At 35.3% G+C, this 461,373-nt stretch carries 366 protein-coding genes, 14 tRNA genes, 3 rRNA genes and 69 pseudogenes (2 of these 452 running past the window's edge); 199 read left to right on the top strand and 253 right to left on the bottom strand.

Annotated elements, in window-relative coordinates; translation table 11 throughout:
* Window positions 1–363, bottom strand: partial view of a DNA recombination protein RmuC gene (locus HF197_RS03075; protein ID WP_168464231.1) — the beginning only. The gene continues 960 nt to the left of window position 1, outside the view; the window shows 363 of its 1,323 coding nt (coding positions 1–363); the start codon lies at window positions 361–363; its stop codon lies beyond the left edge, outside the window.
* A gap of 98 nt (window positions 364–461) precedes the next feature.
* Here HF197_RS03075 and HF197_RS03080 point away from each other — a divergent pair, with 98 nt between their 5' ends.
* Both HF197_RS03080 and typA read left to right on the top strand, forming a co-directional pair.
* Complete coding sequence (locus HF197_RS03080; protein ID WP_369800018.1) at window positions 462–1,988, top strand: proton-conducting transporter transmembrane domain-containing protein; 1,527 nt, start codon at window positions 462–464, stop codon at window positions 1,986–1,988.
* A gap of 281 nt (window positions 1,989–2,269) precedes the next feature.
* The gene (typA, locus tag HF197_RS03085) at window positions 2,270–4,120 is read left to right on the top strand and encodes a translational GTPase TypA (protein WP_168464232.1); all 1,851 of its coding nucleotides are present in this window, start codon (window positions 2,270–2,272) and stop codon (window positions 4,118–4,120) included.
* Here the strand turns inward: typA and HF197_RS07545 are convergent.
* From HF197_RS07545 to HF197_RS03120, 8 genes are all read right to left on the bottom strand, one after another.
* The gene (locus HF197_RS07545; protein ID WP_369800019.1) at window positions 4,107–4,337 is read right to left on the bottom strand and encodes an IS66 family transposase; all 231 of its coding nucleotides are present in this window, start codon (window positions 4,335–4,337) and stop codon (window positions 4,107–4,109) included. The two genes, typA and HF197_RS07545, sit on opposite strands and share 14 nt — an antisense overlap.
* Window positions 4,264–5,448 (bottom strand): IS66 family transposase, encoded by a 1,185-nt coding sequence (gene tnpC / locus HF197_RS03090; RefSeq protein WP_256359341.1) that lies wholly within the window; start codon window positions 5,446–5,448, stop codon window positions 4,264–4,266. Before tnpC (HF197_RS03090) ends, HF197_RS07545 begins: the two co-directional genes overlap by 74 nt.
* 332 nt (window positions 5,449–5,780) lie before the next feature.
* Window positions 5,781–6,533, bottom strand: coding sequence for a hypothetical protein (locus HF197_RS03095; protein ID WP_168464233.1), 753 nt, complete (start codon window positions 6,531–6,533; stop codon window positions 5,781–5,783).
* Window positions 6,534–6,547: 14 nt separating this feature from the next.
* Window positions 6,548–7,492 carry a malate dehydrogenase gene (gene mdh, locus HF197_RS03100; protein WP_168464234.1) on the bottom strand — a complete coding sequence of 315 codons (945 nt, stop codon included), beginning with the start codon at window positions 7,490–7,492 and terminating at the stop codon, window positions 6,548–6,550.
* A 60-nt stretch (window positions 7,493–7,552) separates the two neighbouring features.
* Window positions 7,553–8,236 (bottom strand): 16S rRNA (uracil(1498)-N(3))-methyltransferase, encoded by a 684-nt coding sequence (locus HF197_RS03105; RefSeq protein WP_168464235.1) that lies wholly within the window; start codon window positions 8,234–8,236, stop codon window positions 7,553–7,555.
* Window positions 8,237–8,254: 18 nt separating this feature from the next.
* Window positions 8,255–8,326, bottom strand: a tRNA-Glu gene (locus HF197_RS03110).
* A gap of 89 nt (window positions 8,327–8,415) precedes the next feature.
* Window positions 8,416–10,248: an ATP-dependent zinc metalloprotease FtsH gene (ftsH, locus tag HF197_RS03115; RefSeq protein WP_168464236.1), complete on the bottom strand. Its 1,833-nt coding sequence runs from the start codon at window positions 10,246–10,248 to the stop codon at window positions 8,416–8,418.
* Between the two features lie 99 nt (window positions 10,249–10,347).
* Window positions 10,348–10,998, bottom strand: a complete 651-nt coding sequence (locus HF197_RS03120) for an HAD family hydrolase (RefSeq protein WP_168464237.1) — start codon at window positions 10,996–10,998, stop codon at window positions 10,348–10,350.
* Window positions 10,999–11,150: 152 nt separating this feature from the next.
* On the opposite strand from HF197_RS03120, the pseudogene HF197_RS03125 reads away from it, so the two are divergent.
* A pseudogene (locus tag HF197_RS03125) lies at window positions 11,151–11,783 on the top strand (LD-carboxypeptidase); the annotation flags it as partial.
* Window positions 11,784–11,794: 11 nt separating this feature from the next.
* On the opposite strand, the gene HF197_RS03130 reads toward HF197_RS03125, so the two are convergent.
* The gene (locus tag HF197_RS03130; protein ID WP_168463866.1) at window positions 11,795–12,751 is read right to left on the bottom strand and encodes an IS5 family transposase; all 957 of its coding nucleotides are present in this window, start codon (window positions 12,749–12,751) and stop codon (window positions 11,795–11,797) included.
* Between the two features lie 89 nt (window positions 12,752–12,840).
* On the opposite strand from HF197_RS03130, the pseudogene HF197_RS03135 reads away from it, so the two are divergent.
* Both HF197_RS03135 and tnpC (HF197_RS03140) read left to right on the top strand, forming a co-directional pair.
* A pseudogene (locus tag HF197_RS03135) lies at window positions 12,841–13,254 on the top strand (S66 peptidase family protein); the annotation flags it as partial.
* Between the two features lie 56 nt (window positions 13,255–13,310).
* Window positions 13,311–14,672, top strand: a pseudogene (gene tnpC / locus HF197_RS03140) (IS66 family transposase).
* A gap of 55 nt (window positions 14,673–14,727) precedes the next feature.
* Here the strand turns inward: tnpC (HF197_RS03140) and rpoD are convergent.
* The 7 genes from rpoD to HF197_RS03175 form a co-directional block, all read right to left on the bottom strand.
* Entirely contained in the window at window positions 14,728–16,680 is a 1,953-nt protein-coding gene (gene rpoD / locus HF197_RS03145; RefSeq protein WP_168464240.1) for an RNA polymerase sigma factor RpoD, read from the bottom strand.
* A gap of 120 nt (window positions 16,681–16,800) precedes the next feature.
* Window positions 16,801–17,103, bottom strand: a complete 303-nt coding sequence (locus HF197_RS03150) for a cation:proton antiporter subunit C (RefSeq protein WP_168464241.1) — start codon at window positions 17,101–17,103, stop codon at window positions 16,801–16,803.
* Entirely contained in the window at window positions 17,090–18,079 is a 990-nt protein-coding gene (locus tag HF197_RS03155; protein WP_168464242.1) for a Na(+)/H(+) antiporter subunit B, read from the bottom strand. The genes HF197_RS03150 and HF197_RS03155 overlap by 14 nt, the downstream gene beginning before the upstream one ends.
* 1 nt (window position 18,080) lies before the next feature.
* Window positions 18,081–18,368 (bottom strand): monovalent cation/H(+) antiporter subunit G, encoded by a 288-nt coding sequence (gene mnhG / locus HF197_RS03160; RefSeq protein ID WP_168464243.1) that lies wholly within the window; start codon window positions 18,366–18,368, stop codon window positions 18,081–18,083.
* The gene (locus HF197_RS03165) at window positions 18,365–18,625 is read right to left on the bottom strand and encodes a monovalent cation/H+ antiporter complex subunit F (protein WP_369800020.1); all 261 of its coding nucleotides are present in this window, start codon (window positions 18,623–18,625) and stop codon (window positions 18,365–18,367) included. The genes mnhG and HF197_RS03165 overlap by 4 nt, the downstream gene beginning before the upstream one ends.
* The gene (gene rpoZ, locus HF197_RS03170) at window positions 18,603–19,016 is read right to left on the bottom strand and encodes a DNA-directed RNA polymerase subunit omega (protein WP_168464245.1); all 414 of its coding nucleotides are present in this window, start codon (window positions 19,014–19,016) and stop codon (window positions 18,603–18,605) included. Before rpoZ ends, HF197_RS03165 begins: the two co-directional genes overlap by 23 nt.
* 141 nt (window positions 19,017–19,157) lie before the next feature.
* Window positions 19,158–19,451, bottom strand: coding sequence for a helix-turn-helix domain-containing protein (locus HF197_RS03175; RefSeq protein ID WP_168464246.1), 294 nt, complete (start codon window positions 19,449–19,451; stop codon window positions 19,158–19,160).
* 414 nt (window positions 19,452–19,865) lie between these two features.
* Between HF197_RS03175 and purE the strand changes: the two genes are divergently transcribed.
* Window positions 19,866–20,324, top strand: a complete 459-nt coding sequence (gene purE / locus HF197_RS03180; RefSeq protein ID WP_168464880.1) for a 5-(carboxyamino)imidazole ribonucleotide mutase — start codon at window positions 19,866–19,868, stop codon at window positions 20,322–20,324.
* A gap of 96 nt (window positions 20,325–20,420) precedes the next feature.
* On the opposite strand, the gene HF197_RS03185 is transcribed toward purE, so the two are convergent.
* On the bottom strand, window positions 20,421–20,771 hold the full coding sequence (locus HF197_RS03185) for a hypothetical protein (RefSeq protein WP_168464247.1): 351 nt from the start codon (window positions 20,769–20,771) through the stop codon (window positions 20,421–20,423).
* Between the two features lie 100 nt (window positions 20,772–20,871).
* Window positions 20,872–21,162 (bottom strand): NADH dehydrogenase ubiquinone Fe-S protein 4, encoded by a 291-nt coding sequence (locus HF197_RS03190; RefSeq protein WP_168464248.1) that lies wholly within the window; start codon window positions 21,160–21,162, stop codon window positions 20,872–20,874.
* A 169-nt stretch (window positions 21,163–21,331) separates the two neighbouring features.
* On the opposite strand from HF197_RS03190, the gene HF197_RS03195 reads away from it, so the two are divergent.
* Window positions 21,332–21,979 carry an alpha/beta hydrolase gene (locus HF197_RS03195; protein WP_168464249.1) on the top strand — a complete coding sequence of 216 codons (648 nt, stop codon included), beginning with the start codon at window positions 21,332–21,334 and terminating at the stop codon, window positions 21,977–21,979.
* Between the two features lie 78 nt (window positions 21,980–22,057).
* Here the strand turns inward: HF197_RS03195 and tnpC (HF197_RS03200) are convergent.
* The 5 genes and pseudogenes from tnpC (HF197_RS03200) to gltX form a co-directional block, all read right to left on the bottom strand.
* A pseudogene (gene tnpC, locus HF197_RS03200) lies at window positions 22,058–23,418 on the bottom strand (IS66 family transposase).
* Window positions 23,419–23,621: 203 nt separating this feature from the next.
* Window positions 23,622–24,227 carry a heme ABC exporter ATP-binding protein CcmA gene (gene ccmA / locus HF197_RS03205; RefSeq protein ID WP_168464250.1) on the bottom strand — a complete coding sequence of 202 codons (606 nt, stop codon included), beginning with the start codon at window positions 24,225–24,227 and terminating at the stop codon, window positions 23,622–23,624.
* Between the two features lie 3 nt (window positions 24,228–24,230).
* The gene (locus HF197_RS03210) at window positions 24,231–24,668 is read right to left on the bottom strand and encodes a rho GDP-dissociation inhibitor (RefSeq protein ID WP_168464251.1); all 438 of its coding nucleotides are present in this window, start codon (window positions 24,666–24,668) and stop codon (window positions 24,231–24,233) included.
* 112 nt (window positions 24,669–24,780) lie between these two features.
* Window positions 24,781–25,725, bottom strand: a complete 945-nt coding sequence (locus HF197_RS03215) for an Rpn family recombination-promoting nuclease/putative transposase (RefSeq protein ID WP_168464252.1) — start codon at window positions 25,723–25,725, stop codon at window positions 24,781–24,783.
* Between the two features lie 54 nt (window positions 25,726–25,779).
* A complete protein-coding gene (gltX, locus tag HF197_RS03220; protein WP_168464253.1) occupies window positions 25,780–27,117 on the bottom strand; it encodes a glutamate--tRNA ligase in 1,338 nt (445 codons plus the stop codon).
* 120 nt (window positions 27,118–27,237) lie between these two features.
* Between gltX and HF197_RS03225 the strand changes: the two genes are divergently transcribed.
* Entirely contained in the window at window positions 27,238–30,261 is a 3,024-nt protein-coding gene (locus HF197_RS03225) for a phosphoribosylformylglycinamidine synthase subunit PurL (RefSeq protein ID WP_168464254.1), read from the top strand.
* Window positions 30,262–30,367: 106 nt separating this feature from the next.
* Here the strand turns inward: HF197_RS03225 and tnpC (HF197_RS03230) are convergent.
* The 7 genes and pseudogenes from tnpC (HF197_RS03230) to HF197_RS03260 all read right to left on the bottom strand — a co-directional run bounded on the left by tnpC (HF197_RS03230) (window position 30,368) and on the right by HF197_RS03260 (window position 36,937).
* Window positions 30,368–31,728, bottom strand: a pseudogene (gene tnpC, locus HF197_RS03230) (IS66 family transposase).
* A 123-nt stretch (window positions 31,729–31,851) separates the two neighbouring features.
* Window positions 31,852–33,273 carry an isocitrate dehydrogenase gene (gene icd / locus HF197_RS03235; RefSeq protein ID WP_168464255.1) on the bottom strand — a complete coding sequence of 474 codons (1,422 nt, stop codon included), beginning with the start codon at window positions 33,271–33,273 and terminating at the stop codon, window positions 31,852–31,854.
* Window positions 33,274–33,410: 137 nt separating this feature from the next.
* Complete coding sequence (locus HF197_RS03240) at window positions 33,411–34,193, bottom strand: hypothetical protein (RefSeq protein WP_246168592.1); 783 nt, start codon at window positions 34,191–34,193, stop codon at window positions 33,411–33,413.
* A 154-nt stretch (window positions 34,194–34,347) separates the two neighbouring features.
* Window positions 34,348–34,419 (bottom strand) — tRNA-Cys (locus HF197_RS03245).
* Between the two features lie 4 nt (window positions 34,420–34,423).
* Window positions 34,424–35,320, bottom strand: coding sequence for a class I fructose-bisphosphate aldolase (locus HF197_RS03250; RefSeq protein WP_168464881.1), 897 nt, complete (start codon window positions 35,318–35,320; stop codon window positions 34,424–34,426).
* Window positions 35,321–35,482: 162 nt separating this feature from the next.
* Complete coding sequence (locus tag HF197_RS03255; RefSeq protein WP_168464257.1) at window positions 35,483–36,226, bottom strand: ankyrin repeat domain-containing protein; 744 nt, start codon at window positions 36,224–36,226, stop codon at window positions 35,483–35,485.
* Window positions 36,227–36,475: 249 nt separating this feature from the next.
* The gene (locus HF197_RS03260) at window positions 36,476–36,937 is read right to left on the bottom strand and encodes a HesB/IscA family protein (protein WP_168464258.1); all 462 of its coding nucleotides are present in this window, start codon (window positions 36,935–36,937) and stop codon (window positions 36,476–36,478) included.
* A gap of 50 nt (window positions 36,938–36,987) precedes the next feature.
* Between HF197_RS03260 and HF197_RS03265 the strand changes: the two genes are divergently transcribed.
* Window positions 36,988–38,190, top strand: a complete 1,203-nt coding sequence (locus HF197_RS03265) for a deoxyguanosinetriphosphate triphosphohydrolase (RefSeq protein WP_168464259.1) — start codon at window positions 36,988–36,990, stop codon at window positions 38,188–38,190.
* Window positions 38,190–39,374, top strand: coding sequence for a bifunctional diaminohydroxyphosphoribosylaminopyrimidine deaminase/5-amino-6-(5-phosphoribosylamino)uracil reductase RibD (gene ribD, locus HF197_RS03270; RefSeq protein ID WP_168464260.1), 1,185 nt, complete (start codon window positions 38,190–38,192; stop codon window positions 39,372–39,374). The genes HF197_RS03265 and ribD overlap by 1 nt, the downstream gene beginning before the upstream one ends.
* On the opposite strand, the pseudogene tnpC (HF197_RS03275) reads toward ribD, so the two are convergent.
* The 4 genes and pseudogenes from tnpC (HF197_RS03275) to HF197_RS03290 all read right to left on the bottom strand — a co-directional run bounded on the left by tnpC (HF197_RS03275) (window position 39,354) and on the right by HF197_RS03290 (window position 43,411).
* A pseudogene (gene tnpC / locus HF197_RS03275) lies at window positions 39,354–40,714 on the bottom strand (IS66 family transposase). The gene ribD and the pseudogene tnpC (HF197_RS03275) overlap by 21 nt on opposite strands.
* A gap of 219 nt (window positions 40,715–40,933) precedes the next feature.
* Window positions 40,934–41,800 carry a 4-hydroxy-tetrahydrodipicolinate synthase gene (gene dapA, locus HF197_RS03280; RefSeq protein ID WP_168464882.1) on the bottom strand — a complete coding sequence of 289 codons (867 nt, stop codon included), beginning with the start codon at window positions 41,798–41,800 and terminating at the stop codon, window positions 40,934–40,936.
* Window positions 41,801–41,809: 9 nt separating this feature from the next.
* Complete coding sequence (ssb, locus tag HF197_RS03285) at window positions 41,810–42,271, bottom strand: single-stranded DNA-binding protein (protein WP_168464261.1); 462 nt, start codon at window positions 42,269–42,271, stop codon at window positions 41,810–41,812.
* Between the two features lie 81 nt (window positions 42,272–42,352).
* A complete protein-coding gene (locus HF197_RS03290; RefSeq protein WP_168464262.1) occupies window positions 42,353–43,411 on the bottom strand; it encodes a hypothetical protein in 1,059 nt (352 codons plus the stop codon).
* A 177-nt stretch (window positions 43,412–43,588) separates the two neighbouring features.
* On the opposite strand from HF197_RS03290, the gene HF197_RS03295 reads away from it, so the two are divergent.
* Window positions 43,589–44,737, top strand: a complete 1,149-nt coding sequence (locus HF197_RS03295) for a porin (protein WP_168464263.1) — start codon at window positions 43,589–43,591, stop codon at window positions 44,735–44,737.
* Here the strand turns inward: HF197_RS03295 and HF197_RS03300 are convergent.
* From HF197_RS03300 to tnpC (HF197_RS03310), 3 genes and pseudogenes are all read right to left on the bottom strand, one after another.
* Window positions 44,734–46,230 (bottom strand): type II secretion system protein GspD, encoded by a 1,497-nt coding sequence (locus HF197_RS03300; protein WP_168464264.1) that lies wholly within the window; start codon window positions 46,228–46,230, stop codon window positions 44,734–44,736. The genes HF197_RS03295 and HF197_RS03300 overlap by 4 nt on opposite strands.
* Before the next feature lie 64 nt (window positions 46,231–46,294).
* Entirely contained in the window at window positions 46,295–46,801 is a 507-nt protein-coding gene (locus HF197_RS03305; protein ID WP_168464265.1) for a hypothetical protein, read from the bottom strand.
* A pseudogene (gene tnpC / locus HF197_RS03310) lies at window positions 46,747–48,107 on the bottom strand (IS66 family transposase). The gene HF197_RS03305 and the pseudogene tnpC (HF197_RS03310) overlap by 55 nt, the downstream one beginning before the upstream one ends.
* Before the next feature lie 155 nt (window positions 48,108–48,262).
* Between tnpC (HF197_RS03310) and HF197_RS03315 the strand changes: the two are divergent.
* Both HF197_RS03315 and HF197_RS03320 read left to right on the top strand, forming a co-directional pair.
* The gene (locus HF197_RS03315) at window positions 48,263–48,604 is read left to right on the top strand and encodes a TrbC/VirB2 family protein (RefSeq protein WP_168464266.1); all 342 of its coding nucleotides are present in this window, start codon (window positions 48,263–48,265) and stop codon (window positions 48,602–48,604) included.
* A gap of 143 nt (window positions 48,605–48,747) precedes the next feature.
* The gene (locus tag HF197_RS03320; RefSeq protein ID WP_168464267.1) at window positions 48,748–49,146 is read left to right on the top strand and encodes a TrbC/VirB2 family protein; all 399 of its coding nucleotides are present in this window, start codon (window positions 48,748–48,750) and stop codon (window positions 49,144–49,146) included.
* Here the strand turns inward: HF197_RS03320 and HF197_RS03325 are convergent.
* The 4 genes from HF197_RS03325 to radA form a co-directional block, all read right to left on the bottom strand.
* Window positions 49,136–50,155 (bottom strand): substrate-binding domain-containing protein, encoded by a 1,020-nt coding sequence (locus HF197_RS03325; protein WP_168464268.1) that lies wholly within the window; start codon window positions 50,153–50,155, stop codon window positions 49,136–49,138. The two genes, HF197_RS03320 and HF197_RS03325, sit on opposite strands and share 11 nt — an antisense overlap.
* A 111-nt stretch (window positions 50,156–50,266) precedes the next feature.
* On the bottom strand, window positions 50,267–50,746 hold the full coding sequence (locus HF197_RS03330; RefSeq protein WP_168464269.1) for a hypothetical protein: 480 nt from the start codon (window positions 50,744–50,746) through the stop codon (window positions 50,267–50,269).
* 15 nt (window positions 50,747–50,761) lie between these two features.
* Entirely contained in the window at window positions 50,762–51,430 is a 669-nt protein-coding gene (locus HF197_RS03335) for an ankyrin repeat domain-containing protein (protein ID WP_168464270.1), read from the bottom strand.
* 178 nt (window positions 51,431–51,608) lie between these two features.
* Window positions 51,609–52,988, bottom strand: a complete 1,380-nt coding sequence (gene radA, locus HF197_RS03340; RefSeq protein WP_168464271.1) for a DNA repair protein RadA — start codon at window positions 52,986–52,988, stop codon at window positions 51,609–51,611.
* A 139-nt stretch (window positions 52,989–53,127) separates the two neighbouring features.
* On the opposite strand from radA, the gene HF197_RS03345 reads away from it, so the two are divergent.
* On the top strand, window positions 53,128–53,295 hold the full coding sequence (locus HF197_RS03345) for an LssY C-terminal domain-containing protein (RefSeq protein ID WP_218938899.1): 168 nt from the start codon (window positions 53,128–53,130) through the stop codon (window positions 53,293–53,295).
* Between the two features lie 5 nt (window positions 53,296–53,300).
* Here HF197_RS03345 and HF197_RS03350 read toward each other — a convergent pair whose 3' ends face one another.
* The 5 genes and pseudogenes from HF197_RS03350 to HF197_RS03370 all read right to left on the bottom strand — a co-directional run bounded on the left by HF197_RS03350 (window position 53,301) and on the right by HF197_RS03370 (window position 59,041).
* Entirely contained in the window at window positions 53,301–54,257 is a 957-nt protein-coding gene (locus tag HF197_RS03350; RefSeq protein ID WP_168463866.1) for an IS5 family transposase, read from the bottom strand.
* A 72-nt stretch (window positions 54,258–54,329) separates the two neighbouring features.
* Entirely contained in the window at window positions 54,330–55,769 is a 1,440-nt protein-coding gene (locus HF197_RS03355) for an ankyrin repeat domain-containing protein (RefSeq protein ID WP_168464272.1), read from the bottom strand.
* 131 nt (window positions 55,770–55,900) lie between these two features.
* Entirely contained in the window at window positions 55,901–56,827 is a 927-nt protein-coding gene (gene glpX / locus HF197_RS03360) for a class II fructose-bisphosphatase (protein WP_168464884.1), read from the bottom strand.
* 297 nt (window positions 56,828–57,124) lie between these two features.
* A pseudogene (gene tnpC, locus HF197_RS03365) lies at window positions 57,125–58,485 on the bottom strand (IS66 family transposase).
* A gap of 181 nt (window positions 58,486–58,666) precedes the next feature.
* Window positions 58,667–59,041 carry a ferredoxin family protein gene (locus HF197_RS03370; protein ID WP_168464273.1) on the bottom strand — a complete coding sequence of 125 codons (375 nt, stop codon included), beginning with the start codon at window positions 59,039–59,041 and terminating at the stop codon, window positions 58,667–58,669.
* A 146-nt stretch (window positions 59,042–59,187) separates the two neighbouring features.
* Between HF197_RS03370 and dprA the strand changes: the two are divergent.
* Window positions 59,188–60,291: pseudogene (gene dprA, locus HF197_RS03375) on the top strand (DNA-processing protein DprA).
* 17 nt (window positions 60,292–60,308) lie between these two features.
* Here the strand turns inward: dprA and sdhA are convergent.
* From sdhA to HF197_RS03405, 6 genes are all read right to left on the bottom strand, one after another.
* Window positions 60,309–62,111 (bottom strand): succinate dehydrogenase flavoprotein subunit, encoded by a 1,803-nt coding sequence (gene sdhA / locus HF197_RS03380; RefSeq protein ID WP_168464274.1) that lies wholly within the window; start codon window positions 62,109–62,111, stop codon window positions 60,309–60,311.
* Window positions 62,112–62,287: 176 nt separating this feature from the next.
* Window positions 62,288–63,415, bottom strand: coding sequence for a molecular chaperone DnaJ (gene dnaJ / locus HF197_RS03385; protein ID WP_168464275.1), 1,128 nt, complete (start codon window positions 63,413–63,415; stop codon window positions 62,288–62,290).
* A 143-nt stretch (window positions 63,416–63,558) separates the two neighbouring features.
* Window positions 63,559–65,019, bottom strand: coding sequence for an ankyrin repeat domain-containing protein (locus HF197_RS03390; protein ID WP_168464276.1), 1,461 nt, complete (start codon window positions 65,017–65,019; stop codon window positions 63,559–63,561).
* Window positions 65,020–65,090: 71 nt separating this feature from the next.
* Window positions 65,091–66,440 carry an IS110 family RNA-guided transposase gene (locus tag HF197_RS03395; RefSeq protein ID WP_168464853.1) on the bottom strand — a complete coding sequence of 450 codons (1,350 nt, stop codon included), beginning with the start codon at window positions 66,438–66,440 and terminating at the stop codon, window positions 65,091–65,093.
* A gap of 360 nt (window positions 66,441–66,800) precedes the next feature.
* On the bottom strand, window positions 66,801–67,757 hold the full coding sequence (locus tag HF197_RS03400; protein WP_168463866.1) for an IS5 family transposase: 957 nt from the start codon (window positions 67,755–67,757) through the stop codon (window positions 66,801–66,803).
* Between the two features lie 43 nt (window positions 67,758–67,800).
* Complete coding sequence (locus HF197_RS03405) at window positions 67,801–68,625, bottom strand: hypothetical protein (protein ID WP_168464277.1); 825 nt, start codon at window positions 68,623–68,625, stop codon at window positions 67,801–67,803.
* Window positions 68,626–68,665: 40 nt separating this feature from the next.
* Here HF197_RS03405 and tnpC (HF197_RS03410) point away from each other — a divergent pair.
* The 7 genes and pseudogenes from tnpC (HF197_RS03410) (at window position 68,666) to HF197_RS03440 (ending at window position 75,715) form a co-directional block, all read left to right on the top strand.
* A pseudogene (tnpC, locus tag HF197_RS03410) lies at window positions 68,666–70,026 on the top strand (IS66 family transposase).
* A 141-nt stretch (window positions 70,027–70,167) separates the two neighbouring features.
* Window positions 70,168–70,371: a hypothetical protein gene (locus tag HF197_RS03415; protein ID WP_168464278.1), complete on the top strand. Its 204-nt coding sequence runs from the start codon at window positions 70,168–70,170 to the stop codon at window positions 70,369–70,371.
* Window positions 70,372–70,538: 167 nt separating this feature from the next.
* Complete coding sequence (locus HF197_RS03420) at window positions 70,539–71,123, top strand: hypothetical protein (RefSeq protein ID WP_168464279.1); 585 nt, start codon at window positions 70,539–70,541, stop codon at window positions 71,121–71,123.
* 83 nt (window positions 71,124–71,206) lie between these two features.
* A complete protein-coding gene (locus tag HF197_RS03425) occupies window positions 71,207–71,602 on the top strand; it encodes a hypothetical protein (protein ID WP_168464280.1) in 396 nt (131 codons plus the stop codon).
* 193 nt (window positions 71,603–71,795) lie between these two features.
* Window positions 71,796–73,355: a collagen-like domain-containing protein gene (locus tag HF197_RS03430; RefSeq protein WP_168464281.1), complete on the top strand. Its 1,560-nt coding sequence runs from the start codon at window positions 71,796–71,798 to the stop codon at window positions 73,353–73,355.
* Complete coding sequence (locus tag HF197_RS03435) at window positions 73,345–74,715, top strand: collagen-like domain-containing protein (RefSeq protein WP_168464282.1); 1,371 nt, start codon at window positions 73,345–73,347, stop codon at window positions 74,713–74,715. The genes HF197_RS03430 and HF197_RS03435 overlap by 11 nt, the downstream gene beginning before the upstream one ends.
* Window positions 74,716–74,758: 43 nt before the next feature.
* On the top strand, window positions 74,759–75,715 hold the full coding sequence (locus tag HF197_RS03440; protein WP_168463866.1) for an IS5 family transposase: 957 nt from the start codon (window positions 74,759–74,761) through the stop codon (window positions 75,713–75,715).
* A gap of 5 nt (window positions 75,716–75,720) precedes the next feature.
* On the opposite strand, the gene HF197_RS03445 is transcribed toward HF197_RS03440, so the two are convergent.
* Together HF197_RS03445 and HF197_RS03450 are read right to left on the bottom strand one after the other, a co-directional pair.
* Window positions 75,721–75,915, bottom strand: coding sequence for a hypothetical protein (locus tag HF197_RS03445; RefSeq protein ID WP_168464283.1), 195 nt, complete (start codon window positions 75,913–75,915; stop codon window positions 75,721–75,723).
* A gap of 407 nt (window positions 75,916–76,322) precedes the next feature.
* A tRNA-Pro gene (locus tag HF197_RS03450) sits at window positions 76,323–76,399 on the bottom strand.
* Window positions 76,400–76,468: 69 nt separating this feature from the next.
* Between HF197_RS03450 and HF197_RS03455 the strand changes: the two genes are divergently transcribed.
* Both HF197_RS03455 and HF197_RS03460 read left to right on the top strand, forming a co-directional pair.
* Complete coding sequence (locus tag HF197_RS03455; RefSeq protein ID WP_168464284.1) at window positions 76,469–77,797, top strand: TrkH family potassium uptake protein; 1,329 nt, start codon at window positions 76,469–76,471, stop codon at window positions 77,795–77,797.
* A gap of 68 nt (window positions 77,798–77,865) precedes the next feature.
* Complete coding sequence (locus HF197_RS03460) at window positions 77,866–78,822, top strand: IS5 family transposase (RefSeq protein WP_168464285.1); 957 nt, start codon at window positions 77,866–77,868, stop codon at window positions 78,820–78,822.
* 341 nt (window positions 78,823–79,163) lie between these two features.
* On the opposite strand, the gene HF197_RS03465 is transcribed toward HF197_RS03460, so the two are convergent.
* Window positions 79,164–79,424: a hypothetical protein gene (locus HF197_RS03465; RefSeq protein WP_168464286.1), complete on the bottom strand. Its 261-nt coding sequence runs from the start codon at window positions 79,422–79,424 to the stop codon at window positions 79,164–79,166.
* A 284-nt stretch (window positions 79,425–79,708) separates the two neighbouring features.
* On the opposite strand from HF197_RS03465, the gene HF197_RS03470 reads away from it, so the two are divergent.
* The 3 genes from HF197_RS03470 to HF197_RS03480 all read left to right on the top strand — a co-directional run bounded on the left by HF197_RS03470 (window position 79,709) and on the right by HF197_RS03480 (window position 81,533).
* A complete protein-coding gene (locus HF197_RS03470; protein WP_168464287.1) occupies window positions 79,709–80,230 on the top strand; it encodes a cytochrome b in 522 nt (173 codons plus the stop codon).
* A 5-nt stretch (window positions 80,231–80,235) separates the two neighbouring features.
* The gene (locus HF197_RS03475) at window positions 80,236–81,270 is read left to right on the top strand and encodes an NAD(P)H-dependent flavin oxidoreductase (protein WP_168464288.1); all 1,035 of its coding nucleotides are present in this window, start codon (window positions 80,236–80,238) and stop codon (window positions 81,268–81,270) included.
* Between the two features lie 187 nt (window positions 81,271–81,457).
* A tRNA-Gly gene (locus tag HF197_RS03480) sits at window positions 81,458–81,533 on the top strand.
* Between the two features lie 71 nt (window positions 81,534–81,604).
* Here the strand turns inward: HF197_RS03480 and tnpC (HF197_RS03485) are convergent.
* A pseudogene (gene tnpC, locus HF197_RS03485) lies at window positions 81,605–82,965 on the bottom strand (IS66 family transposase).
* Window positions 82,966–83,005: 40 nt separating this feature from the next.
* Here tnpC (HF197_RS03485) and HF197_RS03490 point away from each other — a divergent pair.
* The 4 genes from HF197_RS03490 (at window position 83,006) to HF197_RS07440 (ending at window position 84,586) form a co-directional block, all read left to right on the top strand.
* Complete coding sequence (locus HF197_RS03490) at window positions 83,006–83,356, top strand: DUF3168 domain-containing protein (RefSeq protein ID WP_168464289.1); 351 nt, start codon at window positions 83,006–83,008, stop codon at window positions 83,354–83,356.
* On the top strand, window positions 83,349–83,738 hold the full coding sequence (locus tag HF197_RS03495) for a phage tail tube protein (protein WP_168464290.1): 390 nt from the start codon (window positions 83,349–83,351) through the stop codon (window positions 83,736–83,738). The genes HF197_RS03490 and HF197_RS03495 overlap by 8 nt, the downstream gene beginning before the upstream one ends.
* Window positions 83,739–83,790: 52 nt before the next feature.
* Window positions 83,791–84,123 (top strand): hypothetical protein, encoded by a 333-nt coding sequence (locus tag HF197_RS07435; protein WP_246168595.1) that lies wholly within the window; start codon window positions 83,791–83,793, stop codon window positions 84,121–84,123.
* 70 nt (window positions 84,124–84,193) lie between these two features.
* Complete coding sequence (locus HF197_RS07440; protein ID WP_246168597.1) at window positions 84,194–84,586, top strand: hypothetical protein; 393 nt, start codon at window positions 84,194–84,196, stop codon at window positions 84,584–84,586.
* Here HF197_RS07440 and rpoC read toward each other — a convergent pair.
* The 13 genes and pseudogenes from rpoC to rpsL all read right to left on the bottom strand — a co-directional run bounded on the left by rpoC (window position 84,563) and on the right by rpsL (window position 100,421).
* Window positions 84,563–90,711, bottom strand: a pseudogene (gene rpoC, locus HF197_RS07445) (DNA-directed RNA polymerase subunit beta'). The gene HF197_RS07440 and the pseudogene rpoC sit on opposite strands and share 24 nt — an antisense overlap.
* Window positions 90,704–93,049 (bottom strand): DNA-directed RNA polymerase subunit beta, encoded by a 2,346-nt coding sequence (rpoB, locus tag HF197_RS07455; RefSeq protein ID WP_246168600.1) that lies wholly within the window; start codon window positions 93,047–93,049, stop codon window positions 90,704–90,706. The pseudogene rpoC and the gene rpoB overlap by 8 nt, the downstream one beginning before the upstream one ends.
* Before the next feature lie 43 nt (window positions 93,050–93,092).
* Window positions 93,093–93,497, bottom strand: coding sequence for a 50S ribosomal protein L7/L12 (gene rplL / locus HF197_RS03510; RefSeq protein WP_168464291.1), 405 nt, complete (start codon window positions 93,495–93,497; stop codon window positions 93,093–93,095).
* Window positions 93,498–93,523: 26 nt separating this feature from the next.
* Window positions 93,524–94,042, bottom strand: coding sequence for a 50S ribosomal protein L10 (rplJ, locus tag HF197_RS03515; RefSeq protein ID WP_168464292.1), 519 nt, complete (start codon window positions 94,040–94,042; stop codon window positions 93,524–93,526).
* An 11-nt stretch (window positions 94,043–94,053) separates the two neighbouring features.
* Entirely contained in the window at window positions 94,054–94,701 is a 648-nt protein-coding gene (gene rplA / locus HF197_RS03520; RefSeq protein WP_168464293.1) for a 50S ribosomal protein L1, read from the bottom strand.
* Between the two features lie 4 nt (window positions 94,702–94,705).
* A complete protein-coding gene (locus HF197_RS03525) occupies window positions 94,706–95,152 on the bottom strand; it encodes a 50S ribosomal protein L11 (RefSeq protein ID WP_168464294.1) in 447 nt (148 codons plus the stop codon).
* A gap of 3 nt (window positions 95,153–95,155) precedes the next feature.
* Window positions 95,156–95,974, bottom strand: coding sequence for a transcription termination/antitermination protein NusG (gene nusG, locus HF197_RS03530; protein WP_168464295.1), 819 nt, complete (start codon window positions 95,972–95,974; stop codon window positions 95,156–95,158).
* Window positions 95,964–96,164: a preprotein translocase subunit SecE gene (gene secE / locus HF197_RS03535; protein ID WP_246168603.1), complete on the bottom strand. Its 201-nt coding sequence runs from the start codon at window positions 96,162–96,164 to the stop codon at window positions 95,964–95,966. Before secE ends, nusG begins: the two co-directional genes overlap by 11 nt.
* Before the next feature lie 19 nt (window positions 96,165–96,183).
* A tRNA-Trp gene (locus HF197_RS03540) sits at window positions 96,184–96,256 on the bottom strand.
* 12 nt (window positions 96,257–96,268) lie between these two features.
* Window positions 96,269–97,456: an elongation factor Tu gene (gene tuf, locus HF197_RS03545; RefSeq protein WP_168464297.1), complete on the bottom strand. Its 1,188-nt coding sequence runs from the start codon at window positions 97,454–97,456 to the stop codon at window positions 96,269–96,271.
* 5 nt (window positions 97,457–97,461) lie between these two features.
* Window positions 97,462–99,540, bottom strand: coding sequence for an elongation factor G (gene fusA / locus HF197_RS03550; protein WP_168464298.1), 2,079 nt, complete (start codon window positions 99,538–99,540; stop codon window positions 97,462–97,464).
* Window positions 99,541–99,560: 20 nt separating this feature from the next.
* Window positions 99,561–100,040 carry a 30S ribosomal protein S7 gene (rpsG, locus tag HF197_RS03555; RefSeq protein ID WP_168464299.1) on the bottom strand — a complete coding sequence of 160 codons (480 nt, stop codon included), beginning with the start codon at window positions 100,038–100,040 and terminating at the stop codon, window positions 99,561–99,563.
* A gap of 6 nt (window positions 100,041–100,046) precedes the next feature.
* Window positions 100,047–100,421 carry a 30S ribosomal protein S12 gene (gene rpsL / locus HF197_RS03560; protein ID WP_168464300.1) on the bottom strand — a complete coding sequence of 125 codons (375 nt, stop codon included), beginning with the start codon at window positions 100,419–100,421 and terminating at the stop codon, window positions 100,047–100,049.
* A 220-nt stretch (window positions 100,422–100,641) separates the two neighbouring features.
* Here rpsL and HF197_RS03565 point away from each other — a divergent pair, with 220 nt between their 5' ends.
* The 3 genes from HF197_RS03565 to HF197_RS03575 all read left to right on the top strand — a co-directional run bounded on the left by HF197_RS03565 (window position 100,642) and on the right by HF197_RS03575 (window position 106,864).
* Window positions 100,642–103,476, top strand: a complete 2,835-nt coding sequence (locus HF197_RS03565) for an ankyrin repeat domain-containing protein (RefSeq protein WP_168464301.1) — start codon at window positions 100,642–100,644, stop codon at window positions 103,474–103,476.
* Between the two features lie 123 nt (window positions 103,477–103,599).
* A complete protein-coding gene (gene gyrA, locus HF197_RS03570; protein ID WP_168464302.1) occupies window positions 103,600–106,290 on the top strand; it encodes a DNA gyrase subunit A in 2,691 nt (896 codons plus the stop codon).
* A gap of 88 nt (window positions 106,291–106,378) precedes the next feature.
* On the top strand, window positions 106,379–106,864 hold the full coding sequence (locus HF197_RS03575) for a hypothetical protein (RefSeq protein WP_168464303.1): 486 nt from the start codon (window positions 106,379–106,381) through the stop codon (window positions 106,862–106,864).
* A 261-nt stretch (window positions 106,865–107,125) separates the two neighbouring features.
* Here HF197_RS03575 and der read toward each other — a convergent pair whose 3' ends face one another.
* On the bottom strand, window positions 107,126–108,451 hold the full coding sequence (der, locus tag HF197_RS03580) for a ribosome biogenesis GTPase Der (RefSeq protein WP_168464885.1): 1,326 nt from the start codon (window positions 108,449–108,451) through the stop codon (window positions 107,126–107,128).
* A gap of 158 nt (window positions 108,452–108,609) precedes the next feature.
* Here der and HF197_RS07460 point away from each other — a divergent pair, with 158 nt between their 5' ends.
* Together HF197_RS07460 and tnpC (HF197_RS03590) are read left to right on the top strand one after the other, a co-directional pair.
* Complete coding sequence (locus HF197_RS07460; protein WP_246168606.1) at window positions 108,610–109,722, top strand: hypothetical protein; 1,113 nt, start codon at window positions 108,610–108,612, stop codon at window positions 109,720–109,722.
* 133 nt (window positions 109,723–109,855) lie between these two features.
* Window positions 109,856–111,204 (top strand): annotated as a pseudogene (gene tnpC, locus HF197_RS03590) (IS66 family transposase).
* A 47-nt stretch (window positions 111,205–111,251) separates the two neighbouring features.
* Here the strand turns inward: tnpC (HF197_RS03590) and bcp are convergent.
* Complete coding sequence (gene bcp, locus HF197_RS03595) at window positions 111,252–111,722, bottom strand: thioredoxin-dependent thiol peroxidase (RefSeq protein WP_168464304.1); 471 nt, start codon at window positions 111,720–111,722, stop codon at window positions 111,252–111,254.
* A gap of 218 nt (window positions 111,723–111,940) precedes the next feature.
* Between bcp and HF197_RS03600 the strand changes: the two genes are divergently transcribed.
* The 4 genes and pseudogenes from HF197_RS03600 (at window position 111,941) to HF197_RS07550 (ending at window position 116,259) form a co-directional block, all read left to right on the top strand.
* Entirely contained in the window at window positions 111,941–113,203 is a 1,263-nt protein-coding gene (locus HF197_RS03600; protein ID WP_168464305.1) for an MFS transporter, read from the top strand.
* Window positions 113,204–113,307: 104 nt separating this feature from the next.
* Window positions 113,308–114,717: an ankyrin repeat domain-containing protein gene (locus HF197_RS03605; RefSeq protein WP_168464306.1), complete on the top strand. Its 1,410-nt coding sequence runs from the start codon at window positions 113,308–113,310 to the stop codon at window positions 114,715–114,717.
* 101 nt (window positions 114,718–114,818) lie between these two features.
* Window positions 114,819–116,179 (top strand): annotated as a pseudogene (tnpC, locus tag HF197_RS03610) (IS66 family transposase).
* The gene (locus HF197_RS07550) at window positions 116,125–116,259 is read left to right on the top strand and encodes a hypothetical protein (protein WP_256359329.1); all 135 of its coding nucleotides are present in this window, start codon (window positions 116,125–116,127) and stop codon (window positions 116,257–116,259) included. Before tnpC (HF197_RS03610) ends, HF197_RS07550 begins: the two are co-directional and overlap by 55 nt.
* Here the strand turns inward: HF197_RS07550 and HF197_RS07465 are convergent.
* The gene (locus tag HF197_RS07465; protein WP_246168417.1) at window positions 116,239–116,442 is read right to left on the bottom strand and encodes a double zinc ribbon domain-containing protein; all 204 of its coding nucleotides are present in this window, start codon (window positions 116,440–116,442) and stop codon (window positions 116,239–116,241) included. The genes HF197_RS07550 and HF197_RS07465 overlap by 21 nt on opposite strands.
* 2 nt (window positions 116,443–116,444) lie before the next feature.
* A complete protein-coding gene (acnA, locus tag HF197_RS03620) occupies window positions 116,445–119,048 on the bottom strand; it encodes an aconitate hydratase AcnA (RefSeq protein WP_168464307.1) in 2,604 nt (867 codons plus the stop codon).
* A 130-nt stretch (window positions 119,049–119,178) separates the two neighbouring features.
* Between acnA and HF197_RS03625 the strand changes: the two genes are divergently transcribed.
* From HF197_RS03625 to HF197_RS03640, 4 genes and pseudogenes are all read left to right on the top strand, one after another.
* Window positions 119,179–119,269 (top strand) — tRNA-Ser (locus tag HF197_RS03625).
* A 169-nt stretch (window positions 119,270–119,438) separates the two neighbouring features.
* Window positions 119,439–122,144: a leucine-rich repeat domain-containing protein gene (locus HF197_RS03630; RefSeq protein WP_168464308.1), complete on the top strand. Its 2,706-nt coding sequence runs from the start codon at window positions 119,439–119,441 to the stop codon at window positions 122,142–122,144.
* Window positions 122,145–122,200: 56 nt separating this feature from the next.
* A pseudogene (gene tnpC, locus HF197_RS03635) lies at window positions 122,201–123,561 on the top strand (IS66 family transposase).
* Window positions 123,507–123,656 (top strand): hypothetical protein, encoded by a 150-nt coding sequence (locus HF197_RS03640; RefSeq protein ID WP_168464309.1) that lies wholly within the window; start codon window positions 123,507–123,509, stop codon window positions 123,654–123,656. The pseudogene tnpC (HF197_RS03635) and the gene HF197_RS03640 overlap by 55 nt, the downstream one beginning before the upstream one ends.
* A gap of 53 nt (window positions 123,657–123,709) precedes the next feature.
* On the opposite strand, the gene xth is transcribed toward HF197_RS03640, so the two are convergent.
* From xth to atpG, 4 genes are all read right to left on the bottom strand, one after another.
* Window positions 123,710–124,492: an exodeoxyribonuclease III gene (xth, locus tag HF197_RS03645; RefSeq protein WP_168464310.1), complete on the bottom strand. Its 783-nt coding sequence runs from the start codon at window positions 124,490–124,492 to the stop codon at window positions 123,710–123,712.
* Entirely contained in the window at window positions 124,492–125,199 is a 708-nt protein-coding gene (locus HF197_RS03650) for a uroporphyrinogen-III synthase (RefSeq protein ID WP_168464311.1), read from the bottom strand. Before HF197_RS03650 ends, xth begins: the two co-directional genes overlap by 1 nt.
* A 128-nt stretch (window positions 125,200–125,327) precedes the next feature.
* Complete coding sequence (locus HF197_RS03655) at window positions 125,328–126,653, bottom strand: TldD/PmbA family protein (RefSeq protein WP_168464312.1); 1,326 nt, start codon at window positions 126,651–126,653, stop codon at window positions 125,328–125,330.
* Window positions 126,654–126,671: 18 nt separating this feature from the next.
* Window positions 126,672–127,544, bottom strand: coding sequence for an ATP synthase F1 subunit gamma (gene atpG / locus HF197_RS03660; protein WP_168464313.1), 873 nt, complete (start codon window positions 127,542–127,544; stop codon window positions 126,672–126,674).
* 108 nt (window positions 127,545–127,652) lie between these two features.
* On the opposite strand from atpG, the gene HF197_RS03665 reads away from it, so the two are divergent.
* From HF197_RS03665 to HF197_RS03690, 6 genes and pseudogenes are all read left to right on the top strand, one after another.
* Window positions 127,653–128,117: a hypothetical protein gene (locus HF197_RS03665; protein WP_168464314.1), complete on the top strand. Its 465-nt coding sequence runs from the start codon at window positions 127,653–127,655 to the stop codon at window positions 128,115–128,117.
* A 154-nt stretch (window positions 128,118–128,271) separates the two neighbouring features.
* Window positions 128,272–129,632: pseudogene (gene tnpC / locus HF197_RS03670) on the top strand (IS66 family transposase).
* A gap of 39 nt (window positions 129,633–129,671) precedes the next feature.
* Window positions 129,672–130,688, top strand: coding sequence for a hypothetical protein (locus HF197_RS03675; protein WP_168464315.1), 1,017 nt, complete (start codon window positions 129,672–129,674; stop codon window positions 130,686–130,688).
* Window positions 130,689–130,954: 266 nt separating this feature from the next.
* Window positions 130,955–131,404: an SsrA-binding protein SmpB gene (smpB, locus tag HF197_RS03680; RefSeq protein WP_168464316.1), complete on the top strand. Its 450-nt coding sequence runs from the start codon at window positions 130,955–130,957 to the stop codon at window positions 131,402–131,404.
* Between the two features lie 6 nt (window positions 131,405–131,410).
* Window positions 131,411–132,187 carry a prolipoprotein diacylglyceryl transferase gene (gene lgt / locus HF197_RS03685; protein WP_168464317.1) on the top strand — a complete coding sequence of 259 codons (777 nt, stop codon included), beginning with the start codon at window positions 131,411–131,413 and terminating at the stop codon, window positions 132,185–132,187.
* A gap of 58 nt (window positions 132,188–132,245) precedes the next feature.
* On the top strand, window positions 132,246–133,244 hold the full coding sequence (locus tag HF197_RS03690; protein ID WP_168464318.1) for a pyruvate dehydrogenase complex E1 component subunit beta: 999 nt from the start codon (window positions 132,246–132,248) through the stop codon (window positions 133,242–133,244).
* A gap of 70 nt (window positions 133,245–133,314) precedes the next feature.
* Here the strand turns inward: HF197_RS03690 and HF197_RS03695 are convergent, their stop codons facing one another.
* Window positions 133,315–133,698: a TrbC/VirB2 family protein gene (locus HF197_RS03695; protein WP_168464319.1), complete on the bottom strand. Its 384-nt coding sequence runs from the start codon at window positions 133,696–133,698 to the stop codon at window positions 133,315–133,317.
* A gap of 119 nt (window positions 133,699–133,817) precedes the next feature.
* Here HF197_RS03695 and tnpC (HF197_RS03700) point away from each other — a divergent pair.
* Window positions 133,818–135,178: pseudogene (gene tnpC / locus HF197_RS03700) on the top strand (IS66 family transposase).
* Between the two features lie 13 nt (window positions 135,179–135,191).
* A complete protein-coding gene (locus HF197_RS03705; protein ID WP_246168419.1) occupies window positions 135,192–135,737 on the top strand; it encodes a GNAT family N-acetyltransferase in 546 nt (181 codons plus the stop codon).
* Between the two features lie 443 nt (window positions 135,738–136,180).
* On the opposite strand, the gene recJ is transcribed toward HF197_RS03705, so the two are convergent.
* A complete protein-coding gene (recJ, locus tag HF197_RS03710; protein ID WP_168464320.1) occupies window positions 136,181–137,911 on the bottom strand; it encodes a single-stranded-DNA-specific exonuclease RecJ in 1,731 nt (576 codons plus the stop codon).
* 116 nt (window positions 137,912–138,027) lie between these two features.
* On the opposite strand from recJ, the gene lpdA (HF197_RS03715) reads away from it, so the two are divergent.
* Window positions 138,028–139,413, top strand: coding sequence for a dihydrolipoyl dehydrogenase (lpdA, locus tag HF197_RS03715; RefSeq protein ID WP_168464321.1), 1,386 nt, complete (start codon window positions 138,028–138,030; stop codon window positions 139,411–139,413).
* Window positions 139,414–139,509: 96 nt separating this feature from the next.
* Window positions 139,510–139,746, top strand: a pseudogene (locus tag HF197_RS03720) (DUF6444 domain-containing protein); the annotation flags it as partial.
* 47 nt (window positions 139,747–139,793) lie between these two features.
* On the opposite strand, the gene HF197_RS03725 reads toward HF197_RS03720, so the two are convergent.
* Window positions 139,794–140,750, bottom strand: coding sequence for an IS5 family transposase (locus tag HF197_RS03725; protein ID WP_168463922.1), 957 nt, complete (start codon window positions 140,748–140,750; stop codon window positions 139,794–139,796).
* An 80-nt stretch (window positions 140,751–140,830) separates the two neighbouring features.
* Here HF197_RS03725 and tnpC (HF197_RS03730) point away from each other — a divergent pair.
* Together tnpC (HF197_RS03730) and HF197_RS03735 are read left to right on the top strand one after the other, a co-directional pair.
* A pseudogene (gene tnpC / locus HF197_RS03730) lies at window positions 140,831–141,970 on the top strand (IS66 family transposase); the annotation flags it as partial.
* On the top strand, window positions 141,916–142,083 hold the full coding sequence (locus HF197_RS03735) for a hypothetical protein (protein ID WP_168464322.1): 168 nt from the start codon (window positions 141,916–141,918) through the stop codon (window positions 142,081–142,083). The pseudogene tnpC (HF197_RS03730) and the gene HF197_RS03735, both read left to right, overlap by 55 nt.
* Here HF197_RS03735 and HF197_RS03740 read toward each other — a convergent pair.
* The 7 genes from HF197_RS03740 to HF197_RS03770 all read right to left on the bottom strand — a co-directional run bounded on the left by HF197_RS03740 (window position 142,080) and on the right by HF197_RS03770 (window position 146,774).
* Window positions 142,080–142,304, bottom strand: a complete 225-nt coding sequence (locus HF197_RS03740; protein ID WP_168464323.1) for a hypothetical protein — start codon at window positions 142,302–142,304, stop codon at window positions 142,080–142,082. The genes HF197_RS03735 and HF197_RS03740 overlap by 4 nt on opposite strands.
* 195 nt (window positions 142,305–142,499) lie before the next feature.
* The gene (gene rsmA, locus HF197_RS03745) at window positions 142,500–143,276 is read right to left on the bottom strand and encodes a 16S rRNA (adenine(1518)-N(6)/adenine(1519)-N(6))-dimethyltransferase RsmA (RefSeq protein WP_168464324.1); all 777 of its coding nucleotides are present in this window, start codon (window positions 143,274–143,276) and stop codon (window positions 142,500–142,502) included.
* A 10-nt stretch (window positions 143,277–143,286) separates the two neighbouring features.
* Window positions 143,287–143,835, bottom strand: coding sequence for a tRNA (adenosine(37)-N6)-threonylcarbamoyltransferase complex dimerization subunit type 1 TsaB (gene tsaB / locus HF197_RS03750; RefSeq protein WP_168464325.1), 549 nt, complete (start codon window positions 143,833–143,835; stop codon window positions 143,287–143,289).
* Entirely contained in the window at window positions 143,835–145,169 is a 1,335-nt protein-coding gene (locus HF197_RS03755; protein ID WP_168464326.1) for an alanine:cation symporter family protein, read from the bottom strand. The genes tsaB and HF197_RS03755 overlap by 1 nt, the downstream gene beginning before the upstream one ends.
* Before the next feature lie 63 nt (window positions 145,170–145,232).
* Window positions 145,233–146,234 carry a DNA polymerase III subunit delta gene (gene holA, locus HF197_RS03760; protein WP_168464327.1) on the bottom strand — a complete coding sequence of 334 codons (1,002 nt, stop codon included), beginning with the start codon at window positions 146,232–146,234 and terminating at the stop codon, window positions 145,233–145,235.
* Between the two features lie 5 nt (window positions 146,235–146,239).
* Complete coding sequence (locus HF197_RS03765; protein WP_168464328.1) at window positions 146,240–146,425, bottom strand: hypothetical protein; 186 nt, start codon at window positions 146,423–146,425, stop codon at window positions 146,240–146,242.
* 157 nt (window positions 146,426–146,582) lie between these two features.
* Window positions 146,583–146,774, bottom strand: a complete 192-nt coding sequence (locus HF197_RS03770) for a hypothetical protein (protein ID WP_168464329.1) — start codon at window positions 146,772–146,774, stop codon at window positions 146,583–146,585.
* Between the two features lie 391 nt (window positions 146,775–147,165).
* Here HF197_RS03770 and HF197_RS03775 point away from each other — a divergent pair, with 391 nt between their 5' ends.
* A complete protein-coding gene (locus HF197_RS03775; protein WP_168464330.1) occupies window positions 147,166–148,095 on the top strand; it encodes an AEC family transporter in 930 nt (309 codons plus the stop codon).
* Window positions 148,096–148,124: 29 nt separating this feature from the next.
* Here HF197_RS03775 and HF197_RS03780 read toward each other — a convergent pair whose 3' ends face one another.
* Window positions 148,125–149,063, bottom strand: a complete 939-nt coding sequence (locus HF197_RS03780) for a hypothetical protein (RefSeq protein ID WP_168464331.1) — start codon at window positions 149,061–149,063, stop codon at window positions 148,125–148,127.
* Window positions 149,064–149,240: 177 nt separating this feature from the next.
* Between HF197_RS03780 and HF197_RS03785 the strand changes: the two genes are divergently transcribed.
* Genes HF197_RS03785 through ccmE form a run of 8 tightly spaced genes read left to right on the top strand, consistent with a single transcriptional unit; the run spans window position 149,241 to window position 156,058 of the window.
* The gene (locus HF197_RS03785) at window positions 149,241–149,828 is read left to right on the top strand and encodes an NADH-quinone oxidoreductase subunit J (RefSeq protein WP_168464332.1); all 588 of its coding nucleotides are present in this window, start codon (window positions 149,241–149,243) and stop codon (window positions 149,826–149,828) included.
* Entirely contained in the window at window positions 149,819–150,127 is a 309-nt protein-coding gene (gene nuoK / locus HF197_RS03790) for an NADH-quinone oxidoreductase subunit NuoK (protein WP_168464333.1), read from the top strand. Before HF197_RS03785 ends, nuoK begins: the two co-directional genes overlap by 10 nt.
* A gap of 4 nt (window positions 150,128–150,131) precedes the next feature.
* On the top strand, window positions 150,132–151,985 hold the full coding sequence (gene nuoL, locus HF197_RS03795; protein ID WP_168464334.1) for an NADH-quinone oxidoreductase subunit L: 1,854 nt from the start codon (window positions 150,132–150,134) through the stop codon (window positions 151,983–151,985).
* Between the two features lie 3 nt (window positions 151,986–151,988).
* Complete coding sequence (locus HF197_RS03800) at window positions 151,989–153,431, top strand: complex I subunit 4 family protein (RefSeq protein ID WP_168464335.1); 1,443 nt, start codon at window positions 151,989–151,991, stop codon at window positions 153,429–153,431.
* Window positions 153,428–154,819, top strand: coding sequence for an NADH-quinone oxidoreductase subunit N (locus tag HF197_RS03805; RefSeq protein WP_168464336.1), 1,392 nt, complete (start codon window positions 153,428–153,430; stop codon window positions 154,817–154,819). The genes HF197_RS03800 and HF197_RS03805 overlap by 4 nt, the downstream gene beginning before the upstream one ends.
* A 3-nt stretch (window positions 154,820–154,822) precedes the next feature.
* On the top strand, window positions 154,823–155,536 hold the full coding sequence (locus tag HF197_RS03810) for a biotin--[acetyl-CoA-carboxylase] ligase (protein WP_168464337.1): 714 nt from the start codon (window positions 154,823–154,825) through the stop codon (window positions 155,534–155,536).
* Window positions 155,533–155,664 (top strand): CcmD-like small membrane protein, encoded by a 132-nt coding sequence (locus HF197_RS07710; RefSeq protein WP_168464338.1) that lies wholly within the window; start codon window positions 155,533–155,535, stop codon window positions 155,662–155,664. Before HF197_RS03810 ends, HF197_RS07710 begins: the two co-directional genes overlap by 4 nt.
* Window positions 155,648–156,058: a cytochrome c maturation protein CcmE gene (gene ccmE, locus HF197_RS03820; protein WP_168464339.1), complete on the top strand. Its 411-nt coding sequence runs from the start codon at window positions 155,648–155,650 to the stop codon at window positions 156,056–156,058. The genes HF197_RS07710 and ccmE overlap by 17 nt, the downstream gene beginning before the upstream one ends.
* An 81-nt stretch (window positions 156,059–156,139) precedes the next feature.
* On the opposite strand, the pseudogene tnpC (HF197_RS03825) reads toward ccmE, so the two are convergent.
* Together tnpC (HF197_RS03825) and HF197_RS03830 are read right to left on the bottom strand one after the other, a co-directional pair.
* Window positions 156,140–157,500, bottom strand: a pseudogene (gene tnpC, locus HF197_RS03825) (IS66 family transposase).
* Between the two features lie 205 nt (window positions 157,501–157,705).
* Entirely contained in the window at window positions 157,706–158,329 is a 624-nt protein-coding gene (locus HF197_RS03830) for a hypothetical protein (protein WP_168464340.1), read from the bottom strand.
* Between the two features lie 141 nt (window positions 158,330–158,470).
* On the opposite strand from HF197_RS03830, the gene HF197_RS03835 reads away from it, so the two are divergent.
* The 8 genes and pseudogenes from HF197_RS03835 to HF197_RS03870 all read left to right on the top strand — a co-directional run bounded on the left by HF197_RS03835 (window position 158,471) and on the right by HF197_RS03870 (window position 166,483).
* Window positions 158,471–160,387 (top strand): ATP-dependent helicase, encoded by a 1,917-nt coding sequence (locus tag HF197_RS03835; RefSeq protein ID WP_168464341.1) that lies wholly within the window; start codon window positions 158,471–158,473, stop codon window positions 160,385–160,387.
* A 134-nt stretch (window positions 160,388–160,521) separates the two neighbouring features.
* On the top strand, window positions 160,522–160,740 hold the full coding sequence (locus tag HF197_RS03840) for a hypothetical protein (RefSeq protein WP_168464342.1): 219 nt from the start codon (window positions 160,522–160,524) through the stop codon (window positions 160,738–160,740).
* The gene (locus tag HF197_RS03845) at window positions 160,718–160,918 is read left to right on the top strand and encodes a hypothetical protein (protein WP_174855535.1); all 201 of its coding nucleotides are present in this window, start codon (window positions 160,718–160,720) and stop codon (window positions 160,916–160,918) included. Before HF197_RS03840 ends, HF197_RS03845 begins: the two co-directional genes overlap by 23 nt.
* Before the next feature lie 56 nt (window positions 160,919–160,974).
* Window positions 160,975–162,335: pseudogene (gene tnpC / locus HF197_RS03850) on the top strand (IS66 family transposase).
* Between the two features lie 78 nt (window positions 162,336–162,413).
* Entirely contained in the window at window positions 162,414–162,563 is a 150-nt protein-coding gene (locus HF197_RS03855) for a hypothetical protein (protein WP_168464343.1), read from the top strand.
* Between the two features lie 247 nt (window positions 162,564–162,810).
* Entirely contained in the window at window positions 162,811–164,034 is a 1,224-nt protein-coding gene (locus HF197_RS03860) for a cytochrome b (RefSeq protein WP_168464344.1), read from the top strand.
* Window positions 164,034–164,792: a cytochrome c1 gene (locus HF197_RS03865; protein ID WP_168464345.1), complete on the top strand. Its 759-nt coding sequence runs from the start codon at window positions 164,034–164,036 to the stop codon at window positions 164,790–164,792. The genes HF197_RS03860 and HF197_RS03865 overlap by 1 nt, the downstream gene beginning before the upstream one ends.
* A 95-nt stretch (window positions 164,793–164,887) precedes the next feature.
* Window positions 164,888–166,483, top strand: coding sequence for an ABC transporter permease (locus HF197_RS03870; RefSeq protein WP_168464346.1), 1,596 nt, complete (start codon window positions 164,888–164,890; stop codon window positions 166,481–166,483).
* A gap of 326 nt (window positions 166,484–166,809) precedes the next feature.
* Here the strand turns inward: HF197_RS03870 and tnpC (HF197_RS03875) are convergent.
* A pseudogene (gene tnpC / locus HF197_RS03875) lies at window positions 166,810–168,170 on the bottom strand (IS66 family transposase).
* 56 nt (window positions 168,171–168,226) lie between these two features.
* A complete protein-coding gene (locus HF197_RS03880; RefSeq protein WP_168464347.1) occupies window positions 168,227–170,458 on the bottom strand; it encodes a hypothetical protein in 2,232 nt (743 codons plus the stop codon).
* A gap of 196 nt (window positions 170,459–170,654) precedes the next feature.
* Here HF197_RS03880 and HF197_RS03885 point away from each other — a divergent pair, with 196 nt between their 5' ends.
* The 4 genes and pseudogenes from HF197_RS03885 to HF197_RS03900 form a co-directional block, all read left to right on the top strand.
* A complete protein-coding gene (locus HF197_RS03885) occupies window positions 170,655–171,023 on the top strand; it encodes an ankyrin repeat domain-containing protein (RefSeq protein ID WP_168464348.1) in 369 nt (122 codons plus the stop codon).
* On the top strand, window positions 171,020–171,328 hold the full coding sequence (locus tag HF197_RS03890; RefSeq protein WP_168464888.1) for an ankyrin repeat domain-containing protein: 309 nt from the start codon (window positions 171,020–171,022) through the stop codon (window positions 171,326–171,328). The genes HF197_RS03885 and HF197_RS03890 overlap by 4 nt, the downstream gene beginning before the upstream one ends.
* Entirely contained in the window at window positions 171,319–174,252 is a 2,934-nt protein-coding gene (locus HF197_RS03895; protein ID WP_246168616.1) for an ankyrin repeat domain-containing protein, read from the top strand. The genes HF197_RS03890 and HF197_RS03895 overlap by 10 nt, the downstream gene beginning before the upstream one ends.
* 56 nt (window positions 174,253–174,308) lie before the next feature.
* A pseudogene (locus HF197_RS03900) lies at window positions 174,309–174,901 on the top strand (DUF6444 domain-containing protein); the annotation flags it as partial.
* Between the two features lie 48 nt (window positions 174,902–174,949).
* On the opposite strand, the gene HF197_RS03905 reads toward HF197_RS03900, so the two are convergent.
* On the bottom strand, window positions 174,950–175,906 hold the full coding sequence (locus HF197_RS03905) for an IS5 family transposase (protein ID WP_168463866.1): 957 nt from the start codon (window positions 175,904–175,906) through the stop codon (window positions 174,950–174,952).
* A gap of 88 nt (window positions 175,907–175,994) precedes the next feature.
* Between HF197_RS03905 and tnpC (HF197_RS03910) the strand changes: the two are divergent.
* Window positions 175,995–176,768, top strand: a pseudogene (tnpC, locus tag HF197_RS03910) (IS66 family transposase); the annotation flags it as partial.
* On the opposite strand, the gene pth reads toward tnpC (HF197_RS03910), so the two are convergent.
* Together pth and HF197_RS03920 are read right to left on the bottom strand one after the other, a co-directional pair.
* Window positions 176,765–177,334 carry an aminoacyl-tRNA hydrolase gene (pth, locus tag HF197_RS03915; RefSeq protein ID WP_168464350.1) on the bottom strand — a complete coding sequence of 190 codons (570 nt, stop codon included), beginning with the start codon at window positions 177,332–177,334 and terminating at the stop codon, window positions 176,765–176,767. The pseudogene tnpC (HF197_RS03910) and the gene pth overlap by 4 nt on opposite strands.
* Window positions 177,334–177,957 (bottom strand): 50S ribosomal protein L25/general stress protein Ctc, encoded by a 624-nt coding sequence (locus tag HF197_RS03920; protein ID WP_168464351.1) that lies wholly within the window; start codon window positions 177,955–177,957, stop codon window positions 177,334–177,336. Before HF197_RS03920 ends, pth begins: the two co-directional genes overlap by 1 nt.
* A gap of 149 nt (window positions 177,958–178,106) precedes the next feature.
* Between HF197_RS03920 and secF the strand changes: the two genes are divergently transcribed.
* Both secF and tnpC (HF197_RS07555) read left to right on the top strand, forming a co-directional pair.
* Window positions 178,107–178,973, top strand: coding sequence for a protein translocase subunit SecF (gene secF / locus HF197_RS03925; protein WP_168464352.1), 867 nt, complete (start codon window positions 178,107–178,109; stop codon window positions 178,971–178,973).
* Between the two features lie 590 nt (window positions 178,974–179,563).
* Window positions 179,564–180,925, top strand: a pseudogene (gene tnpC, locus HF197_RS07555) (IS66 family transposase).
* Here tnpC (HF197_RS07555) and HF197_RS03935 read toward each other — a convergent pair.
* Window positions 180,912–181,154: a GH25 family lysozyme gene (locus tag HF197_RS03935; protein WP_168464353.1), complete on the bottom strand. Its 243-nt coding sequence runs from the start codon at window positions 181,152–181,154 to the stop codon at window positions 180,912–180,914. The pseudogene tnpC (HF197_RS07555) and the gene HF197_RS03935 overlap by 14 nt on opposite strands.
* A gap of 311 nt (window positions 181,155–181,465) precedes the next feature.
* Window positions 181,466–182,164: an alpha/beta hydrolase gene (locus HF197_RS03945; protein WP_168464355.1), complete on the bottom strand. Its 699-nt coding sequence runs from the start codon at window positions 182,162–182,164 to the stop codon at window positions 181,466–181,468.
* Between the two features lie 283 nt (window positions 182,165–182,447).
* On the opposite strand from HF197_RS03945, the gene fsa reads away from it, so the two are divergent.
* The 4 genes from fsa (at window position 182,448) to ubiH (ending at window position 186,454) form a co-directional block, all read left to right on the top strand.
* Complete coding sequence (gene fsa / locus HF197_RS03950; protein ID WP_168464356.1) at window positions 182,448–183,089, top strand: fructose-6-phosphate aldolase; 642 nt, start codon at window positions 182,448–182,450, stop codon at window positions 183,087–183,089.
* A gap of 139 nt (window positions 183,090–183,228) precedes the next feature.
* Entirely contained in the window at window positions 183,229–184,080 is an 852-nt protein-coding gene (locus HF197_RS03955; RefSeq protein WP_218938884.1) for an ankyrin repeat domain-containing protein, read from the top strand.
* A 222-nt stretch (window positions 184,081–184,302) separates the two neighbouring features.
* The gene (locus HF197_RS03965; protein ID WP_168464358.1) at window positions 184,303–185,298 is read left to right on the top strand and encodes an Mrp/NBP35 family ATP-binding protein; all 996 of its coding nucleotides are present in this window, start codon (window positions 184,303–184,305) and stop codon (window positions 185,296–185,298) included.
* A 1-nt stretch (window position 185,299) separates the two neighbouring features.
* Window positions 185,300–186,454, top strand: a complete 1,155-nt coding sequence (gene ubiH / locus HF197_RS03970; RefSeq protein WP_168464359.1) for a 2-octaprenyl-6-methoxyphenyl hydroxylase — start codon at window positions 185,300–185,302, stop codon at window positions 186,452–186,454.
* Window positions 186,455–186,590: 136 nt separating this feature from the next.
* Here ubiH and tnpC (HF197_RS03975) read toward each other — a convergent pair.
* The 3 genes and pseudogenes from tnpC (HF197_RS03975) to HF197_RS03985 all read right to left on the bottom strand — a co-directional run bounded on the left by tnpC (HF197_RS03975) (window position 186,591) and on the right by HF197_RS03985 (window position 188,930).
* Window positions 186,591–187,951 (bottom strand): annotated as a pseudogene (gene tnpC, locus HF197_RS03975) (IS66 family transposase).
* 51 nt (window positions 187,952–188,002) lie between these two features.
* Window positions 188,003–188,515, bottom strand: a complete 513-nt coding sequence (locus HF197_RS03980; RefSeq protein WP_168464360.1) for an AAA family ATPase — start codon at window positions 188,513–188,515, stop codon at window positions 188,003–188,005.
* Window positions 188,502–188,930, bottom strand: coding sequence for a GNAT family N-acetyltransferase (locus HF197_RS03985; RefSeq protein WP_168464361.1), 429 nt, complete (start codon window positions 188,928–188,930; stop codon window positions 188,502–188,504). Before HF197_RS03985 ends, HF197_RS03980 begins: the two co-directional genes overlap by 14 nt.
* A 226-nt stretch (window positions 188,931–189,156) precedes the next feature.
* On the opposite strand from HF197_RS03985, the gene atpD reads away from it, so the two are divergent.
* From atpD to HF197_RS04000, 3 genes are read left to right on the top strand one after another with little or no spacing between them, the layout of a single operon-like run.
* Complete coding sequence (gene atpD, locus HF197_RS03990; protein ID WP_168464890.1) at window positions 189,157–190,605, top strand: F0F1 ATP synthase subunit beta; 1,449 nt, start codon at window positions 189,157–189,159, stop codon at window positions 190,603–190,605.
* 5 nt (window positions 190,606–190,610) lie between these two features.
* A complete protein-coding gene (locus HF197_RS03995; protein ID WP_168464362.1) occupies window positions 190,611–190,952 on the top strand; it encodes a F0F1 ATP synthase subunit delta/epsilon in 342 nt (113 codons plus the stop codon).
* Window position 190,953: 1 nt separating this feature from the next.
* On the top strand, window positions 190,954–191,790 hold the full coding sequence (locus HF197_RS04000; RefSeq protein WP_168464363.1) for a hypothetical protein: 837 nt from the start codon (window positions 190,954–190,956) through the stop codon (window positions 191,788–191,790).
* A gap of 81 nt (window positions 191,791–191,871) precedes the next feature.
* Here the strand turns inward: HF197_RS04000 and tnpC (HF197_RS04005) are convergent.
* The 3 genes and pseudogenes from tnpC (HF197_RS04005) to HF197_RS04015 form a co-directional block, all read right to left on the bottom strand.
* Window positions 191,872–193,232: pseudogene (gene tnpC, locus HF197_RS04005) on the bottom strand (IS66 family transposase).
* Window positions 193,233–193,370: 138 nt separating this feature from the next.
* On the bottom strand, window positions 193,371–193,538 hold the full coding sequence (gene tatA, locus HF197_RS04010; RefSeq protein ID WP_168464364.1) for a twin-arginine translocase TatA: 168 nt from the start codon (window positions 193,536–193,538) through the stop codon (window positions 193,371–193,373).
* 108 nt (window positions 193,539–193,646) lie between these two features.
* On the bottom strand, window positions 193,647–194,399 hold the full coding sequence (locus tag HF197_RS04015; RefSeq protein WP_168464365.1) for an ABC transporter ATP-binding protein: 753 nt from the start codon (window positions 194,397–194,399) through the stop codon (window positions 193,647–193,649).
* Between the two features lie 88 nt (window positions 194,400–194,487).
* Between HF197_RS04015 and HF197_RS04020 the strand changes: the two genes are divergently transcribed.
* Window positions 194,488–194,564, top strand: a tRNA-Arg gene (locus HF197_RS04020).
* A 49-nt stretch (window positions 194,565–194,613) separates the two neighbouring features.
* Here HF197_RS04020 and tnpC (HF197_RS04025) read toward each other — a convergent pair.
* Window positions 194,614–195,986: pseudogene (tnpC, locus tag HF197_RS04025) on the bottom strand (IS66 family transposase).
* Between the two features lie 51 nt (window positions 195,987–196,037).
* Window positions 196,038–196,613, bottom strand: coding sequence for a hypothetical protein (locus tag HF197_RS04030; RefSeq protein WP_168464366.1), 576 nt, complete (start codon window positions 196,611–196,613; stop codon window positions 196,038–196,040).
* A 145-nt stretch (window positions 196,614–196,758) separates the two neighbouring features.
* Between HF197_RS04030 and truB the strand changes: the two genes are divergently transcribed.
* The 4 genes and pseudogenes from truB to tnpC (HF197_RS04050) all read left to right on the top strand — a co-directional run bounded on the left by truB (window position 196,759) and on the right by tnpC (HF197_RS04050) (window position 200,321).
* Window positions 196,759–197,541 carry a tRNA pseudouridine(55) synthase TruB gene (gene truB, locus HF197_RS04035; RefSeq protein WP_168464367.1) on the top strand — a complete coding sequence of 261 codons (783 nt, stop codon included), beginning with the start codon at window positions 196,759–196,761 and terminating at the stop codon, window positions 197,539–197,541.
* Window positions 197,542–197,584: 43 nt separating this feature from the next.
* Entirely contained in the window at window positions 197,585–198,541 is a 957-nt protein-coding gene (locus HF197_RS04040; protein WP_168463866.1) for an IS5 family transposase, read from the top strand.
* Between the two features lie 33 nt (window positions 198,542–198,574).
* A complete protein-coding gene (locus HF197_RS04045; protein ID WP_168464051.1) occupies window positions 198,575–198,904 on the top strand; it encodes a hypothetical protein in 330 nt (109 codons plus the stop codon).
* A gap of 56 nt (window positions 198,905–198,960) precedes the next feature.
* Window positions 198,961–200,321, top strand: a pseudogene (gene tnpC / locus HF197_RS04050) (IS66 family transposase).
* 53 nt (window positions 200,322–200,374) lie between these two features.
* Here tnpC (HF197_RS04050) and ruvB read toward each other — a convergent pair.
* The 3 genes from ruvB to HF197_RS04065 all read right to left on the bottom strand — a co-directional run bounded on the left by ruvB (window position 200,375) and on the right by HF197_RS04065 (window position 202,534).
* Window positions 200,375–201,370, bottom strand: a complete 996-nt coding sequence (ruvB, locus tag HF197_RS04055; RefSeq protein WP_168464368.1) for a Holliday junction branch migration DNA helicase RuvB — start codon at window positions 201,368–201,370, stop codon at window positions 200,375–200,377.
* Window positions 201,367–201,945 carry a Holliday junction branch migration protein RuvA gene (gene ruvA, locus HF197_RS04060; protein WP_168464369.1) on the bottom strand — a complete coding sequence of 193 codons (579 nt, stop codon included), beginning with the start codon at window positions 201,943–201,945 and terminating at the stop codon, window positions 201,367–201,369. The genes ruvB and ruvA overlap by 4 nt, the downstream gene beginning before the upstream one ends.
* Before the next feature lie 106 nt (window positions 201,946–202,051).
* A complete protein-coding gene (locus HF197_RS04065; protein WP_168464370.1) occupies window positions 202,052–202,534 on the bottom strand; it encodes a hypothetical protein in 483 nt (160 codons plus the stop codon).
* A gap of 71 nt (window positions 202,535–202,605) precedes the next feature.
* On the opposite strand from HF197_RS04065, the pseudogene tnpC (HF197_RS04070) reads away from it, so the two are divergent.
* Window positions 202,606–203,966: pseudogene (tnpC, locus tag HF197_RS04070) on the top strand (IS66 family transposase).
* Here tnpC (HF197_RS04070) and HF197_RS04075 read toward each other — a convergent pair.
* Window positions 203,963–204,139 (bottom strand): hypothetical protein, encoded by a 177-nt coding sequence (locus tag HF197_RS04075; RefSeq protein WP_168464371.1) that lies wholly within the window; start codon window positions 204,137–204,139, stop codon window positions 203,963–203,965. The pseudogene tnpC (HF197_RS04070) and the gene HF197_RS04075 overlap by 4 nt on opposite strands.
* 129 nt (window positions 204,140–204,268) lie before the next feature.
* Window positions 204,269–204,353, bottom strand: a tRNA-Leu gene (locus HF197_RS04080).
* A gap of 63 nt (window positions 204,354–204,416) precedes the next feature.
* On the opposite strand from HF197_RS04080, the gene tldD reads away from it, so the two are divergent.
* The 4 genes and pseudogenes from tldD to tnpC (HF197_RS04100) all read left to right on the top strand — a co-directional run.
* Window positions 204,417–205,844 (top strand): metalloprotease TldD, encoded by a 1,428-nt coding sequence (gene tldD, locus HF197_RS04085; RefSeq protein ID WP_168464372.1) that lies wholly within the window; start codon window positions 204,417–204,419, stop codon window positions 205,842–205,844.
* Between the two features lie 211 nt (window positions 205,845–206,055).
* A pseudogene (locus HF197_RS04090) lies at window positions 206,056–206,630 on the top strand (DUF6444 domain-containing protein); the annotation flags it as partial.
* An 88-nt stretch (window positions 206,631–206,718) separates the two neighbouring features.
* Window positions 206,719–207,675 carry an IS5 family transposase gene (locus HF197_RS04095; protein WP_168463922.1) on the top strand — a complete coding sequence of 319 codons (957 nt, stop codon included), beginning with the start codon at window positions 206,719–206,721 and terminating at the stop codon, window positions 207,673–207,675.
* Between the two features lie 45 nt (window positions 207,676–207,720).
* Window positions 207,721–208,516 (top strand): annotated as a pseudogene (gene tnpC, locus HF197_RS04100) (IS66 family transposase); the annotation flags it as partial.
* A 9-nt stretch (window positions 208,517–208,525) separates the two neighbouring features.
* Here tnpC (HF197_RS04100) and HF197_RS04105 read toward each other — a convergent pair.
* A pseudogene (locus HF197_RS04105) lies at window positions 208,526–209,457 on the bottom strand (IS66 family transposase); the annotation flags it as partial.
* Between the two features lie 78 nt (window positions 209,458–209,535).
* Here HF197_RS04105 and HF197_RS04110 point away from each other — a divergent pair.
* Window positions 209,536–209,844: pseudogene (locus tag HF197_RS04110) on the top strand (IS66 family transposase); the annotation flags it as partial.
* On the opposite strand, the gene HF197_RS04115 reads toward HF197_RS04110, so the two are convergent.
* Window positions 209,841–211,163, bottom strand: coding sequence for a malic enzyme-like NAD(P)-binding protein (locus tag HF197_RS04115; protein ID WP_168464891.1), 1,323 nt, complete (start codon window positions 211,161–211,163; stop codon window positions 209,841–209,843). The pseudogene HF197_RS04110 and the gene HF197_RS04115 sit on opposite strands and share 4 nt — an antisense overlap.
* Window positions 211,164–211,317: 154 nt before the next feature.
* On the opposite strand from HF197_RS04115, the gene pgsA reads away from it, so the two are divergent.
* Window positions 211,318–211,860: a CDP-diacylglycerol--glycerol-3-phosphate 3-phosphatidyltransferase gene (gene pgsA / locus HF197_RS04120; protein WP_168464373.1), complete on the top strand. Its 543-nt coding sequence runs from the start codon at window positions 211,318–211,320 to the stop codon at window positions 211,858–211,860.
* A gap of 104 nt (window positions 211,861–211,964) precedes the next feature.
* Here the strand turns inward: pgsA and tnpC (HF197_RS04125) are convergent.
* The 6 genes and pseudogenes from tnpC (HF197_RS04125) to HF197_RS04150 form a co-directional block, all read right to left on the bottom strand.
* Window positions 211,965–213,325 (bottom strand): annotated as a pseudogene (gene tnpC, locus HF197_RS04125) (IS66 family transposase).
* Between the two features lie 178 nt (window positions 213,326–213,503).
* On the bottom strand, window positions 213,504–214,247 hold the full coding sequence (locus HF197_RS04130) for a hypothetical protein (protein ID WP_168464374.1): 744 nt from the start codon (window positions 214,245–214,247) through the stop codon (window positions 213,504–213,506).
* A 106-nt stretch (window positions 214,248–214,353) separates the two neighbouring features.
* On the bottom strand, window positions 214,354–215,232 hold the full coding sequence (gene folD / locus HF197_RS04135; protein ID WP_168464375.1) for a bifunctional methylenetetrahydrofolate dehydrogenase/methenyltetrahydrofolate cyclohydrolase FolD: 879 nt from the start codon (window positions 215,230–215,232) through the stop codon (window positions 214,354–214,356).
* A 3-nt stretch (window positions 215,233–215,235) separates the two neighbouring features.
* On the bottom strand, window positions 215,236–215,799 hold the full coding sequence (locus HF197_RS04140) for a UbiX family flavin prenyltransferase (RefSeq protein ID WP_168464376.1): 564 nt from the start codon (window positions 215,797–215,799) through the stop codon (window positions 215,236–215,238).
* Window positions 215,792–216,061: a DUF2312 domain-containing protein gene (locus HF197_RS04145; RefSeq protein ID WP_168464377.1), complete on the bottom strand. Its 270-nt coding sequence runs from the start codon at window positions 216,059–216,061 to the stop codon at window positions 215,792–215,794. The genes HF197_RS04140 and HF197_RS04145 overlap by 8 nt, the downstream gene beginning before the upstream one ends.
* Window positions 216,062–216,074: 13 nt before the next feature.
* On the bottom strand, window positions 216,075–217,358 hold the full coding sequence (locus HF197_RS04150; RefSeq protein WP_168464378.1) for an HlyC/CorC family transporter: 1,284 nt from the start codon (window positions 217,356–217,358) through the stop codon (window positions 216,075–216,077).
* A gap of 208 nt (window positions 217,359–217,566) precedes the next feature.
* Here HF197_RS04150 and HF197_RS04155 point away from each other — a divergent pair.
* Window positions 217,567–217,660 (top strand) — tRNA-Ser (locus tag HF197_RS04155).
* Window positions 217,661–217,978: 318 nt separating this feature from the next.
* Here HF197_RS04155 and tnpC (HF197_RS04160) read toward each other — a convergent pair.
* Window positions 217,979–219,339: pseudogene (gene tnpC, locus HF197_RS04160) on the bottom strand (IS66 family transposase).
* A 102-nt stretch (window positions 219,340–219,441) separates the two neighbouring features.
* Between tnpC (HF197_RS04160) and HF197_RS04165 the strand changes: the two are divergent.
* Window positions 219,442–219,957: a GH25 family lysozyme gene (locus HF197_RS04165; protein WP_246168619.1), complete on the top strand. Its 516-nt coding sequence runs from the start codon at window positions 219,442–219,444 to the stop codon at window positions 219,955–219,957.
* A gap of 105 nt (window positions 219,958–220,062) precedes the next feature.
* Here HF197_RS04165 and fabZ read toward each other — a convergent pair whose 3' ends face one another.
* From fabZ to rseP, 4 genes are read right to left on the bottom strand one after another with little or no spacing between them, the layout of a single operon-like run.
* On the bottom strand, window positions 220,063–220,500 hold the full coding sequence (gene fabZ, locus HF197_RS04170) for a 3-hydroxyacyl-ACP dehydratase FabZ (RefSeq protein ID WP_168464379.1): 438 nt from the start codon (window positions 220,498–220,500) through the stop codon (window positions 220,063–220,065).
* Window positions 220,501–220,502: 2 nt separating this feature from the next.
* Complete coding sequence (locus HF197_RS04175) at window positions 220,503–221,060, bottom strand: OmpH family outer membrane protein (protein ID WP_246168431.1); 558 nt, start codon at window positions 221,058–221,060, stop codon at window positions 220,503–220,505.
* Window positions 221,061–223,412 (bottom strand): outer membrane protein assembly factor BamA, encoded by a 2,352-nt coding sequence (gene bamA / locus HF197_RS04180; protein ID WP_168464380.1) that lies wholly within the window; start codon window positions 223,410–223,412, stop codon window positions 221,061–221,063.
* A complete protein-coding gene (gene rseP, locus HF197_RS04185) occupies window positions 223,413–224,531 on the bottom strand; it encodes an RIP metalloprotease RseP (protein WP_168464381.1) in 1,119 nt (372 codons plus the stop codon).
* Between the two features lie 81 nt (window positions 224,532–224,612).
* Between rseP and HF197_RS04190 the strand changes: the two genes are divergently transcribed.
* Window positions 224,613–224,864, top strand: coding sequence for an FAD assembly factor SdhE (locus HF197_RS04190; protein WP_168464382.1), 252 nt, complete (start codon window positions 224,613–224,615; stop codon window positions 224,862–224,864).
* 57 nt (window positions 224,865–224,921) lie between these two features.
* Here the strand turns inward: HF197_RS04190 and HF197_RS04195 are convergent, their stop codons facing one another.
* Both HF197_RS04195 and HF197_RS04200 read right to left on the bottom strand, forming a co-directional pair.
* Window positions 224,922–225,413, bottom strand: a complete 492-nt coding sequence (locus tag HF197_RS04195) for a hypothetical protein (protein WP_168464383.1) — start codon at window positions 225,411–225,413, stop codon at window positions 224,922–224,924.
* Window positions 225,410–226,366, bottom strand: a complete 957-nt coding sequence (locus HF197_RS04200) for an IS5 family transposase (RefSeq protein ID WP_168463922.1) — start codon at window positions 226,364–226,366, stop codon at window positions 225,410–225,412. The genes HF197_RS04195 and HF197_RS04200 overlap by 4 nt, the downstream gene beginning before the upstream one ends.
* A gap of 32 nt (window positions 226,367–226,398) precedes the next feature.
* On the opposite strand from HF197_RS04200, the pseudogene tnpC (HF197_RS04205) reads away from it, so the two are divergent.
* Window positions 226,399–227,595, top strand: a pseudogene (gene tnpC, locus HF197_RS04205) (IS66 family transposase); the annotation flags it as partial.
* 89 nt (window positions 227,596–227,684) lie between these two features.
* Here the strand turns inward: tnpC (HF197_RS04205) and tnpC (HF197_RS04210) are convergent.
* The 4 genes and pseudogenes from tnpC (HF197_RS04210) to purF all read right to left on the bottom strand — a co-directional run bounded on the left by tnpC (HF197_RS04210) (window position 227,685) and on the right by purF (window position 231,777).
* Window positions 227,685–229,045, bottom strand: a pseudogene (tnpC, locus tag HF197_RS04210) (IS66 family transposase).
* A 56-nt stretch (window positions 229,046–229,101) separates the two neighbouring features.
* On the bottom strand, window positions 229,102–229,449 hold the full coding sequence (locus HF197_RS04215) for a hypothetical protein (RefSeq protein WP_168464384.1): 348 nt from the start codon (window positions 229,447–229,449) through the stop codon (window positions 229,102–229,104).
* Entirely contained in the window at window positions 229,416–230,240 is an 825-nt protein-coding gene (locus HF197_RS04220; RefSeq protein WP_168464385.1) for a hypothetical protein, read from the bottom strand. The genes HF197_RS04215 and HF197_RS04220 overlap by 34 nt, the downstream gene beginning before the upstream one ends.
* Before the next feature lie 151 nt (window positions 230,241–230,391).
* Window positions 230,392–231,777 carry an amidophosphoribosyltransferase gene (purF, locus tag HF197_RS04225; protein ID WP_168464386.1) on the bottom strand — a complete coding sequence of 462 codons (1,386 nt, stop codon included), beginning with the start codon at window positions 231,775–231,777 and terminating at the stop codon, window positions 230,392–230,394.
* 821 nt (window positions 231,778–232,598) lie between these two features.
* On the opposite strand from purF, the gene HF197_RS04230 reads away from it, so the two are divergent.
* The 3 genes from HF197_RS04230 to HF197_RS04240 all read left to right on the top strand — a co-directional run bounded on the left by HF197_RS04230 (window position 232,599) and on the right by HF197_RS04240 (window position 237,021).
* Window positions 232,599–233,555, top strand: coding sequence for an IS5 family transposase (locus tag HF197_RS04230; RefSeq protein WP_168463866.1), 957 nt, complete (start codon window positions 232,599–232,601; stop codon window positions 233,553–233,555).
* A 215-nt stretch (window positions 233,556–233,770) separates the two neighbouring features.
* Complete coding sequence (uvrA, locus tag HF197_RS04235) at window positions 233,771–236,572, top strand: excinuclease ABC subunit UvrA (RefSeq protein WP_168464387.1); 2,802 nt, start codon at window positions 233,771–233,773, stop codon at window positions 236,570–236,572.
* A 65-nt stretch (window positions 236,573–236,637) separates the two neighbouring features.
* Entirely contained in the window at window positions 236,638–237,021 is a 384-nt protein-coding gene (locus tag HF197_RS04240; RefSeq protein ID WP_168464388.1) for a hypothetical protein, read from the top strand.
* A gap of 48 nt (window positions 237,022–237,069) precedes the next feature.
* Here the strand turns inward: HF197_RS04240 and HF197_RS04245 are convergent, their stop codons facing one another.
* A complete protein-coding gene (locus HF197_RS04245) occupies window positions 237,070–237,282 on the bottom strand; it encodes a hypothetical protein (protein ID WP_168464389.1) in 213 nt (70 codons plus the stop codon).
* Window positions 237,283–237,322: 40 nt separating this feature from the next.
* On the opposite strand from HF197_RS04245, the pseudogene tnpC (HF197_RS04250) reads away from it, so the two are divergent.
* Window positions 237,323–238,683: pseudogene (gene tnpC / locus HF197_RS04250) on the top strand (IS66 family transposase).
* A gap of 52 nt (window positions 238,684–238,735) precedes the next feature.
* On the opposite strand, the gene HF197_RS04255 reads toward tnpC (HF197_RS04250), so the two are convergent.
* Entirely contained in the window at window positions 238,736–239,251 is a 516-nt protein-coding gene (locus HF197_RS04255; RefSeq protein ID WP_168464390.1) for a gamma carbonic anhydrase family protein, read from the bottom strand.
* A gap of 106 nt (window positions 239,252–239,357) precedes the next feature.
* On the opposite strand from HF197_RS04255, the gene tilS reads away from it, so the two are divergent.
* Complete coding sequence (gene tilS, locus HF197_RS04260) at window positions 239,358–240,596, top strand: tRNA lysidine(34) synthetase TilS (protein ID WP_168464391.1); 1,239 nt, start codon at window positions 239,358–239,360, stop codon at window positions 240,594–240,596.
* A gap of 14 nt (window positions 240,597–240,610) precedes the next feature.
* The gene (locus HF197_RS04265; RefSeq protein ID WP_168464392.1) at window positions 240,611–242,809 is read left to right on the top strand and encodes an AAA family ATPase; all 2,199 of its coding nucleotides are present in this window, start codon (window positions 240,611–240,613) and stop codon (window positions 242,807–242,809) included.
* Here the strand turns inward: HF197_RS04265 and HF197_RS07560 are convergent.
* The 4 genes and pseudogenes from HF197_RS07560 to guaB all read right to left on the bottom strand — a co-directional run bounded on the left by HF197_RS07560 (window position 242,806) and on the right by guaB (window position 247,243).
* A complete protein-coding gene (locus HF197_RS07560; protein WP_256359329.1) occupies window positions 242,806–242,940 on the bottom strand; it encodes a hypothetical protein in 135 nt (44 codons plus the stop codon). The two genes, HF197_RS04265 and HF197_RS07560, sit on opposite strands and share 4 nt — an antisense overlap.
* Window positions 242,886–244,246: pseudogene (tnpC, locus tag HF197_RS04270) on the bottom strand (IS66 family transposase). The gene HF197_RS07560 and the pseudogene tnpC (HF197_RS04270) overlap by 55 nt, the downstream one beginning before the upstream one ends.
* Window positions 244,247–244,302: 56 nt before the next feature.
* Window positions 244,303–245,636: pseudogene (gene tnpC / locus HF197_RS04275) on the bottom strand (IS66 family transposase).
* Between the two features lie 113 nt (window positions 245,637–245,749).
* Complete coding sequence (gene guaB / locus HF197_RS04280; protein WP_168464393.1) at window positions 245,750–247,243, bottom strand: IMP dehydrogenase; 1,494 nt, start codon at window positions 247,241–247,243, stop codon at window positions 245,750–245,752.
* A gap of 152 nt (window positions 247,244–247,395) precedes the next feature.
* On the opposite strand from guaB, the gene secD reads away from it, so the two are divergent.
* From secD to HF197_RS04305, 5 genes are all read left to right on the top strand, one after another.
* Complete coding sequence (secD, locus tag HF197_RS04285) at window positions 247,396–248,916, top strand: protein translocase subunit SecD (protein WP_168464894.1); 1,521 nt, start codon at window positions 247,396–247,398, stop codon at window positions 248,914–248,916.
* Window positions 248,917–248,982: 66 nt separating this feature from the next.
* The gene (locus tag HF197_RS04290; RefSeq protein ID WP_168464394.1) at window positions 248,983–250,056 is read left to right on the top strand and encodes an AI-2E family transporter; all 1,074 of its coding nucleotides are present in this window, start codon (window positions 248,983–248,985) and stop codon (window positions 250,054–250,056) included.
* 4 nt (window positions 250,057–250,060) lie between these two features.
* A complete protein-coding gene (locus HF197_RS04295) occupies window positions 250,061–250,702 on the top strand; it encodes a P-loop NTPase family protein (RefSeq protein ID WP_168464895.1) in 642 nt (213 codons plus the stop codon).
* Between the two features lie 325 nt (window positions 250,703–251,027).
* Entirely contained in the window at window positions 251,028–252,026 is a 999-nt protein-coding gene (locus HF197_RS04300) for a tyrosine-type recombinase/integrase (protein WP_168464395.1), read from the top strand.
* 63 nt (window positions 252,027–252,089) lie between these two features.
* A complete protein-coding gene (locus HF197_RS04305; protein WP_168464396.1) occupies window positions 252,090–252,779 on the top strand; it encodes a lysophospholipid acyltransferase family protein in 690 nt (229 codons plus the stop codon).
* Window positions 252,780–252,870: 91 nt separating this feature from the next.
* Here the strand turns inward: HF197_RS04305 and HF197_RS04310 are convergent, their stop codons facing one another.
* Window positions 252,871–253,827, bottom strand: a complete 957-nt coding sequence (locus tag HF197_RS04310; RefSeq protein ID WP_168463922.1) for an IS5 family transposase — start codon at window positions 253,825–253,827, stop codon at window positions 252,871–252,873.
* A 446-nt stretch (window positions 253,828–254,273) separates the two neighbouring features.
* On the opposite strand from HF197_RS04310, the pseudogene tnpC (HF197_RS04315) reads away from it, so the two are divergent.
* Window positions 254,274–255,634, top strand: a pseudogene (tnpC, locus tag HF197_RS04315) (IS66 family transposase).
* Between the two features lie 45 nt (window positions 255,635–255,679).
* Here tnpC (HF197_RS04315) and recO read toward each other — a convergent pair.
* Window positions 255,680–256,429: a DNA repair protein RecO gene (gene recO, locus HF197_RS04320; RefSeq protein WP_168464397.1), complete on the bottom strand. Its 750-nt coding sequence runs from the start codon at window positions 256,427–256,429 to the stop codon at window positions 255,680–255,682.
* Between the two features lie 111 nt (window positions 256,430–256,540).
* On the opposite strand from recO, the gene HF197_RS04325 reads away from it, so the two are divergent.
* Together HF197_RS04325 and HF197_RS04330 are read left to right on the top strand one after the other, a co-directional pair.
* Window positions 256,541–257,734 (top strand): ankyrin repeat domain-containing protein, encoded by a 1,194-nt coding sequence (locus HF197_RS04325; protein WP_168464398.1) that lies wholly within the window; start codon window positions 256,541–256,543, stop codon window positions 257,732–257,734.
* A gap of 57 nt (window positions 257,735–257,791) precedes the next feature.
* Window positions 257,792–259,765, top strand: a complete 1,974-nt coding sequence (locus tag HF197_RS04330) for an acetyl-CoA carboxylase biotin carboxylase subunit (protein WP_168464399.1) — start codon at window positions 257,792–257,794, stop codon at window positions 259,763–259,765.
* Between the two features lie 12 nt (window positions 259,766–259,777).
* On the opposite strand, the gene glmS is transcribed toward HF197_RS04330, so the two are convergent.
* From glmS to HF197_RS04355, 5 genes are all read right to left on the bottom strand, one after another.
* Entirely contained in the window at window positions 259,778–261,580 is a 1,803-nt protein-coding gene (gene glmS / locus HF197_RS04335; RefSeq protein WP_168464400.1) for a glutamine--fructose-6-phosphate transaminase (isomerizing), read from the bottom strand.
* Between the two features lie 24 nt (window positions 261,581–261,604).
* Entirely contained in the window at window positions 261,605–262,027 is a 423-nt protein-coding gene (gene yajC / locus HF197_RS04340; RefSeq protein WP_168464401.1) for a preprotein translocase subunit YajC, read from the bottom strand.
* Window positions 262,028–262,090: 63 nt separating this feature from the next.
* A complete protein-coding gene (gene apaG / locus HF197_RS04345; protein ID WP_168464896.1) occupies window positions 262,091–262,495 on the bottom strand; it encodes a Co2+/Mg2+ efflux protein ApaG in 405 nt (134 codons plus the stop codon).
* A gap of 121 nt (window positions 262,496–262,616) precedes the next feature.
* A complete protein-coding gene (locus HF197_RS04350) occupies window positions 262,617–263,279 on the bottom strand; it encodes a TenA family protein (RefSeq protein WP_218938885.1) in 663 nt (220 codons plus the stop codon).
* Between the two features lie 116 nt (window positions 263,280–263,395).
* Window positions 263,396–264,382 (bottom strand): ribonucleotide-diphosphate reductase subunit beta, encoded by a 987-nt coding sequence (locus tag HF197_RS04355; RefSeq protein ID WP_168464403.1) that lies wholly within the window; start codon window positions 264,380–264,382, stop codon window positions 263,396–263,398.
* Window positions 264,383–264,507: 125 nt separating this feature from the next.
* Here HF197_RS04355 and HF197_RS04360 point away from each other — a divergent pair, with 125 nt between their 5' ends.
* Both HF197_RS04360 and HF197_RS04365 read left to right on the top strand, forming a co-directional pair.
* Window positions 264,508–264,852, top strand: a complete 345-nt coding sequence (locus HF197_RS04360; RefSeq protein WP_168464404.1) for an outer membrane protein assembly factor BamE — start codon at window positions 264,508–264,510, stop codon at window positions 264,850–264,852.
* 145 nt (window positions 264,853–264,997) lie between these two features.
* Window positions 264,998–265,845 (top strand): annotated as a pseudogene (locus tag HF197_RS04365) (IS66 family transposase); the annotation flags it as partial.
* 10 nt (window positions 265,846–265,855) lie between these two features.
* On the opposite strand, the pseudogene tnpC (HF197_RS04370) reads toward HF197_RS04365, so the two are convergent.
* The 3 genes and pseudogenes from tnpC (HF197_RS04370) to yihA all read right to left on the bottom strand — a co-directional run bounded on the left by tnpC (HF197_RS04370) (window position 265,856) and on the right by yihA (window position 268,784).
* A pseudogene (tnpC, locus tag HF197_RS04370) lies at window positions 265,856–267,216 on the bottom strand (IS66 family transposase).
* Between the two features lie 79 nt (window positions 267,217–267,295).
* A complete protein-coding gene (argB, locus tag HF197_RS04375; RefSeq protein WP_168464405.1) occupies window positions 267,296–268,222 on the bottom strand; it encodes an acetylglutamate kinase in 927 nt (308 codons plus the stop codon).
* Complete coding sequence (yihA, locus tag HF197_RS04380; protein ID WP_174855550.1) at window positions 268,197–268,784, bottom strand: ribosome biogenesis GTP-binding protein YihA/YsxC; 588 nt, start codon at window positions 268,782–268,784, stop codon at window positions 268,197–268,199. The genes argB and yihA overlap by 26 nt, the downstream gene beginning before the upstream one ends.
* Window positions 268,785–268,864: 80 nt before the next feature.
* On the opposite strand from yihA, the gene prfA reads away from it, so the two are divergent.
* From prfA to HF197_RS04395, 3 genes are all read left to right on the top strand, one after another.
* Window positions 268,865–269,944, top strand: coding sequence for a peptide chain release factor 1 (prfA, locus tag HF197_RS04385; RefSeq protein WP_168464407.1), 1,080 nt, complete (start codon window positions 268,865–268,867; stop codon window positions 269,942–269,944).
* A 128-nt stretch (window positions 269,945–270,072) separates the two neighbouring features.
* Window positions 270,073–270,393 (top strand): DMT family transporter, encoded by a 321-nt coding sequence (locus HF197_RS04390; protein ID WP_168464408.1) that lies wholly within the window; start codon window positions 270,073–270,075, stop codon window positions 270,391–270,393.
* Window positions 270,394–270,395: 2 nt separating this feature from the next.
* On the top strand, window positions 270,396–270,725 hold the full coding sequence (locus HF197_RS04395; protein ID WP_168464409.1) for a DMT family transporter: 330 nt from the start codon (window positions 270,396–270,398) through the stop codon (window positions 270,723–270,725).
* Window positions 270,726–271,336: 611 nt separating this feature from the next.
* Here HF197_RS04395 and HF197_RS04400 read toward each other — a convergent pair.
* Window positions 271,337–272,293, bottom strand: coding sequence for an IS5 family transposase (locus tag HF197_RS04400; protein WP_168464050.1), 957 nt, complete (start codon window positions 272,291–272,293; stop codon window positions 271,337–271,339).
* Window positions 272,294–272,446: 153 nt separating this feature from the next.
* On the opposite strand from HF197_RS04400, the gene HF197_RS04405 reads away from it, so the two are divergent.
* Both HF197_RS04405 and tnpC (HF197_RS04410) read left to right on the top strand, forming a co-directional pair.
* Entirely contained in the window at window positions 272,447–273,355 is a 909-nt protein-coding gene (locus HF197_RS04405) for an Rpn family recombination-promoting nuclease/putative transposase (RefSeq protein WP_168464410.1), read from the top strand.
* Window positions 273,356–273,411: 56 nt separating this feature from the next.
* A pseudogene (tnpC, locus tag HF197_RS04410) lies at window positions 273,412–274,772 on the top strand (IS66 family transposase).
* Between the two features lie 57 nt (window positions 274,773–274,829).
* Here tnpC (HF197_RS04410) and purN read toward each other — a convergent pair.
* The 8 genes and pseudogenes from purN to HF197_RS04450 all read right to left on the bottom strand — a co-directional run bounded on the left by purN (window position 274,830) and on the right by HF197_RS04450 (window position 283,478).
* Window positions 274,830–275,393 (bottom strand): phosphoribosylglycinamide formyltransferase, encoded by a 564-nt coding sequence (gene purN, locus HF197_RS04415; RefSeq protein ID WP_168464411.1) that lies wholly within the window; start codon window positions 275,391–275,393, stop codon window positions 274,830–274,832.
* A 40-nt stretch (window positions 275,394–275,433) separates the two neighbouring features.
* The gene (gene tyrS, locus HF197_RS04420; RefSeq protein ID WP_168464412.1) at window positions 275,434–276,693 is read right to left on the bottom strand and encodes a tyrosine--tRNA ligase; all 1,260 of its coding nucleotides are present in this window, start codon (window positions 276,691–276,693) and stop codon (window positions 275,434–275,436) included.
* Window positions 276,671–277,663, bottom strand: coding sequence for an Rpn family recombination-promoting nuclease/putative transposase (locus tag HF197_RS04425; protein WP_168464413.1), 993 nt, complete (start codon window positions 277,661–277,663; stop codon window positions 276,671–276,673). Before HF197_RS04425 ends, tyrS begins: the two co-directional genes overlap by 23 nt.
* Window positions 277,605–279,242, bottom strand: a complete 1,638-nt coding sequence (gene ltrA, locus HF197_RS04430; protein ID WP_168464414.1) for a group II intron reverse transcriptase/maturase — start codon at window positions 279,240–279,242, stop codon at window positions 277,605–277,607. Before ltrA ends, HF197_RS04425 begins: the two co-directional genes overlap by 59 nt.
* A 753-nt stretch (window positions 279,243–279,995) precedes the next feature.
* Window positions 279,996–280,796 carry a leucine-rich repeat domain-containing protein gene (locus HF197_RS04435; protein WP_246168437.1) on the bottom strand — a complete coding sequence of 267 codons (801 nt, stop codon included), beginning with the start codon at window positions 280,794–280,796 and terminating at the stop codon, window positions 279,996–279,998.
* Window positions 280,742–282,102 (bottom strand): annotated as a pseudogene (tnpC, locus tag HF197_RS04440) (IS66 family transposase). Before tnpC (HF197_RS04440) ends, HF197_RS04435 begins: the two are co-directional and overlap by 55 nt.
* A gap of 56 nt (window positions 282,103–282,158) precedes the next feature.
* Window positions 282,159–282,488 (bottom strand): hypothetical protein, encoded by a 330-nt coding sequence (locus HF197_RS04445; protein WP_168464051.1) that lies wholly within the window; start codon window positions 282,486–282,488, stop codon window positions 282,159–282,161.
* A 33-nt stretch (window positions 282,489–282,521) separates the two neighbouring features.
* Window positions 282,522–283,478, bottom strand: coding sequence for an IS5 family transposase (locus HF197_RS04450; RefSeq protein WP_168463922.1), 957 nt, complete (start codon window positions 283,476–283,478; stop codon window positions 282,522–282,524).
* Between the two features lie 227 nt (window positions 283,479–283,705).
* Between HF197_RS04450 and HF197_RS04455 the strand changes: the two genes are divergently transcribed.
* The 5 genes from HF197_RS04455 (at window position 283,706) to HF197_RS04475 (ending at window position 289,541) form a co-directional block, all read left to right on the top strand.
* The gene (locus tag HF197_RS04455; RefSeq protein WP_174855537.1) at window positions 283,706–284,923 is read left to right on the top strand and encodes an MFS transporter; all 1,218 of its coding nucleotides are present in this window, start codon (window positions 283,706–283,708) and stop codon (window positions 284,921–284,923) included.
* A 177-nt stretch (window positions 284,924–285,100) separates the two neighbouring features.
* Window positions 285,101–286,039, top strand: coding sequence for an alpha/beta hydrolase (locus HF197_RS04460; protein WP_168464415.1), 939 nt, complete (start codon window positions 285,101–285,103; stop codon window positions 286,037–286,039).
* A gap of 643 nt (window positions 286,040–286,682) precedes the next feature.
* Window positions 286,683–286,841 carry a hypothetical protein gene (locus HF197_RS04465; protein ID WP_168464416.1) on the top strand — a complete coding sequence of 53 codons (159 nt, stop codon included), beginning with the start codon at window positions 286,683–286,685 and terminating at the stop codon, window positions 286,839–286,841.
* 39 nt (window positions 286,842–286,880) lie between these two features.
* Complete coding sequence (gene glyA / locus HF197_RS04470) at window positions 286,881–288,128, top strand: serine hydroxymethyltransferase (RefSeq protein ID WP_168464417.1); 1,248 nt, start codon at window positions 286,881–286,883, stop codon at window positions 288,126–288,128.
* Between the two features lie 27 nt (window positions 288,129–288,155).
* The gene (locus tag HF197_RS04475; protein ID WP_168464418.1) at window positions 288,156–289,541 is read left to right on the top strand and encodes a UDP-N-acetylmuramoyl-tripeptide--D-alanyl-D-alanine ligase; all 1,386 of its coding nucleotides are present in this window, start codon (window positions 288,156–288,158) and stop codon (window positions 289,539–289,541) included.
* On the opposite strand, the gene HF197_RS04480 is transcribed toward HF197_RS04475, so the two are convergent.
* Both HF197_RS04480 and HF197_RS04485 read right to left on the bottom strand, forming a co-directional pair.
* Window positions 289,533–290,639 (bottom strand): D-alanyl-D-alanine carboxypeptidase family protein, encoded by a 1,107-nt coding sequence (locus tag HF197_RS04480; RefSeq protein ID WP_168464419.1) that lies wholly within the window; start codon window positions 290,637–290,639, stop codon window positions 289,533–289,535. The two genes, HF197_RS04475 and HF197_RS04480, sit on opposite strands and share 9 nt — an antisense overlap.
* A 66-nt stretch (window positions 290,640–290,705) precedes the next feature.
* Entirely contained in the window at window positions 290,706–291,197 is a 492-nt protein-coding gene (locus HF197_RS04485; RefSeq protein ID WP_168464420.1) for a Smr/MutS family protein, read from the bottom strand.
* A gap of 78 nt (window positions 291,198–291,275) precedes the next feature.
* Between HF197_RS04485 and HF197_RS04490 the strand changes: the two genes are divergently transcribed.
* From HF197_RS04490 to metK, 5 genes and pseudogenes are all read left to right on the top strand, one after another.
* Entirely contained in the window at window positions 291,276–291,809 is a 534-nt protein-coding gene (locus tag HF197_RS04490) for a GNAT family N-acetyltransferase (RefSeq protein ID WP_168464421.1), read from the top strand.
* Complete coding sequence (gene rlmB, locus HF197_RS04495) at window positions 291,806–292,558, top strand: 23S rRNA (guanosine(2251)-2'-O)-methyltransferase RlmB (RefSeq protein ID WP_168464422.1); 753 nt, start codon at window positions 291,806–291,808, stop codon at window positions 292,556–292,558. The genes HF197_RS04490 and rlmB overlap by 4 nt, the downstream gene beginning before the upstream one ends.
* A gap of 76 nt (window positions 292,559–292,634) precedes the next feature.
* Window positions 292,635–293,357: a Bax inhibitor-1/YccA family protein gene (locus HF197_RS04500; protein ID WP_168464423.1), complete on the top strand. Its 723-nt coding sequence runs from the start codon at window positions 292,635–292,637 to the stop codon at window positions 293,355–293,357.
* Complete coding sequence (locus tag HF197_RS04505; RefSeq protein WP_168464424.1) at window positions 293,358–293,894, top strand: cytochrome c oxidase assembly protein; 537 nt, start codon at window positions 293,358–293,360, stop codon at window positions 293,892–293,894.
* A 327-nt stretch (window positions 293,895–294,221) separates the two neighbouring features.
* A pseudogene (metK, locus tag HF197_RS04510) lies at window positions 294,222–295,374 on the top strand (methionine adenosyltransferase).
* Window positions 295,375–295,577: 203 nt separating this feature from the next.
* On the opposite strand, the pseudogene tnpC (HF197_RS04515) reads toward metK, so the two are convergent.
* Window positions 295,578–296,938: pseudogene (tnpC, locus tag HF197_RS04515) on the bottom strand (IS66 family transposase).
* A gap of 107 nt (window positions 296,939–297,045) precedes the next feature.
* Between tnpC (HF197_RS04515) and HF197_RS04520 the strand changes: the two are divergent.
* The 3 genes and pseudogenes from HF197_RS04520 (at window position 297,046) to tnpC (HF197_RS04530) (ending at window position 299,840) form a co-directional block, all read left to right on the top strand.
* Entirely contained in the window at window positions 297,046–297,756 is a 711-nt protein-coding gene (locus tag HF197_RS04520) for a TenA family protein (protein WP_168464425.1), read from the top strand.
* Between the two features lie 43 nt (window positions 297,757–297,799).
* A complete protein-coding gene (locus HF197_RS04525; RefSeq protein WP_369800029.1) occupies window positions 297,800–298,393 on the top strand; it encodes a TenA family protein in 594 nt (197 codons plus the stop codon).
* 86 nt (window positions 298,394–298,479) lie between these two features.
* Window positions 298,480–299,840 (top strand): annotated as a pseudogene (gene tnpC / locus HF197_RS04530) (IS66 family transposase).
* Here tnpC (HF197_RS04530) and HF197_RS04535 read toward each other — a convergent pair.
* Window positions 299,827–300,243, bottom strand: coding sequence for a hypothetical protein (locus HF197_RS04535; protein ID WP_168464427.1), 417 nt, complete (start codon window positions 300,241–300,243; stop codon window positions 299,827–299,829). The pseudogene tnpC (HF197_RS04530) and the gene HF197_RS04535 overlap by 14 nt on opposite strands.
* Before the next feature lie 200 nt (window positions 300,244–300,443).
* Between HF197_RS04535 and HF197_RS04540 the strand changes: the two genes are divergently transcribed.
* Window positions 300,444–300,519: transfer RNA gene (locus HF197_RS04540), tRNA-Ala, on the top strand.
* Between the two features lie 323 nt (window positions 300,520–300,842).
* Here HF197_RS04540 and HF197_RS04545 read toward each other — a convergent pair.
* From HF197_RS04545 to iscU, 5 genes are all read right to left on the bottom strand, one after another.
* Window positions 300,843–302,519, bottom strand: a complete 1,677-nt coding sequence (locus tag HF197_RS04545) for an aminopeptidase family protein P (RefSeq protein ID WP_168464428.1) — start codon at window positions 302,517–302,519, stop codon at window positions 300,843–300,845.
* Window positions 302,520–302,627: 108 nt separating this feature from the next.
* Window positions 302,628–304,409, bottom strand: coding sequence for a Fe-S protein assembly chaperone HscA (gene hscA, locus HF197_RS04550; protein WP_168464429.1), 1,782 nt, complete (start codon window positions 304,407–304,409; stop codon window positions 302,628–302,630).
* Entirely contained in the window at window positions 304,387–304,854 is a 468-nt protein-coding gene (gene hscB, locus HF197_RS04555; RefSeq protein WP_168464430.1) for a Fe-S protein assembly co-chaperone HscB, read from the bottom strand. The genes hscA and hscB overlap by 23 nt, the downstream gene beginning before the upstream one ends.
* Complete coding sequence (locus HF197_RS04560) at window positions 304,847–305,236, bottom strand: HesB/IscA family protein (protein ID WP_168464431.1); 390 nt, start codon at window positions 305,234–305,236, stop codon at window positions 304,847–304,849. The genes hscB and HF197_RS04560 overlap by 8 nt, the downstream gene beginning before the upstream one ends.
* A complete protein-coding gene (gene iscU / locus HF197_RS04565) occupies window positions 305,229–305,648 on the bottom strand; it encodes a Fe-S cluster assembly scaffold IscU (protein WP_168464899.1) in 420 nt (139 codons plus the stop codon). The genes HF197_RS04560 and iscU overlap by 8 nt, the downstream gene beginning before the upstream one ends.
* A gap of 128 nt (window positions 305,649–305,776) precedes the next feature.
* Here iscU and HF197_RS04570 point away from each other — a divergent pair, with 128 nt between their 5' ends.
* Window positions 305,777–306,967 carry a Bcr/CflA family efflux MFS transporter gene (locus tag HF197_RS04570; RefSeq protein WP_369799998.1) on the top strand — a complete coding sequence of 397 codons (1,191 nt, stop codon included), beginning with the start codon at window positions 305,777–305,779 and terminating at the stop codon, window positions 306,965–306,967.
* Here HF197_RS04570 and HF197_RS04575 read toward each other — a convergent pair whose 3' ends face one another.
* The 3 genes and pseudogenes from HF197_RS04575 to HF197_RS04585 all read right to left on the bottom strand — a co-directional run bounded on the left by HF197_RS04575 (window position 306,968) and on the right by HF197_RS04585 (window position 308,771).
* Entirely contained in the window at window positions 306,968–307,411 is a 444-nt protein-coding gene (locus HF197_RS04575) for a hypothetical protein (RefSeq protein WP_168464432.1), read from the bottom strand.
* Between the two features lie 218 nt (window positions 307,412–307,629).
* Window positions 307,630–308,399 (bottom strand): annotated as a pseudogene (locus HF197_RS04580) (IS5 family transposase).
* An 18-nt stretch (window positions 308,400–308,417) separates the two neighbouring features.
* Window positions 308,418–308,771, bottom strand: a complete 354-nt coding sequence (locus HF197_RS04585; RefSeq protein ID WP_168464433.1) for a hypothetical protein — start codon at window positions 308,769–308,771, stop codon at window positions 308,418–308,420.
* A gap of 131 nt (window positions 308,772–308,902) precedes the next feature.
* On the opposite strand from HF197_RS04585, the gene dcd reads away from it, so the two are divergent.
* Both dcd and HF197_RS04595 read left to right on the top strand, forming a co-directional pair.
* Window positions 308,903–309,460 (top strand): dCTP deaminase, encoded by a 558-nt coding sequence (gene dcd, locus HF197_RS04590; RefSeq protein ID WP_168464434.1) that lies wholly within the window; start codon window positions 308,903–308,905, stop codon window positions 309,458–309,460.
* An 83-nt stretch (window positions 309,461–309,543) separates the two neighbouring features.
* Entirely contained in the window at window positions 309,544–310,245 is a 702-nt protein-coding gene (locus HF197_RS04595) for an outer membrane protein assembly factor BamD (protein ID WP_168464435.1), read from the top strand.
* Window positions 310,246–310,255: 10 nt separating this feature from the next.
* On the opposite strand, the gene HF197_RS04600 is transcribed toward HF197_RS04595, so the two are convergent.
* From HF197_RS04600 to HF197_RS04625, 6 genes and pseudogenes are all read right to left on the bottom strand, one after another.
* The gene (locus HF197_RS04600) at window positions 310,256–310,708 is read right to left on the bottom strand and encodes a hypothetical protein (protein ID WP_168464436.1); all 453 of its coding nucleotides are present in this window, start codon (window positions 310,706–310,708) and stop codon (window positions 310,256–310,258) included.
* 13 nt (window positions 310,709–310,721) lie between these two features.
* Window positions 310,722–312,083: pseudogene (gene tnpC / locus HF197_RS04605) on the bottom strand (IS66 family transposase).
* Window positions 312,084–312,134: 51 nt separating this feature from the next.
* Window positions 312,135–312,329 carry a hypothetical protein gene (locus HF197_RS04610; protein WP_168464437.1) on the bottom strand — a complete coding sequence of 65 codons (195 nt, stop codon included), beginning with the start codon at window positions 312,327–312,329 and terminating at the stop codon, window positions 312,135–312,137.
* Between the two features lie 5 nt (window positions 312,330–312,334).
* Window positions 312,335–312,853, bottom strand: a complete 519-nt coding sequence (locus HF197_RS04615; RefSeq protein WP_168464438.1) for a hypothetical protein — start codon at window positions 312,851–312,853, stop codon at window positions 312,335–312,337.
* A 155-nt stretch (window positions 312,854–313,008) separates the two neighbouring features.
* On the bottom strand, window positions 313,009–314,241 hold the full coding sequence (gene hisS, locus HF197_RS04620; RefSeq protein WP_168464439.1) for a histidine--tRNA ligase: 1,233 nt from the start codon (window positions 314,239–314,241) through the stop codon (window positions 313,009–313,011).
* The gene (locus HF197_RS04625) at window positions 314,238–314,801 is read right to left on the bottom strand and encodes a NifU family protein (protein ID WP_168464440.1); all 564 of its coding nucleotides are present in this window, start codon (window positions 314,799–314,801) and stop codon (window positions 314,238–314,240) included. Before HF197_RS04625 ends, hisS begins: the two co-directional genes overlap by 4 nt.
* A 244-nt stretch (window positions 314,802–315,045) precedes the next feature.
* On the opposite strand from HF197_RS04625, the gene HF197_RS07480 reads away from it, so the two are divergent.
* Complete coding sequence (locus HF197_RS07480; protein ID WP_246168440.1) at window positions 315,046–315,216, top strand: DnaJ domain-containing protein; 171 nt, start codon at window positions 315,046–315,048, stop codon at window positions 315,214–315,216.
* Window positions 315,217–315,398: 182 nt separating this feature from the next.
* Here the strand turns inward: HF197_RS07480 and HF197_RS04635 are convergent, their stop codons facing one another.
* A complete protein-coding gene (locus HF197_RS04635; RefSeq protein WP_168464285.1) occupies window positions 315,399–316,355 on the bottom strand; it encodes an IS5 family transposase in 957 nt (318 codons plus the stop codon).
* 68 nt (window positions 316,356–316,423) lie between these two features.
* Window positions 316,424–316,960: a hypothetical protein gene (locus HF197_RS04640; RefSeq protein ID WP_168464442.1), complete on the bottom strand. Its 537-nt coding sequence runs from the start codon at window positions 316,958–316,960 to the stop codon at window positions 316,424–316,426.
* Window positions 316,961–317,093: 133 nt separating this feature from the next.
* Here HF197_RS04640 and HF197_RS04645 point away from each other — a divergent pair, with 133 nt between their 5' ends.
* Window positions 317,094–319,103 carry a heme lyase CcmF/NrfE family subunit gene (locus HF197_RS04645; RefSeq protein ID WP_168464443.1) on the top strand — a complete coding sequence of 670 codons (2,010 nt, stop codon included), beginning with the start codon at window positions 317,094–317,096 and terminating at the stop codon, window positions 319,101–319,103.
* Here HF197_RS04645 and HF197_RS04650 read toward each other — a convergent pair.
* The 3 genes and pseudogenes from HF197_RS04650 to mnmE all read right to left on the bottom strand — a co-directional run bounded on the left by HF197_RS04650 (window position 319,096) and on the right by mnmE (window position 323,289).
* Window positions 319,096–320,226, bottom strand: a complete 1,131-nt coding sequence (locus HF197_RS04650) for a cation:dicarboxylate symporter family transporter (protein WP_168464444.1) — start codon at window positions 320,224–320,226, stop codon at window positions 319,096–319,098. The genes HF197_RS04645 and HF197_RS04650 overlap by 8 nt on opposite strands.
* Window positions 320,227–320,375: 149 nt before the next feature.
* Window positions 320,376–321,736 (bottom strand): annotated as a pseudogene (tnpC, locus tag HF197_RS04655) (IS66 family transposase).
* A gap of 221 nt (window positions 321,737–321,957) precedes the next feature.
* The gene (gene mnmE, locus HF197_RS04660) at window positions 321,958–323,289 is read right to left on the bottom strand and encodes a tRNA uridine-5-carboxymethylaminomethyl(34) synthesis GTPase MnmE (protein ID WP_168464901.1); all 1,332 of its coding nucleotides are present in this window, start codon (window positions 323,287–323,289) and stop codon (window positions 321,958–321,960) included.
* A 196-nt stretch (window positions 323,290–323,485) separates the two neighbouring features.
* Here mnmE and HF197_RS04665 point away from each other — a divergent pair, with 196 nt between their 5' ends.
* Both HF197_RS04665 and HF197_RS04670 read left to right on the top strand, forming a co-directional pair.
* A complete protein-coding gene (locus tag HF197_RS04665; RefSeq protein WP_168464445.1) occupies window positions 323,486–323,998 on the top strand; it encodes a hypothetical protein in 513 nt (170 codons plus the stop codon).
* A gap of 122 nt (window positions 323,999–324,120) precedes the next feature.
* The gene (locus HF197_RS04670; RefSeq protein ID WP_168464446.1) at window positions 324,121–325,053 is read left to right on the top strand and encodes a P44/Msp2 family outer membrane protein; all 933 of its coding nucleotides are present in this window, start codon (window positions 324,121–324,123) and stop codon (window positions 325,051–325,053) included.
* Between the two features lie 40 nt (window positions 325,054–325,093).
* Here HF197_RS04670 and HF197_RS04675 read toward each other — a convergent pair whose 3' ends face one another.
* The gene (locus HF197_RS04675; protein ID WP_168464447.1) at window positions 325,094–325,678 is read right to left on the bottom strand and encodes a ComF family protein; all 585 of its coding nucleotides are present in this window, start codon (window positions 325,676–325,678) and stop codon (window positions 325,094–325,096) included.
* 40 nt (window positions 325,679–325,718) lie between these two features.
* Between HF197_RS04675 and tnpC (HF197_RS04680) the strand changes: the two are divergent.
* Window positions 325,719–327,079: pseudogene (gene tnpC / locus HF197_RS04680) on the top strand (IS66 family transposase).
* On the opposite strand, the gene HF197_RS04685 reads toward tnpC (HF197_RS04680), so the two are convergent.
* The 3 genes from HF197_RS04685 to dnaA all read right to left on the bottom strand — a co-directional run bounded on the left by HF197_RS04685 (window position 327,059) and on the right by dnaA (window position 330,985).
* Entirely contained in the window at window positions 327,059–327,697 is a 639-nt protein-coding gene (locus tag HF197_RS04685; RefSeq protein WP_168464448.1) for a hypothetical protein, read from the bottom strand. The pseudogene tnpC (HF197_RS04680) and the gene HF197_RS04685 sit on opposite strands and share 21 nt — an antisense overlap.
* 84 nt (window positions 327,698–327,781) lie before the next feature.
* Entirely contained in the window at window positions 327,782–329,479 is a 1,698-nt protein-coding gene (locus tag HF197_RS04690; protein ID WP_168464449.1) for an ABC transporter ATP-binding protein, read from the bottom strand.
* Between the two features lie 123 nt (window positions 329,480–329,602).
* The gene (gene dnaA / locus HF197_RS04695; protein WP_168464450.1) at window positions 329,603–330,985 is read right to left on the bottom strand and encodes a chromosomal replication initiator protein DnaA; all 1,383 of its coding nucleotides are present in this window, start codon (window positions 330,983–330,985) and stop codon (window positions 329,603–329,605) included.
* Window positions 330,986–331,284: 299 nt separating this feature from the next.
* On the opposite strand from dnaA, the gene HF197_RS04700 reads away from it, so the two are divergent.
* The gene (locus HF197_RS04700; protein WP_168464451.1) at window positions 331,285–332,025 is read left to right on the top strand and encodes a type I glutamate--ammonia ligase; all 741 of its coding nucleotides are present in this window, start codon (window positions 331,285–331,287) and stop codon (window positions 332,023–332,025) included.
* Window positions 332,026–332,081: 56 nt separating this feature from the next.
* Here the strand turns inward: HF197_RS04700 and tnpC (HF197_RS04705) are convergent.
* Both tnpC (HF197_RS04705) and HF197_RS04710 read right to left on the bottom strand, forming a co-directional pair.
* Window positions 332,082–333,442, bottom strand: a pseudogene (tnpC, locus tag HF197_RS04705) (IS66 family transposase).
* A gap of 140 nt (window positions 333,443–333,582) precedes the next feature.
* On the bottom strand, window positions 333,583–333,873 hold the full coding sequence (locus tag HF197_RS04710) for a GIY-YIG nuclease family protein (RefSeq protein WP_168464452.1): 291 nt from the start codon (window positions 333,871–333,873) through the stop codon (window positions 333,583–333,585).
* 118 nt (window positions 333,874–333,991) lie between these two features.
* On the opposite strand from HF197_RS04710, the gene HF197_RS04715 reads away from it, so the two are divergent.
* Entirely contained in the window at window positions 333,992–334,948 is a 957-nt protein-coding gene (locus HF197_RS04715; RefSeq protein ID WP_168464453.1) for an IS5 family transposase, read from the top strand.
* Window positions 334,949–335,115: 167 nt separating this feature from the next.
* Here HF197_RS04715 and HF197_RS04720 read toward each other — a convergent pair whose 3' ends face one another.
* Both HF197_RS04720 and HF197_RS04725 read right to left on the bottom strand, forming a co-directional pair.
* A complete protein-coding gene (locus HF197_RS04720) occupies window positions 335,116–335,406 on the bottom strand; it encodes a hypothetical protein (protein ID WP_168464454.1) in 291 nt (96 codons plus the stop codon).
* 249 nt (window positions 335,407–335,655) lie between these two features.
* On the bottom strand, window positions 335,656–336,006 hold the full coding sequence (locus tag HF197_RS04725) for a hypothetical protein (protein WP_168464455.1): 351 nt from the start codon (window positions 336,004–336,006) through the stop codon (window positions 335,656–335,658).
* 140 nt (window positions 336,007–336,146) lie between these two features.
* Here HF197_RS04725 and HF197_RS04730 point away from each other — a divergent pair, with 140 nt between their 5' ends.
* Together HF197_RS04730 and tnpC (HF197_RS04735) are read left to right on the top strand one after the other, a co-directional pair.
* Entirely contained in the window at window positions 336,147–337,127 is a 981-nt protein-coding gene (locus HF197_RS04730) for an RluA family pseudouridine synthase (protein ID WP_168464456.1), read from the top strand.
* A gap of 22 nt (window positions 337,128–337,149) precedes the next feature.
* Window positions 337,150–338,510: pseudogene (gene tnpC / locus HF197_RS04735) on the top strand (IS66 family transposase).
* A 39-nt stretch (window positions 338,511–338,549) separates the two neighbouring features.
* On the opposite strand, the gene pheT reads toward tnpC (HF197_RS04735), so the two are convergent.
* From pheT to HF197_RS04750, 3 genes are all read right to left on the bottom strand, one after another.
* Window positions 338,550–340,946, bottom strand: a complete 2,397-nt coding sequence (gene pheT / locus HF197_RS04740; protein ID WP_168464457.1) for a phenylalanine--tRNA ligase subunit beta — start codon at window positions 340,944–340,946, stop codon at window positions 338,550–338,552.
* A 90-nt stretch (window positions 340,947–341,036) separates the two neighbouring features.
* Window positions 341,037–341,771 (bottom strand): 3-oxoacyl-[acyl-carrier-protein] reductase, encoded by a 735-nt coding sequence (fabG, locus tag HF197_RS04745; RefSeq protein WP_168464458.1) that lies wholly within the window; start codon window positions 341,769–341,771, stop codon window positions 341,037–341,039.
* A 68-nt stretch (window positions 341,772–341,839) separates the two neighbouring features.
* Complete coding sequence (locus tag HF197_RS04750) at window positions 341,840–344,311, bottom strand: ATP-binding protein (protein WP_168464459.1); 2,472 nt, start codon at window positions 344,309–344,311, stop codon at window positions 341,840–341,842.
* Window positions 344,312–344,430: 119 nt separating this feature from the next.
* Between HF197_RS04750 and hemF the strand changes: the two genes are divergently transcribed.
* The 6 genes and pseudogenes from hemF to tnpC (HF197_RS04780) all read left to right on the top strand — a co-directional run bounded on the left by hemF (window position 344,431) and on the right by tnpC (HF197_RS04780) (window position 348,841).
* Window positions 344,431–345,255 carry an oxygen-dependent coproporphyrinogen oxidase gene (gene hemF / locus HF197_RS04755; protein WP_168464460.1) on the top strand — a complete coding sequence of 275 codons (825 nt, stop codon included), beginning with the start codon at window positions 344,431–344,433 and terminating at the stop codon, window positions 345,253–345,255.
* A gap of 43 nt (window positions 345,256–345,298) precedes the next feature.
* Window positions 345,299–346,183 (top strand): aspartate carbamoyltransferase catalytic subunit, encoded by an 885-nt coding sequence (locus HF197_RS04760; protein ID WP_168464461.1) that lies wholly within the window; start codon window positions 345,299–345,301, stop codon window positions 346,181–346,183.
* A 58-nt stretch (window positions 346,184–346,241) separates the two neighbouring features.
* Window positions 346,242–346,862 (top strand): ribonuclease D, encoded by a 621-nt coding sequence (locus tag HF197_RS04765; RefSeq protein WP_168464902.1) that lies wholly within the window; start codon window positions 346,242–346,244, stop codon window positions 346,860–346,862.
* Window positions 346,863–346,949: 87 nt separating this feature from the next.
* On the top strand, window positions 346,950–347,276 hold the full coding sequence (gene trxA / locus HF197_RS04770) for a thioredoxin (RefSeq protein WP_168464462.1): 327 nt from the start codon (window positions 346,950–346,952) through the stop codon (window positions 347,274–347,276).
* Between the two features lie 39 nt (window positions 347,277–347,315).
* A tRNA-Ile gene (locus HF197_RS04775) sits at window positions 347,316–347,392 on the top strand.
* A gap of 88 nt (window positions 347,393–347,480) precedes the next feature.
* A pseudogene (gene tnpC / locus HF197_RS04780) lies at window positions 347,481–348,841 on the top strand (IS66 family transposase).
* A 63-nt stretch (window positions 348,842–348,904) separates the two neighbouring features.
* On the opposite strand, the gene HF197_RS04785 reads toward tnpC (HF197_RS04780), so the two are convergent.
* Entirely contained in the window at window positions 348,905–349,297 is a 393-nt protein-coding gene (locus HF197_RS04785) for a hypothetical protein (RefSeq protein WP_168464463.1), read from the bottom strand.
* A gap of 57 nt (window positions 349,298–349,354) precedes the next feature.
* Entirely contained in the window at window positions 349,355–350,056 is a 702-nt protein-coding gene (locus tag HF197_RS04790) for a hypothetical protein (RefSeq protein ID WP_168463777.1), read from the bottom strand.
* Between HF197_RS04790 and HF197_RS04795 the strand changes: the two are divergent.
* A pseudogene (locus HF197_RS04795) lies at window positions 350,055–350,824 on the top strand (IS5 family transposase). The gene HF197_RS04790 and the pseudogene HF197_RS04795 sit on opposite strands and share 2 nt — an antisense overlap.
* 103 nt (window positions 350,825–350,927) lie before the next feature.
* On the opposite strand, the gene HF197_RS04800 reads toward HF197_RS04795, so the two are convergent.
* On the bottom strand, window positions 350,928–352,208 hold the full coding sequence (locus HF197_RS04800) for a pyruvate dehydrogenase complex dihydrolipoamide acetyltransferase (protein ID WP_168464464.1): 1,281 nt from the start codon (window positions 352,206–352,208) through the stop codon (window positions 350,928–350,930).
* Window positions 352,209–352,278: 70 nt separating this feature from the next.
* Between HF197_RS04800 and HF197_RS04805 the strand changes: the two genes are divergently transcribed.
* Window positions 352,279–352,713 carry an SH3 domain-containing protein gene (locus HF197_RS04805; protein WP_168464465.1) on the top strand — a complete coding sequence of 145 codons (435 nt, stop codon included), beginning with the start codon at window positions 352,279–352,281 and terminating at the stop codon, window positions 352,711–352,713.
* Window positions 352,714–352,715: 2 nt separating this feature from the next.
* On the opposite strand, the gene HF197_RS04810 is transcribed toward HF197_RS04805, so the two are convergent.
* On the bottom strand, window positions 352,716–353,360 hold the full coding sequence (locus HF197_RS04810; protein WP_246168450.1) for a WBM0748 family T4SS-associated protein: 645 nt from the start codon (window positions 353,358–353,360) through the stop codon (window positions 352,716–352,718).
* Between the two features lie 124 nt (window positions 353,361–353,484).
* On the opposite strand from HF197_RS04810, the gene HF197_RS04815 reads away from it, so the two are divergent.
* Window positions 353,485–354,147: an ABC transporter ATP-binding protein gene (locus HF197_RS04815; protein WP_168464466.1), complete on the top strand. Its 663-nt coding sequence runs from the start codon at window positions 353,485–353,487 to the stop codon at window positions 354,145–354,147.
* A 200-nt stretch (window positions 354,148–354,347) separates the two neighbouring features.
* Here the strand turns inward: HF197_RS04815 and tnpC (HF197_RS04820) are convergent.
* Together tnpC (HF197_RS04820) and HF197_RS04825 are read right to left on the bottom strand one after the other, a co-directional pair.
* Window positions 354,348–355,708: pseudogene (tnpC, locus tag HF197_RS04820) on the bottom strand (IS66 family transposase).
* A 128-nt stretch (window positions 355,709–355,836) separates the two neighbouring features.
* Window positions 355,837–355,913 (bottom strand) — tRNA-Met (locus HF197_RS04825).
* A 323-nt stretch (window positions 355,914–356,236) separates the two neighbouring features.
* On the opposite strand from HF197_RS04825, the pseudogene HF197_RS07655 reads away from it, so the two are divergent.
* A pseudogene (locus HF197_RS07655) lies at window positions 356,237–358,123 on the top strand (ComEC/Rec2 family competence protein).
* Window positions 358,124–358,184: 61 nt separating this feature from the next.
* Window positions 358,185–358,766 carry a hypothetical protein gene (locus HF197_RS04835; protein WP_168464467.1) on the top strand — a complete coding sequence of 194 codons (582 nt, stop codon included), beginning with the start codon at window positions 358,185–358,187 and terminating at the stop codon, window positions 358,764–358,766.
* Between the two features lie 5 nt (window positions 358,767–358,771).
* Here the strand turns inward: HF197_RS04835 and HF197_RS04840 are convergent, their stop codons facing one another.
* Window positions 358,772–359,728, bottom strand: a complete 957-nt coding sequence (locus tag HF197_RS04840; RefSeq protein WP_168463866.1) for an IS5 family transposase — start codon at window positions 359,726–359,728, stop codon at window positions 358,772–358,774.
* A gap of 74 nt (window positions 359,729–359,802) precedes the next feature.
* Here HF197_RS04840 and HF197_RS04845 point away from each other — a divergent pair, with 74 nt between their 5' ends.
* From HF197_RS04845 to HF197_RS04860, 4 genes are all read left to right on the top strand, one after another.
* A complete protein-coding gene (locus HF197_RS04845) occupies window positions 359,803–360,426 on the top strand; it encodes a hypothetical protein (protein WP_168464468.1) in 624 nt (207 codons plus the stop codon).
* Window positions 360,419–360,733, top strand: coding sequence for a hypothetical protein (locus tag HF197_RS04850; protein ID WP_168464469.1), 315 nt, complete (start codon window positions 360,419–360,421; stop codon window positions 360,731–360,733). Before HF197_RS04845 ends, HF197_RS04850 begins: the two co-directional genes overlap by 8 nt.
* Before the next feature lie 2 nt (window positions 360,734–360,735).
* Window positions 360,736–361,623, top strand: coding sequence for an RluA family pseudouridine synthase (locus HF197_RS04855; protein WP_168464470.1), 888 nt, complete (start codon window positions 360,736–360,738; stop codon window positions 361,621–361,623).
* A 155-nt stretch (window positions 361,624–361,778) separates the two neighbouring features.
* Window positions 361,779–363,251 (top strand): hypothetical protein, encoded by a 1,473-nt coding sequence (locus HF197_RS04860; RefSeq protein ID WP_168464471.1) that lies wholly within the window; start codon window positions 361,779–361,781, stop codon window positions 363,249–363,251.
* On the opposite strand, the gene HF197_RS04865 is transcribed toward HF197_RS04860, so the two are convergent.
* Window positions 363,227–364,000: a tetratricopeptide repeat protein gene (locus tag HF197_RS04865; RefSeq protein WP_168464903.1), complete on the bottom strand. Its 774-nt coding sequence runs from the start codon at window positions 363,998–364,000 to the stop codon at window positions 363,227–363,229. The genes HF197_RS04860 and HF197_RS04865 overlap by 25 nt on opposite strands.
* Before the next feature lie 220 nt (window positions 364,001–364,220).
* Between HF197_RS04865 and hemB the strand changes: the two genes are divergently transcribed.
* The 3 genes and pseudogenes from hemB (at window position 364,221) to tnpC (HF197_RS04880) (ending at window position 368,091) form a co-directional block, all read left to right on the top strand.
* A complete protein-coding gene (hemB, locus tag HF197_RS04870) occupies window positions 364,221–365,213 on the top strand; it encodes a porphobilinogen synthase (protein WP_168464472.1) in 993 nt (330 codons plus the stop codon).
* Window positions 365,214–365,291: 78 nt separating this feature from the next.
* Window positions 365,292–366,652, top strand: a pseudogene (gene tnpC, locus HF197_RS04875) (IS66 family transposase).
* Window positions 366,653–366,730: 78 nt separating this feature from the next.
* Window positions 366,731–368,091 (top strand): annotated as a pseudogene (tnpC, locus tag HF197_RS04880) (IS66 family transposase).
* A gap of 59 nt (window positions 368,092–368,150) precedes the next feature.
* On the opposite strand, the gene infC reads toward tnpC (HF197_RS04880), so the two are convergent.
* The 8 genes from infC to HF197_RS04920 form a co-directional block, all read right to left on the bottom strand.
* Entirely contained in the window at window positions 368,151–368,669 is a 519-nt protein-coding gene (gene infC / locus HF197_RS04885) for a translation initiation factor IF-3 (RefSeq protein ID WP_168464473.1), read from the bottom strand.
* Window positions 368,670–368,681: 12 nt separating this feature from the next.
* On the bottom strand, window positions 368,682–370,583 hold the full coding sequence (gene thrS / locus HF197_RS04890) for a threonine--tRNA ligase (RefSeq protein ID WP_168464904.1): 1,902 nt from the start codon (window positions 370,581–370,583) through the stop codon (window positions 368,682–368,684).
* 9 nt (window positions 370,584–370,592) lie between these two features.
* Window positions 370,593–371,075: an NADH-quinone oxidoreductase subunit NuoI gene (nuoI, locus tag HF197_RS04895; protein WP_168464474.1), complete on the bottom strand. Its 483-nt coding sequence runs from the start codon at window positions 371,073–371,075 to the stop codon at window positions 370,593–370,595.
* A gap of 75 nt (window positions 371,076–371,150) precedes the next feature.
* Window positions 371,151–371,663 (bottom strand): DNA-3-methyladenine glycosylase, encoded by a 513-nt coding sequence (locus HF197_RS04900; RefSeq protein WP_168464905.1) that lies wholly within the window; start codon window positions 371,661–371,663, stop codon window positions 371,151–371,153.
* 707 nt (window positions 371,664–372,370) lie between these two features.
* Window positions 372,371–373,327, bottom strand: a complete 957-nt coding sequence (locus HF197_RS04905; RefSeq protein WP_168464285.1) for an IS5 family transposase — start codon at window positions 373,325–373,327, stop codon at window positions 372,371–372,373.
* 68 nt (window positions 373,328–373,395) lie between these two features.
* On the bottom strand, window positions 373,396–374,400 hold the full coding sequence (locus HF197_RS04910; protein ID WP_168464475.1) for a hypothetical protein: 1,005 nt from the start codon (window positions 374,398–374,400) through the stop codon (window positions 373,396–373,398).
* 158 nt (window positions 374,401–374,558) lie between these two features.
* Complete coding sequence (locus HF197_RS04915) at window positions 374,559–375,293, bottom strand: alpha/beta hydrolase (RefSeq protein WP_168464476.1); 735 nt, start codon at window positions 375,291–375,293, stop codon at window positions 374,559–374,561.
* Window positions 375,293–375,820 carry a c-type cytochrome gene (locus HF197_RS04920; protein ID WP_168464477.1) on the bottom strand — a complete coding sequence of 176 codons (528 nt, stop codon included), beginning with the start codon at window positions 375,818–375,820 and terminating at the stop codon, window positions 375,293–375,295. Before HF197_RS04920 ends, HF197_RS04915 begins: the two co-directional genes overlap by 1 nt.
* 158 nt (window positions 375,821–375,978) lie before the next feature.
* Here HF197_RS04920 and HF197_RS04925 point away from each other — a divergent pair, with 158 nt between their 5' ends.
* The 10 genes from HF197_RS04925 (at window position 375,979) to HF197_RS04970 (ending at window position 383,805) form a co-directional block, all read left to right on the top strand.
* A complete protein-coding gene (locus HF197_RS04925) occupies window positions 375,979–376,785 on the top strand; it encodes a cytochrome c oxidase subunit 3 (RefSeq protein WP_168464478.1) in 807 nt (268 codons plus the stop codon).
* Window positions 376,778–377,278: a crossover junction endodeoxyribonuclease RuvC gene (gene ruvC / locus HF197_RS04930; protein WP_168464479.1), complete on the top strand. Its 501-nt coding sequence runs from the start codon at window positions 376,778–376,780 to the stop codon at window positions 377,276–377,278. Before HF197_RS04925 ends, ruvC begins: the two co-directional genes overlap by 8 nt.
* A gap of 41 nt (window positions 377,279–377,319) precedes the next feature.
* Window positions 377,320–377,655: a divalent-cation tolerance protein CutA gene (cutA, locus tag HF197_RS04935; RefSeq protein WP_168464906.1), complete on the top strand. Its 336-nt coding sequence runs from the start codon at window positions 377,320–377,322 to the stop codon at window positions 377,653–377,655.
* Window positions 377,646–377,720, top strand: a tRNA-Gln gene (locus tag HF197_RS04940). Before cutA ends, HF197_RS04940 begins: the two co-directional genes overlap by 10 nt.
* Window positions 377,721–377,978: 258 nt before the next feature.
* Entirely contained in the window at window positions 377,979–378,497 is a 519-nt protein-coding gene (locus HF197_RS04945) for a hypothetical protein (protein ID WP_246168628.1), read from the top strand.
* A 138-nt stretch (window positions 378,498–378,635) separates the two neighbouring features.
* The gene (proS, locus tag HF197_RS04950) at window positions 378,636–379,913 is read left to right on the top strand and encodes a proline--tRNA ligase (protein ID WP_168464481.1); all 1,278 of its coding nucleotides are present in this window, start codon (window positions 378,636–378,638) and stop codon (window positions 379,911–379,913) included.
* Window positions 379,910–380,287, top strand: coding sequence for a holo-[acyl-carrier-protein] synthase (locus HF197_RS04955; protein WP_168464482.1), 378 nt, complete (start codon window positions 379,910–379,912; stop codon window positions 380,285–380,287). The genes proS and HF197_RS04955 overlap by 4 nt, the downstream gene beginning before the upstream one ends.
* 162 nt (window positions 380,288–380,449) lie before the next feature.
* Window positions 380,450–382,156, top strand: coding sequence for an arginine--tRNA ligase (gene argS / locus HF197_RS04960; protein WP_168464907.1), 1,707 nt, complete (start codon window positions 380,450–380,452; stop codon window positions 382,154–382,156).
* A gap of 126 nt (window positions 382,157–382,282) precedes the next feature.
* The gene (locus tag HF197_RS04965) at window positions 382,283–383,155 is read left to right on the top strand and encodes an ankyrin repeat domain-containing protein (protein ID WP_168464908.1); all 873 of its coding nucleotides are present in this window, start codon (window positions 382,283–382,285) and stop codon (window positions 383,153–383,155) included.
* Window positions 383,156–383,316: 161 nt separating this feature from the next.
* Window positions 383,317–383,805, top strand: a complete 489-nt coding sequence (locus HF197_RS04970) for a hypothetical protein (RefSeq protein ID WP_168464483.1) — start codon at window positions 383,317–383,319, stop codon at window positions 383,803–383,805.
* A gap of 102 nt (window positions 383,806–383,907) precedes the next feature.
* Here HF197_RS04970 and tnpC (HF197_RS04975) read toward each other — a convergent pair.
* Window positions 383,908–385,268 (bottom strand): annotated as a pseudogene (gene tnpC, locus HF197_RS04975) (IS66 family transposase).
* A gap of 40 nt (window positions 385,269–385,308) precedes the next feature.
* On the opposite strand from tnpC (HF197_RS04975), the gene HF197_RS04980 reads away from it, so the two are divergent.
* Complete coding sequence (locus HF197_RS04980; protein WP_168464484.1) at window positions 385,309–385,602, top strand: magnesium transporter; 294 nt, start codon at window positions 385,309–385,311, stop codon at window positions 385,600–385,602.
* A gap of 46 nt (window positions 385,603–385,648) precedes the next feature.
* Here HF197_RS04980 and metG read toward each other — a convergent pair whose 3' ends face one another.
* The 4 genes from metG to HF197_RS05000 form a co-directional block, all read right to left on the bottom strand.
* Complete coding sequence (gene metG, locus HF197_RS04985; RefSeq protein ID WP_168464485.1) at window positions 385,649–387,199, bottom strand: methionine--tRNA ligase; 1,551 nt, start codon at window positions 387,197–387,199, stop codon at window positions 385,649–385,651.
* A gap of 154 nt (window positions 387,200–387,353) precedes the next feature.
* Window positions 387,354–387,728 (bottom strand): TrbC/VirB2 family protein, encoded by a 375-nt coding sequence (locus tag HF197_RS04990; protein ID WP_168464486.1) that lies wholly within the window; start codon window positions 387,726–387,728, stop codon window positions 387,354–387,356.
* A gap of 103 nt (window positions 387,729–387,831) precedes the next feature.
* Window positions 387,832–388,287: an outer membrane lipid asymmetry maintenance protein MlaD gene (gene mlaD, locus HF197_RS04995; RefSeq protein ID WP_168464487.1), complete on the bottom strand. Its 456-nt coding sequence runs from the start codon at window positions 388,285–388,287 to the stop codon at window positions 387,832–387,834.
* Entirely contained in the window at window positions 388,284–388,583 is a 300-nt protein-coding gene (locus HF197_RS05000; protein ID WP_168464488.1) for an NADH-ubiquinone oxidoreductase subunit NDUFA12 family protein, read from the bottom strand. The genes mlaD and HF197_RS05000 overlap by 4 nt, the downstream gene beginning before the upstream one ends.
* Window positions 388,584–388,640: 57 nt before the next feature.
* Here HF197_RS05000 and HF197_RS05005 point away from each other — a divergent pair, with 57 nt between their 5' ends.
* On the top strand, window positions 388,641–390,071 hold the full coding sequence (locus tag HF197_RS05005; RefSeq protein WP_168464489.1) for a proton-conducting transporter transmembrane domain-containing protein: 1,431 nt from the start codon (window positions 388,641–388,643) through the stop codon (window positions 390,069–390,071).
* Between the two features lie 185 nt (window positions 390,072–390,256).
* On the opposite strand, the gene HF197_RS05010 is transcribed toward HF197_RS05005, so the two are convergent.
* From HF197_RS05010 to HF197_RS05020, 3 genes are all read right to left on the bottom strand, one after another.
* Window positions 390,257–391,012, bottom strand: coding sequence for an outer membrane beta-barrel protein (locus HF197_RS05010; protein ID WP_168464490.1), 756 nt, complete (start codon window positions 391,010–391,012; stop codon window positions 390,257–390,259).
* A 107-nt stretch (window positions 391,013–391,119) separates the two neighbouring features.
* Window positions 391,120–393,750 carry a leucine--tRNA ligase gene (gene leuS / locus HF197_RS05015; protein WP_168464491.1) on the bottom strand — a complete coding sequence of 877 codons (2,631 nt, stop codon included), beginning with the start codon at window positions 393,748–393,750 and terminating at the stop codon, window positions 391,120–391,122.
* Between the two features lie 13 nt (window positions 393,751–393,763).
* A complete protein-coding gene (locus tag HF197_RS05020; protein WP_168464492.1) occupies window positions 393,764–394,390 on the bottom strand; it encodes a murein hydrolase activator EnvC family protein in 627 nt (208 codons plus the stop codon).
* A 41-nt stretch (window positions 394,391–394,431) separates the two neighbouring features.
* On the opposite strand from HF197_RS05020, the gene HF197_RS05025 reads away from it, so the two are divergent.
* Window positions 394,432–395,577: an aspartate kinase gene (locus HF197_RS05025; protein ID WP_168464493.1), complete on the top strand. Its 1,146-nt coding sequence runs from the start codon at window positions 394,432–394,434 to the stop codon at window positions 395,575–395,577.
* A gap of 15 nt (window positions 395,578–395,592) precedes the next feature.
* On the opposite strand, the gene HF197_RS05030 is transcribed toward HF197_RS05025, so the two are convergent.
* The 4 genes from HF197_RS05030 to HF197_RS05045 all read right to left on the bottom strand — a co-directional run bounded on the left by HF197_RS05030 (window position 395,593) and on the right by HF197_RS05045 (window position 399,261).
* Window positions 395,593–396,816 (bottom strand): hypothetical protein, encoded by a 1,224-nt coding sequence (locus tag HF197_RS05030; protein ID WP_168464494.1) that lies wholly within the window; start codon window positions 396,814–396,816, stop codon window positions 395,593–395,595.
* Between the two features lie 86 nt (window positions 396,817–396,902).
* A complete protein-coding gene (gene sdhD / locus HF197_RS05035) occupies window positions 396,903–397,268 on the bottom strand; it encodes a succinate dehydrogenase, hydrophobic membrane anchor protein (protein ID WP_168464495.1) in 366 nt (121 codons plus the stop codon).
* Window positions 397,265–397,639: a succinate dehydrogenase, cytochrome b556 subunit gene (gene sdhC, locus HF197_RS05040; protein ID WP_168464496.1), complete on the bottom strand. Its 375-nt coding sequence runs from the start codon at window positions 397,637–397,639 to the stop codon at window positions 397,265–397,267. The genes sdhD and sdhC overlap by 4 nt, the downstream gene beginning before the upstream one ends.
* Before the next feature lie 119 nt (window positions 397,640–397,758).
* Window positions 397,759–399,261, bottom strand: a 16S ribosomal RNA gene (locus HF197_RS05045).
* Between the two features lie 346 nt (window positions 399,262–399,607).
* Between HF197_RS05045 and HF197_RS05050 the strand changes: the two genes are divergently transcribed.
* On the top strand, window positions 399,608–400,015 hold the full coding sequence (locus HF197_RS05050) for a hypothetical protein (protein WP_246168459.1): 408 nt from the start codon (window positions 399,608–399,610) through the stop codon (window positions 400,013–400,015).
* Window positions 400,016–400,034: 19 nt separating this feature from the next.
* Here the strand turns inward: HF197_RS05050 and prfB are convergent.
* A protein-coding gene (prfB, locus tag HF197_RS05055) for a peptide chain release factor 2 (protein WP_246168461.1) occupies window positions 400,035–401,139 on the bottom strand; the annotation gives its coding sequence in 2 pieces (ribosomal slippage) (window positions 400,035–401,069 and window positions 401,071–401,139; 1,104 coding nt in all).
* Between the two features lie 151 nt (window positions 401,140–401,290).
* Between prfB and mgtE the strand changes: the two genes are divergently transcribed.
* Entirely contained in the window at window positions 401,291–402,661 is a 1,371-nt protein-coding gene (mgtE, locus tag HF197_RS05060; RefSeq protein ID WP_168464499.1) for a magnesium transporter, read from the top strand.
* A gap of 25 nt (window positions 402,662–402,686) precedes the next feature.
* Here mgtE and HF197_RS05065 read toward each other — a convergent pair whose 3' ends face one another.
* The 8 genes from HF197_RS05065 to HF197_RS05100 form a co-directional block, all read right to left on the bottom strand.
* Window positions 402,687–405,620 carry a hypothetical protein gene (locus HF197_RS05065; RefSeq protein ID WP_168464500.1) on the bottom strand — a complete coding sequence of 978 codons (2,934 nt, stop codon included), beginning with the start codon at window positions 405,618–405,620 and terminating at the stop codon, window positions 402,687–402,689.
* Window positions 405,601–407,919 carry a VirB4 family type IV secretion/conjugal transfer ATPase gene (locus HF197_RS05070; RefSeq protein ID WP_168464909.1) on the bottom strand — a complete coding sequence of 773 codons (2,319 nt, stop codon included), beginning with the start codon at window positions 407,917–407,919 and terminating at the stop codon, window positions 405,601–405,603. Before HF197_RS05070 ends, HF197_RS05065 begins: the two co-directional genes overlap by 20 nt.
* A 69-nt stretch (window positions 407,920–407,988) precedes the next feature.
* Window positions 407,989–408,300: a hypothetical protein gene (locus tag HF197_RS05075; protein ID WP_369800002.1), complete on the bottom strand. Its 312-nt coding sequence runs from the start codon at window positions 408,298–408,300 to the stop codon at window positions 407,989–407,991.
* A gap of 201 nt (window positions 408,301–408,501) precedes the next feature.
* Entirely contained in the window at window positions 408,502–409,449 is a 948-nt protein-coding gene (locus HF197_RS05080) for a tyrosine-type recombinase/integrase (RefSeq protein WP_168464502.1), read from the bottom strand.
* A 2-nt stretch (window positions 409,450–409,451) separates the two neighbouring features.
* Window positions 409,452–410,837 (bottom strand): dihydrolipoyl dehydrogenase, encoded by a 1,386-nt coding sequence (lpdA, locus tag HF197_RS05085; RefSeq protein ID WP_168464503.1) that lies wholly within the window; start codon window positions 410,835–410,837, stop codon window positions 409,452–409,454.
* The gene (locus tag HF197_RS05090; protein ID WP_168464504.1) at window positions 410,830–411,933 is read right to left on the bottom strand and encodes an outer membrane protein assembly factor BamB family protein; all 1,104 of its coding nucleotides are present in this window, start codon (window positions 411,931–411,933) and stop codon (window positions 410,830–410,832) included. Before HF197_RS05090 ends, lpdA (HF197_RS05085) begins: the two co-directional genes overlap by 8 nt.
* Window positions 411,934–412,075: 142 nt before the next feature.
* A 5S ribosomal RNA gene (gene rrf / locus HF197_RS05095) occupies window positions 412,076–412,182 on the bottom strand.
* Window positions 412,183–412,240: 58 nt separating this feature from the next.
* Window positions 412,241–415,008, bottom strand: a 23S ribosomal RNA gene (locus HF197_RS05100).
* A 387-nt stretch (window positions 415,009–415,395) separates the two neighbouring features.
* Here HF197_RS05100 and HF197_RS05105 point away from each other — a divergent pair.
* Both HF197_RS05105 and HF197_RS05110 read left to right on the top strand, forming a co-directional pair.
* Window positions 415,396–416,409, top strand: a complete 1,014-nt coding sequence (locus tag HF197_RS05105) for a class I SAM-dependent DNA methyltransferase (RefSeq protein ID WP_168464505.1) — start codon at window positions 415,396–415,398, stop codon at window positions 416,407–416,409.
* Window positions 416,410–416,442: 33 nt separating this feature from the next.
* The gene (locus HF197_RS05110; RefSeq protein ID WP_369800030.1) at window positions 416,443–418,242 is read left to right on the top strand and encodes a ribonucleoside-diphosphate reductase subunit alpha; all 1,800 of its coding nucleotides are present in this window, start codon (window positions 416,443–416,445) and stop codon (window positions 418,240–418,242) included.
* Between the two features lie 16 nt (window positions 418,243–418,258).
* Here HF197_RS05110 and HF197_RS05115 read toward each other — a convergent pair whose 3' ends face one another.
* Window positions 418,259–419,275 carry a class I SAM-dependent methyltransferase gene (locus tag HF197_RS05115; protein WP_168464507.1) on the bottom strand — a complete coding sequence of 339 codons (1,017 nt, stop codon included), beginning with the start codon at window positions 419,273–419,275 and terminating at the stop codon, window positions 418,259–418,261.
* Window positions 419,276–419,367: 92 nt separating this feature from the next.
* Here HF197_RS05115 and HF197_RS05120 point away from each other — a divergent pair, with 92 nt between their 5' ends.
* The gene (locus HF197_RS05120) at window positions 419,368–419,727 is read left to right on the top strand and encodes a hypothetical protein (protein ID WP_174855538.1); all 360 of its coding nucleotides are present in this window, start codon (window positions 419,368–419,370) and stop codon (window positions 419,725–419,727) included.
* Window positions 419,728–420,024: a DUF2610 domain-containing protein gene (locus HF197_RS05125; protein WP_168464509.1), complete on the top strand. Its 297-nt coding sequence runs from the start codon at window positions 419,728–419,730 to the stop codon at window positions 420,022–420,024.
* Window positions 420,025–420,095: 71 nt separating this feature from the next.
* Here the strand turns inward: HF197_RS05125 and HF197_RS05130 are convergent, their stop codons facing one another.
* The 9 genes and pseudogenes from HF197_RS05130 to HF197_RS05170 all read right to left on the bottom strand — a co-directional run.
* Window positions 420,096–420,500 (bottom strand): hypothetical protein, encoded by a 405-nt coding sequence (locus HF197_RS05130; RefSeq protein ID WP_168464510.1) that lies wholly within the window; start codon window positions 420,498–420,500, stop codon window positions 420,096–420,098.
* 120 nt (window positions 420,501–420,620) lie between these two features.
* Window positions 420,621–421,421 (bottom strand): phosphoribosylformylglycinamidine synthase subunit PurQ, encoded by an 801-nt coding sequence (locus tag HF197_RS05135; protein WP_168464511.1) that lies wholly within the window; start codon window positions 421,419–421,421, stop codon window positions 420,621–420,623.
* 6 nt (window positions 421,422–421,427) lie between these two features.
* Window positions 421,428–422,669 carry a PstA family ABC transporter permease gene (locus tag HF197_RS05140; RefSeq protein WP_168464512.1) on the bottom strand — a complete coding sequence of 414 codons (1,242 nt, stop codon included), beginning with the start codon at window positions 422,667–422,669 and terminating at the stop codon, window positions 421,428–421,430.
* A 46-nt stretch (window positions 422,670–422,715) separates the two neighbouring features.
* Window positions 422,716–423,081 carry a 50S ribosomal protein L19 gene (gene rplS / locus HF197_RS05145; protein ID WP_168464513.1) on the bottom strand — a complete coding sequence of 122 codons (366 nt, stop codon included), beginning with the start codon at window positions 423,079–423,081 and terminating at the stop codon, window positions 422,716–422,718.
* Window positions 423,078–423,776: a tRNA (guanosine(37)-N1)-methyltransferase TrmD gene (gene trmD / locus HF197_RS05150; RefSeq protein WP_168464514.1), complete on the bottom strand. Its 699-nt coding sequence runs from the start codon at window positions 423,774–423,776 to the stop codon at window positions 423,078–423,080. The genes rplS and trmD overlap by 4 nt, the downstream gene beginning before the upstream one ends.
* A gap of 81 nt (window positions 423,777–423,857) precedes the next feature.
* Window positions 423,858–424,199, bottom strand: coding sequence for a TrbC/VirB2 family protein (locus HF197_RS05155; protein ID WP_168464910.1), 342 nt, complete (start codon window positions 424,197–424,199; stop codon window positions 423,858–423,860).
* A gap of 83 nt (window positions 424,200–424,282) precedes the next feature.
* Window positions 424,283–424,756, bottom strand: a pseudogene (locus HF197_RS05160) (phosphomannose isomerase type II C-terminal cupin domain); the annotation flags it as partial.
* A 46-nt stretch (window positions 424,757–424,802) separates the two neighbouring features.
* Complete coding sequence (locus HF197_RS05165; RefSeq protein WP_168464516.1) at window positions 424,803–425,759, bottom strand: IS5 family transposase; 957 nt, start codon at window positions 425,757–425,759, stop codon at window positions 424,803–424,805.
* Window positions 425,760–425,846: 87 nt separating this feature from the next.
* Window positions 425,847–426,620: pseudogene (locus HF197_RS05170) on the bottom strand (mannose-1-phosphate guanylyltransferase); the annotation flags it as partial.
* Between the two features lie 130 nt (window positions 426,621–426,750).
* Here HF197_RS05170 and HF197_RS05175 point away from each other — a divergent pair.
* The gene (locus tag HF197_RS05175) at window positions 426,751–427,701 is read left to right on the top strand and encodes a complex I NDUFA9 subunit family protein (protein WP_168464518.1); all 951 of its coding nucleotides are present in this window, start codon (window positions 426,751–426,753) and stop codon (window positions 427,699–427,701) included.
* A gap of 5 nt (window positions 427,702–427,706) precedes the next feature.
* Here the strand turns inward: HF197_RS05175 and HF197_RS05180 are convergent.
* Window positions 427,707–427,780 (bottom strand) — tRNA-Arg (locus tag HF197_RS05180).
* A gap of 722 nt (window positions 427,781–428,502) precedes the next feature.
* On the opposite strand from HF197_RS05180, the pseudogene tnpC (HF197_RS05185) reads away from it, so the two are divergent.
* Window positions 428,503–429,863 (top strand): annotated as a pseudogene (gene tnpC, locus HF197_RS05185) (IS66 family transposase).
* Here tnpC (HF197_RS05185) and HF197_RS05190 read toward each other — a convergent pair.
* Both HF197_RS05190 and murG read right to left on the bottom strand, forming a co-directional pair.
* Window positions 429,850–431,040 (bottom strand): ankyrin repeat domain-containing protein, encoded by a 1,191-nt coding sequence (locus tag HF197_RS05190; protein ID WP_168464519.1) that lies wholly within the window; start codon window positions 431,038–431,040, stop codon window positions 429,850–429,852. The pseudogene tnpC (HF197_RS05185) and the gene HF197_RS05190 overlap by 14 nt on opposite strands.
* Before the next feature lie 44 nt (window positions 431,041–431,084).
* Window positions 431,085–432,299 carry an undecaprenyldiphospho-muramoylpentapeptide beta-N-acetylglucosaminyltransferase gene (murG, locus tag HF197_RS05195; protein WP_168464520.1) on the bottom strand — a complete coding sequence of 405 codons (1,215 nt, stop codon included), beginning with the start codon at window positions 432,297–432,299 and terminating at the stop codon, window positions 431,085–431,087.
* Between the two features lie 84 nt (window positions 432,300–432,383).
* Between murG and HF197_RS05200 the strand changes: the two genes are divergently transcribed.
* Complete coding sequence (locus HF197_RS05200) at window positions 432,384–432,578, top strand: hypothetical protein (RefSeq protein WP_168464521.1); 195 nt, start codon at window positions 432,384–432,386, stop codon at window positions 432,576–432,578.
* 120 nt (window positions 432,579–432,698) lie between these two features.
* Here HF197_RS05200 and tnpC (HF197_RS05205) read toward each other — a convergent pair.
* Window positions 432,699–434,059: pseudogene (tnpC, locus tag HF197_RS05205) on the bottom strand (IS66 family transposase).
* Window positions 434,060–434,130: 71 nt separating this feature from the next.
* Here tnpC (HF197_RS05205) and HF197_RS05210 point away from each other — a divergent pair.
* On the top strand, window positions 434,131–434,502 hold the full coding sequence (locus tag HF197_RS05210; protein ID WP_168464522.1) for a WD_0964 family protein: 372 nt from the start codon (window positions 434,131–434,133) through the stop codon (window positions 434,500–434,502).
* Window positions 434,503–434,619: 117 nt separating this feature from the next.
* Window positions 434,620–436,416, top strand: coding sequence for a translation elongation factor 4 (gene lepA, locus HF197_RS05215; RefSeq protein WP_168464523.1), 1,797 nt, complete (start codon window positions 434,620–434,622; stop codon window positions 436,414–436,416).
* An 8-nt stretch (window positions 436,417–436,424) separates the two neighbouring features.
* On the opposite strand, the gene ffh is transcribed toward lepA, so the two are convergent.
* The 9 genes and pseudogenes from ffh to HF197_RS05265 form a co-directional block, all read right to left on the bottom strand.
* Complete coding sequence (gene ffh / locus HF197_RS05220; protein ID WP_168464524.1) at window positions 436,425–437,768, bottom strand: signal recognition particle protein; 1,344 nt, start codon at window positions 437,766–437,768, stop codon at window positions 436,425–436,427.
* Window positions 437,753–439,294 carry a proton-conducting transporter transmembrane domain-containing protein gene (locus tag HF197_RS05225; protein ID WP_168464525.1) on the bottom strand — a complete coding sequence of 514 codons (1,542 nt, stop codon included), beginning with the start codon at window positions 439,292–439,294 and terminating at the stop codon, window positions 437,753–437,755. Before HF197_RS05225 ends, ffh begins: the two co-directional genes overlap by 16 nt.
* Before the next feature lie 298 nt (window positions 439,295–439,592).
* Complete coding sequence (locus HF197_RS05230) at window positions 439,593–439,943, bottom strand: hypothetical protein (protein ID WP_168464526.1); 351 nt, start codon at window positions 439,941–439,943, stop codon at window positions 439,593–439,595.
* Between the two features lie 315 nt (window positions 439,944–440,258).
* Window positions 440,259–440,573 (bottom strand): hypothetical protein, encoded by a 315-nt coding sequence (locus HF197_RS05235; protein WP_168464527.1) that lies wholly within the window; start codon window positions 440,571–440,573, stop codon window positions 440,259–440,261.
* A 213-nt stretch (window positions 440,574–440,786) separates the two neighbouring features.
* Complete coding sequence (locus HF197_RS05240; RefSeq protein WP_168464528.1) at window positions 440,787–441,926, bottom strand: hypothetical protein; 1,140 nt, start codon at window positions 441,924–441,926, stop codon at window positions 440,787–440,789.
* Window positions 441,923–442,692: pseudogene (locus HF197_RS05245) on the bottom strand (IS5 family transposase). The gene HF197_RS05240 and the pseudogene HF197_RS05245 overlap by 4 nt, the downstream one beginning before the upstream one ends.
* Before the next feature lie 278 nt (window positions 442,693–442,970).
* On the bottom strand, window positions 442,971–443,741 hold the full coding sequence (locus tag HF197_RS05250) for a hypothetical protein (protein WP_168464529.1): 771 nt from the start codon (window positions 443,739–443,741) through the stop codon (window positions 442,971–442,973).
* Window positions 443,742–444,319: 578 nt separating this feature from the next.
* Window positions 444,320–445,692, bottom strand: a pseudogene (gene cysS, locus HF197_RS05260) (cysteine--tRNA ligase).
* Window positions 445,685–446,335: an exopolysaccharide biosynthesis protein gene (locus HF197_RS05265; protein WP_168464531.1), complete on the bottom strand. Its 651-nt coding sequence runs from the start codon at window positions 446,333–446,335 to the stop codon at window positions 445,685–445,687. Before HF197_RS05265 ends, cysS begins: the two are co-directional and overlap by 8 nt.
* 322 nt (window positions 446,336–446,657) lie before the next feature.
* Here HF197_RS05265 and HF197_RS05270 point away from each other — a divergent pair, with 322 nt between their 5' ends.
* Window positions 446,658–447,395: a leucine-rich repeat domain-containing protein gene (locus tag HF197_RS05270; RefSeq protein ID WP_168464532.1), complete on the top strand. Its 738-nt coding sequence runs from the start codon at window positions 446,658–446,660 to the stop codon at window positions 447,393–447,395.
* Between the two features lie 64 nt (window positions 447,396–447,459).
* Here the strand turns inward: HF197_RS05270 and HF197_RS05275 are convergent, their stop codons facing one another.
* Both HF197_RS05275 and HF197_RS05280 read right to left on the bottom strand, forming a co-directional pair.
* Window positions 447,460–448,518, bottom strand: a complete 1,059-nt coding sequence (locus tag HF197_RS05275; protein ID WP_168464533.1) for a 5-(carboxyamino)imidazole ribonucleotide synthase — start codon at window positions 448,516–448,518, stop codon at window positions 447,460–447,462.
* A 232-nt stretch (window positions 448,519–448,750) separates the two neighbouring features.
* Entirely contained in the window at window positions 448,751–449,707 is a 957-nt protein-coding gene (locus HF197_RS05280; protein ID WP_168463922.1) for an IS5 family transposase, read from the bottom strand.
* A gap of 314 nt (window positions 449,708–450,021) precedes the next feature.
* Here HF197_RS05280 and HF197_RS05285 point away from each other — a divergent pair, with 314 nt between their 5' ends.
* The 3 genes and pseudogenes from HF197_RS05285 (at window position 450,022) to HF197_RS05295 (ending at window position 454,637) form a co-directional block, all read left to right on the top strand.
* Window positions 450,022–452,871 (top strand): coiled-coil domain-containing protein, encoded by a 2,850-nt coding sequence (locus HF197_RS05285; RefSeq protein WP_168463941.1) that lies wholly within the window; start codon window positions 450,022–450,024, stop codon window positions 452,869–452,871.
* A gap of 22 nt (window positions 452,872–452,893) precedes the next feature.
* Window positions 452,894–454,254 (top strand): annotated as a pseudogene (gene tnpC, locus HF197_RS05290) (IS66 family transposase).
* Between the two features lie 65 nt (window positions 454,255–454,319).
* Window positions 454,320–454,637, top strand: coding sequence for a hypothetical protein (locus HF197_RS05295; protein WP_168463942.1), 318 nt, complete (start codon window positions 454,320–454,322; stop codon window positions 454,635–454,637).
* On the opposite strand, the gene HF197_RS05300 is transcribed toward HF197_RS05295, so the two are convergent.
* Both HF197_RS05300 and HF197_RS05305 read right to left on the bottom strand, forming a co-directional pair.
* The gene (locus tag HF197_RS05300; protein WP_168463866.1) at window positions 454,632–455,588 is read right to left on the bottom strand and encodes an IS5 family transposase; all 957 of its coding nucleotides are present in this window, start codon (window positions 455,586–455,588) and stop codon (window positions 454,632–454,634) included. The two genes, HF197_RS05295 and HF197_RS05300, sit on opposite strands and share 6 nt — an antisense overlap.
* A gap of 481 nt (window positions 455,589–456,069) precedes the next feature.
* Entirely contained in the window at window positions 456,070–457,614 is a 1,545-nt protein-coding gene (locus tag HF197_RS05305; RefSeq protein ID WP_168464534.1) for a lysine--tRNA ligase, read from the bottom strand.
* Window positions 457,615–457,726: 112 nt separating this feature from the next.
* On the opposite strand from HF197_RS05305, the gene HF197_RS05310 reads away from it, so the two are divergent.
* The 3 genes in view from HF197_RS05310 to HF197_RS05320 are tightly spaced (at most 15 nt apart) and all read left to right on the top strand, a layout consistent with a single transcriptional unit that may run on beyond the window.
* The gene (locus HF197_RS05310) at window positions 457,727–458,023 is read left to right on the top strand and encodes a type IV secretion system protein VirB3 (protein ID WP_168464535.1); all 297 of its coding nucleotides are present in this window, start codon (window positions 457,727–457,729) and stop codon (window positions 458,021–458,023) included.
* Window positions 458,024–458,038: 15 nt separating this feature from the next.
* Window positions 458,039–460,444 (top strand): VirB4 family type IV secretion/conjugal transfer ATPase, encoded by a 2,406-nt coding sequence (locus HF197_RS05315; protein ID WP_168464536.1) that lies wholly within the window; start codon window positions 458,039–458,041, stop codon window positions 460,442–460,444.
* On the top strand, window positions 460,437–461,373 hold the start of the coding sequence (locus HF197_RS05320; protein ID WP_168464537.1) for a TrbL/VirB6 family protein. The gene runs 1,601 nt beyond the window's last position; 937 of the gene's 2,538 nt are visible here — the first part of the coding sequence; its start codon is at window positions 460,437–460,439; its stop codon lies off the right edge, out of view. The genes HF197_RS05315 and HF197_RS05320 overlap by 8 nt, the downstream gene beginning before the upstream one ends.

The following is a 461,373-nucleotide window of genomic DNA, read 5'->3' on the forward strand; positions in this document are numbered from 1 at the left end:
TTTTAATTTACCATCAATTACTTCTTTTGCTAAATTTAGAAAGTTATTATTGTTTGTCTGTAAAGCATCAAGAGAAAGTGCTTTGAAAGCGTTTGTCAATCTTGTCTCTGCTTTTTCTAGTAATTCTATCTCTTTTTTCTTCTCCTCACGTTCTTTTTGTAAAGTTATTTCAAGCTCCGCATTTTTGATTCTTAAGTCTACTATTTCTTCACTTTTACTGAGCAAAGCTTGCTTTGCTTCCTGTAGCTCATCTGTTAACTTACATAAATTACCTTCAAGGTTCTCGCGTAATTTTCCATTCTTCTTTGTAACTATATAGAGAAATAATAAAGAAAGGATAAGAAGTATAGAACTGGAAAACATCAGAATACAAAAAAACGCTACCTACAATACTACACGATTTTTATAAAGGTTACAAAAATCGTGTTTACACAAGTAGAAAGATAATTTAACTTAAATGGATGATAGATTACATATTAGCACCTCTTTCCTTACCGCTTTTTCTAACTGAAAATTATCTTGTGATAACTGCAATGATTCCACTTTTAAGTGCAATTATAATTTTCTTTACTGATAAATGGCCTGGCGTAAGTAATGGTGTGACTATTGCCTCTTCTGTGTTACTGTTCATATACGTATGCTTGTGCACCTTGTATTGGGCATCTGGTGATAATTCCAGATTTATTTTAATGGATTTTGGTAACAACCTGCATATTAGCTTAAAGTTGGAATCGATAGGAGTAATTTTTAGTTTGTTAATATCATTTCTATGGATATTAACTAGCATATATGCAATATGCTATATGAAAAATAATTATCCTAATAGCAATTACTCAAAATTTTTATGTTTTCTTTCAATATCTATTAGCTGTGCTGTATTTATTGCATTTTCTGGAGATTTACTGACTACATTTATTTTTTACGAGCTGCTGACCATCAGCACTTATCCACTAGTTACTTATAATGCAATAAATAGACTTCCTTCGCAACCAATTTCTGATGAGTCAGTGATTGCAGGACGTTACTACTTTGGTGTGCTATTTTTTTCCTCTTTGGTAATATTTTTTCCTGCAATAGGACTATTATATCATAAGTTTCATACTTTGGATTTTGTAAGTGGTGGAATATTTAAATTTGATACTTCACTTACTACTTTTGTTACAGTGTGTTTTGCTATGTTAATTTATGGAGTAGGAAAAGCTGTGCTAATGCCAATGCATTTTTGGCTGCCAAAAGCAATGGTGGCGCCAACTCCTGTGAGTGCGTTATTACACGCTGTTGCTGTTGTGAAGTCTGGGGTTTTTATAATAATAAAAGTTGTGCTGTATACTTTTGGCGTCGATAATATGCAACATTTTGTGCAGCAAAACTGGCTTGCTGGAGGATGGTTACCTTACGCTGCAGGGTTTACTATCATTATTGCATCGCTTATTGCACTAAAGCAGAAAGAATTAAAAAAATTACTTGCTTATTCTACCGTTTCTCAATTGTCATATGTCATATTATTTGTTTCAATTTTTAGTGAATTGAGTGCAAAGGTTGCAGTTTTTCAGTTAGTTTGCCACGCCTTTGCAAAAATCACTTTATTTTTTATTGCAGGTAGCATAATAACAAAAACAGGTGAAAAATACATAGATAGAATCCACGGTATAGGGCGAAGCATGCCAATTACCATGATAGCATTTACCATATGTGCATTTTCTATGATAGGAGTGCCACCTGCTCCAACTTTTTGGAGTAAATTTCTCATTCTTCAAGCTGTTTTCAACTCTAGTGATATAGTACTTTTTGTGTTTGTTACTTTGGTTTTAATTGTGAGTACTATACTTAATGCTATGTACTTTTTGCCGATAATTTACAATGTTTTCTTTTCAAAATCCTCTAAAAACTGCTTTATCAAAAAAACACCTGTTTTTCTTATCTTGCCACCGATTGTTACCGCTGTATGTACTTTGGTAATTTTCTTCAGTTATAAAGTAGTACTTTAGAGAATTAATTGTCTTTTCTTTAGATCATATTTTTTCAGTAAATAATGAGGAAAAAGTAAAAGAGCAACATCGTCATTCATCTCCTACTATTCTGTCTCCAGAAGCGCTAGAGAGGGTTTGCAATTCTATAAATTATTTACATAATAATAAGTAATGTGCAGTCAACGAAATTATACAGATAATCTGAAAGAAGTCTTATACAGAAAATAGTTTAGAAATATAATGTTTGTATAAAACCTTGGTTTAAGTATATTATATTATTAACCTTAAGATGATAGGAAATGACAGAATTTAAATCAATTCGTAATATTGCAATCATTGCACATGTTGACCATGGTAAAACTACTTTACTCGATAATATGTTGAAGCAAAGTGGAACATTTCGTGAAAATCAAGAAGTTCAAGAACGTGTAATGGATAGCGGAGATCAAGAGCGCGAACGTGGAATAACAATACTTGCAAAATGCACATCAATCATGTGGGAAGATGAAAAAATTAATATTATTGACACGCCAGGACATGCAGATTTTGGAGGAGAAGTAGAGAGGGTATTATGCATGGCAGATGGAGTGTTATTGCTTGTTGATGCTGCAGAAGGTCCAATGCCACAAACTAAATTTGTATTGTCAAAAGCGCTAAAAGCAAATTTGAAGCCAATCGTAATAATTAATAAAGTCGATCGACCAGATAGCAGGATTGATGAAGTATTAAATGAAATATATGAATTATTTTTTAACTTAGATGCGACTAATGAGCAGTTGGAGTTTCCAGTGCTCTATGCATCAGGCAGAAACGGCTGGTGTGCAAAGGAACTAACAGATGAAAGGAAAGATCTCAGTCCATTATTTTCAACAGTTATTGATTATATAAAGCCTGCAGTTTATGATCAAAATTCACCTTTTGCTATGCTGGTTACTTTACTTGAATCTGATAAGTTTCTCGGCAGGATATTAACAGGAAAAGTTTATCAAGGCGTTGCAAGAGTTAATTCGGATCTTAAGGTACTTGATCTGGAAGGTAAGGTGATCGAACGAGGAAGATTAACAAAATTACTCTCATTTTCCAGGTTAAAACGCATTCCAGTTGAGCAGGCAGTAGCCGGTGATATTATTGCAATTGCAGGGCTTGAGGAAGCTTCTGTTTCAGATACCATAGCTGCACCAGAGGTGACAATTGCCATAAGCTCTACTCCTGTTGATCCGCCAACAATGGCGATCACTATCAGTGTTAATGATTCACCTTTTGCTGGACAAGAAGGAACGAAATTAACCTCAACCGTTATTAAGGATCGTTTATATGCTGAAGCGGAGACTAATGTTGCAATTACTGTAACTCCAACGCCAAGCGGTGAAGCATTTGAAGTTGGTGGACGCGGTGAGTTGCAGCTAGGAGTGTTAATTGAAAACATGAGAAGAGAAGGCTTCGAACTTTCCGTTTCGCGTCCTCGCGTGCTATTTAAAGAAGAAGATGGAAAAAAACTTGAGCCTATAGAAGAAGTGGTGATCGATGTAGATGATGAATATAGTGGAATTATCATGGAGAAACTCAGCTTTCGTAAAGGTGAAGTAATTGACATGAGGCCATCTGGTAGTGGGAGGACAAGGCTAACATTTTTAGTACCATCAAGAGGATTGATCGGTTATCAGGGAGAGTTTTTAACCTATTCCCGTGGTACAGGAATAATCAACCATTTATTCCATAGCTATGCTCCACATAAGGGTCCAATTTCAGGCAGAAGAAATGGTGTGTTAATTTCTACAGATAAGGGTGAAGCAGTTGCCTACGCAATTTTCAATCTGCAAGACAGGGGAATAATGTTTATTAAACCACAGGACAAAGTATATTGCGGTATGGTTGTTGGTCAGCATAGCCGTGATAATGACTTGGAAATAAATGTGCTAAAAGGTAAACAATTAACAAATGTAAGGGCGTCAGGTAGCGACGAAGCTATCAAACTCACTCCGCCGAAAATAATGACATTGGAAGAAATGATAGCTTATATAGATGATGACGAATTAGTAGAGGTAACCCCAAAATCTATACGCCTACGTAAGAGGTTTCTCGATCCCAATGAGCGCAAACGAGCTGGAAGAGCAAGTATCCATTCAGGTGTATGGCTTAAGAAGCAATAGCCAGTAGGTTTTGAAAAGGATTTAACTTCTTTTGCCTCCAAGTCAAGTACAATGAAATTATCCTCTCAAGAAACATATTTCCCCGTTTCGATTGTGTAAAATATGAAACTTTTCGGTAAACAACGTAATGCCGAATCTGTTGCTCAGCATAGTTGTTTGTCAGTGGAATATTTTCTGGATCGTCCAAAAATTTCCACATCATCAGATCCGATTTCATGATATTTTTTGCTACTCGAGACGCTCCAATTGCCTCGGGTAAATTTGATATATTCTTTAAGTAATATCTCGTTCGCTTGCGTAATTTTCTTGCTCTTCTTATGAACCTTAATGTTGTCTATTTCATCCTTTAACAGAGCTTTTTTCAATGCAAATAATTCAGTAGCAACATTCCTTAAATAATACCCCAAAACTTTCACTTCGCTATTCCAACTATGAGACAACCTTTCAAAATCTCTTGCTAAATGTGCCCAACAGACCTGCCTTTTCTTGCTGGAAAAGTAGTTGTAAGCTGCATATCTGTCGGTCACTACTAGGTTGTTATTCTTTCCAAATTTACTATTTTCCAGGACTTTCATCCCTCTTGACTCTGTCAATTTGATCACACTTCCTATTTTGCTCGCAAACATCCAGCACCAGCCCTGTTTACCTTTGTTGTAATGGCTAGTTTCATCGATATGTAAAATTTTGCTCTTGCTTACCTCTTCCTCAATTTGCTCATATGCTTCTTGGCATTTTTCTGCCACTCTAGCCTCGCTATTTGATACACTACCGACGCTGATATCCAGGTTGAAAATGTCCTTTATAATATTTGCCACTTCTTTTTTCGAATTCTTGTAAAATCCACTTAATGCTGTAATTACTGACTTAACTCTTGGACCAAATGTGTCCGCAGTTACTCCTTCTTGTAGCTTGCTACTTTTTCTTTTTCCACATCTTTTGCAACGTCCATGCTCTAGTTGATATTCAACTACATACGGCTTGATTTCCGGCAAATCGACCTTTTGATGAGTATACGGATCTTTTGATACCGCAATTTCTCCTCCGCACTCACACGTATTGGGCAGTTCTATTTTTACCATCTCATCTGCCTCCATTTTAGGGCGGTAACTGCCTTTATGTCCAACCTGTGCTCCTACTTTCCTGTCACTTTTTGGCTTATTTTCCCTCATCTTATATAATTCTTTGGAGCTTGGTATAGATGAATTTTTTGAATTTAAGCCAAGCCTTTCTTTTAACTCAGCGTTTTCGATCCTTAGCGCTTTATTTTCTGCTTTAAGCTCTTCTATTTTTGTTTCTAACTTTTCTATAGTCTGCTTAAACTTTTGCAAAATTCTAAAAGATCAACCATATTACCTCACAGCCACTCTAGTTTACCTTTTTAGCATTCCTTGTCTACTCTTTATTTTACCGCCCGGCTGAAGGATACATTTCAGGCAACTCTACCTTTTAATGTGTAGAACGACGTTTAACCGGTTTGGATTTTTCATTATAAACTGAATTGATATTAAAGATCTTATTAGCTTTTACAGCGATAATCCATAAACTTATGCCTAGGATTGTGAAAAAGACAGAATTGTGAATACTGCTCCAAAAATATTCAAAATACCTAGTGTATAAGTTAATTATAAAAAAAGTGACACCAAAATTACATATCAAAGAGTCATTTTGCTTTATGCCATAATAAATTGCCTTTAAAGTTGCGGCAGTGAAAATAGGTGAAAAGGTGCAGTAATCCTATTACTAAGATCATTCTATGTAAATCTGTACGCGATTTTAGCAGCCTTGATAAAGCAATCAATGCACTTCCATAAAGTAAAAGTCTGAATTGGATGCTTAACCCCAAATAATAATCGTTTTCACCAAGAAGACTAAGCCATTGCCCAAATGCAATCAATGAAAAACACCAAATTAACTTTGATTTCAGCAATGTGCCTAATACTGAATATATTACAAACGAAATTAATATTACATTAATTAAACGACTACCTGTAATATCGAATTTAATCTCGTTTTCTTGCGACACAATAAAAAACATAAGAATAGCACAGGGAGTGAATAAAACTCCTAGAAAGAGTAAGCCTTCATTGCTGTAAAATTTCTCTGGCCATTTTGATTTGCCACACGTTCCAAGGACATAAAATAAAATGTCTAAAGCTGCTACTGCAAAACATACTACTATCTTATCATTTTCAAAGTATCTTGCGAGCTCATCTATAAATGCAGCCGATGCAATAACAAAGAAAAGTATTGAAGATAAGATAATAAATATACTAAGTTTTCTCCAGTCAAAACCTATAACTTCTAAACTATTGCTTAATTTATCAGCCTGCTTTGCAGTGACTAAATTTTCTGCTTTCCAAAAACTTAACGCATTCCTTATGACAGATGCATCTCTCTTATATACTCTCATCACTATTGTCCTGAAAATTATATACTTTTTACAAGATCTTTTACTGCATTAACAGAATTATTAAACATTTCTTGTTCGCTGTCACTCATTTTGACCTCTATCACTTTTTCAATGCCATTTTTACCAATAATGGCAGGAACGCCTATGAATAAATCTTTTACTCCATATTCACCCTTTAGGTAAGCGGCACATGGCAATACACGCCTTTTATCTTTCAAATATGACTCTAACATACACACAGCAGAGGATGCGGGAGAGTAGTATGCAGATCCAGATTTTAGCAGATCAACTATTTCCTTTCCACCATTACGCGTACGTTCAACTATTTCATTAACTTTTTTCTGTGTGATAAGACCCATATCGATAATCTGAGTAAGTGAAATTCCAGCAATAGAAGTGCTATTGATTAGTGGTACCATAGTGTCACCGTGCCCACCAAGCACAAAGGCAGCTATATCTTCAACTGAAATATTTAATTCACTTGCAAGGAAATAACGAAAACGAGCAGAATCAAGTACTCCTGCCATACCAACAATCATATTAGTTGGAAGATTTGAAGATTCATGTACCACTGAAACCATGGCATCCAAAGGATTTGTTACTACTATTACAAACGCACTTGGAGAATATTTTTTGATATTTTCTCCAACATCTTTCATTACTTTAGCATTAGTTTGCAGAAGATCGTCTCTGCTCATCCCGGGCTTCCTAGCAATTCCTGCAGTTATAATTATTGCATCAGAATCTTTGATACCTTCATACTTATTTGTGCCAACTAAATTAACGTCAAATCCATCAATAGGAGATGATTCTGCAATATCTAGTGCTTTTCCTTGAGGAATTACCTCATTGATATCAAGTAAAACGACATCACCAAGCTCCCTAAGTGCAATTATATGTGCAATGGTTCCTCCAATGTTTCCTGCACCAATTAGAGATATCTTTTTTCTTTGTGCTGTCATTTTATATTCCTTATATTTAGCTAGTGTCCTCTATATCATAAATAAAGTAATTACCAGGCGTCAAGCCTGATTAGCATAAGCAAGTGCAGCAACAACGGCAGTATCAACTCTTAAAATTCTTTTTCCTAAGCTTAACTTCTGACTAAATTTATCAGCAAGATTAAGCTCATTAGGTGAAAATCCACCTTCAGGGCCAATGATAATAGCAAGGTTTTTCTTGCCTTTTATCACTTTATCAGGAGATTGCCCTTCACCTGTTTCATCACACAAAACAAAGTTTCTGTTCTGTGAATCAGGCAGATTGCAGAAATTTATAGGAGGCAAAATTTCTGGTATACTTATTCTACCTGATTGCTCTGCAGCTTCAATTGCCTGTGATTTTGCTCTCTCAAAATTAATATTTTTTACTACTGTATATTCTGTCAAAAGAAATTGAATGCAAGTTACCCCCATCTCAGTTGCTTGCCTTATTACATTGCTCAAAGCAGAGCTTTTTACTATTGCACAATACAAATACAGGTTTTCTTCGTCTTGTTGAGCTTTAATGCACTCTTTTAACATCACTTGCACTGACTTGCGTGATATATCAGCTATTTCTCCTAGCCATTCTCCATCTTTTCCATTAAAAAAATAGATATTATCATGCTTCTTTAGTCGCATTACATTACAAATATAGTGACTTTGTTGTTGATTAAGTACTAAACAAATACCCTGTGATAAAGATTCTTCAATATAAAGTCTCACTTGAAACCCTGATTAGAGTGACTCTTACGGGATTTGAACCCGTGTTACCACCGTGAAAGGGTGGTGTCCTAACCACTAGACGAAAGAGTCAATATGAATTAATTAAGTTATAGTAATTACGCGCATAAAGTCAATCCTATTATTTCACAACGCAATGCCTTTTTCTGTGACCTTATCCACTAATAAAGAGAAGATTTTTTCACTTTCTTAGGTTTTTTATCTTCCTCTTTTACGACTTTCTTACCGCCTAATATATCTTTTATTTCATCACCTGTTAAAGTTTCAAACTCTAACAAGTTTTCAGCGACCAGATCCAAATTTTTCCTATTATCTGTAAGTATTTTTTTTGCATTTTCATAGCAAGTAGATATAACTCTCTTCACTTCTTCATCGATAAGCTTCAGTGTATCTTCAGAGATTATCTCAGAGCCTTGAATAGTCTGTTCACGAGTGTGATGCACTGGACCGACTTTGTCACTCATTCCCCATTTTGTTACCATAGCACGCGATAAATCTGACGCCTGTTTTATATCAGATGATGCGCCGCTTGTGACTTTGTCATAGCCAAAAACAAGCTCTTCTGCCACACGTCCGCCCATGGCAACAGTTATATCTGCTATCATCTTTTCTCTTGTATGGGATACTCTGTCGGTTTCTGGTAACCTCATCACTAAACCAAGTGCCCTACCACGAGGAATAATGGTTGCTTTATGTATAGGGTCAGAAGCAGGCATATTTACAGCTATTATCGCATGGCCAGCTTCGTGATATGCAGTAAGCCTCTTTTCCTCTTCAGTCATAATAAGGGAGCGTCTTTCCACACCCATCATCACCTTGTCACGCGCATATTCAAAATCATCCATAGTGACAATTTTTTTATTTCTTCTTGCAGCAATAAGCGCAGATTCATTAACCAAATTTGCCAAATCAGCCCCTGAAAAACCAGGTGTTCCTCTAGCAACTGTTTTTATATCAACATCTGGTGCTATTGATATTTTCTTTATGTGAGTATCTAATATCTTTTCACGTCCGTTTATATCGGGCAAAGTTATAGTAACTTGTCGATCAAAACGGCCAGGTCTTAAAAGTGCTGGATCTAAAACATCAGGGCGGTTAGTTGCAGCAACTATTATTACTCCTTCATTGGATTCAAAGCCATCCATTTCAACTAGTAACTGATTTAAAGTTTGCTCTCTTTCGTCATTTCCGCCACCAAGGCCAATTCCACGATGTCTACCAACTGCATCTATTTCATCGATAAAGATTATGCAAGGAGCGTTTTTCTTGCCCTGATCAAACATATCACGTACACGACTTGCACCAACACCAACAAACATTTCGACAAAATCAGATCCAGAAATACTAAAAAATGGCACATTAGCTTCGCCTGCAATTGCCCGAGCAAGAAGAGTCTTACCAGTACCAGGGGAGCCGATTAAAAGGCATCCTTTAGGTATTTTTCCACCCAGTGCTTGAAACTTCTGCCTTTGCTTTAGAAAATCAACAATCTCTACTAACTCTTCTTTTGCTTCATCAATTCCGGCAACATCACTAAATGTTACCTTCTTTCCACCAGTCATAAGTCGAGCTCTTGATTTACCAAAGCTTATGGTTCTGTTACCCCCCGCTTGTGTTTGTTTTAAGAGGAACAATAACAAGCCAATGAAGATAAACGTCGGAACCCATGAGATAAGCAATCCACCAATTATGCTCATTGCAGAATCTCCTGTTGAAAAGGAGAATGTTACCTTTTTGTCTTGTAGGCTTTTTATTAGGTCACTGTATATAACACCACTTGAATTGAAGTTTGAACCGCTTCTGAGCTTCCCTTCAACGCTCTGGTTTCTTATGACGACACTTTCTACATCATTTTCTTCCAATTTGGTCAAAAATTCTGAAAAGGGTATAGTTGTTTTGCTTTTGCCTATATCTCCACTAAATTGAATAATAATAACTGTAACTAGGACAATAATTACTAACCAAATTAATAATCCTTCTAAAAATTTTTTCATTTCACTTCTAACTAAACGCCCATTAAGCTTAGCAAATTTTGTATTATTGTGCTATTAATAATACATCCGACTATATCATCATTGAAAAACTTCTTCGTGTTAATTTTTAATACACCTATCCTCTAAATACTTCACTACGAAATCCGTCAGCTTATCAAAATGCTGAAAACATAATAAATCCTCAAAACCACTTATTGATTGTCCATATGTAATGGGCAAACAGTTGGCATTTTGTGCACAGAAAATATCTGTTATACTATCACCAACAAAAAATACGTTTTCTTTATTAACAGGAAGTATAAATTCTTCTAATGCAAATAACAATGGGGTTGCAGATGGTTTATCTTCTGCAGTGTCACCTGATCCAACTATTCTATCAAAGTAAGAATCTAACTTGAAATGAGCGACTTCTTCGCACAAGTTAGTATTTTTTTTGTTACTTACTATTGCCAGGTAAACATTGTGGTTCTTTAGTGTCTTTAGCATTTCTTCTACTCCTTCGTTTAGAGTAATATTTTGTAACAGTGCATTGTCCAAATATTTCTGATATATCTGGTTCGCTTTTTTCCATTGATCACCGAATAAAGCGAACATATAGCTCTTCCTAGATTCATGGGAGTTTCTATCTGCAATTTTATTACTATATCCCATTAAGTCTATGGTATGCTGGATAGCATTCAAAATATTGTCTTGAGTGTCAACCAGGGTATTATCCCAGTCAAACACCACTGCTAGAGAGCTATCTTCCATTTGTAAATTGTTATATACTTTAAGTAAATAACATTTTAATAAAGAAAATGTAAACAGGAATGCTTTTAATAAATTTGTTTCATTTCCACCAATGAAACATAAGTTGTGTTATTCTTATAACGCACTATATTTATAATTACCCTGAGATAATAATGCACTTTTTTACTGTCTATCTTGTATGTTTTACTACTATTTTATTTGTTAATATAAATACTTATGCAATTGACAAAATTGATATTATTGCCCCTTCTTCCAGAGGAAAAAAATCTGATCTGATTAGTATAAAAAATTACGTAGAGTCTTTAGGCTTTGATGCTCGCATTTCAAATAAAATATATGGTAGTGGTAATCCCTTTTATTCTAACTCAGATGAATTTAGAGCAAATGACTTGATTAATGCACTAACTAATGATAGCAAGATAATTTGGTGTATCAGAGGAGGAGAAGGTGCTGCACGATTAATTCCTTATCTGGAGAAGTTATCAAGCGATGAGAAAGAAAAAATTGCTCAAGGCGAGAAAATTTTAATAGGCTACAGCGATATAACTGCTTTACATATTTACCTACAAACCAAATATAACTGGCAAACTCTTCATGGTACTATGTTGGAAATGATAGTAAATAATTCTGTGGCTGAAAGTTCTATTGAAAAATTGAAAAGATTAGTTTTAAGCCAACAAAGCTCTGTAAGATTTGATAATCTGAAAATGATCAATAATAACATAAAATTAAAAGACGATAGGTTAGAATTGCTTTGTTGCATCGCTCTTTGGATAGGAGGCAATGCATAATAAATTCATGAAGCTATCTCAAATTTAGCCATGCCTATTTCAGTAAATTTGTTCAGCAAATAACACTTGAGTAGCATTTCTTTCTCACGGTTAATCTCAGATTTGTTCCTAAAACTAAACCCAAATGTTTGCTTCAGTCGCGAGAAAAAACTTTCTATATAAGATCTCTTCCCATAATTTATCTCTTTTTTCCACTTCTTCATACCATCTTCACCATATGACTTTATGAGCTTGATTGTAGAATTTCTCTCAGCCATATAATCCAGCTTTGGATGCTCCACTGCATTGTTTTGCAGAGGAATTTTTGTCTTTATGCCAAGCTCATTGCACAATTTGTATAACTTCTTTCGATTATATGCTCTGTCTGCATATAGTGTGCTTATATTGTATTTAGCATTAGCCCTTGCAATAAGATCACAGGCTCCATAGTGGTCAGAATAAACTCCACTACTGTATTTTGCAGCTATGACTTTTTTGCTACCTATCTCCAGCATTACATGCAATTTTCTTGTTTGCTTATAGCCACGGTACTTTCTATCTGTACCGTTTGCCTTACTATGGCCTGGAATATTATTGTAGATGCTTATTCCAGTGCTATCTATGGCGATCTCAATATTTTCCATACTGTTTTTATCATGTCTTCGATCATTAATTTTTAAGTTAAGCTTTTTGAATCTTCTGGAAGCCTGGGAATAGCTGATAACTTGCAAATTTTTTCCTATTTGCTCAAGGTATCCCGCTATAAACCCCACCGTTTGTCTTAGGCCTATTCTAAACAAATAAGTTATTATGTGAATTAGAATTACGACTTTATCACTATAAATATTGTTGCTACCGGCCATTTTGGGACTTTTTTCGTACCAATTTTCTATGGCATCGTTGACGTAATAAAAAATATTTCCTCTTTCTTGGAGAAATTTGTTATATTCGTAGCAGTTACTGACTTTCATTTTGACTGGCATATTTTTCCTTTGTCGGTTAAATGCCTGTTTATAATGAATTTCGTCAGCAACTGCCAGTTCTTTTTACTTTAGCTATGCAACAAAGCCCACTAGGATCCAGTATTGTTGGTGGCAATATGACTTTAGTTGAAAACAGTATAGGGACAGTTTGGCAAATAAATACAAAAGGAAAAATTTTATTTTTAGAAGATACTAGAGTCTATCCATATGCAATAGAGCGCAGCTTAGATCACTTAAAACAAGCTCATATTCTTGATAAAGTGCAAGCAGTAATTTTTGGTGATTTTATTAACTCTGGCAATGATGACCTTGTTGAGATTGTAAAGACAAGGTTTGCAAAAAGCGTTAATGTTCCAGTCTTCACCATTCAAGGAATAGGTCATGGTCCTATAAATGACCCATTACCTCTAAACACCCGCACCATTATCGGCGTTCAAGATAAAGAAGAGGGCTCGTTTTTCATGGATGTGCAGATGCATTGTATCCATTCAGCCGGGCGGTAAAATAAAGAGTAGACAAGGAATGCTAAAAAGGTAAACTAGAGTGGCTGTGAGGTAATATGGTTGATCTTTTAGAATTTTGCGAAAGTTTAAGCAGACTATAGAAAAGTTAGAAACAAAAATAGAAGAGCTTAAAGCAGAAAATAAAGCGCTAAGGATCGAAAACGCTGAGTTAAAAGAAAGGCTTGGCTTAAGTTCAAAAAATTCATCTATACCAAGCTCCAAAGAATTATATAAGATGAGGGAAAATAAGCCAAAAAGTGACAGGAAAGTAGGAGCACAGGTTGGACATAAAGGCAGTTACCGCCCTAAAATGGAGGCAGATGAGATGGTAAAAATAGAACTGCCCAATACGTGTGAGTGCGGAGGAGAAATTGCGGTATCAAAAGATCCGTATACTCATCAAAAGGTCGATTTGCCGGAAATCAAGCCGTATGTAGTTGAATATCAACTAGAGCATGGACGTTGCAAAAGATGTGGAAAAAGAAAAAGTAGCAAGCTACAAGAAGGAGTAACTGCGGACACATTTGGTCCAAGAGTTAAGTCAGTAATTACAGCATTAAGTGGATTTTACAAGAATTCGAAAAAAGAAGTGGCAAATATTATAAAGGACATTTTCAACCTGGATATCAGCGTCGGTAGTGTATCAAATAGCGAGGCTAGAGTGGCAGAAAAATGCCAAGAAGCATATGAGCAAATTGAGGAAGAGGTAAGCAAGAGCAAAATTTTACATATCGATGAAACTAGCCATTACAACAAAGGTAAACAGGGCTGGTGCTGGATGTTTGCGAGCAAAATAGGAAGTGTGATCAAATTGACAGAGTCAAGAGGGGATGAAAGTCCTGGAAAATAGTAAATTTGGAAAGAATAACAACCTAGTAGTGACCGACAGATATGCAGCTTACAACTACTTTTCCAGCAAGAAAAGGCAGGTCTGTTGGGCACATTTAGCAAGAGATTTTGAAAGGTTGTCTCATAGTTGGAATAGCGAAGTGAAAGTTTTGGGGTATTATTTAAGGAATGTTGCTACTGAATTATTTGCATTGAAAAAAGCTCTGTTAAAGGATGAAATAGACACATTAAGGTTCATAAGAAGAGCAAGAAAATTACGCAAGCGAACGAGATATTACTTAAAGAATATATCAAATTTACCCGAGGCAATTGGAGCGTCTCGAGTAGCAAAAAATATCATGAAATCGGATCTGATGATGTGGAAATTTTTGGACGATCCAGAAAATATTCCACTGACAAACAACTATGCTGAGCAACAGATTCGGCATTACGTTGTTTACCGAAAAGTTTCATATTTTACACAATCGAAACGGGGAAATATGTTTCTTGAGAGGATAATTTCATTGTACTTGACTTGGAGGCAAAAGAAGTTAAATCCTTTTCAAAACCTACTGGCTATTGCTTCTTAAGCCATACACCTGAATGGATACGATGCATTAGATCATCTTATGTATAGTCTATTGATTAAAAGAATCCTCTAAGCTTTTTAGCGCGGCTTGGATGTCTAAGTTTGCGTAGAGCTTTTGCCTCTATTTGTCTGATTCTTTCACGTGTTACATTAAAAATCCTTCCTACTTCTTCTAGAGTGTGCTCCTTGCCATCTTTGCCAAGACCAAAGCGCATTCTCAAAATTCTTTCTTCTTTCGGCGTGAGAGTTGCAAGAACATTAGTTGTAATACCGCGCAAATCAGCAAGTATTGCGGCATCCTCCGGTTTGGAAACTCTCTTATCTTCTATGCAGTCACCAAAGGTGCTACTATCATCCTTTCCTGTTGGGGCTTCAAGACTTACTGGATCTCTCGCTATTTTCATAACTTTGCGTATTCTTTCAACTGGCATTGCTAACTCATTGCTCAACTCATCTAATGTCGGTTCCCTTCCCATTTCATGAGTCATTTTTCTTAATGCCCTATTGATTTTGCTGATAATTTCTACCATATGAACTGGTATCCTTACTACCTTAGATTGCTCGGGTATTGCACGGGTTATGGATTGCCTAACCCACCAAGTGCCATAAGTTGAAAATTTATATCCACGCTTATAATCAAACTTATCTACGGCCTTCATAAGACCGATATTACCTTCCTGAATTAAATCAAGTAGTGCTAAACCTCTATTTGAATATTTTTTAGCAATAGATACTACCAGACGCAAGTTAGCTTTAATCATCTCTTTCTTTGCTTCGGAAACTTCTCTCTCATGCTTTTGTATTCTTTTTATTAACTCCTTAAATTTTTGCACACTATCTTCTTGTGTATATTGATTGATATTGCTTAAAGCACTAGAGATATATTCAAAATTATCATCTATAAATTTTGTAAACTTGTTTTTTAATTCTTTTGTAAAAGAAGGGCTAAGTTTTAAAAGCTTAACCTTTTTTAACTCTTGCTTTAAGAGCACATCATCATAGATTTTATAAAAGCTATCTCTATCGATACTATACTTTCTTGCTTCAGAAATAAGACTTGCTTCTTCAAGCATGATAGATTTGTTTATACCATAAAGCTCTTGCATGATTTTCTCAACAGCAGCATCGCTTAACTTGATTTGTAATGCTATTGACCATACTTGATCATATAAATTCTTGCACTCTGACTCATTAGAGGAACTGTCTTTTTGTTTTAATGCCAGTGCTTCATTTGTTAAAGTGGTTATCTCATCAAATGCAGCTATAACTTTCGGTAGTAAGTCACTTTCCATCTCAAGAATAGAAACATTTAGATTTGATGAACCCATATCTTCATTGCTGCTATCTTCATCATCGTCGCTATCTTCTTCATTAGTACCTTCATTCTTTTCATCATCGTTTTCATCATTTTCGTCATATCCTTCATCTTTTGCATCTTCAGGAGCACTTTCAACGCTTTCTTCACCTTCTTCCTTAGGCGTTGCATTAAAATCGGAATTATAAATTGCATCAAGGTCTATAATTTCTCTAAGCAGCAGAATCCCACTGCTCAAATCATCGCGCCACGCTTTTATTACCTTTAATGTTGCTGATGTTTCAACTATCGCACGCAGCATATTATGTTTTTCAGATTCAATTTTTTTTGCTATTTCAATCTCGTCCGCTCTTGACAAAAGCTTCACAGAGCTCATATCTCGTAAGTAAATCCTTACTGGGTCATCATTTTGTACTAAAGTTGTAATGGCGTTTGATGATTCATTATCGTCGTCAAGTTTGCTACTATCATCATTAGAAGAAACTTCCTCCTCGTCTTCGCTGCTTTCAAGTATGTTTATTCCAGAATCTTGCAATAAAGATATTGTGTTATCTATAAAGTCAGACGAAAAATTTTCCTCAGACAACATATCATTTATGTCATCAAAAGTGATAAATCCGCCCTTCTTGATGCTTTTTGTTACAAGATCTTTAATGATTTTTTTTTCGTCGTGTGCATTGTTAATAATTGACATCATTACCTTTATAGTTTAAATTTTATTCCTTATTAGCAAATAAACCTACAGTGAGCAAGTCTATTGTTTCTATATAGCCTGTGTACTTCATACAATTTAAGATACTGTTAATTCGTGTATTTACTCTGCATTTTCTTCTATTTTTACTATTATAGACAACCCAACTGAAAATGTTGCGATTCCAACTACTATGGCAGTAAGCGTCAAAACATGTGGTATAGGGTTGCTATATAAAGAAAAATTTGAAACCAATATAGGAGGCAACGAGCCTTTTATATACCCTAAAGATATATAAAATAATAAAACAGAGGATTGAAAAATACTTACCCCAATCATTTTCTTAATTAAATTCTTATCATTTATAATAATATACAAGCCTAATATCATTAATATAATAATAGTTACATAATTATATAAAGTCATCATTTTTTCTACGAGCAAAATTTATATATATAATGAGCATTGAGGAACAAACAGTAAGTGCCACACCCAATTCTACTAAAAAGATACCTAATTTTTGACCGGTAACATCATTGGCAGATAACGCATTGTAAGACAAAAAATTTTGGCCAAGTAAAATTGTTGCAATACCTGTTCCGCCATAAATTAAAATACCAAGCACATTGGTAAATTTAATAGCAGAATACGGTATTGCTTTTAGGGTGGTTGTTATACCAAATAGCATTGAATACAATATTATGCCAGAAGCGATAATGATTCCTGCCTGAAACCCTCCACCTGGAGTGTAATCACCATGAAATTGTATATACAAACCAAATAAGACGATAAAAGGTACCATTAAAAATGTTATTGCATTTAATACCGGATCCTTGATAATCCCATTTTCATGGGGGGAAGCAGTTGTTTCCATTTTGGAAATAACTGCTTTTTCTTTTAATGTTAATGTTATGCAAAGTGCTGCAATAAAAACCACTATGGTTTCTCCAAATGTATCATAACCACGAAAGCTTGCTAAAACAGCGGTTACTATATTAGGAATATCGGCAACTTTTTTAGTATTTTCTATATAATAGGGAGCAACATGCTGATGTATTGGCGCGCTTTGACTGCCAAAATCTGGCAACTGAATAATAAAATGTGACAAGCATATAGCTAAAAATAACATTAGGAAAAGCGCTATAGGGTTATGAGATACATTCACTTTATGATTTTTTATCAGAAAAAGTGCAGCAAATGTAAGCACAGTACTTAGGCCTGCACCAACTGAAGCCTCAGTGATTGCAACATCAGGTGCATTCATGGTTAAGTATATCAGCGCAATAAGAGAACTAAACACGCACATTAAGATAGCGCTTACAACTAAATGCTGTGAAAAAACTATAAAAACTGTAACCACAAGTAACAGTGAAAGTAACGTAAAATGTAATATCTCTAACATTTTAATCTTTTTTGATAATCTTTGCCTGACTTTTATAGTAAGTGCGTGCCAAAATATAGCTGTTAGTTGAGTTGGCAATCCATATTATGGAGATTAATAATATTATTTTAATAATATCTGTTGAAAGCTTATTCTGTAGAATCAAGCCGATCAGCAACAATGTTGCACCACTGGAATCTGTAATACCTGCTGCATGTAATCGAGTGTAGAAATCAGGAAATCTCATTACCCCTATATTTGAAATGACTATCAAACAAAGGCTTAAAAATATGAAAATAACACTTATCATGAATTACTGAGCAGTTTCATTAATGCTATAGTTGATATAAAACTAATGCTAGCGTATAACAATGCTATATCAATCAAAAATAGACTATTGAGAGTAATCGATACTGCTACTATTAGTAAAACCATCTGTGTTGAGAAATTATTAAATGCTATAAACTTGTTGTATATATCACTTGACCTGGAAACTATGCGATACAGCATCATACTCATACAAAATAGTAAAATATAGACAATATTATTCATTGTCCATTTTATCATCTATTTCTTCATCTATTTCGCTATTATCGTATATCTCATCGTCTACCTCATCATCTTGATCTGCATCAAGGTTTGCATTTAACTGATTATCAGAGAAGTTTAATAATTTATCTAATTTATTTATATGACTGCTATGAATACTGTTTGTATTTCCCTTCATATATTCTTTGCATCTGTTTACTAAAAGATTAAATAGTTCATGAATACTTATCTGATTTTCAGCTATCTCGTATAATGAAACTATAGTATTTTTGTGATTTTTAAATCTAGCTGCTTGAGTTGGAGTACTGGCTCCAGTGTTTAAATCATGAGTTCTTTGACTTGCCAATAGAGCTAGCCTAAAACGGTTGCTAACTTGCTCTGCACATTTTTCTACGATAGATTCAGCCATAAATGTCACCTCTAAATTAAGTTTTATATTATATTACAATTAAAGTGAAACGTCAACCTTCATAAATTTATTCGAAGCATTCCTTAATATACATTTTTATTGTCCTCTTATACTAACATCATAAAAAAGACTTTTTATCTATTAAGATTTGGCCTCATGTTTTACTCTTTCTTCTTCTGGTTGTACTACTTTACTTTCCGTTATTGTGATTTTTATTTCATGATCAAGCCTTTTAAGGAAGGTTAGCAATCTCTCTAGTGAGAAGCCATCTATTTTGCCATTTTTAATCTGCGATACCTTTGGCTGATCAATGCCCAATTGTTCAGCTGCATAAGATTGGGTCCAATTTTTTCCTTCAATAAATTTATTTATCTCATCAAGCAACTTTATCTTTATTTCTACATTGTCTGAACTATTTAGTAATATTGTTGTCATAATCCTTCCTCTAACATACCTGCATATAAATTAGCCTTATTAATATTTTAAACCTTAAGTTGATTATATATTGACATTTTCATCAACTTTCTAGTAATTTTAAATTATATTTTATTCGAAAAAATCATTTATGACAAGAAGAAATTGCAGTTATAAGGCTAAAAATATAAAAGCAATTGCTTTTTTAAGTTCATCTTACATAAGAAGTTTATAATTCTATATCTTAATATAGGTGTTTATTTAAATCATTAGAATTTCTACTTAAACAAGAAAAGATTTATTCAATATATCGCATTTGTAATATTATTCAAATATTTATTGCCTTTTAATCTAAACATTATTCAATTAATAAATAAAATAATAAATAAAGCTAATTTGAATGTGACAGAAATAAAAAAAGATGTTGCTGTGATTATGGGAAGTGAGTCGGATTATAGTACCATGGTTCATGCTGTTGATATGTTGAAAGTATTAGAGATCTCGCATGACATTTTCATAGTATCAGCACATAGAACACCAGAAAGGCTTTTTAATTTTGCCAGATCTGCGCAAGAAAAGGGTTTTAAGGTTATCATTGCTGGTGCAGGAGGTGCGGCCCACTTGCCTGGCATGGTAGCATCACTTACTTATTTGCCAATCATCGGTGTGCCTGTGCATAGTAAACAATTAAATGGCTTGGATAGCTTATTATCTATAGTGCAAATGCCAAAAGGTGTTTCAGTTGCAACTATGTCGATAGGAGAAAGTGGAGCATATAATGCTGCCATTACTGCTGCATCTATATTGTCGATTTCTGATGACGGGGTTGCTAATAGGCTAAAAAAATGGAGAGAAAAGCAAACTGAAACAGTGAAAGAAAAACCAACGTTGTAATGGCAATCGTCCTATTGGGCACAAAAACCATGAATAGTATGGCAACAGAAGGGTAAGCGTGACGTAATCTATGCCTACACCTTTAGGCCATAAGTATTACGACTTTCCTATTATAATATCAAACTTGCCATATTGATTTTCTTCAGCAATGTGTAAAAGCCCACTTTTTGTTAACATACAATTTTCACTGTTAACATATAGATTAACCTTGTTGCCTTGGTTATCAACACTGAAACAAACTGTTGGCTTAAAATCTACTACACGGGCTTCAATTTTTTGTCTTGCTCCATCTCCTGAAGTTAAATAGAAGCATCCAGTAATTATATCATGTGGCTTAACCATTCCGCAGTAATGTTCACAATTACCATTATTATCACAGTGAGAGCTTTCAATTATATAGCCTACACTTGGCATTTCCATAAAAAAACTCCATAAATCATCTGACATGCAAAATACCTTATTATTTAAAGAATTACATATATTTTTTAAGTATATATGGCTACAGTACATCTAAAGATAGTAAAATTCAACAGAAACATAACACATGTTATTTTACTATAAAGTTGCGTGCATAAGACTTTGCTAGCCTCTTAGTATTTTTTGGAGTTTCAACGACATATGGAGCGTTGCGCTTTTTTGCATAAGACACTGCTTTTGCTAAAGAATCAAACTTTAGCACTATCTGTTTGTTTGGATCTTTTGATCCAATCCAGCCCATTAGGGGCTCTATATAATAAGAATTAGATTCAATTTTTAAGTGCCAGAAGCTTGTATTGCCCAAACCAGATTGTGTTGCAGTTTTTGCTGGTTTATAAATTTTGAAAACTGTTCTACACATAACAATGTAAATAAATTAAGTCTATAAATATGCATGTTCCTTAGCAAATAGTTTATAGTGTAGAGAAAGATTTAGCTAGAACGAAATAGCTCTATGGACAACCAAAAGTTGTCTGTTCTTGAAATCTGTGCTAGATTAGAAGCACATATATAAATTGAGACAATAATAAATGATTGAGCTAAAAGGTCCGGAGATTTGCGTTGGTGAAGATAAAAAAAGGTTGATTATCTTGCTACACGGTTGGGGCTCAAGTGGTGAGAACTTCATTCATTTTGCTAAAGTAATAGGTAAATTTTTACCAGATTCTCATTTTGCAGCACCAAATGCTCCTTTTGAAAGAGAAGTTGGTGGCGGTTATCAGTGGTTTAGCTTGGAAGATCGCAGTGAGGAGGCATTATACAATGGAGTAGAAAATGCTGCATTGATTTTAAACAATTTCATTGATGCGAAATTAAAAGAATTGAACTTAAAAGATGCACAACTTTCTTTGGTTGGGTTCTCTCAAGGAGCAATGCTTGATATACATACGGCTCTTACCCGCTCTCAGGCTTGTGCGTCAGTTGTTGCATATTCTGGAAGGTTTCTTTCACCTGTAAGAGTTGCACCAAAAATCAAATCAAAGCCTAATATATGTGTTGTTCATGGTGATGCTGATGATGTGGTGCCATTTTCATCTCTTGATTTAGCAGTGAAAGCTTTAAAAGAAAATGGAGTAAATGCTGAAGGATACCCTATTCGCGCATTGGGACATATAATTAACGAGGAAGGAATAAAATTAGGAGCAGAATTTATCAAGAAAAATTTCAAAGCCATATAACCCCAGCAAAACCTAAATATCTTTAGGAAAGTTTGCTAACTGATACTATCAAATTATGTATCCATTCAGGTGTATGGCTTAAGAAGCAATAGCCAGTAGGTTTTGAAAAGGATTTAACTTCTTTTGCCTCCAAGTCAAGTACAATGAAATTATCCTCTCAAGAAACATATTTCCCCGTTTCGATTGTGTAAAATATGAAACTTTTCGGTAAATAACGTAATGCCGAATCTGTCGCTCAGCATAGTTGTTTGTCAGTGGAATATTTTCTGGATCGTCCAAAAATTTCCACATCATCAGATCCGATTTCATGATATTTTTTGCTACTCGAGACGCTCCAATTGCCTCGGGTAAATTTGATATATTCTTTAAGTAATATCTCGTTCGCTTGCGTAATTTTCTTGCTCTTCTTATGAACCTTAATGTGTCTATTTCATCCTTTAACAGAGCTTTTTTCAATGCAAATAATTCAGTAGCAACATTCCTTAAATAATACCCCAAAACTTTCACTTCGCTATTCCAACTATGAGACAACCTTTCAAAATCTCTTGCTAAATGTGCCCAACAGACCTGCCTTTTCTTGCTGGAAAAGTAGTTGTAAGCTGCATATCTGTTGGTCACTACTAGGTTGTTATTCTTTCCAAATTTACTATTTTCCAGGACTTTCATCCCTCTTGACTCTGTCAATTTGATCACACTTCCTATTTTGCTCGCAAACATCCAGCACCAGCCCTGTTTACCTTTGTTGTAATGGCTAGTTTCATCGATATGTAAAATTTTGCTCTTGCTTACCTCTTCCTCAATTTGCTCATATGCTTCTTGGCATTTTTCTGCCACTCTAGCCTCGCTATTTGATACACTACCGACGCTGATATCCAGGTTGAAAATGTCCTTTATAATATTTGCCACTTCTTTTTTCGAATTCTTGTAAAATCCACTTAATGCTGCAATTACTGACTTAACTCTTGGACCAAATGTGTCCGCAGTTACTCCTTCTTGTAGCTTGCTACTTTTTCTTTTTCCACATCTTTTGCAACGTCCATGCTCTAGTTGATATTCAACTACATACGGCTTGATTTCCGGCAAATCGACCTTTTGATGAGTATACGGATCTTTTGATACCGCAATTTCTCCTCCGCACTCACACGTATTGGGCAGTTCTATTTTTACCATCTCATCTGCCTCCATTTTAGGGCGGTAACTGCCTTTATGTCCAACCTGTGCTCCTACTTTCCTGTCACTTTTTGGCTTATTTTCCCTCATCTTATATAATTCTTTGGAGCTTGGTATAGATGAATTTTTTGAACTTAAGCCAAGCCTTTCTTTTAACTCAGCGTTTTCGATCCTTAGCGCTTTATTTTCTGCTTTAAGCTCTTCTATTTTTGTTTCTAACTTTTCTATAGTCTGCTTAAACTTTCGCAAAATTCTAAAAGATCAACCATATTACCTCACAGCCACTCTAGTTTACCTTTTTAGCATTCCTTGTCTACTCTTTATTTTACCGCCCGGCTGAATGGATACAATTTATTTGTATAATAATTCTATTATTACTCTGAAATAAAACGATAATTTATCAATTTAAAATAAAAAAATTTACTAATATAGTAGCTTCTTCAATAAGATTTGGGAAATTTTCATAATAACTTCAAGCACGTATATCAATTGTCGTAAAATCGGATAGTTGCTCTGAGGGGCTGTGCCCTGTGATAATTACTATGCCGTTTTGTTCAGAACGTATTGAGATAAGGTTGAGTACTAATTCACATGCTGCACTGTCAAGATTGCAAAATGGCTCATCTATCAGCCAGATATCTGCGTTTGAAATTAAAAGACGAGCAAGCGCTGCTCTTCTTTTCCAACCTGCAGAAAGTTTACTGTATTCAATATTTACCACAGGCTGCAACTCTAGGCAACAAATTGCTGCTAAAACCAACTCTTTCGTATTTCTTATCTCTGCCCAAAATTCTATGTTTTGAGCAACAGTTAAATCATCTTTACAAGCGTTTTTATGACCTACATAAACCATAGAAGATCTATAGGCTTTTGGATTATCATATATATCTTTTCCGTAGTGTTTTACTCTGCCTGAAATTGGTGGCAAAAGTCCAGCTAAACTTCTAATTAGGCTGGTTTTACCACTACCATTTGGGCCAGTAATTAAGATCTTTACTTTTGGTTCAGCTTTAAAATTAAGATTTTTAAATATTATTTTATTATTACGACTACAGGATAAATTTTCACATTCAAGCATGAATTACCTTCCCTTTCCTCTACGTTTACCTTTAGTTGAAGATTGCGCTTTGATAAATAACTCCCAAAATCCCTTCTTGTTGCCTTCACTGCGTATCAGTTGTGCTAAACGCTTCATTAACCCACCACTCAACATAACCATTCTTGTCCATTTACCTACAGGCTTTGCAACATCTACTATTTCCAGATCTTCTTTATAAGCTCGCCCTTCATCATCTTTATACTTTTCACGCTGCTCTTCTTGGCGTTTTAACAGCTCTTTTTGCTTTTTTTCTTGATATAATTCGTTATTCCTTTTATTTTCCTCTTGCTCTTCTTCAGAGACTTTTTTAGGAAATATAACCTTTCTGATGCGATTCTTATATATTCCTCTCAAGAAGAGAAGTATTCTGACAATAACAAATAATGCAATGCCATATACTATTATTTCTTCAAACGACATTTTTCTTGTATTTAGGTTTTACAACCTCACTTCTTTATTTAATATCATAATTATAGAACTTTGCAATTTGTCTGAGTTTGTCATTTTTCAAATCGTAAAGACAAGTTCTTATTTAGGAATCACAGCTCAACAATTCTTCTTGCAATTGCTTCACTTTATCAATAGGTAGGCCTGTTATTTTGGCAACAGTGTCTACAGAAATGCCAGACTTAAGTGAGTTTATTGCCACTTCAATTTCTCTTGCTTTTCTACCTTCCTCTCTGCCTTCCTCTCTGCCTTCTTTTCTCCCCTTCTCTCTACCCTCCTCTCTTCCTTTTGCAGTAGCAAGGTCAATTCTGTATTCAATAATGGCTTCTTCCTTGCGTAAGTCCATTATTCTCTCTTCATAAGCTAACAAATCTTTTTCATCCCAGTGGAATTTATTTAACTCTTCATATGCTTGTTTTATTACTGGTGCTCTTCTTGCAATCTTTTTTAGGTCTTCGTCTGTGGTGTCCTCTGCATATTTAAAGAAAAAACACCACTTTTCCACAATATTTTCCAACTGTTTCACTTCATTTTTAGGAAATTTTAGCAGCTCAATAAAGACAAATTGTAAATCTTTTAAATAATTTCCATTAGTATTAATATCCCGTATGTTATGTGTGGATATGTAATCTACTTCTTCAGGAAATAGATTACAATTAGCAATGGCGATGAAGTAAACTTTTTGTAAATCAACATAATTGCCAGATCTGTCCAATTGCCTTGAATATGCCCTTGCAGCGTACAATTGAGCGCGTTTTTCAAAGCCTTTGTCACGAGCCACTTGCATTTCAATGATGAATCTATTGTTGGCAGAATCTTTGCATAAAATATCGACAATACTTTGCTTATCAGAAGCAATTTCTGGGTCCATGATAGTGCTTAAAAATTCAACTTCTTGTATCTTGCTTTCTGCAGTAAAGCCTAAAATATCGTTCAAAAAGTGAATGAGAATACTTTTGTTCTTCTCTGAGCCGAAAATCCTCTTGAAAGTTAAATCACATTTTGGATCAAGGAATTTTGTCAGGTCCATAATTTTTAGCGTGTTGAACAGGTGAATTGTATAGCATTTTTAAGAGATTTACAATTATGCAATTGCTGCTGAATTATGATTACGCATTTTTAGCCTTTCAATAATTTTTTCTCTGCCAATAAAAGTTAACAATTTAGCAAGTTCAGGGCCTGCTTCTCTACCAGTTAATGCTAAGCGTAATTGCATAAATAGGGCTTTTGACTTTATGTCTATTTTTTCTTTAATAATCTTTACCCACTCAGATAATGTATTTTCGTCACATTTTCCTTTAGGTAGTGTATTTAGTGCAATTTTTATGAACTCTTCATCAAAAATTACGGGTTCTATATCAGATTTGCATATTTGCCACCATTTAGCTACTTCAGAAAATTTTTCTATATTGTTCCTTATAAAATACCAAAATTCTGAGTCAATTTGAGTTAAACGTTCTTTCACTGCTTCAAATGGCATATTCTGTAAAATTTTGCTATTTAGCTTATGCACTTCATCCAAGTGAAACTGCGTTGACGATGAACTAAATTTTTTAATATCAAATGAATCAATTAAGGATTGCATATCAATATGAGCTTCGATTGAATCTGATGTTCCAAGCTTTGCTAAATAACTGCATAATGCCATTGGCTCAATTTCATCTTCTCTTATAGATTTAATGCTCAGTCCACCAGTTCGTTTAGATATCTTATTATCATCAAAATGCAAGAGAGAAAGATGAGCAAATATTGGAACTTTTGCCTTTAATGCTTGCGCCATTTGAATCTGCACTGCAGTGTTAGTTAAGTGATCTTCCCCGCGTACAACGTGAGTTATATCAAAATCAATATCATCAATAACAGAAGGAAGCATATACGTATAATTTCCATCTTCCCTTTTTACTATGGGATCGCTAATGTGGCTTGTTGCAATAGTTATTTCACCTTTAACCTCATCATTCCATTTTACAATCTCATCTCTGTTCAGTTTAAATCTAAAATGTGGCTTACGTCCCTCTTGCTCATAATTAATTTTGCATTGCTCAGTTAAAAGCAATGCACTTCTATCGTAAACTGGAGGTAACCCTTGCTTTAACTGCAGCTTACGTTTGATATCTAACTCTTCTTTGGTTTCATAACATGCATAAATGTGTCCTTCTTCCATTAATTGTAATAACACTTCGTTATAACGCAAGAAGCGTTCTGATTGTTTAAAGCTTAAATTCCAGTCCATGCCAATCCATTTTAGATCGTGCATGATGCTATCAATATACTTGATATCTGAACGTTGCAGATCGGTGTCATCAAAACGCAATAAAAATTTTCCGTTTTGGTTGCGTGTATGCATCCAACACACCAAAGCGGTGCGTACATTTCCTACATGTAAATCGCCAGTTGGACTGGGAGCAAATCTTGTTAACATTTAAGTAAAAATCTTGCAAAATAGTAACTATATTTAATACAATTTATTTTAATTTTTTACAAACCTAAAGTTGAAAATTAGGGACGTTACTGCGGTTATTATAGTTTTTTATAGTATAACATGATAAACATCAGAATAGAAGTACTGAATAAACATTTACAATCACAAGTAGTAGACGTTTACTCAATTTATATACGCAAAGAGTTACCACAAGAGTTATATGAAGAAATTTGCGGACTGCTTCATAATAAAGTCATACAAGATTGTCGCTGTTATTCTTACAATGAAAGCCTTGAAGAAGTGCAATATGAATTATCAGCTGATTGGGGTTTGGAAATAAGCTTTTTACCTGGCATGACCGACAACATAGGTAATACAGTGAAACAAATAGTTAAGGAGTATTTAGTAGGTAAAGGCCACATTGATGAAGATGTTTATGTAAAGGCAAGAAGTTCAAAGTTAATCCTGGGTTATGGGAATGTACCGGCTGTAAGTGATATAAAGGAACAATTTAACCCTATAACTGAATATTGCACCCTTGTCTATAAGGAAAATGATAATTGTCGCTGGAAACATTACGGTAAATCAAATACCAAACTCAGTGATGCTCCAATGCTTAGGTTCCGTGATCCAGAAAGCTCTAGTCAATTGCATAAAGAAAATTTGATCCCAGCGTCAGGTGCTGGAATGACAACAGAAAAAGTTAGGGTGGCAGATAGTAAAGTCAAGTCAGTTAGTCTTAACATAAGTGACCAAGAGCTTGAAGTAATAAGCAGAGATGGCATTGATGGTAATGGCACTTTAGGGCTCTCCTTGGAAGCAATGAAGGCTATAAGGGATTACTTCAATAAACTCGGTAGAGATCCATATGACATTGAATTAGAATCTCTGGCGCAGACTTGGTCTGAACATTGTAAACACAATATTTTTTGCTCTCCAATTGATGAGATAAAAGATGGCTTGTATGCGCATTACATAAAACGTGCAACGCGTGAGATAAATTCTGGTATATGCGTGTCAGTTTTCTCCGATAATGCTGGTGGCATAGTTTTTGACGATGATTACTTAATTGTAGATAAAGTTGAAACCCATAATAGCCCCTCAGCACTTGATCCATTTGGTGGTGCAATGACTGGAGTACTCGGGGTTAATCGCGATATAGTTGGTTTTGGCAAGGGTGCAGAGCCGATAATGAATACCTACTATTTTTGTTTTGCTAAGGGGATAAAAGGTAAGCTTTATCGAGATGAAGAATGCACTGATGAGATTTTATCGCCAAAATATATAATGAAAGAAGTCATTCATGGTGTTAATACTGCTGGAAATTGCTCTGGCATCCCAACGCAGCTTGGATCGGTATATTTTGACGATAGGTTTTGTGGAAAACCTTTAGTTTTTGTTGGCAGTGTGGGGATTATTCCGCGTGATATAAACAATGTGCCTTCACATATAAAAGAGCCAAAAATTGGTGATAAGATAGTAGTAATTGGTGGAAGGGTTGGAAGGGATGGGATTCACGGTGCAACATTTTCTTCAGAGGCGTTATCTGGAAATAGTCCTTCAACGGTTGTGCAAATAGGTGATCCTATCACACAGAAAAAACTATCCAATGCTGTGGTAGAAGCGAGAGATCTTAGTCTTTACAGTGCAATAACAGACAATGGGGCAGGGGGATTATCTTCATCAGTTGGAGAAATGGGGAAGAACGGGTTTGAGGTTGATATTGGAAAAATTCCACTTAAAAACGATGATATGAATCCATGGGAAATATGGATATCAGAATCGCAAGAGAGAATGACTTTAGCTGTGCCAGAGGAGAATCTTCCAGCGTTTAAACAAATAATGAAGAAGCATAATGTGGAAGTTAGTGTGATTGGAGAGTTTAGTGACAGCGGCAGGGCTGTAATAAAGTGTTCTCAAGGAACAGTAATAATGGATATTGAAACCGAGTTTTTGCATGACGGTAATCCTAAAATGCATTTACATACAAAGCCGTGGTTTCAGGAGGCTACTGTTGCTCCAGTATCTTCTTCTGTCATCCCAGTGCTTGACACTGGGATCCAGCAGGCTTCGCCTAATGATACTCTTTACGCTGGTAGTTCAGCTTCTTTAGAAGTTGAACTGAAGGAAATGCTAAGCAGGCCAAACATATGCAGTAAAGAATTTATAGTGGTGCAATATGACCACGAAGTTCAAGGATCATCGGTATTAAAACCGTTGCAAGGCAGGGGTAGAGTGTGCAGCGAGGCTGTGGTTTCAAGGCCAATTCTTTCTTCAAACAGAGGTGTGGTAAAATCGCAAGGATTTGGCTCAAGTTATGGAGAAATTGATATTTACCATATGGCAGCATGTGCAATTGATACTGCAATACGTAACTATGTAGCAGCAGGAGGAAATATAAATCACCTAGCATTGCTTGATAATTTTTGTTGGTGTGATGCTTATAATCCAGAGAGGCTATGGCAACTAAAAAAAGCTGCAGAAGCGTGTTACGATTATGCAACTGCATTTAAAGCGCCATTTATATCTGGAAAAGACAGCATGTTTAACGATTTTAAGGGATATAACGAAAATGGTGAAAAAGTTATGATATCAGCACCACCTTCGTTGCTTATCTCAGCGATTGGAGTTATAGAGAACGTTGAGAATGCAGTGTCACTTGATGTGAAAATGCCTGGTGATTTAATATATGTGCTGGGTGCAACTGATAATGAGCTTGGTAGATCTGAATATCAGCTGTACAGTGGATTTGGTGATAATAACGTGCCGAAAGTTGATGCAAAAAGTGCTAGGAAATTGTATGAGTGTTATAATGAAGCAGTAGGGGAGGGCATTATCGTTTCTGCAATCGCACCAAACCTTGGAGGGCTCATTATTGCTTTAGCAAAGTCGCTAATTGCAGGTGACTTTGGTGCTGAAGTTGATCTTTCGCAAATGCAAAATTTGGATGTAAGAGTAGCAATGTTTTCTGAGTCACAGAGCAGAATATTGGTAACCATTGCACCACAAGATCAAAAGAGATTTGAAGATTTATTCAAAGATGTAACTTATTCGTGCATCGGTAGAGTAACAGAAAAAAAGATGCTTAACATACAAGATATTGCTAAAGTAGAAGTGGAGAGCTTGGCGATTTGCTACATGTAGAAAATCTCATTAAAAAAAGCTTTTACTTTTTGAAATACTTTTTATATACTAAAATTGATATTCATTACAGTCCCAGCCAAAAAGCGTATCCATTCAGGTGTATGGCTTAAGAAGCAATAGCCAGTAGGTTTTGAAAAGGATTTAACTTCTTTTGCCTCCAAGTCAAGTACAATGAAATTATCCTCTCAAGAAACATATTTCCCCGTTTCGATTGTGTAAAATATGAAACTTTTCGGTAAACAACGTAATGCCGAATCTGTCGCTCAGCATAGTTGTTTGTCAGTGGAATATTTTCTGGATCGTCCAAAAATTTCCACATCATCAGATCCGATTTCATGATATTTTTTGCTACTCGAGACGCTCCAATTGCCTCGGGTAAATTTGATATATTCTTTAAGTAATATCTCGTTCGCTTGCATAATTTTCTTGCTCTTCTTATGAACCTTAATGTGTCTATTTCATCCTTTAACAGAGCTTTTTTCAATGCAAATAATTCAGTAGCAACATTCCTTAAATAATACCCCAAAACTTTCACTTCGCTATTCCAACTATGAGACAACCTTTCAAAATCTCTTGCTAAATGTGCCCAACAGACCTGCCTTTTCTTGCTGGAAAAGTAGTTGTAAGCTGCATATCTGTCGGTCACTACTAGGTTGTTATTCTTTCCAAATTTACTATTTTCCAGGACTTTCATCCCTCTTGACTCTGTCAATTTGATCACACTTCCTATTTTGCTCGCAAACATCCAGCACCAGCCCTGTTTACCTTTGTTGTAATGGCTAGTTTCATCGATATGTAAAATTTTGCTCTTGCTTACCTCTTCCTCAATTTGCTCATATGCTTCTTGGCATTTTTCTGCCACTCTAGCCTCACTATTTGATACACTACCGACGCTGATATCCAGGTTGAAAATGTCCTTTATAATATTTGCCACTTCTTTTTTCGAATTCTTGTAAAATCCACTTAATGCTGCAATTACTGACTTAACTCTTGGACCAAATGTGTCCGCAGTTACTCCTTCTTGTAGCTTGCTACTTTTTCTTTTTCCACATCTTTTGCAACGTCCATGCTCTAGTTGATATTCAACTACATACGGCTTGATTTCCGGCAAATCGACCTTTTGATGAGTATACGGATCTTTTGATACCGCAATTTCTCCTCCGCACTCACACGTATTGGGCAGTTCTATTTTTACCATCTCATCTGCCTCCATTTTAGGGCGGTAACTGCCTTTATGTCCAACCTGTGCTCCTACTTTCCTGTCACTTTTTGGCTTATTTTCCCTCATCTTATATAATTCTTTGGAGCTTGGTATAGATGAATTTTTTGAACTTAAGCCAAGCCTTTCTTTTAACTCAGCGTTTTCGATCCTTAGCGCTTTATTTTCTGCTTTAAGCTCTTCTATTTTTGTTTCTAACTTTTCTATAGTCTGCTTAAACTTTCGCAAAATTCTAAAAGATCAACCATATTACCTCACAGCCACTCTAGTTTACCTTTTTAGCATTCCTTGTCTACTCTTTATTTTACCGCCCGGCTGAATGGATACTCCGTTTATAGCTTTCAAGTCCTGTGAAAGCTATATCATGTTTTTCAAGAAAAAAACCCTTCCTTACCATCATATAAATACAAATTATCCATTTTTACCACATTAAAGTTATTCTCTTCAAATTTGGTTAGTATATTAATAATATCGCTATTTGTAACAACTTGCTTTTCATCATTCTTAATAAATCTGCAAGTTATTTGATCACTCAAAAAATTTGAACTTCCCGGCCAAATTGCTAGACCTTTTGCGTATATTACAATAATTTTTAAATTATGTGATGCAAACAGCTGTGTTATTTGATCTAAAGCAGCCGACTTATCCCAAGCTAGAGTGATATCGCTACCGACTAACTTTTTAACCTTATAATCTTGCTTGTAGTCACTTCGGGCTTGACTAATTTTGCTATCTTTACTAGTTAAAAGCTCAGATAACACTTTCGGTTTTTTTCCTAGGTTATTTATAACAGCTTCTGCAAATTTCTGAGTGCCAACTTTTTGTTTACTTTTTCCTTCTTTATACAAATCAGCAGTGTGTACCCCATCTTCCAATGTCTTTAGCCAAGCATCGTAAATCAATTTTGCGGTTTTCGCATGACCTATATAGATCAACATGTGCACTGCAGCATTCAAAAGGCCAGAAGGATTGGCTATATTTCTTCCTGCAATATCAGGAGCAGAACCATGAACTGCTTCAAACATTGCATATTCATTACCAATATTGCTACTTCCAGCCAATCCAACAGAACCTGAAGTTTGTGCGACAATGTCTGACAGTATATCCCCATATAAATTTTCAGTAACTATAACATCAAAATTCTCTGGCTCTGTAGCAACTTTTGCCATACCAATATCAACTATGTAATGCTCTGCTTTTATACCCGAATAATTTTTTGCCACATGATCAAACGCTGCATGGAAAGTGCCATCAGTCATTTTCATGATATTATCTTTAGTCAGGCAAGTTACTTTCTTTCTGTTGTGTTTCTTTGCATACTCAAAAGCATACCTGCATATTTTCTCCGAGCCAGATCTGGTAATAATTTTTGTGCACTGATAGGAATCTCCGGTTAATCTATGCTCTATTCCAGTATAAACATCCTCTTCATTTTCACGTATTACTACAACATCAAATTTATCGAATTTATTTTCTATAATTGGGTTGTATGAAATGCATGGCCTGATGTTTGCATATAACCCCAAATTTTTCCTCAGTGCTACATTTAAGCTTTTATGTCCTTTACCTTGCGGAGTGGTGGTTGGAGATTTCAGCAATATTTTTGTTCTTTGAATAGATTCCCAACCATTTGGAGAAATTCCATGAGACCATTCCTTATTATAAATACGCTCCCCAATCTCAATGATATCCACTGAAATATTTGCTTCCGCTTCGCGCAATACTGATAGCACCGCCTCCATAATTTCTGGCCCGATACCATCACCATATGCAACCGTAATTGGTGTTGACATAACTTCCCTAACTATAACTAACTTGATGTTAGTTGAAATAAAGCAGTGGCGCAAGTTTTAGATGTACGGTCCCAATTTAGAATTAAGTTTTTACCGCTTACCTCTTTGCATCTCTGAAAATCTTTATTTAATTGCCTTTAGCTGGTTTCGAAAAAAGCTATAACCTTACCGGTGTTGCCATCTATTAATTCAAGACAGCCAGACTTGTTAATTTGAAACTTGACCAGCACAGGAATCTTGTCTTGATCTAAATAAAATCCCTGCTTAGATTGCTTGTTCATACGCAATTTTATATCCCCATCTTCCCAAGAAAGCACTTTATTTATTTTAGATCTCTCTCTGCAATTATTGACAAACCCTAAGTATTCATTTTTTGTGGCATATATTTCAGCTTCACATGTTCTAGAAATTCTCCAGCTACCTAAATATGGATCTTTGCTGTCATTTTGATTAAGTGTGAAATCCTCTTTTACATATTCCCATGGAGCTTTTGCATTCCCTATTCTTCTAAGGAAAAGCACTTCTTGATCAAAATGCGTTACTGAGTAAGGAATATATACATCCTTATCTTTTTGCACAGTTATTGTTTTGCTTTCAATTTCTTTTTTGATATTGTCTTGCTTATGTATAGTTATACTCTCCTCACCTGGCACTTTTCTTTTGATATACTCCTTAACCCTTTGCTTATTCTGAAAAGATGCAATTACTATGTCTGCTCCAATCCCCTTTCCGTAATCAATATAGTCACTAGCACTTCCCTGCTCAGCTGTAAGTGATGATTTACCTACTATAAGAAAACCACCGCTAAATAACTCCTTATACATAGCATGTGCATCATAAGCCGTCTCAATGTAAACAGGCTTTTTATCAGATTTACCATACTTTTCTAGCGCAAGGTGAGTATATGAGTCATTTAGCAAATAGTAAAAGCCACAGCTGGTAAGTAAGAATGGTAAACTAATTAATAATAAGAATCTTTTCAACATGATATATACTGATGATATTATAAGTATTATACTTTATTTTTCTAAAAATTCATTAAAAATTTTATCCTTTTTAATCGAAACAACAAAGAGGCCGGGACCGGAATTGAACCGGTATAAAAGGATTTGCAGTCCTCCGCATAAGCCATTCTGCCACCCAGCCATTCTTACGCATATATATCCATGATAGCTTCTAGCATAGATAAAGCATCTGCTTTCTTCCGTTGAAAAGTATTACGCCCAATGATTGAGCCATTTCCACCACCTTGCTTTATTTCTTTCGCTTCATTATATATGTCATCCACTGCTTTCGACTCTCCACCAGAAAAAACTACTATTCTTTTTCCCGCAAAGCAAGATTTTTTAATATATTCGATTCTCTTAGATAATGAATTAATATTTCCTGCCTCTATTTTTTCTTTCTCCAAATGCTGAGCTGGAAGCTTTACTTTTATTATATTAGCACCAAGTAAAGCTGCAATGTGAGCGGCGTAAGCAATAACATCAACAGCTGTTTCTCCTTTTTTGGAAATTCCTTCACCACGAGGATAGGACCATAGCACTACTGCCAATCCATAGGATTTAGCTTCGGCTATAATTTCACGAGCTTCTTCCATCATGTCAAAACACTTAGCAGAACCAGGATATATAGTAAATCCAACAGCCGCGCAACCCAAACTCAGCGCATCTTTCACAGAAGCAGTTATTGCCTGATCAGAAGTAAGATCTTTTGCATGCAAAGAGTTGGAGCTATTGAGTTTTAAAATAAGTGGAAGAACTCCAGCATAAGTGGAAGCACCAGCCTCAATCATACCAAGGGGAGCAGCATATGCACTTACTCCCGAATCAGCTGCTAACTGAAAATGATAATGTGGATCATAGGCATCAGGGTTGATTTCAAAACTTTTAATTGGTCCGTGTTCAAATCCTTGATCAACAGGAAGAACTACCAGTTTGCCGGTACCTCCAAGCTTTCCATGCATTAAAATACGAGTAAGATTAGCCCTTACCCCAGGGTTTTCACTTTCATAACAACTGAGGATTTGCTTTACTTTATCGCTTATTATCACTACAACTCAAATTAAATCTAAGTTATGAATTGTAGCAAAGATAAAGCTAAGTACAAGACTTTTTCACTTCAAAATTAGGGCAAAACCATAGACTACTAAAGATTTGATAAAAATTATGCACATGATTGTGCCCATCATTAAAATCACTAGATAACATTATAATTTTTCTATATTAGCGATAGACTTCGTAGAATTTTTAGACATCTTAGAATCTGGAGTGTCTTCACCAGATTCAATGCCAGAATCATATGATTCATCGCAAATGCTGTGCTTTGTGTTACCATTACCTATACTATCATCTATTTCCTCATAGATGTTCTCTGAAGTGCAATTTTCTGGAACGTCATATACATTGTTATTGTTGCCAACATTTTTCTGAGTCTTATCAAAGCTGATTGGAGTTTTAGCATATAAGACTTTCTTTATTTCTTCACAGTAATATACATACTTACCCCTATCTTCATAGGATTTCATGATTCCTAATAATACATTGAATTCCGCCTTATTATATTCTGTTCCTGCTATTAATAGTAAATAGATAGTAAATATAGCATCTCCATCCCTAAATTGATTATTAGGGTCATCAATTAAAGATGGACTCCGCTTATAATAATTAAATACATTCTTTCCTGTAAGGAAATTACCTATAGCAAAAGTCAAAGCTGTTTGTCCGTGCCGATTTTTCGTATTAACGTCAACTCCGTATTTTATCAATAATTTTACCATTTCGTGATTGGAGTTTCTTGCAGCATAATGCAAAGTTGTATTACCGTCTTTATCACGTATTTGTCCTATATCAAATGAGTCAGATAACTTTTTCTGAAGTTTAATAGACCGTTTTACAACCTTTGTTTTGTTATTTTCTGCAGCTTTAATTATAAACTTACTTGTGATACTCATAACCCCTCTATAAAAACTCACTATAATTATGATATCATCTTGAGGTGTATTTTTTATTAATACGCCTCTTTTAGCATAGGTACTGGCTCTGGTAATGTAGTTTGGGAAAAATACGGAAAATGCATATCTGTTGGCAACAGAGCGAAAGCAGCTTCTTATTTTGGAGTGGATATCTTGTAATTAACCAAAGACCTAATTAAAAAATTAGTTTTTTTAAAAGCTGTAGAAAATTGTGTGTTTATATCTCAGTTAAACTGAAAAGCTATTACCGCACCCACACTGAGATTTAGCAAGAGAATTTTTTATTTGAAACCCAGAACCGCTCAAATTTTCAGTATAATCTATTACTGAGTTATTTAAAAACTTTGCTGAACAATTATCAACCATAAGAACAGGATTCCCATTCTCATCGTTAATTACTATATCCTTCTTTTTTTCACTGAAGCTAGACTGAACTCTATAGTCTTCATCTTCTTCGATATCTTCATCGTCTTCTGAACTATCATAATCTTCATCATCTTCGTCATCATCATCGATCATAGAGATACCCTTATTTATTTGATCCATAAGGAAGTTGTATTTAAAACCAGAACACCCACCACCTGAAACTGCTATGCGTAAAACTGAGTTTTTATCCCCTTCTTGTTCAACAAGAGAGTGTATCTTTTTCAATGCATTATCAGTTAAGTTAATGTTGTAATTTGTTGACATAGTAACCACCGTTTATTATTGATAATTTATTATAATAGTAGAAATTCTACATGCCAAACAATAATTTTCTATTAAATTATGCGTGTTTTTCCAATAAAACAAAAGGAAGATACTTCAAAGAACAGGAAGATGAAGATCGCAGTTGTTTTCAACGTGATAGAGACCGAATCATTCACTCTAATGCATTTAGAAAGTTAGAATATAAAACACAAGTTTTTATAAATTATGAGCACGATTATTATCGCACTCGACTGACTCATAGTCTTGAAGTTGCACAAATTGCAAGATCTATTGCACGCAGACTTAGCTTAGATGAAGATATTACTGAATGCATAGCACTTGCACATGATATCGGTCACCCTCCATTTGGCCATGCAGGTGAAGATGCTTTAAAAAAGTCAGTTCAAGATTTAAATGTCGATAGTGAAAAGTACGAATTCGATCATAACGTTCAGGCTATAAGAATTGTAACCTATCTTGAGCAAAAGCATGCCGATTTTGATGGTATGAACTTGAGTTGGGAAGTAGTTGAAGGAATTGCAAAACATAATGGACCGTTACTTGGAAAATACGCTAAATCTCCCGCGAATAATGAATTATTGCTGGGGTATAATGAAAAATACGATTTAAAACTTGAAGAATTCTCAAGCATAGAAGCGCAAGTAGCTTCAATCGCTGATGATATTGCTTACAGTGTGCACGATCTTGATGATGCATTAAGGGCAAATCTGGTAACAATTGAAGATTTGCTGAAAGTTCCTTTAATCGGAGATATATTCAAGGAAGTAGACAATAAGTATAAAAATTTACCTCAAAGTAAACTCATACATGAATCACTGAGTAGAACAACAGGTGTTATGGTGAGAGACGTTATCTCTCAAGTTGAACAAGATATTAAAAATCTTAACATAAATAATGTAGAGGATGTAAGAAAGCTAGACAGAATGTTGGTCACATTTTCACCTCAAGTTGCAGATGCCACACAAGAAATGAAGAAATTCAACATACAAAAAATATATAGAAGCTATCAACTTAATCGCACGATGAGTAAAGCTAAACGTATTGTGAAAGAACTTTTTCAATGTTTTTATGATAATCCAGGGCTACTACCAACAGAATGGGGCGATCTTGCTCACGACAAATCTCAGCGCTCTATGGTAATATGTGACTACATATCTGGTATGACAGATAGATTTGCAATACAAGAACACAGAAGAATTTTTGATACCTCATATGAAATGACTTCCTTCTGATGACAGATGATTATTTCATGTCAATTGCACTAAAGCTTGCAGAGAAAAATCTTGGAAATGTTGCACCAAATCCTGCTGTTGGATGTGTTATCGAAAAAGATGGCACAGTAGTTGGTGAAGGATACACCGGCATCGGCGGACGACCACATGCAGAAGTCGTTGCATTACAAAACGCAAAAGAGAAAGCTCAAGGTGCAACTATGTATGTAACTCTTGAGCCATGTTGTCATCATGGAGTTACAGGGCCATGCACTGAAGTAATCATTGAAGCTGGAATAAAAAGAGTAGTAGTTGCAACTACTGATCCAGATTCTAGGGTTTCAGGTGGTGGTATAAAAGCTTTGAAAGAGGCTGGAATTGAAATCAAGCAAGGAATAATGCAAAAAGAAGCAGAAGCATTGAATATCGGTTTTTTCTATACAAAAAAGCTAAACAGGCCATTTATTACTTGCAAAATTGCAACAACGCTTGACGGGAAAATTGCAACATATACTGGTGATAGCAAATGGATAACAGGTGAAGATACAAGGAATTGGATACATAAGCTGAGATCGCAATACGATGCGATTATGATAGGTAGTAACACTCTTATTAATGATAATCCACTTTTAACCTGTAGGTTACCAGGGCTTGGAGATAGATCACCAATAAGGCTCATAATAGATAGCCAAGGAAGATTGAAAGAAGAACATAATATTGTAAAGACTGCTGATAAAGTGACAACTTGGGTAATTACAAATAAAGAAATAGAAAAAAAGATAAAGAATATTAACTACTTGATGGTTAATTCAAATAACAAACATCCTGCCATCTCAGAGTCAGCCACTCGAATGACATCAGACCGAAAAGAACCAAATAATGACAAAATCTGCCTCAAAGATATGGCATCAAAACTTGCCTCAGAAGTTTGCATAACAAGGTTATTAGTTGAGGGCGGAGGGGTGTTAATTACAGAGCTGCTAAAATTTAACTTAATTGATAGATTGATAATCTGCCGCAGTGGTAAGATTTTAGGTAACGATGCCACACCATTTATAGGGGATTTGGGGATTCAATCTATTGATAAATGCTATCAATTTAAAAAGGCAAAAATAATGGATTTCAGCGAAGATATGGTTGAAGTGTGGGATAGAGTTAACAAGGTATCCATTCAGGTGTATGACTTAAGAAGCAATAGCCAGTAGGTTTTGAAAAGGATTTAACTTCTTTTGCCTCCAAGTCAAGTACAATGAAATTATCCTCTCAAGAAACATATTTCCCCGTTTCGATTGTGTAAAATATGAAACTTTTCGGTAAACAACGTAATGCCGAATCTGTCGCTCAGCATAGTTGTTTGTCAGTGGAATATTTTCTGGATCGTCCAAAAATTTCCACATCATCAGATCCGATTTCATGATATTTTTTGCTACTCGAGACGCTCCAATTGCCTCGGGTAAATTTGATATATTCTTTAAGTAATATCTCGTTCGCTTGCGTAATTTTCTTGCTCTTCTTATGAACCTTAATGTGTCTATTTCATCCTTTAACAGAGCTTTTTTCAATGCAAATAATTCAGTAGCAACATTCCTTAAATAATACCCCAAAACTTTCACTTCGCTATTCCAACTATGAGACAACCTTTCAAAATCTCTTGCTAAATGTGCCCAACAGACCTGCCTTTTCTTGCTGGAAAAGTAGTTGTAAGCTGCATATCTGTCGGTCACTACTAGGTTGTTATTCTTTCCAAATTTACTATTTTCCAGGACTTTCATCCCTCTTGACTCTGTCAATTTGATCACACTTCCTATTTTGCTCGCAAACATCCAGCACCAGCCCTGTTTACCTTTGTTGTAATGGCTAGTTTCATCGATATGTAAAATTTTGCTCTTGCTTACCTCTTCCTCAATTTGCTCATATGCTTCTTGGCATTTTTCTGCCACTCTAGCCTCGCTATTTGATACACTACCGACGCTGATATCCAGGTTGAAAATGTCCTTTATAATATTTGCCACTTCTTTTTTCGAATTCTTGTAAAATCCACTTAATGCTGTAATTACTGACTTAACTCTTGGACCAAATGTGTCCGCAGTTACTCCTTCTTGTAGCTTGCTACTTTTTCTTTTTCCACATCTTTTGCAACGTCCATGCTCTAGTTGATATTCAACTACATACGGCTTGATTTCCGGCAAATCGACCTTTTGATGAGTATACGGATCTTTTGATACCGCAATTTCTCCTCCGCACTCACACGTATTGGGCAGTTCTATTTTTACCATCTCATCTGCCTCCATTTTAGGGCGGTAACTGCCTTTATGTCCAACCTGTGCTCCTACTTTCCTGTCACTTTTTGGCTTATTTTCCCTCATCTTATATAATTCTTTGGAGCTTGGTATAGATGAATTTTTTGAACTTAAGCCAAGCCTTTCTTTTAACTCAGCGTTTTCGATCCTTAGCGCTTTATTTTCTGCTTTAAGCTCTTCTATTTTTGTTTCTAACTTTTCTATAGTCTGCTTAAACTTTCGCAAAATTCTAAAAGATCAACCATATTACCTCACAGCCACTCTAGTTTACCTTTTTAGCATTCCTTGTCTACTCTTTATTTTACCGCCCGGCTGAATGGATACTTGTGTAGCAGCTATTCTAGCAGTACCAGGGATAGCATTACTTGCCACAAATAATCTTGCGGGATGGGCACCTATACTTGTTGCTTTCCTTATTGTTTCTTTACTTGTGTGTGAAAAATTTTCATATAAAGGAAATCCGACTATGTGTGATAATCCAGATCCAACACAGGCATTTCCAAATGATGGGATAAATCTTTGACGCTGAGGGGTAGACGGACAGTTTTGTATTCTATGAGCTTCATGTTGTGTAACAGCGCTTTGGTTGGTATTGGATTGCTAGCAGTAAAAAGCGCTTTGCAAGCTTTCAACCAGTTATGTGTTGGTGGATTTTCACCATTTAGGCATTTTTTTACATACGTATGAACTTCACATGGCCAAATGTTAGCAGCGACAGAGACAAGTCCTGCTGCACCGTTGATGGCCATATAGGGTATCATATCATCGTCGCCACAGAATACCTCAACGTTTGAAGCAGCTTTTTTATACTCAATGAGCATCTGAGTAGTGCCACTTGAGTCTTTAATGGCCCAAAATTTTTCGTGGCCAGATAAATTGTGTACTGTTTTGGAGTGTAGATTTACTCCAGCTCTTGATGGAATATTATAGAGCATGGCTGGCACATGTGTTTTCTCAAGTAGCTTTTCAAACCACAAAGTTTGCCCAATGACTCCAGGTTTTGTGTAAATTGGTGTTGTCATGAGATAGCTGTCGATTGGCATATCTTGGCAAAAATCCAGCCATTCTAATGCCTGAGCAAGATTTACTCCTGGCACACCGACCATAATTTTTGTGTTTAATTTTAGATTACATACAAATTCTACTATTTTACGTTTTTCAGAATCAGTAAGCGAGAGACTCTCGCCAGTGCTACCAAGGAGCAACACACCGTTTTTAGCTTTTTCTTGCATAGTAAGCAAATGCTGCAAGCTTTTATAGTCTACCCTGCTCCCGTCTTCACTAAAGGGTGTAACGCACGCAGTCCACAAGAATGTTGTAGATGACTTCAACTTCAAAGATTAAAATGGTATTTCATCATCAATCAACGACTCTTCCTTAATATCATTACTAAAGTTTTCATAATTACTTTTTTGCTCTGTTTCATTTGGTTTTTCAGTAGAGTTGTTGCGTGAGTCAAGCAAAGTAAGATTATGATTAAAATTTTGTAGTACTACTTCTGTTGTATATCTTTCATTGCCATTTTGATCAGTCCATTTTCTTGTTCTTAAAGAGCCCTCAACATAAACTTTGCTGCCTTTGCGGGCAAAATCTTTAACTACTCTTACTAATCCTTCACTAAAAACCACAATATTATGCCACTCTGTCTTTTCGGAGCGCATACCAGAGAGCTTGTCAGTCCAACTTTCGGATGTTGCAATTGAAAAACTTGCCATTTCCTTCCCATTTTGTGTGGTTCTAATTTCAGGATCTTTCCCTAAATTTCCAATTAATATAACCTTATTTACACTTCCACTGGACATAACTGACGCTCTGAATAATTTCTTATTGTCCTATATGAAATCCTTCATGTCAAATTTTCTTTAGCAGTTACAGTTTCATTTTCAATGACCAAAATAAAGCCCTCTACTGGCTCCTGAATCGTTTGTAAAATAATTTTTAATTTGTGATGCTGTAGAATATACCATATCAAACACAGGAGATGCCATTGTAACACAACTCACAAGATTTGCCGGTGTAAATACTCCCCCAGCAGGTCCATCAGGGTATAATTTAAACTGCTTAGCTAAATGAACTTGTTGTGCGGTGGTGAGTGCCTTTTTATTTTCATCTATGTCTTTACATACTCTTGCAAAATTGATCAGTTTTATTCTGCTATCGTCGTCACTCAACTCAGTAAAAGTAAAAAACTGGTCGAAACATTCTAGAAGTTCTTTATTCTTTATTGTAGAAGCAATCTCGTCAATTTCTTCTATGCATAACACAATCTTGTGAGCTTCAGAGTCATCAAAGCAAAGTTTAAAAGAATCTTTACAAAATTTATCTCTTGTAGCGCTTCTTGCCTTCTCTAAGGATTTGCATAGTATTGCAAAATTGATCAGCTTTGCTACACTCCCGTCGCTGCTCAACGCAGTAAAAGTAAAAAACTGGTCAAAATAATCTAAAAGTTTTTGATTCTTTATTTCTATTATAATTTGATTATTTATTGAAGAAGCAATCTCGTCAATTTCTTTTATGTGCAATGCACGCTTGTAAGCATCATCACGATTTGTATAGCAAAGTTCAACAAGCTTATCAAGGAATTTATCTTTTATAGTGCTTCTTACCTCATCCTCGTTCTCTAGTAAGGATCTGATGAGTTCTTGATAGTGTTTTACTTGTTTGTATTCATTTATATTAGTAAGACGAGAGACTTCATCTGTAGAAGATATTTCCTTATTCCTAATCGTAAGAATGCAATAACCCAAAGCTACAAGAGCAGATGGTATGAGTACAGCCAACAATGGAATAAGCAGGTCTCTCGATAAAGGAAAAATGAAATATGTAGTGACTAATGCTACTGTGGTAACAAGCAACGTAGGCAAAATAACAAATTGTATTGTTTTTCTGTATTTAGTATCCATAGCAGCATTTGCAGCTATATCTGAAAACATGTCAGGCATTGTCCACCTCCTTAAATAATTATCCTAACTCAATAATAACATAAGTTATATAAGAAATCAATTAATATTTTAGTATAATTAATATTGAAATTAATAATTTTTATATACAACGACTAAACCATTTCTTGGAAAGTTATTCTTTTGAGCTTAAGCTTAAGTTTTTCATTTAAATATTTTATGAAGTTAAAACACGGCTTAGTAGCATTATTGTTCTTGCAAAACTATGCTGATGCTAGAGTAATTTTAGATAAGGAAAGAGTTTATGCAGAGTTAGATGGGAAAGTAGACTTAAAATTTGGCTATTCATTTGAAGGGGAGTCTTTCGATGATAAACCTCACGATAAGACCTCAAGTTCTTCAGACTTGCGCCTCCTTTATCTGCAGCGTGTGTATACAAGCACTCAGATGGGATTTAATGTTAAAGTTGAACTTTCCGACATAAAAGAATTTAACGCAGAAAAAATAAAGCTAAAGGAGGGATATTTCATCATTAAAAATCAAGGACTTGGCTCTATTGAGTTTGGCAGGAGAGATTTAGTCAGTCAGAGTATGTTAATTAACACTTCGAAAATTTATGCAGCAGCAGGTGGAGTGAATGGGAATTGGGCAAATTACGCAAATTTGCGTGGTGAATATAAAAGAGTTGATGGAGGAGGGTATGATAGAGATAGGGTTTTTTGGGTAAAGCCCAACATTTACAGTAATTATAATGGGCTGAAGGCAAATGCGACAATGAGTTATATTTCTCCTGAGTTTTACAATTTTAAATTAGGATTGAGCTACCTACCAGGTGAAAATAATTTGCAGTATAGTAATCTCATCGCTGCAGGGCTCTCATACAATGGTAGCCTGTCTGATGACATAAATTTTACCACTGCTGTAACTGGTGAGTTTGCAAGAGAAAATTTTAGTGATTGCGAAAATGAAGATCCTGCCAATATCCAATGTCATAATCAGTTAATGCACTGGAATTTTGGTGTAAACGTAAAATTCTTTAGCCTAAGTGGTATTTTCTCATGTGGCAATGGTGGTAAATCAGGCCAGAGATTTGATCCTGAAACAAATAACACATACTACGTAAATGCAGGTGTTGGTTATCATTTTGATTCTCGTAAATTTAGTTTAACATATTTTAATAGCGGTAGAGAAATTGCCGGTGCGGGTAAAAATGAATTGACTTCATATGCCATAAGTCTTGAATATCCGCTTGCTATCGGCACTTCATACTATTTTGATATTGTAAAATTTAACACTAAAGAACCTAAAGTGATAAACAACAACTCTGGCTATGTGCTGCTGGCTGGATTAAAGTTAAGTTTTGATTAGAATAGTTGGTTGCTTAGCGCATACAAACCTTTATCTTTACTGTCCAGCAAGCCAAATGTTGGCACGATTGTAGCCTTCAGGAAAATAACAGTTTCTACTGTTCGAGTATTATCTGCTAATTCTTGTGACTTATGGTGCGATAAACTTTGTTTATCTTCCCTGTGCTCTATAAGCCCACCAATTACCATGATTTCGCCATTCTTAATTTTTAACATGGAGTTCATCTCTCTGATTTCAACAATTGGAATATCGCTATTTAATGTTGCTCCACTCTGCTGTGAAATATATTCTATCCCCGGATCTTGAGTGTAACTGCTGATCCTTGACAAAGTTGGGTGTACGTTCATGAAGATTTCATTAGTATCAAGGTTAATGCTAGGATGAATTATTAACACAATGCCTATTGGTACACTATTCATCTTTGTAATTAAAATGTGATTGGAATTTTCAGCATCTTTTTGTACCTCAGAAGTGAAATAAACATGATTTTTAACAAATGAAATCATTGCTTGCTGATTATTTACAGCGTGCACTCTAGGGCTTGATACTACTGTAGAAGTGCCAAATTTATCTAAATTTTTTATTAAATCTGTTAAATTTCCTACACCAAAATTCATTTCTTCATTGATATCTCCGCTATTATGTAAATCACTTAAATTCATACCAGAAATGTATTTGTCATCCAATATAACTTCAACTATCTTTGCTTCTATCATCACTTGAGATGATGCTAATCTTTTAGCTTGGTTAATATACTCTTCAACAGCTTTATGGACACCTTTCCTAGCATTTAAAATGATAACACCAGTTTCTCTGCTTGATGACATAAATTCACCATCATCTACTCCATTAACATCCATTATTGTATTCAAGCCCTTTTCTAATGAAGTCCATAAATCACTGACATATTGAGATTTCATGACATTATTAGAGTCATCACTCTCACCGTCACTAGTAATATTATTATTAATAACAAAACTACTTTGAGCAGAGTGCTGAACATTAATAAAGTCTACGTAATAGTTTTTCGAATATGGTAAATCCTGCTCCACTCTAATGACGCCATTACTGACTGAACAACGCAATTTAGCGCTGTCAGCTATATTTTGGATAGCCTCATTTATATTTTTATCTCTAAGCTTTAAAATAATACTCCCTGATATTTCTGGATCTATGTCGAGATTAATGTCAGATAGTTTTCCAATTTCCATCAATAGCTCCTTTACTGGCACTTCTTCACTGACATTGATAGAAATGACCTGATTACTAGCTGTAATATCTGGAAGTATTATTGGCAGAGGAATAACTTCTGGCACTGGTGGCTCATCCTCTTTCGCAATAGGTTTATACTGCATTAAATAACCGTGGTGCTTGCTTACATCGTGGTAATGATTCTCGTTATCGAAACTAGAGAAGCTTTTCTTATGCTGCTTGATGGGAAGATGGGTACAAGAAACAATGAAAAGGATTATTAAATATTTAAAGATAGCCATCAAAGCAGCATATAAATATATCTTTATAGACTTGTATAAAAAAATTAAAAATGTATTGAATTTACTAGTCAGAGCCTACTAGCACTGGTTGTCGTTGATGTATACTCTCTATTGCTACGCTTTCTAGCTTGCAGTTAGGTAGATTCTGATTACCGTCTGCTTTCTCTTCACATTCTTCAAACTCCACCTCTTTTACTACAGCTTTTTCATCTACAATTTCCTTCAAATTGCATTCCATTTGCCAATAACGTGATGCCACATTTATCCATTTGTTGATGCAAGATGCAAGTATAATAGCCCAAAAAAGTAACATCATGATCGATGAAATGCCGGGAAAAAGGAACGCACAAGTTATTATACCTGCTAAACATATTGAGCCAGTTAATTGTAGGTAATATAGATAGTCTTTATTGTACTGCTCTTTTGTATGCTTTATAAAGCATTTTACTATTTCAGGGGTACTTCGCGTTGCTAATTGTAAGGGAGTGTTACCTTGTATCCATTCAGGTGTATGGCTTAAGAAGCAATAGCCAGTAGGTTTTGAAAAGGATTTAACTTCTTTTGCCTCCAAGTCAAGTACAATGAAATTATCCTCTCAAGAAACATATTTCCCCGTTTCGATTGTGTAAAATATGAAACTTTTCGGTAAACAACGTAATGCCGAATCTGTCGCTCAGCATAGTTGTTTGTCAGTGGAATATTTTCTGGATCGTCCAAAAATTTCCACATCATCAGATCCGATTTCATGATATTTTTTGCTACTCGAGACGCTCCAATTGCCTCGGGTAAATTTGATATATTCTTTAAGTAATATCTCGTTCGCTTGCGTAATTTTCTTGCTCTTCTTATGAACCTTAATGTGTCTATTTCATCCTTTAACAGAGCTTTTTTCAATGCAAATAATTCAGTAGCAACATTCCTTAAATAATACCCCAAAACTTTCACTTCGCTATTCCAACTATGAGACAACCTTTCAAAATCTCTTGCTAAATGTGCCCAACAGACCTGCCTTTTCTTGCTGGAAAAGTAGTTGTAAGCTGCATATCTGTCGGTCACTACTAGGTTGTTATTCTTTCCAAATTTACTATTTTCCAGGACTTTCATCCCTCTTGACTCTGTCAATTTGATCACACTTCCTATTTTGCTCGCAAACATCCAGCACCAGCCCTGTTTACCTTTGTTGTAATGGCTAGTTTCATCGATATGTAAAATTTTGCTCTTGCTTACCTCTTCCTCAATTTGCTCATATGCTTCTTGGCATTTTTCTGCCACTCTAGCCTCGCTATTTGATACACTACCGACGCTGATATCCAGGTTGAAAATGTCCTTTATAATATTTGCCACTTCTTTTTTCGAATTCTTGTAAAATCCACTTAATGCTGCAATTACTGACTTAACTCTTGGACCAAATGTGTCCGCAGTTACTCCTTCTTGTAGCTTGCTACTTTTTCTTTTTCCACATCTTTTGCAACGTCCATGCTCTAGTTGATATTCAACTACATACGGCTTGATTTCCGGCAAATCGACCTTTTGATGAGTATACGGATCTTTTGATACCGCAATTTCTCCTCCGCACTCACACGTATTGGGCAGTTCTATTTTTACCATCTCATCTGCCTCCATTTTAGGGCGGTAACTGCCTTTATGTCCAACCTGTGCTCCTACTTTCCTGTCACTTTTTGGCTTATTTTCCCTCATCTTATATAATTCTTTGGAGCTTGGTATAGATGAATTTTTTGAACTTAAGCCAAGCCTTTCTTTTAACTCAGCGTTTTCGATCCTTAGCGCTTTATTTTCTGCTTTAAGCTCTTCTATTTTTGTTTCTAACTTTTCTATAGTCTGCTTAAACTTTCGCAAAATTCTAAAAGATCAACCATATTACCTCACAGCCACTCTAGTTTACCTTTTTAGCATTCCTTGTCTACTCTTTATTTTACCGCCCGGCTGAATGGATACATATTTTTAATATTTACTTAACCTTAACCACAATAGTGAATAATTTAACCAAAATAAAAATTATGGGAGCATAACAATGAAAAAAATTCTTTTACTGATAGCTTTAATTTTCTCAGTTGCATTTGATGCTACTGCTAGTACTGCTGATAAAAAAAGTATTTATGAGAATGATGCAACATTTGGCACAATATGTAAGATAATAACATACATTCAAGACCTGGGTGGACCAATAATAACGATAGTACTAATTGGTGCAGCTTTGCTTGCAATATTTGGCAGAATGCCTTGGCCGGCACTGTTCGCGTTGGGCGCATTCGTTGCTGTGTTTTTTGGTGCCTCCGCAGTCATTTCAAGAGTAATGCCAAAAGGAGGTGTAACGTGTTCATACTTAAAGCCTGCTACTACTGATAAGACATAATAAAATAACCTAAAAGAGATCACCTTCTGTTGATCTCTTTTAACTAATAAATTAGTAAAGTTAGTATAATTATTATATTTTTAGTATTTACATAAAATTCATCACAATGAGCGATAATCCTGCATGAAATTATTGGAGGTGTGATGAAAAATTTTCTTTTGCTTTTGGTCTTAATTTTCTCCTTTGCGTTTGATGTTGCTGCTAATAATAACAGTGTTAATGAACCCACAACAGAAAACACAATATGCCAAATTGTAAAATATGTACAATCATTAGGTGGACCAATGATTACAGTGGTAATAATTGGCGCAGCTTTGCTTGCAATATTTAGCAGAATGCCTTGGCCAGCACTATTTGCATTGGGAGTATTTACTGCTGTATTTTTTGGTGCCCCCACAATTGTAAAGGCAATATCACCGAACAGTGCATCTTGTGATAATGGCGTGTTTAACGGTAAGGCTAATATCGGTGGTGGTGGTAGTAGCAGTGGTGGTAGCAATAACGCTGGTGGTCAAATCCTCAATCCTTCTTCTAATTCATAATCGAACGAACCTTTGCTGAAACGTTCTTTATATCTTCACTTGAAAGTGGGATTAGACCTAACCTAAACAGGTACCCACTTTCAGTGTTAATGGACTCTACAACTTCCTTAATAAACTCCATTAATCCTTCAATAGTATCTAAGTGCTCTTTCTTTATGTAAAGGTATAGAGGTCTTGCTAATATGTATTTTCCTGATGATATATTTTCATAAGTTGGCTCAATTCCTGCAATTGTGCTCCCTTGTATCTTATCCTGATTTCTCATTAAAAAACTAAAACTAAATATTCCTAGAGCATTTTTATTACTTTTTAATTTTTGTATTATTATGTTTTCGTTAATTCCCACTTCTATATATCTTCCATCATCCCTGATGTTGCTACATGCTTTTTTTCTTTCTTCTTGATCTGGATAAGTTTCTTTGAAAATTCTTGAGCTCATGCAGGAATATTGGTCAAGCATCACAGATTTGATCAAAGTTTCATATGTGCCGGTGTTTTGATATGGACCATAAATTTCAATTTCTGCCTTTGGTAAGGCTTGATTCACCTCTGACCAAAAATTTTTGCTATTCTTTATCAATTTATCATTCTCTATGGAATATGCAGACAAAGTTTCAAATATATCTTTTTTTGTAAAATCAAACCTATGGCTTTGATTTGAATTCGCAATCACCACCCCATCATAACCAATAATAATTTCTATTATGTCATTAATACCATTTCTTTTACATAATTCTCTCTCCACCTCCTTTATCGGACGAGATGAAGTGGTAATATCTGGCGTACCCTCACCCACTCCAGAGCAAAACATTTTAAATCCTGATCCACTTCCTATTGATTCCACAACTGGAGTTTTAAAAGAAAACACACGACTAAATTCCTCAGCTATAAACGAAACAAAAGGAAAAACAGTTGAAGAACCAACAATTCTGATGTGCTTTCTGGCATCAGCATTTGATAGCGGCACAAACACTGCAAATATGAAAATCAGTAGGAATTTTCTAAGCATTACTAGATTTAAGAATAAACTTAATTATTATAACAAAAAATTAAACTGAAAAGCCTTAAATTTTTTCTCAGGAAAAGATAATCACAGCTAAATAAACTCTATCCAAATGTGCTAACAGTCGTACCTTGACTCCGAACACTGAGCCTGTTCAATACTTGAATTGTCAATAATAGTGTTAATATTTTTTACAACTTCTAAAAATGTCAGCACTTTCAGTGCAGGAATATGCTTCTTTTTAATATCTTCCAAATCTACAAAATTTTTCAGAGTTATCTCTCTATCTCCAAGTTCTTTCCTAAAATCATCTCTATGAGCTTCAAAAAAGTTTTTTATTACGCTAAATGTCATAACTTCAAAATCATTTCTATAATGTGACAACAAAAAGTTAATTAATGGCTCATGATTATGTAAAAATATACTTTTTTTAATTTCGCAAGCTTTATTGATTAAAACATCAGCATACAATGGATATTGCTCTTTTAAGTATTCTGTATTTTCCAGCCTGCTATATATATTTGCATTTTCTTCCCAAACCTGAATCACATCAATTGCATCTAAAAACTCATATAATTCCCCATCTTTTGTTTGCATTTTTTCCACTTCTTTCTACACTTTGTCTTGATAATCATCCCAATACTGAGATAACGTAAGATTACTGTTGACGTAACCTGGTTTCGCTCTTTCAGGGTTATGTAATATAGTGTACTGGATTAGAGATTTGCTACATTCTATATGGCCATTTTTAATAGCTAGATATGAAGCTCGTCTATTTTTCACAGGGCCTTCTTTTATAAGAAAGTTTACCACTTCTGTATGGCCACTTAATGCAGACAAGCATAAAGGAGTATTTTTGTAACAATCTTCTGCATTAATGTCAGCTCCTTCTCTTATGAGAATGCTTACCATCTCTATGTAACCCTTTCCAGCAGCTAAATGTAAAGGAGTGAATAAATAAAAATTATTTCTTGCATTAACATCAGCTCCTTCTTTTATGAGAATGTTTACTACCTCCAGACAACTTTTTCCAACAGCCAGGTGTAAAGGAGAATCTCCGTCACAATCTTCTATATTAACGTTTGCTTTGTGATCTATAAGAGCATTCACTATTTCTGTGTAACCTTTCTCAGCAGCCAAGTGTAAAGGCGTACTTTCCCATAAATCTTTTGTATCAACATCAGCACCCTTTCTTATGAGCTCATTAACTCGATCTACATTTCCTCTTGCAGTAGCATGAATAAGCCGTTGATTTAGTTCTGCTTTGTTTATCTTGTACATTGCTCATAACCCTCTCCGACAAATATGATATAGATTTAATTATCTTAAATATTATGGAAAAGTCAATTTATTTATCTATAATTTTATTATTATTCTAGCATAAAATGATAATTTACCAGACCCGATTAGAAGAATTTTAAGAAAGTCAGGAAAATAGGGAAATTTAACAATTAGTATTTTAAGCAAAATCTTCTACAAAGCTTGTTTTATGAGTGCAATCAGCCCCGAAAATATCTCTCAATTCTCTCACATGGCCAAGCTTTATGATTTCAATATCGCAAGAAGAATAATTACCATTCTTAGGCATAATTGCTCTCTTAAATCCCAATTTTTGTGCTTCTTTCAGCCTTAAGTCAGCATGTGAAATATTCCTAATTTCCCCTGAAAGTGCAATTTCACCACAGATTATTGAAGAAGTAGGTAGCGGAAGACTTATCACACTTGAAATAATAGATGCTGCTACTGCAAGATCAGCCGATGGCTCTTGTATTTTCAGTCCTCCGGCAATATTTAAATACACTTCTTTATCGTGCAAAAACATCTTACAGCGGGCATTAAGAACCGCTATGATCATAGCCAAGCGATTAGCATCCCATCCAACCACCGCCCTTCTTGGAGTTGCCATGTTCGTTTTTGCTATTAATGCTTGCACCTCCATTAAAATTGGCCTTGAGCCTTCAATTCCTGCAAACACAGCACTACCCACTACTTCTCTATCACGATCCATTAAAAACAGCGATGATGGATTCTCAACAGGTACTAGCCCAACTTCTGTCATCTCAAAAATACCTATCTCATTTGCAGGACCAAACCTATTTTTAATTGCACGCAAAATACGATGTTGATTGCTATTTTCACCTTCAAAATGTAACACTGTATCCACCATATGCTCCAGAGTTTTAGGTCCAGCTATTTGCCCGTCCTTATTTATATGGCTAACTATGAGAAGCGAAATACCATGTTGTTTAGCAAAAACAGTTAATTCATGAGCACAGATACGAACCTGTGCAATCGTACCAGGAGCAGAAGTTATTCTTCTATCATAAATAGTTTGTATGGAATCAATTACCACCAGTTTTATGTTCTTATTCTCTTTGATAATAGTTAATATATCATTTGAAGAAGTTGTAGATAAAAGTTTAATTTTCTTATCATTTATTTTGAGTCGCTTTGCCCTTAAGCTCACCTGCTCTAAAGATTCTTCACCAGATACATAAAGACATTCAAAGGGAGAAAATTGCACAACATTAGCTGCAATTCTAAGCAAAAGGGTAGATTTGCCAATGCCAGGCTCACCACCAATTAAAATGCTAGCACCATGAACAATTCCTCCACCAAACACTCTGTCTAACTCATCTATACCTGTTAAAAAACGATCTGGAGTAATGATCTCGCTATCCGACAATGCTTTCACTAAGATCAGTGCAGATGAGTTCTTTTTATCAGTTTTAACTGCTATTTCCTCAACAACTGTGTCCCAGCTGTCGCATGCTATGCACTTACCTACCCATCTGCCGGTGCTGTGGCCACAAGATTGACATACATATATGGTTTTCATTTATACGTTAATAAATTCTTATCAAAAATCTAGTAAAATAAATAACTTAATGATGTCCAGACTACTTGTTCTTTTGATGATTATATTACTGTGTTTGCCGTGTCAAGGCTTAGAGCTCATATCTATGCAGAAAAAAACCATGAAAAATAGCAGAATAGCTGGTGATCCTATAAATATAGTTATAGTTGGAAGTAAAGAAGCAATTCATGAAGCTTTCACGAGTGCAGGGTGGAGTGTTGCAGATAAACTTACCCTGTCTAAAAAGAGGCTTTGTTGCATCGCTCTTTGGATAGGAGGCAATGCATAATAAATTCATGAAGCTATCTCAAATTTAGCCATGCCTATTTCAGTAAATTTGTTCAGCAAATAACACTTGAGTAGCATTTCTTTCTCACGGTTAATCTCAGATTTGTTCCTAAAACTAAACCCAAATGTTTGCTTCAGTCGCGAGAAAAAACTTTCTATATAAGATCTCTTCCCATAATTTATCTCTTTTTTCCACTTCTTCATACCATCTTCACCATATGACTTTATGAGCTTGATTGTAGAATTTCTCTCAGCCATATAATCCAGCTTTGGATGCTCCACTGCATTGTTTTGCAGAGGAATTTTTGTCTTTATGCCAAGCTCATTGCACAATTTGTATAACTTCTTTCGATTATATGCTCTGTCTGCATATAGTGTGCTTATATTGTATTTAGCATTAGCCCTTGCAATAAGATCACAGGCTCCATAGTGGTCAGAATAAACTCCACTACTGTATTTTGCAGCTATGACTTTTTTGCTACCTATCTCCAGCATTACATGCAATTTTCTTGTTTGCTTATAGCCACGGTACTTTCTATCTGTACCGTTTGCCTTACTATGGCCTGGAATATTATTGTAGATGCTTATTCCAGTGCTATCTATGGCGATCTCAATATTTTCCATACTGTTTTTATCATGTCTTCGATCATTAATTTTTAAGTTAAGCTTTTTGAATCTTCTGGAAGCCTGGGAATAGCTGATAACTTGCAAATTTTTTCCTATTTGCTCAAGGTATCCCGCTATAAACCCCACCGTTTGTCTTAGGCCTATTCTAAACAAATAAGTTATTATGTGAATTAGAATTACGACTTTATCACTATAAATATTGTTGCTACCGGCCATTTTGGGACTTTTTTCGTACCAATTTTCTATGGCATCGTTGACGTAATAAAAAATATTTCCTCTTTCTTGGAGAAATTTGTTATATTCGTAGCAGTTACTGACTTTCATTTTGACTGGCATATTTTTCCTTTGTCGGTTAAATGCCTGTTTATAATGAATTTTGTCAGTAACTCCCAGTTCTTTTTACTTTAGCTATGCAACAAAGCCAGCCCAGTGCAATATTTTCCAGCCATAATTGTCTTCAGCATTAACATCAGCATTATTTTTAATCAATAATTCTGCTATTTCCTGACATCCTTGCTGAACTGCTACCTTTAATGGTGTATAACCACTATTCTTTTCTTTAGCATTAACATCAGCACCATTTTCTATTGCTAATCCAGCTCCTACTGCATTGGATTCTTTTACTGCTTCAATTAATAATTTAGTATAATAATCCTTAACACCAAGCTCCATTAATGCTGCTATTTCTGCATGTCCTGTTTCACGAGCCAAATCTGGCGCTGTCCTGCCATCATTATTCTTGATATCAATGTTTGCATTATTCTCTAACAGTAATTTTACTATTGGAAAGGCATCCTTCATTGCTGCCCAGTGTAGTAGCGTATTTCCATCCTTATTTTGAGCATCAACGTTAGCACCACTTTTTATCAATGATTCAATTTTTTCTGAATTTCTTTCTTGCATTGCAAGAAACAATTTGCAAGTTTTATCACCAAATTCTAGAAGTTCCGCCATTTCTGTATGCCCTTTTTCACGAACCAAGTCCGACACTGTCTTGTCATTACTATTCTTGATATCAATGTTTGCACCGTTCTCCATCAGTAATTTTATTATCGTGAAGATATCTTTACCTCTTATGACTGCTAAATGTAGTGATGTATTACCATCTTTATTTTGAGCATTAATGTCAGCACCACTTTTTATCAATAATGCAATTTTTTCAAAATTGCCTTCTTCTATTGCAATAAACAACTTGCAAGTTTTTTCACCAAGTTCCAGAAACCCTGCTATTTCTGTATGTCCTTTTTCACGAGCTAAGTCCGACGCTGCCTTGCCACCATTAACCCTGATATCAATGTTTGCACCGTGTTTTATTAGCGATTTTACTATTTCCACTTCCCCTCTCAAAGCTGCCCAATGTAATGGTGTAACGCCATATATATCTCGAATATTCACGTCAGCACCATACTTAAGCAACGTTTCAGATAATTTCTGATGTTCATGTTTAACTGCAAAAAGTAGTGGTGTATAGCCGTATTTGTCTTGAATGTTCACATCAGCACCATACTTAAGCAATGTCTCACACACTTCCTGATTTCCAGATTCTGCAGCCAAACTTAGTGCTGTACGACCCTCAATATCTCCAACGTTAATATCAGCACCCCTTTCAATAAGTATCTCAACTAATTCTTTATATTGAGCCCAGTGTATTGGTGCACGTCCTTCATCATCTGGAACATTTACATCAGCACCCCTATCAATTACTTTCTCTATAATCCATAGTCTTCCTTCCTTAATAAGACGGGCAACAATTGGCGACTTCAAGTTAATGCCATCAACCTGAATCTCAGCAAGAATCGTCGCTTCATCATATGATATTTCTTTAGGTTGTTCTGTTTTTATTGTCATACAAACTCCATATCAAAAATATAGTTAACACATTATCACAAACTTTCTAATTTATTATTAAACTAGCATATATAATATTTAAAAGCTTAAATGTGTTGGCCACGGTAAAACTTTTCTAATCTCAGATACTTCTACAAAACCTTGAGTTCTGTTTGAATTTTTATCACCTTACTAGGTAATATTACCAACGAGCTAATTGAGCAGGAGCCCTGACTGAATTTTATTCCATCCACAAGCTCTCCATTTGTCACTCCAGTTGCGATGAATACTGACTCACCTCTTGCCATGTCTTGTATAGCGTAGATCTTTTCTGTATCGTGAATACTGAGACTTTTTGCCCTTTCTTTTAGTCTATCTGTGTCAAAGATTAGCTTACCTTCCATTTGTCCTCCTATTGAGCTAAGCGCTGCAGCAGCAAGCACTCCTTCTGGTGCACCTCCTATGCCAATATACATGTCATGATTGCCGTTTATCAGTGACACAACAGCTGCAACATCACCATCATCTATTAACTTAATTCTTGCTCCTAAATTTTTAATTTTCGTTATTAACTCATTATGCCTATCACGTTTTAGTATAGTTACTATTAGGTCACTTATTTTACATCCCTTTGCTTTAGCTAAGCTATTTAAATTTTCTTCAACACTATTTTTGAGTGACACCACACCTTCTGGAAGATTTTTTCCTACTGCTATTTTCTCCATATAGACATCAGGTGCATGCAGAAAGTTACCCTTTTTTGCTGCTGCCAAGACAGACATTGCCCCTTGTTTATAATGAGCACAAATTGTAGTACCTTCAAGCGGATCAACAGCAATGTCAATCCCATGACCACTCCCAGTGCCAACTCTTTCACCAATATATAGCATTGGTGCTGAATCCCTTTCACCTTCACCAATTACAATTGTACCATCTATTTCCATAGAATTTAGTTCAGTACGCATTGCATCAACTGCAACCTGATCAGCTCTTTTTTCATCGCCAAGGCCCGCCAATTTATATGCAGCAAGTGCCGCAGCTTCAGTTACTTTCACTAATTTATAAGCTAGATCTTCCATCATCTATTTGAAAATATTAATAAGTAACTAGAATATATCTCATGCTGCTTGAGAGTGCAATATTTTGACTTATTGCAGGAAATTATTATAACTAAACCATTGTACTGGAGGATTTAATTACGTTGTACAGTAATAATACTGTTGAAGATCTATATCGAAGAATAGCCATAATAACAGCATTGCATGTAATAAACTCTACATTACCAAGCTATAATAAAATGAGAGGATATAGTGTTAAGTGGTATAATAGCCCTTGTACAGAAGTCAAGAGGAATCGTATCCATTCAGGTGTATGGCTTAAGAAGCAATAGCCAGTAGGTTTTGAAAAGGATTTAACTTCTTTTGCCTCCAAGTCAAGTACAATGAAATTATCCTCTCAAGAAACATATTTCCCCGTTTCGATTGTGTAAAATATGAAACTTTTCGGTAAACAACGTAATGCCGAATCTGTCGCTCAGCATAGTTGTTTGTCAGTGGAATATTTTCTGGATCGTCCAAAAATTTCCACATCATCAGATCCGATTTCATGATATTTTTTGCTACTCGAGACGCTCCAATTGCCTCAGGTAAATTTGATATATTCTTTAAGTAATATCTCGTTCGCTTGCGTAATTTTCTTGCTCTTCTTATGAACCTTAATGTGTCTATTTCATCCTTTAACAGAGCTTTTTTCAATGCAAATAATTCAGTAGCAACATTCCTTAAATAATACCCCAAAACTTTCACTTCGCTATTCCAACTATGAGACAACCTTTCAAAATCTCTTGCTAAATGTGCCCAACAGACCTGCCTTTTCTTGCTGGAAAAGTAGTTGTAAGCTGCATATCTGTCGGTCACTACTAGGTTGTTATTCTTTCCAAATTTACTATTTTCCAGGACTTTCATCCCTCTTGACTCTGTCAATTTGATCACACTTCCTATTTTGCTCGCAAACATCCAGCACCAGCCCTGTTTACCTTTGTTGTAATGGCTAGTTTCATCGATATGTAAAATTTTGCTCTTGCTTACCTCTTCCTCAATTTGCTCATATGCTTCTTGGCATTTTTCTGCCACTCTAGCCTCGCTATTTGATACACTACCGACGCTGATATCCAGGTTGAAAATGTCCTTTATAATATTTGCCACTTCTTTTTTCGAATTCTTGTAAAATCCACTTAATGCTGTAATTACTGACTTAACTCTTGGACCAAATGTGTCCGCAGTTACTCCTTCTTGTAGCTTGCTACTTTTTCTTTTTCCACATCTTTTGCAACGTCCATGCTCTAGTTGATATTCAACTACATACGGCTTGATTTCCGGCAAATCGACCTTTTGATGAGTATACGGATCTTTTGATACCGCAATTTCTCCTCCGCACTCACACGTATTGGGCAGTTCTATTTTTACCATCTCATCTGCCTCCATTTTAGGGCGGTAACTGCCTTTATGTCCAACCTGTGCTCCTACTTTCCTGTCACTTTTTGGCTTATTTTCCCTCATCTTATATAATTCTTTGGAGCTTGGTATAGATGAATTTTTTGAATTTAAGCCAAGCCTTTCTTTTAACTCAGCGTTTTCGATCCTTAGCGCTTTATTTTCTGCTTTAAGCTCTTCTATTTTTGTTTCTAACTTTTCTATAGTCTGCTTAAACTTTCGCAAAATTCTAAAAGATCAACCATATTACCTCACAGCCACTCTAGTTTACCTTTTTAGCATTCCTTGTCTACTCTTTATTTTACCGCCCGGCTGAATGGATACGAAGTGAAGTTATTGGCTGAATCAAACAGCTTATTGCCTTAAACTTGGGTTTATATTAAATTTCTAATCAGGCATTAAGGCTTTTCTTTATGAAGCTAAGCCTTAAGTAAGATTTTCCTGAAAATGAGCTGCTTTCTCTTTTTTGCCTTTATATTCCTCTGCCGTGTCCATAGGCTGCTTTTTAGCTGTTATATTTGGCCACTTTTGTGAATATTCTATATTTATATTATAAAATGATTTGAAAGTTTTTTGTTCGCTATTGAGAAGCTGATCATCTAACTCTAAAATATCTTTTATAGCATCGTCAGTTACAATTGCATCAACTGGACATTCAGGTATACACACTCCACAGTCAATGCACTCATCTGGGTTAATTACCAGCATGTTTTTGCCTTCATAAAAGCAGTCAACAGGACATACCTCTACGCAATCCGTATATTTACATTTTATGCATTTATCTGTAACAAAATGCGTCATGAAAAATTTTATGTTTATATTACTTTGAGTACACTAAACTAATTAAAAACTCAAGTCTTTTGATGTAATATTGATTGAGATATTCATATATTGTTGAATACTTTTGAAGTATACTTTTAGTTGTATTAATGAATGAAAATTCTTCTATGAAGATACATAAACTAAACGATGAAGAATTAGCAGTGTGGTTAAGCTTTGCTAGAACTTTAGGGTCAACAAAATTTTTCAGTGTGCTAAGAGCATGTGGATCATTAAACAAAGCATCAGAATATCTCAATAAATTAATCAATAATTAGAAAATATATAGTATTCAAAGTGCATAAAAAGAAATAAATAACGCAAAAAGCATAGGAGCTAAAATCATATCCGCCTGTGACCCTGATTATCCAAAGCTTTTGAGAAACATTTCAGATCGCCCACCTGTAATAACTGCACTTGGTGACATATCACTATTAAATCGTGAGATAATTGCAATAATCGGCGGGCGCAATGCATCAATGAATGGAAGAAATTTTGCCAATAAACTTTCACTTGATTTAAGTGAAGCTGGCTTTGTAATTGCTTCTGGGCTTGCAAGAGGAATTGACACAGCAGCAAATAGCATAATATATAAAAATCACCCTACAATTGCTGTCGTAGCAAGCGGGATTGACATAGTATATCCAAAAGAAAATTTAGATTTATACAAAAAAATTATTGAGAACGGAGGATTAGTAATTACTGAACTTCCCTTTTCTACCCAACCAAAGCCTCAGTATTTTCCTCAAAGAAATCGGATTATATCTGGTGTATCACTTGGTGTCGTAGTGATTGAAGCATCAAAGCGCTCTGGTTCGCTAATTACAGCAAATCTTGCTTTAAACCAAGGAAGAGAAGTATTTGCAGTTTCAGGTTTCCCTTTGGATTCACGTTGTAGCGGTAGCAATTATTTAATAAAAAATGGTGAAAAACTTATCGAATCTGCAGATGACATAATAGAAAGCATTAGATTCAACTTACCTACACAGCAAAAAAATCTGTTTGACATTGAGTATTCAGAGTTTGACAAAGAAGACTTTAAACAAGAAGGATTACAACAAGCAAAAAGTGTGATAGTTAATCATATAAGCTCCATGCCAGTTGATATAGATGAACTTATATCAACAAGTGGACTTTCCACAAATTTAGCCTTAATGGCACTGCTGGAATTAGAGTTAGAAAATAAAGTAGAGCGTTCGCCGGGAAATAAAATATCGCTACTTTTTTCTTAAATTGATTACAAAATTAACTAATAGACCCTCTTTTCTGGTGCTATAAAATCAATTTCATTAGTCAGAGTTTTCTCTGCTACCTTTTTGTAGTCAATCTTTACATTGGTTTCTCCTTTCTTCTCTTTAAGCCATGCCATGCTATGCTTCATCCAATTTTTATCATCACGCTCTGGAAAATCCTCACGTGCATGTGCACCTCTACTTTCTTCTCGATTAGCTGCACATTCCATGGTAATAATTGCTTGTGGCATCATATTAGCAAGTTCCAATGCTTCAACCAGATCACTATTCCATATCATGCTACGATCCTCAAGTGCAATATCAGGCATCATTTTCGCTACCTCTTTTATAGCTTTTTTACCTTCTTCTAAAACTTCGGCAGTACGGAACACTGATGCATATTTTTGCATAGTATTCTGCATTTCACTGCGTATTTGTGCTACTCTATAACCACCAGAAGCAAAACGCATTTTATTGAACCTATCCATTATCCGATCCGTACAATTAGAATGCAGTTTTTTATGCGTTTCATTAGGTTTGACCTTTTCTTTTGCTCTCAGTGCTGCAGCTCTCCCAAAAACCACAAGATCAAGTAGTGAGTTAGAACCAAGCCGATTTGCACCATGCACAGAAACACATGCAGCTTCTCCAATTGCAAATAACCCTTCTACTACTACTTCTTTGCCTTTATTTAAAGTAATTACTTCTCCATTATAATTGGTTGGAATTCCACCCATATTGTAATGAACTGTTGGAATAACTGGTATCGGATCTTTAGTTACATCAACTCCAGCAAAAGTTTTTGCAGTTTCACTAATTCCTGGCAATCTGAGTTTTATCACCTCAGGATCAAGGTGAGCTATTGTTAAATGCATATAATCCTTCTTCGGCCCAACTCCCCTTCCCTCTCTAATTTCAATCGTTATGGCGCGACTTACCACATCACGTGAAGCTAGATCTTTTGCCTTTGGTGCATAACGCTCCATAAACTTTTCACCTTCAGAGTTCACCAAATAACCACCTTCGCCACGGCACCCTTCTGTCATTAAGCACCCAGAACCATATATTCCTGTTGGGTGGAATTGTACAAATTCCATGTCTTCAAGCGGCAAGCCAGCTCTCACTACCATCCCATTACCATCACCTGTACAGGTATGCGCACTTGTAGCAGAAAAATAAACACGACCATAGCCACCCGTTGCCATAACTACTGAATGCGCACGGAATCTGTGTAATGTGCCATCACAAAGCGACCAAGCAAGAACCCCGCAACACGCTCCTGTTTCGTTATCCATAATTAAATCAATTACAAAATACTCAACAAAAAACTCAGCATTCAATTTGAGACATTGTTGATACAGAGTATGTAGGATTGCATGCCCTGTTTTATCTGCTGCTGCACAAGTGCGTTGTGCCGACTTTCCTTTACCAAATTGAGTTGTCATACCTCCAAAGGCACGCTGATATATTTTTCCGTTTTCCGTACGAGAAAAAGGCACCCCGAAATTTTCTAGCTCGATAACAGCCTTTGCAGCATTTTTGCACATATATTCTATGGCGTCTTGATCACCAAGCCAGTCTGAACCTTTTATAGTATCGTATGCATGCCAACGCCAGTCATCCTCACCCATATTACTAAGAGCAGCACTTATTCCACCTTGTGCTGCAACTGTATGGCTTCGTGTTGGAAAAATTTTAGAAATACACGCAACTGAAAAATTAGCAGCCATGCCAAGTGTTGCTCTAAGACCTGCCCCACCTGCACCTACGACCACTACGTCGTATTCATGCTCTATTATCTCGTATGCCGATTTATCCATATCTACTTATTTTATAACACATGCCTATAATACCACAGAAGCAAGGAAAATCCATACAAGTTTTCTGGGTACGGGTTAACAAAAACAGACTTTCAAAAAAGAAGCCTATTGAATTTAAGTCAGCGTTTGATACACAGCCAGATCCTCAATATACTACATTTTTTTCAGTAAATTTCTTACTTTTTTTTTACCTTACCAAAAAACCCTTCGGCTTGTTCTTTCATATTCGCACTTTCTTCTTCTTCAAATGCTTTTATTAGCTCAATTTGTTTTTTGGTTAAGTTCTTTATATTTAAAGTCTCAACTATAACCTGCACATATAAATCACCGCGTGCATGTGAATTCATATATGGCATACCCTTATCCCTACAGCGTAGTTTAGTACCAGTTTGAACACCCTCTGGAACTTTAACTCCTATTTTAGCACCATCAATTGACTGAACTTCAATCTCACCACCAAGCACAGCCAGCGTCATTCTTATTGGCACTTTACAGTGCAAATCTGCTTTATTGCGAACAAAGATTTTGTGTGGAGCTATTTTCACACATACATATAAATCCCCGTTTTTTCCATTCCTTGTTCCAGCTTCCCCTTTACCACTAACTTTTACTTTAGTACCTTCTTCTACACCTTTTGGAATTGAAACCGATATATTTACCTCATCTCTTTTACGTCCACTACCACCACATTTATTACATTTATTTTTTATTATTTCTCCTTCTCCATAACATGTAGTACATGTCCTTTCGATGGTAAAAAAGCCTTGTTGCGCTCTAATTCTCCCACTACCTTGGCATGTATGGCATTGAACTGGTTTAACGGCCCCTTCACTACCTGTACCACTACAGGTACCACATTTTACATTTGTTACATAGTGTATAGGAGCTTGTATTCCTTGAAATGCATCTTCTAAGCTAATCTCAAGATCATAACGCAAATCTGCACCTGTTGCTCCTTGGCTTGCTGAACCTCTTTTTGTCCTTGAACCACCACCAAAACCACCTCCAAAAAAGTCGTTAAATATATCACTAAAATCCTCTGCAGAACTAAAACCTTGACTAAAATCAAAACCACCGTTAGAGGTACCATCATGGCCATAGCGATCATAACCTGCCCTTTTTTGAGAGTCAGACAACACTTCATATGCAGCAGTTACTTCTTTAAATTTTTCCTCTGCTTCCTTATTACCAGGATTTCTGTCAGGATGATACTTTAGTGCCAGTTTTTTATATGCCTTTTTTATCTCATCAACACTAGCATTCCTATCCACTTCCAGCAGATCATAGTAGTCTTTTTTGCTCATATATAACTTAACGCCTAACCATTAAAGATAGGCATTCCATGTACTAATTTCAAGGCATGAATAGTACAGGATATGAGATTGTACACCTAGGAACCTGTCTGCAAACTATACAGGAAAAAATTGAGATTTAGGAGCATTATATACTATGCAGCTTGAGCTTGCAAACCAAAGCACTTATCTGCCGCTACATTAGTGAGATATCCAGATGCTCCACCAATAACTGCACCTACTATTCCCGATATTATAGCTGTTGCAACAAGTCCAATAGCGGCAATTTCAATAACTCCCGTTGCAGCGAGTGTAAATCCCATAACGCATAGTACGACTGAACCTATTATCATCCAACCTTTTGAAGAGATTCCTAAGAAATGCTTCGGATTGGTTGATTGCCTTTGTGCTCGCTCAGCAGCGTTACTTTTAGGTATGTGTGATGGTGTACCCGCACTACTTAGAGTTGGCTGTGGATCAAGATCCGGATTTTGTGCAGATTCAATGTCTGCACTACTTAGCAAGGTAACTATTTCTATATGGCCTTCTTTTCTGGCAAGGTCCAACGGGGTTTTACCATCATTATCTCCAATGCTAATATTAGCTTTTTTATCTACAAGGAGCTTTACAACTTCTAAACGACCTCTATTAACAGCAATATGAAGAGGCGTACAACCATGCTTGTTTGCAAGATTCATCTCAATTCCTCTTTCTTCTAAGAGAAGTCGAACAACGTCTAAATGACCTCTCTCAGCAGCAATAAAAAGAGATGTACAACCATCATCCTGATCCACAACATTAACTTCAGCGCCATGATTTAGAAGCTCTTCAACAACTTCAAAATTACCGTCTCGAGAAGCAACAAAAAGAGGTGTCCAGCCACACTGATCTATAGCATTAACATCAGCACCATCCTTAAGTGCCTGCTTCACACCATCTGAATTCCCTGCAGCAAATAACTTTTTGTTTCTTTCTTGTTGTGCTTGTATTTCCCTAAGAACATCCACAATACCTGTATGGCCCTTTTTTTTGGCAAATTCCAACGGGGTTTGACCATTATGATCTTCAACATTAATATCAGCTCCTCTCTCTACAAGAAGCTTTGCAACTTCTAACTTACCTCTAAGAATAGCAATATGAAGAAGCGTCCAGCCATGCTTGTTTGCAGCATTAATATCAGATCCGTGCCTTAGCAGTGCTTTAACAACTTCCAAATTACCTTCTTGAGAAGCAACAAAAAGAGATGTCCAGCCATTTTCGTTTGCAGCATTAATATCAGGTTTGTGCCTTAGTAGCGCTTTAACAACTTCCAAATGACCTTCTCGAGAAGCAATATGAAGAGACGTATCACCAAAACCGTTTGCACGGTTCACTTTAATTCCTCTCTTTGTTAAGAGAAGTTGCATAATTTCTGAATTACCTCTTTTAGCAGCAACATGAAGAGGTGTCCAGCCATGCACGTTTACAGCATTAATATTCGCACCACCTTCAAGTGCCTGATTTATATCATCTTCATTCCCATTATCTATTACAGTAAATAATTTTTCGTCTCTTTCTTGTTGTGCAAAAAAAACATCTACAATACCTGTATTGCCCTTTTCTTTGGCAAGGTCCAACGGGGTTTTACCATTATTATTTTTAATACTAATATCAGCTTTTTTATCTACAAGGAGCTTTACAACTTCTCCTAAGAAACTCCCTCAATTAGTTCTTCTTGTTGAATCAAGATATAACCAAGTTCCCGTGCCTTCTTGACCAAGTTTTTTACAACTCTCTCTTTATAACATGTTTCATAATATTCCATCCCTTTTTCCACATACTCCTGCCCGTATTTCAACATTTGATAAAAGATACATGCTAATTTTCTTGCCGTCGCAGTAATTGCTTTTATTGGTCCTAGTCGTTTTTTTAATTTCCTACAATACGCACCTAATGCACTCTTACTACCTCCCACAGAATAAGCAGCCATTCTAAAAGCATTTGTAGCGCGGTTAATAACTTTACGAGTTTTTGTTCCTAATACTTTTTCCCCTGTAATCTTATTACCAGGGCTGAGTCCCAACCATGAGGTAAAATGCTTTTCTGATCGCCATTTACTATGATCAATACCAACCTCTGAAATAATAGTTTGCACAGTTAACACATCAAATCCAGGAATTTTGGTAAAATCTGTACCAGTTACCCGATACAATTCTTCACGCAAAGTGAAGTTTGGTCTGCCTCTTCTAGACTTATTTTTTTCCCTACCTAACTCTTTACTTTCATCAGACTTCGTTTCCAATGTTTTATAATAATTTTCTATACTTTTATCACATTCAATTATTTTCTCTTGAAAAAAATTATATGTTTCATATTCTTGCTTTAATACAAACAAATGTTCTTCTCTATAATCGCCTGTTAATGCTTTTGCTATAGTAGCCTTATCATTCTTCATATTCACACTTCTAAATTCAGCTAATTTTTCAGGATTCCTTTCACCTTCTACTATTGCTTTAATAATTTGCATTCCTGTAACACCAGTAATATCGCTTATAACTTTATGTAATTGGATATTCATTTGTATTAATGCCTTTTGCATACGATTGATATGTGTAGATGCATTTTCAATTAGGTTTTTACGTTGCCGAACATAACCACGTAATACACACATTTGATCATCTGGCCTAAATGATCCTTGAATCAATCCATAACTATGTAGCTGTTGAAGCCATTGGCAATCCTGGACATCTGACTTTCTTCCTGGCACATTTTTTACATGTCTTGCATTTGCCAGCTTTACCTCAAGTCCATATGTTTCAAGTACTTGGAACAAAGGAATCCAGTACACTCCTGTTGATTCCATAGCTATTGTAGTAACTTTGCACTTCTTTAACCACTTTGCTATATTATGAAGGTCTTCTGTAAAGCAGCTAAATTTTTGTATACGTTGCTCATCTCTTCCCTCTGGCACACATACATAATGTACAGCTGAACCAATGTCTATTCCTGCTGCGTTAGGGTTCATTACTTCTAATTTACTTTTTTTTGCTTTTTTCATGGCTTTTTTCATGATAGCTCCTATAATTTATAATAAGTAAAGCGCTTCAGCTTGGGGCGGTTGATAATACAATCTCCTAACCGAGGTAGTCTAAAAGACTCCATCAATGATCTGACCGTTCCTCCAAAACCACGCTAAACGACGGGCACTTATGGCACCAGTGAAGATTACGGTTATAACTGCAGAAGCGCTTCCTATAATTATACTTAAAAACTACTAAAAACTTAAATTGGGAGTTTTTTCCTGATTTGACAGATTTTTCTGTTCGGTGCTAAACGATCTTCAGCAGCAGCAGCATAAAGTGGTGTCCAGCCGGCTTTGTTGCATCGCTCTTTGGATAGGAGGCAATGCATAATAAATTCATGAAGCTATCTCAAATTTAGCCATGCCTATTTCAGTAAATTTGTTCAGCAAATAACACTTGAGTAGCATTTCTTTCTCACGGTTAATCTCAGATTTGTTCCTAAAACTAAACCCAAATGTTTGCTTCAGTCGCGAGAAAAAACTTTCTATATAAGATCTCTTCCCATAATTTATCTCTTTTTTCCACTTCTTCATACCATCTTCACCATATGACTTTATGAGCTTGATTGTAGAATTTCTCTCAGCCATATAATCCAGCTTTGGATGCTCCACTGCATTGTTTTGCAGAGGAATTTTTGTCTTTATGCCAAGCTCATTGCACAATTTGTATAACTTCTTTCGATTATATGCTCTGTCTGCATATAGTGTGCTTATATTGTATTTAGCATTAGCCCTTGCAATAAGATCACAGGCTCCATAGTGGTCAGAATAAACTCCACTACTGTATTTTGCAGCTATGACTTTTTTGCTACCTATCTCCAGCATTACATGCAATTTTCTTGTTTGCTTATAGCCACGGTACTTTCTATCTGTACCGTTTGCCTTACTATGGCCTGGAATATTATTGTAGATGCTTATTCCAGTGCTATCTATGGCGATCTCAATATTTTCCATACTGTTTTTATCATGTCTTCGATCATTAATTTTTAAGTTAAGCTTTTTGAATCTTCTGGAAGCCTGGGAATAGCTGATAACTTGCAAATTTTTTCCTATTTGCTCAAGGTATCCCGCTATAAACCCCACCGTTTGTCTTAGGCCTATTCTAAACAAATAAGTTATTATGTGAATTAGAATTACGACTTTATCACTATAAATATTGTTGCTACCGGCCATTTTGGGACTTTTTTCGTACCAATTTTCTATGGCATCGTTGACGTAATAAAAAATATTTCCTCTTTCTTGGAGAAATTTGTTATATTCGTAGCAGTTACTGACTTTCATTTTGACTGGCATATTTTTCCTTTGTCAGTTAAATGCCTGTTTATAATGAATTTTGTCAGTAACTCCCAGTTCTTTTTACTTTAGCTATGCAACAAAGCCAGCCCAGTGTCTGGGCACTGGGATGACACTGTTTCGCAGGTGCAGCTGATGACATAGTTGTTGAAGGGGTAGTGTGTTGTTCCGAACGTAATATATCTCTCAGTTGTACTAAATTGAAGTTACCGAATTGCTGACTGGTTGGTACAGCTGATGACATAGTTGTTGAAGGGGTGGTTTGTTGTGCCAAACGTAATATACCTACCAGCTGATATAAAGTGAAGCTACCGAATGGGTTTTCACGTGAAGTCATTTCAGTACTCTGTCCTTCTATACTTTGGTTACCGGATGGGTTTTCGCATGAAGTCATCGTAATCCTCCGTTTTTTTAAAGGAAGCGTACTTTCTCTTTCCTCGTTTTCTCTTTTTTTAGATGAACATCCTTGATCAACTGCCTTGCTAACATACTGTTCAGGATTATCTGCTATTGTGGTTATAAATTTTAACACCCTGTTGCGAAGTCTTGTTTTCAGGAGTAATTTTACATCACTGATACGATTTGGGCCTACTCTTAGACATATTTTGGCCACCTCACTTTTTGGATTAAGTATCTCTTTTTGTTTTTTGTAAATATAATTAAATAAACCTGTTATACCATCTATCGACTCGATATAACTTACATATAGGTTAAATATTTCTGGTATGTTTAATAACTTACCAAGCTTGCGGTCACCTATAGCACGATAACAACTGCTAATCACTTTAGGTATGCAATATGCCTTCTGCTTTTCATCTAAACCATCTAAGTATCCATTCAGCCGGGCGGTAAAATAAAGAGTAGACAAGGAATGCTAAAAAGGTAAACTAGAGTGGCTGTGAGGTAATATGGTTGATCTTTTAGAATTTTGCAAAAGTTTAAGCAGACTATAGAAAAGTTAGAAACAAAAATAGAAGAGCTTAAAGCAGAAAATAAAGCGCTAAGGATCGAAAACGCTGAGTTAAAAGAAAGGCTTGGCTTAAATTCAAAAAATTCATCTATACCAAGCTCCAAAGAATTATATAAGATGAGGGAAAATAAGCCAAAAAGTGACAGGAAAGTAGGAGCACAGGTTGGACATAAAGGCAGTTACCGCCCTAAAATGGAGGCAGATGAGATGGTAAAAATAGAACTGCCCAATACGTGTGAGTGCAGAGGAGAAATTGCGGTATCAAAAGATCCGTATACTCATCAAAAGGTCGATTTGCCGGAAATCAAGCCGTATGTAGTTGAATATCAACTACAGCATGGACATTGCAAAAGATGTGGAAAAAGAAAAAGTAGCAAGCTACAAGAAGGAGTAACTGCGGACACATTTGGTCCAAGAGTTAAGTCAGTAATTACAGCATTAAGTGGATTTTACAAGAATTCGAAAAAAGAAGTGGCAAATATTATAAAGGACATTTTCAACCTGGATATCAGCGTCGGTAGTGTATCAAATAGCGAGGCTAGAGTGGCAGAAAAATGCCAAGAAGCATATGAGCAAATTGAGGAAGAGGTAAGCAAGAGCAAAATTTTACATATCGATGAAACTAGCCATTACAACAAAGGTAAACAGGGCTGGTGCTGGATGTTTGCGAGCAAAATAGGAAGTGTGATCAAATTGACAGAGTCAAGAGGGATGAAAGTCCTGGAAAATAGTAAATTTGGAAAGAATAACAACCTAGTAGTGACCGACAGATATGCAGCTTACAACTACTTTTCCAGCAAGAAAAGGCAGGTCTGTTGGGCACATTTAGCAAGAGATTTTGAAAGGTTGTCTCATAGTTGGAATAGCGAAGTGAAAGTTTTGGGGTATTATTTAAGGAATGTTGCTACTGAATTATTTGCATTGAAAAAAGCTCTGTTAAAGGATGAAATAGACACATTAAGGTTCATAAGAAGAGCAAGAAAATTACGCAAGCGAACGAGATATTACTTAAAGAATATATCAAATTTACCCGAGGCAATTGGAGCGTCTCGAGTAGCAAAAAATATCATGAAATCGGATCTGATGATGTGGAAATTTTTGGACGATCCAGAAAATATTCCACTGACAAACAACTATGCTGAGCGACAGATTCGGCATTACGTTGTTTACCGAAAAGTTTCATATTTTACACAATCGAAACGGGGAAATATGTTTCTTGAGAGGATAATTTCATTGTACTTGACTTGGAGGCAAAAGAAGTTAAATCCTTTTCAAAACCTACTGGCTATTGCTTCTTAAGCCATACACCTGAATGGATACAAAAATATAATATTTTACTATTTAGATTAATTAATCAAATTATGATGTTTTTATTTGATAGAGATTGACTACACAAATTAAGCATGCTATGGTTAACATGTAATACTATTTCAAAATCATATGAAAGAAGTTAAGTTGCTAACATTAACTTTAGATATGGTGATGTTAGTAAGTTCTGCGGCCATTATTGGAGCACTTGTGGGTTTAGCTCTAAGTTTCGCTAATTTATCCCATTTAGTCCCTTTAGCCTCTTCTATTACCGGTGGAGTTATTAGTGCTACATATCCGTTTCTAGTGAAGCTAGTACAGATGAGGAAGAAGTAAGTAGTAAGCTTGAAAAAGGTAACGTTGAACAAGTAAGAAGCGATAAAGATCATGGTGAATATCGTTAATATACCCCAGTACTCAATACACAGCTGTTAACACAAGAAATATATTGACCAATGAATTAAATATGCTAACCATAGCATGTAGTGGTGCTTCAAAATCGTATGAAAAAAGTTAAGTTACTAGTTCTATCTTTAGGTGTGGTGACATTAGTAAGTTCTGCGGCCATTATGGGGACGCTTGCAGGTTTAGCACTTAGTTTTACTAATTTATCACCTTTTGTTGTTGGTGGAATTATTGGTGCTGCATACCCATTTCTGTTGTTATTTATTGCGAATCCGCGCTCTGCGTTTAGGTGTATAGATTGGAGTATAAATTTTCTTGAAGAGTGTTGTGATGATGGCACTTTGGGAGAATTTGGTGAGGAGCTTGTTCAAGAGCTAGAAGAAGGTTTTGAATTTATTAAGGAAGATTTTGATAGTGCTAGGCATTATGTAAGGAATATTATAGAAATTGGTTTTTGTTTTGGAGTAGGGGTTGGATTAGTTGCTCTTGGTTTTGCATCACCTGCAGCGATAGGTGCTCTGGCTACTATAGTAAGTATAGTTGCTTATCCTCTCTTGAACTGTTTAACTGATAAAACAATTAAATGTTTTTCTACAAGAAAATTAGGTGAGCCAAATAGTTTGCTGAGTGAGCAAACTATTGAAGGTGTTATTGATAGGATCTTTTCTAAATCATTTCCATAATCTACTGAAAATCAGTCCTAGTTAATATATACTCAATAATTATATTATATCTAGCTAGACAAAATCAGCATAGATAAAGTGAGATGCCAGCAAGTTCAGCAGATGTAATTTTTCAAAAAACCTTTGAGGTTTTACCTGGAGCTAAATTAGACAAGATATATCAAAATAGCTTAACTGTTCAAGGTGCATATAAAGCCTTAATAGGGGATGCTGATACTAAGAAGATAATAGGTGGATTACCGATCTTGGGATGTGCTTTTTTTGGCAATGCACTTGAGCTGTTATATCCTACTTCAGGTGGTAGTGCACACAGGGTAAAACTAGGATGTGGGAATAATTGTAAAGTAGTGCTGAAGCGAGATGCTGAATCATACGATTATGTTTTATCACTTGAAAGTCGATCGAGTACTCTGAGCAGCATGCTTGTAAGGAGCTCAAGGACTCACGAAAAACGAGCTCATAGGTGGTGGAGATTTTGATGCTTCACTGTATTACAAAGCTGGGATGTCAGGTAATATTGAAAAATCATCAAATTGTAAAAATAGTTATTATAGGGCAGAAGCTCCTGATCATTAGGGTATTTTTCTTGCAAACAAGTACGGGGTTCTTGTTGATGATAAGTTACAGCTTTATGAATATAGTACTTTGACTCATACGCTCTCTTATCCTCAGGTGAAGATAACTAAGAAAGAAGGCGAGGATTATGAATGCGAGCTTATTGGCAATATAGGGAATGTGAGATATGTTATACCTTTTAGCTTGGATGAGGCAAATATAGATCGCTTTTTGCTTAAGCAGTTTGAGCTGGAAGGTCAGATACAAAAAATATCACAAGCAGCCGAAGTAATAAGCGTTGATGCTGTTGCTAGCAAAATATCTTCTGACAGAACACATTCATATCCTTTAGCGGCAGCTATTTTAGAAAAGGACAACGTGCAAGGTCATATTTTGCGAGATGGGGTAGCACATTATTTTACACAGCTTGTGCGTAGGGAAAGTGATTTACAAGCGCTAGTTAAAGGTGAAAGAGGGGAGCGTGGCCTTACGGGGCTAACTGGACCACAAGGTTCACCAAGTAGAGATAGCAAGATTCCAACTAGCGATGAAATTGCCGGTAGTCTTATAAAGAATACTACATTTACGGAAGCAGTGCTTTTAAAGAAAATGATAGATCCAGGAGATACTACACATACTCAAAAAACACTAGCTGATAAAGTAAAAGAAAAATTAAAAGCTGATAGCAATTTTCAAGAAGCCGTTAAAGGTGCAGACGGTACTACAGGACCTGCAGGTCCAAGAGGAGCTGAAGGTATAAGAGGTGCAAATGCTCAAGAGGTTGTAACGGAACTTATGACTAGTTCAAACCTTGCTGTTTTAAAAAAGGAAATTGCAGGAGAATTACGGAGGGATCCTGGAAAAGCGATAGATCCAGAAGGACCGGCTGGTAGAGATGGTGCTCAGGGACTTAGAGGCCCAACAGGTCCAAGAGGACTTCAAGGTATTCAAGGAAAAGAGGGAAAAAAAGGTGCAGATTCAAGCGCTCAAGATGTTGCAAATGTATTAGTCACTACCAAATCAACTGAGCTGGGAGAGGCGATACTTAATATCAAAGACCCATATGATCAGAGCCGAAGTAAATTATCATCAGAAATAGGGAATTATCAACCTTTTAGAATGAACGTGCATCATCATTTAAAAAATGACTGGACTGGCCCATTTGCAGTTAAGATTGCCGATGAACTTAGAAATGATCCTGGAAATGCAAGAGGTCCAATGGGTAATCAAGGTCCGCCTGGAAGGTCGGGAAAAGATGGAGAGGATGGCAAAAGCCCAAGTGTTACAGATGTTGCTCAAGAATTGATTACGAATAATAAAACTGAGCTTGGTACTACAGTGCTTAATGCAACCGGTACGGGTGGTAATCTTGCAACTCAGATTGCTAACAAGGTTAATCTTGATCCACAAAGTCTTCTAAGTAAAGTTGATCCAGCCCAACTTACTGAATGTGTGGTAAGTAAGCTTGCTCCAGAAGAGGCGAAAAAAATTACAGAAGATACTATTAATGAAATAACTGGAGAAGCTACGAAGAAAAATAATCCTGACCCTGATGCCTTTAGGAAATATGAGGAATTTGCGAGAAAGCTTGCAGAGTTACTTGTTCGAAAAGGCGCAATGAGTGAAGAGGATGCACGTGAGCTTGTGAAAAGCAAAGTACCTTCTTTTGCATTCTAGTTTAGATAAACCTGAAACAGCTTTACCAGTAGTTGAGGAAAGAATAGATGGGGAAAAGTTAGCTAAGTATTTACTTGAGTATGGTGGTTTAAAGAATAATCCAAGTGAGGCCAGTGCAACTGTTGAGCATATTCTTAACTATTTCTTTAACGCAAGGGTTGGTGCTATTACAGCAGCACTAAGGAATAATCCTGGAAGAGCAAGAGGTCCAAGAGGAGAAGATGGTGAACCTGGTAAGGATGGAGATATAGGACCAACAGGGCTACAGGGTGCAACAGGACCTGAAGGTCAGCAAGGACTGCAAGGTGAAAGAGGTCCAAGAGGTTATCCAGGTCCACCTGGAAGGCCAGGTGAAGATGGAGTGGATGGTAAAGAAGGGCCAACAGGCCTACAAGGTCCGCAAGGTAAAAGAGGGTTGGAAGGGCAGCGTGGAAGGCCTGGAGAAATAGGTAAACAAGGAGAAAAAGGGGAAGATGGAGAAGATATAAGTTTTGCAGAAATTGCAAGCAAACTAGCGCAGAAAAGTCGACCTAAAAGATCATTTGATGATGATAAATTGAATGAAATGGTAAAAGAGGAAGTTATTGATAGAGTTACTACTTGGGGAGCTTCTGGGCAGTTAATGAATAATTTAGAACATGGTGAGTTAATAGGTCTGGCAACGACTAAAATTGACAAAGTTTCTGATTATAAATTTGTTGAACATTTAGCTGAATATTTAGATAAGGAAGGTAAAAAAATGGGTAAGTCTGAACTGGTAAGAGGTATGGTTGACGACAGTGTTGACCGATTTTTTCAAGGAAGGGCATCAGAGGTTATGAATAGGCTAAAGCACAACACTAGACTGAAACGAGAAATAAGGGGTCAAAAAGGGGAAGATGGTGAACCAGGTAAAGATGGGGTGGATGGTCAAGAAAGTCCAGTGGGGCCAACAGGTCAGCAAGGTGAAAGAGGTCCAAGAGGTTATCCAGGTCTACCTGGCAGGCCAGGTGAAGATGGAGTGGATGGTCAGCCAGGGCAAGATGGTCCGATAGGGCCTGAAGGTAAACAAGGTCCGCAAGGTGATAAAGGTCCGGCAGGTGATCCTGGTGTAAAAGGTCCACCAGGCGATAAAGGATCACAAGGTGAACAAGGCAAGCAAGGTGAAAGAGGTCCAAGAGGTTTTGAAGGGCCGCGTGGGCCACAAGGTGAACCAGGAAAAGATGGAGTGGATGGTCAAGAAGGCCAGCCTGGTCAAAGAGGTGAAAGAGGTCCTCAAGGACCGCGTGGGCAGCCAGGAGAGAAGGGTGAAAAAGGAGAAATTCCGGATTTTAAGTGGCTTTGTTGCATAGCTAAAGTAAAAAGAACTGGGAGTTACTGACGAAATTCATTATAAACAGGCATTTAACCGACAAAGGAAAAATATGCCAGTCAAAATGAAAGTCAGTAACTGCTACGAATATAACAAATTTCTCCAAGAAAGAGGAAATATTTTTTATTACGTCAACGATGCCATAGAAAATTGGTACGAAAAAAGTCCCAAAATGGCCGGTAGCAACAATATTTATAGTGATAAAGTCGTAATTCTAATTCACATAATAACTTATTTGTTTAGAATAGGCCTAAGACAAACGGTGGGGTTTATAGCGGGATACCTTGAGCAAATAGGGAAAAATTTGCAAGTTATCAGCTATTCCCAGGCTTCCAGAAGATTCAAAAAGCTTAACTTAAAAATTAATGATCGAAGACATGATAAAAACAGTATGGAAAATATTGAGATCGCCATAGATAGTACTGGAATAAGCATCTACAATAATATTCCAGGCCATAGTAAGGCAAACGGTACAGATAGAAAGTACCGTGGCTATAAGCAAACAAGAAAATTGCATGTAATGCTGGAGATAGGTAGCAAAAAAGTCATAGCTGCAAAATACAGTAGTGGAGTTTATTCTGACCACTATGGAGCCTGTGATCTTATTGCAAGGGCTAATGCTAAATACAATATAAGCACACTATATGCAGACAGAGCATATAATCGAAAGAAGTTATACAAATTGTGCAATGAGCTTGGCATAAAGACAAAAATTCCTCTGCAAAACAATGCAGTGGAGCATCCAAAGCTGGATTATATGGCTGAGAGAAATTCTACAATCAAGCTCATAAAGTCATATGGTGAAGATGGTATGAAGAAGTGGAAAAAAGAGATAAATTATGGGAAGAGATCTTATATAGAAAGTTTTTTCTCGCGACTGAAGCAAACATTTGGGTTTAGTTTTAGGAACAAATCTGAGATTAACCGTGAGAAAGAAATGCTACTCAAGTGTTATTTGCTGAACAAATTTACTGAAATAGGCATGGCTAAATTTGAGATAGCTTCATGAATTTATTATGCATTGCCTCCTATCCAAAGAGCGATGCAACAAAGCCGAATGGGCCCAGCAACTGGAATAAAACACATGGTAGCTGTTATTGCTGTTCGCCACGGCACATAACCTAATATTCTTTTTCCTAAACCAGGCTTTTTATCTCCCTTTTTTTCTTCAGGCGGCTTTATATTTTCTTCTTGTTTTACTGCAGACACTTTTAATTCTCAGTTATTGTTAATATATTAATTATAATAAATATAATATATTAACTATTAGTGAATATGAGTATCTATCTTAATATATTTTATGAAGTCACTTCTTGTCGTCCTACGGCTTGACCATAACGAACATTGTAATTTGATGATGGTCTTCACACATTAGGAAATGGTGTTATTCTAGCGCGTGACGCTAGAATCCAGGAATTTTGATTGGGCATAAATGATGAATATAAAAGTTATTTTGAATGGAATTAAAAGGCTGGACCCAGTATCAAGTACTGGGATAACACCCTCCTGTCGGGAAAAATACAGTGTTCATACAGCTGTGGGTCAAGTCATAGGATAACAAAAAGACTCCGTAGGTGTCAGCTACTAGTATGGCATCCCATCTGGAGAAAAATAACTGGTCGGGGCGGAGAGATTTGAACTCCCGACCCTTTGGTCCCAAACCAAATGCGCTACCAGGCTGCGCTACGCCCCGATTTTTACCAGGGTACCAATAACTTAGATAAAATGCAAGTTTGTAAATTGACAAGAAATAATTTTTAAAATGGAAAATTCTCAAATTTTACAACTTTTGCGTTCAATTGCATTTATTATTGGAGCATTTCTAATATTATTTGGCTTGATAATGCTCATTCCTGCAATTACCAACAAGTACTGTGGCTATGAATGGGAAAATTTTCTAGCTGGATTCGCAATTACTTGTTCATTCGGGGTAGTCTTTACTCTGCTTGGTAAGTTGAACAAACTGCATAGCACGTCAGCAATTTTTGCGATCACTGGCTGTACATGGATTGCTTCATCTATATTTGCAGCGATTCCATTCTATCTTAATAATCAGAGCTATTCTGATGCGTTATTTGAAGCAGTGTCTGGAATAACAACAACAGGAGCAACCATATTCAATAATATTGAGGAACAATCCCCAGGAATATTACTATGGAGAGCAATATTACACTGCATAGGTGGACTTGGAATTATAACTATCGGAATTGCAGTTTTTCCTCTCTTTAAAGTAATCAGCCTCAATAATTTACTTTACTCTGAATATTCAGATGCTATCAAAAAAAGGCTGCCAAATACTAGAACTGTAGTGATTTACATCACGGGAATATACTACAGCCTAACTTTGTTGTGCGTTTTCTTTTACTATCTAGCCGGCATGTCATTATTTGATGCCATATGCCATGGAATGTCTACTGTTGCAACCGGTGGTTTTTCTAACTATAATGATTCTATAGGGCACTACAATAGTCCCACATTAGAAGTAATAACAATCATATTTATGATTCTGGGGTCCCTACCTTTTCTTAGCTACTTGAAAATCATCAGAAAACTAGACATCTGCTATGATGAACAGGTTTACTATTTTATTATGGTAGTTACTATCTCATCTTTACTTACGTGCTTTTGGTTATATCAAAATGTTGATTTAGAAGTGCCTTTATTGTTCAGATACAGCACGTTCACTATTACATCTTTAATTACTTCAACTGGCTACTCAATTTGCAATTACATAAATTGGAGCTTCGTATCAGTCTTTGCTTTTTTTCTCACATTTATTGGAGGATGTAGCGGTTCTACAAGTAGTGGTATAAAAATATTTCGTATGATTATTTTCCTAAGATCAATAAGGAACTACTTTCGTACCATTATCAACCCTGAAGCAGAGAATAAAGTAAAATTTAATGATAAAACTCTGGAAGATAACGAAATCAGCTCTGTTTTTATATTTTTTGCAATTTACATATTAACATTCACTGTTTCATCGATAGTGATGTCTTACCTTATCAACACTGACCCTATCACTAGCATAAGCTCAGTTTCTGCAACACTTACAAACTCTGGTCCTGGATTGGCTTTGTTGCATAGCTAAAGTAAAAAGAACTGGGAGTTACTGACGAAATTCATTATAAACAGGTATTTAACCGACAAAGGAAAAATATGCCAGTCAAAATGAAAGTCAGTAACTGCTACGAATATAACAAATTTCTCCAAGAAAGAGGAAATATTTTTTATTACGTCAACGATGCCATAGAAAATTGGTACGAAAAAAGTCCCAAAATGGCCGGTGGCAACAATATTTATAGTGATAAAGTCGTAATTCTAATTCACATAATAACTTATTTGTTTAGAATAGGCCTAAGACAAACGGTGGGGTTTATAGCGGGATACCTTGAGCAAATAGGAAAAAATTTGCAAGTTATCAGCTATTCCCAGGCTTCCAGAAGATTCAAAAAGCTTAACTTAAAAATTAATGATCGAAGACATGATAAAAACAGTATGGAAAATATTGAGATCGCCATAGATAGCACTGGAATAAGCATCTACAATAATATTCCAGGCCATAGTAAGGCAAACGGTACAGATAGAAAGTACCGTGGCTATAAGCAAACAAGAAAATTGCATGTAATGCTGGAGATAGGTAGCAAAAAAGTCATAGCTGCAAAATACAGTAGTGGAGTTTATTCTGACCACTATGGAGCCTGTGATCTTATTGCAAGGGCTAATGCTAAATACAATATAAGCACACTATATGCAGACAGAGCATATAATCGAAAGAAGTTATACAAATTATGCAATGAGCTTGGCATAAAGACAAAAATTCCACTACAAAACAATGCAGTGGAGCATCCAAAGCTGGATTATATGGCTGAGAGAAATTCTACAATCAAGTTCATAAAGTCATATGGTGAAGATGGTATGAAGAAGTGGAAAAAAGAGATAAATTATGGGAAGAGATCTTATATAGAAAGTTTTTTCTCGCGACTGAAGCAAACATTTGGGTTTAGTTTTAGGAACAAATCTGAGATTAACCGTGAGAAAGAAATGCTACTCAAGTGTTATTTGCTGAACAAATTTACTGAAATAGGCATGGCTAAATTTGAGATAGCTTCATGAATTTATTATGCATTGCCTCCTATCCAAAGAGCGATGCAACAAAGCCTCCTGGATTCAGCAACTTAATTGGTCCATCAGGTAATTATGCTTCCTTTAGTGACGAAGCGAAGCTATTTCTATCTTTGTTAATGCTACTTGGTAGACTTGAAATATTACCAATTTATTTTTGTTTATACAGTTTGACCCTACTCAAGAAAAAGTTAAGTTAAAGCGTTTCTGTTATAACAATGAGCAAGTTGCAGGAAAAAGCAGTTATTTTTAACTTACAATTTTGGAAATAACTGCTTCAGTTAAGCACCTGGCTGCTTTATCGTAAGAGCAGCTAGCACAATGCTAGTTGTCTATAACTTATTTGGTTTATACAAAAAGTTTCTTATTGCTTCTACTTGTCTAGCAGTTAAATCGTGAGCTATTATTGTTGTAGTTACAACATTTGTCTTACTATTTGGCTTGCAACTATGGAACACATCAAGGTCAAGGCTCTTGTCCTTTGGTTGGATCCTTATATCGTGATCGCGGCCATCTTTGTGTGTACGGAGAATTAGCTGATCAAAATTATATCCGATCATCTCATAATCTTTTCCTCCTTGAGTAGTGCTCATTGTAAAGCCCATCGCATCTCCAAGAAGTTTCATTTCCTCGTTATACTGAGAACCTGAATGGAAATTGCAGAATTTCAGTGGTATTGTAAATGCTTGGTCAACAGTATACTCGTCAAAGTTTGCATATAATTCTTGTAGCATAGATTTATCCTAAGTTAAAATTATCATTTTAGCATTAATTTATTAAATATATGTATATCTTGGCATAATAACTTAACCATAGAGAAATTTTGATTGAAAAATTGCTTTTCTGTTATATAAATAACAGTTTAGGATAATCAAAAATGGAAAGTGATAAATATAGTCTAGCTTTAAGAATTATGCATTGGCTAATGGCTGTTTTCATTATTAGTATGCTTTGTTCTGGGTTGTATATGAAAAGCTTGCCAGTTAGCAATGAAATAAAGTTCAGCATATATGCCATTCACAAAGCTTCCGGCGTCACTGTGTTTGGGTTAGTCATCATACGCATATTCCTTCGAATATTTACCTATGTTCCAGCATATCCAGCAAATTTTTCTCGATTAATAATCAATGCAAGCAAAACAGTACATTTTGGCTTATACTCTTTAATGATACTAATGCCATTATCTGGTTATGTTATGTCTTCTGCTTCTGGTATAAATATTAAGTATTTTTTTCATATTCCATTGTTGATCAGTAAAAACAAAGACTTGGCTAGCATAGCTAATGGATTACATTCAGTGCTTGCCTATTTTATGATATTCTTTATAACTTTACATATACTTGCTGCTTTAAAGCATACATTTATGGATAAACAAAATATTTTTAAACGTATTACATAGGTTATATGGAAAAGTTAAGCAGTCTCTGGAAAAAGGGGACAGATTTCCTCGGTAACAAATTTGCAATAATGGGTGGTGCTATGAGCTGGGTTTCTGAGAGAAATCTAGTTTCAGCAATCTCCAATGCTGGTGGTTTTGGTGTAATTGCATGTGGTGCTATGTTTCCAGACTTATTGAAGAAGGAAATAACTGAAACACAAAAACTAACCAATAAGCCATTTGGTGTTAATTTGATTACTATGCATCCTCACTTAAGTGAGTTGATAGATGTGTGCATTGAAACACGAGTTAGCCATATTGTACTCGCTGGTGGTGTGCCAACAAAACCTAGTATTGAGAAAATCAAGAATGCAGGAATTAAGGTCATGTGTTTTGCACCAGCACTAAGTCTGGCAAAAAAATTAGTAAAAATGGGAGCGGATGCGTTAATAATAGAAGGAATGGAAGCAGGTGGTCACATAGGTCCTGTTAGCACATCTGTTCTTGCACAAGAAATATTACCATATTTCAAAGATGAACCGATACCTGTGTTTGTTGCAGGTGGAATAGGGAGAGGTGAAATGATAGTGAATTATCTTGAAATGGGAGCAAGTGGTTGTCAAATAGGGACTTTATTTGTCTGCACTAATGAGTCAATTGCCCATAAAAATTTTAAAGAAATATTTATAAAATCAGCTGCACGCAATGCAGTGCCTTCTGTGCAGCTCAGTGCTGATTTTCCTGTAATTCCAGTGAGAGCTATAGCCAATAAAGCTAGTGATGACTTTATAAAATTTCAAAGGGAAGTAATTGAAAAATATCATAAAGGAGAGGTATCAAAAGAAGATGGTCAACTTGAGATAGAAAAATTTTGGGCTGGAGCATTAAGAAGAGCAGTGATTGAAGGAGATGTTGAAAATGGGTCTTTGATGGCTGGTCAAAGTGTTGGTATGGTCGATAAGGAAAAGTCTGTAAAGGAAGTGATAGATATCTTAATTCAACAGGCTAATGACTGCTTTCGAAGCTCAATTTCTGATGGCAATTTTTTTGTCAAAGCTTAAGCTACGCTCCTCAAATACATTCAAGTATTCTGTGGTGCTCGTTTGCGCTTCCCCTAAAAATTTCTCACCATAAATCGGTTTCAAAAGCAGTCTAATATCTCAAAGATATTTGCTTACAAGCAAGAAAGTCGTTTCAAAGAGCAACATTGACAGATTGTGATATGCGCTTATAATACAAGTTAGCAGTGCGGGAATAGCTCAGTTGGTAGAGCGCAACCTTGCCAAGGTTGAGGTCGAGGGTTCGAGCCCCTTTTCCCGCTCCATGTAGTGTGTTTGAACCTATCTTATGCTGGATCTAGCTTAATTCAAAACCGTATCCATTCAGGTATATGGCTTAAGAAGCAATAGCCAGTAGGTTTTGAAAAGGATTTAACTTCTTTTGCCTCCAAGTCAAGTACAATGAAATTATCCTCTCAAGAAACATATTTCCCCGTTTCGATTGTGTAAAATATGAAACTTTTCGGTAAACAACGTAATGCCGAATCTGTCGCTCAGCATAGTTGTTTGTCAGTGGAATATTTTCTGGATCGTCCAAAAATTTCCACATCATCAGATCCGATTTCATGATATTTTTTGCTACTCGAGACGCTCCAATTGCCTCGGGTAAATTTGATATATTCTTTAAGTAATATCTCGTTCGCTTGCGTAATTTTCTTGCTCTTCTTATGAACCTTAATGTGTCTATTTCATCCTTTAACAGAGCTTTTTTCAATGCAAATAATTCAGTAGCAACATTCCTTAAATAATACCCCAAAACTTTCACTTCGCTATTCCAACTATGAGACAACCTTTCAAAATCTCTTGCTAAATGTGCCCAACAGACCTGCCTTTTCTTGCTGGAAAAGTAGTTGTAAGCTGCATATCTGTCGGTCACTACTAGGTTGTTATTCTTTCCAAATTTACTATTTTCCAGGACTTTCATCCCTCTTGACTCTGTCAATTTGATCACACTTCCTATTTTGCTCGCAAACATCCAGCACCAGCCCTGTTTACCTTTGTTGTAATGGCTAGTTTCATCGATATGTAAAATTTTGCTCTTGCTTACCTCTTCCTCAATTTGCTCATATGCTTCTTGGCATTTTTCTGCCACTCTAGCCTCGCTATTTGATACACTACCGACGCTGATATCCAGGTTGAAAATGTCCTTTATAATATTTGCCACTTCTTTTTTCGAATTCTTGTAAAATCCACTTAATGCTGCAATTACTGACTTAACTCTTGGACCAAATGTGTCCGCAGTTACTCCTTCTTGTAGCTTGCTACTTTTTCTTTTTCCACATCTTTTGCAACGTCCATGCTCTAGTTGATATTCAACTACATACGGCTTGATTTCCGGCAAATCGACCTTTTGATGAGTATACGGATCTTTTGATACCGCAATTTCTCCTCCGCACTCACACGTATTGGGCAGTTCTATTTTTACCATCTCATCTGCCTCCATTTTAGGGCGGTAACTGCCTTTATGTCCAACCTGTGCTCCTACTTTCCTGTCACTTTTTGGCTTATTTTCCCTCATCTTATATAATTCTTTGGAGCTTGGTATAGATGAATTTTTTGAATTTAAGCCAAGCCTTTCTTTTAACTCAGCGTTTTCGATCCTTAGCGCTTTATTTTCTGCTTTAAGCTCTTCTATTTTTGTTTCTAACTTTTCTATAGTCTGCTTAAACTTTCGCAAAATTCTAAAAGATCAACCATATTACCTCACAGCCACTCTAGTTTACCTTTTTAGCATTCCTTGTCTACTCTTTATTTTACCGCCCGGCTGAATGGATACGTCACTAATGTTTACGATGATATGTCAAAGCAGCTTGCTATTCCTTACATAAGGCTACACATAGCAAACTATAGTAACTTACACATGCTTACTAATTTTGCTGTGAAAGCAAGGTTTTCATGTGATATATACGCTTATAATATAAAAAGCATGTTTACCATTATAAAGCATATCAATTTGGTGCTAAAAAAAATTCAATACAGCAGTAATGAAACTGTTTTAGAAAATAATTGCATTATGAATCAACTTGATGGAGTTTTACACTCAAAAATTAATTTCGATATTTTTATTAAAGGAGGAGATAATGAATAAGTTACGGCTAAAAATTAAAGATAATAATAATAATTTTGTTGTATTAAATAATATAAAAAATCTTAGATTCACTTTAAGTAATAATAAAGAAGAAATAAAAGATATTCCTTCCCTTGGCTGGAGAAAAGTATTGGATTGTGCTGGCAATAGACACATTACAATAAAAATAAACGGAATTTTAGATTCTATATTAGCTGATGAATTGTTACGTAATTCTGCTATGATTAATTCTGTTAATGACTATGAAATCGATTTTAATATTAGAGAGAAAGTTAAGTTGCGATGTTCTATTGAACTATATGAGAGGTATTATGATACCTCCGCTTTTGATAGTTTCACTGTCGTTTTAGCTAGCTCTGAAATTGTAGGCCCTTTCCATTAATATTAATTTAATTTTTTCATATATAATGATTAGTAAAGATTTTAAATAAGTTATGAGTGATGAAGAGTTTTTCTCTGAAGAAAATGATGATGATGACAAAAGAGAGAGGAATTTAGAAGACGAAAATCAGTTGAATCAAGAGGAAGAGCAAAAAGAAGTAGAGTGTGTCGTTCAAGAATATTTGAAAACCTTTGAAGAAATTTTAAACCAAATTGACGAAGGCGTCGATAAACTAGATAGCTATGAAAGAACTATGCAAATAAAACGTAGCATAGATAGGCTCATAGAAACTTTGTACAGTCAAGCTGCATTTGAAGACATTCAAGCAGAACTTGAAACGACAAAACACACTAAAGATAAGTCGGCTTCTGTAAAAAGGGTTTAGAGAAAAAAGAAGGAAGCAAATTATAGAAGAAACCTTGAGCCACATATATGCTGAGCAGCAAAAGAAATTAATGAATGCTAAACATCTAGGTCATGGGCATGAAACGGCGAAAGACGGGGATATGCACGAAGCAAAAGAGCGGATAAAGTCTTCAGTTAAGGGAGTGTTAGTTGCAATTATTGGCGTTCGAATGGACCCAAAAAGAAGAGCAGGAGAAACTGCTGCTAGCAATGAAAAGCAAGCTCATATATACGGTAGAGAACCAGCCGGTGGAATTCTCGGTGCATTATTAAAAACGTTCCTCACCGCAGTTGTTGCTGTTGTACATGAAGTTGTTAAACCACTTCAGCACCACAGTAAACAAGAAACATCTTTTGCCAAACAAATAGAGGAAAAGCAGAAATACAGACCAACAGAAAGGCGGACGTTCTATATAAAACTAACTCGACTGAATATAGTGTGAGGCATCTACACTTTCTTCTTCACTGGAATTTTTTAACCATTTTTCATCATGAGTTTCAATATCAAAATATTTTTCATATTGATCTTTATCTATATCATCACGAAGTGAAAGCGCTCTAATTTTATTCATAATCAAGCCAGTACCTGCAGGAATTAATCTTCCTACTATAACATTTTCCTTCAATCCACTTAAAGGATCCTCTTTTCCACAGAATGCTGCTTCTGTAAGCACTTTTGTTGTCTCTTGGAAAGAAGCTGCAGAAATAAATGAATTAGTTTCAAGACTTGCACGAGTAATACCCTGCAAAATAGGAAGGTAATTAGCAGGTCGTTTGCCAGAGTTATTCATAGCATCATTTTCTCTCTCAACCTCTAATTTGTCGATACTTTCACCAATTAAGTACATAGTGTCCCCAGGTTCGGTAACTTCTACTTTCTGCAGCATTTGTTTTAATATTACTTCTAAGTGCTTGTTGTCGATACGCACACCCTGCAACCTATAAACTTGCTGTATTTCAGAAATCATATAATGCGCTAAAGCTTCCAATCCAAGTACACGTAAGATATCATGAACATCAGGATCACCATCCATTAATAAATCACCTTTACGTACAAAATCGCCTTCATTTACTATTACATGCTTGCTTCTTGATACTAAATATTCAACTGATGAGATATTTTGACCCACAGGCTTAATCAATATGCTACGTTTTCCTCTACGATCTTTTTCAGAGAATACTACATGACCATCTATCTCACTGACAATAGCATGCTCTTTAGGGCGACGTGCCTCGAATAATTCTATAACTCTTGGCAGACCACCTGTAATATCACGAGTTTTACTGATTCTCTTGGAGTTCTGGTAATAACATCACCTGCATGAACTTTTTGACCATCTTGAACATTTAGCACTGCACCAAGCGGTATAAAATAACATGCCTCAACACCGCTTGATAATGTTATAACTTCACCATTATCATCAAGCAAGACTATACTAGGGCGTAAATTAGCTCCACCAGAGTGTGATTTCCAATCTTTCACCACTTTACTCGATATTCCGGTAGATTCATCCATAACTTCAGTGATTGAAACACCATCTTTTAAATCTTGATAAGATACTGTACCAGTCTTCTCTGTGATAATAGGTAATGTGTAAGGATCCCATTCTGCCACCTTATCACCAATTTTCACTTGCTCACCCTCGCCTACAAAGAGCTTAGCACCATAAGGTACACTATGCCTTAATTTCTCATTACCAAGGCTATCGATTAATACAACTTCACAAGAACGACTTATTATAATTTTATTACCGTTTTTATCTGTAATTATATTACTGTTGTTCAATTTTATCTTAGCATTAATAGAAGCAACAATATTTGAGGATTCAATACCTCTTGTCATTACTCCACCTATATGGAAAGTACGCATCGTTAACTGAGTACCAGGCTCTCCAACAGATTGAGCAGCTATAACACCAACTGCTTCACCAATTGAAACGATCTTACCAGTTGCAAGGTCCCTTCCATAACATAAAGAACAAACACCAGGATTCACTTCACAAGTTAAAGGTGACCTAATTTTTATCGCATCAAGACCAGCAATATTAATTTGCTTCACTTTATCTTCATCAATTAATTCGCCTGCTTTTACTAATAGTTCCTTAGTTACTGGATTATATATATCATTCGCAGCAGTTCTACCGAGCACAACACTCTCTAGCGATGCAACAATGGTACCTCCTTCAACTGTTGCTCTTACAATAAGACCATTTTTCGTTTTACAATCCTGTTTTGTGACTATACAGTTTTGCGATACATCAACCAAACGACGAGTTAAATACCCGGAGTTTGCAGTCTTTAATGCAGTATCAGCCAGACCCTTACGTGCACCATGAGTAGAGTTGAAATACTCAAATACGTTTAACCCTTCACGGAAGTTAGAAATTATTGGTGTTTCTATAATTTCACCAGAAGGTTTAGTCATGAGTCCACGCATTCCTGCTAACTGCTTCATTTGTGAGGTAGAACCCCTTGCACCAGAATTTACCATCATATACACCGAGTTATACTTGCTGTTTTCATTATACACAGACATTGCCTTTAACATGTCGCTAGCTATTACATCTGTACATTTAGACCACTCATCGATAACTTTGTTATATCGCTCACTTCTCGTGATTAACCCATCTTGATATTGTGCAGAAAATTTCTTAATTTCGTTCCCCGCATTAGCAACGTGCATAGCTTTAGTTTCTGGTATAACCATATCAAAACGACCAAAAGAAGCACCAGAAAATGTTGCATATTCAAAGCCAAGTACCATCAATTTGTCAGAAAACACCACTGTAGCGCTTTGACCACAATTACGATACACCGCATCAACTATATTGGTTACTTCTTTAACTGTTAATATTTGATTTACTAGATCAAAACTCAAATTCTCATGCTTAGGGAAGATTTGCCATAATATCAAGCGACCAGGCGTTGTACAAACAGTCTTATAATGAATTTCGCCATCACCATTTACACATTCCATCCTATATTTTATGCTAGAGTGAATATGCAAAGTACCGTCACTTAATGAGTGCTCAACTTCACAGAAAGCACCAAAAGATGGTAAATTACCTTCCTGGCCAGCCGGCTCTTGCAAAGTCAAATAGTATATACCAAACACTATATCCTTACTTGGAACAATAATTGGTCTACCATTAGAAGGACTGAGAACGTTATTCGTTGACATCATCAACACCCGGGCTTCAAGCTGAGCTTCCAGTGAAATCGGCACATGTACTGCCATCTGGTCACCATCAAAGTCAGCATTAAATGCTGTACATACAAGCGGGTGAAGCTGTATTGCCTTTCCTTCAATAAGAATAGGTTCAAAAGCCTGAATACCAAGCCTATGTAACGTTGGTGCCCTATTTAATAAAACAGGATGCTCTTTTATTACTTCTTCTAGCATATCCCAAACTTCTGGTTTTTCTGCTCTTATTAATTTACTAGCAAACTTAATTGTTGGAGCCATTCCGTACATTTTAAGTTTTGAGTATACAAAAGGTTTGAATAGCTCAAGAGCCATTCTTTTTGGCAATCCACACTGATTCAACTTTAATGTTGGACCAACAACTATCACAGAACGTCCTGAATAATCCACCCTCTTTCCTAAGAGGTTTTGACGGAAACGACCCTGTTTCCCTTTCAACATATCACTAATGGATTTCTTATACCCAATAGCTCCCACTTTACTCGTTATAACATTGCGACGACTATTATCAAAAAGAGAATCAACAGCTTCTTGCAACATCCTCTTTTCATTACGAATCATAATCTCAGGAGGATTTAAACTGAGCAACTTCCTCAATCGATTATTTCTGTTAATAATAGTCCTATAGTGATGATTCAAATCAGAAACCGCAGGACGACCACTTTCAAGAGATACCAAAGGACGCAAATCAGGTGGTAAAATAGGTATAGTTGTCAATATCATCCATTCAGGCCTATTTCCAGACTTGATGAAATTTTCAACAATACGTAATCTCTTTATAATTTTCTTTCTTTTTATCTCAGAAACAACGGACTCTAACTCTAGTCTTAAATCTTTTCTAATCTCATGCAAATCAAGACGCGTTAGCAATTCTCTTACAGCTTCAACACCTTGCATTGCAACAAAACTGTCAGCCCCATATTCATCTCTAGCTTCATTATAAGTCCTTTCACTAATAATTTCACCTTTTTCAAAAGAAGAAACAAGAGGATCGATTATTACATAATTGTCACTGTATAAAATATTTTCAATATCACGGAGAGAGATATCAAGCAACGCTCCAATTCTTGAAGGAAGCGATTTCAAAAACCATATATGAGCAACAGGAGATGCAAGCTCTATATGTCCCATTCTCTCCCTTCTTACTTTAGAAGATGTAACTTCTACTCCGCATTTTTCACATATACGTCCCCTATGTCTTCTTTTCTTGTATTTTCCACACAAGCATTCATCATCATTGACAGGACCGAAAATCTTAGGACAGAATAACCCACCCTTTTCAACTTTGAATGTACGATAATTTGCAGTTGAAACATCTTTTATCTCACCATAAGACATAGATGCAATGCTTTCAGGACTAGCAACTGATATGCTAATTTTATCAAAAGGTTGTGCAATATTAGTGTGAGAAATATCCTCTATGATTTTATCATTTTGTTTTAAAACTACATTCAAACATAAAGCACGTAATTCTTTTATCATTACATTGAATGATTCAGGGATTCCGCACTCAAAATTGCTATCACCCTTTATTATTGATTCGTAAATTTTAACCCTACCGTTAATATCATCAGATTTCACAGTTAACATTTCTTGTAGAGTATAAGCGGCACCATATGCTTGCAATGCCCAGCATTCCATTTCACCAAAACGCTGACCTCCAAAATGAGACTTCCCTCCAAGAGGTTGCTGAGTAACTAAACTATAAGGCCCTACTGAACGCGCATGTATTTTATCATCAACTAAGTGATGCAATTTTAACATGTACATGTAACCTACTGTAACTTTACGGTCAAATTTTTCACCAGTACAGCCATCATACAACACAGCTTGTCCAGAATGATCCAGTCCAGCAAGCTTAAACAATTTTGTTATTTGTTCATCTTTTGGACCTTCAAATACAGGTGCAGCAACAGGAACACCATCGCGCAATTTATCTGCAAATTCAACGAGATTATAATTACTAATATCACGAATATTGTTGCAGATAGATACATTACTGCCACAGCTATAAACTTCTATAAGAAACTTACGTAAATCATTGCACTTGTCATTACAAGAATTTAAACAATTTTCTACTAATGTACCCAGCTCACCACTTAGTGCTTTTTTGTTCTGTACATCAAAAATAGAAGATATTATTTCATAATCATTAACATCTTCAACTTCCTTATTATCAAGATACACTGCTGCAAATTTGGCAAAGTCAAGAGACTTAACTTCCTTGCAAAAAGAACTTTTAATTTGATTGATCCCGTCTAAAATATTACCTACTTCCTCCCCTAACTTCTTACAAGCCCAGCCAACATGCGTTTCTAGTATTTGCCCTACGTTCATCCTTGATGGAACACCAAGAGGGTTAAGAATGATATCAATAGGAGTACCATCTTCTAAATAAGGCATATCTTCAACTGGCACAACACGAGAAATTACACCCTTATTTCCATGTCTACCAGCCATTTTATCTCCTGGCTGTAAGCTATGTTTAACAGCAATGAAAACCTTCACTGACATAGACACACCTTGAGGCAAATCATAGCCTTCATTTAATTTCTCTACTTTTCGCTTAAATTGCGCTATTGCATTTGACACTTTGTCATCAAAATCCTTCTTCAAGATCTTAACTTGTTCAGAAATAGATTCCTTCTTTAACCCTATACCCCACCATTCTTCACGCTTAACAGAGTCAAGTTCAGAATCAACGAGAAGCTTTTTTAGTTCATCGTAGAAATATTCACTAGTAACATTAATTACATAATCTCTCTCTTTCTCGAAATCATTTATCTCTTTTTGTTTGATAAGCAATGCTCTTTCATTCTCTTCAACTCCTCTGCGCGTAAAGACTTGTACATCAATTACTGTTCCTTCAACATCAGGAGACGTATATAAAGAAGAATCTGCACAATCGAATGACTTCTCACCAAAAATTGTCATCAATAGCTTCGTTTCAGGAGGTAGTGAAAGAGAAGGTTTAGGTGTAACTTTCCCTACTAAAATGTAGCCTGGACCAACTCTAGTACCGATTTTTACTATACCACTATCATCTAAATGATATAGATTTTCTTCGTTTACATCAGGTATAGCACGAGTTATTTTTTCCGACCCTAAAGGAGTATCGTGCACAACACATTCGAACTCTTCTATATGAACAGAAGTAAATAGATCTTTTTTAACAACTTCACTGGAAATAATAATAGAGTCTTCAAAGTTGTAACCTTGCCAAGACATGAAAGCAACCAGCAAATTCTTACCAAGAGCTAACTCACCACTGTTAATCGCAGGACCATCAGCAATAACATCACCCTCTTTTACATAATCACCTGTACGTACCAGCGGTCTTTGATTAATACAAGTATTATGGATTAGAACGTTGAAACTTTCTTAAATGATAAATATCCACATCAAGATAGTTAACTCTTTCTTTATCAAAAGCACGTATAACTATAGAGTTACTATCTGCACTATCAACTATGCCACCACGTTTTGCTAAAATTACAGCACCAGAACCAGAAGCTGCAAAAGATTCCATACCAGTGGCAACCAGAGGAGCTGTGGGCTTTAATAAAGGTACAGCTTGGCGTTGCATGTTAGAACCCATCAAGGCCCTATTAGCATCATCATTTTCTAAAAATGGAATAAGCGAAGCCGCAACTGATATTACCTGTTTAGGAGATACGTCAATATAAGCAACTTGATCACTATTTACCATGACAAAGCTGCCAGCATATCTGCAATATAGCATATCGTCGACAAAACAATTGTTCTCATCAAGCTTTACGCTGGTATCAGCTATATAATATGAGCCTTCATCAATAGCAGAAAGGTACTCTATTTGATCAGTAACAACTCTATCAACTACTTTCCTATATGGACTTTCAATAAAACCATATTTATTAATGCGCGCATATATGGCTAAACTATTGATCAATCCTATATTTTGCCCTTCAGGTGTTTCAATAGGACAAATTCTTCCGTAATGAGTTGGGTGAACATCACGTACTTCAAATCCTGCTCGTTCTCTCGTTAAACCACCAGGCCCTAATGCCGATAACCTTCTCTTATGTGTTATTTCAGATAATGGATTAGTTTGATCCATAAATTGAGATAATTGAGAAGAATTAAAGAAATCTCTTAAAACATTAGTTAGAACTTTTGGATTAATAAAGTCAGATGGAGAAACTTTGTCTAAGCTAGAAGTTGACATAGAATCAACTATTACACGTTCTAACTTCAGCAACCCAGCCCTAAACTGATTCTCTATAAACTCTCCAACCGATCTTACTCTTCTATTTCCTAAATGGTCAATATCATCTACAGACCCCTGACCATCGCGCAGTAATACTATTTTCCTTACAACTTCAATAATATCATCATGTGTTAAAACAGTTAAATCTTCATCATAGCTCAATCCAAGGTAAGAATTAAGCTTTAATCTACCGATATTAGATAAATCATAATATTCTGGATTAAAGAAAAGATTGCGGAAAAATTCTTCTACTATTTCCAAAACAGGCACTTCACCAGGACGCAAAACCCTATAAATTTCATACAATGCATCCTGATAAGACATGTTTTTATCCAAGAAAAGCGTATTCAATATGTACGGCCCAACAGATAAATTATCTATGTTTAGTACAGATATTTCGCTTATAGATAGCAACTCAAGCTTTTTTACGTCTTCTAATTTTATAGGCTCACCAGCAGATAAAATCTTTGCAGAACTGGAGCTATCTACCAAATCTTCTGCAAGAAATAAACCACATATGGAATCAAAAGGTGCTAAATATTCCTTCAAACCATCTTCATGCAACTTTCTAGCTAACCTTAAAGTAATACGAGTATTAGCTTTAATTAGCACATCACCTTTAACATCCATTAAATCGAAAGGCAGCCTCACTCCCTTAAATTTGTCAGGGACAAAAGGTATTTTCCAACTATTTTTATGCTTTACGTACTTTATTTTTTCATAAAATTTATCTAATATATCATTGTTTGATAAGCCAAGTGCTTTCAATAAAACCGAAATTGGTAGCTTTCTTTTCCGATCGATACGAAAATGCAAATGGTCTTTAACATCAAACTCAACATCAAGCCAAGAACCTCTATAAGGAATGATTCTAGCAGAATAAATTAACTTACCAGAGTTATAGGTTTTTCCTTTATCGCTATCAAAAAACACACCTGGAGATCTGTGCATTTGTGAAACAATAACTTTCTCTACACCATTAATAATAAAAGTGCCCTTATCAGTCATCATTGGCAATGCACAAAAGTGCACTTCCTGCTCTTCCATAGATTTTACAACAGCTGCAATCTTAGAATTGTCACCACTCTCCTTGATTGACCTATATTCATCAAGAGAAACGCCATCTTGCATAATAACAAGGCGTATAGAAGCAACCACCTGAGCAGAAAAAGTTATATCACGCTTCACACACTCAGACTCACTATATTTAGGACCATCTATCCTGCAACTTATAAACTCAATAGTAGCCCTGTGCAAAGGATCACTTACCGGAAATATCGCATGAAATATTGCCTCAAGCCTTTCATTACTCTTATTCTCAGGAGTAAACGAGTTATAAGACTCTTTTTGAACCTTAACTAAATCCAATAACGAATCTTTTAAATCAACTGACCTGGAATAGGAAATTCTAGGAACAAAAGCATCAGAAGCACACATATAAGAAGAATCAACCATTAAAATACCCCAAATTCACTAAAAAGAGCTATAAATAAACACCCTATTCGAGCTCTACTTTAGTTGCCCCAGCCTCAATAAGCTTTTTCTTTATCTCCTCAGCTTCATCTTTAGGAATATTGCCAGTTAAATCTTTAGGTAAAGATTCAACCAACTCTTTCGCTTCTTTTAAACCAAGTGTAGAATTAACTTCTCTAACCGCTTTAATAACTGCTATTTTTTTGCTTGCATCAATTTCTTTAATTACAACTTTATACTCAGTTTTTTGTTCTGCAGCAGGTACAGCAGAACCACCAACAGCAGGCGCAGCGCCACCCATAGCTCCACCACCAATAAAAGCACCAGCAGGCAACCCTATTTTTTCTTCCAAAACTTTTACAAGTTCGGAAGCCTCTAATAGATTTAAAGATAATATTTTATCAACTAAATCACTTGTTACATTACTCATAATTACTACCTTATTTAACAACAAATTTACTTTTTAGAACCATAATAATCCAATGCTCTCATTAACCTCATAGAAGGCGCATTAATGGACATCGCCAAGCGAGCAGGAATACTGTAAGATATCAAACGCATAATTTTAATACGCAACTCATCCAGAGAAGGCAACTTAGCTAGTGTTTTCACATCTTCCACTGTAAGTAATTTATCTGAATGAGCTGCGCAAATTACAGACATTTTCTCTTTATTAGCATTAGCAAAATCAACTATTAATTTTGCAGCTTCCACAATACCGCTGGAGTATATAACCGCAACAGGACCAGAAAATTTATCTGATAAGTATGAAAATCTACCCGTCCTTTCTAAGGCTAAACGAGCCAAAGTATTTTTAACTACCAACACTCCACCTGCTACAGACTTCAAGCTATTTCTCAAAGTTAATGAATCATTAGCATTTATAGACTTAAAATTTACCAATATTAGAAAATCATTATCTACAAACACGTTTGTTATATTTTCTACAAATTCATTCTTACTTTCACGCTTCACGTCATTACTCCTTAAACTATATCTTCCACTTTGCTTACTTTATAAGACTTGCCCATAGTTGAATTAAGAAAAATACTCTTAAAATAAACTCCTTTTACAGAAGCAGGCTTATTATCTTTAATTGCTTTAAGAAAAGCTTTTAAATTCTCTAATAAATCAGAGATACTAGATTTCATACTTCCCAATTTACCATGAATGATGCCATTTTTATCCGTCCTAAATTTTATCTGACCAGATTTAATAGTCTTGATAGCTTCTACAACATTCCGAGTCACAGTGCCAAACTTAGGATTAGGCATAAGTCCTTTAGAACCTAATATCTTTGCAATAGGAGTAATTTTTGCCATAAAATCAGGAGTGGTGATACACCAATCAACATCTAATTTTCTACCCTTTTTTATCTCTTCAATCAAATCCTCCCCTCCAACGATATCAGCACCAGCTTTTTCAGCTTCAGACAGATCCTTATCTTGAGCAAAAACCGTAATCTTAATATCCTTTCCAATACCTTTAGGCAGCACCACTATGCCACGCACTTGCTCCTCAGATTTACGCGAATCTACTCCCAAATTAATTGCAACATCAATTGATTCATCAAATTTTGCTGTTGCAGACTTAATAATCTCTTCTAAGCACCGCTTAACTTCATATGTATGCATATTCCTAACCTTCTTTAACTTCTATACCCATTGACTTAGCAGTACCTATCACCATTTTCACTGCTGCATCCTCATTATCTACTTTCATATCAATCATTTTGTATCTTGCAATCTTAATTATAGCAGACATAGGAAGCTTTGCCACCAATTCTTTGCCCGGATTGCTAGAACTTTTACTTAATTTAGCGTCTTGCTTCAATAAATAAGCCACCGGAGGACCGCTAACAGTAAAATCATGAGAACGATCATCCTTTATAGTAATCCTTACTGTTACTAAATCACCTACTTTATAATTAGCATTAGCAGCGTTTGTAGTAGCTTTATTGAAAGCTTCGCAAAATTTAGGAACAGCTATCCCACGTGGACCAAGCACTGAAGCAATTTTTGGCCCAGGAACTGCTTTCCCAGCTTCCATAAGTAAGTTAATTTTAGCAACTATATTACTACTCATATATTACTCCTTTATTTTTTCTACATGAGCTAAATCAAGCTCTATAATTGTTGGCTTACCTAAAATTGATACTTCCACGCTAATAATTTTTTTCTCATCATTTATCATATCAACTTTACCAGTAAAACTTTGGAAAAGGCCATCATTAATTCTCACCTTTTCACCTTTTTCATAACCACAACTCAACTTTTTTGTCTCTTGAGCATTACAAAGCGCATTGCACATAGAGCGAACTTCATCATCTGAAATTACTTTTGGAACATTACTATCCTTTAAAAACCCATAAACTTTAAGAGATTTCGGTATACTATTAATAAAGTTTAACACTTCATCACATAAATGTACATACAAAAATATATAACCAGGAAAACACCTCTTGCGCGTAGCAACTTTCTTAGTTACTTCATTTGATTCTTCATATGGAATAAAAACTTCTTTAAAGTAGTCATTTACACCCAGTCTCATAGAACTTTCCAGTATATGCTGACGCACCTTCTCCTCATAGTTAGAAGCAACTCTTAAAATATACCATTTATACTTACCAAATTCTTTACATTTTAATTTTACTTCATCATCGGGCACCACTTCAAAATCACCATCACAAAAACCAGGTGTTTGACTCAAAATATCTTTACTTTCATCACACAAATGCATACATACATACACTTCACATAATTCTTTTACATCAGACTTTGAACTATACACCGTTTGATAAGGAATAAAGACTTCTTTAAAATAAACAGCATTATTCACCAATTCACGTATATACTGCTCATGCCCTTGATCAATTTTAATTATATACCATTTATACTCAGATGTCATAAATAATTCCAAATAAAGCCTTAATCACGTAAAGAGACATGAAATCCACAAAACAAAAGAAGATTGAAAAGCATAATATTACAATCATAACAACAAACAAAGACGATAACACTTCCTGTTTTTTTGCCCATGTAATCCTTCGTACTTCTTGCTTTATATCACAAAAAAAACCACTCAAACTTTTCAACATTTCTACCACAATATTAATGCAGGAGCGATAGGAATTGAACCTACAACCTCTGGTTTTGGAGACCAGCGCTCTACCAATTGAGCTACACTCCTATAACTCAAATTCTACCCCAAAATCTCTGAAACCACGCCAGAACCAACAGTCCTACCACCCTCTCTGATCGCAAAACGTAATCCCTTATCCATTGCAATTGGAACTTGCAACTCCACTTCTATACTAACATTATCACCAGGCATTACCATCTCTTTTCCATCCAATAACTTTATACTTCCTGTTACATCCGTCGTCCTTAAGTAAAATTGCGGCTGATAATTCGCAAAAAATGGCGTATGTCTGCCTCCCTCTTCTTTCTTTAATATATATACCTCCGCCTTGAACTTCTTATGCGGCGTAATACTTCCTGGCTTCCCTAATACCTGACCTCGCTCCACTTCCTCTCTTTTTGTACCTCTCAGCAATATCCCCACATTGAGCCCAGCACTTCCTTTATCAAGCAACTTCTTAAACATCTCAACACCAGTACATGTCGTCTTCTGCGTCGCCTTTAACCCTATTATCTCTATCTCATCACCAGTCTTTACTTCTCCCCTCTCAATCCTTCCAGTCACTACCGTACCACGACCAGATATCGAAAATACATCCTCAATTGGCATTAAAAACGGTAAATCAATAGGTCTTGGTGGAACTTGTACATATTCATCCAATTTCTCCATCAATTTATCTATAGATTTTTTACCATGCTCACTATCTTCATCTTCCAGCGCTTTTAATGCAGATCCAACCACCACCGGTACATCATCGCCTGGAAATCCATACTTACTCAGCAATTCTCTCACTTCCATCTCCACTAGATCTAGCATATCAGGATCAGCAACATCAGCTTTATTTATATATACTACGATATATCCAACCCCAACTTGCTTTGCTAGCAGTATATGCTCTCTCGTTTGCGGCATCGGTCCATCAACCCCAGATACTACCAATATTGCAGCATCCATCTGCGCCGCACCCACAATCATATTTTTTACATAATCAGCATGACCTGGACAGTCAACATGCGCATAATGCCTGCTCTCTGTTTGATACTCAACATGTGCAGTTGCTATCGTTATCCCCCTCTTTCTTTCTTCTGGCGCTTTATCTATCTGATCATATGCTACAAAATTTCCATAATGCTTCGTTATCGCCGCCGTCAACGTCGTCTTCCCATGATCCACATGCCCTATCGTACCCACATTTAAATGCGGCTTCCCAAATGCTTCTACTACTACTACTGCTGTCGCTGTTGTCATAATTATTACCCTTTAACTATATTTAACTTTAAATCATCAACCAAATACTGTGGTACTTGTTCATAACAAGAAAAATGCATACTATATTGAGCCCTACCCTGCGATATAGAACGCAAAACATTTATATAACCAAACATATTTGCAAGAGGTACCAAAGCAATAATTATAGTACTATTATTATGCGTTTCCATACTAGAAACTTGTCCTCTTCTGCTATTTACATCACCCATAATATCACCCATATACTCTTCAGGAGTAATAATTTCAACTTTCATTATAGGCTCCAACATTTGTGGGCCAGCTTTATGAGCCATCTCTTTAAAAGCACCCTTAGCAGCAAGCTCAAAGGCTAAAGGACTTGAATCAACTTCATGAAAAGCACCATCAATAAGAGTTGCCTTAAAATCAATTACTGGAAAACCAGAAATCATACCACCTTCTTTTATCAACTCTAAACCATTCTGTACACCAGGAATATATTCCTTTGGAATTGCACCACCAACAATTTTACTTTCAAATTGAAATCCAGAACCAGGATCAAGAGGTTCAAACATAATTTTTACTTTTGCAAATTGACCAGCACCACCTGATTGCTTTTTATGAGTATAATCGATTTCAACGGATTTGGTGATGGTTTCACGATATGCAACTTGAGGTGCACCGACATTAACGTCAACATTAAACTCACGTTTTACCCTATCAATGATAATCTCAAGATGCAATTCACCCATACCTTTTAGTATAATCTGACCACTTTCTAGATTTACCGACATTCTCAAAGAAGGATCCTCAGCAACCAACCTATATAAAGCAACACCCAATTTTTCCTGATCTGAAGTAGTTTTAGGCTCAACTGCAATTTCAATCACAGGCTCAGGTATTTCCATGCGCTCTAATAATATAGAAAAATCAGGCGAGCATAGAGTATCACCAGTGATAGTCTTTTTCAGCCCCACTAAAGCAACTATATCACCAACTTTAGCTTCGGTTATATCTTCCCTATTATTTGCGTGCATGAGTAGCATCCTACCAATACCTTCAGTTTCATTTTTTCCTGCATTTAACACAGTAGATTTAGATTTTAACTTACCAGAATAAATACGAATAAATGTCAAACTACCCACAAATTTATCCGTCATCACTTTAAATGCAAGAGCAACAAATTTTTCTTTTTCTGAAGGCTTAATCTCAACTTTTTTTTCTGAATTTTTAGGATCAATTCCAACAATTACATCAACATCAATTGGAGAAGGTAAGAAATCAACCACACCGTCTAAAAGTGGCTGTACACCTTTATTTTTAAACGCTGACCCACAAAGCACAGGAACAAATTTTCCTTTAATAGCACCAGCCCTTACACATTTTTTCAGTAAATCTACCGGTAGATCATTGGATTCAAAGTAGATACTCATCGCTTCATCATCCATCTCGGCTGCAGTGTCCAACAAAAGCTCCCTGTATTCTTGAGCTTTATCAACTAAATCAGAAGGTATATCTTCATAAGAAAACTTAGCACCCAACGTCTCTTCTTGCCATATAATGGCCCTCATAGAAATCAGATCAATTATACCGATAAAATCCTTTTCACTTCCTATTGGCAATTGAGTAACCAAAGGAACCGCACCAAGCTTTGTTTTTATCATATCAACACAGCGATAGAAATTTGCCCCTATTCTATCCATTTTATTGACAAAACAGATGCGAGGAACGCTATATTTATCAGCTTGACGCCAAACCGTTTCAGATTGAGGCTCAACTCCTGCAACTCCATCAAATACAGCAACTGCACCATCTAAAACGCGTAAAGACCTCTCAACCTCAATAGTAAAATCAACGTGACCTGGAGTATCTATTATATTAATTCTATGATCATTCCAAAAGCATGTTGTTGCAGCCGATGTAATTGTAATACCGCGTTCTTTTTCTTGCTCCATCCAATCCATAGAAGCGGCACCATCATGCACTTCGCCAATTCTATTTTGCTTACCGGTATAAAATAAAATACGCTCAGTTGTGGTAGTCTTACCAGCATCTATATGAGCCATTATACCTATATTTCTATATCTCGATATATCGATTTCCATATCACCACTAATTAGCTAACTTAAAAACGAAGGTGAGCAAAGGCTTTGTTAGCCTCAGCCATCTTATATTTTTCTTCACACATCTTGAACGCACCGCCACGTTTATTATACGCATCCAATATCTCAGAATGCAAGCAATCAGCAGAAGTTTTTCCACTTTTTTTACGAGCAGCAGCAGCCGCTCTAGAAATCCATCTTAATGCTAAAGAAATTGCCCTGCCTTTTCGTACTTCCACAGGAACTTGATAAGTTGCACCGCCAATACGACGAGAACGCACCTCTATAGAAGGTGTAACATTCTCCACAGCCGTTTCAAAAACCGACAACGCGCCCTCACCTGCCTTCTTTTCAGCTAAAGACAAAGCTTCATAAATAATTTTTTCTGCGATAGCTTTCTTGCCACATTTCATAACTGTATTAATGAAACGCATGAGCAAAACACTACCATAACGCGAATCAGGATTGATCGTTCTTTTTCTTGCTTTATTCCGACGAGCCATAAATTTTTAACCAGATTTTTTTACACCATATTTTGAACGAGATTTTTTTCTATTTTGTACACCACGCAGATCAAGTGCACCTCTTATTATATGATAACGCACACCTGGTAAATCTTTTACCCTTCCACCACGTATTAAAACAACCGAGTGCTCCTGCAGATTATGACCTTCACCAGGTATATATGCAGTTACTTCACCATACCCACTAATCCTGACCCTAGCAACCTTACGAAGCGCCGAGTTAGGCTTTTTAGGAGTTGTAGTATATACTTTAGTACAAACACCCCTTCTTTGAGGATTAGTTTTTCCCAAAGCTGGTACCTTTTTCTTATGGGTCAATTTTACTCTACCCTTACGTACCAATTGATTTATTGTAGGCATATTTATAAATATAAATTCATTAAAACCACTAAGTCTTTAGTTATAAAATAATAAACCCCAATAGTCAATATAAAAATACATTTCAAAAACATAATTTAATAATTCAACTTTGGCTGCTATAAGCTATCTACTGTTAGCGTGATACACAAATCATAACATGTCACTTTACACATAGTCAAAACTAGTATAGAATAATAATAGCATATTGTTGAGGGTTATTATGACATATACGGATTTTGAGGTTGTTGATATCAATCACAATGACAATATAGTTTCCACCACATATCAAGAAATAAAGGAAGATCATACCATCTCTCCTTCTTCTGCAGCAACAACACAGCAAAAGGAAGAATCTGAAGATGCGCATGTAATTGAAAATAGAGAAAATCATGCTATCTCTCCTCCTTCTGTAGCAACAACACAGCAATCGGATCAAGAGAAAGGACACGATCTTGAAGGGTCTGAAGAAGAACTTGAAGATAAAAAACCTGATTTTGAGCCCTTTGAGGATGCACTTGCAATTGAAAATAGAATTGAAAGAGAAAATAAGATTAAACAACTTATCCAAGGTAGTCTGGATGTAAATGCTACAAAAGATGGTAAAACTATCTTAGATGTCGCTATCGAGAAAAAATGCTCATCAAAGCTTATAGAATTGCTTATACAAAAGGGAAGTAAAATCAATACAATTGACCCTAACGGTTGCACTATTTTATATAGAGCAGTTCGTAGTAAAAATATTAAAGTACTTAAAGTACTACTTGATGCTAATGATCAAATATATAACAATTCTAGACTAAACGCTGTTGCAAATTTGCGACCATTTCGATCTGCATTTACTCGTCAGATTGAAATAAATGCTAAAGATAGTAATGGTTTTACTGTTTTGGATTATGCAAAACAAAAGAGTGAGATGTACAAGCTGCTGCAAGAACGTGGTGCAAAGCACAGTGAAAGATTTCTGCACTCAAGGAACATTAATGAGGAAGAGGAAATAGATTTAAACAGGCTCACTTCTGACAATGATTACTGTTTTGATATGCTGACTAAAGCATTAGAGATTCAGAACAAAAATAACAGAGCAAGAGCAGTAGATTGGTTGATCAAAAGTGGTGCCAATATAAATGTTGTTAAAAATGATAAAACTCTATTAGTTGCCGCAGCCGAAGAAGGTAATGTTGAAAATGCTGTATTACTTATTAAAAAAGGTGTAAACGAAGGAATAAATGTTCAAGACAATAGCAGAAGAACACTTTTACTAAATGCAATCTTGCAAGCAAAGCTATGCTATGTAAAAGACCTTATAGACGGTGGCATTGATGTTAAAATTGCTGATGATGAAAAAAATACTGCAATGCATTATGCTTTTTCTTCCAATAAAGTAGGCCTTTTGGCACTTCTGCAGGAAAGCGGCTTAGATCTCTACGCTCAAAACAATAATGGATTAACACCTTTTGAATGTGCTCTTCAAGGAAGTATTGCTGCTAACGATGTTGATTATTTATTTAAGATGTACATAATAAGGGGTGATAATAGTAAAAATGCACAATTAGTAAAAAATTTAAAACTACCTTCTGGAGAAACATTATTAGAATACTTTATCAACGAAAAATTGTTTGATAGTGCTAAATCTTGCATAGATTTAGGTGCAAATGTTAATCAACCTCTGAGTGATGGGTCATCTTTACTGACTAAAGCTCTCCAAAATAACAATATAGAAGGCGTTTCTTTCTTAAGAAAAAATGGAGCAAGAGTTGAATATAATGGTAGAAAGAAAAATACTAGTTTATATCTTAAAGTAGCACTTGGCTGTGTGGTGGCATTTTCACTTGGTATGGGAATAGCTGCTACTATAATATTATCACAGATGTCATGTATAGCACTGGCAATTACAGCGATAGCTGCTGTAGTAACCGTAATTGCACTTATATCTTTAGTAATAGTATACAGAAAGATTAAATCAGAAAGATGCGTATCTGCAAATAATCTTAGACCAAGTACTAATATGGTAGAAGCGGCTTATAATCTATTCAGTGAACTCAGCTCTATACCGGAAAGAATGGCAGAAGCAGGTGCTCTATACCTTGAGGCAAAAGAAAACGTTAACGAAATAGTTAAAAGAACTAAGCATAAAAGTGTATTCATTGAAGCAAGATGTCAAATTGCACAGCAAAGTCTTGTTAGAAGATTCGATAACTTAGAATTCTATAATAATAATGGAAATCTTAGTGTTTTGGAGTACATGTCTTCTGCAATCAAAGATTGTTTAAAGATCTACTCAAATCTTCCTTTATCTAATTCACGTTTGATATCGCTTTTTTTGCATGGCGTACCATTAGAACTTTTTAATGCTTTTCGCCTTGCAATAACCGATCCAACCCTTGTAAGTACAGTTTTTACTGCAATTAGAGAAAGAAGATGGCCTGAAGATACACAATGGAGTGAGATATTGAGAACTACAGTACCTAATTTGATAAGAAATCAAGATCTTATGCAAAATGTTATTGTGCCAGCTCTAGCTGATGCCTTAAAGAATCTATCAGAGTCAGAAGAAGAGAGGAAATTTATAGTTTATGTTTTAGTCCTCGTGAAAGAGGCAATTGATGAGGTTTATACACCTTCAGCGCGAGAATCAATATCTAGAATCTTGGGTGCAGAACTTACAAATAACATTAACAATGTAGCAGCAGCTATAAATGATTTATTAAACTGCTATAGTGAAGAAGAAATTGAGCGTGCTAAGATTTCAAACGAGCTAGACTACTTAATAGGTAAGCTTAATAGTGAGCAGACAGTAAGGCTTACTACATACTTAAGAGAAAGAGCAGGTTTAATCACAGGGTTTCAAGAGCAAATTGTATATGGAGATGAACAATCCATACGTAAATTAATAGATTACTGCATTGATCCAAAGTCCGATGACGAGTTAGCTGCAAAAGCGTTACTAAGCAATACATTGACATATATTAAAAATGGTTGCCCTGATATTACAGGTAGCAGGCTATTTAATACTGATATTGCCCAGCATAATGGCCCAGTTATTGTCGGTGTCTAAAATATGCTTGATCTTTAACTATTTTATGAATGGCTTAAGAAGTTAAGAACTTGTAATTTCTCATTGACCATCTGCTTAACTGAATGTTAATATTATAATTGCTTTTATCCAAAATTATAGAAAATGCAAGATAACGTAATACCAATCTCAATAGTAAAAGAGCTGGAAGATTCCTATCTTTCTTATGCAATGAGCGTAATCATCAGTCGTGCTATACCTGATGTGCGAGATGGGTTCAAGCCTGTCCATAGGCGCATATTATATGCGATGTCAAGGGCTGGATATGATGCAGGTAAACCGTATAAAAAAGCAGCTCGTATAGTTGGGGACGTAATGGGGAAATATCATCCACATGGTGATGCAGCGATTTACGACTCATTGGTCAGGATGGCACAAGATTTTTCCCTTCTTTTACCTCTTATTGATGGACAAGGTAACTTTGGTTCGATCGATGGTGATCCTCCAGCTTCAATGAGGTACACAGAAGCAAGATTGCAGAGAGTATCACACTTTTTATTAAACGATATTGATGAGGATACGGTTGATTTCAGACCAAATTACGATGGACATGAGTCTGAGCCTGCTGTACTTCCTGCAGAATTTCCAAATTTGCTTGTTAATGGTGCAAGCGGTGTTGCAGTTGGTATGGCAACTAATATTCCTTCTCACAACCTTGGGGAGATAATTGATGCTTGTATGTTATATATAGATAATCCTGAAGTTACCTTAGATGAATTACTTGAAGTAATTCCAGGGCCAGATTTTCCAACTGGTGGAGTAATTCTTGGTAAGTCTGGAATAAGATCAGCATTTACCACAGGCCGAGGATCTATCGTTATACAAGGTAAAACACACATAGAGGATTTGCCGCAAGATAGACAAGCAATAGTGATTGATGAAATACCTTATCAGGTAAACAAGGTAAAATTGATCGAGAAAATCGGTAAGCTTGTAAAAGATAAGAGAATTGACGGTATTACAGAAATTAGAGATGAATCTGATAAGTCTGGTATCAGAGTAGTGATTGATATTCGGAAAAATGCTCCAGCAGATTTTATATTGAACCAAATATTGGGGCTCACCCCTTTAAAGAGCAGTTTCAGTGTTAACACTTTAGTACTCAACAACAACAGACCTGCTTTGATGTCATTGCAAGAAATCATAGCTGCATTTATTGATTTCAGAAAAGAAGTATTGATTAGAAGAACAGAATTCCGCCTAAGAAAAACAAGAGAAAAAGCTCACGTATATATAGGGCTTTACATTGCAGTGCTTAGCATAGATGAAGTAATCAAAATCGTTCGTGGTGCAAAAGATCCAGCAGAAGCAAGCAGAGGGCTTTTAAATAAAGAGTGGAAAACTTCAGATGAGATAAATACTATCATTGAACTCATTTCAGACACTACAAGCTTCTTAAAAGATGGGGTGTACAGGCTAACAGAGCTACAAACAAAAGCAATCCTTGATATGAAATTACAACGCTTGACCGGTCTTGAAAAAGATAAATTAGAAGCTGAGTTAAAATCGATGATCGATTTGATCAAGGAGTATATAGCTTTCCTTGGCTCAAAAGAAAAATTAATGAAAGAGATAAAAAACAATTTACAAGAAATAAAGAACAGATTTGCCGTGCCGCGAAAAACAGCAATAGAAGAGTCAGATACGGATATTGAAGCTGAAGACCTAATTCCTCAAGAGGACATGGTAATAACTGTAACTATGAATGGTTATATCAAGCGTGTGAAACTTTCGCACTACAGAACTCAGCGTCGTGGTGGAAAAGGTAAGCTAGGTCAAGGGCTAAAGGAAGAGGATGTTATTACAAAATTATTTGTTGGCAATACTCATACCAGTCTTTTATTCTTTTCCAACATTGGCCGAGTTTATAGATTAAAAGTTTATAAATTACCGCTTGCAGAGCCAACTGCGCGTGGAAGAGCATTGGTTAATATCTTCCCTCTTATTGAAGGTGAAACTATAACTAACATTATGCCATTGCCAAGCGAAAACGATGACAGTCAAAACATAGTTTTTTCTACTGCCCATGGAAACGTAAGGCGTAATTCTTTAGCTGACTTTCATTATATTCCAAGCAATGGAAAAATAGCCATTAAGCTTGACGAAGGAGATAAGTTAATATCGGTCAAAGTGTGTAGTGAAATAGATCATATTTTACTTGCAACAAGATTTGGTAAAAGTATCAGATTTATTGTAAGTGATGTACGTCAATTCAAGAGTCGCAATTCAGATGGTGTAAGAGGCATTAAACTGGCGAATGATGATAGTGTAATATCTATGACCATACTAAATGGTATCGGTGTAGAGACAGAAGTGAAGAATCGTTATCTTGAAGTAAAACTTCCAACGAGATTAGAAACAGCAAGCAGTAAAATTGTAGACGTAAAACTAGAAAAAGTTTTAGATTCTCTGCAAATGGATAATAATTTATTCCTGAAATTAGCAGTGAATGAGGAATTTATATTAACTATTACGGAAAATGGTTTTGGTAAAAGAACTTCCGCATATGAGTATAGAATAACCAACAGAGGTGGTGTTGGTATTACTAATATTTTAACTACTAATAGAAATGGCAATGTGATTGCTAGCTTTCCGGTTGAAAAAGGCGACAACATCATGCTCATTACAGATAAAGGAAAATTAATTCGAATTTCGGTTAATGACATACGCATTGCAGGGCGTAGTACTCAAGGGGTAACTTTATTTAAAACAGAAAAAAATGAAAAAGTAGTGTCGGTTGCAAAAATCGAAGATCCTGACTCTACTGAAGAAGGCACTCCTGATGAATTAAGCTAAAGAGAGTGTGTTTCCAACAAGCTTTACGTTTGAATTATTTTTAACAACATGTTATAATAAATAAATAATTTATTAGTGAGATGATTATATGACAAAAGAATTTGATGAACTAAGGAAAGCTATTTTTTTTAGAAATGCAAAAGCTGCTCATGATATTTTGGACTCTCACAGGAAACAAGATGCTCTTAGAAAGCTTTTTAATGATTCAAAGATGTTTAATTTGGCTTCAGGAAAGGGCAATAATGCTGTAATAAAAGAGATGCAAAAGGAGCAGGCAATAGTAATAGCATGTGGGGTTGGAGCTACCTCCATAGTATTAGATGCTCTAATACTGTCTATTTCTGTTATCCTGAATGGGGTGGCAAATAGTACAAAAGAAGAAACTCTTAAACTAAGTGAAATGTTTGACTTTCCTGCTCCAGTTTTATATACGGTAGGAGCTATATTAGTCCTGGGAGCAGTAATAGCTGGTGTATACAATAGCAGGGAAATGAAAACTCCTAATACTGTAGTGGGTGAAAATAAAATTTCCGTGCCCTTGCAAGCAGGAGTGAATGAACTGTCAAGCAAATAAATGGTATCCATTCAGGTGTATGGCTTAAGAAGCCATACACCTGAATGGATACAGTAGCAGATATATTTTCAATCTCTTCGTTAAATTCTTCCAACTGCCTTCCAGTATTTTTTAAACTCCTTTTCATAATTTATTTAAATTTAGCTACCATTATGATTACAATGGCATAAAAGAAATGTCAAAGAAAATTTTTGTGTGGCTAAAAAAATAAACTTACGCACTGGAATCACACCTACTGGACCTTTAAAATCATACATTTGTCTATTTCACATACGGATTTTTATTTTTTTTCAAAAGTAGTCTGACAGGCACACCTTCGGCAAAGAAATTTTTTCTAAGGTCATTAATTAAGTAACGTTTATAGCTTTCATCAACATTTTCTGGTACATTGCATACCAAAGAAAAAGCCGGTGGTTTAGCACCAATTTGAGCGATGTATTTCATTTTCACAGCTCTGCCTTTTACAAGTGGGTGAGGGTGATGGTCTGTAGCATTACTGAGCCAATTATTCAACTTTGCAGTGTTGATTTTCCTGTTCAGTGATTCATTTATTTCAAGACACTTACCTATCACATCATCGCAGCGCATGCCTTGCAATGCAGAAATTGTTATAGTTGGCACTTCCAAAAATAATCTCGTTATTTCCTGCTGTTTTACGAATTTGATTAGCTTGCTTCTGTCATCTTTATTTATTAAATCCCATTTGTTTAAAACAACAATAATTCCCTTTCCTCCTTTGATTGCAGCTTCAGCGATTGATAAATCCTGCTGCTCAATGCCAAGCAGAGAATCCAACATCAACACTACGACGTGGGAACGCTTTATTGATTCCATACTCTTTTCAACAAATTGTGATTCTAAATCATTGGTAATGTTTGCTTTTTTTCTAATTCCTGCGGTATCAATTAGAGTAATTAATTTTCCGTTGTGAGTATATGAGATATCTACAGAATCGCGTGTGGTGCCGGGCTCTGAGCTTGCTATGAGTCTATTTTCTGCAAGCAAGCTATTTAAAAAAGTTGATTTTCCAACATTTGGACGACCGATTATAGCAACACGTAATTTGCCAGATTCATTACTTATTTGTTCAGCATATTCGTTAAAATTTTTATCAATACTAGCTAGTGCATCATAAAGATCAATCATGCCAAGATTGTGCTCAGCGGAGATATACACTGGACCTATGAAATTGAAAAATTTTAAATAATCAACATCCTCAGATCTATGACTTTCGCATTTATTTGCTATTAATATTACAGGTTTATTTGTTTTTTTCTTTAGCCATTTTGCAAATTCTTTATTCTGTTCATTTTGCACTTTTGCATCAACAAGGAAGAAAATCACATCAGCATTAAGTAGGGAAAATTCTATCTGCTCAATAACTTGTAGTGAAAAATTGGTCTGATCATTCCATCCTCCTGTATCTATAACTTTAAATTCCAAATCGCTTATTCTTCCCATTCCTTCTCGCCTATCCCTTGTTACTCCTGGAATGTTACTTACCACTGCCGCTTTTCTTCCCACAAGTCTGTTGAATAGTGTTGATTTACCAGCGTTTGGTAAGCCAACAATGGCGATTTTGAGCATAATTTGAGGGTATATTGTACAAATCAAATTATAGTCGAAATTTTTGAATTTAACTATTGACTTTGTAAACCACATCAATATTCTAAACCTAAGATAAAATATTCTAAATTTAGAATATTCTACCTTAAATTTTATTATGTACAATGAGAGGGGTAGTTATGCTGGCACAAGAGCAAGTAACAAATATAAGTCCAAAAAAATTAGAAGAACAAAAACCGCAAAAGCGTTCATACGAGAACATAGAACGTCCGGAGGAGACGAGTCACTTTACATTGAGCATGGTTCAATATAAGCAGATTGAGAGAGAAAAGCGGAAAAAGATATTAGATAAAATAACGGAAATAGAAAAAAAGTATAAGGTGCTTTCTGACGCTCAGACTGTAGGAAAAATGCTGGATGAGTTGTTAGAAGCTGTGAGCCTTGCGCATAAGGACAAAATCATGTTTAGCATGCCGTATGGATTGGTGCATGGCATGCTATCTGATGAGGGGAAAAAACGAGCAGTAAAAGAAATATCATTGATAGAAAAACTAATAAAGAATGTAGATTTAATAAAAAAACAAAATTTAAATCTTGAAAAAGATAAAAGCGATAAGTTGGAGCTTCTTTGCTCTGAAGTAACTAACCTAATTTCAACAGGCACGTATGTTAGTAAAGAGGTCTTAGATTCATGTGGTAACAACATACCAATAGATCAGTCTGTAAAGGGAAAACGTGACAGCTATTTATTGGGTCTAGAAAAAGCTGTGCAGAACAGTATTGAAAATGACAAAAAAGAAGGAATTGTAGTAGAAAGAGATAATGCATTTTATTGTGTGAAATGCCCAGAGGACAGTATTGTAACTCCTGCAAAATTTATGAATTCTCCAGAATTTAAGGATTTAGAGTATGGTGCACTACGTATAGGCGAAGGAGATAATGTAATTCGGTTGCGTAATGGGCAGTACCATGACATGAAAGGTAGGGTACTGATGACTTTTAAAGTGGGTGATGAAAAGCTTGAGATGGCTTTATTCTCTAAAAAAGCTCATGAGCCTGAAAATAATGCGTTAAATTTTGGTACAATAATGGTTAGCATGGACGATAAGAATTGTGAAATTTTCCTAAAGCATTATGAAGCTTTAAAGGACCAACCGCGTATAGAAAGAATTATTGGTCGAGCTAAAAGTTTTGTTGATGAAAAAAGTGGAAAACAAAGTGAACCATTTAGCGTTCTAGAAGAAGTTAGGGCATACAAATGCACTCATTGTGGTCACACTCAAGGTCTTTAAGCTTTGTTGTAAACATACACTACTACATATGGCAGTAGTGTATGTATATCTATCGTATCCATTCAGCCGGGCGGTAAAATAAAGAGTAGACAAGGAATGCTAAAAAGGTAAACTAGAGTGGCTGTGAGGTAATATGGTTGATCTTTTAGAATTTTGCGAAAGTTTAAGCAGACTATAGAAAAGTTAGAAACAAAAATAGAAGAGCTTAAAGCAGAAAGGATCGAAAACGCTGAGTTAAAAGAAAGGCTTGGCTTAAGTTCAAAAAATTCATCTATACCAAGCTCCAAAGAATTATATAAGATGAGGGAAAATAAGCCAAAAAGTGACAGGAAAGTAGGAGCACAGGTTGGACATAAAGGCAGTTACCGCCCTAAAATGGAGGCAGATGAGATGGTAAAAATAGAACTGCCCAATACGTGTGAGTGCGGAGGAGAAATTGCGGTATCAAAAGATCCGTATACTCATCAAAAGGTCGATTTGCCGGAAATCAAGCCGTATGTAGTTGAATATTAACTAGAGCATGGACGTTGCAAAAGATGTGGAAAAAGAAAAAGTAGCAAGCTACAAGAAGGAGTAACTGCGGACACATTTGGTCCAAGAGTTAAGTCAGTAATTACAGCATTAAGTGGATTTTACAAGAATTCGAAAAAAGAAGTGGCAAATATTATAAAGGACATTTTCAACCTGGATATCAGCGTCGGTAGTGTATCAAATAGCGAGGCTAGAGTGGCAGAAAAATGCCAAGAAGCATATGAGCAAATTGAGGAAGAGGTAAGCAAGAGCAAAATTTTACATATCGATGAAACTAGCCATTACAACAAAGGTAAACAGGGCTGGTGCTGGATGTTTGCGAGCAAAATAGGAAGTGTGATCAAATTGACAGAGTCAAGAGGGATGAAAGTCCTGGAAAATAGTAAATTTGGAAAGAATAACAACCTAGTAGTGACCGACAGATATGCAGCTTACAACTACTTTTCCAGCAAGAAAAGGCAGGTCTGTTGGGCACATTTAGCAAGAGATTTTGAAAGGTTGTCTCATAGTTGGAATAGCGAAGTGAAAGTTTTGGGGTATTATTTAAGGAATGTTGCTACTGAATTATTTGCATTGAAAAAAGCTCTGTTAAAGGATGAAATAGACACATTAAGGTTCATAAGAAGAGCAAGAAAATTACGCAAGCGAACGAGATATTACTTAAAGAATATATCAAATTTACCCGAGGCAATTGGAGCGTCTCGAGTAGCAAAAAATATCATGAAATCGGATCTGATGATGTGGAAATTTTTGGACGATCCAGAAAATATTCCACTGACAAACAACTATGCTGAGCGACAGATTCGGCATTACGTTGTTTACCGAAAAGTTTCATATTTTACACAATCGAAACGGGGAAATATGTTTCTTGAGAGGATAATTTCATTGTACTTGACTTGGAGGCAAAAGAAGTTAAATCCTTTTCAAAACCTACTGGCTATTGCTTCTTAAGCCATACACCTGAATGGATACTTGTGTATAAGCCATTGTGAAGATAATTACTGTATATTTCTTACCTGTTCTATAACTTGATTAACATGCCCACTCACTTTCACGTTCTTCCAGATTTCTGATATTTTGCCTTTTTTATCTATGAGAAATGTGGTGCGCTCTATGCCCATATACTTCTTACCAAACATGCTTTTTTCTGCCCAAACGCCATATTTTTCTAACATTTCGGCATTTTCGTCTGAAACTAAATAAAATGGCAGATCATATTTTGCTTTGAAATTTGCATGACACTTAACACTATCCTTTGACACACCAATTATTACAGTATCAAGGGAAGAAAAATTATCTATATTATCTTTAAAATCCTTTGCTTCCATAGTACAACCTGGAGTGTCATCTTTAGGGTAAAAATAAATAACTACATTTTTTTTATCTAAAAACTCACGTAATGATAAATTGCTACCAGAATCTGTTGGCAGATTAAAATCAGGTGCGTTGTCTCCAATTACTAATTCCATATCTTGCTCCGTTAATTATTCTTTACATTAGAATAACAAATTTGCTGATTTCTGATAGCATTTTTCACAATAATAAAACAGCTAAGTTTTTTAAAAGAACATACTGTTTACAGCAGTTGTTAAAGTGTGAGGTTTTTAATGTTCGTACAGCTATAAGTGTATATAATAGACAAATACATCAAATGATAGTACGATCAATTATGGCAAATTAAAAAATCATGAATGACATTCAAAAAGCAATACTATCAAGTTTAATCTGCAACATGATCGTGTGGTATGAAATAACTCTTTTTGGAGTTTTAACTCACATAATAAGTGACACTTTTTTTCCGTCAGATGATGGTTACTTAAGTACATTGAAATTTCTTGGTAGTTTTGCAATTGGATTTGTATTTAGGCCATTTGGTGCATTGATTTTTGGCTATATAGGGGATAAATATGGTAGAAGGAAAACTTTACTTACTTCTGTCTTAATAGTTTCGATATCATCTACTGCTATTGCCCTGATACCAGGCTACAAAGAGATCGGAATGCTTTCTCCTATATTGCTTTTGTTGTGTAGAATAGTTCAAGGAATGGCAATAGGAGGAGAAAGCAGTATTAATACAGCATTTTTAATAGAACACTCAAAAGATAAGAAAAATTTAGGATTTTTAGGTAGTATGAAACCTTTTAGTGGTGCTCTTGGGTCGATATCATGTTTTATTATGATAGCTATTTGCAAGAGTTTGATGGGTGAGAGTTATGAAATCTGGGGCTGGAGATTACTTTTTTATTTTTGTTTCGTTATGGGTATTATTGGTTTTTTAACTAGATATATAATGGAAGAAAGCTTGGCATATGATAAGAATAAACGCATAAAAAACTTATCTCACTCGCCATTTTTAGAGTTAATAAAGAATTACAAAAGAGCATTTATGATCGCAATTGGGCTTGGCATTGCTCAAAATGCAATAGTTTATTCAATGATCATGTTTTACAATATATCTGTAAAAGAGTTTACATTATCGGGTATTGATATCAAAAATCTAGTGAGGGTTATCAGTGAAATTACATTTGGATTATCTGCAGTGTTATTTGCGGTTTTATCAGACAAAATTGGTAGAAAAAATGTTACGGTTCCTATATTGATAATATTAGCTTGTGGTAGCTTACCAGTGCTGTCGTTGTTATCCTATGATAACCACTATATTGTTATATCTACCTATTTGTTGATGAGCATACCGGTAGCTGCATCTTTTGGTGTATACAGTTCTATTGCCTGTGAATTGTTTCCGACAAAGGTTAGGTGCACTGGTCTCAGCCTAGCGCACAACATATCTGCAGGAGTGTTTGGTGGCCTTTCTCCTTCTATATGCATGTTTCTTATCGAAAAAACTGAAACGAAGCTTGCAGCAGGTGTTTACCTTGCCGCCTGTGCATTGGTTAGCCTAATATCAATATTGCAAATTAAAACACAAGATAAAAAGATTGACTGGTAAATTTTTTTCTTCTAATAGTTACTTACCATAATAGTTATATTATGGTAAGTATAATTAATGGAAAATTTATAAGCATGAGAACATAATTTATTATGTAGTATAGGTTGGAGGGTAAAATGGCTGAGGCTACTAGAGTAAATGAAAAATTAACAACTGAACGAACTAACCAGAAAAGCATAGAATCAAACATACAATTGACAGTTGAGCAAGAAGAAATACGTAAGAAATTAAATAGCATTTTGGGCTATCTTAATTCTTGGTTTCAGACCACTTCACAGATTGAGCCGGACTTGCATCCATTTGAGATTGTCAAAGGTAAGAAATTATCTACGGTTGCCAGAGGTAGGAAGTTATGTGAATTTTTAAGTAAATATACGGTCGATGATATCAAAAAGTTTGAAAAATATGCTGATCGGCCGGGTGCATTCTCAGAAGTTGGTTTTAAGGAGCTTTTAAGTAAGCAAGGAGTGTCAAAAATTCCATATTTGCAGGAATGTCCACCTAAAGATCTCAATTATAAATATATTGACAACATATTTAAAAGAACTTCTGATACTGTGTATCTCCAGAAATTTTTAAGTGATAAAAATAGCGAGGATTTAAAATGTGTTCTTAACCAAAAAAGAGAAGATGGAAGCACAATATTGCATGATGTTGCAAATCATTATCCTGAAGTAGCAAGGATTTTATTAAGTGCAGGGGCGGATCCAAATATCCAAGATGATGAAGGAAAAACTCCATTACACTATGCTGCTGAATATAATTGTCCAGAAAGCATAACTGCTCTCTTAGATGCTGGTGCTAGTGTAGATGATATACGAGATAAGTCAGGAGATACTCCATTACACTGTGCAAGAGGTCGTGAAAGTATTAAGGTGCTTTTAGATGCAAATACTGATCCAAATAGCAAAAATAACGATGGGCAGACTCCATTACATGGTGTTGCTAGCACTGAGAGTGAAACAAGTGCACAGGTATTTCTTGAGAGTGGAAGAACTGATCCTAATGCTCAAGATAATCGAGGTAATACACTTTTACATTACATCGCTTGTGAGTCTAGGCATAGCAGCATAATAGAATTGCTATTACAACATGGAGCCAGTTATAAGCTCATAAATCAATATGGTGATACGCCATTACACCGTGCTAGTCAAAAAAATGATCAGCGCAATATAGAAGCCTTTATTAATGTTTTGGGCGAGAAATTAGATATTAATATTAAGAATAAGGATGGAGCTACACCCTTGTTGATAGCTTCTAAATTTGGATCATCTGCAATTGTAAAGCTTCTTCTCAGTAATAGAGCAAATATTCTCAATGAAGATGAAGGTGGTAATACTGCATTGCACTATGCTGCTCAGCATGAACATACTGATAACGAAGAAACAACTAGATACAGCAAACATGACCCAGAGTACGACAACGAAGTTGAAAATAATGAAAAGATTATAGATATCCTTGTGGGTAAAAGTATTGATTCATGCGGGAATAGAATGGCTTTGTTGCATAGCTAAAGTAAAAAGAACTGGGAGTTACGTATCCATTCAGCCGGGCGGTAAAATAAAGAGTAGACAAGGAATGCTAAAAAGGTAAACTAGAGTGGCTGTGAGGTAATATGGTTGATCTTTTAGAATTTTGCGAAAGTTTAAGCAGACTATAGAAAAGTTAGAAACAAAAATAGAAGAGCTTAAAGCAGAAAATAAAGCGCTAAGGATCGAAAACGCTGAGTTAAAAGAAAGGCTTGGCTTAAGTTCAAAAAATTCATCTATACCAAGCTCCAAAGAATTATATAAGATGAGGGAAAATAAGCCAAAAAGTGACAGGAAAGTAGGAGCACAGGTTGGACATAAAGGCAGTTACCGCCCTAAAATGGAGGCAGATGAGATGGTAAAAATAGAACTGCCCAATACGTGTGAGTGCGGAGGAGAAATTGCGGTATCAAAAGATCCGTATACTCATCAAAAGGTCGATTTGCCGGAAATCAAGCCGTATGTAGTTGAATATCAACTAGAGCATGGACGTTGCAAAAGATGTGGAAAAAGAAAAAGTAGCAAGCTACAAGAAGGAGTAACTGCGGACACATTTGGTCCAAGAGTTAAGTCAGTAATTACAGCATTAAGTGGATTTTACAAGAATTCGAAAAAAGAAGTGGCAAATATTATAAAGGACATTTTCAACCTGGATATCAGCGTCGGTAGTGTATCAAATAGCGAGGCTAGAGTGGCAGAAAAATGCCAAGAAGCATATGAGCAAATTGAGGAAGAGGTAAGCAAGAGCAAAATTTTACATATCGATGAAACTAGCCATTACAACAAAGGTAAACAGGGCTGGTGCTGGATGTTTGCGAGCAAAATAGGAAGTGTGATCAAATTGACAGAGTCAAGAGGGATGAAAGTCCTGGAAAATAGTAAATTTGGAAAGAATAACAACCTAGTAGTGACCGACAGATATGCAGCTTACAACTACTTTTCCAGCAAGAAAAGGCAGGTCTGTTGGGCACATTTAGCAAGAGATTTTGAAAGGTTGTCTCATAGTTGGAATAGCGAAGTGAAAGTTTTGGGGTATTATTTAAGGAATGTTGCTACTGAATTATTTGCATTGAAAAAAGCTCTGTTAAAGGATGAAATAGACACATTAAGGTTCATAAGAAGAGCAAGAAAATTACGCAAGCGAACGAGATATTACTTAAAGAATATATCAAATTTACCCGAGGCAATTGGAGCGTCTCGAGTAGCAAAAAATATCATGAAATCGGATCTGATGATGTGGAAATTTTTGGACGATCCAGAAAATATTCCACTGACAAACAACTATGCTGAGCGACAGATTCGGCATTACGTTGTTTACCGAAAAGTTTCATATTTTACACAATCGAAACGGGGAAATATGTTTCTTGAGAGGATAATTTCATTGTACTTGACTTGGAGGCAAAAGAAGTTAAATCCTTTTCAAAACCTACTGGCTATTGCTTCTTAAGCCATACACCTGAATGGATACTGACTTGGAGGCAAAAGAAGTTAAATCCTTTTCAAAACCTACTGGCTATTGCTTCTTAAGCCATACACCTGAATGGATACATCTGTAATTACTGCACCGCAAACATTACAGTAATGCTTAGTTAAAAAATTGATTTTTTCATGGCATTTACTACATAAATCATAACTTCGCTCGATAATGCATTCACAACTTATGCATACATTTGGAAAGATAACATCTATAGCCTTTTTGAGTAAACTCATAGCTAGCAAGATTTCTTAAGTATATAACTCAGAACTCCGCCATCCATGAAATATTTAACCTCAGTTGCAGTCTGTATACAACATTTAAGCTGAATTACGTTCTTTGAACCATCATCCCTCTTGATAATGCATTCTAAGCTTCCATTTGGCACTATCTCACCTTTTATATTTATTGTCCCACTTCCATTAAACAAGCTTCTAGTAGCCCCATCCTGAAACATAAGCGGAAGAACGCCCATACCAACTAGATTGGATCTGTGTATACGCTCAAAACTTTCAGCAATAATAGCTTTAACCCCAAGCAATAAAGTACCCTTTGCTGCCCAGTCTCTGCTTGATCCTGTACCATATTCTTTGCCTGCAACAACAACAAGAGGAGTATTGTTTTCCTTATAGCGCATTGCTGCATCGAAAATTGACATGATTTCCTGGGAAGGAATGTGCTTTGTATAGCCACCTTCTATACCCACCATTTCATTCCTTATTCTGATATTAGCAAAGGTTCCACGCATCATCACATTATGATTACCACGGCGAGATCCATATGAATTAAAATCCCGTGGTTCAATTTTTAGCTTTTTTAAATACAAACCTGCAGGACTGTTTGAAGCAATATTTCCAGCAGGAGAAATGTGATCAGTGGTTACACTATCACCAAATATTGCTAGTATATGCGCACCATCTATATCAACAGCACTATTTCTACTACTTGACAAGTTATCAAAGTAAGGAGGGTTTTGTATGTAAGTACTCTTTGCATTCCAACTATAGATTTTACTCTTTTTGCACTTTATCTTTTGCCAATGCTCATCACCAGAAAAGACGTCCTTGTATTTTTGTATGAACATTTCGCGTGTTACTACACTTTTGACGCAATCTTCGATTTCATTATTGGTCGGCCATATGTCTTTTAGATAAACATCATTTCCTTTTTTGTCCTTACATATTGGGTCCTTTGTTAGATCAATTCGCGCAGTACCAGCAAGTGCATACACAACAACCAACGGTGGAGATGCTAAATAATTAGCTTTAGCTAAAGGATGAATCCTGCCTTCAAAATTACGATTGCCGGATAAAACTGCAGCAACAGTTAAATTCTTATCCTTAATTTCATCTTCTATTTCCTCATTCAGAGGACCAGAGTTACCAATGCACGTAGTGCAGCCATACCCAACTAAATTAAACCCTAAAGCATTTAGATCTTTCTGTAATCCTGACTTTTCTAAGTATTCTGTTACAACTTTTGATCCTGGCGCAAGAGAAGTTTTAACCCAAGGTTTTGACTTTAAACCAAGTTTCATTGCATTACGCGCAACAAGTCCTGCAGCTATCATTACACTTGGATTTGAAGTGTTGGTGCAGCTTGTAATTGCCGTAATCACTGCGCTACCATCTTGGAGCTTATTACCTTCATCATTATTTGATTCGCTGACTGGAAATGAGGTTGAAAAAGATTCTGCAACTTGTGAAAGCAAAACCTTATCTTGCGGTCTTTTTGGACCAGCCATTACTGGCTCAACACTCGATAGATCAAGTTCTAATTTATCAAAAAATTCCAATTCATCGTTACCACGCCACAATCCCTGTTCTTTAGAATAAACTTCAACCAATTTGATTAGCTCTGCCGGCCTTCCAGTTAAATCCAAATAATCTAGTGTTTTCTGATCAATTGGAAAGAATCCACAAGTTGCACCATACTCAGGGGCCATGTTAGCAACAGTTGCCCTATCTGCTAAAGATAAATAATCCAATCCATCACCATAAAATTCTACAAATTTTCCCACTACACCTTTCGTTCTTAATATATTTGTGACTGTGAGCACTGAATCAGTTGCAGTTACTCCTTCCTGCAGTCTACCAGTTAACTTAAACCCTACCACTTCCGGAATTACCATGCTAATTGGCTGTCCAAGCATCACGGATTCTGCTTCTATGCCACCCACTCCCCAACCAAGAACTGATAAACCATTAATCATCGTAGTATGGCTGTCTGTACCAACTACAGTGTCAGGATATACCACCCCGTCCTTGTTACATACAACTTGTGCTAAATACTCAAGATTCACTTGATGGCAAATACCTGTGCCAGGTGGCACTACCCTAAAGCTTGTAAAGGACGATTCTCCCCATTTTAAAAACTGATATCTCTCCAAATTTCTTTTTACTTCCAGATCTACATTTTCCTCAAATGCAGAAGCGTTTCCATAACTATCAACTTGCACAGAATGGTCAATCACAAGATCAACCGGCACAGATGGATTGATGCTACTTGGATCACCGCCATTCTTTTTGACATAATCACGCATAGAAGCAAGATCAACAACAGCGGGAACTCCTGTAAAATCCTGCATTAATACTCTCGCTGGTTTATAACTAATTTCATGATTGGTGTGTTTCCTTACACAATTTGCTAATATTTTTATATCATCTAGCTTGACGTTTATTTCATCTTCATTGCGCAGCAAATTTTCAAGCAAAACCTTTAGCGAGCAGGGTAATTTAGTTACATCTATTCCTAAGAAATCACCAGCAGCACTAAGGCTAAAATAGTCATATGATTTTCCATTTATATTTAAAGTCGTCTTTGCGTTTAAAGAATTGCTCATCCTAAATTTGACTTAACTGAAAGTTTTGTATAAGCGGTAAAATACAACGAAATGATAAGCAAAGCAAATTCTAGTGTCAAGCTAGCAATTGCAATAAAGACCACTCAGTTATATAATTTTTAAGTAATTTGGAAAAGTGGCTGAGTGGTCTAAAGCACACGCTTGGAAGGCGTGCACACATTGAAAATGTGTCGGGGGTTCGAATCCCCCCTTTTCCGCCACATTTTTTCTAGATCTTTTCTATACTTTCATGGCGATTTTAGCATAACTCAAAACCATCTATACTAGCCCACTTTTTACCTAATACACATACGACATAAAGATTGACAAAAGTTAAAATATTAGATAAAATATTTATACTGGTAACAATATTTTTAATGGAGAAGTGAAATGAATACTGAGATAAATCCTAATGATGATATGGATAGATATTTCAATAGCTGTATTCTAGGTGATGTTTTCATAATACCTCACAGTTGTAACAAGTTGGATATAAAGGCATTAGCAAAATTTTTAAGTAAACACGGTACTAAACATAATATTAAAGAGCTCAACTTGCAGTCTTGCAAACTTGATGACGATGATATTAAAGAATTATTTTCAGTTCCAGCTGATAAACTTCCAAAGATTACTAAACTAATTTTACCTGGCAATAAGATTAGAGGTGAAGGTCTAAAAGTAATAGCTAATAAACTTCCAAATCTTACTAAATTAGATTTAGGAGGAAACGAAATCGGCGATGAAGATTTGGAAGAGGCACTAGATAATGGTAGCCTTTCAAAACTTACTGAACTGGATTTGAGTTTTAACAAAATTACAGCTAAAGGTGTAAAGCCAATAGCTAAACTTTCAAATCTTACTAAATTATATTTAAGTAGAAACGACATCAAAGATGAAGGTGTAGAGGCACTCAGTAGTCTTTCAAAACTTACTGAACTAGCTTTATTTAATACTGGAATTACAGCTAAAGGTGTAAAGCCAATAGCTAAACTTTTAAATCTTACTGTACTGAATTTGAGTTGGAACAGAATTGAAGATGAAGGTGCAGAGGCACTCAGTAGTCTTTCAAAACTTACTGAACTAGATTTATTTCAGACTGGAATTACAGCCAAAGGTGTAAAGCCAATAGCTAAACTTTCAAATCTTGTTAAACTGAATTTGGGAGATAATAAACTCGGAGATGAAGGTGCAGAGGCACTCAGTAGTCTTTCAAAACTTACTGAACTGGCTTTATTTAATACTGGAATTACAGCTAAAGGTGCAGAGGCGCTAGGTAATGGTAATCTTTCAAAACTTGTTAAACTAAGGTTAGGTGGAAACGAAATTGAAGCTAAGGGTATAGAAGCGTTAGCAGTGAAGCTCATAAATCTTATTTTACTGGACTTAGATCCGCTGTGTTCACGCCCGGACAATATTGTATTTAAGTACTTAGAAGCTCTAGCCCAGTTACAGTGCCTCAATCACATAGAAATTAGAGTTGATAGACATTATTCTAATTTTTTAAATGCCTTAGTAAAATCTTACAACGATGGTAAATTTGGTAAGTTAGATGAAAAGACTGTAAAAGGTTTAGTTTTTAAAATGGCTCAGGATAATAATAGTGAGCAGGATATCAAATGTATTCTACAAAACCCTGGTAAGTACCCTTTTTTAATTAATTCAAGAGACACAGGTGGACACTCACTATACCATTTCTATAATGATTCAGATGAAATGCAGAAGTTTCTATTCGAGCATGGTTTGGTGCCGATAAGAGAACTAGAGGTGGAAGAAGGTGCCCGATTGGAAAATTTTGTACGAGACACGCAGTCCATTCATAAAAAAGAAGTAGTTGAAGCAACAAACTTTTTTGTTGAAGAGCTAGCAAAATCCATGGAAGAAAGCGAAGACAGATCAAAGCAATTAACGGAAGACGAAAGGAGAAGCAGATTAGAGCATCTGACAAATGATTATATGGCGTCTGTACAGGCTCTACTCACACAAGATTCAAAGATATTAAAATTGCTCAGCATTTCCAAGATAGATAAAGAAGAGGTTATAGAAATGGTGCTGAAAGCCATTATGCGTAGTACTTATACTGAAGCAGAAGAAGAAAAACAAGAGATTTTTCGAAATGTACTCAGCATTATTGCAGATCACGATATTACTGAAGAAGAAAAGGAAAGCACAATAAAGAATGTGCTAAGCGCAATGATAAATAGGGGTGTCTCTGAAGAAGATAAAGAACGCGCGATAAAACATGCAATAGATATCTTTAGAAACGATGAGAGCTTTATTACTACCATTGTTAATAGAGCTAAAGAAGAGTTAGAAACGAGATATTTAAATGGCGTATATAAGCTTAAATGCACAGATGGTAAAAAAGTTAATATACCTGAGTCTATAAGTTATATTAATTCACATATCAATAAGTTATTTTCATCTATCTCAGCTAACGACAAGAGAGATTTACTTGTTACTCTTGTTGATCAGAATCTAGAACTTGCAAAAGAGAAATTACATGAGATGGTAAAACAGCAAGGTATAGATAAAGAAAGAATAAAGGAAATACCAAATGGGACAGAATTTTGTAAATTTTTAACTGATGATAGTCAACTAGATACACTATTTAAGAAAATTAGTGGCTGGGAATTAAAGGAAGTATGGAAGGAAAATAAAAAATTTATTCTCACAAAGCGAATATATATGGCAGCAACAGCGTATGATGGATTAAGAAGTAGTTGCGATCCAGTTTCTAATATTATCAACAGTGTAGAGGAGATTGATTCAAAGTTAGTGGATAAGTACTACGAAAAAGAAGAAAAAAGTATCATTACTGGAAATAATATTAGAGAATTTGTAAGGGACTTAGCTAAAAAATTAATTCAGTATGCTGAAAATAATCCAGAGTTAAAGTTAGCTTTATGGGATTTCGCGATAGCCATGGTAGACGTGGAAAAGCCAGAAGAGATTACGCTTGAATATCAAAAAATTTTAGCAGAGATTAATAAATTATGTAGTAAAGACAACATCAAGAAACACTTGTCTGAGTACAGTAGAGATATACCAAAGTTAAATGAATATGAGATTATCAGTATCCATTCAGCCGGGCGGTAAAATAAAGAGTAGACAAGGAATGCTAAAAAGGTAAACTAGAGTGGCTGTGAGGTAATATGGTTGATCTTTTAGAATTTTGCGAAAGTTTAAGCAGACTATAGAAAAGTTAGAAACAAAAATAGAAGAGCTTAAAGCAGAAAATAAAGCGCTAAGGATCGAAAACGCTGAGTTAAAAGAAAGGCTTGGCTTAAGTTCAAAAAATTCATCTATACCAAGCTCCAAAGAATTATATAAGATGAGGGAAAATAAGCCAAAAAGTGACAGGAAAGTAGGAGCACAGGTTGGACATAAAGGCAGTTACCGCCCTAAAATGGAGGCAGATGAGATGGTAAAAATAGAACTGCCCAATACGTGTGAGTGCGGAGGAGAAATTGCGGTATCAAAAGATCCGTATACTCATCAAAAGGTCGATTTGCCGGAAATCAAGCCGTATGTAGTTGAATATCAACTAGAGCATGGACGTTGCAAAAGATGTGGAAAAAGAAAAAGTAGCAAGCTACAAGAAGGAGTAACTGCGGACACATTTGGTCCAAGAGTTAAGTCAGTAATTGCAGCATTAAGTGGATTTTACAAGAATTCGAAAAAAGAAGTGGCAAATATTATAAAGGACATTTTCAACCTGGATATCAGCGTCGGTAGTGTATCAAATAGCGAGGCTAGAGTGGCAGAAAAATGCCAAGAAGCATATGAGCAAATTGAGGAAGAGGTAAGCAAGAGCAAAATTTTACATATCGATGAAACTAGCCATTACAACAAAGGTAAACAGGGCTGGTGCTGGATGTTTGCGAGCAAAATAGGAAGTGTGATCAAATTGACAGAGTCAAGAGGGATGAAAGTCCTGGAAAATAGTAAATTTGGAAAGAATAACAACCTAGTAGTGACCAACAGATATGCAGCTTACAACTACTTTTCCAGCAAGAAAAGGCAGGTCTGTTGGGCACATTTAGCAAGAGATTTTGAAAGGTTGTCTCATAGTTGGAATAGCGAAGTGAAAGTTTTGGGGTATTATTTAAGGAATGTTGCTACTGAATTATTTGCATTGAAAAAAGCTCTGTTAAAGGATGAAATAGACACATTAAGGTTCATAAGAAGAGCAAGAAAATTACGCAAGCGAACAAGATATTACTTAAAGAATATATCAAATTTACCCGAGGCAATTGGAGCGTCTCGAGTAGCAAAAAATATCATGAAATCGGATCTGATGATGTGGAAATTTTTGGACGATCCAGAAAATATTCCACTGACAAACAACTATGCTGAGCGACAGATTCGGCATTACGTTGTTTACCGAAAAGTTTCATATTTTACACAATCGAAACGGGGAAATATGTTTCTTGAGAGGATAATTTCATTGTACTTGACTTGGAGGCAAAAGAAGTTAAATCCTTTTCAAAACCTACTGGCTATTGCTTCTTAAGCCATACACCTGAATGGATACTAATTTCATTGTACTTGACTTGGAGGCAAAAGAAGTTAAATCCTTTTCAAAACCTACTGGCTATTGCTTCTTAAGCCATACCCCTGAATGGATACGATATAACTGATGTAAATCACTTGGTATCGCATCAAATATCTATTACACACACAACAGGTGTATGATCAGATGGGTTTTCTAGCTTACGCAATCTATCATCAATGTAGCACGTTTCTAGCTTGTCGATAGCTTGCGGCGATAGTAGCATGTAATCTATTCGCATTCCTTGATTGCTTCTTAATGAATTACCTTGGTAATTCCACCAAGTGAATTGTCGTAAATTTGGATGAGACATTCTGAATGCATCTTTAAACCCAAGATTCAAAATTGCTTTTGATTTCTCACGCTCTTTGATATGAAAACATACTTGGCCATTCAGCAAATTTGCATCAAAAACGTCAATTTCATTAGGTGCGACATTATAATCACCGGCTATGATAATTAATTCTTCATTTTTTAACAAATTACTTATTCTTTCATGAAGATTATCGAAAAATTTTAACTTATACTCAAACATATGAGAGTCAGGACTTTGGCCATTGGGAACATATACACTTATTACTCTAACATTTTCGTTATTATATTTTATTACGCATTCTATGTAGCGTGCTTCTTGATGACCCTCTACAATCTCAATATTGAACTTTTCCAGTATCGGATATTTTGATAGAACACAAACACCATTCCTCGCAACTTGTCCATAAACAGCACATTCGTATCTAAGCTTTTCTATTTCTTCAAATGGGAATTGCTCTTCCGTGCATTTTGTTTCCTGTAATAGCATTATATCTATTTGATCATTAACCATAAAATTACAAAGTTGGTTAACTCTTTTACGTATAGAATTTACGTTCCAAGTTGCAATTTTCAGCATCAATAATCCTTATTGATCATATCAATCAAATTATCTTGGGTAGGCAGTCTTGCTGTTACAATCTTTTTCCACTTAAGCGATTTTAAATTGTCAGCGATATTCTTACTCATGGTGTATGCAGTCATATTACCTATTACACCGGACAATCCGCTTTTTAGAATCAGGGAGCAGAATACCCTTGCTGTCCTTGAAGAAAAAAAAGCAACGCTATCAATTTTTCCATTAAGCAGGAGGTTTTTGCACCTATTTGTAAAACTTTTTTTGATAATTGTCTTGTATAGTATAACTTCTTTTATATCAAAATTTTCTTCGGATAACCTCCTTTTTAGATCACACGATACTTCTTGTCCCCTGATATATAAGAACTTTATTGTGTATGCGTAGTGGGCCTTTATAAATGATATCAACCCATCAACATTGCTGTCTGCTGATATTATATCAGAAAATCCTACCTCTTTTGCTGTTTGCATAGTTGAACTACCGACCGTAATTATTGATAGGTCACCCACCCTGCATATCTGGCTCAAGGCTTTCACACTGTTTTTACTTGTGGATATCACCACATCAAAATCATATCCAGATATGTCTGGCTGCAAATACTTTACGGTAAATAGTGGTTCTATACAAACTTTATACCCATATTTTTTAAGTATATTCCTAGTGTTAAGTGAATCTGATAGAGGCCTTGTTAATAGAATGGACTTCATACAGATCACTTTAATACTGGTAAGATAATACCCTCTATAAATAAATTACTGAATAAAAATTTTTTATGTAGTGTTGCAGTGTGTTGATATATTTAAGAAGCTGTCTGCAAACTTTAGAACGAGTTAATTTATGAACCCGCAACAGTCATTTCATTAATTCTAATTGTTGGTGAATTGAACTGCCCAGAGAAAGTTAAATCATTTGCAACAACGAAATTGTTAAACATATTATTTAAATCGCTAGCAATTGTAATCTCATGTACTGGATACTTTATCTTTCCATTTTCTATAAAAAACCCAGATGCGCCTTGGCTATAGTCACCATTTATTAAATTAATACCAAAACCAAACAAATCGGTTACATATATTCCTTCTTTTATTTCTCGAATTAACTCTTCAAATGATACATTACCGTTTTCAATATAGAAGTTACTAGCCGCAGGAGTAATTGCAGCGTTACTTGCACGAGCTGCATTCCCTGTCGTTTCTAAATTCAATTTCTTTGCTGAGTAAAGATCTAAAATCCAATTTTGCAACACTCCATTTTTCACAAGTATATTTTTCTTGCTTGCTATACCTTCACCGTCAAACGGCCTTGATGCTATGCCTCTTGGCAATAATGGATCATCAACAATATTAATCCTATCGTTAAAAATCTGAGTGTTTAAGCTACCTCTCAAGAAAGAGCTATTGCTTGCAACACTAATACCGTTTATAGCAGAAGCAAAGCTCTTCACTAACTCTTTTGCTGCTCTTTTTTCAAAAACAACCGGAAATTTACCAGTCTTAATTGTACGCGCATTTAATTGCTCTACTGCTCTTTTTGCTGCTTCTTTTCCTATTAACTCTGGTGATTTTAAATCGCTGAAATTGCATGCTACATCATAATCATAGCCTACTTTCATTTCATTTTCTTTTCCGGCAACAACAGAAACTTGGTTTGAAAAAGTCGATTTGCTAAATGAACCCATGAACCCAGAAACAGTTGATAATACAGTGTTAACTAAAGAATGTGAGAAAGAAGCCCCTTCAGAATTAGTGATACTTTTGTGTGCAAGAGCTGCATTTTCTGTAATCTCAGTGATTTCTTTTAGATTATCAATAGTTACAACATTATTATCCAATATATTCAAGTCTGTATAATAAGTATAATTACCACCATATGTAGCAAAGCTAATATAAGAATCTTCTGGTGCATTTTTTGCCATTTCAACCACTAGACTCACCGTATCGTCAAGGTTATTCAAATCATTTGTAGAAATGTATGCAGCCTTACTTTTATTTGCTATGGCTCTGATTCCTATAGTACAATTCTTAGACTGTGATATTTGTTCTATTTTTGATAGGCGACGAGAGACTGAAGTCCTATTAGTTTCATATATAGTGACTTCTGCATCTTGATTATGCTTTTTTATTAACTTAGTAATATCTGCTGCAATATTTAATATATTCATTCCTTATTCCTTGAGTTTTTATAAAGACTCCGCACCACCTATAACTTCAATTAAGTCAGTTGTAATTGCTGCTTGACGAGAACGGTTATAAAGTAGCGCTAATTTATTCAGCATTTCCTTAGTATTCCTATTTGCTGACTCCATTGTAACCATTCTAGCGCTATTTTCGCTTGTTGCACTTTCAAGTAAGGCAGAATAAAGCGCAACTTTAACATAGTTTTCAAGTAAAGATTTTAAAATAAATTCAATATTATCTGGTTCATACTCATATTGACAATCTGTTGCCGAATCAACCAAAGAATTATCAATTAGGGATGAATCTTCACTCCATGGCTTTATTGTTTCCAGAATTGGCTTTTGTGTAAAAGTGTTGTAAAATTTATTATAAAAAACTTTTATCTTGTTATATTCACTTAAGTCTACACTGTCAATAAAATTACTTACGTGCTGCAATGTTATTCCTTTGCTATTTTCAACCTTTAAAATACTTTGCGGGCTAAATCTGCTCTTACCTGTGTCAAAAGCTTTTTTACCAAGAAATACGATATCTACCTTTTTACCACTTGTGATAAATTTATTTATATGTTCTTGACTAAATTTAACAACAGAAGAGTTAAAATTGCCACACAAGCCACGATCAGATGCTATAATAAATATCAGATAAGAATCGTCACTTCCAACACTTAAAATCTTCGTCAGTGATTCTTGCTCAATTGATGACGCTAATAAAGAGATAATTTTATGTAACTTTGATATATATAATTTTGAATTTGATAACTTCTTCTGGCTCTGCAGTAATTTTGCTGCGGAGACCATTTGCATTATTTTCGTAGTTTTTTGTACAGATTTAATGTTCTTAATTCTTAAGGATAATTCCTTTAAGCTCTTCATTATATATAAACCCTGATTTATTAAAATGTATAGCTATTCTTGCTTCAAGGCAAGTTTTTTTTGACTTTTTTCGCTGCATTGATATAATGGGCTTAAGTTATCTTAATATTGAGGGTCATGGACACTACTGAAAAAAATTTAATCCACAAGTTACAGTTTCTAGCAGAGCAATTTAAAAACAACAAAGGTAGAGAAGGGAATTATACCCTTCAAATTAATCAACAAGAAAGTGGTTGCATGGATTTTACAATTCGTGCTGGAAATGATCAATTATATACATCAGGAAATTATAAATTGGATTATAGCCGTGTTAAAAACAAAACCTCATGTCATTATGATCAATGTGAGAAAATTATAGAATATGGCTTAATAAGTGAAGATTCAGCATTTAGTAATAAGGTTAGGGTTCAAGAAAAATATACTAATAACTCCGATCATTTCGATATTAAATTAACATTTTGCGATAAAGATGATCATACCTTAGGTAAGTACCAAGCAGAATTAAGCTTTCAATATAGCAAAGACCAAGAGCATTATGAATATTTCATAATACATGATGTAATTGCCCTTTAAAGCTAAAAAGGGCTTAAATTATGATCATGGTTGTGGTAAACATGATTGTTTGTGCAATCAAACATTTCCACAATGGTATCCATTCAGCCGGGTGGTAAAATAAAGAGTAGACAAGGAATGCTAAAAAGGTAAACTAGAGTGGCTGTGAGGTAATATAGTTGATCTTTTAGAATTTTGCGAAAGTTTAAGCAGACTATAGAAAAGTTAGAAACAAAAATAGAAGAGCTTAAAGCAGAAAATAAAGCGCTAAGGATCGAAAACGCTGAGTTAAAAGAAAGGCTTGGCTTAAGTTCAAAAAATTCATCTATACCAAGCTCCAAAGAATTATATAAGATGAGGGAAAATAAGCCAAAAAGTGACAGGAAAGTAGGAGCACAGGTTGGACATAAAGGCAGTTACCGCCCTAAAATGGAGGCAGATGAGATGGTAAAAATAGAACTGCCCAATACGTGTGAGTGCGGAGGAGAAATTGCGGTATCAAAAGATCCGTATACTCATCAAAAGGTCGATTTGCCGGAAATCAAGCCGTATGTAGTTGAATATTAACTAGAGCATGGACGTTGCAAAAGATGTGGAAAAAGAAAAAGTAGCAAGCTACAAGAAGGAGTAACTGCGGACACATTTGGTCCAAGAGTTAAGTCAGTAATTGCAGCATTAAGTGGATTTTACAAGAATTCGAAAAAAGAAGTGGCAAATATTATAAAGGACATTTTCAACCTGGATATCAGCGTCGGTAGTGTATCAAATAGTGAGGCTAGAGTGGCAGAAAAATGCCAAGAAGCATATGAGCAAATTGAGGAAGAGGTAAGCAAGAGCAAAATTTTACATATCGATGAAACTAGCCATTACAACAAAGGTAAACAGGGCTGGTGCTGGATGTTTGCGAGCAAAATAGGAAGTGTGATCAAATTGACAGAGTCAAGAGGGATGAAAGTCCTGGAAAATAGTAAATTTGGAAAGAATAACAACCTAGTAGTGACCGACAGATATGCAGCTTACAACTACTTTTCCAGCAAGAAAAGGCAGGTCTGTTGGGCACATTTAGCAAGAGATTTTGAAAGGTTGTCTCATAGTTGGAATAGCGAAGTGAAAGTTTTGGGGTATTATTTAAGGAATGTTGCTACTGAATTATTTGCATTGAAAAAAGCTCTGTTAAAGGATGAAATAGACACATTAAGGTTCATAAGAAGAGCAAGAAAATTATGCAAGCGAACGAGATATTACTTAAAGAATATATCAAATTTACCCGAGGCAATTGGAGCGTCTCGAGTAGCAAAAAATATCATGAAATCGGATCTGATGATGTGGAAATTTTTGGACGATCCAGAAAATATTCCACTGACAAACAACTATGCTGAGCGACAGATTCGGCATTACGTTGTTTACCGAAAAGTTTCATATTTTACACAATCGAAACGGGGAAATATGTTTCTTGAGAGGATAATTTCATTGTACTTGACTTGGAGGCAAAAGAAGTTAAATCCTTTTCAAAACCTACTGGCTATTGCTTCTTAAGCCATACACCTGAATGGATACTCTAATCCTTTACTTGTTATGGCTAAAAGGATTTTAAATGAAGATTATGGAAGACAGGAAAAAGAAGATGTTTATGAAATGTTTGAACAATTAGCTCGCTCTTCTAATGATAATCTTCTTTTTTTGTGTAAGAAATTTATAGAGCAATGTGACGGTGATCAACAAGAGAAAGAAAGACTAATTAGTATACATGATGAAGTTATGAAGGAAAAAGGAGGTCCCACTGCTCCAATAGGTGAAGAAGCGAGTGCTCCTGTGTTTGATGATAGCTTTTACAGTGAAATAGGCTCTGGTGTAAGGAAAATTCCAGATCTTTGTCTTGGTGTTTCTAATAAAACAAAAGCACTTGTAGTAATACAACAAATCCAAAAAGGGTATGAAAGTATGTTGGGAGTGGCTGAAGGTGCAGTTATTAAAGGAAGTTTGCAAGCCTGCAATGCATCAGGTGCCAGTTTTAATATTTATTATTCATCAGACAGCATAGTTGATGTTACAAAAATTGCTGTAGAAGCAAAGAATTTAAAGATATCTGGGGGTTTAGTACAAATAGGTGATAGTGAAGTAAAGGTTGAAGTAAAAGATGGTATGAGGAATTACACTCATATTTCAGAAGGTGGTGATATTACATTAACGTTTGAAACAAGCCTAGGAAAACTGGAAGTGAGGTTGTATTCTGGTAGGGGAGGTATAATAAATGTAGAGGTTTATGATCAGGAAAAATTCAACCAATTGTTGGATAGTGGAGAGGAAATAGGACGCAACTGTCGTCTAGGGGGATTACCTGTAATACAAGCAATTCAGGAAGGATGCTTAGAAGTAGAAGCGCATGATCAGGAGGATTCTAGTCAATTGCTAAACAGTAAGGAGGAGGTGGAAAGAAGCTTTCAGTTAGACGAATCATCTAAGGAGATAAAGCGAACTTCTGAGCATGCCAGAAGTTTTGATACATGGAGTGACGTGTATCAACAAGCACTAACAGGTATAGAAGGAGAAGATTTTGATTGGGGGCAAGTAAGTGCAGTAGGGGAACCCTGATGGATGGGGAGAGTTATATGACGTTAAAAAGGGAGATGACGGTACTAATGTGTGGCAAAAAGACGTAGGAGAATCTAGTAATCTTGGTGGAAGTGTAAGTAAAGTGCAGCGGTGTGGCAAGGAAGTCCCTTCAAAAAAGCTTAATGAATTAAGTGTTGAAAGTGCTAATAATGCCAATAGGTCTCCTGCGTTAGGTGGATGAAATATATTCGGAGTTTTATTATAAAAATCCTGTAATATATTGAAACTTTAAGATATTCTTGGATATGGAAATTATTGCAGAAAATAGAAAAGCAAGATTTGAGTATTTCATTTTAGAGGAATTTGAAGCTGGTATGGTTTTATTAGGCAGTGAGGTAAAGTCACTGAGAGAAAGAAAAGCAAATATTTCTGATGCTTACGTGATTGAGAAGAATAGTGAAATATGGCTGCATAACATGCATATTGCAGAGTATAAGTCTGCGAATAAAAAAAATCATAAGCCAAAAAGAGAACGTAAATTACTTTTGCATAAAAAAGAAATAAACAAGTTAATTGGTCAAATTAAAACTGCTGGTATAACTGTTGTGCCGCTTTCTATCTATTTTAATGATAAAGGATTGGCAAAAGCTAAAATTGCTATTGTAAAAGGAAAGAAACTTTATGATAAGAGAGCAACTATAAAACAGCGAGAGTGGGATCGTGAAAAAAGTAGGCTTTCCAAGAATGATGTGTAGAGAAATATGTCTTTAAGTCCGGTAATTTTCAGCATTGGTCCTGTTTCTGTGTATTGGTATTCTCTAGCATATGTCTTGGGTATTGTGTTTGCGTATTGGTATCTACATAAACTAGATGATCAAAAAATATTCACTAAGAATTTTTATGATTCACTACTCACTGCAACCATTATAGGAATTATACTTGGAGGTAGGCTTGGTTATGTACTGATATATGACCTGGCTTCATATGTACAAAATCCTATTGATATACTAAAGACCTGGGAGGGTGGGATGTCGTTTCATGGTGGTGCTATAGGGGTTTTGCTTGCAGTGATAATTTCATGCAAAAGGCATAATATTCCTATATTTTATACACTTGATCTAATTTCCTGCGGAATTCCTGTAGGTTTATTTTTAGGTCGTATAGGTAATTTCATAAATGGAGAATTGTTTGGTAGGGTAACAACTATGCCGTGGGGTATGGTTTTTCTGGAAAGTGGCGATAATTTGCTGCGTCATCCAAGTCAATTGTACGAGGCATTTTGTGAAGGTTTATTGCTTTTTGTTATTACAAATCTACTATTTTTTATGACAAGAATCAGGCTATATCATGGTGCATTAGCTGGTGTTGCTGTAACGTGGTATGGAGTAGTGCGTTTTGCAATGGAGTTTTTTCGTGAACCGGATTATCAGATTGGCTATTTGTGGCTTGATTTAACAATGGGGCAGTTGCTTTCAATACCTATGATTCTGTTTGGAGTATATTTTAGTGCATTGAATTTAAGAAAATCGGTAGCATAAGCTTTACTCACCCCCGATAATTTTGATATAGTTAACTTTAAATTATAAAAATTTATAAATGGCGACCTTAAGTGTAAGAGAAGCTCTATGCATGGCAATTAGAGAAGAAATGCTAGCTGATCCTGATGTATTCATTATGGGTGAAGAAGTCGCAGAATATGATGGTGCTTATAAAGTCACAAAAGGATTGCTCAAAGAATTTGGAGAAAATAGGGTGATTGACACTCCTATAACTGAACATGGTTTTGCAGGTCTTGCAATTGGGGCAGCATTTGCTGGATTAAAGCCAATAGTTGAATTTATGACTTTTAATTTTTCCATGCAGGCTATTGATCAAATTATAAATTCTGCGGCAAAGACAAACTATATGTCAGGTGGGCAACTTGGATGTCCAATAGTGTTTCGTGGACCAAATGGTGCTGCAGCAAGGGTTGCTGCGCAACACTCGCAATGCTTTGCGTCTTGGTATTCGCATGTGCCTGGATTGAAAGTCATAGCTCCTTATTTTGCTTCTGATTGCAGAGGTTTGCTAAAATCTGCAATTCGTGATCCGAATCCAGTGATATTTTTAGAAAATGAAATAGCTTATGGACATGAACACGAAATTTCTGACTCAGAATTATCAAATAAAGACTATTTGATAGAAATAGGCAAAGCTGAAGTTATAAGAGAAGGAAAAGACGTTACTATAACTGCTTTTTCACTGAAGATAATGGATGCTTTAAGTGCAGCAGAGTTACTGGCTAGTGAAGGCATAGAAGCTGAAGTTATTGATTTAAAAACTTTAAGGCCACTTGACACTGAAACAGTGATTAATTCTGTCAAAAAAACTAATAGGTTAGTAAGTGTTGAAGAAGGATGGCCATTTGCAGGAATAGGAGCAGAACTTTCAGCAGTTGTGATGGAGCAAGGGTTTGATTACCTTGATGCGCCAGTTGTGCGTGTGACTGGCAAGGATGTTCCACTTCCTTATGCTGCAAATCTGGAAAAAAAGGCATTGCCACAAACAGAAGACATAGCTGAAGCTGTGCGTGAGGTTTGCTTTAGGAGAAAATGAATTTAACCTTTCTTATTATCTTTTGTTTTTTAACTGGTAAATTGAAGTCAGAAAAGTAATCTCCTTCAGTTTATTTGCACACGCCATCGGCCAGATTATATGTTTGGCCGGCAGGACAACAGGAAATAGTTGACATGCCTGGTGCTAATTTGGAAATAAGTGTAGCAGCACTAAAAAATACACCAGTGCAAAGCATGAATGCAACAAGAGCTGGCCATGCCATTTTACCAAACATCATGAGAAGAACCATAACTATCATAGTAACAGTTATTAAAGGTACTCCTATGCCATGAATATAGGAAATAACATTGCATATTATCTGAGCAATTGTATTACCTTGATTACCTGTATTGCCTGTATTACCACTGCCGTTAGCACTGCTGCCTATATGAGGAAAGGTGATTAATAATATTATAAAAAAAATACTAAGAATTTTCTTGATTGAGGAATTCATCTCTATACATAGTTTTAGATGTTGCAATTATATCTAAAATGTATCCATTCAGCCGGGCGGTAAAATAAAGAGTAGACAAGGAATGCTAAAAAGGTAAACTAGAGTGGCTGTGAGGTAATATGGTTGATCTTTTAGAATTTTGCGAAAGTTTAAGCAGACTATAGAAAAGTTAGAAACAAAAATAGAAGAGCTTAAAGCAGAAAATAAAGCGCTAAGGATCGAAAACGCTGAGTTAAAAGAAAGGCTTGGCTTAAATTCAAAAAATTCATCTATACCAAGCTCCAAAGAATTATATAAGATGAGGGAAAATAAGCCAAAAAGTGACAGGAAAGTAGGAGCACAGGTTGGACATAAAGGCAGTTACCGCCCTAAAATGGAGGCAGATGAGATGGTAAAAATAGAACTGCCCAATACGTGTGAGTGCGGAGGAGAAATTGCGGTATCAAAAGATCCGTATACTCATCAAAAGGTCGATTTGCCGGAAATCAAGCCGTATGTAGTTGAATATCAACTAGAGCATGGACGTTGCAAAAGATGTGGAAAAAGAAAAAGTAGCAAGCTACAAGAAGGAGTAACTGCGGACACATTTGGTCCAAGAGTTAAGTCAGTAATTACAGCATTAAGTGGATTTTACAAGAATTCGAAAAAAGAAGTGGCAAATATTATAAAGGACATTTTCAACCTGGATATCAGCGTCGGTAGTGTATCAAATAGCGAGGCTAGAGTGGCAGAAAAATGCCAAGAAGCATATGAGCAAATTGAGGAAGAGGTAAGCAAGAGCAAAATTTTACATATCGATGAAACTAGCCATTACAACAAAGGTAAACAGGGCTGGTGCTGGATGTTTGCGAGCAAAATAGGAAGTGTGATCAAATTGACAGAGTCAAGAGGGATGAAAGTCCTGGAAAATAGTAAATTTGGAAAGAATAACAACCTAGTAGTGACCGACAGATATGCAGCTTACAACTACTTTTCCAGCAAGAAAAGGCAGGTCTGTTGGGCACATTTAGCAAGAGATTTTGAAAGGTTGTCTCATAGTTGGAATAGCGAAGTGAAAGTTTTGGGGTATTATTTAAGGAATGTTGCTACTGAATTATTTGCATTGAAAAAAGCTCTGTTAAAGGATGAAATAGACACATTAAGGTTCATAAGAAGAGCAAGAAAATTACGCAAGCGAACGAGATATTACTTAAAGAATATATCAAATTTACCTGAGGCAATTGGAGCGTCTCGAGTAGCAAAAAATATCATGAAATCGGATCTGATGATGTGGAAATTTTTGGACGATCCAGAAAATATTCCACTGACAAACAACTATGCTGAGCGACAGATTCGGCATTACGTTGTTTACCGAAAAGTTTCATATTTTACACAATCGAAACGGGGAAATATGTTTCTTGAGAGGATAATTTCATTGTACTTGACTTGGAGGCAAAAGAAGTTAAATCCTTTTCAAAACCTACTGGCTATTGCTTCTTAAGCCATACACCTGAATGGATACAAAGAAACTGCTGAAAAGATTTTGCAGATTATACATGATTAAAATAAGACTGCTTGAAGAGCAAGATATTTGTAAAATAGTTGCAAAATTCAGAGAAAATGACTGGATAAAACCAGCCTTAACATTTGAAACATACTTAGAAGAGCAGCAGCTAGGTGAACGTATTGCCTGGGTGGCGGAGTGCAATAGTGAATTTGCCGGATATGTAACACTGAAGTGGTGTTCAGAGTATAAATCTTTTCAGGACAAGAATATACCAGAAGTCATGGATTTAAATGTATTACCTAAATTTAGAAACAGAGGGGTTGGGTCAGTGTTACTAGAAACTGCAGAAAAAGAAGCTGAAAAACGTAATGATGCAGTTGGATTGGGTGTTGGTCTCTATGCTGATTATGGAAATGCTCAAAAACTTTACGTGAAAAGAGGATACGTTCCAGACGGTTGTGGCATCACATACAAATACCAATGTGTTAATCCTGACGCTACAGTTCAACTTGATGATGATTTAGTACTTTGGCTTATAAAGAAATTAAGGTGAAGTAAAAGATCTTAAATCTAACTTACTGACAAAAAGAAAATATCTCTGAGATATCCAGTACTCAATTGTTATCGATGTAAATTTTAGCTATCATATATAGAAAAATTCAGTTATTTCCGTTTTGGAAATAACTGATTTTGAGGTATATTATGAGCCATAAAATTCATAAAAACTTTTGACGAATTCATTTTGGTAAATCCAAGAAAGGTGTCATTCGGCTTTGTTGCATCGCTACCGCAGATTATTTTTGTTGCAACTTTGCATATGTTATTCCGCAATTCTATTCAGCCAAAAATTGAGATATTTACAACCGGGTATTGTAAATGTTACTTTACAGATATTTAATTACTGATAACTGAATCAACTACAAGTGTACGATTAAGAGCGATGCAACAAAGCCGTGTCACCCGAATTTGTGGAATATTTCTCGATTTTAAAGAAGGTTATTCAAGAGTTAACGCATCTTCTATTAAAAACTGCACGAACTCGTTACCATTCCAGTAATTTACAGAGATTTTACCTAAAATAGCTTTAACATTACCTTGCATGATAGCATAGCCAAGTGGAGTGTTCACAGAACGGAAAGCAATAGCTCTGACCATAACATTATCATCGACAATAAAGCACTTAATATGATCAGCTCCTACAATTTCAGGCTTTCTTATTTTTGCTCCCTGAATAATGAACCTTGGCTCAGGATTACCAGGTCCGAAAGGTTCTAAGCGCTGCAATTGATTCAATAACGACATGTTTATTGCCTTAGCAGTTATTACACCATCAGCTTTTAAAGTTTTTTCACTGGTAAAATTTGAAAATCTTTCAGTGAAAAAATTATGCAAATCATTTATTTTACTTTCTTCGATTGAAAACCCCGCTGCCATAGCATGGCCGCCACCTTCAATGATTAAATTCGTAAATTTTGCAGAAAGCACTGCAGCACCGATATCAATTCCAACAGCTGATCTACAACTTGCCTTTCCTACTCCATTGCTTAAAGATATCACTATTGTCGGTAAGTGAAATTGCTCTTTTAATCTTGACGCAACAATGCCAATTATCCCCTGATGCCAATTACCACTCACCATTATAAAGTTCGCACTTGACCTTTCTGCTTGAGCTGCAGCTTCTAAAATAGCCTCATTTTCAAGCACTTTTCTTGCATTGTTCAAATCTATTAATTTTAATGCAATTGAATGTGCTGCCTCTTCATCATCAGTAGAAAGTAATTTTGCGCCAAGTGATGCTTCTCCGATTCTCCCTCCGGCATTTATGCATGGTCCAACGCCAAACCCCAGCCGAGAGACGCTTGGCTTTTCTAAAACGCCCAGCGTATCAAATAAAGTACGTAAGCCAACATTTTTCCTTGCTGACATTACCTTTAACCCTTGAGAGACTAATGCCCTATTTAGACCAGTAATTTGCATCACATCACAAATAGTACCAAGAGCCACTAAATCTAATAAATCAAACAATTCTGGCTCTTTTTTATTAGTAAAAAATCCCTGCTCACGTAGGCTCTTATTAAGAGCAACAACCAATAAAAATGATACTCCCACTGCTGCAAGATTTTTATGCGGAGAATCCTCATCAAGTCGATTTGGATTCACGATTGCTACAGCGCTTGGTAGCTTTTCTGTGCCAATGTGGTGGTCAATCACTATGATATCAAGACCAAAGCCTTGCGCATCCTCTATTGGTTTATATGCAAGAGTGCCACAGTCAACGGAAATGCACAGATCTGTTCCATTTTTTTTCAATTGCAACAAAGCATTAACATTTAATCCATAGCCCTCATCAACCCGATCTGGAATGTAAATTATGGAATTTACACCAATCTCTTTAAGATATCTGTTAATCAACGCTGATGATGTTGCACCATCAACATCATAGTCGCCGAAGATTGCTATATTCTCATTGCTATTTACCGCCTTTACTATGCGAGAAACAGCTTTATCCATATCAAGAAGATGAAAGGGATCTGGCAATAGCGACCTGATTAGTGGATATAGAAAATCACTGGCATTTTCTACATTAACACCACGTGCAACTAATATCCTTGCTAACATCTCTGGTAGCTCAAACCTCTGAATGAGAGTTAAAACTTCCCTTTGGTCCACTTCTTGCAGCTTCCACAAAGCATTCGTTACGCTGCGTTTCTCAATATCAAGGAGCATAATACTGCTACTCTATCAGAATTTTTAAATACTCTCTATAAAAAGATTTTCTGCCTTTATTGGAAAGATTGATCACATAGCTGCCTTCTGTTATATATAATGCTTTAAGCACGAAAATGAGCGATTACGATATTACAGTTATAGGAAGTGGTCCTGGCGGTTACATAGCCGCAATCAGAGCAGCACAACTTGGGTTTAAAACTGCAATTATTGAAAAAGAAAAGAGTTTAGGTGGCGTATGCCTAAATTGGGGATGCATACCAACAAAATCGCTGCTTAGGGCATCTGAAGTTTACGGGCTGATAAAAAGATCAGAAGAGTTTGGCATAAAAGTAAAAGACGCAAGTTTTGACATAGAATCAATAGTGAAATATTCAAGAAATGTAGTTGATAAATTATCAGGTAGTGTTGCCTATTTAATGAAGAAGAATAACATTAAAGTTTATCAAGGCTGTGGCAAACTTGCAGGTAATAATACTGTAAAGATCACCAATGACTCAGGAGAACAAGAAATCTCTTCTAAGCATATTATTTTAGCAACAGGTGTTAGAGCAAGGAATTTGCCTGGTATAGAAGTGGATGGAAAGCTAATATGGAATGCGCAGCATGCTATGATGTCGGACAAACTACCAAAGTCATTGCTTATTGTGGGATCTGGTGCAATTGGAGTGGAATTTGCAAGTTTTTATAACACTTTAGGTGTTGACGTCACAATTGTAGAAATAAAGGAAAATATCTTACCACTGGAAGATAAGGACGTCTCAGACTTAGCACAAGAAGTGTTTACCAAACAGGGAATAAAAATATATACACACAGCAGCATCAAGACCCTCACTAAAAATCAAGATTCCGTTAAAGTTGAGCTGAGCAATGGTGAAAATAGAGAATTTGATAGAGTGATTGTTGCAGTTGGCATTCAGCCAAATACTGAGAATATAGGCTTAGAAAACACAAAAGTAAAATTACACTCTTCTGGTTTCATTGAGGCCAATGGGTGGTATGAAACCAATGAGCAAAATGTATATGCAATCGGTGATGTAGCAGGTCCTCCATGTTTAGCGCATAAAGCAAGCCATGAAGCAGTAATATGTGTTGAAAAGATTGCGGGTAAAAATCCTCATGCACTGGAAAAGGAATGCATACCAAATTGCACCTATTCTCATCCACAAATAGCAAGCGTTGGCCTTACTGATGAACAAGCAATTAAAAATGGACATGATATCAAAGTAGGAAAATTTCACTCTAATTTTAATGGTAAATCTATTGCACTTAGCGAAACTGAAGGGCTGGTAAAAACGATTATAGATAAAAAAACCGGAGAGCTTCTTGGCGCTCATATGATAGGGGTGGAAGTTACAGAGTTAATTAGTAACTTCGTTATCGCAAAACAACTGGAAGGAACAGATTTTGATATAAAATCTACTATTTTCCCTCATCCAACCATTGCAGAGATGATTCATGAATCAATTCTCGCTGCAGATGACGAATCTTTAAACAGTTGAGCTAACGTTTTTTTCCTTCATCATTTTTTCCTTCACCATTTCTATCTGGAAGTGATCTTGTTTTAACAGACTTATCACTAGTGGCTGTGAGGTAATATGGTTGATCTTTTAGAATTTTGCGAAAGTTTAAAGCAGACTATAGAAAAGTTAGAAACAAAAATAGAAGAGCTTAAAGCAGAAAATAAAGCGCTAAGGATCGAAAACGCTGAGTTAAAAGAAAGGCTTGGCTTAAGTTCAAAAAATTCATCTATACCAAGCTCCAAAGAATTATATAAGATGAGGGAAAATAAGCCAAAAAGTGACAGGAAAGTAGGAGCACAGGTTGGACATAAAGTGCTTTGTTGCATCGCTCTTTGGATAGGAGGCAATGCATAATAAATTCATGAAGCTATCTCAAATTTAGCCATGCCTATTTCAGTAAATTTGTTCAGCAAATAACACTTGAGTAGCATTTCTTTCTCACGGTTAATCTCAGATTTGTTCCTAAAACTAAACCCAAATGTTTGCTTCAGTCGCGAGAAAAAACTTTCTATATAAGATCTCTTCCCATAATTTATCTCTTTTTTCCACTTCTTCATACCATCTTCACCATATGACTTTATGAGCTTGATTGTAGAATTTCTCTCAGCCATATAATCCAGCTTTGGATGCTCCACTGCATTGTTTTGCAGAGGAATTTTTGTCTTTATGCCAAGCTCATTGCACAATTTGTATAACTTCTTTCGATTATATGCTCTGTCTGCATATAGTGTGCTTATATTGTATTTAGCATTAGCCCTTGCAATAAGATCACAGGCTCCATAGTGGTCAGAATAAACTCCACTACTGTATTTTGCAGCTATGACTTTTTTGCTACCTATCTCCAGCATTACATGCAATTTTCTTGTTTGCTTATAGCCACGGTACTTTCTATCTGTACCGTTTGCCTTACTATGGCCTGGAATATTATTGTAGATGCTTATTCCAGTGCTATCTATGGCGATCTCAATATTTTCCATACTGTTTTTATCATGTCTTCGATCATTAATTTTTAAGTTAAGCTTTTTGAATCTTCTGGAAGCCTGGGAATAGCTGATAACTTGCAAATTTTTTCCTATTTGCTCAAGGTATCCCGCTATAAACCCCACCGTTTGTCTTAGGCCTATTCTAAACAAATAAGTTATTATGTGAATTAGAATTACGACTTTATCACTATAAATATTGTTGCCACCGGCCATTTTGGGACTTTTTTCGTACCAATTTTCTATGGCATCGTTGACGTAATAAAAAATATTTCCTCTTTCTTGGAGAAATTTGTTATATTCGTAGCAGTTACTGACTTTCATTTTGACTGGCATATTTTTCCTTTGTCGGTTAAATGCCTGTTTATAATGAATTTCGTCAGTAACTCCCAGTTCTTTTTACTTTAGCTATGCAACAAAGCCGACATAAAGGCAGTTACCGCCCTAAAATGGAGGCAGATGAGATGGTAAAAATAGAACTGCCCAATACGTGTGAGTGCGGAGGAGAAATTGCGGTATCAAAAGATCCGTATACTCATCAAAAGGTCGATTTGCCGGAAATCAAGCCGTATGTAGTTGAATATCAACTAGAGCATGGACGTTGCAAAAGATGTGGAAAAAGAAAAAGTAGCAAGCTACAAGAAGGAGTAACTGCGGACACATTTGGTCCAAGAGTTAAGTCAGTAATTACAGCATTAAGTGGATTTTACAAGAATTCGAAAAAAGAAGTGGCAAATATTATAAAGGACATTTTCAACCTGGATATCAGCGTCGGTAGTGTATCAAATAGCGAGGCTAGAGTGGCAGAAAAATGCCAAGAAGCATATGAGCAAATTGAGGAAGAGGTAAGCAAGAGCAAAATTTTACATATCGATGAAACTAGCCATTACAACAAAGGTAAACAGGGCTGGTGCTGGATGTTTGCGAGCAAAATAGGAAGTGTGATCAAATTGACAGAGTCAAGAGGGATGAAAGTCCTGGAAAATAGTAAATTTGGAAAGAATAACAACCTAGTAGTGACCGACAGATATGCAGCTTACAACTACTTTTCCAGCAAGAAAAGGCAGGTCTGTTGGGCACATTTAGCAAGAGATTTTGAAAGGTTGTCTCATAGTTGGAATAGCGAAGTGAAAGTTTTGGGGTATTATTTAAGGAATGTTGCTACTGAATTATTTGCATTGAAAAAAGCTCTGTTAAAGGATGAAATAGACACATTAAGGTTCATAAGAAGAGCAAGAAAATTACGCAAGCGAACGAGATATTACTTAAAGAATATATCAAATTTACCTGAGGCAATTGGAGCGTCTCGAGTAGCAAAAAATATCATGAAATCGGATCTGATGATGTGGAAATTTTTGGACGATCCAGAAAATATTCCACTGACAAACAACTATGCTGAGCGACAGATTCGGCATTACGTTGTTTACCGAAAAGTTTCATATTTTACACAATCGAAACGGGGAAATATGTTTCTTGAGAGGATAATTTCATTGTACTTGACTTGGAGGCAAAAGAAGTTAAATCCTTTTCAAAACCTACTGGCTATTGCTTCTTAAGCCATACACCTGAATGGATACATATGTTTCTTGAGAGGATAATTTCATTGTACTTGACTTGGAGGCAAAAGAAGTTAAATCCTTTTCAAAACCTACTGGCTATTGCTTCTTAAGCCATACACCTGAATGGATACGTATTACTTTGGGCTTGATTTTGAGTATTAATGTTAATATTTGGACGTCGAACGAGAAAATCCAGCATATTTTTGTATATTTCTTCATTATTACCATCCAGCGACCAAGCTGAAATTATACTCATTAAAGGTGTATTTTCTTCACCGTACAGCACATTGGGATTAGCACCATTTTCTAAAACTTCCTTAAATTTTCGCAAATTCGATTCATCAATAGCTTCGAATAAGCTTATAGATCTACTTGATAACATTTTTATATACCTCACGTAAAAATAACATGCTTAACTTAGCATATGAAAAGCTTTTTGTCTATATGGTTTTCTGGTCAATATAAAACAATTGGTCGAAAGCAGCCGTTCTAGCAAACCGCAGCAATTATTTCAAAAATGTAAACATTAGAAAAAATTTGCCAGAAAACAAAACTGCTCAATAGTTAAGTTTTCTGGTCGTTCGCTTCCGGTTAATTTAGCATTTTTGAGAATATCTTGCGTGATATGAGGTAAGCTGTTTCTTAGCATTTTCCTTCTTTGAGAAAAAGCGGTCCGAGTCAGCTTGGTTAGAACATCTAAATCGACTGCAAATCTTTTGGCAGGCAATGGATGTACTGTAATAACTGCAGAATATACTTTTGGTTGTGGAAAAAATTCCTCAGGCCCAAGTTCAAATTCTTTCTTTATATCACATAGTAGCTGGCTTAATATTGATAGGGAACCGTAATCTTTGGAATTGGGCTTTGCTGTAATGCGATCTGCTACTTCTTTTTGGAACATTAACGTTAAGCTTGTAAAAAATTTTATTTTGTTTAACCACTTCAAGAACAATGCTACTGAGATATTGTAAGGTAAATTCGCAATAACCTTGACTGGACACTCTACTAGTTCTTCTTCCTTCACACAAAGAACATCTTCCTCTATAATTTTATACTTTCCTTGATATTTATTTACCAATTGAGCATGATGTTTCACTAGATTAGTGTCTTTTTCTATAGCTAACAAAGATTTCGGATTGCATGCCAGTATTTCCTTTGTTAATGCACCATATCCAGGACCAATTTCAATTACGTTAAAATTCTCCAAATCACCAGATAAATCAACTATTCTTTTCGTTATTTTATCTGATAGGATGAAATTTTGACCTAGGCTTTTTTTAGGTCTTGATGAAAATTTTTCCATATCTTTACATTTATGGAGATCTTATGTATTCAGGCTCATTTAAATACAGCGCCTTAGCTTTACTTAACTCTTGTTTATGCATTAACCTGTGACGTACCAGCAATCCTGCGTGGCCGGCGTTTAACGTTTGTGTAATACCTTTATCGATTACTTCCGGTTCTGATAGTGGTAACAAATTGCAATCAAACAACTGTGTTGCATTTTCAACAGTAGCCCTAATATTTCCTCTATTATCTTCACAAAGCAACGACATCGCATATGCTTGCACTTCTAGTGCACTAACCCCATATAAAGGCTTATTTGTTGCAAGACTTATGCCTTTTGCAGCTGCTATAACGACTCTAATTCCAGTAAAGCTTCCCGGCCCTACCACAACTGCTAAATGATCTATTTTGTCATAATTATAATTATGCTTACTAAATAAAGTATCTAGAATTTGAAAAAATGATTCTGCATGATTATTGCTAGCAGAATTGTGCTCTACAAAACAATTACCGTCATAGTCAACTATTGCTATTGAACTGCCATGACCTATAGTGCTGATTGCAAGAATAGACATTACCTTGCCGTTTTTGTACTTAGCTTCAAATACCTGCTACTCATAACAAATACTTCCGGATCTTTGTATGTGAGTCTTAGTATAGCTATTATATTGATAAACAATAAAGCAGCGATTGAAATATCAGCAATATTCCATAACAACCGAACCTCACCTATTGCACCAAAAGGAATGATTGTAGCGAAAATTACAAGCCAAACTTTGGTATACTTATTATTCATTGATATATAGCGTATTGTTTGTTTTGAGCAGAAAAACCAAGTAAAAATGGTTGTAAAAGCAAAACAAAACATTATAGCCATAATTAAATAGCCAATGTAGGAAAAATTAGTTGCCTTTTTAAAAGCAAATATACACATGTTAGTGCTCTCTAAATCGGTCAGCCAGGAATCTGTAACAAGTAGCACCATTGTGGTAACAAATGCTATGAGTGCAACTATAAACGGCGATATTATTGTGATTAGGCTTTGTTCAATAATAAATTTATTATTATTTTTTTTTGGAGTAATTGAAGAATGGACAATTCCTTCAAGGCCAAGTCCTATATCTGTTGCAAAAATACCACGCAAAGTTCCCACTTGGACAATAGCTAGTATTTCTAAAATTAAACTGAGAGATAAACCTGAGCTAAAGCTGCTGATTGTGAGAAAATTTTTAACTATTAGCTGCATTGAAGGATAAATATTCTCACTGTATTTAAACAATATAATTCCGCAAACAGAAAGATAACTCACCGTCATTATTGGTATCATTGCTGATATAACAATCTTAATTTTTTTTAAGCTCAAACCAGCAACCATAAAAAATATTACGGCCATTACAATTCCGCCAACAATCACAGGTACATCTATCATGCTAAGTGGTATTGATAGAGAATTTACCTGAACAAGATTGCCGACAGTTATTGAGGCTGTCATCATTATAACTAGGAATATAAATGTAGCTTTTTTGGAATTAAATGCATCGGCCATATAGGTTATGGGACCACCTATAAACCTTCCATTCTTTTCTTCTCTGTTTTTTATGCTCAAGTAGCAAGTAACATATTTTATTACAGAAGTTATGACGATAATTATCATCATCCACAATATAAAGCCAGGTCCTCCGGTTTTGAGAGCAATTGCTGTCCCTGAAATATTTCCTACCCCTAAATTTCCACCTAAAATTGTGAATAAGGCAGCTATAGAAGAAAATTTATTTTCGCCTCTTTTAGCTCCAAGCAGTGAGAGAGCGTACGGCAACCTAAATACCTGTAACCATTTCAATTTGATCGACAGGTAAATGCCAGCAATTAATATCAATAATACTGTTGGCAGTAGTAAAGCAAACTTCATCTATCCACTATAAAGTCAGCTAAGTATAAATGAAAAATTGAAAATACCTAAGTAAAAATTAGCCTAAGACGATAATATTCTACATACTTCTTGTTGAAAAAGCATTGTATGATCTAAATCGGTGTTTTTACACATGATTTCTAGATTTACTAGCTTTTCTAAAATCCTTTTAAGCTCTGAAAGTTGAAAAATTTTTAGATGGGATTTAAAGCTTTGCAATTGTTTAAAAAATATTGGAGGATTTAACTGGTCAATTGCAGCCTGCTCACTTATTCCTCCTTTTATTAATAGTAAAGCATTTTCAATACGCAAGAGATAGTTTGATATGATACGAATGAGTGCTATCGGCACAAAATTTTCTTGCGATATCAAGATATCAGAAATCTGAAAAAAGCGTGCAACATCTTTACTTGCTATAGCAGCACATAAACTGTCAAGTGTAGCATAGTCGTTACCAGAGGTTGAAAAGCATAACTCTATATCGGTGAGCTTGAGGTCTTTTCTTTTTCCTAAGTACAAAACTAACTTTTCAAGTTCTGAATATATAGGCAGTTTGCTACGGTTAAAATAAGATTGTAAATGGTAGACTACTTCACTTGTATGTTTTACATCATTTTGCTTTAAATAGCCCGAGATGATATCACAGAGATTGCTATTGCTATCCTTATAGCATGCAATTACACCAAAACTTTGCGAGCCCTCTATGTAACCTTTAGTTGCAGAATTATAAGGAAGATCATTTGCTATTAGCATTACATAATGATCACCCATGTTGTATTCCAGTACACTCTTTAACTCTTTAGATATGCTAGATCCTACATTTATCAGCTTGATTAATTTCCTACTGGTAAACATGGAAACATTCGCCAGCTCAGCAAACAATAAACCTGGGGATTTATTTGCCACCGCAAAGTCCATTGTATGAACTGAATAATCAATTAAATGAGTAATTACCTCTTGTACATAAAAGTCAACCCTGCTGCTATCACTTCCATAAATTAACACACCATTTAAGTTATTCGGCTTCTCTAGAAATTTTTTGACCTTTGATGGCGTGATCTTCATACTATCTAAAGGATTTCATGCTCATTTGAACGCGTAACATCAGATTCACCTAAAGTGTAATTTATATTTTCCTGTACACTTATACATAATTCTTCAGTTTTCTCTATAACATCATCAAAAAAACTTTTAATAGGTTGATATATATACTCATTAAAAGGCTTAACATAATTAGAAAACAACTCTTCGATCATATTACTCACTCCAAGAACTGATAATACATTTTAGCATATCAATAACTATTTGTACATAAAAGTCAGCTGCTATCACTTCCATAAATTAACACACCATTTAAGCCACTTGGCTTCTCTAGAAATTTTTTGACCTTTGATGGCGTGATCTTCGTGTTATCTACAAGATATCATTATCACCACCTGAAGGCGTAACATCAGGTTCACTAGAAGAGTGCTGTGTACCTTCTTGTACACTTGTACTTGATTCCTCAGTTTTCTCTGTAGCACCGTAAATAATGCCTTTAATAGGTTGATAAATATACTTATTAATAGGATTATATATATAATTATAATACCACTCTTTAATCATATTGCTCACTCCAAAAAATTGACAATGTACTTTAACATACCAATAATTATATAGCAAAAACTATTTTTATGCTAAAACAGCTATACATTATAATCATTACGTTAATAAATTATTAGTATCTATTCAGATCTGTAGCAAAATTAAAGAGTAAACTAGGTATTATATTATATATTTTTAATCTACCATCTTTAAGCTACTTAACTGAACTGATATTAGCAACAACATGCTTTATAAAAACTTAACATAATTTGATTATAAAAGTTAAACTTTGGTGTTGAGCAATCATCTTTTTATGAGTTGGATAAACTGGAAAATAAATTGTATTTACTTTCACAATATCTTAAGATTTAATGTCATTTTATCAATCAAAAGTATTACAATTTAGACTAGTATGTTTATTACTCTTTTTCTTAAAATACTGCCTATTTATATCACTATATTTATTGGCTATTTAGCAGGAAAATGCCTTAAGATTGATAGAAATACTATATCTCAGATACTATTTTACATAGCTAACCCAATAGTGATTTTACATGGAATATCTCATACAGAAGTTAACTTGCAAGTAATTTCTCTGCCTATTTTAATATGGTTCATAGGAAGTGCTATGTCTTTATCAGTGTATTATCTTTCTTCATTCTTATTTAAGGATAATACACGAAACATACTAGCATTTAGCTCAGGAAGCACAAGTATGGGTTATTTTGGCTTACCAATAGCTATGGCTCTATTTGATGAAGATACAGTATCTGTGTATGTTGTTTGTTACATAGGAATGGCACTATTTGAAAATAGTTTGGGATTTTATATAGCTGCAAACGGTATTTATACAGCAAAAGAGTGCATGTTAAAGTTATTCAAACTTCCCTCATCCTATGCAATGGTTTTAGGATTTCTGATCAGTATATTTGATATTCACGTACCAACATTTTTGACAGATGTTATGATAAATATCAGAAGTACATTTGTGACGCTAGGAATGTTACTACTTGGCGTGAGTATTGCGCAGATTACAAACTTTAAAGTAGATTGGAAACTTGCGCTTAGCACTATAACGGCAAAATATGTATTTTGGCCATTATTTGTTTTCGGAATCGTTCTTTTAGACACACACATCATACACGCATATGATAAAAGTATATACAAAGCACTAATGCTGTTAGCTATTATTCCAATTTCTGGATCTAGCATAATATTAGCTAATATTCTAAATTACCAACCTGATAAAGCTACTTTGCTGTTACTAATCAGTGTTGGAATAGGATTATTCTACGTTCCATTCATAATATCACTATTCTTTGCTAAACTTGTGTCTTTTTAGTAAATATTTAGCAAGCACAAGGTAAATGATTACCTAGCTACTTGCTTTGTTGATTCACAAAAAGGTATAGACGAAGTATCTGTCACTTTACTTGAAGGTAATGTGGCTAAGTGCAATACCATTGACGTAACTGCAAGCATTAAGCCTATCACACACAAAATTTCTAATTCTGTCACTACTGCTGCAATAAAACAGCCTACTACCATAATGGCACATCCTACCTTTAGAGCAGTTCTGCAGTTCTTTGGTTCTTTTTCTTCTTTTAAAGCTGCTATGTACGAATCAATATCCTGAAGTAATTTATCAAAATCTTTGTGTATTTCACGGACCATCTTCTCTTTTGCTTGCTGGGAGTCATTTTCTCCATCTATTTTTGTTTGCTCTTTTAGCCATTTTACTTTTTCTCTTGATCTTGGCTTTTTTTCAGGAGAATCTATTTCACTATCTGGACCATTTTTCTCAGCAGCACTTAATATTGAGTTTACACTTTTTTCAGATGAAGCATTTGTTGTTGGTATAGAGAACCATTCAGCTGCCGAGTATAAATAAACATACTGAAGTAATTTATCAAAATCTTCTTGCATTTCGTCAATCACGTCCTTTTTTACTTGCTGAGAGTCATTTTCTCCATCTATATTGTCTTCCCCAGCAACATCTGTAGTACTCACATCATTTTCTGAAACCTTAGCTTCTTGTTTACCTTCTGTCACTTGTTGATTACTACTTTCTCCATCTGTCTTGCCTGGATCATTTAATGTTTCATTGTGTACTGAACTTTTTGTATTTTTCTTTGGTGATGAAAACTTATTCAAAGTATTTGTTACAACGGATTTAATTTTTTTAATAGGACTCTTTTTCCTTCCTCCTTTCCCTAATACTGCAATATCCTGATGCGAACTTGCACCTAATGTTCCAGGAGTTCCTATTTCACAATCAGCCGTACTGCCAATTTTTTCATCTATCTTCATAATACCCTCTCACACGTAACTTAAGCATATAAATAGCCTCACAGAACTAATTTTCTATTAAAATTTAAGTTGCAAGAGACCACAGCTCAGATTCTTTGTTATCAAAGCTTTAAACAAGATTGACTTTACAGCAATAGTTGCTTTAAATTAGTAAAGATTGTTGCAGTTAAAGTATTAATGCCTTTTTTCTTTTATTTTTTTGCAATTCTTAGCATTTTATCTGCCGTATGCGTGATTAGTGTAAGAAATCCTGTACATGCAGTGTTATTTTTAATTCTTACTTTCGTTAATTCTGCAGTTCTTTTTATTCTGCTTGGGGCTGAGTTTATCGCCATGATGGTGTTGATAGTATACATTGGTGCAGTTGCAGTATTATTTCTCTTCGTAGTTATGATGCTTGATGTTGATTATATAAGGTTGCGTCATGGTTTTGCTAAACATTTCACTCTCGGTGCTGTGCTGTGTGCTGTGTTCTTTCTCATCATTAGTTTTGTGATCTATCGTTCAGCACTTAATATAGGCAATGTTATCAATTATAGTACCAATAACGTAAGAGCTATTGGCAATTTGCTTTACACTGACTATATGTATGCTTTTCACCTATCTGGTATTTTGCTGCTGGTTGCAATTGTTGGTGCTATTGCTCTTACTTTGCAGGACAAGAAAAAAGGAATAAAAAGACAGAATGTATTAAAGCAATTGACGCAATCTTCATCTGTAAAGTTAGTTAAGGCACAGTTTGGAAAAGGAGTAGAATGGAAATAGGATTGAATCACTTTTTAATAGTTTCTGCTATTTTATTTACCATTGGAGTATTTGGTATTTTCATCAATCGTAAGAGCATAATCAATATACTTTTATCAATAGAAATATTATTACTATCAGTTAATATCAACTTAGTTGCCTTTTCTGCCTTTATGAACAACATAGTCGGGCAAATTTTTGTCATGTTCGTCTTGACTGTTGCAGCAGCAGAATCTGGTGTAGGGCTTGCAATACTCGTTGTATACTACAGAAGCCGTGGCAATATAGATGTTGAACAAGCAAACTTAATGAAAGAGTGAGGGTATGGAATTTATACTGAAATTGATGGTGTTTTTACCACTTTTTGGTTCATTGTTTGCAGGATTTATCAGAAGAGATACTTTTAGTCAATTAATTACAACTATAAGTATTGGTGTATCTACAATCTTATCTTGGTACACATTCATTACCCTTTCTGAAAGCTATCATGTGGTTTTATTTCCTCTATTTTCATTAAGTGTTCTGAAGGTAAATTGGGCGATTAACATTGATGCTCTTTCATCATTAATGCTGATCGTTATTACCACTGTTTCGCTAGTAGTTCATCTCTATTCTATTGGGTATATGAAGGATGATGAGGGGAAAGCAAGATTCTTCTCTTATCTGTCATCATTTACATTTTGCATGATTATGCTAGTTGTGAGTGACAATTTCGTGCAACTTTTTTTTGGTTGGGAGGGAGTTGGTTTATGCTCTTATTTGCTTATAGGATTTTGGTTCCAAAAGTATTCTGCTAACAATGCAGCAATCAAAGCATTCGTTGTCAATAGAGTAGGAGATTTTGCATTATTAATTGGAATGTTTCTTATCTATCATACGTTTCACTCTTTAGAGTTCACTGAAATATTTGGCACGGCTGATATTCTTGGTGCTGGAAGCATTAAAGTATTCTGCTGCAAGTTTAAGACAATTCATATAATATGCATATTACTCTTTATTGGCTGTATGGGGAAGTCCGCTCAACTTGGTTTGCATGTTTGGCTGCCAGATGCAATGGAAGGACCAACCCCTGTGTCTGCGTTAATTCATGCAGCAACAATGGTAACTGCAGGCATATTTTTAATAGCTAAGTGCTCTCCATTATTTGAGCTATCAAATGTAGCGCGAGAGTTGATAATTATCATAGGTGCACTTACTGCTTTTTTTGCTGCTACTGTTGCAATGAACCAGGATGATATAAAGAAAATAATTGCTTATTCAACCTGTAGCCAACTCGGTTACATGTTTATGGCATGTGGAATTTCTGCTTACAATGTTGCTATTTTTCATTTGATGACACACGCTTTCTTTAAAGCTTTACTATTTCTTGGCGCAGGTAACATAATTCATGCTATGCATCATGAACAAAATATTCAAAAAATGGGAAATTGCTGGGAAAAAATCCCTTACACTTATGTTATTATGTGGATTGGATCGCTTGCACTGTCAGGAATTTTCCCATTTGCAGGTTTTTATTCAAAAGATCTGATAATTGAGCATGCTTATAGTGCAAATAGTTTTGCATTTGTGATCAGTTTGATTGTTGCATTTTTTACAGCACTTTATTCATGGAGATTGCTTCTTTTAGTGTTTCATGGCGAAAAGCAAAACAACCTAGAAATACATAGAGCACCAAGAATTATGCTTATGCCAATACTGATCCTCGCTCTTGGATCAGTGTTTTCTGGAATATGGGGAGCCAATATTTTGAACATTACTGATAACATGTTCTGGAAGTCAAGTGTAGTGGTGGTAGATGGGCATGTATCTCACAACTTGCTTTTAACGATATTGCCAACTTTGGTGAGCTTCAGTGGAATAGCACTTGCGTACCTTATTTATCATTACCGAATAGTTAAACAAATTAAAAGTAAATTTTTACTTAAATTTTTGGAAAATAAATGGTATTTTGATGAGATATATGAGTTTGCAATAATTACGCCAGTGAAGTTCATATCAAGGCTCTTGCGGAAATTCGATGTCAGAGTCCTTGATTCATTTGGACCAAATGGAATGGTAAGGCTGGTTGATGAGTGCTCGAAGAGTTCTATAAGGCTGCAGACTGGCTATATATTTGATTATGCGCTTGTTATGTTTGTTACTTTAATAATTGGCGCTTTGTATATTGTTATGAAATAAAAAGTGTTGTTATTTAGCATATTCTTGCTTCCATTAATGGGAGCACTGATTTTATCTTTAGTAAAGATTGATCACAAGTCTATGGGCTTAAGACTACTCTCTCTGTTTTTTACAGTAATACCATTTGTGCTTAGTATTATAATACTTGCAGAGTTTGATTATAATAACACAAATTTTCAGTTCGTTAGCTACCCAATAGCAAATGTTGGAGTAGGAGTGGATGGCATATCATTGCCTTTTCTTCTACTTACGACCTTTTCATTTGTCATTTGCATACTTTACAATTGCAAAATGAAAGAACCAAATCTCAAGCCGTATATGGCATTGTTTCTACTGCTTGAAAGCTTTATAGTCGGTTTCTTCATTTCAATGAATGCTATAAGCTTTTATATATTTTTCGAAGCCGTTTTAATACCAATGTTCTTTATTATTGGTATTTGGGGGGGAAAGCAAAGAGTATATGCAACATTTAAGTTATTTCTTTACACACTTGCTGGTTCACTATTATTTTTACTTGGGGTAGTATATGTCTACAGTATTTTTGGTACTCTAAATATACAAAGATTAGCTACATTAATGCCAAATCTTGAGTTTAGTGTGCAGTTATTGCTGTGGTTTGCATTTTTTATCTCTTTTGCAATAAAGGTGCCAATGTTTCCATTTCACACTTGGCTTCCTGATGCACACGTGCAATCGCCAACTTCTGGGTCTGTTATTTTAGCTGGTTTACTCATTAAAATGGGGGGATATGGATTTTTAAGGTTTTCCATTCCAATGCTTCCTTTAGCTAGCTTATATTTTTCAAATTTTGTAGTTGTATTGAGTGCTATTGCAGTTATATATGCTTCTTTAGTTGCATTTGCTCAGGATGATATAAAGAAGTTAATTGCATACTCTTCAATAGCACATATGGGAATTGTAACTGCTGGTCTCTTTTCGCTTAATGAAGAAGGAGTGCTGGGTGCTGCATTTCAAATGATCAGCCACGGGCTTATTTCTGCTGCATTATTCTTATGTGTCGGAATGATGTATACCCGTGCTGGAACATTAGAAATTGCCAAGTATTTTGGCATAGTAAACACAATGCCAAAATTTGGTTTCATGTTTATTCTATTTTCAATGGCTTCAATAGGGCTGCCAGGAACTTCTGGATTTATAGGCGAGTTTTTGGCTATGATTGGAGTGTTTAAAAGTATGACATTTCTTGTAAGTTTTATTGCACTCGGTACCATCCTAAGTGCTGTTTACATGCTTGGTTTGTGTAAAAAAACAATATGGGGGGTCAGTTATTCTAAATTATTAAATAATCGTTTGGACAAAATAGAATTTTCAGTTCTAGTTTTGCTTGCAGTGTTTGTTGTTTTTCTCGGATTTTATCCAGCATTAGTACTGAAGTTTTTTAAGCCGTGTATGGTAAATCTGTTAATCAAATATAATACACTATGAGCTATATACAGATATTGCCAGAAACGTTTTCTATAATCTCCTCACTAGTGTTGCTGTTATTTGGAATTGTACTCAATCGTCGTGTTGCCAATCTATTAGCACTTTGCTGCACAGTTGCAACTTTGGTTATTTTGATTTTTTCCACAGGCAGTAGTGAAATTTTTCTTTTTAATTCATTGGTAAAACTTAATTTATATATCAGGTCAGCTCAAGGATTAATTCTTGCCACGGGAGCTTTGGTGCTCTTATTGCTAAATGTATCAAAATATGATTACAAATATGAATTTTCCATACTGATTCTTTTTGCGCTATTTGGTATGATCACTTTAGTTTCAGCCAACAGTTTGATTTCTTTTTATTTAGCTTTTGAGCTGATGAGCATATCCCTGTATGTCCTTGCAAGCTTCAATAGAAATTCAGTCTATTCATCAGAAGCTGGAGTGAAATATTTCACACTTAGTGCGTTATCCTCCTGCATTATGCTATACGGAATGTCATTAATTTATGGATATACAGGACAAATAAATTTCCCTGAAATAAGTGCATTTTTGCAAAGCCATAAGGTGACCCACGGCATAGTTTTTGGATTGGTATTTGTTCTTATAGGTTTATGCTTTAAGCTTGCCATTGCTCCTTTTCATATGTGGGCTCTGGATGTTTATCAAGGCGCACCAACTATAGTAACTGCATTTTTTTCCACTGCACCAAAAGCTGCACTTGTAGCATTTTTAATTCGCCTAATGAATGAAGAATTTGTAAATGTAGAAAAATATGTCCAACCTGTTCTTTTGTATGTTTCGGCATTATCTGTATTAATTTCAGCTTTTGGAGCATTGCGTCAGCATAATCTTAAGAGGTTATTTGCCTACAGCTCAGTAGGTCATGTAGGTTTTATACTTGCCGCACTTTCTATTTTTACACAATCAGGGGTAGATAGTGCTTTGCTGTATTTAGTAATATATATTATTACTAGTATAGGATTATTTGCATATTTCATACAAATTGACGATGATGATTGCAAAATTGCAAATCTATCTGGCATAGGGAAAAAGCAACCAATTCTTTCCTTTCATCTTTCTTTATTATTGCTTTCAATGTCAGGTATACCCCCGCTTGCAGGTTTTTTTGCTAAATTTTTTATATTTAAAAGCTTAGTCAATGCTGGCTTTATCGGCATATCCCTGGTTCTAGTTATTGCAAGTGTAATATCCTGTTATTACTACCTAAATATCATGAAGGTCATGTATTTTGACAAGGCTAGCAATAATAAAGTTGATTGCTCTAAAGCTCTGCTTGCAATTACTATAGTAGCTTCATTGATTAATCTCGCGCTCTTTACATGCGCAGAGGACCTTTATTCACTAATTAATTTAGTAACTAAAGGTTGATAAATGGTTCATGAAGCATTTGAGGGCTTTGATATTCATCATTACATGGAAGTTTCAAGCACCAATGAAGAAGCACTGGACTTACTTGAAAAAGGAATATCAAGTGAGACTGTTATTGTTGCTAATAAACAAACAGAGGGCAGAGGGCGTACTGGAAAAAGTTGGATTTCTCCTGAAGGGAATTTATATACAAGTTTGATAATAGATCAAGCAAAAGATATTAATAGACTGACAGAGTTGACCTTTGTCACAGCAATCGCTGTTGGCAATGCCATACAGTCATCTATAAATAGTTGTAATATCCAATACAAATGGCCAAATGATGTTCTTGTTGATGGTAAGAAAATAAGTGGGATATTGCTAGAAAAAAAGTCTAATACGAACTGGCTAGTTATAGGTATTGGAATTAACATTAATCATGCTCCGCTTTCGACAGCAACGTGTATGGGCGATTATGGTGTATCTGTGTCTAATATAGATCTATTGAAGGAATTAATAATAAATTTTAATAAAGTAAGAAAACAATGGCTATCAAGTGGATTTTATGCTATAAGAGAGATGTGGTTAAAAAGAGCATTTAAGCTGAATGAACAAATCAGTATAAAATTAGCTGACAAGTTGTATGAGGGGATTTTTGCCAATATAAACGAAAATGGCAGGTTAGTATTACAGCAAAAAAATGGGAGCTTAATTTATTTTGATACAGGTATTTTATGAACATGTACGTAATTTCTGCTTATCTTATCAGTTTGATATTGATTGCTGGCAAGCTAGTTTTCACTATTGTTCGCTACAATAAGAGCAAAAAAATTTTAGAGAACCTAAAAAATGAAAAAAAAACATAAGCGGTTAATTATTACTTCTGGAATCTTGCTCTTTTTAAGTTGCGCAATCTTTTTTATCCTAACAACACTTAAGGAAAATATCTCATTCTTCTATACAGTAAGCGAAGCAGTAGCTTTACCAAACAGTCAGAAATCAATTCGTGTTGGTGGTATGGTTGTTGAAAATAGTGTGACACGCAATGATAGCGAAGTAGTTTTCCGCGTGACAGATTTTAATCAAAGTGTTATGGTAAAATATCAAGGAATACTTCCACCAATGTTTTCAGAAAAAAGTGGTATTGTTGTGCAAGGTAAAATGATAAATAGTGAAACTTTTCTTGCAGATACGGTATTTGCAAAACACGATGAAAATTATATGCCAAAAGTTTCAAAACGGAAAAGCCCTGTTACCTGAAAACCTGTCTGCAAATTCAAGTTCAGGAGGTGAGCTAATTTACGTAACATAAAGGTGAAGGTATCCATTCAGGTGTATGGCTTAAGAAGCAATAGCCAGTAGGTTTTGAAAAGGATTTAACTTCTTTTGCCTCCAAGTCAAGTACAATGAAATTATCCTCTCAAGAAACATATTTCCCCGTTTCGATTGTGTAAAATATGAAACTTTTCGGTAAACAACGTAATGCCGAATCTGTTGCTCAGCATAGTTGTTTGTCAGTGGAATATTTTCTGGATCGTCCAAAAATTTCCACATCATCAGATCCGATTTCATGATATTTTTTGCTACTCGAGACGCTCCAATTGCCTCGGGTAAATTTGATATATTCTTTAAGTAATATCTCGTTCGCTTGCATAATTTTCTTGCTCTTCTTATGAACCTTAATGTGTCTATTTCATCCTTTAACAGAGCTTTTTTCAATGCAAATAATTCAGTAGCAACATTCCTTAAATAATACCCCAAAACTTTCACTTCGCTATTCCAACTATGAGACAACCTTTCAAAATCTCTTGCTAAATGTGCCCAACAGACCTGCCTTTTCTTGCTGGAAAAGTAGTTGTAAGCTGCATATCTGTCGGTCACTACTAGGTTGTTATTCTTTCCAAATTTACTATTTTCCAGGACTTTCATCCCTCTTGACTCTGTCAATTTGATCACACTTCCTATTTTGCTCGCAAACATCCAGCACCAGCCCTGTTTACCTTTGTTGTAATGGCTAGTTTCATCGATATGTAAAATTTTGCTCTTGCTTACCTCTTCCTCAATTTGCTCATATGCTTCTTGGCATTTTTCTGCCACTCTAGCCTCGCTATTTGATACACTACCGACGCTGATATCCAGGTTGAAAATGTCCTTTATAATATTTGCCACTTCTTTTTTCGAATTCTTGTAAAATCCACTTAATGCTGTAATTACTGACTTAACTCTTGGACCAAATGTGTCCGCAGTTACTCCTTCTTGTAGCTTGCTACTTTTTCTTTTTCCACATCTTTTGCAACGTCCATGCTCTAGTTGATATTCAACTACATACGGCTTGATTTCCGGCAAATCGACCTTTTGATGAGTATACGGATCTTTTGATACCGCAATTTCTCCTCCGCACTCACACGTATTGGGCAGTTCTATTTTTACCATCTCATCTGCCTCCATTTTAGGGCGGTAACTGCCTTTATGTCCAACCTGTGCTCCTACTTTCCTGTCACTTTTTGGCTTATTTTCCCTCATCTTATATAATTCTTTGGAGCTTGGTATAGATGAATTTTTTGAACTTAAGCCAAGCCTTTCTTTTAACTCAGCGTTTTCGATCCTTAGCGCTTTATTTTCTGCTTTAAGCTCTTCTATTTTTGTTTCTAACTTTTCTATAGTCTGCTTAAACTTTCGCAAAATTCTAAAAGATCAACCATATTACCTCACAGCCACTCTAGTTTACCTTTTTAGCATTCCTTGTCTACTCTTTATTTTACCGCCCGGCTGAATGGATACCAATATTACTTAAAATCTTAATACCTGTCAAGCTTAAACAGCAAAAACGTTACACGGTGCGAGTAATCAGATTAGCTTACTGTTAAATGAATAGAAAATTTTATCACTTAAAAAAACGCCGACTTATCACGCATTACCTTGAGATGCAATTGCTTTTATTTCGGAAATATCTGTCTCAGGTTGCTTCCCCTCACTGGTTTTTCTACAAATCATTGCAATACCGAATATTAAACAAGCTGCACTACATACTATAAGAGCAATCCCGACAATTTCTGGTTGTACTGTATATAATGCAACTCCTAATAGTCCCAAAAGCACAATAGCAGGGGCGAAAGCGTAATACAAGCACCTGGAATTCTTAGTTGTATGTTTAGAAAATTCTGCGAAGTTATTGTTGTCCATTATCGTCAATTTAACATTTTTAAAGCTCAATTCATCTTGATATATTAATAACTTTCTATTCTTTGTAATTTTAATATTCTCTCCATGAGCATGCAATACGCCTGAATTGCAATCGTATCCTGTTATCTTACCTGTAAACTCATATTCGTTGCCGGAATTATCTTCTATCACTACTATAGCAGATGATAGACCTTTGTATTCTTTTAAATTTTTATCTATTATATGACAACTAGTACCTGTGATTATGATACTTCCATTAGCATCTACCGTTAACTTTTTAATTGGAAGCTCGCATAATGTGTACCTGAACTTACCATTATGCAAGGTGCAAATGAATATATCGAGCATATCTGTTACCTATTTAGTATTATTAGTACATACTTTAATTTTGCATAAAGTTTAATATTTATCAAGTTTTTTAAGCAACAAAAACTTTACAGAGTGCGAGTAGTCAGTTAACTTATTACAGCTATAATTCGTAGGGCTCTAATGAATGATTACCTCTCACTACTTAATCCTGAGCAGCAATCTGCTGTAACAAACATAAATGGACCAGTTTTGATATTGGCAGGAGCTGGTACAGGGAAAACCAGGACCATTACTTCAAGAATAGCACATATAATTCGTAATGGTTATGCCTACTCTGATGAAATATTAGCAGTAACATTCACAAATAAAGCAGCAAATGAGATGATGTCGAGAGTGTTGGAGCTAACAGGTACAAATATTCCTTGGCTTGGCACTTTTCATGCAATCGCAGCAAAGATTTTGCGCCAACATGCAGAAGCTGTAGGTTTAAACTCTAATTTTACAATTATTGGTGTAGATGATCAGTTACAAGTAATAAAGAATATTGCTAATGAAATAAGCCCTAATAATTTATCAGAAAAACATAGTTCCATAATGAATATAATTCAAAAGTGGAAAGAAAAATGCTGGTTACCATCTGAAGTTGAAGATGTTCAGTCGTTTAGACCTGTATATGCAACTGCATTAAGAATATACCACCAATATCAAGAGCGGCTGAAATTTCTTAACTCTGTCGATTTTGGTGATTTACTGCTTTATAATATACAATTATTTAATCAAAATACTGAAATTTTATCCTACTACCAAAATAAATTTAAGTATGTCATGGTAGACGAATATCAAGATACAAATGCAATACAATATCTATGGCTAAAATACCTTGCGAAAGTGCACTCAAATATTTGTTGCGTTGGAGATGATGATCAGTCGATATATAGTTGGCGCGGTGCGGAGGTTGAAAATATTTTGAAATTTTCTGATGATTTTAAAAACGCAAAAACTGTTAAGCTAGAATGTAACTATAGATCAACATCACACATACTTGCCACTGCGTCGTATGTTATCGATCACAATAAAACTCGCCTAGAGAAGAAATTATGGACAACAAATATTGAAGGAGAAAAAGTAAACTTAGTAAAATTATGGGATGGAAAAGCTGAAGCAAGATTCATAAGCGAACAGATATTAAAGCTTAATCAATACAAATTTAGTGACATTGCAGTGCTAGTTAGGGCTACTTTTCAAACTAGAGTTTTAGAGGAGTATTTTATAAAATATTCAATTCCCTACAAGATTATCAGCGGCGTGAAGTTCTATGAACGTCAGGAAGTAAAAGATGTGATAGCGTACTTAAGATTAATTACAAACAACAATGATGACCTTGCCTTTGAGAGGATTGTCAATCGACCAAAAAGAAGCATAGGCGCTACAACGCTGAAGAAAATATATATAACTGCTCAGGATAATCACATTTCCTTTTTTGAAGCAGCAAAAATATTAGTAAGTAGTGATCAAATCACAGAAAGGATAAAATATTCGCTAAATGATTTCTTGAATAAAATTGATTCCTGGAAAGAAATGATAAGTACTAAACCACTTCACGAATTTGTTGAAACTATAGCAACTCAATCAGGATATTTTGAAATGTTAAAAGATGAGGGAGTTACAGGCTTGGCACGTATAGAAAATGTGAAAGAACTTGTTTCATCTTTAAAGAATTTCGATAATGCTACAACCTTTCTAGAGCATATCAGCCTAGTGATGGAAGTAGATAATATGAATAACGACGATACTGTATATGTGATGACCCTACATGCAGCCAAAGGACTGGAATTTCCGTGCATATTTCTGCCAGGTTGGGAGGAAGGGCTATTTCCGCATCAAAGATCTTTTGAAGATAAGAGCGGCAAAGCCTTGGAAGAAGAAAGAAGGCTTGCATATGTTGGTATAACTCGTGCAAAGGAAAAACTAACTATTTCATGTGCAGATAGAAGGGAAATTAACAACCAGTGGCAGCCGATGCGCATTTCTCGCTTTATTAAAGAGCTACCAAGAGAAAATGTTGAGGTGGTGAAAAGTAATGTTGCTTATTGCTAATAGGTTTAATTGAATCTTGTTATCAAGCTATTGGGCTATCTTATAGATAGTCTAAATGAGATTTTCAACAAATAATGAAATTGACAAAGTTAAGTAAAAATGTTATAATTTATAGTAGTATCTTTTAGTTAATTATGGCTCAAAATAGAATTAATGTCAATGTAAGCTTTGAAAATGAATTGGCTGAATATCTTACGAAGATGGCAGAAATTCAAGGTAAAACTATACCAGAAGTTTTAGTGGATTTTGTCAAAGAAGAACTTGAGGAAGACATAGAATTATCCAAAATTGCTGATGATCGCCTCTCTGAGGGTGAGGAAGAAGTAGAAGATGGCGAAAGCATCTGGAAATGAAACTTACGCTATCAAATTCTTAAAAAACGTCATTGAAAAGGAAATACCGGTTCTACCAGCAAAGGTTAAGGTCATGGTTCAACAGGCTATAAAAGAGCGTCTTACAGCTGATCCTGTTAGTTTGGGAAAGCCTTTGTGCCATAGCTTTAAAGGACGTATCCATTCAGCCGGGCGGTAAAATAAAGAGTAGACAAGGAATGCTAAAAAGGTAAACTAGAGTGGCTGTGAGGTAATATGGTTGATCTTTTAGAATTTTGCGAAAGTTTAAGCAGACTATAGAAAAGTTAGAAACAAAAATAGAAGAGCTTAAAGCAGAAAATAAAGCGCTAAGGATCGAAAACGCTGAGTTAAAAGAAAGGCTTGGCTTAAGTTCAAAAAATTCATCTATACCAAGCTCCAAAGAATTATATAAGATGAGGGAAAATAAGCCAAAAAGTGACAGGAAAGTAGGAGCACAGGTTGGACATAAAGGCAGTTACCGCCCTAAAATGGAGGCAGATGAGATGGTAAAAATAGAACTGCCCAATACGTGTGAGTGCGGAGGAGAAATTGCGGTATCAAAAGATCCGTATACTCATCAAAAGGTCGATTTGCCGGAAATCAAGCCGTATGTAGTTGAATATCAACTAGAGCATGGACGTTGCAAAAGATGTGGAAAAAGAAAAAGTAGCAAGCTACAAGAAGGAGTAACTGCGGACACATTTGGTCCAAGAGTTAAGTCAGTAATTGCAGCATTAAGTGGATTTTACAAGAATTCGAAAAAAGAAGTGGCAAATATTATAAAGGACATTTTCAACCTGGATATCAGCGTCGGTAGTGTATCAAATAGCGAGGCTAGAGTGGCAGAAAAATGCCAAGAAGCATATGAGCAAATTGAGGAAGAGGTAAGCAAGAGCAAAATTTTACATATCGATGAAACTAGCCATTACAACAAAGGTAAACAGGGCTGGTGATGGATGTTTGCGAGCAAAATAGGAAGTGTGATCAAATTGACAGAGTCAAGAGGGATGAAAGTCCTGGAAAATAGTAAATTTGGAAAGAATAACAACCTAGTAGTGACCGACAGATATGCAGCTTACAACTACTTTTCCAGCAAGAAAAGGCAGGTCTGTTGGGCACATTTAGCAAGAGATTTTGAAAGGTTGTCTCATAGTTGGAATAGCGAAGTGAAAGTTTTGGGGTATTATTTAAGGAATGTTGCTACTGAATTATTTGCATTGAAAAAAGCTCTGTTAAAGGATGAAATAGACACATTAAGGTTCATAAGAAGAGCAAGAAAATTACGCAAGCGAACGAGATATTACTTAAAGAATATATCAAATTTACCTGAGGCAATTGGAGCGTCTCGAGTAGCAAAAAATATCATGAAATCGGATCTGATGATGTGGAAATTTTTGGACGATCCAGAAAATATTCCACTGACAAACAACTATGCTGAGCGACAGATTCGGCATTACGTTGTTTACCGAAAAGTTTCATATTTTACACAATCGAAACGGGGAAATATGTTTCTTGAGAGGATAATTTCATTGTACTTGACTTGGAGGCAAAAGAAGTTAAATCCTTTTCAAAACCTACTGGCTATTGCTTCTTAAGCCATACACCTGAATGGATACCACGCATTAAAATTAACGAGAGTAAGCAATGAAGATGATATTAAAGCAGCGTTGGAAATGACTGGCGGTAAACCATTCGCAGTTTTAGTAAGTGACAAAGAGCTTAAAGATCTGAAAGCTGAAATTGAAGGTAACGTTCTCACTAAATTTGTTGATACTGTAGTAACTCAAACTATAGCTGGAAAAACATCTTCAGTGAAGAAATAAACTTCGGTTTATAACAAAAAAGGCAGAGTCATCTCTGCCTTTTTTAGAAATTTTTCATTCCTTAAATCGTTGATCTAAAATAGATTTCACACCTAAAACCCTCTATATGTAGTAGCTACATGTTACTAGTCCATGCGTTAATAATCTGGTAATATTATACCATAAAATGCTTAAAAAGTCAAGAAAGTTTTTATTGTGCGTAGAGTATAAGTTGTTACAATCAAATGAATAGAGAAAGCTTTAGGTTATGCAAAAAAAGGAAACAGATATAAAAGAAGGAAAGGGCATATTGGGGTGGATAGAGTATAGGTTGCCTATATTTTCTTTTCTAAAGCATACTGCTTCTTATCAAGTGCCAAAAAATTTAAATTATGCTTGGAACTTCGGTTCTTTAGCTGGTATAGCGCTTATTTTGCAAATTATTACTGGCATATTCCTTGCTATGCACTATACCCCCCATGTTGATCACGCGTTTAATAGCGTAGAGCGCATAATGCGTGATGTAAATTATGGATGGTTGATACGCTACACTCACGCTGTTGGGGCATCACTCTTTTTTATGGTGGTTTATGTCCATATAATGCGTGGACTGTATTATGGGTCTTATAAAAGACCAAGAGAAATGGTGTGGTTTGTTGGCATATTTATATTTTTTGCAATGATGGCAACAGCCTTTATGGGCTATGTCCTTCCCTGGGGGCAGATGAGCTTTTGGGGAGCAACAGTTATAACAAACATGTTCTCAGCCATACCTTTTGTTGGCAAGAAAATAGTTATGTGGTTATGGGGTGGTTTTTCTGTTGACAATCCAACGCTTAATCGGTTTTTTGCTCTGCATTATCTGCTGCCTTTTGTTATTGTTGCTTTGGCTATGCTGCATATAATTGCTCTACATAGGTTTGGCTCTGGTAATCCAAGCGGGGTGGAAGTAAATTCAAATAAAGACACTATTCCTCTATATCCTTACTACATAGTTAAGGATTGTATAACTTTTGGTTTATTTTTTATAATTTTGTTTGCATTTGTTTTTTATGCACCTAACTATCTTGGACATCCAGATAATTACATAGAAGCTGATTCTATGGTAACTCCAGTGCACATAGTACCAGAATGGTACTTTTTGCCTTTTTATGCAATGTTACGCTCAATTCCAGGTAAGATCACAGGTGTGCTTACTATGTTTGGTTCCATTTTAGTCTGGTTTCTTTTACCCTGGCTTGACAAATTAAAAGTCAAAAGTGGCGCTTACCGTCCACTGTTTAAAAAATTCTTTTGGGTATTTGCAGTAAATTTTGCACTTCTTGCTTGGCTTGGTGGTCAAGAAGTGAAAGAGCCTTACATTACCTTAAGTAGGCTATCTACCCTTTATTACTTTTCATACTTTATAATAATTTTGCCGCTACTTAGTAAGTATGAGAAGCCAAATGCACCGCCAAAAACTTTGAGTGATTCTGTGCCGGAGATGAAGTAATGTTGGTTAGAGGTCTATTGGCTGTATTTTACATGTTACTTGCTCATTTTGCATATGCAGAGGAATTTAAACCACTGCCAAACAAAAAAATGGATTGGAAGTTTGATGGAATTATTGGGTCATTTGATAGAGAATCAATTCAACGTGGGTATAAGGTATACAAAGAAGTGTGCTCTGCATGCCACTCGATGAATAGAATAGCATTTCGTAACTTGAAGGAAATAGGCTTCTCTGAAGAAGATGTAAAGCAAATTGCAGCATCTTATCAAGTGAAAGATGGCCCAAACGATATGGGTGAAATGTTTGATAGGCCTGGAGCACCTTCTGATTACTTTGTTGCACCTTTTGGTTCAAAGGAAGCGGCTGCAGCAAGCAATAACGGTGCTGTACCACCAGATTTATCACTCATTATTAAGGCAAGGCCTGATGGTGCAAATTATGTCTATTCGCTACTTACCGGTTACAAAGGTGGTGAGCAAGATGAAAATAACCTATATTTAAATCCTTACTTTTCAACCGGTAAATTATCTATGGCACCGCCGCTGTCTGATGGGCAAGTGCAATATGATGGTGAAGTGGAAGCTACAGTTGCAAATATGGTATATGATGTCACAAACTTTTTACAATGGTCAGCAGAGCCAGAAATGGAACGAAGGCATAAGCTTGGACTGAAAGTAATAGCATATTTTATGATTCTAACTGTGTTTTTTGTACTGACTAACAAAAAAGTGTGGAGTAAGCTCTATAAGAAGAAGTAATACTTGTATCTTAATCTTCTATAAACAGGCAAACATCACTGGATATCTTCTGCTTTTACATATAACATTTTAACATTAAATATAGATTCAAATTAATGTTTTTAAGAATATTTAAAAATATATTCTTATTTTTAGTAAGTATATTATTCATCTGTCCAATACTATCATTAATATCAATCTTATTTACAGATACGGCAAATTCTGAGTGGGTAGTTAGTGCACTTTTTCCTGAGTATATATTCAACACATTAGTTCTCATGATAGGAGTTGGAGGGATATCTTTCATATTTGGAGTAATTCCAGCTTGGCTCACTACATTCTTTTCATTTCCTGGCAGAAGGATTTTAGAAGTTGCTTTGTTTTTTCCAATATCAATTCCAGGATATATAGTAGCATTTGTTTACGTCAACACTCTCGAGTTTTCAGGTCCAGTACAGAGTTTGCTAAGGGAGATTTTTCACTGGAATAAAGGTGATTACTGGTTTCCTGAGATAAAATCCTTAAGTGGTGGAATATTAGTAATGGGATTTAGTTTATATCCATATGTATACATATTAGCTCGCTCAAGCCTTAAAAATGTCAGCAACGCAGTTACTGTTGCATCAACGCTTGGACTTTCTTCATTAAGAAATTTGTTTTCTATTATCATACCATCCATACGCCCATCAATCATAGCTGGATTATCGCTGGTTCTAATGGAAGTTATTACAGATTTTGGTACACCACAGTTCCTTGCGATTGATACTTTCACGACAGGAGTATACCGAACTTGGTTTTTACTTCATGATAAATATTCGGCAACTATTCTTGCAGTTGCTGAACTAACTTTTATTATAGCGCTAATAGAAATTGAAAAAAAACTACAAAAAAAGGGGATATCTTATTCTTCAATTAATACCAACTCAGACTATCATAATAAACGGAATATAAGTGGTGCTGTGCCTTTGATCTTCACTTACACCACGTGCATGCTGCCAGTGCTGATAGGCTTTATTTTGCCAATTATTCCACTCATATATTGGAGCATAGAAAAAGGATTTTTTATATACGATACAAGATTCTATAAAATAATAGTAAATAGTATCAGTTTATCATTTATTACAGCTCTCATCTCTATTGGCATTGCTGTAGTGATTGGATATACAGCACGTAAAAATAAGGTAATCAGTAATATAGCACGCATTATTTCCCTGGGCTACGCGATTCCAAATGCAATTATTGCAATCAGTATAATAATATTCTTAAGTAAAGTTTCCTCTTTTATTACTAAATATATTGTTGAAGTTAGCTTAATTGGAACCATCGGTGCTTTAATTTATTCATATTTATTTCGTTTTTTTGCTATATCTTTCAAAGCAGTAGAGTCTGGACTAAAAAAAATGCCAAACGAAATCGAGTGGACAGCCTACACTATGGGTCACGGGCCTATTTCAACATGCTTGAATGTTCATCTTCCTCTAATTAGAAAAAGCATATTATCAGGATTTTTGCTTGTATTTATGGATACTATCAAAGAACTCACAGCAACGCTCATTATAAGACCATTTAACTTTGAAACTATCTCAACCAGAATATATGAGCTTGTAAGCGATGAACGTTACAGAGAGGCTGCACCTTTTTCGTTGATGGTAGTAACAATAGGCCTAATTTCTACAATAGTGCTGTTTAAACTCGATGATAATAAGAAGTAATAAAGTATGGCATTTTCTAAACTAAATAACAATCACCTATCAGCTGACATTATATCTAAAACTAAAGGCCCTACTGATGAAAAAGTGAAGCAACTGCAGGGAAAAAAGGTTATTTAATTATTATTAAAATCTTGACCTTTATATTTAAACATGCAATACTTAATATACAATAACTAACTCTAAATATGGTAGTAAAGGAGAAATAGATATGTTTGTTATAAAAAAAGTTATAAAGTTTCAGATTAGTAGTTTTGACAAACATCTCAAAGATATCAAAACAAGGCAAGTTGCATTAAAAGCAATTCGTATCCATTCAGGTGTATGGCTTAAGAAGCAATAGCCAGTAGGTTTTGAAAAGGATTTAACTTCTTTTGCCTCCAAGTCAAGTACAATGAAATTATCCTCTCAAGAAACATATTTCCCCGTTTCGATTGTGTAAAATATGAAACTTTTCGGTAAACAACGTAATGCCGAATCTGTCGCTCAGCATAGTTGTTTGTCAGTGGAATATTTTCTGGATCGTCCAAAAATTTCCACATCATCAGATCCGATTTCATGATATTTTTTGCTACTCGAGACGCTCCAATTGCCTCGGGTAAATTTGATATATTCTTTAAGTAATATCTCGTTCGCTTGCGTAATTTTCTTGCTCTTCTTATGAACCTTAATGTGTCTATTTCATCCTTTAACAGAGCTTTTTTCAATGCAAATAATTCAGTAGCAACATTCCTTAAATAATACCCCAAAACTTTCACTTCGCTATTCCAACTATGAGACAACCTTTCAAAATCTCTTGCTAAATGTGCCCAACAGACCTGCCTTTTCTTGCTGGAAAAGTAGTTGTAAGCTGCATATCTGTCGGTCACTACTAGGTTGTTATTCTTTCCAAATTTACTATTTTCCAGGACTTTCATCCCTCTTGACTCTGTCAATTTGATCACACTTCCTATTTTGCTCGCAAACATCCAGCACCAGCCCTGTTTACCTTTGTTGTAATGGCTAGTTTCATCGATATGTAAAATTTTGCTCTTGCTTACCTCTTCCTCAATTTGCTCATATGCTTCTTGGCATTTTTCTGCCACTCTAGCCTCGCTATTTGATACACTACCGACGCTGATATCCAGGTTGAAAATGTCCTTTATAATATTTGCCACTTCTTTTTTCGAATTCTTGTAAAATCCACTTAATGCTGTAATTACTGACTTAACTCTTGGACCAAATGTGTCCGCAGTTACTCCTTCTTGTAGCTTGCTACTTTTTCTTTTTCCACATCTTTTGCAACGTCCATGCTCTAGTTGATATTCAACTACATACGGCTTGATTTCCGGCAAATCGACCTTTTGATGAGTATACGGATCTTTTGATACCGCAATTTCTCCTCCGCACTCACACGTATTGGGCAGTTCTATTTTTACCATCTCATCTGCCTCCATTTTAGGGCGGTAACTGCCTTTATGTCCAACCTGTGCTCCTACTTTCCTGTCACTTTTTGGCTTATTTTCCCTCATCTTATATAATTCTTTGGAGCTTGGTATAGATGAATTTTTTGAATTTAAGCCAAGCCTTTCTTTTAACTCAGCGTTTTCGATCCTTAGCGCTTTATTTTCTGCTTTAAGCTCTTCTATTTTTGTTTCTAACTTTTCTATAGTCTGCTTAAACTTTCGCAAAATTCTAAAAGATCAACCATATTACCTCACAGCCACTCTAGTTTACCTTTTTAGCATTCCTTGTCTACTCTTTATTTTACCGCCCGGCTGAATGGATACCCCGATCAGCATGACCTCCTACATGTTTAGGTTTATGATTACCCGTCCCTAGATTGCTTAATCTATCCTTATCCTCTTTTAGTTGCTTAAATAACTCACCACTTTCATCTATGGTCTCAAAATCATCTTTTTGCCTGCTTTCAAGTAACTTGCGCAATGATCCAGGCTTTATACCCCATCCAATTTTACTACTAGTAGATGTCGTTTCAAACATATTTCTAGCGTCTTGTTGCTGGTTAGGTTGTTCATTTATAGGTGTTTTATTAAGTGAACTAACCATAAGTGGTGGTGGAGGTGGAATGTTTTTTGCTGCGTTTTCTGTTGGTGCAATTTCTGGCTGCACTATAGACTGCTGCTGTTGATTATCAGTTATAGTAGATTGCCCATTTTGACTAAGTTGTGTGTGAGCAAGATTAGGAAGTGAACTAGCTCTTGCAATTTCTGGCTGCGCTACGTGCTGTTGTTGCTGATCAGTTTCCAATAGCTCAGATAATTCATTACCTCCTACGGTCGAAGAATCATCTTTTTCTCCTCTTGCTTTTAAAAAATTATACAATGGCTTTGATTTAGACTCTATATCCCCTAATATTGCTTTCCTATTCTCAAGTTCTGCTGATGAATGAGAAGGTTTTCTAGCATCCTTATTAATTCCATCTAGACTTACTGATTTTCTTAATGAGAATCCTGAATGTTCATCTAATCTTCTAGATGTATTTCCAGCGTCTTGTTGCTGATTAGGCTGTTCATTTACAGGTGTTTTAATAAGTGAGCTAATTCTCTTTGGTGGCGGAGGAGGAATTTTTTTTGCTGCAGAAGTACTTGCAGTTGTAGTTTGTGTACCAGTGCCTTGGGCTTCTTGAGGATTTTGTGACGGTTTGCTACCATCCCATGTATCAATAGGAAAAGTATCAGGCGGCAATATGTTCTGCTGTTGCTGACCTTTAGTTTTACCAGTGTTTTGTTGTACAGGTTGCTGCTGACCGCTAGGTTGTTGGGTAGGCCAGCCATCCACAGCATCAGCAGGATTTGTAGCTACGCCAGCTCCAACAGGTTTTACAGGGCTTCTTTGCACATGATCTTCTTGTGAGCGTCCATCATTATAAGGAATGGGTGAAATACCAGGACTAGAAGGAGCCACACCATTAGAAACTGGAGTGCTAGTCCTTACAGCTTGAAGGTCAATCTTTTGTGGTTGTGGCGTTTGAGTGCTAGACCTTGCAGCTTGTTGATAGTCAACTTGAGAGTTAATCTTTTGTGATGGTGGCGTTGTGGCGATCCGCTCCATGCTTGTAGTTCTTGGTATGTTTACTACCTTCTCTGATGCCTGAGAAATTCCTTTCCATCTTCCGTTTGCTAATGCTTCAGCTAAGGAGAAATTCCCAAGTCTTACTTCCTTGTTTGCACCAACGTCTATTTTTCCCTCTTCATATGCACGTAAATAGTCTTTATCAACTTCTACAGTGCCATCAGCGTTAGTGTATATCTTGATTTTGTCCATTCTTCCATCGCTTAATGGCCAATCTAGTATCATCTCATATGAACAATTATTAGTTACAGAATAGTGCCTTATTCCTCTATAAATGAGGCAATGCAACCCACTGTTTCCATCTTCATCCTGTACTGAAATTTTTGCAATTCCATTCCCCGTGAAAAAATCACTTTTCGACAATTCACTAATTTGAAATTTTTGCTTGCCTGCGAGCTTAACCTGTAAATGATTACCACATCTTGATACTTCTTTAATATCATTTTGAAAATGCTCTTTCAGCGTTTTTTTGGCTTTTTCTTGGAATGCTTCCTTTACCTTATCTTGCTCTTTCTCAGGAACGATTTCATTAAGTTTTTTTCGCAGCTTTTCGTCACAAGTAGCGCCTTGTGCTACTAAAAATTTTACTATATCTTTAATTGGCTCTTTATATTTTTTTCCCAATTCCTCTTTTTTCTCTAGTAAATGCGTCAGGAAAGTATTGCCTTTCTCGTCACAGTAATTAATATCTGCAAATTGTAATGCATCAATTATGTTTCCTTTTATATTTTTAATATTTTTATCAAAATCTTTAATCTTTCCATCAAAGTAAGCTAATACACCATGTAACTTTTCATTAGCTTCTTTATGTATTTCTTTAAACCACAGGAATTCTTTGGTGAAAATGTAGTGATAGTTTTCTTCAGTACTTTTACTTTTTTGGAGCTGTTTATTGCCGATCATGTGACCTCCTACTTTTACTTTTAACTATTCTAATTGTCCTAAGGTTTAGTTAAATTTTTATTAAATTGTTGCTCATGTATATGCCTATTATGGAATGAAGGAGGTGTTAACAAAAATTTAATACTTGTATTGGCATAATACATTATCTTATATATTATATATAGTATGTCACGCATAATAGGCGAGGAGGGTGGTTATGAATGTTTCTTTAAAGCAAAACTTTGCACAGCTTACGGAAAGGCAGAAAGAGTTGCAGAAAGAATTAGTCGATCTTCTTTCAGGGCGTAAGCGGTATGGTCCATTTGACCCAGAGCTACATAATAGTGAAGAGATTAACGAATTCAAGGATTTCTTAGATCAGCATGAAAATGATGAAGACCTGGGAGTAGTTATGAACACTCAAGAATTTGTATCGGCATTTTTTAACAGAGCTAATGATTACTCTATTGGAGTGATAGATTTGCTATTAGAGGCAGGAGCTGATCCAAATGTACAAGAACGAGAATATGATAGTTTAGGAAGGACTCCTCTACATTATGCTGCTTCATATGGTCATGAAGTATAGCCAAGTCTTTTTTAAATAGCAGCAGAATTAATATCAATATTCAAGATAAAAAGGGAAAAACTCCTTTGCATTATGCTGCTGAGTATGGTCATATTGAGGTATTTAAGTCTCTTTTCAGTAGAGATGAAATTGATGTTAATATTCAAGATAGAGAAGGAAAAACTCCTTTGCATTATGCTGCTGAGTATGGCCGTGTTGAGGTAGTTGAGTCTCTTCTCAGCAGAGGCGGAATTGACATTAATGTGCGGATGAAGAGGGAAAAACTCCCTTACATTATGCTGCTAGTTGTGATTGTATTGAGGTAGTTGAGTCTCTTCTCAGCAGAGATGAAATTAACATTAATGTGCAGGATGAAGAAGGAAAAATTCCCTTACATTATGCTGTTGAATATGAGAATATCAATGCAATCAATCTTCTTGTAAGTAGAGATGAAATTGATGTTAATATTCAAGATGGAGAAGGAAAAACTCCTTGGCGTTGCGCTTTTGAGCAAGGCTATAGAGAGCCTATAATGGCTTTATTAAATTCTGGAAAAATTAGCAATGCACTATTACCTTATGCTACTGTACTTGGTTATGAAGATATAATGCTATCACAGGGAAAAACACAAAATCAGGGTTCATTTAAGGAGATAGATGATGCAGAGCTCGTTCCTTTTACAGAAGAACAAAAAAAAATAAGTGTAGAATTGATTGAGTTTCTTACGCAAGCTAGCATGCTTACGTATGATGAACATGATAAGCATACTGATGAATATGAACTCAGGAAAGAAAAGGAAAAAGAGGTTAATAAGCTTAAGAACTTTTTGGTTGAGTGTCAGAAGGATGAAAAGCTAAAAGAAGATCTAAAAGTTGTCTTAAATGCTAAAAAAGGAGAATTTGCGTCAAAGTTTACATTTAACCTTCCAGGTTACCCCTTTCAGGCTGTAGATTTACTCTTAGAAGCAGGAATGGATCCAAATATCTCAGGTGAAGAAGTTCAGACTCCTTTGCATTATGCTGTTGATTATGGTTGTATCGATATAGTTAAATCTCTTTTAAAGAGCGATAGAATTGATGTTAATGCAAGAGACGATGATGGAAGAACTCCTTTGTGCGCAGCTGCTGGATGTTACCATAATGATATAGTTACATTGCTTTTAGAAAGCAATGTAATAGAGATTAACGCAAGAGATAATGGTGAAAGAACTCCCTTGCATATAGCTGTTGAACGTGGCTGCAGTGATATAGTTGCATCACTTATAAAAAGCAAGAAAATAGAGATTAACGCAAGAGATAATGGTGAAAGAACTCCCTTGCATATAGCTGTTGAACGTGGCTGCAGTGATATAGTTGCATCACTTATAAAAAGCAAGAAAATAGAGATTAACGCAAGAGATAATTATGCAAGAACTCCTTTGCATATAGCTGCTATGTCTAATTCTATTGACATAGCTGAGTCCATTTTAAGCAAAGAAGGGGTAGATATAGATATCCAAGATGCAGCAGGAAAGACTCCTTTACATTACGCTTCTGAAGAAAGTTATGAAGGATTAGTAGATATTTTGCTATTAAAGAAAGCAAAAGTTGACATAAAAGATAACGATGATTACACGCCATTGCACTACGCTGCTCATTACGGCCATTTGCAAACTGTATGTTCACTTGTAGGGTGCACACAAGACATTAATTGTCAAGATTTTCTTGGAGGAGATACAGCACTACATTTTGCTCTTTGGCAGAGTAAAGATTCCAGACTTGCAGATGCTATTTTAGAGAAATATCAAAAAAATGATGCAATTGATATTACAGACGCATCTGGAAGAACGCCGTTATTGCTTGCTGCAGAGTACAGTGAGCAATCCATTCTAGAACAAATATTAGGGAAAGGGGCAAATATTAACCATAAAGATAATGATGGTAATACTGCATTGCACTATGCTATACATAATGCATACACTGGAGAAAGTTGCTGCACTACGAGCAATCATGCTCGTGTTTCTGAGAATGAAGAGTATGGTGTAGATAATAGGGAAGATAATTATAAAAGCGGCCATACAAATGCCAATCTTCTTATAAGTACATTTTATAAAGAGATAGATAAAAGGACAAGAGAAGAAGCGGATGAGAAAGAGGCAGATAAGAAGGAAGCAGATAGTACAGATCTTATTGGCAACGCAATGAAGAAGGCAGATGAGAAGAAGCTTGACGGTGATGTTAGGAATAAGTTTATTAAAAAATATGCCATGGATAAATTCATCAATGCTAAGAATAAAGATGGCTTCACACCGATATTTTTTGCAGTAGAAAATGGTGACATTCAAGTTGTAAAACTTTTGTTAGAAAAAGGTGCAGATATTAACATTCAGAACAAACATGGCCGCACACTATTGTCTTATGTAAAGGATAATAAAGTAGAAAGCCTTTTAAAAAATGTGATTAATGGCTGTGGTCATTGGAGTGATGGTCAACTGATGTCTGCAGTTAACCTTAAAAGAGAAGCAATACAAACTGAACCTGAGCAGTCTGATGACTGGAATAAAGAGGTAACTACTGAATGTATAGTAAAAAGTGCACCGAACATTGCAGTTGTGCGAGATAACCCTGATAATTCTACTGTAATTGACATAGCTGACAATGGTACGTCTAATTGGCGGCCTAATACTAAACTAGATGCTATTAAAGAAATACCTGATTCTGAACTTAGGGAACGTCTAGATAAATTAAAAAAGGTTGCTGAAAGTGCAGTTTATGAAGGTAAATTAGAGGAAGAACCTGAAATAAAAGACGCTTCTTTTTTTCGCCTAAAATATGCAGAAAATAGCATAATTGATGTTGTAAAAATTGCAGGAGGGGCAAAAGATCTAAATCTGCACTATGGGACAATAGAGATTAGTGACAGCAAAATAGAGTTTGAGTTAGAAAATGGATTAAGAAATTACACTAAAATTTCAGATGGTGGTGATATAACGTTAACTTTCCACACTAATTTAGGAAAAGTAGAAGTTAGACTATATCCTGGTACTCAAGACAGAATAATAGTTGAAGTTAGTGATGATGATAGAAAGAAAATTGATCAACTAGAGAATAAAGATAGGCTAGGGAGAAGTTGCCGATTTGGAGCAATGCCCGTTTATGAAGCTATTATGCAAGGGTGGTATGATCCAAAATCTTTTCTATCCTTTAAAGCAGAAAGCCAAGATGGTTGGGGTGATAGAATAATAAGGGGTATCCATTCAGCCGGGCGGTAAAATAAAGAGTAGACAAGGAATGCTAAAAAGGTAAACTAGAGTGGCTGTGAGGTAATATGGTTGATCTTTTAGAATTTTGCGAAAGTTTAAGCAGACTATAGAAAAGTTAGAAACAAAAATAGAAGAGCTTAAAGCAGAAAATAAAGCGCTAAGGATCGAAAACGCTGAGTTAAAAGAAAGGCTTGGCTTAAGTTCAAAAAATTCATCTATACCAAGCTCCAAAGAATTATATAAGATGAGGGAAAATAAGCCAAAAAGTGACAGGAAAGTAGGAGCACAGGTTGGACATAAAGGCAGTTACCGCCCTAAAATGGAGGCAGATGAGATGGTAAAAATAGAACTGCCCAATACGTGTGAGTGCGGAGGAGAAATTGCGGTATCAAAAGATCCGTATACTCATCAAAAGGTCGATTTGCCGGAAATCAAGCCGTATGTAGTTGAATATCAACTAGAGCATGGACGTTGCAAAAGATGTGGAAAAAGAAAAAGTAGCAAGCTACAAGAAGGAGTAACTGCGGACACATTTGGTCCAAGAGTTAAGTCAGTAATTGCAGCATTAAGTGGATTTTACAAGAATTCGAAAAAAGAAGTGGCAAATATTATAAAGGACATTTTCAACCTGGATATCAGCGTCGGTAGTGTATCAAATAGGGCTTTGTTGCATCGCTCTTTGGATAGGAGGCAATACATAATAAATTCATGAAGCTATCTCAAATTTAGCCATGCCTATTTCAGTAAATTTGTTCAGCAAATAACACTTGAGTAGCATTTCTTTCTCACGGTTAATCTCAGATTTGTTCCTAAAACTAAACCCAAATGTTTGCTTCAGTCGCGAGAAAAAACTTTCTATATAAGATCTCTTCCCATAATTTATCTCTTTTTTCCACTTCTTCATACCATCTTCACCATATGACTTTATGAGCTTGATTGTAGAATTTCTCTCAGCCATATAATCCAGCTTTGGATGCTCCACTGCATTGTTTTGCAGAGGAATTTTTGTCTTTATGCCAAGCTCATTGCACAATTTGTATAACTTCTTTCGATTATATGCTCTGTCTGCATATAGTGTGCTTATATTGTATTTAGCATTAGCCCTTGCAATAAGATCACAGGCTCCATAGTGGTCAGAATAAACTCCACTACTGTATTTTGCAGCTATGACTTTTTTGCTACCTATCTCCAGCATTACATGCAATTTTCTTGTTTGCTTATAGCCACGGTACTTTCTATCTGTACCGTTTGCCTTACTATGGCCTGGAATATTATTGTAGATGCTTATTCCAGTGCTATCTATGGCGATCTCAATATTTTCCATACTGTTTTTATCATGTCTTCGATCATTAATTTTTAAGTTAAGCTTTTTGAATCTTCTGGAAGCCTGGGAATAGCTGATAACTTGCAAATTTTTTCCTATTTGCTCAAGGTATCCCGCTATAAACCCCACCGTTTGTCTTAGGCCTATTCTAAACAAATAAGTTATTATGTGAATTAGAATTACGACTTTATCACTATAAATATTGTTGCTACCGGCCATTTTGGGACTTTTTTCGTACCAATTTTCTATGGCATCGTTGACGTAATAAAAAATATTTCCTCTTTCTTGGAGAAATTTGTTATATTCGTAGCAGTTACTGACTTTCATTTTGACTGGCATATTTTTCCTTTGTCGGTTAAATGCCTGTTTATAATGAATTTTGTCAGTAACTCCCAGTTCTTTTTACTTTAGCTATGCAACAAAGCCATCAAATAGCGAGGCTAGAGTGGCAGAAAAATGCCAAGAAGCATATGAGCAAATTGAGGAAGAGGTAAGCAAGAGCAAAATTTTACATATCGATGAAACTAGCCATTACAACAAAGGTAAACAGGGCTGGTGCTGGATGTTTGCGAGCAAAATAGGAAGTGTGATCAAATTGACAGAGTCAAGAGGGATGAAAGTCCTGGAAAATAGTAAATTTGGAAAGAATAACAACCTAGTAGTGACCGACAGATATGCAGCTTACAACTACTTTTCCAGCAAGAAAAGGCAGGTCTGTTGGGCACATTTAGCAAGAGATTTTGAAAGGTTGTCTCATAGTTGGAATAGCGAAGTGAAAGTTTTGGGGTATTATTTAAGGAATGTTGCTACTGAATTATTTGCATTGAAAAAAGCTCTGTTAAAGGATGAAATAGACACATTAAGGTTCATAAGAAGAGCAAGAAAATTATGCAAGCGAACGAGATATTACTTAAAGAATATATCAAATTTACCCGAGGCAATTGGAGCGTCTCGAGTAGCAAAAAATATCATGAAATCGGATCTGATGATGTGGAAATTTTTGGACGATCCAGAAAATATTCCACTGACAAACAACTATGCTGAGCGACAGATTCGGCATTACGTTGTTTACCGAAAAGTTTCATATTTTACACAATCGAAACGGGGAAATATGTTTCTTGAGAGGATAATTTCATTGTACTTGACTTGGAGGCAAAAGAAGTTAAATCCTTTTCAAAACCTACTGGCTATTGCTTCTTAAGCCATACACCTGAATGGATACTGAATATTTTTAATAAAAGTGGAATGATTTTTTTGTAATATTAAATGTATATTTTCTGCTATTTTTTCAACCAAAGGAATTAAATTATCAAAATTCGAAAATTTTGATAGAACATAATCTGCGAGACTTCTTTGATCATCAGGTCTCCCCACTCCGAATCTCAAACGCCAGTAGTCATTATTAGTAAAACTGTCTATAGACTTAAGTCCATTATGCCCAGCAGAGCTACCGCCCTTTTTAATTTTTATTCTTCCAAGTTCTAAATCAGCATCGTCATGTATAACAATGATATTATCCAGCAAAATCTTGTAAAAGTTTCGTACCTTTGCAACGGGAATACCTGAATTGTTCATAAATGAGTATGGCTTAAGTAAAATAACCTTATCATCGTTGATTGTGCCAGAACTTACCAGATAATCGGCTTTTTTGGAAAATGGCTGAAAACTCCAATATTTACAAATTGCATCAACAACAATGAAACCAATATTATGACAAGTTAATTCATATTGGCTACCAGGGTTACCAAGCCCAACTATTAGATGCACTATTCTTCAGCTATCCCTTCTTCTGGTTCTGATTCTGGTTCCATTTCTTCAATTTTGCTATCTGCCGCAGAAATTGTTACAAGAGTGAAATTTTCCTCTTCATTAGCCACAAGTTTCACACCTTCTGGTAAACTTATATCATCAATGTGTATGGAATGACTGATCATTTTACCGGACAAATCAATTTCTATAGCTTGGGGTATCTTATCCGGAGAGCATTTAATAGTAAGAAAGCGATGCACAATGTTCAGCACTCCACCCTGCTTTAATCCTGGAGATTTCTCTTCATTTATAAACGATAAAGGTATATCTATTTTTATTTCACTGCCTTTATCAACAAATTGAAAATCAATGTGCTCTACAGTATCTTTCACCACATGCCATTGAATATCGCGCACAAGGGCATATTCTTTCTTACCTGCAATGTTTAGCTCTACTAAATGTGCAGAAAGAGCACCTGTTTTATATTGTCTTGTGAATTCCTTTGCAGATAGTGTCACGTTGATATTATCATGACCTTTCCCATATATAATCCCTGGGATAAACCCCTTTTTTCTTAGAGAATGCATTGCTTTTTTTCCTGTTACATCACGCAATTCTGCGTTGATAATCTGTTGCTCCATCAATTGCTCCTAATTAGCTCTATCCAACATATAATATAACATAAAAATATTTATTTCAAACTTCATTTTTTGGCATTATTTAAAATTTAATACCTAGTCATTTTTTTCAAAAATGTATAAGATAAAAACAATGATACTAAGTAAAAAGCATGGCATTTAGGTTTATTCCTGATAATCTTAAAATTAGATTTAGCAAGTATAAGAAATTTGCTGCATTAGTTAGTATTATTCTTGCATTTCTTTCCATGTTTACTATTGCATTACATGGAGTGAATTTTGGCATAGACTTTACAGGTGGGGTTTTGATAGAGGTGAAATCTTCAGACAAGGACCAGCTTATAATTGATGCATTAAAAAATTTTACAATTCAAAGCTCAAAAGCAGGAGATAATTTAGTAATACGTTTTAAAGATGATGGAGATAAGAACATAATAAAAAAAATAAAGAGCGTAATAGAAGAAAAGCTAGGAGACACAATAGTTTATCGTAAAGTAGACTATGTTGGTCCACAGGTAAGCTCAACACAGATATTTGAAGGAATGTTATCAATATTCATTGCAATTGTTGGGATATTTTTTTACGTTTGGCTTAGATTTAATTGGCAATGCGGGCTTGGTGGAGTAACTGCACTGATTCACAACGTAATTTTAACTTTGGGCTTTATTAGCCTGTCTGGTATTGAATTTAACATTTCATCAACTGCTGCTTTGCTTACCGTAATTGGTTATTCCATCAATGATTCGGTAGTTATATATGATCGCATTAGAGAGCATAAGAGAGGTAACGAAAATGAACAAATGGAGGAAATAGTGGATACCAGTATTAATGCCACATTATCTCGCACTATATTGACATCTGGCACAACTCTTCTTGCAGCTATTCCATTAATATTAATCTGCACTGATGTGGTTAGAGACTTTAGTTTAATTATTTTTTTTGGCATTTTAATCGGAACCTACTCTTCAATTTTTATTTCTGCCCCTATTTTGACTTGTAAGGCTTTAATGGCTAAATGAGCTATTACATAATTGTACAAACATCACGTTTTAGGCCAGTTACCCACAAAAGTGTGTTACCCCAGTGCTCCACCTTTGTCACCCCAGTGCTAGACACTGGGGTCCAGTAAAAAGGATATCATTCCAGCGTCACACGCTGGAATTCAGCGTTTTTTGACTCTGGATCCTAGTGTCGAGCACTAGGATGACACTCTTTTGTAGACAACTGGCCTAAAACACAATGTTCGTACAGATGTATGCCCAGACACTTGTATCCAGTAAAAAGAATATAATTTCTTAATCACTACTAATAATTGAATTTTCATGTACATTTCTCCTTATGGTTATATAAATTGTGCTATTTAGTTGGAACACCTTTCTCGTGTCTCTAAATGGTGTCATTCTAGCGCATGACGCTAGAATCTAGGTCTTTTTAACTAGATATTATGATCAAGTCATAATATGACAAAGATGCTTTATTATTAAAATATTTCTATTAATTTTGTAAGTATATCTACCCATTCTATTTCCTGTATCCATTCAGCCGGGCGGTAAAATAAAGAGTAGACAAGGAATGCTAAAAAGGTAAACTAGAGTGGCTGTGAGGTAATATGGTTGATCTTTTAGAATTTTGCGAAAGTTTAAGCAGACTATAGAAAAGTTAGAAACAAAAATAGAAGAGCTTAAAGCAGAAAATAAAGCGCTAAGGATCGAAAACGCTGAGTTAAAAGAAAGGCTTGGCTTAAATTCAAAAAATTCATCTATACCAAGCTCCAAAGAATTATATAAGATGAGGGAAAATAAGCCAAAAAGTGACAGGAAAGTAGGAGCACAGGTTGGACATAAAGGCAGTTACCGCCCTAAAATGGAGGCAGATGAGATGGTAAAAATAGAACTGCCCAATACGTGTGAGTGCGGAGGAGAAATTGCGGTATCAAAAGATCCGTATACTCATCAAAAGGTCGATTTGCCGGAAATCAAGCCGTATGTAGTTGAATATTAACTAGAGCATGGACGTTGCAAAAGATGTGGAAAAAGAAAAAGTAGCAAGCTACAAGAAGGAGTAACTGCGGACACATTTGGTCCAAGAGTTAAGTCAGTAATTACAGCATTAAGTGGATTTTACAAGAATTCGAAAAAAGAAGTGGCAAATATTATAAAGGACATTTTCAACCTGGATATCAGCGTCGGTAGTGTATCAAATAGCGAGGCTAGAGTGGCAGAAAAATGCCAAGAAGCATATGAGCAAATTGAGGAAGAGGTAAGCAAGAGCAAAATTTTACATATCGATGAAACTAGCCATTACAACAAAGGTAAACAGGGCTGGTGCTGGATGTTTGCGAGCAAAATAGGAAGTGTGATCAAATTGACAGAGTCAAGAGGGGATGAAAGTCCTGGAAAATAGTAAATTTGGAAAGAATAACAACCTAGTAGTGACCGACAGATATGCAGCTTACAACTACTTTTCCAGCAAGAAAAGGCAGGTCTGTTGGGCACATTTAGCAAGAGATTTTGAAAGGTTGTCTCATAGTTGGAATAGCGAAGTGAAAGTTTTGGGGTATTATTTAAGGAATGTTGCTACTGAATTATTTGCATTGAAAAAAGCTCTGTTAAAGGATGAAATAGACACATTAAGGTTCATAAGAAGAGCAAGAAAATTACGCAAGCGAACGAGATATTACTTAAAGAATATATCAAATTTACCCGAGGCAATTGGAGCGTCTCGAGTAGCAAAAAATATCATGAAATCGGATCTGATGATGTGGAAATTTTTGGACGATCCAGAAAATATTCCACTGACAAACAACTATGCTGAGCGACAGATTCGGCATTACGTTGTTTACCGAAAAGTTTCATATTTTACACAATCGAAACGGGGAAATATGTTTCTTGAGAGGATAATTTCATTGTACTTGACTTGGAGGCAAAAGAAGTTAAATCCTTTTCAAAACCTACTGGCTATTGCTTCTTAAGCCATACACCTGAATGGATACGCTCTTCAGGAGATGAAGTCATTCTGAAGATATGATATGCACCAGCTTCCAAGTTGTTTTCTTTCATGCCTGTTAGATTTTTTTCAAATGATTCATCTTGAAAAGTTGCTCCTTCTGTTGCTTTGGTAAAAGCAAACTCTTTATTTGCAGCAATTTTTTTCCAGTCAATAGGACCATCCCAGTGAGATACGTCAATTCCGTTTTTCATAAGCTCTCCAATGATAAAAAAGTCATGTTACCAACAAGAGATTAAAATATTACTAATATGGCATGAAAGTATCGGAAAAATTACTTTATGGTAATGGTCTTTGTGAGCGTTCAAAAAACCATAAAATCGCTAATCTATTTATTTAGCCAATGGTCATTAACAGAGTGCAACTCACATGAAATACCTATGTTGCTTCTAATACACGGACTTTTTAGTTTGCGTTGTTTATTTAAAAAGCACCCAGATAGTAAAAACACAGCTAAAACAAAAAACAGCAAATTTTTAAACATAATAAAACCCTTTTGTTAATACTAAGCGTATTCTTTTATTCTTATCTCCTTTTTTATCTTTCTGGAAGAAGTAATTGTGTTGCTCAAGCGCATTTTTATATAATCATAAATAATCTGCACTACTTTTTCTTCTTTATCTCTTAAAAAGTGATTAGTGTCATCTATTATATGATATTCCATAAGATCACTTTTTGTTGAGTTTATCAACCTTTTTACTAACTCTGTTACATCACTTTCTTCTGAAATCACATCATTACTACTTTGAACTATAAGTCCAGGTACAGGGCATGGAGAAAGGAAAGAAAAATCGTACTTGCTTGCTGGAATAGAAAGTGCAATAAATCCTACTATTTCTGGCCTACGCATTGTTAGCTGCATTGCTACCCACGCTCCGAAAGAAAAGCCAGCAATCCAAATCGGGACATTGCTAGGGTTGTGCTCTTGAAGCCAATCAATTGCAACAGCAGCGTCAGTTAACTCCCCTATGCCTTTATCAAAAATTCCAGTAGATTTCCCTACACCACGAAAATTAATTTTTAATACAGAGAAATTATTATCAACAAACGATGTATATATACTCTGTATCATTTTGCTGTCCATGTTGCCACCATACTGAGGATGATGATGTAAAATTAATGCGACTGGTGCACCAGCGTCTTTACTCTGATGATATTCTCCTTCTATCTTCTCTGTTGCGTTATTTAAAAAAACTTCTACCATGTATACTCCTACTAAAATCCTGTGTAATAGGAACTTGATTTATATGTTCAGCTACATATTAATTATGTATTAATTTCACTGTTTTTGCAATAAATTTTTTATCACGCCGGTTTTAGGCAGTGCCTAAAACTGTAAAAGTCAAGTAATTCATTGACAAAAGAACACAGCAATCTTTTATTTTTGTTATTTTTTTCTCATTCTAAATTTTGTTCATAGAGCCTAGCATCCTAAATATAAATAAGTTATAAGACTTTATAAGGTTATTTTGCTATAGGAGCTTAGTATGGAAATTTTTCTTGATAGTGTTGATTTAAAAGAAATTAGAGAGTTAAAGGAATTTATTGATGGTATAACAACAAATCCTTCATTAATAGCTAAATCCGGTCATAAAGATAAATATGAGGATTTAATACGTGAAATATGTTCCATTATAGAAGGGCCAGTTAGTGTTGAAGTTGTTGCAAACAAGCATGAAGAGATGATCAAAGAAGGTCTAAAGTTAGCGAAAATAGCCGATAATATAGTAGTGAAGTTACCTCTTACACATGATGGATTAATTTCTTGTAAAAAGTTGTTGACAGAGCATAACGTGCCTGCTAATATTACGTTATGTTTTTCTCCTGGACAAGCACTGCTTGCCGCTAAGGCCGGTGCTTGTTTTATTTCCCCTTTCGTTGGTCGCCTCGATGATGTGGGTTATGATGGTCTATCTTTAATAAAGGATATATGCACCATATATTCCAACTATGATTTTGATACTCAAATCCTTGTTGCATCAGTGAGGAGTCCAGCACATGTTATAGAAGCTGCAAGACTCGGCGCTGATTCGGTAACTGTTCCAGCAAAAATACTCAGGCAATTAATGAATCATCCACTTACCGATCAAGGTTTGGCAATATTTGAAAAAGATTGGAGCGGAAAATGATATAAGAATTATGAAAATGCCTGAAAAGATTATTCCTAATGCTCAGTTCTGTAATCAAAGTGGAATCGCAACAATGATTTAATTGTATGACAAAAAATTTGCTCTATACTATTAATAGTATATTTTATGGACAAATGATATGGCGCTAGGTGTGACAAACAATATTCAATTCTCATTTTTTGAGAAAGCATTCAAAAATATAGAACAAGTAATAACGACCCAGCCTATGTTTTACCTTCCTATAGATGAAGTGGGCGCAGACTTAATAAGGCGCGTAAGGATCAAAGAAAATTATGGCGAATCAGTGTATGATGTTGAATGGTTTCACGTGATTGGCGGTATAGCAAAGGACTTATCGCGAAAGTACCCATCTGAGTATGAAAAGTGGAAGAAAAGCGGCTTTGATATAAATTATGTATTCAAGAGTTCTTGTAGTCTAGTTAATTCGGATGTACATGGTGTTTCTACTTGTGAATATTCTACATATAGTACACTACTACACTTGGCAGCTAGATGTAACGCTAAAGGAGAAGTAATTAGGAGTTTAGTAAATATAGGAGCAAATCCTTTACTAAAAGAGGATAGTGCGCTTACCTCAATTGAAATAAGGGGTAGCTCAGGTATAGTGAGAGATATTACAAAGCAAATCCCCCTCGATATTGCAACCAGTAGCGAAACAAGATTAGCACTCTTACAAGTTACAAAAAGGAAACTTGATGAGGATTACTCAAATGGAAAAATCGCGAGGAAATGTATTGCAGTGGTAGCTGCTGTTTCTATCGGTGTTGCATTGTGTGCTACTGATTTTCTTGTACTTTTTCTTGCATACTATGTAGGTTTTGTATTTCTTGTAGGTTTTGCTATAAATGAGTATAAACTTAGAGAGACAAGAAAGGCTGAGACAAAAATAAACGAAGTCGAGACAAGAGTAAACGACGTAAGATTAGAGCCTGTCGTTGAGGTTGATGCTGAGTTGCTTGGTCATCAGTAGCACTTCCAAATATCTATTGCTTCCCAAGCGCAAAAAAGCACAATCTATAGTAGACTTCTTGCGAAACCGATTTATGGTGAGAAATTTTTAGGAGAAGCGCAAGCGAGTACCGCAGAATACTTGAATGTATTTAAGGAGCGCAGCTCAGCTTCGACAACAAAATTACCATTAGAAATTGAGTTTCGAAAGAAGTCTAATGATTGTATTGAAAAAGATACTTAAATGATCAGTGAAGAAGTTGTAAGGAAAAGCTTAAAAAAAGTTATAGAGTGCAAAAGTGATAAAGATATTGATATAGTATCTTCAATTATTATTAAAGGCGGAAATGTTAACTTTGCACTTGAAATTACTGAAGCAAATGAGGAGTTGAGAAAAAGTTGCGAACAAGCTGTTAAAGCAATACCAGGGGTAGAAAAAGTCACTGTAGTTGCTGTTAGTCAGAGGAAAGCCACACAACGAAAGGCTAAATTAAACATCAAAGGCGTAAAAAATATTATTGTTATTGCCTCAGGTAAAGGGGGTGTAGGAAAATCTACAGTTGCATTAAATCTCGCTCTTTCGTTAGTGAAATTAAAGCATAGAGTTGCATTAGTTGATGCGGATATATACGGTCCTTCAATTCCTAAAATGCTTGATGCTGAGAACCTAAAACCGGAGATACAGGATGGCAAAGCAATGCCGATAGAAAAGCACGGACTGCATACTATCTCAATTGGTTACTTTATTGACAAAGATCGTGCGGTAATATGGCGTGGACCTATGATCACAAAAGCACTTTATAATTTGCTGATAGGAACGAAGTGGTCTGATATAGAATATTTAATAATTGATACTCCTCCTGGCACTGGTGACGTCCATTTAAGCCTGATGGAGAATTTTGACTTAACTGGAGCGATAATAGTTTCAACTCCACAGGAACTTGCTCTGATTGATGCTCGTAAGATTTACGATATGCTTGTAAAGCTTAGTGTGCCAGTTATTGGTATGATAGAAAACATGAGTTATTTAGTTCAAAATAACTCAAAAATATACATATTTGGTGAAAGTGGTGCAAAAAAAATGTCAGAGGAATTAAATGTCAAACTTTTAGGTAACATCCCTTTAGATACGCAAATCTGTCAAGCTTCCGATTCTGGAGATCCTTTAATGCTGGGTAAAGACTTGGTAGAAATCTATAAGAATATTGCTAAAGATATAATAAATAAAATATATGGATAGAATGAACTATGATGTAATTATTTCAGGTGGTGGACTGCTCGGCCTTATTACTGCTATTGGGCTCAGTCAGGGCTCTGTGTCTGTTGCTGTAATTGAAAAAAACAGCTTGCCACGCATAACTAATGATAATCGAGCATTTGCTATCTCTCAAGGATCGAAAAAAATATTGGAAAGTTTAGGAATTTGGCAACTTATAGAGAACGAAGCAGAACCGATACTTGATATATGTATATTAGATGGAAACAGTCCAGTCACTGTGCACTATGATCATAAAATGGTTAGTGAAGAGCCAATGGGCTATGTAATTAATAATGCTACCATATGGAGTGCGATTAATAGTAATTTTCTCAATAAGTTAAATATATACTCTCCACATTCATATAAAACGATCGCTTGTGATGCTGGATATACAGAAGTAATTCTTGATAATGATCAAGAGTTAATATCTTCATTATTGATCTGTGCTGAAGGTAAGAACTCTCAGCTACCGGGGTTGTTCTCTATACCAATAGTAAAGTTTAATTACGGGCAAAACAGCATAGTGTGCAATGTAAAACATGAACTTCATCATCAAAATCTTGCAATTGAACGTTTTTTCCCTGGGGGACCATTTGCAATTCTACCAATGAAGGGTGGCTATACCTCTTCGATAGTTTGGACGGAAAAATCTGAAATTTCAAAGATGCTAATGAGCCTATCTGAAGAGGAGTTTGCTGTGGAACTTAAAAAACGATTTGGCTCTTATCTAGGGGAAGTTAAATTAGAAAATGAAAGAAAATCTTATCCTTTGAGTTTTGCTTTTGCAAGAAAGTTGTATAGGAGCAGAGTTTTACTAATTGGTGATGCAGCGCACTCAATTCATCCGGTGGCGGGCCAGGGGCTTAACCTTGGTATAAGAGATGTTGAAAGTGTTATAAATCACATAGTTGACGCGAAAGCGGCTGGAATGGATATTGGCAGTAGCTATTTATTAAAGAAGATCTCACGTGATAGGTATTTTGATAATTTAACAATGGCACTTACAACTGACAGAGTGAATAGAATATTTTCCAACAAAATATTGTGTGCTAAAATGCTAAGAAACTTAGGTTTGATTGCAGTTGAAAACTCAAATTTTCTAAAAAGACGCTTTATTCAACATGCTATGGGGCATTGAGGCTTATATACTACTGTGATATACAAATATACTAGTAATTCCTTGACCATTTTAGTTTATTAATATATATATATTAATAACTTAAGGTAGCTCAAAATGTATAATATATTTGGTTGTATCCATTCAGGTGTATGGCTTAAGAAGCAATAGCCAGTAGGTTTTGAAAAGGATTTAACTTCTTTTGCCTCCAAGTCAAGTACAATGAAATTATCCTCTCAAGAAACATATTTCCCCGTTTCGATTGTGTAAAATATGAAACTTTTCGGTAAACAACGTAATGCCGAATCTGTCGCTCAGCATAGTTGTTTGTCAGTGGAATATTTTCTGGATCGTCCAAAAATTTCCACATCATCAGATCCGATTTCATGATATTTTTTGCTACTCGAGACGCTCCAATTGCCTCAGGTAAATTTGATATATTCTTTAAGTAATATCTCGTTCGCTTGCGTAATTTTCTTGCTCTTCTTATGAACCTTAATGTGTCTATTTCATCCTTTAACAGAGCTTTTTTCAATGCAAATAATTCAGTAGCAACATTCCTTAAATAATACCCCAAAACTTTCACTTCGCTATTCCAACTATGAGACAACCTTTCAAAATCTCTTGCTAAATGTGCCCAACAGACCTGCCTTTTCTTGCTGGAAAAGTAGTTGTAAGCTGCATATCTGTCGGTCACTACTAGGTTGTTATTCTTTCCAAATTTACTATTTTCCAGGACTTTCATCCCTCTTGACTCTGTCAATTTGATCACACTTCCTATTTTGCTCGCAAACATCCAGCACCAGCCCTGTTTACCTTTGTTGTAATGGCTAGTTTCATCGATATGTAAAATTTTGCTCTTGCTTACCTCTTCCTCAATTTGCTCATATGCTTCTTGGCATTTTTCTGCCACTCTAGCCTCGCTATTTGATACACTACCGACGCTGATATCCAGGTTGAAAATGTCCTTTATAATATTTGCCACTTCTTTTTTCGAATTCTTGTAAAATCCACTTAATGCTGTAATTACTGACTTAACTCTTGGACCAAATGTGTCCGCAGTTACTCCTTCTTGTAGCTTGCTACTTTTTCTTTTTCCACATCTTTTGCAACGTCCATGCTCTAGTTGATATTCAACTACATACGGCTTGATTTCCGGCAAATCGACCTTTTGATGAGTATACGGATCTTTTGATACCGCAATTTCTCCTCCGCACTCACACGTATTGGGCAGTTCTATTTTTACCATCTCATCTGCCTCCATTTTAGGGCGGTAACTGCCTTTATGTCCAACCTGTGCTCCTACTTTCCTGTCACTTTTTGGCTTATTTTCCCTCATCTTATATAATTCTTTGGAGCTTGGTATAGATGAATTTTTTGAACTTAAGCCAAGCCTTTCTTTTAACTCAGCGTTTTCGATCCTTAGCGCTTTATTTTCTGCTTTAAGCTCTTCTATTTTTGTTTCTAACTTTTCTATAGTCTGCTTAAACTTTCGCAAAATTCTAAAAGATCAACCATATTACCTCACAGCCACTCTAGTTTACCTTTTTAGCATTCCTTGTCTACTCTTTATTTTACCGCCCGGCTGAATGGATACGTTTCTTTGGCATCCAGCGGTTGTAACACTATACCACCAACTTCGGTTGTCTTTCTTTTTAAAAATTCGGCCCAATTGTTCATGTCAGTATTTGCAAGTTCAGGTTGGTTACGCAAGTTGGTCAATCTATGTTCTCGTAAATCTTTATCGACATGAAGGCAGATGATGAGATAATTCTCTATGTTCAACTTTTTAAGAGGCTCAATTGCAAAATCAGGATTAAATTGTCCTGCAAGAAAAATCAGCTTTCTATCCTCTACCTTAGATAGTTTTTCAACCCAAGCATTTGTCATTGCTTCTTGCCACTTTTCTCCACTTCCATATTCCCTCACCATCTCTTCAGTGCTTGGAACTCCTATGCTGTCAAAGTAGTTGATGGAAACATCGTCAGGTTCAAGTTTCTCTTCTATGGCTTTCAAAACAGTTGTTTTACCAACTCCTGAAGCACCGGTGATGAATACAAATAATGTGTCACCTGCAGTCATAATAACACCTATAGCGCAAATTTCCATATTTTCCATTAAACGAATAACATACAAAGCCAAACTTCCGATAGAAATCCACAGCCTCATCATCAGTTTCTGTGACTATTTGTTGCATGGTAAATTTTCTTATAACAAAGTTAATTATTGCCTTACCTATACCGCGCTTTCTGTAACTAGGCAAAACACTAATATGACGAATAGTGATTTGTTGTGCAATTTTCTCTATTCCAACAATGCCAATCAATTTTTCACAATCAAATGCCCCAATGAGGTGTTGATTTGCATTTTGGTAACTCTCTATAACTTGTCTAATTTTATCATAAGTTGGGCAGCCAACAGACCATTGAATCACATTAGGAAGTGTAGGATTATCTGGAGAAATTTTCTTTATAGTAGTCTTATTTCCTGCAGTCATAACATTTTCTTTAAAAATATTAAGGATGACATCATTTTATTGGTAAATGGCCTAAAACGCAATATTCGTACAGTAATGCGTCACGCGCTGTAATGACACCTTTTCGAACAATGTTCATACAGTTGTGAGTGTAATTAGCAAATATTGTTGCAAAATTTCTATTAATAATATAATATTTGTTTTTTAGGAGTTCTTTGGAAACTTTTTTATAGTGTTAGGTGAAAAGATGAGCATAGGTCGAGCAGTTAAAATAACTCAATCAGTTGTTGATTTAAAATTTGAAGGTGATAAGTTACCTAAGATATTTGATGCTCTGAAAAGTAAGCAGAAATATAGAGATAAGGAACTGGTTTTAGAAGTTTCACAGCATATAGGTGATAATATAGTCCGTTGTATTGCTATGGACAGCACAGATGGCTTATCACGTGGCGATGAATTTATTGATACTGGTGCGCCAATATCAGTGCCAATTGGTCGTCCAACCTTAGGAAGAATATTTAATGTTGTTGGGGAGCTTATAGATGAACGTGGTCCATTAAGTGGAGAATGTGATTTAGAGCCGATACACAGAGCACCGCCAAGTTTTACTGAACAGAGGATACAGGAAGAAGTTTTGGTGACAGGGATAAAAGTTATTGATCTTCTTGCGCCTTACCTTAAAGGAGGAAAGATCGGCTTATTTGGTGGAGCTGGTGTTGGTAAAACAGTTCTAATAATGGAATTAATTAATAATATAGCAAAGGCACATAAAGGATTTTCTGTATTTGCTGGGGTAGGTGAAAGAACACGTGAAGGTAACGATCTTTACCATGAGATGATTACTTCAAATGTAATAGATATAGATGAACAAGAAAAATCTCAGGCTGTTTTAGTTTATGGTCAAATGAACGAACCTCCTGGAGCAAGAGCTAGAGTTGCTTTAACAGCACTAACAATGGCTGAGTATTTTCGCGATCGTGAAAATCAAGATATTTTGTTTTTTGTGGATAATATTTTCCGCTTTACTCAAGCTGGTTCTGAGATTTCTGCGTTGCTTGGGAGAATACCATCTGCGGTTGGTTATCAACCAACTCTTGCAACTGATATGGGAGGAATGCAAGAAAGAATTGCTTCAACCACTGCTGGTTCTATTACCTCTGTGCAGGCAATATATGTTCCTGCAGATGATTTAACGGATCCAGCTCCTGCAACTACGTTCTCTCACCTTGATGCAACTACAGTATTATCAAGGCAGATAGCTGAAATGGGAATATACCCTGCAGTTGATCCGCTTGATTCAACTTCTCAATCCTTATCTGTTGATATAATTGGTGAAGAACATTATAAAGTTGCTTCTGAAGTTAAGCGTATATTACAGACCTATAAGTCTTTACAGGATATTATTGCAATACTTGGAATGGATGAATTATCTGATGAAGATAAAATTATTGTTGATAGGGCGCGAAAAATTCAAAAGTTTCTTTCTCAACCTTTTCATGTTGCAGAAATATTTACTGGCATGCCTGGTAAATTTGTTTCGCTTTCTGATACTATTTCCAGCTTTAAGGGAATTGTTGAGGGTAAATATGATCACTTGCCTGAAGCTGCTTTTTATATGGTAGGAAGCATAGATGAAGTTATAAAAAAAAAGGCTGAGTCGATCAAAGCTGAAACTGCAGCAGGAACTAAAAATTAAAGTTTATGAGCACTTTTAAAGTACAACTACTTTCTCCTGATGATAAGATTTCATTTGATAAAGTAATTTCCATTTCAGTAAATGGATTGGAAGGAGAGCTTGTAATTTTAGCTAATTATTCTCCTTATATGATTTATTTATTACCTAGTGTGATTACTATTAAAATGAGTGATCAAACAGAAAGTAGGGTTATAATTGATAATGGAATATTGGAAGTTGCAGATAATAATTGCAATATTTTAGCAAACCAAATTCAGAGTTTTGATAGTTCAATTTATGATGAGGAATTACTTAAAAGCAAGAGAATTAATGCGTATATAGGATATCTTGATGATAGACAGAGATAACTTGCCGGCAAAAGATGTAGGAGTGAATATGGACAATGTTGACAAGATAATACACAAAATAATCAAAGAATTTCGTTCAGAATTATCAAATGAGGAAGTAGAAGAAGGTTTTGACGGGTTAAAAGGACTCTATTCTGATTATTTCCATAAGAATACTATAGAGCCACTTATTATCATGTACTATCAAGTGAATGGTAGTGGAGAAAGTTATTCTCTTAGTTACCGTCAGTACAATTTTGTCAAAAATCTAGAGGTTATTTTAAAGAATCAGCCGAAACTTTCTTTGAAAGAGGTTGTAGACTTTATGGAAAAAGTAATTAGCTTTGATATTAATAATTGTCATGGAATATTTGAAGCTATATTTGAGTCTCGCCCTGATGTTGAAGTAAATGACGCAATTAATTTTATAAAAGGGATTGTTGAAGATGGCTTGTACACTAAATTTCATAGCTTTCTTGGTCATACAATTTTTAAGGTAATATTAGAATTAAATTCTGAAAATTCCCTTGAGGAGGTAGGGAAACAGTTTAGTGAAATAGTTAACCCTTACTTTCTTAATGTTTCCAGTCAAGAAAATGAAAGTGCCTTGGCTAAGATATGTGTACTGTGTAGAGAAGGGAATATAAAAGACATGCTGAAATTTGAATTCAGTGATTTTGACCTAGATCAAGACAGTGCTGGAGTACTAAAAGCCTTATTGCAATATTGTATTGATCATTCCAATCAAGAAATTATAGATTATCGGTATGGTAAAGGGGTGAGTGACTTTACTTTAGATAGTGATATTGATAGTGGTGTTGATACTAGTTATGTGGAACAGGAAATGTGGGGCAACTGAGTACTGCAACTAAGTTTCTAAGCTCCAGCTTTTTCCATAATTTTTTATATAAGTAAATAGGTATCCATTCAGGTGTATGGCTTAAGAAGCAATAGCCAGTAGGTTTTGAAAAGGATTTAACTTCTTTTGCCTCCAAGTCAAGTACAATGAAATTATCCTCTCAAGAAACATATTTCCCCGTTTCGATTGTGTAAAATATGAAACTTTTCGGTAAACAACGTAATGCCGAATCTGTCGCTCAGCATAGTTGTTTGTCAGTGGAATATTTTCTGGATCGTCCAAAAATTTCCACATCATCAGATCCGATTTCATGATATTTTTTGCTACTCGAGACGCTCCAATTGCCTCGGGTAAATTTGATATATTCTTTAAGTAATATCTCGTTCGCTTGCGTAATTTTCTTGCTCTTCTTATGAACCTTAATGTGTCTATTTCATCCTTTAACAGAGCTTTTTTCAATGCAAATAATTCAGTAGCAACATTCCTTAAATAATACCCCAAAACTTTCACTTCGCTATTCCAACTATGAGACAACCTTTCAAAATCTCTTGCTAAATGTGCCCAACAGACCTGCCTTTTCTTGCTGGAAAAGTAGTTGTAAGCTGCATATCTGTCGGTCACTACTAGGTTGTTATTCTTTCCAAATTTACTATTTTCCAGGACTTTCATCCCTCTTGACTCTGTCAATTTGATCACACTTCCTATTTTGCTCGCAAACATCCAGCACCAGCCCTGTTTACCTTTGTTGTAATGGCTAGTTTCATCGATATGTAAAATTTTGCTCTTGCTTACCTCTTCCTCAATTTGCTCATATGCTTCTTGGCATTTTTCTGCCACTCTAGCCTCGCTATTTGATACACTACCGACGCTGATATCCAGGTTGAAAATGTCCTTTATAATATTTGCCACTTCTTTTTTCGAATTCTTGTAAAATCCACTTAATGCTGCAATTACTGACTTAACTCTTGGACCAAATGTGTCCGCAGTTACTCCTTCTTGTAGCTTGCTACTTTTTCTTTTTCCACATCTTTTGCAACGTCCATGCTCTAGTTGATATTCAACTACATACGGCTTGATTTCCGGCAAATCGACCTTTTGATGAGTATACGGATCTTTTGATACCGCAATTTCTCCTCCGCACTCACACGTATTGGGCAGTTCTATTTTTACCATCTCATCTGCCTCCATTTTAGGGCGGTAACTGCCTTTATGTCCAACCTGTGCTCCTACTTTCCTGTCACTTTTTGGCTTATTTTCCCTCATCTTATATAATTCTTTGGAGCTTGGTATAGATGAATTTTTTGAACTTAAGCCAAGCCTTTCTTTTAACTCAGCGTTTTCGATCCTTAGCGCTTTATTTTCTGCTTTAAGCTCTTCTATTTTTGTTTCTAACTTTTCTATAGTCTGCTTAAACTTTCGCAAAATTCTAAAAGATCAACCATATTACCTCACAGCCACTCTAGTTTACCTTTTTAGCATTCCTTGTCTACTCTTTATTTTACCGCCCGGCTGAATGGATACAATATTCAAATTAAGTGAATGGCACACACCTAAAGTGCGTGCCACGAGATATAAAAAAGCTAACGATCTGGTTCGTTAGAGGAGAGTTTATCTGAATCTTTAAGCTCTTGCTTGAGATTTTTAATACCCTTTCCCAAATCACGCATAACTTGCGGCATTTTACCTGCACCAAACAGAACTAATATTATTATTAAGACTAGAAACAATTGCCATGGTCCTAAACTCATTTACACCTCCATAAAATAAATAAAATACTCATACTTGACTTGAATCAAGTAACATATATTATATCACTTTTATTTCATAAAAGATCAAGATTTTTGCTTACTGCTTTCTCAAAGTAAATTAAATTTGCTTAACTGTACAGTTGATGAAAGATCACTAAAAAATCTTGCTAGAGTATCATCTTTGGGTTGATTATATATATCACTGGAAATTCCCGATTGAATAATTCGACCATCTCTCATCACATAAATAAAATCAGCAACTTCCAACGCCTCTTGTGGGTCATGAGTAACCATCAGCACAGGAATATTCTTTCTCCTAAAAAGAGATAATATATGCTGTCTTATCCGACGCTTTAGCAGTATATCTAAATTCGAGAATGGTTCATCTAGTAATACAACTTCAGGATTTTGTGCCATCACTCTTGCTATTGCAACTAATTGCTGCTGCCCACCTGATAGAACATTAGGGTACATATTCTCATATTTTTCTATATTTAGTAGCTGCAAAATGCTCAGCGCAATTTTATATTTTTCTGCTTTAGAAACATTTTTTACCGCAAATGTTATATTTTCTACTACTGTTTTATGAGGAAACAGTGCAGAATGCTGAAAAATCAACCCTACATTCCTATCTTCTATAGCAATCGATGTCTTATTACCTGCAACTAATCTATCATTTATAAAAATGGTTCCTGACTTTGGATTTTCTATGCCTGTAATTAACTTTAAAATCGTCGACTTACCACAACCAGAATGTCCTAATAAACAAACAACATTTCCTTTTTTAACTTCAATGTTTATGTTACTCAAGGCAAAATCGTCTTGATTATTATAAAAATAACTAATGTTGTTAACTAGCATTAATCTCTTAACTTAAACCATGTTATTTAGTATTATAATTAAGAAATGCAAAGTGTGCCATCATAAGTTTGGCAATACAGAAAAATATGGGACTATAGCTCAGTAGGATAGAGCGTTGGATTCCTAATCCGAAGGCCGTGCGTTCGAATCGCACTAGTCCCACCATTCAAGAATTTGCATAGAAACAAATTTACCAATGAAGCTACGTATCCATTCAGGTGTATGGCTTAAGAAGCAATAGCCAGTAGTTTTGAAAAGGATTTAACTTCTTTTGCCTCCAAGTCAAGTACAATGAAATTATCCTCTCAAGAAACATATTTCCCCGTTTCGATTGTGTAAAATATGAAACTTTTCGGTAAACAACGTAATGCCGAATCTGTCGCTCAGCATAGTTGTTTGTCAGTGGAATATTTTCTGGATCGTCCAAAAATTTCCACATCATCAGATCCGATTTCATGATATTTTTTGCTACTCGAGACGCTCCAATTGCCTCGGGTAAATTTGATATATTCTTTAAGTAATATCTCGTTCGCTTGCGTAATTTTCTTGCTCTTCTTATGAACCTTAATGTGTCTATTTCATCCTTTAACAGAGCTTTTTTCAATGCAAATAATTCAGTAGCAACATTCCTTAAATAATACCCCAAAACTTTCACTTCGCTATTCCAACTATGAGACAACCTTTCAAAATCTCTTGCTAAATGTGCCCAACAGACCTGCCTTTTCTTGCTGGAAAAGTAGTTGTAAGCTGCATATCTGTTGGTCACTACTAGGTTGTTATTCTTTCCAAATTTACTATTTTCCAGGACTTTCATCCCTCTTGACTCTGTCAATTTGATCACACTTCCTATTTTGCTCGCAAACATCCAGCACCAGCCCTGTTTACCTTTGTTGTAATGGCTAGTTTCATCGATATGTAAAATTTTGCTCTTGCTTACCTCTTCCTCAATTTGCTCATATGCTTCTTGGCATTTTTCTGCCACTCTAGCCTCGCTATTTGATACACTACCGACGCTGATATCCAGGTTGAAAATGTCCTTTATAATATTTGCCACTTCTTTTTTCGAATTCTTGTAAAATCCACTTAATGCTGCAATTACTGACTTAACTCTTGGACCAAATGTGTCCGCAGTTACTCCTTCTTGTAGCTTGCTACTTTTTCTTTTTCCACATCTTTTGCAACGTCCATGCTCTAGTTGATATTCAACTACATACGGCTTGATTTCCGGCAAATCGACCTTTTGATGAGTATACGGATCTTTTGATACCGCAATTTCTCCTCCGCACTCACACGTATTGGGCAGTTCTATTTTTACCATCTCATCTGCCTCCATTTTAGGGCGGTAACTGCCTTTATGTCCAACCTGTGCTCCTACTTTCCTGTCACTTTTTGGCTTATTTTCCCTCATCTTATATAATTCTTTGGAGCTTGGTATAGATGAATTTTTTGAACTTAAGCCAAGCCTTTCTTTTAACTCAGCGTTTTCGATCCTTAGCGCTTTATTTTCTGCTTTAAGCTCTTCTATTTTTGTTTCTAACTTTTCTATAGTCTGCTTAAACTTTCGCAAAATTCTAAAAGATCAACCATATTACCTCACAGCCACTCTAGTCTACCTTTTTAGCATTCCTTGTCTACTCTTTATTTTACCGCCCGGCTGAATGGATACAATGCGTGAATACCAACGTTTTGAGCATCACTCTCATGCTTGAACTCAATTTTAGCACTCTTATCTCCAAAGAATACATTCAGAACAACGTCATTACCAACAGTTTTATTAGCTGTGAATGTATTATGATCATGACCACGAAGGTCTATGTGTAATCCATCATCTTGTTGAACAATTTCACCGCTTTTTAGTTCATTACCAATAATGTCAGAAATGAATTTGTTAACTGCGTTTACGTCTTTAATGTGTGCTTCAATTCTCTCATTCGTCTTCATTTGCTTCCATGAAGAAATAAATCTTGAAACAAGGTAACCAGTAATAGTAAGTAAAACTATAATCCCAACAGGATTAGTAAATAGAGGGCTAGCAAATATGATAAAAGGTGCTAAAGATGTAGGTATAGTTGCACCTGCAGTAGCTGCTATTGCGATACCTGCTGCTAAGCAACCACCAAGTATAAGAAAACCTTCCCCAGCAGTTTTTCCTATAGGTGCAGTATTTTTCCATTTCCATATGCTTGGTGCATTTATATTATTTTGACGTGGCATAATAAACTCTCCTTAATAAAAGGTTAATAAAAATTAAATATACCTTAATAATACATGTAAGTCAATACTTTCTTAAAATTATTCCTTAATAAATATATATTTAAGTTTTCTTTCTAAATTATTGTCAGCTGTGTATAGTTAATGCATGATGCACGGCTGGCTAAATCTTGATAAACCAATAGGAATTAGCTCTGCACAGGCAGTTACTAAAATTAAAAAAATCTTTGGCATAAAAAAAGCTGGCCACTTGGGAACGCTTGACCCTTTAGCCACAGGAGTGCTACCAATTGCTCTTGGCGAAACAACAAAAACCATACCATATTTATCTTGTGACTTGAAAGCATATGATTTTACGATAAAATGGGGAGAGCAACGAACTACCGATGATTTGGATGGCGAAGTTATTAAAACTAGCACCATTAAACCAAAGTATGATCAAATAAACCAAGCTATTAAAAATTTTATTGGCACGATTGCACAAACTCCTCCACAATTTTCGGCAGTAAAAATTCACGGAGCAAGATCATACAAATTAGCAAGAAGAGGGCAAAAAGTAAATATTGAGCCTCGTTTGGTGCGCATATATGAAATAAAATTAATTTCCACAGATAATGAGAGTAATACTGCTGATTTTTCTATGGTATGCGGCAGTGGCGTGTATGTGCGATCAATTGCTCGAGATCTTGGCATTCTATTAAATTGCTTTGGGCACATTACAAGATTAAGAAGGACTATGGTAGGTGATTTTAGAGAGAGTGAGTCAGTGAAGATTGAGCAATACGATACGATGTCATCTCAGTGTTTGACACAGAACTGTACGAATGTTGCATTTTTAGGCCAATTGTCCACGAAGGAGTGTAATCCTAGTGCCCAGACACTGGAATGGCTTTGTTGCATAGCTAAAGTAAAAAGAACTGGGAGTTACTGACAAAATTCATTATAAACAGGCATTTAACCGACAAAGGAAAAATATGCCAGTCAAAATGAAAGTCAGTAACTGCTACGAATATAACAAATTTCTCCAAGAAAGAGGAAATATTTTTTATTACGTCAACGATGCCATAGAAAATTGGTACGAAAAAAGTCCCAAAATGGCCGGTAGCAACAATATTTATAGTGATAAAGTCGTAATTCTAATTCACATAATAACTTATTTGTTTAGAATAGGCCTAAGACAAACGGTGGGGTTTATAGCGGGATACCTTGAGCAAATAGGAAAAAATTTGCAAGTTATCAGCTATTCCCAGGCTTCCAGAAGATTCAAAAAGCTTAACTTAAAAATTAATGATCGAAGACATGATAAAAACAGTATGGAAAATATTGAGATCGCCATAGATAGCACTGGAATAAGCATCTACAATAATATTCCAGGCCATAGTAAGGCAAACGGTACAGATAGAAAGTACCGTGGCTATAAGCAAACAAGAAAATTGCATGTAATGCTGGAGATAGGTAGCAAAAAAGTCATAGCTGCAAAATACAGTAGTGGAGTTTATTCTGACCACTATGGAGCCTGTGATCTTATTGCAAGGGCTAATGCTAAATACAATATAAGCACACTATATGCAGACAGAGCATATAATCGAAAGAAGTTATACAAATTGTGCAATGAGCTTGGCATAAAGACAAAAATTCCTCTGCAAAACAATGCAGTGGAGCATCCAAAGCTGGATTATATGGCTGAGAGAAATTCTACAATCAAGCTCATAAAGTCATATGGTGAAGATGGTATGAAGAAGTGGAAAAAAGAGATAAATTATGGGAAGAGATCTTATATAGAAAGTTTTTTCTCGCGACTGAAGCAAACATTTGGGTTTAGTTTTAGGAACAAATCTGAGATTAACCGTGAGAAAGAAATGCTACTCAAGTGTTATTTGCTGAACAAATTTACTGAAATAGGCATGGCTAAATTTGAGATAGCTTCATGAATTTATTATGCATTGCCTCCTATCCAAAGAGCGATGCAACAAAGCCATTTTAAGTCAAGAAGAGACACTGAAGCATTGCAGAGAAAGTCTTTATTGAAAATTGTGCCAGGTGCTGAAAATACGAAAGAGGCAAAAATTGTCCTAGAAGTAGAGGGAGAAGAAGTGACTGTCGCAAAGTTTTTAGAAATTGGATATTTTTTCAAAGGTGATAATCTTTACATAAGAAACCACGTAACTGGTAGCAATACATTAATTCCAAAAGATTTTCACTTTCTCAAAGTAATTCAAACTGGCCTAAGTGAGTATAAACTAGCTTTTTGTAATCATTTGGGAAATTTATGTATCCATTCAGCCGGGCGGTAAAATAAAGAGTAGACAAGGAATGCTAAAAAGGTAAACTAGAGTGGCTGTGAGGTAATATGGTTGATCTTTTAGAATTTTGCGAAAGTTTAAGCAGACTATAGAAAAGTTAGAAACAAAAATAGAAGAGCTTAAAGCAGAAAATAAAGCGCTAAGGATCGAAAACGCTGAGTTAAAAGAAAGGCTTGGCTTAAATTCAAAAAATTCATCTATACCAAGCTCCAAAGAATTATATAAGATGAGGGAAAATAAGCCAAAAAGTGACAGGAAAGTAGGAGCACAGGTTGGACATAAAGGCAGTTACCGCCCTAAAATGGAGGCAGATGAGATGGTAAAAATAGAACTGCCCAATACGTGTGAGTGCAGAGGAGAAATTGCGGTATCAAAAGATCCGTATACTCATCAAAAGGTCGATTTGCCGGAAATCAAGCCGTATGTAGTTGAATATCAACTACAGCATGGACATTGCAAAAGATGTGGAAAAAGAAAAAGTAGCAAGCTACAAGAAGGAGTAACTGCGGACACATTTGGTCCAAGAGTTAAGTCAGTAATTGCAGCATTAAGTGGATTTTACAAGAATTCGAAAAAAGAAGTGGCAAATATTATAAAGGACATTTTCAACCTGGATATCAGCGTCGGTAGTGTATCAAATAGCGAGGCTAGAGTGGCAGAAAAATGCCAAGAAGCATATGAGCAAATTGAGGAAGAGGTAAGCAAGAGCAAAATTTTACATATCGATGAAACTAGCCATTACAACAAAGGTAAACAGGGCTGGTGCTGGATGTTTGCGAGCAAAATAGGAAGTGTGATCAAATTGACAGAGTCAAGAGGGATGAAAGTCCTGGAAAATAGTAAATTTGGAAAGAATAACAACCTAGTAGTGACCGACAGATATGCAGCTTACAACTACTTTTCCAGCAAGAAAAGGCAGGTCTGTTGGGCACATTTAGCAAGAGATTTTGAAAGGTTGTCTCATAGTTGGAATAGCGAAGTGAAAGTTTTGGGGTATTATTTAAGGAATGTTGCTACTGAATTATTTGCATTGAAAAAAGCTCTGTTAAAGGATGAAATAGACACATTAAGGTTCATAAGAAGAGCAAGAAAATTACGCAAGCGAACGAGATATTACTTAAAGAATATATCAAATTTACCCGAGGCAATTGGAGCGTCTCGAGTAGCAAAAAATATCATGAAATCGGATCTGATGATGTGGAAATTTTTGGACGATCCAGAAAATATTCCACTGACAAACAACTATGCTGAGCGACAGATTCGGCATTACGTTGTTTACCGAAAAGTTTCATATTTTACACAATCGAAACGGGGAAATATGTTTCTTGAGAGGATAATTTCATTGTACTTGACTTGGAGGCAAAAGAAGTTAAATCCTTTTCAAAACCTACTGGCTATTGCTTCTTAAGCCATACACCTGAATGGATACGCCCTGAAGGTCCTGACAATTTAAACAGAAGTTCAGTCGATCCTGTTTAGGTTGGCGTATAACAAATATTTCTTTGCTTGATCAGTTAAAACTCGCCCTCTTGATGTGCGCTTTACAAAATTAACTTTAATTAGATAAGGCTCCACTGTCTCTTCAATGTTGCCAACATCCTCTGACAGCGCAATAGATATAGTGTCAATTCCTACGGGACCTGAAGTGTTGAGTAAAAATTTTAGATAGTCCATGTCAAGTTTATTTAGCCCCATTTTATCCACACCCAATTTGAGTAGTGCGGAGTCAGCAATTTCATAGGTAATCTCTTTTTTATTTTCCACTTCAACGAAATCTCTTATTCTTCTAAGTAACCTCAAAGCAATCCTCGGAGTACCGCGTGCGCGACAAGCAATTTCCTGTGCGGCGCTGTTTTCAATTCCAGTTGAAAGAACGCTTGCTCCCCTTTTTATAATATTTACCAATTCCTCAAAAGAATAGAATTCAAGGTGTAAAGGAATGCCAAAGCGATCCCTGAGCGGTGCAGAAAGCAATCCAAGTCTGGTTGTTGCGCCAATTAGCGTAAATGGTGGTAAATCTATCTTTAAAGTACGGGTAGAAGGCCCTTCGCCAACTAAGATATCTAAACAAAAGTCTTCCATTGCAGTGTATAAAACTTCTTCAATACTACGGTTCAATCTGTGAATCTCATCGATAAACAGCACGTCTTTTGCATTTAAAGTAGTTAGCACTGCAGCCAAATCGCCGGCTTTATTTAGTAATGGACCAGAAGTTGAACGAAAACTTACCCTCAATTCCTTAGCAACAATTTGTGCTAAAGTTGTTTTGCCAAGCCCTGGAGGGCCATAAAGCAAAACATGATCTAGAGCCTCAGTTCTGGTTTGCGCAGCATTTATAAAGACTTTTAAGTTTTGTATTAAGTTTTTTTGTCCAACAAAATCATTAAGTTGCTCAGGTCTTATATTAATATTGCGTATATCTTCTGTAGATTCCCTACCGCATAATATTGACTTCATAGTGTTGAAAGCTCCTTAAGCGCTTCACGAATAATATCTTTAGTTTCCAGGTTCGGCGATTCATCTTGTATCTTTTTTATCGTGTCATAAGCTTTCATTTTTTCATATCCAAGATTAATCAGCGCTGAAACAGCATCTTCTTTTATTGGATGAAAATTATTATTCAACTCTAATTTACTCACTTTGCCGCGCAATTCAGTGATAATCCGATTTATGAGCTTTGGACCTAACCCGCTCATCTTGAGTGTGACTTTATCTTCGTTGATGATTGCTGAAAATAGCTGCTCTGGAGTTAATTTACTCAAAATTGACATTGCGGTTTTATAACTAACACCACTTATTTTAACGAGCAAACGTAAGCATGATTGCTCCTCCTTATTTATGAAACCATACAATTGAGTAACATTTTCCCTGCTATTTGCATAAGTTTCAATAAGTAGTTTGATCCTATTTTTGCTGGAACATACATTTAAAGTTTTAGTTGAAAGATAAACTATATAGCCAATATCATTCACATTTAGAATTATGTGATCACTGTGAATTTCGTCAACTATACCACTAAGAGTTCCTATCATTTTCAATGTTATGACTTGTTACAGTTTAAAAATTTCTTAATGCTAGTGTCAAAGTTATTTTTTCATTTATTAAGATTACCATAATTATTAATATGCAAGATTATTACTACTTATCTAATCCACCAGATACTTGATTATGATTGCTTTCCTCAAGATTAGAAGATGGGCCTTCATTATTAATAGAATAATCTCCAGCAACATCTCTACTATTTGACGCGAATTGTAATATAATTATGAATATCAAAAGAGTTGTTCTCACAGGGGATTGATAACTTATACCAAAAAATATAGGTATAAATATAATTGGATTAGTATCTGCGACTTTTAACCCATAGTTAGACATTTGTAGACCAAAAATTACTAGGTGAATAACATTATCTCCTTTACATTTCTCAAACTCTTTTTTATATTCAGGAGCTTTATCAGTACCTTTGTGATCTTGATACTTTTTATATGCGTCATAACATTTTTTTAATCTAAAACCATGGCTTATAGGCCTTGCAATAAATATAGATAAAGATGTAAACATAAGGTCAACACCCTTTACTATATCAGAATCTAGCAAATCAGTAATTTTTGTCGTATCCATTCAGCCGGGCGGTAAAATAAAGAGTAGACAAGGAATGCTAAAAAGGTAAACTAGAGTGGCTGTGAGGTAATATGGTTGATCTTTTAGAATTTTGCGAAAGTTTAAGCAGACTATAGAAAAGTTAGAAACAAAAATAGAAGAGCTTAAAGCAGAAAATAAAGCGCTAAGGATCGAAAACGCTGAGTTAAAAGAAAGGCTTGGCTTAAGTTCAAAAAATTCATCTATACCAAGCTCCAAAGAATTATATAAGATGAGGGAAAATAAGCCAAAAAGTGACAGGAAAGTAGGAGCACAGGTTGGACATAAAGGCAGTTACCGCCCTAAAATGGAGGCAGATGAGATGGTAAAAATAGAACTGCCCAATACGTGTGAGTGCGGAGGAGAAATTGCGGTATCAAAAGATCCGTATACTCATCAAAAGGTCGATTTGCCGGAAATCAAGCCGTATGTAGTTGAATATCAACTAGAGCATGGACGTTGCAAAAGATGTGGAAAAAGAAAAAGTAGCAAGCTACAAGAAGGAGTAACTGCGGACACATTTGGTCCAAGAGTTAAGTCAGTAATTGCAGCATTAAGTGGATTTTACAAGAATTCGAAAAAAGAAGTGGCAAATATTATAAAGGACATTTTCAACCTGGATATCAGCGTCGGTAGTGTATCAAATAGCGAGGCTAGAGTGGCAGAAAAATGCCAAGAAGCATATGAGCAAATTGAGGAAGAGGTAAGCAAGAGCAAAATTTTACATATCGATGAAACTAACCATTACAACAAAGGTAAACAGGGCTGGTGCTGGATGTTTGCGAGCAAAATAGGAAGTGTGATCAAATTGACAGAGTCAAGAGGGATGAAAGTCCTGGAAAATAGTAAATTTGGAAAGAATAACAACCTAGTAGTGACCGACAGATATGCAGCTTACAACTACTTTTCCAGCAAGAAAAGGCAGGTCTGTTGGGCACATTTAGCAAGAGATTTTGAAAGGTTGTCTCATAGTTGGAATAGCGAAGTGAAAGTTTTGGGGTATTATTTAAGGAATGTTGCTACTGAATTATTTGCATTGAAAAAAGCTCTGTTAAAGGATGAAATAGACACATTAAGGTTCATAAGAAGAGCAAGAAAATTACGCAAGCGAACGAGATATTACTTAAAGAATATATCAAATTTACCCGAGGCAATTGGAGCGTCTCGAGTAGCAAAAAATATCATGAAATCGGATCTGATGATGTGGAAATTTTTGGACGATCCAGAAAATATTCCACTGACAAACAACTATGCTGAGCGACAGATTCGGCATTACGTTGTTTACCGAAAAGTTTCATATTTTACACAATCGAAACGGGGAAATATGTTTCTTGAGAGGATAATTTCATTGTACTTGACTTGGAGGCAAAAGAAGTTAAATCTTTTTCAAAACCTACTGGCTATTGCTTCTTAAGCCATACACCTGAATGGATACGTCACATCACCAGATAGTTTTGCCATATCACCAGTCAGACCCGCATAGTCACCAGACAGTTTTGTTGCATCATCAGTTAGACCTGCTAATCCTTTCTTTAAGGCTATTATATCTTCTGTATCATGACCAGTGAAAGTTTTCCAAAAACCCATTTTTACCTCCTAGCTAATTGAATAATATATTACTTTTATTGTATACACTTGATGCTTAATTTAGTGTTAAATCAGTTGCTTGAGCTGTGAATACATTAAGATTTATGGAAATATATTAAAAATCAAGAGTGCCCGAGAGAAGACTTGAACTTCCACAACTTGAAAAGTTACTAGCACCTGAAGCTAGCGTGTCTACCAGTTCCGCCACCCGGGCTTTTTATCGTTTGCTATAACTCAGATTAAATAATATACTTAAACAATTTTTAGTTCAAAAAGAATGTCAGAAAATGTCAATCTAGACCAAATATTTTTCGCTCAAAATAATGTCAATATTAACAATGTATATAAAATAGTTGATGGTGCTTTGAGCAACAGCGATGGTGGTGAATTATTTCTAGAATTTTGCCAATCAGAATCTCTACTTTTTGATGATAACATATTAAAACATGTAGATTTAAATACTAGAAGAGGGTTTGGTTTAAGATCTTTTTGTAATGATAGCACATCTTTTGTCTGTTCTTCTGAAATCAGTGAAAAAGAAATTAGCAATGCTGCTTCCATAGTAAAAAGCCCGAATTCCTTAGGTCAAACGAATTCGATCACTTTAAGTGAAGAGGTAAAAAGTCTATATCCACGAATTAATCCAATAAATGAAATAAATTTAAGCACGAAGATTAAGCTACTGAGCGAAGTAAATAAGTATGTAAGATCTAAAAATAATTATGTAAAGCAAGTAAAGATTACTTTAAGCGGTGAATGGCAAATTGTACAGATAATAAAAGAGGATCACAGATTAAGTGACATAAGGCCACTGGTGCGCTTTAATGTCTTAGTTATTATAGAAAAAGATGGTCGAATTGAAAGAGGCTCTGCAGGGCATGGTGGAAGAGATTCTTACAATGAGTTTATTTCTGAGAAAAAGTGGAAAGATATCGCAGATCAAGCTCTAAAGCAAGCACTAGTGAACCTTGAAGCAGTTTCAACTCCAGCTGGAGAAATGACAGTAGTCCTGGGCCCTGGGTGGCCAGGAGTGTTGCTACATGAGGCTATAGGGCATGGACTTGAAGGTGATTTCAACCGCAAAAAAGTTTCAGCATTTTCAAACTCTTTGGGCAAGCAAGTAGCAGCTAGCGGTATCACAGTAGTTGATGACGGAACTTTACCTAACTTGCGTGGCTCAATCAGCATAGATGATGAAGGCACTCAATCTGGTTATAATGTTTTGATAGAAGATGGGATTCTCAAAGGATATATGCAAGACCATATGAATGCTAAGCTCATGGGTGTAAAACCAACTGGTAATGGCAGGAGAGAGAGTTATAAGGAAGTTACTATGCCACGTATGACAAATACCTATATGCTGCCCGGAAAATACACGCCAGAAGAGATGATATCAAGTGTAAAAAAGGGACTATATGCAGTAAATTTTGGTGGTGGACAAGTTGATATTACATCAGGAAAGTTCGTTTTTTCATCTTCAGAAGCTTATTTGATAGAAAATGGTAAAGTTACACAGCCAGTTAAAGGAGCAACACTGATTGGTGATGGTCCGACAGTGCTGAAGAAAGTATCTATGGTCGGCAACGACTTAAAACTGGACCCTGGTATCGGCACATGTTCCAAAGATGGGCAACATGTACCTGTCGGTGTTGGTCAACCAACACTTAAGATTGATTCAATTACTGTTGGCGGAACTGAGGTATGAGAGTATTATTTAACACTGCTTAGAATTTATATAGGCTGTATCCATTCAGGTGTATGGCTTAAGAAGCAATAGCCAGTAGGTTTTGAAAAGGATTTAACTTCTTTTGCCTCCAAGTCAAGTACAATGAAATTAGTATCCATTCAGCCGGGCGGTAAAATAAAGAGTAGACAAGGAATGCTAAAAAGGTAAACTAGAGTGGCTGTGAGGTAATATGGTTGATCTTTTAGAATTTTGCGAAAGTTTAAGCAGACTATAGAAAAGTTAGAAACAAAAATAGAAGAGCTTAAAGCAGAAAATAAAGCGCTAAGGATCGAAAACGCTGAGTTAAAAGAAAGGCTTGGCTTAAGTTCAAAAAATTCATCTATACCAAGCTCCAAAGAATTATATAAGATGAGGGAAAATAAGCCAAAAAGTGACAGGAAAGTAGGAGCACAGGTTGGACATAAAGGCAGTTACCGCCCTAAAATGGAGGCAGATGAGATGGTAAAAATAGAACTGCCCAATACGTGTGAGTGCGGAGGAGAAATTGCGGTATCAAAAGATCCGTATACTCATCAAAAGGTCGATTTGCCGGAAATCAAGCCGTATGTAGTTGAATATCAACTAGAGCATGGACGTTGCAAAAGATGTGGAAAAAGAAAAAGTAGCAAGCTACAAGAAGGAGTAACTGCGGACACATTTGGTCCAAGAGTTAAGTCAGTAATTACAGCATTAAGTGGATTTTACAAGAATTCGAAAAAAGAAGTGGCAAATATTATAAAGGACATTTTCAACCTGGATATCAGCGGGCTTTGTTGCATAGCTAAAGTAAAAAGAACTGGCAGTTACTGACAAAATTCATTATAAATAGGCATTTAACCGACAAAGGAAAAATATGCCAGTCAAAATGAAAGTCAGTAACTGCTACGAATATAACAAATTTCTCCAAGAAAGAGGAAATATTTTTTATTACGTCAACGATGCCATAGAAAATTGGTACGAAAAAAGTCCCAAAATGGCCGGTGGCAACAATATTTATAGTGATAAAGTCGTAATTCTAATTCACATAATAACTTATTTGTTTAGAATAGGCCTAAGACAAACGGTGGGGTTTATAGCGGGATACCTTGAGCAAATAGGAAAAAATTTGCAAGTTATCAGCTATTCCCAGGCTTCCAGAAGATTCAAAAAGCTTAACTTAAAAATTAATGATCGAAGACATGATAAAAACAGTATGGAAAATATTGAGATCGCCATAGATAGCACTGGAATAAGCATCTACAATAATATTCCAGGCCATAGTAAGGCAAACGGTACAGATAGAAAGTACCGTGGCTATAAGCAAACAAGAAAATTGCATGTAATGCTGGAGATAGGTAGCAAAAAAGTCATAGCTGCAAAATACAGTAGTGGAGTTTATTCTGACCACTATGGAGCCTGTGATCTTATTGCAAGGGCTAATGCTAAATACAATATAAGCACACTATATGCAGACAGAGCATATAATCGAAAGAAGTTATACAAATTGTGCAATGAGCTTGGCATAAAGACAAAAATTCCTCTGCAAAACAATGCAGTGGAGCATCCAAAGCTGGATTATATGGCTGAGAGAAATTCTACAATCAAGCTCATAAAGTCATATGGTGAAGATGGTATGAAGAAGTGGAAAAAAGAGATAAATTATGGGAAGAGATCTTATATAGAAAGTTTTTTCTCGCGACTGAAGCAAACATTTGGGTTTAGTTTTAGGAACAAATCTGAGATTAACCGTGAGAAAGAAATGCTACTCAAGTGTTATTTGCTGAACAAATTTACTGAAATAGGCATGGCTAAATTTGAGATAGCTTCATGAATTTATTATGCATTGCCTCCTATCCAAAGAGCGATGCAACAAAGCCATATCAGCGTCGGTAGTGTATCAAATAGCGAGGCTAGAGTGGCAGAAAAATGCCAAGAAGCATATGAGCAAATTGAGGAAGAGGTAAGCAAGAGCAAAATTTTACATATCGATGAAACTAGCCATTACAACAAAGGTAAACAGGGCTGGTGCTGGATGTTTGCGAGCAAAATAGGAAGTGTGATCAAATTGACAGAGTCAAGAGGGGATGAAAGTCCTGGAAAATAGTAAATTTGGAAAGAATAACAACCTAGTAGTGACCGACAGATATGCAGCTTACAACTACTTTTCCAGCAAGAAAAGGCAGGTCTGTTGGGCACATTTAGCAAGAGATTTTGAAAGGTTGTCTCATAGTTGGAATAGCGAAGTGAAAGTTTTGGGGTATTATTTAAGGAATGTTGCTACTGAATTATTTGCATTGAAAAAAGCTCTGTTAAAGGATGAAATAGACACATTAAGGTTCATAAGAAGAGCAAGAAAATTACGCAAGCGAACGAGATATTACTTAAAGAATATATCAAATTTACCCGAGGCAATTGGAGCGTCTCGAGTAGCAAAAAATATCATGAAATCGGATCTGATGATGTGGAAATTTTTGGACGATCCAGAAAATATTCCACTGACAAACAACTATGCTGAGCGACAGATTCGGCATTACGTTGTTTACCGAAAAGTTTCATATTTTACACAATCGAAACGGGGAAATATGTTTCTTGAGAGGATAATTTCATTGTACTTGACTTGGAGGCAAAAGAAGTTAAATCCTTTTCAAAACCTACTGGCTATTGCTTCTTAAGCCATACCCCTGAATGGATACACTATGAGACAACCTTTCAAAATCTCTTGCTAAATGTGCCCAACAGACCTGCCTTTTCTTGCTGGAAAAGTAGTTGTAAGCTGCATATCTGTCGGTCACTACTAGGTTGTTATTCTTTCCAAATTTACTATTTTCCAGGACTTTCATCCCTCTTGACTCTGTCAATTTGATCACACTTCCTATTTTGCTCGCAAACATCCAGCACCAGCCCTGTTTACCTTTGTTGTAATGGCTAGTTTCATCGATATGTAAAATTTTGCTCTTGCTTACCTCTTCCTCAATTTGCTCATATGCTTCTTGGCATTTTTCTGCCACTCTAGCCTCGCTATTTGATACACTACCGACGCTGATATCCAGGTTGAAAATGTCCTTTATAATATTTGCCACTTCTTTTTTCGAATTCTTGTAAAATCCACTTAATGCTGCAATTACTGACTTAACTCTTGGACCAAATGTGTCCGCAGTTACTCCTTCTTGTAGCTTGCTACTTTTTCTTTTTCCACATCTTTTGCAACGTCCATGCTCTAGTTGATATTCAACTACATACGGCTTGATTTCCGGCAAATCGACCTTTTGATGAGTATACGGATCTTTTGATACCGCAATTTCTCCTCCGCACTCACACGTATTGGGCAGTTCTATTTTTACCATCTCATCTGCCTCCATTTTAGGGCGGTAACTGCCTTTATGTCCAACCTGTGCTCCTACTTTCCTGTCACTTTTTGGCTTATTTTCCCTCATCTTATATAATTCTTTGGAGCTTGGTATAGATGAATTTTTTGAATTTAAGCCAAGCCTTTCTTTTAACTCAGCGTTTTCGATCCTTAGCGCTTTATTTTCTGCTTTAAGCTCTTCTATTTTTGTTTCTAACTTTTCTATAGTCTGCTTAAACTTTCGCAAAATTCTAAAAGATCAACCATATTACCTCACAGCCACTCTAGTTTACCTTTTTAGCATTCCTTGTCTACTCTTTATTTTACCGCCCGGCTGAATGGATACAGCGAACGAGATATTACTTAAAGAATATATCAAATTTACCCGAGGCAATTGGAGCGTCTCGAGTAGCAAAAAATATCATGAAATCGGATCTGATGATGTGGAAATTTTTGGACGATCCAGAAAATATTCCACTGACAAACAACTATGCTGAGCGACAGATTCGGCATTACGTTGTTTACCGAAAAGTTTCATATTTTACACAATCGAAACGGGGAAATATGTTTCTTGAGAGGATAATTTCATTGTACTTGACTTGGAGGCAAAAGAAGTTAAATCCTTTTCAAAACCTACTGGCTATTGCTTCTTAAGCCATACCCCTGAATGGATACAGCATGTCAAGAACGTTAGCAAGACGTGACTTCAGCTGATTTTCATATTCATTCCAATCTTGTATTTTTTTTCTTGCCACACCTGAATCAATTGCAGCTTTTGCAACAGCAGGAGATACCATAGAAATTAACCTAGGATCAAACGGAGTTGGCATTATATACTCACGTCCATAACTCATTTTGCGTCCACTGTAAGCTGCGGATATTTCATCTGGCACAGGCTCACGTGCAAGCTTTGCTATTGCATCTGCAGCGGCAATTTTCATTTCATTATTTATTGTTATTGCGTGAACATCAAGTGCTCCCCTGAATATATAAGGAAATCCCATTACATTATTAACTTGATTATTATAATCTGATCTACCAGCTGCAATTATTGCATCTGGCCTTACAGATTTTGCAAATTCAGGCCTTACTTCTGGATCAGGATTAGCAAGAGCAAATATAATAGGGTCCTTGCTCATACTCTTTAACATTTCTTCATTTAATACATCCTTCGCAGATAGCCCAATGAACACATCGGCACCTTTTATTGTATCAAGCAAAGAACGTTCGTGGGTATCAATGGCATATTTTCCTTTCCATTCATTCATGTCGTCTTCTCTGCCTGTATATATTACTCCTTGCTTGTCGCAGAGTACTATATTTTTAGCACCCATGGACTTTAATATTTCAAGGCAAGCAATACCGGCTGCTCCGGCACCATTCATAATGATTTTCACATCCTCTAGTTTCTTTCCAGTAATATCAAGGGCGTTCTCTATTCCGGCTGCAACAACAACTGCAGTGCCATGTTGATCATCATGAAATACTGGAATGTCCATTAACTCATTTAAACGTTTTTCTATTATGAAGCAATCCGGTGATCTTATATCCTCTAAATTTATTCCACCCCAACTTGGCCCTAGATATCTTACTGCATTAATAAAATCTTCTATATTCTCTGTGTCTACCTCAACATCAATGGCATCAATGTCAGCAAAACGTTTAAATAAAACAGCTTTGCCTTCCATAACAGGTTTTGAGGCAAGAGGGCCAATATTGCCAAGACCTAGCACTGCAGTGCCATTTGAAATAACTGCAACACAGTTACCCTTTGCTGTGTAATCAAATACTTCCCCAGGATTTTTAGCTATTTCAAGACATGGCGCTGCAACACCAGGAGAGTAAGCAAGCGAAAGATCATGTTGTGTAGATAGAGGCTTTGTTGGCAACACAGAAACTTTTCCAGGATTATTATCTTTACTGTGGTACTTAAGCGCTTCTTGTCTTGCAGCATTATCTAAATCATCACTCATTGTTGTGTCCTTAGTTATATCCTTATATTCTGAAACCATTTCATATTCTGAACTCGTAATCCTAAGTATATGGAGTTTTAATAAATGTTCAATTAACTTGTGAATTGAATCATACTTATGTATAAGCTTATCATACTGTACCAAAATACGTTACATGCTTAAGAAAAATTTGCCTAATTTGCTGACAATCTCTCGGGTGCTTGCAATGCCAGCAATAATATTAAGCTTTTATATACAAGGCAAGTATGCAAGTTTGATAACAATATTAATCTTTGCATTTGCATGCATTACAGACTTCTTTGATGGCTATTTAGCGCGTGCATGGAAGGTTCAATCAAAATTTGGTAGATTATTTGACCCAATTGCTGATAAATTAATAGTAGTTTCAACAATAATCATGTTGATTTATAAACAAAAGATCAACGGTTACACAATCATACCAGCCATTGTCATTATTTGCAGAGAAATATTAGTTTCAGGCTTACGAGAATTTTTGATATCAATAAATGTGAGTTTACCTGTAAGCAATGCTGGAAAGATCAAGACATTCCTACAAATGATTGCTGTGGTAGTACTGATAGTAGATAACTATGAAACAACACAGTATATAGGAATGGCTTGTTTGTGGATTGCAGCAGTTCTCACTATATGGTCATGTTATGATTATGTTTATGCCAGTATGAAACAGATTAACTAGACTGTTTAATCCGTTTCTTGTTAGTGAGTAATACTAGATTGCTCATGATGGTCAATACATGGATCAGCAATATTAGTTTCAGTGTATCCATTCAGGTGTATGGCTTAAGAAGCAATAGCCAGTAGGTTTTGAAAAGGATTTAACTTCTTTTGCCTCCAAGTCAAGTACAATGAAATTATCCTCTCAAGAAACATATTTCCCCGTTTCGATTGTGTAAAATATGAAACTTTTCGGTAAACAACGTAATGCCGAATCTGTCGCTCAGCATAGTTGTTTGTCAGTGGAATATTTTCTGGATCGTCCAAAAATTTCCACATCATCAGATCCGATTTCATGATATTTTTTGCTACTCGAGACGCTCCAATTGCCTCAGGTAAATTTGATATATTCTTTAAGTAATATCTCGTTCGCTTGCGTAATTTTCTTGCTCTTCTTATGAACCTTAATGTGTCTATTTCATCCTTTAACAGAGCTTTTTTCAATGCAAATAATTCAGTAGCAACATTCCTTAAATAATACCCCAAAACTTTCACTTCGCTATTCCAACTATGAGACAACCTTTCAAAATCTCTTGCTAAATGTGCCCAACAGACCTGCCTTTTCTTGCTGGAAAAGTAGTTGTAAGCTGCATATCTGTCGGTCACTACTAGGTTGTTATTCTTTCCAAATTTACTATTTTCCAGGACTTTCATCCCTCTTGACTCTGTCAATTTGATCACACTTCCTATTTTGCTCGCAAACATCCAGCACCAGCCCTGTTTACCTTTGTTGTAATGGCTAGTTTCATCGATATGTAAAATTTTGCTCTTGCTTACCTCTTCCTCAATTTGCTCATATGCTTCTTGGCATTTTTCTGCCACTCTAGCCTCGCTATTTGATACACTACCGACGCTGATATCCAGGTTGAAAATGTCCTTTATAATATTTGCCACTTCTTTTTTCGAATTCTTGTAAAATCCACTTAATGCTGTAATTACTGACTTAACTCTTGGACCAAATGTGTCCGCAGTTACTCCTTCTTGTAGCTTGCTACTTTTTCTTTTTCCACATCTTTTGCAACGTCCATGCTCTAGTTGATATTCAACTACATACGGCTTGATTTCCGGCAAATCGACCTTTTGATGAGTATACGGATCTTTTGATACCGCAATTTCTCCTCCGCACTCACACGTATTGGGCAGTTCTATTTTTACCATCTCATCTGCCTCCATTTTAGGGCGGTAACTGCCTTTATGTCCAACCTGTGCTCCTACTTTCCTGTCACTTTTTGGCTTATTTTCCCTCATCTTATATAATTCTTTGGAGCTTGGTATAGATGAATTTTTTGAATTTAAGCCAAGCCTTTCTTTTAACTCAGCGTTTTCGATCCTTAGCGCTTTATTTTCTGCTTTAAGCTCTTCTATTTTTGTTTCTAACTTTTCTATAGTCTGCTTAAACTTTCGCAAAATTCTAAAAGATCAACCATATTACCTCACAGCCACTCTAGTCTACCTTTTTAGCATTCCTTGTCTACTCTTTATTTTACCGCCCGGCTGAATGGATACGTTTCAGTGGCAGTATTTGTGTAAGCAGAAATCTCTTCTGCAACTCTGCTTAAAAGCTTTGCATTATCTATGAAACTTACTTGATTAAATTTATACTCTTTACTCTTTACTGTAATATTCCAATTTTTTGTCAATGATATTGCATAATTCTTCACCCGTACGAAAAAATGCCACTCCATAATTTGGATCAAAAAATGCTCCTCCTGCTCCATCTTTAGATTTTATAAAGAGCATGGAGTGACCATGCAATGCCATTCGATTAAGCACAGAAAATTTGATATGATTGCCTGGCTCTAATTGATTAAAACTATTGAGAAATATTGCTCTATTCAGTTTAAGTTCATTATTGGAACGATCTAAGATATTTAGTTGTTGAGAGTAAGATAAAATGTTACATGGATAAATTTTAAATAAAAAAGCAAGTATCTTTTCTATTATACTAGCAATTGTTAATGTATGAGTATCACAGAACTTATCCTCCAGTGTATGTAAAGTATCCCTTATGTCCTTACAAAGTTCTTTGATACCTTCTTCTGCTTTTATCGCAGTTTCAAGTAGATTACGTGCGGTTACATAATTACATAGAATATCACATAAGCCACAGTATTTAATATAAAGGTGAAGGCATTTTTTATGATCTGCACTCCATATATTATCAGTCAATATTTTTTGATTAAAGCTAACGCTATATTCTGTGTAGTCTTTATTTCTTAATGGTTCCTTTTCGTAGTAATCTCTTATCATAGATCGTGGTTTGTGTTGATCCGCAGTACTATTGGCAAAAAGATTTCCTTTCATATTAATACTTTTTATATTTATATTAAAGTATACACTATTTTCCATAAAATGTCAAATCTGGGGAGTGAAAAATTGGCTTAAGAATTAATTAAGGTGCCTTAAAGCATAAACATTTAGACTATGGGAAGCAAACCATCGCTATACTCTTGGACTATACACTTAAATCCACTTCATTCTGCAGGCAAGCAGCAGTAACAGTGTTCATCATTAGGAATGCTATAGTCATGGGACCAACACCACCTGGAACTGGTGTAATAGCTTTTACCTTCTTTTTTGCTCCTTCAAATTCAACATCACCTATAAGCTTATTTTGTCCTCCTATATTGACGCTGTTTATGCCAACATCAATTACTATTGCACCTTCCTTTATCCACTCTGCTTGAACAAAATTCGGTTTTCCAACTGCTGCAACTACTATATCTGCTTTAGAGCAATATTCAGCTAAATTTGTGCTTTTTGAATGCAAAATAGTGACAGTGCAATTTTCTTGGAGTAGTAGATGAAACATTGGTTTACCAACAATATTTGATCTACCAATCACTACTGCATTTTTACCAGAGAGATTTTCTTCAATTGATTTAATTAAATACAAAGAACATTTAGGAGTGCAAGGTACGAGGCAATTTTTTTCACCTTTTACTAGTTTACCAACATTTTCATCATGAAAACCGTCTACGTCCTTTTCCACATTTACTGAATTAATTATTCTACTTGCATTGATGTGGTTTGGTAAAGGTAATTGCACTAAAATGCCATGCACAGATGGATCTTTATTTAATTCATCAATTTTTTTAATTAGTTCATTTTCTGGAATATCATCAGGTAAAACAATGGTTTCAGAACTTATACCTATAGATTCTGCTTTTTTTTGTTTATTGCGAACATACACTTGACTTGCTGGGTTGCTACCCACAAGAATGACTTTAAGACACGGGAAAATATTGTGTTCTTTTTTTAAAATATCAATTTTATGTGATAATTCCTGACAGAGATCATTTGCTATTTTTTTGCCATCAATGATAATTGCCACTTTCTATACTCCTTGCCACTCTTTGAAGTTAGGTAACTTTATGTCAAACAAATCCAATACTTTTCCAATAGAATGATTGATAATATCGTCAAGTGATTCTGGCTTAGTATAAAACGCAGGAACTGGTGGAGCAATTATGGCTCCCATTTCTGTTAATTTTAGCATATTGTTTAAGTGTCCAAGATGTAGTGGTGACTCTCGCACCATTAGAATTAGCTTTCTTCTTTCCTTAAGGGTTACATCTGCAGCTCTTGTAAGAAGATTGGAAGTAACACCAGATGCAATTTCAGACATTGTTTTCATAGAGCATGGAGCAATAATCATTCCTGCAGTTTTAAATGAGCCACTTGCTATCTTCTCTCCTATCTTTTCTTCAGGGTAATAAAAGTCTGCAAGTAATGTGACATCTTCAAATTTTTTTGATAATTCATGGGCTATAGTAATCTTTCCAGCACTGCTAATTACTAAATGCGCCTCGTATTGAGTATCTTTTAATGCCTCTAAAATACGTACACCGTAAATGGAACCTGATGCTCCACTTATTCCAATTACAATTCTATCACTCACTTAACAATTCTTCTTCACCACTCATTCCTAATGCACGTTTGTAGGTATCAAGCAATATCTCCTGTTCTTCCCTGTCATCGTCATCCATTTTCCTTAGCCTGACAACTTGTTTCATAACTTTTGTATCCCAACCTTCATCTGCAGCTTTGGCATATACATCACGAATGTGATCTTGCACATCCTTTTTTTCTTGCTCAAGCTTTTCAATTCTTTCTATATAACCCCTTAGTTCATCAGCTGTTATTTTGACTGTTTCTTCCATAATACTCCACTAATTAATCGCTAGTAACAGTATTATCACTTTTGACTTGCACTTCAACAATAGTTATGGCATTTTTATCTTTTTTTAAAATTTTAAAATTAAAACCATAAAGGAAAAATTCTTCACCTTCATCAGGAATACGTTCTATCTCATTTACAATCATACCTGCTAAGGTTGTAGCTTCTTCATTCGGAAGATTCCAGTGTAACTGCCTATTTACGTCTCTAATTGTAGATTCTCCTTCAATGTGATATACATTATCAGATACTTCTTTCACAAAGTTTTCTGTGATTGCATCATGTTCATCGGAAATTTCTCCAACTATTTCTTCTAAGATATCCTCAAGAGTTACGATTCCCTGTAGTGCTCCATATTCATCAATAACAAATGCAAGGTGCTTTCTATTTTTACGGAAATTGTGAAGTTGCACGCTAAGAGGAGTACTTTCTGGCAAAAAGCAAGGCTCTGACATAACTTTTGTGATATCAACTTCCTCAATTTTATTATTTTTTTCACGCAAGGCATTTATTAGATCTTTTACATGCACTACACCTATAATTTTTTCTGGTTCTTCTTGCCACAAGGGAATTCTGCTATGGCGACTAGTTAAAATATTTTTTATTAAATCCTCACTGTTTTGACTGATATCAAGAGAAAACAAATTTTTCCTGTGAATCATGATTTCTGATATTTCTGTTTCAGCTAGGTCAAGTATGCTGCTTAGCATATCCAGATCCTGTGGTAACATAGTCCCTTCAGTGCGATGTAAAGAGATCATATTACGCATTGCGTCTGCTGCAGATATCACCTCTCTATTTTTATGCAGCCTGAATAATTTTAGAATAAGATTGACAATAAATTGAACTGCTAAAGTCAGTGGAGAAAAGACCTTTACGAAAAATAATATAAAATAAGCAGAAAATGACGAAAACTTCTCAGGGTTTTGTATAGCATAAGTTTTTGGCAATACTTCACAAAACAACAAGATACAAAACGTCATTATAATTGTTGATATAAAGATGCCATCATTTCCAAAGAAATTTATAAATATTGCTGTAAATAAGGCAGAACAAGCTATATTAATAACTGTATTACCGAGCAATATTGTCCCTATTGTTAGTTCTTTTTTGTTTAATAAATTATCTATTATTTTTGCTTTTTTATTACCATCTAGCTTTAATTTATTAACTCTTGAGCGACTAATTGAGGTTAGACCTATTTCTGCTCCTGAAAATAAAAATGACAAAATCAGTAAGATAAGAATTACTGATAAAACAGAGATCAATAGCCAATCCATTCAAAGTCATTGTAATAAGAAATAAAGTTGATTTTATATATTATGAGAAACATTTGCAAGTTCTAAACACTCACTATAGATTGGCCGGTAGAAAAAGTATAGAAAATAGCAGGCTTTTTTGTAAATTAAAACAAATACGGAAAGGGATTTTTGACTTAACTGAAAGCATTGGACAATTTGTCAGGACCTTGATATCATAGCCAGTATTGGAAGGATGGCCGAGCGGCTGAAGGCGACGGTTTGCTAAACCGTTATACGATTGAAAAGTCGTATCGAGGGTTCGAATCCCTCTCCTTCCGCCATGTATCGTACTTGAGCTCATCTATACCGAATTTACTATAGCTACAAATCTCCTATTTTAGCTTACTTTTTACCCTTATACCTGTTGTCTTTTGTCTTTGCAAATGCAAAAATTCGCTTCCAATGGTGTTCTCTTATATATGTCTCATGGTAGCTTCTCTAATTTTGTCTACAGAGCCTATGTGGATAAGGAGAAAGCAAAAGGGGAAAATAGTAGTTGTCGACAAGTTGTGAGGTGAAAAATTCGTAAGTATGCTAATTTTAGCATAATACTTATTAAATTTTTAAGTTTTTTATTTGTATCCATTCAGGTGTATGGCTTAAGAAGCAATAGCCAGTAGGTTTTGAAAAGGATTTAACTTCTTTTGCCTCCAAGTCAAGTACAATGAAATTATCCTCTCAAGAAACATATTTCCCCGTTTCGATTGTGTAAAATATGAAACTTTTCGGTAAACAACGTAATGCCGAATCTGTCGCTCAGCATAGTTGTTTGTCAGTGGAATATTTTCTGGATCGTCCAAAAATTTCCACATCATCAGATCCGATTTCATGATATTTTTTGCTACTCGAGACGCTCCAATTGCCTCAGGTAAATTTGATATATTCTTTAAGTAATATCTCGTTCGCTTGCGTAATTTTCTTGCTCTTCTTATGAACCTTAATGTGTCTATTTCATCCTTTAACAGAGCTTTTTTCAATGCAAATAATTCAGTAGCAACATTCCTTAAATAATACCCCAAAACTTTCACTTCGCTATTCCAACTATGAGACAACCTTTCAAAATCTCTTGCTAAATGTGCCCAACAGACCTGCCTTTTCTTGCTGGAAAAGTAGTTGTAAGCTGCATATCTGTCGGTCACTACTAGGTTGTTATTCTTTCCAAATTTACTATTTTCCAGGACTTTCATCCCTCTTGACTCTGTCAATTTGATCACACTTCCTATTTTGCTCGCAAACATCCAGCACCAGCCCTGTTTACCTTTGTTGTAATGGCTAGTTTCATCGATATGTAAAATTTTGCTCTTGCTTACCTCTTCCTCAATTTGCTCATATGCTTCTTGGCATTTTTCTGCCACTCTAGCCTCACTATTTGATACACTACCGACGCTGATATCCAGGTTGAAAATGTCCTTTATAATATTTGCCACTTCTTTTTTCGAATTCTTGTAAAATCCACTTAATGCTGCAATTACTGACTTAACTCTTGGACCAAATGTGTCCGCAGTTACTCCTTCTTGTAGCTTGCTACTTTTTCTTTTTCCACATCTTTTGCAACGTCCATGCTCTAGTTGATATTCAACTACATACGGCTTGATTTCCGGCAAATCGACCTTTTGATGAGTATACGGATCTTTTGATACCGCAATTTCTCCTCCGCACTCACACATATTGGGCAGTTCTATTTTTACCATCTCATCTGCCTCCATTTTAGGGCGGTAACTGCCTTTATGTCCAACCTGTGCTCCTACTTTCCTGTCACTTTTTGGCTTATTTTCCCTCATCTTATATAATTCTTTGGAGCTTGGTATAGATGAATTTTTTGAATTTAAGCCAAGCCTTTCTTTTAACTCAGCGTTTTCGATCCTTAGCGCTTTATTTTCTGCTTTAAGCTCTTCTATTTTTGTTTCTAACTTTTCTATAGTCTGCTTAAACTTTCGCAAAATTCTAAAAGATCAACCATATTACCTCACAGCCACTCTAGTTTACCTTTTTAGCATTCCTTGTCTACTCTTTATTTTACCGCCCGGCTGAATGGATACCTGAAGAGCAGCGTGACAATATTATTAATACTCTTAAAAAAGCAAATTTTAACCCAAACTCCGACAGACTTGCAGTTAGCTCCACTACAGGTATTTGTAGCAAGCCTGACCAAGAAAAATGCGATAAACCCACGGAACACTCCAACCAAGAAAGAGCAGAAAAGCTCGCTTTTTTATTATCAGAGCTAAAAGAAACAGGATATGACCCAATCGTGTATGCTTCGCCAAAAACTTGGAATGATTACTATGTAACAGGAGAACATAACTTTTCTAGTTATCCACTGTGGGTTGCTCACTGGACAAATTCTGACAAACCGATGATACCGAAAGACTGGAAAGATGCAGGCAAAAGCTATGACTATTGGAATAATACTTGCGATGGTACAGTAGATGGAATATCTGGTAAAGTATGCCTAGATAGGACTCAGGATGACCGTAAAGATATACTCCAAAAAATAGCTCAAGAATTTAGCAAAGTTAAAGACAGTACATTAGATATATCTCTCGATTTTGAAAATATAGAAAACTACTTAAATTAACTTATCAGCCTCAGCCCAGACCTGATATAACAAAAAATAATGGGAGTTGTTTTACTCCCATTATTCAAGCAAGTAGAAATTGAGAAAACAAAAAATACTAAAAACTTATTTTTGTAACATAGCTAAGATTGTTGCTTCTGCTACTTTTTCCTCGTTAACGTATGCAATACATTCAAACTTGCATGCACTCAAACGTGCATTCTTAATGTTAGATTGAAGAACTAATGTATCCCCTGGAATAACTGGTTTTCTAAATTTTGCATTTTCAATGGACATAAAGTAAACAACCCTGTCCTTCATTGCATCCTGACTTTCCTGACCCAGAACACATATTGCAGATGCTTGAGCTAGGGATTCAATTATTAAAACTCCAGGCATTATCGGATGGCCAGGAAAATGACCACTAAAAAATGGCTCATTGAAGGTAACATTTTTGATTGCTTTTATGCTCTTACCAGGGTCATACTCTATCACTCTATCTACCAAAAGAAATGGATAAGAGTGTGGTAGTATTTTTATGATATCGTTAATACCAAACTGCATGCTTATTTCAAAGTAAATTCTGGTATTTCTGTATTGATATCTTTTAATACAATCTCTGATAAGTCAATGTTATCCATAGAGTATAAAACTTGATTCTTTTTTGAAATGAATAGCACTAAATCTATGTTGTTTTTTTTTGCTGCCTTTTTAGCAACTTCTTTTATCTTATTAAAGATATTTTCCACTGCATCTCGGTAACTTTCTTCCAGATGTGATGCCTTTCTAGTATAATTATCTCTAGCATTTACAGCAAGTTTATTAAACTGTTCTGTCTTTTCTTTTTTTGCTTCCTCTGACAAAAGCTCAAATTCCTCTTTCGATGGCTTATACCTTTCTAATTCACTTTCAAATTCTTGCCGTAGCTTAGAATTTTGCTCATTTACTTGTTTCTGTATTGTCTGTAGTGCAAGAGATTCATTGATTATTTTGTCACTATCAACGACTGCAGCAACGTTTGCACCACGCACACCAGCAGAGCTACACCCACTTGACGCTATATATACTGCAGACAAACTAGCAAACAAGCAAATTGCCATAAGAAATAATTGTAAGTATTTCATTTAAATCCCCGCTTCAATAGAAAATCTAACATGTGATAAAAATCCTTCACCTGGTTGCACTTTATCAAAAGACTCCTTAACTAAAGGAAATCCAAAATCTAACCTCAATCTACCACCAAAAGGAGAAGGCATCGAAAAACCAAAACCTGATGATACCCTAATAAGCTTACTATCGTAATATTGGCCTTTATATTTACCTTCTTTATCATCCAAGCCAAAAAGAGTTGCATAATCAACAAACAATGAACCCTTAATACCAGCGTAATCATATAGCTTTGGTAATGGAAAATCCAATTGTTGTGTTAGAGTAAAGTAAGTTTTTCCTCCTAGTGAGCTTCCATTGTTTTTGCTTTCTCTTGGCCCAATACCAGAAAGATCAAACCCTCTAATTTCATTGCCACCTTTAAAAAAGTGCTGTCCGATGTTAAGGTTATCATCTGTATATGAAAAAATATGTCCTGCTGCTAACTTAAATTTTAGTATGATATCATCGTCAATTTTGCTGAATATAGGATGCATATAGAAAGACAAAAGTTCAGATTTTAGAAAATGTACGTTTCCTCCAAGCCCTGAAACATCCTGACTGAGGCGTAGTAGATATCCTTCTCTTGGAGAGTATAGATTATCCAGCATGTTATATACTAATGTATATCCCACCGATGAAATCTGGTATTCACCTTCCCTACCACTTATTATCTCTGACATACTATCTTTTTTATCCTCATCCACGTGTATATGATTGAACTTGTAAGAGTAACGAATAAAGTTAGTTAAATTTTCTATGATCTTATATGATAATTTTACTGAGCCTCCCCAATCGCAAGTATCAAAAGTAGTATTTGGTTTATCTTGTGTTTCATAAAATAGGCCAACACCTAATGATGTATCAGAATCATTAAAATTATTCTCAACAAAATCTAAATCAGTAGAAAATACATGCTTGCTTTTCTCAAGAGCGAAAGAAAGTTCTTTTCCGCTACCAAATAAGTTATGTTCTTTTACACCAGTTTTAATAAATGCTCCATCAAAAAAAGACGGACCTCCAGTCAATGACATCCCTGTAGAGAATGACATTGAGCCAGTTCTTTTTTCCTTCACATTTAAATCGACATTAACTAAATTGCCGTTAACTGTGTAACTATTGACTTTAACTGTTTCAAAAAAATCACTACCGATTAGTTTTTTACGTGACTTTTGAATCTCAGATATATTATACGCATCACCCTCTGCTATGCTTAATTTGCTTCTAATTACATAGTCAAGAGTACGATCATTACCATCGATTGTAATTTGATTTATGTAAATCTTTTTACCAGGAAGCACTTTGTAAGTTATATCTACAATATTGTCATGCTGTTTATATTCTGGATTAACCTGCGCAAATATATACCCTTTGTCATTCAAATATTTGGTGATTTTTTCTATTGTATTGCCAATTCTCACTCTATCAAAAACTTTATTATTTTCTTCAGTAAGAAATTCCGATATTTCTTCTTTCAGGCTCGCGTCTTGAATTTCAGCTTCAATATTAATTTCATTATTGCCAAATAAATATTGCTTCCCTTCATCAATCAAAAAAGTAAGTACTATTTGATTATTCTGATCAATCTCAACAATTGGTTGAATATTATTTTGAATGTATCCACGAGATGAGTAAAACCGATCAAGTAGCTCTGTATTGATTAACAATTGCTGAGGTGAATAATGACTGCCTTTTGTAAAAATGGCCCTAAACAACTTACTAAATATATCATTGCTCTGTCTTTTAACAACTTTCTCCAATTCATCTTCGGAGAAGTTCTTATTGCCTATAAATCTTATATTTCTCACTCTAGAAGTTTTACCCTCTTTAATTTGAAAAATTAGATTAACTCTATTACTATCAAGTTTACTAAGCTCATACGAAATTTTTACGCTAACCTTGCCGTTATTTCTGTAAGTAGTGACTAAATCTATTAGATCACTCTGCAATTTTGTTTCAGTAAAAATAGTGAGAGGTTTTGACTGAATTACATTATTCAATAATTCTTTGCTACTAAACAGCTGATTACCTTTTAATATTACTTGATTAATTAGTGGATTTTCTTGAATTTTTATCACTAAACTTTTTTCATTATCTACATAAGCTTTGACGCTAGTAAATAACTTCGTTTTGTCGAGATTTTTTACAATTGAATCTAAATCATCATCATCTACATAATTACCAGGCTCCAATTTTATATAAAAGCCTATAGTCTGATTACTAACCCGCTCATTACCAACGAACTTTATATCTTTTATTTGTACTTTACCTTCTGATGCAAAAAGCAACACAGGGAAAATCATTATTAATATGTAAAATAGCTTTCTCATTTAAAAAAGATTCCTAATATCATTTGAAACTGCAACTGCCATTAGTAAAAACAAAACAGCAGCACCGAAAGTAGCTGCATACTTTTGTTCTTTCAAACTTAAATCTCTACGTATAATTGTTTCTATAAGATAACAAAATAAATGCCCTCCGTCCAGTAATGGAATTGGTAATAAATTAACTGCAGCTAAATTAGCTGAAATAACTGCCATAAAATACAGCACCATTATAAGCCCCTTTTTAGTTGATTGGCCTGAATATTTAGCAATTTTTATTGGTCCGCCTATTTCATTTGAACTTCTTGTACCAGCAATAATTTGAAATATAGCTTTTACTGTTAAACATATAGTGTGATAAGTTTCACTTACCGCTAAGTTCACTGAACCAAGTAAGGACGATTGTCTTGCTCCCATCTTTGCAGTAATCCCTATGGTTTCTCTCTCTATTACATTGCCAAAAACATCTCTATCCTCAATTGTTATTGGGGTTAGGCTGATTATGTGTTTTTTATTATCTCTTTCGTATTCAATTTTCATTTTCGTCTTAGGATTTGACATAACCACACGCGAAATATCCTCGAAATGCTTTATTTTGTGTTCATTAATACGAGTAATAATATCACCTGGTAGTAAACCAGCTTGCTCGGCTGCACTACCTTTTACTACACTCTCTATTACCGATGGAGTGCGATAGTAACCTACTGCACTAAAGAATATAGTTAGAGCTATAATAGAAAATATTATATTTGCAAAAGGACCTGCAAAAACTACTGCTGCCTTTTTATATCGTAGCTTCGTATGGAATGAATATAGTTTTTCCTCCTCAGTCAGCTCCTGCTGATCACCTGGAACGCTTGCTGCATTGCCATCTCCCAGCATCTTGACATAACCACCCATTGGAATAATACTAAACTTCCATCTAGTACCGTGTTTATCACTAAAACCAAAGATTTCTCTACCAAAACCTATGGAAAAAGACTCGACTTTGACTTTACAAGCTCTTGCAATGATGTAATGCCCATACTCATGCACAAACACTATGACAGAAATTATCAAGGAAAAAGATAAAAGGTTATACATCCCGTCACTAAAGTGACCAATAAGATTAGAAATCAATTCCACCTGTACTTTAACTAAACGTTAAGTATATTAGCGCGTGTCTTGCTTGACAAGCATTTAATTTAACCGATAAACTAAAAGCCTATGACGGACACTGCGCTACTTAGAAGAAAATTGATGTATAGAAGCTGGCACAGGGGTTGCAAAGAAACTGACATTCTTTTAGGGCGTTTTGCACTGAAATACCTTGATAAATTTTCCATTGCTGAGCTGATTGAATATGAAAAAATAGTTGATCTTGATGATTATGAACTATATTGCTATATCACTTGCAAAAAAAAACTTCCTTCTCACATAAACAACAATATTATGAAATTAATCACTTGCCTTGGCTGAAGTGCAGCGTCAAACTTACACAGGCCAGCATTTTACTTGGTTCTACTGCATTATGCATTAAAAAAATTCACAACCATCTGCAAAGACATAAATTTTTCCATCAAAATTATACATTGCATCTTTACAAGTCTGGCAATCTGCTCCTTTATCTCTACAATCGGTTATTATTCTCTTCTCATCACCGTTTTTATCTAAATAATTTTTACATTCAGAAAACTTGACATCGGATACCTTACCATCCCTTCTAACAACCATATCATTATTGTCTACAATCATGAGCGAATCTTTTTGAGATATTGTAACCACCGGTTTGCACCTATCAAACGCAAGATTAGCTGCCACTTTTGCAATTTGTATGTGAGTGTCTTTATTGAAAATTTTATTACGACATTCAGCTTGATCAGGGGTGCTATCTTTCCATATTCTGTAAAACTCAGTACCATAAGCATAACTTCTTGAAGCATTTACGCAATTTTTATCAAGATTCCCTACCCCAGTCGGCTTTATTGCATCGCTCTTTGGATAGGAGGCAATGCATAATAAATTCATGAAGCTATCTCAAATTTAGCCATGCCTATTTCAGTAAATTTGTTCAGCAAATAACACTTGAGTAGCATTTCTTTCTCACGGTTAATCTCAGATTTGTTCCTAAAACTAAACCCAAATGTTTGCTTCAGTCGCGAGAAAAAACTTTCTATATAAGATCTCTTCCCATAATTTATCTCTTTTTTCCACTTCTTCATACCATCTTCACCATATGACTTTATGAGCTTGATTGTAGAATTTCTCTCAGCCATATAATCCAGCTTTGGATGCTCCACTGCATTGTTTTGCAGAGGAATTTTTGTCTTTATGCCAAGCTCATTGCACAATTTGTATAACTTCTTTCGATTATATGCTCTGTCTGCATATAGTGTGCTTATATTGTATTTAGCATTAGCCCTTGCAATAAGATCACAGGCTCCATAGTGGTCAGAATAAACTCCACTACTGTATTTTGCAGCTATGACTTTTTTGCTACCTATCTCCAGCATTACATGCAATTTTCTTGTTTGCTTATAGCCACGGTACTTTCTATCTGTACCGTTTGCCTTACTATGGCCTGGAATATTATTGTAGATGCTTATTCCAGTGCTATCTATGGCGATCTCAATATTTTCCATACTGTTTTTATCATGTCTTCGATCATTAATTTTTAAGTTAAGCTTTTTGAATCTTCTGGAAGCCTGGGAATAGCTGATAACTTGCAAATTTTTTCCTATTTGCTCAAGGTATCCCGCTATAAACCCCACCGTTTGTCTTAGGCCTATTCTAAACAAATAAGTTATTATGTGAATTAGAATTACGACTTTATCACTATAAATATTGTTGCCACCGGCCATTTTGGGACTTTTTTCGTACCAATTTTCTATGGCATCGTTGACGTAATAAAAAATATTTCCTCTTTCTTGGAGAAATTTGTTATATTCGTAGCAGTTACTGACTTTCATTTTGACTGGCATATTTTTCCTTTGTCGGTTAAATGCCTGTTTATATCGAAAACGCTGAGTTAAAAGAAAGGCTTGGCTTAAGTTCAAAAAATTCATCTATACCAAGCTCCAAAGAATTATATAAGATGAGGGAAAATAAGCCAAAAAGTGACAGGAAAGTAGGAGCACAGGTTGGACATAAAGGCAGTTACCGCCCTAAAATGGAGGCAGATGAGATGGTAAAAATAGAACTGCCCAATACGTGTGAGTGCGGAGGAGAAATTGCGGTATCAAAAGATCCGTATACTCATCAAAAGGTCGATTTGCCGGAAATCAAGCCGTATGTAGTTGAATATCAACTAGAGCATGGACGTTGCAAAAGATGTGGAAAAAGAAAAAGTAGCAAGCTACAAGAAGGAGTAACTGCGGACACATTTGGTCCAAGAGTTAAGTCAGTAATTACAGCATTAAGTGGATTTTACAAGAATTCGAAAAAAGAAGTGGCAAATATTATAAAGGACATTTTCAACCTGGATATCAGCGTCGGTAGTGTATCAAATAGCGAGGCTAGAGTGGCAGAAAAATGCCAAGAAGCATATGAGCAAATTGAGGAAGAGGTAAGCAAGAGCAAAATTTTACATATCGATGAAACTAGCCATTACAACAAAGGTAAACAGGGCTGGTGCTGGATGTTTGCGAGCAAAATAGGAAGTGTGATCAAATTGACAGAGTCAAGAGGGATGAAAGTCCTGGAAAATAGTAAATTTGGAAAGAATAACAACCTAGTAGTGACCGACAGATATGCAGCTTACAACTACTTTTCCAGCAAGAAAAGGCAGGTCTGTTGGGCACATTTAGCAAGAGATTTTGAAAGGTTGTCTCATAGTTGGAATAGCGAAGTGAAAGTTTTGGGGTATTATTTAAGGAATGTTGCTACTGAATTATTTGCATTGAAAAAAGCTCTGTTAAAGGATGAAATAGACACATTAAGGTTCATAAGAAGAGCAAGAAAATTACGCAAGCGAACGAGATATTACTTAAAGAATATATCAAATTTACCTGAGGCAATTGGAGCGTCTCGAGTAGCAAAAAATATCATGAAATCGGATCTGATGATGTGGAAATTTTTGGACGATCCAGAAAATATTCCACTGACAAACAACTATGCTGAGCGACAGATTCGGCATTACGTTGTTTACCGAAAAGTTTCATATTTTACACAATCGAAACGGGGAAATATGTTTCTTGAGAGGATAATTTCATGTATCCATTCAGGTGTATGGCTTAAGAAGCAATAGCCAGTAGGTTTTGAAAAGGATTTAACTTCTTTGTATCCATTCAGGTGTATGGCTTAAGAAGCAATAGCCAGTAGGTTTTGAAAAGGATTTAACTTCTTTTGCCTCCAAGTCAAGTACAATGAAATTATCCTCTCAAGAAACATATTTCCCCGTTTCGATTGTGTAAAATATGAAACTTTTCGGTAAACAACGTAATGCCGAATCTGTCGCTCAGCATAGTTGTTTGTCAGTGGAATATTTTCTGGATCGTCCAAAAATTTCCACATCATCAGATCCGATTTCATGATATTTTTTGCTACTCGAGACGCTCCAATTGCCTCAGGTAAATTTGATATATTCTTTAAGTAATATCTCGTTCGCTTGCGTAATTTTCTTGCTCTTCTTATGAACCTTAATGTGTCTATTTCATCCTTTAACAGAGCTTTTTTCAATGCAAATAATTCAGTAGCAACATTCCTTAAATAATACCCCAAAACTTTCACTTCGCTATTCCAACTATGAGACAACCTTTCAAAATCTCTTGCTAAATGTGCCCAACAGACCTGCCTTTTCTTGCTGGAAAAGTAGTTGTAAGCTGCATATCTGTCGGTCACTACTAGGTTGTTATTCTTTCCAAATTTACTATTTTCCAGGACTTTCATCCCTCTTGACTCTGTCAATTTGATCACACTTCCTATTTTGCTCGCAAACATCCAGCACCAGCCCTGTTTACCTTTGTTGTAATGGCTAGTTTCATCGATATGTAAAATTTTGCTCTTGCTTACCTCTTCCTCAATTTGCTCATATGCTTCTTGGCATTTTTCTGCCACTCTAGCCTCGCTATTTGATACACTACCGACGCTGATATCCAGGTTGAAAATGTCCTTTATAATATTTGCCACTTCTTTTTTCGAATTCTTGTAAAATCCACTTAATGCTGCAATTACTGACTTAACTCTTGGACCAAATGTGTCCGCAGTTACTCCTTCTTGTAGCTTGCTACTTTTTCTTTTTCCACATCTTTTGCAACGTCCATGCTCTAGTTGATATTCAACTACATACGGCTTGATTTCCGGCAAATCGACCTTTTGATGAGTATACGGATCTTTTGATACCGCAATTTCTCCTCCGCACTCACACGTATTGGGCAGTTCTATTTTTACCATCTCATCTGCCTCCATTTTAGGGCGGTAACTGCCTTTATGTCCAACCTGTGCTCCTACTTTCCTGTCACTTTTTGGCTTATTTTCCCTCATCTTATATAATTCTTTGGAGCTTGGTATAGATGAATTTTTTGAACTTAAGCCAAGCCTTTCTTTTAACTCAGCGTTTTCGATCCTTAGCGCTTTATTTTCTGCTTTAAGCTCTTCTATTTTTGTTTCTAACTTTTCTATAGTCTGCTTAAACTTTCGCAAAATTCTAAAAGATCAACCATATTACCTCACAGCCACTCTAGTTTACCTTTTTAGCATTCCTTGTCTACTCTTTATTTTACCGCCCGGCTGAATGGATACCATTGGGTTTGCCATTTTTGATGGCAGTACGTAGTTCTTTATTTAGCCTGCTGATGGTAGTATGCTCTTCACATATCATGTGTGCTGTTACTTTCCTTATTGTTTCAGCTGAATTCAATATTTCGAACAATGGAAAAAGGTAAGGCTCTTTCCTTCTATGCAAGTGATAATTAGCACTGCACTCTAGAATATCACAGATTTTTTCTTTTGATAATGGTCCTACTACTCCTTTGTTAGGGTCAAAAAACATATGTCCTTCTTCTACTCTTATTACTGCTACTGCGTGTCCAGTTATGCCAAAAGACAAAACTTCTCCTTTTTCCATCTTTTCCAAATGTTTTTGAATAAATTACCTATTAATAGAAATTTGAGATCCTTTTGCCTCAAATTAATAGGATTTTTATATTTTTCTAAATACTTAACAGGAAGCGGTTTACCACAATCAACACAGCCTCCAAACATATCATTGATATTTCTTGCTTCTAAAGCAGTAGCTGCTTTTATTAACATTTTAGCAAGTAAAAACAATTCTTCTAACTCTTTATCTTCTAGCTTATTGCTTCGGAATTTTTTAAAATTTTCCTCATTTAATTTTTTAATATCACAATTTGCTAAGCTAAATAAATCATCAAAGTCTTTTTTGCCTTCTGGCCCTAAGTCTGTGAGAAAATTGGAAAGTGATAGACACACTCCTTCCCACGTATTTCTTCCAGTTTTTTTTTCAAATATTCCCTTCAGCGATGGAATTCCCATGCACTTTGTTACTACATTATTTAAATCACAGATCTTGCCAGAAAATAATTTGTCATATTCTTTGGGGAAATTATTATGGTAATGCCTAGTAACTGTAAATAATTTGCCACTATTTGCCTGATGGCCTAATTTTGATTGAAGTTGATTGATTTTACAACGTATAGGCTCATATAATACACCTTTATATTTATCAATGTTATACGAGATATATTCTATATAATTTTCTAAATACTCTAAAAAGATGTCACGTGATAATGCATCTTCACTCTCCGTTAAAAACGTAAATAGACGATCATCGTCTACATTGTCGCTTGTTTTTAATTTCTCAAGTTCATATTCATATTCGTTATTATATCCTAGCATGTTTTTTCCAATTTATTAATATATTAAAATTTGACATTATTATGTTAATAATATCAATATTTTAACATAATATATTAAATCTTAACTACGGATTAACATGAAATATAACAAGAGAGTCGTTTCCTTCTGAAACTTTATCTATAGACTAGACTTATTTACCAATAGGATAATTGCCAGTAAAACAAGCATCGCAGTATTGTGGCACTGTGTCATTACGTGTCTCCCCTTTTACAGCTTGATATAACCCATCAACACTCAAAAAGGCTAAGCTATCTACGCATATGCTTTTTGTCATTTCTTCTATTGATTGATTTGCAGCAATTAAATCTTTGCAATCTGGTGTATCAATTCCATAAAAACAAGAATATTTAATCGTTGGACTTGAAATTTTAAGGTGAATTTCCCCTACACCTGCATTCTTTAGCATCACCACTACATTTCTTAATGTACTGCCACGTACTATGCTGTCATCTATTAAAATTATATTTTTACCCTTTAAAATATGCTTATTTGCATCAAATTTTAACTTTATTCTAACTTTACGTACCTCAGCAGTTGGTTGTATAAAAGTTCTACCTATGTAATGATTGCGGATTATCCCAAGCTCCATAGGGAGTCCTGAATGCTCTGCATAGCCAATTGCTGCTGGTATTCCAGAGTCAGGTATTGGTACAATCATATCTATGTTATTTTGTGGCGGGCTTTCCTGTGCAAGTGTTTTTCCTATTTCCTTTCTTGTATCATATATGGATCTATTTTCCATTATGCTGTCTGGCCTTGAAAAATAGACATATTCAAAGATACAAAAACTTGATTTCTGTTGCACAAAAGGAAACACCGAGGTTAGCTCACCGTCTGGATTAATAACTACCAATTCGCCAGGTTGTATTTCTCTAACAAATTCTGCATTTATGATATCAAGAGCACAGGTTTCCGATGCAAGCACATACGAATCACCTAATTTTCCTAAAACGAGAGGCCTGATTCCCGCTGGATCGCGTACACCAATGATTGTTTCTTGATTTATTGCCACAAGGGAATAAGCCCCATTTATTTGCTTTAATGCATCTATAAAGCCCTCTAAGAAATTACCTTTTGTACTGCCTGCTATCAAATGCACAATCACTTCTGTATCAATATCTGATTGAAAAACATAACCTTGTTCAATTAATTGCTCACGCGTTGAAGAGACGTTAATTAAATTACCATTGTGCGCTACAGCAAAATCCCCAAATTTTTCACTATTGCCAGATATTGGCTGTGCTCCAAGTTTACTGCCGCTTGTTGCATAACGCACATGACCTATTGCATGATTTCCTGGCAAGGATTTCCTTATCTCTTCTACATCATCAAATACGCTGCTAACTTGACCTTGAAAGTGATAAGAATGTAACTTGCTGTTGTCGCTAGCTACTATGCCAAAAGACTCCTGACCTCTATGCTGCAAAGCGTGGAGACCAAGTATAGAATTAAAAATCGCATTTTCATTGCAATTTATACTGAATACCCCGCACTCTTCATGCACTTCATCAAGCATAAAATTATCTATAAAGCCTAATTTTACCTTGGTAGGCACAAAGTACAAGTACTTTTTAATATTTGTAAAAGATAGCCCACAACCATACAAACATCAAAGCTTCCATAAACTTCAAAATTACAACTTTAACGCTATTATCATGCGGCAACATACTTTTAAAGACCAGTTATTTCCGTTTTGGAAATAACTGATTTTCATATAATTTCCCATAATCTTATTAAAAAGTCGACGAAAATTAAGAGTATTGGATAAAATTTATATATTAGTAATGATATTTTTAAAGGAAGTAGAATGGGTAGGTATACTTACAAAGTTAATAGAAATATTTTAATAATAAAGCTTTTTTGTCATACTATGATTTGATTATAGGATCAAGTTAAAAAGACCTAGATTCTAGCGTCACACGCTAGAATGACACCTTTCTTTATGGCCCATAATATACCTTAAATTCAGTTATTTCCGTTTTGGAAATAACTGAATTTTTCCACAGTTTGCTACAGGTACCCAATTTCCTTTAATCTATAAAGATTTCCATGAATTTTACGGCCCATATGCCTCAAAAGCAGTTATTTCCAAAATGGAAATAACTGAATTTTTCTACGTAATATGGTCTTCATACACTAGAAAATGATGTCATTCTAGCGCATAACGCTAGAATCCGGGAATTTCAATTGAGCATAAATGATGAATATAAAAGTTATTTTGAATGGAATGTAAAAGGCTGGATCCCAGTGGGCTTTGTTGCATAGCTAAAGTAAAAAGAACTGGGAGTTACTGACGAAATTCATTATAAACAGGCATTTAACCGACAAAGGAAAAATATGCCAGTCAAAATGAAAGTCAGTAACTGCTACGAATATAACAAATTTCTCCAAGAAAGAGGAAATATTTTTTATTACGTCAACGATGCCATAGAAAATTGGTACGAAAAAAGTCCCAAAATGGCCGGTAGCAACAATATTTATAGTGATAAAGTCGTAATTCTAATTCACATAATAACTTATTTGTTTAGAATAGGCCTAAGACAAACGGTGGGGTTTATAGCGGGATACCTTGAGCAAATAGGAAAAAATTTGCAAGTTATCAGCTATTCCCAGGCTTCCAGAAGATTCAAAAAGCTTAACTTAAAAATTAATGATCGAAGACATGATAAAAACAGTATGGAAAATATTGAGATCGCCATAGATAGCACTGGAATAAGCATCTACAATAATATTCCAGGCCATAGTAAGGCAAACGGTACAGATAGAAAGTACCGTGGCTATAAGCAAACAAGAAAATTGCATGTAATGCTGGAGATAGGTAGCAAAAAAGTCATAGCTGCAAAATACAGTAGTGGAGTTTATTCTGACCACTATGGAGCCTGTGATCTTATTGCAAGGGCTAATGCTAAATACAATATAAGCACACTATATGCAGACAGAGCATATAATCGAAAGAAGTTATACAAATTGTGCAATGAGCTTGGCATAAAGACAAAAATTCCTCTGCAAAACAATGCAGTGGAGCATCCAAAGCTGGATTATATGGCTGAGAGAAATTCTACAATCAAGCTCATAAAGTCATATGGTGAAGATGGTATGAAGAAGTGGAAAAAAGAGATAAATTATGGGAAGAGATCTTATATAGAAAGTTTTTTCTCGCGACTGAAGCAAACATTTGGGTTTAGTTTTAGGAACAAATCTGAGATTAACCGTGAGAAAGAAATGCTACTCAAGTGTTATTTGCTGAACAAATTTACTGAAATAGGCATGGCTAAATTTGAGATAGCTTCATGAATTTATTATGCATTGCCTCCTATCCAAAGAGCGATGCAACAAAGCCAGCTGGAATTCATAAATAGTGAACTTATCTAAACACCGGTAGCTACTTAAGTAGCTACCTAATTTCCTACAATAATTAGACAAAATAAGAGGAGGGATGAACATATTACTGTAAATTCACGTATTTTTAGGTTATAATAGTAAAATATACGAAATATGGTATAATTATTATGAATGACTTTATAGTGGTAAAAGGGGCAAGAGAGCATAATCTGCAGGGTATAGATGTTAACATACCAAAAAATAAATTAGTTGTTATCACGGGGCTTAGTGGTTCTGGTAAGTCAAGTCTTGCATTTGATACAATTTATGCAGAAGGTCAACGCAGATATGTGGAGAGCTTATCAGCCTATGCGCGTCAATTTCTCAATATTCAAGATAAACCAGACGTTGAGTCAATTAGTGGACTCTCTCCTGCGATATCTATTAATCAGAAGTCAATTTCAAAAAATCCAAGATCAACAGTTGGAACCGTTACTGAAATATATGACTACCTGCGCTTAATATACGCACGCATAGGAATTCCTTACTCACCTGCAACAGGATTGCCAATCACTAAGCAAACTGTACCGCAAATTGTCGATGTAATAATGGCATTACCTTTGGAAACTAAAATATATGTACTTGCCCCGATTGTGCGTGGCCGCAAGGGTGAGCATCATAAAGAAATATTGGACGTTAAAAGACAGGGCTACGCAAGATTAAAGATAAATGGTGAAGTTCATAATATAAGTAATTTACCTAAGCTCGATAAAAATAAAAAGCACGATATTTTTGTAGTTGTAGATAGGGTGTCAATATCGGATGATTTGGGAAATCGCTTACCAAGTAGTATAGAATCCACACTAAAACTTGGTCATGGTCTTATGTATGTAGAAATAGTGGATCTACCAGAAAATCATAATTCTGAGTACAAAAATGGCCAGATTTTGACCTTCTCAGAAAATTTTGCATGTCCTGAGACTGGGTTCACATTAGAGGAGATAGAACCAAGGCTCTTTTCCTTCAATAGCCCTTATGGAGCATGCAGTGCATGTAATGGGCTTGGTAAAAAACTGAGTGTGGATACAAAGCTAATTGTGCCTGATGAAACTCTATCAGTATCAGATGGTGCTTTAAAGCCAGTTGGACAAGTATCACATCGCATGCAGACAAGTAGCGGATTTTTGAAAAATGCAATTCTATCACTAATTGAAAGTCGCATCAATATTCCATGGAAAAATTTAGCTCAAGAGATGAAAGACACGATACTCTTTGGCTCTGGTAAGTTTCAAGGTTTGGTGAATATATTAGAAAATCAGATGGACTATGATGAGACGTTGGTTGAGCAATATTGTTCTGTCACTAATTGCAAAGAGTGCGCTGGTTTCAGGCTGAGAAAAGAAGCACTTACAGTAAAAATTAATGAAAAGCACATAGGTGAAGTATCAGAATTCAGCATCGATGAATCCCTAAATTGGTTTGGAAATTTACCAGAAAAGCTCACGGAATCACAAAGGCAAATTTCAAGTAAAATATTAAATGAAATAAGCAAAAGGCTAACTTTTTTAAAGAATGTAGGACTTAATTACCTCACGATTAATCGTGAATCCAGTACACTTTCCGGCGGTGAAAGTCAAAGAATCAGGCTTGCTTCGCAAATCGGTTCAGGATTAACAGGAGTTTTATATGTTCTTGATGAACCTTCAATTGGTCTTCATCAGTGTGATAATGATCGACTGATCGCTACACTTAAGAATTTAAGGGATATGGGAAATACTGTAATTGTTGTTGAGCATGATGAAGACACAATAATGACAGCAGATTATGTAATTGATATTGGACCTGGAGCTGGTGTAAATGGTGGAAAAATTGTTGCGGAAGGAACACCAGATAAGGTACAAAAAAGTTCAGAGAGTATAACGGGGCAATATTTAAGTGGAAAGAAGGGAATTTCAATTCCGGAAAAGAGAAAGCAAGCATTGCAATGTATTAGAGTAATCAACGCACATGAAAATAATTTAAAGAATATAAATGTAAAATTTCCTATAGGAAATCTGATCTGTGTAACTGGAATATCAGGTGGAGGAAAGTCAAGTTTAGTAATAGAAACACTATATAAGTATTCAGCGCATAAGATACACAACGCATCTGCAAGGTATGGCAGATGTGATAAGATAGATGGGCTTGAATTTATAGATAAAGTGATAGAAGTTGATCAATCGCCAATTGGTAGAACTCCAGCGTCAAACCCAGCAACTTATGTTGGTATTTTTACCCATATAAGAAATTGGTTTGCAGGTCTTCCAGAGTCAAAAGCACGGGGATATAACATAAGCCGATTTTCATTTAACACCAAGGGAGGAAGATGTGAGGCATGTAAAGGTGATGGGTATTTAAAGATAGAAATGCATTTTTTACCTGATGTTTATGTAAAGTGTGAGCAATGCAAAGGGCAGCGATACAATCGTGAAACACTAGAAGTTACCTATCAAGGAAAGTCAATATCTGATATTCTTGATATGACAATAGACCAAGCTTGTGATTTTTTTGAAAACCTTCCGATAATACATGAAAAGTTAATTTCTCTGCAGGAAGTAGGACTTGGCTATATAAAACTAGGGCAATCGTCAACGACGCTTTCTGGTGGTGAAGCACAGCGAATAAAGTTATCGAAAGAGCTATCAAAGCGCTCCACCGGAAAAACATTATATATTCTTGATGAACCAACAACTGGGTTGCATTTTGAAGATATAAATAATTTGCTAAAAATACTTCATAAATTAGTTGAATTAGGTAATACTGTAATAGTAATCGAGCACAACCTGCACGTTATAAAAACTGCAGATTATATAATAGATATCGGCCCTGAAGGTGGAATTAAAGGTGGCAAAGTGGTTGCAACTGGCACTCCAGAAGAAATTGCAGATATACCAGAGAGCGTTACTGGCAAGTACCTTATGCCATATCTATCAAAATTAATTAAAGTGTAAAATTTATTGTAATTTATCTTAAATTAGGTTATACTAGTTAAATGGTTATTCATAAGGGGAATTATATGTTAAATACATGGAAAAACTTCATAGGCTACACTGAGAGCGGGATTGTTCCTGCCAAATGTACTTTTAATGGAGTCCATGAAAAGAGCCGTTACAGTAACAAAGATGCACAAAATAGTTTTTATCAGTCCGTGCGCTATATCGATAGTGTTGTAGGGCCGATAAAGGATATGTTTTTTGGCGTTCAAAAATATCAATACGTAGATAGAGCTAGATCAAGGATGGTTTTTGGTACTCAATATATAGGTACCTTAGGCGATAGACCAAAAAAGCTGTCTTCTATTTTAGAGCATGTAGCCCTTTGGATCATTTTATATACCATTACAGCTTTTATATGCACCATTTGCATATACATCATACTGGCCAGCAAAGGGGCTAGCTAAAGTAACAGATAATAATGATCTTAAAGAAAACACAAAATCGCTAGTTGATTATTCAAATATGTTATCAAGTAAGGCAGGGGAGCATAGTGGCAAAATAGCTAAGTTTATTAACATGGTTTTGAGCTGCATTTGCACTTTTGTTATTTGGGCTTTTGCATTAATCATAACTCCACTTGTTTGGGCTGTTGATAAGGTTTCAGGATGAAATGAGAAGCCCTGAAGGTATCCATTCAGCCGGGCGGTAAAATAAAGAGTAGACAAGGAATGCTAAAAAGGTAAACTAGAGTGGCTATGAGGTAATATGGTTGATCTTTTAGAATTTTGCGAAAGTTTAAGCAGACTATAGAAAAGTTAGAAACAAAAATAGAAGAGCTTAAAGCAGAAAATAAAGCGCTAAGGATCGAAAACGCTGAGTTAAAAGAAAGGCTTGGCTTAAGTTCAAAAAATTCATCTATACCAAGCTCCAAAGAATTATATAAGATGAGGGAAAATAAGCCAAAAAGTGACAGGAAAGTAGGAGCACAGGTTGGACATAAAGGCAGTTACCGCCCTAAAATGGAGGCAGATGAGATGGTAAAAATAGAACTGCCCAATACGTGTGAGTGCGGAGGAGAAATTGCGGTATCAAAAGATCCGTATACTCATCAAAAGGTCGATTTGCCGGAAATCAAGCCGTATGTAGTTGAATATCAACTAGAGCATGGACGTTGCAAAAGATGTGGAAAAAGAAAAAGTAGCAAGCTACAAGAAGGAGTAACTGCGGACACATTTGGTCCAAGAGTTAAGTCAGTAATTGCAGCATTAAGTGGATTTTACAAGAATTCGAAAAAAGAAGTGGCAAATATTATAAAGGACATTTTCAACCTGGATATCAGCGTCGGTAGTGTATCAAATAGCGAGGCTAGAGTGGCAGAAAAATGCCAAGAAGCATATGAGCAAATTGAGGAAGAGGTAAGCAAGAGCAAAATTTTACATATCGATGAAACTAGCCATTACAACAAAGGTAAACAGGGCTGGTGCTGGATGTTTGCGAGCAAAATAGGAAGTGTGATCAAATTGACAGAGTCAAGAGGGATGAAAGTCCTGGAAAATAGTAAATTTGGAAAGAATAACAACCTAGTAGTGACCGACAGATATGCAGCTTACAACTACTTTTCCAGCAAGAAAAGGCAGGTCTGTTGGGCACATTTAGCAAGAGATTTTGAAAGGTTGTCTCATAGTTGGAATAGCGAAGTGAAAGTTTTGGGGTATTATTTAAGGAATGTTGCTACTGAATTATTTGCATTGAAAAAAGCTCTGTTAAAGGATGAAATAGACACATTAAGGTTCATAAGAAGAGCAAGAAAATTACGCAAGCGAACGAGATATTACTTAAAGAATATATCAAATTTACCTGAGGCAATTGGAGCGTCTCGAGTAGCAAAAAATATCATGAAATCGGATCTGATGATGTGGAAATTTTTGGACGATCCAGAAAATATTCCACTGACAAACAACTATGCTGAGCGACAGATTCGGCATTACGTTGTTTACCGAAAAGTTTCATATTTTACACAATCGAAACGGGGAAATATGTTTCTTGAGAGGATAATTTCATTGTACTTGACTTGGAGGCAAAAGAAGTTAAATCCTTTTCAAAACCTACTGGCTATTGCTTCTTAAGCCATACACCTGAATGGATACAATCAACTATACAAGTAATGAAATAGAAGGTTTATTTATATTCTTTCATCAGTGTAATGTAATTATATGCAGATTGTGTAATATGTTTAACTTCCTCATCTGACATTTTTTTGAAAAATTTTGCTGGTCGGCCTGCCCATACTTCTCCACTCTTTATCACCTTTCCATGCGTAACTAGCGAACCAGCAGCTACCATAGCCTCGGACTCAATAATCGCATGATCCATAACAATAGAGCCCATACCAACAAATGCTTTGTCGTGGATTGTGCAGGCATGCAGCAAACAAGCATGTCCTACTGTTACCATACTGCCAATTATTGTATCGCCACCTTGATTTCTATCCACATGAATTACTGTACCATCTTGAATATTCGTTCCATCACCTATTTTTATCGATCCAACATCCCCTCTTACTGTACAATTAAACCAAATGCTAGCATCTTTCCCTACTTCAACCTTACCTACAATCTGTGAACCTCCAGCTACGAAAGCACTTTCATCTATTTTTGGTTCATAATCTTTATATTTTAAAATGTAATAGCTCATATTTTTTATATAACTATTTAAAGAAAAATATACCAGGCAATTAGTCTTAACTTTAAAGAAGTAATATTTTTTATGTATAATATAACTATAAACTTGTTAAGATTAGATGAAATTAGAATCATTACTTAAAAATAATTTTATAGCCGATAAAGACCGAGTTGCAATTGCAGTTTCAGGTGGTATAGACAGCATAGTTTTATTGCATTTAGTAATTAATTTGTCGATAGAACATGTAGTACTAACAGTGGATCATAGCTTGCGCCCAGAATCTAAGAAGGAAACAGAGTTTGTTATAAATTATGCAAAAGAACTGGGAGCAAAGGAATCTTATATACTCAGCTGGAAAAGGGATAGCATAAAAGGTAATATTCAAGCACAGGCACGGAAAGCGCGATATCAACTACTGACAGAATGGTGTAAAAAAAATGGTGTTGAGTATTTACTTGTTGCTCACCATAAAGATGATCAAGCAGAAACATTTTTGTTAAGACTTGAGCGCGGTAGTGGCATAGATGGACTATCGTCGATGGATTGCAAATCTTTCCTGAATGGTGTTTGCATATTAAGGCCGTTATTGAATTTTAACCGCAATGATATAGAAAAATACGCAAATTTCCATCAACTAAACTGGATTGAAGATAGAAGCAATCAGGATTTGAAATATAAGCGTACTTTATACCGCAATTTACTTAAAGCAAGTGACAATCAAGAAGTTTTAACAGAGAGAGTCTGCCTTACGGCTCTGCACATGAAAAGAGCTGCAAAAGCATTGGCGCACTATACGCATATGGCATTTAATGATTGTGTTAACATGCATGATTTTGGTTATATCGAGATTAAACTGAGTAAATTCTATGAATTGCCAGAGGAAATAGCGCTGAGGCTTCTGCTGTATTCTATAATGGCGGTTGGCAATAAGCACTATAAACCTAGGTATTGCAAGCTTATTGCTATATTTAATGAGATAGTACAAAAAGATAGCAATGTTAACCGTACACTTTCTGGATGCAAAATAAGAAAGTATGAAGAAAGCATCTTGATAATTAGAGAAGCAGCAAAAATAAGAGAGGTAACTGTAAACTTACCTTTAAATGAACCCATTAAGTGGGACAATAGATTCATTTGCACAATACTTGAAAAACAGGAATGTTCTGTTGTCATTGCTCCATTACAAAAAATTCCTGAATTCTTAAGAGATAACTCTTGTTGTCCTGAAATTTATTACTCATTACCCGTTATATACAAAGATGGAAAAGTACTTGCTTACCCATATACTAATAATGAAATAAAGTACATTATTTCTTGCACTATAGAAAAGAATTTGTTAAAATTAACTCTTAGTTAATTAAGAGATATTTTATGGCAATGGCAGTAGGTATTACAAGGAAAATAGAACCTGCAATTCCACAATTATCATCAGTAGAAGATATTAAAAAGGAAATACAATCTATAATTACACAGCCGTCATCAGGAGAGTCTAAAAAGGATGTACAACCTGTAATTTCACAACCGTCATCGGGAAACAAGTCTAGCAAATTAGGATTTTTATTAAAGTTTGCTTTATGTAGTTTAGTAGTTGTAGCTAGCATTTGCTTGCTGTACTTTGTGATTTGGGTCATGATTCCTTATATTCTTACATTAAGCATTATCAAGGCCATTCTAGGAGGCATTTTTGCAGCAGTTACAATGCCCTCTATACCTATTGGTGCTATAATATCGTGTATTGTTATTATTATGTCAGTAGATAAGCTACTTAAAACTAAAAAACAAACTACGCAAGAAGCAGTAGAAACAGTACTAGAAAAAGATTTAACAGAAAAAATAACACTTGATGATGTTGTCGTTCCTGGAAAAGTAAAAAAAGAAGTAGACAATATTCGTCACTCTTTTTCGCGAGGTTTAAAGGATACTGAAACAGGCTATATTTTTTACGGCCCTCCTGGAACAGGAAAAACTATGCTTGCGAATGCAATTGCAAATACAGTGGAAGGTGTGTTTATTAGCATTACAGCTTCTGAACTTATCTCACGATTCATTAATAACACTTCAGCCGATATACATGACTTTTTTGTAGACGCAAAGAGAAGAGTTCAAGAAGAGAGACAAAAAACAGAGAAAAACGTTCCTGGCATAATTTTCATAGATGAGATAGATGCTATTGGAGGAGAGAGGACGAGCAGTGATTCTATCTCCAGTCAAGAGCATAATCAATCTCTGATCGGGTTATTAAAGGAATTGAACGGTATCGATCCTAAAGATAATATCGTTGTAATTACAGCAACTAACCGTCTTGAAAGTTTGGACACAGCTCTGATTAGATCTGGGCGTTTAGGTAATCGTATCTTCATTGGACACCCAGATCAAGATGATCGAAAAAAGATATTAGAATTAAACATGAGGGATGTGTGTCCTGAACCAAATTTAGATTTGGAAGGAATTGCAAGTAAAACTGGAGAAGATTCAGGAAAAGTATATTCAGGAGCGGATATGAAAGCACTGGCGGATGGTGCGAAAACAAACGCTGAAAATAGAATGGAAGACAAGAAAAAAGAACTAGAAAAAAACTTAGAAGAAGATAAAGAGAAAGCTAGGAAGGATAAGGAGAGTTTAAATTTAACTTATGAAGAAGCTGTAAAAAAGAGTGAAGAAGCTTTCAAACAAGCTGAAGAGCAAGCTAAAAACTCTACTGAGGTTTTAAGATTGACTAAAAATGTAGAACAGGCTAAGGAAAACTTGAAATTAGCTAAAGGAAAGTATGTACAAAATAAGAAAAATTTTGAGTCAGCTAAAAGCACTTTAATATCAAAGCGTACAGAATTAGAAGATTTATTGATTAAAAAGTCAAATATTCAACGTATTGGAGAAGCTTTTGAGATGGCTAAGAAAGATTTGAAGCTGGCTGAAGAAAATGCTGAGCAAAAAGCTTGCAAATCCCTTAAAGAAGAAGTTATAGAAATAATGAAGGAAATAAATTCATCTAAAGAAAAAGCTGTAAAACATGCTAAGAAAGATTTGAAGCTGGCTGAAAAAGAGGCTAAGCAGGCTAAAGGAACTTTGAAGGAAGGTAAAGAAAAAGCTGAAGAACAGGCTAAGAAAGCTTTAAAGTTAGCTGAAGAAGAAGCTAATCAGTGTAAAGAAATTTTTGAGCGAATTAAGGAAGCAAAAGATGTGAAACAGGTTAAAGGCACTTTTAAATTAGTAAGAATAAAAATCAGACAAGCAGAGGAAAATTTTAAACGAGCTGAGGAAAAATGTCTAAAGGATATAGAGGAAGCTAAAGCATTTAAAAAGGAAATAAGCAATGCTGAAAAAGAGATTGAAGAAGCTAAAAAAAACAAAAGGCAGGCTAAAATAGAACTGAAAAAATGGATTAAAGAAGAATATATTAAGCAACTTGAACAAGATTATAAAGATGAAGACAAACTAAAACTAGTTAAAGAACTTTTTGAATTAGATGAAAGAGAAGATGTTATACAGAATGCTGAGAAACGGTTAAAATTACTTGAGGAAGCCATTAAATCACCTGAGAAATTGTATCCATTCAGGTGTATGGCTTAAGAAGCAATAGCCAGTAGGTTTTGAAAAGGATTTAACTTCTTTTGCCTCCAAGTCAGTATCCATTCAGGTGTATGGCTTAAGAAGCAATAGCCAGTAGGTTTTGAAAAGGATTTAACTTCTTTTGCCTCCAAGTCAAGTACAATGAAATTATCCTCTCAAGAAACATATTTCCCCGTTTCGATTGTGTAAAATATGAAACTTTTCGGTAAACAACGTAATGCCGAATCTGTCGCTCAGCATAGTTGTTTGTCAGTGGAATATTTTCTGGATCGTCCAAAAATTTCCACATCATCAGATCCGATTTCATGATATTTTTTGCTACTCGAGACGCTCCAATTGCCTCGGGTAAATTTGATATATTCTTTAAGTAATATCTCGTTCGCTTGCGTAATTTTCTTGCTCTTCTTATGAACCTTAATGTGTCTATTTCATCCTTTAACAGAGCTTTTTTCAATGCAAATAATTCAGTAGCAACATTCCTTAAATAATACCCCAAAACTTTCACTTCGCTATTCCAACTATGAGACAACCTTTCAAAATCTCTTGCTAAATGTGCCCAACAGACCTGCCTTTTCTTGCTGGAAAAGTAGTTGTAAGCTGCATATCTGTCGGTCACTACTAGGTTGTTATTCTTTCCAAATTTACTATTTTCCAGGACTTTCATCCCTCTTGACTCTGTCAATTTGATCACACTTCCTATTTTGCTCGCAAACATCCAGCACCAGCCCTGTTTACCTTTGTTGTAATGGCTAGTTTCATCGATATGTAAAATTTTGCTCTTGCTTACCTCTTCCTCAATTTGCTCATATGCTTCTTGGCATTTTTCTGCCACTCTAGCCTCGCTATTTGATACACTACCGACGCTGATATCCAGGTTGAAAATGTCCTTTATAATATTTGCCACTTCTTTTTTCGAATTCTTGTAAAATCCACTTAATGCTGCAATTACTGACTTAACTCTTGGACCAAATGTGTCCGCAGTTACTCCTTCTTGTAGCTTGCTACTTTTTCTTTTTCCACATCTTTTGCAACGTCCATGCTCTAGTTGATATTCAACTACATACGGCTTGATTTCCGGCAAATCGACCTTTTGATGAGTATACGGATCTTTTGATACCGCAATTTCTCCTCCGCACTCACACGTATTGGGCAGTTCTATTTTTACCATCTCATCTGCCTCCATTTTAGGGCGGTAACTGCCTTTATGTCCAACCTGTGCTCCTACTTTCCTGTCACTTTTTGGCTTATTTTCCCTCATCTTATATAATTCTTTGGAGCTTGGTATAGATGAATTTTTTGAACTTAAGCCAAGCCTTTCTTTTAACTCAGCGTTTTCGATCCTTAGCGCTTTATTTTCTGCTTTAAGCTCTTCTATTTTTGTTTCTAACTTTTCTATAGTCTGCTTAAACTTTCGCAAAATTCTAAAAGATCAACCATATTACCTCACAGCCACTCTAGTTTACCTTTTTAGCATTCCTTGTCTACTCTTTATTTTACCGCCCGGCTGAATGGATACTCCAAGTCAAGTACAATGAAATTATCCTCTCAAGAAACATATTTCCCCGTTTCGATTGTGTAAAATATGAAACTTTTCGGTAAACAACGTAATGCCGAATCTGTCGCTCAGCATAGTTGTTTGTCAGTGGAATATTTTCTGGATCGTCCAAAAATTTCCACATCATCAGATCCGATTTCATGATATTTTTTGCTACTCGAGACGCTCCAATTGCCTCGGGTAAATTTGATATATTCTTTAAGTAATATCTCGTTCGCTTGCGTAATTTTCTTGCTCTTCTTATGAACCTTAATGTGTCTATTTCATCCTTTAACAGAGCTTTTTTCAATGCAAATAATTCAGTAGCAACATTCCTTAAATAATACCCCAAAACTTTCACTTCGCTATTCCAACTATGAGACAACCTTTCAAAATCTCTTGCTAAATGTGCCCAACAGACCTGCCTTTTCTTGCTGGAAAAGTAGTTGTAAGCTGCATATCTGTCGGTCACTACTAGGTTGTTATTCTTTCCAAATTTACTATTTTCCAGGACTTTCATCCCTCTTGACTCTGTCAATTTGATCACACTTCCTATTTTGCTCGCAAACATCCAGCACCAGCCCTGTTTACCTTTGTTGTAATGGCTAGTTTCATCGATATGTAAAATTTTGCTCTTGCTTACCTCTTCCTCAATTTGCTCATATGCTTCTTGGCATTTTTCTGCCACTCTAGCCTCGCTATTTGATACACTACCGACGCTGATATCCAGGTTGAAAATGTCCTTTATAATATTTGCCACTTCTTTTTTCGAATTCTTGTAAAATCCACTTAATGCTGTAATTACTGACTTAACTCTTGGACCAAATGTGTCCGCAGTTACTCCTTCTTGTAGCTTGCTACTTTTTCTTTTTCCACATCTTTTGCAACGTCCATGCTCTAGTTGATATTCAACTACATACGGCTTGATTTCCGGCAAATCGACCTTTTGATGAGTATACGGATCTTTTGATACCGCAATTTCTCCTCCGCACTCACACGTATTGGGCAGTTCTATTTTTACCATCTCATCTGCCTCCATTTTAGGGCGGTAACTGCCTTTATGTCCAACCTGTGCTCCTACTTTCCTGTCACTTTTTGGCTTATTTTCCCTCATCTTATATAATTCTTTGGAGCTTGGTATAGATGAATTTTTTGAATTTAAGCCAAGCCTTTCTTTTAACTCAGCGTTTTCGATCCTTAGCGCTTTATTTTCTGCTTTAAGCTCTTCTATTTTTGTTTCTAACTTTTCTATAGTCTGCTTAAACTTTCGCAAAATTCTAAAAGATCAACCATATTACCTCACAGCCACTCTAGTTTACCTTTTTAGCATTCCTTGTCTACTCTTTATTTTACCGCCCGGCTGAATGGATACTTGTTGAGTTACAACACTCTTTGAGACTGTACACTTATTCTGAATCAGCTGATACGCCGGAAGTTTGATAAGCATAATTTGGTGCTTCTTGTGTAATTATTATATCATGAGCATGACTCTCTCTCAGCCCTGATGCAGTAATAGCAATAAATTTACAATTTTCCTTCATTTCTTCTATATTTTTATTACCAGTATAACCCATTGAAGCTTGCAATCCACCAATTAGTTGATGAATCACTCCTGAAGCTGAGCCTTTAAACGGAACTCTTCCTTCTACTCCTTCTGGCACTAATTTTAATTTTGATTCTTTATCTTGAAAATAGCGGCTAGCAGAACCACGTTTCATTGCACTAATAGATCCCATTCCTCTATAACCTTTATATGCTCTTCCCTTATACATAATAATCTCACCTGGGCTTTCATCAGTGCCGGCAAAGATTGAGCCAATCATCACAGAATCAGCCCCTGCAGCAATAGCTTTTGCAATATCTCCGGAATATTTTATTCCACCATCAGCAATGAGCCTAACATTCCTTGCTTTACATATTTCTGCAACGCTTTGAATTGCAGAGAATTGTGGCACACCAACACCAGTTACTATCCTGGTTGTACAGATTGAACCAGGTCCTATACCAACCTTAACCGCATCAACACCAGCATCAATTAATGCTTCTGCTGCTTCCTTCGTTGCAATGTTACCTCCAATTAGCTGTACCTCAGGATGCATTTTTTTTATTTCTTTAATGGTGTTAATAACGCCAGAAGAGTGACCATGAGCAGTGTCTACAACAATCACATCAACTTCTTCTTTAATTAAAGCTTCGCATCTTTCTATACCATCTTTTTTACCTATTCCAACTGCAGCAGCAACTCTAAGCCTCCCCTTACTGTCTTTGCATGAATTTGGATAACGACTATATTTTTCAATATCTTTAACAGTAATCAGGCCTATACAATAAGAATTTTCATCAACTACTAAGAGCTTCTCTATTCTATTTTCATGTAATAACCTCATTGCAGATGCGCTATCCACCTCTTGCTCTCGTACAGTTACTAACTTTTCCTTTGTCATAACTTCAGAGACTTTTACATCCATATCTTCATCTTCAATGAATCTAACGTCTCGGTTGGTTAAAATTCCAACTAATTTGCGTTGGTCAACTACTGGAATTCCGGAATAATTGTGCTCTCTCATCAATGAAATTGCTTCCGCAACTGTTTTGTCCGGAGAGATTGTAATTGGATTATATACAATCCAACTTTCATATTTTTTTACTTTTCTTACTTCTGAAACTTGTTCCTCTATTGATAAGTTTTTATGTATACAGCCTATTCCCCCATGCTGAGCAATAGCTATTGCAAAATTAGACTCAGTGACAGTGTCCATTGCAGAGGATATAAGAGGAATATTAAGTTCTATACTGTTTGTTAAATAAGTCTTTGTATCCGCATCACGAGGCAGTATATCAGAATATGCTGGCAAAAGGAGTACATCATCAAATGAATAACAGACTTCTACTTTCTTCATAGGCTTTATTTAAAGTTTACATACAAATTAATGAAATTGCAACAGATCATTACAAGATGACAAGAAAGCCTGTAAAAGCTATAGAAATTTAATAAAGAGAATTTTGCAAAAGCCCATTTTTAAATTACACTATGATTTTGAATTTACAACTTATGCCAAGTAGACTTATGGTTAAATCTTTTTCAGTATTACTTATATGTCTACTTGCTTTATATATAGTACTGCCAAATTTCATTGATAATCAGTTTTTCATCTCGAAAAAAAAAATAAATCTAGGGCTTGACCTCAAAGGAGGAGCATCTTTACTTCTCGACGTAGATTTTGATTTCTACCTGAAAGAAAGGCTGGGTATGTTAGCAGATGAAATGAAAGAAAACTTACTAGCACAAAATATTGAATCCAGTGTACAGAATAAGGAGCAAATAATTGTGACTCTAAGCAATACTGATGACCATAAGAAAGCCTCAGCGTTGATTGGTAAAATAAATCCAAATTTAGAGCTGAGCAAACAAGGCACTACCATTTTGGTTTCATACAAAACTCACTATAAAAATTCTTTAATTAATAGAGTAGTTGCAGAATCAATAAGCAACGTCCAGCGACGCTTAGATAAACTTGGTACAAAAGAAGTCAGTGTGCAAAAACAGGGGCAGAATAAAATATTAGTGCAAGTGCCTGGAGTAGAGGATACTGAACAAATAAAATCTTTACTCGGTAAAACTGCTAAACTAGCTTTTCACTTAGCAAACAGTAATGTAGCTTCAATGCAGGATATAGATCATGAAACTACAGTGATGCTAAAGGATGCTTTAGGGAATTCTTATCCAATATTTCGCAAAACAGAAATAGGTGGTGATTCATTAGTTAATGCATCAGTGAGATTTAGCTCCTTAGGTAAGCCAACAGTACATTTTAAATTTGACAGCATCGCAAGCAAGAGATTTGCAAAAATCACTAAAGAAAATGTTGGAAAACCTTTTGCCATTGTTCTGGATAACACAGTTTTAACTGTACCGACAATACGTGAGCCAATTTTAAATGGAGAAGGAGAAATAAGCGGTAACTTCACCGAAAAGCAGACAAGTGAACTTGCTATACTCTTAAAATCTGGAGCATTACCAGCACCATTAAAAATAATTGAAGAAAAAAATATTGGCCCAAGCCTTGGAGAAGAATCAATAAAAGCAGGTGAGTTAGCAGCAATAATTTCTATTTTTGCTGTAGCTTTATTTATAATTATCACTTACGGTAGATTAGGATTACTCGCTTCAGTTGCACTGCTTGTTAATGTTATCTTTATATTACTTATTTTGACTTTCCTTGAAGCAACCTTAACATTACCTGGAATTGCTGGTATTGCATTAACTGTTGGCATGTCAGTTGATGCAAACGTCTTAATATTTGAGCGCATTCGTGAAGAAATTAGATCGGGAAAAAGAACGGTACGCGCAATTGAAGAAGGATTTAAGAACGCTATAAAAACAATTCTAGATTCAAATATTACCACATTAATTGCTGCAGGAATAATGTTTGCCATTGGTAGTGGAGCAATCAGAGGATTTTCTATTACTTTATCAGCTGGAATTTTATGCTCGATGTTTTCTGCAATTACAGTCACAAAACTTTTAATAGAATTGTTTGCCGATCCGGAAAATCTTGCGCTTTCAACCTAACTACAGAGTCAACCAGTTGTAAAAATTCTATGTTTATTTTTTCAGTAAATTGATTATGCTAGGAGCATGCAAAAACGTCATATAACTATTTTATCCATATTACTGCTCATAATAGGCGTATTGTTTTTAATGCGTCCTATGCTTTTTCCATGCTTGATGTCTATCCTTGTTGCATACCTATTCAATCCGCTGGTAGTAAAATTTGAAAAATATAAAATACCACGTTTATATTCTGCAGTTTTTATAGCGCTTGCTCTATTGATAGTTTTTATAATAACCACCGCATTCGTTTTGCCTATCATACACTTTCAAATTGCCTCAATATCAAATTTCTTAATAAGTAAAGCACCTTCATTAAAGTTTATAATCATACCATCCATGCGGGAATTTTTAAATACAAAAGTTGAGAATGAGATGTTTGGCAATTTATCTAAAAATTTAGCAGAAAACTACAACAACTATGTGACTTATTTTATCAAGGCTCTTAATGTTGGGTGTAATTCCGTAATTCAAATACTAAGCTCAAGCTTTAGTTTAATTCATGTGATATCATTAATCGTAATAACGCCAGTAGTGTTTTTCTACGTACTGCGGGATTGGCCTTTGATTGTAGCAAAAGCCAGTAAATTAATTCCAGCTCCTTATAGAAAAAAAGTTGCAGATTATTTTTCAAAGGTAGATTTTATCATATCTCATTACCTGAAAGGTCAAGTTAATGTCTGTATTATTATGACAGTATTTTACTCTGTCGGTCTTAGTGTGATTGGGCTAGAACACTCCATTTCAATTGGAATCCTGTCAGGAGCATTAACATTTATACCTTATATAGGACCACTACTATACACAACTATCGGGTTTTTAAGTGCTATCACAGAGTTTAGCGAGTGGTTTGGAAGTTTAGCTGTTCTATCGTTATTTTGTATAGGGCAGCTAATAGATGCAAATATACTTGCTCCTTTATTGATAGGAAAAAAGGTTCACATACATCCTACCGTAATTATCCTTGGAGTTGCTATATGCGCTTCTTACTTTGGACTTATAGGTGTACTATTTTTCATTCCAATAATAGCAGTATTTAATGTGTCAGTAAAGTACGCAGTAGATCAATATCTAAGTAGTGAATTTTACAAAAAAGGCTAATGATGTGCAGTTGAATCTATTTAACAATAGCCAAGTTGATTATAGTCAGCAGAATTACGTTATATTGGACGAAAATAAGCATATATATAATTTGATAGTTGAAGATTCTTCTTGGAGTTCTCTAATTCTTTTCGGATCTAAAAGTTCCGGTAAAACACATCTTGCTCATATTTGGCAATCGATAAATGATGCCATCTTTATCAACGTAAATAATTTTGTAAGTGATATTAGGTATAGCAGCGCTTTTATATTGGAAGATATACACAATATTAAAGATGAAACGATGCTATTACATTGTTATAATTACATGAAAGAAAATAATAAGAGACTGCTAATGACTTCTGCAGTCACATTAAAAAAGCTAAATTTCAAACTAAAAGACTTGAGCTCTAGAATGCTTGCAACAACTAGTGTAAAAATTCCCTCAGCAAGTGAAGAGCTATTAAGAATTGTATTGATGAAACATTTTTCAGATAAACAATTAAAAATAGATTTAAAGGTAATTAATTATATTTTAGCGAGAGTAGAACGCTCTTTTTGCAGTATTAATAAGATTATAGAAAAAATAAATAATGAGTCTTTAGGATCAAATATAACTATTCCTTTTATTAGTACATTATTGAAAAAAAGACATCACGCTCTCTAAAGCATTATGCTAAAAATCTGTTAACATTCATGACATTCAAATTATTTATATTAGAACTATAATAAATATTATGTTATAATAAATATAGATTTAAAAAATACTCTATATTTTAATAGAATATGTTTTATAGGGTGTTTTTATAGATTTTATGTTATAATTTTAACCATGATGAAAATGAGATCAAATTTAAAAAAAAGGTTAAGGCGAAGGTTTGTGGTGTTTATTCTATTGTTAAATGCTTTCTTTGCCTCGTATTTTTTCATAAGAAATACAGATGATACCTCAAACAGAATTATAGTTAAAGAAATAAATATAGGAGCTAATAATGACAAGTAAGCAGCTGAAAGATAAGAAAGAAAATTTTTACATAACATATTATATAGATGCTTTAATCTCAGAGAGGTCTGCTACACAAAATACTTTAGAGAGTTATCGTTCAGATTTGTATCAACTCGAAGAATTTTTACAAGCAGGTGGCACAACTTTAGTAGGTGCAAACAAAACTAATATCAAAGATTATGTAAAATATTTGTGTGCACAACAAAAGTATAAGAGTAGCTCTATATCAAGAAAAATATCTGCTATGAAAAACTTTTATAAATGCTTATTTAATGATGGAATAATAGACATTAATCCTGCACCAGCTAATGATGATGAACTAAAAAATCCAAAAGTTTCTCGTCCATTGCCTAAATATTTGACAGTTGAAGAAATACTTTTGCTAATGAATACAGTAAGAAAAGCAGCACAAAAGTCAAACAAAGAGATAGGCAGCAAAAGATTATGCGCTATTTTAGATATTCTTTATTCTTCTGGTATGCGTATTTCTGAGCTCATTAATATGAAATTGCGTGAGGTGCTGCACTTAATAAACAACGATGAAAAAGAGTATTATATCATAATCAAGGGAAAAAGTGACAGAGAGAGGCAAATTCTTTTCAACGAACAGGCGTTGCAAAGTCTGAAAAATTATTTATCAATACGTGACAATCTTGTTTCTAACGGCAAAGAATCAGATTGGCTGTTTCCAGGTGATAGACCCAATAAACCAATTACAAGACAACGAATTGGTCAATTATTAAAGGAATTAGCAAGAAAGTGCAATATCGATGAAAATAAGATTTCTCCACATGTGATCAGGCATTCTTTTGCCACTCATTTATTAAACAGTGGAGCAAATATTGTATTAATACAAAAAGTCCTTGGGCATACCAATCTTTCTACAACACAAATATACACTCATGTTGCTAATGGAGAGTTGAAGGACAAATTGGCTAAAACGCACCCTATTACACAAATGATTGATAATTACGCAAATGATTAATAATTAACTGATTGTTTTTAGGTTATAAGGAAGTTAAACTTACATTCAGTTTATGTAAGCGTTGTGATTCGGAGTTTATTGTTTAATATCTTTCTCGTATTGTGGGAAGTATGTTATACTTTTATTACTTTACCTGTAATTCTTTTTCCTGCTTGTATAATCAGTATTTTTCTAGTCTTTTCAATAAGAGTTGTATTGTTTATGCTTCGCTTATTATGCGGTGTTGGATACAAAATTGAGGGGATGCAAAACATCCCTAATCAGCCTTTTATAATTGCATCTAAGCATCAATCTCCCTTTGAGACGTTCATCTTTATATTATTGTTTCAAAAAGCAGTTTTTATTTTAAAGCGTGAATTGAAGTGGATTCCGTTTGTTGGTTTACACCTTATGGCACTAAAAATGATTTTCATTGACCGCTCAAACAGTATTGGCTCCATACGCTATATAATAAAATCGGCAAAGGTACATATAAAAAACAACAGAAACATAATAATATTTCCTGAAGGCATGAGAACAACCGGAAAACAGAAAGTAAAATATCAACCAGGCATTGCAGCTTTATATAGTGCATTGTCTATTCCTGTGTTACCAGTTACTTTAAACACTGGTTTATTTTGGCCCAAAAGTATACTTTCTTTGAGAAGAAAGCCAGGTAAGGCAACAATAAAAATATTACCTCCTATATACCCTGGACTCAACAAAGATGAACTTTTACAAAAATTAGAGAAGGTAATTGAGAGGAAAATATAATAGGTAGGTACCCTAACTTAAAGTTTTCAGGAGTCGACCCTATTGGGCTTTGTTGCATCGCTCTTTGGATAGGAGGCAATGCATAATAAATTCATGAAGCTATCTCAAATTTAGCCATGCCTATTTCAGTAAATTTGTTCAGCAAATAACACTTGAGTAGCATTTCTTTCTCACGGTTAATCTCAGATTTGTTCCTAAAACTAAACCCAAATGTTTGCTTCAGTCGCGAGAAAAAACTTTCTATATAAGATCTCTTCCCATAATTTATCTCTTTTTTCCACTTCTTCATACCATCTTCACCATATGACTTTATGAGCTTGATTGTAGAATTTCTCTCAGCCATATAATCCAGCTTTGGATGCTCCACTGCATTGTTTTGCAGAGGAATTTTTGTCTTTATGCCAAGCTCATTGCACAATTTGTATAACTTCTTTCGATTATATGCTCTGTCTGCATATAGTGTGCTTATATTGTATTTAGCATTAGCCCTTGCAATAAGATCACAGGCTCCATAGTGGTCAGAATAAACTCCACTACTGTATTTTGCAGCTATGACTTTTTTGCTACCTATCTCCAGCATTACATGCAATTTTCTTGTTTGCTTATAGCCACGGTACTTTCTATCTGTACCGTTTGCCTTACTATGGCCTGGAATATTATTGTAGATGCTTATTCCAGTGCTATCTATGGCGATCTCAATATTTTCCATACTGTTTTTATCATGTCTTCGATCATTAATTTTTAAGTTAAGCTTTTTGAATCTTCTGGAAGCCTGGGAATAGCTGATAACTTGCAAATTTTTTCCTATTTGCTCAAGGTATCCCGCTATAAACCCCACCGTTTGTCTTAGGCCTATTCTAAACAAATAAGTTATTATGTGAATTAGAATTACGACTTTATCACTATAAATATTGTTGCCACCGGCCATTTTGGGACTTTTTTCGTACCAATTTTCTATGGCATCGTTGACGTAATAAAAAATATTTCCTCTTTCTTGGAGAAATTTGTTATATTCGTAGCAGTTACTGACTTTCATTTTGACTGGCATATTTTTCCTTTGTCGGTTAAATGCCTGTTTATAATGAATTTTGTCAGTAACTCCCAGTTCTTTTTACTTTAGCTATGCAACAAAGCCCGCTAGAATCCAGGTCTTTTTAACTTGATCCTATAAATAGTATGACAAAAAAGCTTTATTATTAAAACATTTCTATTAATTTCATAATCATAGCTATCCACTCTATTTTCTTTAAAAATATCATAATTAATATATAAATTTTATCTAATACTCTTAATTTTCGTCGACTTTTTAATATGATTATGGGAAGTTATATGAAAATCAGTTATTTCCAAAACGGAAATAACTGGTCTTTAAAAGTATGTTGCCGCATAGTAATAGCGTTAAAGTTGTAATTTTGGTATCCATTCAGCCGGGCGGTAAAATAAAGAGTAGACAAGGAATGCTAAAAAGGTAAACTAGAGTGGCTGTGAGGTAATATGGTTGATCTTTTAGAATTTTGCGAAAGTTTAAGCAGACTATAGAAAAGTTAGAAACAAAAATAGAAGAGCTTAAAGCAGAAAATAAAGCGCTAAGGATCGAAAACGCTGAGTTAAAAGAAAGGCTTGGCTTAAATTCAAAAAATTCATCTATACCAAGCTCCAAAGAATTATATAAGATGAGGGAAAATAAGCCAAAAAGTGACAGGAAAGTAGGAGCACAGGTTGGACATAAAGGCAGTTACCGCCCTAAAATGGAGGCAGATGAGATGGTAAAAATAGAACTGCCCAATACGTGTGAGTGCGGAGGAGAAATTGCGGTATCAAAAGATCCGTATACTCATCAAAAGGTCGATTTGCCGGAAATCAAGCCGTATGTAGTTGAATATCAACTAGAGCATGGACGTTGCAAAAGATGTGGAAAAAGAAAAAGTAGCAAGCTACAAGAAGGAGTAACTGCGGACACATTTGGTCCAAGAGTTAAGTCAGTAATTGCAGCATTAAGTGGATTTTACAAGAATTCGAAAAAAGAAGTGGCAAATATTATAAAGGACATTTTCAACCTGGATATCAGCGTCGGTAGTGTATCAAATAGTGAGGCTAGAGTGGCAGAAAAATGCCAAGAAGCATATGAGCAAATTGAGGAAGAGGTAAGCAAGAGCAAAATTTTACATATCGATGAAACTAGCCATTACAACAAAGGTAAACAGGGCTGGTGCTGGATGTTTGCGAGCAAAATAGGAAGTGTGATCAAATTGACAGAGTCAAGAGGGATGAAAGTCCTGGAAAATAGTAAATTTGGAAAGAATAACAACCTAGTAGTGACCGACAGATATGCAGCTTACAACTACTTTTCCAGCAAGAAAAGGCAGGTCTGTTGGGCACATTTAGCAAGAGATTTTGAAAGGTTGTCTCATAGTTGGAATAGCGAAGTGAAAGTTTTGGGGTATTATTTAAGGAATGTTGCTACTGAATTATTTGCATTGAAAAAAGCTCTGTTAAAGGATGAAATAGACACATTAAGGTTCATAAGAAGAGCAAGAAAATTATGCAAGCGAACGAGATATTACTTAAAGAATATATCAAATTTACCCGAGGCAATTGGAGCGTCTCGAGTAGCAAAAAATATCATGAAATCGGATCTGATGATGTGGAAATTTTTGGACGATCCAGAAAATATTCCACTGACAAACAACTATGCTGAGCAACAGATTCGGCATTACGTTGTTTACCGAAAAGTTTCATATTTTACACAATCGAAACGGGGAAATATGTTTCTTGAGAGGATAATTTCATTGTACTTGACTTGGAGGCAAAAGAAGTTAAATCCTTTTCAAAACCTACTGGCTATTGCTTCTTAAGCCATACACCTGAATGGATACGTAATTTTGAGGTTTATGGAAATTTTAGTGTTTGTATGGTTGTGAATTAGACTCACAAGTTAGCATAAGCTCTCTGGATTCTGGAAATTTCACATCTAATTGTGAAAATACGTATTTATTTAAGAAATATCCTGTAATTTTTAATCCTAACTTAAATTCCTGAAGTGAGTAGCTATTTTGTAGCTTATTATTATATATATCATGCAACATTTGAGGAAAGGGTAACAGTTTATCTGCATAATGATTTCCAACCTCTTTTGACACTGCTCTGCCAGTTTTTGGCGAAATAAATTGTAAATTTTCCTTAGCACCTGTGGCAGCACATTGAGATAAGTCTAACTTAAATCCCAACTGCGTAAGAAGTAAAAGCTCTAAATTAAGATAATAACTTTGCCAAGCTTCACCGCTCAATTTTATAACTTCAATGAAATGGCGAAAATTGTTGTAAAGTGCAGTACAAGATTCATTTTCTGGCAGCACTTTCTCTAAAATAGAAGCAAAAGAAACAATAGCTATGTTTTTTAATCTATCAGAGAAAAAATGATGAAATGATGATTCAATTAATTCACATTTAAAAAATCCTAGATTTTCAGGTAGTTTTGCACTCCATTCTACGTGTAATAGATTACTTATTTGAAATTTATGGCTACTGCTTTTTGTTACTCTAGCTAATCCTCTATATTTTCCATAATTTTTTGTAAATAGAGAAAGAATTAAATTTTTATCTCCATATTTTTTAGTAGCAATAATAATGCCTTCACCTTTCCATCTCATTTAAAGTAACTTTTCTTGTAAGTAAAATTTTACTCATTTTTAAGCTGAATTATATTTATTTTTAATAAATCACGTTGTATAATTTAGTATTAGTTATGGTTAGGTGGTATTATGGCTAACTCTACAAAGCTTGAAAGTTTGATTAATGCAATTGTAGCAGGCAATTATGAGGGTGTAAAAGAAGCTCTATATGCAGGTAGAATAAATGGATGTATAGAATCTGCAATAGTTAATCTGGGAGATAAGGAAACTCCTTTGCATGTTGCTCTGAGGCAGCTACGCCCTAACAAAAACATTATAAAGCTATTGTTGGAAAATGGCGCCAATCCATCTTTGGAAAACGGTAATGGGGAAACTCCTTTGCATGTTGCTCTGGGAAAGTCAGACCCTAATATGGACATTATAAAGCTACTGTTGGGAAAAGGTGCTAATCTATCTTTGGAAAACAGTAATGGGGAAAATTCGTGGTGTTTAGTTATTAAAAAAAGGAACCTGGAAAATATATTCTTACAACAAGTTGAGCAGCTGTCAAGGGGATCAGCAAATGGATTTGATGTTAAATATCATTACAGCAGACCATTAAATGACAAGGGGAGAGAAGTAAACAGACATGGAGATAATTACTTACATATAGCTGCAAGAGCAGGAAATATTGATGCTTTCTTATTGACTTTTAAGAAAGCATTGGAAGGCAATGTTGGTTTATTAGAGTATAACGAAGATCATGAAAATCCATTTCATTTAGCGGCAAGAATGGGAATGCTGTTGCCAGCAGTTAAAGGAATGCTCAGTCATTTAGAGTCAACAGCAGAAGGTAAAATAAAAAAGTTAGAAGACTCTATTAAAAAAGCAAAAGAAGCTGGGGAAAACGCAAGAGAAGATCAAAAAAAATTAAGGGAAGTAAAAGAAAAATTAGAAAGCGATAAGGGCTACATTAAAAATGCACTGCACAACAAGTGCTCATTGAATAAATCTATGAGAACTCCTCTTGATTGTATAAGTAAAGAAGTAAAAAATGAAGTAAAAAAAGCTGCAGGCATAAAAAACAGCTTTGTATGCGATAGAAAGGCTATCTTACTCTTATGTACAGCATTAACTATAATGTTTGCTGTTCTTACAGTTGCACTTTTATGCTTCTTATCTGTGTACTCTCAACCTTTTGCATTAAGTTCAGCAGCTACAATGGCTTTTGGCGGATTTACATATTTTGCGGCTAAAACATGTAGCGGATTGTATGATATGTATAATGAAGGCACTTCAATGCACGACGTTAATGTTACACCAATTGCAGAATTGGCTCGGTAATAAAATCACTTGCAGGCAATTGTATACTTTTTTAAATTAAAAAGTATACTTAATAAAATGATAGAAAAGAAATACAGTAAAATTTTAATAGCAAACAGAGGAGAAATTGCCTGCAGGATCATAAAAACTGCTCGTAAGATGGGTATATCTTGCGTTTGTGTTTACTCAGATGCAGACATCAATTCTGTACATGTAAGGCAGGCAGATGAAGCGGTGTACATTGGCCCTTCTCCTTCATGTCTTAGTTATTTAAATATTGATAAAATATGTGAAGTGGCAGTTGAAACAGGTGCTCAGGCAGTTCATCCTGGCTATGGTTTCTTAGCAGAAAATCCAGATTTTCCACGTGCTTTGCAAAAACACAATATAGACTTCATTGGGCCAAGCACAGAAACAATAGAAGTTACAGCTAATAAGATCACAGCAAAAGAAGCTGCACAGAAAGCCGGAGTAAATGTTGTGCCAGGATATATGGGTAAGATTAACGATGTTGTCCATGCAGCTAGCGTTGCTGAAGAGATTGGTTTCTCTGTCATGTTGAAGGCAGCCTCTGGCGGTGGTGGCAAGGGAATGCGAATTGTAAACTCTAGAAAAGAGATTGAATTAGCATTTACATCAGCAACCAATGAAGCAGAAAAAAGCTTTAAAGATGGTAGTATATTCATAGAAAAGTATATAGAGCTACCAAGACATATCGAAATACAGATTATTGCAGATAATTATGGAAATATAGTATGCCTTGGAGAAAGAGAATGCTCAATACAAAGAAACAATCAGAAAATAATAGAGGAAACGCCAAGTCCATTCATAAGTGAAGAAGTAAGACAAGAAATGTATGCTCAATGCGTTTCGCTAGCAAAGCAGGTTGGTTACTTTTCAGCAGGAACTGTTGAGTTTGTTATGGATAAGAATCAAAAATTCTATTTCCTTGAAGTGAATACGAGGTTGCAGGTTGAGCATCTAGTGACAGAGTTTGTAACTGGAATAGATATAGTAGAAGAAATGATAAGAACGGCCTGCGGAGAGAAGTTAAGGTTCAGTCAAAGTGATATTAAGCTTACTGGCTCTGCAATGGAAAGTAGAATCTGCGCTGAAGATCCATCGAAAAAGTTTTTTCCATCAAGTGGAAGAATTAAATATTATGACAAGCCAAATGAGAATGATCACATAAGAATAGATGATGGAGTTGCTTCAGGTTCAGAAATAAGCACATTCTATGATTCTATGATCGCAAAAGTGGTAACATATGGAAAAGATAGGATAGAAGCAATCAACAGGATGCAGAAAGCATTATCTGAGTGTTACATAGAAGGTGTAACAAATAATATAGAATTTCTTGAGTCTATTTTTCACAATCCAAACTTCATTGCAGCAAAGCTTCACACGAAATTTATTCCAGACCATTACCCTAATGGGTTTCATGGTGATTTTGTCGCAGAAGAATATATTAGAATATTTATTTTTGCTGCATTATATACTCACTTAGAAAGGGAAAATAGGTACTGTAGTAAACCAGAAGTATTTGTAGTAGGGGTAAATGAGAATGAGTATTCAATATATGCAGAATATGAAAGTGGCATATTAACAACTACGTATAATCATAATACTTACTCTGTAAAAGGTCAGTGGAAATCAAGTCACAAGTTATTAAATATCATAATTAATGGTGATACCAACATAACACTTAAGGTAAATAAGCAAGATGGTAAGTATTTTATCAGGCATGCCGGGATGAAGGCTGTATGTTGTGTATTTAAACCTCATGTAGCTAAGTTAAATAAGTTAATGCTGGAAGATAAAGTAGATGAGGTTTCAGCAAATATTGTAAAATCGCCAATATCTGGTTTATTAGTAAAGCTACATGTAAACGTGGGAGATCAAGTAGAGGTAGGACAACCTTTATTTATTGTTGAGGCTATGAAAATGGAAAATATAATATGCGCTGAAGCGGCAATGATAATAAAGAATATCAATATTCAGGAAGGAAAAAATGTGCAAGCTGGTGATGTGGTACTTGCTAATTGCGGATAAAACAGATATAAATTACTCAACTGTTACAGACTTAGCTAAGTTTCTTGGACAGTCAGCATCTAGCCCTTTTTTCACCGCAGTAAAATAGGCAAGAAGCTGCATAGCGACGCTGTAGATTATTGGAGAGATAAAATTATCAACTTCTGGAAGTTGTATCACATCTGTGCAAATTCCTCTTAAGAATGGTATTCCTTGCCTATCACTGAAGGCTATCACTTTACCCTTTCTTGCAATAATTTCTTGTATGTTAGACAGCGTTTTAAAAAATAAATTATCATATGGAATAATTGCTATTACAAGCACCGTTGAGTCTATTAATGCAATAGAACCATGCTTCATCTCTCCTGCAGCAATGCCAATAGTGTTGATATATGAGAGCTCCTTAATTTTTAAAGCGCCTTCCATTGCTACCCCATAAGAACTACCTCTGCCGATTAAGATGACATTATTGTGTTCCAATATACTATCTGCCACGTGCTGTATTTTTACTATATTCAAGACATGCTCAACACACTCGGGAACAGAGTTAATGGCGCTGCTTAGCTGTTTTATTCTATTCTCACTTAGCGTACATTTTGATTTTGCAATTTCCACAGCAAAGCAAGCTAAGATCGCAAGCTGCGCAGAAAAAGTTTTTGTTGATGCAACACCAATTTCAGGACCAGCAAGAGTGTGCAGCACGATGTCCGACATCTTTTCTATGCTGCTACTAAATGTATTAGTTATGCTGATAATTGTTTGCTTTTGCGATTTTGCATAGCGTAATGCTTCCATAGTGTCTGCAGTTTCACCAGATTGAGAGATGAATAATGCAACACAACCCTCTTCTGCTTTAATGTTGCTGTATCTAAACTCTGATGAAATTTCTAAATAAACTCGGACTTGGGCAATGCTTTCTAGCCAATATTTAGCTATTAGACCAGCAAAATAGGATGAACCACACCCAACTATGGTAAGCTCAGAAAGCGACTTTTTATTAAACTCGCTATACTTTTGATAAAATTGATTTATTGTTTTATTCAGTGCACACGGCTGCTCAAAAATTTCTTTTAGCATGAAGCTTGAGTAACCATTTTTGCTAATCAAAAAATCACTTGGTGTATTATTCTCTATGTTGCGCTCAACTTGTACACCATTGTTATATATAATAACTTCGCTGGATTTTATTACTGCAACATCATCATCTTCGAGATGCAATATTCTTTCTACAAATGCACTTAAGGTATTAGAATCAGATGCGGCAAACATTGCATTGCAATTATAACCTATAGCTAGAGGCAAATTTCTTTTTGCCACAAATAAAGCATCTGGATGTTCTGCAAATAATATGACCAAAGCAAACGAGCCATGCAAGCTACTTAAACACTTAAATAGAGAATCAATAGGTGATGAACCTTCATTGAGATATAAGGTTAGCATATTTGGTATAACCTCTGTATCAGTGTCAGTATGAAATAGCATTCCTCTTTTTTCTAAGCTCTTTTTAAGTAAATCATAATTCTCAATTATACCATTATGTGCAACAACAACTTTACTTGTATGGATGGGGTGAGCATTTTTAAGCCCTGGCATGCCATGTGTGGCCCAACGAGTATGTGCTATACCAACTGTGCTGCTAGACATTTGATTGCTACTCACAACTTCACACAGTCTTGCAACCTTTCCTTCTGATTTTGTAACCTCTATTTCACCTGTATTGTTTATTATTGCTATGCCTGAAGAATCGTATCCTCTATATTCCAGTTTTTGCAGCCCGGCCAGTAAGGTTGGTATTACTGAATCACCACTGCTTACTGCACCAAATAATCCACACACAACTGATAAAGCATTACCTCAAAATTATGCAGCATTTTTGCTTTTATTTCCCTTTCCCTTTTTATTTTCTGCTATGATTTTATCTTTCTCTATTTTATTTTTTTCGACAGGTTGCATTGCTACTTGTTGAGCGTCTTTGCTTAAAACCTCAGATATAGCAGATTTTAAAATCTTGACTTCAACTTTTGGTGCTATTTCTACTATAAACTGTGCATTTGTCTCATCAACTCTATTTACTGAACCTATTATCCCAGCAGAAGTGATCACCATATCACCGCGTTTTATTTGATCTATAAGCTTTCTGTGTTCCTTTAGTTTTTTTTGTTGAGGTCTAATAATCAGAAAGTAAAATACCACAAATATTAAAATTAATGGAATAAAGCTAGCAAAAGATGCGCCAGCACTTGATGTTTCTGCACCTGCTGCAAAGGCTTCAGAAATAAACATATTCAAACCTAATCGTTAATCTATTATAAATCTTATCTACAATGCTACAATATGTCAAGTAAGTTAATGCGGTCTGGCATTTGTATATGGACTATCTAAAGAAAAGGGAGGAATTATCACTTTAAAAATTTTTGTACTCTCTTCATTAAGAAATTGATAGCTTCCTTGCATTATTCCTGATGGAGCATTTAAATATGTTCCACTTGTATATTTGAATACTTCTCCGGGTCTTATGATAGGCTGTTCTCCAATAACGCCAATACCGTCAATTTCATTTTTTTGTCCTTTATAGTCTATTACCTGCCAGTGACGGCTTAGTAATTGAATAGTTGATTTACTCTTATTTTTTATTTTGACATTATAAATCCACACATAACAATCTTCATGAGGAATGGATTGCTCTTCAATGTAAATTGGTAAAACTGTAACTTCAATAGAGTTGGTAGTAAGCATGTATTTTAGAGTCATTATAGAATGTTTATTATAAAGAGATGACATGTTAATTATATACTTTTTTTATGGATTTTTCAAGATATTTTCATTAAGAAATATTTGGAATTTTTGGACTACGTTTATGATTATACAAGAGCTAAATTTTACAAGCAAGTTCTGGCTTAAAGGTGCATGCATAAACATCGTCTAAAAACTCTTTCTCCAAACAAACACTCTTGTGAAACACATTTAGCATTTTTAATTTTGCAGCTCCACCCAATTGTTCAGAAAAACGATCAAAAATTTCTATAACATACTTCACACAATGCGCGAACTCTTGACCGGAATAGGTTTCAATCCAAAGATGAAAGGAATTTAGAGAATTAGCATTTTTAGCTATATATAATCCAGCTTCATGATAAACCCAAACAGCAGGTAAGATTGCTGCTATAATAACTTCAATAGGCTCATTTATTGATAAGTCAATCAAATATTTCACATAATTCGATGTTGCATTTGCAACATTACCAGTGACCTTTAACTCGAGTTCATCACCAATGAATTTGTTTACAATTTCTTCACCGATAATTATGGAATCCAATGCAAATTTTGAAAATTGCTTGATGTTTTCTGCATTGTGAGATAGTGCTGCAATCTTAGCAAATACGCGTGCCAGACCTTTTAAATATATGGAGTCCTGTTCTATATAATAGCCAAACTTTTCTTTTGGCAGTGTTCCCTTCATTAACTCCTGATTAAATGGATGTTCAATAAGTGCTTTGTAAATGCTTTCCGATTTTTTCCATGCCTCTTCTGACAACTTCACTGGAATACCTCGCTACTAAACCTATTTCAGATATTACGTGATTTACATAAAAAAAGACAGAACTTTTTTACTTTTAAGCATATATTTTTAATATACTTAAAATAGTATACTTATTCACCTGTACCGGTATCGTCAAAAGCCTCCTCCCATGTGCCTTGTGTTGCTGCACGGCTATATTCAGTAACTCTATTTTCAAAGAAGTTTGTATGCTCAACGCCATTTAGTATCTCATCAAGCCATGGGAGAGGATTGTCATTTATATCATACATATTATCAAGACCAAGCTGCGTTAACCGTCTGTTTGCTATATAGCGTATGTAATTACGCACCTCTTCTGCAGAAAGTCCTTCAACATCCCCTAAATCAAAAGCGAGCCTTATGAACTTATCTTCAAGCTCAACAATAGTGCGACATGCGGAGTATAGTTCCTCCTTAAATTCATCATTCCAAATTTCGCTATTTTCTTTTATAAATGTATTAAACAAAGTAATAATTGAGTTAGTATGCAAGGTCTCGTCACGTGCTGACCAAGCGATTATCTGCCCCATACCCTTCATTTTTCCAAAACGCTGAAAGTTAAGTAAAATTGCAAATGATGCAAACAATTGCAGCCCTTCGGTAAATGCACCAAACACCGCCAAGGTTTTAGCTACATGTTTTTTATCGTGTTTTTTGCTTTCTTCAAACTCTAGCATATATTCGTACTTCTTTCTCATAGCATCATATTTTAAGAACGCCTTATACTCATCTTCTGGCATACCAATTGTATCCAAAAGATAGGAATAAGCAGCAATATGTATGGTTTCCATGTTAGAAAAACTTGCAAGCATCATGCATATTTCTGTTGGCTTGAATATGTTTGAATAATGCCTCATATAGCAGTTATTTACTTCAATATCTGCCTGAGTAAAGAACCTAAAGATTTGAGTAAGTAAATTCTTCTCTACATCTGAAAGTTTGGTTTTCCAATCCTTTACGTCATCCGCAAGTGGAACTTCCTCAGGTATCCAATGTATCCTTTGCTGCTGCAACCATGCATCATATGCCCAAGGATAATTAAAAGGTTTATATATTGGATCTGCTTTTAATAATGACATAGGATACCTGAATAATAAATGTTATACTAAGTTATATTGAGTTGTACTAAGAATGCAACTTTTAAAGATTTGACGATCAATAGCCCTATCAGTATATTATAGACTTAAGTAATTTATTAACAGAAATGCGAATATTAATATCCTTTGTTTTATTATTCTTAGCTGGCTGCATGCACACGACTTATAATCACGGTGCTCCTGGCATGAGTGTTGAATTGTGGAGCAAAATAAAAGTGGGAGATGATAAAGAAACGATAGTTCATACTTTAGGATCACCAACATTAGTATCAAGATTTGATGATAATACTTGGTATTACATCTCATACAAAATTAAACAAGCCAATTTCCTTGGAAAAAGAAAATATAGCAGTAAGTCCCTGCAAATTTCATTTGATAATGCAGGCAAGGTTGCAGATATAAAAGAAATTAACGTTTCTGAGAGATCTTTAGTTTCTACTTTCACACATTAACCACCAATGCCAGTGCCTGACTGGCATTGGGGTAAGTTTTTCATGCAAGCGGTGCTGCTATTTGTTGTATCCATTCAGCCGGGCGGTAAAATAAAAAGTAGACAAGGAATGCTAAAAAGGTAAACTAGAGTGGCTGTGAGGTAATATAGTTGATCTTTTAGAATTTTGCGAAAGTTTAAGCAGACTATAGAAAAGTTAGAAACAAAAATAGAAGAGCTTAAAGCAGAAAATAAAGCGCTAAGGATCGAAAACGCTGAGTTAAAAGAAAGGCTTGGCTTAAGTTCAAAAAATTCATCTATACCAAGCTCCAAAGAATTATATAAGATGAGGGAAAATAAGCCAAAAAGTGACAGGAAAGTAGGAGCACAGGTTGGACATAAAGGCAGTTACCGCCCTAAAATGGAGGCAGATGAGATGGTAAAAATAGAACTGCCCAATACGTGTGAGTGCGGAGGAGAAATTGCGGTATCAAAAGATCCGTATACTCATCAAAAGGTCGATTTGCCGGAAATCAAGCCGTATGTAGTTGAATATTAACTAGAGCATGGACGTTGCAAAAGATGTGGAAAAAGAAAAAGTAGCAAGCTACAAGAAGGAGTAACTGCGGACACATTTGGTCCAAGAGTTAAGTCAGTAATTGCAGCATTAAGTGGATTTTACAAGAATTCGAAAAAAGAAGTGGCAAATATTATAAAGGACATTTTCAACCTGGATATCAGCGTCGGTAGTGTATCAAATAGTGAGGCTAGAGTGGCAGAAAAATGCCAAGAAGCATATGAGCAAATTGAGGAAGAGGTAAGCAAGAGCAAAATTTTACATATCGATGAAACTAGCCATTACAACAAAGGTAAACAGGGCTGGTGCTGGATGTTTGCGAGCAAAATAGGGAGTGTGATCAAATTGACAGAGTCAAGAGGGATGAAAGTCCTGGAAAATAGTAAATTTGGAAAGAATAACAACCTAGTAGTGACCGACAGATATGGTATCCATTCAGGTGTATGGCTTAAGAAGCAATAGCCAGTAGGTTTTGAAAAGGATTTAACTTCTTTTGCCTCCAAGTCAAGTACAATGAAATTATCCTCTCAAGAAACATATTTCCCCGTTTCGATTGTGTAAAATATGAAACTTTTCGGTAAACAACGTAATGCCGAATCTGTCGCTCAGCATAGTTGTTTGTCAGTGGAATATTTTCTGGATCGTCCAAAAATTTCCACATCATCAGATCCGATTTCATGATATTTTTTGCTACTCGAGACGCTCCAATTGCCTCGGGTAAATTTGATATATTCTTTAAGTAATATCTCGTTCGCTTGCGTAATTTTCTTGCTCTTCTTATGAACCTTAATGTGTCTATTTCATCCTTTAACAGAGCTTTTTTCAATGCAAATAATTCAGTAGCAACATTCCTTAAATAATACCCCAAAACTTTCACTTCGCTATTCCAACTATGAGACAACCTTTCAAAATCTCTTGCTAAATGTGCCCAACAGACCTGCCTTTTCTTGCTGGAAAAGTAGTTGTAAGCTGCACATCTGTCGGTCACTACTAGGTTGTTATTCTTTCCAAATTTACTATTTTCCAGGACTTTCATCCCTCTTGACTCTGTCAATTTGATCACACTCCCTATTTTGCTCGCAAACATCCAGCACCAGCCCTGTTTACCTTTGTTGTAATGGCTAGTTTCATCGATATGTAAAATTTTGCTCTTGCTTACCTCTTCCTCAATTTGCTCATATGCTTCTTGGCATTTTTCTGCCACTCTAGCCTCACTATTTGATACACTACCGACGCTGATATCCAGGTTGAAAATGTCCTTTATAATATTTGCCACTTCTTTTTTCGAATTCTTGTAAAATCCACTTAATGCTGCAATTACTGACTTAACTCTTGGACCAAATGTGTCCGCAGTTACTCCTTCTTGTAGCTTGCTACTTTTTCTTTTTCCACATCTTTTGCAACGTCCATGCTCTAGTTGATATTCAACTACATACGGCTTGATTTCCGGCAAATCGACCTTTTGATGAGTATACGGATCTTTTGATACCGCAATTTCTCCTCCGCACTCACACGTATTGGGCAGTTCTATTTTTACCATCTCATCTGCCTCCATTTTAGGGCGGTAACTGCCTTTATGTCCAACCTGTGCTCCTACTTTCCTGTCACTTTTTGGCTTATTTTCCCTCATCTTATATAATTCTTTGGAGCTTGGTATAGATGAATTTTTTGAACTTAAGCCAAGCCTTTCTTTTAACTCAGCGTTTTCGATCCTTAGCGCTTTATTTTCTGCTTTAAGCTCTTCTATTTTTGTTTCTAACTTTTCTATAGTCTGCTTAAACTTTCGCAAAATTCTAAAAGATCAACCATATTACCTCACAGCCACTCTAGTTTACCTTTTTAGCATTCCTTGTCTACTCTTTATTTTACCGCCCGGCTGAATGGATACTCAGCGAAGATCTCCTACAATCGATATACTAGAGTTATCTTCAGTAAATAAATCAAGCATAATATTAGGTATTCTACTATCAACTATGTGAACAACTCCAGCACATTCTTCTATCATTTTGGAATATGCTGTAAGCCTTTCAATGAATTTTTCCCCTCTAATTTTTCCATATTCAATGGATATATTTAAACTACTAACTGAAACTTTGTTACCAATAATTTGATTCATTTCTTCGTTTGTATCGCTAAAGATTATCATTTTAGACGCAGAAACTGCAATTGCTATTATGCTTGCAACACTATCAGCATCAATATTATACGTCTCTCCGTTTTTTCCATACCCTATGGGTGCAATAACAGGTATGAAATCTGATTCCTCAACAAAAAATAATATATCAGGATTGATCTCAATTGGTTTGCCAAAGAATCCCATATCTAATATCTTTTCGATATTGTTTGCACTATTTTCTCTAAGAGTGGAAGTTATCCTCTCAGCCTTTATCAAATTGCCATCTTTTCCGCATAACCCAATAGCTGAACCACCTGCAGAGTTTATATGCTGGACAATTTTTTTATTTACTGAGCCACATAGCGCCATTTCAATGATTTTCATGGTATCTTCATCTGCAAGTCTGATATCATTTACAAATTTACTACTCATGCCCAGTGTTTTTAATACTGAATCAATTTCATATTCTCCGTCATGAACTATGATTGGATTTATACCAAGCTGTTTTAATAGAACAACATTGTATACAAAAGTGTTGAATAGGATCTCATCTGAAAGCATTATGCTATTACACTTAATAACAAAGGTTTCACCTACAAAATTGGGTATATTAGATAGCACTTCAAGCAATACCTCTGCCTTCTGCTCGAACGGTATGGTGCTACTCATTTTTTTACTTTGCAAATCTGAAAAACTCATCTCTTACCTTATATTTCACACGGGTGCTGATTTTATGAATTAATACATCTTCGTTATTAATCCATCTTTGAGTGTCTTCTAAAACAGTATCCAAGCTTTTTTGACTGATTTTGTCTGTCTTTGTTAACACAATGTTAAAGTTAATATTATTACATTTTAACCAATAAATGAAGTCTTTGTCTATTTCTTTTAATCCTATCTTGCTGTCTATTAGCACGAACACTCTCCTTAAGTTGTTCCTTTTAACTAGATAATACTCTATTAAGCTTAAATATTTAATAATTTCCTCCTTACTTGCGCGAGAGTAGCCATATCCTGGTAAATCAACAAGTCTGAATTTATCATTATACATAGAGTAGAAGTTTATTTGCTTGGTGCATCCTGGCTTGGAGGAAACTCTGGCAGCTTTCTTGCTGTTAATTAACAAATTGATAAGACTTGATTTCCCAACATTTGACCTGCCAGCAAATGCTATCTCTGGAATTGATTCATCAGGCAATGATTTTTTATCTGTTGCTCCGAATACGAAATTACAAGTTGAAGTTATTCGTCTTACCATTATATATAGAAATATTCAGGGTAGTAGGTATAATATAGCGTTATTGCTTGATATAAGGAATTTTTTATTTCAGAATTGCTAATATGGACATAGAGAATAATTTACAAGATCTAAAGAAAAAATTCAATGATATAGAAAAAAAATTAGGGGACCCAACTCACCTTAGTCAAAAGGAATTTATCAGTTTTTCAAAGGAATACTCTGAGCTCAGGCCAATAATCAAGATAATTAATGAATATGACACACTACTGGAGGAGATTACGGATTTAGAAGAAATAATGAAGGATGAAGGTAGTGATCACGACATAAAAGAGCTAGCAAAAGAAGAATTTTTTGAAAAACAGAAAGTGACATTACCGCAAATAAAGACGAAATTAAAGCTAGCGCTATTGCCCAGGGATGAGGATGATTCAAGAAACGCAATATTAGAAATTAGAGCAGGGACGGGAGGGGAAGAAGCAGCATTGTTTGCAGCGATGTTGTTTCGCATGTACCAAAAATACGCAGAAATAAGGAATTGGAAGTTTGAGCCGATTAGCATTTCTAATACAGGTATAGGTGGATATAAGGAGGCATCTGCGCTTATCAATGGAACAGAAGTGTTTGCAAGGCTAAAATTTGAATCAGGAGTGCACAGAGTGCAGAGAGTGCCAGAAACGGAGTCCTCAGGTAGATTACATACTTCTGCAGCTACTGTTGCAATATTACCTGAGGTGGAAGAAGTTGATTTTAAAATAGAAGAAAAAGATTTGCGGATAGATGTTTATAGGTCCAGTGGCCCTGGTGGGCAGTCGGTTAATACAACCGATAGTGCGGTAAGAGTCACGCATTTGCCAACTGGAATAGTTGTAATACAGCAAGATGAAAAATCGCAGCATAAGAACAAAGCTAAGGCATTAAAAGTCTTAAGGGCAAGATTATATGAAATTGAGAGACAAAAAAAGGAAGCGGAAAGATCCACAATGCGGAAAAGCCAAATTGGCTCAGGAGATCGCTCCGAGCGCATTAGGACGTATAACTTTCCACAGTCAAGAATAACAGATCACAGAATTAATCTAACTTCGCATCGGTTAGAACAAATTATCAAAGAAGGTGAACTAGATGAATTTATTGAAGCACTAATTTCCCGAAATGAGGCAGAGAGATTAGCTGGAGAGGGTTAATTAAATTTTGATTCATTTGGCTGAACTATAGCTCTCTCTAGTAAAAGATATATATTAAAAGTATTACAATCTTAGTATAATTTTAATAATTAATTTCTATTATAATATGAATTTAAAATATTACGGAAATGCCTTGGCTATACTTACTATTATCCAGCCTTATAGAGATATTGTGGGCTATAGCACTAAGGTTTAGCGATGGTTTTACTAAAACTATGCCGCTAATTGTAACGTTAGTTAGTATGGTCTTGAGCATTTATTTTTTATCTCTTGCAGTAAAAGATCTTCCTATTGGAGTATGTTATGCAATTTCTTCTGGAATATGCACAGTTGGAGTGATTCTAATTGATGTTATTGCTCTTAAAAAGAAGATGAACTTGTATCAGACCATATGCATCGTACTGATAGTAGTAGGATCTGTAGGATTGGAATTCTTAACTAGAGCTTGAGCATGGATTGGTTATATTTATTATTATCAGCAGTAGTTGAAATATTTTGGGTTTTAACACTAAAAAGTAGTGCTGGGTTTACTGAGCTTATACCATCAATACTAAATATATTAACTATGACCTTTAGCACATATTTACTCTCGCTAGCTACGCGCTCTATTCCCATTGGAGTATGCTACTCAATTTGGACTGGGGTAGGTGCTGTAGGAGCTTCGATATTAGGAATTTATCTGTTTGATGAGCCATCTGGTACGTTTGAAATGATATGCTTTACTGTAATCATATTAGGAGTTATTGGGCTCAAAGTATTTGAGACTGCACCTGATAAATAGATATTAGAACTTGCATAACCATTATAAAGACAGCAGCCATTCAGGTGTTATTTCTGTGTGAAATTCACAACTGTACGAACATTGCGTTTTAGGCCAGTTACCAACAAAAGGGTGTCATACCAGTACTTGACATACATCTGTACGAACATCGTATTTTAGGCCAGTTACCAACAGAAGGGTGTCATCCTAGTGCTCGACACTAGGATCCAGCCTTTAAATTCCATTCAAAATAACTTTTATATTCATCATTTATGCCCAATTGAAATTCCTGGATTCTAGCGTCATGCGCCAGAATGACATCATTTTCTAGTGCATGAAGACCATATTACGTAAAAAAATTCAGTTATTTCCGTTTTGGAAATAACTGAATTTAAGGTATATTATGGATCATAAAGAAAGGTGTCATTCTAGCGCGTGAAGCACAGAAGTATACAAACGTTGTGTTTTAGGTCAGTTACCAACAAAAGGATGTCATACCAGTACTTGACATACATCTGTACGAACGTTGTGTTTTAGGCCAGTAGCTTCCACAAAACGGTGTCATCCTAGTGCTCGACACTGGGATGGCTTTGTTGCATCGCTCTTTGGATAGGAGGCAATGCATAATAAATTCATGAAGCTATCTCAAATTTAGCCATGCCTATTTCAGTAAATTTGTTCAGCAAATAACACTTGAGTAGCATTTCTTTCTCACGGTTAATCTCAGATTTGTTCCTAAAACTAAACCCAAATGTTTGCTTCAGTCGCGAGAAAAAACTTTCTATATAAGATCTCTTCCCATAATTTATCTCTTTTTTCCACTTCTTCATACCATCTTCACCATATGACTTTATGAGCTTGATTGTAGAATTTCTCTCAGCCATATAATCCAGCTTTGGATGCTCCACTGCATTGTTTTGCAGAGGAATTTTTGTCTTTATGCCAAGCTCATTGCACAATTTGTATAACTTCTTTCGATTATATGCTCTGTCTGCATATAGTGTGCTTATATTGTATTTAGCATTAGCCCTTGCAATAAGATCACAGGCTCCATAGTGGTCAGAATAAACTCCACTACTGTATTTTGCAGCTATGACTTTTTTGCTACCTATCTCCAGCATTACATGCAATTTTCTTGTTTGCTTATAGCCACGGTACTTTCTATCTGTACCGTTTGCCTTACTATGGCCTGGAATATTATTGTAGATGCTTATTCCAGTGCTATCTATGGCGATCTCAATATTTTCCATACTGTTTTTATCATGTCTTCGATCATTAATTTTTAAGTTAAGCTTTTTGAATCTTCTGGAAGCCTGGGAATAGCTGATAACTTGCAAATTTTTTCCTATTTGCTCAAGGTATCCCGCTATAAACCCCACCGTTTGTCTTAGGCCTATTCTAAACAAATAAGTTATTATGTGAATTAGAATTACGACTTTATCACTATAAATATTGTTGCCACCGGTCATTTTGGGACTTTTTTCGTACCAATTTTCTATGGCATCGTTGACGTAATAAAAAATATTTCCTCTTTCTTGGAGAAATTTGTTATATTCGTAGCAGTTACTGACTTTCATTTTGACTGGCATATTTTTCCTTTGTCGGTTAAATGCCTGTTTATAATGAATTTCGTCAGTAACTCCCAGTTCTTTTTACTTTAGCTATGCAACAAAGCCACCCTATTGCCATTGCAACTCTACTCAAAATGCTATACAATTCATCTGTTCAACACGCTAAAAATTATGGTCCTGACAAAATTCCTTGATCCAAAATGTGATTTAACTTTCAAGAGGATTTTCGGCTCAGAGAAGAACAAAAATATTCTCATTCACTTTTTGAACGATATTTTAGGCTTTACTGCAGAAAGCAAGATACAAGAAGTTGAATTCTTGAGCACTATCATGGACCCAGAGATTGCTTCTGATAAGCAAAGTATTGTCGATATTTTATGCAAAGATTCTGCCAACAATAGATTCATCATTGAAATGCAAGTGGCTCGTGACAAAGGCTTTGAAAAACGCGCTCAATTGTACGCTGCAAGGGCATATTCAAGGCAATTGGACAGATCTGGCAATTATGTTGATTTACAAAAAGTTTACTTCATCGCCATTGCTAATTGTAATTTATTTCCTGAAGAAGTAGATTATATATCCACACATAACATACGGGATATCAATATTAATGGAAATTATTTAAAAGATTTACAATTTGTCTTTATTGAGCTGCCAAAATTTCCTAAAAATGAAGTTAAGCAACTAGAAAATATCGTAGAAAAGTGGTGTTTTTTCTTTAAATATGCAGAGAACACCACAGACGAAGACCTAAAAAAGATTGCAAGAAGAGCACCAGTAATAAAGCAAGCTTATGAAGAGTTAAATAAATTCCACTGGGATGAAAAAGATTTGTTAGCCTATGAAGAGAGAATAATGGACTTACACAAGGAAGAAGCCATTATTGAATACAGAATTGACCTTGCTACTGCAAAGGGAAGAGAGGAGGGTAGAGAGAAAGGAAGAGAAGAAGGCAGAGAGGAAGGAATTAAAATTGGTGAAGAGAAGGGGATAGAGAAAGGAAGAGAAGCTGGAAAAATTGAGGTGGCAAAAAATCTACTTAAAATGGGTGTATCATGTATCCATTCAGCCGGGCGGTAAAATAAAGAGTAGACAAGGAATGCTAAAAAGGTAAACTAGAGTGGCTGTGAGGTAATATGGTTGATCTTTTAGAATTTTGCGAAAGTTTAAGCAGACTATAGAAAAGTTAGAAACAAAAATAGAAGAGCTTAAAGCAGAAAATAAAGCGCTAAGGATCGAAAACGCTGAGTTAAAAGAAAGGCTTGGCTTAAGTTCAAAAAATTCATCTATACCAAGCTCCAAAGAATTATATAAGATGAGGGAAAATAAGCCAAAAAGTGACAGGAAAGTAGGAGCACAGGTTGGACATAAAGGCAGTTACCGCCCTAAAATGGAGGCAGATGAGATGGTAAAAATAGAACTGCCCAATACGTGTGAGTGCGGAGGAGAAATTGCGGTATCAAAAGATCCGTATACTCATCAAAAGGTCGATTTGCCGGAAATCAAGCCGTATGTAGTTGAATATCAACTAGAGCATGGACGTTGCAAAAGATGTGGAAAAAGAAAAAGTAGCAAGCTACAAGAAGGAGTAACTGCGGACACATTTGGTCCAAGAGTTAAGTCAGTAATTACAGCATTAAGTGGATTTTACAAGAATTCGAAAAAAGAAGTGGCAAATATTATAAAGGACATTTTCAACCTGGATATCAGCGTCGGTAGTGTATCAAATAGCGAGGCTAGAGTGGCAGAAAAATGCCAAGAAGCATATGAGCAAATTGAGGAAGAGGTAAGCAAGAGCAAAATTTTACATATCGATGAAACTAGCCATTACAACAAAGGTAAACAGGGCTGGTGCTGGATGTTTGCGAGCAAAATAGGAAGTGTGATCAAATTGACAGAGTCAAGAGGGATGAAAGTCCTGGAAAATAGTAAATTTGGAAAGAATAACAACCTAGTAGTGACCGACAGATATGCAGCTTACAACTACTTTTCCAGCAAGAAAAGGCAGGTCTGTTGGGCACATTTAGCAAGAGATTTTGAAAGGTTGTCTCATAGTTGGAATAGCGAAGTGAAAGTTTTGGGGTATTATTTAAGGAATGTTGCTACTGAATTATTTGCATTGAAAAAAGCTCTGTTAAAGGATGAAATAGACACATTAAGGTTCATAAGAAGAGCAAGAAAATTACGCAAGCGAACGAGATATTACTTAAAGAATATATCAAATTTACCCGAGGCAATTGGAGCGTCTCGAGTAGCAAAAAATATCATGAAATCGGATCTGATGATGTGGAAATTTTTGGACGATCCAGAAAATATTCCACTGACAAACAACTATGCTGAGCGACAGATTCGGCATTACGTTGTTTACCGAAAAGTTTCATATTTTACACAATCGAAACGGGGAAATATGTTTCTTGAGAGGATAATTTCATTGTACTTGACTTGGAGGCAAAAGAAGTTAAATCCTTTTCAAAACCTACTGGCTATTGCTTCTTAAGCCATACACCTGAATGGATACCCTTTTTCAGGAATTTAGTTTAGAAGAAGTCTAATCCTAGTTTTGTTCTTCTGCTATCATCTTCACTGCCTCTCTATAGCACTTATGTTCCTCAACTAAAATACGTTCTGATAGGCTATTAACATCGTCATTTGGCAGAATTGGCACAGCAGTTTGAGTGATTATTGCTCCAGCGTCAACTTCAGGAGTAACATAATGTACAGTGCAGCCTGTAATTTTTACTCCTGCTTTTAAGGCTTGCTCTTGTGCATTTAGGCCTTTAAAAGATGGAAGCAAAGATGGATGAACATTTATTACTTTATTATCCCACTTACTTAAGAAGTCAGCTTTGAGAATTCTCATAAACCCTGCAAGGCAAACCAAATCAACTTTGTGTTGAATTAGTATTTCATGAATCCTATCAGCATCAAGCGGCTTATCATTCACGACAAATGATGGAATCTTCACTTGTTCTGCTGCTTTAAGGCCTGCAGCGTTGCTATTATTTGTGATAACACAGGCAACTTCTGCAGGAAAACCTTGTTCATTACATGATTTTATTAAAGCCTGCATGTTTGATCCTCTGCCTGAAATCAATATTCCGAGTTTTATTTTCTTCATTAGGTTTCTTGCATCACTTCCAACACGTACTGTAATCTAGCTACATTGAAACTACAACTTTAATATGGCGTTTCTTGCCTGCAGATAATTTTACAAATGGTTGGTCTTTAAAGCTTTCAGAGTTTATCATGTAGTTAATATCATTTATAGTATTATCATTAATCTTGCATCCATTACCCTGTATTAAACGTTTTGCAGCACCTTTAGAAAGCTCGAAGCCGGTTTCGTGCAGCAAGTCTACCAGTGATATACCATCGGCAACTTTTTCTTTTGTTATTATGTAATCAGGAAGAAGTGAGCTATCTTCATTTTCAAAAGCTGAAATTGAGGCAGAACACGCTTTTTCTGCTTCTTCATCACCGTGGCATATTTTTGTTACCTCAGTTGCCAGAACTTTTTTTGCTTCATTTATTTCCTGATCTTTTAAAGATTCTAGCTTTTTAACCTCATCAATTGACAAATCAGTAAATAATCTAAGGAAACGTCCAACATCCTGATCATCAACATTACGGAAATATTGCCAATAATCATAAGGCTTTAGCATATCGCCATCGAGCCATACTGCCCCACTTTCTGTTTTACCCATTTTATTTCCTTGAGCATTCAACAAGAGAGGCGTAGTCAGACCAAATAGCTCAGATAAATTCAATTTTTTGCCAAGTTCAATTCCGTTGACTATATTTCCCCATTGGTCTGATCCTCCAATCTGTAAGCGGCAGCCATATTTTTTATTTAGCTCAGCAAAATCATAAGCCTGCAGCAACATATAATTAAATTCTAAAAAGCTTAAGTTCTGCTCCCTATCAAGTCTGGTTTTTACACTATCAAAACTTAACATGCGATTCACAGAAAAATATGCCCCTATATCGCGTAAAAAGTCTATGTATTTTATACTATCCAACCAATCTGCATTATTTACTATAACTGCATCAGTTTTTCCACTACCAAAGGAGATCATTTTCTCCAGTGTTTTTCTTATACCAAGTATATTTTGGCCGATATTTTCAATTGATAAAACACTTCTTGCTTTATCTTTACCTGATGGATCACCTATTTTCGTTGTGCCGCCTCCAAGTAAAACTATTGGCTTATAGCCAAATTTTTGCAGGTGACGGAGCATCATAATTTGAATCAGACTGCCAATATGAAGACTTGGTGCTGTGCAATCAAAGCCAATATACGCGACGATATAGCTGTCCTGTGATAACAATTGGTCTAGTCCTTCAACGTTTGTACATTGATATAGGTAACCCCTTTCTTGAATAAAGTTTAAAAATTCAGATTTGTGTTTCGTATTCATCTTGAAGTTGCTTTAGCTCATCAATTGTAAGGCCAGTAGTTTCAGCGATAATATCAATGGAAATACCTACTTTAAGTAGATTCTTTGCCACTTCAATTTTCTCTGCTTTTCTACCTTCCTCTCTACCTTCTTCTTTACCTTCTTCTCTACCACGTTCTTCGCCGATTTGGATGCCTTTCTCTATACCTTCTTTTTTACCTTTTTCAGTAGCATCGTCAAGTCTTTGTGCCCAGATATTAGCCTCTTTATATACATCCATGTCCTTTTCTTCGTATGCTACTAAATCTTTTTCATTCCAGCCAGATTTGTCCAATTCATCATACGCTAGTTTTATCACTGGTTCCTGTTCTGCTATTTTTTTTAGATCTTCATTTGTAGTTTCCTCTGCATACCTAAAAAAGAAGCACCAACGCTCCACTGTCGTTTCTAATTCATCCACTCTACTTTTAGTAAACTTTGGTAACTCAATAAATACAAATTGAAAATCTTTTAAGTAATGCCCATTAGTTTTTATATCACGTATATTGTGAGTGGATAGATAAGACACCTCTTCATTAAATAAGTTACAGTTAGAAATGGCAATAAAGTACACTTTTTGTAAATCAGCGTAATTGCCAGATTGCCTTGAATATGCTTTTGCTGCGTACAATTGAGCACGCTTTTCAAAGCCTTTATCCCTTGCAACTTGCATTTCAACCACAAATTTCCTACCAGTTGAATCTTTGCAAAGAATATCAACTATACTTTGTTTATCAGAAGCAATTTCAGGATTCATGATAGTATTTAAGAATTCAACTGCTTGTACTGCATTTTCCCCGGTAAACTCCAGGATATCATTCAGAAAATGTATAAGTATATTACTGTTCTTTTCAGTACCAAAGATTAGCTTGAACGAGTAAGGATTCAATGGACTAAGATACCTGCCCATTGAACCCTCCTCTAGGAACCGTACGTGAAAGTTTTCCCTCATACGGCTCGAGCCACCTTAAGTCCTTTTGATGAGAACCGGCTACAATTTTCTTCGAACTTTTGGACATATCAAATCCCTTCTTAGAGCTAACGTTAATCATATTACACCATTTCTGCAAAGAGAAAAGTTTTTTTGATTGACGTTCTTTAAAGTAAGCATACCACTCTTTATCATAGGGGTTAGCTACTGCTCTAACTTTCTTATGGCGTCGAATTGATACACTTGTCGCCTGGAAAAGTTCTTTCCATTTGTTTGTATCTTTATCCTTAGTCAAAGCCGCAAAACACCATTTTCTGGTTTCTATGACTTTGAAGTACTTCCTTTTGATCCAGCGTTTACCTTTGTTAGGATGTCTGCGCTTTGACCATTGCCATAAGGCTTTAAAAATCTCATGGTCAACTTTCTCGTAAGCTTTTCTTGCACATATCCCACGATGATAATAGGCCCAACCTCGAATATGAGGTGAGAGGACTTCAATTACCTTTTCTTGGGTTTGTGCACCACTCTTACGAACCAAGCACCGAACGCTTTTCAGTAGCCTGCTTATGCTTTTTACTGAAGGTTTGATGATTAATTTCGTTCTGTACTTACGCGCTGTCTGACCTAGAAAATCAAACCCATGTTTTATATGTGTGATCTTAGTTTTTCCTGCTGATAAGGTTAACCCCCTATAACCTAAGAAAACCTCTACTAGCCGTTTGACTTTAGTTTCAAGAATTTCTTTCGATTTTCCAGTTACTATAAAATCATCGGCATAGCGGATCAGGTGCACACCACTTGCCTTGCGTTTCTTTGTCCCTTTCTTACCAAAGTGTTTAATGAAAACATCTTCAAGACCGTCTAGGGTTAGATTAGCAAGTACAGGAGATATAATTCCACCTTGTGGAGTTCCTGCTATTGTGGAATGGAACATTTGTTTCTCTATAAACCCAGATTTTAACCACTTCTTGAGAATACCTTTTTCTATTGGAATTGTACTTTCTAGCCAGTGATGGTCTATTTCATCGAAACATTTCTTAATATCTGCCTCTAAAATCCATTGTGGAGCGTCATGTCTAGCCAAAGTTAGAAAAACCTGGCTTACCGCATCGGCCGCTGAGCGATGTTTTCTAAACCCATATGAGTGTATATCTCCTATTGTTTCTGCAACAGGGTCAAGTCCCATTAGGTATAAGGCTTGCATAGCTCTGTCTTTTATCGTTGGGATACTAAGGGGTCGTTTGCCGCCTGTGGGCTTAGGGATATTAATCCGTTTCAAAGGTTGAGGACTATATCCATGTTGCCTTAGGTTTTTAATTCCCTGAGATTTAGCTGAAGGTGTTTGCCACAACTGACGATCGACACCAGATGTGTATTTTCCTTTATTCGAAGTCACGCGTTTAACTGCTAATGCTTTAGCACTAAAACTACGTGTGAGGAGACGTTGTAAAGCTTTCACTTTATTCCATCTACCATCTTTTGTTGCCTGAACAATACGAGATTGTAGCCTTTTTGTATTTTTCTTGCACCGAGACCAGTTAATCTGGTTCCAGTGCTCGGCAGTACCGAAAGGTGCACTTACAATTTTACCTGTAACCATCTGCTTTCCTCTCTTTAAAGGTTTTACAAACAATCTTGTCCAAGATGACCATTGTGGACGTCAGTTCCCTTTCGAGCCAGGTAACGTTTAAACCTGTATCACATCCATTACAGATGAGCATTCACTTTTTCCACACTCCCAATCCCACATACCCATCAGTCTTTCTCGCGATCAACCTTACTAAGTATCAAGATACCCAGAGATATATGGGGTTTCCGTGTTCCACTTATTAAACAACGTACGGGTTAGGATCGATCTACTACACCGGTAGCTTTCGTGTTTGCGTATCAGATACGTTCAGTCTGACAACCAGCTACATACCTTTTGGTTCAAGCCTGTCAGTGTCTTTGGCTTGTTCGACTTAACGATGCTTATAATCGTTCACTTACATTATCCATACCATACAACCCTAGCACCCGTGCCATATTGACACTCACAGCATTGTCCTCTCTTCGCAGATCAAACTTCTCCTTTTCAGGCGGGCACGTTGTCCTAGACGCTTTGCACAAGACATTACTGTACTTGTACAGCCTAGTAGGGTACGAGTAGCAAAACACTCGGTTTAGTCAGGGTGACCTGCTAAACAATTTAATAAGCGACTTTTCACGTCGCACGAATGTAAGGTCGTTTTTTGGATCTAAGAATTTAGAAAATGGCATATTAAGAAACTTCAAGACTATTAGCAACTATACACCATTGATGTGGGATGTTCAAAATGTTTTCTTTAAGTTTGTTATTCCTGTAAAGGTCAAGTTATTTGTTTAGTTGAAGTTCTGAGTCAAAGTGCGGAATACTTTTTACATAATCAATTAAAGTTGGAGTATAATAACCCGCTATAGCTCCACTTGCTACGAAAGCAATGGCACATAAAATAGTAATGATAATACCCACAGGAGTGAAACCATAAACTTCTATAGAATATAATATTAAAGGATATGCTAAGAATGCTCCCCCATACATGCCAATTTTTACACGTTTTTCAGCGCGGCTTTCTTCAGCTGATTTCCTTATTGAATCCATGGCTTTCTTATGAACTTTTGCGTCAAATTGAGCTTGAAATTGGTTCCTCAAATCACGCCATACACTGTCCTTTTCTTTTTCCCGATACTCTGCCATAGCTTTTGCAATGTCAGCTTCAAGTTGTATTGCCAAATTATACCGTGTAATGTTCTTATTTTTCTTCAGAGTTTCCTCTATATCTTTTACATCTTCACCTTTAATTTGGTTCCATCTTAAATCAAGTGATATAGTATTACTTCTCTCCACAGCCTTTTCTACTAGAGCTTTTGCACCTTTACCTCTAATTAGGAAGTTATGGCTTAAATCAAGTAATATAATATTACTTTCCTTCAGATATTCTGCTAGAGCTTCTAAACCTTCATCTCCAATGTTGTTGCGGCTTAAATTAAGTGATGTAATGTTCTTAGTAAGATTCTTATTTTTCTTCAGAAAATTTATTAGAATTTTTACGCCTTCATGTATCCATTCAGGTGTATGGCTTAAGAAGCAATAGCCAGTAGGTTTTGAAAAGGATTTAACTTCTTTTGCCTCCAAGTCAAGTACAATGAAATTATCCTCTCAAGAAACATATTTCCCCGTTTCGATTGTGTAAAATATGAAACTTTTCGGTAAACAACGTAATGCCGAATCTGTCGCTCAGCATAGTTGTTTGTCAGTGGAATATTTTCTGGATCGTCCAAAAATTTCCACATCATCAGATCCGATTTCATGATATTTTTTGCTACTCGAGACGCTCCAATTGCCTCGGGTAAATTTGATATATTCTTTAAGTAATATCTCGTTCGCTTGCGTAATTTTCTTGCTCTTCTTATGAACCTTAATGTGTCTATTTCATCCTTTAACAGAGCTTTTTTCAATGCAAATAATTCAGTAGCAACATTCCTTAAATAATACCCCAAAACTTTCACTTCGCTATTCCAACTATGAGACAACCTTTCAAAATCTCTTGCTAAATGTGCCCAACAGACCTGCCTTTTCTTGCTGGAAAAGTAGTTGTAAGCTGCATATCTGTCGGTCACTACTAGGTTGTTATTCTTTCCAAATTTACTATTTTCCAGGACTTTCATCCCTCTTGACTCTGTCAATTTGATCACACTTCCTATTTTGCTCGCAAACATCCAGCACCAGCCCTGTTTACCTTTGTTGTAATGGCTAGTTTCATCGATATGTAAAATTTTGCTCTTGCTTACCTCTTCCTCAATTTGCTCATATGCTTCTTGGCATTTTTCTGCCACTCTAGCCTCGCTATTTGATACACTACCGACGCTGATATCCAGGTTGAAAATGTCCTTTATAATATTTGCCACTTCTTTTTTCGAATTCTTGTAAAATCCACTTAATGCTGCAATTACTGACTTAACTCTTGGACCAAATGTGTCCGCAGTTACTCCTTCTTGTAGCTTGCTACTTTTTCTTTTTCCACATCTTTTGCAACGTCCATGCTCTAGTTGATATTCAACTACATACGGCTTGATTTCCGGCAAATCGACCTTTTGATGAGTATACGGATCTTTTGATACCGCAATTTCTCCTCCGCACTCACACGTATTGGGCAGTTCTATTTTTACCATCTCATCTGCCTCCATTTTAGGGCGGTAACTGCCTTTATGTCCAACCTGTGCTCCTACTTTCCTGTCACTTTTTGGCTTATTTTCCCTCATCTTATATAATTCTTTGGAGCTTGGTATAGATGAATTTTTTGAATTTAAGCCAAGCCTTTCTTTTAACTCAGCGTTTTCGATCCTTAGCGCTTTATTTTCTGCTTTAAGCTCTTCTATTTTTGTTTCTAACTTTTCTATAGTCTGCTTAAACTTTCGCAAAATTCTAAAAGATCAACCATATTACCTCACAGCCACTCTAGTTTACCTTTTTAGCATTCCTTGTCTACTCTTTATTTTACCGCCCGGCTGAATGGATACATAAATTTCCCAAATGATTACAAAAAGCTAGTTTATACTCACTTAGGCCAGTTTGAATTACTTTGAGAAAGTGAAAATCTTTTGGAATTAATGTATTGCTACCAGTTACGTGGTTTCTTATGTAAAGATTATCACCTTTGAAAAAATATCCAATTTCTAAAAACTTTGCGACAGTCACTTCTTCTCCCTCTACTTCTAGGACAATTTTTGCCTCTTTCGTATTTTCAGCACCTGGCACAATTTTCAATAAAGACTTTCTCTGCAATGCTTCAGTGTCTCTTCTTGACTTAAAATGGCTTTGTTGCATCGCTCTTTGGATAGGAGGCAATGCATAATAAATTCATGAAGCTATCTCAAATTTAGCCATGCCTATTTCAGTAAATTTGTTCAGCAAATAACACTTGAGTAGCATTTCTTTCTCACGGTTAATCTCAGATTTGTTCCTAAAACTAAACCCAAATGTTTGCTTCAGTCGCGAGAAAAAACTTTCTATATAAGATCTCTTCCCATAATTTATCTCTTTTTTCCACTTCTTCATACCATCTTCACCATATGACTTTATGAGCTTGATTGTAGAATTTCTCTCAGCCATATAATCCAGCTTTGGATGCTCCACTGCATTGTTTTGCAGAGGAATTTTTGTCTTTATGCCAAGCTCATTGCACAATTTGTATAACTTCTTTCGATTATATGCTCTGTCTGCATATAGTGTGCTTATATTGTATTTAGCATTAGCCCTTGCAATAAGATCACAGGCTCCATAGTGGTCAGAATAAACTCCACTACTGTATTTTGCAGCTATGACTTTTTTGCTACCTATCTCCAGCATTACATGCAATTTTCTTGTTTGCTTATAGCCACGGTACTTTCTATCTGTACCGTTTGCCTTACTATGGCCTGGAATATTATTGTAGATGCTTATTCCAGTGCTATCTATGGCGATCTCAATATTTTCCATACTGTTTTTATCATGTCTTCGATCATTAATTTTTAAGTTAAGCTTTTTGAATCTTCTGGAAGCCTGGGAATAGCTGATAACTTGCAAATTTTTTCCTATTTGCTCAAGGTATCCCGCTATAAACCCCACCGTTTGTCTTAGGCCTATTCTAAACAAATAAGTTATTATGTGAATTAGAATTACGACTTTATCACTATAAATATTGTTGCCACCGGCCATTTTGGGACTTTTTTCGTACCAATTTTCTATGGCATCGTTGACGTAATAAAAAATATTTCCTCTTTCTTGGAGAAATTTGTTATATTCGTAGCAGTTACTGACTTTCATTTTGACTGGCATATTTTTCCTTTGTCGGTTAAATGCCTGTTTATAATGAATTTCATCAGTAACTCCCAGTTCTTTTTACTTTAGCTATGCAACAAAGCCCGCTAGAATCCAGGTCTTTTTAACTTGATCCTATAATCAAGTCATAGTATGACAAAAAAGTAATACTTTCTGTGAAAGCTATAAAACTTTGTTTTTTATAATTAAAATGTCTATAATTCTAATTTCGAGGTAAAAAATTAATGTTGCAAAGGAATTTCTTAATATGGTTATTAGCATCGCTATTTTATGCGTATCAGTATATATTACGTGTAATTCCAAACATAATCGCGCCTGAGTTAATAGCAAAATTTGGCATAAGCATTGCAGATGTTGGTCAATTTGGCGGTGTATACTATATAGGCTATACACTAGCTCATATACCTGTTGGTCTTTTTCTGGACAGATTTGGACCAAAGTTTGTTTTGCCTGCTTGTATTGTTTTAACATTTACTGGAACGCTGCCTCTCATATGCTTTAATGAGTGGAGTTACTCAATATTGGGTAGAATAATTGTTGGAGCTGGGTCATCTGCTTCAGCAATCGGATTATTTAAAGTTGCCAGCATGTATTTTGCACAAGAGAAATCAGCGAGAATGGCGAGCTTATCTATAATAATAGGGCTGACAGGGGCAATTTACGGTGGACTGCCGCTAGATTTTTTACTTGATAAATTTGGTTGGAACGCTGTAATTTACATCTTCTCAGCATTTGGTTGCTTACTTGCCCTACTGTTGTTCTTCATAACGCCGAGCAACAACACTCAAGGAAAAAAAGTCAGTATAAAAGATATAAAAGCAGTACTATTTAACAAACATATTTTTCTAATTAGCTTTTTTGGTGGCTTAATGGTTGGTCCATTGGAAGGTTTTGCTGATGGTTGGGTAAAAACATTTTTATGTGAAGTATATCAAATGACTGAGAGTTTAGCATCTTCACTTTCTTCTGTAATATTTATAGGTATGGGAATTGGATCATTTGCCATAGCTTATATACTAGAGAAATATCCAAACAAGCATTATGAAGCAATAATTCTATGTTCTCTTACAATGGTTGTTAGTTTTCTATTGCTTTTCGCGCAGGTCGATGGTCTTTATGTTGTATTACCGCTACTTTTCGTCATCGGTTTTGCCTCTGGTTATCAAGTAGTTACCATCTATAAAGCAATAAGTTATGTAAATCATAATTTAGTGGGCTTGGCCACCGCTGTGTCTAATATGATAGTCATGGCTTTTGGTTATTTTTTTCACACTGGAATTGCAAAAATAATAGATCTATTTTGGGATAGAACGGTGGTAGCAGGAAATCCTGTGTATGGTGCTGAATTACTAATAAAGGCAACATCTACTATTCCTTTATGTTTGTTTGTAGCTATCTTTGGGTTTATGTGGCTGAAAAAGCAGGATAAGCAGCTAACGTAATTCAATAGTATCCAAGACCCAAGTCATAGGATAACAGAAACTGTGCGCACCTTAATTATGTTAGCGATATTATTAAATAGATTAGATTGTTAAGTTAATTTTCTATTAAGAAAAGTTGAAATATTAAAGAAAATAGTATATAGTCTTTCTAAATGTATATAATTTAGAAGATTGATAATGCGTGATAAGAAAGGTGAGATACATATAATATTTTTTCATGGGCTAGGTGATGATTACAAGTATGCAAATAATTATGCTAAATACATAGAAAATAGCTACAAGGGAAAAGGACATAATATTTATACTCATGCACATGAGTACCCAACCGCATTTCAGAATTACCAAACTTATGTCAAAGTAAGCTTTTTATTTTTTGGAATATCTATATTAGCACCTATTATAATGATAGCATGTAGCCAATCGATTATGATGATAGGGTTAGCAAGCTTGGCAGCTTTAATTTGTTTCTTTTTATCAATGGCACTAATTGCTGTATCATTAATTTATAGAGATCAAAAGCTATTTAAATCATCAATAGATAAAATAGAAAAATTAATAGAAGAGGGTGTAGAATCAGAAAAGATTATACTTTTAGGCCATTCTTTTGGCGGAGTGACTGTATCAGAAGTTTTAAAACATTTTGCAAATAAAAATATTACGCTTGGGGGTGTTATTTTTGCTAACGCTTTTAGTTCGTTCGAGAAAGTAATAAAATATCTTCCAATGTTTCAATTGAGAATTTTAAATCTATTACCCTCGTTTCTTTCACAAAAACTGTTAAAGGCTTTAGACATAGATTTTAATGTAGTAAGAGATCTACGTGAATTACAGAGTAAAGAAAGTTTCAACATACCAATAGTCATTATCAACAATGAAAGTGATAATGTGGTACCACTATTAGCACAATTAAAATATGCAGTAGAGTCTAAGAACACAAATGAAGAAAACACGTTATCACCTGAAAATGAAAATATTATTAAAACCCTTAGTACAGGATATCCTACAACATCTCATACAGCAGTTTTGTATGGTCATGAGCTTGATCGAGAATTGACTGATTTAATGGTTAATAAAGTTGATAAAACAACCAGTAGGGAATCTTATAAATTTGGTTAAAATATTCAATATTTTTAGCATATAAAAATACCATTTATATTCTCATTCAATCAGATTAATGTAAATAGTCAATTTCTAGAAAATTTTTTTTAACTTATTATATTATTTACAGCTTTCACAAGCCTTCTCGTCATCCCTGTAAAAGTCCACAATTATACGAACGTTGCATTTTAGACCAGTTACCCGCAAAACGGTGTCTCCAGTGCTCCATTTTGTCAACGAATTACTTGACCTTTGCATAGCTTACGCACAACTTTACGAACATTGTAATATGGTCTTTACACATTAGAAAATGATGTCATTCTAGCGCGTGACGCTAGAATCCAGGTCTTTTTAACTTGATCCTATAATCAAGTCATAGTATGACAAAGATGCTTTATTATTAAAACATTTTTATTAATTTCATAAGTGTTGCTCTCCATTCTACTTTCTTTAAAAATATCATTACTAAAATACTTTGTTATTAAAACATTTTTATTAATTTAATAACTATAATTACCCATTATATTTCCTTTGAAAACATCATAACTAATATGTAAATTTTATCTAATATTCTTAATTTTCGTCGATTTTTTAATGGGATTATGGGAAATTATATGAAAATCAGTTATTTCCAAAACGGAAATAACTGGTCTTTAAAAGTATGTTGCTGCATGATAATAGCGTTAAAGTTGTAATTTTGGAGTTTATGGAAGCTTTGGTGTCAGGCAGTTGTTTTTTAGCTATTCAGATGACACTGTTTTTGGACAATTTGCCTAAAAATACTTATCAAAATCATGCCAAGCTGCTGGCCTTTAACTGAAGCAACTGATATACTGAAGTATTTTGGGAGGTTTAACCTATGGTAAGCGATTTAAAATCTTTTGATAATGAAGTTTATCAGTCTATAGAGGACGAATTACAGCGTCAAAGATCGCAATTGCAGTTAATTGCATCAGAAAATTTTGCAAGCAAAGCAGTTATGGAAGCGCAAGGTTCTTTTCTTACTAATAAATATGCAGAAGGTTACCCAGGTAAAAGGTATTACTGTGGTTGTGAACATGTTGATAAAGTTGAAAATTTGGCTATAGAAAGGCTATGCCAACTGTTTGGCGTTAAATTCGCAAATGTTCAACCTCACTCTGGTTCTCAGGCGAATAAAGCGGCATTTGCAGCACTTCTTTCTCCTGGTGATACAATACTCGGACTTTCTCTTGACTGTGGTGGTCATCTAACTCACGGTGCACGTCCAAGTCTTTCTGGTAAGTGGTTTCAATCAATTCAATATACAGTGGATAAAGATACTTACTTGCTTGATATGGATGAGGTAGAAAGGCTTGCTTTAGAACATAAGCCAAAGCTAATCATAGCTGGTGCTTCAACTTATCCAAGAAAAATAGATTTTAAACGCTTTCGCGAAATTGCAGATAAAGTTGGTGCTTACTTACTAGCGGATATTGCTCACTATGCTGGGCTTATTGCGGCTGGTGAATATCCATCTCCTGCTGAATATGCGCATATTATGACTTCCACAACGCATAAAACCTTACGTGGTCCTCGTGGTGGAATAATAATGACCAATGACGAAGCATTACATAAAAAAATTCAGTCTGCAGTTTTTCCAGGATTGCAAGGTGGACCACTTATGCATGTAATAGCCGCAAAAGCAGTTGCATTTAAGGAAGCATTGGATCAAGAATTTAAGGCCTATAGTAAAAAGGTAATTGAAAATGCTAAGATATTAGCAGAAGAGCTACAAAAACATGGGATCGATGTTGTTACTGGTGGCACTGACTGTCATATAGTGTTAGTGGACTTAAGATCAAAGAAACTGACTGGAAAAGACGTGGTGGATAGCCTTGAAAGAGCTGGTATTACGTGCAATAAAAACGCTATACCATTTGATACAGAGAAACCAACCGTTACTTCAGGACTTCGTTTTGGCTCTGCTGCTGAAACAACTCGTGGACTTGGGGCTAAGGAATTCAAGGAAATAGCTAACCTTGTTAGTCAAATAGTCCAAGGGTTAATAAAAGGAAATAGCTCAGAAATTGAAAAAGAAGTAAAAAATAAAGTTGAAGAAATGTGCAGCAAATTTCCTATTTATTAATAGTTTAACTGCTTTAATTCATAGGCCATGTTTAAATGGAACATAGATAATATTGTAAATGCCACTGGTGGAAGTGCAGCCACTGGCTGTCATAATATATATGGTGTCAACATTTCAACAGATACGCGTAATATAAAAAAAGGGGATTTATTTATTGCATTAAAGGGAGGAAACTTTGATGGCCATGATTTTGTATATGAAGCATTCTCAAAAGGAGCTGCTGCTGCAATAGTAAGTGAGAGTAAGTATAATGACCTTCCCATAATTGTTGTGCAAGATACATTAAAAGCTTTACACGATATGGCGTTATATTACGTCAAAAATGTTCTTATTAACACTAAAGTTATTGCAGTTACAGGTAGTGTTGGAAAAACTACCACGAAGGATATGCTCTATAATGCTTTATCGCAGTATGGAATATCTCATGTAAATGAGGGTAATTTAAACAATAATATAGGACTGCCTATAACCATACTGAAAGCTGCAGAAAAGTGCCAGTACTTAGTTCTTGAAATGGGAATGAATAGGGCTGGTGAGATAAAGAAATTGTCACAAATTAGCAACCCAGACATTGCAGTTATTACTAATATAGAGCCTGCACATACGGAAAATTTTTCATCACTGTTTGACATTGCACAAGCAAAATTGGAAGTTACGCATGGTATGAAAATTGATGGCACTCTAGTGCTAAATAGAGACAGTGAGTATTACGATTATCTTTCATCACATACTGATAAGAATTTAATAAGTTTTGGTAAAAGCTTAAACGCTACAACCTATTTGTTAGAACTAAAAAGAAATGCTAAGAGATTAGGTCTAAAAATTAAATCAGGTGATAACAAAGTTATAGATTGCAGTCTGCACATTTGTGGTGAGCACTTTGCTTATTCTGTGCTTGCTGTGGTGGCAGTTGTGCAAGAATTAGGGCTTGATTTATCAAAGCTATCGTATGCACTTGAGGATTTTAACGTCACAAATGGCAGGGGTAATGTTCATGTGGTACAATACAATGGAAAGCATGTGTACCTAATTGACGATTCTTACAATGCTAGCCCTGCTTCAATGCAGGCTGCAATAAAAACACTAGGAACATACTCCAATCAAAGAAGAGTGGCCTTACTTGGTGATATGCTAGAATTAGGTGATAAGAGCTTGGGATTTCATACAGAATTACTTGATTACATTATTGAGAGTAATGTTGACAAAGTTTATACGGTTGGCCAGTTTATGCTAGAATTGCACAAACTTTTACCGAGTAATATAAAAGGTATACATTTTAACGATTCTAATCAGTTAAAAGACGATTTGGTTAACATAGTTCATGATAATGATGCAATTCTAGTGAAGGGTTCAAGAGGGATGAAAATGGAGCTTGTAGTGCAAGAGTTTATTTCAGAATTAAACTCAAAATAACACCCTAAAAAATTTCTCTATATAATTTAGCTCTGGCACATCATTCATTACATATAGAGGTACTGTTTGTTGTTCAGTGCCTGGTATTTCTATATATATCTTGCCTACTTCTTGGCCTTTTTTAATTGGTGCGGCTATCCTATCTTGATATTCAATACGTACCTTAACTTGATCGTGCAGACTGCGGTTATAAGTAATATTAACGTCGCTTGCTACAGTAACTGGCACTTTTCTATCTTTTCCATGTAGAACATCTATTTTTTCAACAACATTACCTTTAGCAAATATCGTCTTAGTATTAAAGTGATTTAAGGAGTATTGAACTAATCTTTTTGCCTCTTCTGTTCGCTCTCTTTGAGTACTCAAGCCATTTATGACAGCAAAAATTCTTCTATCATTCCGCTTTGCGGAAACTGCAATACCGTAACCACCAGCATTTGTATAACCGGTTTTTAGTCCATCAACCCCGATATCATGGCCAAGTAAGAAATTTTTGTTTTTTTGCTCAACATCATTATATATGAGATATCGTTCAGAAAATAAGTGGTAGTATTCAGGAAAATCAGTAAAAATTCTTTTTGCCAATATAGCTAAGTCTTTTGCGCTCATATAATGGTCCTCATCTGGCCATCCGCTTGAATTGACAAAGTGACTGTTGCTTAAACCTAATCTTTGTGCAACTTCATTCATCTCAATAGCAAAATTCTCTTCTGAACCTGCAATGCCTTCAGCTAGCGTTATACAAGCATCGTTACCTGAAACTATAGTGATTCCCTCAAGCAACTCTTTAACTGTAACAGACTGGCCCTCCCTTAAAAACATAGAAGAGCCTTTTCTTGCCCATGCTTTTCTGCTTACTTGAAATTCGTCTTCCATATTGATGACTCCGGCTTTTAGATGATCAAAAGCTATATACAGAGTCATTAATTTACTCATTGAAGATGGTGCCATTTTTTCATCAGAGTTATGCTCAACAATAAATGAGCCTGAAGCTAAGTCTAAAACCACTGCCTGCTTGGCTTTAGTTCTAAATTGATATGAATGTAAGGGAATAGGAAGTGCAAAAACTAGTGCTAAAATTACTAATCTGCTTAACATATTTAAAATTTAAGATGCGTTAATTAATCTTATATAGATGTTTCAATTAAGTTAAGTAAAACTTCATTAAGCTCTATCTCTATTTCTCCTTAGCAATACATAAAAAGCTCCTTTGCCACCATGCTCTTTAGTAGCTTGTTGATGATATAGAACCATATGCTGAATTTTAACGTCATTTAACCATTTATGCAGGCTATTTTTTATAGTGCCCGCTTTGTTTATTGCGTGACTGTACCCTGTAATTACCAATAAACACCTATTACCTGCTTGATAATTCTTAGTAACGAAATCTATGAATTTATAGTAAGCATCTTCTACATTATAGCCATGTAGATCTAGCCTATCGCTTATAAAATATTTTCCCTTATCAACCTTTGATTTTGTATTGTAGTCAAGACAGAATGATAATTTGATATCATGGGAGTTCTCTTTTGCGATGAAGGAATAACCTTTGCTATCTGCAGAATTTAGATCAATCTTATGATCAATTTTTATGGTAACTTTATCACATTTTATTGGTTTGACATTTTTCTGCCAATTTAATTCGTCATCTGACATAAACGCATTAGTTGAGTCATGTGATTTTACAGAAATATAAAAATTAGTAAAATTATAGTATGCATTTACACTTTACTCGTGATTACATTTGTACCATTACAAGAAAAGCACTTCCAGCTATTGTTAAAGTGGCTAGAAACACCTCATGTAAAAGAGTGGTGGGACCAAGATATCAATTGGACGCCAGAGTTAATCGAAAAAAGATATAGTAATTACGTTCAAGGGTTTAAGCGTTTGACACTAGGAGAGCAGGTGATTGAAAAGCCGATGCATGCTTTTATTATTAACTATGATAAAGTTGATATTGGCTGTATTCAGTACTATAACAAATATGATTTTCCACCAGAGCTGGGCTACAGCACTTTAGAGCTTCCAGAAAGCTGCACTGCGATAGATTGGTATATTGGAGAGTTAGATTATATAGGAAAAGGGATTGGCTCACAGGCTTTGAGTATGTTTTTAAATGAGTTTGTTTTTCAAACTTTCGAGAATGCTTTTACTGATTCTGAAACTGCAAATGTTGCAGCAATCCGCGCTTATGAAAAAGTTGGATTCAAAAAAATAAAAGAAGAAAATGGCGTAACTCTTATGATTAAGGCTAATTCAAGATGAAAGCATCTAAGATTAATGAGAATTTTTGGTTATACGGAAAACACACCTGCATATCAGCATTGAAAAATAAAAATAGGAAATGTATAGAACTTTTAGTTACAGAGAATTTCTATAGAGAATGTGAAAAGGAAATTGAACAATATGTAGGTAGTAAAGGTATTAAAGCCAAAATAGTAGATAATAAAAAATTAAGTGATATCTTGCATAGAGATGCTAATCATCAAGGAATTGCTTTAAAAGTTGCTCCTATTACAAATGATTTAAGTATCGAAGAAATAGCTGGAAATGGCTCTACCATTGTTATCTTGGATCAAGTGACAGACACGCATAATATTGGATCAGTCTTAAGAACATCAGCTTGCTTCAATGTAGACGCGTTAGTTTTGCCGTATGATCATTCACCAAGTGAAAATTCATCTATTGCAAAAGCAGCAAGTGGTGCGTTGGATATTGTTCCTTTAGTATATGTTACAAACATTGTGAAAACTATGGAGTACTTGAAAGAGGTTGGCTATTGGTGTTATGGGTTTGATTGCACTGCTGGAGAGGATATAGAAAAAATAAAGGACTTTGAAAAAAAAAGAGTAATTATATTTGGATCTGAGGAAAAAGGTATGCGTAGGCTGGTAAAAGAGAATTGTGACTATCTTTTAAAGATACCAATATCAAATGCGATTGATAGCTTGAATGTTTCAAACGCAGCGGCAATAGGATTATATTCGCTATATATTAAAGCAAAATTGGTTTGACAATTTTATGCTTGATAAAAATGTAATTATGTAGTATAATGTGCTTTGGTTAGGGGATAAATAAAGGAGTTGTATTATGTCTTATATGAGAAATGAGCAAGATATCCGCTCTGAAGGCGTATATTATAGTGCTGGGCTTAGAAGTTATTTAGCTAAGGTATATAATTATATGGCTTTAGCATTGGGTATTACAGGGGCTGTTGCGTTTTTAACAGTATTTTTTGGTCTGTTTCAAGTTATTCACTCTAGTCCTGTGTTAACACTTGTGGTAATGTTTTCTCCAATTGTGCTAGTGTTTTATATGTCTTACAGGCTTCAACATTTAAGTGCTCAGTCCACGGTAACTATATTTTTCCTATTTTCAACACTAATGGGGCTTTCTTTGTCCTATATTTTTGTGGTTTATACTGCAGCAAATATAGCAAGGGCGTTTTTTATTACGTCAATCATGTTTGGCTCTATGGCTTTACATGGTAATAGTACGAAAAAAGACCTATCAAGCATGGGTTCCTTCTTGATTATGGGAATTTGGGGGTTAATTATAGCATCTGTAGTGAATTTATTCCTTGGAAGCGGCCCACTTCATTTTGCGATATCGTTTATATCAGTTATAGTGTTTACTTTAATGACTGCATATGATGCTCAAAAAATTAAAGATGTTTATTATAGATATAATGATGGTTCAGAGGTTGTAACAACTAAGCTCGCTATACTTGGTGCAACTAATCTTTACTTTGATTTTATCAATATATTCCTAAATCTACTTAGGTTACTTAGTGTATTTAACAATAGAGACTAGATGTTCTCCTTTTTAAGGGGAGGCAGTAGAGGTTCTATAGCTTTCTTTTTAGTGTCTTTAGTGGTGTCGATGCTATGTCTTGCATATGCTGCGGTGCCACTATATAGCATTTTTTGTAAGGCTACCGGGTATGGTGGCACAACAAAAAAAGTGACTAATGCAACAATCAATGCAACTGACCAAAAAATCAGGGTACATTTTAATGCTGATATAATGTCAGATCTACCATGGAAATTTGAAACAGAGACTAACTATATTGATGTTAACATAGGGGAACAAGGTTTAGCTCTTTACTACGCGCAAAGCTTATCAGACCAGCCTTCGTTTGGAATGGCGGTATATAATGTTACTCCTTTTAAGGCTGGTAAATATTTTAATAAAATTGCCTGCTTTTGCTTCAGTGAACAAATGTTATTACCAAGGCAAAAGGCAGCTATGCCAGTTTCATTTTATATAGACCCCGAAATAATGCATGATGATAGCACAAAAGACTTAAGTGAAATAACGCTCTCATATACATTCTTCAAGCTTAGGTAATCACCTTTACAAGTTCTTAAAAGAGATCTTTAATTGTACTTATAACTGGTTCGTGGACAAGATAAATCACGAAAACTATAACGCAGAGGATAAGGATCTTTTTAATTTTACCTTCACTCATTGTGAGTTTCATTTTAGATTTTCCTTTGGTTTTGGTAGCCATTTTAGTTGTATTAATATTTAATATTAATAATTATACTATAGATATTATAATTATTAGTAAAAGTATGTGTCCGTTCAGACGAGTAGCACAATACTACGGTAATCAAAAGTTTAAAAATCAGTAAAAAAGTGTATACTATATAAATAGAGAAATTTTGCCTCAAAATGAAAACCAGCGAATCAGTTGCTGCTGGCCACCCAGATAAGGTGGCAGATCAAATTTCAGATGCAATACTCGATGAGTATCTTGCAAATGATCATAACTCGCGAGCTGCAATAGAAACTTTAGTTACTAAAGATAATGTTATCGTAGCTGGAGAGGTATTTGGTCCAAGTATAGAAAATAGTAAAATTGAAAATATTGTACGAAGTACAATAAGAAATATTGGCTATGAGCATGATGGATTTCACCCAGAGAAAGTAAAAGTAAGTATACTGCTTCATGAGCAATCAAACGACATTGCAGTGGGAGTTGATCAAGGAGCTGGGGATCAAGGAATAATGTATGGTTATGCTACAACAGAGACGGAAAGTCTCATGCCTGCACCTATTTTCTATGCGCATTCGATTTTGAAAAATATTATGAGTGCAGTAAAAGAAAAAAAGATTCCAAAGCTCGGTCCAGATGCAAAGTCGCAGATTACTTTGGCATATGAGAACGGTCTTCCAGTTAGAGCAGAAAATATTGTTGTTTCAATACAGCATCCTGAAGATCTAAATCAATTGCAAGTAAAGGAAATAATTTATCCTTACATAGTTTCATCTTTGCCTAAAGGGTGGATGTGTTTTGAAAAAAATCTCCTGGTTAATCCAACAGGTAGATTTGTTATTGGTGGTCCAGTTGGTGATTGTGGGCTAACTGGTAGGAAAATTATGGTTGACACTTATGGAGGTTACATTCCACACGGTGATGGAGCATTCTCTGGGAAAGATGTAACTAAAGTTGATAGATCTGCAGCTTATATGGCAAGGTATCTTGCAAAAAACCATTGTTTCTGCAGATTTAGCTAAACGATGTCTTGTACAGCTTTCTTATGCAATTGGTATGCCGAGACCTACGTCATTCTATATCGATACATTTGGCACAAATACAATAGATGAAAAAAGGATTGCAAAGTTCATTGAAGACAATGTAGATTTATCAACAATAGGCATAATTAAGCATTTATCACTTGATCGGCCTATATATAAATACACAGCTTGTTATGGACACTTTGGTAAAAAACTGAAAGAGGATGGCAGTTTTTCTTGGGAGGATACGGATTTATCCGCTGCTCTCTGTAAAGAATTTGATAAAATAAGTGTGTCAAAATTTTAAAGTAACCTTTTGGACTACTGAAATTTTTAATTTACAACCAAGTATTTTTACATTAGTTTGTTATAGTATAATTTAATTAATATACTATTAAGGTAATAATTTTGTATCCATTCAGGTGTATGGCTTAAGAAGCAATAGCCAGTAGGTTTTGAAAAGGATTTAACTTCTTTTGCCTCCAAGTCGTATCCATTCAGGTGTATGGCTTAAGAAGCAATAGCCAGTAGGTTTTGAAAAGGATTTAACTTCTTTTGCCTCCAAGTCAAGTACAATGAAATTATCCTCTCAAGAAACATATTTCCCCGTTTCGATTGTGTAAAATATGAAACTTTTCGGTAAACAACGTAATGCCGAATCTGTCGCTCAGCATAGTTGTTTGTCAGTGGAATATTTTCTGGATCGTCCAAAAATTTCCACATCATCAGATCCGATTTCATGATATTTTTTGCTACTCGAGACGCTCCAATTGCCTCAGGTAAATTTGATATATTCTTTAAGTAATATCTCGTTCGCTTGCGTAATTTTCTTGCTCTTCTTATGAACCTTAATGTGTCTATTTCATCCTTTAACAGAGCTTTTTTCAATGCAAATAATTCAGTAGCAACATTCCTTAAATAATACCCCAAAACTTTCACTTCGCTATTCCAACTATGAGACAACCTTTCAAAATCTCTTGCTAAATGTGCCCAACAGACCTGCCTTTTCTTGCTGGAAAAGTAGTTGTAAGCTGCATATCTGTCGGTCACTACTAGGTTGTTATTCTTTCCAAATTTACTATTTTCCAGGACTTTCATCCCTCTTGACTCTGTCAATTTGATCACACTTCCTATTTTGCTCGCAAACATCCAGCACCAGCCCTGTTTACCTTTGTTGTAATGGCTAGTTTCATCGATATGTAAAATTTTGCTCTTGCTTACCTCTTCCTCAATTTGCTCATATGCTTCTTGGCATTTTTCTGCCACTCTAGCCTCGCTATTTGATACACTACCGACGCTGATATCCAGGTTGAAAATGTCCTTTATAATATTTGCCACTTCTTTTTTCGAATTCTTGTAAAATCCACTTAATGCTGTAATTACTGACTTAACTCTTGGACCAAATGTGTCCGCAGTTACTCCTTCTTGTAGCTTGCTACTTTTTCTTTTTCCACATCTTTTGCAACGTCCATGCTCTAGTTGATATTCAACTACATACGGCTTGATTTCCGGCAAATCGACCTTTTGATGAGTATACGGATCTTTTGATACCGCAATTTCTCCTCCGCACTCACACGTATTGGGCAGTTCTATTTTTACCATCTCATCTGCCTCCATTTTAGGGCGGTAACTGCCTTTATGTCCAACCTGTGCTCCTACTTTCCTGTCACTTTTTGGCTTATTTTCCCTCATCTTATATAATTCTTTGGAGCTTGGTATAGATGAATTTTTTGAATTTAAGCCAAGCCTTTCTTTTAACTCAGCGTTTTCGATCCTTAGCGCTTTATTTTCTGCTTTAAGCTCTTCTATTTTTGTTTCTAACTTTTCTATAGTCTGCTTAAACTTTCGCAAAATTCTAAAAGATCAACCATATTACCTCACAGCCACTCTAGTTTACCTTTTTAGCATTCCTTGTCTACTCTTTATTTTACCGCCCGGCTGAATGGATACATAATTTTGATTTATTGTGAGGCTAATAATGTACAACGATATACAAGAAGAATTTTATAGTGTAGCTGTAAGAGAAGCAGATTATTTAATTGATGAAATAAAAAAGCATCCTTTCAATGCCAAATTAGTGAATGGTACATTGGATTATGAGAAGTTTAAATTCTACCTACAACAGGATTTTTTATACTTGGTAGACTGTACTCGTGCTTTGTTGATTATTGCAGCTAAAGCCAATGACATTGAGATAATGGATAAATTAACCTTTGTAGCTGGTGGGGCTTTTGGTGTACGCGGCCAGTATAAAGAATATTTTCCGGATTGTGATTTGTCTGATGATCATAAGAAAGCAAGAACTTGCTCTGCTTTTACTGATTTTTTCATGCGTGCTGCATATCATAACTTAGTAGCTGAAGGATTAGCGGCTTCTTACCCATGCTTTTGTATATACCAAATAGTTGTTCGTTATATGACAAAAGATGATGTGATTGCAAATAATAAATACCAGAAGTGGATTGATATCTATAGCACTGATATAATGAATGATACAATTGATGCTGTAACAGACATTATGAATAAGTTATACAAAAAAGCTGGCAACGATGAGAAGCAAAAGATGCTGAAGTTTTTTCGTAATGGATTAGAGCTTGAAATAGCATTCTGGGATGAAATGTATTATTCTAATAAGCCTAATGACGAAGAAATATTGGCGATAAGTTGCCTGCGTTCTGATAGTGTTTAGCGACATAATTGTTAGTTGTTATGGATCAAATCTTTTGAGAGAGATGGTAGAGCATCCTTTCAATATTGAATTGATGAATAATACTCTCAACATAGAGAGCTTTAAATTTTACATCCAGCAGGACACGCTGTTTTTGGATGATTATATTCGTGCTCTATTAATTATAGCGTCGAAAGTAGAAGATATTGTCCAGCTAGTTGAGGTGGCGAGAGGAACAATAGCAATTAGCAGAGTGCTATATGAACATTATTTTACTGTGTATGGTATCAGGCAAGGGGAAAAATCCCTTGCTTGTTTCAACTTTACTAATTTTCTTTTATCAACGGCATATAATGACACTTATGAAGCTATTACAGTTTTATATTCTTGCCTTTTTATCTATCGGACAGTTATTCTTAGTATGAAGCATAAATTTAAGAAAAATAACAAATACAAAGACTGGTTTGATTTTTATAGTGGTGGTGTGGTAGAGTCTGGATGTTGTGTTTTGGAGAGTATTGTTGATAAGTACTGCAGCAGGGTGGGAGAGAGTGGAAGAAGAAGAATGCTTGAATTATTTAGAATAACTGCACAGTTTGAGTTAGACTTCTGGAGTAGTGCATATAATTTTCAAAATTCAACAATAAGCTATAGTTGATTCCTCTGTATCCATTCAGCCGGGCGGTAAAATAAAGAGTAGACAAGGAATGCTAAAAAGGTAAACTAGAGTGGCTGTGAGGTAATATGGTTGATCTTTTAGAATTTTGCGAAAGTTTAAGCAGACTATAGAAAAGTTAGAAACAAAAATAGAAGAGCTTAAAGCAGAAAATAAAGCGCTAAGGATCGAAAACGCTGAGTTAAAAGAAAGGCTTGGCTTAAATTCAAAAAATTCATCTATACCAAGCTCCAAAGAATTATATAAGATGAGGGAAAATAAGCCAAAAAGTGACAGGAAAGTAGGAGCACAGGTTGGACATAAAGGCAGTTACCGCCCTAAAATGGAGGCAGATGAGATGGTAAAAATAGAACTGCCCAATACGTGTGAGTGCGGAGGAGAAATTGCGGTATCAAAAGATCCGTATACTCATCAAAAGGTCGATTTGCCGGAAATCAAGCCGTATGTAGTTGAATATCAACTAGAGCATGGACGTTGCAAAAGATGTGGAAAAAGAAAAAGTAGCAAGCTACAAGAAGGAGTAACTGCGGACACATTTGGTCCAAGAGTTAAGTCAGTAATTGCAGCATTAAGTGGATTTTACAAGAATTCGAAAAAAGAAGTGGCAAATATTATAAAGGACATTTTCAACCTGGATATCAGCGTCGGTAGTGTATCAAATAGTGAGGCTAGAGTGGCAGAAAAATGCCAAGAAGCATATGAGCAAATTGAGGAAGAGGTAAGCAAGAGCAAAATTTTACATATCGATGAAACTAGCCATTACAACAAAGGTAAACAGGGCTGGTGCTGGATGTTTGCGAGCAAAATAGGAAGTGTGATCAAATTGACAGAGTCAAGAGGGATGAAAGTCCTGGAAAATAGTAAATTTGGAAAGAATAACAACCTAGTAGTGACCGACAGATATGCAGCTTACAACTACTTTTCCAGCAAGAAAAGGCAGGTCTGTTGGGCACATTTAGCAAGAGATTTTGAAAGGTTGTCTCATAGTTGGAATAGCGAAGTGAAAGTTTTGGGGTATTATTTAAGGAATGTTGCTACTGAATTATTTGCATTGAAAAAAGCTCTGTTAAAGGATGAAATAGACACATTAAGGTTCATAAGAAGAGCAAGAAAATTACGCAAGCGAACGAGATATTACTTAAAGAATATATCAAATTTACCCGAGGCAATTGGAGCGTCTCGAGTAGCAAAAAATATCATGAAATCGGATCTGATGATGTGGAAATTTTTGGACGATCCAGAAAATATTCCACTGACAAACAACTATGCTGAGCGACAGATTCGGCATTACGTTGTTTACCGAAAAGTTTCATATTTTACACAATCGAAACGGGGAAATATGTTTCTTGAGAGGATAATTTCATTGTACTTGACTTGGAGGCAAAAGAAGTTAAATCCTTTTCAAAACCTACTGGCTATTGCTTCTTAAGCCATACACCTGAATGGATACATACTTCTTTTGTGTATAACTTACCCTTCTCACCTAATACTAGAGACTTTCCCTCTTCACATTTTCTGATTTCTCTATCCAGAAGCTCTGCTTTAAGTATGGCCATGCATTCCCACTCCTCTTCTTCACAACTAACACCTCCAAAACCACATACTTTATCTTTATACTCTTCCCCACACTTCTTTGCTACACTTTTTTCTATCTCTTTAAATTGTGATGTCAAATCTCTTTTACATTCCTCTTTAAGTTGATCTACTACAACTTTTTCACATGTTTTTTTAATCTTATTTCTAAACTTATCACATATTTCATCTGATAACTCGCATTTGATACCTCTCTGGCACATAACTCGAGCAATATCTTTATTACTTAACGTTGTCATAATATTTATCTGTATAAAATACTTATTTTAGCATAAAATGGTAAAATAATTTATAATATACCTTGATTTCTTTACAGGCGCTGCCTATGCTACAAAGCTATCCGGAATCATAACTAACTGCTATTGCTTCACACATGATCTAAATATTTCTTGTGTTCTAACTCAAATAACTTATGCTTGAAGTAAGAATTGCTAGATCTGGGGGCATAGCTCAGTTGGTAGAGCATCTGTTTTGCACGCAGAAGGCCAGCGGTTCGAACCCGCTTGCCTCCACCATTCAAGAATTCGAACTTCATCTCTATCCTCTACAATATCAGGGGTTTTTACCTATTTTAGAGAAAGTTAACATCTCATATTTTTAAATCTATAGCTTTTTCTTATCTTTTACACCAGCAACACCAAGATATTTTGCAACCTTTCCCATAAAACACCTTACAAAGTTCTCATAAATTAAATATGCACTATGAAATTAAAATAATGGTAAAAATGACATGAAGATATATAGCCATTAATTCAAAGCAATTCTCGGCTTTACAATAATGATGATTGGTATACTTTGGACCACCAGACTTCTACAAATATTGCTAAGAATTTCTCCTTTACAGAGCTATCTTGAAAGTAAAACTTTGTTGTAATTTTATAGAGCCTCTAATATTATCTTTTAGACTTTCATAAGCAAACTTGTGATAATCATTTATCCACTTAATTTCATCTTCAGTAAGCATTTGCACGTCTATTAATCTTCTATCATATGGAACACAGGTTAATTGTTTAAAGCACAAGAAGCCATTTTCACACTGATCAATATACATCAAGTTTTCAATCCTTATTCCATACTTACCTGGAATGTAATAACCTGGCTCATTGGATAGTATCATGCCAGGTATTAATTTTATTTTATTACCTTTTGATATTGCCTGTGGCCCTTCGTGCACCGATAAATAACTTCCTACGCCATGCCCAGTTCCATGCATATAATCCATGCCGAATTTCCATAATTGCATGCGTGCTAATATGTCCAACTCTCCACCGGTAGTGCCTGCAGGAAAGATTGCACTGGCTATTGCAATATGTGCTTTTAGCACTACTGTATAATGAAAAATCTGCTCACTGGTTGGCTTTCCAATTGCAATAGTCCTTGTAATGTCAGTTGTGCCATCAAGATACTGACCACCAGAATCAATCAGATAGAGTCCATCTCCTTCGATCACTTTATTTGTGTTATTATTTGCGCGATAATGAATTATTGCTCCATTTTCATTGAATGCTGAAATTGTTGGAAAGCTCAACCGTTTAAAGAGCTCTTGCTCTTTTCTGTACTCTAAGAGCTTTTCTTCTATACCCAATTCTGTGACTTTATTTTCAATACTATCTTCAAGCCAACAGAGGAAATTTGTAACTGCAACTCCATCTTTAATGTGTGCATTTATAGCCCCTGCTATTTCAGTCTGATTTTTTATTGCTTTATACGGTAAACACGGATTTTCTCCTTCAATTACCTGCTTGTTTTTGATCATATTGATAATACTCACTTGAGTTGTGCTTGGGTCTATCACTACTGAATTCAGTTTATTCAGCGCACTTTCAAGCTCACCGATGTCGAAAATATTTATATGGCTTTCTAGCTCTCCTTCTATAGTTGAATATTCTTTATTTTCAATAAATAAATCAACGTGACCATCTTTGTACAATATAGCACGGCCCAATATGCATGGAGTATATTGAGCATTTTTGTTCCTCAAATTTAATAACCATGAGATTGAATTAGAGTCAGTTAAAAGAGTCGCTTCAATTATGTGGGTAGCTACTTTTTTGCATTTATCTTTGCTGCTTTCACTAGAATATTTAATATCATGAACAACTATTGCCTGCTTTTGATAATTATTTATTTTTTCAATTGGATGGAGTTTTAATTCACATATATTCTCATACTTTCTTATATCTTTTATGGTAAAATATTTTGAATAATAGCCTAAAGTAGTGATTGATGTTGTGTTTGCCTTTATCCATGAACATGGATCCTTTTCTTGTATATTATATACTTGAAAATTGCCTTGATCGAGCTGATTGTGAGCTTGTGTGGTGTAACGACCGTCTGTAAAAAAGGGACACTTTCCATTTTGTGTAATAATCAGTACTCCGTTTGTACCGGTAAAGCCACATAGCTCTGTTAATTCTTCTGAATATTCATTTAAATATTCACCTTTAGTTTGCAAAATAAATGCTTCAACACCTATTTTGCGCATAAATGAACAAAATTCTTCGATTTTTGACATAAAATACCCTGTGATTTTTAAAAATAGACACTTTAGAAGGATTTGTATAGTGTTTTAGGTCTCTCGTACATAACTGATACATCTGTTAGCTTCCTTTCCAAAGCTCTACTACCTCGCTGACTCATAAAGCTCTAAAGAAGCATTCTCTAATTTCGCAACAGCATCATTAATTTCATCAAGGTCATTTCCCTGAAGGGTGTCTCTTACATTTTGTAGAAGAGTTTTCAACCTTTCATCAGAAGATAGATTTTCAATTAAACGTATGAGTTTATTAGCATTGACTTTAGCCTCTGCAAGAGAACGAGCTTTTATATCTTCATTAAAACTTTCTATTGATTTATTAACCATATTCTGGATATCTGCTTCACTTAAGCCAGAACTTGAGTTAACTTCAATAATTTGCTCAACTCCAGTAGTTTTTTCTCTTGCAGTGACAGTCAATATTCCATCAACGCCAACTGTAAACTCTATTTCAATTTTCGCAAAACCTGCAGGCAGTGGTGGTATACCTTTAAGCTCAAATTCTGCTAAAGATTTATTATCCCCTATCATTTCACGCTCCCCCTGACAAACACGAATCTTCATTGCAGTTTGTCCATCAACATAAGTTGTAAACTCTTTTGTTTCTGAAACTGGAAGTGGCGTATTTCTTGGTATAATTTTCTCAACTATGCCCCCCATAGTTTCTATGCCAAGTGATAAAGGTAAAACATCCAGAAGAACATTTCTGTCCTTTGATTTTGAAGTAAGGTAGTAAGCTTGCAAAGCTGCACCACTCACCACTGCTTTATCTGGATCAACATCACTAAGTATTTTATCCCCAAAAAGTCTGGCTAGTGATTCTTTAACTAATGGCACTCTAGTTGAGCCACCAACTAGAATTATTCCTTTTATATCATCAATTTTGAGATCTATGTCATTTATAGTGCGGGTTACTATATTAATAGTTTTATTTACCAAAGGACCAATTGCCTGCTCAAATTCCTTCCTAGTAATTTCACATTCAAGCATCTCACCATTAATGTTAAATTTAAAAATACCTGAGGTATTTTTACTGAGATACTCTTTAACAGAGCGTAACCCAGTGACTGTCATTCCAGTACTTGATACTGAAATCCAATTCTTACTATCTAACTGCTTAATAACACCTGCCGACTTTTCTCTATACTTATCAAGCACAATTGAACTTAGCAAACGATCAAAATCATCACCACCGAGTTTAGTATCACCACCAACTGCAAGAACTTGAAACACTCCCTGGTGCAATTTCAATATTGAAATATCAAATGTACCACCACCCAAGTCATAAACCGCGTACATTCCACTGTTATTATTCTTCTCAATAGAGTAAGAAAGTGCGGCAGCAGTTGGCTCATTTATTAAGCGAAGTACCTCTATACCAGCCAGCTTCGCTGCATATTTGGTTGCATTACGTGCTGCATCGTCAAAATATGCCGGTACAGTAATTACTGCTTTTTTCACTCTCATTCCTGTAGATTTTGTGACTCTATCACATAAAGCTTTTAATATCTCTGCAGAAATTTCAACTGGCGTGAGATATTTTTCCTCTGCGCATTTTACTCTGATAACTTTCTCGCTTTCATAGTCTATTGTAAAATGAGTATTCTCCTTGCTTAAATCATCAATGCTTTTACCCATCAAACGCTTTATTGAATAAATTGCGTTTTGACTAACATTATAGCCAGTTTTCAACACACCATCTTCGTAAGAAACAACAGAAGGCAGTATCCCCCCCCTACCTTGCTCATCTTCAAATATTTTTATATTGCCAGCTTCGTTCACCATAGCAATCAAGGAATTGGTAGTACCAAGATCTATTCCAAACACTACTTCCCTTGAACTTGGCTCAGAAATTTGAATTGGTCGCATGTTTTTTTACCTCTTCAAATGACTTATATAAATATTTCAATCTCACCGCCTGTGTAGCAGCCTCACCAAAATTCTTTTTAGCAAAGGCATTAGAGATATTTTCAATACAGCTCTTTATTTTTCCCTCAATCATCCTATTTGCAAATTGTATATCATCACAGTCCAGCAAATACTCTCTTATTTCCATTGACTCGCTTAATATTTCAGAATTTAAATGGTCCTTATTGCTCTTTATATCAAAAAAATCCAGCAAATGCTCAGCTCGTTTTAGTGGTGATTTTAGCACCTCATATGCCTTATTAATACTGGCTATATTCCCAAATTGCCCATCATTTACATCAGGATGAAATTTTCTGCTAAGCTCTATATACTTTCTCTCTAATTCTTCAGAATTGACATTAAAAGCTGGCTCAATTTCAAACAATGAAAAATAGTTACTAGACATAAAAACTTTCTCCACAACCACATCTTCCACTTTCATTAGGATTTTTAAAAACAAAACCTGATGAAAATTTTTCCTCTACATAGTCCATTTCAGAGCCAAGAATAAACATGATAGACTTTGGGTCAATTAGTACCTTAATTTTTCTACCATCACTGCAGCTTTCTTCAATGACTGACTCTAAAGGGCGAACATCATATGCATATTCAATGTCATATTTCAGGCCAGAACATCCTTTTTGCTTAATTAACACTCTTATTCCTATTGCTTCTTCTTCAGGCTTTTTTTGATCCAGTAGATACCTTACTCTCTCCACCGCATTTGCAGTAATAGTGATAGGTTTTTTATCTTCTTTTATTGCTTTCACTCCTTGATATTCACTCATTAGCTACCTGCTGCACTCTCTTCTTCATTTTTACTTTGTTTGCGCTTTGGTAATCATGAATAGCGGCATTGATAGCATCCTCAGCAAGCACTGAACAGTGTATCTTTACTGGTGGTAAGGATAATTCTTCTACTAATTGAGTGTTCTTAATCTTTTTTACATCATCAATTGTCTTTCCTTTAATCATCTCTGTTAGCAAGGAGCTTGAGGCAATTGCAGAACCACAACCGAAAGTCTTAAACTTTGCATCTTTGATAATACCGCTATCACTTACTTTTATTTGTAGCTTCATCACATCACCACACGAAGGCTCACCAACAAGACCGGTACCAACATTTGGGTCATCTTTATCCAAAGAACCAACATTTCTTGGATTTTCATAATGATCTAAAATCTTTTCATTATAACTCATAAAACTATCCATGAACTACTACTTGACATTATAACATATTTAGGCTGAGAACCAAAGTGTAAATTAAACTAATATACTAACAAAAAAAACATACTATAATAAATTTCAGTGGCTCAGCAAACATTTTTGTGACAATACAAAATCTTATATCGCTTATTGTAATACTTTGCGTAGCAGTTGTTGATATGGCAACCGACTTATATTCAGTTGCGCTACCAAGCATTGCCCACTATTTTAATGTAGAAGGCAGTACAGTTCAGCTTACAATTAGCTTAAATCTGCTGGGGTTTTCGATTTCTGGGTTAATTTACGGTCCACTATCAGACCATTATGGCAGGCGGCGAATATTGCTAATTGGTATGGTAATTTTTACTGTAGCAAGTATTTTATGTTGCATCACCGAAGATATTAAGCTTTTAATACTTACTCGCTTTATACAGGGAGCTGGTGGTGGTGTTGCAGGTGTTGTTGGATATGCAACAATAAGAGATATGCACTCTGGTAGTGATTACTCAAGAGCAGCTTCAAAATTAAATATGGTTGTAGCTCTCTCACCTGGAGTTGCTCCAGTAGTTGGCAGTTACATCATTGCTTATGGTTATCACTGGAAATTTTTATTTATTATTACATCAATAGCAGCAGTGATTATGCTTGGTTTGATTTATTTTAAGCTACAAGAAACGTTAACTATAAGCAAGAAGAAAATCAGCATAATAACTGTGATTATCAACATGTTTAAGCAATACATATTGGTATTTAACAATTATCGTTTTCTTGGATTTTCAATTATCCATGGTCTAACTTTCATGTGGCTATGGGCATACATTGCAAACTACCCATTCATATTTGAATCTATGAAAATTGAAGTTAAGTATTTCGGCTATTTCATATCAATCATAGTTATATTTTACATAATAGGTACTTTAATCAACAGAAAATACGTCCCTAAGCTGGGAGTGAGTAAGATGTTAACTATAGGTTTAATTTTACCAATCATATCTGACTGTTTGCTAGTATGCCTTTACTTAACAGATAAGTTAAACATATTAACTCTCGTATTATGTTGGATTCCAAACAATATTGGGCTTGCATTAATAATAAGCAATAATATGACATCTGCACTAGAAACAATCGAGGATATAGGGCTTGGTAGTGCAATTATCTCATTTTGCAACACAACATTTGGAGCTGTTGGAATATATATAGTAGGGGAATTTTTTTCCTACGGCATTTTAGCCAATTTTATATTGACAATAGTATGTTCCATACTTGCAGCTATAATGTTTAAAATGCTATCTCTTTCCAAAATGAGGAGATAGCTACATATGGCAATAGGCTTCACTGCATGCTACTCTGCTAGTTGATGGAGTCTGAGTCATTGAACCATCTATCTCTCTTTGAATAGTAGAATCAGAAAGCCAGTAATTCAAACTTGTTTTTAGAATGCGCAGAGAGATTTTATCCCAAATACACCATAGAGAAGAAAAGAATGCAACAAATGCTCCTGTATAAAGCACCATATTTGGCACATAGCTTTTATTTAGGTCAGAAATGTTACTAATTCTATACAACTTCTCACATGATAAAGACGCACATACAAGGCATAAACCAACAATAAATTCTTTCAATGATAGATTCTTACTTTGCTTATGAATTTTTATTTCTTTAGGAAAGTTGAGTTCAAAAAATGCCTCACTGAGAAGTGCTTTTACCTTATCATTGTTATATAAAGCGGATGTATCACAATCATTTGCTTTTTTCATTATATTAGAGATATTTTTAATATGCCAACTTCTTATATGTAGAGGGCAGGCATACGGAGTGTGGTGTGTATAACTGCTAATTCGTATTAAAAGCTCACTTGCAACTGCATTAATTTCGTGCTCTTTAAATAGGTTTATTGCGTTGTATGTTAGTAGAAATTTCCAGCTTGTTTATATCAGTAAGAGTTTTACGGTTTATTAAGAAGGTGTCTGCAAACTCAAGAATTAGCTAATTTAGTAAGCATAATAGTAGTCATATTAAAGAAAATATTGGTTTCCGAAGTTTGAGGAGAATGCTCATAATCCTTACTCATACGCCTAAAATTGGAAAGCCAAGCAAAAGTTCTTTCAACAATCCAACGCTTCGGTATAACCTCAAATCCCGCAATATTAGGAGCTTTTTTTGCTATTGTAAATAAACATCCTGTTTTTATTAAGCATCTGTTTTTAAGGTTACCTGTGTATCCTTGATCAGCAAAAAACCTCTGTAATGTTGGTATTTTTTGTTTTGCTTTTACCAGAAGATCTAAAGCTCCCTCGCGGTCTTGGATGCTTGCACTGTGTACATCTGCCGTAATCACGAGTCCTAGCGTGTCTACAATAATATGCCGTTTTCGACCTTTTATTTTCTTGCCAGCATCGTAACCTCTGGCCCCCCTTTTTGAGTCGTTTTTACTGATTGGCTGTCAATTATTCCAACTGATGGTGTGGCTCTTTTACCAACTACCTCCCTTACTTTTTTTACTAAAATATCGTGTATTTCTTGCCATTTTCCAGTGTTTTTTAGTCGTGTGTTCCAACTGTAAATTGTCTTCCATGGTGGGAAATCCTTAGGTAATTGTCTCCATTGGCAGCCTGTTCTCATTACGTACCTTATTGCATTAATAATTGTTCTAATATCGTGTTTTCTTGGTCTACCTGTCTTTTTTGGCTCAAAATATGGCTTTAAAATTTCCCATTCACTGTCTTTTATGTCACTTGGATACATGTTAAAGTTATCCTTGTATCACATAATTGTCCTTTTTTCTACTTTTCTACATACTTTGCAGACACCTTCTAAGGAAGACGCAAAAGTTGTTAATGCACCTAAAGACGATATTGCAACGGAACCATTTTTAAAAAATATTGGCATAAGCAGAGAAGAAAACAAGCCTATCGCCCCAGAAAAAAATGCATAAGTCGACAAAGATAAATGCTCTTGCTTTAGCTTGATACTTTTAGTTCTTTGACCATCAAGGATTATGCCTTTTGCTAGCACTTTCACTTGGTTGAGTTGCGTAACACTCATCCGCGAGAGCACATGATCACAATAAGGTTTGTCGTGCTTTTCAATCCATAATTCTATATATTTATTTGCCATGTTTACCTCACAACTATTATACTACTTTCCATAATTTATTAGAATTATTAAAATATAGTTTAGATCTGCGGTTTACATTCAAATTTTATTTCATATCATCATAAGTATTACTCAATGTTAAGGAGCCAATTATGGCAGTCATGCCAGACAAATGGATAAGAGAAAAAGCTGAAAATTCTAGAATGATAGAGCCTTTTGTGGATCATAAAAACAGCAAAGGTGTTATATCTTTTGGGTTGTCATCTTATGGATATGATGCAAGAGTAGGTAATAAATTTAAGATTTTCACCAATGTCAATTCAGCTATTGTAGATCCTAAAGATTTTTCCGAAAATAGCTTCATAGATAAGGAAACTGATGTATGCATAATTCCTCCAAATAGTTTTGCGCTTGCAAGCACAGTTGAATATTTCCGCATACCAAGAGATGTACTTGTTATCTGTGTTGGCAAATCAACTTATGCGAGATGTGGAATTATAGTCAATGTTACTCCTTTAGAGCCTGGATGGGAAGGTCATGTTACATTAGAATTTTCGAACACTACACCACTTCCCGCAAAAATCTATGCTAATGAAGGAGCGTGCCAGTTTGTGTTTTTAAGTGGTGAAAGTGAGTGTGAAAAATCATATGACGATATGAAGGGAAAGTATATGAATCAACATGGAATTACTTTGCCGCTAGTGAAGTAGTCCCTTATCAAATATTCCTGTTTAAAAATTTATTTATTTAGATAGTATTTAGATCTATACTTTATCTTTTGCCTTAAAAATCTATGTACAAATTTATAGTTGCGTGTTTTATCCTAACAATCTGCTCATTTACACAATTGTACGCAGATTTTGACATTCCTCCTGAAAAAAGTGAATCCGAGCTATATGAGGAATCAGTGAAGCTTTTTGATAACAAGCAATATAAGCAGGCTATAAGAGCATTCCAAAAAATTGAGGACTTATACCCCTTTTCCTACTGGGCAATGAAGGCAAAATTGTTATCTGGTGTTTCAAGTTATAACATGGGTGACTATAGTAGAGCTGCAAGTAGTATGGACGATTACATACAAATTTACTCAAATGGTGAAGATTTGCCATATGTATATTACTTGAGAGTATCGTCTTATTACATGCAAATTAATAAAGCAGATCTTGGACAACAAATCGCATATAAGACTCTAGAGCTTGCCACAGAATACATTAATCTTTTCCCTGAAAGCCAATACGCAAATGAAATACAAGAAAAAGTGGAGTTAGTTACAGAGCATATTTTAACAAAAGAATATTCAATTGGTCAATTTTATCTAAGGCGCGGTGAATATTTGGCAGCAATTAAGCGTTTCCAAAATATAGTAAATTATAACAATCCTAATTACTTGCCTAAATCTATTAACAATTTGATAGTGGCTTACTCCGCCCTTGGCCTTGATTTAGAAGTTAAGCAGTATGAGAGTATGTTAGAAGAACTGCAGCTTGCATCCTAAATTTTATGCACTAAAGGTTCATTTGATAACAGAGATAATCCAGCATATTAAGATAGCTATCGCTTAACATGAATGGATAAATGCTATAGCCTTCTACCTGAATATTGCCCTCATGCTTTTCAATTTTAATATCTAAATCTTGAGGATTATAGCTACGCCCAAGGTGGTGGTTCACATAATGAAACTGATCCCCATCAAAATAGCCAAATTCATCAACTAAAGTGCCTATCTTTCTATTCTCTGCATTTTCATATATATGAGCTTTATAATTTTCAAAAGATTGCCCTTCAAGCTGTCCTTTTTTTATCGCAAATAACTGTGTATTCCCATGATAGTAATGCTTGCTTAAATCAATATTTACTGCATCTTTCATGCATTTTAAGTCTATGTATTTATATTCTCTTGGTAGATTTGCATATTCTGGATCATATTTTTTATAATCAAAAAATAAATTTGTATCCATTCAGGTGTATGGCTTAAGAAGCAATAGCCAGTAGGTTTTGAAAAGGATTTAACTTCTTTTGCCTCCAAGTCAAGTACAATGAAATTATCCTCTCAAGAAACATATTTCCCCGTTTCGATTGTGTAAAATATGAAACTTTTCGGTAAACAACGTAATGCCGAATCTGTCGCTCAGCATAGTTGTTTGTCAGTGGAATATTTTCTGGATCGTCCAAAAATTTCCACATCATCAGATCCGATTTCATGATATTTTTTGCTACTCGAGACGCTCCAATTGCCTCGGGTAAATTTGATATATTCTTTAAGTAATATCTCGTTCGCTTGCGTAATTTTCTTGCTCTTCTTATGAACCTTAATGTGTCTATTTCATCCTTTAACAGAGCTTTTTTCAATGCAAATAATTCAGTAGCAACATTCCTTAAATAATACCCCAAAACTTTCACTTCGCTATTCCAACTATGAGACAACCTTTCAAAATCTCTTGCTAAATGTGCCCAACAGACCTGCCTTTTCTTGCTGGAAAAGTAGTTGTAAGCTGCATATCTGTCGGTCACTACTAGGTTGTTATTCTTTCCAAATTTACTATTTTCCAGGACTTTCATCCCCTCTTGACTCTGTCAATTTGATCACACTTCCTATTTTGCTCGCAAACATCCAGCACCAGCCCTGTTTACCTTTGTTGTAATGGCTAGTTTCATCGATATGTAAAATTTTGCTCTTGCTTACCTCTTCCTCAATTTGCTCATATGCTTCTTGGCATTTTTCTGCCACTCTAGCCTCGCTATTTGATACACTACCGACGCTGATATCCAGGTTGAAAATGTCCTTTATAATATTTGCCACTTCTTTTTTCGAATTCTTGTAAAATCCACTTAATGCTGTAATTACTGACTTAACTCTTGGACCAAATGTGTCCGCAGTTACTCCTTCTTGTAGCTTGCTACTTTTTCTTTTTCCACATCTTTTGCAACGTCCATGCTCTAGTTGATATTCAACTACATACGGCTTGATTTCCGGCAAATCGACCTTTTGATGAGTATACGGATCTTTTGATACCGCAATTTCTCCTCCGCACTCACACGTATTGGGCAGTTCTATTTTTACCATCTCATCTGCCTCCATTTTAGGGCGGTAACTGCCTTTATGTCCAACCTGTGCTCCTACTTTCCTGTCACTTTTTGGCTTATTTTCCCTCATCTTATATAATTCTTTGGAGCTTGGTATAGATGAATTTTTTGAACTTAAGCCAAGCCTTTCTTTTAACTCAGCGTTTTCGATCCTTAGCGCTTTATTTTCTGCTTTAAGCTCTTCTATTTTTGTTTCTAACTTTTCTATAGTCTGCTTAAACTTTTGCAAAATTCTAAAAGATCAACCATATTACCTCACAGCCACTCTAGTTTACCTTTTTAGCATTCCTTGTCTACTCTTTATTTTACCGCCCGGCTGAATGGATACCTTTCTTTTTGAGATAACTCAGTAACAACAGGCCCTGCTGCTTCCTTATCAACCACTTTGCTCTCTGCACTAAAAGGACTAGCAGGAAAGTCAGGAGCAACAGACCCTGCCACTTCACTCTCCGCTCTAAAAGGTCTAATAAAGAAATCCGTTATGGTTATAAGCATGTTTCTTACTCTCTGGAAAGCCCAATTTCTCTCTTTGGTGCCGATGGCCCTGATACACCAAGAGAATCTGCATTTTGTTCTTCTTTATCAAAATACTTACTGAACGATTCAGAGTTCATTCCAAATTCATCAATACTTTGGCTCATAGGATCCAAAGGTGATTTATTGGTATTATCTCGCTCAGATCCCCTGTCTTGAATAGACTTAAGTCTCTTTTGAACCTCAACTAAATAAGGATTCAAAGGTGATTCATTCTTAGGCTCAGGCTCTATGTTTACATGCTTAAGTCCCTTTCTAATCTCAGCTTGCTTCTTTTCAATGGAAGTTTCATCCATATCCTTAGGTAAAACCTCTTTTTCCATGTTTCCATTAAAAATTCTGTCATATCCTGCAACTATTGGCATAGCTAATCTAGTGAAAAGCCCTACTTTATCGACAATAGAAATAGGTGTCTCAATACCAGAACTTTTTATCCTTTTTTTCGCATTTAATTCTCTTATACTCGCAAGCATAAACTTCTCCATTAATTAAACAATATAGTTAAATTTTAAACCATATTATTTGGTGTATAATTAAATGAGATTTCTACTTTGAATAGAAGTATTGCATATTAATAGAAAATCAACATCTTATACCACTTTTCGTATATCATAACTGTACAGACATTTAGAGAATTATGCTATAATGCCTGTACAAGAGTTTTCACCTTATCACAAGCAACTGTTTTTTCTTCACCTGTATCCATATTTTTTACTTTAATGACATTGCTACCCAACTCTTCATCCCCAAAGATCAATGCAATTTTAGCGTTGGCTTGATTCGCTTTTTTCATGCGATTTTTAAGTGCTCCGCTGTACTCGTAATTTATGTGCAAACCACTCCTGCGTAATTCATTTGCAAGCGTTGTAGCATACTCTTCCGCCTTCTCTCCAATTGGAATGAGGTAAATAGGTCTTGTTTCTTCTGGGGCATAGTTAATTAATTCCATTATGCGTTCAATACCACCTGCAAATCCTATTGCTGGAGTGTGCTTTCCACCTACTGAAGATACCAGATTATCGTATCTTCCTCCGGCAAAAATTGCTCCTTGTGCACCTAGATTTTCTGTAATAAATTCAAATACTGTATGGCAATAATAGTCTAAACCACGAACTAGTTTATTATTTACAGTATAAGGCACACCAAGGGCTGTTAATCTATTTAATATCTGCTCGAAGAAATTTGATGACTCCTTGGTATAATAATCGCTAATTTTAGGTGCATCAGAAATTATCGCTCTATCTCTTTCATCTTTGGAATCTAATATTCTGAGCGGATTTTTAATTAACCTATTTTGACTATCTTCTGATAAGTCATTTTGATACTTTTTAAAGTACAATACTAGTGCTTCTCTATATTGACTGATTGTCTCACCGTCACCTAGAGAGTTGATTTCAAGCTTTACACTGTTACCCATATCAAACTCAGTTAATAAGTGCTGAGCAAGCGATATTAGCTCAATATCAGCTTTTGGACTTTCTATACCAAAAACTTCAAAATTTATTTGATGAAACTGTCTTTGCCTTCCTCTTTGCGGCCTTTCATAGCGAAACAGAGGTCCAGTTGAAAATAGCTTTAGTGGCGTTTGGAGTTTTTTTTCGACCAGCATACGAACAATTGCTGCAGTAAACTCAGGGCGTAGAGTTATGCTCTTTCCTCCTTTATCATCAAAGGTATACATTTCCTTAGTGATAATATCTGAGCCATCACCCAGGGTTTTTGTGAAAACTTCTGTATATTCAAATATTGGAGTCTCAACCGGAGCAAAGCCATATAAATTGGAGATCTTACTTGCTACCTGCTGAACGTATTTAAATTTATACCATTCATCAAAGAGGAGGTCTTTTGTTCCTCTAACCGTTTGATTGGTCATAGTGTGGTTTCTATACCTGCAATTTCTGGTATATGATAACTTAACATGTTTTGCACCCCTTGTTTTAGAGTAATTGCAGCACTTGGGCAGCCAGAGCAAGCACCCTGAAGCTGAACGTAAACTATTCCATCCTTATAGCCACGAAATTTAATATCACCACCATCTTGAGCTACTGCAGGTTTAATATAACTTTCCATCAATTCTTTTATTCTGTTTACAATTTCTACATCACTTTCATCGAAAAATTCCTCATCTGGAATACTACTGCCTTCACCTTCCAGTGCTTTCCCACCTGAAGTAAAGTGCTCCATGATTGTGGTTAAGATTTCAACTTTTACTATGTCCCAGGTAACTTTTTCTGCTTTTGTAACTGAGATAAAATCATGACCAAAAAACACTCTCATTACATGTTCTATCTGAAAAAGTTTTGCTGCCAATCTAGAATTTTCCACTTCGCCTGCGCTTGAGAAATCGGCTGTTTCTCCTTCATTTAAAATGTCAAATCCAGGAAGAAATTTTAGCGTACTTGGATTTGGTGTCTCTTCAATTTGAATGAACATGTTATTTACCGTAGTAACTATAGTTGTTACTATTTAACCATAAAATAACAAAAAAATATACATGTCATTTATCTTTTTCTTTTTTGTAGGATTTATAATGATTACGTTTGTTTTACCTAGCGTTCTTGTTTTTTTCCTTTTTCTCACAAAAAGAAATAACATAAATTTCATGATGAATTCTATATTAAATAAATTTTTAAACGAATTTAATGGTAGTAGGAGTCATAATTCCAGCAGTAGTAATATGTCCAGAGATGAAGCGCTAAAAATACTGGGATTAGACTCTGAAGTTAGTGAAGATGAAATCAATAAAGCATATCAAAAGTTAATGAAGTTAATTCACCCAGATAAGGGAGGTTCAGAGTATTTTGCACAAAAATTGAATGCAGCGCGCGATAAACTGCTGAAGAAGTAAAAAACGTTATGTCCTGGCTTGAATAATTAGAACAAATTGCAGAAAAATTCAGTTATTTCCGTTTTGGAAATAACTGCTTTTGAGGTATATTATGGGCCATAAAGAAAAGTGTCGTTCTAGCGTGTGACGCTAGAATGGCTTTATTACATCGCTCTTTGGATAGGAGGCAATGCATAATAAATTCATGAAGCTATCTCAAATTTAGCCATGCCTATTTCAGTAAATTTGTTCAGCAAATAACACTTGAGTAGCATTTCTTTCTCACGGTTAATCTCAGATTTGTTCCTAAAACTAAACCCAAATGTTTGCTTCAGTCGCGAGAAAAAACTTTCTATATAAGATCTCTTCCCATAATTTATCTCTTTTTTCCACTTCTTCATACCATCTTCACCATATGACTTTATGAACTTGATTGTAGAATTTCTCTCAGCCATATAATCCAGCTTTGGATGCTCCACTGCATTGTTTTGCAGAGGAATTTTTGTCTTTATGCCAAGCTCATTGCACAATTTGTATAACTTCTTTCGATTATATGCTCTGTCTGCATATAGTGTGCTTATATTGTATTTAGCATTAGCCCTTGCAATAAGATCACAGGCTCCATAGTGGTCAGAATAAACTCCACTACTGTATTTTGCAGCTATGACTTTTTTGCTACCTATCTCCAGCATTACATGCAATTTTCTTGTTTGCTTATAGCCACGGTACTTTCTATCTGTACCGTTTGCCTTACTATGGCCTGGAATATTATTGTAGATGCTTATTCCAGTGCTATCTATGGCGATCTCAATATTTTCCATACTGTTTTTATCATGTCTTCGATCATTAATTTTTAAGTTAAGCTTTTTGAATCTTCTGGAAGCCTGGGAATAGCTGATAACTTGCAAATTTTTTCCTATTTGCTCAAGGTATCCCGCTATAAACCCCACCGTTTGTCTTAGGCCTATTCTAAACAAATAAGTTATTATGTGAATTAGAATTACGACTTTATCACTATAAATATTGTTGCCACCGGCCATTTTGGGACTTTTTTCGTACCAATTTTCTATGGCATCGTTGACGTAATAAAAAATATTTCCTCTTTCTTGGAGAAATTTGTTATATTCGTAGCAGTTACTGACTTTCATTTTGACTGGCATATTTTTCCTTTGTCGGTTAAATGCCTGTTTATAATGAATTTTGTCAGTAACTCCCAGTTCTTTTTACTTTAGCTATGCAACAAAGCCATTCCATTTCCATTTTTTCCACCATCTGTTTCACACCTATCATAGAATTCTCCTTGTCCTCTTATAGCATTGGCTTGTCCACCAGATGCAACATTATTATCACTATATGTTCTATATTTATCCCGATCATTATCGCCAAATAAGAATAGTATATCAGGATTACCAGCTATAAGTTTTCCATTATACCAACCTGTATCCACTTGACCAATACCAGTCTCTTTCAATAGTATTACTCTAATACCTTCTTCCATCTGAGATTTTAGTTGAGTAGCAGCATCATCTTTACATGGAGTTATAGTTTGTTCACCTTTTTTATTAATGTAGAAAGATTTGACCATACCTGCAATAACTCCAAAGAAAACTACAAGGGCAGCTCCAACTTCAATTAAGAACCAGAATGAGAGATGGAGCATCAGAATCAGAATTGGAAGACATAGTACCAAATAAACAAGAGCAGTACATATTGCTCCGGTTTTAAAGCCACTGAAAAAGTGCTTCTTTGTGTTATTACTATACATATAAATTACCGTACGCTTTATTAATTATACTAAAATTATAACAAAGATTATAAAAAAATCAATAAGCAGATTTATTGATAAAAACTTTAACTTTTAATTTATTATCAGTAACATTTACATAAACAGCTATATTATGTCTGAATTTGGGAATATATTGCTATTTGCAGCATGTTTACTATCTTTTACATGTTCATTTTTGCCATTTTTATTACCTAAGTCTTTTCGACCGATTACGATTGCAATTTTTTCCTGTACTGTAATATCGATGGCTATTTTGATTTACTGCCATATTGCAAACGATTTCTCACTTGAAAACGTATATTACCACTCACACACAACAAAACCTTTGCTCTATAAAATCTGTGGCGTTTGGGGCAATAAAGAGGGATCTATGTTACTTTGGAGTTTGGTGCTTACCTTTTATCTGCTGATGATGGATATTTGCATACGACAAACATTCCAGCACTATTCCAGTGTCAACTACTCTGGTGACAATCTGAGAGCCACTAAAATTATGCCTGATTGGGCTTTCAAGAGGGTTGCTTTAATTACTCAAAGTTTAATCTGTTTTGGTTTTTTATTATTTACTTTAATTGAATCTAATCCATTTATAAGAATGGTTAGTATTGAAACAGATGGATTGGGTTTTAATCCAATATTGCAGGATATAGGGCTTGCTATTCATCCACCAATATTGTACCTTGGGTATCTTGGATTTAGTGTACCTTTTTCGCTCTCCATAGCTGGATTAATTACTAAAATTGAAGGAAATGCCTGGGCTAAAATAGTAAGGCCTTGGGTGCTTTTTTCTTGGTCATTACTTACCTTAGGTATTGGTCTGGGCAGTTGGTGGGCATACCGCGAACTCGGCTGGGGGGGATTTTGGTTTTGGGATCCAGTTGAAAATGTTTCCCTTATGCCCTGGCTAATAGCGGTTGCACTTACGCATTTATTACTCGTAGTACGAAATTTCAATAAGTTAAGAAACTTTGCCATTTTACTTACGCTTACAACTTTTATCTTAAGCATTACAGGAACATTTTTAGTTCGCTCCGGAATATTGTCATCAGTACATACATTTGCCGATGATCCAAGATATGGGCTTTATATATTAGCTTTGCTTGGTATCATAACAATAGGCAGCTTGGCAGTTTTTGTTATATGTACAAAAATACCTGTTATATCATTCCAGCGCGTGACACTGGAATCCAACTCTATTCAATCAAATAAAACCTTCTTCTCACGCTCCTCAATGATGCTAGTAAACAATTTATTGTTCATTACTGCATTTTTTGTCGTATTTGTTGGCACGCTATATCCTACATTGCTTGAGTATTTGACAGGTGAATTAATTTCGGTTGGAGCGCCATATTATAACTCTCTATTTAATCCTATTGCACTAGCTGTTTTAATCCTTACTATGATCGGGCAATATTGCCGTTGGCAAGGAAATAGTCTTTTACCAATATTTCGTGAGTATAGATTTTCATTCTGCAGTGCTGCAGCAATTTTGCCGTTTGTTTTTTACAAGGGAATAATGATTGCATCATCAATTACTGTTTCTATAGCGCTATTAGTGTTTGTTTTGGAAGCATACAGCAAAAGAGTTAATTTATTTAAAGCAACATTTAGTGAATCAATTTTATTGATAAAAAAAGTCTCAAAAGCATATTATGCAATGATGCTAGCACATGCAGGGGTAGCAATTCTTGTGCTTGGCATAGCCTGTTCAGTTGGTTGGCAAGAAAAGAAAGAAAGCTATTTGAGAATAGGGGATGGCATCACAGTTAATAATTTTAAAGTTACATTAAAAAATATTGAGTTAATAAAAAAAGAAAATTTCCATGCAGTAAAAGGAACAATGGATATTAGAAACTTGTTGAATAATAAGCTACTGGGTGAAATAACACCTGAGTATAGATTTTATCTTGTTGAAGGCCAGAAGAATGTTGAAAGCAGTATTTACCACAATCTATTTTCTGACATTTATGTTGTAATTGGAAAAATTGATAAGCTCAAGAGTAAAATTGCAACTAAAGTGTATTATAAGCCTGGAATGTCGATAATTTGGCTTGGAGCATTTTTAATTGCTTTTGGTTCATTTCTTGCTGCTTTACCTTTTAGAAAGTCTTCAACTATTTAACCTTATCATAGAATTTAGTAAATATCATAGTAAATGCACCATTACCCATGACATTTACTGAGGTAATTATTGGATCAAACACTACGTATAGTGCTGTAATTAATGAAAGCATCTCCGGGGAAAATTGTAGGTATTTTTCTAAAATAGGTAACATCACTACAATCCCCCCTGCTGGCACTGCAACAATGGCAAACTTGAACAATAAAAAATAAAGAAGGAAGGTTATGTAGTCCGTTGTAGACAATGCATAACCAGAAGCGATTATCATTGACAATATTATAATAAAAAAACAATCTCCCACTAAATGAAAGCTGGCAGTTATTGGCACTACAGATGACGTGGTATCTTGTTGTTTTGTATTTTTCTTACATCCCTCAAGAGTCAGAGGCATAGTTGCATTGCTAGACATAGTGCTCATTGCAGTAATAAATGCTGGTGCCATATTACTTATGCTAGCTATCCAGCGTATGACCCTAAATGAACTTGCTGCTCCATACAAAAGAAAAACATAAAAGTAGGCTGCAGATGTAATAATAATGAAGATTATCGAATAGTCTTTAAATATTACAGATAGAACTTGATCATGCTGCATTTTTAAAACAAGTCCAAGCACGAATACTGGAACGATTGGAGTTAAAAGTACTTTTAGCACAAAGAGAGTTAAATCTGACATTTTATCTGAGAGTTCTTTGCTTTTTTTAGGTAAAAGTGTGGATAGTACTATACTAGACACACACCCATAAGCAAGGGCGTGAAAATTAGAAAATAGCATAGGTAACTTAAATGACCACAAAGGTGTAACTGTTTCTTTATACTCCATATTTTGTATCGAATGAGCGCTCTGCACAATAAAATGCCCAACTGAATATGCTATCAAACTTGAAGCTAAGTTTGACAAAAATATTGTTATTACAAGTAATATTATGAACTTTACAGCTGATTGCTTAAGATTATTGATGCTGCTAAAAATTAATGCAAAAACAATAAACGGCATTATAAATAGCAGGACTTCTTTGATGCTTAAACTTACAGAATACAAAAAGGTTGTCTCCTCCACTGAAGCTAAATGACCGAAAAACGCAACTGAAATAATAACAGCAAGTAAAGTCAACAATTGTAACATGATTCATATAGTAATATACTAACGATATATAAGGTAAGTTTAATATTAAGTAAATAAAACTATAGTAGATTTTTTATGAAAATTTAAGTTGTTTTAATGGTAACTTCACTTTGTATCCATTCAGGTGTATGGCTTATCAGGTGTATGGCTTAAGAAGCAATAGCCAGTAGGTTTTGAAAAGGATTTAACTTCTTTTGCCTCCAAGTCAAGTACAATGAAATTATCCTCTCAAGAAACATATTTCCCCGTTTCGATTGTATAAAATATGAAACTTTTCGGTAAACAACGTAATGCCGAATCTGTCGCTCAGCATAGTTGTTTGTCAGTGGAATATTTTCTGGATCGTCCAAAAATTTCCACATCATCAGATCCGATTTCATGATATTTTTTGCTACTCGAGACGCTCCAATTGCCTCGGGTAAATTTGATATATTCTTTAAGTAATATCTCGTTCGCTTGCGTAATTTTCTTGCTCTTCTTATGAACCTTAATGTGTCTATTTCATCCTTTAACAGAGCTTTTTTCAATGCAAATAATTCAGTAGCAACATTCCTTAAATAATACCCCAAAACTTTCACTTCGCTATTCCAACTATGAGACAACCTTTCAAAATCTCTTGCTAAATGTGCCCAACAGACCTGCCTTTTCTTGCTGGAAAAGTAGTTGTAAGCTGCATATCTGTCGGTCACTACTAGGTTGTTATTCTTTCCAAATTTACTATTTTCCAGGACTTTCATCCCTCTTGACTCTGTCAATTTGATCACACTTCCTATTTTGCTCGCAAACATCCAGCACCAGCCCTGTTTACCTTTGTTGTAATGGCTAGTTTCATCGATATGTAAAATTTTGCTCTTGCTTACCTCTTCCTCAATTTGCTCATATGCTTCTTGGCATTTTTCTGCCACTCTAGCCTCGCTATTTGATACACTACCGACGCTGATATCCAGGTTGAAAATGTCCTTTATAATATTTGCCACTTCTTTTTTCGAATTCTTGTAAAATCCACTTAATGCTGTAATTACTGACTTAACTCTTGGACCAAATGTGTCCGCAGTTACTCCTTCTTGTAGCTTGCTACTTTTTCTTTTTCCACATCTTTTGCAACGTCCATGCTCTAGTTGATATTCAACTACATACGGCTTGATTTCCGGCAAATCGACCTTTTGATGAGTATACGGATCTTTTGATACCGCAATTTCTCCTCCGCACTCACACGTATTGGGCAGTTCTATTTTTACCATCTCATCTGCCTCCATTTTAGGGCGGTAACTGCCTTTATGTCCAACCTGTGCTCCTACTTTCCTGTCACTTTTTGGCTTATTTTCCCTCATCTTATATAATTCTTTGGAGCTTGGTATAGATGAATTTTTTGAACTTAAGCCAAGCCTTTCTTTTAACTCAGCGTTTTCGATCCTTAGCGCTTTATTTTCTGCTTTAAGCTCTTCTATTTTTGTTTCTAACTTTTCTATAGTCTGCTTAAACTTTCGCAAAATTCTAAAAGATCAACCATATTACCTCACAGCCACTCTAGTTTACCTTTTTAGCATTCCTTGTCTACTCTTTATTTTACCGCCCGGCTGAATGGATACATTTCATTGTACTTGACTTGGAGGCAAAAGAAGTTAAATCCTTTTCAAAACCTACTGGCTATTGCTTCTTAAGCCATACCCCTGAATGGATACTGACATGCTTAATTTATTATCTTCACGATAAAATAGAAAGTAATCTACTCTACTTGCCAACGCAAAAGCTGCTGAATATGTTATCCAATATCTCTTCAACGTTAATAATTCCAGTCACCGCTCCAAGCTCAAGTGCAGCAAGTCTTAATTCTTCCGATATTAACTCAATCGGATTATCAATATCAAAACGCTGCAGATGTTTCAGCGCCTTCAGCATGCAATTCCTATGTCTCTGCCTGGTTATTACTGGAATATCTCGATCACCCCCAAATTTTTCCTCTGCTTTTGCTTTTATAGCAGATATCAACTTATCCATCCCTGTTCTTTTTAAAATGGAAATAGGCAAGAAATCTATGCCGTTAATCTTTATATTGCAATCATTAGTGATATCGTCAGCTTTGCTTAGAACATAAATAGTATCGCTTTGGCTGATCTCTGTAGAAGCGGTGGTTACTTCAGTGCTATAAGGAAGTAATTCTATTCTTATATCAGCTTCACTAGACTTTTTCTTTGCTCGATTTATACCCTCTGATTCTATAGGATCTGAGCTTTCTCGAATTCCAGCAGTGTCATAAAGGATAATAGGATATCCACCAATATCAACATGAGCTTCAAGCACGTCTCTGGTCGTACCTGCATATTCGGAAACAATAGCAATATCGCGCTTAGCTAAAAAATTAAATAATGTTGATTTACCAGAATTTGGCTCGCCAGTTATTACAACATGCAAGCCTTCACGTAACCTCTCACCTCGCCTATTGTCATTTAGATGCTCTTTTATTGACTGTATCAGCAGCTGCACTTCATTATTAATTTTCTCCAATTCATGTTTTTCTGTGGTGATATCTTCTGGAAAATCTATATAAGCTTCGATTTTTGATTGTATCAATATTAACTTCTGTCTCCAACCATTATATAACCTCTCTAATTCGCCTGACATCTGCTTAACAGCTTGCCTTGCTTGCATTTTTGTTTCAGCATCAATGAGATCAGCAATTCCTTCTATTTGAGTTAAGTCAAATTTACCATTTAGAAAAGCTCTGAGTGAAAACTCTCCGGGCTTTGCTATAGCAAAAACCTTTGATAATTCCTCTAAAATGATCTTTATAACCGCTTTGCTACCATGCACTTGTAGCTCTATAACATCCTCACCTGTAAAACTATTTGGAGCAGGAAAATAAATGATTATTCCATTATCTATTAACTGGCTGGAGCTATCATAAAGATCAACCAAAGTAGCAAATCTTGGTATAACATCTTTCTTAACATTGAAGTGGTTCAAAGTCTTTAGTGCATCATTGCCAGAAATTCTAATTACCGCAACTCCTGACTTACCAAATACGGTTGATAAAGCAAAAATAGTGTCATTTGTATTGGTCATATAGACTGGTTTATTTCTTAGCAATTTTACACTTGAAAGGCTAAAACACCTAACTCAAAAATATCCAGAATTTTTACTCGCTTTGTTAGTTTACATATACTATTAATAGTATATGTAAATATTTACAGATGTGTTGAGTAAAAAACTACTATTCAAAACAGCAATTGCAATACTGTTATTAATCTTCGCATCAAGTGTGTCTTTTGCTGATAATGGTGAGAAGGAAAACAGTAATGATAAACATCAGTATAAAACAAAGGAAAATTTTTATATAGGTATTAACTCTGGTATTACATTGTCAGGAGCTCTGATATTTTTTGACGGCGCTTCTGTTGGCTATTCATATGGCAATATTAAAGTTGGGCTTGAAGGCTCATACCTGCGTACATCAAGCCCCAGTTTAACGAAAACAATAAATGCTTACTATTATTTTGACAATGAAGATGATACACCATACGTTGGAGTTGGCATAGGAACAATGGTCTTTATAGGCTCAAGAGGTGAAGATATATTGTGCTATGCTTATCATGGCAAGGTGGGTATGAATTTTAGAGTAAGCAATATACTAAACGCATTAATCACCTTTAAATTCACTTCTCCAGTAGATCAATCTGTTGTTCCTGCTGCAATGCAAGAACCATCGTTAATCCAAATTTTTTCATCTTTAGAAATTGGATTAACATTTGATTTCCTATCTTACTACAGGTAAGGCCTGATATAGCAAAGACTTTTTATATAAGATCTATTTAAAACACTTTATTTAAAAATTTCACTTGTTTTATTAATTCATACAAATATACTGCTAGCAATCTAATTAATTTGAGGTAATTTGTGAATATATTAAATAGAAAACTGCTATGTAAAACAGCATTAGCAACATTATTATTAACCTCCATATCAAATGCATCCTCTGCTTATGAAAACAGCCATTATTCAGATGAAAAAGAAGGCAACTTTTATATGGGTCTTAATCTTGGTAAAGTAATACCTAACATCGTCCCATTTAGTGCAAAAGAAGACGTGGAGAGTGTAACAACGGAAAAAATTTTTAGCTTAGATAGCAATGACAATGCTAAGGAAGGCTACGATCCTAAATACACGGGGGATTTTTTAGGTAGCGTTTCCATTGGTTATAAGATTGGAAATTTTGGAATAGAGCTTGAAGATCTTGTTTCATCAGTTACTACAAAAGATTGGTACGTAGAACTATACCGCAATCTCCCAGATAATAAGACTGGTGTTACTGATTACCACATAAAAAATAAGGATGGTAAATTTGAAAGTGCTACTTCGCCCAATATACATGAGTGGGAAAGTATAATAGACGATGGAGCAGGTGGAAATGGAAGAAGACAGTTACATAGTGCATTTAAAATGAAAAATGAGGGATTTCGTAATATTGCAGCTATGATAAATGCTTACTATTACTTGAATAATGAGAGTAATATAACACCATACGCTGGTATTGGTGCAGGATTAACTAATATTAAATTTCTAGGAGTATCTCACTTCAAGCCTGCTTACCAAGGAAAGGTTGGGGTAAGATACAATATCAATGATACAACCAAAATATCTGCCGGCTATAGATATTTCGGTGTTTTAGGCAGCACTTTTACTAAAGTAGACCCAACTGCAAAAATACCTGATATATACTATGGCAGTAGTTATAATGAAAAAATAGGGTACGCAGGCTCAACTACTGCAACTGTTGAAAGCAAATTTGCTCATCATGCTTTAGAAGTTAGGCTAACGTTTAATATCTAATCTTGCTATTGGTAATGTTACCATACCGGAAGGAAAGAGTTTATATGGTTCGTGCAAGCGAGAGAACTCTTACCTCCCTTGCACCGGAGTTTAAAATTTCCTGAGAGCAAGATCGTGCTGTTGAGCCGGTTGTTACCACATCATCAACTAATATTACAATTTTATCTTTAACGACTTCTTTATTGCTTACACTAAAAACTTTTTTTAGATTTTTTTCACGTTGTTTTAATGAAAGGCCAGCTTGTGGTACAGTATTGCAAGTGCGTCTTATTGCAAATGGTGTATAAAATAAATCAGATAATTTGCTCAACTCTTTTGCCAGTAACGCTGCTTGATTATACTTACGTTTGAGTAGGCGCATTCTATGCAATGGAACAGGGATTATAACCTTTGCACTTTTAAATACATCATGATTTGCCTGGTATATCCACTTTGCAAAGGTTTTTACGTAATTTAAGTTATCAAAAAATTTAAAATTTATGATCATGTTTTTACTATGCTGATCATAAGCAAACACTGACCTTAATACTTTAAATGGCGGAGGATTAACGATACACTTGCCGCATGTATGAATATCATCTGTAAAGTATCCATTCAGCCGGGCGGTAAAATAAAGAGTAGACAAGGAATGCTAAAAAGGTAAACTAGAGTGGCTGTGAGGTAATATGGTTGATCTTTTAGAATTTTGCGAAAGTTTAAGCAGACTATAGAAAAGTTAGAAACAAAAATAGAAGAGCTTAAAGCAGAAAATAAAGCGCTAAGGATCGAAAACGCTGAGTTAAAAGAAAGGCTTGGCTTAAGTTCAAAAAATTCATCTATACCAAGCTCCAAAGAATTATATAAGATGAGGGAAAATAAGCCAAAAAGTGACAGGAAAGTAGGAGCACAGGTTGGACATAAAGGCAGTTACCGCCCTAAAATGGAGGCAGATGAGATGGTAAAAATAGAACTGCCCAATACGTGTGAGTGCGGAGGAGAAATTGCGGTATCAAAAGATCCGTATACTCATCAAAAGGTCGATTTGCCGGAAATCAAGCCGTATGTAGTTGAATATCAACTAGAGCATGGACGTTGCAAAAGATGTGGAAAAAGAAAAAGTAGCAAGCTACAAGAAGGAGTAACTGCGGACACATTTGGTCCAAGAGTTAAGTCAGTAATTGCAGCATTAAGTGGATTTTACAAGAATTCGAAAAAAGAAGTGGCAAATATTATAAAGGACATTTTCAACCTGGATATCAGCGTCGGTAGTGTATCAAATAGTGAGGCTAGAGTGGCAGAAAAATGCCAAGAAGCATATGAGCAAATTGAGGAAGAGGTAAGCAAGAGCAAAATTTTACATATCGATGAAACTAGCCATTACAACAAAGGTAAACAGGGCTGGTGCTGGATGTTTGCGAGCAAAATAGGGAGTGTGATCAAATTGACAGAGTCAAGAGGGATGAAAGTCCTGGAAAATAGTAAATTTGGAAAGAATAACAACCTAGTAGTGACCGACAGATATGCAGCTTACAACTACTTTTCCAGCAAGAAAAGGCAGGTCTGTTGGGCACATTTAGCAAGAGATTTTGAAAGGTTGTCTCATAGTTGGAATAGCGAAGTGAAAGTTTTGGGGTATTATTTAAGGAATGTTGCTACTGAATTATTTGCATTGAAAAAAGCTCTGTTAAAGGATGAAATAGACACATTAAGGTTCATAAGAAGAGCAAGAAAATTATGCAAGCGAACGAGATATTACTTAAAGAATATATCAAATTTACCCGAGGCAATTGGAGCGTCTCGAGTAGCAAAAAATATCATGAAATCGGATCTGATGATGTGGAAATTTTTGGACGATCCAGAAAATATTCCACTGACAAACAACTATGCTGAGCAACAGATTCGGCATTACGTTGTTTACCGAAAAGTTTCATATTTTACACAATCGAAACGGGGAAATATGTTTCTTGAGAGGATAATTTCATTGTACTTGACTTGGAGGCAAAAGAAGTTAAATCCTTTTCAAAACCTACTGGCTATTGCTTCTTAAGCCATACACCTGAATGGATACTGTAGGTGCGCCCCAACCAGGGAACTTAGGGAGCATGGCTTTTATACCCGCCATAATTTCGCCTGGCATTTTTGTCATTTTCTCGTTTATATCTTGTACAATTAGTTTTGTTTGTGTTTTTATGAAACCTTCCATGTGTTTTGCGAAATATTGCATTAGCTCTTTAGTTTCCCCTGCAAGCTCTTTCGCAACAGTTTTTCCCAAAGGGAATGCTATATCTTTTATAGCAACCTTAACAATTGGTGAAATTCCTTTCATAATATGCCCACTCACAGGCACAGCAAGATAGTTTGCTATATCCTTTACTGCATCTCCAGTTAATCCAGCAACTTTTCCAAGTGCATCTAGAGCCAATCCGTAGCTTGCTGCATCTCCGTGTCTGCCATATGTTGTCATGAATTTAGGGCCATCATACGTCATGTCTCCTGTCTGCAGGTACTCGGGTATAAAAGGAAATGGATTGTCATATTTTCCTACTTGTTGAGGAAGAAGGTATCCTTTTGCTTCTTCCCATGCTTTCGACAAGTTTTTGGATGAATTGTCATGTTTTGGAAGGTACTCAGAATATGATCTTAGTGGCTTGTTACTGCATTTCATAATGTTCTCCTGTGTTATTTATGCTCATTTTAGCATAATATTACTAACAATATACTAACTTCTTAATATTTATTCAAAATTAAATTAGATCTTTGACAATTTTGCGTATAGACCATCCTGATTTATTAAAGAGTCGTGAGTACCTATTTCTTCTACTTTACCGTGATTAATCACTATAATCTTGTCAGTTTTTAGTGCAGTGGATAGTCTGTGTGTAATGATAATCGTTGTTCTATTTTGCATTAATTTACTCAAGGCTTTTTGCACTAGATTTTCACTCTCGTAATCAAGAGCTGAAGTTGCTTCATCTAGTATTAAAATCTGAGGATTTTTAAGTATAGCTCTTGCTATGATAATACGTTGTTTTTGCCCTTCAGAAAGTTTTAGCCCTCTTTTTCCTACAAATGTGTTGAATTTTTCTGGTAGCTTCTCTATGAATTCCGTTGCATAAGCACTGATGGCTGCTTGTCTTACCTCTTCATATTCAGCATTTGGGTTGCCATATAATATATTTTCCATTATTGAACATGAAAATATCATATGATCTTGCGGTACTAAACCAAACAGCGATCTTAAATCATTTAATGCAATTGATTTAATATTGTGTCCATCGATAGTAATACTGCCACTGTTTGGATCATGAAATCTGAGTAGCAGTTTTAAGATGGTGCTTTTACCGCTGCCAGAAGGTCCAACAATTGACACTGATTTGCCTGCCTCTATGGAAAATGATACGTTATTTAATGCCAGTTTTTCAGCATAAGAAAATGTTACATCATTTAATGCAATTTTTTTTTGGACATGACTAATTTTTATAGGATTATTAGCATCTACTATAGAACTCTTCATATTTTTGAATTCAAACAGGCGCTCAACAATTCCTAAACCTCGTTGCAGGTCACTGATGTTATCGCTTAAGTTATTTATAGCCCCTGCTGCAAGTGCTGAATAAAACACAAATGAAGATAACTCTCCTATGGTCATATTTTTGTTTAAAACTTCTTGGACACCAAAAAAAAGCAAAATAACTAGCGATCCTATTACGCACGTAATAATCAGAGTCACTAAAATAGCTCGCAAAAGCACTAATTTCATATATGATTTTGATGCTGAACTTAAATATCGCTTAAAACGGGTTTTTTCATTTTCTTCCAGCACAAAAGATTTAATAGTGACTATGGATCTAAAATTCTCCTCACTAAACGATGCAAGCTCAGTTAACTTATCTTGAGCAAAGCGGGAATAGCTACGGACTTTTTTTCCAAGTGAAGTCATAATGATTAGAAGGATAGGTATTATGGCAATTGCATACGCAGTTAGCTGCATGTTGGTATATAGTAACATTACCATACTACCGACCAGCATTACAAAGTTTCGCAGTATGGTGAGCAGGCTACTATTTATTATTGATTGCAGCACAGTTGTATCAGTAATTAATGCTGATATGACGTCTTGCACACCCGTATTTTCAAAGAAGCTTGGTTGTAGGTTGGTGATGTTGCTATAAAGATCATATCTGATTTTCGCGATAACTTTTTCACTACCAATGCCAATGAAATATAGCCTCATAAATGCAGTAATGGACATAGCCAGAACTATAAGTATTGCAACCAATAATTCGTTAGTAAAATGATGCTCAGTACCAGAATCGATTATATTGCTCAAACCTCTGCCGAAAAGGAGAATTGTTAAAGCTGAAAACAAAACAGCAATAAAGGCTGTAATGAAATAAGATAGGTTCGGTTTTATATAGTAAAATAATTGCTTAATGTCGGATCGCATATATTTAAAATCTACAGAGTTAAGTATATGAATTTTAGATTTAGGAGAAAGAAGAAAGCTATAGCTAACCAAGATTCATCAAAAAAAGCCTAAATCAGCAATTTATTGTTGCTCAGAAAGGCGTTATTTAAACCCCTTTTTCAGCTGATTAATTTCATCAGCAAATTGTGTATCATTTTTAATGAAGTTTTCTATTTGCTTTACTGCGTGTATCACAGTTGCATGATCTCTTCCACCGAAACTTCTTCCAATATCAGGTAAACTTTTTTGTGTGAACTTCTTAGCGAAATACATAGCTATTTGCCTTGGTCTTGCAAGGCTACGGAGCCTTCTATTGGACTGCATATCTGCAGTTTTTATATTGTAAAACTCTGCTACTTTCTTTTGTATTTCTTCTATTGTAATTGATTTATGATTAGATCTTAAAAGGTCTATCAGAGTTTCACTTGCTGATTCTACTGTCATACTCCTTCCAATTAACGAAGTATGGGCAACTTTATTTAGCGCTCCTTCCAATTCTCTTATATTAGATTTTATGTTCCTTGCTAAAAATTCAAGTACATCTTTAGGGACATACATATTCATTTGCTCTATTTTAGCTTGCAGTATACCTAGCCTCAATTCAAAGGTTGTCTCATTGATATCTGCAACTAGTCCCCAGCCAAGTCGAGATTTTATTCTTTCTTCCACTCCGTCAAGGTCGCTAGGAGATCTATCAGCTGATATTACTAGTTGTTTATTTTGGTCTATCAATGCGTTGAAAGTGTGAAAGAATTCTTCTTGGGTACTATCTTTACCACTAATAAATTGCACATCATCCACCATTAATACATCTACCGACCTAAATTGCTCTTTAAATAGCATAATATCCTTGCTTCGCAGTGCTGTGATATATTGGTACATAAATTTTTCTGCTGATAAATATACTACCTTTCTTTTTACAGATGGAGAGTTAACTATGTACCAAGCTATGGCATGCATTAGATGTGTTTTACCAAGCCCAACTCCTCCATATAAAAATAGAGGATTGCTGCCTGGTATTGGATCCACAGACTCTGCTACGCGTTTTGCTGCTGTAAATGCCAATTCATTTGGTTTTCCTACTACAAAATTATCAAAGGTAAATCTTGGGTCTAGCGGTGAACCAAGATTGCGATTAATTTCTTCTGTATTTTTCAATATGGTGTTACAATTTGAGCTCTTTTCTTCAACCACCTGAATATCAATTGAATGTATATTTCCGTCTTCATTTTGCCATAATGATAATATTTTTTCCATATAATGAATTGCTATCCATTCTTTTATGAATCTTGTTGATACTGATAATAAAACTTCACCATTTCTGCTGCTAATAAACTTGAGTGAGCTGAGCCAACTATTATAAGTGGCTTCTCCATAGAGATTGTAGAGATAATTCTGTATTTTCTCCCAAATAATATTGTGATTTGTAACTGTAACAATTTGGTCAAAAAACATAGTAGAAACCTTAGGGTTAATTAAGTTCATATACCACACCAAAGAAAAAGCAATAATTAGAAAATATAAGATAATCAAAAGCTTATGACAAACTCAAAGCTTTAAATATACATCGGAGATTATGGTGGCTTTTTGATACGTTGTAAAGGGTGTAAAAGCACTATTTTTACTTTCGAAAAGTAAAAAAAACGTAAATCTAGCTTGTATCGAGGATTAGTGACAGATGACTAAAAATTATGATATCTTACACCTAAATAATATGTTAAATTTATTGGAAAATAAGTGAAGCTTTCATGTCAATATAGCTATAGATTTATTAAAACAAGTTTATGATTATATTAAAAGATTATGAAATACGTGCAGTATGCGGTATTGAACTAGAGTTTTATGTTGAGGGAGTAGAAGAAAATCTTTTTCTAAAAAACGCTAGAGATAAAATATCGCCTCTGGGATTTTTGTGTGAGAGAGAAAACTCTGTAGATCAATATGAAGTAAAAAGTGATTGTTATAGGAATTTCAATGATCTTATAAAACATTTTACATTAGTAAAGGAATTACTTTCTGAGGCAGCAGGTGGAAACATTTCCTTCAAAGCAAAACCATATTTAGATAGGGCGGGTAGTGCACTGAATGTGCATATTAACTTAATAGATTCAAATAATAACAATCTATTTTATTGTAGTGAACAAAACTATAGTGACTACCTGCTGCATAGTATTGGTGGATTATGCGCAATGATGAACAAACACATGTTATTTTTTGCTCCAAATGATGACTCGTATTTAAGGTTTCAATACCCAGATATTCACACTCCTACCACTGTTAGCTGGGGAGTAAATAACAGGACTGCTGCGATAAGGATTCCCAATTTTGGTAATGACTTTAAAAAATGTCGCTTAGAACATCGTGTTCCCGGAGCTGATTGTGATCTTGAAAAAGTGCTTGAAGTTATAATTGAAGGCATGGTTTTTGGTATAATGAATAAGGTTACTCCACCAAATCGAGTGTATGGTGTTGCATCTGATTCTCAATATAAAATGGAAGTTCTACGCATAAATTCAAAAAATTAAACCTATCTCAGAATATATAACAAGGTAATTTAAGTGTATCCATTCAGGTGTATGGCTTAAGAAGCAATAGCCAGTAGGTTTTGAAAAGGATTTAACTTCTTTTGCCTCCAAGTCAAGTACAATGAAATTATCCTCTCAAGAAACATATTTCCCCGTTTCGATTGTATAAAATATGAAACTTTTCGGTAAACAACGTAATGCCGAATCTGTCGCTCAGCATAGTTGTTTGTCAGTGGAATATTTTCTGGATCGTCCAAAAATTTCCACATCATCAGATCCGATTTCATGATATTTTTTGCTACTCGAGACGCTCCAATTGCCTCGGGTAAATTTGATATATTCTTTAAGTAATATCTCGTTCGCTTGCGTAATTTTCTTGCTCTTCTTATGAACCTTAATGTGTCTATTTCATCCTTTAACAGAGCTTTTTTCAATGCAAATAATTCAGTAGCAACATTCCTTAAATAATACCCCAAAACTTTCACTTCGCTATTCCAACTATGAGACAACCTTTCAAAATCTCTTGCTAAATGTGCCCAACAGACCTGCCTTTTCTTGCTGGAAAAGTAGTTGTAAGCTGCATATCTGTCGGTCACTACTAGGTTGTTATTCTTTCCAAATTTACTATTTTCCAGGACTTTCATCCCTCTTGACTCTGTCAATTTGATCACACTTCCTATTTTGCTCGCAAACATCCAGCACCAGCCCTGTTTACCTTTGTTGTAATGGCTAGTTTCATCGATATGTAAAATTTTGCTCTTGCTTACCTCTTCCTCAATTTGCTCATATGCTTCTTGGCATTTTTCTGCCACTCTAGCCTCGCTATTTGATACACTACCGACGCTGATATCCAGGTTGAAAATGTCCTTTATAATATTTGCCACTTCTTTTTTCGAATTCTTGTAAAATCCACTTAATGCTGTAATTACTGACTTAACTCTTGGACCAAATGTGTCCGCAGTTACTCCTTCTTGTAGCTTGCTACTTTTTCTTTTTCCACATCTTTTGCAACGTCCATGCTCTAGTTGATATTCAACTACATACGGCTTGATTTCCGGCAAATCGACCTTTTGATGAGTATACGGATCTTTTGATACCGCAATTTCTCCTCCGCACTCACACGTATTGGGCAGTTCTATTTTTACCATCTCATCTGCCTCCATTTTAGGGCGGTAACTGCCTTTATGTCCAACCTGTGCTCCTACTTTCCTGTCACTTTTTGGCTTATTTTCCCTCATCTTATATAATTCTTTGGAGCTTGGTATAGATGAATTTTTTGAACTTAAGCCAAGCCTTTCTTTTAACTCAGCGTTTTCGATCCTTAGCGCTTTATTTTCTGCTTTAAGCTCTTCTATTTTTGTTTCTAACTTTTCTATAGTCTGCTTAAACTTTCGCAAAATTCTAAAAGATCAACCATATTACCTCACAGCCACTCTAGTTTACCTTTTTAGCATTCCTTGTCTACTCTTTATTTTACCGCCCGGCTGAATGGATACAACAAAAGGATGTCATCCCAGTGCCCAGACACCGGGATCCAGTTCTTTCCATAAGCAAAATCTACTGTATGATTTTATCATACAGATCCTCCCAATTCGGATTTTCTTTTTCAATCAAATCAATTTTCCACTTTCTCTGCCAACTTTTCAAAAGCTTTTCCCTACTAATAGCTAAGCTTATATCTTGGAACTCTTCAAGGTACACTAATTCACAAACATTATACCTTGACGTAAAACCAGAAATGACTTTATTTCTATGTTCCCACACTCTTTTAGCTAAATTTGATGTCATACCTATGTATAAGGTTCCATTACGCTCACTTGCCAGTATATAGACATAATAACTCTTCATATATAGTAAATAAATTTACTGGATCCCAGTGGGCTTTGTTGCATAGCTAAAGTAAAAAGAACTGGGAGTTACTGATGAAATTCATTATAAACAGGCATTTAACCGACAAAGGAAAAATATGCCAGTCAAAATGAAAGTCAGTAACTGCTACGAATATAACAAATTTCTCCAAGAAAGAGGAAATATTTTTTATTACGTCAACGATGCCATAGAAAATTGGTACGAAAAAAGTCCCAAAATGGCCGGTGGCAACAATATTTATAGTGATAAAGTCGTAATTCTAATTCACATAATAACTTATTTGTTTAGAATAGGCCTAAGACAAACGGTGGGGTTTATAGCGGGATACCTTGAGCAAATAGGAAAAAATTTGCAAGTTATCAGCTATTCCCAGGCTTCCAGAAGATTCAAAAAGCTTAACTTAAAAATTAATGATCGAAGACATGATAAAAACAGTATGGAAAATATTGAGATCGCCATAGATAGCACTGGAATAAGCATCTACAATAATATTCCAGGCCATAGTAAGGCAAACGGTACAGATAGAAAGTACCGTGGCTATAAGCAAACAAGAAAATTGCATGTAATGCTGGAGATAGGTAGCAAAAAAGTCATAGCTGCAAAATACAGTAGTGGAGTTTATTCTGACCACTATGGAGCCTGTGATCTTATTGCAAGGGCTAATGCTAAATACAATATAAGCACACTATATGCAGACAGAGCATATAATCGAAAGAAGTTATACAAATTGTGCAATGAGCTTGGCATAAAGACAAAAATTCCTCTGCAAAACAATGCAGTGGAGCATCCAAAGCTGGATTATATGGCTGAGAGAAATTCTACAATCAAGTTCATAAAGTCATATGGTGAAGATGGTATGAAGAAGTGGAAAAAAGAGATAAATTATGGGAAGAGATCTTATATAGAAAGTTTTTTCTCGCGACTGAAGCAAACATTTGGGTTTAGTTTTAGGAACAAATCTGAGATTAACCGTGAGAAAGAAATGCTACTCAAGTGTTATTTGCTGAACAAATTTACTGAAATAGGCATGGCTAAATTTGAGATAGCTTTATGAATTTATTATGCATTGCCTCCTATCCAAAGAGCGATGCAACAAAGCCATTCTATCTCCATAATATTACCTTAATTAAAATTGTAATTATAATATTAATTCATTAATAAAGTATGCATGTTATAATATAATCAATACGAGTAGTGCTATAAATCATACAAAGGGTTTCTCTATTTGCTTGCTATACAACCAAAAGGTCTTGCAGTTTTTAAAAACTCATCTTTGTCGTTTACATCTTTGAATTTGAATTCTACGGTAGTGAACTTGTTCACTTTTCCAATTGATACATCTTCATATACTATAAAATTATTAGGGCCACATCCCACTCCTAAGAGACCATCTTCATATGCAAGCATGCAACCGTTAGTGGATTTGCCGGCAGTAAAAGAATTTGATACAGGATCATGTATAGTGTTGTATCCATCTTCTGGAAAAGAAAATTTTATAAGATAGTCATCCATAATATTACCTTTATTAAAATAGTTATTATAACATTAAATTATTAATAAAATATGTTTGTTATAGTATAGTCAATCTGAATAGTGCTATCTGATCGATAACTTTAACACAGCATAGTGAATTCATAATACTTATACTCGTGCACAATTTGTTTTCAATTTGTGCACAAGTATTTAGTAGGCTACTTATTTTTAGAATGAAATTGAGTGGCAATGTGTAAGTAGGCTTTAAATCTTAATATTTTCGCCTAATTAAAACCAATAATTACAATCAAAACCGCATGTATTTGCTTCATCGACTATATTCCTAGCGACCTCATCAGGCACTCTGAGATCATAGATATAGCGTTTCACATATTGTTGCGTGACATGATCATAAGTGTGGTCAGAAAACTCCTCTACTAATTCTGCTTCGTCTGTATGTGCACCATTACTATAATTGTTACAATTAAATCCCAAACGTACCCCTTGTGTATATGAGCCTTCTTTTTTTTCGATATAAATGCCTTTACCATAATCACTACCGTTGAATAGTGTAGGGTAATCATCGTGCGTAACTTGCTTAAAATTTGGTCTCGGAAGATACACTCTTATTCTTGCCATAATATTACCTTCATTAAAATAGTTATTATAACATTTACTTATTAATAAAATATGTTTATTATAGCATAATTAGCCCGAAGTAATTATATCTACGTAGGGCCTTGATTTCAGCCTGAGATCAAGATATTCTTGTAAGTGAAATGCCAGATAAAATAAGAACTATATTAGTAGAAGACAACGACGTTAGGTTGGATAGGTACATAAGGAGAGTTTTTCCTAATCTAAAACAATCTGTAATTGAAAAATCTTTAAGAAAAGGATTAATCAAAGTTGATGACTGCAAAGCAAAATCTAGCGATAGGGTGAATCCTGGGCAAACCATAACGCTGAAGTATTTGGATTATATTGAAGATATTAATTCTGAGCGTAAATATAATGAAAAACTAATAACATTATTAAGAAGTAACATATTATATGAAGATGAATACATATTAGCGATCAACAAACACTCGGGAGTAATCGTTCAAGGTGGAGTGAAGGTGAAGATTAGCATTAGTGATTTACTCGACCAAATAAGAGAAGGAGAAACATTTAAAATTGTCCATAGATTAGATCGTGATACTAGTGGAGTGATAATATTTGCGCGTAATGCAAGCATTGCAAGATATCTTATGGAGGAATTTAAAGAACGAAGAATAAAAAAAATTTACCTAGCACTAACATCTGGTGTACCAAGTAAAGACAGAGGTGTGATAAATTATCCATTAATAAAAAAATATATTTCCGGTCAAGAGAAAGTTATCGTTGATGAGAATTCCCCCAATAAAGCTACTACACATTTCTCAATTATATCGAAATTAGAACATAATGTTACTTATCTAAAATTACAACCAATTACTGGCAGAACCCATCAGTTACGTGCACATTTGGCTCACATAAATTGTCCAATTCTTGGTGACGGGAAATATGGTGGTAAAAAAGCTTTTGTGGATGGGGTGGTAAATCAAATTCACTTGCATTCTTATTCTTTATCTTTAAGGTTACCAAATGGCAAAGAGGTTACCATTACCGCTCCTCTTTCTGAGCATATCAAGCAGTCTATTGATACATTAGGCAAGCCTATAGTATCCATTCAGCCGGGCGGTAAAATAAAGAGTAGACAAGGAATGCTAAAAAGGTAAACTAGAGTGGCTGTGAGGTAATATGGTTGATCTTTTAGAATTTTGCGAAAGTTTAAGCAGACTATAGAAAAGTTAGAAACAAAAATAGAAGAGCTTAAAGCAGAAAATAAAGCGCTAAGGATCGAAAACGCTGAGTTAAAAGAAAGGCTTGGCTTAAATTCAAAAAATTCATCTATACCAAGCTCCAAAGAATTATATAAGATGAGGGAAAATAAGCCAAAAAGTGACAGGAAAGTAGGAGCACAGGTTGGACATAAAGGCAGTTACCGCCCTAAAATGGAGGCAGATGAGATGGTAAAAATAGAACTGCCCAATACGTGTGAGTGCGGAGGAGAAATTGCGGTATCAAAAGATCCGTATACTCATCAAAAGGTCGATTTGCCGGAAATCAAGCCGTATGTAGTTGAATATCAACTAGAGCATGGACGTTGCAAAAGATGTGGAAAAAGAAAAAGTAGCAAGCTACAAGAAGGAGTAACTGCGGACACATTTGGTCCAAGAGTTAAGTCAGTAATTACAGCATTAAGTGGATTTTACAAGAATTCGAAAAAAGAAGTGGCAAATATTATAAAGGACATTTTCAACCTGGATATCAGCGTCGGTAGTGTATCAAATAGCGAGGCTAGAGTGGCAGAAAAATGCCAAGAAGCATATGAGCAAATTGAGGAAGAGGTAAGCAAGAGCAAAATTTTACATATCGATGAAACTAGCCATTACAACAAAGGTAAACAGGGCTGGTGCTGGATGTTTGCGAGCAAAATAGGAAGTGTGATCAAATTGACAGAGTCAAGAGGGATGAAAGTCCTGGAAAATAGTAAATTTGGAAAGAATAACAACCTAGTAGTGACCGACAGATATGCAGCTTACAACTACTTTTCCAGCAAGAAAAGGCAGGTCTGTTGGGCACATTTAGCAAGAGATTTTGAAAGGTTGTCTCATAGTTGGAATAGCGAAGTGAAAGTTTTGGGGTATTATTTAAGGAATGTTGCTACTGAATTATTTGCATTGAAAAAAGCTCTGTTAAAGGATGAAATAGACACATTAAGGTTCATAAGAAGAGCAAGAAAATTACGCAAGCGAACGAGATATTACTTAAAGAATATATCAAATTTACCCGAGGCAATTGGAGCGTCTCGAGTAGCAAAAAATATCATGAAATCGGATCTGATGATGTGGAAATTTTTGGACGATCCAGAAAATATTCCACTGACAAACAACTATGCTGAGCGACAGATTCGGCATTACGTTGTTTACCGAAAAGTTTCATATTTTACACAATCGAAACGGGGAAATATGTTTCTTGAGAGGATAATTTCATTGTACTTGACTTGGAGGCAAAAGAAGTTAAATCCTTTTCAAAACCTACTGGCTATTGCTTCTTAAGCCATACACCTGAATGGATACGAACTGGGGTTTCTAAGTTTATGCGTTATTGACAGATCTCAAAGTTCCTTCAGTGTTTTTACATACTAGATCAACTATAATGCTTGACTCTTTCTGAATTTCTTCTTCAGTCAAAGTGTGGGTAGGAGAGCAGAAAGTAACCGAAAGAGCTATGGACATTTGGTGAGGTTCTATGTTACTCCCTTGATAAATATCGAATACTAACACTTCTGTGATAAGTTCTGAGCTCATTTTTATATCATTAATTACACTTCCTACTTTTACATCTTTACTTACAATAAATGCAAAATCACGCTTCACACTTTGATATCTGTAGTCAGTAAATTTCTTTTTATTAATAGGTAAGTTTTCAATATTTTCTAATATTATCTCAAAACCTATAGTTTTTTGTTTGATATCAAAAGAGTCTAGTATGTTTGGATGTAATTCTCCGAAACAACCTATTGTTTTATCTTTAAAAGAAAAAATTCCCGATTTTCCTGGATGATAATATTCTTTTTCTGCTCTTCCTAGGACTAAGCTATCGTATTTAATATTAAAATATTCTAAGGCTGCTATAAAATCAGCTTTTGCGTCAAAAATATCTGCTTCTCTATCCGTATTGTAATGATTTCGTGGCAGATTATTTCCTGTTCTAACCCCGCTTAAAACGTATTTAGATTGATTAGAACAACTATCATAAATTGGTCCAATCTCGAAAATTGCAAGATCAGACGCTCCATGAGAGATGTTATCGGCAGCAACTTGCAGCAAGTTTGGTATAATGCTTGGTCTCATTATGTTAAAATTATTATTAAATGGATTATCAATAATAAATAGTTTACCTGAGTAACCAAATTTTTCGGCTACGGACTCGCTCATAAATGACCAAGTTATCACCTCATGAAAACCTCTGCTTATCATTAAAGCACGCAAGTCGTCGTACGCATTGGTTTCTGCTTTAAAACTGCCTATTAGTGGCTCTTCTTTTATTTTATCATATCCATGTATTCTTGTTATTTCTTCAACCAAATCAATTGGTGTAGTAACATCTGGCCTCCAGCTAGGAACTTGAACGTTCCAATTATTTTCAGCCCTTTTATCAATTTTAAATCCTAATTTATCTAAGATATTAAATATCTCATCGGGTGATATAGATACGCTTCCAAATTTGCTTACATCTTGATAATCGAAGTCTATTTTAATGTCATTCCAGTGCTTAACGCTGGAATCCGTATCTTTTGGGATGACAAACACAGGCTTGCTGACATTACCAGCAGAAACCACACTTGAAGCTTCTCCACCACATAAATCTAAAATCATTTGAGTGGCAATAGCGAGCCCATTCAGAGTAAATTCATGATCAACTGAACGTGTAAATCTATAACTAGATTCCGTAGAAATATTTAGTTGCCTTGAAGATTTTGCAATAGATATAGGATCAAACCATGCAGATTCCAAAAAGACATTAGTAGTATCAATAGTACATTCACTGAATTGCCCACCTATAATTCCAGCAATTCCATGAGTATTTTTGTTGTCGGAAATAACGCTTATACTTTCATTTAATAGATATTCCTTACTACTCAAGGCAGTAAACTTTTCCCCGTCATTTGCTTTTCTTACTACAAGTTCTCCTTCTATTTTATCTGCATCATATGCATGCAATGGGCGGCCAAAAGATATCATAATATAATTAGTAATATCTACTATTGTAGAAATAGAACGCATCCCTATCGACTCCAATTTATCTTTTAGCCATTTTAGGCTTTCTTTATTTTTTACATTGGCGATATATGTGCCACTAATAAAGCTTTCTCCATCGGTTATTTTTACATTAATCGGTGAAGTTATAGAGCTGGTAAGCTGCGGAATGTATAAAGTATTCAGTGTTCCAATTCCAGTTGCAGCTAAATCACGAGCGATACCATACACACCCAAACAATCTCCACGATTTGGAGTAACATTTATATCAATCACAGGATCACAGTTAAAAAACCTATCTCCTATTTCATAATCGTCTGAAAGTTCCATTATTCCTTCACTTTCCTCTTTGGTTAGCGAAAGTTCAGATGCAGAGCAGAGCATTCCTTCACTTAATATTCCACGAATCTTTGTAGATTTGATTGTGAAGTCGCTATTTGGTAAAGTGCTGCCAAGAGAAGCAAGTATTGTTTTCATGCCTTCTCTAACATTATTTGCTCCACAAACTATCTGTAGAATTTTATTTCCATCATTTACTTTGCATAACTGTAACTTATCAGCATTGGGATGCGGTGCTACCTCTAACACCTCTGCAACAACAAATCCAGTTAAACTAGAATTATCAGTGACACTTTCTACTTCTAACCCTATGTGAGTTAGCTTATCAGTAATTTCTTCTAAACTTGCATTGGTATCTAAATGCTCCAATAACCAGGATAATGTAAATTTCATGAACTTTTAGAGTGCTAAAGGAATTATTTTAATGTAAAAGCTGGTGATTTTAAAGTTTTTTATATCTTCATCAAGCTCTACATTAAGCTATTACATAAACAATCCACCATTGATATTTAGTACATGCCCTGTTATATACTTTGCTTCATCGCTTGCCAGAAATAATACTCCTGCAGCTATTTCTTCTCCCGTACCCATTCTTTTCATTGGAATGTTGATTAATATTTTTTCCTTTTGTTCATCACCTAATACTTCGGTCATTTTAGTGTCAATAAACCCAGGAGCAATACAATTTACAGTGACACCACGATTTGCGACTTCTTTTGCCACAGACTTACTCATAGCCATCATTCCAGCCTTAGAAGCTGCATAATTTGCTTGCCCCGCATTTCCTGTTAACCCTATTATAGAAGAAATATTGATAATCCTTCCCCAATTATTCTTAATTAATTTTTTACATGCCTCTCTATTGAGCTTAAATGTAGAAGTTAAATTAATATCAATCACTTTTTGCCATGCTTCATCTGTCATCCTTAAAAATAAACCATCCTGTGTAATACCAGCATTGCATATTAACCCATCAAACCCTTCCATGATTTCACATGCATTGCTGACTAGTTGATTTACCTCATCGGTATTTGATAAATCACAAGGTAACACATGTATATTTTTTTCATATTGCTCAGCAACTTTCTCAAGCACATCCCTTCTTGTGCCGGAAATACATAAAATCGCTCCAGCATCGTGCATAATCTTGACAATTGCCTGCCCTATTCCACCTGATGCACCGGTAATTAAAAACTTTCTATTATCCAACCTGAACATAATTGTTCTATTTTATTTAATTATTAACAAAATGTTGATCAATTGGCAACAAGTATACTATGTAAATTTTAAGCTATTTTCTTTACTTCCTGTAACACACTTTGAACCTTGTTTCCTAACTCATTTAAAGTAAATGGTTTAGGTAAAAAGTGAAAGTCAGCTATGTTTATGTCATCGTTCTTTAAAAAAGCGTCTTCTGTATATCCGGAAATAAAAATAACATTTACATTTGGCCTAAGAACTAGAGCTTTTTTAACTATTTCTGGACCGCTAAATTCCGGCATGATCACATCAGTAATTATTATATCTATGTGCTGGCTCTTTTTACTAATTATCTCTAATGCCCGACTTCCTACGCTCGCCTCTATCACATTAAACCCTTTTCTTTTTAGTGCCTTGGTGGTGAATTCCCTTACTGAATCCTCATCTTCGATCAACAAGATTGTACCAGTGCTTCTTACTTTACTTATTGTTGGCTTTTCTATTGCTTCACTACTTTCTTCTATATCACTTTCTTCTAATGTGTAGACCATAGGTAAAAATATGCTGAATTTAGTTCCGTAATTTACTTTACTAGAAACGTAAATATATCCTTCAGTTTGTTTAATAATTCCATATACAGTAGAAAGGCCAAGACCTGTACCAGAGCTAATATCTCTGGTAGAAAAAAATGGATCGAAGATTTTGTTAATTACATCCTTTTCCATACCGCACCCAGTATCTATCACTTCAATCACTACATAATTTCCATGCTCAATTGATTCTTTGTCAGGAGAAAGCATGTCCTTAGGCGTAGAATTTAGCGAATCAATCTTTTGATTAAAGGTTCGTATAGTTAGCTCTCCACCTTTTTCCATAGCAGAGCTAGCATTAACTGCTAAGTTAATTATAACCTGCTCCAACTGTCCTTGATCAGCCCTTACAGCACCTAAGTCTCGATCATAATAAGTAGTAAATTTTATATTTTCACCTATTAATCTTTTTATCATTTCGCAAAGACTAGCTATCGTACCATTTATATCAATAATCTTTGGCTGCATGGTTTGTCTTCTTGAAAAGGCAAGTAGTTGCTTCACTAAATTTGATCCACGTTTTGCGTTCTGTTGTATTTGTATTATATCCCCAAAAGATGGATCGCCGGCTGAGTGTTGAAGCAAAAGTAAATCGCAAAAGCCTATTATTCCAGTTAATATATTATTAAAATCGTGTGCAATACCACCTGCCAATTGGCCGATGGCTTGCATTTTTTGGTAATGCTCAAGCTTAATCTCTAAATTTTTATGTTCGGTGTTATCAAGAAAATAACAAAGTATGAATATTATTTTATTGTGAAGAAATTTATTGAAATATATTTTTACATCGTTGTTGTCACTAAGTTGTACATCAAAAGATGCATTATTTATCCGATTACTCAAGAAATATTCACGAATTTTGGCATGGTAGCTTTCTGACACTAATGTGAAGATTGAATTCTTGTTCAATCCCGCAAATTTTATTAATGCTGTGTTTTTCTTTACGAAGTTACCATTTCTATCACACTGTGCAATTGCAATTGATGCATTTGCAAAGCAGGGGTGCAATTGATAATCAACTATGTTTGATTCAACAGGTGTTACAAAGCCATGTATATAGTTGTGATTATATTTATCACGGAACATAGCGGTACTCATGTACGCTTTAAAGGGAATACCACTTGCAGTAACAAATAGAGTTTCACTGCCAGCTTCTGTGTCATTGTATTTAGATTGAGATATAAAATCATTGATTGAGCTGCTTTTTTCAATTCTTTTTAGCTCGAATATATCCAAAAAGCTTTTATTTGCAGAGATAATCCCTCCTTTAGTGTTTGCAATGTAGGTTCCTATATTATGCTTTTCTACCAATTCTTCATAAACTTGCTCCTTGTTTATCTGCGTTGCTTTTAATACAAAGTATCCATGTGGTCGCGCTATTGGTGCTAATGACAGATTAAAATTACTTGTGGTAATTTGTGGATTGTCTGGTACCGGCTCACAAAGTAAAAGGAAGTCAGATGTCATATTTTTTTTGTTTAGTGAAATACGCATCTGTACAGAGGAGTTATTTTTTAGAGCAACATAAAGTGCTTTTTTGTCTTTTTCAGAAACCTCTCCAGCTGCAAGAATCTTACTTAGTGTAACTTCATCATCTATATGATCTTTGAATCTTTCATAAAATCTTGCATCAGCATATATAATACCTTCATCTTTATGTAAAATAAGACAAAACTCCGTATTGTGGTTTAGTGCATTTGCAAATATTGCATTTTGAAATTCTATAGTGTTGAGTAGGTACCTATAGCGTTTTATGTTGTATATTATGAAAAGAGTCATTAGAGTGGTTACCAGTAGGTTAATCTCTATATTGGTATGTGGATCATGTATATCAAAAGAGTAGAGAATTGATATTATTACTGGTGGCAATAGCATTATAGCTACCATCATGATGATTGACATTCCATAATTTCTCAAGATGAAATCAATCCTATTTTCTTTCTTGCTATCTACGTATCTTTTGCTCATTGCATATATAAAAATGTTTCATTATATTTATTTAATTATTATATATTTATTAACACCTTTGATAGGTAATTACTATTTAAATCTCATTACGCTTCTTGGTCATTAGTAAGTAAAATATTATGGAAAGGCAAAAAATACAAACTTTTGAGTGGTTTTGTTCGTTAAGAGACAAGATAGTAGAATCTTTCTTATCGATCGAAAGGCAGTCGCTTAAAGAGCCAAAAATTGAAAGAAGAAAGTGGGATCGTCCAGGTGGTGGTGGAGGTGAATCTACAGTTATTTATGGCAATATCTTTGAAAAAGTAGGAGTAAACATTTCAAAAGTATATGGAAAATTCGCAGGTTCAGTAATAGATGAAGTTCCTGGTGCAAGTGAAAGCGGTGGAGAATTTTGGGCTAGCGGTATATCTTTAGTGTCCCATATGCAATCACCTCTTATTCCTGCAGCTCACATGAATACGAGGCTGATATACACCTCAAAACAGTGGTTTGGTGGAGGAATGGATTTTACACCAATATATAACAATGAAAAGGATTGTCAATACATTCATCAATCAATTAAAAGAGCATGTGACAAGTTTGATACTGAATATTATCCAAGATTTAAAGAGCAATGCGATAACTACTTTTTTTTGCAGCACAGAAAAGAACCTCGAGGAATAGGTGGAATTTTTTATGACAACCTAAATTCTGGTAACTGGAAAAGTGATTTTGAGTTTACAAAAGCAGTAGGCAAGGCGTTCTTAGAGATTTACTTGCATGTTATACACGAACATATGAGCAAACCATGGACAAAGGAACAACGAGAAGCCCAACTAATAAAGCGTGGTAGATATGTGGAGTTTAACCTGCTTTACGATCGCGGTACGAGATTTGGCTTAATGACTGATGGCAATCCTGATGCAATTATGATGTCCATGCCGCCACTTGTGAAGTGGTTATAAAAGTTATATAGAAAATAGATTGACGCAATTTAAGCAATAATTTATGAGTAGGAAAAAAAGTTTATTGAGTATTTCAGATCTTACAATCAGCGATATAGAAAGTATAATAAAATTAGCTAATCAGTACTTAAATAAAGAAGTTACGGATAATAATATCTTAGAAAATAAGACAGTAATAAACCTATTCTTTGAAGATTCAACGCGCACTCTTGCCTCTTTTGAAATAGCGGCAAAAAGCCTTGGAGCAAATGTTTTAACTATACCAATCAAATCTTCTTCGATTAATAAAGGAGAGGACTTAAAGGATATGATCAAAACATTAAATGCGATGAATCCTGATTATATAATAGTCAGACATAAAAATAGCGGGATTTTCAACGTTTTGGCTCAGTATATTGACTGTGTATTAATCAATGCAGGTGATGGAAGTCGCGAACATCCAACGCAGGCACTTGCAGATTATTTTGTAATCAGTAATCATAAAAAGCAAATAGAAGGCCTTAAAGTTGTTATATGTGGCGATATTTTGCACAGTAGAGTTGCAAAATCAAATATTAGATTGCTAGAGATGTTCGGAGCAGAAATACGTTTAGTTGCGCCTCCAACTTTAACTTGTAAGTATTTTCCTGAAGTGCATTATTCGTTAATTGTAGGCATAAAAGATGCTGATGTGATCATGCTTCTCAGGCTGCAGAAAGAGCGCATGAATAATAGTTATTTTATCCCATCAGAAAAAGAGTATTTTTACCTATATGGGCTTGATTCACATAAGCTCTCGTATGCGAAGCCAGATGCGATTGTTATGCACCCTGGGCCAGTAAATAGAGGAGTAGAAATTAGCGATGAAATAGCAGATAGCATAATTTTACAGCAAGTGGAATGCGGGCTTGCAGTACGTAAGGCAATTTTGCGTTATTATCTTGGATAAGGGAATTTTATGTACTTCAAGCCCATTTTCGGTTACTATCAGTTTTTATATTGACTCTATGAGTATATTTTTACACAAAAATGACTTGCCAATTGATGTGGTGCCAGATAGCGTAAGTTCCGTAGCTGTTGACACTGAAGCAATGGGTCTGCTTCATGCAAGAGATAGATTGTGCCTTGTTCAGCTTGCCTTTAATGACGGTAATGCTCACTTAATCCAGTTTAAAGACGATTACACAGCCACGAATTTAAAAAAGATATTGGCAGATAAAAATATAACCAAGATATTTCATTTTGCACGATTTGATATTAGCATAATACGCTATTACTTAGAAACTTGGGCACTGCCATGCTATTGTACAAAAATAGCTTCACGTTTAGCGCGTACTTACACAGATAGTCATAGTTTAAAAGAATTGTGCCAGGAGTTGCTTGGCACGAAGCTAAACAAGCAACATCAGTCTTCTGATTGGGGAAGTGAAAATTTAACAGATAAACAGAAGAGTTATGCTGCATCTGATGTTTTGTACCTTCACAAGATAAAGGAAAAGCTGGATCTAATGTTAGAACGTGAAAACAGAAAGGAATTGGCGCAAAAATGTTTTGAATTCCTTCCAGTGCGTATCGAATTAGATTTAATGGGGTGGAATAATATGGATATTTTTAACTACCATATGTAATTCACAAAAGAGAAGTTAAGAATTTAGTTGATTAATTAGCAGTTAATGCGCTATATTACAGATGACAATTTTAAATTTAGGTATTCTATGAGTGATGATATTACAAAGGTAAATGATAAAAACTTTAAATCAGAGGTTGCTGATCATAAAGGATTCATACTTATAGATTTTTGGGCAGAATGGTGTGGACCTTGCAGAGCTATAATGCCGCACATTGAGCGGCTAGCAAAGGATAAAAAAGGTAAGATAAAGGTTTGCAAATTTAATATAGATGAAGGAACCGAAATGCCAAGCAAATATGTGGTTCAATCTATACCTACCCTAATAATATTGAAAGATGGCAAGGAAATTGCACGCAAAATTGGTGCAATAAGTGATTTATCAAGTTGGGTTGATGGCGAAATAAGCAAGTAGACAAACTCACTTTTTTCTGTATCATAAGTACTTATATAGGGGATTGTAGCTCAGTCGGTTAGAGCAGTTCGCTCATAACGAATTGGTCGTAGGTTCGAGTCCTACCAGTCCCACCATGTTGTTCTGTATCCATTCAGCCGGGCGGTAAAATAAAGAGTAGACAAGGAATGCTAAAAAGGTAAACTAGAGTGGCTATGAGGTAATATGGTTGATCTTTTAGAATTTTGCGAAAGTTTAAGCAGACTATAGAAAAGTTAGAAACAAAAATAGAAGAGCTTAAAGCAGAAAATAAAGCGCTAAGGATCGAAAACGCTGAGTTAAAAGAAAGGCTTGGCTTAAGTTCAAAAAATTCATCTATACCAAGCTCCAAAGAATTATATAAGATGAGGGAAAATAAGCCAAAAAGTGACAGGAAAGTAGGAGCACAGGTTGGACATAAAGGCAGTTACCGCCCTAAAATGGAGGCAGATGAGATGGTAAAAATAGAACTGCCCAATACGTGTGAGTGCGGAGGAGAAATTGCGGTATCAAAAGATCCGTATACTCATCAAAAGGTCGATTTGCCGGAAATCAAGCCGTATGTAGTTGAATATCAACTAGAGCATGGACGTTGCAAAAGATGTGGAAAAAGAAAAAGTAGCAAGCTACAAGAAGGAGTAACTGCGGACACATTTGGTCCAAGAGTTAAGTCAGTAATTGCAGCATTAAGTGGATTTTACAAGAATTCGAAAAAAGAAGTGGCAAATATTATAAAGGACATTTTCAACCTGGATATCAGCGTCGGTAGTGTATCAAATAGCGAGGCTAGAGTGGCAGAAAAATGCCAAGAAGCATATGAGCAAATTGAGGAAGAGGTAAGCAAGAGCAAAATTTTACATATCGATGAAACTAGCCATTACAACAAAGGTAAACAGGGCTGGTGCTGGATGTTTGCGAGCAAAATAGGAAGTGTGATCAAATTGACAGAGTCAAGAGGGATGAAAGTCCTGGAAAATAGTAAATTTGGAAAGAATAACAACCTAGTAGTGACCGACAGATATGCAGCTTACAACTACTTTTCCAGCAAGAAAAGGCAGGTCTGTTGGGCACATTTAGCAAGAGATTTTGAAAGGTTGTCTCATAGTTGGAATAGCGAAGTGAAAGTTTTGGGGTATTATTTAAGGAATGTTGCTACTGAATTATTTGCATTGAAAAAAGCTCTGTTAAAGGATGAAATAGACACATTAAGGTTCATAAGAAGAGCAAGAAAATTACGCAAGCGAACGAGATATTACTTAAAGAATATATCAAATTTACCCGAGGCAATTGGAGCGTCTCGAGTAGCAAAAAATATCATGAAATCGGATCTGATGATGTGGAAATTTTTGGACGATCCAGAAAATATTCCACTGACAAACAACTATGCTGAGCGACAGATTCGGCATTACGTTGTTTACCGAAAAGTTTCATATTTTACACAATCGAAACGGGGAAATATGTTTCTTGAGAGGATAATTTCATTGTACTTGACTTGGAGGCAAAAGAAGTTAAATCCTTTTCAAAACCTACTGGCTATTGCTTCTTAAGCCATACACCTGAATGGATACCTTCGCTGAGATCCCAGCGCTTCAAGCGCCAAGATCTAGGGTTTAACTCGGTGCTTGGAATTTTTTAATCAATTTCTTCACATTAACTGTATACACTCCAGATGAAGGCCCTTGCTCACGTGAAACATCAGGTTTTGCACCTTTTTTGTTATTACCCCGAGTAGTATCACACACTGCAATATTACCCTTTACATGTTTGACACTTGGATCTGATTGAAATGTATGATCCCTCTTCATCTTCTCTTCAAGCGCATTGCCATCGTGTGTAATCATACACTTTTCTGTAGCTGAGTAAGGTAGCTTGGTGCCAGAAGTTATGCTGCTATACTGAATATTAGCATCAATGCGTTGTGATGGATGAACAGGTTTGTTTGGATCAAAGGGCTTCTTATTGATATATGCTGGATTCCAATTACGATAATCTTTAGCGCCCACAGGAGATTTTTTAGCTTCACCTTGCTGCGGAGAAGAAACACCTGGAACTTCTTTAGTCTATTCTGAAACAGTAGGTTGAGCAGAAATGCTTATAGTTTCTTTATTACCATTACCTTGTTGTGGAAAAGAAATACCAAGAATTTCTCTTTCTTTTTTACTGAGTGTTCTTAGAACTTTCATAGTTTCTAATTCACCTATCGCACCTGTACTTCCTTGCTGATCTAAAACATTCTGCTCTGAAACAGTAGATTGAGTGGAAACACTCCATGATGAATCATTGCTATCACTTCTTTCCCTTGCCATTGGAATAAATGGCACAGTTTTTTTACCAGCCTCAAGAACTTTTAACCATTGCTCTTTTTTATCCTTAGTATATTGATTGGGTAGCTGTTGCTTCGCTTTTTTTGGATCAGCAGAAGTTACTTTCTCTTCTTGCCTTAAGATAGGATCTTGAGCAACAGAAGTAGAAATACTACCAGGCGTATTAGCAGAAGTTACTTTCCCTTTTTGCTTATAGGCTTGCTTTGGTACTCCAGTGAGATTCTTTCTTGTAAGATGAATAAAATCACCCTGTTTCACTTTATGTTTAAATTCTTTTGGCTCTTTACCAATCGTGTTTATTGATTCATTAGATGAAGAATTCTCATACTGTATAAACTTTGACCGAGCTTCAGCAAAAGAAGTGTTAGAAGGTGTCTGCAAAGTATGTAGAAAAGTAGAAAAAAGGACAATTATGTGATACAAGGATAACTTTAACATGTATCCAAGTGACATAAAAGACAGTGAATGGGAAATTTTAAAGCCATATTTTGAGCCAAAAAAGACAGGTAGACCAAGAAAACACGATATTAGAACAATTATTAATGCAATAAGGTACGTAATGAGAACAGGCTGCCAATGGAGACAATTACCTAAGGATTTCCCACCATGGAAGACAATTTACAGTTGGAACACACGACTAAAAAACACTGGAAAATGGCAAGAAATACACGATATTTTAGTAAAAAAAGTAAGGGAGGTAGTTGGTAAAAGAGCCACACCATCAGTTGGAATAATTGACAGCCAATCAGTAAAAACGACTCAAAAAGGGGGGCCAGAGGTTACGATGCTGGCAAGAAAATAAAAGGTCGAAAACGGCATATTATTGTAGACACGCTAGGACTCGTGATTACGGCAGATGTACACAGTGCAAGCATCCAAGACCGCGAGGGAGCTTTAGATCTTCTGGTAAAAGCAAAACAAAAAATACCAACATTACAGAGGTTTTTTGCTGATCAAGGATACACAGGTAACCTTAAAAACAGATGCTTAATAAAAACAGGATGTTTATTTACAATAGCAAAAAAAGCTCCTAATATTGCGGGATTTGAGGTTATACCGAAGCGTTGGATTGTTGAAAGAACTTTTGCTTGGCTTTCCAATTTTAGGCGTATGAGTAAGGATTATGAGCATTCTCCTCAAACTTCGGAAACCAATATTTTCTTTAATATGACTACTATTATGCTTACTAAATTAGCTAATTCTTGAGTTTGCAGACACCTTCTTAGATTGTCGTGTTTTTTGAGATGTAGCCATTTTTACCTCCAAATCTATTAACTATTTAATTATAAGCTTGAAAATATTAATTTTATTATAATAAGCCTACAGACCCTTCAATGAGCATCGATACAGGGTTTTCTATATAGCTCTTAAAAGCATTTAAGAATTTCGCTCCTAGTGCCCCATCAATTGTTCTGTGATCAACAGAAAGTGTTACTGTCATTATTTCTGCTACCCCTATTTCCCCATCAATAACAACTGGTTGCTTTTGAGATGCACCAACAGCTATAATGCACGACTGTGGTGGATTAATTATAGCGCTAAAGGTCTTAATACCAAACATGCCTAAGTTTGATATAGTGAATCCTCCACCTTGAAACTCTTCAGGTTTTAATTTTCCAGATTTTGCTCTACTCACTAAATCCTTCACTTCTCTTGATATTGACAAAATGCCCTTTTTATCAGCACTTTTTACTATAGGAGTAATCAATCCATCATCAAGAGCAACAGCAATTGAGATATCTATATTAGAGTACTGCAGTATTTTATCATCTATCCAAGAAGAATTTACTTCAGGAAATTTTGCCATGCTAAGAGCTACAGCTTTGATAACCAGGTCATTAATTGTAACTTTACTGCCCTCACTTGCAGAGTTGATATCATTTTTACACGATATTAATTTATCCACCATGCAGTCCACAGTTAAGTAAAAGTGTGGAACATTCTGCTTAGACTCAACAAGACACTGCGCTATAACTTGGCGCATGCTGCTTACTTCAATCACCCTATCTTCTTCAAATCTTTCACAACTTTTACCATTACCTAATCCACTATTACCTAAAGATTCCAACACATCAGCCTTAATTATACGGCCATATGGCCCTGTACCCTTTAATTGCTTTATATCCACTTGCTTGTCTTGAGCAATTTTTTTAGCTAAAGGGCTTATTTTTGCCCTGTTTTCTGCATAATCCTCTGTCATCTGAGTAGCTGACACTGGGATTGATTCTTTTTTTTCTTTACTGGATTCCAGCGTCGCGCGCTGGAACGACAATCCAGATTCATCAGCTTCAGCATTACCAGCAGAAGTTGTGGTATAGCCATCAAGTACACTGCTATCTTCCCCTTCTTCAAGCATTAAAGCTATAGGTTGATTAACAGGCACACCACTTGTTCCTTCTGATACTAAAATTTTGCCTACAATACCTTCATCTACAGACTCGAACTCCATTATAGCCTTGTCAGTCTCTATTTCAGCAATTACATCACCTACTTCAACTTTGTCCTGTTCTTTTTTATGCCATTTGACAATTTTCCCTCCAGTTTTACTCATTGTAGGAGAAAGAGCAGGCATTAATATTTCTATAGGCATTTATTGTGTATTTAAAGATCTATTCAATTTTTAATTTACTCTTTATCTTATGTCAATCTAATCGTGAATTATGATTAATAAGTTTATCATATTATTTTCTTTGTTACTTAGTTTCAGCTTATTTGCAAACGACTTTGTTTCAACAAAGTCAAATAAAATCAATATGAGAACAGGGCCAGGATTCCACTACCCTGTCAAGTGGATATACACTTGCAAAAACCTACCCCTAAAAGTTATGGAAGAATTTGAGGATTGGAAAAAGGTTTGTGATATAAATGAAGATTGTGGATGGATAAAAAGCAGCTTACTTAGCGGTAAACACTATGCAATAATAAAAGAAGATACTTGTGGCTACCAAAAACAGAGTATTGACAGCAAGGTTACTATGGAAATAGATAAATTTGTTGTCATGAAAATAGAAAAATGCAGTGAGGAGTGGTGCTTTCTTTCTGCCCCAAAACGTAAAGCATGGGTGCAGAAAAAATACGTATATGGTATTGATTAGTATCAACCAAGAATGTCATCACTGCCAGGATTATAAGGCGGAGAAAGAAGAACATAGTCATATTCTTCATCTGAGCTTTCTCCATATGAAGAGCCAAGATCATCTGAATCATCACTTTCCTCATCAGAAGAGCCTGAATCATCTGAACCAGTATCAGAACCTTCTTCACCTGCAGAATCAAGATCAACTACATTTCTGTCAAATGAAGGATTAGTTTCATCTGCCTCACCACAAAATGCTTTTAACATCTGTTCAGCAGACAAGTTTAATATTTCCATAATAGATTTTTCACTATATTCTCTTAACGACTGATCAAACCTAGAAAGCATTTGAAAAAATTCACTGCCTTCTCTTTCAGCTTCACTATTTATTTTACTTGAAATACTTTCAATGTTGCATTGTCTTATTTCTTCACGTGTTATACCAATTGCATCTGCAATATTTTTATATTGGACTTGACACTCACCACTTCCAACTATGCAAAGGGCGATGGAGTTAGAAATCTGGCTTGCAGCAGAATCATGCATAGATTCAATTGCAAATCTATGTGCAACACGAGCCAAATAATTATCCTGATATTTAATATCAAAATACTTAATGTGAAATTGTTGTTTTATCAGGTTATAAATTTCGTTTTTTATTGACATGAGATACCTCCTTACACTAATGAAGTCCTGCTCTACAAAATATAGTAGCCAGACTTAAATATCAAGTACTTTATCTTAATTAATTATTAAAGTAAGATAACAAAACATCTGCAATAGGTTTTAAGTGGTACTAAAGTTAGTTTCTGTAGAAAAGAGTTTTAAAGGCAGTCCTTCTGTCATAAAAGATATAAATCTAAATGTTGCAAAAGGGCAAGTAGTTGCATTAATTGGAGGCTCAGGGTCAGGAAAAACAACTATATTGCAAATTGCAGGCCTACTGGACAAACCAACCTCAGGTGCAGTTTTAATAGATGAAGTAGATTGTACAAAAATTAGCAATAAACTTAAGACCAATATCAGAAAAAATTACTTGGGCTTTGTTTATCAATTCCACTACCTATTGCAAGAACTATTGGTACTGGAAAATATTGCACTTCCTCAACTTATTGCAGGAAAAAGCAAAGCTGAGGCAAGAAAAAATGCACAGGCAATATTAGAAAAATTTAACATGGAAGCCAAAGCAAACAGCATGATATCTGAGATTTCCGGTGGAGAAAGGCAGAGAATTGCGATTGCAAGGAGTATTCTAAACTCTCCAAAACTTTTACTTGCAGATGAGCCCACAGGGAATTTGGATCCTACAAACTCTTTGAACGTATTTTCTCTGCTGTATTCATATGTAAAGGAAAACAATAACTCTATGCTGATAGTAACACATAACCATTCTCTTGCAGAAAAAGCAGATTGTGTTTTTCAATTGCAAAACAAGTCATTAGTAAAATTGTAACTGTAAAGGTCAAGTAATTTGTTGATCTTTACACAGCAGCTTGGCTCAAGGAGAGACTACAAGAAGGAGGGGCCACCGCAATGCGGTGGCTTTTAGGCAAAAATGATTTTATGTTAGTTTTCCGCAAGTTCTATAGTTTTACCCCATGCATAGTCTTTAGTCTTGCTAGTGACCAGACTGTATCCATTCAGGTGTATGGCTTAAGAAGCAATAGCCAGTAGGTTTTGAAAAGGATTTAACTTCTTTTGCCTCCAAGTCAAGTACAATGAAATTATCCTCTCAAGAAACATATTTCCCCGTTTCGATTGTGTAAAATATGAAACTTTTCGGTAAACAACGTAATGCCGAATCTGTCGCTCAGCATAGTTGTTTGTCAGTGGAATATTTTCTGGATCGTCCAAAAATTTCCACATCATCAGATCCGATTTCATGATATTTTTTGCTACTCGAGACGCTCCAATTGCCTCAGGTAAATTTGATATATTCTTTAAGTAATATCTCGTTCGCTTGCGTAATTTTCTTGCTCTTCTTATGAACCTTAATGTGTCTATTTCATCCTTTAACAGAGCTTTTTTCAATGCAAATAATTCAGTAGCAACATTCCTTAAATAATACCCCAAAACTTTCACTTCGCTATTCCAACTATGAGACAACCTTTCAAAATCTCTTGCTAAATGTGCCCAACAGACCTGCCTTTTCTTGCTGGAAAAGTAGTTGTAAGCTGCATATCTGTTGGTCACTACTAGGTTGTTATTCTTTCCAAATTTACTATTTTCCAGGACTTTCATCCCTCTTGACTCTGTCAATTTGATCACACTTCCTATTTTGCTCGCAAACATCCAGCACCAGCCCTGTTTACCTTTGTTGTAATGGCTAGTTTCATCGATATGTAAAATTTTGCTCTTGCTTACCTCTTCCTCAATTTGCTCATATGCTTCTTGGCATTTTTCTGCCACTCTAGCCTCGCTATTTGATACACTACCGACGCTGATATCCAGGTTGAAAATGTCCTTTATAATATTTGCCACTTCTTTTTTCGAATTCTTGTAAAATCCACTTAATGCTGCAATTACTGACTTAACTCTTGGACCAAATGTGTCCGCAGTTACTCCTTCTTGTAGCTTGCTACTTTTTCTTTTTCCACATCTTTTGCAACGTCCATGCTCTAGTTGATATTCAACTACATACGGCTTGATTTCCGGCAAATCGACCTTTTGATGAGTATACGGATCTTTTGATACCGCAATTTCTCCTCCGCACTCACACGTATTGGGCAGTTCTATTTTTACCATCTCATCTGCCTCCATTTTAGGGCGGTAACTGCCTTTATGTCCAACCTGTGCTCCTACTTTCCTGTCACTTTTTGGCTTATTTTCCCTCATCTTATATAATTCTTTGGAGCTTGGTATAGATGAATTTTTTGAACTTAAGCCAAGCCTTTCTTTTAACTCAGCGTTTTCGATCCTTAGCGCTTTATTTTCTGCTTTAAGCTCTTCTATTTTTGTTTCTAACTTTTCTATAGTCTGCTTAAACTTTCGCAAAATTCTAAAAGATCAACCATATTACCTCACAGCCACTCTAGTTTACCTTTTTAGCATTCCTTGTCTACTCTTCATTTTACCGCCCGGCTGAATGGATACTTATTTTCCTCTTAATATTAACTTGACATAACTTTAAGGAAAACTTGTCTGGTTGCGGGGGTAGGATTTGAACCTACGACCTTCAGGTTATGAGCCTGACGAGCTACCGAGCTGCTCCACCCCGCGTCGTTGTTTATTTATCCATTATATTGTGATTATATTAAAGCACAAGGATAAATCTCAACATGAGCGCATATTTTTTAACCATTATTGACATAATAATTAGATATGTACGTAATAATATACAGAATGAAAAATATAACTTAATACTGTGGTTTCCTGTATTTCAGTGTGCAGGGATTTTAATCTACTTTTCTTTAAACTCTGAACCAAGCTTCATTTTTACAGTGTCCACCTTTCTCTTGCTTGTACTCACACTGATTTTGATTGCGATATTGTGCAAGAAACACTCAATGAACTTGGTGTTGTCCAAGTGTTCCGATGCTGGAATGAAAAATGACTATAGTATGACAATAGGAGTTCTATGCATTGCCGTAATTGCAGTATTAATAGGCTTTACAGCAAGTAAATTGAGAACAACCTTAGTTGACACTCACATTCTCAGTAAAGAGAGATATGTAAAGGACATAATAGCCACAGTGAAGGATATTAACGATAAAGGTAAATATAAAAACTTCTGCTTTATGAAATAAAGCCTTCTGCTATCCCAATTGGGGTCCAGAATACATGGATTTCAGCGTCACGTGCTGAAATAGCATTGCTGAATAATATCAGAATCTCAGTCAGAACTAAAGTAGAAGAGGGTATCAAAATTGGCGATCAAGTAAAATTATCAGTAAAACTTTTTCCCTTAAAAATTGCACCTGCAGAGTATGCGTACGATTTTGCGAGAATAGCGTATTATCAAAAAATAAGCGCTACAGGTTTTGCAACGAGTGCGGTAGTGTTACATAAAAAAGCTGAAACTAAAAAATTTCAAGAATACATTGAATCTTTCCGGCAATTTATTTATGAAAATCTTCAGAGAAATATTAAAAAACCACATGCAGATATAATTTCCGCATTATTAATTGGCAAAAAAGATGGCATAGATCAAAAAACTATGGATGCCATACGCGACTCGGGTATTGCACATTTATTTGCTATTTCAGGTCTCCATTTATCTTTTATTGCTGGGTTATTTTTTGTGGTATTTCGTAATTTACTTGCGTTGTCTGAAGTTTTAACTCTTCGCTATAATACTAAAAAAATCTCTGCTTTTTTTACTATGTTACCAACAACATTTTATTTGTTAATTACGGGCATGCAAATTTTAGTTCAGCGTGCTTATATCATGGTAATTCTTGTGCTCATTGCTATCGTGATAGAAAGAAAATATCGCGGTTTAATTGTAATTGCATTTGCTGCTTCGGCAATATTGATATTAGAACCAGAGGCAATTTTAAAACCCGGTTTTCAAATGTCATTTTCTGCGGTGTTGGCATTGGTGGCGAGTTATCAGATTAACGCTAATAAATTGTTTAACATAAAAGTAATAAGGTATTTTGTATCAATTATGATCAGCTCAGTAATAGCAAGCCTAGCAACTGTACCTTACACAATATATAATTTTAACTATTTTTCAATATTTTTCAATCAGTGGTATCATCACCAACTTGATTGCTATACCGATCGTTACACTCATTATTATTCCACTTGGGATAGTTTATATTCTACTCATTCCCTTTGGTGTTGAATGGATTATTGCACCTATTGTAGAGCGCCCAATTAATAGTGTCTTGTATATAACAAATACTATTGCTGATCTTCAGTATTTAGTGATTCCTATACGCACTTTCCCTGCTTCATCCATTATTATCATAACACTAGGATTATTATGGCTGTGCTTATGGGAAAGAAATTGGCGTTTTTTTGGAGTATTCTTTATTGTGTTAGGTATTTGTTCTAGTGCTTTCTATAAAACTCCTGATATTTTAATAAATGCTGATAACATTGCTGTTAAAGAAAGTGATGGCTTGTTGTATTCTCTCAATAGAAAAAATAGAAATTTTGTCGTCAAAACATGGGCAAAACAAAATGGGCAGAATCAAGTTTTGAGCCATAAGAAGTATAATAGCCTTGACAAAAGACTAAACTGTGGCGATCATGGCAGTATATACGGGGGAGGAAAATCAATTCTGCTGGCTAATGAGCAAGGGGATATATTGGAGAATTGCGATAATGTTGATCTGATTGTTCAATTAAGCAAATTCAACTATTCAGCTTGTAATACTAACATTATTAAACATGCTGATTCAGAAACATACGCAATTTGGTTAAAAAACAATGAAGTAAAAGTGAAAAAAGTGCGCTCCAATAGGCCTTGGCATAAGTAAAAGAGCTTGATTTTAAAGTCTTGTTAACATATAATTAAATTAATTAAGATTTGAGTAAGTCATGCATACTAATGATACCAATGTTTTCAGTGAAAACCTAAATCATAACATGAGTGGAATAAGTAAGACTGTTAGTTATATTCCTAAAATGTTGCGTGGGATAAAAAAATATACTTTTGTTGGGTATCTTTTTACTGAAAGGATTAAAGAAGCTGAATTAGACAGAGAAATCAGGGGTGGCAAAAAAAACGGACGTGGCGAAGAAGAAGTAAGTCAGATTGACGGAACAGCCGTAAAAATAGAGATTATTCCAGATTTTAGCCCTTTAGGTTATAAAAAAGGAAAATTTATAATAGCTATACCAATTTCTAAGAAGCAAAAGGAAGTATTAGATGATCAAAGGAAGGAAAATGCGATCAGGATAATGCTTGGCATGTTTGTTCTAACTGCTACTGGAGTTGTACTTGTTCTCGTAATAGGGCAGTCATTTAACTTGCCAGTTCTAGGTGCTGTATTGGCATCGATTATTTTGCTTGCTGGCGTAGCCAGAGCAATCCAACTCTTAAAAAGTAATACAATAGATAATGATCTCGATTCTGTTCGGCTTTGTTGCATCGCTCTTTGGATAGGAGGCAATGCATAATAAATTCATGAAGCTATCTCAAATTTAGCCATGCCTATTTCAGTAAATTTGTTCAGCAAATAACACTTGAGTAGCATTTCTTTCTCACGGTTAATCTCAGATTTGTTCCTAAAACTAAACCCAAATGTTTGCTTCAGTCGCGAGAAAAAACTTTCTATATAAGATCTCTTCCCATAATTTATCTCTTTTTTCCACTTCTTCATACCATCTTCACCATATGACTTTATGAGCTTGATTGTAGAATTTCTCTCAGCCATATAATCCAGCTTTGGATGCTCCACTGCATTGTTTTGCAGAGGAATTTTTGTCTTTATGCCAAGCTCATTGCACAATTTGTATAACTTCTTTCGATTATATGCTCTGTCTGCATATAGTGTGCTTATATTGTATTTAGCATTAGCCCTTGCAATAAGATCACAGGCTCCATAGTGGTCAGAATAAACTCCACTACTGTATTTTGCAGCTATGACTTTTTTGCTACCTATCTCCAGCATTACATGCAATTTTCTTGTTTGCTTATAGCCACGGTACTTTCTATCTGTACCGTTTGCCTTACTATGGCCTGGAATATTATTGTAGATGCTTATTCCAGTACTATCTATGGCGATCTCAATATTTTCCATACTGTTTTTATCATGTCTTCGATCATTAATTTTTAAGTTAAGCTTTTTGAATCTTCTGGAAGCCTGGGAATAGCTGATAACTTGCAAATTTTTCCCTATTTGCTCAAGGTATCCCGCTATAAACCCCACCGTTTGTCTTAGGCCTATTCTAAACAAATAAGTTATTATGTGAATTAGAATTACGACTTTATCACTATAAATATTGTTGCTACCGGCCATTTTGGGACTTTTTTCGTACCAATTTTCTATGGCATCGTTGACGTAATAAAAAATATTTCCTCTTTCTTGGAGAAATTTGTTATATTCGTAGCAGTTACTGACTTTCATTTTGACTGGCATATTTTTCCTTTGTCGGTTAAATGCCTGTTTATAATGAATTTCGTCAGTAACTCCCAGTTCTTTTTACTTTAGCTATGCAACAAAGCCATTCTGTTCCAAAATTTGGTGCTTTAGATGTACTCCCATGGAGAGAGCCTGCTGTTGTTGCAGTGATGCCAAGGAAAGCGACAAGTGAGGAGAAGAATGATCTATCTAGATTACCTTCAAAGCTCTATGACACATTAAATGCGGTAAGTGACAATAGCAGAGCAGTTGCTGATCAGGTTGGTGTTGGTGTAGATGCAGTTGTAGATACATCTGAACATGTTAATTCTGCTGCAGATACACTAAAAGATACTGCAAATAAATTCAATCCATCTACGTGGTGTATTGCATTTCAGAGTGCTTGTCAGAGAGTTTCCCTCGGAGCTTTAAAGCGTGCTGCTTGGAATACTTGGTTTTCAGATAATGGTCACCAACCAACCGATACTAACAGCGGTTTAGGTTCTGTAGAAGACCTGAGTAGCAATGGGATGCAGTCAACAAATAGTTTAGATTCTGAAACTAGCACTCTTGAGGAACAGCTTCGTATTCAAAAAAAGCTAGAAAGAAGAGCAAGAGTAGAAAATAATCTATTAAAATCAGATGAAAAGACAAAAAAGCTAGAGAAAGAAAATGCAAAATTGAGAGAGGCCTTTTCAACAAGAAGAAATGGATGAACGGAGAAAGATAATCAACGGTCCAGCAAAAGAGTTTATTTATGGCGAGTTAGATTCTATTAAGTTTTCAGGAGAAATAAGGAATGAGCAAGGAGGGATAGACAAGGTTGATCTTACATTACATGATTTTTCTTGTAAAGCAGGAATTCATTGGCGAAATAGTTCACTGACAACCTGTGATATTGAGAAACAGGATCATCCTCGTAATTCTCAAATTCCACCGGGTACAAAAATTAATTTTGAAAATGAACACTTAAATAAAGTACTTGAAAAGGTTAATAGACAACCAACTCGTAGTGCAGGGTAAAGTTGAGGTTAGATACCTATATAGCTGAAAAGTGCAGCATATCACGCAGCAGGGCTCAGAGGTTGATAAAAAATGGGCAAGTGAAATTGCTTGAGGTACCCATCACTGATAATGATCACTTAGTAAAGCCAGATGAGGAGTATGCGGTTGGTATTGTTTCTAATAATGAGCCTATTTCCATTCGACCTAATTATGATATCAAACTTGACATCATGCATGAAGATGAGGATATCATAGTGCTAAATAAGCAGAGTGGGCTTACTGTCCACCCTGGTGCTGGCACAAATAGTGATACACTTTTCCATGCGCTGGTTGCACATCTTGGCTATAAGTCTGGAATTGTCCATAGGCTTGATAAAGACACCAGTGGACTGATGGCAATTGCAAAAAATGAAGGAGCACATAGCTTTTTGTCTGAATCATTATCAAATCGTCAAATAAAGCGGGAATATTTAGCAGTAGTGTGGGGAGTATTGTCCTCTCAACATGGAACAATAAAAACTAATATTGCTCCAAAACGTGGCAATAGAGAGATGATGTGCATAACAAAAACTATAGGTAAATTAGCAATTACTCACTACTTAGTGCAAAAAATTATAGGAAAGACAAGTTTAGTAAAATGCATTTTAGAGACGGGAAGGACACACCAAATTAGAGTGCACATGAGTCATATTGGACATTCTATAGTCGGTGATCAAGTCTATGGAAAAAATAGTAGCAAAAGTACAAAATATACTAAAAATTCTAACTTTATTTGTAATTTTAGCAGGCAAGCATTGCATGCTTATAAGCTAGGGTTGTATCATCCGAAAACTAAAGAATACATGGAGTTTAACTCCGATTTGCCACAAGATATAAAAACTTTAATGAATGAATTCGAAAACTTTTAAAGAAAAATGTACAGTATTCATCTCCTTTAGTTAACTGCAGCTAAAGCAAATACAATTCACATAAGAAATCAATGATCGCGTCATACCTTTAGTATAAAAACTTGCATTTCCTTAATGCATGTTTATAATAGCATGTATATTGTGGTGTGAGGCCTATGAATCCAAAATTAAAAAAATTCCTAGTTATTTGTGCGTATGTTGCATTAATCTGTGCTGCTCTTGCAGCGATCTTTTTATCTTTTTATCTACTTGATGTCATTGTGGATATGTTATATGAATACCTTCTTGCTAAAACTTCAAGTGAAGCTCTAGCTTTTTTTGGATTGCTTGCAGTTCTTCTTGCTGCTTTACCTGTAGGCCTTGGTATACATATTCTCTGTTCTGCTCTTACGGACAGAATCACAAGTAATTACGAGTCCTTTAAAAATAATAACAATAATAGTTTCTCTGAGGTGTATAACGATCCAACGGTCAGGATAAAAGACAAAATCTTATTTTTTCATATATCTTTAATATATTATATTCAATCACCATTATTATGGTGCTCATCCAAAATACAGTTTGTGACTGCTGGGTTTGCAAGAGGCGATGTAAGGGCAGCAATATTGCCTCTATTGATAAATGTTATATTATTAATACCAGTAATAATACTTGAATTAATAAAGTACCCATTAATAAAACTCTTCTCACCTTTAGGCTTAAATGTTCATCAGCTTAGTTTTTTATTTAATGTAAGTGATGTAGGAACTGGTAGTCAAAACGTTCATACCAGAAGTTTTGAAGAAAGTATTGTTAGATGTGCTAGAGAGTTAAAGATAAAATATAGAAATCAATTAAATGAGCTAGGTCAAGAGTTTAATGAGCTAGGTCAAGAGTTTAATGAGCTAGATCGAGAGTTTAAAGATTTCATAAGTGGGCTAACAAACCAGCAAAAATCGATGATAGCACCTTATTTAAAATTGGATGGCTATAGAGAAGGACCATGGGTAAATTGGATGGATTCTAAAACTGGCTTAACACTAACACAAGCGATAAATTTAGTTTTGATTGCAGCAAGAGAGCAAGGTGCAGATAGAGAATTGCTGAAATCCATACTATTAGTGCGTTTTGAGGAAAGTAACCGCCAATGCGGACCTGGTATGCTAAATCGTATTATTTATGCATTAAGCGGCCTTGAAGCAAGGAATAATTTTGTAGCTCAGCTGGAGCCTCAAATGATAGGAGAGCTAGCTGGCAATTCTACTAAAAGATTTCTTGAAAGATATATATGTAAGCACTATCAGAAGATAAAAATCTTAAAAGAAAATTTTGATGATTTATACTCACTAAATTCTGGAGTGGATTTAAGCAACGCAAGTGACGAGATAAGGGATGGAGTTTCTTATACAAGAAATGCTATAAAAGAGTTTGTATTTAGAGAGCTCTACGTAAAATTTTACAATGATTATGGAGAACATATCAAACGAGGTGAAATAAAACAAAAGCTAAAAGAGTTAATAACAGATGCAGTTATTGATGCAGCAATATATGCCAAAATAGATGAAATCAATATTTCTGAAGAACCACCTACTTACCTTGAAAAAGTAAAAGAATTTGTAGCGAATCATGTAAGGTTTGCTGCTGTCTGAAGTTTTATAAATTTTAATCTTGCTGCTACTTTATGTGTAGGTATTATTGTACTTTCATTTTTTGACATGCTCAATGATTTCTCATAGAAAGTTGCAGCATTCTTAAAATCAGATAAATTGTCTAAAATAACCGCTAAGTTATAAGTATAAAAAACGTTACTTTGGTTAAGAGAGACAGCAGTTATCATATATTCTTTAGCTTTCGCAAAGTCTTTTTTGTCCATATAAAGCAAACCTAGGTTAGCAAGCAAAGGAGCGTAATGCTTATGTGTCTCAAGTAACTTTAACATTTCACTTAATGCTAGGTTAGGATCATAATGTGAAACGATTGTGAGGAAATTCTCTAATATGTAAGGATGGTTAGGATATTCTTTTAACAATCTTTGATATATCTTTGTGGCTCTTTCATATTCTTTATTAGCATAATAAATGTTTCCCAATCCAATCAAGGCATTTTTATGGTAAGGAAATTTCGCAGTAACCTGATTAAGAAGAGAGATAGCTTCTGTTCTATTACCTGACTCAATAGAATCTTGTGCCTTTTTTAAAGTAGAATATATGTTAACAGAGTTTTGTGTGATTCTGATGTTAAATTTGTCACTTTTCTTTTCAAGAACATCAGGTTTGACATATTTTTTGTCAGTTTTTGTATTCTTGGCAACGCTATCAAAAGTTTCCTGTATTTCTAAAGCATAAAGAGAAGAAAAGTTTAATAAAATTATAATACAAATTAATAACACGGTAAAAATCTAAGAGTGCCAACTACCTATAGCGTATAATGGTAAAGATATTATTAATGTTGCTTCTGTAGAAATAAGCTAATAGACAACACTAAACGGCCAATGAAGCGGTTATGCTGAAGCCTTGCTGCTAAGTTCTATATCTATTCTAACAAAACATCTTAAATCCTCTTCAAATTTTGAAGAAAAGAGTTAAAATATTATCTAGAATGATTTTATAAGAGGTAAAGTGTTTAATTTCCCAAATACCAGATTAAGGCGTAGGCGTTCAAGTGAATGGATTCGTAACCTGACAAGTGAAAATACTTTGTCAGTAAATGACTTGATTTTTCCTTTGTTTGTTCATGACCAAAAAAAAACTACTGTGCCTATTTCTGGATTACCGGATGTTAAGTGCTATTCAATGGATGGATTGATATCTATAGTTAAAGAAGCTAAAGATTTAGGTATTAATGCTGTTGCGATTTTTCCTGTAGTGGATAGCAAATTAAAATCTGAAAATGCTGAGGAAGCTTATAACTCTGAAAACTTAATCTGCAGGGCAATTTGTGCTATAAAATCGAAAGTACCTGAAATTGGTGTTATTGCGGATGTTGCACTTGATCCATATACTACCCATGGTCATGATGGCATTTTAAAAAATAGCCAAGTAAGTAATGATGAAACTGTATTATTATTGTGTAAGCAAGCGCTTGTTCTGGCAAAAGCGGGGTGCAATATTGTCGCTCCTTCTGATATGATGGATGGAAGAATAGGAGCGATTAGAAAGGTGTTGGATAATAATGACTTTCAAAATGTATCAATATTGTCTTATGCGGTAAAATATTGCTCTCACTTTTATGCTCCGTTTAGGCAAGTTGTTGGCTCATGTGGGCCGTCAAGTTCTATTGATAAGAGTGGCTATCAAATGGATTATGGAAACATACATGAAGCAATTTGTGAAATTGAAATGGATATAAATGAAGGTGCTGACTTTATTATGATAAAACCTGGCATGCCGTATTTGGATGTGATAAAAACTGCAAGTGAGAATTTTAATTTTCCGATTTTTGCTTACCAAGTAAGTGGTGAGTATGCAATGATAAAAGCTGCGGCAAATAATGGATGGCTTAATTATAATAAAGTAATTTATGAGTCTTTAATTAGCTTTAAGCGTGCAGGTACAAGTGCAATATTTACCTATGCTGCACTTGATGTTGCGAGAAACATGGCTTGTGTATAGTATCCATTCAGCCGGGCGGTAAAATAAAGAGTAGGCAAGGAATGCTAAAAAGGTAAACTAGAGTGGCTGTGAGGTAATATAGTTGATCTTTTAGAATTTTGCGAAAGTTTAAGCAGACTATAGAAAAGTTAGAAACAAAAATAGAAGAGCTTAAAGCAGAAAATAAAGCGCTAAGGATCGAAAACGCTGAGTTAAAAGAAAGGCTTGGCTTAAATTCAAAAAATTCATCTATACCAAGCTCCAAAGAATTATATAAGATGAGGGAAAATAAGCCAAAAAGTGACAGGAAAGTAGGAGCACAGGTTGGACATAAAGGCAGTTACCGCCCTAAAATGGAGGCAGATGAGATGGTAAAAATAGAACTGCCCAATACGTGTGAGTGCGGAGGAGAAATTGCGGTATCAAAAGATCCGTATACTCATCAAAAGGTCGATTTGCCGGAAATCAAGCCGTATGTAGTTGAATATCAACTAGAGCATGGACGTTGCAAAAGATGTGGAAAAAGAAAAAGTAGCAAGCTACAAGAAGGAGTAACTGCGGACACATTTGGTCCAAGAGTTAAGTCAGTAATTGCAGCATTAAGTGGATTTTACAAGAATTCGAAAAAAGAAGTGGCAAATATTATAAAGGACATTTTCAACCTGGATATCAGCGTCGGTAGTGTATCAAATAGCGAGGCTAGAGTGGCAGAAAAATGCCAAGAAGCATATGAGCAAATTGAGGAAGAGGTAAGCAAGAGCAAAATTTTACATATCGATGAAACTAGCCATTACAACAAAGGTAAACAGGGCTGGTGCTGGATGTTTGCGAGCAAAATAGGAAGTGTGATCAAATTGACAGAGTCAAGAGGGATGAAAGTCCTGGAAAATAGTAAATTTGGAAAGAATAACAACCTAGTAGTGACCGACAGATATGCAGCTTACAACTACTTTTCCAGCAAGAAAAGGCAGGTCTGTTGGGCACATTTAGCAAGAGATTTTGAAAGGTTGTCTCATAGTTGGAATAGCGAAGTGAAAGTTTTGGGGTATTATTTAAGGAATGTTGCTACTGAATTATTTGCATTGAAAAAAGCTCTGTTAAAGGATGAAATAGACACATTAAGGTTCATAAGAAGAGCAAGAAAATTACGCAAGCGAACGAGATATTACTTAAAGAATATATCAAATTTACCTGAGGCAATTGGAGCGTCTCGAGTAGCAAAAAATATCATGAAATCGGATCTGATGATGTGGAAATTTTTGGACGATCCAGAAAATATTCCACTGACAAACAACTATGCTGAGCGACAGATTCGGCATTACGTTGTTTACCGAAAAGTTTCATATTTTACACAATCGAAACGGGGAAATATGTTTCTTGAGAGGATAATTTCATTGTACTTGACTTGGAGGCAAAAGAAGTTAAATCCTTTTCAAAACCTACTGGCTATTGCTTCTTAGTATCCATTCAGCCGGGCGGTAAAATAAAGAGTAGACAAGGAATGCTAAAAAGGTAAACTAGAGTGGCTGTGAGGTAATATGGTTGATCTTTTAGAATTTTGCAAAAGTTTAAGCAGACTATAGAAAAGTTAGAAACAAAAATAGAAGAGCTTAAAGCAGAAAATAAAGCGCTAAGGATCGAAAACGCTGAGTTAAAAGAAAGGCTTGGCTTAAATTCAAAAAATTCATCTATACCAAGCTCCAAAGAATTATATAAGATGAGGGAAAATAAGCCAAAAAGTGACAGGAAAGTAGGAGCACAGGTTGGACATAAAGGCAGTTACCGCCCTAAAATGGAGGCAGATGAGATGGTAAAAATAGAACTGCCCAATACGTGTGAGTGCGGAGGAGAAATTGCGGTATCAAAAGATCCGTATACTCATCAAAAGGTCGATTTGCCGGAAATCAAGCCGTATGTAGTTGAATATCAACTAGAGCATGGACGTTGCAAAAGATGTGGAAAAAGAAAAAGTAGCAAGCTACAAGAAGGAGTAACTGCGGACACATTTGGTCCAAGAGTTAAGTCAGTAATTACAGCATTAAGTGGATTTTACAAGAATTCGAAAAAAGAAGTGGCAAATATTATAAAGGACATTTTCAACCTGGATATCAGCGTCGGTAGTGTATCAAATAGCGAGGCTAGAGTGGCAGAAAAATGCCAAGAAGCATATGAGCAAATTGAGGAAGAGGTAAGCAAGAGCAAAATTTTACATATCGATGAAACTAGCCATTACAACAAAGGTAAACAGGGCTGGTGCTGGATGTTTGCGAGCAAAATAGGAAGTGTGATCAAATTGACAGAGTCAAGAGGGATGAAAGTCCTGGAAAATAGTAAATTTGGAAAGAATAACAACCTAGTAGTGACCGACAGATATGCAGCTTACAACTACTTTTCCAGCAAGAAAAGGCAGGTCTGTTGGGCACATTTAGCAAGAGATTTTGAAAGGTTGTCTCATAGTTGGAATAGCGAAGTGAAAGTTTTGGGGTATTATTTAAGGAATGTTGCTACTGAATTATTTGCATTGAAAAAAGCTCTGTTAAAGGATGAAATAGACACATTAAGGTTCATAAGAAGAGCAAGAAAATTACGCAAGCGAACAAGATATTACTTAAAGAATATATCAAATTTACCCGAGGCAATTGGAGCGTCTCGAGTAGCAAAAAATATCATGAAATCGGATCTGATGATGTGGAAATTTTTGGACGATCCAGAAAATATTCCACTGACAAACAACTATGCTGAGCGACAGATTCGGCATTACGTTGTTTACCGAAAAGTTTCATATTTTACACAATCGAAACGGGGAAATATGTTTCTTGAGAGGATAATTTCATTGTACTTGACTTGGAGGCAAAAGAAGTTAAATCCTTTTCAAAACCTACTGGCTATTGCTTCTTAAGCCATACACCTGAATGGATACGCTTCTTAAGCCATACACCTGAATGGATACGTTTTAAGCTATTTAGCAACTAAGGATAAAAAGTATTGGTTGCCTTCTCTTTTAGGTGCTAGTTCTACCTTTGCAATATCTTCAGTATCTCTAATTAGTCGTTCTAATTTTTCTAGTCCAACGTCAGTATTTATGAGTTCTCTGCCTTTAAATCTCATTATGACTTTTATTTTATGACCATGAGTAAGAAAACCCCTTGTTTGACGTAATTTTGTTCCATAATCATGATCACCAATATTCGGACCTAATTTTATTTCTTTGATAGTTAATGTTCTCTGTTTCTTTTTTACTTCACTTGCTTTCTTTTTTGCATCATATTTTTGTTTGCTGTAATCAAGGATTTTACACACCGGAGGAGTTGAATCAGGTGCAATTTCTACCAAATCTAAACCAACACTCTGTGCAGACATTAAAGCCTTTTCTATCGATACGATGCCAATCATCTGACCAGTATGATCAACTAAACGTACTTCAGCAGCTGTGATTGATTCATTAATTCTATTTTTGTTGTTCTTTTTTATTTGCAAATTTTTATTCCTCTAATTTAAATTAATATTTTCTAATAGCAATTGAGCAGCTTTTTCAAAAGAAAAAGATTCTTGCTTTTCTGATCCCAAACTTCTAACTGATACAGTTTTATTTGTAACCTCATTCTTGCCTATAATCCATAATATAGGCACCTTATTTAAGCTATGCAAGCGTATCTTATAATTAATTTTTTCATTGGTCAAATCAGTTTTTACCCTAACACCTTGCTCTTTTAGGGTATTACTAATTTCCTTAGCATATTCATCAGCTTCGTTGGTAATGGTCAAAACAGCAAGTTGCGTTGGAGCAAGCCACAACGGAAACTTTCCTGCATAATTTTCTATTAAAATGCCAATAAAGCGCTCAAAAGTGCCAAGAATTGCTCTGTGTAGCATTACGGGATGATGTTTTTGCCCGTCTGCTCCTATATAAAAAGCTCCTAGCCTTTCTGGGAGAATGAAATCCACCTGCAGCGTTCCACATTGCCAGCTTCTGCCTATTGCATCTTTCAAAACAAATTCTAACTTTGGACCATAAAACGCACCTTCACCAGGATTAAGTTCATAGCTTAAACCTGCTTCTTTAACAGCTTCAAGCAGTGCTTTTTCAGCTCTGTCCCATACCTCATCTATTCCTGCTCTTACTTCTGGCCGATCTGAAAATTTTACAGAGATTTCATTAAACCCAAGTTCTGAGTATACTTCTTTTAGAAGGTCACAAAACTTCACAGTTTCAGAATTCACTTGCTCTTCCATGCAAAAAATATGTGCATCATCTTGCGTAAACCCACGCACTCGCATCAGCCCGTGCAAAGAACCTGAGCTTTCGTTTCTATGGCACGTACCAAATTCTGCCATACGTATGGGTAAATCACGATAGCTCCTAGTGTGAGAATTGAAAATCTGTACATGACAAGGGCAATTCATCGGCTTTATTGCCAATTTTTTGCTTTCAGATTCATCAACAATAAACATATTCTCACGAAACTTATCCCAGTGGCCTGATTTTTCCCACAACTCTTTACTCACTAAAATAGGAGTCTTTACTTCAAAATAGCCATTATTGGTTAATTTTTTCCTTATATAAGATTCAAGAACGTTATATAAAGTATATCCCTGCTCATGCCAAAAAATTTGCCCAACTGCTTCATCTTGAATATGAAACAAATCCATATCCTTTGCGATCTTTCTGTGATCGCGTTTTTCTGCTTCTTCTAATCGTATGAGATAAGCATTGAGTTCATCCTTATTTCTCCACGCAGTGCCGTATATTCGCTGAAGCATAGGCCTACTTGAATCGCCACGCCAATACGCTCCTGCAACTTTCATCAGTTTAAATGCTTTTACCCTACCAGTTGATGGCGAATGTGGACCGCGACATAAATCGACAAAATCGCCCTGCCTATAGACAGTAAGGTTTTCATTTTCTGGTATAGAAGAGATAATCTCAACTTTATATTTCTCACCTATGCTATTAAAAAAATCAATTGCTTGCTTGCGAGTCCATACTTCTCGAACGAATTTATAGTTGCTTTTGATGATTTCCTTCATTTTCTTTTCTATTGCAGTAAGATCGTCGGTTGTAAAAGTGCGATCTGTAGCAAAGTCGTAGTAAAAGCCATCTTGAATTGTTGGACCTATAGTAATTTGAGTACTTGGAAATAGCTCTTTCACTGCCTGTGCCATAATGTGGGCAGCATCGTGTCTTATTATATCAAGGCCCATATCACTATTTAAGTTTATAACTTCTATTTCAGTATCGGATTCAATTTCACGTGAGAGATCATATAACTCTCCATTTACTTTAAGTGCAACTGTTTCTTTTATAACATCTGGCTGCAATATATCAAAACCAGTAACTCTACCAGTATATTCTTCTATTTTCTGCTCAGCTGAAAAGGTGATTCTAACCATCAATTCTGATTAATAATAGGGTCTATTCTTCTTTAATCTGAGTGCGATTGCTTCTTCCCAAATCTCACCATTATGCAAAAGCTTTTCTTTATTGTACATTAATTCTTCTCTTGTTTCAGTAGAAAATTCAAAATTAGGCCCCTCAACAATTGCATCAACAGGACATGATTCTTGGCAAAGCCCGCAATATATGCACTTCGTCATATCAATATCATAACGCGTGGTACGACGACTACCATCTTCTCTTTCCTCCGCTTCAATAACAATTGCCTGAGCAGGGCAGATAACTTCACACAATTTACAAGCTATGCAGCGCTCTTCGCCATTTGGATATCGGCGCAACGCATGTTCACCGCGAAATCTTGGACTTAAAGGCCTCTTTTCCATAGGATACCTTAGTGTTACTTTCGGCTTGAGCATATATTTCAGCGTGATAGCAAATCCTTTAATTAAGTCTACAAAGGACCAATACCAAGCTAATTTCTTTAGCATAAAATATTTAAAACTTTTACCAGCGATTATAAGCTACATTATACGTTTTCAAAAGCTTTTTTTAATCAAGTGAGTTTATTGATTGATTTTGAATCGCCAAAATTTTTCTTGACCCTTGCTAATTCCTATTCTTGGAGTGCAAATGTAGTCTGGTTTTAAGCCATAATCGCAAACACAAAATTCATAACTTATAGTCATATCCCGTTTATTATGTTCTTTGGTAATATTGAGTTTTTTACACAATATTCCTGGTCCGCCTAAATCCACTTCAGATGGTTTGATGAGCTTTAACCCGCGTATTAGTACTGCTGCTGGAAATCCTTCTACCTCTGTTACAATGTTTAAACAATGATACATGCCATATATAAAATATACATATGAAAATCCTGGCATGCCAAACATTACTGAAGTGCGCTGAGTATAACCTCTTGCTGCATGGCAAGCTGGATCATCCACTCCTATATAGGCCTCAACTTCAGTGATGATTCCACTAAAATTAGAAAATTTTAGTATTTTCCCCAACAATTCTCCAGCAACAATTAAGGTCGGTCGATTATAGAAATTTCGCGATAGTATCGTGTTATTCATTAGGCCTATTACATAAACTCCATGTATGAACATTGCAAAAAATGTTGTCATTACAACACACAATTATACAAAGGTTTCCACAAACCTCAAAATTACAACTTTAACGCTATTATTTAGCGGCAATATACTTTTAAAGACCAGTTATTTCCGTTTTGGAAATAACTGATTTTCATATAATTTCCCATAATTCTATTAAAAAATCGACAAAAATTAAAAATATTAGATAAAATTTACATATTAATAATGATATTTTTAAAAAGTTCCATAAGCGTCGAATTACAATTTTAACGCTACTATTTAGGTGGTAATTATCTTTAAAAAGCAGGTATTTCCATTTAAGGGGCAGTTATTTCCAAAATGGAAATAACTGGTTTTTCATATAATTGGTCATAATTTTGATTAAAGAGCTAATAAAAGTAAGAATATTATATAAAATTTATATATTAATAATGATATTCTTAAAGAAAATAGAATGGGTAATTATACTTATAAAACTAGTAAAAGTGTTTTAATAATAAAGTATTTTAGTAATGATATTTTTAAAGGAAGTAGAATGGGTGGTTATAGTTATGAAATTAATAAAAATGTTTTAATACTAAAGCATCTTTGTCATACTATAACTTGATTATAGGATCAAGTTAAAAAAATCTGGATTCTAGCTGGCTTTGTTGCATCGCTCTTTGGATAGGAGGCAATGCATAATAAATTCATGAAGCTATCTCAAATTTAGCCATGCCTATTTCAGTAAATTTGTTCAGCAAATAACACTTGAGTAGCATTTCTTTCTCACGGTTAATCTCAGATTTGTTCCTAAAACTAAACCCAAATGTTTGCTTCAGTCGCGAGAAAAAACTTTCTATATAAGATCTCTTCCCATAATTTATCTCTTTTTTCCACTTCTTCATACCATCTTCACCATATGACTTTATGAACTTGATTGTAGAATTTCTCTCAGCCATATAATCCAGCTTTGGATGCTCCACTGCATTGTTTTGCAGAGGAATTTTTGTCTTTATGCCAAGCTCATTGCACAATTTATATAACTTCTTTCGATTATATGCTCTGTCTGCATATAGTGTGCTTATATTGTATTTAGCATTAGCCCTTGCAATAAGATCACAGGCTCCATAGTGGTCAGAATAAACTCCACTACTGTATTTTGCAGCTATGACTTTTTTGCTACCTATCTCCAGCATTACATGCAATTTTCTTGTTTGCTTATAGCCACGGTACTTTCTATCTGTACCGTTTGCCTTACTATGGCCTGGAATATTATTGTAGATGCTTATTCCAGTGCTATCTATGGCGATCTCAATATTTTCCATACTGTTTTTATCATGTCTTCGATCATTAATTTTTAAGTTAAGCTTTTTGAATCTTCTGGAAGCCTGGGAATAGCTGATAACTTGCAAATTTTTTCCTATTTGCTCAAGGTATCCCGCTATAAACCCCACCGTTTGTCTTAGGCCTATTCTAAACAAATAAGTTATTATGTGAATTAGAATTACGACTTTATCACTATAAATATTGTTGCCACCGGCCATTTTGGGACTTTTTTCGTACCAATTTTCTATGGCATCGTTGACGTAATAAAAAATATTTCCTCTTTCTTGGAGAAATTTGTTATATTCGTAGCAGTTACTGACTTTCATTTTGACTGGCATATTTTTCCTTTGTCGGTTAAATGCCTGTTTATAATGAATTTTGTCAGTAACTCCCAGTTCTTTTTACTTTAGCTATGCAACAAAGCCATCCTGCGTCCAAAAGCATCACACTCTGCTGCCCTTTCACTACTGATTGCATCATAATCCATCTTGCTTGCTATTACTACTCCTATAGCTAATAATGCTAATCCTATAATAATTGCACCACAAGCTACTTCCAAAGGTATAGCTAGATAAGAGGCAGTAGCAACTCCAAACACTATCAACACAACGCCTGCAGTGCCAAGATCAACGGCACCTCCTCTTAGATCCCTATCCCAGATTGGTAGAGCTTTCTGCATCTTTTGCTTAATTTTTTCAAGGTCTCCTGCCTCAATAAAGTGTTTACCTTTTGATGTTCTCACAATACCAAGAGGCTTTAATTCATGTACTTTCCCACTTTGAAATGCAAAGCTTGTTTTAGTGGTAAGAACTTCGTTTAACACACCTGTATCTTCAGCTTCATCAAATACACCACAAACAAGCTTAGTATCACCCTTTTCTATAGCATATTGGAAAGCAGCTCCAAGCAGTGTGTAATTATGTGTAACCCCATTTCCTTCTACAGTTATACAATAAGTAGTCAGAACTTTGTTTAATATTCCTGCATCTTTAGCTTTCTTCAACATGTCATCAAAAGGCTCAGTATTACCTGTCTCTAAAGCAAAATTAAAAGCAGCTCCAAATGGTGTGAAATTATGTGTTATCCCATCTTCTTTTATAATCAAACAATAAGAAGTAAGAATTTCATCTAATATACCTACCTTTTCAGCTTCGTTCAATATATCATTTATATAATTAACAAGATTTGTATTACTTGTCTCTGAAGCAAAACTAAAAACACCTCCAATCAGTGATCCAGTGCATTCTTGACCACCTGGAAGTTTTATCTTTTGAATAGCTTTGAGAACTGCCTTTACATCTTCTTTCTCTTGATTTTTTAGTACATTAGCAATATTACCATTGCTTTCCATTGTATTGACTAAATTATCAAATAGCTGTCGCCGTTTTCGTTTCAGGCTTTCATATCTCATGTTTTACTCTTTAATTTCAGAATCAATATAGTTAATTATTACATAATTTGATGAAAAAGTCAACTGTGCCTTAGCCAAGAACTCCTCTTCAAATCCTGAAGAAGTGGTTGAAAAAATGCTATCTGCAAAGCAATATTCACAAAGCTTAGCTGTAAGGCCTATGGCAAAAATTCTCTAATGGTTTTGAATAAAATTTCTAATGAGCGGTTGTCAGACATATTGTGCTCTGCTGACTTTACTAAATGCACTTCAACATCGGCAGATGTAATTTTTTCTGCTAAATTTAACGAAGTTTGATAAGGTACGTCTTTGTCATTAATGCTATGCAGCAAGCGTACAGGACAGTTTATATTTATTACTTCTTTATTTAAAAGTAGATTTTTTTTACCATCATCAATTAAGTTTTTAGTTATTTTGTATGTACAGTTTTCAGAAGTGATATCTACTATCCCTTTGTGATCTAACTCTTCTCTTTGTTTGCTTGTAAATACTAAACTTTCAGTGAAATCAGGAGCGGATGATATACCAATCAATGCAGAGATTTTTTCTGGAAAATGCAGAGCAGTTAGCAACATTAACCAACCTCCCATACTTGAGCCTATTATTATTTGCTTGCCACTTGTTAACTCATTAACAATTTTAGTACAATTTCTTTGCCAATCACTTATCGTATAATCAGTAAAATTACCACTTGAATGGCCATGACCAAAATAATCAAACAATACAAGTGCTATGTCATTTTCCTGGCAGAATTTATAAATAGCAGTTGCTTTAGTGCCATTCATATTGGATGAAAAACCACCCAAAAAAACTAAAGAGACTTTTTTTCCTTGCAGCTTTCGATATGCTATATAGTTATTATCTTCATCAAATAACTTTTGATAGTCTGTCATTATTTTGGCAAGGCAACAGGGCTATCGCTCATTGAGCGCAAGTAGCTAACTAAGTCTGCAACTTCTTGTGGATTTGAAATACCTGCAAATGCCATACGTGTACCTTTTATATAGGCTTTTGGGTTCTTTAAAAAGGTAAATAGCTCTTCATATCCCCATTTTCCTCCTTTTTCAAGCACTGCTTTTGAGTAGTTAAATGAGCTACCAAGATGTGCCTTATTATTGCCAACTATATTCCACAAATTTGGTCCTACTTTATTTGCCCCACCTTTTTCAAAGGTATGGCAAGCTATGCATTTTTTCGCTACTGATTTACCCTTTTCAAAATTGGCATTCTGCATTAAGGCTCCAATATCAAGCGCCACTTGTTCAATTTTCTGCTGCGATTCGTTTTCAACGGTAGCAATTGTTGTCTTATGCTCAATCTTATATTTTTCTGGGCTGTAAAGCATATCAACTACGTTACTAACCACCATAATCATTAATCCTGCAAGTAAAATCGATGCTGCAATCTTATTGAGCTCCATAGTTAGTTGTTATTAATTCACATTACCAATTATGCAAATATTTTTATAAACAGCAACTGAAAGAGATTTACTTAAAATTTCATCAAGTTTTTAAGGAATATTGACAACTTTAGGCTATTTTATATTCTTAAGGTAAATTGATTCATTTTAAGTATAATATGGAAGGTAAAGAACACGATTTTCATTTAGTGGATCCAAGCCCTTGGCCAATTGCTATATCAGCAGCAATTCTTATTCTCGCGCTTGGACTAGTTGGCACACTTCATAAACAAATTTTTGGTGTACCAGGTTTGATTTTTGGAATTTCTGCGATATCTGGAGTGCTATTTTATTGGTGGAAAGATGTGGTAAGAGAAGCAATTTATGATAAATGCCACACAGCCATTGTAAAACATGGGCTCAAGTTTGCAATGTACTTGTTTATTCTCACGGAAGTTGTATTTTTCATTGCATTCTTTTGCTCATTCTTTAAAGCCTGGCTTGATCCGGTCTTTTTATTTGAAGCATTTTCTCCTACAAAAAAATTTGAATGGCCAACCAATGGTCCAGATCCTTGGTCCTTGCCGTTCATGAATACGTTAATATTATTACTCTCTGGTACAACCATCACCTCAGCACACCACTCCTTATTTGAAAATGATAAGAAGAATATGATTAAAATGCTCTCTATCACTATATTGCTCGGTGTTTTCTTTGTACTCACCCAGGCAGTAGAATATTACGAAGCAAACTTTTCTTTACATGACGGGATCTACGCATCCAATTTTTACATGATCACTGGGTTTCACGGTGTACACGTTATAATAGGAATAATATTTTTGTCTGTGTCTTTGTTTAGAGCGCGAAAAGATCAGTTTACTCCTCAAGACCATTTATGTTTTGAATTTGCTGCTTGGTACTGGCATTTTGTGGATGTTGTCTGGATATTTTTATTCATCTTTGTTTACTGGCTAGGTGGTGGTTAAAATAATAGGTCTTGACCCTGGAATAAGTAACACTGGTTGGGCTGTTATTGATCTTAATGAAGAAAATAATACCAAATTTTTAGGTGGTGGCACTGTATCAACAGATAGTAAGCTCGAAATAAGTGAACGTTTACACACAATTTTTGAACAATTAAAAGAAGTTATTTTTTTACATTCTCCAGATGAAGCTGCTATAGAAAAAATTTTTGTTAACAAGAATCCAAAATCCTCACTTACTTTGGGGTACGCAAGAGGAATTGCAATTTTAGTATCGAAAATAACAAAGCTATCCATAAGTGAGTATGATGCAAATTACATAAAGAAAAGCATTACTGGAAATGGTCATGCTGATAAGAATCAAATGATATTTATGGTAAAGCAGATAGTTAAAGATGTTGACGTAAAGTGCCATCACACTGCTGATGCTCTTGCTGTAGCAATTTGTCATGGTTTACACATGAAAAGTAGGCTTTATAATTTAAATTTTTCTTGATAAGTAAGTTCTAGCAAAGTATAGTGAAAATTTGGCTGACAGTGAGTAGCTTAGATTTAATTTACACAACTTTTTCAAGCACTGAAGAGGCTAAATTCATATCTGAAAGGCTATTAGATGATAAATTAATTGCATGCGTAAATATATTTCCTGAAGTAAGCTCTTTATACTTATGGAATGGTAAAATTAATAGCAGTTGCGAAGTAGTTGCAATTATGAAAAGTAACAATAGTCACATTGATAAAATTATAGAAAGAATTGAAGCAATGCATTCTTATGATCAGCCAGTTATTGCAGTAATACCTATAGAAAAAGCAAATAAATCTTTTACTAACTGGGTTAATAGTGTTATTAATGTGAGTAGTATTGGGGTGTAGCCAAGTGGTAAGGCAGCGGTTTTTGATACCGCCACGCGAAGGTTCGAATCCTTCCACCCCAGCCAAATTTTTTGAACTTGTCTATAGATTAAAAAGTGAATTAACAAAAAATCCCTTGTTTACTTTCGCTGACCTTATTAAAATCGGCAGTGTCTTTCTCAATTTTCAAAAGTTGTAGTCTTTTGTAACTTTTTGTACTACAACGTTATTGAAAACGGGTTTTATTTATAAAGACAAGGCTAGCTATATTGAGGTAAAGTAAAATGATATCGTTTCTTTATAGACTAAAATTAATTAACTATATATTGAGCAGCTTGAAAGATATGGTTGCCAAGGTATTTCGCCTTACAGTTTACTTTTATGCATCCAGTATCACACTTATGCTTCTCAGTCACGGTTTTTGGTATGCTGTGGAGTCTAGTTCTCTAAGCAGCGCGTTTTACCATCTATATCAATATTTAAAATGGTATTATGAAAACAGAAATGATCTAGGATATGGAATTTCTATCAGGATTTTAGTAGCATTTTTTACTCCACACCTTCTCTACAAATTTCTACTTAGTTTGAACTTGAAATCTTTTTTAGCAAATAAGATAATGCAGTTTGTACGCAAAAGAAAAGGTGGGGAATCAAGCAATAGTAGTCCAAAAGTTTACTTTACCAACAATGGTTATGGTGGTAAGGTGCAAAGTGCACAACAAAAGGTAGATTTAATAAAGCATTTATTAATGAAGGATATGACTCAGATTATAGGATCTGGACCACAATTAATACAAATAGATCGAGCTATAGAAAATAGGCTATATGCCATCTTTTTTGGCAAGAGTGATAAGCCTCACTAAGTTTCTTGTCGACTCTTTCCAAAAAAAGCCCTATACTTTGCATAGTTGGGGTTAATGGATATCTATGTTCAATCTTTAAAACAGTTTGCCTGCATACCCAATTATATTAAAATTATTTAATGTGAGATAATAATTACAATGCATTTATCACAGTATTACTTGCCAACTTTAAAAGAAAAACCTGCTAATGCTCAAATTATTTCTCATCAATATTCTTTACGTGCAGGCTTAGTAAAACAGGTGGTATCTGGAATCTATACGTGGTTACCGCTTGGCCTTAAGGTTATTAGGAATATTGAAAACATTATTAGAGATGAAATGAATAAATCCGGAGCAGTTGAAACATTAATGCCTTGCATACAGCCAGCGGATCTTTGGCGGGAGTCAGGACGTTATGATGATTATGGTGAGGAAATGCTGCGTATCAATGATAGGCATAAAAATGACATGCTATTTGGTCCAACGCATGAGGAAGTGGCAACTGATTTAATTAGAGATGTAGTTAAAAGCTACAAGGATCTGCCACTTTATCTGTACCAAATTCAATGGAAATTTCGTGATGAAATCAGGCCGCGTTTTGGTGTTATGAGAGGCCGTGAATTTCTAATGAAGGATGCATATAGTTTTGATTTGGATTACGAAAGTGCAATCAATTCATATGATTTGATGTATAAAACTTATATAAAAATATTCAAGCGTATGGGACTAACTCCAATTGGAGTAAGAGCAGATACCGGACCAATCGGGGGAAATTTAAGCCATGAATTCCACATATTGGCAAGCACTGGAGAAAGTACTTTATACTATGATAATAAGTTTTCTGAGCTACTGGAAAGTGAAGATATTGAAAGCTTGAAGAATATATACGCTGTTGCAGATGACATGCATGACTCTAACACTTGTCCTATATCGGAAGGGCAGTTAAGCACTAGCAAGGGTATTGAAATAGGGCATATTTTTTACTTTGGTGATAAATATTCAAAACCAATGAATGCAAAAGTGGCATCACAAGATGGAAAAAGTGTTGATATGCATATGGGATCGTACGGCATTGGAGTTTCAAGGTTAGTTGGTGCAATTATAGAAGCTTTTCATGATGATAAGGGAATTATTTGGCCAGAGAATATAGCCCCTTTCAAAATTGGCTTGATTAATTTACAGACAAGAGCAGCTGAATGTGTGGAAATTGCAAATAAAATATATAATGCTTTAGAAAGTGATGAAATACTGTACGACGATGCAGAAGAAAGCGTAGGAGTGAAATTCGCCAGGATGGATTTAATCGGTCTACCATGGCAAATTATCGTTGGGAAAAAATCAGCAAATGAAGGTATAGTGGAAGTCAAAAATAGGGCAACAGGAAAGGTAGAAGAAATGCAAATCGAAGAAGCAATAAACCGCTTTAGTATAGGATGATATACGGAATTGGCACTGATATAGTATATATATCGCGGATATCAAAGATACTACAAAAATACGGGGAAAAATTCCTCAAAAAAATCTATACTGAGCAAGAGATAGAAATAAGCAAGAAGTACAGTAGTCAAGAAATGCAAGCTAGATATTTTGCTAAACGTTTTGCTGCGAAAGAAGCTTTCGTTAAAGCACTAGGTACTGGGTTCAGCGAGGGCATTGTGATGAAGGATATAGCAATACATAGTGATGCGAAAGGAAAGCCATACATTACCATAAGTAAAGATCTTATTTCTAAACACTATATAATTCATCTTTCTCTCAGCGATGATGAAGATTATGCTATCGCTTTTGTTATAATCTATGTTTATACATAAATATATAGTACTTTCGAAAATATTAGATACTGAACAATCAGAGACAAACATGGGAATGAAAGAAGTAAGTGGGTTATCCACATTGCGTAGCCCCAACAAATAGACCTTTAATTTTCTGCGCTTATTTGCTATATTTACTGCAGGTTTTCATGAATTTTGTTGATGAATATTTTCAAGCAAGTCTTTGCTTTGATCTCAAGTAAATTGGATGAATTGAAGCAGAAAGATGTTATAAGTACAAGTGCAACAAATTTCATTGTGGAACAGCCAAGTAATAGGGCACATGGTGATATTTATACAAACGTTGCTATGGTGCTTGCAAAGCATGAAAAAAAAAATCCCATAGAAATTGCAAAGGTTTTAGCTAAAGAGTTTGAGCTTTTTAATGAAGTAGCAAAAGTAGAAATAGCGGGCTCTGGTTTTATCAATATGCATTTAAACACAGAAGTTTGGCATGGCATTTTAGAGCAGATAAACAAGCTAAAAACAGAATTTGGCACTTTGAACATAGGAAACAACCAGGCGCTAAATGTTGAATTTGTCTCCGCAAACCCAACTGGTCCGATGCATATTGGTCATGCAAGAGGAGCTATATTTGGTGATGTTCTGGCAAATTTAATGAAAAAAGTTGGTTATAATGTCACTAGAGAGTACTATATTAATGATGCTGGTGTACAGATAGATACGCTGGTAAAGTCAGTGTATCTTAGGTACAAAGAAGCGCTAGGAGAACAAATCAGTATCGAAAAAGGATTATACCCCGGTGAATATTTAAAGCCCATAGGGGAAGAGCTAGCTAAAAAATATGGTAAGGAGCTTTTAAACAATCAAAATAATCAAGTAATTAGAGATTTTACTTTAGATTTTATATTAAACATTATAAAGGAAGATCTGGATTTGCTTGGAGTAAGTCACGATGTTTTTACTTCAGAATATGAGCTGCAAAAAAGTGGCAAAATTGAAGAAAGCATTAAGATGCTGTCTGATAAAGGTTTGGTATATGAGGGATATTTAGAGAAACCAAAAGGCAAGGAAAATGAAAATTGGATTGCCAGAAAAGAATTGTTATTTCGTGCCACACAGTTCGGTGACGATGTTGATCGTGCACTGAAAAAAGAAGATGGCAGTTGGACCTACTTTGCCTCGGATATTGCTTACCATTTTGATAAAATATCACGCGGTTTTAATAATATGATCGTTGAACTTGGTAGTGACCATGGTGGTTATATTAAAAGACTCAAAGCAGTTGTTTACGCGCTAAGTGATAATCAAGCAAAAATAGAAGTGAGACTTCATAATATTGTGAATTTTCTTGAGGATGGAAAGCCTGTAAAGATGTCTAAGAGATCAGGTACTTTCCTAACAGCAAGAGATGTGGTGGAAGAAGTGAGTAAAGACATTACTCGTTTTATAATGTTAACACGCAAGAATGATATGGTTCTTGATTTTGATTTTGCTAAAGTTAAGGAGCAATCAAAAGATAATCCTATTTTTTATGTCCAATATGCTCATGCACGTGCTCACTCATTAATGCGCAATGCACCAAAAGATCTTCCAAGTGTAAACCCTGCACTCTTAAAAACTGAAGGAGAGCTATTCTTAATAAAAACTCTAGCAAAATGGCCAGATGTAGTGGAAATCTCAGCAAGACTCTGTGAGCCGCACAGAATTACTTTTTATTTATTGGAAGTTGCAGAAGCTTTCCACGCTTTATGGGGATACGGTAAAAACGATCTCAACATGCGATTCATACTAGAAGATAATTTGGACCTTACTGCTGCAAGAATGTTTTTAGTTCAGGCCTTAGCGCATGTGATTGCCTCTGCACTCTCGGTCTTTAACATTAAACCTCTTGAGGAGATGAAATAAATTAAAATTGCTCACTTGTCACCAAACTCCAATTTTAACTTTTATGTTAAGCATTTTACATAAGAATTAAATATTAACGCATTCTTAACTTCTATATTGCAATACTGAAATTTTAAGGGATAAGTTATGGATAATAGATATGAACATAAATATCCTCTGCATTATTGTGCAATTAGAGGAGATATAGCGAAGGTAGGAAAACTTTTATTCAATGGAGCAAATATAAATAAAACAGATGATGCGGGACTAACAGTTTTACATTATGTTGCTGCTGGCTATACGCTAAATTATTTGTTAATTTTGGACTTTCTATTACAATGTAAAGCAAGCGTTAATAAGCAAGATAGATTAGGAAATACCCCTCTACATGTAGCTACAGGTCAGGACGATATGTCAATAATCAATTCTCTGCTTGCTTATAGAGCTAATCCGTTATTGAAAAATTATGAAGGTAAAACTCCAGCTGATTTTGCTAATGGAAGTGCAAAACGACTGTTAGAAAGTGCAAAAAAACAAGAAGCTACTAATCAGTTATTTGCTTATGCTTCTGTGCCTAGTATTACTAAGAAAGATATTGAAGTACAATTAAGCAATGGAGCAGATATTAATGCTACCGCAAAAGATTATACAAAAAAATATCATGGCTATAACATATTAACTTTTTTCATAACACTCTTAAGCAAGAATAATTACAAGAAAAATACGATAAAACAGAAGTTGTTATCTATAAGGAATATAGTAATGTGTGGCGCTGATCCAGGTAGACAAGATGATTATGGAAATAGTGCATTGTCTATAATTGCAGCGTTACCCGAGGGCCAAATAAAAAAAGGTTTGTCAAGTGCAATGATAAATACTGTTGATGAGAGAAGAAAGAAAGCAAAGAGAAAATTAAAACTTGAATGGTTAGAAGCATCTGCAAAGAAAATGCGAACTGAACAAACAGAGACAAACATAGAAATAGAAGAAGGTAAGCTAGGAACACCTCTTTACATCTAGCTGCTTATTAGGGCAATATATCAAAAATCGAGCATCTGCTTAATTGTGGAGCTAATCCATTATTAGCAAATAGTAATGGTAGAACTCCAGCTGATCTTGCTCAAGGAAGTGCAAAAGAACTTTTAGAAAGTGCAGCAGCAAAACAAATAGCTACTAATAAATTGTTCAGAGCAGCGTGCACACGTGACAAAACTAATGAACAGATTAGTGACTTAATAAGTAAAGGAGGAGATATTAATGGTACAAAAAAATTCGATTCAAGTACAAAAAATAGAAGAAATATTGGAAAAAGCGCATTAACTTATTTGATTCAATTGTACATTGATTCGTTTTACAAATCTCGTCAAATAAAGGATAGATCTAAACAAAATTATTTAAATATGATATCAAGAGTAATAATGTTTGGTGCTGATCCATATAAAGAAGATGGTCATAGAAAGAGTGCAATATCTTTAATAGATAAAGAGAGGGGTAAAGGTAATGATAAATTTGCAGATAAATTATTGTCAGCAATTAACAAGGGTTTAGCTAAGAGAGTACTAAATAATCCTAGTCACAAATTACCTGTAAAGAGAGTGCAAACTGAACAACTAAAGACAAACATGGAAGAAGTAAGTGTACCATCCACATCGCATGATCATGGCAAATAGACTTGTAATTTCCTGTACTTGTTTGATATATTTATTGAAAAATTTGTATTGATAAATATCGTCAAGCAAGTCTTTTTGAGGGTATCCATTCAGGTGTATGGCTTAAGAAGCAATAGCCAGTAGGTTTTGAAAAGGATTTAACTTCTTTTGCCTCCAAGTCAAGTACAATGAAATTATCCTCTCAAGAAACATATTTCCCCGTTTCGATTGTGTAAAATATGAAACTTTTCGGTAAACAACGTAATGCCGAATCTGTCGCTCAGCATAGTTGTTTGTCAGTGGAATATTTTCTGGATCGTCCAAAAATTTCCACATCATCAGATCCGATTTCATGATATTTTTTGCTACTCGAGACGCTCCAATTGCCTCGGGTAAATTTGATATATTCTTTAAGTAATATCTCGTTCGCTTGCATAATTTTCTTGCTCTTCTTATGAACCTTAATGTGTCTATTTCATCCTTTAACAGAGCTTTTTTCAATGCAAATAATTCAGTAGCAACATTCCTTAAATAATACCCCAAAACTTTCACTTCGCTATTCCAACTATGAGACAACCTTTCAAAATCTCTTGCTAAATGTGCCCAACAGACCTGCCTTTTCTTGCTGGAAAAGTAGTTGTAAGCTGCATATCTGTCGGTCACTACTAGGTTGTTATTCTTTCCAAATTTACTATTTTCCAGGACTTTCATCCCTCTTGACTCTGTCAATTTGATCACACTTCCTATTTTGCTCGCAAACATCCAGCACCAGCCCTGTTTACCTTTGTTGTAATGGCTAGTTTCATCGATATGTAAAATTTTGCTCTTGCTTACCTCTTCCTCAATTTGCTCATATGCTTCTTGGCATTTTTCTGCCACTCTAGCCTCGCTATTTGATACACTACCGACGCTGATATCCAGGTTGAAAATGTCCTTTATAATATTTGCCACTTCTTTTTTCGAATTCTTGTAAAATCCACTTAATGCTGTAATTACTGACTTAACTCTTGGACCAAATGTGTCCGCAGTTACTCCTTCTTGTAGCTTGCTACTTTTTCTTTTTCCACATCTTTTGCAACGTCCATGCTCTAGTTGATATTCAACTACATACGGCTTGATTTCCGACAAATCGACCTTTTGATGAGTATACGGATCTTTTGATACCGCAATTTCTCCTCCGCACTCACACGTATTGGGCAGTTCTATTTTTACCATCTCATCTGCCTCCATTTTAGGGCGGTAACTGCCTTTATGTCCAACCTGTGCTCCTACTTTCCTGTCACTTTTTGGCTTATTTTCCCTCATCTTATATAATTCTTTGGAGCTTGGTATAGATGAATTTTTTGAACTTAAGCCAAGCCTTTCTTTTAACTCAGCGTTTTCGATCCTTAGCGCTTTATTTTCTGCTTTAAGCTCTTCTATTTTTGTTTCTAACTTTTCTATAGTCTGCTTAAACTTTCGCAAAATTCTAAAAGATCAACCATATTACCTCACAGCCACTCTAGTTTACCTTTTTAGCATTCCTTGTCTACTCTTTATTTTACCGCCCGGCTGAATGGATACAAAGGGAAAGAGGACTTAAAACAGGCTTATATAAATAAAGCAATTGTAATAGGTGTTATTATAGGAACTGCAGTGGCAGTGTTAACTTTTTGCATTTGTTACTTCGCTTTCTCTTTAGCTTTATTACCAGAAGCTGTTAGTATAGCTATAGGTGCTGGAGTTGTATCAGGTGCTATTGCTGGTGTTGGTAAATATATGACTAGCCCTAGAGTGGAGAATGTTGGTGCAAGTCAGCTAGAATCGCCCACTTCCTGACCCTTACCAAACAATCCATAACTGGAGTTTATAGGGCTCTTTTGTACTATAAATCAACTATTTCAGCATCAAACCTCAAGAAGACCGGTGTTGGTTTAGGTAATATTATGCCTGAACTTAGGCATGCACTACATAAAGACTTTAAATCTCGTTTTTCTTTTGGAATTTGCAATTGATTGAGTATCATCTCTGCTGATTTCGGCACGATTGGTTGTAGTAAAATGCCGATTATTCTTATGTATTCTAATAACTTGTAAATTACTAAATTCATACGTTCTTTGTCAGTTTTGCTTAATGTCCAAGGTGCGCTTTTGTCTATGTAAGCATTAGCTTCAGAGGAGATATTAATAATTAAAAGTATAATGTAATTAAACTCATACTTTGTAAGGTGATTCATAACTTGATCGATTATTGCATTACAATCAGGAAGACTTTCTTCATTTTTGAGTAGATTTTTATCGACAATTGGAACAACACCAGAGCATTGTTTATGCAAAAATGAAACTGTCCTTTGGACTAAATTACCTATATTGTTTGCAAGCTCTGAGTTTATGCAGCTTACCATATTTTTTTTACTAAAATTGCCATCCTGACCAAAGCTTGCTTCTCTTAGGAGAAAATAACGCAGTTGATCAACGCCAAACTCTGTAGCTAAGCCAATTGGATCTATCGCATTACCAAACGACTTAGATATTTTTTCTCCCTCATTTAACCACCAACCATGAACTGCAACTTGTTTTGGCAGTGGCAAATCTGCTGCAAGGAGAATTGCTGGCCAATATACAGCGTGAAAGCGCAGTATATCTTTGCCAATAACATGGACATTGAAAGAGTCATTATTGATCCAAAATTGCTTGTATTCTTTATCTTCTGCATTAGGAAAGCCTATTGATGTTACATAATTAGTAAGTGCATCTATCCAGACATAAATTACATGCTTATCATTACCAGGTACTTTTATTCCCCAACTAAAACTCGTACGTGAAATTGAAAGGTCAGTCAGTCCTGACTTGACAAACGATATTACCTCATTTTTTCTACTCTCAGGAAAGACAAAGTTAGGTTGGTTTGTATATAGTTCCAACAACTTATCTTGCCAATTTGATAAGCGAAAGAAGTAACTCTCTTCTTTTACCCACTCAACTTCAGCACCCGTTGGTGCTTTACCATCTATCAGTTCTGATTCTTGATAAAATGCTTCATCACGAACTACATACCACCCAGAATAAGAATCCAAATATATTTGCCCTCTTTCTTCTAGCCTATTCCATAAAGCTGTCACTGCTTTTTCATGGCGTTCTTCAGTAGTGCGAATAAAATCGTCATATTGAAAATTCATGAATTTAGCCAACTCTCTAAATGAAGTACTCACTCTATCCGTAAATTCCTTTGGCTGTATTCCCTTTGCTTTAGCTGCTTTTTCAATCTTTTGTCCATGTTCATCTGTGCCTGTAGTAAACTTGACACTTTTTCCAGCTAGCTTCATAAATCTTGCTGTAACATCGCATAAAAGAGAAGTATATGCGTGACCAATGTGCGGCTTATCATTTACATAATATATAGGTGTGGTAATGTAAAGATTATCAAATTGCTTCATTTTTCAGTGTTTAAAGCTCTATTGTATATGTGCTAGCGGCAGAGTTCAATTACTATAATGGGAAGTGAGAGAAAGTTGAGAGTGAAAATCACTCTCAACTAAAAGATATGTTACTTTTAAGTTAAAAAGCACCATTTCCTCACTCAATACTCCCTTACGCACAATTTCCGTCCACGTTACGTGTTTGACCTCGAGTACACTTAGCTTTGCATGTACCACTACCGTTTATAAGTACATAATCTTGGTTAGCACCACATGTTTTACATGTTTCATGTCCTGTAATTGCTGTTACAATCTTAGGAGCACCAAAAAATACGGCGGTGAACGCACCTAACGCGAATAGTGCTGGCCAAGGCATTCTACCAAATATGGCAAGTAAAGCTGCACCAATTATCACTATTGTAATCATTGGCCCACCCAAGTCGTTAATATAGCCTACTATTTTACATATTACTCCTGCCGTTTCATCAGCATGTGCATCAAACGTAAAGGAGAAAATTAACACTATAAGTAAAAGAAATTTTTTCATCACACACCTCAGACAATTTGTTTATGTCAGATTATCTATGACTTTGGTTAAATTTAAGTAAAAGTGGAAATGCTGATTGTGTCATAAGACCTATAGCAGGCCGTTATTTCATGAACATGCCAAGGATTTTATCCATTAACCCACCCACTGCAGCTTCGGCTTGAGTGTGTTCTATTTTGCCACCATTTAAAATTAGCTTAGCATCTGATCCTGGTGATATATTAATAAATTTACTACCAATAATTCCACTACTGGTAACTAGTGCTGAGCTATCAGCTGGTAATTTAATGTCTTTACTTATACACATATTAATTCGTGCCATGTAAGCAGATTTATCAAGCGATACGCTGATTATGCTGCCAACCTCCACACCAGATATCTTAACATTGTCACCAGCTTGTATGCCGTTAGCATTGGCAAAAAGACCATAAATTTTATAACAATCTTTATAATTTTTCTTTATGTAAGATAACTTATCAAGCGCAAAAAAAACTAGAAAAACAGTAAAAATTAATACAAAGAATCCAGCTGATATTTCAATTACATTTGACCTTTTCATTTCTCATTATTAGGATTCCAGCTTTCATAGTAATCTTTTACTTTTTGGTTTGGATAATATGCATGTTCTGTACCTGTTAAATTATGAGTATGCTTTGTACTATTAGCTGGCACTGTATCATCGGTATAGTGAAGCCATATGTGCCACTCTGGAGAAACGGTTGTAGGTTCGAAAATCTTGCTATATTTTACCCATCTTTTCCCTTCATTTGATTCGTAGTAAGAATTTCCATTTTCATCCTTTCCTACAAACTTATCTTCTTTTCGGAACCAGCGTCTACAAACTTTAGGTAACATAAGGGTATTAAAACAAGAAGTATTATATATAATAATACTTTCACTAACAACAATTTAATGCAATTACCAATTTTGCAAGTTATTATACCAATTATTGCATCTATGTTCTGTTTTCTTACAAAAAAACACAGAACATCTTGGTCTATTTCTTTTATTGCAGTAACGATTGCTCTTATCATTTCATCAATATTACTTGTTAAAACATATAACGGCAAAATTATAACTTATCACCTTGGAAATTGGTCTCCTCTATATGGAATAGAATTAAGAATTGACCTATTAAATTCCTTGATTTTAACTTTGGTGAATTTTATAGCACTAATTAGCGTGCTTTATGGTTTTCACATCAATGAAAAGGAGATAAGTGAAAATAAAATAACTGGTTTTTACTCTCTATTTTTACTATGTCTCAGTGGACTTTTGGGAATCTTGGTCACCAACGACATATTTAATATTTATGTTTTTTTGGAAATCTCCTCTCTCTCTTCTTATGTGCTTGTTTCAATGGGTAAAGATAAAAAAGCTCTGACAGCGGCATTTGAATATTTAATTAGTGGAACAATAGGTGCAACTTTTTATCTACTTGGCATTGGATTGCTATATTCCATGACTGGAACGCTAAACATGTCTGATATGGCAGAGAGAATAACGCAGTTATACGGTAATAATATTATCAGACTTGGTACACTATTTATTTTTACTGGGCTTGCAATAAAAATGGCACTATTTCCACTCAGCAGGTGGTTGGTCAATGCGTACAGCGAAGCACCAAGCTTTGTTAGCGTATTCTTTTCAGGAACGGTAACTAAAGTGATGGTATATATTCTAATCAGAATTTTTTACACTGTTTTTCGGCAGAATTTTTTCTTGCCATTAAGTAGTGTTATGGCTGTTCTTGCACTGTGTGCTATTATATTTGGATCAATATTTGCAATAACTGCAAAAGACATAAAAAGACTGCTTGCTCATTCTAGCGTTAGTCAAATCGGTTATATAATTTTAGCACTAAGTCTTAACTCACCAACAGCAGCGGTTTTACACATAATAAACCATAGTTTAATAAAAACATCTTTATTCATGGTTGTAGGGTGTATTGCCTATCAATTTAATGAAACGAAAATAGAAACTTTGTCAGGATTAAGAAATACTATGCCTTACACAGCATTTGCACTTACTCTGCTCAGCTTTGCATTAATCGGAGTTCCACTCACAAATGGCTTTATCAGCAAATGGTATATAATGCGAGCTATTACAGAATCGCACGCATGGGTTTCGCTTTCAGTGTTTGCCATTGGTTCTTTTTTTGCTTTAGTATATATGTGGAAAATGATAGAGAAAGTGTACTTTGAAAATGGTATGGCTGCTCAGCAGGCCAGCAACGTGCCATTACCCATGATCATCTGTTTGCTATTTATGGCAGCTTTAACAATAATAACTGGGATATATAGTAATCCAATTAGATTAGTAATTGGCAAGTTATCCTTTTGATTTTTCTCACAATAGCTTCAATGTATTTTATGGCTAAAAAAAAGCTGTTGAGAAAGTCTGAATCGGCCAAGAAATGGTCACTTCATCAGAAAAATAGACCCAAAAGTACTTGCAGAATACATCAAGCAGCACCTAAATCAAACGCTAGCAGATTAGATTATAGGAAAAGCTATAATATCAATATATTAGAAATTATAGCGTACTCCTATATCACCAACCACTGCTGGCAGCTTTGGTGCTTTTATGATAGCTAAAGTTCCCTCTACCATTACTCCACCAGCAACAACTATCTGCTTATTGATTTCATACTCAACACCGAGCTTAACTTTCCAGGCAACAGTATTTAATATCTTATCTATCATACTTACATCAGTTTCAGCTGCGTATGTAGCTAGCATTGGAGCTGATTGTACATTAGATTGTTCTTCTGTATTCTCATTCGGAGGGGGAGCTTTGTCTTGGTCGTTACCACCACCTCCCGCTGGGTCTACAGTACCTGAGTCTCCACCACCAGCTTCTGTACCACCACCTGTTTTTCCTCCACCACTATTTGAACAAATGCCAAGAGAAGGCATTATTTGTAAACACCCTCCTATACCTCCACTAACGTACAATTGCACAGGTTTAGTATCAAGCTCAGGGTAATAACAATAGTTGAACATTATGTTAGCTCCTACTGTTTTGTCTTCCCCTTTTTTAGTGACATTACCCACCCGTCCCATGATCTCAAGTTCAAGTTTAGAGTTGTCATCATAGTGATAACCACCAACGATACCAGGATTGACCATAATGTCCTTATTACCATCCATACCAGCACCTAAGTTTACGCCTGCATAATACTGTTCCTTTAAACCTGCTTTAACATTTGTTGGAGCAGGTTTAGCTGATGCCAGAGATGAGGCAAGCAGTACAGCCAAAGTAAATAATCTCTTCATTTTCATACAATTCTCCATATAAAAAATATGATAATGTACAAATATACATGTTTTATATTAAAAATGATATAATTGTACTGTCAAATTATGGATAGATTTGCTACTAAATTGTCTTATATTACTATATTTACTATTTTGTTTGGTACAGTGTAGACAGCACGAACTTTGTCCTGATCAATTTTACCAGACATAGACCCTATCGCCGTTTTCTTTAACTCTTCCTGGGGTAAATTCATTGCCACTTTAATTGTTGTACGCAATTTTCCGTTAACTTGCACTGCTATAGTTACCGTATCATCAGCCAGAAGTGATTCATCAGCCTTTGGCCAAGGCTGCATACATAGCATACCTTCACCTCCTACTTCTTGCCACAGATTCTCAGCTAAATGCGGCATAAATGGCTCTACTACTCTAATTAGTATGCATATACCTTCATCAATTACAGATTTACCAGTTTCTACATCTATTTCAGCTATTAAATTTGTCATTTCACGGAATTTTGCCACTGCACAATTTAATCTGCAATGTTCCAAGTCATTGGTTAATTCGTGTAAAAGTTTATGTATTTTTTTCCTATACTCTAAAAGTTTGCCTGTAACATTTTGGTTCGATGTTATTCCAGAGCGTGACGCTGGAATACATGCATCTTTTTTCTGGATCCCAGTGTCGTAGCACTGGGATGACAAAATTGAAGCCTCTAGGATTGCAATAGGTTTTAATTGCATCACCATACGCCAAAGTTTATGTATATAGCGTGAACAACCTTCCACTCCATCATCGGACCATTCCATATCTTTCTCCGGTGGGGTGTCAGATAGTACAAACAAACGAGCAGTGTCAGCACCATATTTTTCTATAATAAAATTTGGATCAACTGTGTTCTTTTTTGACTTACTCATCTTCTCAACTTTTCCTATCTGAACCTTTGCATCTTGTGCTATTAATTCTTTGGCCTCTTCAGGAAATAACCATTTGCTGTTTTCATCTTTGTAAGTTTCATGGCAGACCATTCCTTGGGTGATTAAAGTAGAAAATGGCTCTTTAATGTCAAAATAGCCACACTTAATCAAAGCGCGGCAGAAAAACCGTGAATAAAGCAAATGCAAAATTGCATGCTCTATTCCACCTATGTAATAATCAACAGGCATGAAACGATTACATGCAGCTTTATCGATAGATTTATTGTCGCTACAAAATGCAGCAAAATACCAAGAAGATTCAAAAAAAGTATCCAATGTATCTGTCTCACGTTCTGCTTGTTTCCCGCATTTTGGGCAGTCTACAAGCTTCCAAGTGGGGTGATGATCAATGGGATTGCCACCGCTTTTAAATTCCACATCAGTTGGTAGCACTACAGGCAGGTCTTTTTCTGGTACTGGAACAGTTCCGCAATCTTTGCAGTATATAATAGGAATAGGGCATCCCCAATAGCGTTGCCGTGAAATTCCCCAATCATGTAGGCGATAATTAATTGTTTTTTTGCCGATTCTTTTTTCCTCGAGTTTTTTGAGCATTGTTTCTTTTGCATCATTTACCACTAGTCCATTTAAGAATCCAGAGTTTAACATTACTCCGTCACCGGTATATGCTTCTTTTAATACCTCTACGCTCGTCACCTGAGTAGTTTGACATTGTGATCCATCATACTGGATTTCAGCATCACGCACTGGAATGACATCAGAAGTAAATGGAGAAACTACCGGAATGATCGGCAAACCGTACTTTGTTGCAAATTCGAAATCACGTTGATCATGAGCAGGGCAGCCAAAAATTGCACCTTCACCGTATTCCATCAATACAAAGCTTGCTATATAAAGTGGCAGTTCTTTATCAAGGAATGGATGTTTAACGTTTATTCCAGTGTAAACTCCTATTTTTTCATCACTCTTTTTTTTTAACATTATTTCTTGGATTTCAGTGTCAGTTACTTGGGCAACAGACTGCTGTTTAATATCTTGTACAATTGGATGCTCTGGTGCAATTGCGCAGAAAGAAGCCCCAAATAACGTGTGAGGATAAGTAGTAAAAATTTTTAGCTTTTTATTTAGGCCTACTATATCGAATTCTATAGTTGCACCCTCTGATTTCCCTATCCAGCGCTCTTGCATTGTTTTGACTTTTTCTGGCCAATTTTCTAAACCTTTCAGACACCCAAGTAAATCCTCAGCAAAATCAGTAATTTTTAAAAACCATTGGGACAATTTACGCTTTTCAACTATCGCACCTGATCGCCATCCTTTGCCATCTACCACTTGCTCATTTGCCAGCACTGTTTCATCCACTGGATCCCAATTAACCCACGATTCTTTTCTATAGGCAATTCCATGCTTTAAAAAATCCAGGAAGAACTTTTGCTCATGTTTGTAATAATCAGGATCACATGTTGCAAGCTCACGATCCCAATCATAGGACAGGCCTATAGACTTCAACTGCATACGCATATTACCTATGTTTTCTTTCGTCCAAGTTTCAGGATTAATATTGTTATCTCTTGCTGCATTTTCAGCGGGTAGCCCAAATGCGTCCCAGCCAATTGGATGCAAAACATCAAATCCACAAGCTCTTTTGTAGCGTGCTATTACGTCACCTATTGCGTAATTACGCAAGTGCCCCATGTGGATTTTACCAGATGGGTATGGGAACATTTCCAGAACATAGCATTTTTCTTGATTGCTATTTTTATCTACAGAAAAGTTCCATTTTTCTTGATAGAATTTTTCAACACTTTTAAAGTCGTATTTCATATATCAATCTAATTTAACTACAGCTTACATGCAGCAGTGGATCAACTGCTTGACCGTTATGCCTTATTGTAAAGCACATTTGTGGGTTTTTATCTTGCGCGCTTAACTTACTTGCAGATCCAATTACTTGACCCTGCTTCACCTTATCACCAATTTCAACATTATTTATGTTTTTTAAGTAAGAATACACAGTCATATAATTATCTTTATGCTCCACTATAATTAAGTTTCCATACCATCTTAATCCCTTACCTACATATATAACTTTACCTGCTGCTGAAGCAACCACGTTTGTTCCGCTTTGAGCAGCAATTTTTATACCATCCTTACATGTTTCGTCAGATGATTTAGCTGATGATACTGCACCCTTAATTGGCATGATAAACTTGCAATTCACTTTATTAATTTCTGCACTTTTTGCATTATCACTATTATTGTATACCTTATTTACAGTAATTTTTCTATTTTCTTTTTTCTCTGAAGGAACAACATCTTCTTTGATCAAAACGTATTCTCTAGTATCTTCCAGATCTCTTCTTCCGTAAAACTCCTCACCCTTAAGCAATACGGGTGCAGGCTTTTGCAGGCCACAGCTTACTAATACTGCTAATAATATCAAAAACAAAGCTATGCGCCACATAAAAACTATCTCTTATACACAAAGAAAGTTATATTGTAATCATGAGCAACGTAATTGTAAAAAAATTTGGTGGAACTTCCCTAACTGATCTAAATAGAGTTGCAAGTTTAATCAAGAACGACGTTGATAAAGGCCAAAATGTAATCGTAATTGTATCTGCTACAGCAGGATTCACTGACCAAATGGCACTTCAAGCGAAGAAAATTTCAAATTTAAGCTGCAAACAAGAGCTGTCAGAATATGATGTCACACTTTCAGCAGGAGAGCAAATTTCATGCGGATTGTTGGCAATTACTCTGCAATCTATCGGTATTAGTGCTAAATCCTGGCTTGCCTGGCAATTACCCATCTTAACTGACGATTCTTATTCTCACTCTAAAATAAAAACAATAAAAACTGAAAATTTAAAGAGATCTTTCGCTGAAGGCTATAGCGTTGCCATCATCGCTGGTTTTCAGGGTATAAACAGCAGTAGGATAACTACTTTTGGCAGAGGCGGTTCTGATATATCAGCAGTTGCTTTGGCTGTGGTCTTTGGTGTTAAAGTTTGTGAAATTTTCACTGACATTGATGGAATATACACAGCGGATCCAAAAATCGTTCCCAAGGCGCGTAAGCTTCACTCTATCTCTTATAATGAAATGTTGGAAATGTCGTCGTCTGGTGCTAGAATATTACACAACCGTTCGATACAGCTTGCAATGCAACACAATATAGAAGTGCAAGTGCTATCTACTTTTAAAAAAGCAAAAGGCACTGCAGTATTACACGAAAGCGATATATTGGAAAAGCATTCAATCACTGGCATAACTTGCAACACTAACGTAGCTCTAGTTACTTTAACTCACCTTACTTTGCACACCTTAAAGGAGATTACAGAAGCAAACATTAAAATTGACATTATCAGTGGATCCAGCTTTGTAATCTCTAAGCTTTACATCGATTCAGCTAAAAAGCTATTAAACAAACATATCATAAACGATGATATCGCTAAAATTTCAATAATTGGTGTTGGTGTTTCTGAAATTATGCACCATACACTCAAAATTTTAAGTACAAGAAGTATAGAAATATTTGCTATTTCTACGTCTGAAATCAAAATCAGCATCATCGTTCAAAAAAAATACGCTGAAGACCTAGTTAGGGACTTACATACTGAATATGGGCTTGATAGCTGCACAGGTTGAGTTTTGCACACTTCCTTACAATCTTCTATGACCTCGCGGTCCATTTTGTCCGCCCCCCGTTCTATTAACAAAAGATTCAGTACCTTGTTGCGGATCAGATCGGGAAACTTTAGCACCTTGTTGCAGGTTAGGTTTTAGTGTTTCACTAGCTGCTTTACCTCCCTTACCTGGTGAAACAGGTGATATTGTTTCACTAGATACTTTATGTTTATTGACCCATTTCTTTAAGTCCTTTTTAGCTTCCTTTCTCTGATCATTAAGCTCATCCCATGTACCAGAGATAGAAGCTTCCGGATATCTTTTGTCTTTCAGTTTTGGATTTTCTTCATCTTTCAGGTCTGCTCTTTTTCCATTTACAATAACACCACAATCACTTTTTATTTCTTTCCAACACTCTTTCAATTGATGATTAAATTGAGTGAAATAAGAATCAGCATATTTTTCCTTGTCTGCTACAAATAATAAAATCGGAAACCTAATTATAGCAGCTACTATGTTTACTGCGCCTTTCACTATTGCTGCAGGAGTGAATAAAACATAACCAAAAAATTTCGCAATTGGATTTTCTTTCTCTATTAAATATTCTCCTAGCTTCATAGGAAGATAAGTTAACCCATTAACAATCTTTTTAACTAAAACTGAAGCAAAAACTAATGGAACAGATATAAGACTTTTATCTATCTCCAAATTACCCTCATGATCAATGATCTGCATCATTCTGGTAACTCCCCACTTGTATCTAGTGGTATATAACTGCTCACCATTCCTACCTTTCCCATCTTTTTTATCAGAACCTACTAATTTCGGTGGATTAGTACTAGTGTCAACCTCAAAAACTGGTGTATGTGTTCTAAGATCAAATCTTGAAAATCCAAACGGCTTATAGAATTCTTCGTAATTGTCTGTTGATTTGTTAAGTTTTGGAAATTCAATAGTAAAATACGATTTATTGCCAGCTTTGGTCATAAAAGCTAGGTTATAAACATTGCCACCATACAAAAGCTCATATACAGGATTTCCATTTTCATCTTTTATAACATTCCACCTGGTATCTTTTTTTTCTCTAATGCTTCCAGATCCTACAATTTGTTTATAATTTTTTGGAAATTTGCATTTTTTTTCCCCATGTACCATTACCTCTCTACAGTCTTGGATATAACTTTCTTCACCCTCAGAAGTAAAAAACTTTCCTACTCCAATTACAAATTTTGATGCCCCGTTTACTAATGCTCCAAACATATTATAATACCACAATTACTATCAAATACTATAGCTCAAGAATAGAACTAATGTACTAATAATATTTTAACACAGAATTGCTAATTTTACAAGAAAATATGCCTATAATAGAAAAAAAGCGTGAAAGCTAGAGTTATATAAGTAATATATGAAAAGTATTTTATAAGTGTTATTGTAAAGACTCTTAAAGGTATGTTATGTATATAATCCTCACATACTACTTGCATCCCAAGAACTGCATGCCAAAAAACACAAAACAACAAAACAACAAAAAATAATAACTCTAAAGGGTAATGAATAACTTGCAATAATTTCTCGTTAAAAGGCAAAGAACTATTATTATAAAATGCATAAGAAAACGAATAAATAAACCAAGGAAGCAAAAGCAATAAAATCACCGCTGAAACACGTTGATTCCACCAATGATGTACCGAATTTTCTGACTGACTCATATAATAAACATAAATGCTATGGTAGAACAAAGCAGCATAGCTGCTAGTAATATGGCACTTTTTGATACGTCTGTAATCTCTAAATTAAACCCCATATCCCACAATAAATGACGAATACCATTAAGAAAATGATACGCAAAACTCATAAAGCATACAATATAAGCTAATTTAGCAATAGAAGTAGATAACAATATATTTAAATATTTTACTATAAATAATTTAGGAAAATAAACATGTAATATAAAGTGCCAAGAAAATGCTATTAACAAAAAAAATAACAAAATACCTGTTAACCTATGCATAATAGAAAAGAAAGTAGTAACCTGTATTTTATATATTTGTAAATGCGGAGAAAGTGGCCTATCACTCATAAAGTTCTATCACTAGGAAATTAAATTGAAATAGAGAGATTAAAATAAAGTAGAACTAAAGACAGCAGCATAGTGCACAACAACACTGCTATTAAAAACAGTAAGTTATACACGAAGCCTAAGGAGGTAATCCAGCTGCAGATTCCCCTACTGCTACCTTGTTACGACTTCACCCCAGTCACCGATCCCACTTTAAATAACTCCCTCCTTGCGGTTAGGTCATTAGCTTCGAGTGAAACCAATTCCCATGGCGTGACGGGCAGTGTGTACAAGACCCGAGAACGTATTCACCGTGGCATGCTGATCCACGATTACTAGCGATTCCAACTTCATGCACTCGAGTTGCAGAGTACAATCCGAACTGAGATGGCTTTTAAGGATTAGCTCAGCCTTGCGACTTTGCAGCCCATTGTAGCCACCATTGTAGCACGTGTGTAGCCCACTCCATAAGGGCCATGATGACTTGACATCATCCCCACCTTCCTCCAGTTTATCACTGGCAGTTTCCTTAAAGTCCCCAGCATGACCTGATGGTAACTAAGGATGAGGGTTGCGCTCGTTGCGGGACTTAACCCAACATCTCACGACACGAGCTGACGACAGCCATGCAACACCTGTGTGAAATCCGGCCGAACCGACCCTATCCCTTCGAATAGGTATGATTTCCATGTCAAGGAGTGGTAAGGTTTTTCGCGTTGCATCGAATTAAACCACATGCTCCACCGCTTGTGCGGGTCCCCGTCAATTCCTTTGAGTTTTAATCTTGCGACCGTAGTCCCCAGGCGAAATGTTTAACGCGTTAGCTGTAATACAGAAAGTAAACTTCCCATATTTAACATTCATCGTTTACAGCGTGGACTACCAGGGTATCTAATCCTGTTTGCTCCCCACGCCTTCGCGCCTCAGCGTCAGATTTGAACCAGATAGACGCCTTCGCCACTGGTGTTCCTCCTAATATTTACGAATTTCACCTCTACACTAGGAATTCCTCTATCCTCTTTCAATCTCTAGATTAGCAGTTTTAAAAGCAATTCCAAGGTTGAGCCTTGGGATTTCACTTTTAACTTACTAATCAGCCTACGCGCCCTTTACGCCCAATGATTCCGAATAACGCTAGCCCTCTCCGTATTACCGCGGCTGCTGGCACGGAGTTAGCCAGGACTTCTTCTGTGAGTACCGTCATTATCTTCCTCACTAAAAGAGCTTTACAACCCGAAGGCCTTCTTCACTCATGCGGCATGGCTGGATCAGGCTTTCGCCCATTGTCCAATATTCCCCACTGCTGCCTCCCGTAGGAGTCTGGACCGTATCTCAGTTCCAGTGTGGCTGATCATCCTCTCAGATCAGCTATAGATCATTGCCTTGGTAAGCTTTTACCCTACCAACTAGCTAATCTAATATAGGCTCATCTAATAGCAATAAATCTTTCCCCCGTAGGGCGTATACGGTATTAGTTGCCGTTTCCAACAATTATTCCGTACTACTAGGTAGATTCCTATACATTACTCACCCGTCTGCCACTAAGTTAAATCGTAGCAAGCTACAATATAACTCCGTTCAACTTGCATGTGTTAGGCCTGCCGCCAGCGTTCATTCTGAGCCAGGATCAAACTCTCAAATTTAAGAATTCAACCTATAAATAGGTTGAGGGTACATCGGATAAATCCGACAAAAAAATAATTTAGCTTTATACTGCTGTCTTTACTTCTACTTTTTAGAAATATTTTAATCTCCAACTATTCAAACAACTTTGAAGATATTATTATATGATATCATTACCCTGTCAATATGTTTTTGCAAATCAAAAAGGATTAATGTATAAAATATACATATTAAAAACATTTTATCATGAAAAAGTACATTTTTCTAGCTGCATTATTACCAATGTTAGCACTATATTTGTTAAGTAATATTAGTAATACAGAACAATCTACAGTTGCTGGTGACAAGTTTTATAGAATGCTGTTCTTGAAGGATGATAAGTTACCGTTAGAAGAAATAGACTCAAATTGGAAATATCTGGCAAGTTTTGAGCAAGCTACTTCAAATTCAACGTCAGAAGACATAGCACACACTTACAGCAGTATAGCAAATGGCAAAGAAGTGCCTGATGTTTTACGTGAATTAGCACAATATTTAGAAGTAATGAATTCATTCCATCGGAATAACAATGAAATTGATAATGACAAAATTAATAATTTACAATCAAGCTCAGTTTACCCTTACTCAAGTAAAGAAGCTATTGCTATAGCAAAAATACGCAATAGTGATATTACAGGTGCCGTGGAGATACTACATTCACTATTAAATGATAGAAAATGCCCTACTCTAATAAAGGCAAATGCACAAGAATTGTTAAGAATATACGACAATTAAGCGTTACTCTTGATTATAGCTAGTCACTAGTCAGCACACTAATTATAAACGAGTCTATATTACCATCAAAAACGGAATTTATATTCCCTACTTCGTGTCCAGTTCTTAAATCTTTTACCATTTGGTATGGATGCACAACGTATGACCTGATTTGATTACCCCAACCTATATTGCATTTTTTGCCATATTCCTCAGCCATTTTTTGTTCTTTCTTTTCCAGTTCAATTTGATATAAACGTCCCTTCAGCATTTTTAACGCTTCATCTTTGTTTTTATGCTGTGAGCGACCATTTTGACATTGAACTACCACACCAGTTGGAATATGCGTAATGCGCACTGCACTTTCAGTTTTATTCACATGCTGACCACCGGCTCCAGAAGCACGATAAGTGTCGATTTTTAAATCTTTCTCATCCACTGTAATATTGATTGAATCCTCAATCACTGGGGTCACTCCCACACTGGCAAAGCTAGTATGGCGTTTACCATTTGCATCAAATGGCGATATTCTCACTAGTCTGTGAATGCCGCTCTCACTTTTTGCCCAACCATAAGCTTTTTCTCCAATAATCTTTACCGTTGCAGACTTTATACCAACTGCATCACCTTCTAATTTCTCTACAATCTCAACTTGAAAATTATGATAAATCTCTGCCCATCTAACGTACATACGCATAAGCATCTCTGCCCAATCATTACTTTCAGTACCTCCAGCTCCTGCGTGAATCTCTAAAAAGCAGTCGTTATTATCTGCCTCACCGGTAAATAAGGATTCTGTTTCTTTGTATTTAATTAATTTCTCTATTCTTATTAATTCACTTTCAACTTCAGAAAAAAATTCTTCATCATTTTCATCAACAGCAGATTTCATCAAGCTGATGGCATCATTATAATCACTTTCCAACTTCAAAAATGACTCCACATCATTCTTAATTTTAGAACGTTCCTTTAAGATCTCTTGTGCTTTTTGGTTATCTTGCCATAAATCATCATCTGCAGCTTGAGAATCTAATTCTTCAAGACGCAGTTTTAACTTCTCTATGTCAAAGACACCTCCTAATTAAGGAAACACTTTCACTTAAATCCTGAAAGTGTGCGAGAATTTCTGAATAAGTTTTTGTCATACTTTAGATTTAAATATGTTTACTATTAGTAGCAATAACAGCACACAAAATAGAAATTTAACCATATGGTAGTTAATTTGAAATAATCTGATTATACTTTAATGTTCAAAATAATCAAGCATGCATGCTTATTAAAAATTAAGGTAAAATAATGAATATTGAAACAAATTATAACTACGATTTAGATCAAAAAGTTATTAGCGATTTAATAGAATCAATCAATGGTCAAGAGCTAGAAAATATTCATAAAATTGTAAAGACGATAGATAGTGTTCAATTGGCTTATTTTTTATCAACCGCAATCAATGATCACCGGGAAAAATTAATCAACATTCTCAATGATAACTTATTGAGTGAGGCTTTAGTGCACGTAGTGCCAGATTTGCAGATAAGGATTATAGAAACGCTAGGAGCAGAACATGCAGCAAGGTTGCTAGCATTTCTTGATATAGAGGATATAGTGACAATAGTAAAAGATTTAGATGAAAAGCCTTTGGAAAATATACTAGATTATCTTCCTAGCAGAACTAGAAAATCAGTAGAGGAGTTGTTATCATATCCTGAAGAAAGTGCAGGGAGGTTAACACACAAAGATATGGTTATAGCTCCATATTATTGGACACTAAACCAATTGACAGACTTTCTGCGCAACTATAAAAAAATACCGGAAAAATTTTACCAAATTTTTGTTATCAATTCAAAGCTAGAGCCAATAGGAAACCTCAATTTAAATAAAGTTATATCTCACTCTGGAGAGACTGTAATAGAGGAGATAATGGATAGAGAAATAAAAATCATAAAAACCGGAGTAGATCAGGAAGAAGTAGCAAGAATATTTCAGGACTACTCTCTATTATCAGCTCCAGTAGTAAACAAACATGGAAAAATTATAGGGGTAATTCTCATTGAAGATGTAATAAAAGTTGTACAACAAGAAACAGAAGAAGATGCATTAAAAATAAGTGGTGTATCGTCTAAAACTGATATTAATGCTCCTATTTACAGAACTGTTATGAAAAGACTGCCTTGGCTATTGTTCAACCTTATAGCTGCAACAATATGCTCTGTGGTGGTCGGCTTTTTTGATCATGTAATAGAAAGTTTTATTGTGTTGCCAATAATTATGCCAATAATTATGTCAATGAGTGGTAATGCAGGATCTCAAACAGTCACACTTACCATCCGCGCAATTGCAACAAAGTATTTAACTGAGCAGAATGCGAAAAGAATACTATTTAAAGAGTTTTTAATAGGCCTGATAAATGGAATAATTTTATCCACTATTTCACTAGTGGTAATGGCAGTAAGATTTCACAGTTTTAAGGTGGAAATGATTTTTGTGGCATCAATGATTATGATGTCAATTATTGCAACGTTCATTGGAGCTTTTATTCCTGTTACGCTTTACCGCTTAAGAGCCGATCCTGCAGTTTCTTCCTCAATCCTAACATCAGCAACAACCGATATTCTTTCAGCTTTAATACTCCTTGGCCTCGCTACAATTTTCTTATTTAACAACTAAGCTCCCGCGCTTTTTTAAATCTCTGCTACCTACCCAATAATTCTTTCCTGATTTCCTCTCTAATCGTGTCAATTATCCTAGAATCAAGTGTATTTATCAAAGAATCATCAATTCTTGTAATACCATCTGGTCCTTCCATCATCTTGTCAATTGCATTGCTTACTTTGTCCTCATCAATATTACTCAAAACTGGCTTGATCTTGACATAACCAGGAGCACCTTTGCTGTAGGTTTCGCTATCTTTATCAATACAACCACCTGCACCTTTTGTTGTGTTTGCATAACCCCTATCGCACTTTGTTACGTTTTGATATTTAATTGCACCATTTTCTATATATGCCACCTTCTTATCTTCAGTAGATCTCAATCTATCTCCTCTTTCAATTTTTTCTTCTAACTTTAAACCTTGCTCATGAATTAGTGTATCTTTATAACTCTTCCAACCATATTCTTTATATTTACCACCACCTGCAACTGTAATTAATGGTTTACAGTTTATTCTATTTAGATCACACATTCTTATAAAAGTTGGTCCACCATCCTTATTAGACATATGACCCTCAACTCCCCCGCCTCCCTCTGTTACTTCAACTTCAATGATAGGATAATTAGGGTCAATCCTTAACTTAGCCTTAATATAATCTCCAGGCATTCCCAATCTGCTTTCAGTGGAACAACTTGCACCTATGCAATTTTCAGGTGTATTTTTGATATGACCAGCCTCACCACCACCCCATGCTTCTATTTCAACATAGTCATATATTGATAAATCGTCTGTATAGCCATTTCCAAGATCATAAGGTTTTTGATTCTTCTCTTCCAATTTCTCCTTCTTATCTTTCAATTGCCTTATTATTATTCCACGCAACCTACTTTTTAAATCTTCCAAGTTAAATCTACACAGTTTGTCAGCATAAAAGACCTCTGCTCTATTTGCTTTAAATGGCCGTTCCAATTGTAGACCTTTTTGCATTCTACCATCCGTACCTTCATAAGATACTTCTTTATATTTTAAGTAAAATGGCTGATCATCTTTTTTATTCGCATATTGCGTTGAGCGACTACACTTACCATCAGAACAAAGATAACCATCACCCCCCTGCTTACACTCTTCCTCTCCTTGATCACACTCTTCTTCATGCCTTCCATCGATCAATTGATATGCTAACTTACATTTATTGCAATTTTGTTTTGCATCCATTTCATCATCTTTTTTCACATTACAAAAATCTTTACCGCTATTTTCTTTAGGAATTGAAATATATCCTTTTTTATTAAATATCATTCCATCCAGATCACCCTGAGTGTTTTCTTTTAATATATTAACTGTTTTATTGCAAGGAAAATAATAAAGCTGACTTGATTCTCCTGAATAGACAGAATTATATTTAGTGTAACTAGCTCCCATTAATTTCAGTGGTGTTATCTTACCTTGTTCTTCAAGAATAAATTCTTCTGGATCTGGTTTCCAGCCAGAAAGGCAGAGCATTTTGCTGTTGGTACTTTTCTTATACTTTATTTCTATTTTTAGCTGCTTTGTATTATCAAGTTCACATGAAATAGATCTATTTTTTAACCCTTTATTAAAATCTTCTAAACTATAAAAAATTCCGTTGCTAGAACATCTAAGTTCAATATCAGGAACATAGCCATATTGTTTCAGAAGCTTAAAATCCTCATCCTGATCATTTTCCAATATACCCTCTATCACATTATCAACATTGCTCCTGCCACTAGCACTATTAGTTGTTTTTGCTACTATTGCCGGCTTTACTACTTTCAAGGCGAGAGGGCCAACTATTTTAGGACGAGTGCCTACATTAAAGGTACAAGTACCACCAGAGAAAGATCCTCCTACTTGCCTACAAGTACCTGAATTCATCTCAATTTTTACCTCTAGTGTATTTTCATTGACTATATTTATCTCCTTAGGCTCTGGAGCAGAGGGAGCAGGGAAACAACGTTCAAATTGCAAATTCGTTTCATCTGTACTCTCAGTTCCATAATATCCAGCACAGAGTTTACCCTTTTCTCTATATGTCTTAAAATAATGCAACACTCCTTCATCTGCTATAGAGCGCGTTCTAGCCTTATCTTTTCCATATTCACTAGAGAAGCCTAACTCTATTTCACCTCTTCCATTCTCTTTTTTTACACTACCAAATATAACTTTAACTCTAGGGTTAAAATAATCATTCTTCTGCGCCGCATCATCTTTCCTCTCTGTGATTGGAACAATTCTAACTTGTGGTGGCGACATCTCAAGTTGTTTACAAAACGGAGGTGGGCCAGGCGCAAGCGGTACTGGGGCACATTTTATTTTTTGCTTTCCCCGGCTGCCCCAGTTGCAAGTATCACAAGCTTTCTCCATTTCTCCAGGACGAAAAATATTCTCTCCCGAAAACACTCTAGCAAAATATGCAGAAACTCCACCCAGACAAGCTCCTTTTTGGCTGCAAGCGCATATCTTAGGAGAGTTGGCAAATTCCTCTTGTTCTGCCTCACTTACACCTTCTGCCCATTCCCATTCAAGACCTCCTCCCATAGTCCCTCCAATTTTCGTTTTATCTCCTTCCCAGTCAATAAAAACTGCTGCTGAAACTCCGCCTCCACTGTCTTGCGTTCCATATATTTTTTGGCATGATGTTCCACTATGCAATTGATAACAATTCTTTTTTCCTTCAAAATCGCAAACTTCAATTTTCGGGTTAAAGTAACCATCAATACCCTGATCTTTAACTTTCTTTGCTGTAATATAATGATATAATTTCTCGTCTACTTGAAAGCCTCCAGCAGCGCCAAAACTCAAAATTGCTATAAGACCATCCAAAGCTTTCTTACCTCCAGACTCAGCATTGGTATTACTATATACAAGGCCAGGACAATCAGCTCCAACTTTGCATGCAAAACCAAGAATCAAGAATAATACAAATAAAAAATTAAGCTTTACACTTTTCATAAAACACCGGTAACCACCTATTAACTGCTTCGCCCTTCTCCTTTATTGCCTCATACATATACTTTATAGTCTCTTTATTAGCTGAAAGCACGCGAATTTCTTGCATATTCTTTAAATCTAAATTTAAAGTTACTAACCCTTTATATTGCTTTATTAAAAACAAACCTTCCTGCGTTGGCGTTTGCAAGATTATATTTAACTCTTCTTTAGATAAAGAAAACGCTTTCATGTATAACCTATTCGCATTGATATTCGGCATCAAAATTCTTGTATCAACATGCTTATCTAAATATTGAGTAAATTTGCTAGCAAATGCTAGATTTAAGTTCTCAGTGCTTAAAATTACTACAACATTCAAATCCGTCATTCTTTGCATCCAATTATCAAATTCTTCCTCCGTAGGAAAGATATTACTAATCTCCCAAGCTTCATCCAAAACAAGTATTGCTGGCGAGCCGTCACATTTTGCCTCAAAAGAATATAAAAAATAGTAAAGTATCACGGACATGCACTCTGGTTGTTTTGTGAGATTTGCAGTATTAATTGATATAGTTTTTGCCTCCCAATCAACGCCTGATTCACTACTATCCTGAAATAAATAAGCAAATTCTCCATCACCGCACCATTTGTTTATCTTTCCACCTAAGAGCAGGAGAACTTCAGAAATTTGTGTAAAGGAGCGTGATTCTCTTGGTATCGCAAATATGGAATCCACAACTCTTTTTATCTTATCTTCCATATCTGCTGAACCAACCATTCTCTTGATCAACTCAACTAGCATACTGCGATTAGCAGCATTATCCTCAACATCTAGTGGATTAAATTTTAGACTTTTTTCTTTATACTTTGGATCAACTATATAATATTGACCATTTACTGCCTTTATAAAAATTATAGATTTTCCAGTGTTGTCCAATATGACAATCCTTGGATTAAACTTTCTTGATTCTGAAAGTAGAAAGTTGATTAGCGATGTTCTACCAGAATTTGGAGCTCCCAGTATTGTAGTATGTCCATTATTTTTTTTTCCATGAAAATTAAAAAAGTAAGGATCTCCTTTTTTTGAGAAAAAAACAGTTACCGCTTCTTTCCATCTGCCTCCCTTCAATGTACCTGAGGTAAAGTCATGCAACATAGCAAAGCTGCAAGCATATTTCTTCAAAATGTTTTTTGGTTGTGTGACAAAAATGAAATTGCCAGGAAGCTGCGCCCAAAAATGATTTTCCATATGTAGGTCGGCTTTGAACATCATCAAACCAATTAATGACATCGTAGAGGACAAATTACTAATGTTTTTAGCTAATCTCGCTCTATCATCAGCAAAAACAGTAAAAATAATTTTCTGCTGACATACAGCAGTCTTTTCTGCTTCCGCTGCTTCTGCTATTCCTGTATTCTGCAATAAAGTATTACCTTCGCTGATTTTTAGCATATTAATCTGTTTTGTAAATTCCTTTGTCTCTTTACTATTGCTAGAAAACATCATTATTTCTGTGATGATAAACTCAGATTCAAGCTGCAGGCATCTATCTATATTGTTTAAAGGGATCTCTCTGTATTCTTTTAGGCTAAATATGGAACCAAACTTCTGTTGATCTCCAAATATTGTTTGAAACATGTTAAAGCCAAAGGCTATTCTTAAACTTCTAATATGTTGAGATAGATCTCTTTCCTGTATTTGGTAACTCTTACGTGTTAGAGTAACAAGATAATGAAGAAATTCCACCACTTCGGAGTACATTTTGTCCTCATGAAATCTTATTCCAAGCTTCCTAGCTCCAAAAGGCTCTAAATCCTTATGAACCAAGTCAGCCACCTTCTCTAATTGCTGATGTTTTTCTTGTAAAAAAGACTTTTGCTTACTCCTTATCCTATTAAAAAGAAATGAATTATAGTTATGCTTACCAAAACCGCTAAATAATATTACTATATACAGTTCATTTATATATTTTAACCTACTATCAGTTAATTTATTAAACCACGTTGAATGTAGCTTATCAGAGAAATCTTTAGTTTTGTCCCAATGTAAGTTGAGTTTATTATGCCTTCTTACAGTATGGATCCAAGCAGTAAAATATGGACTGTCAACATTTTTTGATACACTATTTCTAATTTCAGTTCTAAGATCGCTGCAATTATCGGCAGAGGCGTAATCCTCTAACTTGATTATTTTTAATAATTCACCCTGTTTAGTTAATATGGTTTCCTCATCGTAGTGACAAGCATAAGGAATAAAGTCTAAGTCGATACCTTCTATTGGTGCTGAATTATTTTTCTTCTCAAGTTTGGGGTTAGTCATTTGCACTTTTAGCCGCGTATAACATATATATATTTAGTAAAAATAATTAAAAAATATAAAAATGCTATCTTATTTTTCTTTCTTATTAACATCTTCATCTTGTGTGCTTTTAGACTGTACGCCTATATCCTGCCCAATATTAAGTGTTTCCTCTAAATAATCTATAACCTTTTGTGTGCTACCAAACATCATCACTAGCACACCAAGCATTATTACAAAAAAAATAAGGCCTCTGAACACTATTGCAAGCACTACTGCGGCTATACACAATACTATAATCGTCGTAGGACTACTATTTTCTATAGTATCTCTAATTGAAAAGGAAGAAATGAAATCCCTTATTGATTCTTGTATATCACTTAACTCATTGTTTACGTTCATGTCACGTGCTTTACTGGAATACGGTGTCAAGATAAAGCAAAAAAGAGCAAGAACAACTAAAACTCTATGAATACACATCAATACCTCTTATGCACCATTACATTATAACAGCTTTTATACTGGTAGACAATAATTGAATTTACTTGTCTTGCATAGGTAATATATATTTAATAGTTATTCATGGATATACATGCATACTCTTCAACTATCAGCAACAGTAGTTGAACTTTTCTTCTTTTCCAAACTTTGTTGAAACGTTTTATACATATCGAAAACATCTTGATAATTTAAGTGAGTGTAAATTTGAGTTGTCTCTAGACTTGCATGGCCAAGCAACTGTTGTATTGACCTTATATCAATATCCCCTTGAAGCAAATGAGTAGCAAAGCTATGGCGAAATGCATGTGGAGAGAGAAATTCTGGTAAATTGAAAATTCTCCTTATCTTCTGCAGACGATTAGCTACATAAGTTCTACCAAGTTTTTTTCCTCTTACCCCTAAAAAAAGGTATTCTGTTTTATTGTTAACACCAAGATAAGGACAGGCTTTTACATATTCTTCTATAAATTTTTTTACTACTGGAAGGATGAATATTTGTCTTTGTTTATCTCCCTTACCTGTAATGATTAAATCTTCATTATTAATATCACCAACCTTAAGGTTTAACGCTTCACTAATTCTAAGCCCTGTACCATAAAGCAGCATGATAATCGCAATTTCTCTTTTTATTACCCAAAACTCACCAAGGTCAGATAATTTCATCTCTTTCATTAAAACCTTTATATCAGGTATTGATAATGCTTTAGGTAAGGTTTTCCTCTGAATTGGTCTTGATAAGGAAAATACAGCATCATTTTCTATGCCGTGGTTATTCTTTATATATTTAAAGAAATTTCTCACTACAGACAATGCGCGAGTGTTGGATCTTGCATTTACGCCTCTTGCATAGCGAGAACTAAACCAGCTTCTCAATTCAGGTACACTTAATTTCTTCAAGGTACCAACATTTACTTCCCCACCAATATGAGAGGTAAGAAAAATCATGAGATCTTTTAAATCCCTCATATATGATTCTAAAGTATTGGGTGAGTAAGACCTATTACATCTTAGCCACTCATACCAATTTTCAATAATTGAATTAAGATCCACTATTATTTCTTAAAGAAAGCATCTATGCATGCATCACGGAAGGCTTCATTTATGTCAGGATGAGAATGGCAAATTCTATATATATCCTCTGCTGCTGCACCATATGCCATTGCAACTGCTGTTTCATTAATTAATGTATCAGCATACGCTCCTATAATATGAACACCTAATATTGTGTCCGTTTCACTACAGACCAGCACTTTTACAAACCCTTCAGCATCGTCAGTAATTTTTGCTCTACCGTTTGCAGCAAACTGACACTTGCCAATTTTATATTTACGGCCAGCATTTTTCAACTCCTCTTCAGTTCTACCAATTGAAGAAACTGCTGGATGCGTGTAAATAACTGACGGTATAATTTCATAATCAACATGAGGTAATTGTCCTGAAATTACTTCCGCAACTGCTACTCCTTCTTCTTCTGCTTTATGAGCAAGCATTGCACCACCTATCACATCACCAATGGCAAATATTCCTTTTACATTAGTTTCATATTTATTGTTCACTTGAATAAAGCCACGATTATCTTTTCCGATTTTGTCGTCAATACCAAGACCTTCAGTACATGGTTTGCGCCCTACTGCTACTAAAACTTTATCTGCCTCTATGGTACTCATTTGATTATCTTTTGTAGAAAAAACTTTCACATTTAAAGTTTTACCTTGTTCTATCTCCTCAACCTTGCTGCTGAGCAAAAACTTTATCCCCTGTTTCTGTAGGCTAGAAAGTAAGGATTTACTTAATTCGTTATCCATAGCTGCAGCAATCCGATCAAAAAATTCAACTACGGTAACCTCAGATCCAAGCCTGCTCCACACAGAAGACATTTCAAGCCCTATTGCTCCTGCACCAATTACTACAAGCCTTTTTGGCACTTCAGTCAGAGAAAGTGCACCAGTTGACGAAATAATATTTTCCTCATCAATATTAATACCAGGTAAAGAACTAACATCAGAACCAGTTGCAATTACTATGTTTTTTGTTTTTAGCACCTTTCCTTCAACCGAAACTTCAAGATTGCCTTGATCAAAAGCGGTAATTTTGCCAAGCCCATTAATTTTAGTGATTTTATAAAGATTAAATAGATATTCTATGCCTTTTCCAAGTTCCTGCACTCTAGCATCTTTATAGCTCAGCATTTCGTTTAGATCAAAATTTACACCTTTGATTTTTATACCGAGCTTTGACAGATCATTTTTTGTGTGAGAGTACTGATAGGAGGAGTGAAGAAGCGCTTTAGATGGTATGCAACCAACTCTAAGACATGTACCTCCAAAAATATCGTTTTTATCTACACACGCAACTTTTAACCCAAATTTTGCAGCAGCAATAGCACATTTATAACCCCCAGGACCACCACCTATAACAATCAGATCATAATCAGTCATACATAACAAACCTATTTTCTAAAGAATAAACACCATTCCCCTCAGTTGTTAAATATATTTTATCGCGAGTAAATACCGGTGTATGGAATACATTACCAGGTATTTTGATAACCCTTCCTGAGGTTTTAGATCCAGGAAAAGCAATTATGGAACCCTGATCACTTGTTACCCACAGCGTATAAGCGTACATAACTGGAGCAAAAAATTGTGTATTTTCTACTGACTCAGACTGCCAGACTACTTCACCATTTTGTATATCAATAGCAATTATTCTATCATCTTTAGTAATTATAAAAATCTTTCCACCTTTCTTTTTCTCCTTCATTACTGGACTATAGTATGACTTAATATCCGACACACTTTTTACTTGTAACGGCTTAGACCATAAAATACTTCCTGACTGTATATCAACACCGTAAATGTAAGAATTACTTGTAGCTATCGCAATATTATCAAGTATTCTTGGTGTCGTTGTAATATCTGTAAGCTGTGTATCCAAAAGGCTTGTAAATAACTTTTGGCTCCATAATCTTTTACCATCTTCACTAAAAGCCACTAATTCGCCATTTGAAAACGGTGCTATTACTTTATCATTAGAAACTGCTGGTGATATAGAATATAAACCTCGAACTTCACTGATACCATTTTGATGTGACCAAATAGTGCTGCCATCTCTTACATCAAACGCCTGAAGATAATTATCAACAGTTAACACTACTAACTTACTATTTATTACAGCTGCTTTTCCTCTTACTGGCGATCTTAATTCTCTCTCCCAGCGAACCTCACCAGTTTTTGCATCTACTACATGCAAAATATTATCTACTATAAAGAAGACATCCTCCCCATGATACGAAAGGCTCATATTGCCTATATTTTTTTTATCTATGGTATGTACCTTCCAATTTAGCACTTTTGAGTTATCAATATCAAAAGAGTACAGCGCTCCATGCTTATCTGCTAAAATAATGCTATCATCTGTACGTACCGGAGCTACATATCCTTGTGATAACTTCTTATCTACAAGACTTACACTCTCACTTGCCATTGTATAATTGCTACACAACAACACTATCATCAAAATTATCGCTCTCATTCTTTAATATAGATTGAAAGTAAAAATATACACCTTAGAGGCTCTAATAACAACGGAAATATTCCATCAAAAACAAAGTTAGGAAATTATTTTTGGATTACAGTTTAGTTTGATTAAAAAAAATTAAAAGAAGATTTTATAAACTTGGCAGCGACCTACTCTCCCTTTTCAAGTACCATCAGCGCTAAAAAGTTTCACTTCCGAGTTCGAGATGGGATCGGGTGTTTCATCTTTGCTATAGCCACCAAGTCAACAAAATCTTCTAAATTCAATATAATATTTAACACTGCATATACACATACAGAAAGAAAATAAATCAATCAGGCTATTAGTACTAGTTAGCTCCACATGTTACCATGCTTCCACACCTAGCCTATCAACGTGGTAGTCTCCCACGGCCTTAATTGGGAAATCTTTTTGAAGAGGGTTTCTTGCTTATATGCTTTCAGCAATTATCCCATCTATACATAGCTACCCAGCGATGCTATTGGCATAACAACTGGTACACCAGAGGTATATCCATCTCGGTCCTCTCGTACTAGAGTCAGATCTTCTCAAATTTCCTTCACCCACGGCAGATAGAAACCGAACTGTCTCACGACGTTCTAAACCCAACTCACGTATCACTTTAATCGGCGAACAGCCGAACCCTTGGGACCTTCTTCAGCCCCAGGATGTGATGAGTCGACATCGAGGTGCCAAACGGTGTCGTCGATATGAACTCTCGAACACCATCAGCCTGTTATCCCCGGCGTACCTTTTATCCGTTGAGTGATGACCCTTCCATACAGAATCACCAGATCACTATGACCGACTTTCGTCTCTGCTTGGCTTGTCAGCCTCGCAGTCAGGCAAGCTTATGCCATTATACTATCAAGCTGATTTCCGACCAGCTCTAGCTTACCTTCGCACGCCTCCGTTACTTTTTAGGAGGCGACCGCCCCAGTCAAACTACCCACCATACAATGTCCTAGTTCCAGATAATGAAACATAGTTAGATACTAAAAACGTAAAGGGTGGTATCTCAAGGTTGACTCCATTACAGCTAGCGCCATAACTTCAAAGTCTCCCACCTATCCTGCACATCACGCTTTTAATAGCAATGTAAAGCTATAGTAAAGGTGCACGGGGTCTCTTCGTCTAACCGCGGGTACCCCGCATCTGCACGGGGAATTCAATTTCGCTGAATTGATGTTGGAGACAGCGGAGAAATCGTTACGCCATTCGTGCGGGTCGGAACTTACCCGACAAGGAATTTCGCTACCTTAGGACCGTCAGTGTTACGGCCGCCGTTTACTGGGGCTTCAATTTAGAGCTTGCACCCTTCCTATTAACCTTCCAGCACCGGGCAGGCGTCAGACCCTATACTTCCACTTACGTGTTCGCAGAGTCCTGTGTTTTTAGTAAACAGTCGCTACTCCCTATTCTGTGCCACCTGCCAATAGTTGCCTAAAAACAGGTTACCCTTCTTCCGAAGTTACAGGTATAATTTGCCGAGTTCCTTCAACATCATTCTTTCAACACCTTAGTATACTCTACTCATCCACCAGTGTCGGTTTACGGTACGGCCTCATAAATATAAGTGCTATTTCCTGGGACTTCTTTTAAGCATAAACCAATCCAATAAGGTCTATACAAATACAAAATCCGTCACACTTAAGAGGTTCAGGAATATTAACCTGATTGCCATCGACTACTCCTTTACGGACTCGCCTTAGGAACCGACTAACCCTACGCAGATTAACTTAACGTAGGAACCCTTAGATTTTTGGTGAGAGTGTTTTTCACACTCTTTTACGCTACTTATGTCAGCATTCTCACTTCTGATATCTCCAGTAGTCTTCACAAACCACCTTCACAGACTTACAGAACGCTCCGCTACCGCGCTTGTTGACCGCAACCAACAAGCACCCACATCTTCGGTATACAGCTTTAGCCCCGGTACATTTTCAGCGCAGAAAGACTTATTTAGACAAGTGAGCTGTTACGCTTTCTTTAAAGGATGGCTGCTTCCAAGCCAACCTCCTAGCTGTAATGGTCTTTCCACTTCCTTCCCCACTTAGCTGTAATTTTGGGACCTTAGATGGTGATCTGGGTTGTTCCCCTTTCCACCACGGACTTAGCACCCGCAGTGTGCCTGCTGTATAATTAATCACTGGTATTCGGAGTTTAGTTAGATTTGGTAAGACGGTGAATCCCCCTAGTCTATCCAGTGCTCTACCCCCAATAATATACATACAACGCTCTACCTAAATAGATTTCGCGGAGAACCAGCTATTTCCAAGTTTGATTGGCCTTTCACCCCTAATCACAACTCATCCAATAATGTTGCAACATTAACTGGTTCGATCCTCCAGTGTGTTTTACCACACCTTCAATCTGGTCATGACTAGATCACTTGGTTTCGGGTCTAATCCATAAAACTAAAACGCCCTATTCAGACTTGCTTTCGCTATGCCTACACCTAACGGCTTAAGCTTGCTTCACAGATTAACTCGCTGACCCATTATGCAAAAGGTACGCTGTCACTTTAATACTACTTTTACAAGAAATATAAAGCTCCAACTGTTTGTAAGCACTCGATTTCAGATTCTATTTCACTCCCCTCCCGGGGTTCTTTTCACCTTTCCCTCACGGTACTCGTTCACTATCGGTCGTTAAGGAGTATTTAGGCTTGGAGGATGGTCCCCCCACATTCAAACAGGGTTTCACGTGCCCCGCCCTACTCAAGGACTTAGAAACTTTCTACTTATACAGGACTATCACCTTCTATGGTTACTATTTCCAGAGTATTCTAATTCTTATTTCTAAGTCACTGGCCTTTTCCGCTTTCGCTCGTCACTACTAACGGAATCTCGGTTGATTTCTTTTCCTTTGGCTACTTAGATATTTCAGTTCACCAAGTTTGCTTTACATATTACTATGTAATAACTAGCAAAGCTAGTTGGGTTTCCCCATTCGGAAATCTGCGGATCAAAATTTGTTGACAATTCCCCGCAGCTTATCGCAGCCTGCCACGTCCTTCATCGCCTCTTAACGCCAAGGCATCCATCAAGTGCTCTTAATAATTTATTTATCCGACTATATGCAGAATATGCAGAGTTAAATATTATTAAAATTGAATTGAGATTAAATTAATCTCTACCATAAAACTTGTCAAACATCTAAAAACTTAATTAACCTTTATATGGTATAAGCCAGTGAACAATATGTCAACGTTTTTTTATACAAAACATTTACTTACATTTGCAACAATAATATACTGGTAATCCTGATTGGTAAAATCTATAAAATATGGGTAATATTATGTGCAATGAAAATTAATGAAAAAGATACTTTGTAGTATACAATGTTCCAGCAATCATCTCTGCTTGAAAGTGCTAGCTAAGATGTTTAAAGATATTAAAGATAATTTATTTTTAAGTAAATATTATCTCAAATTTTATTTATAAGTTAATCAGCATGTTTAGTATTAAAAAAGTAAAAGAGTTCGCCATAAATAAATACAATGCCATTCATAAAGGAACTATAACATTCCTTGTAAAATCTAAAAATCTGTTAAATACAAATATTGAGATGGGCTTATATCACTTCTATAAAGGCAATATATCGGATGCAAAGTTAAGGTTTTGGCTGATTAGCATATTTTATCCCAATCTACCTATAGTTTGGTATAACATTGGAAGGTGTCATTTTGCAGCAGGAAACACTAGTAAAGCTTATAATTATTTAACAAAAACACTGAAGCTCGACAATAATTATAAAGAAGCATCTTATTACATACAAAAAATGGCAAATCCCTCTCTTATTACAGAACTACCTAAAAATATCATAAAGCAATACTTCGACTACACAGGTGAATATTTTGTTGAGCATTGGTTAATTGCTAAACAATACAGAGGACATGAACTTGTACACATGGCAGTCACAAAAATCTTTAATAACGATACTTCTAAGCTTAATATACTTGACCTTGGCTGCGGAACTGGAATATGTGGTCACTTCTTAAAAATACACAATATTGGAGGTCACATAACAGGAATTGACATTTCAAATAGAATGCTAAATATTGCTAGAGGGTGTTTTATAAAGGGTAAACCTGTTTATAACGAATTGATACATATGGAAATGACAGAATTCTTGAAGCAAGAGAAAAATAATCTATATGACGTAATCATACTATCTGAAGTATTACATTATTCATATGATTTTCAAACAGAGCTAGAATTAGCTAAAAGATCTATGAGCAAAAAGGGGGCCATCATATGTTTGATCAGAAGAAAAGAAAGTGAAGATGTCGACTTTATCAATAAAGGAGATTATTTTCGCCATTCAGAGGGTTATGTCCAGCGTGTTGCAAAAGAAATAAATATGCAAATAAGTTATATGAGTTACTGTAAAATGTATGGCAGTCAAGTTGACGGTATCTTGTTTGTATTACAGCATCCACAAAAAAGCCTAAAAAGCTTAGCTTAATTGTTGCTCAAAATAGTGTTTGATAAAAATAATATTAAAGAGGAGTTTATGAATAATATTAGTATTAATTACGAGAAAGATAGCAAATTGACTAATTTTGGGAAAGCAGTTTTATCAGATAGATATTTAATAGAAAATGAAAGTTATCAGGATCTCTTTATACGCATTTCCAACTATTACTCTGATAACAAAGAACATGCACAGCGCCTTTATGATTACATGAGCAATTTATGGTTTATGCCTTCAACACCAATATTGAGTAACGGTGGTACTAAAAGAGGATTACCTATTTCTTGCTTTCTTAACGAAACTGAAGATAGTTTACAGGGAATAGTTGATTTATGGAATGAAAACGTTTGGCTTGCTGCACGAGGGGGTGGAATAGGAAGTTACTGGGGTAACTTGCGTTCAATTGGTGAAAGCGTAAAAGGCAGTGGCAAAACATCAGGAATTGTACCATTTATTGTGGTGCAAAATTCTCTCACACTTGCAATCAGTCAAGGATCATTAAGAAGAGGAAGTTCAGCAGTCTATCTCCCTGTTTCCCATCCTGAAATAGAGGAGTTCTTAGACATACGCAAACCAACAGGCGGTGATCCAAATCGTAAAGCTTTAAATATACACCATGCCGTAATTGTAAATGACAAATTCATGCAAGCTGTTGAAAAAGATCAAAAATGGGACTTGATTAGTCCCCATAACAATAAAATTATTTCAACTGTAAAAGCACGTGATATATGGATAAAAATATTAACAGCAAGAATCGAAACTGGAGAGCCCTATATTCTCTTTCTTGATGCAACAAACAATAATAAACCAAAATCTTACAAAGAGCTGGATTTAGACATAAAAATGTCAAATTTATGTAGTGAAATCACTCTAACTACAGGTTATGATCATTTAGGTAAATCACGTACGGCTGTATGTTGTCTATCATCCGTAAACCTTGAATACTATGAAGAATGGAAAGATAATACACTCTTCATAGAAGATATAATGCGTTTCCTTGATAACGTACTAGAAGACTTTATCAGTCAGGCACCAGATGAAATGCAACGGGCAAAATATTCTGCAATAAGAGAGCGTAGTATTGGTCTTGGCGTAATGGGCTTTCATTCATTTTTGCAAAGCAAAATGGTTCCTTTTGAATCAGTAATGGCACAGCAATGGAACAAAAAAATATTCAAGTATTTGCGCGAACAAGCAGATTTAGTTTCAAAAAAATTAGCAGAAGAAAAAGGGCCGTGTCTTGATGCAAAAGAAATTGGTCTAATGGAAAGATTTACACACAAACTTGCCATTGCTCCAACTGCTTCAATCTCTATCATAGCAGGTAATACTTCTCCTGGAATAGAGCCATATGCAGCAAATGTTTTCATACAAAAAACACTAACTGGCTCGTTTGTAGTACGAAACAAGTTTTTACAAAAGTTATTAGCAGAAAAAAATCAAAATAGTGAAAAGGTATGGTCTTCAATTTCAACAAATGAAGGTTCTGTTCAGCATTTAGATTTTCTTAGTGAGCATGAGAAACTTACGTTTAAAACCGCATATGAGCTAGATCAAAGATGGATAATAGAACATGCAAGTGATAGAACGCCTTATGTTTGCCAAGCTCAATCAGTAAATTTATTTCTGCCTGCCAATGTACATAAGCGTTATTTGCATAAAGTACATGCTCTTGCTTGGAAAAAGGGACTGAAAAGCCTATATTACTGTAGATCACAATCAATGCAAAGAGCTGATAAAATCTCACATGATGTGTTCCAAAAAAGTGAAGCTTTCCAACAACAAACGGATATTGATTATGGCGAATGCCTATCGTGCCAATAGCGAAGCTTTTATTAAATTAAATATTCAGGAGCAACATCACCTTAAATAGCGTACCCATATTCTCAGTTAATCTAAGAAATGTACTTAAAATTCTACTCTTTTGTTCATTATCTGCATTTTTCATTAATATTTGCATCCTTTCTTTAATACCAAAGGAATATAAAAATTCCCTTTGAGTAAGAATTTCACAATCTGTGTATTTTAGTGCATTTTGCAATGCGCTAAAATCTACAAGCGTAGTGATATCACTACTACCTATACCTTCAAGAACGTCAGTATATTTGTGCTGTCTTATTGACTGCAGAGTGCTTTTGTACGTGGGGTATATATAGCCATAATCTATGATTAAAGCAGCTCCTTTATTACTGTGTATTTTCTCTTCAATTTTTTTTATCATATCAATTCTAGCCGTGCACATTTCTAATACTGCACCATCGAAAAGCTTTTCACGCATCGCTAATTCTGGAACCAATTTGAACTGAGTAAAATTGAAGTTACTGTCACCTTGTTTTGTTATTCTATTTTCATACCATTCCCCATTTTTATAAACAAACTGGTCAACTGGCAGAGCGTCAAAAAATTCATTTGCTAGGAAAATCATTGGTTGCTCTGGCAGATTATCTATATCCTCGTGCCAACTTACTTCTGCATCTTTCAAAGTTTGCTTTTGTACTTTTCTTAAAGCTGGACTAACCTCAATCAAGTGAAGTGACATTGAATCAAAAAAACTGCTATATTTTCTAGTCACTCTTATTATATCGTGGATTAGCGTTCCTTTACCTGGCCCAAGTTCAACTAAAGAGAATCTTGGTGGCTTTCCTAGCTTTTCCCATGTATTCATTATCCAAACTGCTATTACTTCACCAAATAGCTGGCTGATTTCAGGGGCAGTAATGAAATCTCCATCTTTACCAATGGACACTTTGTTCATATAATATCCGTATTTCTCGTGATATAAAGCAGAACTCATGAAATCACTTAGAGATATTGATCCTTGATTTTTATTAATTAATTCATGTATATGAGCGAGCATATTATTAATAAATGTTTAACTATCGTGCACCATAATATAAAGTAGTAGAGTATTTATATATATAATATACACTTGAGTCTATGAATAGCGGCATGGAAAATCAGAACGATACTACCATATCTCAAAATGGTGACAAATTTACAGAAATTGTCAACTTTATAGAAAACAAGATTATAAATCCTGATGACGGATTAACCTTGGCAGAAGTGTTTCAAGTGCTACTTCAAATGTTTAATGGCGATTTAGAGCTAGTGAAAAAAGTATTAGCACATGCTAAGATAATGGTAAAAAATGGAATGCAAGTAGCAAAAGAGTCTCGGTTAAGAAAAGCTGACGTCCTTCGAGCTCTGGAGGGACTGGAGGGAAGAGAAAGTACCGTTCATTTACAACATTCCATGAAAACACCACTCCCTTCACCCGTTACTACAAAAAAGAAAGGCAGAGGTCTATAAATGGCTGAATCTATAAAAAAGTTTACCGTACAATGTGATTTTAAAGGGCAAAGCTCTCCTTTTGCAATATATATAGGCAATCCAAAAAGCGATACTCATCCAATTCATCATCAAGATTGTTGGCTTACAAAAGAGCGCGGAGGAAACATTCCTAACAAAGTTAAAGAAAGCTTACAAAAATTACATAAATTATCTCAAGAAAATGGAATTTCTTTTTCGGAATTATGTGCTTATGCAATTACTGTAGTAAGCCATAGCAATAAAAAAGATAAAGAAGACGATAACAAACAAGAATAATCTCAATTCTGTATTAAAAAAATAATAAAAAATGGAAAAAGGGCATAAGATATATGCCCTTTATACTGTTACTAAGCAAAAAGATCTAAGTGATTCCCTATTAAAGTATTTAAGAAATCAATCCTTCCTGAATCTTGATTTTCATCTAAAGTTACAGCAAAAGCACGGTTTTCACTGTCATACTGAACTGTTCCATCAATTTTTACACCTTCCATTCCACAGACCCGCTTGGTTGCACCAGTTTTCTCATCAAGCAAATCAAGTTTTAAGTCAAATGTTCTATTAGCCGTTTCTTTCTCATCTCTTTCTGAATCAAGAGCATTGCGTATATAGTGTGAATTGTTAAGTGTTAATCTAGCGGCTACACCTAAATCTGGATCTTTTGCTGTGACCCCATAATATTTATACCCTACACTATCTGGATTAGCATCAGGACTGTATCGAACAACGTTTTGTAATTCCAGTTTATTTGTCATATTTTTAGCCTCCACTTGATTAATATGAAGTGCATATCATATGAGATTAAAGTAAAATTTCTCCTAATAAAACCGCCAACTAAAAATTGCTATTACTACAATTCAACACTTATGTACCACCTAACTCACAAAATACCTAAGGGCATTTTCAAATATAAGCATGCCATCACCATACTTTGGCACGCTAGTACCTGAACGTTTGCATTTTTCTTTTTCAAGTGGCCAATTGTCTTGCTGAGTGAAAAATATTCCTCTCTCTGGGTGAGGCATTAAGGCTAACACTCTACCACTTTTATCTGATAAAGCTGCAAGGTCATACATAGATCCATTTGGATTGTAAGAAAATTGCAAATTAGCATAATTGCTATTTTCATCTATATATAGCAACGCAGTGGAATGATCTTCAATCAATTGATTTAGAACGTTATTATCCATAAAAAATTTACCTTCTCCATGAGCAACAGGTAGGTAAAGCTCATCCAGATTATGTAACCAAATAGAGTTACTTTTTGAATTTACTTTAACTCTTACCCAACGGCATTGATAGTTGTCCATATCGTTACGAATTAAAGCTAAATTAGAAAATTCTGGAACAAGCTTTACTAATATCTGGCAACCATTACATATTCCTATAATGAGTTTGTCTTGAGATAAAAATTCTTGAAATTCATCAGATAAATTATTTTTAATGCGTAAAGCAAATGCATTTCCAGCACCAGTGTCGTCGCCATAAGAAAAGCCCCCTGGAATTGCAAGTATGTTACTTGACTTTAGTTCATTTGGATTATCTATAATTTCGTTGATATGGACAATCTTTACTTCAATATTGTTAATACCAAGCTTTCTACTGCATTCCATAAATGCAAATGCAGTTTCTTTTTCACAATTTAAGCCATAACCAAACAGAACAGTGATTTTCATGAGTTATTAAAAATTAAAAAATTCAAACTTCCTCTTTACAAAATTTGCTACTAAATTTAACGCAAATAATATCAACAATAACGCTATAATTGCGATGGCAGCAAGCTCAACAAATGCAATCTCGGGACTGCTTGACCATATATATATCTGTACAGGTAAAACAGTTGCTGGATCGAAAAAAGACGTAGGAGTATCAGCTATAAATGCCACCATACCGATCATCAGCAAGGGGGAAGATTCACCTAACACTCTTGCAGTTGCCAATACAGTGCCATGTATTATTCTTGGTAACGCAATTGGTAATGAATGATCAAATATTACCTTAATATGAGGTGCTCCAAGGGCAAAAGCTGCATTTTTTATTGCAATAGGCACACTAGCAAAAGCATTTCTCGTTGCAATTATGATATTAGGTAACATCATAAATGAAAGAGTCATACCACCAACAAGTGGCGAAGAACGAGGCAGTCCTAACATGCCAAGGTATAGGGTTAAACCCACCACACCGAATATTATTGAAGGAACTGCAGCAAGATTATTGATACTTATCTCTAAAATGTTAGTTATTAGTCTATTTTTATTCATAAGCTCATAAAGACAGATGCCAGACATAATCCCTATAGGTAGTGCCAACGCTAAACACACTATAATCGCCATCAATGAACCGATAAGTGCTCCCAAGATCCCTGCATTTTCTGGCTCACGAGAATCAGATTTAATAAACAAAGACTTATTAAAAACTTTTTTTACTCTTTCTTGCTTTTTTAGACAATCAAGTAATGCAGAATAGTGATCATCTTTATAATTTCCCTTATTAATGGAATTTATCATGCTCGATGCAGTCAACCAAACCTCATATTTGCCACCACCTTCTGTTTTTCTGTGAAGAAATTTTTCTAACTCTTTGTGGGAGTTACGACTTAAGATTTCATCACTATCTGTAAAATCAGCCCCTTTAAATACTTTATGTAAAGAATTACTTAGTAATTTAATGGACTTATATCGTATATCACCATCTAATCTAAAGTCAGCACTGATTTCAATTGGCAGCAAAATTTTTGTTGTTGTTAAAGCGCCGTAAGAATTAATTAATATACTGAACAATATGCATATAGGAGAACCAAGCGAGATGAATAAAGCTGTCAAAGAACAAAAACGTAACGCTTTGTTTTTTTTATTTTTTCTTTTAATGCGATTATGTACACGCCTAGCTTGCAATAACTTCAGGAATTTTGTTTTTATACTCATTTATTTGAGTACCTGTAAAAAATCTTCCAGACTTTAGCGTTATGCACTAACTTTTGCGAACAGTGCGCTCTTTAATTCTTGCAGCTTTTCCAAATAGCTTACACAGGTAATACAACTTTGCTCTGCGAACTTTCCCTCTTCTTGTTACTTGCACTGAAACCAATGCAGGAGAGTAGACAAAAAATTGAGATACTATACTTTCTCCATGGCTTACTTTCCTAACTAAAAAAGAGGAATGTAATCCACGCTTTCTCTTTGATATGCATACACCTTCAAATATCTGCATACGCTCACTTCCACCATCAACTACTTTAAAAACCACTTTTAAATCATCTCCAGGACGAAATTCTGGAATTTCTTTAGCTAGCTGTTGTATTTGCTGCTTGTTAAATTTTTCAAGTAAACTTGTCATTTATCATCTCCACTCAATAATTCAGACCGACGCTTTTTCGTTATAACATGAGACTTTTCTTTTCTCCAATCACTTATTTTTTTGTGATTGCCAGATAACAAAATCTCAGGCACTTTATATCCTTTCCACTGTTCAGGCCTAGTATACTGAGGATATTCAAGTATACCACCATTATAACTAAAGCTCTCTTCAGTGATACTATCAGAGTTATTTACTACACCAGGAAGAAGCCTGATGCATGCATCGAGAACCACCATAGCAGCCGGTTCACCTCCCGAAAGTATATAATCTCCAATACTTAACTCATAAGGAGTATACGCATCTATTATCCTTTGGTCAATACCCTCAAATCGACCGCAGAGTATTGTTATATGGGAACATTCTATCAATTCTTCTGCAATCTTATGATTAAATTTCATTCCAGAAGGAGTCATACAAATGAATTTAGTGTTTTTATGTGTAGAGAGCGCATGATCTACTGCATCACCAACTACGTCAGGACGCATAACCATTCCAGCTCCTCCTCCATATGGAACATCGTCTACCGTTGAATGCTTATCTTTAGCAAAAGAGCGAATATTTACCACTTCAAGATTCCATATCTTTTCCTTCAGCGCTTTTCCAACAAGAGAATAATCTAAGAAGCCAGGAAACATCTCTGGAAATATAGTTAATATTGTAACATTAAATGCCATTTCTTCAATAGATTTTTAATTGAGCGACCCTTTTGCAAAGCCGCTGTCAATCAACAAAAAAATATTCTTGCGAATTATCAACTAATTTCCACACTGCTGCATTACTAGCATATTACTGCTTATATTAGGCATAACCTTCATTATAATTGCCTTAGCACCAAAAAATACACCACAGAACATACCTAATGCAAAAAGAGCTGGCCAAGGCATCCTACCAAATATTGCAAGCAAAGCTGCACCAATAAATACCACCGTCATAAGCGGCCCACCAATACCCCAAATATACTTGATAATGTTACATATTACTGTAGTTGTATCATCCATTGCAGTACCACTTGGCTGAGTATTAGGATCTGCATAACCTGAGGAAGAAAAAAGCAATATTATGCACAAAATACTGAGAATTTTTTTTATAGAGCTCATTTTTTTGCCTTCATTAAAAATGCTTGAGACACACGGTTGTAAAACAAAATTTACCATCCGTCTATATGTTATGTATTATTATCTTACATCTGTAAAGCCCTTCCGTACATATCATCAAGTCTAACTATATCATTGTCAGATAAAAATTCTTCCACCTGAAACTCAACTATCTCAATCGGTGAATCTTTGCTCCTATTTTCAATTCTGTGAGAAACATTTCTTGGAATTTCTATTACACTATCTTTTTCCACAGTATGCACTGTATCATCCAGAGTAATACACCCAGTTCCTGATAATACTACATGATACTCATCTCTATAGTTATGAAATTGTTTAGAAGTACAGTTTGATGGATTTATAAGTAGATATTTTACCAGAAAATTTTCACCAGTTAAAATTGTACTACAAAATCCCCATGGTTTTATCTCCTTTGTTACTTTCTTCATTTCTTTTATTTTGGACATAAACGAAAATAGGCTCTTACTCATTTGAGCGTTTGGCTCTTCTTTCCACTGTGGCTCTTTATTAAACACCTTACTCAACTCCAGAACTGAACTGGCTTTGTTGCATCGCTCTTTGGATAGGAGGCAATGCATAATAAATTCATGAAGCTATCTCAAATTTAGCCATGCCTATTTCAGTAAATTTGTTCAGCAAATAACACTTGAGTAGCATTTCTTTCTTACGGTTAATCTCAGATTTGTTCCTAAAACTAAACCCAAATGTTTGCTTCAGTCGCGAGAAAAAACTTTCTATATAAGATCTCTTCCCATAATTTATCTCTTTTTTCCACTTCTTCATACCATCTTCACCATATGACTTTATGAGCTTGATTGTAGAATTTCTCTCAGCCATATAATCCAGCTTTGGATGCTCCACTGCATTGTTTTGCAGAGGAATTTTTGTCTTTATGCCAAGCTCATTGCACAATTTGTATAACTTCTTTCGATTATATGCTCTGTCTGCATATAGTGTGCTTATATTGTATTTAGCATTAGCCCTTGCAATAAGATCACAGGCTCCATAGTGGTCAGAATAAACTCCACTACTGTATTTTGCAGCTATGACTTTTTTGCTACCTATCTCCAGCATTACATGCAATTTTCTTGTTTGCTTATAGCCACGGTACTTTCTATCTGTACCGTTTGCCTTACTATGGCCTGGAATATTATTGTAGATGCTTATTCCAGTGCTATCTATGGCGATCTCAATATTTTCCATACTGTTTTTATCATGTCTTCGATCATTAATTTTTAAGTTAAGCTTTTTGAATCTTCTGGAAGCCTGGGAATAGCTGATAACTTGCAAATTTTTTCCTATTTGCTCAAGGTATCCCGCTATAAACCCCACCGTTTGTCTTAGGCCTATTCTAAACAAATAAGTTATTATGTGAATTAGAATTACGACTTTATCACTATAAATATTGTTGCCACCGGCCATTTTGGGACTTTTTTCGTACCAATTTTCTATGGCATCGTTGACGTAATAAAAAATATTTCCTCTTTCTTGGAGAAATTTGTTATATTCGTAGCAGTTACTGACTTTCATTTTGACTGGCATATTTTTCCTTTGTCGGTTAAATGCCTGTTTATAATGAATTTCGTCAGTAACTCCCAGTTCTTTTTACTTTAGCTATGCAACAAAGCCAACTGAACTCCACGTTCCAACATCAGCCCAATCAAAATTAGCCTCTATCATTGCAACATTTTTTGCTTTTTCCATAACTAAGCAGTCAATTGATACACTTTCAATTTCTGCAAAATCTTGTTGTTTGAGGTAAAAAAATTTCTCTTGTGGTATAAAATTTTCTATACCTTTAGCACACAAGTGATAGAGATGTGGAGCAAACTTTTTGATCTCATCTATATAGCGCTTTGCCTTAAACACGAATATACCAGCATTCCAATAGTGACTATTGCACAATTCGTACTTAGGTTTTTCTATGAAATTTTTTACTATGTGGTATTTTTTATTATCATCATAAACTGCATTAATATAACCATATTCAGGATTAAATCCACAAGGTTTAACTCCAAAAATGACTATGGAGTCAGCTTCAGAGGCTACTTTAGAAGCTTTTTCAATAGAATTATAAAAATTATTCACATCGCCTACAAAGTGATCTGAAGGCAAAATTAACATTATCTCATTTTCATCACAAAGAAGAGCAGCAATTAATATTGACGCTGCTGTACCAATTTTAGTTGGCTCGAAAACTACCTTGTATTCTTTTAAAGCCTGTAACTCCTTTATTACTAATGATTCATATTGTACATTTGTAGTAACTATAGGCGGCATATAATCGCTTTTTAGCCTGAGCAGAGTGTTCTGCAACATAGTATTGTTGCTAAACATTTTTTGAAATTGCTTTGGTTTGGATAAAGGCCAAAGTCTACCGCCACACAATATCACAGGACGCATTTAATATGGTTAAATAATTAATAGATTAAATTAAGAACAAAACATGAGCAAGATTTATTGCAGAAAGATCTTCATAGAATATTAATTAAAAATATTGTATTTAATTTAGGGTATTTGAAGAACTTTAATTGTGACAAAACGTATAGTTATCTTTGGTGGAACAGGATTTATAGGGAAACAAGTAGTAAAACGCTTGGCAGAAGCCGGATATTCAATAAAAATATTTACTCGCAATCAAGATAAGGCTTCTTCTCTTAAATTATGTGGCAACTTAGGGCAAATCTCAGTATTTAAAGGCGATTTTTCTGACGAGGAATCGGTTCTTAAAAGTATGGAAGAATGTGACGTGGTCATAAACTTAGTGGGGATACTATATGAAAGAAAAAAACATGATTTCCACACTGTTCACGTTAAAATAGCTGAAAGGATAGCAAAAGCTGCAAAAATGCAAAATGTGCCAATGATGATACATTTTTCTGCTATGGGAATAGAAAATAATAAGTTATCGAAATATGCTCAGAGTAAAATGGAGGGCGAAAAAGCAGTAACTTCTGAATTCTTCAAAGCAATAATAATTAAACCAAGTCTTGTATTTGGCAAGGAAGATAATTTCTTTAATAAATTTGCAAGATTAGCAACTATCCTGCCTTTCTTACCACTAATTGGCAATGGAACAACTAAATTTCAACCAATATGTGTAACTGACCTTGCAGAAGTGGTGTATCGTATCATCAGCCTCAATAAGCAAGACAAGAAAGTTTACTGCTTAGGTGGGCCAAAGGTTTACTCTTTCAAGAGTTTATTGAAATTTATTTTGAATGTGACTAACAGAAAGTGCCTACTAATCAATATATCCTTCTCAATGGCAAAGCTGATAGCCTTTTTCCTGGAAAATAAAATTATTTCCATGCTGTTAAAACCCATAACGGGAAACACAGCACCCATGCTTACGCGAGATCAAGTAAAAATTATGATGAATAGCACAACTGAAAAATCCACTGATCTTGAAGCAATAAAAATTAGGCCTCTGTCGATTGAAAATATTGTACCCGAGTATCTGAAGGTTTATAGAAAATACTAAAAGAGCGTGCCCGGTAGGATTCGAACCTACGACCCACAGCTTAGAAGGCTGTTGCTCTATCCAGCTGAGCTACGGGCACACAACACATATAAAATGCTCTCTAACGCTCATGAAGTCAATATATTTCAGGGAATGGACTTCTTACATAACCACAAAAAATAGTAGCTCTACAAACACCAAAGCTTCCATAAACTGCAAAATTACAACTTTAACGCTATTATTATGCAGCAACATACTTTTAAAGACCAGTTATTTCCGTTTTGGAAATAACTGATTTTCATATAATTTCCCATAATTCCATTAAAAAATCTACAAAAGTTAAGAATATTAGATAAAATTTAAATAATTAATAATGATATTTTTAAAGAAAATAGAATGGGTGGTTATATTGATGAAATTAATAGAAATGTTTTAATAATAAAGTATTTTAGTAATAATATTTTTAAAGGAAATGTAGTGGATAGCTATACTTATGAAATTAATAGAAATGTTTTAATAATAAAGCTTTCTTGTCATATTATGACTTGATCATAGGATCAAGTTAAAAAGACCTGGATTCTAGCGTCACGCGCTAGAATCCAGGAATTTCAATTGGGCACAAATGATGAATATAAAAGTTATTTTGAATGGAATTTAAAGGCTGTATCCAGTTAAAAAAAGATCTATATAATTTTATTATATAGATCTTCCCAATGTTATAACATAAAAATTTAATTTCTGTAGTATCCATTCAGCCGGGCGGTAAAATAAAGAGTAGACAAGGAATGCTAAAAAGGTAGACTAGAGTGGCTGTGAGGTAATATGGTTGATCTTTTAGAATTTTGCGAAAGTTTAAGCAGACTATAGAAAAGTTAGAAACAAAAATAGAAGAGCTTAAAGCAGAAAATAAAGCGCTAAGGATCGAAAACGCTGAGTTAAAAGAAAGGCTTGGCTTAAGTTCAAAAAATTCATCTATACCAAGCTCCAAAGAATTATATAAGATGAGGGAAAATAAGCCAAAAAGTGACAGGAAAGTAGGAGCACAGGTTGGACATAAAGGCAGTTACCGCCCTAAAATGGAGGCAGATGAGATGGTAAAAATAGAACTGCCCAATACGTGTGAGTGCGGAGGAGAAATTGCGGTATCAAAAGATCCGTATACTCATCAAAAGGTCGATTTGCCGGAAATCAAGCCGTATGTAGTTGAATATTAACTAGAGCATGGACGTTGCAAAAGATGTGGAAAAAGAAAAAGTAGCAAGCTACAAGAAGGAGTAACTGCGGACACATTTGGTCCAAGAGTTAAGTCAGTAATTGCAGCATTAAGTGGATTTTACAAGAATTCGAAAAAAGAAGTGGCAAATATTATAAAGGACATTTTCAACCTGGATATCAGCGTCGGTAGTGTATCAAATAGCGAGGCTAGAGTGGCAGAAAAATGCCAAGAAGCATATGAGCAAATTGAGGAAGAGGTAAGCAAGAGCAAAATTTTACATATCGATGAAACTAGCCATTACAACAAAGGTAAACAGGGCTGGTGCTGGATGTTTGCGAGCAAAATAGGAAGTGTGATCAAATTGACAGAGTCAAGAGGGATGAAAGTCCTGGAAAATAGTAAATTTGGAAAGAATAACAACCTAGTAGTGACCGACAGATATGCAGCTTACAACTACTTTTCCAGCAAGAAAAGGCAGGTCTGTTGGGCACATTTAGCAAGAGATTTTGAAAGGTTGTCTCATAGTTGGAATAGCGAAGTGAAAGTTTTGGGGTATTATTTAAGGAATGTTGCTACTGAATTATTTGCATTGAAAAAAGCTCTGTTAAAGGATGAAATAGACACATTAAGGTTCATAAGAAGAGCAAGAAAATTACGCAAGCGAACGAGATATTACTTAAAGAATATATCAAATTTACCCGAGGCAATTGGAGCGTCTCGAGTAGCAAAAAATATCATGAAATCGGATCTGATGATGTGGAAATTTTTGGACGATCCAGAAAATATTCCACTGACAAACAACTATGCTGAGCGACAGATTCGGCATTACGTTGTTTACCGAAAAGTTTCATATTTTACACAATCGAAACGGGGAAATATGTTTCTTGAGAGGATAATTTCATTGTACTTGACTTGGAGGCAAAAGAAGTTAAATCCTTTTCAAAACCTACTGGCTATTGCTTCTTAAGCCATACACCTGAATGGATACCTAAAAATAGCTTTACTGCACTATAGAGCCCCTTTCTTACGGCAGTATGTAATGGTAAGTTACCGTCTGTATCTTCCAAATTAGGATCTGCTTCATGCTCTAAAAGTAGCTTGAATATATCATAATCTCCCTTTTCTGGAGCAATATATAGTGGTGAGTTACCATCTTTATCTTTCGAATTAGGGTCTGCTTCATGTTCTGAAGGTAGCTTAAATGTATAATAATCCGCATTTTCTAAAGCAATATGAAGTGGTAATCTGCCATATGCGCCTTGCAAATTAGGATCTGCTCCCTTTTCTAAAAGTAACTTGACTGTATGGTAATGCCCATTTTCTAAAGCAACATGGAGTGGTGAGTCACCACACTTATCTTTCAAATTAGGATCTACTCCATGCTCTATAAGTATCTTTACTATATCATAATATCCCTTTTTTGCAGCAGTGTGGAGTGATAATCTGTCATATTTATCTTTCGAATTGGGATCTACTGCATACTGCTCTAAAAGTAGCTTAACAATATTATAAAACCCCTCTTCCACGGCAATATAAAATGGTAAGATACCGTCTCCATCTTTCAAATTAGGATCTGCTCCATGCTCTAAAAGTAGCTTGAATATATCATAATTACCCTTTTCTAAAGCAATATGGAGTGGTGATCTGTAATACTTGTCTTTCGAATTAGGATTTGCTCCATTATCTAAGAGTAGCTTAACAATAGAAATCTCTCCATTCAAACAGGCATGATGCAATAGTGTTGAGTCCTGATATCTTTTATTTATGTAGTCACCAAATTTTCTAGTTGTACCGCTTTTAAATTTTTCAAGTATTTTTTTTACAGAATCTTTATCCTTAGTTGAAATAACATAGGATAAGAGATCTAATAAATTATCATCAGAATAAATACGCTTAAACGCTTCAAGTAATGCTTTATCAGAAAGTGCTGTAGCAAATTTATCAGTAAGCAATTTATATGCTTTAATTACCTCGTCGAATTTTTCGTCCAGCTTTTTTTTTGTGTCCTCGTCCGTACCTGGATGTTTATCAGAGTGATATTTATGGACTAAACGCTTGTATTCTTTCCTTATTTCTTCTTTGCTTGGATTGTTAGCTGGCTCCAAGCCTAATGTTTTTAAAGCCTCTTCTTTTTCTCCGTACATAATTTAATATACTTAGAACATAATAAATTATATAATATTTTTAACTAAAAGTCTATATTTTTCATTATTTTCATAAATTCAGCAATTCCATTCTTCAGCCCTGTTTTTTCTGTATTACCAGCCATATCATGTAGCTTTTCAGGATTGTTTAGTAGATTAGTTAGCAACTCTGTGAGATTTTTTTCTGCTCCGCCATTTTGCTCAACTATCACTGCCGCACCAAAATCTTCAACGTATTTTGCGTTGTAAAGCTGGTGATCATCTTTTGAGTGAGGGTAGGGAATATATATAGCAGGGCGCCCAGTTAGGGTTATTTCTGCTATTGAAGTTGCTCCAGCGCGGCTGATTACTAAATGTGCGTTTGCTAGCCTATTTTTCATATCATTGAAAAATTCACTTAATTCGCAATTAATATATTCACTTTTGTATAAATCTTTAACCTTATTTATGTTTTTTCCAGTACATTGCTGTGTTATTTTTATTTTCTTCTTTAATTCTGAAGGCAAGGTGCAAATTGCGCTGCTTATCACGTTATCAAATAAGTTTGCACCTTGGCTGCCTGCTGTGATTAATATATTTATACTTGGTGTCATTCCAGCGCGTGACACTGGAATCCAGCTTTTTTCATAGGCAGAGGAGTCTGTTATTTTTGTACTAGAAATTCCTGTGTCCCAGTGTCGGCTACTTAGATGACACCGTTTTGCAGGCAAAAGCATACTGGATCCCAGTGTCAGGCTACTCGGATGATATTGCGGTTCTGCATAAGGTATTGGAGCAAGAGGTACAGAATATTCCTGCACTTTTGTATCAACAAAATTCCCAGTGAAAACACATTTACTTCTTTCTGCATATTTAGTCTCTGGAAAGCTAGTCGCAATTAATTTTGCACTCTTAGAAAAAAATCTGTTTACTCTGCCCAAGACCGTGTTTTGCTCGTGCAGAATTATTGGTATAGAAAGAATCCTTGCTGCAAGAAGGCTTGGAAAGGAAGCATAGCTGCCAAAGCCAATGACTATCTTTGGCTTTAATTTTTTCATTTTGTATAGTGCTAGTATAGAGCTATACATTAGCAAAAAGAAAAATTTAAATTTGTTGCTACTTGATTTACATAACATTAAAATGTAGCTTTCTGCGTTGGTATTTATTTGTTTATCAGTGAATAATATAGAGTTATAGCCTTGTGCATTTAATTCCTTTGCTAAAGCTATAGCCGGGAAGATGTGCCCACCTGTGCCACCTGTTGCTAGAATAATGTTCATCTGAGTGGTAAATAAATGCTAGATTGTTAACTATTATTTAGCAGTTTGCACGTAGAATTTGTAAAGCTAATAGTTGAGTGAAATATGCCTGAAGATAATAGAAAAGGACTCAATGAAGGAAAAGGGCCTCAAAAGCGAGAGGAAGAGAGTGGTAATCTTTTGAAATCATTGGGGAATATAATAAAAGCCATCTTCAATTCAGTAGTCAATCTACCGGAGCAATATGATAAGGATGTTAATTTACAGCAAAGTGCTTATATACAAGGAAAAAGGCCTTAGATCTTGACCAAAGTCCTGGTGTTGAAGGAATAAGCCCTAAGGATCTTGACCCAGAAAAACAACTTGAAGTGGAAGAAGCAGGAAAAGGGTTGTTGGTAGGTATCCATTCAGGGGTATGGCTTAAGAAGCAATAGCCAGTAGGTTTTGAAAAGGATTTAACTTCTTTTGCCTCCAAGTCAAGTACAATGAAATTATCCTCTCAAGAAACATATTTCCCCGTTTCGATTGTATAAAATATGAAACTTTTCGGTAAACAACGTAATGCCGAATCTGTCGCTCAGCATAGTTGTTTGTCAGTGGAATATTTTCTGGATCGTCCAAAAATTTCCACATCATCAGATCCGATTTCATGATATTTTTTGCTACTCGAGACGCTCCAATTGCCTCGGGTAAATTTGATATATTCTTTAAGTAATATCTCGTTCGCTTGCATAATTTTCTTGCTCTTCTTATGAACCTTAATGTGTCTATTTCATCCTTTAACAGAGCTTTTTTCAATGCAAATAATTCAGTAGCAACATTCCTTAAATAATACCCCAAAACTTTCACTTCGCTATTCCAACTATGAGACAACCTTTCAAAATCTCTTGCTAAATGTGCCCAACAGACCTGCCTTTTCTTGCTGGAAAAGTAGTTGTAAGCTGCATATCTGTTGGTCACTACTAGGTTGTTATTCTTTCCAAATTTACTATTTTCCAGGACTTTCATCCCTCTTGACTCTGTCAATTTGATCACACTTCCTATTTTGCTCGCAAACATCCAGCACCAGCCCTGTTTACCTTTGTTGTAATGGCTAGTTTCATCGATATGTAAAATTTTGCTCTTGCTTACCTCTTCCTCAATTTGCTCATATGCTTCTTGGCATTTTTCTGCCACTCTAGCCTCGCTATTTGATACACTACCGACGCTGATATCCAGGTTGAAAATGTCCTTTATAATATTTGCCACTTCTTTTTTCGAATTCTTGTAAAATCCACTTAATGCTGCAATTACTGACTTAACTCTTGGACCAAATGTGTCCGCAGTTACTCCTTCTTGTAGCTTGCTACTTTTTCTTTTTCCACATCTTTTGCAATGTCCATGCTGTAGTTGATATTCAACTACATACGGCTTGATTTCCGGCAAATCGACCTTTTGATGAGTATACGGATCTTTTGATACCGCAATTTCTCCTCTGCACTCACACGTATTGGGCAGTTCTATTTTTACCATCTCATCTGCCTCCATTTTAGGGCGGTAACTGCCTTTATGTCCAACCTGTGCTCCTACTTTCCTGTCACTTTTTGGCTTATTTTCCCTCATCTTATATAATTCTTTGGAGCTTGGTATAGATGAATTTTTTGAACTTAAGCCAAGCCTTTCTTTTAACTCAGCGTTTTCGATCCTTAGCGCTTTATTTTCTGCTTTAAGCTCTTCTATTTTTGTTTCTAACTTTTCTATAGTCTGCTTAAACTTTCGCAAAATTCTAAAAGATCAACCATATTACCTCACAGCCACTCTAGTTTACCTTTTTAGCATTCCTTGTCTACTCTTTATTTTACCGCCCGGCTGAATGGATACCAACACACAAGGTGAAAGATCAGGTGACAAGAGTCATCAATACACCACAAGGGATTACGTAACAATTTACTACAATAATATATTAGCCAGTTTAAGTAGATCATGGCAAGAGTTTAAAGAAAAAGCGCATGGCGTTAGGTATGAGATCGGAACTTGGCTGAGAAAAGTTTATAAAAATCTTACTAAACAATCTACAACATATCTCTTCAAGGCTGAAACAGAGCACCATGCTAAAAAAACAGAAACGAAGGAATTAAATTGTAAATCTAAACCATTTATAACTCCACCGCTTCATCCAGCAAGAGGAAGTCATGATATGGATCAAGTTGGTGTTACTCAATACGGTGACCATTCACGAATGTAAAATAGAGATTGATAAAAAATGGCATAGAAGTGTGGAGATAATAGATCTTATCAAATAGAATAAGATTGCCTTAACAGCGCTTAAAATGTACAATATGTGCGTTGGTTAAGTATATAAATGAACAACATAAGAAATTTTGCAATAATAGCACATATAGATCATGGCAAGTCAACGCTTGCTGACCGTTTGATAGAGGAATGTAACGGTCTTGAAGCAAGAGAGATGACTAATCAAATACTTGATTCAATGGATATAGAGCGCGAACGTGGCATTACAATTAAAGCACAAACGGTTAGGTTGAATTATACAGCAAAAGATGGCAATCAGTATTGCTTGAACCTTATGGACACTCCAGGTCATGTTGACTTTTCATATGAAGTTAGCCGAAGTTTAGCTGCATGTGAAGGTTCACTTTTGGTAGTGGACAGTAGTCAAGGAGTTGAGGCGCAAACTCTTGCAAATGTGTATAAGGCGATTGATAATAACCATGAAATAATAGTTGTGCTCAACAAAATTGATCTTCCCGCTGCAGATCCAAAAAAAGTAAAACTCCAGGTTGAGGAGGTAATTGGTATTGACGCAAGTGAGTCAGTTTTAATATCAGCTAAAACTGGTTTGGGAATAAAGGATGTATTGGAAGCAATAGTAACAAAATTTCCAGCTCCACAGGGAGATGCAAGTGCTCCATTGCAGGCAATATTGGTTGATAGTTGGTATGACACTTATCTTGGAGTTGTAATTTTAGTACGCATTAAAAATGGGGTACTAAAAAAAGGCATGAAAATTGTTATGATGTCCAACAATGCTACATATCAGGTAGATAATATTGGTATTTTTACTCCTAAGAAAATAATGACTAGTGAACTTTCAGCAGGTGAAGTTGGCTTTATAACTGCATCAATGAAGGAAGTAGCAGACTGCAAAGTAGGGGACACTATCACTGAAGAGAAAAGGCCTTGCAGCGCAGCACTACCTGGATTTAAAGAAGTGCATCCTGTGGTGTTTTGCAGCATTTTTCCTAATAAAATAGATGATTTTAAATATTTAAGGGAAGCGCTGGAAAAATTACACTTAAATGATGCAAGTTTCACTTTTGAAGCTGAAACTTCAAATGCGCTTGGTTATGGATTTCGCTGTGGTTTTTTGGGAATGCTCCATCTTGAAGTGATTCAAGAAAGACTAGAAAGAGAGTTTGATTTAGATTTAACAGCAACTGCGCCAAGTGTTATATATAAAGTCACAACACGAAACGGTGAAGTGCTGAGTATTCACAATCCAAGCGATATGCCAGATCCAACTAAAATTGAAATGGTAGAAGAACCATGGATTACTGCAACTATAATGGTTCCTGATCAATATTTGGGTGATATCTTGTCTCTATGCGAAGAAAGGAGAGGAAATCAGGAAGATTTATCGTATGTTGGCAATACAACAACAGCACTCTTAAGATATAAACTACCACTGTCTGAAGTTGTTTTTGATTTTTATGATAGACTAAAGTCAGTGTCTAAGGGATATGCAAGCTTGGATTGGGAAATTTCTAACTATCAGGAGAGCCAAATAGATAAGTTAAGCTTTTTAATTAATGGTGAACCGGTTGATGCACTGGCTTGCATAGTTCATAAAAGTAGAGCAGAAAAAAGGGGGCGTGAAATATGTACGCGCTTGCAGGATTTAATACCACGTCAGCAATATAAAATTGCGATCCAGGCAGCAGTAGGTGGTAAAATTATTGCCAGAGAAACAATTAATCCGTATAGAAAAGATGTAACAGCAAAACTCTATGGTGGTGATGTTACACGGAGAATGAAGTTACTTGAAAAACAAAAGAAAGGTAAAAAAAGACTGCACTCCATAGGAAACGTCAATATTCCACAGAATGCGTTTATTCAAGCTTTGAAGATAAGTGATTAATACTTTCTCTATTTCTTACTTAACATATCCATCAAATCAGATTCTTTGAACTTACTGTGATCAACTTTGCTGAATTTGTTTACCATAGCACTCATCTGATCGTATTGCTTAATTAAGAGATTAATATCCGGTACGCCTGTTCCAGAACCCTTTGCAATTCTGAGTCTCCTTTTGCCATTTAAAATATCTGGATTTTGCCTTTCTTTTTCAGTCATCGAGTTGATGATAGCGATATATTTTTTTACTTTGGTGTCGTCTGGTACTCCGCTACTCAATTTTTTTGTAAATGAGCTAGGAATGAATTTCATTATACTACTAATTCCATCCATTTTTTTTAGAGTTTTTAGCATTCCCACTAGGTCATTTAGGTCAAATTTACCTTTTTTGACTTTACTTTGCAGTTTACTAATCTCTTCCTGGCCAACAATTTCAGCGGCTTTTTCAACCAATGAAACGACATCACCCATGCTGAGTATTCTTTTTGCAATCCTGTCAGGGTAAAAATCGTCAAGATCGCTTAACTTTTCGCCACAAGCAATAAATTTAATAGGACAATTAGTGATCATCTTCATGGAAAGTGCTGCACCACCGCGTGCGTCTCCATCAACACGAGTTAGAATAATGCCAGTCACGCCGATTATCTCATTGAACGACTTAGCAATATTTACTGCGTCCTGACCTATCATTGAATCAGCAACTAAAATCACTTCTGCAGGTGAAGTGAGCTCCTTTACAGCTTTCAATTCGTTCATCATGCTGTCATCAATGTGAAGCCTACCTGCAGTATCCAATATCAATACATCATAATTATCATCTTTTGCATTTTTCAGTGCTCTTTTTGCAATCATAAGTGGCTTTTCATCCGCTATAACAGGCAAAGTTTGCACATCTATTTGTTTGCCTAGCACTTCAAGCTGCTTTTGAGCGGCTGGCCTATAAATGTCCAAGGAAGCTAGCATCACTTTTTTCTTCTGTTTTTTTAGCTTTAAAGCAAGCTTTCCTGAAGTAGTTGTCTTACCTGCGCCTTGTAATCCTACCATCATAATTACAGCAGGAGATTTAACTGTAAGATTTAATTCACTTTTTTCTGATCCTAAAGTTGCAACTAAATTATCTTGAACAATTTTGATTATCATTTGCGCTGGAGAAACACTTTTGATAACTTTTTCTCCAACTACTTTATCTTTAATGTCATTGATAAACTTTTTCGCAACTTCAAGTGCAACATCAGCTTCAATCAAAGCTATGCGTATCTCGCGCATAGCGAGATTAAAATCATCTTCGGAGATAATTGACTTCCCTTTTAGTTTGCTAAATACAGAATTTAAGCTTTCAGTTAAAGATTTAAACATAACAACACTAATAGAATACTCATTAAAAAGAGAGAAGAAGCTGAAACGAAGCTCACTGAGCTATAGCTAATTACTTCTTTAAGCTTAGTAGTACTATTAAAGTATAAATTAATAAATAAACTAGTCAAGTTTTGCAGTGTGTCAACGGAAATTTTCCTTATTTTTAAGATCAATTTACAAAAAAGTGAGATAATATAAGGCATGAAGGCTATAAAAATCCAATCAACATCCATTTTAAAATTTATTCTTGGCACAAATAACTTACGCAAAGGAATAAATAGCAAAGTTGCAAATAGCATTAAACTAAACTGTGACCAGATATTTTTTGTTGTGTATACTAAGTTAAAAATTGAAGATTTATTGTAAATAAATAAATAAGGATTGCCAATTGCCACACACATAAACGCTAAAATGATCATAGGTAGCTTATTCTTTTCCTCTGCTAGAGGTTGTGTTGACTTATTTTTGACAACAAACATGTAGTAAAGGAATTTCAGCCCCACGCTTAAGTAAAGTAGTAAGCCTAGAATTTTATATAGACTTTTATATACTTCTAATCCACTGCCATTAATTTCAGTTGCAATGTATGACTTGCTAACAAATCCAGCAGTGCCTGGAAATGTAGCCATTGTGAGTATTGCAATTATAGCACATATGCCTTCAAACGACATTAATTTACCTGCTCCATTGAAGCTAGCTGTTTTCGTTCGCGAAATAATTGAGTTAGAAACTATAAATAGTAGTGATTGATATACGAGGGAGAAAAGTACGTGCAGCGTTAAAACTGATGCAGCTTCTTTTGAAGAGCTAAGCAAACCTCCGGCAATAATGAGCAAGCCCAGTTGTCCAACAACATTATAGCACAAAAATCTACGAATATTTTGCTCAAGAGAGGCAAATATAATTGCGTAAATTGCAGTTATCGAGCCTAAAAATGCCAATATTTCAGCATGTAAATTATAAGCATGTAAGAACATTATTAAAAACGAAACTTTAGTAGTAAATAAAGCAAGGTAGCAGGTTCCATGCAGCGATGCAGCAGGATATGCATCAACAACCCAGAATGACAAAGGAAAGCAAGTGCAGTTTATCAATAAACCTATGATTATCAAATCAGGATTATGTGCTGCAAGCCCTACCATGAGCAGCACTCCAACAAAAAAGTGTATGCAAGTGTATCTTATTGCAGGTCCACTATCTTTGCAACCGGTTGAGATTATAAAAAATGCACTGATAGTCATCAATTCACAGAATATTACCACTAAGATCATCTGCTGAGATGAGATTGCACACAATGAGCTGACAGTGTAAGCAGTGAAAGATAGCATTTCTACAAAACTCAAATTTTTTGCTGAAAGCACAGATAAAAATGCGGCTGATAAAAAAGATATCAGTATAACACGTAAGGATAGATCAAAATTTAGAATTGGAAGAGACCAATTTACCGTAATGTTTATTGACAACGTAGGGACTATTACTACTAATATAATCAGTAGTAACAACAATGACGACTTATAAAGCTGCACAATAATCTAAACGAATATGGTTTATGCTATCTTAATGTGCAAGTAAAATCAATTCGCATTTTAACCACTAATTAAACTAATTAGAATATACTTATACAAGGGGCTAGATAGGTAACCGGTCAGACTAGGTTTTTAATCCAATCTGACCGATAGCTTTAATAGTGAGGTAAGCTTTAATATAGCATACTAAATTCATAGTGCTATACTCGTGCATAATTCGTTTTCAATTTGTGCACGAGCGTTAGTATATTATTTACTTTTTGGAATGAATTTGAGCAACAGTATGTAAATATCTTGTCTATACTTCTAACTGTTTTATTTTAAACTCACACTTATTTGCAGTTCTTACAACTTCCTCCATGCATTCTTTATCCTTGAATGTGAATTTTACAGTAGTGAACTTCTCATCATCAATCACATTATAACATACTCTTTCAAGTGATACATTTTTGCATATTGTAGGTGGAAGGTAATATCCTATGCTTAAGTTGTGATCTGCTTCTCTGTATTTCATGGTAGGCATTCCAGTAAAAAGGTGAAAATTAGGATTCCATGTACCTGGACTTACAGAGAGGGTACCTAGTTTCTTATCATGGATAACATTATAATAATCTTCTGAGAACTCAAGTATTAAAAAATAATCGTTCATAATATTACCTTTATGAAAATATTTATTATAACATTTACTTATTAATAAAATATATTTATTATGATATAATCATCCTAAAGTGATTGCGCCTGCAAGAAGTATGTGGTGCCAAAGTGTATTCTGAAACGTTAACTACACGTAAGGGGTAAGATAGAGTATGTACTAAGAGATAATGAGGTGGCATAGCATGCTAAATTCATAGTGCTATACTCGTGCATAATTCGTTTTCAATTTGTGCACGAGCGTTAGTATAATTATTTACTTTTTGGAATGAATTTAAGCAACAGTATGTAAGTATTCTGTCTATACTTCTAACTAGCTTGCTATAAACCCACAAGACTTTGCAGTTTGTAAAATTTTACTTTTGTTTTCTGTTTGCACTTTTATCTTCGTGACGTACTTGTTCTGACTCACGCTTTCAGCTGATACACCTTGATATACTGTGATATTAGGAGGATTACATATCATTTCTAATTCATTATTTTCATATATAAAAAGATTATCAGAATGTTTAGCGATTGCAGTGAGAGTATGTAATGTTCTATCATATTCATGCTCTTCAGTATGTTCAATATCGAACGCCCGTGTTGGAAAATAAAATGTTATGCTATCAATTGTGCTATCGACCATAATGTTACCTTTATGAAAATATTTATTATAACATTTACTTATTAATAAAATATATTTATTGTAGTATAATTAGCTTAGAATAATCGCTAACTTGTTAACTTAAAGCAAGGGTTTTAACAGCTTTTTAATTAGGGATTTCTTACTGATTTCATCAGACAACTTGCTTTCACTTGTTTCGCAGTGGGGCTGTGTGATGCTGGAAAAACAGATGTATTAAGCTGTTCCCCGTTCTGGTGGCTTAAAGCACTCAAGAATCAACTTACCGCTTAACATGCTCTTAAAAGCTTTACACTTGCTTGTGTCACCTTTTGCTGCTCTTTCATTGATTGCATCACAGACCATCTTGACCACCCTTTCTAGTGTTAATAGAAAGCATACTGCTGCTAAAGTACAAGACAATGCAAGAGGGATGAAAGGACAAAAAATGGCAGCAGTAGATAAAGCGCCTGTAACGAAAAGGCCACTTGTAATCTTTCCTGAATTTCTATCCCAGTATGGTAGAGCTTCCTGAATTTTTCGCTCAATTTCTTTAAAGTCTTCTACTTTTGTTTCATCAAGGCCTTCTCTTTTAGCAAAAGCTTTATTTGTTAATAATCTAGCAATACTAAGAGGTTTTAATTTATATATTCTCCCACTTTGCAATTCTAAGCTTGTTCTAGTAGTAAGAACTTCTTCTAGTCTGCCTTTATCTTTAGCTTTTTCCAATATATAATTAACAAGATCTATATTCCCATGCTTCATAGCATATTTAAAAACAGCTCCAAGCAGTGTGAAATTATGTGTCACCCCATTCTTTTTGAAAGTTATACAATGGGAAGTGAAAACTTTTTCTCGTCTTCCTTTTTTTTCAGCTTTATTCAATAGATAATAAACAAGATCAATATTATTATTTTCCATAGCGCGTTTTAAAGCAAATCCAAGCGGAGTGTAATGATATGTTTCCCCATTTTGTTCTACAGTTAAACAATAGGAAGTAATAGCTTTATTTAACATGCGTGCATGTTTAGCTTTCTCTAATGTATGCTCAAAAAGCTTAGTATCCCCTTTTTCCATAGCACGTTTTAAAGCAAATCCAAATGGCGTGTAATGATATATTGCCCCATTTTCTTCCACAGTTACACAATAAGAAGTAAGAACTTTTTTTAATCTACCTTCCTTTTTAGCTTGCTCCAATATGTCATAAATAAGACTAATATCACCTGTATCAAAAGCAAATTTATAAGCAACTCTCATAAGTGACTTAGTGCGCTTTAAATTACTTGAAAATTTTGTTTCTTTAATAACTTCGAAAACTGCCCTTACATCTTCTAGCTCTTGAATTTGCCATGTCTTAGAAGGTGTCTGCAAACTCAAGAATTAGCTAATTTAGTAAGCATAATAGTAGTCATATTAAAGAAAATATTGGTTTCCGAAGTTTGAGGAGAATGCTCATAATCCTTACTCATACGCCTAAAATTGGAAAGCCAAGCAAAAGTTCTTTCAACAATCCAACGCTTCGGTATAACCTCAAATCCCGCAATATTAGGAGCTTTTTTTGCTATTGTAAATAAACATCCTGTTTTTATTAAGCATCTGTTTTTAAGGTTACCTGTGTATCCTTGATCAGCAAAAAACCTCTGTAATGTTGGTATTTTTTGTTTTGCTTTTACCAGAAGATCTAAAGCTCCCTCGCGGTCTTGGATGCTTGCACTGTGTACATCTGCCGTAATCACGAGTCCTAGCGTGTCTACAATAATATGCCGTTTTCGACCTTTTATTTTCTTGCCAGCATCGTAACCTCTGGCCCCCCTTTTTGAGTCGTTTTTACTGATTGGCTGTCAATTATTCCAACTGATGGTGTGGCTCTTTTACCAACTACCTCCCTTACTTTTTTTACTAAAATATCGTGTATTTCTTGCCATTTTCCAGTGTTTTTTAGTCGTGTGTTCCAACTGTAAATTGTCTTCCATGGTGGGAAATCCTTAGGTAATTGTCTCCATTGGCAGCCTGTTCTCATTACGTACCTTATTGCATTAATAATTGTTCTAATATCGTGTTTTCTTGGTCTACCTGTCTTTTTTGGCTCAAAATATGGCTTTAAAATTTCCCATTCACTGTCTTTTATGTCACTTGGATACATGTTAAAGTTATCCTTGTATCACATAATTGTCCTTTTTTCTACTTTTCTACATACTTTGCAGACACCTTCTTATTAATGTCACAATTGTGTTCTATTGCAACTTGTAAACTAGAAAACAAATCTTTTTGCTCTGGTGTTAAATTATTGTATGACAGCACTTTATTCCTTAATGTAATAATTAATATAATTAATTATTACACAATTTTATGAAAAAGTCAATTGCTCTTCAGCCAAAAAAGGGTATAATTCTAGCGGGTAGTGCTGGAAAAACAGATGTATTAAGCTGTTCCCCGTTCTGGTGACTTAAAGCACTTAGGAACTACATTGCTTAACATGCTCTGAGCAGCTTTCCACGGACTTGTGCCATCTTTTACTGCTTTTTCATTGGTTGCATCACGAACCGTATAGAATATTAATAGTACTCCAAAAGCGATTGCTGTACTACTTACTTCAAAAGGTATAACTGGATAATGAAGGGCGATAATTCCAAACACTATAGGTACAAAACCTAAAGCGATAAGGCCAACCTTTCCTCTGTGCTCGCTGAAGAAGTTAGACCAACGCATTGCTGGCTTAGGCGGTTGATTTACATATCCAATGTTTCTTGGTCGACCATCTGCTGCTTCCTTAATCGTTGGAACAAGTGCTTTATGAAACATGTGTTCAGAATATTCAGACAATGTAAATGTAAGTTTTTCATCATTCGAATCCTTTATTTTTTGAGTAGCACTAAAAGCTTCTTTTATATCCTTAACATACGGATATAAACTATCAAACCCCGTACTATCATAAAAGCGTAGTATAGCATAACCAAGCAGTGTAACAGTGTGTTTTTCCTTATGATGTCCCACGGTTATAGTAGCAGTAAAAACAGACACCAAATCTTCTCGCCCTAGATTTTTGAGCGCATTATCAATGTCCGTTTTTGCTTCTTCATAATCCTTTTGTGCCACTTCACATGTTTTATCCTCTTTCTTCATCTTGTCCATTGAGCATTGTAAACGATTAAATAATTCTCCTTGCTCTTGTGTTAAATTATTGTGTGGCATACTTTACCCCTTAATTTTAAAATTAACATAATTAATTATTACATAATCTTACAAATAAGTCAATTTTTACTTAGCCAAGAAATTCTCTTCAAATCTGAAGAAATAGCTGAAAATGAAGTAAATAAAGCTAGAAAAGATTGCAAAGCTAAGATTTAATTCACATCAAGCATTTACAATCAAATATAAAAAATAAAAAAGATTTGATAAAATAGTTAAGAAAGCAAAAATATAGAAGTTTAACTTGAAATAGCCGCACGAGATTTGTACTACACTTCCAAGTGGTGGCGCCCATGAAAGCAATAAAGTTAAAAGAATTAGCAAATTTTTTATTGTTCTTGATGTTGTGTGTTCATGTTTTGGCTTGTGGTATGATTTGCGTATCAAAGTTGTCATTTTCCCTAAATACCAGTTAATCACTCCCCCAAGGCTTGAGCCTAATACTCCAAAAAGTAGCATAAGTGTTATATTATAGTACGACCTAAAGCATAGCATAACATGAAATACAAAACTTTGTTGTATGGGCAAGATTAAAGACGATACTAGATTATCTGTAAATAATAGAAAGTAATTTTCCATGCTCACCAGGTAGTTGTACCGTCCTCATTATCAGAAATCGAAACTCCCATTTGTTTTAACTGATCTCTTATTTTGTCTGCAGTATCATAATTTTTACTTTGCTTTGCCTCCCGTCTTAAGTCTATTAATTTTTTTATCTCTTGAGGATCAGTGTCAATAGCAAACCATTCTTGATAACTTGATTGCAAAAAGCCAATGAGCCTAGCGCTTTTGATAAAACTTTCAGTCAATTTTAGCTTTTCACTTTCATTGCTAGTCTTATTGATCTGTGTAACCATTCCATGAAGTGCAGCTATAGCTTCAGGAACGTTTAAATCGTCCTTTAAAGCTTCTATGAAATCTGTGGAAATCTCTGCATCACTTTTGTCAATATTTGTTGCATCTATATTGCGCAATAATCGATAAAATTTATTTAAAGTTTCTTGTGCTTCAATAATCACGTTTTCTGTCCAATCAAGTGGCTTGTGGTAGTGAGTCTTGAGTAGCGCATAGCGTATTACTTCACCTTTTATTCCGCTATCCAGCAAGTCTCTTACTTTAACTACATTAAACAAAGATTTGCTCATTTTTTCTTCGTTTACTGTTAAAAAGCCATTGTGCAACCAATATTTTGCAAACATTGATCCAGCAAATGCAGATCTACTTTGTGCAATCTCATTTTCGTGATGAGGGAATTGTAAATCTATGCCTCCACCGTGAATATCAAAATCTTTACCAAGAAGTGCATATGACATTGCTGAGCATTCAATGTGCCATCCCGGCCTACCTTCTCCCCATGGACTATCCCAATAACTTGAAAGTTTGTAATCGATATCATTTGCAGGCTTCCACAGCACAAAATCTCCTGGATGCTTTTTATTTTCATCAACTTCAATTCTGTTACCATAGTCTAATTCATCGATTTTTTTTCCCGATAGAGCACCATACTCAGGATAAGACTCTACGCTGAAATATACATGATTATTAGCTTCATAAGCGTGACCAGACTTGAGCAAATATTCAATTAATTTGATAATATAATCTATATTTTCAGTTGCCTTAGGCTCATACGTTGGTTCTGCACAATTGATGCTCCTCATATCGTCATGAAAAGCTTTAGTGTAATATGTTGATATATTTTCTATATTGCTATTTTTCTCATTTGCTGCATTGATTATCTTGTCGTCAATATCTGTTATGTTGCGCACATAAGTAACTTTACTATAGCAAAACTTGAGTAATTGAAATAATACATCATAAACGACAACAGAACGTGCATTTCCTATATGTGCTGTATCGTACACAGTTGGTCCACATACATATATTTTTATATGATTTTCATCAATTGGTTTAAAAATCTCTTTTTTTTTGTTAAGGTATTATAGAACCTAACCATATACAAAATTTTTAAGGAAAGAAAATGCTCCAAGTATCAGTTGTGGTCCTTTGATTATTATAACAAAAGTGAGCAGTAACCCAAGTAGCGATATTAAAACTCCTAATATAGACAAAAATCCATCCTTACTCATGATACCAAGAGAAATAAGAGTTGTGCCGATTGCAGGAACGAAATTAGTCAGAGGTAATGGAAGAGCTATCGATAATGCACAAAGCAGCATGATAAACGCCAAAATCCTTTCACCTGGTCCATAGAAAATAAAAGACATCCTCGGTTTCATAAATCTTTCTATCTTTTTTAACGTAGGGGAAGTTTTTTCTACCACAAGAGCAAGCGTTGAACGCTGAAAAGATTTCCTTTCTAACCAATGTGGCATCCAAGGAGAATCAAATCCAAATAAAAGCTGCAGTGAAAAGAGAATTAATGGAATAGAAAGTATAGTTGTATACCCAGGAGGAACTGGTATTGGCACTGATAGCGGTAAAGAAAAAATGATCATCAAAATACCAAAACCACGCTCATGCAGAGCTGTTTTAATGTCAAATAACGTTACTTTATCACTCTCATTGTTATCCGCAATCTCTTTTAACACATCAGAGGCTAATTTCTTATTTTCAGCAAGTTTCTCGCTTTTTTCCACAAATACCCTTAATTAAGCTACTACTTCTAACTAACATAATTATTGCAATATTTCAATATTCATTTTTTAAACCATTCTAAATAGCTACATGCCCACAACTGTATGAACATGGAAATCACTGCGTTTTACTGCAATTTGCTTGCAATTTGCTATAGTTTTCACAGACCTTCTTGTTATCTTGGTATGCCATTTTCTAAATTCTGAGATCAAAAAAATAACCTTTTTTTATTATTTTTTTTGCCATAATTATGATTAATAAAATTATAACAAATTATAGGTAAAATTTATATATTAATAATAATATTTTTAATAGGAGGGTAAAATGGCTGATTATTTTAGTTATTTTAATATAATTGAAGAGGGTATTTTAACAATAGTTAGAAGCAATCGTGGAGACGGTTCTGATAAGACATTAGAAGAGGTTTTCGAAGAGATATCTAAACGGGAGGACATATCTAAGATTAAAGAGTTTAATTTAAGTTGTGGAATTTTAGATGAAGATGTAGAAGTTGTAACAAACTTTCTAAGGAAAAATAAGAACCTTATTAAGAACCTTACATCACTTGATTTACGTGGAAGCCAAATTGGAGATGAAGGTGTAAAAGTTCTAGCAGAATATCTGGAGGAAAGTAATATTATATCACTCAATTTAAGCTGGAACAACATTGAAGATAAAGGTGCAAAAGCTCTAGCAGAAGCTCTGAAGGGAAGTAATATTACATCACTTAATTTAAGCTGTAACCAAATTGGATATAAAGGTGAAAAAGCTATGAAGAAAAGTAAGAACCCTATATCACTTGATTTAAGCTGGAATCCAATCGAAAGATGCAACACTGGATGTTGCGCTTTCAGTGGTGCAGCATTTGGCTTTGCTACAGGGTTAGCATTAGCAACATGTCTTACAGCTGTTAATGCTTTAGTTCTTGTTGAGGCCATTAAAGTTTTTACTTTTTGTACCGTTGCTTTCACATTTGCTGGAGCTATAGGGGGTTATGGTATTGCAACTTCACTTAATAATACAGATACCGTTCAGCACTTTAATCCAGAACTTTCTAAATAAATAACTTAAGGATGGGGGCTTGTCCCCATTCCTTGTTGTTAATGATACCAGATGTTATTCATGGTTATGCAAGAGCTATATTCACGTGCCCCATTTTGCGTTTATCTCTCACTTCCGTCTTTCCATATATAGTCAAGTTAGCTTTTTCATCATTTAAATATTTATGAGAATCATGTATATCTTTACCTATTATGTTTTTTGTCATGCAAGGAAAACGCAGTGCCACTTTCTGCATAGGCAATCCGCATATTACTCTCACCAACTGCTCAAATTGACTTACATTGCATGCATCCAAGCTCCAATGACATGAATTATGAGGTCTTGGAGCTAATTCATTAATTAGTAGCTCATTATCTTTAGTAATAAAAAACTCAATAGCTAGAATTCCTATTAAATTCAGTGCATTTGCTGTTTTTTCCGCAATGTATTGTACTTTCTCAATTAAATTGTTATCTATTTTAGCCGGTACTGTTGAGGTATCAAGTATACCGTCAACATGATGATTCTCTGCTACAGGAAAAAAAGTTACTTTACCACTCTTACCTCTTGCAATAATTATTGAAACCTCTTTAAGTAAATCAACACTTTCTTCAAGAATATGTTGTTTACTCCAATCAAAAGAGTTAAACCGCTCCAATTCAGAATCATTGTTGATTACATACTGTCCCTTTCCATCATAATCCATTTCTGCTGTTTTAAGTCTCATTGGATAGCTAAAATTTTTGCTGCCTTCCAGTAACTCATTGTAATTCTGTACACTTTTGTAGTTAGCAGTTTTTATGTTTAAATTTTTAATAAAATCCTTTTCTCTTAATCTATTTTGTGAAATGTGCAATGCTTCCTTACCCGGATAAAAACTCACATATTGTGATACAATATCAATTGCACTACATGGTATATTTTCAGATTCAATAGTAACTAAATCTACACTTTGCGCAAAAGACTCAAGAGCTTTCTCGTCAGAGAAATTTGCTATTGTTAAATCATCAACAATAGAACAGCCTGGATCGTTTTTATTAGCAGTAAAAATATGTATTTTTTGTCCAAGATTTGTTGCAGCAATGGCAGTCATTTTACCCAATTGCCCACCACCCATTATTCCTATTGTTTTTTTATCTAGCATATTCTAATTGTGTAGTTATCAACAGTACCAAATCAAAATTCATGGATCCCAGATACTACCTTCTGAGTCAACAAATTATTTGACCTTTACAGTAGAAAAATTCAGTTATTTCCGTTTTGGAAATAACTGAATTTGAGATATATGGACCATAAAGAAAGGTGTCATTCTAGCGCTTGACGCTGGAATGGCTTTATTGCATCGCTCTTTGGATAGGAGGCAATGCATAATAAATTCATGAAGCTATCTCAAATTTAGCCATGCCTATTTCAGTAAATTTGTTCAGCAAATAACACTTGAGTAGCATTTCTTTCTCACGGTTAATCTCAGATTTGTTCCTAAAACTAAACCCAAATGTTTGCTTCAGTCGCGAGAAAAAACTTTCTATATAAGATCTCTTCCCATAATTTATCTCTTTTTTCCACTTCTTCATACCATCTTCACCATATGACTTTATGAGCTTGATTGTAGAATTTCTCTCAGCCATATAATCCAGCTTTGGATGCTCCACTGCATTGTTTTGCAGAGGAATTTTTGTCTTTATGCCAAGCTCATTGCACAATTTGTATAACTTCTTTCGATTATATGCTCTGTCTGCATATAGTGTGCTTATATTGTATTTAGCATTAGCCCTTGCAATAAGATCACAGGCTCCATAGTGGTCAGAATAAACTCCACTACTGTATTTTGCAGCTATGACTTTTTTGCTACCTATCTCCAGCATTACATGCAATTTTCTTGTTTGCTTATAGCCACGGTACTTTCTATCTGTACCGTTTGCCTTACTATGGCCTGGAATATTATTGTAGATGCTTATTCCAGTGCTATCTATGGCGATCTCAATATTTTCCATACTGTTTTTATCATGTCTTCGATCATTAATTTTTAAGTTAAGCTTTTTGAATCTTCTGGAAGCCTGGGAATAGCTGATAACTTGCAAATTTTTTCCTATTTGCTCAAGGTATCCCGCTATAAACCCCACCGTTTGTCTTAGGCCTATTCTAAACAAATAAGTTATTATGTGAATTAGAATTACGACTTTATCACTATAAATATTGTTGCCACCGGCCATTTTGGGACTTTTTTCGTACCAATTTTCTATGGCATCGTTGACGTAATAAAAAATATTTCCTCTTTCTTGGAGAAATTTGTTATATTCGTAGCAGTTACTGACTTTCATTTTGACTGGCATATTTTTCCTTTGTCGGTTAAATGCCTGTTTATAATGAATTTCGTCAGTAACTCCCAGTTCTTTTTACTTTAGCTATGCAACAAAGCCATTCCAGCGTCACGCGCTGGAATGACACCTTTTGGAACAACGTTCGTACAGATGTAAATATAAGCTCAGTAATTTTTTTTATTCAAGAAATAGGATAGTTATGGAAAAAAAGTACTTGCATAACTTTGAACACCTACTTATTATGCAAAGCAATATTGTAGTTTAAACAGTTGACTATTGTTTAAAAGCATATTAGATATGGTATAAGTGTGATAAGGGGGTATATTATGGCAATAACAAATCCTACAAATTCTTCAATTTTTTCAGGAACTGCTTCTTATATAAGCAGTTCAAAACCTGTTACTTTTATAAAAAACAGTTTGTTTCCTAAAAAAAGCAATAAAGGAGGAAAAGTAAGTAATAAATTAACAACAGAAGATAAAAATATTATTGCAGATGTTATTTCTGCAATGGAAAGTTTATTGCAGAGAAATTCTGCTGATAAAGAAAAGTTTGATAGGGAGAAGTTGAAAAAGCTCGCATCTCTTAGAAGTAGGATAGAAAGCTCTCTTACTAAGGATAGAGCAATAATGAAATTTTGTCATTCCATTATAGAAAATGAAGATTTATGTAAAGCATTCAATGATCTTTCTGAAAAGAATAATGATAAGGAGTTTTCTGCTAAATTAGATGAGATCATTGAAGAGTTTGGCATACACCAACTGCAAAGAAAAATGCTGCTCCTTAAGAAGATTCAGGGAAAAAGTGACTTCAATTCTATAAAAAATAGTTATGGTGACTGGGGTTTTTATAATCTGTTAAGAGATTTGACGCGTGATGAAAATTTTAAGAAAGAGTATCTTGATAAAGCATTCAGTGAAAGAAGTAAGTCTTTTATGGATGATGTGAATAAGTATATAGAACTAGCATATATAGGAAGGGGAGTTGCAAATAAATATTTTAGCGCAAAATTAGATATTCAAGCTTATTATTCGGTAACGGGTGATAATAACAGAGTTTTGAATATAAATCTTGTTGATCACGGTAACAATGAGCCAATAGAAGTTAGTGATATTTTAAAGAAGGAACAAGATACTGATGCATTGAATATCTATCACAATGGAAAGCTTGAGGTTTATGGTCGTCAAGATAAAGAGAAGAAAAGATATTACACATTTGAAGGAAATGCATCTTACGAGATGACAAGCACTTGGCCTGTAAGCTGTAAAATGGTTATGCATGTGAATAAGGATGGTATAGCTAAAGTGTTGAGCTTTGATGATGGTACAGATTCTAAGTTGACACAAGAAAAGTGGTTTGAGTTATTGAAACAAAACCAAGAGTTGTACATTCAAGGCCTGCCTTTACATGAAGCTGTAGCAAAATACTTGGGACTAAGATCTGGAGAAACATTACAAGCAACAACAAAGGCTGAGAAGCAGCTACCTGACGTTATACCTACTTCTCAAAAAAGTAAGGAAATTGCTAAAAGTTCCAGTTGTGAAGGACCTACGAAGAAAGGTCCAGGTGGGAACCCAAAAGATTCTGATAAAGATAAAGATCCAGGTCCAGATAGTGGAGCTAGTCCTGCAGCTAGTTCTCCTAGTACACCGGATAGTCAACCAGAGACTGTTTCTCAACCTGGTAAGGTTACAACACAGAACTCTACAACCAATGTCACGCAACAAGCTGAAGCTCATACTGAAACAAAAGGAGTTAACTCGCAATCAATTGTAACTCAAGCAGAAACTACTTTACAAGATGAGTTAAATGGCAAGATAGTAGAGCTATCTGGAAAAAATAGTGGTTTGCAAAGTAAGCTTAAAGTACAAGAACAAAAATTTATAGAAAAAGAAGAGTATGAGGAGTTAGTGAAGTTGCTTTTTAAGGAAAGTGAAGAATTAAAAAGAGAGTTAGATGACACTGAAGAAAAGAAAGAAAAGCTAAATAGGAAGTTTGAGCAGGTTATTCAAACAAATGAAGAGTTAACAGGTGAGGTAAAAAGATTATTTGGAAAAAATAGCGATTTGGAAAATGAGCTTAAAGTACAAGAAACAGGTAAAGAAGAATATAGAGAGTTAGTGAACAAGCTTATTGAGGCAAGGAGTAAATTAGAAAAAGACTTAAATACTGCTACAAAAGAGAAGAATGAGTTTGAAGGCAAGGTAGAAGAGTTATCTGGAAAAAATAGTGATTTACAAGCCGAGCTTGAAGCACAAGAGCAAGGATTAAAAGCAGAGAGAATAAAAGGACATGAAGAATTAATGAAAGTTAATACAGAACGAAAAAAGCAAGTGCATGGTCTTGTTGAGGCAACATGGAAATTAAGAAAAGCTTTAAGTAACGCTATAAAAGAAAGGAATGCGTTCGAAGATGAATCAAAGAAGTTAAAGATAAAACTAAAAGAAGACGAAGAAGAATTAGATCTTATACTAGATAAACACTCTAATACTGTAGACAAATTAAATTCTCAGCTATGTGAAAAAGATGATGAGATTAAAGATTTAGAGGAAAGGGTAAAAGAACAGCAGTTGAAACTGCTGGAAAAAGGTGATGAGCTTAATAAGCTAGTTGAAAGTTATAAGGAAATAATAAAAGAAAAATTTCAGCTTCTGCAGCAGGAAAAAGATAACAAAATTGAAGATTTAGAGTCTCAGCTGCAGGGAAAAGATAATGAAATTGAAAATTTAAAGGAAATAATAGAAGATAAGACAGAGAGAATTGAAAGAATGAAAGAAGACTCTCTTATTGATAAAAAAGAAATAAAAGAGTTAAGAAATTATGTAGAAGATTTGAATAAAACTGATGATAACAAAATAGACATAGATGAGGTCTTCAGTAATGTAACGTCATATCGGGATTTATGTACTATAGTTTCAGGACTTGGTGGTCTTATTGAGCCAATAACGGAACAACTGTCACCTAGATCTAAACGACCTAGATTTGGAAGTATCACTACTGATGATGGGTTTGATAGTGAAAGTGATAGGGGAAGTGATATAGATGACGATAGAGGAAGTTATGGAGGAAAAAGTGATAATCGCCCTAACTCTGCTATTAATTCTTCTTGGATAGAAAACGTATCCATTCAGCCGGGCGGTAAAATAAAGAGTAGACAAGGAATGCTAAAAAGGTAAACTAGAGTGGCTGTGAGGTAATATGGTTGATCTTTTAGAATTTTGCGAAAGTTTAAGCAGACTATAGAAAAGTTAGAAACAAAAATAGAAGAGCTTAAAGCAGAAAATAAAGCGCTAAGGATCGAAAACGCTGAGTTAAAAGAAAGGCTTGGCTTAAGTTCAAAAAATTCATCTATACCAAGCTCCAAAGAATTATATAAGATGAGGGAAAATAAGCCAAAAAGTGACAGGAAAGTAGGAGCACAGGTTGGACATAAAGGCAGTTACCGCCCTAAAATGGAGGCAGATGAGATGGTAAAAATAGAACTGCCCAATACGTGTGAGTGCGGAGGAGAAATTGCGGTATCAAAAGATCCGTATACTCATCAAAAGGTCGATTTGCCGGAAATCAAGCCGTATGTAGTTGAATATCAACTAGAGCATGGACGTTGCAAAAAATGTGGAAAAAGAAAAAGTAGCAAGCTACAAGAAGGAGTAACTGCGGACACATTTGGTCCAAGAGTTAAGTCAGTAATTGCAGCATTAAGTGGATTTTACAAGAATTCGAAAAAAGAAGTGGCAAATATTATAAAGGACATTTTCAACCTGGATATCAGCGTCGGTAGTGTATCAAATAGCGAGGCTAGAGTGGCAGAAAAATGCCAAGAAGCATATGAGCAAATTGAGGAAGAGGTAAGCAAGAGCAAAATTTTACATATCGATGAAACTAGCCATTACAACAAAGGTAAACAGGGCTGGTGCTGGATGTTTGCGAGCAAAATAGGAAGTGTGATCAAATTGACAGAGTCAAGAGGGATGAAAGTCCTGGAAAATAGTAAATTTGGAAAGAATAACAACCTAGTAGTGACCGACAGATATGCAGCTTACAACTACTTTTCCAGCAAGAAAAGGCAGGTCTGTTGGGCACATTTAGCAAGAGATTTTGAAAGGTTGTCTCATAGTTGGAATAGCGAAGTGAAAGTTTTGGGGTATTATTTAAGGAATGTTGCTACTGAATTATTTGCATTGAAAAAAGCTCTGTTAAAGGATGAAATAGACACATTAAGGTTCATAAGAAGAGCAAGAAAATTACGCAAGTGAACGAGATATTACTTAAAGAATATATCAAATTTACCCGAGGCAATTGGAGCGTCTCGAGTAGCAAAAAATATCATGAAATCGGATCTGATGATGTGGAAATTTTTGGACGATCCAGAAAATATTCCACTGACAAACAACTATGCTGAGCAACAGATTCGGCATTACGTTGTTTACCGAAAAGTTTCATATTTTACACAATCGAAACGGGGAAATATGTTTCTTGAGAGGATAATTTCATTGTACTTGACTTGGAGGCAAAAGAAGTTAAATCCTTTTCAAAACCTACTGGCTATTGCTTCTTAAGCCATACACCTGAATGGATACATATTCTCATGCTAAATTGACCATTTTATTTATAGGCAATATTTATGGATTTGTTTAGTGATTCTGATACTTATAAGGATACAACGGTAACGTTTGAAGCACAATTGGACAGGTGTAATCTTACAGCTGATTATGATAGCGGCGGTAAAGGCCTTAGCATGGATTTAAAGGATAAGACAGGATTGGGAGGTAGTATTTCGTATGCAAACCATATGCTAAAGTTCTTCTCACCTGATAAGAATTATGAAGTGTCATTAGGTACAATGGAATTTGATGAGAAAAGTAATACAGTCAGAATTGGATTCCAAGCGGCTTTGTTGCATCGCTCTTTGGATAGGAGGCAATGCATAATAAATTCATGAAGCTATCTCAAATTTAGCCATGCCTATTTCAGTAAATTTGTTCAGCAAATAACACTTGAGTAGCATTTCTTTCTCACGGTTAATCTCAGATTTGTTCCTAAAACTAAACCCAAATGTTTGCTTCAGTCGCGAGAAAAAACTTTCTATATAAGATCTCTTCCCATAATTTATCTCTTTTTTCCACTTCTTCATACCATCTTCACCATATGACTTTATGAGCTTGATTGTAGAATTTCTCTCAGCCATATAATCCAGCTTTGGATGCTCCACTGCATTGTTTTGCAGAGGAATTTTTGTCTTTATGCCAAGCTCATTGCACAATTTGTATAACTTCTTTCGATTATATGCTCTGTCTGCATATAGTGTGCTTATATTGTATTTAGCATTAGCCCTTGCAATAAGATCACAGGCTCCATAGTGGTCAGAATAAACTCCACTACTGTATTTTGCAGCTATGACTTTTTTGCTACCTATCTCCAGCATTACATGCAATTTTCTTGTTTGCTTATAGCCACGGTACTTTCTATCTGTACCGTTTGCCTTACTATGGCCTGGAATATTATTGTAGATGCTTATTCCAGTACTATCTATGGCGATCTCAATATTTTCCATACTGTTTTTATCATGTCTTCGATCATTAATTTTTAAGTTAAGCTTTTTGAATCTTCTGGAAGCCTGGGAATAGCTGATAACTTGCAAATTTTTCCCTATTTGCTCAAGGTATCCCGCTATAAACCCCACCGTTTGTCTTAGGCCTATTCTAAACAAATAAGTTATTATGTGAATTAGAATTACGACTTTATCACTATAAATATTGTTGCTACCGGCCATTTTGGGACTTTTTTCGTACCAATTTTCTATGGCATCGTTGACGTAATAAAAAATATTTCCTCTTTCTTGGAGAAATTTGTTATATTCGTAGCAGTTACTGACTTTCATTTTGACTGGCATATTTTTCCTTTGTCGGTTAAATGCCTGTTTATAATGAATTTTGTCAGTAACTCCCAGTTCTTTTTACTTTAGCTATGCAACAAAGCCCGCTAGAATCCAGGTCTTTTTAACTTGATCCTATAAATAGTATGACAAAAAAGCTTTATTATTAAAACATTTCTATTAATTTCATAATCATAGCTATCCACTCTATTTCCTTTAAAAATATCATAATTAATATATAAATTTTATCTAATACTCTTAATTTTCGTCGACTTTTTAATATGATTATGGGAAGTTATATGAAAATCAGTTATTTCCAAAACGGAAATAACTGGTCTTTAAAAGTATGTTGCCGCATGATGGTAGCGTTAAAGTTGTAATTTTGAGATTTATGGAAGCTTTGATGTTCGTATAACTGTGTGTTGCATGCTGGAATGATATTATTATGTAGATAACTGGCTTAAAACACGATGTTTGTACAGTTGTGAAGCCTCAGAACCTATTTACAAATAGGAGAAGCTATATTAGCATTGTCTATAAGAGAGATCGTATTATCTATTCCGTAGAGCTTTATGAAAGATCCCATTCTCGGGCCGGTTTTTTGACCAAGTAATGTCTCATATAATAGCTGAAACCAATCACGTAAGTTTACATAATTGTGCTTTTTCCCAATAGAAAATACCTGTGATTGAATTTCTTCAGTAGTAGCAGCTACAGGTAAAGAGCTTAAAGTTTGCCTTAGATCTAACAATGCTTCTTTTTCCTGATCATTTGGAGTTTTATATGATTTTGTTGGTTTTATAAAATCATGATAATATTTCACCGCAAAATCAGAAAGTCTATCAAGCATCTTATTATTTTCTGGAATTACGTTCGGTGCATAGGTAGATATGAATCCCCAAAGAATCTCTTTGTTTTCAGCATTGCAAGCTGCTGCAAGATTTAAAAGCAGCGTAAAGTTTATACCTGAAGTTTCAATAAAAGGAACATCTCCCTGATGAATGTGCCATACAGGACTATTTTCATCCTTTTTGTCACTTTCGTGGTAGCGTTTAACGGATTCCAAATATTCATCAGTTGATTTCGGTATCACATCAAAATATAGGCGCTTAGCTTTTTTAGGGCTCTGAAAAATGTAAAGTGCTAGACTTTCTGTTGGTGCATAAGTTAACCATTCTTCAATCGAAATTCCATTTCCTTTTGATTTTGAGATCTTTTTACCTTCTTTATCAAGAAAGAACTCATAGCAAAATAAAAGGGGCGGTTTTTCTCCAAGTATTTCACATATTTGACTTGAAAGCACAGCAGATGGCGTTAGATCTTTTCCGTGTGCTTCATAATTTACTCCAAAAGCAGCCCATCTCATTCCCCAGTCTGGTTTCCACTGCAGTTTACACCTTCCTTTCGTTACTGGAGTTTCTATTCTTTCTCCGCTTGAGTCTTCATACGTAATTGTCCCTCTATCTGCATTAATTTCAATTACCGGTACTTGTAAAACTTGAGAGGTTTTAGGGCACAACGGTAAAAATGGACTATAGGTCTGCTGCCTCTCTTCTCTAAATGATGGCAACATTACGCTCATCACTTTGTCATAATTTTTTAATAAGAGTAAAAGTTTTTCATCGTAAATGCCAGATTTATAACACTCAGTTGCACTTCTAAATTCATACTCAAATTCAAATAGATCAAGGAATTTACATAATAATGAATTCATATGATGACCATAACTTTCATGAGTACCAAATGGATCTGGTATCATAGTTAATGGCTTATTTAAATGCTCTTTTAACATCTCTTGATTTGGCACATTGTCTGGTATCTTTCTAAGACCATCCATATCATCTGAAACTGCAATAATTTTGGTTTTTATACCAGGGGCAATTTTTTTTAGTGCATTTACAACAACTGTAGTACGAAAAACCTCCCCAAAGGTGCCAATATGTGGTAAACCAGAAGGTCCATAGCCGGTTTCAAATACTATTTCTTTTTTACTGGGAAATTGCTGCAATATTTTTTCTGCTTCTTGAAATGGCCAACTTATCATTATTTGAGATTAAATCAGTGATAAATATATTTTACTTTAAATGCTACTGATTTCAATGAATTTTTAATATAATACTATATATTAGAGCTAGAGCTATTATTAGAGGTTAAAAATGTCCACAGGTAGTATACAAACAGATCAGTTATTTAAAGGTCTTACCAGGCCTGCAATGCTTTTCGGCGTGAGTTACATGTTTGCAATATTAAATGTATTAATCTGCATGCTGATTTTTATCAACTCAAGTGATTTGAGAGTGATTCTCCTTGTGTTACCAGGAATACATGGACTTGGTTACATAGCTTCCGCAAAAGAACCGTTGTTTATTGAGCTATTTATGGTAAAGCTGGGAAAGTGCTCCAAATGTGTAAATCGTATTTACCACGGAGCTAATTCCTATGATATTACTTAAATATAGTGCAATACAATGTTGAAATTCAGAACCATTCAATCGAAGAATAAGTCCATCTTGGGCAGGGAGCTTCACGCTGCTGAATTTATACCTTATTCTTGTTATTGGAATAATACAACCTTGCTGACAAAAGAGAACTGGTTTGTTAAGGTTATAAAATTAAATGGTTATGCATTTGAAACAGCAGATGATGAGGATTTAGTAATACAAAACAGGATCAGGAATCAGATGCTGAGAAGCATCTCATCTCCAGCATTTAGTTTATATTTTCATACTATCCGGCGAAAAAAAAATATCTTTTCTGATGAATTTGCAAATCAAGATTTACCAAATTTTTTTGCTAATGAGGTAAATATAAAGTGGAGAGAAAAGAATGAAATGAGACAGTCTTTCGTTAACGACCTGTATATTACAATAATTCGCAGAGTAGATAAAAAAGGAGTAGAGTTTTTATCGCATCTAATTAAAAAATTCGGGCATGCAACTTCGAAGGGTGCATGGGAAAATGACATGCGCACTACTTATGAGGATTTGGAAGAAACAACAAATCGTGTAGTGACAAGTCTTAGGAATTACTCGCCTAAAATTCTTGGAGTAAAAGAAACCCCTAATGGTTTATTTTGTGAGATAATGGAATTTTTATCCAGGATTGTAAACTGCGGTTTTGTTACAAATACACTCTTTCCGCTCAGAACTGAAATATCAAAATATTTGCCTGTGCACAGGCTATTTTTCGGTTACAAAATGATACAGGTTCTAACTCACAATGAAAGTAGATACGCTGGCATAGTCAGTATAAAAGAATATGGAAATAACACTTCTGCAGGAATGCTTGACTACTTCTTACAACTCCCGTATGAGTTTATTATTACACAGTCTTTTCAATTTATAAATAGACAAATGGCCATTGCAAAAATGCAGATACAACAAAATCGAATGATACAATCTGCAGACAAAGCTATTTCTCAAATAGCAGAAATTTCGCAAGCACTTGACGATGCAATGAGCGGTAAAATTGCCTTTGGTCAACATCATTTGACTATTTTATGTATAGAGAAAAGTCCTAAAGCACTAGATAATGCTTTGTCTTTAGTAGAATCAGAGCTTTCTAATTGTGGTGTTTATCCTGTGCGCGAGAGAGTAAATCTTGAACCAGCATTTTGGGCGCAAATTCCTGGTAATTTTGATTATATAGTAAGAAAAGGTACGATCAGCAGTCTTAATTTAGCTGGGTTTGCATCGCAACACAACTACCCAACCGGTAATAAATTTGATAATCATTGGGGAGATGCAGTCACAGTTTTTGATACAACGTCTCGTACTCCGTTCTTTTTTAATTTTCATATAAGAGATGTTGGCCACACTATGATAATTGGTCCAACTGGTGCTGGTAAAACTGTACTGATGAATTTCTTATGTGCTCAAGCAATGAAATTTTCTCCGAGAATATTCTTTTTTGATAAAGATCGCGGTGCAGAGATCTTTTTGAGAGCACTTAGCGGCATCTATACTATCATAGAACCAAGAACTAAAACAAATTTCAATCCTTTGCAACTTGATGATACTCCGGACAACAGAACATTCTTAATGGAGTGGATTAAATCTCTCATTTCAGTATACAATGAAAAATTTTCCTCTGAAGATGTCGCACGTATTAATGATGCAATTGAAGGAAATTTTAAATTAAGAAAAGAAGATAGGTTTTTAAGAAATTTAGTGCCATTTTTAGGCCTTGCAGGACCAGATACTTTAGCTGGAGCAATATCCATGTGGCATGAACATGGCTCTCATGCAGCAATATTTGATAATGAAACTGATTTGCTAGACTTTTCAAAAGCAAGAGTATTTGGCTTTGAGATGGCCAGTTTGCTTAAAGATCCGGTTGCTCTTGGGCCAGTATTAATCTACCTATTTCATAGAATCAGCATCTCACTTGATGGCACTCCATCTATGATTGTGCTGGATGAGGCGTGGGCGTTAATAGATAATCCAGTTTTTGCTCCTAAGATAAAAGACTGGTTGAAGGTGCTGAGAAAATTAAATGCTTTTGTAATTTTTGCTACCCAGAGTGTTGAGGATGCAAGCAAAAGTGCTATAAGTGATACACTTGTACAACAAACAGCAACTCAAATCTTTCTGCCGAATTTGAAGGCTACTAGTGTTTATCGGGATGTTTTTATGCTGACAGAACGTGAATATGTGTTAATTAAGCACACGGATCCAAGTACTCGATACTTTTTAGTAAAGCAAGGAGTAAATGCTGTCGTCGCAAGGATAGACTTAAAAGACTTAGATGATATAATCAACGTACTATCTGGACGAGCAGAAAGTGTTCTGCTATTACATGATATATTAAAAGACGTGGGGGATAATCCAAAAGTATGGTTGCCTATATTTTATCAGAAGGTAAAAAATGTTTAAGACTAAGCTAACATTGTTGCTAATTGCAATATTTTTATTAAACATAGACTTTTTGCTTTCATATCCAGCGCTTGCAGATGAAGTAAGTGGTACTGATCAAACAAAATTTTCTAGCAGATTTAACTCTTCTGGTAGCTTTAGTCGTGCTTCTGATCCTGAATGTGGAGCATTTAAAACGGCTGCAGCCACTGCTGGAATAGCCATTGCGGTTGGTGCAATATTTGTCGGTATTGTTTTAACTGTTTCTTCTGCCGGCTTGTTTACTCTTCTTGCAATTATTGGAACAATAGCTGCAATTATTGGTGTTTGGAAGGCCATAGGAGGGCTTGTCGTATGTCAGCACAGCTTTGTGAAGCACCCAATTGCACGTGATTATGATGGAAAATATCAGGATTTTGAATTAAAAGATGCAAACTACAGTAATGAAGTTAACAAAAATTATTTAACGGAAGATGATTACTTTTCTGCATTGAAAGCAAAATCAGGAAAAGATGACGGAAAGAAAGCAGAAAAGGAAATTTTGAACTTTAGTCAGCAAAACAGCACCACTGATTATTATTGGCCAAAAAATGGTATTCAATATAGTGAATATATAGAAGTGTGTCATCGAAATCCTTTAACGTTTGGCAATATTATTAATACAAATGATTTTGAACACAGGGGGGAAGAAGGATACATAGACTTTGATGTCAGGGAAAAAGATACTGGATATGTAGATGGGAGTTGGTCGCCAAAGGTAGATGGAGGTCTAGAATGTGCAGTTCTTAAAGCTGGGCAAAGTAAAAATATACATGGTTCAACATTCAAGGCAGTGAGAAAAATGGGTAGGTTATGTGTAGAGTTAACTGAAATTAAAACGCTTGGTATTACAATGACTCCTTGGCCACAAGGAGTTGATATGGGTTGCACAGAATTGCCACCTGATCCTC

The sequence above is a fragment of the Wolbachia endosymbiont of Ctenocephalides felis wCfeT genome, assembly GCF_012277295.1.
Lineage (GTDB): Bacteria > Pseudomonadota > Alphaproteobacteria > Rickettsiales > Anaplasmataceae > Wolbachia.

What these genes read in the sequence shown, in the direction of transcription:
- HF197_RS03080 (WP_369800018.1), top strand. Translation starts at nt 462, where the DNA reads ATGATAGATTACATATTAGCACCTCTTTCCTTACCGCTTTTTCTAACT.
- typA (WP_168464232.1), top strand. Translation starts at nt 2,270, where the DNA reads ATGACAGAATTTAAATCAATTCGTAATATTGCAATCATTGCACATGTT.
- HF197_RS07545 (WP_369800019.1), bottom strand. Translation starts at nt 4,337, where the DNA reads ATGAAATCGGATCTGATGATGTGGAAATTTTTGGACGATCCAGAAAAT.
- mdh (WP_168464234.1), bottom strand. Translation starts at nt 7,492, where the DNA reads ATGACAGCACAAAGAAAAAAGATATCTCTAATTGGTGCAGGAAACATT.
- ftsH (WP_168464236.1), bottom strand. Translation starts at nt 10,248, where the DNA reads ATGAAAAAATTTTTAGAAGGATTATTAATTTGGTTAGTAATTATTGTC.
- HF197_RS03120 (WP_168464237.1), bottom strand. Translation starts at nt 10,998, where the DNA reads ATGGAAGATAGCTCTCTAGCAGTGGTGTTTGACTGGGATAATACCCTG.
- HF197_RS03130 (WP_168463866.1), bottom strand. Translation starts at nt 12,751, where the DNA reads ATGCCAGTCAAAATGAAAGTCAGTAACTGCTACGAATATAACAAATTT.
- rpoD (WP_168464240.1), bottom strand. Translation starts at nt 16,680, where the DNA reads ATGTCAATTATTAACAATGCACACGACGAAAAAAAAATCATTAAAGAT.
- HF197_RS03150 (WP_168464241.1), bottom strand. Translation starts at nt 17,103, where the DNA reads ATGACTTTATATAATTATGTAACTATTATTATATTAATGATATTAGGC.
- HF197_RS03155 (WP_168464242.1), bottom strand. Translation starts at nt 18,079, where the DNA reads ATGTTAGAGATATTACATTTTACGTTACTTTCACTGTTACTTGTGGTT.
- mnhG (WP_168464243.1), bottom strand. Translation starts at nt 18,368, where the DNA reads ATGATAAGTGTTATTTTCATATTTTTAAGCCTTTGTTTGATAGTCATT.
- HF197_RS03165 (WP_369800020.1), bottom strand. Translation starts at nt 18,625, where the DNA reads ATGATAAAATGGACAATGAATAATATTGTCTATATTTTACTATTTTGT.
- rpoZ (WP_168464245.1), bottom strand. Translation starts at nt 19,016, where the DNA reads ATGGCTGAATCTATCGTAGAAAAATGTGCAGAGCAAGTTAGCAACCGT.
- HF197_RS03175 (WP_168464246.1), bottom strand. Translation starts at nt 19,451, where the DNA reads ATGACAACAATATTACTAAATAGTTCAGACAATGTAGAAATAAAGATA.
- purE (WP_168464880.1), top strand. Translation starts at nt 19,866, where the DNA reads ATGGGAAGTGAGTCGGATTATAGTACCATGGTTCATGCTGTTGATATG.
- HF197_RS03185 (WP_168464247.1), bottom strand. Translation starts at nt 20,771, where the DNA reads ATGTCAGATGATTTATGGAGTTTTTTTATGGAAATGCCAAGTGTAGGC.
- HF197_RS03190 (WP_168464248.1), bottom strand. Translation starts at nt 21,162, where the DNA reads ATGTGTAGAACAGTTTTCAAAATTTATAAACCAGCAAAAACTGCAACA.
- HF197_RS03195 (WP_168464249.1), top strand. Translation starts at nt 21,332, where the DNA reads ATGATTGAGCTAAAAGGTCCGGAGATTTGCGTTGGTGAAGATAAAAAA.
- ccmA (WP_168464250.1), bottom strand. Translation starts at nt 24,227, where the DNA reads ATGCTTGAATGTGAAAATTTATCCTGTAGTCGTAATAATAAAATAATA.
- HF197_RS03210 (WP_168464251.1), bottom strand. Translation starts at nt 24,668, where the DNA reads ATGTCGTTTGAAGAAATAATAGTATATGGCATTGCATTATTTGTTATT.
- HF197_RS03215 (WP_168464252.1), bottom strand. Translation starts at nt 25,725, where the DNA reads ATGGACCTGACAAAATTCCTTGATCCAAAATGTGATTTAACTTTCAAG.
- gltX (WP_168464253.1), bottom strand. Translation starts at nt 27,117, where the DNA reads ATGTTAACAAGATTTGCTCCCAGTCCAACTGGCGATTTACATGTAGGA.
- HF197_RS03225 (WP_168464254.1), top strand. Translation starts at nt 27,238, where the DNA reads ATGATAAACATCAGAATAGAAGTACTGAATAAACATTTACAATCACAA.
- icd (WP_168464255.1), bottom strand. Translation starts at nt 33,273, where the DNA reads ATGTCAACACCAATTACGGTTGCATATGGTGATGGTATCGGGCCAGAA.
- HF197_RS03255 (WP_168464257.1), bottom strand. Translation starts at nt 36,226, where the DNA reads ATGAGTATCACAAGTAAGTTTATAATTAAAGCTGCAGAAAATAACAAA.
- HF197_RS03260 (WP_168464258.1), bottom strand. Translation starts at nt 36,937, where the DNA reads ATGTCAACAAATTACAACATTAACTTAACTGATAATGCATTGAAAAAG.
- HF197_RS03265 (WP_168464259.1), top strand. Translation starts at nt 36,988, where the DNA reads ATGCCAAACAATAATTTTCTATTAAATTATGCGTGTTTTTCCAATAAA.
- ribD (WP_168464260.1), top strand. Translation starts at nt 38,190, where the DNA reads ATGACAGATGATTATTTCATGTCAATTGCACTAAAGCTTGCAGAGAAA.
- ssb (WP_168464261.1), bottom strand. Translation starts at nt 42,271, where the DNA reads ATGTCCAGTGGAAGTGTAAATAAGGTTATATTAATTGGAAATTTAGGG.
- HF197_RS03290 (WP_168464262.1), bottom strand. Translation starts at nt 43,411, where the DNA reads ATGCCTGACATGTTTTCAGATATAGCTGCAAATGCTGCTATGGATACT.
- HF197_RS03295 (WP_168464263.1), top strand. Translation starts at nt 43,589, where the DNA reads ATGAAGTTAAAACACGGCTTAGTAGCATTATTGTTCTTGCAAAACTAT.
- HF197_RS03300 (WP_168464264.1), bottom strand. Translation starts at nt 46,230, where the DNA reads ATGGCTATCTTTAAATATTTAATAATCCTTTTCATTGTTTCTTGTACC.
- HF197_RS03315 (WP_168464266.1), top strand. Translation starts at nt 48,263, where the DNA reads ATGAAAAAAATTCTTTTACTGATAGCTTTAATTTTCTCAGTTGCATTT.
- HF197_RS03320 (WP_168464267.1), top strand. Translation starts at nt 48,748, where the DNA reads ATGAAAAATTTTCTTTTGCTTTTGGTCTTAATTTTCTCCTTTGCGTTT.
- HF197_RS03325 (WP_168464268.1), bottom strand. Translation starts at nt 50,155, where the DNA reads ATGCTTAGAAAATTCCTACTGATTTTCATATTTGCAGTGTTTGTGCCG.
- HF197_RS03330 (WP_168464269.1), bottom strand. Translation starts at nt 50,746, where the DNA reads ATGCAAACAAAAGATGGGGAATTATATGAGTTTTTAGATGCAATTGAT.
- HF197_RS03335 (WP_168464270.1), bottom strand. Translation starts at nt 51,430, where the DNA reads ATGTACAAGATAAACAAAGCAGAACTAAATCAACGGCTTATTCATGCT.
- radA (WP_168464271.1), bottom strand. Translation starts at nt 52,988, where the DNA reads ATGAAAACCATATATGTATGTCAATCTTGTGGCCACAGCACCGGCAGA.
- HF197_RS03345 (WP_218938899.1), top strand. Translation starts at nt 53,128, where the DNA reads ATGAAAAATAGCAGAATAGCTGGTGATCCTATAAATATAGTTATAGTT.
- HF197_RS03350 (WP_168463866.1), bottom strand. Translation starts at nt 54,257, where the DNA reads ATGCCAGTCAAAATGAAAGTCAGTAACTGCTACGAATATAACAAATTT.
- HF197_RS03355 (WP_168464272.1), bottom strand. Translation starts at nt 55,769, where the DNA reads ATGACAATAAAAACAGAACAACCTAAAGAAATATCATATGATGAAGCG.
- glpX (WP_168464884.1), bottom strand. Translation starts at nt 56,827, where the DNA reads ATGGAAGATCTAGCTTATAAATTAGTGAAAGTAACTGAAGCTGCGGCA.
- HF197_RS03370 (WP_168464273.1), bottom strand. Translation starts at nt 59,041, where the DNA reads ATGACGCATTTTGTTACAGATAAATGCATAAAATGTAAATATACGGAT.
- sdhA (WP_168464274.1), bottom strand. Translation starts at nt 62,111, where the DNA reads ATGGATAAATCGGCATACGAGATAATAGAGCATGAATACGACGTAGTG.
- dnaJ (WP_168464275.1), bottom strand. Translation starts at nt 63,415, where the DNA reads ATGAGCAAAAAAGACTACTATGATCTGCTGGAAGTGGATAGGAATGCT.
- HF197_RS03395 (WP_168464853.1), bottom strand. Translation starts at nt 66,440, where the DNA reads ATGAAAAAAGCAAAAAAAAGTAAATTAGAAGTAATGAACCCTAACGCA.
- HF197_RS03400 (WP_168463866.1), bottom strand. Translation starts at nt 67,757, where the DNA reads ATGCCAGTCAAAATGAAAGTCAGTAACTGCTACGAATATAACAAATTT.
- HF197_RS03415 (WP_168464278.1), top strand. Translation starts at nt 70,168, where the DNA reads ATGAAAGAAGTTAAGTTGCTAACATTAACTTTAGATATGGTGATGTTA.
- HF197_RS03420 (WP_168464279.1), top strand. Translation starts at nt 70,539, where the DNA reads ATGAAAAAAGTTAAGTTACTAGTTCTATCTTTAGGTGTGGTGACATTA.
- HF197_RS03425 (WP_168464280.1), top strand. Translation starts at nt 71,207, where the DNA reads ATGCCAGCAAGTTCAGCAGATGTAATTTTTCAAAAAACCTTTGAGGTT.
- HF197_RS03440 (WP_168463866.1), top strand. Translation starts at nt 74,759, where the DNA reads ATGCCAGTCAAAATGAAAGTCAGTAACTGCTACGAATATAACAAATTT.
- HF197_RS03455 (WP_168464284.1), top strand. Translation starts at nt 76,469, where the DNA reads ATGGAAAATTCTCAAATTTTACAACTTTTGCGTTCAATTGCATTTATT.
- HF197_RS03460 (WP_168464285.1), top strand. Translation starts at nt 77,866, where the DNA reads ATGCCAGTCAAAATGAAAGTCAGTAACTGCTACGAATATAACAAATTT.
- HF197_RS03465 (WP_168464286.1), bottom strand. Translation starts at nt 79,424, where the DNA reads ATGAGCACTACTCAAGGAGGAAAAGATTATGAGATGATCGGATATAAT.
- HF197_RS03470 (WP_168464287.1), top strand. Translation starts at nt 79,709, where the DNA reads ATGGAAAGTGATAAATATAGTCTAGCTTTAAGAATTATGCATTGGCTA.
- HF197_RS03475 (WP_168464288.1), top strand. Translation starts at nt 80,236, where the DNA reads ATGGAAAAGTTAAGCAGTCTCTGGAAAAAGGGGACAGATTTCCTCGGT.
- HF197_RS03495 (WP_168464290.1), top strand. Translation starts at nt 83,349, where the DNA reads ATGAATAAGTTACGGCTAAAAATTAAAGATAATAATAATAATTTTGTT.
- HF197_RS07435 (WP_246168595.1), top strand. Translation starts at nt 83,791, where the DNA reads ATGAGTGATGAAGAGTTTTTCTCTGAAGAAAATGATGATGATGACAAA.
- HF197_RS07440 (WP_246168597.1), top strand. Translation starts at nt 84,194, where the DNA reads ATGAATGCTAAACATCTAGGTCATGGGCATGAAACGGCGAAAGACGGG.
- rpoB (WP_246168600.1), bottom strand. Translation starts at nt 93,049, where the DNA reads ATGGTTGATTCTTCTTATATGTGTGCTTCTGATGCTTTTGTTCCTAGA.
- rplL (WP_168464291.1), bottom strand. Translation starts at nt 93,497, where the DNA reads ATGAGTAATGTAACAAGTGATTTAGTTGATAAAATATTATCTTTAAAT.
- rplA (WP_168464293.1), bottom strand. Translation starts at nt 94,701, where the DNA reads ATGCATACATATGAAGTTAAGCGGTGCTTAGAAGAGATTATTAAGTCT.
- HF197_RS03525 (WP_168464294.1), bottom strand. Translation starts at nt 95,152, where the DNA reads ATGAGTAGTAATATAGTTGCTAAAATTAACTTACTTATGGAAGCTGGG.
- nusG (WP_168464295.1), bottom strand. Translation starts at nt 95,974, where the DNA reads ATGACATCTGAGTATAAATGGTATATAATTAAAATTGATCAAGGGCAT.
- secE (WP_246168603.1), bottom strand. Translation starts at nt 96,164, where the DNA reads ATGTTGAAAAGTTTGAGTGGTTTTTTTTGTGATATAAAGCAAGAAGTA.
- tuf (WP_168464297.1), bottom strand. Translation starts at nt 97,456, where the DNA reads ATGACAACAGCGACAGCAGTAGTAGTAGTAGAAGCATTTGGGAAGCCG.
- fusA (WP_168464298.1), bottom strand. Translation starts at nt 99,540, where the DNA reads ATGGAAATCGATATATCGAGATATAGAAATATAGGTATAATGGCTCAT.
- rpsG (WP_168464299.1), bottom strand. Translation starts at nt 100,040, where the DNA reads ATGGCTCGTCGGAATAAAGCAAGAAAAAGAACGATCAATCCTGATTCG.
- rpsL (WP_168464300.1), bottom strand. Translation starts at nt 100,421, where the DNA reads ATGCCTACAATAAATCAATTGGTACGTAAGGGTAGAGTAAAATTGACC.
- HF197_RS03565 (WP_168464301.1), top strand. Translation starts at nt 100,642, where the DNA reads ATGACATATACGGATTTTGAGGTTGTTGATATCAATCACAATGACAAT.
- gyrA (WP_168464302.1), top strand. Translation starts at nt 103,600, where the DNA reads ATGCAAGATAACGTAATACCAATCTCAATAGTAAAAGAGCTGGAAGAT.
- HF197_RS03575 (WP_168464303.1), top strand. Translation starts at nt 106,379, where the DNA reads ATGACAAAAGAATTTGATGAACTAAGGAAAGCTATTTTTTTTAGAAAT.
- der (WP_168464885.1), bottom strand. Translation starts at nt 108,451, where the DNA reads ATGCTCAAAATCGCCATTGTTGGCTTACCAAACGCTGGTAAATCAACA.
- HF197_RS07460 (WP_246168606.1), top strand. Translation starts at nt 108,610, where the DNA reads ATGCTGGCACAAGAGCAAGTAACAAATATAAGTCCAAAAAAATTAGAA.
- bcp (WP_168464304.1), bottom strand. Translation starts at nt 111,722, where the DNA reads ATGGAATTAGTAATTGGAGACAACGCACCTGATTTTAATCTGCCAACA.
- HF197_RS03600 (WP_168464305.1), top strand. Translation starts at nt 111,941, where the DNA reads ATGAATGACATTCAAAAAGCAATACTATCAAGTTTAATCTGCAACATG.
- HF197_RS07465 (WP_246168417.1), bottom strand. Translation starts at nt 116,442, where the DNA reads ATGAGTTTACTCAAAAAGGCTATAGATGTTATCTTTCCAAATGTATGC.
- acnA (WP_168464307.1), bottom strand. Translation starts at nt 119,048, where the DNA reads ATGAGCAATTCTTTAAACGCAAAGACGACTTTAAATATAAATGGAAAA.
- HF197_RS03630 (WP_168464308.1), top strand. Translation starts at nt 119,439, where the DNA reads ATGAATACTGAGATAAATCCTAATGATGATATGGATAGATATTTCAAT.
- xth (WP_168464310.1), bottom strand. Translation starts at nt 124,492, where the DNA reads ATGCTGAAAATTGCAACTTGGAACGTAAATTCTATACGTAAAAGAGTT.
- HF197_RS03650 (WP_168464311.1), bottom strand. Translation starts at nt 125,199, where the DNA reads ATGAAGTCCATTCTATTAACAAGGCCTCTATCAGATTCACTTAACACT.
- HF197_RS03655 (WP_168464312.1), bottom strand. Translation starts at nt 126,653, where the DNA reads ATGAATATATTAAATATTGCAGCAGATATTACTAAGTTAATAAAAAAG.
- atpG (WP_168464313.1), bottom strand. Translation starts at nt 127,544, where the DNA reads ATGAAGAGCTTAAAGGAATTATCCTTAAGAATTAAGAACATTAAATCT.
- HF197_RS03675 (WP_168464315.1), top strand. Translation starts at nt 129,672, where the DNA reads ATGGCTAAAAGGATTTTAAATGAAGATTATGGAAGACAGGAAAAAGAA.
- smpB (WP_168464316.1), top strand. Translation starts at nt 130,955, where the DNA reads ATGGAAATTATTGCAGAAAATAGAAAAGCAAGATTTGAGTATTTCATT.
- lgt (WP_168464317.1), top strand. Translation starts at nt 131,411, where the DNA reads ATGTCTTTAAGTCCGGTAATTTTCAGCATTGGTCCTGTTTCTGTGTAT.
- HF197_RS03690 (WP_168464318.1), top strand. Translation starts at nt 132,246, where the DNA reads ATGGCGACCTTAAGTGTAAGAGAAGCTCTATGCATGGCAATTAGAGAA.
- HF197_RS03695 (WP_168464319.1), bottom strand. Translation starts at nt 133,698, where the DNA reads ATGAATTCCTCAATCAAGAAAATTCTTAGTATTTTTTTTATAATATTA.
- HF197_RS03705 (WP_246168419.1), top strand. Translation starts at nt 135,192, where the DNA reads ATGGATACAAAGAAACTGCTGAAAAGATTTTGCAGATTATACATGATT.
- recJ (WP_168464320.1), bottom strand. Translation starts at nt 137,911, where the DNA reads ATGCTCCTTGATATTGAGAAACGCAGCGTAACGAATGCTTTGTGGAAG.
- lpdA (WP_168464321.1), top strand. Translation starts at nt 138,028, where the DNA reads ATGAGCGATTACGATATTACAGTTATAGGAAGTGGTCCTGGCGGTTAC.
- HF197_RS03725 (WP_168463922.1), bottom strand. Translation starts at nt 140,750, where the DNA reads ATGCCAGTCAAAATGAAAGTCAGTAACTGCTACGAATATAACAAATTT.
- rsmA (WP_168464324.1), bottom strand. Translation starts at nt 143,276, where the DNA reads ATGGAAAAATTTTCATCAAGACCTAAAAAAAGCCTAGGTCAAAATTTC.
- tsaB (WP_168464325.1), bottom strand. Translation starts at nt 143,835, where the DNA reads ATGTCTATTCTTGCAATCAGCACTATAGGTCATGGCAGTTCAATAGCA.
- HF197_RS03755 (WP_168464326.1), bottom strand. Translation starts at nt 145,169, where the DNA reads ATGAAGTTTGCTTTACTACTGCCAACAGTATTATTGATATTAATTGCT.
- holA (WP_168464327.1), bottom strand. Translation starts at nt 146,234, where the DNA reads ATGAAGATCACGCCATCAAAGGTCAAAAAATTTCTAGAGAAGCCGAAT.
- HF197_RS03765 (WP_168464328.1), bottom strand. Translation starts at nt 146,425, where the DNA reads ATGATCGAAGAGTTGTTTTCTAATTATGTTAAGCCTTTTAATGAGTAT.
- HF197_RS03770 (WP_168464329.1), bottom strand. Translation starts at nt 146,774, where the DNA reads ATGATTAAAGAGTGGTATTATAATTATATATATAATCCTATTAATAAG.
- HF197_RS03775 (WP_168464330.1), top strand. Translation starts at nt 147,166, where the DNA reads ATGTTTATTACTCTTTTTCTTAAAATACTGCCTATTTATATCACTATA.
- HF197_RS03780 (WP_168464331.1), bottom strand. Translation starts at nt 149,063, where the DNA reads ATGAAGATAGATGAAAAAATTGGCAGTACGGCTGATTGTGAAATAGGA.
- HF197_RS03785 (WP_168464332.1), top strand. Translation starts at nt 149,241, where the DNA reads ATGCCTTTTTTCTTTTATTTTTTTGCAATTCTTAGCATTTTATCTGCC.
- nuoK (WP_168464333.1), top strand. Translation starts at nt 149,819, where the DNA reads ATGGAAATAGGATTGAATCACTTTTTAATAGTTTCTGCTATTTTATTT.
- nuoL (WP_168464334.1), top strand. Translation starts at nt 150,132, where the DNA reads ATGGAATTTATACTGAAATTGATGGTGTTTTTACCACTTTTTGGTTCA.
- HF197_RS03805 (WP_168464336.1), top strand. Translation starts at nt 153,428, where the DNA reads ATGAGCTATATACAGATATTGCCAGAAACGTTTTCTATAATCTCCTCA.
- HF197_RS03810 (WP_168464337.1), top strand. Translation starts at nt 154,823, where the DNA reads ATGGTTCATGAAGCATTTGAGGGCTTTGATATTCATCATTACATGGAA.
- HF197_RS07710 (WP_168464338.1), top strand. Translation starts at nt 155,533, where the DNA reads ATGAACATGTACGTAATTTCTGCTTATCTTATCAGTTTGATATTGATT.
- ccmE (WP_168464339.1), top strand. Translation starts at nt 155,648, where the DNA reads ATGAAAAAAAAACATAAGCGGTTAATTATTACTTCTGGAATCTTGCTC.
- HF197_RS03830 (WP_168464340.1), bottom strand. Translation starts at nt 158,329, where the DNA reads ATGCTCGATATATTCATTTGCACCTTGCATAATGGTAAGTTCAGGTAC.
- HF197_RS03835 (WP_168464341.1), top strand. Translation starts at nt 158,471, where the DNA reads ATGAATGATTACCTCTCACTACTTAATCCTGAGCAGCAATCTGCTGTA.
- HF197_RS03840 (WP_168464342.1), top strand. Translation starts at nt 160,522, where the DNA reads ATGGCTCAAAATAGAATTAATGTCAATGTAAGCTTTGAAAATGAATTG.
- HF197_RS03845 (WP_174855535.1), top strand. Translation starts at nt 160,718, where the DNA reads ATGGCGAAAGCATCTGGAAATGAAACTTACGCTATCAAATTCTTAAAA.
- HF197_RS03855 (WP_168464343.1), top strand. Translation starts at nt 162,414, where the DNA reads ATGACTGGCGGTAAACCATTCGCAGTTTTAGTAAGTGACAAAGAGCTT.
- HF197_RS03860 (WP_168464344.1), top strand. Translation starts at nt 162,811, where the DNA reads ATGCAAAAAAAGGAAACAGATATAAAAGAAGGAAAGGGCATATTGGGG.
- HF197_RS03865 (WP_168464345.1), top strand. Translation starts at nt 164,034, where the DNA reads ATGTTGGTTAGAGGTCTATTGGCTGTATTTTACATGTTACTTGCTCAT.
- HF197_RS03870 (WP_168464346.1), top strand. Translation starts at nt 164,888, where the DNA reads ATGTTTTTAAGAATATTTAAAAATATATTCTTATTTTTAGTAAGTATA.
- HF197_RS03880 (WP_168464347.1), bottom strand. Translation starts at nt 170,458, where the DNA reads ATGATCGGCAATAAACAGCTCCAAAAAAGTAAAAGTACTGAAGAAAAC.
- HF197_RS03885 (WP_168464348.1), top strand. Translation starts at nt 170,655, where the DNA reads ATGAATGTTTCTTTAAAGCAAAACTTTGCACAGCTTACGGAAAGGCAG.
- HF197_RS03905 (WP_168463866.1), bottom strand. Translation starts at nt 175,906, where the DNA reads ATGCCAGTCAAAATGAAAGTCAGTAACTGCTACGAATATAACAAATTT.
- HF197_RS03920 (WP_168464351.1), bottom strand. Translation starts at nt 177,957, where the DNA reads ATGGAGCAACAGATTATCAACGCAGAATTGCGTGATGTAACAGGAAAA.
- secF (WP_168464352.1), top strand. Translation starts at nt 178,107, where the DNA reads ATGGCATTTAGGTTTATTCCTGATAATCTTAAAATTAGATTTAGCAAG.
- HF197_RS03935 (WP_168464353.1), bottom strand. Translation starts at nt 181,154, where the DNA reads ATGAAAAACGGAATTGACGTATCTCACTGGGATGGTCCTATTGACTGG.
- HF197_RS03945 (WP_168464355.1), bottom strand. Translation starts at nt 182,164, where the DNA reads ATGGTAGAAGTTTTTTTAAATAACGCAACAGAGAAGATAGAAGGAGAA.
- fsa (WP_168464356.1), top strand. Translation starts at nt 182,448, where the DNA reads ATGGAAATTTTTCTTGATAGTGTTGATTTAAAAGAAATTAGAGAGTTA.
- HF197_RS03955 (WP_218938884.1), top strand. Translation starts at nt 183,229, where the DNA reads ATGGCGCTAGGTGTGACAAACAATATTCAATTCTCATTTTTTGAGAAA.
- HF197_RS03965 (WP_168464358.1), top strand. Translation starts at nt 184,303, where the DNA reads ATGATCAGTGAAGAAGTTGTAAGGAAAAGCTTAAAAAAAGTTATAGAG.
- ubiH (WP_168464359.1), top strand. Translation starts at nt 185,300, where the DNA reads ATGAACTATGATGTAATTATTTCAGGTGGTGGACTGCTCGGCCTTATT.
- HF197_RS03980 (WP_168464360.1), bottom strand. Translation starts at nt 188,515, where the DNA reads ATGACTGCAGGTGACACATTATTTGTATTCATCACCGGTGCTTCAGGA.
- HF197_RS03985 (WP_168464361.1), bottom strand. Translation starts at nt 188,930, where the DNA reads ATGACTGCAGGAAATAAGACTACTATAAAGAAAATTTCTCCAGATAAT.
- atpD (WP_168464890.1), top strand. Translation starts at nt 189,157, where the DNA reads ATGAGCATAGGTCGAGCAGTTAAAATAACTCAATCAGTTGTTGATTTA.
- HF197_RS03995 (WP_168464362.1), top strand. Translation starts at nt 190,611, where the DNA reads ATGAGCACTTTTAAAGTACAACTACTTTCTCCTGATGATAAGATTTCA.
- tatA (WP_168464364.1), bottom strand. Translation starts at nt 193,538, where the DNA reads ATGAGTTTAGGACCATGGCAATTGTTTCTAGTCTTAATAATAATATTA.
- HF197_RS04015 (WP_168464365.1), bottom strand. Translation starts at nt 194,399, where the DNA reads ATGCTAGTTAACAACATTAGTTATTTTTATAATAATCAAGACGATTTT.
- HF197_RS04030 (WP_168464366.1), bottom strand. Translation starts at nt 196,613, where the DNA reads ATGCCACGTCAAAATAATATAAATGCACCAAGCATATGGAAATGGAAA.
- truB (WP_168464367.1), top strand. Translation starts at nt 196,759, where the DNA reads ATGATGCACGGCTGGCTAAATCTTGATAAACCAATAGGAATTAGCTCT.
- HF197_RS04040 (WP_168463866.1), top strand. Translation starts at nt 197,585, where the DNA reads ATGCCAGTCAAAATGAAAGTCAGTAACTGCTACGAATATAACAAATTT.
- HF197_RS04045 (WP_168464051.1), top strand. Translation starts at nt 198,575, where the DNA reads ATGCAACAAAGCCATTTTAAGTCAAGAAGAGACACTGAAGCATTGCAG.
- ruvB (WP_168464368.1), bottom strand. Translation starts at nt 201,370, where the DNA reads ATGAAGTCAATATTATGCGGTAGGGAATCTACAGAAGATATACGCAAT.
- ruvA (WP_168464369.1), bottom strand. Translation starts at nt 201,945, where the DNA reads ATGATAGGAACTCTTAGTGGTATAGTTGACGAAATTCACAGTGATCAC.
- HF197_RS04065 (WP_168464370.1), bottom strand. Translation starts at nt 202,534, where the DNA reads ATGGATACGACAAAAATTACTGATTTGCTAGATTCTGATATAGTAAAG.
- HF197_RS04075 (WP_168464371.1), bottom strand. Translation starts at nt 204,139, where the DNA reads ATGGGTTTTTGGAAAACTTTCACTGGTCATGATACAGAAGATATAATA.
- tldD (WP_168464372.1), top strand. Translation starts at nt 204,417, where the DNA reads ATGTCAGAAAATGTCAATCTAGACCAAATATTTTTCGCTCAAAATAAT.
- HF197_RS04095 (WP_168463922.1), top strand. Translation starts at nt 206,719, where the DNA reads ATGCCAGTCAAAATGAAAGTCAGTAACTGCTACGAATATAACAAATTT.
- HF197_RS04115 (WP_168464891.1), bottom strand. Translation starts at nt 211,163, where the DNA reads ATGAGTGATGATTTAGATAATGCTGCAAGACAAGAAGCGCTTAAGTAC.
- pgsA (WP_168464373.1), top strand. Translation starts at nt 211,318, where the DNA reads ATGCTTAAGAAAAATTTGCCTAATTTGCTGACAATCTCTCGGGTGCTT.
- HF197_RS04130 (WP_168464374.1), bottom strand. Translation starts at nt 214,247, where the DNA reads ATGGAAAATAGTGTATACTTTAATATAAATATAAAAAGTATTAATATG.
- HF197_RS04145 (WP_168464377.1), bottom strand. Translation starts at nt 216,061, where the DNA reads ATGGAAGAAACAGTCAAAATAACAGCTGATGAACTAAGGGGTTATATA.
- HF197_RS04150 (WP_168464378.1), bottom strand. Translation starts at nt 217,358, where the DNA reads ATGGATTGGCTATTGATCTCTGTTTTATCAGTAATTCTTATCTTACTG.
- fabZ (WP_168464379.1), bottom strand. Translation starts at nt 220,500, where the DNA reads ATGCAGTTTGGTATTAACGATATCATAAAAATACTACCACACTCTTAT.
- HF197_RS04175 (WP_246168431.1), bottom strand. Translation starts at nt 221,060, where the DNA reads ATGAAATACTTACAATTATTTCTTATGGCAATTTGCTTGTTTGCTAGT.
- bamA (WP_168464380.1), bottom strand. Translation starts at nt 223,412, where the DNA reads ATGAGAAAGCTATTTTACATATTAATAATGATTTTCCCTGTGTTGCTT.
- HF197_RS04190 (WP_168464382.1), top strand. Translation starts at nt 224,613, where the DNA reads ATGACGGACACTGCGCTACTTAGAAGAAAATTGATGTATAGAAGCTGG.
- HF197_RS04195 (WP_168464383.1), bottom strand. Translation starts at nt 225,413, where the DNA reads ATGAATTTATTATGCATTGCCTCCTATCCAAAGAGCGATGCAATAAAG.
- HF197_RS04200 (WP_168463922.1), bottom strand. Translation starts at nt 226,366, where the DNA reads ATGCCAGTCAAAATGAAAGTCAGTAACTGCTACGAATATAACAAATTT.
- HF197_RS04215 (WP_168464384.1), bottom strand. Translation starts at nt 229,449, where the DNA reads ATGGAAAAAGGAGAAGTTTTGTCTTTTGGCATAACTGGACACGCAGTA.
- HF197_RS04220 (WP_168464385.1), bottom strand. Translation starts at nt 230,240, where the DNA reads ATGCTAGGATATAATAACGAATATGAATATGAACTTGAGAAATTAAAA.
- purF (WP_168464386.1), bottom strand. Translation starts at nt 231,777, where the DNA reads ATGCTTGATGAAGTGCATGAAGAGTGCGGGGTATTCAGTATAAATTGC.
- HF197_RS04230 (WP_168463866.1), top strand. Translation starts at nt 232,599, where the DNA reads ATGCCAGTCAAAATGAAAGTCAGTAACTGCTACGAATATAACAAATTT.
- uvrA (WP_168464387.1), top strand. Translation starts at nt 233,771, where the DNA reads ATGAATGACTTTATAGTGGTAAAAGGGGCAAGAGAGCATAATCTGCAG.
- HF197_RS04240 (WP_168464388.1), top strand. Translation starts at nt 236,638, where the DNA reads ATGTTAAATACATGGAAAAACTTCATAGGCTACACTGAGAGCGGGATT.
- HF197_RS04255 (WP_168464390.1), bottom strand. Translation starts at nt 239,251, where the DNA reads ATGAGCTATTACATTTTAAAATATAAAGATTATGAACCAAAAATAGAT.
- tilS (WP_168464391.1), top strand. Translation starts at nt 239,358, where the DNA reads ATGAAATTAGAATCATTACTTAAAAATAATTTTATAGCCGATAAAGAC.
- HF197_RS04265 (WP_168464392.1), top strand. Translation starts at nt 240,611, where the DNA reads ATGGCAATGGCAGTAGGTATTACAAGGAAAATAGAACCTGCAATTCCA.
- guaB (WP_168464393.1), bottom strand. Translation starts at nt 247,243, where the DNA reads ATGAAGAAAGTAGAAGTCTGTTATTCATTTGATGATGTACTCCTTTTG.
- secD (WP_168464894.1), top strand. Translation starts at nt 247,396, where the DNA reads ATGCCAAGTAGACTTATGGTTAAATCTTTTTCAGTATTACTTATATGT.
- HF197_RS04290 (WP_168464394.1), top strand. Translation starts at nt 248,983, where the DNA reads ATGCAAAAACGTCATATAACTATTTTATCCATATTACTGCTCATAATA.
- HF197_RS04300 (WP_168464395.1), top strand. Translation starts at nt 251,028, where the DNA reads ATGACAAGTAAGCAGCTGAAAGATAAGAAAGAAAATTTTTACATAACA.
- HF197_RS04310 (WP_168463922.1), bottom strand. Translation starts at nt 253,827, where the DNA reads ATGCCAGTCAAAATGAAAGTCAGTAACTGCTACGAATATAACAAATTT.
- recO (WP_168464397.1), bottom strand. Translation starts at nt 256,429, where the DNA reads ATGAGATGGAAAGGTGAAGGCATTATTATTGCTACTAAAAAATATGGA.
- HF197_RS04325 (WP_168464398.1), top strand. Translation starts at nt 256,541, where the DNA reads ATGGCTAACTCTACAAAGCTTGAAAGTTTGATTAATGCAATTGTAGCA.
- HF197_RS04330 (WP_168464399.1), top strand. Translation starts at nt 257,792, where the DNA reads ATGATAGAAAAGAAATACAGTAAAATTTTAATAGCAAACAGAGGAGAA.
- yajC (WP_168464401.1), bottom strand. Translation starts at nt 262,027, where the DNA reads ATGTTTATTTCTGAAGCCTTTGCAGCAGGTGCAGAAACATCAAGTGCT.
- apaG (WP_168464896.1), bottom strand. Translation starts at nt 262,495, where the DNA reads ATGACTCTAAAATACATGCTTACTACCAACTCTATTGAAGTTACAGTT.
- HF197_RS04355 (WP_168464403.1), bottom strand. Translation starts at nt 264,382, where the DNA reads ATGTCATTATTAAAAGCAGATCCAATATATAAACCTTTTAATTATCCT.
- HF197_RS04360 (WP_168464404.1), top strand. Translation starts at nt 264,508, where the DNA reads ATGCGAATATTAATATCCTTTGTTTTATTATTCTTAGCTGGCTGCATG.
- argB (WP_168464405.1), bottom strand. Translation starts at nt 268,222, where the DNA reads ATGAGTTTTTCAGATTTGCAAAGTAAAAAAATGAGTAGCACCATACCG.
- prfA (WP_168464407.1), top strand. Translation starts at nt 268,865, where the DNA reads ATGGACATAGAGAATAATTTACAAGATCTAAAGAAAAAATTCAATGAT.
- HF197_RS04390 (WP_168464408.1), top strand. Translation starts at nt 270,073, where the DNA reads ATGCCTTGGCTATACTTACTATTATCCAGCCTTATAGAGATATTGTGG.
- HF197_RS04395 (WP_168464409.1), top strand. Translation starts at nt 270,396, where the DNA reads ATGGATTGGTTATATTTATTATTATCAGCAGTAGTTGAAATATTTTGG.
- HF197_RS04400 (WP_168464050.1), bottom strand. Translation starts at nt 272,293, where the DNA reads ATGCCAGTCAAAATGAAAGTCAGTAACTGCTACGAATATAACAAATTT.
- HF197_RS04405 (WP_168464410.1), top strand. Translation starts at nt 272,447, where the DNA reads ATGGTCCTGACAAAATTCCTTGATCCAAAATGTGATTTAACTTTCAAG.
- purN (WP_168464411.1), bottom strand. Translation starts at nt 275,393, where the DNA reads ATGAAGAAAATAAAACTCGGAATATTGATTTCAGGCAGAGGATCAAAC.
- tyrS (WP_168464412.1), bottom strand. Translation starts at nt 276,693, where the DNA reads ATGAATACGAAACACAAATCTGAATTTTTAAACTTTATTCAAGAAAGG.
- HF197_RS04425 (WP_168464413.1), bottom strand. Translation starts at nt 277,663, where the DNA reads ATGAGGGAAAACTTTCACGTACGGTTCCTAGAGGAGGGTTCAATGGGC.
- ltrA (WP_168464414.1), bottom strand. Translation starts at nt 279,242, where the DNA reads ATGGTTACAGGTAAAATTGTAAGTGCACCTTTCGGTACTGCCGAGCAC.
- HF197_RS04445 (WP_168464051.1), bottom strand. Translation starts at nt 282,488, where the DNA reads ATGCAACAAAGCCATTTTAAGTCAAGAAGAGACACTGAAGCATTGCAG.
- HF197_RS04450 (WP_168463922.1), bottom strand. Translation starts at nt 283,478, where the DNA reads ATGCCAGTCAAAATGAAAGTCAGTAACTGCTACGAATATAACAAATTT.
- HF197_RS04455 (WP_174855537.1), top strand. Translation starts at nt 283,706, where the DNA reads ATGTTGCAAAGGAATTTCTTAATATGGTTATTAGCATCGCTATTTTAT.
- HF197_RS04460 (WP_168464415.1), top strand. Translation starts at nt 285,101, where the DNA reads ATGCGTGATAAGAAAGGTGAGATACATATAATATTTTTTCATGGGCTA.
- HF197_RS04465 (WP_168464416.1), top strand. Translation starts at nt 286,683, where the DNA reads ATGTTGCTGCATGATAATAGCGTTAAAGTTGTAATTTTGGAGTTTATG.
- glyA (WP_168464417.1), top strand. Translation starts at nt 286,881, where the DNA reads ATGGTAAGCGATTTAAAATCTTTTGATAATGAAGTTTATCAGTCTATA.
- HF197_RS04475 (WP_168464418.1), top strand. Translation starts at nt 288,156, where the DNA reads ATGTTTAAATGGAACATAGATAATATTGTAAATGCCACTGGTGGAAGT.
- HF197_RS04480 (WP_168464419.1), bottom strand. Translation starts at nt 290,639, where the DNA reads ATGTTAAGCAGATTAGTAATTTTAGCACTAGTTTTTGCACTTCCTATT.
- HF197_RS04485 (WP_168464420.1), bottom strand. Translation starts at nt 291,197, where the DNA reads ATGTCAGATGACGAATTAAATTGGCAGAAAAATGTCAAACCAATAAAA.
- rlmB (WP_168464422.1), top strand. Translation starts at nt 291,806, where the DNA reads ATGAAAGCATCTAAGATTAATGAGAATTTTTGGTTATACGGAAAACAC.
- HF197_RS04500 (WP_168464423.1), top strand. Translation starts at nt 292,635, where the DNA reads ATGTCTTATATGAGAAATGAGCAAGATATCCGCTCTGAAGGCGTATAT.
- HF197_RS04505 (WP_168464424.1), top strand. Translation starts at nt 293,358, where the DNA reads ATGTTCTCCTTTTTAAGGGGAGGCAGTAGAGGTTCTATAGCTTTCTTT.
- HF197_RS04520 (WP_168464425.1), top strand. Translation starts at nt 297,046, where the DNA reads ATGTACAACGATATACAAGAAGAATTTTATAGTGTAGCTGTAAGAGAA.
- HF197_RS04525 (WP_369800029.1), top strand. Translation starts at nt 297,800, where the DNA reads ATGGTAGAGCATCCTTTCAATATTGAATTGATGAATAATACTCTCAAC.
- HF197_RS04535 (WP_168464427.1), bottom strand. Translation starts at nt 300,243, where the DNA reads ATGACAACGTTAAGTAATAAAGATATTGCTCGAGTTATGTGCCAGAGA.
- HF197_RS04545 (WP_168464428.1), bottom strand. Translation starts at nt 302,519, where the DNA reads ATGTCAAAAATCGAAGAATTTTGTTCATTTATGCGCAAAATAGGTGTT.
- hscA (WP_168464429.1), bottom strand. Translation starts at nt 304,409, where the DNA reads ATGCGACCAATTCAAATTTCTGAGCCAAGTTCAAGGGAAGTAGTGTTT.
- hscB (WP_168464430.1), bottom strand. Translation starts at nt 304,854, where the DNA reads ATGTCTAGTAACTATTTTTCATTGTTTGAAATTGAGCCAGCTTTTAAT.
- HF197_RS04560 (WP_168464431.1), bottom strand. Translation starts at nt 305,236, where the DNA reads ATGAGTGAATATCAAGGAGTGAAAGCAATAAAAGAAGATAAAAAACCT.
- iscU (WP_168464899.1), bottom strand. Translation starts at nt 305,648, where the DNA reads ATGAGTTATAATGAAAAGATTTTAGATCATTATGAAAATCCAAGAAAT.
- HF197_RS04575 (WP_168464432.1), bottom strand. Translation starts at nt 307,411, where the DNA reads ATGAAAAAAGCAAATGATTGTGATACATCCGCTTTATATAACAATGAT.
- HF197_RS04585 (WP_168464433.1), bottom strand. Translation starts at nt 308,771, where the DNA reads ATGGCAAATAAATATATAGAATTATGGATTGAAAAGCACGACAAACCT.
- dcd (WP_168464434.1), top strand. Translation starts at nt 308,903, where the DNA reads ATGGCAGTCATGCCAGACAAATGGATAAGAGAAAAAGCTGAAAATTCT.
- HF197_RS04595 (WP_168464435.1), top strand. Translation starts at nt 309,544, where the DNA reads ATGTACAAATTTATAGTTGCGTGTTTTATCCTAACAATCTGCTCATTT.
- HF197_RS04600 (WP_168464436.1), bottom strand. Translation starts at nt 310,708, where the DNA reads ATGGATACAAATTTATTTTTTGATTATAAAAAATATGATCCAGAATAT.
- HF197_RS04610 (WP_168464437.1), bottom strand. Translation starts at nt 312,329, where the DNA reads ATGCTTATAACCATAACGGATTTCTTTATTAGACCTTTTAGAGCGGAG.
- HF197_RS04615 (WP_168464438.1), bottom strand. Translation starts at nt 312,853, where the DNA reads ATGGAGAAGTTTATGCTTGCGAGTATAAGAGAATTAAATGCGAAAAAA.
- hisS (WP_168464439.1), bottom strand. Translation starts at nt 314,241, where the DNA reads ATGACCAATCAAACGGTTAGAGGAACAAAAGACCTCCTCTTTGATGAA.
- HF197_RS04625 (WP_168464440.1), bottom strand. Translation starts at nt 314,801, where the DNA reads ATGTTCATTCAAATTGAAGAGACACCAAATCCAAGTACGCTAAAATTT.
- HF197_RS07480 (WP_246168440.1), top strand. Translation starts at nt 315,046, where the DNA reads ATGTCCAGAGATGAAGCGCTAAAAATACTGGGATTAGACTCTGAAGTT.
- HF197_RS04635 (WP_168464285.1), bottom strand. Translation starts at nt 316,355, where the DNA reads ATGCCAGTCAAAATGAAAGTCAGTAACTGCTACGAATATAACAAATTT.
- HF197_RS04640 (WP_168464442.1), bottom strand. Translation starts at nt 316,960, where the DNA reads ATGTATAGTAATAACACAAAGAAGCACTTTTTCAGTGGCTTTAAAACC.
- HF197_RS04645 (WP_168464443.1), top strand. Translation starts at nt 317,094, where the DNA reads ATGTCTGAATTTGGGAATATATTGCTATTTGCAGCATGTTTACTATCT.
- HF197_RS04650 (WP_168464444.1), bottom strand. Translation starts at nt 320,226, where the DNA reads ATGTTACAATTGTTGACTTTACTTGCTGTTATTATTTCAGTTGCGTTT.
- mnmE (WP_168464901.1), bottom strand. Translation starts at nt 323,289, where the DNA reads ATGACCAATACAAATGACACTATTTTTGCTTTATCAACCGTATTTGGT.
- HF197_RS04685 (WP_168464448.1), bottom strand. Translation starts at nt 327,697, where the DNA reads ATGAAATGCAGTAACAAGCCACTAAGATCATATTCTGAGTACCTTCCA.
- HF197_RS04690 (WP_168464449.1), bottom strand. Translation starts at nt 329,479, where the DNA reads ATGCGATCCGACATTAAGCAATTATTTTACTATATAAAACCGAACCTA.
- dnaA (WP_168464450.1), bottom strand. Translation starts at nt 330,985, where the DNA reads ATGAACTTAATTAACCCTAAGGTTTCTACTATGTTTTTTGACCAAATT.
- HF197_RS04700 (WP_168464451.1), top strand. Translation starts at nt 331,285, where the DNA reads ATGATTATATTAAAAGATTATGAAATACGTGCAGTATGCGGTATTGAA.
- HF197_RS04710 (WP_168464452.1), bottom strand. Translation starts at nt 333,873, where the DNA reads ATGAAGAGTTATTATGTCTATATACTGGCAAGTGAGCGTAATGGAACC.
- HF197_RS04715 (WP_168464453.1), top strand. Translation starts at nt 333,992, where the DNA reads ATGCCAGTCAAAATGAAAGTCAGTAACTGCTACGAATATAACAAATTT.
- HF197_RS04720 (WP_168464454.1), bottom strand. Translation starts at nt 335,406, where the DNA reads ATGGATGACTATCTTATAAAATTTTCTTTTCCAGAAGATGGATACAAC.
- HF197_RS04725 (WP_168464455.1), bottom strand. Translation starts at nt 336,006, where the DNA reads ATGGCAAGAATAAGAGTGTATCTTCCGAGACCAAATTTTAAGCAAGTT.
- HF197_RS04730 (WP_168464456.1), top strand. Translation starts at nt 336,147, where the DNA reads ATGCCAGATAAAATAAGAACTATATTAGTAGAAGACAACGACGTTAGG.
- pheT (WP_168464457.1), bottom strand. Translation starts at nt 340,946, where the DNA reads ATGAAATTTACATTATCCTGGTTATTGGAGCATTTAGATACCAATGCA.
- fabG (WP_168464458.1), bottom strand. Translation starts at nt 341,771, where the DNA reads ATGTTCAGGTTGGATAATAGAAAGTTTTTAATTACCGGTGCATCAGGT.
- HF197_RS04750 (WP_168464459.1), bottom strand. Translation starts at nt 344,311, where the DNA reads ATGAGCAAAAGATACGTAGATAGCAAGAAAGAAAATAGGATTGATTTC.
- hemF (WP_168464460.1), top strand. Translation starts at nt 344,431, where the DNA reads ATGGAAAGGCAAAAAATACAAACTTTTGAGTGGTTTTGTTCGTTAAGA.
- HF197_RS04760 (WP_168464461.1), top strand. Translation starts at nt 345,299, where the DNA reads ATGAGTAGGAAAAAAAGTTTATTGAGTATTTCAGATCTTACAATCAGC.
- HF197_RS04765 (WP_168464902.1), top strand. Translation starts at nt 346,242, where the DNA reads ATGAGTATATTTTTACACAAAAATGACTTGCCAATTGATGTGGTGCCA.
- trxA (WP_168464462.1), top strand. Translation starts at nt 346,950, where the DNA reads ATGAGTGATGATATTACAAAGGTAAATGATAAAAACTTTAAATCAGAG.
- HF197_RS04790 (WP_168463777.1), bottom strand. Translation starts at nt 350,056, where the DNA reads ATGTTAAAGTTATCCTTGTATCACATAATTGTCCTTTTTTCTACTTTT.
- HF197_RS04800 (WP_168464464.1), bottom strand. Translation starts at nt 352,208, where the DNA reads ATGCCTATAGAAATATTAATGCCTGCTCTTTCTCCTACAATGAGTAAA.
- HF197_RS04805 (WP_168464465.1), top strand. Translation starts at nt 352,279, where the DNA reads ATGATTAATAAGTTTATCATATTATTTTCTTTGTTACTTAGTTTCAGC.
- HF197_RS04810 (WP_246168450.1), bottom strand. Translation starts at nt 353,360, where the DNA reads ATGTCAATAAAAAACGAAATTTATAACCTGATAAAACAACAATTTCAC.
- HF197_RS04835 (WP_168464467.1), top strand. Translation starts at nt 358,185, where the DNA reads ATGCATACTAATGATACCAATGTTTTCAGTGAAAACCTAAATCATAAC.
- HF197_RS04840 (WP_168463866.1), bottom strand. Translation starts at nt 359,728, where the DNA reads ATGCCAGTCAAAATGAAAGTCAGTAACTGCTACGAATATAACAAATTT.
- HF197_RS04845 (WP_168464468.1), top strand. Translation starts at nt 359,803, where the DNA reads ATGCAACAAAGCCATTCTGTTCCAAAATTTGGTGCTTTAGATGTACTC.
- HF197_RS04850 (WP_168464469.1), top strand. Translation starts at nt 360,419, where the DNA reads ATGGATGAACGGAGAAAGATAATCAACGGTCCAGCAAAAGAGTTTATT.
- HF197_RS04860 (WP_168464471.1), top strand. Translation starts at nt 361,779, where the DNA reads ATGAATCCAAAATTAAAAAAATTCCTAGTTATTTGTGCGTATGTTGCA.
- thrS (WP_168464904.1), bottom strand. Translation starts at nt 370,583, where the DNA reads ATGGTTAGAATCACCTTTTCAGCTGAGCAGAAAATAGAAGAATATACT.
- nuoI (WP_168464474.1), bottom strand. Translation starts at nt 371,075, where the DNA reads ATGCTAAAGAAATTAGCTTGGTATTGGTCCTTTGTAGACTTAATTAAA.
- HF197_RS04900 (WP_168464905.1), bottom strand. Translation starts at nt 371,663, where the DNA reads ATGAATAACACGATACTATCGCGAAATTTCTATAATCGACCGACCTTA.
- HF197_RS04905 (WP_168464285.1), bottom strand. Translation starts at nt 373,327, where the DNA reads ATGCCAGTCAAAATGAAAGTCAGTAACTGCTACGAATATAACAAATTT.
- HF197_RS04910 (WP_168464475.1), bottom strand. Translation starts at nt 374,400, where the DNA reads ATGAGATATGAAAGCCTGAAACGAAAACGGCGACAGCTATTTGATAAT.
- HF197_RS04915 (WP_168464476.1), bottom strand. Translation starts at nt 375,293, where the DNA reads ATGACAGACTATCAAAAGTTATTTGATGAAGATAATAACTATATAGCA.
- HF197_RS04920 (WP_168464477.1), bottom strand. Translation starts at nt 375,820, where the DNA reads ATGGAGCTCAATAAGATTGCAGCATCGATTTTACTTGCAGGATTAATG.
- HF197_RS04925 (WP_168464478.1), top strand. Translation starts at nt 375,979, where the DNA reads ATGGAAGGTAAAGAACACGATTTTCATTTAGTGGATCCAAGCCCTTGG.
- HF197_RS04945 (WP_246168628.1), top strand. Translation starts at nt 377,979, where the DNA reads ATGGTTGCCAAGGTATTTCGCCTTACAGTTTACTTTTATGCATCCAGT.
- proS (WP_168464481.1), top strand. Translation starts at nt 378,636, where the DNA reads ATGCATTTATCACAGTATTACTTGCCAACTTTAAAAGAAAAACCTGCT.
- HF197_RS04955 (WP_168464482.1), top strand. Translation starts at nt 379,910, where the DNA reads ATGATATACGGAATTGGCACTGATATAGTATATATATCGCGGATATCA.
- argS (WP_168464907.1), top strand. Translation starts at nt 380,450, where the DNA reads ATGAATATTTTCAAGCAAGTCTTTGCTTTGATCTCAAGTAAATTGGAT.
- HF197_RS04965 (WP_168464908.1), top strand. Translation starts at nt 382,283, where the DNA reads ATGGATAATAGATATGAACATAAATATCCTCTGCATTATTGTGCAATT.
- metG (WP_168464485.1), bottom strand. Translation starts at nt 387,199, where the DNA reads ATGAAGCAATTTGATAATCTTTACATTACCACACCTATATATTATGTA.
- HF197_RS04990 (WP_168464486.1), bottom strand. Translation starts at nt 387,728, where the DNA reads ATGAAAAAATTTCTTTTACTTATAGTGTTAATTTTCTCCTTTACGTTT.
- mlaD (WP_168464487.1), bottom strand. Translation starts at nt 388,287, where the DNA reads ATGAAAAGGTCAAATGTAATTGAAATATCAGCTGGATTCTTTGTATTA.
- HF197_RS05000 (WP_168464488.1), bottom strand. Translation starts at nt 388,583, where the DNA reads ATGTTACCTAAAGTTTGTAGACGCTGGTTCCGAAAAGAAGATAAGTTT.
- HF197_RS05005 (WP_168464489.1), top strand. Translation starts at nt 388,641, where the DNA reads ATGCAATTACCAATTTTGCAAGTTATTATACCAATTATTGCATCTATG.
- HF197_RS05010 (WP_168464490.1), bottom strand. Translation starts at nt 391,012, where the DNA reads ATGAAAATGAAGAGATTATTTACTTTGGCTGTACTGCTTGCCTCATCT.
- leuS (WP_168464491.1), bottom strand. Translation starts at nt 393,750, where the DNA reads ATGAAATACGACTTTAAAAGTGTTGAAAAATTCTATCAAGAAAAATGG.
- HF197_RS05020 (WP_168464492.1), bottom strand. Translation starts at nt 394,390, where the DNA reads ATGTGGCGCATAGCTTTGTTTTTGATATTATTAGCAGTATTAGTAAGC.
- HF197_RS05025 (WP_168464493.1), top strand. Translation starts at nt 394,432, where the DNA reads ATGAGCAACGTAATTGTAAAAAAATTTGGTGGAACTTCCCTAACTGAT.
- HF197_RS05030 (WP_168464494.1), bottom strand. Translation starts at nt 396,816, where the DNA reads ATGTTTGGAGCATTAGTAAACGGGGCATCAAAATTTGTAATTGGAGTA.
- sdhD (WP_168464495.1), bottom strand. Translation starts at nt 397,268, where the DNA reads ATGAGTCAGTCAGAAAATTCGGTACATCATTGGTGGAATCAACGTGTT.
- sdhC (WP_168464496.1), bottom strand. Translation starts at nt 397,639, where the DNA reads ATGAGTGATAGGCCACTTTCTCCGCATTTACAAATATATAAAATACAG.
- mgtE (WP_168464499.1), top strand. Translation starts at nt 401,291, where the DNA reads ATGAATATTGAAACAAATTATAACTACGATTTAGATCAAAAAGTTATT.
- HF197_RS05065 (WP_168464500.1), bottom strand. Translation starts at nt 405,620, where the DNA reads ATGAAAAGTGTAAAGCTTAATTTTTTATTTGTATTATTCTTGATTCTT.
- HF197_RS05070 (WP_168464909.1), bottom strand. Translation starts at nt 407,919, where the DNA reads ATGACTAACCCCAAACTTGAGAAGAAAAATAATTCAGCACCAATAGAA.
- HF197_RS05075 (WP_369800002.1), bottom strand. Translation starts at nt 408,300, where the DNA reads ATGAACGTAAACAATGAGTTAAGTGATATACAAGAATCAATAAGGGAT.
- lpdA (WP_168464503.1), bottom strand. Translation starts at nt 410,837, where the DNA reads ATGACTGATTATGATCTGATTGTTATAGGTGGTGGTCCTGGGGGTTAT.
- HF197_RS05090 (WP_168464504.1), bottom strand. Translation starts at nt 411,933, where the DNA reads ATGAGAGCGATAATTTTGATGATAGTGTTGTTGTGTAGCAATTATACA.
- HF197_RS05105 (WP_168464505.1), top strand. Translation starts at nt 415,396, where the DNA reads ATGTTTAGTATTAAAAAAGTAAAAGAGTTCGCCATAAATAAATACAAT.
- HF197_RS05115 (WP_168464507.1), bottom strand. Translation starts at nt 419,275, where the DNA reads ATGCTCGCTCATATACATGAATTAATTAATAAAAATCAAGGATCAATA.
- HF197_RS05120 (WP_174855538.1), top strand. Translation starts at nt 419,368, where the DNA reads ATGGAAAATCAGAACGATACTACCATATCTCAAAATGGTGACAAATTT.
- HF197_RS05125 (WP_168464509.1), top strand. Translation starts at nt 419,728, where the DNA reads ATGGCTGAATCTATAAAAAAGTTTACCGTACAATGTGATTTTAAAGGG.
- HF197_RS05130 (WP_168464510.1), bottom strand. Translation starts at nt 420,500, where the DNA reads ATGACAAATAAACTGGAATTACAAAACGTTGTTCGATACAGTCCTGAT.
- HF197_RS05135 (WP_168464511.1), bottom strand. Translation starts at nt 421,421, where the DNA reads ATGAAAATCACTGTTCTGTTTGGTTATGGCTTAAATTGTGAAAAAGAA.
- HF197_RS05140 (WP_168464512.1), bottom strand. Translation starts at nt 422,669, where the DNA reads ATGAGTATAAAAACAAAATTCCTGAAGTTATTGCAAGCTAGGCGTGTA.
- rplS (WP_168464513.1), bottom strand. Translation starts at nt 423,081, where the DNA reads ATGACAAGTTTACTTGAAAAATTTAACAAGCAGCAAATACAACAGCTA.
- trmD (WP_168464514.1), bottom strand. Translation starts at nt 423,776, where the DNA reads ATGGCATTTAATGTTACAATATTAACTATATTTCCAGAGATGTTTCCT.
- HF197_RS05155 (WP_168464910.1), bottom strand. Translation starts at nt 424,199, where the DNA reads ATGAGCTCTATAAAAAAAATTCTCAGTATTTTGTGCATAATATTGCTT.
- HF197_RS05165 (WP_168464516.1), bottom strand. Translation starts at nt 425,759, where the DNA reads ATGCCAGTCAAAATGAAAGTCAGTAACTGCTACGAATATAACAAATTT.
- HF197_RS05190 (WP_168464519.1), bottom strand. Translation starts at nt 431,040, where the DNA reads ATGTACGGAGAAAAAGAAGAGGCTTTAAAAACATTAGGCTTGGAGCCA.
- murG (WP_168464520.1), bottom strand. Translation starts at nt 432,299, where the DNA reads ATGAACATTATTCTAGCAACAGGTGGCACAGGTGGGCACATCTTCCCG.
- HF197_RS05200 (WP_168464521.1), top strand. Translation starts at nt 432,384, where the DNA reads ATGCCTGAAGATAATAGAAAAGGACTCAATGAAGGAAAAGGGCCTCAA.
- HF197_RS05210 (WP_168464522.1), top strand. Translation starts at nt 434,131, where the DNA reads ATGGATACCAACACACAAGGTGAAAGATCAGGTGACAAGAGTCATCAA.
- lepA (WP_168464523.1), top strand. Translation starts at nt 434,620, where the DNA reads ATGAACAACATAAGAAATTTTGCAATAATAGCACATATAGATCATGGC.
- ffh (WP_168464524.1), bottom strand. Translation starts at nt 437,768, where the DNA reads ATGTTTAAATCTTTAACTGAAAGCTTAAATTCTGTATTTAGCAAACTA.
- HF197_RS05230 (WP_168464526.1), bottom strand. Translation starts at nt 439,943, where the DNA reads ATGAACGATTATTTTTTAATACTTGAGTTCTCAGAAGATTATTATAAT.
- HF197_RS05235 (WP_168464527.1), bottom strand. Translation starts at nt 440,573, where the DNA reads ATGGTCGATAGCACAATTGATAGCATAACATTTTATTTTCCAACACGG.
- HF197_RS05250 (WP_168464529.1), bottom strand. Translation starts at nt 443,741, where the DNA reads ATGCCACACAATAATTTAACACAAGAGCAAGGAGAATTATTTAATCGT.
- HF197_RS05270 (WP_168464532.1), top strand. Translation starts at nt 446,658, where the DNA reads ATGGCTGATTATTTTAGTTATTTTAATATAATTGAAGAGGGTATTTTA.
- HF197_RS05275 (WP_168464533.1), bottom strand. Translation starts at nt 448,518, where the DNA reads ATGCTAGATAAAAAAACAATAGGAATAATGGGTGGTGGGCAATTGGGT.
- HF197_RS05280 (WP_168463922.1), bottom strand. Translation starts at nt 449,707, where the DNA reads ATGCCAGTCAAAATGAAAGTCAGTAACTGCTACGAATATAACAAATTT.
- HF197_RS05285 (WP_168463941.1), top strand. Translation starts at nt 450,022, where the DNA reads ATGGCAATAACAAATCCTACAAATTCTTCAATTTTTTCAGGAACTGCT.
- HF197_RS05295 (WP_168463942.1), top strand. Translation starts at nt 454,320, where the DNA reads ATGGATTTGTTTAGTGATTCTGATACTTATAAGGATACAACGGTAACG.
- HF197_RS05300 (WP_168463866.1), bottom strand. Translation starts at nt 455,588, where the DNA reads ATGCCAGTCAAAATGAAAGTCAGTAACTGCTACGAATATAACAAATTT.
- HF197_RS05305 (WP_168464534.1), bottom strand. Translation starts at nt 457,614, where the DNA reads ATGATAAGTTGGCCATTTCAAGAAGCAGAAAAAATATTGCAGCAATTT.
- HF197_RS05310 (WP_168464535.1), top strand. Translation starts at nt 457,727, where the DNA reads ATGTCCACAGGTAGTATACAAACAGATCAGTTATTTAAAGGTCTTACC.
- HF197_RS05315 (WP_168464536.1), top strand. Translation starts at nt 458,039, where the DNA reads ATGTTGAAATTCAGAACCATTCAATCGAAGAATAAGTCCATCTTGGGC.